This window comes from Amycolatopsis sp. NBC_01307, from assembly GCF_035975215.1.
Lineage (GTDB): Bacteria > Actinomycetota > Actinomycetes > Mycobacteriales > Pseudonocardiaceae > Amycolatopsis.
In genome coordinates this window covers 7639197-8093416 of record NZ_CP108403.1, presented here as the reverse complement: position 1 = coordinate 8093416, position 454220 = coordinate 7639197, and the positions used below count along the sequence as shown (strand labels likewise).

Annotated in this window: 435 protein-coding genes, 2 tRNA genes, 2 pseudogenes and 2 riboswitches (2 of these 441 cut by a window edge); of the genes and pseudogenes, 257 read left to right on the top strand and 182 right to left on the bottom strand. The window is 71.2% G+C overall.

The genetic code is table 11. The annotated features are described in order from the left end of the window. On the top strand, window positions 1-434 hold the 3' portion of the coding sequence (locus tag OG439_RS35525) for an MFS transporter (RefSeq protein WP_326944989.1). It extends 1012 nt beyond the left edge of the window; the window shows 434 of its 1446 coding nt (coding positions 1013-1446); the start codon falls outside the window, past its left edge; it ends in the stop codon at window positions 432-434. Window positions 435-443: 9 nt separating this feature from the next. Here the strand turns inward: OG439_RS35525 and OG439_RS35520 are convergent, their stop codons facing one another. The 3 genes from OG439_RS35520 to OG439_RS35510 form a co-directional block, all read right to left on the bottom strand. Next, window positions 444-1709 (bottom strand): MFS transporter, encoded by a 1266-nt coding sequence (locus OG439_RS35520; RefSeq protein WP_326944988.1) that lies wholly within the window; start codon window positions 1707-1709, stop codon window positions 444-446. A gap of 450 nt (window positions 1710-2159) precedes the next feature. Further along, window positions 2160-2834 (bottom strand): Crp/Fnr family transcriptional regulator, encoded by a 675-nt coding sequence (locus OG439_RS35515; protein ID WP_003081747.1) that lies wholly within the window; start codon window positions 2832-2834, stop codon window positions 2160-2162. A gap of 147 nt (window positions 2835-2981) precedes the next feature. Beyond that, window positions 2982-3233, bottom strand: a complete 252-nt coding sequence (locus OG439_RS35510; RefSeq protein ID WP_247058866.1) for a hypothetical protein — start codon at window positions 3231-3233, stop codon at window positions 2982-2984. A 238-nt stretch (window positions 3234-3471) separates the two neighbouring features. On the opposite strand from OG439_RS35510, the gene nth reads away from it, so the two are divergent. The 4 genes from nth to OG439_RS35490 are packed head-to-tail and all read left to right on the top strand — an operon-like array spanning window position 3472 to window position 6695. After that, window positions 3472-4155 carry an endonuclease III gene (gene nth, locus OG439_RS35505; RefSeq protein ID WP_326951698.1) on the top strand — a complete coding sequence of 228 codons (684 nt, stop codon included), beginning with the start codon at window positions 3472-3474 and terminating at the stop codon, window positions 4153-4155. After that, a complete protein-coding gene (locus OG439_RS35500) occupies window positions 4152-4751 on the top strand; it encodes a TlpA family protein disulfide reductase (protein WP_326944987.1) in 600 nt (199 codons plus the stop codon). The genes nth and OG439_RS35500 overlap by 4 nt, the downstream gene beginning before the upstream one ends. Next, window positions 4748-5506, top strand: a complete 759-nt coding sequence (locus tag OG439_RS35495; RefSeq protein ID WP_326944986.1) for an NUDIX hydrolase — start codon at window positions 4748-4750, stop codon at window positions 5504-5506. Before OG439_RS35500 ends, OG439_RS35495 begins: the two co-directional genes overlap by 4 nt. Before the next feature lie 4 nt (window positions 5507-5510). Continuing rightward, window positions 5511-6695 carry a MarP family serine protease gene (locus OG439_RS35490; RefSeq protein WP_326944985.1) on the top strand — a complete coding sequence of 395 codons (1185 nt, stop codon included), beginning with the start codon at window positions 5511-5513 and terminating at the stop codon, window positions 6693-6695. 49 nt (window positions 6696-6744) lie between these two features. Here the strand turns inward: OG439_RS35490 and OG439_RS35485 are convergent, their stop codons facing one another. Beyond that, the gene (locus tag OG439_RS35485; protein ID WP_326944984.1) at window positions 6745-7635 is read right to left on the bottom strand and encodes a GntR family transcriptional regulator; all 891 of its coding nucleotides are present in this window, start codon (window positions 7633-7635) and stop codon (window positions 6745-6747) included. 109 nt (window positions 7636-7744) lie between these two features. Here OG439_RS35485 and OG439_RS35480 point away from each other — a divergent pair, with 109 nt between their 5' ends. After that, a complete protein-coding gene (locus OG439_RS35480) occupies window positions 7745-8839 on the top strand; it encodes an FAD-dependent monooxygenase (protein ID WP_326944983.1) in 1095 nt (364 codons plus the stop codon). Here the strand turns inward: OG439_RS35480 and OG439_RS35475 are convergent. From OG439_RS35475 to nhaA, 3 genes are read right to left on the bottom strand one after another with little or no spacing between them, the layout of a single operon-like run. Further along, window positions 8826-9755, bottom strand: a complete 930-nt coding sequence (locus OG439_RS35475) for an alpha/beta fold hydrolase (protein ID WP_326944982.1) — start codon at window positions 9753-9755, stop codon at window positions 8826-8828. The genes OG439_RS35480 and OG439_RS35475 overlap by 14 nt on opposite strands. Before the next feature lie 5 nt (window positions 9756-9760). Continuing rightward, entirely contained in the window at window positions 9761-10255 is a 495-nt protein-coding gene (locus tag OG439_RS35470; RefSeq protein WP_326944981.1) for a phage holin family protein, read from the bottom strand. Between the two features lie 59 nt (window positions 10256-10314). Then, entirely contained in the window at window positions 10315-11493 is a 1179-nt protein-coding gene (nhaA, locus tag OG439_RS35465; RefSeq protein ID WP_326944980.1) for a Na+/H+ antiporter NhaA, read from the bottom strand. A gap of 185 nt (window positions 11494-11678) precedes the next feature. On the opposite strand from nhaA, the gene OG439_RS35460 reads away from it, so the two are divergent. Further along, the gene (locus OG439_RS35460) at window positions 11679-13136 is read left to right on the top strand and encodes a peptide MFS transporter (protein WP_326944979.1); all 1458 of its coding nucleotides are present in this window, start codon (window positions 11679-11681) and stop codon (window positions 13134-13136) included. On the opposite strand, the gene OG439_RS35455 is transcribed toward OG439_RS35460, so the two are convergent. Further along, window positions 13133-13840 carry a VIT1/CCC1 transporter family protein gene (locus tag OG439_RS35455; protein ID WP_326944978.1) on the bottom strand — a complete coding sequence of 236 codons (708 nt, stop codon included), beginning with the start codon at window positions 13838-13840 and terminating at the stop codon, window positions 13133-13135. The two genes, OG439_RS35460 and OG439_RS35455, sit on opposite strands and share 4 nt — an antisense overlap. 84 nt (window positions 13841-13924) lie before the next feature. Between OG439_RS35455 and OG439_RS35450 the strand changes: the two genes are divergently transcribed. Continuing rightward, window positions 13925-14266, top strand: a complete 342-nt coding sequence (locus OG439_RS35450) for a cupin domain-containing protein (RefSeq protein WP_326944977.1) — start codon at window positions 13925-13927, stop codon at window positions 14264-14266. A gap of 505 nt (window positions 14267-14771) precedes the next feature. Here the strand turns inward: OG439_RS35450 and OG439_RS35445 are convergent. The 3 genes from OG439_RS35445 to OG439_RS35435 all read right to left on the bottom strand — a co-directional run bounded on the left by OG439_RS35445 (window position 14772) and on the right by OG439_RS35435 (window position 18114). Then, on the bottom strand, window positions 14772-15287 hold the full coding sequence (locus tag OG439_RS35445; RefSeq protein WP_326944976.1) for a DUF6319 family protein: 516 nt from the start codon (window positions 15285-15287) through the stop codon (window positions 14772-14774). A 143-nt stretch (window positions 15288-15430) separates the two neighbouring features. Further along, window positions 15431-17413 carry an acetate--CoA ligase gene (acs, locus tag OG439_RS35440; RefSeq protein WP_326944975.1) on the bottom strand — a complete coding sequence of 661 codons (1983 nt, stop codon included), beginning with the start codon at window positions 17411-17413 and terminating at the stop codon, window positions 15431-15433. 98 nt (window positions 17414-17511) lie between these two features. Further along, the gene (locus tag OG439_RS35435; RefSeq protein WP_326944974.1) at window positions 17512-18114 is read right to left on the bottom strand and encodes a GNAT family N-acetyltransferase; all 603 of its coding nucleotides are present in this window, start codon (window positions 18112-18114) and stop codon (window positions 17512-17514) included. A 113-nt stretch (window positions 18115-18227) separates the two neighbouring features. Here OG439_RS35435 and OG439_RS35430 point away from each other — a divergent pair, with 113 nt between their 5' ends. After that, the gene (locus OG439_RS35430; protein WP_326944973.1) at window positions 18228-18725 is read left to right on the top strand and encodes a phosphoribosyltransferase; all 498 of its coding nucleotides are present in this window, start codon (window positions 18228-18230) and stop codon (window positions 18723-18725) included. Then, window positions 18722-19444, top strand: coding sequence for an oxidoreductase (locus OG439_RS35425; RefSeq protein WP_326944972.1), 723 nt, complete (start codon window positions 18722-18724; stop codon window positions 19442-19444). The genes OG439_RS35430 and OG439_RS35425 overlap by 4 nt, the downstream gene beginning before the upstream one ends. On the opposite strand, the gene OG439_RS35420 is transcribed toward OG439_RS35425, so the two are convergent. After that, window positions 19441-19746 carry an ArsR/SmtB family transcription factor gene (locus tag OG439_RS35420; protein WP_326944971.1) on the bottom strand — a complete coding sequence of 102 codons (306 nt, stop codon included), beginning with the start codon at window positions 19744-19746 and terminating at the stop codon, window positions 19441-19443. The two genes, OG439_RS35425 and OG439_RS35420, sit on opposite strands and share 4 nt — an antisense overlap. Window positions 19747-19861: 115 nt before the next feature. Here OG439_RS35420 and OG439_RS35415 point away from each other — a divergent pair, with 115 nt between their 5' ends. Next, window positions 19862-21010, top strand: coding sequence for an MFS transporter (locus OG439_RS35415; protein ID WP_326944970.1), 1149 nt, complete (start codon window positions 19862-19864; stop codon window positions 21008-21010). Here OG439_RS35415 and OG439_RS35410 read toward each other — a convergent pair. From OG439_RS35410 to OG439_RS35380, 7 genes are all read right to left on the bottom strand, one after another. After that, window positions 20937-22022, bottom strand: coding sequence for a HoxN/HupN/NixA family nickel/cobalt transporter (locus tag OG439_RS35410; protein ID WP_326951697.1), 1086 nt, complete (start codon window positions 22020-22022; stop codon window positions 20937-20939). The two genes, OG439_RS35415 and OG439_RS35410, sit on opposite strands and share 74 nt — an antisense overlap. 127 nt (window positions 22023-22149) lie before the next feature. Beyond that, window positions 22150-23079 (bottom strand): N-acetylmuramic acid 6-phosphate etherase, encoded by a 930-nt coding sequence (locus OG439_RS35405; RefSeq protein WP_326944969.1) that lies wholly within the window; start codon window positions 23077-23079, stop codon window positions 22150-22152. Between the two features lie 23 nt (window positions 23080-23102). Then, a complete protein-coding gene (locus OG439_RS35400; RefSeq protein WP_371827597.1) occupies window positions 23103-24104 on the bottom strand; it encodes a MurR/RpiR family transcriptional regulator in 1002 nt (333 codons plus the stop codon). A gap of 211 nt (window positions 24105-24315) precedes the next feature. After that, entirely contained in the window at window positions 24316-26049 is a 1734-nt protein-coding gene (locus tag OG439_RS35395) for a serine hydrolase (RefSeq protein ID WP_326951696.1), read from the bottom strand. Window positions 26050-26096: 47 nt separating this feature from the next. Next, on the bottom strand, window positions 26097-27371 hold the full coding sequence (locus tag OG439_RS35390) for an exo-beta-N-acetylmuramidase NamZ family protein (RefSeq protein ID WP_326944968.1): 1275 nt from the start codon (window positions 27369-27371) through the stop codon (window positions 26097-26099). Next, window positions 27368-29125, bottom strand: a complete 1758-nt coding sequence (locus tag OG439_RS35385) for a glycoside hydrolase family 3 protein (protein WP_326951695.1) — start codon at window positions 29123-29125, stop codon at window positions 27368-27370. The genes OG439_RS35390 and OG439_RS35385 overlap by 4 nt, the downstream gene beginning before the upstream one ends. 783 nt (window positions 29126-29908) lie before the next feature. Beyond that, the gene (locus OG439_RS35380) at window positions 29909-30739 is read right to left on the bottom strand and encodes an HAD family hydrolase (protein WP_247058844.1); all 831 of its coding nucleotides are present in this window, start codon (window positions 30737-30739) and stop codon (window positions 29909-29911) included. A gap of 555 nt (window positions 30740-31294) precedes the next feature. On the opposite strand from OG439_RS35380, the gene ssd reads away from it, so the two are divergent. From ssd to OG439_RS35335, 9 genes are all read left to right on the top strand, one after another. Beyond that, entirely contained in the window at window positions 31295-32368 is a 1074-nt protein-coding gene (ssd, locus tag OG439_RS35375) for a septum site-determining protein Ssd (RefSeq protein ID WP_326944967.1), read from the top strand. 29 nt (window positions 32369-32397) lie between these two features. Then, window positions 32398-32535: a hypothetical protein gene (locus OG439_RS35370; protein WP_326944966.1), complete on the top strand. Its 138-nt coding sequence runs from the start codon at window positions 32398-32400 to the stop codon at window positions 32533-32535. Beyond that, window positions 32532-33683, top strand: coding sequence for a TadA family conjugal transfer-associated ATPase (locus OG439_RS35365; protein WP_326944965.1), 1152 nt, complete (start codon window positions 32532-32534; stop codon window positions 33681-33683). Before OG439_RS35370 ends, OG439_RS35365 begins: the two co-directional genes overlap by 4 nt. 46 nt (window positions 33684-33729) lie before the next feature. Continuing rightward, on the top strand, window positions 33730-34497 hold the full coding sequence (locus OG439_RS35360; RefSeq protein ID WP_326944964.1) for a type II secretion system F family protein: 768 nt from the start codon (window positions 33730-33732) through the stop codon (window positions 34495-34497). Further along, the gene (locus OG439_RS35355) at window positions 34494-35219 is read left to right on the top strand and encodes a type II secretion system F family protein (RefSeq protein ID WP_326944963.1); all 726 of its coding nucleotides are present in this window, start codon (window positions 34494-34496) and stop codon (window positions 35217-35219) included. Before OG439_RS35360 ends, OG439_RS35355 begins: the two co-directional genes overlap by 4 nt. 23 nt (window positions 35220-35242) lie before the next feature. Next, window positions 35243-35419 carry a DUF4244 domain-containing protein gene (locus OG439_RS35350; protein ID WP_326944962.1) on the top strand — a complete coding sequence of 59 codons (177 nt, stop codon included), beginning with the start codon at window positions 35243-35245 and terminating at the stop codon, window positions 35417-35419. Further along, window positions 35416-35775, top strand: a complete 360-nt coding sequence (locus OG439_RS35345; RefSeq protein WP_326944961.1) for a TadE family type IV pilus minor pilin — start codon at window positions 35416-35418, stop codon at window positions 35773-35775. Before OG439_RS35350 ends, OG439_RS35345 begins: the two co-directional genes overlap by 4 nt. Further along, window positions 35762-36241, top strand: a complete 480-nt coding sequence (locus OG439_RS35340) for an Rv3654c family TadE-like protein (protein WP_326944960.1) — start codon at window positions 35762-35764, stop codon at window positions 36239-36241. The genes OG439_RS35345 and OG439_RS35340 overlap by 14 nt, the downstream gene beginning before the upstream one ends. A 918-nt stretch (window positions 36242-37159) precedes the next feature. Further along, window positions 37160-37777, top strand: coding sequence for a bifunctional DNA primase/polymerase (locus OG439_RS35335; protein ID WP_247058836.1), 618 nt, complete (start codon window positions 37160-37162; stop codon window positions 37775-37777). Window positions 37778-37862: 85 nt separating this feature from the next. Here OG439_RS35335 and OG439_RS35330 read toward each other — a convergent pair whose 3' ends face one another. Beyond that, window positions 37863-40841, bottom strand: coding sequence for a DEAD/DEAH box helicase (locus OG439_RS35330; RefSeq protein ID WP_326951694.1), 2979 nt, complete (start codon window positions 40839-40841; stop codon window positions 37863-37865). A gap of 349 nt (window positions 40842-41190) precedes the next feature. Between OG439_RS35330 and OG439_RS35325 the strand changes: the two genes are divergently transcribed. The 3 genes from OG439_RS35325 to OG439_RS35315 all read left to right on the top strand — a co-directional run bounded on the left by OG439_RS35325 (window position 41191) and on the right by OG439_RS35315 (window position 44935). Next, window positions 41191-43485 carry a sodium-translocating pyrophosphatase gene (locus OG439_RS35325; RefSeq protein WP_326944959.1) on the top strand — a complete coding sequence of 765 codons (2295 nt, stop codon included), beginning with the start codon at window positions 41191-41193 and terminating at the stop codon, window positions 43483-43485. 154 nt (window positions 43486-43639) lie between these two features. Continuing rightward, a complete protein-coding gene (locus tag OG439_RS35320) occupies window positions 43640-44230 on the top strand; it encodes a hypothetical protein (RefSeq protein WP_326944958.1) in 591 nt (196 codons plus the stop codon). Window positions 44231-44281: 51 nt separating this feature from the next. Continuing rightward, window positions 44282-44935, top strand: coding sequence for a hypothetical protein (locus OG439_RS35315; RefSeq protein ID WP_326944957.1), 654 nt, complete (start codon window positions 44282-44284; stop codon window positions 44933-44935). A gap of 18 nt (window positions 44936-44953) precedes the next feature. Here OG439_RS35315 and OG439_RS35310 read toward each other — a convergent pair whose 3' ends face one another. After that, window positions 44954-45760, bottom strand: a complete 807-nt coding sequence (locus OG439_RS35310; RefSeq protein ID WP_326944956.1) for a S1 family peptidase — start codon at window positions 45758-45760, stop codon at window positions 44954-44956. A 310-nt stretch (window positions 45761-46070) separates the two neighbouring features. Between OG439_RS35310 and topA the strand changes: the two genes are divergently transcribed. From topA to OG439_RS35275, 7 genes are all read left to right on the top strand, one after another. Then, on the top strand, window positions 46071-48962 hold the full coding sequence (gene topA, locus OG439_RS35305; protein WP_326944955.1) for a type I DNA topoisomerase: 2892 nt from the start codon (window positions 46071-46073) through the stop codon (window positions 48960-48962). Between the two features lie 159 nt (window positions 48963-49121). After that, the gene (locus OG439_RS35300; RefSeq protein ID WP_326944954.1) at window positions 49122-49913 is read left to right on the top strand and encodes an ESX secretion-associated protein EspG; all 792 of its coding nucleotides are present in this window, start codon (window positions 49122-49124) and stop codon (window positions 49911-49913) included. Continuing rightward, window positions 49906-50112, top strand: coding sequence for a hypothetical protein (locus OG439_RS35295; protein WP_326944953.1), 207 nt, complete (start codon window positions 49906-49908; stop codon window positions 50110-50112). The genes OG439_RS35300 and OG439_RS35295 overlap by 8 nt, the downstream gene beginning before the upstream one ends. After that, the gene (locus OG439_RS35290; RefSeq protein ID WP_326944952.1) at window positions 50105-50896 is read left to right on the top strand and encodes a hypothetical protein; all 792 of its coding nucleotides are present in this window, start codon (window positions 50105-50107) and stop codon (window positions 50894-50896) included. Before OG439_RS35295 ends, OG439_RS35290 begins: the two co-directional genes overlap by 8 nt. A gap of 318 nt (window positions 50897-51214) precedes the next feature. Beyond that, complete coding sequence (locus OG439_RS35285; RefSeq protein WP_326944951.1) at window positions 51215-51844, top strand: hypothetical protein; 630 nt, start codon at window positions 51215-51217, stop codon at window positions 51842-51844. Window positions 51845-51992: 148 nt separating this feature from the next. Beyond that, on the top strand, window positions 51993-54140 hold the full coding sequence (locus OG439_RS35280; RefSeq protein WP_326944950.1) for a bifunctional MFS transporter/dTMP kinase: 2148 nt from the start codon (window positions 51993-51995) through the stop codon (window positions 54138-54140). Further along, window positions 54137-55342, top strand: coding sequence for a DNA polymerase III subunit delta' (locus OG439_RS35275; RefSeq protein ID WP_326944949.1), 1206 nt, complete (start codon window positions 54137-54139; stop codon window positions 55340-55342). Before OG439_RS35280 ends, OG439_RS35275 begins: the two co-directional genes overlap by 4 nt. Window positions 55343-55411: 69 nt before the next feature. Here the strand turns inward: OG439_RS35275 and OG439_RS35270 are convergent, their stop codons facing one another. Continuing rightward, window positions 55412-57073 carry a hypothetical protein gene (locus OG439_RS35270; protein WP_326944948.1) on the bottom strand — a complete coding sequence of 554 codons (1662 nt, stop codon included), beginning with the start codon at window positions 57071-57073 and terminating at the stop codon, window positions 55412-55414. 133 nt (window positions 57074-57206) lie between these two features. Here OG439_RS35270 and OG439_RS35265 point away from each other — a divergent pair. After that, a tRNA-Thr gene (locus OG439_RS35265) sits at window positions 57207-57280 on the top strand. 551 nt (window positions 57281-57831) lie between these two features. Here the strand turns inward: OG439_RS35265 and OG439_RS35260 are convergent. Next, entirely contained in the window at window positions 57832-58287 is a 456-nt protein-coding gene (locus OG439_RS35260) for a GreA/GreB family elongation factor (RefSeq protein WP_326944946.1), read from the bottom strand. A 123-nt stretch (window positions 58288-58410) separates the two neighbouring features. Here OG439_RS35260 and OG439_RS35255 point away from each other — a divergent pair, with 123 nt between their 5' ends. After that, on the top strand, window positions 58411-58998 hold the full coding sequence (locus tag OG439_RS35255) for a TetR/AcrR family transcriptional regulator (protein WP_247058822.1): 588 nt from the start codon (window positions 58411-58413) through the stop codon (window positions 58996-58998). Here the strand turns inward: OG439_RS35255 and OG439_RS35250 are convergent. After that, on the bottom strand, window positions 58989-59564 hold the full coding sequence (locus tag OG439_RS35250; RefSeq protein ID WP_326944945.1) for a TetR/AcrR family transcriptional regulator: 576 nt from the start codon (window positions 59562-59564) through the stop codon (window positions 58989-58991). The two genes, OG439_RS35255 and OG439_RS35250, sit on opposite strands and share 10 nt — an antisense overlap. 65 nt (window positions 59565-59629) lie before the next feature. Between OG439_RS35250 and OG439_RS35245 the strand changes: the two genes are divergently transcribed. The 5 genes from OG439_RS35245 to glyA all read left to right on the top strand — a co-directional run bounded on the left by OG439_RS35245 (window position 59630) and on the right by glyA (window position 63818). Then, window positions 59630-60595 carry an ATP-binding cassette domain-containing protein gene (locus OG439_RS35245; RefSeq protein WP_326944944.1) on the top strand — a complete coding sequence of 322 codons (966 nt, stop codon included), beginning with the start codon at window positions 59630-59632 and terminating at the stop codon, window positions 60593-60595. Beyond that, window positions 60592-61395, top strand: a complete 804-nt coding sequence (locus OG439_RS35240; RefSeq protein WP_326944943.1) for an ABC transporter permease — start codon at window positions 60592-60594, stop codon at window positions 61393-61395. The genes OG439_RS35245 and OG439_RS35240 overlap by 4 nt, the downstream gene beginning before the upstream one ends. Before the next feature lie 26 nt (window positions 61396-61421). Continuing rightward, on the top strand, window positions 61422-61943 hold the full coding sequence (locus tag OG439_RS35235) for a gamma carbonic anhydrase family protein (protein ID WP_326944942.1): 522 nt from the start codon (window positions 61422-61424) through the stop codon (window positions 61941-61943). A 39-nt stretch (window positions 61944-61982) separates the two neighbouring features. After that, complete coding sequence (locus tag OG439_RS35230; protein WP_326944941.1) at window positions 61983-62405, top strand: uL11 family ribosomal protein; 423 nt, start codon at window positions 61983-61985, stop codon at window positions 62403-62405. Between the two features lie 144 nt (window positions 62406-62549). Then, window positions 62550-63818 carry a serine hydroxymethyltransferase gene (gene glyA, locus OG439_RS35225; RefSeq protein WP_326944940.1) on the top strand — a complete coding sequence of 423 codons (1269 nt, stop codon included), beginning with the start codon at window positions 62550-62552 and terminating at the stop codon, window positions 63816-63818. A gap of 54 nt (window positions 63819-63872) precedes the next feature. Here the strand turns inward: glyA and OG439_RS35220 are convergent, their stop codons facing one another. Next, on the bottom strand, window positions 63873-64421 hold the full coding sequence (locus OG439_RS35220; RefSeq protein WP_326944939.1) for an inositol monophosphatase family protein: 549 nt from the start codon (window positions 64419-64421) through the stop codon (window positions 63873-63875). Window positions 64422-65002: 581 nt separating this feature from the next. On the opposite strand from OG439_RS35220, the gene OG439_RS35215 reads away from it, so the two are divergent. Both OG439_RS35215 and OG439_RS35210 read left to right on the top strand, forming a co-directional pair. After that, the gene (locus OG439_RS35215) at window positions 65003-65587 is read left to right on the top strand and encodes an Lrp/AsnC family transcriptional regulator (protein WP_326944938.1); all 585 of its coding nucleotides are present in this window, start codon (window positions 65003-65005) and stop codon (window positions 65585-65587) included. Window positions 65588-65682: 95 nt separating this feature from the next. Next, window positions 65683-67338, top strand: coding sequence for an MDR family MFS transporter (locus OG439_RS35210; protein ID WP_326944937.1), 1656 nt, complete (start codon window positions 65683-65685; stop codon window positions 67336-67338). Window positions 67339-67395: 57 nt separating this feature from the next. Here OG439_RS35210 and OG439_RS35205 read toward each other — a convergent pair whose 3' ends face one another. Next, complete coding sequence (locus OG439_RS35205; RefSeq protein ID WP_247058812.1) at window positions 67396-67914, bottom strand: inorganic diphosphatase; 519 nt, start codon at window positions 67912-67914, stop codon at window positions 67396-67398. Window positions 67915-68089: 175 nt separating this feature from the next. Between OG439_RS35205 and dacB the strand changes: the two genes are divergently transcribed. The 14 genes and pseudogenes from dacB (at window position 68090) to folK (ending at window position 83044) form a co-directional block, all read left to right on the top strand. After that, on the top strand, window positions 68090-70531 hold the full coding sequence (dacB, locus tag OG439_RS35200) for a D-alanyl-D-alanine carboxypeptidase/D-alanyl-D-alanine endopeptidase (protein ID WP_326944936.1): 2442 nt from the start codon (window positions 68090-68092) through the stop codon (window positions 70529-70531). Window positions 70532-70633: 102 nt separating this feature from the next. Then, complete coding sequence (locus OG439_RS35195) at window positions 70634-71644, top strand: zinc-dependent metalloprotease (protein WP_326951693.1); 1011 nt, start codon at window positions 70634-70636, stop codon at window positions 71642-71644. After that, a complete protein-coding gene (tilS, locus tag OG439_RS35190) occupies window positions 71641-72600 on the top strand; it encodes a tRNA lysidine(34) synthetase TilS (RefSeq protein WP_326944935.1) in 960 nt (319 codons plus the stop codon). Before OG439_RS35195 ends, tilS begins: the two co-directional genes overlap by 4 nt. 3 nt (window positions 72601-72603) lie before the next feature. Further along, on the top strand, window positions 72604-73155 hold the full coding sequence (gene hpt / locus OG439_RS35185) for a hypoxanthine phosphoribosyltransferase (RefSeq protein WP_326944934.1): 552 nt from the start codon (window positions 72604-72606) through the stop codon (window positions 73153-73155). Between the two features lie 154 nt (window positions 73156-73309). Next, window positions 73310-73675, top strand: a complete 366-nt coding sequence (locus tag OG439_RS35180) for a hypothetical protein (protein ID WP_247058808.1) — start codon at window positions 73310-73312, stop codon at window positions 73673-73675. Window positions 73676-73697: 22 nt separating this feature from the next. Then, the gene (locus OG439_RS35175; protein ID WP_326944933.1) at window positions 73698-75119 is read left to right on the top strand and encodes a hypothetical protein; all 1422 of its coding nucleotides are present in this window, start codon (window positions 73698-73700) and stop codon (window positions 75117-75119) included. A gap of 66 nt (window positions 75120-75185) precedes the next feature. Further along, complete coding sequence (locus tag OG439_RS35170; protein ID WP_247058806.1) at window positions 75186-75971, top strand: ESX secretion-associated protein EspG; 786 nt, start codon at window positions 75186-75188, stop codon at window positions 75969-75971. A 556-nt stretch (window positions 75972-76527) separates the two neighbouring features. After that, a complete protein-coding gene (locus OG439_RS35165) occupies window positions 76528-77343 on the top strand; it encodes an ESX secretion-associated protein EspG (protein WP_326944932.1) in 816 nt (271 codons plus the stop codon). Window positions 77344-77545: 202 nt separating this feature from the next. Then, window positions 77546-79957: an ATP-dependent zinc metalloprotease FtsH gene (gene ftsH, locus OG439_RS35160; RefSeq protein WP_326944931.1), complete on the top strand. Its 2412-nt coding sequence runs from the start codon at window positions 77546-77548 to the stop codon at window positions 79955-79957. Further along, window positions 79926-80198: pseudogene (locus tag OG439_RS35155) on the top strand (GTP cyclohydrolase I); the annotation flags it as partial. The gene ftsH and the pseudogene OG439_RS35155, both read left to right, overlap by 32 nt. 816 nt (window positions 80199-81014) lie before the next feature. Next, window positions 81015-81359: pseudogene (folE, locus tag OG439_RS35150) on the top strand (GTP cyclohydrolase I); the annotation flags it as partial. 35 nt (window positions 81360-81394) lie between these two features. Then, window positions 81395-82201, top strand: a complete 807-nt coding sequence (folP, locus tag OG439_RS35145; protein WP_326951692.1) for a dihydropteroate synthase — start codon at window positions 81395-81397, stop codon at window positions 82199-82201. Further along, complete coding sequence (gene folB / locus OG439_RS35140; RefSeq protein WP_326944930.1) at window positions 82194-82553, top strand: dihydroneopterin aldolase; 360 nt, start codon at window positions 82194-82196, stop codon at window positions 82551-82553. Before folP ends, folB begins: the two co-directional genes overlap by 8 nt. After that, window positions 82550-83044: a 2-amino-4-hydroxy-6-hydroxymethyldihydropteridine diphosphokinase gene (folK, locus tag OG439_RS35135; protein ID WP_326944929.1), complete on the top strand. Its 495-nt coding sequence runs from the start codon at window positions 82550-82552 to the stop codon at window positions 83042-83044. The genes folB and folK overlap by 4 nt, the downstream gene beginning before the upstream one ends. A gap of 70 nt (window positions 83045-83114) precedes the next feature. Here the strand turns inward: folK and OG439_RS35130 are convergent, their stop codons facing one another. Next, the gene (locus OG439_RS35130) at window positions 83115-84050 is read right to left on the bottom strand and encodes a helix-turn-helix domain-containing protein (protein ID WP_326951691.1); all 936 of its coding nucleotides are present in this window, start codon (window positions 84048-84050) and stop codon (window positions 83115-83117) included. A gap of 89 nt (window positions 84051-84139) precedes the next feature. Here OG439_RS35130 and OG439_RS35125 point away from each other — a divergent pair, with 89 nt between their 5' ends. From OG439_RS35125 to OG439_RS35095, 7 genes are all read left to right on the top strand, one after another. Further along, window positions 84140-84601, top strand: a complete 462-nt coding sequence (locus tag OG439_RS35125; protein ID WP_247058800.1) for a DUF3180 domain-containing protein — start codon at window positions 84140-84142, stop codon at window positions 84599-84601. 165 nt (window positions 84602-84766) lie between these two features. Next, on the top strand, window positions 84767-87034 hold the full coding sequence (locus OG439_RS35120) for a DUF6779 domain-containing protein (RefSeq protein WP_326944928.1): 2268 nt from the start codon (window positions 84767-84769) through the stop codon (window positions 87032-87034). A gap of 154 nt (window positions 87035-87188) precedes the next feature. Next, on the top strand, window positions 87189-88292 hold the full coding sequence (locus OG439_RS35115) for a PrsW family intramembrane metalloprotease (protein ID WP_326951690.1): 1104 nt from the start codon (window positions 87189-87191) through the stop codon (window positions 88290-88292). Between the two features lie 89 nt (window positions 88293-88381). Next, window positions 88382-89341 (top strand): Rossmann-like and DUF2520 domain-containing protein, encoded by a 960-nt coding sequence (locus OG439_RS35110; protein WP_442792355.1) that lies wholly within the window; start codon window positions 88382-88384, stop codon window positions 89339-89341. Next, a complete protein-coding gene (gene panC / locus OG439_RS35105) occupies window positions 89338-90249 on the top strand; it encodes a pantoate--beta-alanine ligase (RefSeq protein ID WP_326944926.1) in 912 nt (303 codons plus the stop codon). Before OG439_RS35110 ends, panC begins: the two co-directional genes overlap by 4 nt. Window positions 90250-90258: 9 nt before the next feature. After that, a complete protein-coding gene (gene panD, locus OG439_RS35100) occupies window positions 90259-90753 on the top strand; it encodes an aspartate 1-decarboxylase (RefSeq protein ID WP_326944925.1) in 495 nt (164 codons plus the stop codon). A 5-nt stretch (window positions 90754-90758) separates the two neighbouring features. Further along, entirely contained in the window at window positions 90759-91538 is a 780-nt protein-coding gene (locus OG439_RS35095) for a type III pantothenate kinase (RefSeq protein ID WP_326944924.1), read from the top strand. Here the strand turns inward: OG439_RS35095 and OG439_RS35090 are convergent. Continuing rightward, entirely contained in the window at window positions 91535-91939 is a 405-nt protein-coding gene (locus OG439_RS35090) for a DUF6640 family protein (protein WP_326944923.1), read from the bottom strand. The two genes, OG439_RS35095 and OG439_RS35090, sit on opposite strands and share 4 nt — an antisense overlap. 47 nt (window positions 91940-91986) lie before the next feature. Then, a complete protein-coding gene (locus tag OG439_RS35085) occupies window positions 91987-92748 on the bottom strand; it encodes a class I SAM-dependent methyltransferase (protein ID WP_326944922.1) in 762 nt (253 codons plus the stop codon). 76 nt (window positions 92749-92824) lie between these two features. On the opposite strand from OG439_RS35085, the gene lysS reads away from it, so the two are divergent. Together lysS and OG439_RS35075 are read left to right on the top strand one after the other, a co-directional pair. Continuing rightward, window positions 92825-94336, top strand: a complete 1512-nt coding sequence (gene lysS / locus OG439_RS35080) for a lysine--tRNA ligase (RefSeq protein ID WP_326944921.1) — start codon at window positions 92825-92827, stop codon at window positions 94334-94336. A 144-nt stretch (window positions 94337-94480) separates the two neighbouring features. Then, complete coding sequence (locus OG439_RS35075) at window positions 94481-94834, top strand: histone-like nucleoid-structuring protein Lsr2 (protein WP_247058791.1); 354 nt, start codon at window positions 94481-94483, stop codon at window positions 94832-94834. Between the two features lie 52 nt (window positions 94835-94886). On the opposite strand, the gene OG439_RS35070 is transcribed toward OG439_RS35075, so the two are convergent. Further along, window positions 94887-95720 carry an AraC family transcriptional regulator gene (locus OG439_RS35070; protein WP_442792239.1) on the bottom strand — a complete coding sequence of 278 codons (834 nt, stop codon included), beginning with the start codon at window positions 95718-95720 and terminating at the stop codon, window positions 94887-94889. 64 nt (window positions 95721-95784) lie between these two features. On the opposite strand from OG439_RS35070, the gene OG439_RS35065 reads away from it, so the two are divergent. Next, the gene (locus OG439_RS35065; protein WP_326944919.1) at window positions 95785-96354 is read left to right on the top strand and encodes a TIGR03086 family metal-binding protein; all 570 of its coding nucleotides are present in this window, start codon (window positions 95785-95787) and stop codon (window positions 96352-96354) included. Window positions 96355-96783: 429 nt separating this feature from the next. Here OG439_RS35065 and OG439_RS35060 read toward each other — a convergent pair whose 3' ends face one another. Continuing rightward, window positions 96784-97608 carry a (2Fe-2S)-binding protein gene (locus OG439_RS35060; protein ID WP_326944918.1) on the bottom strand — a complete coding sequence of 275 codons (825 nt, stop codon included), beginning with the start codon at window positions 97606-97608 and terminating at the stop codon, window positions 96784-96786. A gap of 370 nt (window positions 97609-97978) precedes the next feature. Between OG439_RS35060 and OG439_RS35055 the strand changes: the two genes are divergently transcribed. Both OG439_RS35055 and OG439_RS35050 read left to right on the top strand, forming a co-directional pair. Continuing rightward, the gene (locus OG439_RS35055; protein WP_247058787.1) at window positions 97979-100537 is read left to right on the top strand and encodes an ATP-dependent Clp protease ATP-binding subunit; all 2559 of its coding nucleotides are present in this window, start codon (window positions 97979-97981) and stop codon (window positions 100535-100537) included. A gap of 379 nt (window positions 100538-100916) precedes the next feature. After that, a complete protein-coding gene (locus tag OG439_RS35050; protein WP_326944917.1) occupies window positions 100917-102644 on the top strand; it encodes an Hsp70 family protein in 1728 nt (575 codons plus the stop codon). 1 nt (window position 102645) lies between these two features. On the opposite strand, the gene OG439_RS35045 is transcribed toward OG439_RS35050, so the two are convergent. The 3 genes from OG439_RS35045 to OG439_RS35035 all read right to left on the bottom strand — a co-directional run bounded on the left by OG439_RS35045 (window position 102646) and on the right by OG439_RS35035 (window position 105241). Next, entirely contained in the window at window positions 102646-103065 is a 420-nt protein-coding gene (locus tag OG439_RS35045) for a hypothetical protein (protein WP_326944916.1), read from the bottom strand. A gap of 23 nt (window positions 103066-103088) precedes the next feature. Then, window positions 103089-103730: a pyroglutamyl-peptidase I gene (pcp, locus tag OG439_RS35040; protein WP_326944915.1), complete on the bottom strand. Its 642-nt coding sequence runs from the start codon at window positions 103728-103730 to the stop codon at window positions 103089-103091. A gap of 77 nt (window positions 103731-103807) precedes the next feature. Continuing rightward, window positions 103808-105241, bottom strand: a complete 1434-nt coding sequence (locus OG439_RS35035) for a M1 family metallopeptidase (protein WP_326944914.1) — start codon at window positions 105239-105241, stop codon at window positions 103808-103810. A 162-nt stretch (window positions 105242-105403) separates the two neighbouring features. Between OG439_RS35035 and OG439_RS35030 the strand changes: the two genes are divergently transcribed. Next, window positions 105404-108580, top strand: coding sequence for a BTAD domain-containing putative transcriptional regulator (locus tag OG439_RS35030; RefSeq protein WP_326944913.1), 3177 nt, complete (start codon window positions 105404-105406; stop codon window positions 108578-108580). Between the two features lie 69 nt (window positions 108581-108649). On the opposite strand, the gene OG439_RS35025 is transcribed toward OG439_RS35030, so the two are convergent. Continuing rightward, complete coding sequence (locus OG439_RS35025; protein ID WP_326944912.1) at window positions 108650-109456, bottom strand: ABC transporter permease; 807 nt, start codon at window positions 109454-109456, stop codon at window positions 108650-108652. Further along, complete coding sequence (locus OG439_RS35020; RefSeq protein WP_247058780.1) at window positions 109453-110433, bottom strand: ATP-binding cassette domain-containing protein; 981 nt, start codon at window positions 110431-110433, stop codon at window positions 109453-109455. The genes OG439_RS35025 and OG439_RS35020 overlap by 4 nt, the downstream gene beginning before the upstream one ends. 171 nt (window positions 110434-110604) lie before the next feature. Between OG439_RS35020 and OG439_RS35015 the strand changes: the two genes are divergently transcribed. Then, window positions 110605-111564 carry an endonuclease/exonuclease/phosphatase family protein gene (locus OG439_RS35015; RefSeq protein WP_326944911.1) on the top strand — a complete coding sequence of 320 codons (960 nt, stop codon included), beginning with the start codon at window positions 110605-110607 and terminating at the stop codon, window positions 111562-111564. Between the two features lie 39 nt (window positions 111565-111603). Here the strand turns inward: OG439_RS35015 and OG439_RS35010 are convergent, their stop codons facing one another. The 3 genes from OG439_RS35010 to OG439_RS35000 all read right to left on the bottom strand — a co-directional run bounded on the left by OG439_RS35010 (window position 111604) and on the right by OG439_RS35000 (window position 114329). After that, entirely contained in the window at window positions 111604-112401 is a 798-nt protein-coding gene (locus tag OG439_RS35010; RefSeq protein WP_326944910.1) for an SIR2 family NAD-dependent protein deacylase, read from the bottom strand. Further along, window positions 112394-112705, bottom strand: coding sequence for an antibiotic biosynthesis monooxygenase family protein (locus OG439_RS35005; RefSeq protein ID WP_326944909.1), 312 nt, complete (start codon window positions 112703-112705; stop codon window positions 112394-112396). Before OG439_RS35005 ends, OG439_RS35010 begins: the two co-directional genes overlap by 8 nt. Before the next feature lie 193 nt (window positions 112706-112898). Then, window positions 112899-114329, bottom strand: a complete 1431-nt coding sequence (locus tag OG439_RS35000; protein ID WP_326944908.1) for a M1 family metallopeptidase — start codon at window positions 114327-114329, stop codon at window positions 112899-112901. Window positions 114330-114404: 75 nt separating this feature from the next. Here OG439_RS35000 and OG439_RS34995 point away from each other — a divergent pair, with 75 nt between their 5' ends. After that, complete coding sequence (locus OG439_RS34995; protein ID WP_326944907.1) at window positions 114405-115151, top strand: alpha/beta fold hydrolase; 747 nt, start codon at window positions 114405-114407, stop codon at window positions 115149-115151. 28 nt (window positions 115152-115179) lie between these two features. On the opposite strand, the gene OG439_RS34990 is transcribed toward OG439_RS34995, so the two are convergent. The 5 genes from OG439_RS34990 to OG439_RS34970 form a co-directional block, all read right to left on the bottom strand. Further along, entirely contained in the window at window positions 115180-116145 is a 966-nt protein-coding gene (locus OG439_RS34990; RefSeq protein WP_326944906.1) for a peptidoglycan recognition protein family protein, read from the bottom strand. 89 nt (window positions 116146-116234) lie between these two features. Then, window positions 116235-117110, bottom strand: coding sequence for an A/G-specific adenine glycosylase (locus OG439_RS34985; protein ID WP_326944905.1), 876 nt, complete (start codon window positions 117108-117110; stop codon window positions 116235-116237). 9 nt (window positions 117111-117119) lie between these two features. Beyond that, a complete protein-coding gene (locus OG439_RS34980) occupies window positions 117120-117857 on the bottom strand; it encodes a glycosyltransferase (protein ID WP_326944904.1) in 738 nt (245 codons plus the stop codon). A gap of 57 nt (window positions 117858-117914) precedes the next feature. Further along, on the bottom strand, window positions 117915-118406 hold the full coding sequence (locus OG439_RS34975; protein ID WP_247058771.1) for a beta-class carbonic anhydrase: 492 nt from the start codon (window positions 118404-118406) through the stop codon (window positions 117915-117917). 111 nt (window positions 118407-118517) lie between these two features. Further along, window positions 118518-119618 carry a LacI family DNA-binding transcriptional regulator gene (locus OG439_RS34970; protein WP_247058770.1) on the bottom strand — a complete coding sequence of 367 codons (1101 nt, stop codon included), beginning with the start codon at window positions 119616-119618 and terminating at the stop codon, window positions 118518-118520. Window positions 119619-119804: 186 nt separating this feature from the next. On the opposite strand from OG439_RS34970, the gene OG439_RS34965 reads away from it, so the two are divergent. The 3 genes from OG439_RS34965 to OG439_RS34955 are packed head-to-tail and all read left to right on the top strand — an operon-like array spanning window position 119805 to window position 122452. Further along, window positions 119805-120719, top strand: a complete 915-nt coding sequence (locus OG439_RS34965; RefSeq protein ID WP_326944903.1) for a metal ABC transporter solute-binding protein, Zn/Mn family — start codon at window positions 119805-119807, stop codon at window positions 120717-120719. Between the two features lie 2 nt (window positions 120720-120721). Then, window positions 120722-121567, top strand: a complete 846-nt coding sequence (locus OG439_RS34960; RefSeq protein ID WP_326944902.1) for a metal ABC transporter ATP-binding protein — start codon at window positions 120722-120724, stop codon at window positions 121565-121567. Between the two features lie 3 nt (window positions 121568-121570). Continuing rightward, a complete protein-coding gene (locus tag OG439_RS34955; RefSeq protein WP_247058767.1) occupies window positions 121571-122452 on the top strand; it encodes a metal ABC transporter permease in 882 nt (293 codons plus the stop codon). Here the strand turns inward: OG439_RS34955 and OG439_RS34950 are convergent. From OG439_RS34950 to OG439_RS34940, 3 genes are read right to left on the bottom strand one after another with little or no spacing between them, the layout of a single operon-like run. After that, a complete protein-coding gene (locus tag OG439_RS34950; RefSeq protein ID WP_326944901.1) occupies window positions 122449-123666 on the bottom strand; it encodes a DUF445 domain-containing protein in 1218 nt (405 codons plus the stop codon). The genes OG439_RS34955 and OG439_RS34950 overlap by 4 nt on opposite strands. Window positions 123667-123705: 39 nt before the next feature. Continuing rightward, entirely contained in the window at window positions 123706-124881 is a 1176-nt protein-coding gene (locus tag OG439_RS34945; RefSeq protein ID WP_326951689.1) for a DUF445 domain-containing protein, read from the bottom strand. 59 nt (window positions 124882-124940) lie between these two features. Beyond that, window positions 124941-126170, bottom strand: coding sequence for a DUF445 family protein (locus OG439_RS34940; RefSeq protein WP_326944900.1), 1230 nt, complete (start codon window positions 126168-126170; stop codon window positions 124941-124943). Window positions 126171-126299: 129 nt separating this feature from the next. On the opposite strand from OG439_RS34940, the gene OG439_RS34935 reads away from it, so the two are divergent. Further along, the gene (locus OG439_RS34935) at window positions 126300-127310 is read left to right on the top strand and encodes a hypothetical protein (RefSeq protein ID WP_326944899.1); all 1011 of its coding nucleotides are present in this window, start codon (window positions 126300-126302) and stop codon (window positions 127308-127310) included. A 155-nt stretch (window positions 127311-127465) separates the two neighbouring features. Next, window positions 127466-128116: a class II aldolase/adducin family protein gene (locus OG439_RS34930; protein ID WP_326944898.1), complete on the top strand. Its 651-nt coding sequence runs from the start codon at window positions 127466-127468 to the stop codon at window positions 128114-128116. On the opposite strand, the gene OG439_RS34925 is transcribed toward OG439_RS34930, so the two are convergent. The 15 genes from OG439_RS34925 to OG439_RS34855 form a co-directional block, all read right to left on the bottom strand. Then, a complete protein-coding gene (locus OG439_RS34925; protein WP_326944897.1) occupies window positions 128113-128784 on the bottom strand; it encodes an HD family phosphohydrolase in 672 nt (223 codons plus the stop codon). The two genes, OG439_RS34930 and OG439_RS34925, sit on opposite strands and share 4 nt — an antisense overlap. 73 nt (window positions 128785-128857) lie before the next feature. Beyond that, a complete protein-coding gene (locus tag OG439_RS34920) occupies window positions 128858-129496 on the bottom strand; it encodes a hypothetical protein (RefSeq protein WP_326944896.1) in 639 nt (212 codons plus the stop codon). Window positions 129497-129498: 2 nt separating this feature from the next. Continuing rightward, on the bottom strand, window positions 129499-130512 hold the full coding sequence (locus OG439_RS34915; protein ID WP_326944895.1) for a hypothetical protein: 1014 nt from the start codon (window positions 130510-130512) through the stop codon (window positions 129499-129501). Between the two features lie 172 nt (window positions 130513-130684). After that, complete coding sequence (locus OG439_RS34910; RefSeq protein WP_326944894.1) at window positions 130685-131278, bottom strand: transglutaminase domain-containing protein; 594 nt, start codon at window positions 131276-131278, stop codon at window positions 130685-130687. A 73-nt stretch (window positions 131279-131351) separates the two neighbouring features. Further along, window positions 131352-131960 carry a histidine phosphatase family protein gene (locus OG439_RS34905; RefSeq protein ID WP_326944893.1) on the bottom strand — a complete coding sequence of 203 codons (609 nt, stop codon included), beginning with the start codon at window positions 131958-131960 and terminating at the stop codon, window positions 131352-131354. Between the two features lie 5 nt (window positions 131961-131965). After that, window positions 131966-132319, bottom strand: coding sequence for a hypothetical protein (locus OG439_RS34900; protein ID WP_326944892.1), 354 nt, complete (start codon window positions 132317-132319; stop codon window positions 131966-131968). A gap of 155 nt (window positions 132320-132474) precedes the next feature. Further along, on the bottom strand, window positions 132475-133908 hold the full coding sequence (locus tag OG439_RS34895) for an MBOAT family O-acyltransferase (protein WP_326944891.1): 1434 nt from the start codon (window positions 133906-133908) through the stop codon (window positions 132475-132477). Between the two features lie 89 nt (window positions 133909-133997). Continuing rightward, entirely contained in the window at window positions 133998-134954 is a 957-nt protein-coding gene (rlmB, locus tag OG439_RS34890; RefSeq protein WP_247058755.1) for a 23S rRNA (guanosine(2251)-2'-O)-methyltransferase RlmB, read from the bottom strand. 32 nt (window positions 134955-134986) lie between these two features. Beyond that, window positions 134987-136375 (bottom strand): cysteine--tRNA ligase, encoded by a 1389-nt coding sequence (gene cysS, locus OG439_RS34885; RefSeq protein ID WP_326944890.1) that lies wholly within the window; start codon window positions 136373-136375, stop codon window positions 134987-134989. Between the two features lie 42 nt (window positions 136376-136417). Next, the gene (locus tag OG439_RS34880) at window positions 136418-137116 is read right to left on the bottom strand and encodes an HAD family hydrolase (protein WP_326944889.1); all 699 of its coding nucleotides are present in this window, start codon (window positions 137114-137116) and stop codon (window positions 136418-136420) included. A gap of 21 nt (window positions 137117-137137) precedes the next feature. Continuing rightward, on the bottom strand, window positions 137138-137533 hold the full coding sequence (locus tag OG439_RS34875; protein WP_326944888.1) for a PPOX class F420-dependent oxidoreductase: 396 nt from the start codon (window positions 137531-137533) through the stop codon (window positions 137138-137140). Window positions 137534-137543: 10 nt separating this feature from the next. Next, entirely contained in the window at window positions 137544-137939 is a 396-nt protein-coding gene (locus OG439_RS34870; protein WP_247058751.1) for a PPOX class F420-dependent oxidoreductase, read from the bottom strand. A gap of 243 nt (window positions 137940-138182) precedes the next feature. Further along, a complete protein-coding gene (gene ispF / locus OG439_RS34865; protein ID WP_326944887.1) occupies window positions 138183-138650 on the bottom strand; it encodes a 2-C-methyl-D-erythritol 2,4-cyclodiphosphate synthase in 468 nt (155 codons plus the stop codon). Further along, complete coding sequence (locus OG439_RS34860; protein WP_326944886.1) at window positions 138647-139273, bottom strand: IspD/TarI family cytidylyltransferase; 627 nt, start codon at window positions 139271-139273, stop codon at window positions 138647-138649. The genes ispF and OG439_RS34860 overlap by 4 nt, the downstream gene beginning before the upstream one ends. 145 nt (window positions 139274-139418) lie before the next feature. Then, a complete protein-coding gene (locus OG439_RS34855) occupies window positions 139419-139910 on the bottom strand; it encodes a CarD family transcriptional regulator (protein ID WP_005165253.1) in 492 nt (163 codons plus the stop codon). A 276-nt stretch (window positions 139911-140186) separates the two neighbouring features. On the opposite strand from OG439_RS34855, the gene OG439_RS34850 reads away from it, so the two are divergent. Together OG439_RS34850 and radA are read left to right on the top strand one after the other, a co-directional pair. Then, the gene (locus OG439_RS34850; RefSeq protein ID WP_326944885.1) at window positions 140187-140864 is read left to right on the top strand and encodes a hypothetical protein; all 678 of its coding nucleotides are present in this window, start codon (window positions 140187-140189) and stop codon (window positions 140862-140864) included. A 39-nt stretch (window positions 140865-140903) separates the two neighbouring features. Next, a complete protein-coding gene (radA, locus tag OG439_RS34845) occupies window positions 140904-142262 on the top strand; it encodes a DNA repair protein RadA (RefSeq protein ID WP_326944884.1) in 1359 nt (452 codons plus the stop codon). Between the two features lie 337 nt (window positions 142263-142599). On the opposite strand, the gene OG439_RS34840 is transcribed toward radA, so the two are convergent. Together OG439_RS34840 and OG439_RS34835 are read right to left on the bottom strand one after the other, a co-directional pair. Further along, complete coding sequence (locus OG439_RS34840) at window positions 142600-143742, bottom strand: CU044_5270 family protein (RefSeq protein ID WP_326944883.1); 1143 nt, start codon at window positions 143740-143742, stop codon at window positions 142600-142602. A 4-nt stretch (window positions 143743-143746) separates the two neighbouring features. Then, on the bottom strand, window positions 143747-144358 hold the full coding sequence (locus OG439_RS34835; RefSeq protein ID WP_326944882.1) for an RNA polymerase sigma factor: 612 nt from the start codon (window positions 144356-144358) through the stop codon (window positions 143747-143749). A gap of 155 nt (window positions 144359-144513) precedes the next feature. Here OG439_RS34835 and OG439_RS34830 point away from each other — a divergent pair, with 155 nt between their 5' ends. Further along, entirely contained in the window at window positions 144514-145179 is a 666-nt protein-coding gene (locus OG439_RS34830; protein WP_247058744.1) for a C39 family peptidase, read from the top strand. Window positions 145180-145204: 25 nt separating this feature from the next. Here OG439_RS34830 and OG439_RS34825 read toward each other — a convergent pair whose 3' ends face one another. The 4 genes from OG439_RS34825 to OG439_RS34810 all read right to left on the bottom strand — a co-directional run bounded on the left by OG439_RS34825 (window position 145205) and on the right by OG439_RS34810 (window position 151414). Beyond that, window positions 145205-145732 (bottom strand): hypothetical protein, encoded by a 528-nt coding sequence (locus OG439_RS34825; protein ID WP_326944881.1) that lies wholly within the window; start codon window positions 145730-145732, stop codon window positions 145205-145207. Window positions 145733-145818: 86 nt separating this feature from the next. Further along, a complete protein-coding gene (gene otsB / locus OG439_RS34820; RefSeq protein ID WP_442792238.1) occupies window positions 145819-148350 on the bottom strand; it encodes a trehalose-phosphatase in 2532 nt (843 codons plus the stop codon). Between the two features lie 37 nt (window positions 148351-148387). Next, complete coding sequence (locus OG439_RS34815) at window positions 148388-149833, bottom strand: alpha,alpha-trehalose-phosphate synthase (UDP-forming) (RefSeq protein ID WP_326944879.1); 1446 nt, start codon at window positions 149831-149833, stop codon at window positions 148388-148390. An 81-nt stretch (window positions 149834-149914) separates the two neighbouring features. After that, window positions 149915-151414 (bottom strand): threonine/serine ThrE exporter family protein, encoded by a 1500-nt coding sequence (locus OG439_RS34810; RefSeq protein WP_326944878.1) that lies wholly within the window; start codon window positions 151412-151414, stop codon window positions 149915-149917. A 250-nt stretch (window positions 151415-151664) separates the two neighbouring features. Here OG439_RS34810 and OG439_RS34805 point away from each other — a divergent pair. Then, window positions 151665-151737 (top strand) — tRNA-Thr (locus tag OG439_RS34805). Window positions 151738-151750: 13 nt separating this feature from the next. On the opposite strand, the gene OG439_RS34800 is transcribed toward OG439_RS34805, so the two are convergent. Together OG439_RS34800 and OG439_RS34795 are read right to left on the bottom strand one after the other, a co-directional pair. After that, on the bottom strand, window positions 151751-152413 hold the full coding sequence (locus tag OG439_RS34800) for a hypothetical protein (RefSeq protein ID WP_326944877.1): 663 nt from the start codon (window positions 152411-152413) through the stop codon (window positions 151751-151753). A gap of 76 nt (window positions 152414-152489) precedes the next feature. Further along, entirely contained in the window at window positions 152490-152960 is a 471-nt protein-coding gene (locus OG439_RS34795) for a hypothetical protein (protein ID WP_326944876.1), read from the bottom strand. Between the two features lie 118 nt (window positions 152961-153078). Between OG439_RS34795 and OG439_RS34790 the strand changes: the two genes are divergently transcribed. The 8 genes from OG439_RS34790 to OG439_RS34755 all read left to right on the top strand — a co-directional run bounded on the left by OG439_RS34790 (window position 153079) and on the right by OG439_RS34755 (window position 164765). Further along, window positions 153079-153942 carry an alpha/beta fold hydrolase gene (locus OG439_RS34790; protein WP_326944875.1) on the top strand — a complete coding sequence of 288 codons (864 nt, stop codon included), beginning with the start codon at window positions 153079-153081 and terminating at the stop codon, window positions 153940-153942. A 553-nt stretch (window positions 153943-154495) separates the two neighbouring features. Then, window positions 154496-156370, top strand: coding sequence for an AfsR/SARP family transcriptional regulator (locus tag OG439_RS34785; protein WP_326944874.1), 1875 nt, complete (start codon window positions 154496-154498; stop codon window positions 156368-156370). A gap of 97 nt (window positions 156371-156467) precedes the next feature. Continuing rightward, window positions 156468-158336, top strand: coding sequence for an asparagine synthase (glutamine-hydrolyzing) (gene asnB, locus OG439_RS34780; protein WP_326944873.1), 1869 nt, complete (start codon window positions 156468-156470; stop codon window positions 158334-158336). 41 nt (window positions 158337-158377) lie between these two features. Continuing rightward, window positions 158378-159589: a cytochrome P450 gene (locus OG439_RS34775; protein ID WP_326944872.1), complete on the top strand. Its 1212-nt coding sequence runs from the start codon at window positions 158378-158380 to the stop codon at window positions 159587-159589. Between the two features lie 366 nt (window positions 159590-159955). Further along, window positions 159956-161392 (top strand): MFS transporter, encoded by a 1437-nt coding sequence (locus tag OG439_RS34770; protein WP_326944871.1) that lies wholly within the window; start codon window positions 159956-159958, stop codon window positions 161390-161392. Beyond that, on the top strand, window positions 161389-163032 hold the full coding sequence (locus OG439_RS34765; RefSeq protein ID WP_326944870.1) for an FAD-dependent oxidoreductase: 1644 nt from the start codon (window positions 161389-161391) through the stop codon (window positions 163030-163032). The genes OG439_RS34770 and OG439_RS34765 overlap by 4 nt, the downstream gene beginning before the upstream one ends. Before the next feature lie 163 nt (window positions 163033-163195). Then, window positions 163196-163951, top strand: a complete 756-nt coding sequence (locus OG439_RS34760; RefSeq protein WP_326944869.1) for a PEP/pyruvate-binding domain-containing protein — start codon at window positions 163196-163198, stop codon at window positions 163949-163951. 97 nt (window positions 163952-164048) lie between these two features. Continuing rightward, window positions 164049-164765 carry a FadR/GntR family transcriptional regulator gene (locus tag OG439_RS34755; RefSeq protein WP_326944868.1) on the top strand — a complete coding sequence of 239 codons (717 nt, stop codon included), beginning with the start codon at window positions 164049-164051 and terminating at the stop codon, window positions 164763-164765. Between the two features lie 93 nt (window positions 164766-164858). On the opposite strand, the gene OG439_RS34750 is transcribed toward OG439_RS34755, so the two are convergent. Beyond that, entirely contained in the window at window positions 164859-165902 is a 1044-nt protein-coding gene (locus OG439_RS34750) for an aminotransferase class I/II-fold pyridoxal phosphate-dependent enzyme (protein WP_326944867.1), read from the bottom strand. Between the two features lie 194 nt (window positions 165903-166096). Here OG439_RS34750 and OG439_RS34745 point away from each other — a divergent pair, with 194 nt between their 5' ends. Continuing rightward, window positions 166097-167680: a hypothetical protein gene (locus tag OG439_RS34745; protein WP_326944866.1), complete on the top strand. Its 1584-nt coding sequence runs from the start codon at window positions 166097-166099 to the stop codon at window positions 167678-167680. After that, on the top strand, window positions 167677-168807 hold the full coding sequence (locus tag OG439_RS34740) for an FAD-dependent oxidoreductase (protein WP_326944865.1): 1131 nt from the start codon (window positions 167677-167679) through the stop codon (window positions 168805-168807). Before OG439_RS34745 ends, OG439_RS34740 begins: the two co-directional genes overlap by 4 nt. Before the next feature lie 176 nt (window positions 168808-168983). Here the strand turns inward: OG439_RS34740 and OG439_RS34735 are convergent, their stop codons facing one another. Continuing rightward, entirely contained in the window at window positions 168984-170921 is a 1938-nt protein-coding gene (locus OG439_RS34735) for an AfsR/SARP family transcriptional regulator (protein WP_326944864.1), read from the bottom strand. Window positions 170922-171682: 761 nt separating this feature from the next. Between OG439_RS34735 and OG439_RS34730 the strand changes: the two genes are divergently transcribed. Next, a complete protein-coding gene (locus OG439_RS34730; RefSeq protein WP_247058719.1) occupies window positions 171683-172318 on the top strand; it encodes a TetR/AcrR family transcriptional regulator in 636 nt (211 codons plus the stop codon). 116 nt (window positions 172319-172434) lie between these two features. Here OG439_RS34730 and OG439_RS34725 read toward each other — a convergent pair whose 3' ends face one another. From OG439_RS34725 to OG439_RS34710, 4 genes are all read right to left on the bottom strand, one after another. Beyond that, complete coding sequence (locus OG439_RS34725) at window positions 172435-173703, bottom strand: beta-ketoacyl-[acyl-carrier-protein] synthase family protein (protein ID WP_326944863.1); 1269 nt, start codon at window positions 173701-173703, stop codon at window positions 172435-172437. Then, window positions 173700-174128 (bottom strand): cupin domain-containing protein, encoded by a 429-nt coding sequence (locus tag OG439_RS34720; protein ID WP_326944862.1) that lies wholly within the window; start codon window positions 174126-174128, stop codon window positions 173700-173702. Before OG439_RS34720 ends, OG439_RS34725 begins: the two co-directional genes overlap by 4 nt. Continuing rightward, window positions 174125-174460 carry a TcmI family type II polyketide cyclase gene (locus tag OG439_RS34715; RefSeq protein WP_326944861.1) on the bottom strand — a complete coding sequence of 112 codons (336 nt, stop codon included), beginning with the start codon at window positions 174458-174460 and terminating at the stop codon, window positions 174125-174127. Before OG439_RS34715 ends, OG439_RS34720 begins: the two co-directional genes overlap by 4 nt. A gap of 73 nt (window positions 174461-174533) precedes the next feature. Then, a complete protein-coding gene (locus OG439_RS34710) occupies window positions 174534-175211 on the bottom strand; it encodes an SDR family NAD(P)-dependent oxidoreductase (RefSeq protein ID WP_326944860.1) in 678 nt (225 codons plus the stop codon). A 154-nt stretch (window positions 175212-175365) separates the two neighbouring features. On the opposite strand from OG439_RS34710, the gene OG439_RS34705 reads away from it, so the two are divergent. From OG439_RS34705 to OG439_RS34690, 4 genes are read left to right on the top strand one after another with little or no spacing between them, the layout of a single operon-like run. After that, window positions 175366-176529 carry a nucleotide disphospho-sugar-binding domain-containing protein gene (locus OG439_RS34705; RefSeq protein WP_326944859.1) on the top strand — a complete coding sequence of 388 codons (1164 nt, stop codon included), beginning with the start codon at window positions 175366-175368 and terminating at the stop codon, window positions 176527-176529. Between the two features lie 23 nt (window positions 176530-176552). After that, entirely contained in the window at window positions 176553-177755 is a 1203-nt protein-coding gene (locus OG439_RS34700) for a cytochrome P450 (protein ID WP_326944858.1), read from the top strand. Window positions 177756-177791: 36 nt separating this feature from the next. After that, a complete protein-coding gene (locus OG439_RS34695) occupies window positions 177792-178832 on the top strand; it encodes a methyltransferase (protein WP_326944857.1) in 1041 nt (346 codons plus the stop codon). Further along, entirely contained in the window at window positions 178832-179197 is a 366-nt protein-coding gene (locus OG439_RS34690) for a SchA/CurD-like domain-containing protein (protein WP_326944856.1), read from the top strand. The genes OG439_RS34695 and OG439_RS34690 overlap by 1 nt, the downstream gene beginning before the upstream one ends. A gap of 410 nt (window positions 179198-179607) precedes the next feature. Here OG439_RS34690 and OG439_RS34685 read toward each other — a convergent pair whose 3' ends face one another. After that, entirely contained in the window at window positions 179608-180618 is a 1011-nt protein-coding gene (locus OG439_RS34685; protein WP_326944855.1) for a methyltransferase, read from the bottom strand. Here OG439_RS34685 and OG439_RS34680 point away from each other — a divergent pair. The 20 genes from OG439_RS34680 (at window position 180575) to OG439_RS34585 (ending at window position 197867) form a co-directional block, all read left to right on the top strand. Further along, window positions 180575-181543: an SDR family NAD(P)-dependent oxidoreductase gene (locus OG439_RS34680; protein ID WP_326944854.1), complete on the top strand. Its 969-nt coding sequence runs from the start codon at window positions 180575-180577 to the stop codon at window positions 181541-181543. The genes OG439_RS34685 and OG439_RS34680 overlap by 44 nt on opposite strands. Beyond that, window positions 181543-182787, top strand: coding sequence for an FAD-dependent oxidoreductase (locus tag OG439_RS34675; RefSeq protein WP_326944853.1), 1245 nt, complete (start codon window positions 181543-181545; stop codon window positions 182785-182787). The genes OG439_RS34680 and OG439_RS34675 overlap by 1 nt, the downstream gene beginning before the upstream one ends. A gap of 29 nt (window positions 182788-182816) precedes the next feature. Next, window positions 182817-183674, top strand: a complete 858-nt coding sequence (locus OG439_RS34670; RefSeq protein WP_326944852.1) for an LLM class flavin-dependent oxidoreductase — start codon at window positions 182817-182819, stop codon at window positions 183672-183674. 25 nt (window positions 183675-183699) lie between these two features. Then, entirely contained in the window at window positions 183700-185322 is a 1623-nt protein-coding gene (locus OG439_RS34665; protein WP_326944851.1) for an FAD-dependent oxidoreductase, read from the top strand. Next, a complete protein-coding gene (locus OG439_RS34660) occupies window positions 185319-186830 on the top strand; it encodes a peptide MFS transporter (protein WP_326944850.1) in 1512 nt (503 codons plus the stop codon). Before OG439_RS34665 ends, OG439_RS34660 begins: the two co-directional genes overlap by 4 nt. Continuing rightward, window positions 186830-187210, top strand: a complete 381-nt coding sequence (locus OG439_RS34655; RefSeq protein WP_326944849.1) for a SchA/CurD-like domain-containing protein — start codon at window positions 186830-186832, stop codon at window positions 187208-187210. Before OG439_RS34660 ends, OG439_RS34655 begins: the two co-directional genes overlap by 1 nt. A gap of 3 nt (window positions 187211-187213) precedes the next feature. Further along, window positions 187214-188092 carry an NAD(P)-dependent oxidoreductase gene (locus OG439_RS34650; RefSeq protein ID WP_326944848.1) on the top strand — a complete coding sequence of 293 codons (879 nt, stop codon included), beginning with the start codon at window positions 187214-187216 and terminating at the stop codon, window positions 188090-188092. After that, window positions 188089-188538, top strand: a complete 450-nt coding sequence (locus tag OG439_RS34645; protein ID WP_326944847.1) for a DUF1772 domain-containing protein — start codon at window positions 188089-188091, stop codon at window positions 188536-188538. Before OG439_RS34650 ends, OG439_RS34645 begins: the two co-directional genes overlap by 4 nt. Window positions 188539-188653: 115 nt before the next feature. Continuing rightward, window positions 188654-189859 (top strand): ketosynthase chain-length factor, encoded by a 1206-nt coding sequence (locus OG439_RS34640; RefSeq protein ID WP_326944846.1) that lies wholly within the window; start codon window positions 188654-188656, stop codon window positions 189857-189859. 21 nt (window positions 189860-189880) lie between these two features. Beyond that, window positions 189881-190141, top strand: coding sequence for an acyl carrier protein (locus tag OG439_RS34635; protein ID WP_247058700.1), 261 nt, complete (start codon window positions 189881-189883; stop codon window positions 190139-190141). 1 nt (window position 190142) lies between these two features. Next, complete coding sequence (locus OG439_RS34630; protein ID WP_326944845.1) at window positions 190143-190601, top strand: SRPBCC family protein; 459 nt, start codon at window positions 190143-190145, stop codon at window positions 190599-190601. Between the two features lie 24 nt (window positions 190602-190625). Next, window positions 190626-191087 (top strand): DUF1772 domain-containing protein, encoded by a 462-nt coding sequence (locus tag OG439_RS34625; protein ID WP_247058698.1) that lies wholly within the window; start codon window positions 190626-190628, stop codon window positions 191085-191087. Between the two features lie 37 nt (window positions 191088-191124). Next, window positions 191125-191877, top strand: coding sequence for an SDR family NAD(P)-dependent oxidoreductase (locus OG439_RS34620; protein ID WP_326944844.1), 753 nt, complete (start codon window positions 191125-191127; stop codon window positions 191875-191877). Then, window positions 191877-192224, top strand: a complete 348-nt coding sequence (locus OG439_RS34615) for an antibiotic biosynthesis monooxygenase family protein (RefSeq protein WP_326944843.1) — start codon at window positions 191877-191879, stop codon at window positions 192222-192224. Before OG439_RS34620 ends, OG439_RS34615 begins: the two co-directional genes overlap by 1 nt. Then, window positions 192221-192544, top strand: a complete 324-nt coding sequence (locus tag OG439_RS34610) for an antibiotic biosynthesis monooxygenase family protein (RefSeq protein WP_247058695.1) — start codon at window positions 192221-192223, stop codon at window positions 192542-192544. The genes OG439_RS34615 and OG439_RS34610 overlap by 4 nt, the downstream gene beginning before the upstream one ends. A 172-nt stretch (window positions 192545-192716) precedes the next feature. Then, window positions 192717-194417 (top strand): acetyl-CoA carboxylase carboxyl transferase subunit alpha, encoded by a 1701-nt coding sequence (accA, locus tag OG439_RS34605; protein ID WP_326944842.1) that lies wholly within the window; start codon window positions 192717-192719, stop codon window positions 194415-194417. Between the two features lie 2 nt (window positions 194418-194419). After that, window positions 194420-194932, top strand: a complete 513-nt coding sequence (locus OG439_RS34600; protein ID WP_326944841.1) for an acetyl-CoA carboxylase biotin carboxyl carrier protein — start codon at window positions 194420-194422, stop codon at window positions 194930-194932. 4 nt (window positions 194933-194936) lie between these two features. After that, the gene (locus tag OG439_RS34595; RefSeq protein WP_326944840.1) at window positions 194937-196310 is read left to right on the top strand and encodes an acetyl-CoA carboxylase biotin carboxylase subunit; all 1374 of its coding nucleotides are present in this window, start codon (window positions 194937-194939) and stop codon (window positions 196308-196310) included. Window positions 196311-196317: 7 nt separating this feature from the next. Continuing rightward, entirely contained in the window at window positions 196318-196764 is a 447-nt protein-coding gene (locus tag OG439_RS34590; protein ID WP_326944839.1) for a MarR family winged helix-turn-helix transcriptional regulator, read from the top strand. A 98-nt stretch (window positions 196765-196862) separates the two neighbouring features. Next, window positions 196863-197867: an SEFIR domain-containing protein gene (locus OG439_RS34585; protein WP_326944838.1), complete on the top strand. Its 1005-nt coding sequence runs from the start codon at window positions 196863-196865 to the stop codon at window positions 197865-197867. A gap of 9 nt (window positions 197868-197876) precedes the next feature. On the opposite strand, the gene OG439_RS34580 is transcribed toward OG439_RS34585, so the two are convergent. Beyond that, window positions 197877-198053, bottom strand: a complete 177-nt coding sequence (locus OG439_RS34580; protein WP_326944837.1) for a hypothetical protein — start codon at window positions 198051-198053, stop codon at window positions 197877-197879. A 558-nt stretch (window positions 198054-198611) separates the two neighbouring features. Between OG439_RS34580 and OG439_RS34575 the strand changes: the two genes are divergently transcribed. After that, the gene (locus tag OG439_RS34575; RefSeq protein WP_326944836.1) at window positions 198612-198878 is read left to right on the top strand and encodes a hypothetical protein; all 267 of its coding nucleotides are present in this window, start codon (window positions 198612-198614) and stop codon (window positions 198876-198878) included. On the opposite strand, the gene OG439_RS34570 is transcribed toward OG439_RS34575, so the two are convergent. Further along, complete coding sequence (locus tag OG439_RS34570) at window positions 198879-201083, bottom strand: helix-turn-helix domain-containing protein (protein ID WP_326944835.1); 2205 nt, start codon at window positions 201081-201083, stop codon at window positions 198879-198881. Window positions 201084-201203: 120 nt separating this feature from the next. On the opposite strand from OG439_RS34570, the gene OG439_RS34565 reads away from it, so the two are divergent. The 14 genes from OG439_RS34565 (at window position 201204) to OG439_RS34500 (ending at window position 216204) form a co-directional block, all read left to right on the top strand. Then, a complete protein-coding gene (locus OG439_RS34565) occupies window positions 201204-201446 on the top strand; it encodes a hypothetical protein (RefSeq protein ID WP_326944834.1) in 243 nt (80 codons plus the stop codon). A 32-nt stretch (window positions 201447-201478) separates the two neighbouring features. Continuing rightward, entirely contained in the window at window positions 201479-202462 is a 984-nt protein-coding gene (locus OG439_RS34560; protein ID WP_326944833.1) for a hypothetical protein, read from the top strand. Window positions 202463-202785: 323 nt separating this feature from the next. Then, window positions 202786-203364: a TerD family protein gene (locus OG439_RS34555; protein ID WP_326944832.1), complete on the top strand. Its 579-nt coding sequence runs from the start codon at window positions 202786-202788 to the stop codon at window positions 203362-203364. Between the two features lie 46 nt (window positions 203365-203410). Further along, window positions 203411-204514, top strand: coding sequence for a DUF475 domain-containing protein (locus tag OG439_RS34550; protein WP_326944831.1), 1104 nt, complete (start codon window positions 203411-203413; stop codon window positions 204512-204514). A 34-nt stretch (window positions 204515-204548) separates the two neighbouring features. After that, window positions 204549-205124 (top strand): TerD family protein, encoded by a 576-nt coding sequence (locus OG439_RS34545; RefSeq protein ID WP_326944830.1) that lies wholly within the window; start codon window positions 204549-204551, stop codon window positions 205122-205124. A 34-nt stretch (window positions 205125-205158) separates the two neighbouring features. Further along, window positions 205159-206379: a toxic anion resistance protein gene (locus OG439_RS34540; RefSeq protein ID WP_326944829.1), complete on the top strand. Its 1221-nt coding sequence runs from the start codon at window positions 205159-205161 to the stop codon at window positions 206377-206379. A 4-nt stretch (window positions 206380-206383) separates the two neighbouring features. Further along, entirely contained in the window at window positions 206384-206818 is a 435-nt protein-coding gene (locus tag OG439_RS34535; RefSeq protein WP_326944828.1) for a hypothetical protein, read from the top strand. After that, on the top strand, window positions 206818-207381 hold the full coding sequence (locus OG439_RS34530; RefSeq protein ID WP_326944827.1) for a TerD family protein: 564 nt from the start codon (window positions 206818-206820) through the stop codon (window positions 207379-207381). Before OG439_RS34535 ends, OG439_RS34530 begins: the two co-directional genes overlap by 1 nt. Beyond that, a complete protein-coding gene (locus tag OG439_RS34525; protein WP_326944826.1) occupies window positions 207378-208232 on the top strand; it encodes a hypothetical protein in 855 nt (284 codons plus the stop codon). Before OG439_RS34530 ends, OG439_RS34525 begins: the two co-directional genes overlap by 4 nt. Beyond that, window positions 208223-210928 (top strand): tetratricopeptide repeat protein, encoded by a 2706-nt coding sequence (locus OG439_RS34520; protein ID WP_326944825.1) that lies wholly within the window; start codon window positions 208223-208225, stop codon window positions 210926-210928. Before OG439_RS34525 ends, OG439_RS34520 begins: the two co-directional genes overlap by 10 nt. A 136-nt stretch (window positions 210929-211064) precedes the next feature. Further along, the gene (locus OG439_RS34515) at window positions 211065-212867 is read left to right on the top strand and encodes a protein kinase domain-containing protein (RefSeq protein ID WP_326944824.1); all 1803 of its coding nucleotides are present in this window, start codon (window positions 211065-211067) and stop codon (window positions 212865-212867) included. A 5-nt stretch (window positions 212868-212872) separates the two neighbouring features. Then, window positions 212873-214762, top strand: coding sequence for an ATP-binding cassette domain-containing protein (locus tag OG439_RS34510; protein WP_326944823.1), 1890 nt, complete (start codon window positions 212873-212875; stop codon window positions 214760-214762). Between the two features lie 132 nt (window positions 214763-214894). Continuing rightward, window positions 214895-215320 (top strand): hypothetical protein, encoded by a 426-nt coding sequence (locus tag OG439_RS34505; RefSeq protein WP_326944822.1) that lies wholly within the window; start codon window positions 214895-214897, stop codon window positions 215318-215320. A gap of 35 nt (window positions 215321-215355) precedes the next feature. After that, a complete protein-coding gene (locus OG439_RS34500) occupies window positions 215356-216204 on the top strand; it encodes an ion transporter (protein ID WP_326944821.1) in 849 nt (282 codons plus the stop codon). A gap of 61 nt (window positions 216205-216265) precedes the next feature. Here OG439_RS34500 and OG439_RS34495 read toward each other — a convergent pair whose 3' ends face one another. Then, window positions 216266-218605, bottom strand: a complete 2340-nt coding sequence (locus OG439_RS34495) for a chitobiase/beta-hexosaminidase C-terminal domain-containing protein (protein WP_326944820.1) — start codon at window positions 218603-218605, stop codon at window positions 216266-216268. Between the two features lie 268 nt (window positions 218606-218873). Here OG439_RS34495 and OG439_RS34490 point away from each other — a divergent pair, with 268 nt between their 5' ends. From OG439_RS34490 to OG439_RS34480, 3 genes are all read left to right on the top strand, one after another. Next, the gene (locus OG439_RS34490) at window positions 218874-220121 is read left to right on the top strand and encodes a S53 family peptidase (protein ID WP_326944819.1); all 1248 of its coding nucleotides are present in this window, start codon (window positions 218874-218876) and stop codon (window positions 220119-220121) included. Between the two features lie 141 nt (window positions 220122-220262). Beyond that, entirely contained in the window at window positions 220263-220901 is a 639-nt protein-coding gene (locus tag OG439_RS34485; RefSeq protein WP_326944818.1) for a hypothetical protein, read from the top strand. 65 nt (window positions 220902-220966) lie between these two features. After that, on the top strand, window positions 220967-221839 hold the full coding sequence (locus tag OG439_RS34480) for a sigma-70 family RNA polymerase sigma factor (RefSeq protein WP_326944817.1): 873 nt from the start codon (window positions 220967-220969) through the stop codon (window positions 221837-221839). Between the two features lie 181 nt (window positions 221840-222020). Here the strand turns inward: OG439_RS34480 and OG439_RS34475 are convergent, their stop codons facing one another. After that, a complete protein-coding gene (locus tag OG439_RS34475; protein WP_326944816.1) occupies window positions 222021-225221 on the bottom strand; it encodes a SpvB/TcaC N-terminal domain-containing protein in 3201 nt (1066 codons plus the stop codon). A 213-nt stretch (window positions 225222-225434) separates the two neighbouring features. Between OG439_RS34475 and OG439_RS34470 the strand changes: the two genes are divergently transcribed. The 9 genes from OG439_RS34470 (at window position 225435) to OG439_RS34430 (ending at window position 233525) form a co-directional block, all read left to right on the top strand. Further along, window positions 225435-227072, top strand: coding sequence for a S8 family peptidase (locus OG439_RS34470; protein WP_326944815.1), 1638 nt, complete (start codon window positions 225435-225437; stop codon window positions 227070-227072). Next, a complete protein-coding gene (locus tag OG439_RS34465) occupies window positions 227069-227644 on the top strand; it encodes an RNA polymerase sigma factor (RefSeq protein WP_326944814.1) in 576 nt (191 codons plus the stop codon). Before OG439_RS34470 ends, OG439_RS34465 begins: the two co-directional genes overlap by 4 nt. Then, complete coding sequence (locus OG439_RS34460) at window positions 227641-228126, top strand: hypothetical protein (RefSeq protein WP_247058680.1); 486 nt, start codon at window positions 227641-227643, stop codon at window positions 228124-228126. The genes OG439_RS34465 and OG439_RS34460 overlap by 4 nt, the downstream gene beginning before the upstream one ends. A 71-nt stretch (window positions 228127-228197) precedes the next feature. Further along, on the top strand, window positions 228198-228851 hold the full coding sequence (locus tag OG439_RS34455; protein WP_326944813.1) for a DddA-like double-stranded DNA deaminase toxin: 654 nt from the start codon (window positions 228198-228200) through the stop codon (window positions 228849-228851). Continuing rightward, window positions 228839-229261: an Imm1 family immunity protein gene (locus tag OG439_RS34450; RefSeq protein ID WP_326944812.1), complete on the top strand. Its 423-nt coding sequence runs from the start codon at window positions 228839-228841 to the stop codon at window positions 229259-229261. The genes OG439_RS34455 and OG439_RS34450 overlap by 13 nt, the downstream gene beginning before the upstream one ends. A 174-nt stretch (window positions 229262-229435) precedes the next feature. Then, complete coding sequence (locus tag OG439_RS34445) at window positions 229436-231991, top strand: CHAT domain-containing protein (protein WP_326944811.1); 2556 nt, start codon at window positions 229436-229438, stop codon at window positions 231989-231991. 45 nt (window positions 231992-232036) lie between these two features. Continuing rightward, window positions 232037-232267, top strand: coding sequence for a DUF4232 domain-containing protein (locus OG439_RS34440; protein ID WP_326944810.1), 231 nt, complete (start codon window positions 232037-232039; stop codon window positions 232265-232267). 137 nt (window positions 232268-232404) lie between these two features. Beyond that, window positions 232405-232899, top strand: a complete 495-nt coding sequence (locus OG439_RS34435; protein ID WP_326944809.1) for a DUF4232 domain-containing protein — start codon at window positions 232405-232407, stop codon at window positions 232897-232899. Between the two features lie 35 nt (window positions 232900-232934). After that, a complete protein-coding gene (locus OG439_RS34430; RefSeq protein ID WP_326944808.1) occupies window positions 232935-233525 on the top strand; it encodes a DUF4232 domain-containing protein in 591 nt (196 codons plus the stop codon). Window positions 233526-233754: 229 nt separating this feature from the next. On the opposite strand, the gene OG439_RS34425 is transcribed toward OG439_RS34430, so the two are convergent. Further along, a complete protein-coding gene (locus tag OG439_RS34425; RefSeq protein ID WP_326944807.1) occupies window positions 233755-234738 on the bottom strand; it encodes a small ribosomal subunit Rsm22 family protein in 984 nt (327 codons plus the stop codon). A gap of 144 nt (window positions 234739-234882) precedes the next feature. On the opposite strand from OG439_RS34425, the gene OG439_RS34420 reads away from it, so the two are divergent. The 3 genes from OG439_RS34420 to OG439_RS34410 are packed head-to-tail and all read left to right on the top strand — an operon-like array spanning window position 234883 to window position 236960. Continuing rightward, window positions 234883-235308 (top strand): YciI family protein, encoded by a 426-nt coding sequence (locus tag OG439_RS34420; protein ID WP_326944806.1) that lies wholly within the window; start codon window positions 234883-234885, stop codon window positions 235306-235308. Then, window positions 235308-235655, top strand: coding sequence for a YciI family protein (locus tag OG439_RS34415; RefSeq protein ID WP_326944805.1), 348 nt, complete (start codon window positions 235308-235310; stop codon window positions 235653-235655). The genes OG439_RS34420 and OG439_RS34415 overlap by 1 nt, the downstream gene beginning before the upstream one ends. A 39-nt stretch (window positions 235656-235694) precedes the next feature. After that, the gene (locus OG439_RS34410; RefSeq protein WP_247058671.1) at window positions 235695-236960 is read left to right on the top strand and encodes an RNA polymerase sigma factor; all 1266 of its coding nucleotides are present in this window, start codon (window positions 235695-235697) and stop codon (window positions 236958-236960) included. On the opposite strand, the gene OG439_RS34405 is transcribed toward OG439_RS34410, so the two are convergent. The 4 genes from OG439_RS34405 to OG439_RS34390 form a co-directional block, all read right to left on the bottom strand. Then, window positions 236961-237824 carry a thermonuclease family protein gene (locus OG439_RS34405; protein ID WP_326944804.1) on the bottom strand — a complete coding sequence of 288 codons (864 nt, stop codon included), beginning with the start codon at window positions 237822-237824 and terminating at the stop codon, window positions 236961-236963. A 104-nt stretch (window positions 237825-237928) separates the two neighbouring features. Further along, the gene (locus tag OG439_RS34400) at window positions 237929-238486 is read right to left on the bottom strand and encodes an HD domain-containing protein (protein ID WP_326944803.1); all 558 of its coding nucleotides are present in this window, start codon (window positions 238484-238486) and stop codon (window positions 237929-237931) included. Window positions 238487-238495: 9 nt separating this feature from the next. After that, entirely contained in the window at window positions 238496-240187 is a 1692-nt protein-coding gene (locus tag OG439_RS34395) for an L-lactate permease (protein WP_326944802.1), read from the bottom strand. Between the two features lies 1 nt (window position 240188). Next, window positions 240189-240971, bottom strand: a complete 783-nt coding sequence (locus tag OG439_RS34390) for an IclR family transcriptional regulator (RefSeq protein ID WP_326944801.1) — start codon at window positions 240969-240971, stop codon at window positions 240189-240191. Window positions 240972-241310: 339 nt separating this feature from the next. On the opposite strand from OG439_RS34390, the gene OG439_RS34385 reads away from it, so the two are divergent. From OG439_RS34385 to OG439_RS34360, 6 genes are all read left to right on the top strand, one after another. After that, window positions 241311-242531 carry a Mur ligase family protein gene (locus OG439_RS34385; protein ID WP_247058666.1) on the top strand — a complete coding sequence of 407 codons (1221 nt, stop codon included), beginning with the start codon at window positions 241311-241313 and terminating at the stop codon, window positions 242529-242531. After that, window positions 242524-243246, top strand: a complete 723-nt coding sequence (locus OG439_RS34380; protein WP_326944800.1) for a type 1 glutamine amidotransferase — start codon at window positions 242524-242526, stop codon at window positions 243244-243246. The genes OG439_RS34385 and OG439_RS34380 overlap by 8 nt, the downstream gene beginning before the upstream one ends. A gap of 29 nt (window positions 243247-243275) precedes the next feature. Beyond that, entirely contained in the window at window positions 243276-244679 is a 1404-nt protein-coding gene (locus OG439_RS34375; protein ID WP_326944799.1) for a sensor histidine kinase, read from the top strand. Window position 244680: 1 nt separating this feature from the next. Next, window positions 244681-245355 (top strand): response regulator transcription factor, encoded by a 675-nt coding sequence (locus OG439_RS34370; RefSeq protein WP_326944798.1) that lies wholly within the window; start codon window positions 244681-244683, stop codon window positions 245353-245355. Window positions 245356-245549: 194 nt separating this feature from the next. Next, a complete protein-coding gene (locus tag OG439_RS34365; protein WP_326944797.1) occupies window positions 245550-246059 on the top strand; it encodes a GvpL/GvpF family gas vesicle protein in 510 nt (169 codons plus the stop codon). Between the two features lie 80 nt (window positions 246060-246139). Next, window positions 246140-246955 (top strand): NHL repeat-containing protein, encoded by an 816-nt coding sequence (locus tag OG439_RS34360; RefSeq protein WP_326951688.1) that lies wholly within the window; start codon window positions 246140-246142, stop codon window positions 246953-246955. Here OG439_RS34360 and OG439_RS34355 read toward each other — a convergent pair. The 3 genes from OG439_RS34355 to OG439_RS34345 are packed head-to-tail and all read right to left on the bottom strand — an operon-like array spanning window position 246952 to window position 248506. After that, window positions 246952-247353 (bottom strand): CoA-binding protein, encoded by a 402-nt coding sequence (locus tag OG439_RS34355; RefSeq protein ID WP_247058661.1) that lies wholly within the window; start codon window positions 247351-247353, stop codon window positions 246952-246954. The genes OG439_RS34360 and OG439_RS34355 overlap by 4 nt on opposite strands. Before the next feature lie 23 nt (window positions 247354-247376). After that, window positions 247377-247946: a hypothetical protein gene (locus OG439_RS34350; protein ID WP_326944796.1), complete on the bottom strand. Its 570-nt coding sequence runs from the start codon at window positions 247944-247946 to the stop codon at window positions 247377-247379. Window positions 247947-248002: 56 nt separating this feature from the next. Next, window positions 248003-248506, bottom strand: coding sequence for a VOC family protein (locus tag OG439_RS34345; protein WP_247058659.1), 504 nt, complete (start codon window positions 248504-248506; stop codon window positions 248003-248005). Between the two features lie 140 nt (window positions 248507-248646). Between OG439_RS34345 and OG439_RS34340 the strand changes: the two genes are divergently transcribed. Both OG439_RS34340 and OG439_RS34335 read left to right on the top strand, forming a co-directional pair. After that, entirely contained in the window at window positions 248647-249444 is a 798-nt protein-coding gene (locus OG439_RS34340; RefSeq protein ID WP_326944795.1) for a 2-keto-4-pentenoate hydratase, read from the top strand. Further along, window positions 249441-250202 carry a 2-keto-4-pentenoate hydratase gene (locus OG439_RS34335; protein WP_326944794.1) on the top strand — a complete coding sequence of 254 codons (762 nt, stop codon included), beginning with the start codon at window positions 249441-249443 and terminating at the stop codon, window positions 250200-250202. Before OG439_RS34340 ends, OG439_RS34335 begins: the two co-directional genes overlap by 4 nt. 264 nt (window positions 250203-250466) lie before the next feature. Here the strand turns inward: OG439_RS34335 and OG439_RS34330 are convergent, their stop codons facing one another. The 4 genes from OG439_RS34330 to OG439_RS34315 all read right to left on the bottom strand — a co-directional run bounded on the left by OG439_RS34330 (window position 250467) and on the right by OG439_RS34315 (window position 255805). Next, window positions 250467-251342, bottom strand: coding sequence for an alpha/beta fold hydrolase (locus tag OG439_RS34330; protein ID WP_326944793.1), 876 nt, complete (start codon window positions 251340-251342; stop codon window positions 250467-250469). Further along, a complete protein-coding gene (locus OG439_RS34325) occupies window positions 251342-252817 on the bottom strand; it encodes a WS/DGAT/MGAT family O-acyltransferase (protein ID WP_326944792.1) in 1476 nt (491 codons plus the stop codon). Before OG439_RS34325 ends, OG439_RS34330 begins: the two co-directional genes overlap by 1 nt. 264 nt (window positions 252818-253081) lie before the next feature. After that, window positions 253082-254971: an ABC transporter ATP-binding protein gene (locus OG439_RS34320; RefSeq protein ID WP_326951687.1), complete on the bottom strand. Its 1890-nt coding sequence runs from the start codon at window positions 254969-254971 to the stop codon at window positions 253082-253084. 366 nt (window positions 254972-255337) lie between these two features. Continuing rightward, window positions 255338-255805 (bottom strand): DUF1579 family protein, encoded by a 468-nt coding sequence (locus OG439_RS34315; protein WP_326944791.1) that lies wholly within the window; start codon window positions 255803-255805, stop codon window positions 255338-255340. A 49-nt stretch (window positions 255806-255854) separates the two neighbouring features. Between OG439_RS34315 and OG439_RS34310 the strand changes: the two genes are divergently transcribed. Further along, window positions 255855-256298, top strand: a complete 444-nt coding sequence (locus OG439_RS34310; protein WP_326944790.1) for a MarR family winged helix-turn-helix transcriptional regulator — start codon at window positions 255855-255857, stop codon at window positions 256296-256298. Window positions 256299-256674: 376 nt separating this feature from the next. On the opposite strand, the gene OG439_RS34305 is transcribed toward OG439_RS34310, so the two are convergent. Continuing rightward, window positions 256675-257244, bottom strand: a complete 570-nt coding sequence (locus OG439_RS34305) for a TetR/AcrR family transcriptional regulator (RefSeq protein WP_326944789.1) — start codon at window positions 257242-257244, stop codon at window positions 256675-256677. 93 nt (window positions 257245-257337) lie between these two features. Here OG439_RS34305 and OG439_RS34300 point away from each other — a divergent pair, with 93 nt between their 5' ends. The 7 genes from OG439_RS34300 (at window position 257338) to OG439_RS34270 (ending at window position 266852) form a co-directional block, all read left to right on the top strand. Further along, window positions 257338-259764 carry a beta-glucosidase family protein gene (locus OG439_RS34300; RefSeq protein ID WP_326944788.1) on the top strand — a complete coding sequence of 809 codons (2427 nt, stop codon included), beginning with the start codon at window positions 257338-257340 and terminating at the stop codon, window positions 259762-259764. Between the two features lie 157 nt (window positions 259765-259921). Next, window positions 259922-260824, top strand: a complete 903-nt coding sequence (locus OG439_RS34295; RefSeq protein WP_326944787.1) for a GNAT family N-acetyltransferase — start codon at window positions 259922-259924, stop codon at window positions 260822-260824. A 106-nt stretch (window positions 260825-260930) separates the two neighbouring features. After that, window positions 260931-261368 (top strand): hypothetical protein, encoded by a 438-nt coding sequence (locus OG439_RS34290; RefSeq protein ID WP_326944786.1) that lies wholly within the window; start codon window positions 260931-260933, stop codon window positions 261366-261368. 32 nt (window positions 261369-261400) lie between these two features. Then, window positions 261401-263020 carry a 2,3-epoxybenzoyl-CoA dihydrolase gene (boxC, locus tag OG439_RS34285; protein ID WP_326944785.1) on the top strand — a complete coding sequence of 540 codons (1620 nt, stop codon included), beginning with the start codon at window positions 261401-261403 and terminating at the stop codon, window positions 263018-263020. Between the two features lie 5 nt (window positions 263021-263025). Continuing rightward, window positions 263026-264447, top strand: a complete 1422-nt coding sequence (boxB, locus tag OG439_RS34280; protein WP_326944784.1) for a benzoyl-CoA 2,3-epoxidase subunit BoxB — start codon at window positions 263026-263028, stop codon at window positions 264445-264447. 9 nt (window positions 264448-264456) lie between these two features. Further along, window positions 264457-266001: a benzoate-CoA ligase family protein gene (locus OG439_RS34275; protein ID WP_326944783.1), complete on the top strand. Its 1545-nt coding sequence runs from the start codon at window positions 264457-264459 to the stop codon at window positions 265999-266001. Continuing rightward, window positions 265998-266852: an amidohydrolase family protein gene (locus tag OG439_RS34270; RefSeq protein ID WP_326944782.1), complete on the top strand. Its 855-nt coding sequence runs from the start codon at window positions 265998-266000 to the stop codon at window positions 266850-266852. Before OG439_RS34275 ends, OG439_RS34270 begins: the two co-directional genes overlap by 4 nt. A 141-nt stretch (window positions 266853-266993) precedes the next feature. Here the strand turns inward: OG439_RS34270 and OG439_RS34265 are convergent, their stop codons facing one another. Beyond that, window positions 266994-267587 (bottom strand): dienelactone hydrolase family protein, encoded by a 594-nt coding sequence (locus OG439_RS34265; protein ID WP_326944781.1) that lies wholly within the window; start codon window positions 267585-267587, stop codon window positions 266994-266996. A gap of 133 nt (window positions 267588-267720) precedes the next feature. On the opposite strand from OG439_RS34265, the gene OG439_RS34260 reads away from it, so the two are divergent. Next, on the top strand, window positions 267721-268542 hold the full coding sequence (locus OG439_RS34260; protein WP_326944780.1) for a helix-turn-helix transcriptional regulator: 822 nt from the start codon (window positions 267721-267723) through the stop codon (window positions 268540-268542). Between the two features lie 6 nt (window positions 268543-268548). Here OG439_RS34260 and OG439_RS34255 read toward each other — a convergent pair whose 3' ends face one another. Then, the gene (locus tag OG439_RS34255) at window positions 268549-269004 is read right to left on the bottom strand and encodes a MarR family winged helix-turn-helix transcriptional regulator (RefSeq protein ID WP_326944779.1); all 456 of its coding nucleotides are present in this window, start codon (window positions 269002-269004) and stop codon (window positions 268549-268551) included. A gap of 84 nt (window positions 269005-269088) precedes the next feature. On the opposite strand from OG439_RS34255, the gene OG439_RS34250 reads away from it, so the two are divergent. From OG439_RS34250 to OG439_RS34235, 4 genes are read left to right on the top strand one after another with little or no spacing between them, the layout of a single operon-like run. Then, window positions 269089-270054 (top strand): ring-cleaving dioxygenase, encoded by a 966-nt coding sequence (locus OG439_RS34250; RefSeq protein WP_326944778.1) that lies wholly within the window; start codon window positions 269089-269091, stop codon window positions 270052-270054. Further along, window positions 270051-270653 (top strand): alpha/beta hydrolase, encoded by a 603-nt coding sequence (locus OG439_RS34245; protein WP_326944777.1) that lies wholly within the window; start codon window positions 270051-270053, stop codon window positions 270651-270653. The genes OG439_RS34250 and OG439_RS34245 overlap by 4 nt, the downstream gene beginning before the upstream one ends. 42 nt (window positions 270654-270695) lie before the next feature. After that, on the top strand, window positions 270696-271835 hold the full coding sequence (locus tag OG439_RS34240) for a dipeptidase (protein WP_326944776.1): 1140 nt from the start codon (window positions 270696-270698) through the stop codon (window positions 271833-271835). A gap of 46 nt (window positions 271836-271881) precedes the next feature. Then, the gene (locus OG439_RS34235) at window positions 271882-272346 is read left to right on the top strand and encodes a LapA family protein (RefSeq protein WP_326944775.1); all 465 of its coding nucleotides are present in this window, start codon (window positions 271882-271884) and stop codon (window positions 272344-272346) included. On the opposite strand, the gene OG439_RS34230 is transcribed toward OG439_RS34235, so the two are convergent. Then, the gene (locus tag OG439_RS34230) at window positions 272343-273164 is read right to left on the bottom strand and encodes a maleylpyruvate isomerase family mycothiol-dependent enzyme (protein WP_326944774.1); all 822 of its coding nucleotides are present in this window, start codon (window positions 273162-273164) and stop codon (window positions 272343-272345) included. The two genes, OG439_RS34235 and OG439_RS34230, sit on opposite strands and share 4 nt — an antisense overlap. A gap of 142 nt (window positions 273165-273306) precedes the next feature. On the opposite strand from OG439_RS34230, the gene OG439_RS34225 reads away from it, so the two are divergent. Both OG439_RS34225 and OG439_RS34220 read left to right on the top strand, forming a co-directional pair. Continuing rightward, window positions 273307-274104, top strand: a complete 798-nt coding sequence (locus OG439_RS34225; RefSeq protein WP_326944773.1) for an Abi-alpha family protein — start codon at window positions 273307-273309, stop codon at window positions 274102-274104. A 4-nt stretch (window positions 274105-274108) separates the two neighbouring features. Beyond that, window positions 274109-275344, top strand: coding sequence for a DUF445 domain-containing protein (locus OG439_RS34220; protein WP_326944772.1), 1236 nt, complete (start codon window positions 274109-274111; stop codon window positions 275342-275344). A gap of 21 nt (window positions 275345-275365) precedes the next feature. Here OG439_RS34220 and OG439_RS34215 read toward each other — a convergent pair whose 3' ends face one another. Then, the gene (locus OG439_RS34215) at window positions 275366-275734 is read right to left on the bottom strand and encodes a winged helix-turn-helix transcriptional regulator (protein ID WP_326944771.1); all 369 of its coding nucleotides are present in this window, start codon (window positions 275732-275734) and stop codon (window positions 275366-275368) included. Between the two features lie 113 nt (window positions 275735-275847). Here OG439_RS34215 and OG439_RS34210 point away from each other — a divergent pair, with 113 nt between their 5' ends. The 7 genes from OG439_RS34210 (at window position 275848) to OG439_RS34180 (ending at window position 286598) form a co-directional block, all read left to right on the top strand. Next, window positions 275848-276831, top strand: coding sequence for a zinc-dependent alcohol dehydrogenase family protein (locus OG439_RS34210; RefSeq protein WP_326944770.1), 984 nt, complete (start codon window positions 275848-275850; stop codon window positions 276829-276831). A 108-nt stretch (window positions 276832-276939) separates the two neighbouring features. Continuing rightward, a complete protein-coding gene (locus OG439_RS34205; protein WP_326944769.1) occupies window positions 276940-279975 on the top strand; it encodes a patatin-like protein in 3036 nt (1011 codons plus the stop codon). Window positions 279976-280195: 220 nt separating this feature from the next. Further along, on the top strand, window positions 280196-280750 hold the full coding sequence (ectA, locus tag OG439_RS34200) for a diaminobutyrate acetyltransferase (RefSeq protein ID WP_326951686.1): 555 nt from the start codon (window positions 280196-280198) through the stop codon (window positions 280748-280750). Window positions 280751-280765: 15 nt separating this feature from the next. Continuing rightward, window positions 280766-282019, top strand: a complete 1254-nt coding sequence (ectB, locus tag OG439_RS34195) for a diaminobutyrate--2-oxoglutarate transaminase (protein ID WP_326944768.1) — start codon at window positions 280766-280768, stop codon at window positions 282017-282019. 11 nt (window positions 282020-282030) lie between these two features. Next, on the top strand, window positions 282031-282423 hold the full coding sequence (locus tag OG439_RS34190) for an ectoine synthase (protein ID WP_247058629.1): 393 nt from the start codon (window positions 282031-282033) through the stop codon (window positions 282421-282423). A 34-nt stretch (window positions 282424-282457) separates the two neighbouring features. Then, window positions 282458-283360 carry an ectoine hydroxylase gene (gene thpD, locus OG439_RS34185; protein WP_326944767.1) on the top strand — a complete coding sequence of 301 codons (903 nt, stop codon included), beginning with the start codon at window positions 282458-282460 and terminating at the stop codon, window positions 283358-283360. 511 nt (window positions 283361-283871) lie between these two features. Beyond that, the gene (locus tag OG439_RS34180) at window positions 283872-286598 is read left to right on the top strand and encodes an AfsR/SARP family transcriptional regulator (protein ID WP_326944766.1); all 2727 of its coding nucleotides are present in this window, start codon (window positions 283872-283874) and stop codon (window positions 286596-286598) included. 267 nt (window positions 286599-286865) lie between these two features. On the opposite strand, the gene OG439_RS34175 is transcribed toward OG439_RS34180, so the two are convergent. The 6 genes from OG439_RS34175 to OG439_RS34150 form a co-directional block, all read right to left on the bottom strand. Next, window positions 286866-287534, bottom strand: coding sequence for a DUF4190 domain-containing protein (locus OG439_RS34175; RefSeq protein ID WP_326944765.1), 669 nt, complete (start codon window positions 287532-287534; stop codon window positions 286866-286868). A 304-nt stretch (window positions 287535-287838) separates the two neighbouring features. Then, window positions 287839-288723 carry a hypothetical protein gene (locus tag OG439_RS34170; RefSeq protein ID WP_247058625.1) on the bottom strand — a complete coding sequence of 295 codons (885 nt, stop codon included), beginning with the start codon at window positions 288721-288723 and terminating at the stop codon, window positions 287839-287841. Further along, complete coding sequence (locus tag OG439_RS34165) at window positions 288720-289196, bottom strand: DUF6932 family protein (RefSeq protein WP_326944764.1); 477 nt, start codon at window positions 289194-289196, stop codon at window positions 288720-288722. The genes OG439_RS34170 and OG439_RS34165 overlap by 4 nt, the downstream gene beginning before the upstream one ends. A gap of 56 nt (window positions 289197-289252) precedes the next feature. Then, window positions 289253-289648 carry a hypothetical protein gene (locus OG439_RS34160; protein ID WP_326951685.1) on the bottom strand — a complete coding sequence of 132 codons (396 nt, stop codon included), beginning with the start codon at window positions 289646-289648 and terminating at the stop codon, window positions 289253-289255. A gap of 14 nt (window positions 289649-289662) precedes the next feature. After that, window positions 289663-290457: an OmpA family protein gene (locus tag OG439_RS34155; RefSeq protein WP_326944763.1), complete on the bottom strand. Its 795-nt coding sequence runs from the start codon at window positions 290455-290457 to the stop codon at window positions 289663-289665. 859 nt (window positions 290458-291316) lie between these two features. Further along, window positions 291317-292135 carry an SGNH/GDSL hydrolase family protein gene (locus OG439_RS34150; protein ID WP_247058621.1) on the bottom strand — a complete coding sequence of 273 codons (819 nt, stop codon included), beginning with the start codon at window positions 292133-292135 and terminating at the stop codon, window positions 291317-291319. 278 nt (window positions 292136-292413) lie between these two features. Here OG439_RS34150 and OG439_RS34145 point away from each other — a divergent pair, with 278 nt between their 5' ends. Beyond that, window positions 292414-293076 carry a DUF3159 domain-containing protein gene (locus OG439_RS34145; protein WP_326944762.1) on the top strand — a complete coding sequence of 221 codons (663 nt, stop codon included), beginning with the start codon at window positions 292414-292416 and terminating at the stop codon, window positions 293074-293076. A gap of 101 nt (window positions 293077-293177) precedes the next feature. Here OG439_RS34145 and OG439_RS34140 read toward each other — a convergent pair whose 3' ends face one another. Then, complete coding sequence (locus OG439_RS34140; RefSeq protein ID WP_326944761.1) at window positions 293178-294143, bottom strand: N-acetylglucosamine kinase; 966 nt, start codon at window positions 294141-294143, stop codon at window positions 293178-293180. After that, window positions 294140-295186, bottom strand: coding sequence for an SIS domain-containing protein (locus OG439_RS34135; protein WP_247063754.1), 1047 nt, complete (start codon window positions 295184-295186; stop codon window positions 294140-294142). Before OG439_RS34135 ends, OG439_RS34140 begins: the two co-directional genes overlap by 4 nt. Window positions 295187-295334: 148 nt before the next feature. On the opposite strand from OG439_RS34135, the gene OG439_RS34130 reads away from it, so the two are divergent. Then, entirely contained in the window at window positions 295335-296090 is a 756-nt protein-coding gene (locus OG439_RS34130; protein ID WP_247058618.1) for a GntR family transcriptional regulator, read from the top strand. Window positions 296091-296132: 42 nt separating this feature from the next. Further along, window positions 296133-297671 carry an MFS transporter gene (locus tag OG439_RS34125; RefSeq protein WP_326944759.1) on the top strand — a complete coding sequence of 513 codons (1539 nt, stop codon included), beginning with the start codon at window positions 296133-296135 and terminating at the stop codon, window positions 297669-297671. Between the two features lies 1 nt (window position 297672). On the opposite strand, the gene OG439_RS34120 is transcribed toward OG439_RS34125, so the two are convergent. Further along, window positions 297673-298620, bottom strand: a complete 948-nt coding sequence (locus OG439_RS34120; protein WP_326944758.1) for a threonine ammonia-lyase — start codon at window positions 298618-298620, stop codon at window positions 297673-297675. A gap of 146 nt (window positions 298621-298766) precedes the next feature. Here OG439_RS34120 and OG439_RS34115 point away from each other — a divergent pair, with 146 nt between their 5' ends. After that, a complete protein-coding gene (locus OG439_RS34115) occupies window positions 298767-299507 on the top strand; it encodes a hypothetical protein (protein ID WP_326944757.1) in 741 nt (246 codons plus the stop codon). A 62-nt stretch (window positions 299508-299569) separates the two neighbouring features. Here the strand turns inward: OG439_RS34115 and thiE are convergent, their stop codons facing one another. Beyond that, on the bottom strand, window positions 299570-300229 hold the full coding sequence (gene thiE, locus OG439_RS34110) for a thiamine phosphate synthase (RefSeq protein WP_326944756.1): 660 nt from the start codon (window positions 300227-300229) through the stop codon (window positions 299570-299572). A gap of 31 nt (window positions 300230-300260) precedes the next feature. Next, a riboswitch (TPP riboswitch) is annotated at window positions 300261-300366 on the top strand. Here thiE and thiO point away from each other — a divergent pair. The 4 genes from thiO to OG439_RS34090 all read left to right on the top strand — a co-directional run bounded on the left by thiO (window position 300360) and on the right by OG439_RS34090 (window position 302926). After that, window positions 300360-301436, top strand: a complete 1077-nt coding sequence (gene thiO, locus OG439_RS34105) for a glycine oxidase ThiO (protein WP_326944755.1) — start codon at window positions 300360-300362, stop codon at window positions 301434-301436. (Overlaps the previous riboswitch by 7 nt.) Further along, a complete protein-coding gene (gene thiS, locus OG439_RS34100) occupies window positions 301436-301636 on the top strand; it encodes a sulfur carrier protein ThiS (RefSeq protein ID WP_247058612.1) in 201 nt (66 codons plus the stop codon). Before thiO ends, thiS begins: the two co-directional genes overlap by 1 nt. A gap of 1 nt (window position 301637) precedes the next feature. Next, entirely contained in the window at window positions 301638-302396 is a 759-nt protein-coding gene (locus OG439_RS34095; RefSeq protein WP_326944754.1) for a thiazole synthase, read from the top strand. 98 nt (window positions 302397-302494) lie between these two features. Beyond that, on the top strand, window positions 302495-302926 hold the full coding sequence (locus OG439_RS34090; RefSeq protein WP_247058610.1) for a MarR family winged helix-turn-helix transcriptional regulator: 432 nt from the start codon (window positions 302495-302497) through the stop codon (window positions 302924-302926). Here OG439_RS34090 and OG439_RS34085 read toward each other — a convergent pair. Together OG439_RS34085 and thiD (OG439_RS34080) are read right to left on the bottom strand one after the other, a co-directional pair. Continuing rightward, window positions 302923-303726 carry an ion transporter gene (locus OG439_RS34085; protein ID WP_247058609.1) on the bottom strand — a complete coding sequence of 268 codons (804 nt, stop codon included), beginning with the start codon at window positions 303724-303726 and terminating at the stop codon, window positions 302923-302925. The genes OG439_RS34090 and OG439_RS34085 overlap by 4 nt on opposite strands. A 320-nt stretch (window positions 303727-304046) precedes the next feature. After that, complete coding sequence (gene thiD, locus OG439_RS34080; protein ID WP_326944753.1) at window positions 304047-304874, bottom strand: bifunctional hydroxymethylpyrimidine kinase/phosphomethylpyrimidine kinase; 828 nt, start codon at window positions 304872-304874, stop codon at window positions 304047-304049. Between the two features lie 111 nt (window positions 304875-304985). On the opposite strand from thiD (OG439_RS34080), the gene OG439_RS34075 reads away from it, so the two are divergent. Next, window positions 304986-305996 carry a phosphatidylinositol-specific phospholipase C domain-containing protein gene (locus OG439_RS34075; protein ID WP_326944752.1) on the top strand — a complete coding sequence of 337 codons (1011 nt, stop codon included), beginning with the start codon at window positions 304986-304988 and terminating at the stop codon, window positions 305994-305996. Here the strand turns inward: OG439_RS34075 and OG439_RS34070 are convergent. Next, entirely contained in the window at window positions 305993-306916 is a 924-nt protein-coding gene (locus tag OG439_RS34070) for an NADP-dependent oxidoreductase (RefSeq protein WP_326944751.1), read from the bottom strand. The genes OG439_RS34075 and OG439_RS34070 overlap by 4 nt on opposite strands. A gap of 91 nt (window positions 306917-307007) precedes the next feature. On the opposite strand from OG439_RS34070, the gene OG439_RS34065 reads away from it, so the two are divergent. Then, the gene (locus tag OG439_RS34065) at window positions 307008-307403 is read left to right on the top strand and encodes a winged helix-turn-helix transcriptional regulator (RefSeq protein ID WP_247058605.1); all 396 of its coding nucleotides are present in this window, start codon (window positions 307008-307010) and stop codon (window positions 307401-307403) included. Between the two features lie 92 nt (window positions 307404-307495). Beyond that, on the top strand, window positions 307496-309007 hold the full coding sequence (locus OG439_RS34060; RefSeq protein ID WP_326944750.1) for an alkaline phosphatase family protein: 1512 nt from the start codon (window positions 307496-307498) through the stop codon (window positions 309005-309007). Between the two features lie 44 nt (window positions 309008-309051). Here OG439_RS34060 and thiD (OG439_RS34055) read toward each other — a convergent pair whose 3' ends face one another. The 3 genes from thiD (OG439_RS34055) to OG439_RS34045 all read right to left on the bottom strand — a co-directional run bounded on the left by thiD (OG439_RS34055) (window position 309052) and on the right by OG439_RS34045 (window position 312563). Beyond that, on the bottom strand, window positions 309052-309852 hold the full coding sequence (gene thiD / locus OG439_RS34055; RefSeq protein ID WP_326944749.1) for a bifunctional hydroxymethylpyrimidine kinase/phosphomethylpyrimidine kinase: 801 nt from the start codon (window positions 309850-309852) through the stop codon (window positions 309052-309054). Beyond that, on the bottom strand, window positions 309849-311483 hold the full coding sequence (thiC, locus tag OG439_RS34050; RefSeq protein ID WP_326944748.1) for a phosphomethylpyrimidine synthase ThiC: 1635 nt from the start codon (window positions 311481-311483) through the stop codon (window positions 309849-309851). Before thiC ends, thiD (OG439_RS34055) begins: the two co-directional genes overlap by 4 nt. Next, a riboswitch (TPP riboswitch) is annotated at window positions 311477-311601 on the bottom strand. (Overlaps the previous gene by 7 nt.) A 50-nt stretch (window positions 311602-311651) precedes the next feature. Continuing rightward, window positions 311652-312563: a S1C family serine protease gene (locus OG439_RS34045; protein ID WP_247058602.1), complete on the bottom strand. Its 912-nt coding sequence runs from the start codon at window positions 312561-312563 to the stop codon at window positions 311652-311654. Between the two features lie 205 nt (window positions 312564-312768). Here OG439_RS34045 and OG439_RS34040 point away from each other — a divergent pair, with 205 nt between their 5' ends. After that, window positions 312769-314934 carry a glycoside hydrolase family 15 protein gene (locus OG439_RS34040; protein ID WP_326944747.1) on the top strand — a complete coding sequence of 722 codons (2166 nt, stop codon included), beginning with the start codon at window positions 312769-312771 and terminating at the stop codon, window positions 314932-314934. An 83-nt stretch (window positions 314935-315017) separates the two neighbouring features. Here the strand turns inward: OG439_RS34040 and OG439_RS34035 are convergent, their stop codons facing one another. Beyond that, a complete protein-coding gene (locus OG439_RS34035) occupies window positions 315018-315596 on the bottom strand; it encodes a peptide deformylase (protein ID WP_247058600.1) in 579 nt (192 codons plus the stop codon). Window positions 315597-315751: 155 nt separating this feature from the next. Here OG439_RS34035 and OG439_RS34030 point away from each other — a divergent pair, with 155 nt between their 5' ends. Both OG439_RS34030 and OG439_RS34025 read left to right on the top strand, forming a co-directional pair. Then, on the top strand, window positions 315752-316060 hold the full coding sequence (locus OG439_RS34030; RefSeq protein ID WP_247058599.1) for a DUF3263 domain-containing protein: 309 nt from the start codon (window positions 315752-315754) through the stop codon (window positions 316058-316060). Continuing rightward, window positions 316057-316683, top strand: a complete 627-nt coding sequence (locus OG439_RS34025; RefSeq protein WP_326944746.1) for a LytR C-terminal domain-containing protein — start codon at window positions 316057-316059, stop codon at window positions 316681-316683. The genes OG439_RS34030 and OG439_RS34025 overlap by 4 nt, the downstream gene beginning before the upstream one ends. A 51-nt stretch (window positions 316684-316734) precedes the next feature. Here the strand turns inward: OG439_RS34025 and OG439_RS34020 are convergent, their stop codons facing one another. Further along, the gene (locus tag OG439_RS34020) at window positions 316735-319002 is read right to left on the bottom strand and encodes an AAA family ATPase (protein ID WP_326944745.1); all 2268 of its coding nucleotides are present in this window, start codon (window positions 319000-319002) and stop codon (window positions 316735-316737) included. A gap of 5 nt (window positions 319003-319007) precedes the next feature. Continuing rightward, complete coding sequence (locus tag OG439_RS34015; RefSeq protein WP_326944744.1) at window positions 319008-319313, bottom strand: nitroreductase family protein; 306 nt, start codon at window positions 319311-319313, stop codon at window positions 319008-319010. Window positions 319314-319319: 6 nt separating this feature from the next. Between OG439_RS34015 and OG439_RS34010 the strand changes: the two genes are divergently transcribed. Then, complete coding sequence (locus tag OG439_RS34010; RefSeq protein ID WP_326944743.1) at window positions 319320-319466, top strand: hypothetical protein; 147 nt, start codon at window positions 319320-319322, stop codon at window positions 319464-319466. A gap of 181 nt (window positions 319467-319647) precedes the next feature. Here OG439_RS34010 and pssA read toward each other — a convergent pair whose 3' ends face one another. After that, window positions 319648-320622, bottom strand: a complete 975-nt coding sequence (gene pssA, locus OG439_RS34005) for a CDP-diacylglycerol--serine O-phosphatidyltransferase (protein ID WP_326944742.1) — start codon at window positions 320620-320622, stop codon at window positions 319648-319650. Window positions 320623-320625: 3 nt separating this feature from the next. Beyond that, window positions 320626-321357, bottom strand: coding sequence for a phosphatidylserine decarboxylase (locus OG439_RS34000; RefSeq protein WP_326944741.1), 732 nt, complete (start codon window positions 321355-321357; stop codon window positions 320626-320628). A gap of 257 nt (window positions 321358-321614) precedes the next feature. Here OG439_RS34000 and OG439_RS33995 point away from each other — a divergent pair, with 257 nt between their 5' ends. Beyond that, complete coding sequence (locus tag OG439_RS33995; protein ID WP_247058594.1) at window positions 321615-321839, top strand: hypothetical protein; 225 nt, start codon at window positions 321615-321617, stop codon at window positions 321837-321839. A 39-nt stretch (window positions 321840-321878) separates the two neighbouring features. Here the strand turns inward: OG439_RS33995 and OG439_RS33990 are convergent, their stop codons facing one another. Next, window positions 321879-322163, bottom strand: a complete 285-nt coding sequence (locus OG439_RS33990) for a GlsB/YeaQ/YmgE family stress response membrane protein (protein ID WP_326944740.1) — start codon at window positions 322161-322163, stop codon at window positions 321879-321881. Between the two features lie 72 nt (window positions 322164-322235). Between OG439_RS33990 and OG439_RS33985 the strand changes: the two genes are divergently transcribed. Together OG439_RS33985 and OG439_RS33980 are read left to right on the top strand one after the other, a co-directional pair. Then, window positions 322236-322796 carry an ArsR/SmtB family transcription factor gene (locus tag OG439_RS33985; RefSeq protein WP_326944739.1) on the top strand — a complete coding sequence of 187 codons (561 nt, stop codon included), beginning with the start codon at window positions 322236-322238 and terminating at the stop codon, window positions 322794-322796. Then, on the top strand, window positions 322793-324046 hold the full coding sequence (locus OG439_RS33980; protein ID WP_326944738.1) for an MFS transporter: 1254 nt from the start codon (window positions 322793-322795) through the stop codon (window positions 324044-324046). Before OG439_RS33985 ends, OG439_RS33980 begins: the two co-directional genes overlap by 4 nt. Here the strand turns inward: OG439_RS33980 and moeA are convergent. Further along, entirely contained in the window at window positions 324000-325193 is a 1194-nt protein-coding gene (moeA, locus tag OG439_RS33975; RefSeq protein ID WP_326944737.1) for a molybdopterin molybdotransferase MoeA, read from the bottom strand. The genes OG439_RS33980 and moeA overlap by 47 nt on opposite strands. A 73-nt stretch (window positions 325194-325266) precedes the next feature. Here moeA and OG439_RS33970 point away from each other — a divergent pair, with 73 nt between their 5' ends. From OG439_RS33970 to groL, 5 genes are all read left to right on the top strand, one after another. Next, a complete protein-coding gene (locus tag OG439_RS33970) occupies window positions 325267-325944 on the top strand; it encodes a TIGR00266 family protein (protein ID WP_247058586.1) in 678 nt (225 codons plus the stop codon). Continuing rightward, window positions 325944-326567 (top strand): AIM24 family protein, encoded by a 624-nt coding sequence (locus OG439_RS33965; RefSeq protein WP_326944736.1) that lies wholly within the window; start codon window positions 325944-325946, stop codon window positions 326565-326567. Before OG439_RS33970 ends, OG439_RS33965 begins: the two co-directional genes overlap by 1 nt. A 111-nt stretch (window positions 326568-326678) precedes the next feature. Continuing rightward, window positions 326679-326885 (top strand): cold-shock protein, encoded by a 207-nt coding sequence (locus OG439_RS33960; RefSeq protein WP_247058582.1) that lies wholly within the window; start codon window positions 326679-326681, stop codon window positions 326883-326885. Between the two features lie 67 nt (window positions 326886-326952). Next, entirely contained in the window at window positions 326953-328449 is a 1497-nt protein-coding gene (locus tag OG439_RS33955) for a serine/threonine-protein kinase (protein ID WP_326944735.1), read from the top strand. A 257-nt stretch (window positions 328450-328706) separates the two neighbouring features. Further along, complete coding sequence (groL, locus tag OG439_RS33950) at window positions 328707-330335, top strand: chaperonin GroEL (protein WP_326944734.1); 1629 nt, start codon at window positions 328707-328709, stop codon at window positions 330333-330335. A gap of 55 nt (window positions 330336-330390) precedes the next feature. Here groL and OG439_RS33945 read toward each other — a convergent pair whose 3' ends face one another. The 3 genes from OG439_RS33945 to OG439_RS33935 all read right to left on the bottom strand — a co-directional run bounded on the left by OG439_RS33945 (window position 330391) and on the right by OG439_RS33935 (window position 332165). Beyond that, window positions 330391-330723 (bottom strand): hypothetical protein, encoded by a 333-nt coding sequence (locus OG439_RS33945; RefSeq protein WP_326944733.1) that lies wholly within the window; start codon window positions 330721-330723, stop codon window positions 330391-330393. 173 nt (window positions 330724-330896) lie between these two features. Then, on the bottom strand, window positions 330897-331112 hold the full coding sequence (locus tag OG439_RS33940) for a PspC domain-containing protein (protein ID WP_247058574.1): 216 nt from the start codon (window positions 331110-331112) through the stop codon (window positions 330897-330899). Window positions 331113-331235: 123 nt separating this feature from the next. Continuing rightward, on the bottom strand, window positions 331236-332165 hold the full coding sequence (locus OG439_RS33935; protein WP_326944732.1) for an o-succinylbenzoate synthase: 930 nt from the start codon (window positions 332163-332165) through the stop codon (window positions 331236-331238). A 74-nt stretch (window positions 332166-332239) separates the two neighbouring features. On the opposite strand from OG439_RS33935, the gene OG439_RS33930 reads away from it, so the two are divergent. Continuing rightward, the gene (locus OG439_RS33930; RefSeq protein WP_326944731.1) at window positions 332240-335029 is read left to right on the top strand and encodes an AfsR/SARP family transcriptional regulator; all 2790 of its coding nucleotides are present in this window, start codon (window positions 332240-332242) and stop codon (window positions 335027-335029) included. Between the two features lie 882 nt (window positions 335030-335911). Here OG439_RS33930 and OG439_RS33925 read toward each other — a convergent pair. Together OG439_RS33925 and OG439_RS33920 are read right to left on the bottom strand one after the other, a co-directional pair. Then, entirely contained in the window at window positions 335912-336769 is an 858-nt protein-coding gene (locus OG439_RS33925) for a DUF72 domain-containing protein (RefSeq protein ID WP_326944730.1), read from the bottom strand. Window positions 336770-337055: 286 nt separating this feature from the next. Beyond that, window positions 337056-337817, bottom strand: coding sequence for a DUF4253 domain-containing protein (locus OG439_RS33920; RefSeq protein ID WP_326944729.1), 762 nt, complete (start codon window positions 337815-337817; stop codon window positions 337056-337058). Window positions 337818-338050: 233 nt separating this feature from the next. On the opposite strand from OG439_RS33920, the gene OG439_RS33915 reads away from it, so the two are divergent. Continuing rightward, a complete protein-coding gene (locus OG439_RS33915; protein ID WP_326944728.1) occupies window positions 338051-338623 on the top strand; it encodes a DinB family protein in 573 nt (190 codons plus the stop codon). Between the two features lie 3 nt (window positions 338624-338626). On the opposite strand, the gene OG439_RS33910 is transcribed toward OG439_RS33915, so the two are convergent. Continuing rightward, window positions 338627-340273: a DNA repair helicase XPB gene (locus tag OG439_RS33910; RefSeq protein WP_247058562.1), complete on the bottom strand. Its 1647-nt coding sequence runs from the start codon at window positions 340271-340273 to the stop codon at window positions 338627-338629. Between the two features lie 89 nt (window positions 340274-340362). Here OG439_RS33910 and OG439_RS33905 point away from each other — a divergent pair, with 89 nt between their 5' ends. Continuing rightward, entirely contained in the window at window positions 340363-341061 is a 699-nt protein-coding gene (locus tag OG439_RS33905) for an LppU/SCO3897 family protein (protein ID WP_326944727.1), read from the top strand. On the opposite strand, the gene OG439_RS33900 is transcribed toward OG439_RS33905, so the two are convergent. Continuing rightward, window positions 341058-342440 (bottom strand): FAD-dependent oxidoreductase, encoded by a 1383-nt coding sequence (locus OG439_RS33900; protein ID WP_326944726.1) that lies wholly within the window; start codon window positions 342438-342440, stop codon window positions 341058-341060. The two genes, OG439_RS33905 and OG439_RS33900, sit on opposite strands and share 4 nt — an antisense overlap. Before the next feature lie 58 nt (window positions 342441-342498). Beyond that, window positions 342499-343464 carry an ABC transporter substrate-binding protein gene (locus OG439_RS33895; protein ID WP_326944725.1) on the bottom strand — a complete coding sequence of 322 codons (966 nt, stop codon included), beginning with the start codon at window positions 343462-343464 and terminating at the stop codon, window positions 342499-342501. 186 nt (window positions 343465-343650) lie between these two features. Between OG439_RS33895 and OG439_RS33890 the strand changes: the two genes are divergently transcribed. The 6 genes from OG439_RS33890 (at window position 343651) to mdlC (ending at window position 352248) form a co-directional block, all read left to right on the top strand. After that, complete coding sequence (locus OG439_RS33890) at window positions 343651-346416, top strand: sensor histidine kinase (RefSeq protein WP_326944724.1); 2766 nt, start codon at window positions 343651-343653, stop codon at window positions 346414-346416. A 12-nt stretch (window positions 346417-346428) separates the two neighbouring features. Further along, window positions 346429-347106 (top strand): copper homeostasis protein CutC, encoded by a 678-nt coding sequence (locus tag OG439_RS33885; protein ID WP_326944723.1) that lies wholly within the window; start codon window positions 346429-346431, stop codon window positions 347104-347106. A 421-nt stretch (window positions 347107-347527) separates the two neighbouring features. Continuing rightward, a complete protein-coding gene (locus OG439_RS33880) occupies window positions 347528-347740 on the top strand; it encodes a hypothetical protein (RefSeq protein ID WP_247058548.1) in 213 nt (70 codons plus the stop codon). 48 nt (window positions 347741-347788) lie between these two features. Beyond that, on the top strand, window positions 347789-348742 hold the full coding sequence (locus OG439_RS33875) for a hypothetical protein (protein ID WP_326944722.1): 954 nt from the start codon (window positions 347789-347791) through the stop codon (window positions 348740-348742). A 158-nt stretch (window positions 348743-348900) separates the two neighbouring features. After that, window positions 348901-350553: a S53 family peptidase gene (locus OG439_RS33870; protein ID WP_326944721.1), complete on the top strand. Its 1653-nt coding sequence runs from the start codon at window positions 348901-348903 to the stop codon at window positions 350551-350553. A gap of 108 nt (window positions 350554-350661) precedes the next feature. Next, window positions 350662-352248 (top strand): benzoylformate decarboxylase, encoded by a 1587-nt coding sequence (gene mdlC, locus OG439_RS33865; protein WP_326944720.1) that lies wholly within the window; start codon window positions 350662-350664, stop codon window positions 352246-352248. Between the two features lie 67 nt (window positions 352249-352315). On the opposite strand, the gene OG439_RS33860 is transcribed toward mdlC, so the two are convergent. Genes OG439_RS33860 through OG439_RS33845 form a run of 4 tightly spaced genes read right to left on the bottom strand, consistent with a single transcriptional unit; the run spans window position 352316 to window position 355821 of the window. Beyond that, on the bottom strand, window positions 352316-353173 hold the full coding sequence (locus OG439_RS33860; RefSeq protein ID WP_326944719.1) for an ABC transporter ATP-binding protein: 858 nt from the start codon (window positions 353171-353173) through the stop codon (window positions 352316-352318). 17 nt (window positions 353174-353190) lie between these two features. Then, window positions 353191-354024: an ABC transporter permease gene (locus OG439_RS33855; protein WP_247058538.1), complete on the bottom strand. Its 834-nt coding sequence runs from the start codon at window positions 354022-354024 to the stop codon at window positions 353191-353193. Beyond that, window positions 354021-354791: an ABC transporter permease gene (locus OG439_RS33850; RefSeq protein WP_247058536.1), complete on the bottom strand. Its 771-nt coding sequence runs from the start codon at window positions 354789-354791 to the stop codon at window positions 354021-354023. Before OG439_RS33850 ends, OG439_RS33855 begins: the two co-directional genes overlap by 4 nt. 4 nt (window positions 354792-354795) lie before the next feature. Then, window positions 354796-355821, bottom strand: a complete 1026-nt coding sequence (locus tag OG439_RS33845) for an ABC transporter substrate-binding protein (RefSeq protein WP_442792354.1) — start codon at window positions 355819-355821, stop codon at window positions 354796-354798. A 702-nt stretch (window positions 355822-356523) separates the two neighbouring features. Here OG439_RS33845 and OG439_RS33840 point away from each other — a divergent pair. From OG439_RS33840 to OG439_RS33815, 6 genes are all read left to right on the top strand, one after another. Further along, a complete protein-coding gene (locus tag OG439_RS33840; RefSeq protein ID WP_326951684.1) occupies window positions 356524-359772 on the top strand; it encodes a sensor histidine kinase in 3249 nt (1082 codons plus the stop codon). 20 nt (window positions 359773-359792) lie between these two features. Next, entirely contained in the window at window positions 359793-360254 is a 462-nt protein-coding gene (locus OG439_RS33835) for a roadblock/LC7 domain-containing protein (RefSeq protein ID WP_247063745.1), read from the top strand. Between the two features lie 25 nt (window positions 360255-360279). Next, window positions 360280-361077 carry a DUF742 domain-containing protein gene (locus tag OG439_RS33830; RefSeq protein ID WP_326944717.1) on the top strand — a complete coding sequence of 266 codons (798 nt, stop codon included), beginning with the start codon at window positions 360280-360282 and terminating at the stop codon, window positions 361075-361077. Further along, the gene (locus tag OG439_RS33825; protein ID WP_247017872.1) at window positions 361058-361666 is read left to right on the top strand and encodes a GTP-binding protein; all 609 of its coding nucleotides are present in this window, start codon (window positions 361058-361060) and stop codon (window positions 361664-361666) included. Before OG439_RS33830 ends, OG439_RS33825 begins: the two co-directional genes overlap by 20 nt. 394 nt (window positions 361667-362060) lie before the next feature. Continuing rightward, window positions 362061-362477 (top strand): roadblock/LC7 domain-containing protein, encoded by a 417-nt coding sequence (locus OG439_RS33820; RefSeq protein WP_247063729.1) that lies wholly within the window; start codon window positions 362061-362063, stop codon window positions 362475-362477. A 6-nt stretch (window positions 362478-362483) separates the two neighbouring features. After that, window positions 362484-363470, top strand: a complete 987-nt coding sequence (locus OG439_RS33815; RefSeq protein ID WP_326944716.1) for a DUF742 domain-containing protein — start codon at window positions 362484-362486, stop codon at window positions 363468-363470. Window positions 363471-363549: 79 nt separating this feature from the next. On the opposite strand, the gene OG439_RS33810 is transcribed toward OG439_RS33815, so the two are convergent. Both OG439_RS33810 and OG439_RS33805 read right to left on the bottom strand, forming a co-directional pair. Next, window positions 363550-364119 (bottom strand): hypothetical protein, encoded by a 570-nt coding sequence (locus OG439_RS33810; RefSeq protein ID WP_326944715.1) that lies wholly within the window; start codon window positions 364117-364119, stop codon window positions 363550-363552. A gap of 81 nt (window positions 364120-364200) precedes the next feature. Continuing rightward, entirely contained in the window at window positions 364201-366438 is a 2238-nt protein-coding gene (locus tag OG439_RS33805; protein ID WP_326944714.1) for a helicase-associated domain-containing protein, read from the bottom strand. 91 nt (window positions 366439-366529) lie between these two features. Between OG439_RS33805 and OG439_RS33800 the strand changes: the two genes are divergently transcribed. From OG439_RS33800 to OG439_RS33785, 4 genes are all read left to right on the top strand, one after another. Beyond that, complete coding sequence (locus OG439_RS33800) at window positions 366530-366709, top strand: hypothetical protein (protein WP_247058525.1); 180 nt, start codon at window positions 366530-366532, stop codon at window positions 366707-366709. Window positions 366710-366812: 103 nt separating this feature from the next. Then, on the top strand, window positions 366813-368201 hold the full coding sequence (locus OG439_RS33795) for an NAD-dependent malic enzyme (RefSeq protein WP_247058523.1): 1389 nt from the start codon (window positions 366813-366815) through the stop codon (window positions 368199-368201). A gap of 190 nt (window positions 368202-368391) precedes the next feature. Then, entirely contained in the window at window positions 368392-368862 is a 471-nt protein-coding gene (gene moaC, locus OG439_RS33790) for a cyclic pyranopterin monophosphate synthase MoaC (RefSeq protein WP_247058521.1), read from the top strand. Beyond that, complete coding sequence (locus tag OG439_RS33785) at window positions 368859-369779, top strand: molybdenum cofactor biosynthesis protein MoaE (RefSeq protein WP_326944713.1); 921 nt, start codon at window positions 368859-368861, stop codon at window positions 369777-369779. The genes moaC and OG439_RS33785 overlap by 4 nt, the downstream gene beginning before the upstream one ends. Window positions 369780-369786: 7 nt before the next feature. On the opposite strand, the gene OG439_RS33780 is transcribed toward OG439_RS33785, so the two are convergent. Beyond that, complete coding sequence (locus tag OG439_RS33780; RefSeq protein WP_326944712.1) at window positions 369787-370230, bottom strand: nitroreductase family deazaflavin-dependent oxidoreductase; 444 nt, start codon at window positions 370228-370230, stop codon at window positions 369787-369789. Between the two features lie 55 nt (window positions 370231-370285). Between OG439_RS33780 and OG439_RS33775 the strand changes: the two genes are divergently transcribed. Next, window positions 370286-370756 (top strand): MarR family winged helix-turn-helix transcriptional regulator, encoded by a 471-nt coding sequence (locus OG439_RS33775; RefSeq protein WP_326944711.1) that lies wholly within the window; start codon window positions 370286-370288, stop codon window positions 370754-370756. Window positions 370757-370844: 88 nt separating this feature from the next. Here the strand turns inward: OG439_RS33775 and OG439_RS33770 are convergent, their stop codons facing one another. The 3 genes from OG439_RS33770 to moaA all read right to left on the bottom strand — a co-directional run bounded on the left by OG439_RS33770 (window position 370845) and on the right by moaA (window position 373653). Next, window positions 370845-371495, bottom strand: coding sequence for a LysM peptidoglycan-binding domain-containing protein (locus OG439_RS33770; protein WP_305879360.1), 651 nt, complete (start codon window positions 371493-371495; stop codon window positions 370845-370847). Window positions 371496-372383: 888 nt separating this feature from the next. Further along, entirely contained in the window at window positions 372384-372644 is a 261-nt protein-coding gene (locus OG439_RS33765; RefSeq protein WP_247058511.1) for a MoaD/ThiS family protein, read from the bottom strand. Window position 372645: 1 nt separating this feature from the next. After that, window positions 372646-373653 (bottom strand): GTP 3',8-cyclase MoaA, encoded by a 1008-nt coding sequence (gene moaA / locus OG439_RS33760; RefSeq protein WP_247058509.1) that lies wholly within the window; start codon window positions 373651-373653, stop codon window positions 372646-372648. Between the two features lie 172 nt (window positions 373654-373825). Here moaA and OG439_RS33755 point away from each other — a divergent pair, with 172 nt between their 5' ends. The 5 genes from OG439_RS33755 to OG439_RS33735 are packed head-to-tail and all read left to right on the top strand — an operon-like array spanning window position 373826 to window position 377445. Beyond that, window positions 373826-374314, top strand: coding sequence for a MarR family winged helix-turn-helix transcriptional regulator (locus OG439_RS33755; protein ID WP_247058507.1), 489 nt, complete (start codon window positions 373826-373828; stop codon window positions 374312-374314). 33 nt (window positions 374315-374347) lie between these two features. Continuing rightward, window positions 374348-374752 carry a TOBE domain-containing protein gene (locus OG439_RS33750; RefSeq protein ID WP_247058505.1) on the top strand — a complete coding sequence of 135 codons (405 nt, stop codon included), beginning with the start codon at window positions 374348-374350 and terminating at the stop codon, window positions 374750-374752. Further along, the gene (gene modA / locus OG439_RS33745; RefSeq protein ID WP_326944710.1) at window positions 374749-375555 is read left to right on the top strand and encodes a molybdate ABC transporter substrate-binding protein; all 807 of its coding nucleotides are present in this window, start codon (window positions 374749-374751) and stop codon (window positions 375553-375555) included. Before OG439_RS33750 ends, modA begins: the two co-directional genes overlap by 4 nt. A gap of 58 nt (window positions 375556-375613) precedes the next feature. Then, window positions 375614-376381 (top strand): ABC transporter permease, encoded by a 768-nt coding sequence (locus OG439_RS33740; protein ID WP_247058501.1) that lies wholly within the window; start codon window positions 375614-375616, stop codon window positions 376379-376381. Beyond that, complete coding sequence (locus OG439_RS33735; RefSeq protein ID WP_326944709.1) at window positions 376378-377445, top strand: sulfate/molybdate ABC transporter ATP-binding protein; 1068 nt, start codon at window positions 376378-376380, stop codon at window positions 377443-377445. Before OG439_RS33740 ends, OG439_RS33735 begins: the two co-directional genes overlap by 4 nt. 78 nt (window positions 377446-377523) lie before the next feature. Here OG439_RS33735 and OG439_RS33730 read toward each other — a convergent pair whose 3' ends face one another. After that, window positions 377524-379305: a multicopper oxidase family protein gene (locus OG439_RS33730; RefSeq protein ID WP_326944708.1), complete on the bottom strand. Its 1782-nt coding sequence runs from the start codon at window positions 379303-379305 to the stop codon at window positions 377524-377526. A gap of 193 nt (window positions 379306-379498) precedes the next feature. Between OG439_RS33730 and OG439_RS33725 the strand changes: the two genes are divergently transcribed. Both OG439_RS33725 and OG439_RS33720 read left to right on the top strand, forming a co-directional pair. Further along, the gene (locus OG439_RS33725) at window positions 379499-380293 is read left to right on the top strand and encodes an HAD-IIA family hydrolase (RefSeq protein ID WP_247058495.1); all 795 of its coding nucleotides are present in this window, start codon (window positions 379499-379501) and stop codon (window positions 380291-380293) included. A 37-nt stretch (window positions 380294-380330) separates the two neighbouring features. Next, complete coding sequence (locus OG439_RS33720; protein WP_247058493.1) at window positions 380331-381131, top strand: metallophosphoesterase; 801 nt, start codon at window positions 380331-380333, stop codon at window positions 381129-381131. Here OG439_RS33720 and OG439_RS33715 read toward each other — a convergent pair whose 3' ends face one another. The 12 genes from OG439_RS33715 to OG439_RS33660 all read right to left on the bottom strand — a co-directional run bounded on the left by OG439_RS33715 (window position 381132) and on the right by OG439_RS33660 (window position 390524). Beyond that, window positions 381132-381506, bottom strand: a complete 375-nt coding sequence (locus OG439_RS33715; protein ID WP_247058491.1) for a YccF domain-containing protein — start codon at window positions 381504-381506, stop codon at window positions 381132-381134. It abuts the gene before it with no gap. Next, a complete protein-coding gene (locus OG439_RS33710) occupies window positions 381506-382270 on the bottom strand; it encodes a PhzF family phenazine biosynthesis protein (RefSeq protein WP_326944707.1) in 765 nt (254 codons plus the stop codon). The genes OG439_RS33715 and OG439_RS33710 overlap by 1 nt, the downstream gene beginning before the upstream one ends. A 140-nt stretch (window positions 382271-382410) precedes the next feature. After that, on the bottom strand, window positions 382411-383904 hold the full coding sequence (locus OG439_RS33705) for a hypothetical protein (RefSeq protein WP_326944706.1): 1494 nt from the start codon (window positions 383902-383904) through the stop codon (window positions 382411-382413). A gap of 2 nt (window positions 383905-383906) precedes the next feature. Then, window positions 383907-384389 carry a hypothetical protein gene (locus tag OG439_RS33700; protein WP_326944705.1) on the bottom strand — a complete coding sequence of 161 codons (483 nt, stop codon included), beginning with the start codon at window positions 384387-384389 and terminating at the stop codon, window positions 383907-383909. 126 nt (window positions 384390-384515) lie between these two features. Continuing rightward, window positions 384516-385082, bottom strand: a complete 567-nt coding sequence (locus tag OG439_RS33695; protein ID WP_326944704.1) for a hypothetical protein — start codon at window positions 385080-385082, stop codon at window positions 384516-384518. 46 nt (window positions 385083-385128) lie between these two features. Further along, window positions 385129-385851: an ESX secretion-associated protein EspG gene (locus OG439_RS33690; RefSeq protein ID WP_326944703.1), complete on the bottom strand. Its 723-nt coding sequence runs from the start codon at window positions 385849-385851 to the stop codon at window positions 385129-385131. Between the two features lie 33 nt (window positions 385852-385884). Further along, on the bottom strand, window positions 385885-387138 hold the full coding sequence (locus tag OG439_RS33685; RefSeq protein ID WP_326944702.1) for a ComEA family DNA-binding protein: 1254 nt from the start codon (window positions 387136-387138) through the stop codon (window positions 385885-385887). Beyond that, the gene (locus OG439_RS33680) at window positions 387135-387578 is read right to left on the bottom strand and encodes a hypothetical protein (RefSeq protein ID WP_326944701.1); all 444 of its coding nucleotides are present in this window, start codon (window positions 387576-387578) and stop codon (window positions 387135-387137) included. Before OG439_RS33680 ends, OG439_RS33685 begins: the two co-directional genes overlap by 4 nt. Next, complete coding sequence (locus OG439_RS33675) at window positions 387575-388150, bottom strand: 4Fe-4S single cluster domain-containing protein (protein WP_326944700.1); 576 nt, start codon at window positions 388148-388150, stop codon at window positions 387575-387577. The genes OG439_RS33680 and OG439_RS33675 overlap by 4 nt, the downstream gene beginning before the upstream one ends. Then, window positions 388138-388341: a DUF2997 domain-containing protein gene (locus OG439_RS33670; protein ID WP_247058476.1), complete on the bottom strand. Its 204-nt coding sequence runs from the start codon at window positions 388339-388341 to the stop codon at window positions 388138-388140. Before OG439_RS33670 ends, OG439_RS33675 begins: the two co-directional genes overlap by 13 nt. A gap of 8 nt (window positions 388342-388349) precedes the next feature. Then, the gene (locus OG439_RS33665; RefSeq protein ID WP_326944699.1) at window positions 388350-389978 is read right to left on the bottom strand and encodes an AAA family ATPase; all 1629 of its coding nucleotides are present in this window, start codon (window positions 389976-389978) and stop codon (window positions 388350-388352) included. Between the two features lie 84 nt (window positions 389979-390062). Further along, the gene (locus OG439_RS33660; protein WP_326944698.1) at window positions 390063-390524 is read right to left on the bottom strand and encodes a VOC family protein; all 462 of its coding nucleotides are present in this window, start codon (window positions 390522-390524) and stop codon (window positions 390063-390065) included. Between the two features lie 90 nt (window positions 390525-390614). Here OG439_RS33660 and OG439_RS33655 point away from each other — a divergent pair, with 90 nt between their 5' ends. Continuing rightward, window positions 390615-392273 (top strand): AMP-binding protein, encoded by a 1659-nt coding sequence (locus OG439_RS33655; protein WP_326944697.1) that lies wholly within the window; start codon window positions 390615-390617, stop codon window positions 392271-392273. A 154-nt stretch (window positions 392274-392427) separates the two neighbouring features. On the opposite strand, the gene OG439_RS33650 is transcribed toward OG439_RS33655, so the two are convergent. After that, complete coding sequence (locus OG439_RS33650; RefSeq protein ID WP_247058467.1) at window positions 392428-393396, bottom strand: R2-like ligand-binding oxidase; 969 nt, start codon at window positions 393394-393396, stop codon at window positions 392428-392430. Between the two features lie 22 nt (window positions 393397-393418). Then, window positions 393419-394003, bottom strand: a complete 585-nt coding sequence (locus OG439_RS33645; RefSeq protein WP_247058465.1) for a TetR/AcrR family transcriptional regulator — start codon at window positions 394001-394003, stop codon at window positions 393419-393421. A 94-nt stretch (window positions 394004-394097) separates the two neighbouring features. Here OG439_RS33645 and OG439_RS33640 point away from each other — a divergent pair, with 94 nt between their 5' ends. Next, window positions 394098-394721, top strand: a complete 624-nt coding sequence (locus OG439_RS33640) for an HAD family hydrolase (RefSeq protein ID WP_326944696.1) — start codon at window positions 394098-394100, stop codon at window positions 394719-394721. A gap of 56 nt (window positions 394722-394777) precedes the next feature. Here the strand turns inward: OG439_RS33640 and OG439_RS33635 are convergent, their stop codons facing one another. Next, window positions 394778-395014 (bottom strand): hypothetical protein, encoded by a 237-nt coding sequence (locus tag OG439_RS33635; protein WP_247058461.1) that lies wholly within the window; start codon window positions 395012-395014, stop codon window positions 394778-394780. A 133-nt stretch (window positions 395015-395147) separates the two neighbouring features. Here OG439_RS33635 and OG439_RS33630 point away from each other — a divergent pair, with 133 nt between their 5' ends. Then, window positions 395148-395537 (top strand): cold-shock protein, encoded by a 390-nt coding sequence (locus OG439_RS33630; protein ID WP_326951683.1) that lies wholly within the window; start codon window positions 395148-395150, stop codon window positions 395535-395537. 7 nt (window positions 395538-395544) lie between these two features. Here OG439_RS33630 and OG439_RS33625 read toward each other — a convergent pair whose 3' ends face one another. The 3 genes from OG439_RS33625 to OG439_RS33615 are packed head-to-tail and all read right to left on the bottom strand — an operon-like array spanning window position 395545 to window position 398907. Continuing rightward, a complete protein-coding gene (locus tag OG439_RS33625) occupies window positions 395545-396030 on the bottom strand; it encodes a DUF2771 family protein (protein WP_326944695.1) in 486 nt (161 codons plus the stop codon). A 10-nt stretch (window positions 396031-396040) separates the two neighbouring features. Next, window positions 396041-398098 (bottom strand): MFS transporter, encoded by a 2058-nt coding sequence (locus OG439_RS33620; RefSeq protein ID WP_326944694.1) that lies wholly within the window; start codon window positions 398096-398098, stop codon window positions 396041-396043. A 38-nt stretch (window positions 398099-398136) separates the two neighbouring features. Continuing rightward, window positions 398137-398907, bottom strand: a complete 771-nt coding sequence (locus OG439_RS33615) for a glutaminyl-peptide cyclotransferase (RefSeq protein ID WP_326944693.1) — start codon at window positions 398905-398907, stop codon at window positions 398137-398139. Window positions 398908-398958: 51 nt separating this feature from the next. Between OG439_RS33615 and OG439_RS33610 the strand changes: the two genes are divergently transcribed. Both OG439_RS33610 and OG439_RS33600 read left to right on the top strand, forming a co-directional pair. After that, window positions 398959-401418 (top strand): DUF3027 domain-containing protein, encoded by a 2460-nt coding sequence (locus tag OG439_RS33610; protein ID WP_326944692.1) that lies wholly within the window; start codon window positions 398959-398961, stop codon window positions 401416-401418. Next, window positions 401415-404237, top strand: a complete 2823-nt coding sequence (locus tag OG439_RS33600) for a sacsin N-terminal ATP-binding-like domain-containing protein (protein WP_442792237.1) — start codon at window positions 401415-401417, stop codon at window positions 404235-404237. Before OG439_RS33610 ends, OG439_RS33600 begins: the two co-directional genes overlap by 4 nt. Before the next feature lie 4 nt (window positions 404238-404241). Here the strand turns inward: OG439_RS33600 and OG439_RS33595 are convergent, their stop codons facing one another. Next, window positions 404242-404469 (bottom strand): DUF2530 domain-containing protein, encoded by a 228-nt coding sequence (locus OG439_RS33595; protein WP_247063724.1) that lies wholly within the window; start codon window positions 404467-404469, stop codon window positions 404242-404244. Window positions 404470-404551: 82 nt separating this feature from the next. Between OG439_RS33595 and OG439_RS33590 the strand changes: the two genes are divergently transcribed. Next, complete coding sequence (locus OG439_RS33590) at window positions 404552-406045, top strand: NCS2 family permease (RefSeq protein ID WP_326951682.1); 1494 nt, start codon at window positions 404552-404554, stop codon at window positions 406043-406045. Here OG439_RS33590 and OG439_RS33585 read toward each other — a convergent pair whose 3' ends face one another. Continuing rightward, on the bottom strand, window positions 406046-406612 hold the full coding sequence (locus OG439_RS33585; protein ID WP_326944689.1) for a hypothetical protein: 567 nt from the start codon (window positions 406610-406612) through the stop codon (window positions 406046-406048). Between the two features lie 106 nt (window positions 406613-406718). Between OG439_RS33585 and OG439_RS33580 the strand changes: the two genes are divergently transcribed. Then, the gene (locus OG439_RS33580) at window positions 406719-407150 is read left to right on the top strand and encodes a MarR family winged helix-turn-helix transcriptional regulator (protein WP_247058446.1); all 432 of its coding nucleotides are present in this window, start codon (window positions 406719-406721) and stop codon (window positions 407148-407150) included. Window positions 407151-407272: 122 nt separating this feature from the next. Beyond that, window positions 407273-408529 carry an MFS transporter gene (locus OG439_RS33575; RefSeq protein WP_326944688.1) on the top strand — a complete coding sequence of 419 codons (1257 nt, stop codon included), beginning with the start codon at window positions 407273-407275 and terminating at the stop codon, window positions 408527-408529. A gap of 108 nt (window positions 408530-408637) precedes the next feature. Here the strand turns inward: OG439_RS33575 and OG439_RS33570 are convergent, their stop codons facing one another. From OG439_RS33570 to OG439_RS33545, 6 genes are all read right to left on the bottom strand, one after another. Further along, window positions 408638-409684, bottom strand: coding sequence for a hypothetical protein (locus OG439_RS33570; RefSeq protein WP_326944687.1), 1047 nt, complete (start codon window positions 409682-409684; stop codon window positions 408638-408640). A gap of 224 nt (window positions 409685-409908) precedes the next feature. Further along, complete coding sequence (locus tag OG439_RS33565; protein WP_326944686.1) at window positions 409909-410712, bottom strand: arylamine N-acetyltransferase family protein; 804 nt, start codon at window positions 410710-410712, stop codon at window positions 409909-409911. Between the two features lie 103 nt (window positions 410713-410815). Then, on the bottom strand, window positions 410816-411439 hold the full coding sequence (locus tag OG439_RS33560) for a superoxide dismutase (RefSeq protein WP_247058440.1): 624 nt from the start codon (window positions 411437-411439) through the stop codon (window positions 410816-410818). A 194-nt stretch (window positions 411440-411633) separates the two neighbouring features. Next, window positions 411634-412302, bottom strand: coding sequence for a biliverdin-producing heme oxygenase (locus OG439_RS33555; RefSeq protein WP_326944685.1), 669 nt, complete (start codon window positions 412300-412302; stop codon window positions 411634-411636). A gap of 72 nt (window positions 412303-412374) precedes the next feature. Continuing rightward, complete coding sequence (locus OG439_RS33550; RefSeq protein WP_326944684.1) at window positions 412375-412974, bottom strand: TetR/AcrR family transcriptional regulator; 600 nt, start codon at window positions 412972-412974, stop codon at window positions 412375-412377. Between the two features lie 9 nt (window positions 412975-412983). Beyond that, complete coding sequence (locus OG439_RS33545) at window positions 412984-414483, bottom strand: glutamate-cysteine ligase family protein (RefSeq protein ID WP_247058435.1); 1500 nt, start codon at window positions 414481-414483, stop codon at window positions 412984-412986. Between the two features lie 212 nt (window positions 414484-414695). On the opposite strand from OG439_RS33545, the gene OG439_RS33540 reads away from it, so the two are divergent. Genes OG439_RS33540 through OG439_RS33530 form a run of 3 tightly spaced genes read left to right on the top strand, consistent with a single transcriptional unit; the run spans window position 414696 to window position 416548 of the window. Continuing rightward, window positions 414696-415502 (top strand): TrmH family RNA methyltransferase, encoded by an 807-nt coding sequence (locus OG439_RS33540; RefSeq protein WP_326944683.1) that lies wholly within the window; start codon window positions 414696-414698, stop codon window positions 415500-415502. Between the two features lie 52 nt (window positions 415503-415554). Continuing rightward, on the top strand, window positions 415555-416175 hold the full coding sequence (locus tag OG439_RS33535; protein ID WP_247058431.1) for a DUF2537 domain-containing protein: 621 nt from the start codon (window positions 415555-415557) through the stop codon (window positions 416173-416175). A 19-nt stretch (window positions 416176-416194) separates the two neighbouring features. Next, window positions 416195-416548: an MmcQ/YjbR family DNA-binding protein gene (locus OG439_RS33530; RefSeq protein WP_326944682.1), complete on the top strand. Its 354-nt coding sequence runs from the start codon at window positions 416195-416197 to the stop codon at window positions 416546-416548. A 3-nt stretch (window positions 416549-416551) separates the two neighbouring features. Here the strand turns inward: OG439_RS33530 and sepH are convergent, their stop codons facing one another. The 3 genes from sepH to OG439_RS33515 form a co-directional block, all read right to left on the bottom strand. Next, window positions 416552-417403, bottom strand: coding sequence for a septation protein SepH (gene sepH, locus OG439_RS33525; RefSeq protein ID WP_326944681.1), 852 nt, complete (start codon window positions 417401-417403; stop codon window positions 416552-416554). Between the two features lie 301 nt (window positions 417404-417704). After that, window positions 417705-418856, bottom strand: coding sequence for a sensor histidine kinase (locus tag OG439_RS33520; RefSeq protein WP_326944680.1), 1152 nt, complete (start codon window positions 418854-418856; stop codon window positions 417705-417707). Beyond that, a complete protein-coding gene (locus OG439_RS33515; protein ID WP_326944679.1) occupies window positions 418853-419515 on the bottom strand; it encodes a response regulator transcription factor in 663 nt (220 codons plus the stop codon). The genes OG439_RS33520 and OG439_RS33515 overlap by 4 nt, the downstream gene beginning before the upstream one ends. 121 nt (window positions 419516-419636) lie before the next feature. Between OG439_RS33515 and OG439_RS33510 the strand changes: the two genes are divergently transcribed. From OG439_RS33510 to OG439_RS33485, 6 genes are all read left to right on the top strand, one after another. After that, window positions 419637-420179 carry a hypothetical protein gene (locus OG439_RS33510; protein WP_326944678.1) on the top strand — a complete coding sequence of 181 codons (543 nt, stop codon included), beginning with the start codon at window positions 419637-419639 and terminating at the stop codon, window positions 420177-420179. Between the two features lie 5 nt (window positions 420180-420184). Further along, a complete protein-coding gene (locus OG439_RS33505; protein ID WP_326944677.1) occupies window positions 420185-421270 on the top strand; it encodes a peptidoglycan-binding protein in 1086 nt (361 codons plus the stop codon). After that, window positions 421267-421953, top strand: a complete 687-nt coding sequence (locus OG439_RS33500; protein ID WP_326944676.1) for an ABC transporter ATP-binding protein — start codon at window positions 421267-421269, stop codon at window positions 421951-421953. The genes OG439_RS33505 and OG439_RS33500 overlap by 4 nt, the downstream gene beginning before the upstream one ends. A gap of 77 nt (window positions 421954-422030) precedes the next feature. Next, window positions 422031-423164, top strand: coding sequence for an ABC transporter permease (locus tag OG439_RS33495; RefSeq protein ID WP_326951681.1), 1134 nt, complete (start codon window positions 422031-422033; stop codon window positions 423162-423164). Window positions 423165-423336: 172 nt separating this feature from the next. Beyond that, the gene (locus tag OG439_RS33490) at window positions 423337-424863 is read left to right on the top strand and encodes an amidohydrolase family protein (RefSeq protein WP_326944675.1); all 1527 of its coding nucleotides are present in this window, start codon (window positions 423337-423339) and stop codon (window positions 424861-424863) included. Window positions 424864-424909: 46 nt separating this feature from the next. After that, complete coding sequence (locus OG439_RS33485; RefSeq protein WP_326944674.1) at window positions 424910-426154, top strand: glycosyltransferase 87 family protein; 1245 nt, start codon at window positions 424910-424912, stop codon at window positions 426152-426154. 1 nt (window position 426155) lies between these two features. Here the strand turns inward: OG439_RS33485 and serC are convergent, their stop codons facing one another. Next, window positions 426156-427283, bottom strand: coding sequence for a phosphoserine transaminase (gene serC, locus OG439_RS33480; protein WP_247058410.1), 1128 nt, complete (start codon window positions 427281-427283; stop codon window positions 426156-426158). 153 nt (window positions 427284-427436) lie between these two features. On the opposite strand from serC, the gene OG439_RS33475 reads away from it, so the two are divergent. Continuing rightward, window positions 427437-427754 carry a hypothetical protein gene (locus tag OG439_RS33475; RefSeq protein WP_247058408.1) on the top strand — a complete coding sequence of 106 codons (318 nt, stop codon included), beginning with the start codon at window positions 427437-427439 and terminating at the stop codon, window positions 427752-427754. Between the two features lie 42 nt (window positions 427755-427796). Here the strand turns inward: OG439_RS33475 and OG439_RS33470 are convergent, their stop codons facing one another. From OG439_RS33470 to OG439_RS33450, 5 genes are read right to left on the bottom strand one after another with little or no spacing between them, the layout of a single operon-like run. Then, complete coding sequence (locus tag OG439_RS33470) at window positions 427797-429134, bottom strand: serine hydrolase domain-containing protein (protein WP_326944673.1); 1338 nt, start codon at window positions 429132-429134, stop codon at window positions 427797-427799. Window positions 429135-429157: 23 nt separating this feature from the next. Beyond that, the gene (locus OG439_RS33465; RefSeq protein ID WP_326944672.1) at window positions 429158-429778 is read right to left on the bottom strand and encodes a response regulator transcription factor; all 621 of its coding nucleotides are present in this window, start codon (window positions 429776-429778) and stop codon (window positions 429158-429160) included. Further along, entirely contained in the window at window positions 429775-430932 is a 1158-nt protein-coding gene (locus OG439_RS33460; protein WP_326951680.1) for a sensor histidine kinase, read from the bottom strand. The genes OG439_RS33465 and OG439_RS33460 overlap by 4 nt, the downstream gene beginning before the upstream one ends. Continuing rightward, window positions 430929-431750: an ABC transporter permease gene (locus OG439_RS33455; RefSeq protein ID WP_326944671.1), complete on the bottom strand. Its 822-nt coding sequence runs from the start codon at window positions 431748-431750 to the stop codon at window positions 430929-430931. The genes OG439_RS33460 and OG439_RS33455 overlap by 4 nt, the downstream gene beginning before the upstream one ends. Next, window positions 431747-432586 carry an ABC transporter ATP-binding protein gene (locus OG439_RS33450; RefSeq protein ID WP_247058397.1) on the bottom strand — a complete coding sequence of 280 codons (840 nt, stop codon included), beginning with the start codon at window positions 432584-432586 and terminating at the stop codon, window positions 431747-431749. The genes OG439_RS33455 and OG439_RS33450 overlap by 4 nt, the downstream gene beginning before the upstream one ends. Before the next feature lie 1014 nt (window positions 432587-433600). On the opposite strand from OG439_RS33450, the gene OG439_RS33445 reads away from it, so the two are divergent. Further along, window positions 433601-435307, top strand: coding sequence for an SDR family oxidoreductase (locus tag OG439_RS33445; protein WP_326951679.1), 1707 nt, complete (start codon window positions 433601-433603; stop codon window positions 435305-435307). 20 nt (window positions 435308-435327) lie between these two features. Next, a complete protein-coding gene (locus OG439_RS33440; RefSeq protein ID WP_326951678.1) occupies window positions 435328-435912 on the top strand; it encodes a TetR/AcrR family transcriptional regulator in 585 nt (194 codons plus the stop codon). Window positions 435913-435967: 55 nt separating this feature from the next. Here OG439_RS33440 and OG439_RS33435 read toward each other — a convergent pair whose 3' ends face one another. Next, window positions 435968-437116 carry a citrate synthase 2 gene (locus tag OG439_RS33435; protein WP_326944670.1) on the bottom strand — a complete coding sequence of 383 codons (1149 nt, stop codon included), beginning with the start codon at window positions 437114-437116 and terminating at the stop codon, window positions 435968-435970. 279 nt (window positions 437117-437395) lie between these two features. Here OG439_RS33435 and OG439_RS33430 point away from each other — a divergent pair, with 279 nt between their 5' ends. From OG439_RS33430 to OG439_RS33405, 6 genes are all read left to right on the top strand, one after another. After that, window positions 437396-437698 (top strand): urease subunit gamma, encoded by a 303-nt coding sequence (locus tag OG439_RS33430; RefSeq protein WP_247058393.1) that lies wholly within the window; start codon window positions 437396-437398, stop codon window positions 437696-437698. 76 nt (window positions 437699-437774) lie between these two features. Beyond that, window positions 437775-438080, top strand: a complete 306-nt coding sequence (locus tag OG439_RS33425) for an urease subunit beta (RefSeq protein ID WP_247058391.1) — start codon at window positions 437775-437777, stop codon at window positions 438078-438080. 1 nt (window position 438081) lies between these two features. Then, a complete protein-coding gene (locus OG439_RS33420; protein ID WP_326944669.1) occupies window positions 438082-439797 on the top strand; it encodes an urease subunit alpha in 1716 nt (571 codons plus the stop codon). Next, window positions 439797-440477 carry an urease accessory protein UreF gene (locus OG439_RS33415; RefSeq protein WP_326944668.1) on the top strand — a complete coding sequence of 227 codons (681 nt, stop codon included), beginning with the start codon at window positions 439797-439799 and terminating at the stop codon, window positions 440475-440477. The genes OG439_RS33420 and OG439_RS33415 overlap by 1 nt, the downstream gene beginning before the upstream one ends. After that, complete coding sequence (gene ureG / locus OG439_RS33410) at window positions 440467-441171, top strand: urease accessory protein UreG (RefSeq protein WP_247058385.1); 705 nt, start codon at window positions 440467-440469, stop codon at window positions 441169-441171. Before OG439_RS33415 ends, ureG begins: the two co-directional genes overlap by 11 nt. Then, a complete protein-coding gene (locus tag OG439_RS33405; RefSeq protein WP_247058383.1) occupies window positions 441168-441863 on the top strand; it encodes an urease accessory protein UreD in 696 nt (231 codons plus the stop codon). The genes ureG and OG439_RS33405 overlap by 4 nt, the downstream gene beginning before the upstream one ends. Before the next feature lie 63 nt (window positions 441864-441926). Here the strand turns inward: OG439_RS33405 and OG439_RS33400 are convergent, their stop codons facing one another. Continuing rightward, window positions 441927-442163, bottom strand: coding sequence for a hypothetical protein (locus OG439_RS33400; RefSeq protein WP_326944667.1), 237 nt, complete (start codon window positions 442161-442163; stop codon window positions 441927-441929). Window positions 442164-442574: 411 nt separating this feature from the next. On the opposite strand from OG439_RS33400, the gene OG439_RS33395 reads away from it, so the two are divergent. Beyond that, on the top strand, window positions 442575-443285 hold the full coding sequence (locus OG439_RS33395; protein WP_326944666.1) for a TetR/AcrR family transcriptional regulator: 711 nt from the start codon (window positions 442575-442577) through the stop codon (window positions 443283-443285). A 46-nt stretch (window positions 443286-443331) separates the two neighbouring features. Here the strand turns inward: OG439_RS33395 and OG439_RS33390 are convergent, their stop codons facing one another. After that, complete coding sequence (locus tag OG439_RS33390; RefSeq protein WP_247058379.1) at window positions 443332-445005, bottom strand: purine-cytosine permease family protein; 1674 nt, start codon at window positions 445003-445005, stop codon at window positions 443332-443334. 229 nt (window positions 445006-445234) lie between these two features. On the opposite strand from OG439_RS33390, the gene pdxH reads away from it, so the two are divergent. The 3 genes from pdxH to OG439_RS33375 all read left to right on the top strand — a co-directional run bounded on the left by pdxH (window position 445235) and on the right by OG439_RS33375 (window position 448031). After that, entirely contained in the window at window positions 445235-445912 is a 678-nt protein-coding gene (gene pdxH / locus OG439_RS33385) for a pyridoxamine 5'-phosphate oxidase (RefSeq protein ID WP_247058377.1), read from the top strand. 285 nt (window positions 445913-446197) lie between these two features. Beyond that, a complete protein-coding gene (locus OG439_RS33380) occupies window positions 446198-447463 on the top strand; it encodes an MFS transporter (protein ID WP_442788318.1) in 1266 nt (421 codons plus the stop codon). 25 nt (window positions 447464-447488) lie between these two features. Continuing rightward, window positions 447489-448031 carry a DUF3558 family protein gene (locus OG439_RS33375; protein WP_326944664.1) on the top strand — a complete coding sequence of 181 codons (543 nt, stop codon included), beginning with the start codon at window positions 447489-447491 and terminating at the stop codon, window positions 448029-448031. A gap of 62 nt (window positions 448032-448093) precedes the next feature. Here the strand turns inward: OG439_RS33375 and OG439_RS33370 are convergent, their stop codons facing one another. From OG439_RS33370 to OG439_RS33355, 4 genes are all read right to left on the bottom strand, one after another. Continuing rightward, complete coding sequence (locus tag OG439_RS33370) at window positions 448094-449047, bottom strand: hypothetical protein (RefSeq protein ID WP_326944663.1); 954 nt, start codon at window positions 449045-449047, stop codon at window positions 448094-448096. An 88-nt stretch (window positions 449048-449135) separates the two neighbouring features. Continuing rightward, window positions 449136-449966, bottom strand: a complete 831-nt coding sequence (locus tag OG439_RS33365) for an MBL fold metallo-hydrolase (RefSeq protein ID WP_326944662.1) — start codon at window positions 449964-449966, stop codon at window positions 449136-449138. Then, window positions 449963-450799, bottom strand: a complete 837-nt coding sequence (locus tag OG439_RS33360; RefSeq protein WP_326944661.1) for an MBL fold metallo-hydrolase — start codon at window positions 450797-450799, stop codon at window positions 449963-449965. The genes OG439_RS33365 and OG439_RS33360 overlap by 4 nt, the downstream gene beginning before the upstream one ends. Then, the gene (locus OG439_RS33355; protein ID WP_326944660.1) at window positions 450799-451377 is read right to left on the bottom strand and encodes a TetR/AcrR family transcriptional regulator; all 579 of its coding nucleotides are present in this window, start codon (window positions 451375-451377) and stop codon (window positions 450799-450801) included. Before OG439_RS33355 ends, OG439_RS33360 begins: the two co-directional genes overlap by 1 nt. 121 nt (window positions 451378-451498) lie before the next feature. On the opposite strand from OG439_RS33355, the gene OG439_RS33350 reads away from it, so the two are divergent. The 5 genes in view from OG439_RS33350 to OG439_RS33330 are tightly spaced (at most 45 nt apart) and all read left to right on the top strand, a layout consistent with a single transcriptional unit that may run on beyond the window. Continuing rightward, window positions 451499-452053, top strand: a complete 555-nt coding sequence (locus OG439_RS33350; RefSeq protein WP_326944659.1) for a hypothetical protein — start codon at window positions 451499-451501, stop codon at window positions 452051-452053. 10 nt (window positions 452054-452063) lie between these two features. After that, a complete protein-coding gene (locus OG439_RS33345) occupies window positions 452064-452969 on the top strand; it encodes an aldose 1-epimerase family protein (RefSeq protein ID WP_326944658.1) in 906 nt (301 codons plus the stop codon). Beyond that, the gene (locus OG439_RS33340) at window positions 452936-453424 is read left to right on the top strand and encodes a GNAT family N-acetyltransferase (RefSeq protein ID WP_326944657.1); all 489 of its coding nucleotides are present in this window, start codon (window positions 452936-452938) and stop codon (window positions 453422-453424) included. Before OG439_RS33345 ends, OG439_RS33340 begins: the two co-directional genes overlap by 34 nt. A gap of 9 nt (window positions 453425-453433) precedes the next feature. Then, window positions 453434-454162 carry a hypothetical protein gene (locus OG439_RS33335; RefSeq protein WP_326944656.1) on the top strand — a complete coding sequence of 243 codons (729 nt, stop codon included), beginning with the start codon at window positions 453434-453436 and terminating at the stop codon, window positions 454160-454162. 45 nt (window positions 454163-454207) lie between these two features. Then, window positions 454208-454220 carry the 5' portion of an amidohydrolase gene (locus OG439_RS33330; RefSeq protein WP_326944655.1) on the top strand. Its footprint extends 1205 nt past the window's final position, so the window shows 13 of its 1218 coding nt (coding positions 1-13); the start codon lies at window positions 454208-454210; its stop codon lies off the right edge, out of view.

Here is a 454220-nt window from a genome sequence, read left to right as displayed (position 1 = left end):
TCGAGCGGGCCGCGTGGCTCAGCGCCGCGGCGGTCGTGCTCGGGCTCGCGTTCTACGCGCTGCTCGGCCGGCTCGGCTACGTCTGGGTCGCGCTGGCGCTGGCACTCGTGGCCGCCGGGCTGCGCGTGGTCGGCGTCGTCGCGGGGGTCAACGTCCTCCGCGGCCTGCCCGAGAACCGCACGACGATCGGCGCGGCCCTCATCGACACCGCGTCGGAAGTCACCACGGGCGCGGGCATCGCCGCGGCGGGCACCATCTTGGCGGCGCTGTTCACCGGCAGCATCGCCACGTCGAACTGGAGCGCCCAGCAGACGTCACAGTTCGAGACGGCGGTCATGATCGCGGCCTTGGTGCTCACGGCGGCCGCCGCAGCGCTGGTCGGCTGGGGTTTCGTCAGGTCACGGCGCGGCTTAGCGGCCGACGCCACGACCTGACGAACTGCCTCAGTGGTCCACGCTCACCAGTTCGGTCGGCTCGACTGCCGCCGGTCGGACGGAGCGGACCGTGCCGCGCAGCAGCCAGACGACCCCGGCCAGCACCACGCCGGCGACGCTCGCCACCAGGAATGCCGTGCTCGGGCCCGCGTGCTCGACTACGTAACCGCTCACCGACTGGCCCATGGCCAGCCCCAGCGTCACCGCCGTCAGGACCCAGCCGAACGCCTCCGCGGCCGTGCCCTCGGGTGCTACCACCTCGATCGCCGCCGAGTGGGCCGTCGACTGCGGGGTGATCAGCGCCCCGGCGACCAGCATCGCCAGCGCCAGGCCCCACAGCGACGACGGCCACGCGAGCAGCGCCACCAGTGCGCCGAACCCGCCCAGCAGCACCGGCAGCCGCACGCCCAGCCGGCGCGGCCACGGTGACAGGCTGTACACGACGCCGAACGCCACCGAGCTCAGCGACCACGCCGACAGCAGCAGGCCGCCGACCGACGCGTGCCCGGCTTCGGTGGCCGACGCCGGGACAGCGACCTCGACGAAGCCGATCACGATGCCGAAGCCGAGCGCGGCCACGGCGAGCGTCCGCATGCCGGGGCTCGACAGCGCGCCCAGCAGCGAGCCGCGCGAAGCGGCGGCCGGGCCCCACGCGCGGACGGCCGGGCTCAGCGCGAACAGCACCGCGCCGGTGAACTGCAGGGCGACGCCCAGCACCAGGCCGGTGCCCGCCCACGGCGCCATGACCAGCAGCCCGGCCACGCCCGGGCCCAGGATGAAGAAGACCTCCATGCTGATCGCCTCGTACGAGAACGCCGCGTTGCGCGCGCCGCCCGGCGGCAGGAGACGCGTCCACAGAGCACGTGACGCCGACCCGACCATCGGCTCCGACAGCCCGGTGGCCGCGCCCAGCGCGACCAGCACGGCGGTCGGCGCGTGCGACTCGATCGCCGTGACGAGCGCGCTCATCAACAGCATCAGGAGGACCGCGACGGTGAGCAGCGGCCGCGTCGGCCCGAACCGGTCGATCAGCCGGCCCTGGATCACCGCGCCCACGGAGACACCGGCGAGTGAACCGGCCGAGACGAGCCCGGCGGCGGCGAAGGAACCGGTTTCACGCTGGACGTAGAGCAGGGCCGAGATGCCGATCATCGCGATCGGCAGGCGGGCGAGCACGGACGCGACGGCGGGCCGCCGGGCCGCGCGGGTCGTCAGCGCGGTGCGGTAGTCGGCGAGGGACGTCCGGCTTTCGTGGTTCGAGGCAGACTGGGACACGCGTACCAGTATGCCGCAGAGTGGTACGTCGGTACCAGTTATTTGACGGTCAGGTGGGTCACCGGCAGACTGGTGGTGGATCTTGGTGCCGAAGCGCGAAGTCTCGATCAGGTAACACTCACGACATTCTGTGTGGTCTCCTGCAACGAAACGGCGCCGACCGCGTCCTTGAGAGTGAATGGCCTTGAATTAGTGGGTATGGGCCGTGATGGTTGAACAACAGCAACAGATAACCCAGCTCCCTCCGGCATATGGGTCGGGGCCTGGCCCGGAGGGCGGGGAGCGCGGATCGTCGGGGGATGGTCCGCGCGACAAACGAAGAGCCGGTGCGCCACGTCGGGGGTGGCGCCCGGCTCTTTGTTTTGGGCAAGCACTGTGGTTTTGCGCTGAGCTATGAAGAAGGCCTCCTGACCCGCAGGTCAGGAGGCCTTCTTCGTGCGTGGAACAGGATCAACGGGCGCGGCGGGCCAGGCGCTCCGGGTCCAGGATCAGGACGCTCTTGCCTTCCAGCCGCAGCCAGCCGCGGTGCGCGAAGTCGGCCAGGGCCTTGTTCACGGTCTCACGGGACGCGCCGACGTACTGGGCGATCTCTTCCTGCGTCAGGTCGTGCGTGACCCGCAGCAGGCCGGCCTCCTGGCTGCCGAACCGCTGCGCGAGCTGCAGCAGCGCGCGCGCCACGCGGCCCGGGACGTCGGTGAAGATCAGTTCCGCGACCATGTTGTTCGTCCGGCGCAGGCGGCGCGCGACGACGCGCAGCAGCTGTTCCGCTATCTCCGGACGGGTCGAGATCCACTGCCGCAGCGCCGGGCGGTCCATCGTGACCGCGCGGACCTCGGTGACCGTGGTCGCGCTCGACGTCCGGGGGCCGGGGTCGAAGATCGACAGCTCGCCGAACATGTCGGACGGGCCGAAGATGCCCAGCAGGTTCTCGCGGCCGTCCGGGGACTTGCGGCCGATCTTCACCTTGCCGGACTGGATGATGTACAGCTTGTCGCCGGGTTCACCCTCGTTGAAGATGACATGGCCGCGGGGGAACTCCACGGATTCCAAGGTCTGGGCCAGCGCCTCCGCCGCTGCCGGCTCCACACCCTGGAAAATGCCCGCACGGGCCAGGGTTTCATCCACCTCGGGTGCCTCCTCGTCGAGAAACGATCACGCTCGGCGTCGGTCGCAGAGCGTGACGCCAGTCACTTGCGCGTCAGTCTAGGGCGTACAGCCGAGATCGCCCGCCGGGCGCGCGGCCCGGCAAACGATCTCGTCCGAACGTGGAGCCTAACTCCGCACGCGCCGCGCGCGTTGCCTGGCTGCCCGTCCGCCCAGCCTACGCAGCCGGAACAGCTCCAGCGCGCGGCCGATGCCGTGCCCGTAGAGCGCCCGGACCTCGTTGGGCTGCGCCTGCTCGAGGAACTCTTCGACCTCGTTCTCCTGCACCGCGACGTGCTTCAACCGGCTCTCCACCCGCTCCATGAACAGGGCGAAGAACATGATCACCAGGGGGACCAGGATGACGAACCAGACGGTCATGGCCGGACTCCTGAACACAGCCGGAAACACTCAGTGAAAAGCATCTACTCCAGATCCTCGCTCATGGCGGCCGGAAACTGCGCCGAGGTGGTGCTCTGGCGTGTCGGTCGTCCACCGGTGCTGTGCCCGGCCCGTCCGACGGCGCCCGTAGGCTATCGGGGTGCCACCTGCCACCACGAACGCCCCCCGTGAGGGCGCTGGTGAAAGCCGGTTAGCTCTGGTGAGACGCGCCAGGCGGATGAAGCGTTGCCTCGACGACGTGTATCCGGACGCCCACTGCGAGCTCGACTTCACCACACCACTGGAACTGCTGGTCGCGGTCGTGTTGTCCGCCCAGACCACCGACGTCCGGGTGAACCTCGTCACGCCCGCGCTGTTCAAGCGCTACCGGACCGCCGCCGACTACGCCGGCGCCGACCGTCCTGAACTGGAGGAATACCTGCGTTCGACCGGTTTCTACCGGGCCAAGGCGAACTCCGTGATGGGGCTCGGCGCGGCGCTGGTCGAACGCTTCGGCGGCGAGGTGCCCGCCAAGCTCGCCGACCTCGTCACCCTGCCCGGCGTCGGCCGCAAGACCGCCAACGTCGTGCTCGGGAACGCCTTCGACGTGCCGGGGATCACCGTCGACACCCACTTCGGCCGGCTGGTCCGGCGCTGGGGCTGGACGGCGGAGGAGGACCCGGTCAAGGTCGAGCACGTGATCGGCGAGCTGATCCCCCGCAAGGAGTGGACGATGCTGTCCCACCGGGTGATCTTCCACGGCCGCCGCGTCTGCCACGCCAAGAAACCGGCCTGCGGCGCCTGCCCGCTGGCCCGGGACTGCCCGTCCTACGGCACCGGCCCGACCGGGTTCGAGGAAGCCGCGAAGCTGGTCAAGGGCGTCGAACGGGACCACATCCTGGCCCTGGCGGCGCCCCGGTGACGACCGTCACCAAATGGGCGCTGGCCGTCGCCGTGCTGGTGGTGGCGCTGATCGTCGCGCTGCTGCCGCGCGGGGGCGCGGACACCGCGGCGACGCCGTCGGCCGGCCTCGCGCCCGCGCGGTCGGCGGCGGCGCTGCAGCCGTGCCCGCCGGCGAGCCCGGCCGCGCCCGTGAAGCAGCTCGACGGCGTCCGCGCCGACTGCCTCGGTGACGGCGCGAGCGTCGACGTCGGACGCGCGCTGGCCGGCGCTCCGGTGCTGGTCAACGTGTGGGCGTCGTGGTGCCAGCCGTGCAAGACGGAGCTGCCCGTGCTCCAGGACTACGCGAAGCAGCCGGGCGCGGTGCGCGTCCTCGGCGTCCAGGTCCAGAGCCCGGCGGAGGACGGCTTGAACCTGCTGGCCCGGCTGGGCGTGCACCTACCGTCGGTGTTCGACGGCGACGGGCAGAGCGGGCCGGTCCGGACCGCGCTCAAGGTGCCCGCGTCGTTGCCGGCGTCGTACCTGGTCACCGCCGCGGGCGCGGTGCGGTTCATCGCGAATCCCCGGACCTTCGGGAACACTGACGAGGTGCGTGTGGCTGTCGAGGGGGCATCGTGATCGGACCGCTGGTCGAGCCGGAGTCGGTTCCGGAGTGGCTCCGGCCGCTGGTCAAGGTCAGCGGTGAGGTCGACTCGAAGACGTTCACCCGGTTCAGCCCGCCCGACGGCGCCTACACCCGGTCCGCCGCGGTGCTCATCCTCTTCGGCGAGAGCGAAGCCGACGGCGAACCGGACGTCCTGCTGCAGCGGCGCGCCGACACGCTCGGCTCGCACGCCGGCCAGGTCGCCTTCCCGGGCGGCGGCGCCGAGGACGGCGACGGCGGCCCGGTCGGCACGGCGCTGCGCGAGGCCGAGGAGGAGACCGGGGTCGTCCCGGCGGGCATCCAGCCTGTCGCGATCCTGCCGGAGCTGTTCGTCCCGGTGTCGGCGTTCGCCGTGACGCCGGTGCTGGCGTACTGGGCCGAGCCGTCGCCGGTGCACGCCGTCGACCCCGGCGAGACGGCGTCGGTGGCCCGCGTCCCGGTGGCCGAGCTGGTCGACCCGGCCAACCGGTTCACGGTCAAGAAGGCCGGCGCGCCGTGGAAGGGCCCGGCCTTCGAGGTCTCGGGCCTGTTCGTGTGGGGGTTCACCGCCGGGTTGCTGTCCGTGTTGCTCGGCCTGGGAGGCTGGGAGCGCGAATGGGACCCGGGCGACGTCCGGGACCTCGACGAGGCGCTGGCCGTGTACCAGGCGCGGATAGCGGCGTCTCACCAGGGCTCCGCCCCGGGCCGGGGGCTCCGCCACCCGGAGCCCCCGAAAGCAGTGGAGGAGTGACACCGTGAACTGGGTCGATGTGCTGGTCCTCCTGCTCGCCGTGCTGGCGGCGGTGTCCGGTGCATACCAGGGCGTGATCATCGCGCTGCCGTCCTTGGTCGGGGTCGTGCTCGGCGCGATCACCGGCATCAAGCTGGCGCCGGTGGTCGTCGCGTTCTTCGACGACCCGGTGTGGAAGGTCGCGTTCGCGGTGGCGACCGTGGTGTTCCTGGTCGCCTTCGGCGAGGCGCTCGGCGTGTACGTCGGCCGCCGGCTGCGGCAGAAGATCAACCCGGACAAGCTCTCCGGCATCGACAAAACCCTCGGCGCGGTCGTGCAGGCCGCGGTCGTGTTCGTGGTCGCGTGGCTGATCGCGACGCCGCTGACGACCGTGTCCGGCCTGCCCGGGCTGGCCAAGGCGATCAACAACTCGGTCGTGCTCGGCAAGGTCAACGACACCATGCCGGCGGCCGCCCAGGGCTTCCCGAGCCAGCTGCGGAAGCTGCTCGACGCGTCCGGCTTCCCGTCCATAGTGGACCCGTTCGAGAAGGCGCCGACGGCGGACACGTCCCCGCCGGACCCGGCCCTGCAGAGCAGCGGGATCGTCCAGCAGCTGCACGGCAGCGTCGTCAAGATCCGCGGTACGGCCAGCTCCTGCTCGCGGTCCCTCGAAGGCAGCGGGTTCGTGATCTCACCGCAGCGGGTGATGACCAACGCGCACGTCGTGGCCGGCACCGACACCGTCGGCATCGAGACGACGCAGGGCGACTACCCGGCGCGGGTCGTCTACTTCGACCCGGAGGTCGACATCGCCGTGCTCGCCGTGCCCCGGCTGAGCGCCCCGCCGCTGCAGTTCGCGCCGGAGACGGCCCGCGCGAGTGACAGCGCGGTCGTGCTCGGCTACCCGCTCGACGGCCCGTACCGCGCGACGCCGGCCCGCGTGCGCGGCCGGATCAACCTGCGCGGCCCGGACATCTACGAGGCCAACACCGTGCAGCGCGACGTCTTCACGGTCCGCGCGGAGATCCGCAGCGGCAACTCCGGCGGCCCGATGGTGACGCCGGACGGCCGGGTCATCGGCGTCGTGTTCGGCGCGGCCGTGGAGGACCCGGAAACCGGCTTCACGCTGACGGCCGAGCAGGTCCGCGGCGAGGTCGACGCGGCGTCGACGCAGACGACGGAAGTCTCGACCGGTTCCTGCGCCGCCTGACACCTGCTGCCGCGGCCGGTCGTGAGTGGTCAGGGCGGTTAGAACCGCCCTAACCACTCACGACCCCGTAGCGCAGGGCGAGGCCGTCGAGCAGGGCGCGCAGGCCCGACTCGAAGAGGTCGTCCAGGACGAGGTCGTAGCCGTTCGTGCTCAGCTCGGTCATCATCCGGGTGAAGATCGGGTGGCCGCTGACCATCGCCGCCATCGCGGGCGCCTGGTGGTCGATCCACTGCTCTTCGGACAGCCCGGACGCCGCGAGCGCGTGCTGCTCGCGTTCGAGGTGGATCGCGATGCCCTGGACGTAGCTGAAGAACAGCACGTGCAGGTCGCACAGGGTGGCGGCGTCGTCGTCCAGCTCGGCCAGCGCCGAAAGCGCCCATTCCGCGTGCGTCGCGAGGTTGCGCAGCGGCAGCGGGCGGGTGATCGGCGTGAGCTGGGCCAGCCACGGGTGCCGCCGGTGGAGCGACCAGAGCGTCCGGCCGGCCAGCGTCAGCCGCTCGCGCCAGCCCGCCGGCGGGATTTCCGGGTAGCCGCGCTCGCCGTACGCGGAGTCGGCCATCAGCAGCACCAGCTCGTCCTTGCCGCGCACGTACCGGTAGGGCGCCATGGCCGCGACGCCGAGCCGGGCCGCCACCCCGCGCATGGACAGCGCGCCGAGCCCTTCGGCGTCGGCGATGTCGATCGCCGTGCGCACGATCCGGTCGCGCGTCAGGCCCTGGTGCCCACCGCGGTGCTCACGTCCGGCGACGACCGTGCCGGACCGCGGCTCCGCGCGCACCAGCCCCTCCTGGTTCAGCAGGGCGAGTGCCTTCGCCGCGGTCGCCATCGCGACGCCGTGATCGGCCGCGAGCCGCCGGGTCGAGGGCACCCGCGCGCCCGGCGGGAGGTCGCCGCGCGCGATCCGGTCGCGTAGCTCCTCGGCGATGACCACGTACTTCACGGTTGCCCCCTGACCTAGCACAGATGGCTATCTGTACTAGTACAGAATTAGTCTCTGAACTGCGATGACTCCAGTGTGATGCGGGCAAGCGTACAACTCTGGAGGAAGCATGCGGAACGTACTGATCTCGGGAGCGGGCGTCGCCGGCGGCACCCTGGCCTGGTTCCTGGCGCGCGACGGCTGGACGGTGACCGTCGTGGAACGCTCGGCCGGGCCGCGCACCGGCGGCCAGGCGGTCGACGTGCGCGGGGTCGCGCTCGACGTCGTCGACCGGATGGGCCTGGGCGAGCGGCTGCGGGCGAAGCGGACGCGGATGCGCGGGATGTCCGTGGTGGACGGTTTCGGGCAGGAGCTGTACCGGTCCGAGGAGTTCACCCACAGCAGCGGCCGGCTCGACAGCGCCGACTTCGAGCTGCTGCGCGACGACGCCGTCGCGATCCTGCACGAGGCGACCGCGGACCGCGTCGAGTACGTCTTCGGCGACTCGATCACGGCGTTGACCGAGGGCGCGCACGGCGTGCGCGTGGAGTTCGAGCACGGCGGCTTCCGGACGTTCGACCTCGTCGTCGGCGCCGACGGCCCGCACTCGGCGGTCCGGCGGCTGGCCTTCGGCCCGGAGGAGCGCTTCAGCACGCACCTCGGCCAGTACCTGGCGATCTTCCCGGCGCCGAACTTCCTGGGCCTCGAGGACTGGCAGCTGTGGGTCCGGCACGAGGAGACCGGCGGCGCGGTCTACCCGGTGCGGGACAACACCGAGCTGCGCGTGACGCTCGGGTTCGGCTCGGCGCCGCTGCCCCCGATGAGCGTCCCGGAGCAGAAGCGGCTGGTCGCCGAGCAGCTGGCCGGCGTCGGCTGGGAGATGCCGAAGCTGCTGGCCGCGATGTCCGAAGCCGAGGTGTTCTACTTCGACGCGATGGCGCAGATCCACCTGGACCGCTGGTCGGCGGGCCGGGTCGCGCTGGTCGGCGACGCCGGGTACTGCGCGTCGGCGCTGTCCGGCCAGGGCACGAGTCTCGCGCTCGCCGGCGCGTACGTCCTGGCGCAGGAGCTCGGCCGCGCCGAGCACACCGACGCGTTCGCCGCGTACGAGCGCCGGATGCGGCCGTTCGTCGCGCTCAACCAGGCGCTGGCCACGGAGAACCCGACCGGCGGACCTTCGGAGGAGTCGCTGGCGCGGGCCAAGAACGCGCTCACGCTCGGCTGAGGAAGTCCACCAGGGCCGCCGACGTGCGGTCCGGCACCTCGAGGTGGGGGAAGTGCCCGACGCCCGGCCAGAACTCCGGCTCGGCGTGCGGGCCCGCCCAGCGCGCGGACGACCTCGCCGTCTCGGGGAGGATGCAGGTGTCGTCGGCGCCGTGCAGCTGCAACGTCGGGGCGGCGATCCGGCGGCCGACGGCGTCGGTGAACCGGCGGCCCTCACCGCGGAACTGCGCGCGGAACGCCCAGCGGTAGTACTCCAGCGCGCTGTGCGCGACGCCCGGCACGAGCATCGCCTGCCGGAACGCCGCCGTGCTCTCGGCGAAGTCCGAAGTGGACCGCCAGGAATCGCCGGCCCACGCGTCGAAGAGGTCCTCGACGGCTTGGGCGTCTTCGCGGGTCAGCCACTTCTCGGGCGCCATCGGCATCTGGAAGCGGAAGAGGTGCCCGGCCGCGCGGCCCTGGCCACGCCAGAGCGTGCGGGCGATCGACGACCGCAGCGCGAGCGGGTGGGCGCCGCCGATGGCCGTCACCGACGACACGAGCCGGGGGTGCAGCGCGGCGACCGTCCAGGCGAGCATGCCGCCCCACGCGTGTCCGACGAGGTGCGCGCGCCGGGCGCCGAGCGACTTGACGAGCCCGCCGATGTCCCCGGCGAGCGTCCACGCGTCGTAACCCCGTGGCGGCTTGTCCGAGTCGCCGTACCCGCGCAGGTCGACGGCGACCGCGCGGTACCCGGCGTCGGCGAGGGCCTGCAGCTGGTGGTGCCAGGTCCACCAGAACTCGGCGAACCCGTGCAGCAGCACCACGACGGGACCCTCGCCGAGCTCGGCGATGTGCAGCCGGATGCCGTTGGCGGAGACGTCGCGGTGCGCCCACGATCCGTCGATGCGGACGATCGACGGATCGGGGGACGGGTGCAACGAACTCAGTCGCGCGTGGTGGTCAAGTCGGCTTCGGGCGCCTTCTGCGGCTTGAGCGCGGCGGCGGTCTCCTTGACGCTGGCGATGGTCCGCTCCGGTGCCTTGAACTTCTTCACCTTGCGGTAGCCGAGGAACCCGGCCACACCCGCGACCAGCAGCATCAGGAAGAACACGATGCCGAACGCGATCCAGCGGTAGCGCACCCACTCCGCCAGGCCTTCGGCCGCGAAGAAGAACAGGAAGAACGTGCTGTACAGGAAGACCGTCAGCGCGATCAGGAAGTAGACGGCGCCCTTGAGGCCCTTCTTCACCTCGCCGACCAGCTCGGACTTCGCCAGTTCCATCTCGGCCCTGACCAGGGTGGAGATGTGCTGGGTCGCGTCGCCGACCAGGCGGCCGAGGGACTGGTCGCCGGGGACGTCGGTGTCGGAGGACAGCGGGAGGTAAGGCACGGCCCCCACGCCGTCGGGGCCGGTGCGTTCGTGTTTGGGGCTGCTCACCGGGTCATCGTGCCATGACGTCGTGGAGCGGGCGCGGCGGACTGTCCGAGTGTCGAGGATCAATCCATCTCGGCGTGGACCTTGCTCCGCCGCAGAAGCATCACCGCGGCCAGCAGGGACGCGATCCCGGACGCGATCAGCACCGCCGCCTTGGCCAGTTCGCTCGCCTCCGCGGGCAGCGCGAGGTCGGCGATCAGCAGGCTGACCGTGAAGCCCACGCCGCCGAGCAGCGACAACGCGCCGATGTCGCGCCAGCCCATGCCGCGCGGCTTCTCGGCGAGCTTCAGCTTCACCGCCAGGAAGCTCGCGCCGAAGATCCCGACGACCTTGCCGCCGAGCAGCCCGGCGAGCACCGCGAGCGGCAACGCCGTCGTGAACACCTTGCCGAGCGAGTCGCCGCTGACCGAGATCCCGGCCGCGAACAGCGCGAAGAGCGGCACGGCGACGGCCGCCGACCACGGCTGCAGCCGGTGCTCCAGCCGCAACGCCGGCGCCTCGGCCTCGCCGTCGTCGGCCCGGACGCGGGTGAGCAGGCCCAGCGCGACGCCGGCGATCGTCGCGTGGATGCCCGCGGAGTGCACCGCGACCCAGGTGACGAGCGCGAGCGGGACGTAGATCCACGCCGTCCGGACGCGCTTGTGCTGCAGGAAGGCGTAGAGCGCCAGGGCCACGACGGCGACGGCCACCGCGACCAGGTCGAAGCCGGTCGTGAAGAGCACGGCGATGACGATGATCGCGCCGAGGTCGTCCACCACGGCCAGCGACAGCAGGAACACCCGCGCGCTCGAGGGCAGGTTCGACGCCGTCAGCGCGAGGACGCCGAGCGCGAACGCGATGTCCGTCGCGACCGGGATCGCCCACGCCCGGTCAATCCCCGGCGTCCCCCAGCCGACGCTCAGCGCGACCAGCGCGGGCACGATCATCCCGCCGATCGCGGCGACGATCGGCAGCACGGCCTGCTTGAACCGCGACAGCTCGCCGATGACGAGCTCGCGCTTGAGCTCCAGCCCGGCGACGAAGAAGAAGATCGCGAGCAGGCCGTCCTTCGCCCAGTCGCCGATGGTGAGGTTCAGGTGGAGCAGCTCCGGGCCGAGCCGGAACTCGCGCAGCACGTGGTAGCTCTCGCGCAGCGGGGAGTTGGCCCAGACCAGGGCGAGCGCCGTCGCGCCGAGCAGGATCATCCCGCCGGTGGTCTCGGTGCGCAGGTAACGCGCGAATTCGCTCAACGGGCGGGACACGGGCGGCTCCTGGGGTCGCTGATCACTGTTGCCGACCAGACTTCCCGGCGCACCTTGACGGTATTTTAATGCCGTTCGTCACCGACCGTTATGGCGGGGACCACACCTTGTGCCGGTGGTGGGTCACACGGTGGCCTCATAACATGCGAACGGACAACGAAGTCCAGACAAAGGATGACTCAGTTGTGAGCACCTCCACCGAGGTCCAGCAGGACAAGAGGTTCTTCGGGCACCCACGAGGGCTGGCGAACCTCTTCGGCGTCGAGATGTGGGAGCGCTTCTCCTACTACGGGATGCTCGGCATCCTGCCGTTCTACCTGTACTACGCGATCGACCAGGGCGGGCTCGCGCTGCCCAAGGCGCCGGCGCTCGGCATCGTCGGCGCGTACGGCGGCCTGGTCTACCTCGCGACCGTGCTCGGGTCGTGGGTCGCGGACCGGCTGCTCGGCTCCGAACGGACGTTGTTCTTCAGCGCCGTGCTGATCATGGTCGGCCACATCAGCCTGGCCGTGATCCCGGGCGTCGCGGGCCTCGGCGTCGGCCTCGCCTGCGTCGCGATCGGCAGCGGCGGGCTCAAGGCGAACGCCACCGGCATCGTCGGCACGCTCTACGCGCCGGACGACGAACGCCGTGACGCCGGCTTCACGATCTTCTACATGGGCATCAACCTCGGCGCGTTCGTCGGGCAGATCCTCACCGGCCTGGTCTGGGACCAGGCGGGCTTCCACTTCGGCTTCGGCCTGGCCGCGATCGGCATGGCGCTGGGCCTGGTCCAGTACACGCTGGGCCGGCGCAACCTGCCGGACAAGGCGAACGAGGTGCCGAACCCGCTGCCGTCGTCGAACCGCCTGCTGGTCGTCGCCGGCGTGGTCGTCGTCCTCGCGCTGATCGTCGTGCTGCTGCTCACCGGTGTCGTCCGGGCGGACAACCTCGCCGACGTCGTGCTCTGGGCGGTCGGCGGGATCTCGATCGTCTACTTCGCGGTGATCCTCTCGAGCCGCAAGATCGACGCCGACGAGCGCAGCCGGGTGTACTCGTTCATCCCGATGTTCATCGCCAGCGCCGCGTTCTTCTCGTTGTACCAGCAGATCTTCACGGTGCTCGCGACCTACGCCGACACCCGCCTCGACCGGCGGATCTTCGGCTGGGAGATGCCGATCCCGTGGGTCGGCTCGGTCGGCCCGGTGTTCGTCATCCTGTTCTCGCCGCTGTTCGCGCTGCTGTGGACGAAACTGGGGACGCGGCAGCCGTCGTCGCCGATCAAGTTCGTCATCAGCACGATCATCATGGGCGTCGCGTTCCTGCTGTTCCTGCCGTTCACCGGCACCGGCCAGAACGGCACGCCGCTGATCGCGATGGTCGGCGTGCTGGCCGTGTTCACCCTGGGCGAGCTGGGCCTGTCCCCGGTCGGGCTGGCGCTGGCCACGAAGCTGGCGCCGAACGCCTTCCGCACCCAGATGGTGGCGCTGAACTTCCTGTCGATCTCGTTCGGCACGGCGATGTCTGGCAAGCTCGCCGAGTTCTACTCACCCGAGCACGAAGGCGCGTACTTCGGCACGGTCGGCGGCGTCGCCATCGTCATCGGCGTCCTGCTGTTCGCGGCGTCGCCGTTCATCCGCCGGATGATGAAGGGCGTGCACTAACCGATCGTGACGCCGAACAGCACCCCGACGAAGTAGGTCACCACCATGGTGAGGGCGCCGACGCCGACGTTGCGGAGGATCGCGCGCCCCACGTGCGCGTCGCCGAGCCTCGCGCTGACCCACCCGGTCAGCGTGAGGCCGACGACGACCGCGGCCGCGCACGCCCACACCCGCAGCGAGACGCCGGTCCAGGCGATGGCCAGCAGCGGCAGCAGCGCGCCGACGGAGAACGCGATCAGCGACGCCCACGCCGCCTGCCACGGGCTGGTCAGGTTGCCCGGGTCGATGCCGAGCTCGGCTTCCGCGTGCGCCTGCAGCGCGTCCTTTTCGGTCAGTTCCCGGGCGACCTGCCGCGCCAGCTCGGGCGAGAGGCCCTTCTGCCGGTAGATGTCGGCGAGCTCGTGCTCCTCGGCCTCCGGCATGGTCGTGAGTTCTTGTTTTTCCAGCCGGATCAGGGCCTGCTCGGTGTCGCGCTGGGTGCTCACCGAGACGTACTCGCCGCCGGCCATGGAGAAGGCCCCGGCGACCAGCCCGGCGATCCCGGCGGTGAGGATCGTGGTGCGTTCGGCGGTCGCCCCGGCCACCCCGACGACGATGCCCGCGACGGACACGATCCCGTCGTTCGCCCCGAGAACCCCGGCCCGCAGCCAGTTCAGCTTCCCACCGACACCTTCGTGCGGCTCGTGGGGATGCGTTTCGATCACCCGGCAAGTGAAACACGAAAGACGTTCCTGAGAGAGTCCTCAGTGGACTTCTCGCTCAGCGGGACCTTCGGTCATGATGGGGGCATGGACGAGCAAGTGTGGCAGCCCCTGCTCACGGTCGAGGGCCTGCCGCTCCAGGGCGGCGAGGGCCGGTTCCGGCTGCTGGAGAGCGCGGACTCGGGGCTGGCGTACTTGATCCACTACCCGGCCGGGGTGTCCTCACCTGCTCATTCGCACGACCACGACTCGATCGTGTACGTCCTGTCGGGTCGCCTGCGGGGCGTGGTGGACGGGGTGGAGTCGATCCTGGAGCCGGGAGATTCGGCGGTGCACCCTCGCGGGGTTTCGCACCAGGTGGAGGCCCTGACGGACGCGATGTGGGTGGAGTTCAAGTCCCCACTGCCGGCCCGCCCCCCGATCGCCTGACCCCCCGCTGCCCCAGCTCCCGTGTCGACCCCCGTGTCGACCCCCTGATCACGCGAGTCGACCCTCTAATCACGCGTGTCGACTGTCCAGTCACGCGAGCCGACTGTCTCGGTGCGCGAGCCGACCCTCCAGGTACGCGAGCCGACCCCTCGGGTGCGTGAGCCGACCGTCCAGGTGCACGAGCCCGACCGCGCAGTTACGTCAGCAGACCGTCTCGGTGCGCGAGCTGACTCGTCGGCCACCGTTTCAAGTGTCTGCCGATACCGGAATTCCAGCGGCCACGCAAACGTCCATCCACAGTCGCGCAAGTTGTCCACAGATCGCTGAGCGGCCGTTTTCGCAGGTGGGGGCCGGTAGACTGGAACAGGGGACGCCCCCCAAGGGAAGGGTGGGGGGCGCCCTTCGGGCGTCGCGGCCGCCGCAAAGCCGCGGAAGGGCCCGGAAGGCGGAAAGGCCCGGCCCCGCCAATGCGGAACCGGGCGCTTCCTGGAGAGAAAGCTGAAACTCAGGCGTCCAGCTCGGCGAGGGCCTGCTTGGCCTTCTCGAGCTCGGCCTCCAGCGCGGCGACCTTCGCGGCCTGCGCCTCGCGGGCCTGGTTGATCACCTCGTCGATCGGGCCGGACAGGTCGGCGTGCAGTTCCTTCGCCGCGCGCGACACCGCGGCGGCGGGGATCTCCAGACCCTTCGCGACCCACTTCGAGCCGTTCTTCAGCTCGGCCTGCCACTCGCCATCGGCGGTGCCGGTGACGGTCAGGATCAGCTCGACCGTGCGGGTCTTCTTCGCCGTCGACGCGGTCGCCGCACCCTTCGGGCGGCCTCGCTTCGGCTTCGGTGCCTCTTCGGCGGCGGGCTCAGCGGAAGCAGAGTCCTCCGAAGGAGCGGCAGCCTCCGAAGAAGCAGCGCCCTCCGAAGAGGTGGACGCGGACTCGGTGACGGTCGTCGCCTCGTCAGTGGCAACGGCGGGCGCCTCAGGGGTCGCCGAAGCCGTTTCCTCGTCGTGCGTCAGGACATCCACGGTCATCGTCGTGTCGTCTCCTTGCCCGGGAAGGGGGTGTGGTTCGCGGCACAGTGTAGAACATGCGTTCGAAGTGTGCCGCTCGGGGGGTTCATGAAAGAGCCCTCCCGGCGCGAAGCCGGAAGGGCTCTGACACGCAAGACGCTAGCTCACTCCTCGGACTTGCCCGTCTGCAGGCCCGACGAGATCAGATCCATCACCGTCGAGTCGGCCAGCGTGGTGACGTCGCCGACCTGCCGGTTCTCCGCGACGTCGCGCAGGAGGCGGCGCATGATCTTGCCCGAGCGCGTCTTCGGCAGCTCCGGCACGACCATGATCTGCCGCGGCTTCGCGATCGGCCCGATCTCCTTCGCGACGTGGTTGCGCAGCGCCTGGATGGCCTCCTCGCCACCGTCGACGGCGTTGCCGCGCAGGATGACGAACGCGACGATGCCCTGCCCGGTCGTCGGGTCGGTCGCGCCGACGACCGCCGCCTCGGCGACCGTCGGGTGCGAGACGAGCGCCGACTCGACCTCGGTCGTCGAGATGCGGTGGCCGGACACGTTCATGACGTCGTCGACGCGGCCGAGCAGCCAGATGTCGCCGTCGTTGTCGTACTTCGCGCCGTCACCGGCGAAGTAGAAGCCCTGCTCCTTGAACCGGGACCAGTACGTCTCCTCGTAGCGCTCGTTGTCGCCCCAGATGCCGCGCAGCATCGACGGCCACGGCTCGTCGAGCACCAGGTAGCCACCGCCGCCGTGGGGAACCTCGGACGCCTGGTCGTCGACGACCTTCGCCGAGATGCCCGGCAGCGCCTTCTGCGCCGAGCCCGGCTTGGTCGAGGTGACGCCCGGCAGCGGCGAGATCATGATCGCGCCGGTTTCGGTCTGCCACCACGTGTCGACGATCGGCGCCTTGCCCGCGCCGATGTTCTCGCGGTACCAGATCCACGCCTCGGGGTTGATCGGCTCGCCGACCGAGCCCAGCACCCGCAGCGACGACAGGTCGTACTTCTCCGGGATTTCCGCACCCCACTTCATGAACGTGCGGATCAGCGTCGGCGCGGTGTAGTAGATGGAGACCTTGTGCTTCTGGATGATCTCCCAGTGCCGGCCCTCGTGCGGGGTGTTCGGCGTGCCTTCGTAGACGACCTGCGTGACGCGGTTCGCGAGCGGGCCGTAGACGATGTAGCTGTGGCCGGTGATCCAGCCGATGTCCGCGGTGCACCAGTAGACGTCTTCGCCGGCCTTGTGGTCGAAGACGTTGTGGTGCGTGTACGCCGTCTGCGTCAGGTAGCCGCCGGAGGTGTGCAGGATGCCCTTCGGCTTCCCGGTGGTGCCGGAGGTGTAGAGGATGAACAGCGGGTGCTCGCTGTCGAACGCCTCGGGAGTGTGCTCTTCGGACTGTCCGCCGACGAGCTCGTGCCACCAGAGGTCGCGGCCGTCGGTCCACGGGACGTCGCCCTCGAGCTGCTCGCCGGTGCGCTGCACGACGATGACCTTCTCGACGCTGTCGGCGCCTTCGAGCGCTTCGTCGACGTTGGCCTTCATCGGCGCGGCCTTGCCGCGGCGGAACTGGCCGTCGGAGGTGATCACGATCTTCGCGGCGGCGTCGTCGACGCGGGCGCGCAGCGCGGTCGGGGAGAAGCCGCCGAAGACGACGCTGTGCAGCGCGCCGATCCGGGCGCACGCGAGCATCGCGAAGATGGCCTCGGGGATCATCTGCAGCTGGATCGCCACGACGTCGCCGGCGGTGACGCCGAGGGACAGGAGGGCGTTGGCGGCCCGGGAGACCTCGGTCTTCAGCTCGGCGTAGGTGATGTCCCGGGTGTCACCCGGCTCGCCGACCCAGTGGATCGCGACCTGCTCGCCGTGGCCGGACTCGACGTGCCGGTCGACGCAGTTGTACGCGACGTTCAGCTTGCCGCCGACGAACCACTTCGCGAAGGGCGCATTGGTCCAGTCCAGTACCGTGGTCCACTTCGTGTCCCACGTCAGCCGCTCCGCCTGCTTCGCCCAGAAGGCCTCGCGATCGGCGTCCGCCTCGGCGTAGAGCTCGGCCTGCGCGTTGGCCTGAGCAGCGAAATCGTCACTGGGCGGGAAAGTACGGCTCTCGGTGAGCAGGTTGTCCAGGGCTGGGGACTGCTCGGTCATGTTGCAAGGCCTCCTGTAGTGCGCCGATCACCGGCTAGCGGCACGCTAGCGACGTTAGTCCGCCTTGTAAAAGGTTGCACCCACGTTGCCCCGGGGTTTCACCGAGGCAGGCGAGCGCCGGTGACTAAGCGTTCAGTCAGCCGGGCTTTCACGGCCGGCCACTCCGGCGCGAGCATCGAGTAGGTGACGGTGTCGCGCGACGACCCGTCCGGCCGGATCCGGTGCGCGCGCAGGACGCCTTCGCGAAGCGCGCCAAGTCGTTCGATGGCGCGTTGTGAGCGCAGGTTGCGGATGTCGGTCTCCCACGCGACCCGTTGCGCGTCAAGGGTTTCGAACGCGTGCGTGAGCAACAGCAGTTTCGACTCGGTGTTCAGCCCGGTGCGCTGCCAGTCCGCGCCGATCCAGGTGTGCCCGATCGAGAGGATCCGGTGCTGCGCCACGACCTGGTAGTACGACGTCGTCCCGGCGACCCGGCCGGAGGCGGCGTCGAGCTGTGCGAAGGGCCGCCGGGCGGGGTCGGCCAGCGCGTCCGAGATCATCCGTTCGGCGGCCGGGACGTCCAGCGGCTGCCGGATGCTGAGCCAGGCCCAGATGCCCGGGTCGGCGCCGGCCTCGAACAGGCCCTTGGCGTGGTCGGGCGTCAACGGCTCCAGGCGGACGTGCTCACCGGACAGGGTCGGCAGGGTGCTCCAGTCACTCACAGGACCACCGTAAGGTGGCCAGTGGCTGTTCGTGATAGCCAATTTCGGAGCAATTCCAGAGTCCACTTCGGCGTTGCCTATGCTCGGCCGACCACGACCGAAGGGCGAGAACGATGGCCGAAGAGCGGGAAGAGCTGAGCTGGGAGCTGTTCGGCACGGCGGCGCGTGAACTGGCTCACACCATCGCGGACGACGGTTTCGCGCCCGACCTCATCCTGTCCATCGCCCGCGGCGGCCTGTTCGTGGCCGGCTCGCTCGGCTACGCGCTCGACGTGAAGAACCTGCACGTGATGAACGTCGAGTTCTACACCGGCGTCGACCAGCGCCTCGACCTGCCGGTGATGCTGCCGCCGGTGCCGAACGCCGTCGACCTCACGAGCAAGAAGGTGCTGATCGCCGACGACGTCGCCGACACCGGCGCCACCCTCAAGCTCGTCCGCGACTACTGCCTCGACCACGTCGCCGAGGTGCGCTCGGCCGTCGTCTACGAGAAGCCGCACTCCACCGTGAAGTGCGAGTACGTCTGGCGCCACACCGACAAGTGGATCAACTTCCCGTGGTCGGTGCTGCCGCCCGTGGTCAAGCGCGAAGGACAGGTTCTCGACGCATGAGCGACCCGCTGAAGCCCCTGCTCGACCTCGAAGGCGTGGCCGCGGCGGCGAAGTCCGCGCAGGACGCCGTGTTCGCGGTGCACCGCCTCCCGGCGAACCTGCGCGGGGGTGCGGCGACCGCGAGCGAAGCCTCGGTCCGCGCGGCGCGCGCGTCCGCCGGGATCGAAGGCGCCAACCCGGAACTGCCGGCCGACGGCGCGGTGGCCGACCCGGTACTGGCGGGCGCGCTGCGCGTCGCCGAGACGTTGGAGACGCTGCTGCCGACGTGGCGCCGCGCGCCCATGCAGGCGTTGGCCCGCATGCACGTTCTCGCCGCGGCGGACCTCGTCAGCGACCCGGATGCGTTGGGACGCCCGCATTCCGGTGGTGGGCGGCTGGAGCTGCTGGCGCAGCTGGTGACCGGCGCGACGTCGGTGCCGGGTCCGGTCCTGACGGCCGTCGTGCACGGGGAACTGCTGGCCCTCAAGCCTTTCGGCAGTGCGGACGGCGTCGTGGCGCGCGCCGCGGCGCGGCTGACGATGATCGCGACGGGCCTGGACCCGAAGGCGCTGAGCATCCCGGAGGTCGCGTTCTTCCGCCGCGTGCCGCGTTATCTTGAAGCGGCACAAGGATTCGCGAGCGGGACGTCGGACGGCGTCCGCGCGTGGCTGCTCTTCAACTGCGAAGCGTTCGAAGCCGGTGCGCGCGAGGCGAAAAGCATCTCGGACGCGGCTTCTTAAGCAAGTACAGCGTCCAGCAGGCCGGGAAACCGCGCCTGCAGGTCGTCACGCCGTAGTTCGACCCAGCGCCGGCGTCCGTCGACGAACGTCGTCGTCAACCCCGCTTCGCGCAGCACGCGCCAGTGGTGCGACAGCGTCGCTGCCGTGATGTCAACGTCGTACGCCTCGAGCGAGCAGCTGCGCGGCTCCGTCACCGTCGACAGCTCACGGATGACCTCCAGGCGCACCGGATCGGCGAGCGCCTGCAGCACCGTCACGATCTCGATCGCTTCACGCGCCGGTTGAGGCAGCGTCCTGGTCACCGCGATCTCCCAACAGTTGGATCGTTTGACAACGATCGAAGTATAGCTCCATCATGACCGTATGACGATTCGACGATCATCTAATGATCGGCTGGGGATCCTGCTCGTCCTCGCGGTGGGCACGTTCACCGTCGGCACCGACGGGTTCGTGCTCAACGGCCTGCTGCCGGTCATCGCCGCCGACCTGCACGTGACGGAGTCCATCGCGGGCCAGCTCACCACCGTCTTCGCCCTGACGTACGCGGTCGCGTCGCCGCTCATCGCCGCGTTCACCGGCTCCTGGGACCGCCGGTGGGTGCTGGCCGGCGGCATGGCGCTGTTCACCGTCGGCATGGCCGGGCAGGCGCTCGGGACGTCGTTCGCGGTGGTCGCCGCGGCCCGGCTGCTCGCGGCCGTCGGCGCGGCCGCGTTCCAGTCGAACGCCTACGTCCTCGCCGGGGCGCTCTCGTCCGAACAACGCCGCGGGCGGGCCCTGTCGACGGTCGCCGCCGGGATGAGCGTGTCGATGGTGCTCGGCGTCCCGATCGGCGTGCTTGCCGGGCACTGGCTCGGCTGGCGCGCGGTGATGTGGGGGATCGGGGTGGTCGCGGTCGTCGTCGCGGCGCTGATCCCGATCATCCCCGAGGTCCGCGTGCCCGCGGCCGGGCTGCGCGAGCGCCTCGCCGTCGTCGCCCGGCCGGCGGTCGCCCGCGTCCTGGTGGTGACGGTCTTCGGCACGCTCGCCGCGTTCACCGTGTTCGTCTACCTGCCGGTGCTGGTCGCGCCGGTCGCGAGCGGCGCCGTGCTGTCCTGGGTGCTGGTCGGGTTCGGGCTCGGCCAGCTCGCCGGGACCACGTTCACCGGCCGCGCCACCGACCGGCTCGGGCCGGCCCGGGTCCTCGCGTTTTCGCTGACGGGCACGGCGGTCGTGCTCGCGGTCGTGGACGTCGCCGTGCTGTCCCTGCCCGGAGCGCTGCTGTTCGCGCTGTTCGCGGGCGCGTTCGGCGGGATGCTGATGGTCCCGCAGCAGCACCGGCTCTTCACGATCGCACCGGACGTCCCGACCGTCGCGCTGGGCGTGAACGGCTCGGCGATCTACGTCGGTGGCGCGCTCGGCTCGGTGCTCGGCGGCGTCGTGCTGGCCGACGCAGGCCCGGGGTGGGTCGGGCCGGCCGGCGCGCTCGCCGCCTTGGCCGCCCTCGCCCTGGGCGTCAACCCAGCTTCGCGGACCACTTCTCCTCGATCCGCCCGAAGCGCCACACCGCCAGTGCGATCACCCAGGTGAGCACGAACAACCCGACGATCGCGAACCCGACGTAGTCCAGGTCGACCGACGCGATCGCGGCCAGCGGCCCGGACGTGATGTCGAGCTTCTCGGCGAGGATCGACACCAGCTCGATCGTGCCGATCAGCAGCGCGACGGCGACCGACAACGCCGTCACCGTGAGGTTGTAGAAGATCTTGCGCACCGGCTTCGCGAACGCCCAGCCGTAGGCGAAGTTCATGAAGCAGCCGTCCACGGTGTCGAACAGGCTCATCCCGGCGGCGAACAGGATCGGCAGCACGAGGATCGCGTACCAGGGCAGGGCGAACGTCGCGGCGCCCGCGGCCAGCACCAGCAGGCCGATCTCCGTCGCGGTGTCGAAGCCCAGCCCGAAGAGCAGGCCGACCGGGTAGATGTGCCACGGCTTGCGCACGGCCTTCGTCGCCCCGCGCAGCAGCCGGTTCATCAGGCCCCGGTTGTCCAGCTGGTGCTCCAGCGCGGCTTCGTCGAACTCGCCGCGGCGCATCCGTTTGAAGACCCGCAGGATCCCGACGAGCACCACGAGGTTGAGGATCGCGATCACGTACAGGAACACGCCGGACACCGACGTCCCGATGAGGCCGGTGGTCCGGTGCAGCGTCGAGGAGTCGTCCTCGACCTGCCCGGCCAGGGCGCGGACGCCGAGGGAGAGCAGGAGGCACAGCACGAAGACGATCGTCGAGTGCCCGAGGGAGAACCAGAAGCCGACCGACAGCGGCCGCTGACCGTCGGCCATCAGCTTGCGGGTGGTGTTGTCGATCGCCGCGATGTGATCGGCGTCGAAGGCGTGCCGCATGCCGAGCGTGAACGCCGTGACGCCCAGCCCGATCCCGAACACGCCGGAGGTGCCCAACGCGTAGTGCTGGGGTGCGACGAAAGCCGCCAGCACCACCCAGCCCACGACGTTCAGCAGCAGGATGAACCCGGCCATCCCGCCCACGGAGACCCATTCACGGCGTGAAAGCCGCGAACCGGTCGCTTCGAGCACGCCCATCGTCGCCACCCGCCTTCCCTCATCTGAGAGGTTAGACAGGTGAACAGATGAACGGCAATCAGTCTGTGACAGCCGAGGCTTCGCCTCGGGCCGGGGGCTCCGCCACCCGGAACCCCCTAACCGCGTCCTAGCTGGCGCGTGCCCGCACCAAGTCCAACGCCTTGCGAACGTGTCCGCCGGACGTGTGGAGCGCCTTCGCCGCGCTCGTGACGTCCGCCCCGGACAGCAGGTGCACCAGCGCCACCTTGAGGTCGCCCCCGGCCTCGGTGAGCGCGTCGGAGCAGTCCGCCATCGTCATGCCGGTGGCTTCCTGCAGGATGCGGATGGTCCGGCCGCGCAGCTTCGCGTTGGTGGCCCGCATGCTGACCATCAGGTTGGAGTAGGTCCGGCCGAGCTTGATCATCGTCGCCGTCGAGAACGACGTGAGGATCATCTTCTGCGCCGTGCCCGCCTTCATCCGGGTCGAGCCGGCGATCGCCTCCGGCCCGGTGTCGACGGCGATGAGCACGTCGACGCCCGGCGGCTTGGCGGCCTTCGCGTTGCCCGACACCAGCCCGGTGCGGGCCCCCTGACGCGACGCCGCGAGCAGCGCGCCCAAGACGTACGGCGTCCTGCCCGACGCCGTCAGCCCCAGCACGAAGTCGCCCGGCTGGACCATGGCGGCCATCTCGGCCGCGCCCGCCCCGTCGTCGTCCTCCGCGTTTTCGACGGCCTGGCGCAGGGCGCGCTCGCCGCCGGCGTGGTGCGCGATGAACCAGTCACCCGGCACGTTGAACGTCGGCACCAGCTCGGCCGCGTCCAGCGTGGCGAGACGACCCGAGGTCCCCGCGCCGACGTAGTGCACCCGGCCGCCGGCCCGCAGTGCCTCCACCGCGTAGTCCACCGCCCGTGCCACCTGCGGCAGCACCGCGGCGACCGCGCCGGCGACCGTGCGGTCCTCGGCGTTGATCGCGCCCAGGATCCCCGCGGTGGACATCAGGTCGATGTCCGTGGTGCGGGGGTTGCGGGTCTCGGTCGGCGAATCGACGTGCACCGCCTGCGTGGGGACGGTCATCATGCGCCTCACATTTTCTCCGGTCATTACTTGCCGGTTTCCCGAGGACGGCGACGACCGTCCGGCCTGACACCCAGGCGGTGCGAGCCGACCGCGTCCCTGGTGGCGTCCAGGGCGTTGACCGACGCGTCCATGTGCCGCTGCGCGACGCCGATGAACAGGCAGTCGATGACGGTGAGCTGGGCGATGCGGCTCGCCGTGGCCCCCGAACGGAAGGTGGTTTCCCGGGCGGCCGTCGTCAAAACGTAGTCGGCGACCTCGGTGATCGGGGAGCGCGGGAAGTTCGTCACGGCGATGGTGATCGCGCCGTGCTCCCGGGCCACCCGCAGCGCCTCGACGGTGTCGGTGGTCGCGCCGGTGTGCGAGACGCCGATCGCGACGTCACCGGGGCTCAGCACCGCGGCCGAGGTGAGCATGATGTGCGTGTCCGACCACGCGAAGCACACGCGGCCGATGCGGTGCAGCTTCTGCTGCAGGTCCGCGGCGACGAACGCGCTGGCGCCCACGCCGTAGACGTCGGAGCGGCCGGCGTTGGCGACGACCTCGATGACGCGCTGCATCGTGGCGACGTCGAGCTGCTCGGCCGTCTCTTCGACGGCGCGCGCGTCGGCGAAGCTGACCTTGCTGATCACGGCGGCCAGGTCGTCGTCCGGGCCGATCTCGCCGCCGAGGTTGCGCGAGCTGCGCGCCTCGGTGCGGGCGGTGTCCGCGGCCAGCGCGATGCGCAGCTGCGGGTACCCGCCGACGCCGACGGCCTTGCAGAACCGCGTCACCGTCGTCTCGCTCGTGTTGGCGGCCAGGGCCACCTCGGTGATGCTGCGTCTCGCGACGTGCGCGGGATCCTCCAGCACCACCTTGGCCACGCGCTGCTCGGCGCGGGCCAGTCCGGGGAGCAGCGACCGGATCCGCACCAGCGGGCTGGCGTCGGCGTCCCGCACGGCCGTCTGGACCGGTACGGCTTCGGACGGTGCCGTTCCGACTACGGATTCGGTATCAGTCACCGTCGGAAAGTTACTAACCGTTGGCATTTGCGACAAGGTTACCCACACCCTTCGGTACGATCGCAACCCGTCCGTGTCTGCGGATCTCGATTTGCGATTAATCGTTGACCAGAAAGTCGCCAACAGGGTCGACCTTGTTAACGAGGTCAAGCTAACGACTTGGCAACTTAGTGTCGCGACGCAAACGGCTTGGTACCGCTCAGCGGTACACGGATGTCGGCGTTGGGCGACCGAACGGTCACCGTGCGCTCAACTGGAAACCTTCAGCGGTGAAAGCAGACGATTCTCGCTCACCGTCGAGGAGTGCTCGGCCGCGTTCGGTGACTTTCACACCGTCGACCGAAACTCCGCGGCCCGTGTAGTTCGGATCGGTGCCGTAACGCCACCTGAGGCTGATCCCGGCGGCCTGGGGCAGCTTGGCCGTCACCTTCCACCAGGCACGGTGCCCGTGTCCGGAGAGCGACGTCACGTCTCCGAACGGTGCACCCGGCCCGGATACCGATAGCGCGATCGGTTGCCAGTTCACCCCGTCGGTGCTGGTCTGCAGCTGAAGTGGATCGGTGCTTCCCTCGGTGTCCACGAAGGCGTAGAAGGACACGCGAGCTTGATCACTTTGCGTAGTAATGGGGCGGGTACTCAGCGTGGCGACGGCGTTGTTACCCAGCGTGCTCGTCCAGGCGTCCTTTCCGGCGGCCGGCTTGACGGCCATCGCGCGCGCGAGCGACGTCGCCCACACCTGGCGAGCGGTGTTGATCGAGCCCCAGTTGCGGCTCGGGTGCACCCGGTTCGTCAGCAAGATCGCGAACGAGCGCGACTCCGGGTCGATGACCAGCGTCGTTCCGGTGAAACCGGTGTGCCCGGCGGTGACCGGCGAAGCCAGCGCACCCATGTACCAGGGCTGGTCGAGCTCGAAGCCGAGGCCGTGCGAGTCGTCCGGGAACTGCTGGTTGTAGTTGGTGAGCATCAGACGCACGGTGTCCGGGCGCAGGACCCGGTGCCCGCGGTAGCTGCCGCCGTTGAGGATCGTCTGGGCGAGCACGGCCATGTCGCCCGCCGTGCTGAACACCCCGGCGTGCCCGGCGACGCCGCCGAGCGACCACGCGTTCTCGTCGTGCACGCTGCCGCGCACCATCCCGCGTGGCGGGTTCGCCTCGAACTCCGTCGCGGCGATCCTGCTCAGCTTCGACGCGGGCGGGTTGTACCCCGTGTCGGCCATGCCCAGCGGCCCGGTGATCCGGTCGTGCACCACCTTGTCCAGCGGCTGCCCGGTCAGCTTCTCGACGATGAAGCCGAGGGTGAGCAGGTTGATGTCGGAGTAGAGGTACGTCGTGCCCGGCTTGTTCTTCAGCGGGCTGTCGAGCACGGCCTGCCGGCGCGACGGGATGTCCGGGTAGCCGGCCCACAGCGAGGGGATCGGATCGGCGTCGAACCCGGAGACGTGCGTGAGCAGCATCTTGATCGTGATGGCGGCCTTGTCGCCGGTCGCGAACTCCGGGAAGAAGCGGGACACCGGGGTGTCGACGGTCAGCTGCCCGCGTTCGATGAGCTGCAGCACGGCGATCGAGGTGAACAGCTTCGAGATCGACGCCATGTCGAAGATGGTGTCGTTCCGCATCGGGACCTGCTGGTCGGCGGGCAGTTCGGTGCCCGCGGCGTCGGCGTACCGCACTGCGCCGCCGACCGCGTACCGGTCGACGACCACGCCGTCGTGCCCCAGCAGCCCGACCGCGCCGGAGAAGTGCGGGTGCCCGGTGGCGTCCGGCTTCGTCCAGCTCGCCAGGAAGTCCTCGGCGGACTTGATCGGCGCCGGGTCGAGGTTGACGTCCTTCGGGGGCCCGTCGCGCAGGGTCGTCCACGAAGGCGCGAAGCCCTGTTGTGGCCGGTCGAAGCGGCCGGCATCGGGGTCATGGCGCCCGGCGGGGGTGGTGATGGCACTGGCTCCCGAGGTCAACGTGGTCAGCGCGACCAGCACTCCGGTGGCCGCGGCGAGGACCTTCCTAGCACGCACGACTCTTCCTCTCAGCGGTAGAGCAGGTGGCGACGGCGGGTGTGGTCGAACGCGGCGAGCTCGGCCCGCCAGGCCCCGGTGACCTCGTCGACGCCCGCACCGGCGTCGATCATGGTCCGGAGCCGGTCGGACCCGGAGAGCTTGTCGATGTAGTTGTCGGGGCGCCAGGCGAACTTGTCCGGGTGCAGCGCCTTCGCCGTGACGAGCATGGCGACCGCGGTCCGGATCGCGTCGAAGGCCCGCGGATCGCTGACGCTCACCTGGACACCACCGCAGGTCTCGTTGACGAACTTGTTGAACGTCGGCACGAAGTAGATCTCCCGGAACTTCGCGCCGGGCAGGTGGAGCTCCTCGAGCTTCTCCCGCCAGCGCCAGTCGAGCCCGGGCGCGCCGATGATCTCGAACGGCCGCGTCGTCCCGCGGCCTTCGGAGAACACCGTGCCTTCGAACATGCCGGTGCCGGGGTAGACGAGCGCCGTGTCCGGCGTCGGCACGTTCGGGCTCGGCAGCACCCAGTTCAGCCCGGTCTGCGCGAACTGGACGTCACGCTGCCAACCGCGTACCTGGACGACGTCCAGCTTCGCGAGCTTCACGCCTTCGCCCGGCAGGAACTCTTCGGCGAAGAAGTGCGCGAGCTCGCCGACAGTCATGCCGTGCTGCTGGGCGATCGGCTTCTTCCCGATCCCGGAGGCGAACTTCGGGTCGAGCACCGGCCCGGCGAGCCGTCCGCCGATGGGGTTCGGGCGGTCGAGCACGACGACGGCGACGTCGGTCCGGGCCGCGGCCACCATCGCCGTGTAGAGCGACCAGATGTAGGTGTAGAAGCGCGCGCCGACGTCCGCGATGTCGAACACGAGCGTGTCGATGCCCGCCTTGGTGAACAGCGAAGCGAGCTTCGTCGCGTCGGCGCCGTACGCGTCGTACACGGGCACGCCGGTGCGCGGGTCCGTGTAGTCACCTTCGGAGCCGCCGGCCTGCGCGCTGCCGCGGAAGCCGTGCTCGGGCCCGAAGGCCGCGACCGGCTTGACGCCGGCCGCGACCATCGAGTCGACGATGTGGTCCCCGTTCAGCAGGACCCCGGTCGGGTTCGACAGCACGCCGAGCTTGCGGCCCTTGAAGGCCTGCCAGCCCTGGCCGGCCAGCTGCTCCGCGCCGGTCAGCACCCTTCCGTGGGTCTGCGTCTGCCCGGGTTGTTCCGACTGCGCCCGGGCCGAACCACCGGCCAGGACCGGGACCGCGAGGGCGCCCGCGCTCGCGCCGAGGAAGTGGCGCCGGTTCAGGTTCACCAGGTGAGCCCGTGGCCGAACGGGTACTTCACGGTCTGCAGGTCGGCGCCCGCCGGGATGTCGACCGGCAGCTTCCCGACCGGCTTCGTCTCGCCGAGGATGACCTTGGTCAGCGCCTCCAGCGTCGGGTTGATGTAGCCGTAGGTCGCCAGCCAGGTCGGCACGGCGTTCGCGTAGCCCGCGTCGTACGGGATCTGCGCGGCGACCGCGACGACCGGCTTGCCGGTGGCCTGCAGGGCCTGGAGCAGCTTGGTCTGCAGCGGGAAGCCGCCGATGTTGTTGGTCAGCACGACCACGAGGTCGACGTTCTTGGCGTTCGCCGAGGCCTGCGCGATCTGGGCGTCGGTCGGGGCCTGCCCGGTCTGGTACGCCGTCGCCGCCGTGCCGTGCGCGGTGAGCTTCTGAGCGAGCGTCGCCGTCGTGGAGACGCCCCAGCCGGTCACGAGCGCCGTCGCGGGCTTCTGCTTGAGCGGCAGGACGCCGGCGTCGTTGGCGATGGCCGTGATGCCGCGGTCGGCGATGTCCTGCGCGGTCTTGAGGTTGGCCGGCGTGCCGACAGTCTTCATCACCCGGTTCGCGTCGACGAACGGCGAGAACAGGATGCCGCGCTTGAACTTCAGCTTCAGCACGCGCAGCACGCTCTGGTCGATCCGCTGCATCGACAGGTCGCCGGTCTTCACGGCGTTGAGCACCGCGTTGATCGCGACGTCCAGGTGCACCGGCATGAGCAGCTGGTCGATGCCCGCCTTCAGTGCGAGCACCGGGATCTCGGCGTCGCTGTGCATTTCCCGCACACCCTGCATTTCCAGTGAGTCGGTGATGACCACGCCGTTGTAACCGAGTTCCTTGCGCAGTTTGCCGGTGATGATCGGCTGCGACAGCGTCGCCGGCTCGAGCGACGGGTCGAGGCTCGGGAACTGGATGTGCGCGCTCATGATCGAGTCGATGCCCGCCGCGATCGCGGCCTTGAACGGCGGCACGTCGATGGCGCGCCACTGCTGCTCGGTGCGGTCGATCCGGGGCAGGCCGGTGTGGCTGTCGGTGGCAGCGTCACCGTGGCCGGGGAAGTGCTTGGCCGTCGCGGAGACGGTCTTCGTCGGGAAGTCCGAGTTCTGGTAGCCCTTCACCTCGGCCGTGACGAACTGGCTCGCGAGGCCGGGCTGCCCGGCGAAGGAGCGGACGCCGATGACCGGGTTCGCCGGGTTCGAGTTGACGTCCGAATCGGGCGCGAAGTCCTGGTTGATGCCGACCGCGCGCAGCTCGTGCCCGAGGACCGTCGCGGCCTTCGTCGCCCGGCCGGTGTCACGCCCGGCCGAGACGGCCATCGAGTTCGGGAACTCCGTGGCGGGCGCGCCCATCCGGGTGACCGTGCCACCCTCCTGGTCGGCGCCGACCTGCAGCGGGATGTGCGCCCCGCTCGAGACGGCGGCCTTCTGGAGGCCGTTGGACAGCTTCGCGACCTGGACGGGGTCGTCGAAGTTGTCGCGGCTGTCGTTGTTGAAGTAGATGACGCCGCCCAGGTGGTACTTCTGGACCACCTGCGCTGGAGTGTCGACGCCGAAGTCGGTCTGGTTCTTCGGGTTGACCTCGTCCGCGGACTTGCCGTTCACCCAGGTGACGAACAGCTGCCCGACCTTCTGCTCGAGCGTCAGCCCCCGAAGCGCCTGCGTCGCCGCGGCGTCGGCCTGCGCGTCCGCGCTCACCGCCGGTGCGCTAGCCGCGGTCGCGACACCCACACCGGTGAGGGCGAGCAGCCCCGCGACGGGCAGCGCGAACGCATGGAACCTCCGATTTCGGGTCGTCACGACCAGCCTCCCAGAAAGTTGCGGGCGCCCGGTGTGACGTGAGAAGTCCACTCAGAGGCGCCAATATCGGGAAGCTACTCACCGAATCCTTCGATGTCCATCGACCGACCGCAGCAACGGTCGAGTTCGTACCCGGATCGGTAGGAAATTCGCCGTTCGCAAGATGCGGCTCACCCGAACGGACTGGTGGGAGGGGTGACCCGAACGGCCCAGCCTCGCCTCGCACGGCCTCGTTCCACCGCCGGCGGCTCGGCTCCTGTGCGCCAAGGGGCGCGCCTCGACGGCTCCTCCGAGTGGCCGACACCGCGCTCGGGCTACCCATATGACGAGGCGGCGCCCGTGGCCAAAGGCCAACGGGCGCCGCCTGCAAAGCGCGAACATCTCGGGCGACCAAGCGTGCAACTCTGGTCGTACCTACATGGACTCGGCGTGTGGCGTCCCACTACGCAGTCCCTAGACGACGAGCCTCCCGCGGCGCGCTGCGCGTGGGTTCCCGGAGTCCGCGCACGGAGATTCGCCGGGGTGGAACAGGCTTCTCTTCTACCTGTTCCCTGGCCGACCGAACGTCCGCACCTTCTTTCTACGCCGTGAGCCCGGTCACTTCAAGTGCGCGGATGGGTGCACCGGTACAGAGGCTGGATCGGGTGACACGGGCACCCTCAGCGACGGACAATTCGGGGCTGGGCCAAGCAAAGCGGACGCTGTACGGCCGTATGGGTGGCCCGGCCGCCGCTACCGGGTCCGCCGGCGCCGGCTGAGGCCGTACCAGGTCGCCCCGGCGGCCATCGCCCCGACGCCGAGGGCCACCATGCCGGCCGACCGGGTCGGGATCCGGCTGCGCAGCGACATGGGCCGGTCGAACGCCAGGATCGGCCAGCCGCGGTCGAGCGCCTCCCGCCGCAGCAGCTTGTCCGGGTTGACCGCGTGCGGGTGCCCGACGACCTCGAGCAGCGGGATGTCGGTGCTCGAATCGGTGTAGGCGAAACACTCGGCGAGGTCGTAGCCGTGGGTCGCGGCGAGCTGCTTCGCGGCGACGGCTTTGTTGGCGCCGTAGCAGTAGAAGTCGACCTCGCCGGAGTAGCGGCCGTCGACGATCTGCATCCGCGTCGCCACGCTCCGGGTCGCCCCGAGCATCTCCGCGACGGGCGCGACGACCTCCTCGCCGGTCGCCGAGAGCACGATGACGTCGTGGCCGTCTTCGCGGTGCTGCGCGATCAGCTCCGTCGCCTCCGCGTACACGAGCGGGTCGACGACGTCGTGCAGGGTTTCCCGCACGATCGCCGAAACCTGCGCGACGTCCCAGCCGGTGCACAGCGCGGAGACCTCCGCGCGCATCCGCTCGGTCTTGTTCTCGTCCGCGCCGGCGAGCGAGAACACCAGCTGCGCGTAGGCGCTGCGCAACGCGGCGCGACGGTTGATCAGTCCCTCCTTCAGCAATGGTTTGCTGAACGCCAGTGCGCTCGAGGAAGCGATGATCGTCTTGTCCAGGTCGAAGAACGCGGCCACCGCGTGCTCCGGGCCCGGCTTCCGGATGCGCGTCGGCGCGCTGATCGGTTCGGCCACGTGTCCAGGATAAGAGCTTGATCGCGACGCGTCCCGTTGATCCACCACAAGCGCGTCGTGTCGCCGGAAAATCCATGACAGGAAGGGACTTTCGACGCGCGATGCCGTTACCGAACTGTGTGCCTCGTCCGCTGGGCTCCCGGGCGTCCGGCGGAGTTACAGTGAGGGAGCCCGGTGTCCAACCGGGCCGGTTCAGTCCGACCCCCCGGGGCTGAACCCTTGGCGGCCCCCGTCCCTCCCCCCTGGCGGGGGCCGCCTTCTTAACCTCCCGCTCGCCTTTCGCGAGCCCGGGTTCCGAATTGCCGGACGGTTCTGGCGCGCCATTCGCCTTTCCGGAAATCTTTTCCCATCGGGCCTATTGCGACGCGGGTGCCGCCGCGATCCTGCCACGCCCCACCGACAGAACCGGTGCGCGAGCCGTTCCCCGGCGGCAGTTGTCCACATCCCCCCGGTTGTCCACAGCCCGGCCCCCGACCCGTTGTGCCCCCAGGCCCCCCGCCGCGACGGTGGAACCCGGGCCATCCGAGGCCCGCACCGACGACGGGGGAGGAACACATGGCGGGGGAACGACCGCTCGTGGTCGCCACGGACGAAACCGTGCTCGACGAGATTCTGCGCGTGGCCGCGGTGGCGGGCTGTGAGCTCGACCGCGCCCCGGACCTGACCGCGGCCGGCGGGCAGTGGGCCCGGGCGCCGCTGGTGGTCCTCGACGAGGAAACGGCGTTGCGGCCACCCTCGCTGCCCCGGCGTGGCGGGATCCTCCTGGTCTGCAAGGGCACCCCGGAGCCGAGGACGTGGGAGCACGCGTTCCGCGTCGGCGTCGAGCGCGTGATCTCGTTGCCGGAGGAGGAGACCGAGCTCGCGGGAGCGTTCGCGGACGTCGTCGAGACGCCGGCCGAGCAGGCCGGGCTGGTGCTCGGCGTGGTCGGCGGCCGCGGCGGCGCGGGCGCGTCCGTCTTCGCCGCGACTCTCGCGCTGGCGGCCGACCGCGACCCAGGCGGCGCGCTGCTCGTGGACTGCGATCCGCTGGGCGGCGGTCTGGATCTGTTGCTCGGCTTGGAGAAGACGCCCGGACCGCGCTGGTCCGAGGTCCGGCTGAGCGGCCGGGTGTCGGTACCGGCGCTGGCCGCCGCGCTGCCCCAGCGCCGTCATCGAGGTGGCAGCCTGCCGGTGCTGGCGTGCGGCCGGGAAGGTGAAGGCCCGGGGGTGGAGTCGCTGTCGGCGGTCCTCGCCGCGGGCCGCCGCGCGGGCCGCACGGTGGTCTGCGACCTCCCGCGCACCTTGGGTGACGCGGCCTTGGAAGCGGTCACGGTGGCCGACCTGGTGGTGCTCGTGGTCCCGGTCGAGTTCCGCGCGTGCATGGCGGCGAAGCAGGTGCTGCGCGGGCTGTCGGAGCTGACGGCCCGCCTGGGGGTGGTCGCGTGTGGACGGTCCCGCTCCGGAGTCTCACCCGCCCAGACGGCCGGCCTCCTCGGGCCGCCTCTGCTGGCTTCGATGCCCCTGGAGCGAGGCCTGCCCGCGGCCGTGGAGCGTGGCGAATTCCCGGCCAAGCAGACCGGGCCCCTGTCCACAGCGGCGGCGGACGTCCTGTCCGTAGCCCGCCGCGAAGCCCGGGCGGCGACCCGATGACGTCAGGTCTGCCGACATCCCCGACCCGAGTGGGTGACCTCCTGCTCCCGACGATCCTGACCCTGGCCGGCCGCAACACGGCGAGCGTGAAGCAGTTCCTGGAGCTGTTCCCGCCCCGCAGCTCCCCGTCCCGGCCACCCTCCCAGCCCAAGGCGGTGAACCCGTGACGACCGACTTCGTGGACCGCGTCCGCAACCGCCTCGCCGGCGACCGCCGCCAGGCCGACCCGGTCGCCGTCGCGACCGCGGTCCGTGCCGAGGCGGGCGGCGCCCTCGGCCACGACGCCGTGCTCGACGCCGTCCGCCAGGCCCGCGACGAGTTCGTCGGCGCCGGCCCGCTGGCCCCGCTCCTCGACGACCCGGCGACCACCGACGTCCTCGTCACCGGCCCGGACGAGGTCTGGACGGACGGCCCGCACGGCCTCACCTGCACCGGAATCCGCTTCGAAGGCGAGGAATCCGTCCGCCGCCTGGCCCAGCGCCTCGCGCTGGCGGCCGGCCGTCGCCTCGACGACGCACAGCCCTATGTGGACGGCTGGCTCCCCGGATCCGGCCCGCACGGGCGCATCCGCGTGCACGCCGTCCTCCCGCCGGTCGCGGCCAACGGCACCTGCCTGTCCCTGCGCGTCCTCCGCCCGGCCACGCACGACCTCGCCGCCCTGGAAGAGCTCGGCGCGTTCGACGCGAGCGGCGCGAAACTGCTGCAGCACGTCGTGACGCGGCGAATGGCGTTCCTCGTCACCGGCGGCACCGGCGCGGGCAAGACCACCCTGCTGGCCGCGTTGCTTGGCGCGGTCGACCCGCGCGAGCGGATCGTCTGCGTCGAGGACGCCGGCGAGCTGCAGCCCGCGCACCCGCAGTTCGTCGGCCTCGTCGCCCGGCCGGCCAATGTGGAGGGTGCGGGCGCGGTCGGCCTGCCCGAGCTGGTGCGCCAGGCCTTGCGCATGCGCCCCGACCGGCTGGTAGTCGGCGAGGTCCGCGGCGCCGAGGTCGGCGCCCTGCTCACCGCCCTGAACACCGGCCACGACGGCGGCGCTTGCACGCTCCACGCCAACTCCCCGGCCGAGGTGCCCGCCCGCATCGAGGCGCTGGCCGCACTCGGCGGGCTGGGCCGTGACGCCGTGCACAGTCAGCTCGTCGCGGCGGTCCGCGTCGTCCTCCACATGCGACGCGAGCCGGGCGGCCGACGCCGTCTCGCCGAGGTCGGCGTGCTCCGCGGCGAGCACGGCCGCGCGCGGGTGGTACCGGTGTGGCGCGCGGGCCGCTGGACGGTCGACCGCCACCTCTTCGTGACGACGGGATCCCTCACGTGCTGACTTTGCTTACCGGACAACGTTTCCCGCACCATCGAAGGAGAGAACGATGATCACCGCGTGGCTCCCGTTGTGCGTCGGCGCGGCCCTGGCGTGCTGGCCCGCGGCGCCGGACCGGCTGCAGGTCGTGGTGGAACAGCCGGCGACGAAGTCCCGCAGCCGGCTGCCCGAGCTGTGGCCGGTCGTCCGCTGGCTGCTCCCCGCCGCGCTGGCCGGGCTGGTCGCCGGAGTCGGCGGCGCCGTCGCCGTCGGAGTGCTGACGCTGGCGTGGCGCCAGGAATGGCAAGCCCACCGCCGCGCGAACCGGGACCTCGCGATGGCCGCGCACACGGCGACCGCGTTGCGGACGATGGTCGCCGAGCTGCGCGCCGGAGCCCACCCGGTGACCGCGGCGGAGGCCGCCGCCGAAGTCGTCCCCGCGGTCTCGGCGGACTTGCGTGCCTTGGCGGCCGCGGCCCGCCTGGACGGTGAGCTACGGGCACCGGCCATCCCGGAGCTGGCCACGGCGTGGACGTTGGGCAGGCGCTACGGCCTGCCGATGGCCGACGTCCTGGACGCCGCCCGCCGCGACGCCGAAGCCGCGCTGGCGTACGCCCGCAGGATGCGCGCGAAACTGGCCGGCCCACGCTCGAGCGCGGCGGTGCTCACCGGCCTCCCGGTGCTGTGCGTGCTCCTCGGGCAGGCGATGGGCGCGTCACCGCTGTCGGTGTTGATCGAAAGCACGCCCGGGCAGCTCCTCCTGGTCCTGGGCAGCGTCCTCCTGTGGGCGGGAACGGCCTGGTGCCGCGCCCTGACCGGCCGAGTAAGGCTCCGATGAACGCGGCAGCACTCCTACTGTTGGCCGGCGCGGTCGTCACCTGGCCGACCGACGCCACCGCGGCCCGGCGATTCGCTTGGCTGAGGGCCGCCCGAAGACCCGAGCCCGTTCGCAAGTGGCCGGGCGCAGTCCCGCACATCGCGACGACCTTGGGCGGCGTCTCGCTGGCCGTACTCGTCGGCGGCCTGGCCGGGATCGTCGTGGGCGCGCTGGTGACCGCCGCCGGCTGGTGGGCGATCGGCCGTTCCCGGCGACCACGCGCACCCACGGCCGACATCGCCACCAGACTGCGGCTCGCGGGCACGCTCGACCTCCTGGCGGCCTGCCTGCGAGCGGGCCTCCCGGTCCCGACGGCGCTCGACGCGGTCTCCGGCGCCGCACCCACCGAGGCAGCCACGGCGTTGCGATCAGCCGCGGCCCTGCTCGCCCTCGGCTCGGAGCCCGGCGAGGCCTGGGCGCCGGTGCAGGCGCTCCCAGGCCTCGACGAACTGGCGGTCGCGGCGATCCGCACCTCCCGCTCGGGCGCGGCGTTCGCCACGGCCGCCGCTGACCTCGCCGAGCGGTTCCGCGAGGAGCTGGCCACCGAGGCCGAGGAACGCGCCGAACGGGCCGGAGTGGCGCTGGCCCTGCCGGTGGGTCTGCTCTTCCTGCCCGCCTTCTTCTGCCTGGGTGTCCTGCCGGTCGTCCTGGGCCTGGCCGCCCGTCTCGGCCCCCTCTTCTGACCTCTTTATCGAAGGGAATCCCCATGAACACGCCCCACCGACGTCCCACCAACGACGACGGCTCCACAACGGTCGAGTACGCCATCGTCACGGTCGCGGTAGCGGCTTTCGCGGCCGTCCTCTACACCCTGCTCACGGGGGACTCGGTCGTCTCGTGGCTGACAAGCTTGGTCATGAAGGCCTTGTCGGTCCCGTCATGACCCGCCGCGACGACGGCTCGGTCACGGTCGAAGCAGCCCTCGGGCTGGCCGGCCTCACAGTGCTGGGGCTGTTGCTGTTGGCGGCAACGACGATGGTGACAGCCCAGCTGCACTGCACAGACGCGGCCCGCGAGGCAGCGCGCCTCCTGGCCAGAGGCCAACCCACCCAGGCCGAGGCGGCGGTCCACCAGATCGCACCGCCGGGAGCAACCCTCGACGTCCAGCACATGGGCGAAGAAATCACGGTCAGAGTGGCAGCCCACCCAGCCGACAGCCTCCTGCCGATGATCACCTTGAAGGCGACGGCGTACGCCCTGGCCGAGCCAGGCGCAGAGGCCCCCAATGCCTCACGCTGACAACCAGAGGGCCCGAACACAGCACAGTCCGCGCACCGCCAGCCGACCTGACGCCAAGACGCGATGCCGCACAGCGGCAACCACGCGGATGCATAGCCGCCAAGCCGGCTCCACCACGAAGGCGGACAGCGGAGCGGCGACAATCTGGACAGCAGTGGCAGTCGCGGCGCTAACGGGAATAGCAGTGCTCGGCCTCTGGCTGAGCACGGTGACCATCGCCCGGCACCAGGTCGAATCGGCAGCCGACCTGGGAGCCGTAGCAGCGGCATCACACGCATCAGAGGGCCCGGACAAAGCCTGCGGCCGCGCCCGCTGGGTGACCGAACGCATGGGAGTCACACTGCTGACCTGCCGCTGGCAAAGACTGGACGCCCTAATCGAGGTAGAAGCCCCAAGCTCAAAGTTCGCCGGACTACCCGCCCCATCAGCACACGCCCGAGCAGGCCCCGTCAACGAACCACCCTGACCCAACCCCACACCGGCCACCCACGCTGGCAACCAACTGCCGAGGCCGACCAGCCTCGCTGGCCGACCACAGTGCCCCGCCCCGCCGACCACCCCCGGCCAAACCAACCCACGAGGACCTAGCTGCACCGAACCGGCCCACTGTCCAACCGCCGTGACCACCTGCGCCGCAGACCAGCGTCCGTGAGCGGCATCGAGCACGGATCACCAGCGAAGCCGGTTAAGCCGTGCGTGGGCGTGAGCCGACCCCGCAAGCGGTGAACCGAGCACTTGCTCGGCGGCGAGCCTGGCCAAGCCCAACTGCTGTCCGTGCAGACCGCTGGCCACCGCCCGCGCTCGCCGAGCAAGAGACTCGACCCCTGTCACATGCGGTGAACAGCTGCGGCGACCAAAGGGCGCCAAGTGACTGGCCGTTCACCAACGCGTCAACCAGCGGGGACCCATCGCACCGGCAATGTGCCGCCCGGAATCGCCGCTCGCCTCCATCAGGCTGACTCGCCGGTGTGGTCGACCGGCGGACGCCGACCGGTCGGTATGCGGGGGTGACCGGCGCGGCGGGTGGGCCGCGCGATGAGCGGTGGTTGGTCACGCGCAGCGGTCATCAGTACACGGTGAGCGGTCAAAACCCTCTCTCACCTGGGCTGATGGGTGGCCTGTGTGGGCTCTGTGAGGCCTCCTGCGGGTGCCGATCCTGGGGTTCACCGCGACGAACGGTCTTTGTTTGCCTGCCGTTCACCGTCGGAGGCCCGCCAGTCCGTTCGGTCCGGCGTAGGGACTACTGGGCGCTCATCGCCCCGTAACCACCGGTTGTCGCGTGGGGGTTCCGGGCAATGTGCAACTTGCCGTTAAGTGAGACGTGCGACACCACGGCAGGGTCTCGGGGGGTCGCGACGAACCAGACCTCACAGGCAGGAAAGACATGTTGGACGCGAATTGGCCGGACAGCTGGCGCGGCGCCTTCCGCATCGAAATGCGGGCGGAGGCGATCGGTCTCGCCTGGCGTGGCTGGCCGGTGCTGCCGGGCGTCAACCCCGCGCCGCTCACCGAGGGCGACGACCTCACCTGGCGCCGTCCCGTTCCGGCCAGTGACAACTGGCGCGAGCAGATCGGCACCCACGCTCACGAGGTCGCCACCTGGTTCTCCGACCGCACTCACAGCCTGCTCGTCGCGACCGGCACCGTGCTCGACGCCATCGAGGTCGACGACGAACTCGGCAAGCGCGCCTGCCGCCTGCTCCGCGCCCTCGGCCACCCCGCGCCCATCATCGCGCTGCCGAACGGCCGCTGGCTCTTCCTCACCACCGCCGCCGACAGCATCCCGGCGGAGCTCGCCTCCCGCGCCACGATCCAGTGGCACGGCAAGGACAGCTGGATCCCGCTGCCTCCCTCGCCGTTCCAGCACGGTGTCGTGCACTGGCGCGTCAAGCCCGAGGTCTGCGGCTGGCAGCTGCCGGACGCCACCGAGGTGCACGACGTGCTCGTCCGTGCACTGGCCGGCGCCGACGCCGCCCTGCTGGTTCAGACCACTGCGGCCTGAGCCACTCCGAACCACCGCCCCAGGCCGGTCCCAGCCCGGCCGAGGCGGAGCAGGACACAACTCCATGGACCACTGAGTGGCCGTTCTAGGCGCCGTGTTGACGCAATGCCCCGAGCACGGTTCCGAGAACTGCCACCGCCCCCGCCTTGTCCAGCGGTTCGTTGCCGTTCCCGCACTTCGGCGACTGAACGCAGGACGGGCATCCCGTCGGGCACTCGCAGGAGACGATCGCCTCCCGCGTTGCGACCAGCCACGGGACAATCGCGGCATAACCGCGCTCGGCAAATCCCGCACCCCCGGGATGGCCGTCGTGCACGAACACCGTTGCCTCCCCGGTGTCTTCGTGCCACGCGGTACTCACCCCGCCGATGTCCCATCGGTCGCACGTAGCAAAAAGCGGTAGCAGGCCGATCGCCGCGTGCTCGGCGGCATGCAGGGCACCGGGGACCCGTGCCGGAACCAATCCGGCACCCCCCGGTGTCCTGCCACCCTCGTGAACGGGCCCCCGACCGTTCGCCAGGGTTTCCTCCCCGGTCCCCACCGTCCCCGCAGATTCGGTCCCCACCCGATGGCCCCCGGTCCCCGCCTCGCCATCGGCCCCAGATCCGCGGATGACCTCAACCGGGCCGGTCACCACCGGCACGCTGCCGACGACGGTCTCGCGGTCGGCCGAATCCCGTCCGCCGGAGCCCTCGCCGCCCGCGCCTCGCCCGACCGGGCCACGGCCGCCCGAATCCCGATCGGCCGCCGCACGGTCGCCCGGATCCTGGGCGGCCGCACCATCGCCAGCCGAATCTCGCTCGGTCGGCCCGCGGTCGCCCGAGCTTCGCCCGGCGGGGCCGCAGTCGCTCGGATCCCGATTGGTCGCGCCACAAGCGCCCGACTCCTGAACGGCCGGATTCCGGTGGTCGGAATCCACGCCACTCGAGTCTTGCCCGGTCGGCTCGCGGTCGCCCGAATCCCGATCGGCCTCGCCGCGTTCGCCTGGCTCCCGTCCGGCCGGATTCCGGTCGTCTGAGTCCGCATCACCCAGGTCTCGCCCAGCCGCATCACGGTCGCCCGACTGCCGTCCGGCCGGATTCCGGTCGTCCGAATCAGCGCCGCTCGAGTCTTGCCCGGCAGGCCCGCGGCCGACTGAGTCCCGGACCACTGCGCGTGGCGGCTCGCTAGGGCCGAGCAGGTGTGACGAGATCGTGTACCAGACCGCCCGCGTGTGGAGGCTTTGCTCCGGCAGGTCCAACGGTGTCGAGTCCAGCACCTCGCCCGACGGACGTCTTCGCAGGTAGCCCACCACTTGGGACGTCACCGCTACCTCGCCCAGGCAGATGCTCACTCCGCCGAAGTCCTGCTTCTCCTGGGTGCTCAGCACCGAGATGTCCACGATCTCGCGCGGCGTTGTCGTCCAGTCCGGGTTCTCCGCGTGCACCAGTGCCAGGCCCTGCTCCAAGTCCAGCTCATCCACTACGTACGACGAACCCTGGTGCAGGTAGACCGCGCCGGGGTGGACGGCGAAGCAGGCCGAGCCCGGGTCGACCGTGCCCAGCATTCGGCCGGAGTCCGACTCGACCACCGCTATCTGCTCGCCGCCCGTTCCGCGGATGCCGACGTCGGCGTGGGGGCGGTCGCGGGATGTCCAGTACCAGCCGCTCGATCGGCGGCGCAGCAGTTTCTGCTCCGCCAGTTCCGTGAGCACCGCCTGGGCGGCCGCGCCGCCGAACATCTCCAGCTCCGGGACCGTCAGCGGCAGCTCGGCGACGGCGCACGCGAGCTGCGGTGCCAGCACGTACGGGTTCGACGGGTCTAGCACCGCCGACTCCACCGGCCTCTCGAGCAACGCCGCCGGGTGGTGCACCAGGTACGTGTCCAGCGGGTCGTCGCGCGCGACGAACACCACCAGCGCCGAGTCGCCCGAACGACCCGCCCGGCCGGCCTGCTGCCAGAACGACGCGAGCGTGCCCGGGTAGCCTGCCAGCACCACCGCGTCCAGCCCCGCGATGTCGACGCCCAGTTCCAGCGCGTTGGTCGTCGCGACGCCCAGCAACCGGCCCGACAGCAACGCCGCTTCGAGGGCCCGGCGCTCCTCCGGTAGATAGCCAGATCTGTACGCCGCAACGGTTCCCGCCAAGCGGGGGTCCACTTCGGACAGTTTGCGACGCGCACCCAGCGCGGCCAGCTCCGCGCCCCGGCGCGAGCGGATGAAGGCCAGCGACCGCGCGCCCTCGACGACCAGGTCGGCGAGGATCCGCGACGCCTCCGCGCCGGCCGACCGCCGGACCGGTGCGCCGTTCTCACCCGTCAGCTCCTCCAGCAACGGCGGCTCCCACAACGCCACCGTGCGAGCGCCGCGCGGCGACGCGTCATCGGTGACGGCGACACACGGAACACCAGTCAGCCGCGAAGCGAAAGAAGCCGGCGAAGCCGTTGTCGCGGAAGCCAGTACGAACACCGGTGAAGCGCCGTAGTGCTCCGCCACCCGTCGCAGCCGGCGCAGCAACAGGGCTACGTGCGATCCGAAGACTCCGCGATAGCTGTGGCACTCGTCGACGACGACGCAGCCGAGCCGCCGGAAGAACGGCGCCCACCGCCCGTGCGCCGAGAGGATTCCGCGGTGCAGCATGTCCGGGTTGGTGAAGACCCAGTTCGCGTGCGCGCGCACCCAGTCGCGTTCGACCATCGGGGTGTCCCCGTCGAACGCCGCCGCGCGGACGCCGGGCACGTCCAAAGAGGACACCGACCGCAGCTGGTCCGCGCCCAGCGCCTTGGTCGGCGACAGGTACAGCGCCGTCGTCTTCTCACCCGCGGCCAGCCGGGAGAGCACCGGCAGCTGGTAGGCGAGCGACTTGCCGGACGCCGTGCCGGTCGAAATCACGACATGACGACCCTCGTACGCGTGCGACGCCGCCTCCGCCTGGTGCGCCCACGGCGACGGGACGCCGCAGTCACGCAGCGCGTTCACGACCGCCGGATCCGCCCACGACGGCCACGGCGAGAAGCGCGCCGCGCGGCCCGGCAGGTCCGCGACGTGCGTGATCGGGTCTTCGCGCGCCGGGATGCCCGCGGTCACCCGCCCCAGCAGCCGCCGCCCACGTGAATCGTCCACTCGCCGAGCTTGGCACAGGGGTCCGACAGTTCCGGCGCATCCCAGCAGGGCCAACGGATCGGCGGCAGAGTGATCGATCAAGTGAGGAGGCTCACAAGGTAACGGATTGTACCGACCCTGGGACGGCTTGTCGGGCCTGGTTGCAGTACCAATACACTCCCGCAATCCACACTCTCTGTGGTGAGCGTCATGTGAGACGTGCGTTGCTGCCCGGCTAGCGTGTCGCTCGGTACAGGGTCCAAGCCAGCGTCGGCCGTGTCGAACCTCGGCCTGCCGTCGACGCTGGCGCATGTCGACGTCTCCTGGAGGACGAATGGCACGGCAGTTCCTCGCGGAGGGCGGCAACATCACGCTCTCCGGAGGTGGCTACACGATCGTCGGTGTAGTCGCCGTGGTCGCGCTTGCCGCACTCGTCATCGGCTACGTCTTGCTCAAGGAGGTGCTGGCCGCGGGCCAGGGCACCGCCAAGATGCAGGACATCGCCAAGGCGGTGCAGGAAGGCGCGGCCGCTTACCTCAAGCGGCAGCGGAACACTCTCGCCATTTTCGGCGCGATCGTGTTCCTCCTGCTCTTCGCACTTCCCGCCGACGACTGGAACGAGAAGATCGGCCGCTCGCTCTTCTTCCTGGTCGGCGCCGGCTTCTCGTTCGCGATCGGTTACCTCGGCATGTGGCTGGCGACGCAGGCGAACCTGCGCGTGGCCGCCGCGTCGCGTGAGGAAGGCGGCCGCGAGACCGCTATGCGCGTGGCCTTCCGCACCGGTGGTGTGGTCGGCATGATCACCGTCGGCCTCGGCCTGTTCGGTGCCGCGGTCGTCGTGCTGGTGTACACCGGCCAGGCGCCCAAGGTCCTCGAAGGCTTCGGTTTCGGCGCCGCGCTGATCGCCATGTTCATGCGTGTCGGCGGCGGTATCTTCACCAAGGCCGCCGACGTCGGCGCGGACCTGGTCGGCAAGGTCGAGCAGGGCATCCCGGAGGACGACCCCCGCAACGCCGCGACCATCGCGGACAACGTCGGTGACAACGTGGGTGACTGCGCCGGCATGGCGGCGGACCTCTTCGAGTCCTACGCCGTCATGCTCGTCGCCGCCCTGATCCTGGGCAGCACCGCCTTCGGTGTGCACGGCCTGATCTTCCCGCTGATCGTGCCGGCCATCGGCGTGATCACCGCGGTGATCGGTGTCTACATCACGAAGGCGCGCGTCGGCGAGCCCGGTCTCGTCACGATCAACCGCTCCTTCTACATCTCCGCGGTCATTTCCGCGGTGCTGTCGGCGATCGCGGCGTTCGTGTACCTGCCGAGCAGCTTCTCGGACTTCGGTGCGGGCTTCGAAAACTCGGGCAACCCGGCGGTCATCGCGACCATCGCGGTGATCATCGGCATCGTGCTCGCCGCGGTCATCCTGAAGCTGACCGGTTACTACACCGGCACCGAGTACAAGCCGGTGAAGGACGTCGCGCAGACGTCGGAGACCGGTGGCGCGACCGTCATCCTCTCCGGCATCTCGGTCGGTTTCGAGTCCGCTGTGTACACCGCGCTGGTGATCGCCGCGGCCGTGTTCGGCGCGTACCTCCTCGGCGGCGGCGTCGCGCTGTTCGCCGTGGCGCTCGCCGGTACCGGCCTGCTGACCACCGTCGGCGTCATCGTCGCGATGGACACCTTCGGCCCGGTTTCGGACAACGCGCAGGGCATCGCCGAGATGTCGGGCGACGTCGACGAGAAGGCCGCGCAGATCCTCACCGAGCTGGACGCGGTCGGCAACACCACCAAGGCGATCACCAAGGGCATCGCGATCGCCACGGCGGTCCTCGCGGCGACGGCGCTGTTCGGTTCCTACTCGGACGCGATCGCGAAGACGCTGACCGGCATGGGCACCGGCGTCGCCGACGGCATCGCCGGGGCGAACTCGTTCGTCAACACGATCGTCAGCCCGAACACCCTCGTCGGCGTCATCGTCGGCGCGGCCGTGGTGTTCATGTTCTCCGGTCTCGCCGTCAACGCGGTCTCCCGCGCCGCCGGCGCGGTGGTCTACGAGGTCCGTCGCCAGTTCCGCGACATCCCCGGGATCATGGAGGGCACCACCCGTCCCGAGTACGGCCGGGTCGTCGACATCGTCACGCGCGACTCGCTGCGTGAGCTGACGACGCCGGGTCTGCTGGCGGTCTTCGCCCCGATCGCGGTCGGTTTCGGCCTGGGCACCGGCGCGCTCGCCGGTTACCTGGCCGGCGCGATCGCGTGCGGCACCCTGATGGCGATCTTCCTCGCCAACTCCGGTGGCGCGTGGGACAACGCGAAGAAGCTCGTGGAGGACGGCAACCACGGTGGCAAGGGCTCGTCCGCGCACGAGGCCACCATCATCGGTGACACCGTGGGTGACCCGTTCAAGGACACCGCCGGCCCGGCGATCAACCCGCTGATCAAGGTGATGAACCTGGTCTCCGTGCTGATCGCGCCCGCCATCGTGCAGTTCTCGATCGGCCCGGACCAGAACACCGCGGTGCGCATCATCATCTCGCTGGTCGCGGTCGCCGTGATCGTGGCGGCGATCGTGGTCTCGAAGCGGCGGGGAACGGTCCTCACGGACACCCCGACGGAGATCAAGGCCTGATCCTCGCGGTACCCGTTCACGGGCCCGGCACGCAGCGTCGCGTGCCGGGCCCGTGGCGTGCCGGGGCATCCCACGCCGGGACGGCGAGTTGCGAAGCGGCATCGAGTCGGTACCGTCGGGCTCTCCGGGACGTCGTCGAGCAGGAGGTGTGCAGGTGCGGCCGCGGTCAACCGTCTTAGCCGCTCTGACCACGACGATCACGATCGGCCTCGCCGGCTGCGGGCAGCAAGCCGCCACGCAGCCGCCGGCGCGGGACCAGGGTCTGTCGGTGACGACCGTGGTGCCGCAGGCCGATCCCGCGGCGAGATGGGCGGACGCCTACTGCGGCGCGGTGGGCGGCCTGGTCCGCACTCTGGCTTCGCTCCCGACGGTCGATCCGAGCACGCCGCAGCAGGCGTCCCGGACGTCGAGCGAGCTGCTCTCGTCGGTGGTCGGCGGGCTCGACCGGAGCCTGGCCGGGCTGACCGCGCTCGGCGCACCACCCGTGCCCGCCGCGGACGGCGGCCGCGAGGACGTCATCGGGCAGTTCACCGAGATCCGCACGCAGGCCGAGAACGCGCGTCAGCGCATCGACGCGGTCCGCGGCGACGCGGCGGCGACCAAGGAGGCCCTCGGCGAGGCCAGGGCCACGCTGGACCGCATCGACGCGCTCGACTACCTCAAGGGCCTGAAGGACGTCCCGGCCCTGGAGGCGGCGCAGCAGCGGGCCCCCGGCTGCCGTCAGCTCGACGCGCCGCCACGCTGAAAGATCCCGTGACCCTCGCCACGAATCGAACTTGTGTTCTAGTATGGCGCGGTGGATCGGACGATCTCGCTCTTCTCCGCGGAGGCCAGCGGGCCCGGCCTGGGCGACCTGGCCGGGCTCTTGTGCTGCCACGGTCAGATCACCGGGTTCGGGCGCACCGCCGCGCGGCTTTCGGTGGTCGTCGAGGAGCCGTGGCGGGCGCACATCCTCGCGCGTGAGCTGCGGCAGCGCGGCGCGGACGCCCAGGTCTCCAAGGCCGACTGCGGCAACCCGCAGGTCCGGACGTCGTTCCGGGTGGACCTGCTCCCGATGGCGGTGAAATGGCTGCGCACGGGCTGCGCCGGCCCGGTCGAGGACGACTCGGGCAAGGCGGTGCCGGACGGCTTCCGGCTGAGCGGGGCGATGCTGCGGATGTGGGCGCTGGCCGGCGGCCGGCCCGGCACGCAGGGCTACCTGCTGGCCGTCGACCCGCTGGCGCCCGGCATGCACGAGCGGCTGGTGGACGCGCTGACGCCGCTGGGCGTCCTGGCCAAGCTGACCGGCCCGAAAGCCGAGGTCCCGGCCGTGAAGGTCACCGGGAAACGCCGGTTGGAGGCGCTGCTGGAGCTGATCGGCGAGCCGCCGCCGGGTGCCGAAGCGGCGTGGCCCGGGGCGGTGCCGGTGGAGGTGGAACCGCACCCGGAGGCCGTGACGAGCACGGCCTGACCGGGTGCGGTCGCCGCGTCAGGGCCGGGGCAGCGTGCAGCCGGCCTGGGTGAGCGCGATCTCGTTGGCCGCGGTGAGGCAGGCCGGGATGCCGTAGGTCTCTTCGCCGTAGTTCGTCAGGTGGTGCACGGTGACGTTGCCGGCCTGGTCGACCTCGCACGGGTTGTTCTCCGTGCAGCGCTGGCCGTCTTCGTTGCCGGTGTTGTTGACGCCGACGACCTTGCCGCCGGAGATGATCGGCGAGCCCGAGGTCCCGCCGATGGTCTGGCACGCGGAGGTGTAGCGGATCGAGTCCTTCCAGGTCCAGCTGCCCTCCTTGAGCCGGTAGACGAACCCGTCGATGTTGCAGGAGTAGACGCGCTTCCAGTAGCCGGAGACGACGTCGATCGCGGAGCCGGCGGTCGGGTGCGCGTTCGACAGCTCGAGCGGCGAGATCCCGTAGTTCGACTTGATCTGCGCGTAGGTGGTGGTGAGCTGGTAGAGCGACACGTCGGTGTCGGTCATCGTGCCGTAGATGATCTTCTTCGCCCGGAGCGTGGCCTTGTTGCTCCCGCTGGCCGTGAGCAGCGTGAACGTCCGGGTCGAGGTCTGGTTCGTGATCACCTGGCCGGGGCCGGGGAAGCCGCTTTCGAGGCAGTGGCCGTTGGACATGACGAGGGCGGGCGCGGTGTCCGGCGTCGCGGCCGGCTTGACCACGGAGCCCGAGCAGTTGGACAGCGCCACGGTGCCGGCGAAGTTCGCCGCCGCCGCGTTCGCCGGAGTGACTCCCAGTAATACGGTGGCGGTCACGGCGGTGAGCAGGGCGCCGAGCAGGCGTCGGGTCATGGCGGTTCCTTTCGGCTGGACGGGGAATCCAGTGAAGCGGTCACCTCCACGCGCCCACCACCGTCGAACGGAGGGTATCCGGACGGTCACGCGCTAGGCTGCGCGGCACGTGGCCGAAATCACGTGCCCGGTGTAGAGAGGAAACATCGCCGAGGTCAGCGGCGATGCGGTGGACACGGGCCCAGCGGCGTGTTGGGCCACCTCCACGCCGTCCGGGCTGGGAGAGCGTGCACACTGACAGGCCGAGACGCGGGCTCGGGCCCTCCGTCAGGGGTCCGGACGTGGTGCAGTCCCGCGGCGGCGGGACGAGATGAGCGGAGAGCAGGACAGCGTGGCAGGAGCAGGGACCAAGAAGAACGGAGCCGGGGCGGACAACGGCGCCGGGCACCGGCGGCTCGTGATCGTCGAGTCACCGACCAAGGCCCGCAAGATCGCCCCCTACCTCGGCGGCGGTTACGTCGTCGAGTCCTCCGTCGGGCACATCCGCGACCTGCCGCGCGGCGCCGCCGACGTCCCCGCCCAGTACAAGGGCGAGTCGTGGGCCCGGCTCGGTGTCGACGTCGACAACGACTTCAAGGCCCTCTACGTGGTCACCCCGGACAAGAAGTCCAAGGTCACCGAGCTCAAGGGGCTGCTGAAGGACGTCGACGAGCTCTACCTCGCGACGGACCCCGACCGCGAGGGCGAAGCCATCGCGTGGCACCTGCTCGAGACGCTGAAGCCGAAGGTCCCGGTCCGCCGGATGGTCTTCCACGAGGTCACCGAGCAGGCGATCCTCGCGGCCGCCGACTCGACCCGTGAGCTGGACGTCGACCTCGTCGACGCCCAGGAGACCCGCCGCATCCTCGACCGCCTCTACGGCTACGAGGTCTCGCCGGTGCTGTGGAAGAAGGTCATGCCGAAGCTTTCGGCGGGCCGCGTGCAGTCGGTGGCGACCCGGATCGTGGTCGAGCGCGAACGCGAGCGGATGCGCTTCACCTCGGCGTCCTACTGGGACATCTCGGCGACGATGGACGCGGGTGAAGAGGCGTCGCCGCGGAACTTCCCGGCTCGCTTGGTCGCCGTGGACGGCGCGCGCCTGGCCACCGGCCGCGACTTCGGCTCGGACGGGCAGCTCAAGGCCTCGAACAACGAGATCCGCGTGCTGGCCGAGGCTGACGCGCGGCGCCTGGCCGACGCGCTGAAGCAGCGTGACTTCAAGGTCTCGAGCGTCGAAGAGAAGCCGTACACGCGTAAGCCGTACGCGCCGTTCATGACCTCGACGCTGCAGCAGGAGGCGGGCCGCAAGATGCGGTTCACCTCCGAGCGCACCATGCGGATCGCGCAGAAGCTGTACGAGAACGGTTACATCACTTACATGCGTACCGACTCGACGACCCTGTCGGAGTCGGCGATCTCGGCGGCGCGCAGCCAGGCCACGCAGCTGTACGGCAAGGAGTACGTCTCGCCGTCGCCGCGCCAGTACACCCGCAAGGTGAAGAACGCGCAGGAAGCGCACGAGGCGATCCGGCCGTCGGGCGAGGTCTTCCGCACGCCGGGCCAGGTCGCGAGCGAGCTGGACACCGACGAGTACCGCCTCTACGAGATGATCTGGCAGCGCACGATCGCCTCGCAGATGACCGACGCCAAGGGCACCACGATGTCGGTGCGCATCGTCGGCAACGCGACGTCGGGCGAGGAGTGCACCTTCGCGGCTTCGGGCCGCACGATCACCTTCGCGGGCTTCCTGAAGGCGTACGTCGAAGCGGTCGACACCGAGACCGGTGGCGACGCCGACGACAAGCAGAGCCGCCTGCCGGTGCTCGAGAAGGACCAGGACCTCACCGCGACCGAGCTGAGCCCGGACGGGCACACGACGTCGCCGCCGGCCCGGTACTCCGAGCCGAGCCTGGTCAGCAAGCTGGAAGAGCTGGGCATCGGCCGCCCGTCGACGTACGCGTCGATCATCAAGACCATCCAGGACCGCGGCTACGTCTGGAAAAAGGGCTCCGCGCTCGTTCCGTCGTGGGTCGCGTTCGCCGTGATCGGCCTGATGGAACGGCACTTCGAGCGGCTGGTCGACTACGACTTCACCGCCGGCATGGAGGACGAGCTCGACCGCATCGCCAACGGCGACGAGCAGCGCGGGCAGTGGCTGTCGAAGTTCTACTTCGGCGGCGACATGGGCGTCGACGGCTCGATCGGCCGCCTCGGCGGGCTGAAGAAGCTGGTCGAGGGCAGTGTCGAGGACATCGACGCGCGGGAGATCAACTCGATCCCGCTGTTCAACGACTCCGAAGGCCACAAGGTCGTCGTCCGCGTCGGCCGCTACGGGCCGTACCTGGAGCGCGAGGTCGACGGGAACTCGCAGCGCGCGAACCTGCCCGAAGACCTGCCGCCGGACGAGCTGTCCCTGGAGCTGGCGGAGAAGCTGTTCGCGACCCCGCAGGAGGGCCGCACGCTGGGCGCCGACCCGGTGAGCGGGCACGACATCGTCGCGAAGGAAGGCCGCTTCGGGCCGTACGTGACCGAGGTCCTGCCGGAGGCCGAGCCGCTGCCCGAGACCGCGACGGCCGCGCAGAAGAAGGCCGCGAAGGCGAAGCAGCCGAAGCCGCGCACCGGTTCGCTGTTCAAGTCGATGGACATCGAGTCGGTGACGCTCGAAGACGCGCTGAAGCTGCTTTCGCTGCCGCGCGTGGTCGGCAAGGACCCGGAGTCCGGCGACGAGATCACGGCGCAGAACGGGCGCTACGGGCCGTACCTGAAGAAGGGCACGGACTCGCGTTCGCTCGCGACCGAGGACCAGCTGTTCTCGATCACCGTCGAAGAGGCGCTGAAGATCTACGCGGAGCCGAAGCAGCGCGGCCGGTCGGCCACGGCGAAGCCGCCGCTCAAGGAGCTCGGCGAGGACCCGGTGTCGAAGAAGCCGATGGTGGTCAAGGACGGCCGGTTCGGCCCGTACGTGACCGACGGCGAGTACAACGCGACGCTGCGCAAGGGTGACGAGATCGAGGAGCTCACCACCGAACGCGCGTCCGAGCTGCTGGCGGAGAAGCGGGCCAAGGGCCCGGCGCCGAAGCGGAAGGCGCCGGCGCGCAAACCCGCTTCGACGACGGCGAAGACGGTCAAGGCGGGCACGAGCAAGACCGCCAAGGCTGCGGCCACGAAGTCCACCGCGACGAAGACCGCCCCGAAGCGCACCACGGCCACCAAGGCCAAGTAGCGCTCCCGGGAAGTCCGTGAAGGCCTCCTTACCGGCTCTTATGGCCGGTAAGGAGGCCTTCACGGCGTTTCGGACCATGCGCCGACCGTTCGGCGACTCATCTCGCCTGTTCGAACGTATGTGCGAGAAATTGTCGGTGCCAGGGTGTTCAATTCAGGGGTGAACAACTCAGTCGCGGTCTTCGACGTCATCGACGAGGTCATCGCCCCGCTCTCGGCCGAGGTCCCCGAGCGGCCCTCCGTGATGGAGTTCTACGACCCCGAGTTCGAGATCCCGCCGGTGCTCGCGGACACCGAGCCCCGGTTCTCGCGCCGGGCGAGCCGGCCGCGGACCCTGGCCGACGAGGTCGAGCAGTACACCCGGTTCGTCGCCGGGATGGCCGCGATCGGCCTGGCGCCGGGCGGCGAGGTCACGGCGGAGGCCGTCGGGCTGTACCGGGCGTTGCGCGGCGGCTTCATCCGCGGCGTCGTCACCGGCGTCTTCCCGGCCCGGCGCGAGCCGTGGGAGGTCCGGTTCTTCGGCGACGAGGACTACACCACGGTGCTGCACAAGCTGGGCAACCGCGCGCGGCTGCGGTCCGGGTTCCTCAGCGAGCTGCCGGGCTGGGTGTTCGACGGCCTGCCGGACCGGCCGCCGGGCCCGGGCCGGCAGGTGCGCATCGAGACCGACGAGGGCGGCCTGATCCCGCGGCGGTGCGAGGAGGCCGTCGAGCTGATCCGGGAGTGCGCGGCGCGGCCGCGGCTGGGCACGGTGCTGGTCGACCTCGCGGTGCGCGACTCGATACTGGCCGAGTACCCGCACGGCGCGTTCGGCCTGGTCGACAACGACCTCGGCCGCTACCAGTTCAGCGCGGCCGTGGGCCGGACCGGGCGCTGGACGGTCACGTGGGGTCCGGCCTCGCGGAGCACGGCCGAGCAGTGGATCGTCGAGGCGGTGCAGAGCCATGCCTGAGCCGGCTGCCCGGAGAGACCTCACGGTGCGCGACGCGATCCTCGCCGCGGTCGAGGAGAACAGCGGTGTGCCGGAGTGGCGGGGCGCGGCCGCCGCCGGTGAGCCGCCGGTCGACCCCGGCTCCGGTTCGGGCGAGGGCTCTGGCGGGCCGCCGGTCGAGCGGAGCGACGTGGAGGGCGAGGTGCGACGCCATGCCTGAGCGGACGGCGGCGCGCGAGCTGCTGGAGCTGGCGGCCGGGCCGGTGCTGGCGGCGATGCCGGACCGCGAGCCCGTGGACCGGCTCTACAACCCGGACGTCAGCGACCACGACATCCTCGTGCACGGCCCGGTCTCCGACGACCCGGCGGACCTGGCCGAGGAGGTCGAGCGGCACGTGGCGTGGGCCGCCTGGATCGACGGCACGCCGTTCGGCGAAGACGGCGAGCTCAACGACGTCGGCTTCGAGGTCGTGTCGCTGATGCTGCGCGGTTCCGTCCGCGCGGCGCTGTGCGGCGTGTTCGACGAGGGACCGGAGACCGCGGACATCCGGTGCTACGCCGACGGCGAGCGGGCCTTCATGATGGGCTCGCTGCCCGGCCGCACGGCGATCCACCTGGCCGACTTCGAGGAGCTCCCCGAGATGCTGGTGGCGGAGCTGCCGGAGGCGCCGTTCGGCAGCCCGCGCCGCGCGATCTGGGTCACGGTGGACGACGACGGCCTGGTCCACGACGGCCAGGACGACGACGTCGGCGCGATGCGCGACGTCCTGGCCCGGCCTCGCTCGGGCACGGCGGTCCTGGACATGCTCGCGTTCGGCGGGCTGTGCGCGGAGTTCCCCGACCACGGCTTCGTCCTGGTCGACACGGACCTCGGCCGCTTCGCGCTGGCGGCCCTGGACCGCGGTGACGGCCGGCGCCAGCTGGTGCTGAGCCCGTTCAGCCGCGAAATGCTCCGCGACTGGTGCCGGAAGATGATCGACCTCGGGCAGGAGGAGGTCTCCTGACCTGTTGACGACGACGCCGACGGCGCCAGGGCTGCTCCATCCGGGCTCGATCGCCACGCGCGAAACTGGTCATCCTGACACCCTGGGTATGACCGGTTACGGGCGGTCGCTGTCGGCGACTGTGATGGGCTTCACTACGATCTGTCACCATTGGCGGTCGACCGGAGCCTCGGCGGATTGGACACTGCTGGGGGTTCGGGCGTGGGCTTGCGCTGCGTGACGAACCCTCCCGTGGAGACAGAGCCATTGGGCGGATGCGTTATCCGCCTTGGTCGCTACCCTGGAAAGGCGAGGACATTCAGTAGTGAGGTGGTCACCATGAGCGCGAACGGTGAGGCTCCCTTCTTCAGTGCCCCCGAGCTCACTCAGCGCGACGGCACACTGTCCGAAACACCAGGCGAGACGTTCGCGGACCCGGTCTCCGGACTGGTCACCACGGACCCCGAGCCCCGCACCGCGATGCCGAACGGCCACGAGCCCGCCGCCATCTCGGTCGCCGGGCCCGTGCAGCACGACGAGGAGGTCGTACGCCGGATGGTGGAGGAAACGCTCCGCGAAGACGGCGTGCCCGGGGCCCGTGCCCCGGAAGCGATCCCACCCGCCGGCACCACGGGCACGCTCGGCGAGGACGTGACGCCGCCGCTCGGGGTGTTGCCACGGCAACGCAACCGGCAACGGACCTGGCCGAAGCGGGCACCGCAGATGCTCCGGCCCGTCCGGCAGCTGCCACCGCCCGCCGAGGACGACTTCGACGACGACCTCGAGGTCGTGCCCGTCAAGCGGCGCAAGCTGCCGAAACTGCCCGCGGTGTCGATGCCGGCGATCGGCAGGCCGTCGTCGAGCGCCTCGGGCGTGATACTCGCGGTGGTGCTGCTGATCGTATTCGGGGTCGTCGCCATCGAGATGGTCTCGAGCCTGGTCAGCAGCGTGACGGGGTTGTTCGACTGACGTTCACCAGCTGATCCCCACCCCACTGGGACCTCGGGGTCGTCCGCGTGCCAGAGGCCGATCGGGCTACCCTGGCTACACGGTCGGGCTAACTCACGAGGGTGTCCGGCACCGCGGTGACTAGTGGGGTGGGCGTATCAGCGAGGGCGTGCGATCGGTACCCGGGTCCGGCCCGGGCGGGTCGTCGGGCGCCGAGGCGTCCACGATCAGCCGGGTCCGGCGGGTGCTGGCGATCAAACCGTTCCGGCGTCTCTGGGGCGTCACGTATCTGTGCAGCGTGGCCGACTGGCTGAACATCCTGGCCCTCACCGGCCTGGCCACGAAGCTGACGAACAACTACTTCGCGCAGAACTTCGCCTTCGTCGGCGTCGTGCTGACCGGACTGGCGCCGGGGCTGCTGTTCGCCCCGGTCGGCGGCCTGCTCGCGGACCGGTTCGACCGCCGCAAGGTGATGGTGGTCGCCGACCTCCTGCGCTGCGGGTTCCTGCTGTCCATCGCCTTCGTCAGCGCGCCGTGGTGGCTGCTGGTCGGCAACTTCCTGGTCGGCAGCGCGGCGAGCATGTGGATCCCCTCGAAAGAGGCGGCGGTCCCGAACCTGCTTCGCCGCCCCGACCAGGTCGAGACGGCCAACCAGCTCGGCATGGTGATGACCTACGGCCTCGCCGTCATCACCGCCGCCGGCGCGAACGCGATCCTCACCGGCATCAACACGAACTTCCTGCACGTTCCCGGCGAAGACACCAGCCTCCGCATCGCGAAGCTGGTCGTCATCATCACCGCTCTGCTCTACCTGGCCAGCGCGATCCTCATCGCCACCCGGATCCCCGAGCTTTCGCTGCGCAACGTCCACGAGTCGCCCGAGAAGAAGGCCGACCTGGCCGACGAGGAGAAGCTCGGCATCGGCCGGATGATCGCCGACGGCTTCCGGTTCGTCCGCAGCACGCCGCTCGTGCGCGGGCTGCTGGTCGGCGCGTTCGGCGCGTTCGCCGCCGGTGGCGCCGTGATCGGCTCGGCCAAGCCGTACTCCTCGAGCCTGCTGGCCGGTGACTCGGCGTTCAGCCTCCTGGTGCTGGCCATCTTCCTCGGCCTCGCCTCCGGCATGGCCTTCGCGCCCAAGCTCTCCCGGCGGCTCCCGCACGACCGGCTGTTCGGCGTCTCGATCATCGCGGCCGGGCTCTCGCTCGCGCTGGTCGCGTTGTCGCCGCACCTGTCGGTTTCGCTGGTCACCGTGGTCCTGGTGGGGTTCTGGGCCGGGACGGCGTTCCTCACCGGCGTCACGATCATCGGCTCCCGCGTCGAAGACGCCATCCGCGGCCGGATCAACGCGATCTACCAGCTGATGATGAAGCTCGTGCTGTTCGGCACCACGGTCACCGTCCCGGTCCTGGTCGGTGTCGTGGCGACGCGCACCATCAACGTCTGGGGCAGCCCGGTCACGATCGACGGCACCCGGCCGATCATGCTCGTCGGCGCCGCGCTCGCCCTGATCGCCGGCTTCTTCGCCTACCGGCAGATGGACGACAAGCGCACCGAGCCGATCCTGTCCGACCTGCGCAACGCGCTGCGCCGCACACCGCGGCGCGTCAACGGCTTCCTCATCGCCGTCGAGGGCACCACCGCGATCAACACCGCGATCCAGGCCGTCAATCTCGCCGACTGGATGCGCGGCGGGACCCGGCCGGTCGTGGTCGCCGCCGACCCGGCGCTCGACGACAAACGGTTGACAGCACTGGTTTCCGGCGCGTCACTGACCGGCGCGCGGGCCCAGGCGCTGGCCGCTGCCGCGGTGCGGGCCGACATCGTCGAGCGGCACGTCCAGCCGGCGCTCGACGCCGGTTCGGTCGTGGTGATGGAGCGGTTCGTCGACTCGCCGCTGGCGCACCTGTCCGCCGTCGCGGGCCTCGACAGCGACGAGCTCGAAGGCCTCGCCGACTGGGCGACCGGACGGCTGCGGCCGGACTTGACCGTCCTGCTCGACGCCGCTCCGCCCGGGGCGCCGCGCGACCGGGCGGCCACGATGAACGACCAGTGGCGCGTCCAGCACCTGCTCGTCGAGATGGCCGCCGCGGACCCGGACCGCTACGTCGTGATCGACGCCGACGGCACCGACACCGAGGTCGCCGCGCGGATCCGGACCGCTCTGCGCGCCGTGTTCGTCGGCCGCCTTTCGGCGTTGGCCCCGGCTGCGTCCACACCGGACAAGCCGGTGACCCTGCCACTCGACGTCGACGAGCCGTCGGCCGAGGAGACCCGGCCCGTCGAGACCGCGGACGCGTCTCGCGTGGAGGCGAAGTGACGACGACCGAACGCATCGGCGTCTGGAACCAGCTGGTCGGCCAGGAACCCGCGGTCGAAACCCTGACGGCGGCCGCGTCCGCCGCGGCGAAGATCGTCGCCGGGGAGCCCGCGCCGCCCGGCGCGATGACGCACGCCTGGCTGATCACCGGCCCGGCCGGGTCCGGCCGCTCGGTGGCCGCCCGGACGTTCGCCGCGGGCCTGCAGTGCAGCACCGGCACCGGTTGTGACGCCTGCCCCGGCTGCCACACGACGATGGCGGGCACCCACGCCGACGTCCGGCTCGTAGTGCCGGAAGGCCTGTCGATCTCGGTCGCCGAGATGCGCGCGCTGGTCCAGGCCGCGGCGCGGCGCCCGACCACCGGCAGCTGGCAGGTCGTGATCATCGAAGACGCCGACAGGCTCACCGAAGGCGCGTCGAACGCGCTGCTGAAGGCCGTCGAAGAACCGCCGGACCGCACGGTGTTCCTGCTCTGCGCGCCCTCGGACCACCCCGAGGACGTCTCCGTGACGATCCGTTCGCGCTGCCGCCTGGTCAACCTGCGGACGCCGCCGCCGGAGGCGATCGCCGACGTGCTCGTGCGCCGGGACCACGTCGACCCGGAGCAGGCGCAGTGGGCCGCCGCGGTCTGCGGCGGGCACGTCGGCCGCGCGCGCCGGCTCGCCACCGACGAGGCCGCGCGCCAGCGTCGCGCCACGGTCCTGCGGATCCCGCTCGGTCTGCGCCGTCCCAGCGACGTCTTCACCTGCGCCGACCAGCTGATCAGCGCGGCGGAGGCCGACGCGGGCGAGGCGAGCAAGGGCCGCGACGAGGACGAGCGCAACGAGCTGCGCACGGCGATGGGCGGCGACGGCGTCGGCAAGGGCGTCGCCGGGGCCAAGCGGGCCGCGGAAGCCGCGGTGAAGCAGCTGGAGAAGAAGCAGAAGTCCCGCGCCACCCGCACCCAGCGCGACACGCTGGACCTGGCGCTGATCGACCTCGCGGGCTTCTACCGCGACGTCCTGGTGACGACGACCCGCTCCGGCGCGACGCTCAACCACCCCGACCACTTCGACCAGATCGCCGAAGCCGCGACCGCGTGGACCCCGGAGTCGGCGCTGCGTCGTCTCGAAGCGGTGCTGGAATGCCGCGAGGCGATCGACCTGAACGTGAAGCCGCGCATCGCCGTCGAGGCGATGGTCACCACGCTTCGCCAGGGCTGAGCACAAAGAAACCCCGTCAGGAGCCGGGCTCCTGACGGGGTTCTTCACTGTCCCCGGGGCGGACTCAGGTCACTCGCGCGGCCGCGGTGACGGCTTGAACGGCTTCTCCTCGGCCAAGATCGGCAGCGGACGACGTCGCGAGCCCGGCATCGCGGCCACCATGACCACACCGAGCAGGAGCATTGCGGTGCCCGACCAGAACAGCGGCACCGTGTCGTACGCGCCGCCGGTGTAGGCGAGGTTCTTCACCGGGCCCTTGGGCGCTTCGCCGCCCGCGGGCGGCGGTGTCGTCGTGCTCCCGCAGACCACGCCGTCGGTCGGCGCGTAGGCCCGCGCGATCTGCTCGCCGATCGACAGCTGCGCCAGCGAGGACGGCAGGTTGCTCGCCGCGTCGCCGGGCAGCAGGCTCTTCAGCTTCGTCGTGGGCAGCAGCTGCAGGTCGAACATCCGCGCCGAAGCGCCGAGCTGGAAGCCCTTGAACGGCGTCGTCATCGCCGCGCTCTTCTGGTCGAGCCCGGCGATGCTCAGCCGCAGCACGCCCAGGTCGAGCACGGTGCCCGCGGTGTTGCCGACCTGCTGGATGCCCTTGGTGAGCGTCGAAACCAGGCCACCGACCACCGGGATGTCGTTGAGCTGCCCGAACTGGTCGCTCAGCCCGGCCAGCGGCAGCCCGATCGGGATGTCCTTGGTCGGGTGCGCGGCGTCCAGCGTGTAGAGCACCTTGCCGCCTGCCTCGATGGTCAGCACCGGCGCGGTGTACTCCACTTTGGACGTCTTCGCGTCGCCGGTGGAGGTCACCTTCAGCGTCGGCTGGCTGGCCACCTTGATGCTCAGCGCCAGCGGCGTGCCCTTGAGGATCTCGATGTCCGCGCCCTGCAGCGTCGACGTCGACTGCACGGCCTTGTTCTTCGAGCCGGGGATGTCGACGAGCTTCACCTGCGAGCGCGACGACAGCGCGTTCGGCAGGCTCAGCAGCGAACCGGTGCCGCTGGCCGCGGTCTGCCCGCCGCCCTGCAGCAGGCCGCCGAGGCTCTGCAGGCCCTTGGTCAGGTCGAAGCCCTTCGCGAGCGTCGACGGGTCGAGCGCCAGTTTGTCGAGGCCGAGGTTCGGCAGCGACGGGATGACGTTCAGCAGCGACAGGCTCGCGACGGACGTGCTGGCGTCGGCGATGGTGTCGACGCACGGGCCGAGCGTCGGGCTCCAGCGCGCGTGCGCGGAGCCGTTCAGCACCCCGACGTTCAGCAGCGGGTTGGACGGCGCATTGAGCCCGCCGGTGATCGGCTGCGGGTTGTCCGGCAACGCGGTCTGCACCACGCTGCCCGGCGTCTGCGGCGCGTTCCCGCCCACCGACAGCCCGAGCGGCGACGCCTGCGCGACGGCCTTCTCGTAGCTCAGGTAGGCGTCGGAGTTCGCGGACGCGCTGGACAGGCCCATCCCGGCCTCGAGCGCCGACTGCTTGGGCAGCGTCGCCCCGAAGCCGGGCAGAATCGTGCTGGTCGGCACGGCGTTGGGCAGCAACCGCACGATGCCGAGCGCGGTCCCGGCATCCCCGACGGCCTGCCCCAGCGGCTGCGGCCCGATCGGCGCCGAGATGGGCGCCTGCCCGGAACTCGCCGGCTGCGGGATCGGCGTGGTCGGATAAGTCGGGTCGGCCATCGCCGGCGCCGCGCTGAGCAGGAGCAACGCCGCGGCCGCCGGCAGGGCCGCCGAACGGGGCAGTCTTCGCCGCATGTGCCAGTGCCTCCAGGTAGGTCGATCCTGGTGTGAGATCGACGTCATAGGGCCCTAACGACGGTGCCCCGGGAAAGTGACGCTCACAGCCTCCGCTACACTGGTTCCCGTCGCCAGCGCGAGCCGGAGACATGCCGCCTTAGCTCAGTCGGCCAGAGCGATTCACTCGTAATGAATAGGTCAGGGGTTCGATTCCCCTAGGCGGCTCCGCAGGTCAGGCCCCATCCGAGAGTCTTCGGATGGGGCCTGACTCGTCTGGTGAGTGTCTAAGTGAGTGACAACGAAGGCTCGTCGGTGGGCGAAGAAAGTTCCGCAGGTTCACCCGTCGCGGGGAAACCGGGTAGCCGCGAGATCTGCGGGAAGTGGCTTAGCTGCGCCGCTTCTTTGCTCAGCCGCGAAGACCTCCAGAACGTGCCGGAGTGATCCGTCACGGAAAGGCGGCCGCTCGGCGAGGGTTCTAGGAGCGGTTTCGGCGGCGCGGCGCTCGCGCCTCGCGATACGGCGGCTCGACAAGACCTGGAAGGCCCGTGCTCGCACAGAGCGCGGGCCTTTTGGCTTGTCTCGCGTGTTTTGTGGGGCTCCGCCCCACACCCCGTCCGGAGGGCTTCGCCCCCGGCCCCCCTTGCCGTGGGCGCCTTCGTGGGTGGGCGCGGCTTGGCGAGATTCTTCCGGGGAACCACCCCTATGGGTCAAGTTTGGGTTTGAAGCAAGCGAAGGCCCCCGCCTTGTGGGTGGGGGCCTTCGAGGTGAGCAGGGGGTTACTTCGGTGGGGCTACCTTGACCACGCTGGCCTTGGCGTCGCCTCGGGGGGTGCGGTAGGTGATCTCGTCGCCCGCTTTGCGGCCGACCAGGGCCAGGCCCAGGGGGCTGTCCGAGGTGATCGCGTCGGAGTCTTCGCCCGGGACCGTCACCACTTGGAACGTCTCTTCGTCGCCGTCCGAGAAGCGGAGGGTGACCGTTGTGCCGTCCGGGAGCTGGGCGTTGCCGTAGCCGCCGTGTTCCATCTTCGCGGCCAGGTCCGCGATCTGGCGGTCGAGCCGCGCCGCGGCTTCCGCTCGGTCGATCACGTCCGCCTGGTCCGCCGCGTCGCCCGTTCGCTCCTGCTCGCCGGGTTGCGGTGCGAGAGCTTCGCGTTGCGTGCGCAGGTTCGCGATTTCCTTCTCCAGCTGGCTGCGCGCAGCCGGGCTGAGCCCCTTGTCCCCTGAGATCACCATGCCGCGCATTGTCCGCCGCGCGGACCGGGGTGGCCAATCCGGTTTTTCACCCGGCGGCCACCCGCAGGACGTCTGCCCTAGGATTTGGGGCCGTCGTCCAGGAAGAAGGTAACGAGAATCACCGTGAGCGCCGTCCCCGGTCGCAGTGACCGGCTCTCTCCCAACCAGCTGGCCAAGCAGGAACAGATCGTCGAGGCCGCCCGCGTCGTGCTGGCCCGCGACGGCCTCGCGGGCTGCACCGTCCGCGCCATCGCGGACGCCGGACCGCTCACCAAGAGCGCGATCCACTACTACTTCGCCGACATCGACGTCCTCATCGACCGGGCCATGGCCGCGCACATCACCGCGTTCGCCGCGGGCCTGCGCGACGTCGGCGCGAAGCACGCCGACCCGCGCAAGCGGCTGTTCGCGGTGGTCGAGGAGTACCTGAGCGTGTTCGCCGCGAACCCGAACGCCGCGTTCCTCTGGTTCGAGTACTGGATCGCCGCTGGCCGGGCGCAGCACCCGCAGGCCATCGACGTGATGCTCACGTCGCTCACCGAGCTCCTCGCCGAGCTGCTGGCGCCCCTGGACGTCGACGACCCGCGCGCCCGGGCCCGCGCGCTGCTCTCGTACCTGCTGGGCACGGTCGTCCAGCAGCGGGTGCGGCCGCGGTCGTTCGCGACCCTGCGCGCCGACATCGAAGCGCTCTGCTTCGCCAACTACGGCTGACGGCAGAGCCGTAGCGCGCTCTCCAGGCACAACCTCTCGGCCTCGTCGGCGGTGACGCGCCCGGCCGTGACTTTCGCGGCGGCCGTGTGCAGGAGCCCGAGGATCGCCGCGGCGAGCCACGCCGCGGGCAGTGCCGCGTCGAACTCGCCCGTGTCCTGGCCTCGCACGATGAGCCGCTCGAGCCGCGGCGGCACGACGTCGTGCGGGTCGTTGCCGGGCCGGGGGAGTCCGGCGGCGGGGCTCAGCAACAGCGGGAAGCGGTCCAGGAACCGCCAGCCCGCCCCGAGGAACGCGGCCAGCGCGTCGGCGGGCGGGGCCGTGTCGAGGCCGGCGTCGTCGAGCAGCGCGACGTATTCGGCGGCCGCCACCTCGACCAAGGCGGCGAGCAGGGCGTCGCGTGACGGGAAGTGCGCGTAGACGGTCTGGCGGGTGACGCCGGCCGCGGCCGCGATGTCCTCCATGCCCGCGTCCGGCTGTTCGCCGAGCACGCCCCTGGCCGCCGTGAGGATGGCGTCGATGCTGCGCTGGGCGTCGGCGCGGCGACGGCGTGGCTGCGTGGTGACCATTCCGAGCATCGTAGGAGCCCGGTCATAACCTTGACAACTTGTCAGAGATAGCTAACTCTTACGGCATGTCAAAGAACAGTGATCCGCCGGCGGTCGAAGCACGCGGCCTGGTCAAGGCCTACGGCGGGCACCGGGCGCTGGACGGGATCGACCTCACGATCCGGCGCGGCGAGGTGTTCGGCTTCCTCGGCCCGAACGGCGCGGGCAAGACGACCACCATCCGCGTCCTGGCCACGCTGACCAGGCCGGACGGCGGCGCCACCCGCGTCCTCGGCCACGACGTCGTGACCGGAACGGCCGCGATCCGCGCCCGGGTGGCGGTGACCGGCCAGTTCGCCTCCCTCGACGAAGACCTGACCGGCTCCGAGAACCTGCTGCTCCTCGGCCGGCTGCACGGCCTGTCCCGCGCGGCCAGCAGGAAACGCGCCGACGACCTGCTCGCCGCGTTCGACCTGACCCGCTCGGCCGGGCGTCCGGTGGGCGGCTACTCGGGCGGCATGCGGCGCCGGCTCGACATCGGCGCCAGCCTGATCACGACGCCCGACCTGCTGTTCCTCGACGAGCCGACCACCGGCCTCGACCCGCGCAGCCGCAACCAGGTGTGGGAGCTCGTCCGCCGGATCGCCGCGGCCGGCACCACGGTGCTGCTCACCACCCAGTACCTCGAAGAGGCCGACCAGCTCGCCGAGCGGATCGCGGTCATCGACCACGGCCGGATCGTGGCCGAGGGCACCAGCGCCCAGCTCAAGTCCCGGGTCGGCGCGGGCACCCTGCACGTCCGGCTGCTCGACGGCGAGCAGCGGCCGCGGGCCCGGCAGATCCTGGCGGCGGCCGGTGCGGTCCAGCTCGCCGACGACCCGCTCGCGCTGTCGATACCGCTCGACGCCGGGGTGGACGCGGGCCGGCTGGCCGGGCGCGCCATGACGCAGCTGGCCGACGCCGGGGTGGGCGTCGCGGAGTTCTCCCTCGGCCGGCCCAGTCTCGACGAGGCCTTCCTCGCCCTGACCGAGCACCGGGAGCTGACGGCATGAGCACCCCGATCGACGTCCTGCTCGCCGAGGGCCGCACCCGCCACCACGCCGGCGCTCTCACGGCCTCAGCCACCTTCGGCCGGCGCGGCCTGCTCAAGATCAAGCACGACCCCAAGCAGCTCGTGGACTCGGCCGCCGTGCCGATCCTGTTCACGGTGCTGTTCACCTACCTGTTCGGCGGCGCGCTCAGCGGCTCGACCGGCGACTACCTCGAGGTTCTCCTGCCCGGCGTGCTGAGCATGAGCATCGCCATCGTCACGATGTACGGCGGCGCCCGGCTCGCCCGGGACGTCCGGAGCGGCGCCTTCGACCGCTTCCGCGGCCTGCCGATCTGGCGTGGCGCCTTCGTGCTCGGTGGCCTGCTCAGCGACGCGGCCCGGTACGTGTTCGCCGCCGCCATCGTGGTCGTCCTCGGCCTGGTCATGGGCTACCGCCCGGACGGCGGCGCGCTGGGCGTGCTCGCCGCGGTCGCGCTGGTCGTCGCGTTCGGGCTCGCGCTGTCGCTGGTGTGGGCGGCGGTCGCCCTGGTCGTGCGCGATCCGGCCGTCGTGATCAGCATCGCCAACGCCGTGCTGATCCCGCTTTCGTTCGCCAGCAACATCTTCGTCGAGCCCACGACGTTGCCTGGCTGGCTCCGGGCCTTCGTCGACGTCAACCCGCTGAGCCACGTCGCGAGCGCGGCGCGGGACCTGATGAACGACGCCGGCGGCACCGGTGTCGGGTGGTCCCTCGTCGCGACGGCCGTCCTCGTCGTCGTGGCCGGCCCGGTGACGCTCCGGCTCTACAGCAGGCAGGGCTGAGGAAACCGCTCGTCTAGGGTGCGGACATGCCTCTGTTCTCGTTCGAAGGGCTCAGCCCGCAGGTCCACCCGGACGCCTGGATCGCGCCCACCGCCACCCTCATCGGCGACGTCGTCGTCGAGAAGGACGCCTCGATCTGGTACGGCGTGGTGGTCCGGGCCGACTTCGGCCGGATCGTCATCCGCGAGGGTGCCAACATCCAGGACAACTCGGTGATCCACGTCAACGACGGCGTCTGCGAGGTCGGCAAGAACGTCACCGTCGGCCACCAGTGCCTGGTGCACGACTGCACCATCGGGGAGCAGGCGCTGATCGGCAACGGCTCGACGGTGCTCGACAAGGCGAAGATCGGCGCGCGGGCGCTGGTCGCGGCGGGCGCGACGGTCACCCCGGCGACCGAGGTGCCCGAGGAGGTCATCGCGATGGGCAGCCCGGCGAAGAAGTTCGTCCCGCTGACCGATTCGGCGCGGATGTGGGTCGACCACAACGCCGCGATCTACCAGGAGCTGGCCCGCCGCCACCGCGCCGGCACCAAGCCGATCGATTGAGGTTGACTCTCCAGTAACTGGAGACTCTAGCTTCGGGCCATGGCTCCGAAGAAACTCACCCACCAGGTCACCCTCGAACTCGCCGCGGGCAACGCCCCGGTCGTCGACCTCGGCAAGATGCTGGGGCAGACCGGGGTCAACCTGGTCGAGATCAAGAAGACCTACGACGCGGTGACGGCGAACCAGCGCGGCGACGTCGTGCCGGTGGTCGTCTCGGTCTTCGAGGACCGCTCGTTCGCGCTCCGCCTCAAGTCCCCGCCGACGGCGTTCCTGATCAAGAAAGCGTTGGGGGACAAGGGGTCCGCGCGGGCGGGGCACGAGGTGGCGGGCAAGATCACGACGGCGCAGCTGCGCGAGATCGCCGAGCGCAAGCTGCCGGACCTGAACACGTCCGACGTCGAGATGGCGATGCGCACGATCGCCGGTACGGCCCGGTCCATGGGTGTCGCGGTCGTCGGCTGAAGTGAACCGCGGCTCGAGCGGGGTGCACTAAGCTCTGCCCCGCAGCAGCGACTGGCGCCATCGAGGTGGAGCACCACCGGGAAGCGACGACGAGGCCGGCACCGCGCGCCTGGGTGAAGGCCACTCCAGAGCCGGAGTACGCCCATGACCCACCAGCCGAAACTGAACGCGCTCGCCAGCGCCGACCCCGCCATCGCCGGGCTCGTCGAGGACGAAGCCAAGCGCCAGCACGACAAGATCCGCTTGATCGCGTCGGAGAACTACGTCTCCCAGGCCGTGCTCGAAGCCACCGGGACCGTGCTCACCAACAAGTACTCCGAGGGGTACGCGGGCAAGCGGTACTACGAGGGCCAGCAGTTCATCGACCAGGTCGAGCTGCTCGCCATCGAGCGCGCGAAGGCCGTCTTCGGCGCGGACCACGCGAACGTCCAGCCCTACTCCGGGTCTCCGGCGAACCTGGCCGTGTACCTCGCCTTCGCGAAGCCCGGCGACACCGTGCTCGGCATGGCGCTGCCGGACGGCGGCCACCTGACCCACGGCTGGAGCGTCTCCGCGACCGGCAAGTGGTTCACGCCGGTGCGCTACGGCGTCACCAAGGAGACCGGCCGCGTCGACCTCGACCAGGTGCGCGACCTGGCCCGCGAGCACCGGCCGAAGCTGATCTTCGCCGGTGGCACGGCGATCCCGCGCACCATCGACTTCCCGGCGTTCGCCGAGATCGCCGCCGAGGTGGACGCGGTGCTCGTCGCCGACATCGCGCACATCGCCGGGCTCGTCGCGGGCGGCGCGCACCCGTCGCCGGTCGGGCACGCGCAGGTCATCACCACGACGACGCACAAGACGTTGCGCGGCCCGCGTGGCGCGATGATCCTGTCCGACGCCGAGCACGCGAAGGCCGTCGACAAGGCCGTGTTCCCCGGCCTGCAGGGCGGCCCGCACAACCACACGACGGCGGCCATCGCGGTCGCCCTCGGGGAGGCGCAGCAGCCGTCGTTCAGCGAGTACGCGCACAGCATCGTCGCCAACGCCCGTGCGCTGGCCGACGCGCTGCTGGCCCGCGGTTACGACCTCGTCTCCGGCGGCACGGACAACCACCTGCTGCTGATCGACCTGACGAACAAGGCCGTCGCGGGCAAGCCGGCCGCGCAGGCCCTCGACCGCGCGGGCATCGAGCTGAACTACAACACGGTGCCGTTCGACCCGCGCAAGCCGTTCGACCCGTCCGGCATCCGGCTCGGCACGTCCGCGATCACCACCCGCGGCCTGCGGCCGGAGCACCAGGTGCAGGTGGCGGACTGGATCGACCGCACGGTCACCGCGGCCGCCGCGCAGAACGAGTCCTCTTTGGACACGATCGCCGCGGAGATCCGCGAGTTCCTGGCGCCGTTCCCCATCCCGGGCTACTCGGCCTGAGTTGTAAAGCCGCGAAGGCCTCCTTACCGGCTCTTATGGCCGGGAAGGAGGCCTTCACGGCTTTTGCGCCAAGGCGGCGAGGGCGAGCGGGTGCAGGGTGGGGGTGGCGGCGAGGAAGCTCGGTGACGCGGGGGTCCAGGGGGCGCCGTCGGCGGTGGTGACCACCGCGCCGGCCTCGCGGGCGATCAGGGCCGCGCCGACGAGGTTCGTCGCGTCGCGGCCGTACTGCCAGAAGACGTCCAGGCGGCCGGCGGCGACGTCGGCGACCTGCCACGACGTCGGACCGAGGTTGCGGACCGCGGCGACCTCGTCGAGCACCGCCGTGAGCGATCGGCCCGCCGCGGCCGAGACGCCGGGCTGGCGCGTGACGAACGGCGGCTGGCTGGTCGCCGCGACCGCCGCGTCCAGGGAAGTCTTGTGCGACGGCGAAATCGGCGTCCCGTTGCGCCACGCGCCGGCGCCGCGCGCAGCCGCGTAGGTCTCGCCGAGCCACGGCGAGTGCAGCACCGCCAGCTCCGCCTCGCCGTCGCGCAGCAGCGTCACGGTGACGCAGTACTGCGGCAGGCCCTGGACGAGCTGGACGGCGCCGTCGAGGGCGTCCACCACCCAGACCTCGCCGCCGGGGACGTCCTCGAACTCGTCGACCCAGCCCGCGTCCGGCCGGATTTCGGCCAGCGCCGCGCGCAGGCTCGCGGCCAGCGGGTCGTCGATCGCCGAGAACGTCGTGGCGAGCTCGCCGAGCGACGCGGGTGGCCGCCGCGGGTGGCCGCTGCGGGACGCGGATGCCGGTGGCCAGGGTTTCCACGACGTCGATCACTGATTTCAGCATGCGCCCAGGGTTACGCTCGGGTGGCTGAGAGCGCTCGTGCCCGACGGATCGGATGTTGGCGCCATGGCTTGCGCTGCGGTTGTCCACAGGGGCGGAGCGTTGTGGACAGGTCGGCCGAGAACCCGCGCTACGGCCGGGTTTGCCGCCCGCCGCCGATAGACTGGACTGGGGACGTCCCCCCGAGGAGGGTGGGGGTGTTTCGGTTGCCGGCCCCGAGCCTGAGCCCGAGCGCGGCGCGCTGCTTCTGCGGGTGAAGCTGTTCCGCGGCTGGACGCCGGTGATCGGCGAGGCTGGCCGGGCGCACCCAGTGTCGACCTCCTGGCCGGTAGCGCGGAGATCAGCTTACGGCCGGCTGGTGCACGACGCGCTGCCGTCGACCTCCGCGATCACCGAGCTGCGCGCGCACTCGATCCTCCACGTCTTCTCCGACGCGACGCGCTGGTGCACCGGCCTGCTCACCGACGCCGAGGTCGCCGCGCTGACCCCGCCGCCGCCCGGCGGCGACGTCACCCTCGACGAACTCGACCGGCGGCTGCTGGCCCGGCTCGCGATCGACGCCCGGCTCGGCCCCGGCGAGCTGGCCGCGGAAGCCCCGGAGTCCACCGTGCGCAGGCGGCTCGACCGGCTCACGGCGTCGGGGCGCATCCGCACCTACGCGAACATCGACGTCACGACGCTGGGCCTGACGGTCGACGCCAACGTCTGGATGACCGTCCCGCCCGGCCGGCTCGACGACGTCGGGCGCGTGCTCGCGCGGCACCCGATGGTCCACGGGACCCTCGCCACGACCGGCGTGACCAATCTGATGGCCGCCGTCTGGTGCCGTGACCTGGCCGGCCTCTACGCCTTCGTCACCGGCCTCGACGTGCCGTCCGCCGAGGTCACGGTGGTCGCGCGGGCCGTCAAGCGGGGCGGGAGACCAGGGTCACAGGATATTTGATTGCACGATACAAGCTTCCGCGGAATAGTTGGCCGAAGCAAGTAGTTGACAGCTACAAGCAACTACGACGAAGGCTTCATCCGAGGGAGACCACCATGAGCGACACCACCACGGCGGAAGGAGCAGCCGCTACGAAAGGCCGGCTATCGCACCGTCAGATCCTGACCATCCTGTCCGGGCTGATGCTCGGCATGTTCCTCGCCGCGCTCGACCAGACCATCGTGTCGTCGTCGATGCGCACCATCGCCGACGAGCTCCACGGCCTGTCCCTGCAGGCCTGGGCCACCACGGCGTACCTCATCACCGCCACGCTTTCGACGCCGCTCTACGGCAAGCTGTCCGACCTCTACGGCCGCAAGCCCATGTACCTGACGGCGATCTCGCTGTTCCTGGTCGGCTCGCTGGCCAGCGGCATGGCGACCTCGATGTACGAGCTGGCCGCGTTCCGCGCGTTCCAGGGCCTCGGCGCCGGTGGCCTGATGTCCCTGGCGCTGGCGATCATCACCGACATCACCGCGCCGCGTGAGCGCAGCAAGTACCAGGGCTACTTCATGGCGGTGTTCGGCATCTCGAGCGTCGCGGGCCCGGTCGTCGGCGGCTTCTTCGCCGGCATCGACTCCTTCGCCGGCATCACCGGCTGGCGCTGGGTGTTCCTGGTCAACGTCCCGATCGCGCTCGCCGCGCTGGCCGTCGTCAGCAAGGTCCTCAACCTCCCGCACACCCGCGTCGAGCAGAAGGTCGATTACTGGGGCGCGGTGACGCTGGCCGTCGGGCTGGTGCCGCTGCTGATCGTCGCCGAGCAGGGCCGCGAGTGGGGCTGGGGTTCGGCCGCGTCGATCGCGATGTACGTCATCGGCGGGCTGGGTGTCGTGGCCTTCATCTGGCAGGAACGCCGGATGGGCGACGCCGCGCTGCTGCCGCTGCGCCTGTTCAACCGCCCCGTGTTCCGGATGGCCACGCTGGTCACCGTCGTGCAGGGCGCCGGGATGTTCGGCGCGATGATGTCGCTGCCGCTGTACCTGCAGATCGTCAAGGGCGCGACGCCGACCCAGGCCGGCCTGCAGATGCTCCCGCTGACGCTCGGCATCATGGTCGCCAGCCTGACCAGCGGCCGGCTGATCTCGAAGACCGGGCGCTACAAGATGTTCGCGGTGGCCGGGATCGGCCTGATGGCGGCGGCGCTGTTCGCGCTGTCGACGATCACCGTCGACACCTCGCTCAACCTGGTCATGGTGATCGCCTTCGTGATCGGCCTCGGCCTCGGCGCCTCGATGCAGACGCTGGTGCTGGCCGCGACCAACGACGTCCGTCCGCAGGACATCGGCGTCGCCACCTCGGCGGCGACGTTCTTCCGGCAGATCGGCGGCACGGCGGGCACCGCGGTGTTCCTGTCGATCCTGTTCGGCACGGTCGGCGACAAGATCGCCGGCGCCGTCCGCTCGGCGATCAGCACCCCGGCCTACGCCGCGGCGCTGGCCCAGCACCCGGAGTTCGCGCAGCAGCTGAAGAGCGGCCTGGACGTCAACGACACGTCGTTCCTGTCCTCGCTCGACCCGACGCTGGCCCGGCCGATCCTGCAGGGCTTCGCCGACTCGATGAGCACGGTGTTCCTGGTCGGCGGGATCGTGCTGACCGTCGGCTTCGCCCTGGTGTGGTTCCTCAAGGAGAAGCCGCTCTCGGACAAGTCGGCGATGGAGCAGCGCGCGGAGGCCGAGGAAGAGGGCACTCCCACCCTGGCCCTGGCGCACTGACCTGCTGAAACACGAAGAGGCCCCTCGGTTTCCGAGGGGCCTCTTTCGCGTGGGGCGTCAGTGGGCGGTGCCGCCGTCGGCCTTCTCCTTGGCCAAGCGGTCGGTCTCGCGCTCGTACGAGCGGCCGATCTCGGCCTCGGCCTCCGTGCGGCCGACCCAGGACGAGCCCTCGACGCTCTTGCCGGGCTCGAGGTCCTTGTACACCTCGAAGAAGTGCTGGATCTCCAGGCGGTGGAACTCGTTCATGTGGTGGATGTCGCGCAGGTGCTCGAGGCGCGGGTCGTTCGACGGGACGGCGATGACCTTGTCGTCCGGGCCCTTCTCGTCGGTCATCCGGAACATGCCGATCGCGCGGCAGCGGATCAGGCAACCCGGGAAGGTGGGCTCCTGGACGAGCACCATCACGTCCAGGGGGTCGCCGTCCTGGCCGAGGGTGTCGTCGATGAAGCCGTAGTCGGCCGGGTACTGCGTGGCCGTGAACAGCGTCCGGTCCAGCTTGATGCGGCCGGTCTTGTGGTCGACCTCGTACTTGTTGCGCTCCCCTTTGGGGATTTCGATCGTGACGTCGAACTCCACGGCGTCCTCACTGCTTCTTTTAGATCCGGGCGTGCCCGCACGTCGCGGGCGGCAACCTCAGCGACTGTCTTGACGTCTCCTAGTGTGGACTACGGCCTGCCCGGCGGTCGCATCGATGTCGGCCGGGAGGCATGTGAGCTTGGCCCCTTCCGGGGCAGGTGAGAAGGAGTGGTGGGTGCCGGAAAACGACCAGCCGATGTGGCCTTCGTCGGACGAAGACCGCTCGTCGTCGGGTGCGGGCAAGACCACTCCGATGTCGCTGCCGGACACCCCATCGGCGTCAGCCGGACGGGTGAGCGTGCCGAAGGTCACAGGCAGTGAAGCGCCGAAGGGCTCGTGGTTCGCGCCGAACGTCGAGCCGGAGCCGGTGCCGGGCTTGAACGCGCCGGTCGAGCCGCCGGAGCCGCCCGAGCCGCCGCCCGCGGCCAAGCAGGACCTCGCCGACCGCCTCGGCGGCGCCCCGAAGCCGAAGCTGCCGCAGCAGGCGCCGGAGCCGAAGCCCGCCGAGCCCAAGCCCGCCGAGCCGGAGCCGGCCGAAGCCGTCGAACCGGCCGAGGCCGAGCCGGAGCCCGCGGAGCCGAAGGCCGCGGAGCCGAAGTGGGACCCCGAGAGCACCCGGCAGATCAAGGTCGAGAAGCAGGAGAAGCCGGAGAAGGCGCCGTGGGTGCCGGTCGAGCGGAACGTCTGGCCCGGCGGGAAGCCGGAGCAGGGCGAGCCGAAGAAGCCGGACGAGCCGCAGCAGCCGTGGCGCGAGGAGCTGCAGCACTGGCGCGAGACGCAGCAGCGCGGCGAGACGCACCAGCAGCAACAGCGGCCGCCGGACCAGCAGCGGCCCCAGGACCAGCAGCAACGCCGTGACGAGACGTCGTCGCGGCCGAACCCGGACACCCCCTGGGCGCAGCGGATCGACCTGCGGGAACACCGCGGCGACCGGCCCGCCGAGCCCGGCGAACGCCGTCCCGGCCTGCCGCCCGAGCCGCCGCGCGGGGTCGTCCCGTCGGCGTCGGCCGGCTCGCTGGCCCGGCCGATGCGGATCGAGCCGGACGGGCGGCAGTTCGACGCCGAGGCGACCGTCGGGATCGAACGGCCCGCCCAGTTCCCCGGCGCCTTCCAGCAGCAGCCCCAGCCCCGCAACGAGCAGCCCCGCAGCGAGCAACAGCCACAAGCCGAGCCCCCGGCACCGGAGCCGCCCGCCGAGGCCGCGACCGCCGCGGAGCCGCCGAAGAAGAAGCGCAAGGGCAAGCTGATCGCGATCGGCGCCATCGTGCTGGTGGTGCTCGTCGGCCTCGGGGTCGCCGCGGCCATGCCGAAGGTGTCCAACCGGCTGGGCCTGCCGTGGGCGCCGAACGCGCCGAAGGGCGACAGCCCCGACCCCGCCGCGGCCAGCCGCGTCTTGCAGGGGCCGAACACGTCCGGGCAGCCGCCGACCGCCAACGGCGTCAAGTCGGCCCTGGCCGGTGCGGCCGGCAGCAGCGCGCTCGGCCAGCTCACCGGCAGCGTCGTCGACCCGGTCAGCGGCACCGAGCTGTGGAACCGCAACGCGACGTCGCCCGTCACGCCCGCGTCGACGACGAAGGTGCTCACCTCCGCGGCCGCGTTGCTCTCGATGGACCCGAACACGCGGCTGTCGACGAAGATCGTGCAGGGCACCGACCCGGGCACGGTGATCCTGGTCGGCGGCGGCGACCCGACCCTCACCTCGCTGCCGCAGGGCACCGAGTCGCCGCTGTACCCGAGCGCGGCCCACGTCGACGACCTCGTCGCACAGGTCAAGAAGGCCAACCCGGGCGTCAAGAAGGTGCAGGTCGACCTGAGCCTGTTCAAGGGCGCGACGACCGCGCCGGGCTGGGCCGCGGGCGACGCGCCGTCGACGTTCGCCACCCAGATCTCGTCGGTGATGGCCGACGCCGGCCGCACGGACCCGAAGAACAACAACTCCCAGCGCGTGCCCAACGCGGGCAGCGCGCTCGCGGGGACGATCGCGTCGAAGCTCAGCGCCTCGGCCGGCGGCCAGGCGACCGCGCCCAAGGACGCCAAGGTCCTCGCCGAGGTCAAGTCGGCCCCGCTGACCGAGCTGGTCTCCGACACCATGGAGCTGTCCGACGACGTCCTCGCCGAAGCCCTCGCCCGCCAGGTGGCCATGGCCACCGGCCAGGAAGCCAGCTTCGCCGGCGGTGCCGCCGCGACGCTCAAGGTGCTGAAGGACCACGGCTTCGACACGACCGGCGTCCAGCTGTCCGACGGCAGCGGCATCTCGGACCAGAACAAGATCCCGGCGAAGCTGCTGTCCCAGGTCCTCGCGGCCGCGGCGGGCCCGGAGGGCAAGCATCCGGACACCGCCAAGCTGCGCGCGCTGCTGGCCGGCCTGCCCGTGGCCGGTGCGTCGGGCACCCTCGCCGACAAGCGGTTCGACACGGCGGGCTCGCAGGCCGGCCGCGGCTGGGTGCGGGCCAAGACCGGCACGCTCACCGGCGTCAACACCCTCGCCGGGGTGGTGCTCGACCAGGACGGCCGGGTGCTGGTGTTCGCGTTCATGTCCAACGGCTCGGACACCGACGCCGGCCGGGACGCCCTGGACGTCCTCGCGACAGGCCTCCGGAAGTGCGGCTGCGGCTGATCGCGTACCGGTCCGTGTGCGAAGCGTGCGGAAGTCGTGGCCGGAAACCCGCTCCGGGCAGGTAGCGTCGAAAGGGTGAGTCAGGAAACCGACACCCGGCCCATGGTCGACTGGTCGCTCGCCGCGCAGACGGGGGCGCTGCTCGTGCGCGGCGGTCCCCAGGTCCCGCGCGACGAGGCCGAGGCCGCCGTCACCGACCTGCGCGAGCTGACGATGGCGGCCGAGGGGCACGTCCGGCAGCTGACGAACCTCGGGCTCGACCTGCCGCTGCTGCCCGGCGAGGTCGTCGACCGCCCGGGCTGGGTCCGGTCCGCCGCCGCGGGCCTCGACGCGCTCACCGGGCGCGCGCTGCCGCAGCAGGGCGGGCCGTTCGGGCCGATCCTCGCCGGCGGTGCCGGCGTCCAGACCGGCCTGGTGCTCGCGTTCCTCGCCAGCCGCGTGCTCGGCCAGTACGACCCCTTCGGCGGCCCCGAGCGCCAAGGCCAGCTGCTGCTGGTCGCGCCGAACGTCGTCGCCGCGGAACGCGCGATGAAGGTGCCCGGGCGCGACTTCCGGCTCTGGGTCTGCCTGCACGAGTGCACCCACCGGCTCCAGTTCACCGCCGTCACCTGGCTGCGCGACTACTTCGCCGACGAGGTCGAGCGGCTCGTCTCCGGCCTGGCCGGTGGCAGCAACGACAGCCTCGCCGACCTGGTCGGCCGGCTGCCCGAGGCGATCAAGCAGGGCCCGAAGCTGAACCTCGCCGAGCTGCTCCAGTCGCCGAAGGAACGCGCGGTGTTCGACCGGCTGCTCGCGCTTTCGACGTTGCTTGAAGGCCACGCCGACTACGTGATGGACGCCGTCGGCCCGCAGGTCGTGCCGAGCGTCGACACCATCCGCGCGCGGTTCTCCGCCCGGCGCAAGGGCGGCGGCGTCTTCGACCGGCTGCTGCGCGCGCTGCTCGGCGTCGACGCGAAGATCCGTCAGTACGAAGAAGGCGCGAAGTTCACGAAGTACGTCGTGGACGCCGTCGGCATGGAGGGCTTCAACGCCGTCTGGCGCTCGCCGAACACCCTGCCGTCGCGTGCCGAGATCGCCGATCCGGCCGCCTGGGTCCGGCGCCTGCACGGATGACCGGGCCTGCGGTCGCGGCCGTCCGGCGGGCCGTCCGCGGGTTCCTGGAGAGCGTCGAGGCACCCTCCGAACTGTGCGTCGCGGTCTCCGGCGGCGCCGACTCCCTCGCGCTGGCCGAGGCCACGGCGTACGTCGGGCGTCACCGCGGCCACCGCGTCCGCGCGCTGGTCGTCGACCACGGCCTCCAGGAGGGCTCGGCGAAGATCGCGCGCGACGCCGCCGCGGCGGCGAAGTTCCTGGGCGCCGACGAGGCCGAGGTGCGCCGGGTCGACGTCACCGGACCGGGCGGGCCCGAGGCGGCCGCGCGCAAGGCCCGCTACCGCGCGCTCGCCGGCCATGACCTCGTCCTGCTCGGCCACACCCTCGACGACCAGGCCGAAACCGTCCTGCTCGGGCTCGGCCGCGGCTCCGGCCCGCGCAGCGTCTCGGGGATGCGGCCGCACGACCCGCCGTGGGGCCGGCCGCTGCTGGCGGTGCCGCGCGCGACCACCCGGGCGGCGTGCGCCGAGCTCGGCGTCGAGCCGTGGGAGGACCCGCACAACACCGAAGCGCGCTTCACCCGGGTCCGGCTGCGCACCGAGGTCCTGCCGCTCCTGGAGGACGTCCTCAACGGCGGGGTGGCGGCCGCGCTCGCCCGCACGGCCGCGCAGCTGCGGGAGGACAGCGAGGCGTTGGACACATCGGCGGACAGGATCTTCACCCGTGCGGGCGGCGTCGAAGGGCTGGATGTCGCAGTCCTCGAAGGCGAGCCGGCGGCCCTGCGGCGGCGGGTTCTCCGCAGGTGGCTGCTGGAGTCGGGGGTGCGCGAGCTCACCGACGGGCACCTCCGGGCGGTCGACGCGCTCGTCGCCCGGTGGCGTGGTCAGGGTGGCGTCTGGTTACCCGGCAACTTGGAAGCACGACGGTGCCGTGGCAGGCTCTGCGTCATCTCCCAACCCACCACCCGAGGGGACTGACCCGTGTACGAGGGCGAAATCGCCTCCGTGCTCGTCACCGAGCAGCAGATCCAGGACAAGATCACGGAGCTGTCGGCGCAGATCGCCGCCGACTATCCGGCCAACGGGCAGGGTGAACTCCTGCTGGTGGGTGTCCTGAAGGGCGCGGTCATGTTCATGACCGACTTCGCCCGTGCGCTGCCGCTGCCGACGCAGCTGGAATTCATGGCCGTCTCTTCCTACGGCTCGGCGACGTCGTCGTCCGGTGTCGTCCGCATCCTCAAGGACCTCGACCGCGACATCGCGGGCCGCGACGTGCTGATCGTCGAGGACATCGTCGACTCCGGCCTCACGCTCTCGTGGCTGCTGAAGAACCTGGCCAGCCGCAACCCGGCCTCGCTCGAGGTGGTTTCGCTGCTGCGCAAGCCGGACGCGGTCAAGGTCGACGTCCCGGTGAAGTACATCGGCTTCGACATCCCGAACGAGTTCGTCGTCGGCTACGGCCTGGACTACGCCGAGCGCTACCGGGACCTGCCCTACATCGGGACGCTGGACCCGAAGGTCTACACGTCCTGACGGACGGGGTTCACCGACCGTTCACCGCAATTACCGGTTTCGCGGAACCCCGGCGCCGCCGATCGCGTCATACGCTCTGATCACGTGCGTTAACCTATGCGAAGACATTGTCGTGCCCGCGGTGACCGGGTCGGGGGAACGGGAGAGAGTTCTGATGGCGAACAGCAGCGCTGCCGACGCGAACGCCTTCAAGGCGGCCGCCGCGGCTGGTCAGGTCGGGATCGACCCCGACGCCGCGCAGACCGTGCTGAACAAGATCCGCACCGGCAAGGACGCCGTCGAGGCCCTGCTCAGCGGTGCGGGCACGCTCGCCCAGCCGCCGAAGCTCGGGGACAACCCGGTCGGCAACGCGATGGCGGCGAAGTTCGTGCAGCGCGCGGACGGCGGGGGCGACTCGTACGCCGCCGCCCTGCAGAACCTGCTCGACCAGTACTCCGCCGCCGAGGAGGGCATCGTCACGGCGATGTCCCGGTACCACGAGATCGACCAGGCCGCGGCCGACCCGTTCCGCAACGCCTGAGCCCAGAGGGGGACTCGAAGTCATGGCTCCGAACCACAGCGACCAGCCGTCGACCGCCACCACTGACCCGGGCTCGCTGGTCCCGCTCGGCGACAACGCGTCGGCCCAGAACATCGTCGCGGACGCCCGCGGCCGTTCCGACGGCTTCGACATGGGCAGCGACCGCGCGATCGCGAACCCGCCGAACTGGAACGCGCAGGCCAGCCAGCAGCTCTACGACGGCGCGGTCAACAACAACGACCCCGGCACGGCCGAGGCGACCGGGCAGGCCTGGTCGCACCACGGCAGCGAGCTGAAGCAGGCCTCCGACCACCTGTACAACGCGATCTCCGAGCTGGGCAACGCCTGGGTCGGCCGCGGTGCCGCGGGTGCCCAGGGCGCGCTGGTGGCCATCGCCAACTCGGGCTCGCAGGCCTCCGAGGCCGCGCACACGATGTCGGACCGGCTCGCCCGGCAGGCCGCCGCGGCCGCCGAGGTCAAGAAGATGCCGGCCCCCAAGGACTACGACCCGAAGCAGTCGATGGCGGCGGCACTGGCCGGCGGCCCGGCGGCGCTGGTCGCCGACCAGAAGGCCCAGGCGGACGCGGCCAACGACGTCAAGACGCAGCAGGTCGCGTTCTTCAACGCCTACACCAAGTCGATGAGCGACGTCGACAGCTCGACCCCGAGCTTCGGCCCGGAGTCGCTCGGCATGAAGCCGACGGGGTCGCACAACTCGATCTCGTTCGACGGCATCAGCAGCGTCGGCGCCACCGGCCCGGTCCACGGCCTCGGCGGCGCGGGCAACGCGGTCTTCGCCTCGAGCGGCGGGGGCTTCGGCGGCCACGGCGGCGCGTTCGACGCGCAGCACTCGGCGTTCGCACCGAACGCGGCCCACGGTGGCGTTGGCGGGACCGGCGGTTTCGGCGGCCACGAAGCGGCGGCGGCGCTCGGCAGCGACGTGCCCGGTGGCACCGCGGCCGGGACGACCGGCGGTACCACCACGGGTGCCGGCCAGGTGCCCGGTGGCGCGCAGACCGGCGGTGGCAGCAGCAACCCGCTCGGCAAGATCGGCATGGGCCTGGGCATCGGCGGCGCCGCCGGCGGTCTCGGCGCCCTGGCGTCCCGCGCGCTGGGCAAGGGCAACCGCTCCGGTGCGAAGTCGGAGAACGAGACGTCCCTGGCGTCGGCGGACGGCCAGGCGCAGAGCGCCGCCTCGGCCCAGGCGCCGCAGCAGGGTCTCGTGTCGTCGGCCGGCACCATCGGCGGCCAGACCCCGCCGCCGCCCGGCATGGGCGGCATGGGCGGCGGAATGGCCCCGCGCGGTGCGCAGGGCGAGCAGGACGAGGAGCACACGCACGCGTCGTTCCTCATCGAAGCCGACCCGGACGAGGCCTTCGGCGCCAACCAGGCGACCCCGCCGCCGGTCATCGGCGCGTGGTCCGAGGACGACGAAGATCGCTGATCCTGATCGGGCCGGACGCGCTTCCCGCGCGTCCGGCCCGCTTTCACATCTCTGGGGGGTGGCTCGATGCCGAACGCTGAGCTGCTGACCCCGGCCGAGGTGGACTTCCTGTGGGAGTCGGCCGGGCTGGGTGAGCTGCCGTACCCGCTGCGCGTCCGGTCGCACGGCGAGACGCTCGACGAGCGGTCGCTGCTGCGCCGGCGGACGCTGGAGGGGCTGGCGGCACGCGGGCTAGCGGACGGCCGCGGCCGCCCTGAACCGCACGTCGAGGACTACTTCGGCGTGCTGGCCACCCCCGAACTGAGCTTGGACGCCGTCCAGCTGATCGCCCCGGACGCCGAGCCGCTGCTCGCGATCGCCGGTGTTTTGGGCGGCCAAGGGCTGCTGGCGGTCCAGGACACCCGCGGCCTGCACCTGCAGCCGTGCCCGGTGGACGGCCTGGCGAGCGCGATCGTCTCGCTGCTGCCCGCCGCCCCGCGTGGCAGCGAGAAGTCGATCACGGTGCCGCTGGAGCAGCTGGTCGGCGCACACGGCGTCGACTTCCTGCAGCGCCGCGGCAACCCCGAGGACCGCACCAGCGCCGACGACGACCGCAAGGCCCTCGCCCGCCTGCACGCCCAGCCCCGCCTGCGCGGCGGCCAGATCGCGGCGAACGCCCGCACCCGGATGGGCGCCCGCAGCCGCACCCCGGTGCTGAGCTGGTTCGACACCGAGACGGGCCGCTACTTCACCCAGGCGTCCAAGGGCCACGACGGCCGCGACTGGATCACGATCGCCCCCGCCGACGCGGCGACGCTGCGCCACCGGCTCGGCGAGCTGCTAGCGGGAGCGTCGGCGACCAGCTCGGTCTGACCCGGCTGCCTGCTTTAGCGGGCGGATTCCGGATCCCGTCGCCCGGCTTGCCTCGCGCCCGCACCCGGCGCGGCCCCGCGAGTGGCTGATTCCGGACATCGTGAGCACCGGTCCCGCACGATCACTGCCAGGAAGCTACCCCGCGGCCGAGGTGGGTTCGAGAGCTGCTCACCGGCTCAACTCGTGCCCCCACCCCGGCGCTGCCTCGCGAACGGCTGATTCCGGACACCGCCGCCCACGCCCGGCTCGACTCGCGCTCGGCGCGGCCCCGCGAGTGGCTGATTCCGGACACCGTGAGCACGGGTCCCGCACTATCACTGCCAAGAAGCTGCCTCGCGGCTGATGTGGGCTCGAGAGCTGCTCACCGGCTCGACTCGCACCCGCACCCGGCGCTGCCTCGCGAACGGCTGATTCCGGCCACCGTGAACGCGGGTCCCACACCATCTCTGCCAAGATCGGCCCCGGGTTCTCCGAGCGTGCCCAACCGGCAGCGGGAACGGTCCCGTTCTGTCGGTGGTGCGGGCTACGCTGAGCGAGAATCCGATCCGGGAGAGTAGTGATGCAAGAGTTCTTCTCGCCGCTGGCGTTCGACTTCCTGTGGGAGTCGGCGCGGGTCGGTGAGCTGCCCTACCCGCTGCACGTCCGGTCGCACGGCGCGACCGAGGATGAGCGGGTTGCGCTGCGCCACCGCACCGACGTCGAGCTGAAGGCGCGCGGCATCCGCGAGCCGCGGGGCCGGCTGGCGCCACCGATCGAAGACGCGCTGGAGCTGCTGGCCTTCGCACCCCTGACCATCGACGCGCTGCACATCCCGCGGTTCGAAACCCCGACGGTCGGGGTGCTGGCGGCGGCCGACGACACCAAGGGCGTGCTCGCGGTCCAGGACGCCGACGGCATCTGGCTGCGGGACGTCCCGCCGGACGCGCTGGTCTCCGCCGTCATCGGCGTGCTGCCCGCCGGGCCGCGCGGGACCGAGGCCTCCGTCACACTCCCGCTGGACGACGCCCTGCACACGGCCCCGATCCGGGTGCCCGTGTCGCTGCCGGCGTCCGGTGAGGAAGAGAACAAGGGCAAACGCCGGACACCGCTGAGCGAGCGGGTCGTCGCCGACCCGCGCGAGGCCTACGCTCGGCTCGCCGGGCAACCCCGGCTGTGCGGCGGTCAGCTGGCAGCGAACAGCCGGTCCCCGGTCGGGGCCAAGCAGCGGTCCCGGGTGCTGGCCTGGTTCGACACGGCCACCGGGCGCTACCTGAGCCTCTCCCGTGCAGGTACAGACGGTCGGGAGTGGGTCACGGTGGCCCCGGCGGACCCGCCGACACTGCGGACCCGGCTGGGCGAGATGGTGAGTGGTGTGTCCGACGGCACGCGATAGCGTGACAGAGGTGTAGGCCGAACGGGAACCAGGACGCGGTATCGCCCGTTGACCTGCGAGAGGCTCACAGGGGATGAACGCGGCAGCGGACGGTACCCTGTTGGGACGGGTGTCCAGGCACCATGGGTTGTCAAGATCGTGATGGCGGGTATCACAGGAGCCGCCCAACCAGGGAGGGTCGAGGCCACCAGGGCCGAGTCGTATGAACCGGAAGAGCGTGCTCAGGAACCCACTGCTGTGGATCGTCGCGGGGTTGCTGGCGTTGTTCGCGTACAACACGATCTTCGACAGCGATCGTGGGTACACCCAAGCACCCATCTCGGTGGCGAACTCCCAGATCACCACGAACAACGTCAAGGAAGCCAGCCTCGAGGACAAGGAACAGCAGGTCAAACTCCTGCTGAACAAACCTGTCGACGTCGATGGCCAGCAGACCACCCAGCTCATCGCGCAGTACCCGGCCAACGCGTCGCTTGAGATCTACGACAAGCTGCTGGCCGCGAAGAACGGCGATGGCGGGGTCAAGTTCACCACCAAGGTCACCCAGCAGGGTGTACTGACCCAGATCCTCATCTTCGCCATCCCGCTGGCCCTCGTGCTGGGCCTGCTGATGTGGATGATGAACAACGCCCAGGGCGGCGGCAACCGCGTCCTCAACTTCGGCAAGTCCAAGGCCAAGCAGCTGAACAAGGACATGCCCAAGACGACCTTCGGGGACGTCGCGGGCGCCGACGAGGCCGTCGAAGAGCTGTACGAGATCAAGGACTTCCTCCAGAACCCGGCGCGATATCAGGCGCTCGGCGCGAAGATCCCGAAGGGCGTCCTGCTCTACGGGCCGCCCGGTACCGGCAAGACGCTGCTCGCGCGAGCTGTCGCGGGTGAAGCGGGCGTGCCGTTCTACACCATCTCGGGCTCGGACTTCGTCGAGATGTTCGTCGGTGTCGGTGCCTCCCGTGTGCGTGACCTGTTCGAACAGGCCAAGCAGAACGCGCCGTGCATCATCTTCGTGGACGAGATCGACGCGGTCGGCCGCCAGCGCGGCGCCGGCCTCGGCGGCGGCCACGACGAGCGCGAGCAGACGCTGAACCAGCTGCTCGTCGAGATGGACGGCTTCGACGCCCGCGGCGGCATCATCCTGATCGCGGCCACCAACCGGCCCGACATCCTCGACCCCGCGCTGCTGCGCCCGGGCCGCTTCGACCGGCAGATCCCGGTCTCCGCGCCCGACATGCGTGGCCGTCGCGCGATCCTCGAGGTGCACTCCAAGGGCAAGCCGATCGCGCAGGGCACCGACATGGGCAGCCTGGCCAAGCGGACCGTCGGCATGTCCGGCGCCGACCTGGCCAACGTGCTCAACGAGGCCGCACTGCTCACCGCCCGCAAGAACGGGCACGTGATCAGCGACGTCGAGCTGGAGGAGTCCGTCGACCGCGTCGTCGGCGGGCCCGCCCGCAAGAGCCGGATCATCTCCGAGAAGGAGAAGAAGATCACGGCCTACCACGAGGGCGGGCACGCGCTCGCCGCGTGGGCGATGCCGGACATCGAACCGGTCTACAAGCTGACCATCCTGCCGCGCGGCCGCACGGGCGGGCACGCGCTGCTCGTCCCGGAGGACGACAAGGACCTGATGACCCGCTCCGAGATGATCGGGCGGCTGGTCTTCGCGATGGGTGGCCGCACGGCGGAGGAGCTCGTCTTCCACGAGCCCACCACCGGCGCGTCCTCGGACATCGAGCAGGCGACGAAGATCGCCCGCGCGATGGTCACCGAGTACGGCATGAGCGCCCGCCTGGGCGCGGTCAAGTACGGCCAGGAGCAGGGCGACCCGTTCCTGGGCCGCTCGGCCGGCCGTCAGGCGGACTACTCGCTCGAGGTGGCGCACGAGATCGACGAGGAGGTGCGCAAGCTCATCGAGACCGCGCACACCGAGGCGTGGCACGTGCTCAACACCTACCGCGACGTGCTCGACGAGCTGGTCATCGAACTCCTCGAGAAGGAGACGCTGACCCGCAAGGACCTCGAGCGGATCTTCGCGACGGTCGAGAAGCGCCCGCACATCACTGTGTTCAACGAGTTCGGCGAGCGCACGCCGTCCGACAAGCCGCCCATCAAGACCCCGGGCGAGCTGGCGATCGAGCGCGGCGAGCCGTGGCCCCCGCCGGAAAAGGAGAAGCCGGTCCTGAAGCCGGAGCCGACCCCGGTCGGCACCGCCCAGGGCGCGGGCGACCTGCCCGGTGGTCCGCCGTACCCAGCGTCGGCACCGGACCCGAACGCCAACCCGTACGCCCCGCCGCCGCCGGGCGCCTACCCGAACGGCGGCCGCTCCTACGGCGGTCCCAACGGTGGCCCGAACGGCTCGTCCCACTGGCCGCAGAGCTACACCGGCCAGACGGGCGGCGGTGGCCCGGCGGGCCAGAGTGGCCCGCCGAACTACGGTGCCCCTCCGGGCTGGACCCCCGCGACCTCCCCCGGCGGCCAGCCGGGCCAGTCGTGGCGGCCCGGTGGCGAAGATCGTTCTCGCGAGCACGGCTGGTTCGCCGATCAAGCGGGCGGCAACCAGCAGCAGAGCGAGGGGGAACGACGTGACGTGGACGGACCAGAAAAGCCCCAGTGACGCCGACCGCCCGGTCTTCGACCAAGACCGGGCGGAGAAGGCGATCCACGAGCTTCTGCTGGCCTGCGGCGAAAACCCGGACCGGGACGGCCTGAAGGACACCCCGGCCCGGGTCGCCCGCGCGTACAAGGAGATGTTCGCCGGCCTGTACACCGAGCCCGACTCGGTACTGGACAAGACGTTCGACGAGTCGCACGAAGAACTGGTGCTCGTCACGGACATCCCGATGTACAGCCAATGCGTGCCCAGCAAGCAGACCGTGAACGCCGTCGGCGGTCGCAAGCAGGCGGCCGACGTGCGGGTGGGCGACAAGCTGTGGACCCTCGTCGGCGGCAACGTCGAGGAGACCGAGGTCACCGAGATCAGCTCGCACCAGACGCGTGAGCTGGTCGAGGTGAAGACCTCGGTCGGCAAGTTCCTCGTCACTCCCGACCACCCTTTGGCGACGCCCGAGGGTTGGAAGGAAGCGAAGGACGTCGAGGGTTCGTTCATCGAGTGGACGCACGCGAAGAAGCTCTGCCGCGATCGCTGGCGGCCGAGCCTCGGGTACAGCCAACGCGACTACGCGAACGATCGTGCCGAGTCAGCGGGCCGCGCTTTCGACTTCGACGCGAAGGTCGAGTCAGCATCGTGGCCGTCTCTCGCCACTTTGACGCGCCAGCACGTCAGTGGAGAAATTGACCAGAGGCGGCGGCGAGTTCCGGTGGCTACTGCCAACGGTTACGTCGACGGAGACGGACACCGGAGCAAGCATTCGGCGGGGCGGATCATCGCGAGCGCGAATACGCCGTTCCTGGAGGATCTGGCCACCGTGATCGGTGCCCGGTTCACCGCGAACACCGGCGGTGCCGCATCGCGGTTGTACGTCGCCGACAGCTGGTTCCGGAAGCACGGCTTCCCTCAGGACGACTATGCGACCGATCTGATCGAGTCGGAGTACGTGCAGGTCGAGTCGGTGACACCGGTGACCGCGTCGGGCACGAAGCCCTACACTGTTTACAGTTTCAAATGCGATCCGCATCCGACATTCTTGATTGCGGGACATTTAACGCATAACTGTGAACACCACCTCGTGCCCTTCCACGGTGTCGCGCACGTCGGGTACATCCCCAACGCGGGCGGCAAGGTCACCGGGCTCTCCAAGCTCGCGCGGCTCGTCGACCTCTACGCCAAGCGGCCCCAGGTTCAGGAACGCCTCACCTCGCAGGTCGCCGACGCGCTCGTGCGCAAGCTCGAGCCGCGGGGGGTCATCGTCGTGATCGAGGCCGAGCACCTGTGCATGGCCATGCGCGGCATCCGGAAGCCCGGCGCGCGCACGACCACCTCGGCCGTGCGGGGGCAGCTCAAGACCTCCGCTTCGTCACGGGCGGAGGCGCTCGACCTCATCAAGGCGCGTCGGTGAGCACGAACCTTCCCGCGCCGGGGCGGTGCGTCGTGATGGGCGTGCTCAACGTGACCCCGGATTCCTTTTCGGACGGTGGCCGCTACCTCGACGTCGACCAGGCGTTGGAGCACGCCCGGGCGATGTGGACGCGCGGGGCCGACCTGATCGACGTCGGCGGGGAGTCGACGCGGCCCGGGGCGTTGCGGGTGGACGCCGGGACCGAGCTGGCCCGGGTTCTCCCGGTGATCCGGACGCTCGCCGGTGAAGGCGTGGCCGTGTCGGTCGACACCACGCGTGCGGCCGTCGCCGCCGCCGCGCTCGAGGCCGGGGCCCACGTCGTCAACGACGTCTCGGGTGGGCTGGCCGATCCGGACATGGCGCGGGTCGCGGCCGAGTCCGGGGCGCCGTGGGTGCTGATGCACTGGCGGGGCCACAGCGAGGACATGCAGGCCCTCGCGCAATACGAAGACGTCGTCGCCGAAGTCCGGTCCGAGCTGCTGTCCCGGGTGGACGACGCGCTCGCGGCCGGCGTGGCCGAGAGTGCGATCGTGCTCGATCCCGGGCTCGGCTTCGCGAAGAACGCCGAGCACGACTGGGCGTTGCTGCGGGGGCTGGACTCGGTGCTCTCCCTTGGTTTCCCGGTGCTCGTGGGAGCTTCGCGCAAACGGTTCCTCGGCCGGCTGCTGTCCGAAAAGGACGGTACGCCGCGGTCGCCTGACGGCCGGGAGGACGCGACCGCGGCCATCTCGGCCCTGGCCGCGGCCGCCGGGGCCTGGGGCGTGCGGGTGCACGAGGTCGGGGCGTCGCTGGACGCGGTCGCGGTGGCCGCGGCGTGGTGGAAGGGTTCTCCGGATGTCTGACCGGATCACGTTGACCGGGTTGCGCGTGTTCGGCCACCACGGCGTGTTCGAGCACGAGAAGCGGGACGGCCAGGAGTTCGTCATCGACGTCACGGTGTGGCTCGATCTCGGGCCGGCCGCGGCGTCGGACGACCTGACCAAGACGCTGCACTACGGCGAGCTGGCCGAGCTGGCCGCCGGGATCGTCGCCGGTGAGCCGTACGACCTCATCGAGAAGGTCGCCGGCACGATCGCCGACGCGGTCATGCGGGACGAGCGGCTCGACGCGGTCGAGGTGACGGTGCACAAGCCCTCGGCGCCGATTCCGCTGACCTTCGACGACGTCGCCGTCACGGTCCGGCGCGACCGGTGAGCCGCGCCGTCCTTTCGCTCGGTTCCAACCTCGGCGACCGGCTCGGCTTCCTGAAGCTCGCGCTGGACGCCGTCCGGCCCGTGCTGGTCGCGGTGTCGAGCGTGTACGAGACGAAGGCGTGGGGCGTCGAGGACCAGCCGGACTTCCTCAACGCCGTCTGCGTCGTCGACGACCCGGGCCGCGACCACTGGGCGTGGCTGCGCACCGGCCAGGCCGCCGAGCAGGCGGCCGGGCGCGTGCGCGAGCTGCGGTGGGGGCCGCGGACGCTGGACGTCGACGTCGTCACGGTGGACGGCGTCACCTCCGCCGACCCGGAGCTGCTGCTGCCGCACCCGGGCACGCCGGAGCGCGCGAGCGTGCTGGTCCCGTGGCTGGAGATCGAGCCGGACGCGATCCTGCCCGGCCACGGCCCGCTCGCCACGCTGCTGGCCGCGCGCCCGGCGTCGGACGTCGGCTCGGTCCGGCGGACCGATCTCGACCTGAAGGCATAAGGATCGGTGAACCGGGGGTGTCCGTTACCGCCCACCCCCGGTTCGTCGCCGAACTGCGGTCCTCGTGCGGTCAGCCGCGCAGGGCCGCGATCATGAACTGCACCGCCGGCTGGGCCGTCGGGACCGGGGGCCAGCCGTTGATGGTGGCCAGCAGCTGCCAGTAGCGCTCGGCCCGGGGGTCGCCGCTCGCGGCGAAGCGGTCCGCCATCTCCGCGCGGAACTCCGGCGACTTCGCGTCCTGGCCGGGGCGGGCGGTGGCCGTCGCGATGTCGGCCGCAAGCGTTTGCCCCGCCTCCGACGTCGGCGACTCTCCGGCCGTCACGGCCGCTTCGGCGCGGGAGACCCAGCCCGGCCAGTTCTGCTGCCAGGCGTCCGCGGGCGGGTGGAACTCGCCGTCCGCGATCTGCCGGGCCTGGGTTTCGCTCAGCTCGCGGATCAAGGTGCGGAACGACGGGTCCTGGACGAGCTCGGCGAACTCGATCCACGCCTCCAGCTGCTCGGGTGACGGGTCGTCCGGCAGCTCGGGCTTCCCGGCACGCATCCGCGCGTAGAACTGCGGGTCGATCTCCAGCCCCGAGACCATCTCGTCCCAGAACTCGTCGACCAGCCGCTTGCGCTCCTCGTCGGACATCGACGCGAGACGGTTCATCAGGTTCACTTCCTCCAGCTCGGAATCACGCTTGGCCACCGCGCGCAGCACCGCCCGGCGCAGCCGCAGCCGCCGGATCTGCTCGTCGAGCGCCTCGACGTGCCGGTTCGCCAGCTCGCCGACCGTCGCGGAGCGCGACAGGGCGGCTTCGACGTCGGCGAGGCCGAGACCGAGTTCGCGCAGAGTGCGGACCAGCTCCAGCCGGGCCATGGCCGCGGCGTCGTAGAGCCGGTAGCCGGCGTCCGTCCGGTCGGTCGGGGGCAGCAGGCCCTCGTCCGAGTAGAACCGGATGGTCTTGACCGGCAGGCCCGTGCGCCTGGCCAGCTCGCCGATGGTGAAGATCGCGGTGGTACCCACAAGACGCATGGTGAACTCTCCAGTCGGTGGAGAGTCAAGGCTAGGCGCGGGTCCGGGTGCGCGGGGGCGAGCCCCGGTACGGTTGGTACATGCACTTCACCCGGCCTCGCGACCTGGTGGTGGCCGGGGTACTCGGCCTGGTCCTCGGCTACCTGCTCTTCCAGATGGCCTACGGCTCGCTGCCCCAGCTGCCGCTGCTCGCCGGCGTCACGTTCGCGGTGCTCGCCGTGATCGAGGCCGTGCTCGCGTTCCGGGTCCGCTCCCGGATCAGGAACGGCCGCGTCGTTGCCGCTATCGGGATCGCCCGATCGGTGGCGCTGGCGAAGGCTTCGTCACTCGCCGGCGCGTTCATGGCGGGTGCTTGGCTGGCGGCGCTCGCCTACCTTTTTCCCCGACGTGACGAACTCGTCGCCGCGGTCCTCGACACCCGGGCCGCGGTGGTCGGCGTGGTCTCCGCGGCACTGCTGGTAGCAGCGGGTTTGTGGCTCGAACACTGCTGCCGGACCCCGCGCGACCAGCCCCGTGAACGGACCCGCGGGACGACCGGTTAGCGCTCGAATCCCACCGCTCGCTGGACCGAGTAGGTCTCGTTCGGATTACGAGCAGGTACGGTGTCAGTCATGACCGGCGTGGGTGACGACTCGCGCGGCCGCCTTCTGGGTAGGCCGTGGCTTGTTGTCGGATTCGTCCTCGCCATCGGAGCCACCCTCGCACTGGTGCTCAGCAACGATCTCAAGTACCTCAGGCTCGGGATCGTCGCCGCCCTCTGGGCTGCCCTGATCGGCGCGTTCCTCGCCGTGAAGTACCGCAAGCACGCGGCACAGAGCGAGGACGCGGTCTCCGAGGCGCAGGCTGTGTACGAGTTGGAGCTGGAACGCGAGATCGCGGCCCGGCGCGAGTACGAACTGGAGGTGGAGGCGGAGAATCGCACGACGGCCGACTCCCGCGGCCGCGAGGAGCTCGAGGCGCTGCGCGTCGAAGTCTCCGCGCTGCGCGACAGCCTCCAGTCGCTGTTCGGCGGTGAGGTGCTGCTCGAACGCGTCGCGCTGACCGCGCAGGCGACCCGCATGCGCAAGGTGTCCGACGACAACCGGATGATCCCCGACGGCGCTCCGAAGAAGAAGCCGGCGCAGCTGATGGCCGCGAAGAAGCCCGTGCCCGAGGGCGGCGAACGGCCGACCGAGCTGATCGACCGCGTGCTCGACGAGCGCCGCCGCAAGGCGTCGAACGGCAAGCCCGCGAACGGCAAGGGGTTCGGCGGCAAGGGCAAGGGGTTCGGCGGCAAGCCGGGCACCGGCCCGAAGGCTCCGGCCAACGTCAACGCCCAGAGCACCCAGCAGATCGCCCGGCCGAAGCCGCTGAGCGACCGCCGTCCGCCCGTGCCGGAGGTCGACCCGGCGCTGAACGCCGCGCAGCGCGAGCTGAAGGCCGCCGAGCTGCGCGCCGAGGCGGCCCGCCGCCAGGCCGAGTCGCAGCCGATGCGGCTGCCGGACCCGGCCGAGGTCGCCAAGCAGCCCGAACGCCGTCCCGAAGCCCCCGCCGAGCCGACGCGCCGGGAGATGCCGCGGACCCCCGACCCCAGTGCCGAGGTCCGCCGCCCGGAGCCGAAGACCGAGATCCGCCGTCCCGAGCCGCCGCCCGCGCGCCGCGCGGAGATCTCGCGCTCGGAGATGCGGCCCGTCGAGATGTCCCGCCCCGACATCCCCCGCGTGGAGATGTCGCGTCCGGACATCCCGCGTGTCGAGATGTCGCGGTCCGACCTGCCCCGCGTCGAGCGGCAGCGGCCCGCCGAGCGGTCGCGCCAGGAGATGCGGCCCGCCGAGATGTCCCGGCCGGACCTGCCGCGCGTCCCCAACCCGAACGGCGCGCGCCCCGATCCGCGGAAGGCGCCCGAGCCGCCCGCGCGCCCGCTCCAGGGCCGTCCGGCGGCCAGCGTGCCGCCGCCGAAGCCGTCCGAGATGTCCCGGTCGGACATCCGGCCGGTCGAGCGCCCGGTGGCCGACCTGAGCGCGGCGTTCCAGAACCGCGACGACTTCGCCGAGCGGCAGCGGCCCAACCGGCCGAAGCCGCCGGAGCCGAAGCCCGCCGACCGCAAGCCGCCGATGCCGCGGGACGCCACGGCATCGCGCACCGACCTGCCCGCGGTACCCAGGCGGGATCCGGCCGGCTCGCGGACCGATCTGCCTGCCGTGCCGCGGCGCGATCCGGCCGGGTCGCGCACCGACCTGCCCGCCGTGGCGCGCCGGGACCCGGCCGGGTCCCGGACCGACCTCCCGGTCGTCCCGATGACGATGCCGGTGCCCAGCGCCGGTCCGCCGTCGCGGACCAACCTGCCGCCCGTCGTGCCGCCGACCACGCCGGTGCCGGCCGCCGACGGCCGACGTCCGTCGCGTCTCGAGCAGTTCTCGCGGCCCGACATGTCGCCGATCCTCGACGAGCCGCCGTCCCGGCACGGGTCGCACGGTTCGCACCGCGCTCCCACGGAAGCGGCGGCCCAGGCCGAGGCGCCGGTGAACCCGACGCTGCCGGAGTCGATGCGCAGCTTCCAGGGCCGCTCCACCGGCGGTGGTCGCCGCCGGAAGCCGGACGACTCGCAGGTGATGCCCGCCGTGCCCCCGCCGCCGCCCGAGCCATCGGGTGGCCGCCGGCGCCGTCCGGACGGCGAACCGCCGGCCTGGGAAGGCATGGTCGCCGAACGCGCGTCCATGTCGCGGCGCAACATGACGCCGGTCGACCCGGCCGACCTCGAGAGCAACGGCACCGGGCAGCACGGCAACGGCCAGAACGGCAACGGGCAGAACGGGAACGGCCAGAACGGCCACAGCAACGGGAACGGCAACGGCCAGGCCCCGCGCAACGGCCACCGTTCCACCGAGGTGCCGGGCAGCGGGTCGCACAACACCGGCCGGTCGGTCAGCGAGCTGCTGGCGGCCAACGGCGGCACCGGTTCGACCCCGCGCCGCAGGCGGCGTGCCGAGGACTGAGGCGAGCCGGGTGGTGGCCGCGACGGCCCCGCCGGGCCACACCCGGGGTTCGCATTCCGGTCCGTGTCCGGTCTGCGTAGGGTGACCCGCTGTGAGCGGAACCCTCTCGCCCGCGACGGGACTCGATCGCGGACGGCGGCCTCGCCGGATCACCGTGCTGCTGCCGGTGCTCGGGCTTATCGTGGTCGCCCTGTGCGGCCTGTTCCTGTTCGGCCTGGCGACGGCGCGGGTCGGCCCGCTGGCCGTCACCATCGGTGTGCTGGCCGCCCTGGTGCCGGTCGCCGGGGTGGTGGCGGGCTTCCTGTGGGTCGACCGCTGGGAGCCCGAGCCGGCGAAGTTCCTGCTGCTGGCCTTCGCCTGGGGCGCCTGCATCGCGACGATCACCGCGCTGCTCATCAACACCACCGCCGAGGCGGTCGGTGACGAGCTGCTCGGCAAGGGCAGCGGCAACACCGTCGCCGCGCTGGTGTCCGCGCCGGTCGTCGAGGAAGCCGCGAAGGCGCTCTTCGTGGTCCTCATCCTGTGGCGCCGCCGCAGCGAGTTCGACGGCGTCGTGGACGGCGTCGTCTACGCCGGGTTCAGCGCGGCCGGGTTCGCCTTCACCGAGAACATCTACTACTTCGGCCGGGCCTTCTACGACTACGGCTTCGGCGACGGGCACAGCCAGGGCGTCATCACGGCGTTCTTCCTGCGCGGAGTGCTCGCGCCGTTCACGCACCCGCTGTTCGCGGTGCTCACCGGCATCGGGATCGGCATCGCCGCCCGGACGACGACCAAGGCGCTGCGGATCATCGCGCCGGTCGCCGGGTACCTGGCCGCGGTCTGCCTGCACGCGCTGTGGAACAGCGCCGCGCTGCTGGGCGGGTCGAAGTTCCTGACCGTGTACTTCCTGATCATGCTGCCGCTGTTCCTCGGCGTGGTCTACCTGGTCATCCTGCAGCGACGGCGGGAGCAGCGGATCATCGAAGCCGCTCTGCCGCACATGGCCGCGGCGCGGTGGATCGCGCCGTCGGAGGTCGAGCTGCTGGCCAGCCTGCCCGGCCGCCGCGCTTGGCGCCGTCAGGCGAAACGCCAGTCCGGCAAGCAGGCCGCGAAGGCCGTCGCCGTGTACCAGGCCAGCGTCACGGAGCTCGCGTTCCTGGACCGCCAGGAGCTGCACACCGCGCTCGACCGGCAACGCCAGCAGGAGCTGCTGCGCACGCTCAAAGCCGCTCGTGCCGAAGCCACCCGGCTCGCCCAGGAAGCGCCACAAGGGTGAACCGGTCCGGGTGAAGCTTGTCACCCGGGCTCAACGGTCCACGCTCAGCCGAGTTAGTCTCGCGCCGTCGTCCGGTACCCGGAGCGGGACTGGAACGAGAGCAGAGGGAGTCTGCCAACCATGAGCGTCCACAGGCGCACGCCATGATGAGACCTGCTCGCCTCGCGGTCGGGGTCGTTTCCGCCGGCCGGGTGGGCAGTGTGCTCGGTGCTGCCCTGGCCCGGGCGGGACACACGGTGGTCGCCGCGTCCGGCCTGTCCGCCGCGTCGCTGGCCCGCGCCGAACGCCTCCTCCCCGACGTGCCCATCCTGCCGCCCGACGAAACCGTCCGCCGGGCGGACCTGGTCGTGCTCGCCCTCCCCGACGACGCGCTGGCCGGCATGGTCCGCGGCCTGGTCGCCACCAAGTCGCTGCGGCCGGGCCAGATCGTCGTCCACACCTCCGGCGCGCAGGGCATCGACGTCCTGGCGCCCGCGGCCGAAGCCGGGGCGCTCCCGCTGGCCCTGCACCCGGTGATGACGTTCACCGGCCGCGAGGAGGACCTCGAGCGGCTGGCGGCGTGCAGCATCGGCGTCACGGCGATGGCCGACGACGAAGCGGCGTGGAACGTCGGCGAAGCGCTGGCCGTCGAGATGGGTGCCGAGCCGGTGCGCATCCCCGACTCCGCGCGAGCGCTCTACCACGCTGCGTTGACCCACGGCGCGAACCACCTGATGACGCTGGTCGCGGACTGCGCGGAAGTCTTGCGCGAAGCGGGAATCGGGCATTCCGAACGCCTGGTCGCACCACTGCTTTCGGCCGCGTTGGATAATGTGCTCCGACACGGCGACCGCGCGCTCACCGGCCCGGTCGCCCGTGGCGACATCGGCACCGTCCGCAAGCACCTCGAGGTGCTGGGGGACCGGGCGCCGGACGTCGCACCGGCCTACCGCGCGCTGGCCAAGCGCACGGCGGAGCGTTCCGTGGTCGCCGGGCTGCTCGACACCGCGGCCGCCAAGGAACTCACCGACCTCCTCGACGATCCCGCCGAAGGGCATCCAGACCAGTGACCACACCGAAATTCAGCCGCGGCACCCTGAACACCTTCGCCTCGCCCGAGCAGATGAGCCAGGTCAGCCGGGCCCTGCACGGCGTCGGGCGCAAGCTGGCGCTCGTGCCGACCATGGGCGCGCTGCACGCCGGGCACCGCGAGCTGATCCGCCGCGCCAAGCGGCTGCCGAACAACGTCGTGGCCACCTCGATCTTCGTCAACCCGCTGCAGTTCGGCGAGGGCGAGGACTTTGAGGCCTACCCGCGTCCGCTGGAGGCCGACCTGGCCGTGCTGGACGAGGACGGCGTCGAAATCGCCTTCACCCCGGCCGCCGACGCGCTGTACGCCGAGGGCGCCGCCGTCACCGTGCACCCCGGTCCGCTCGGCGACGAGCTCGAAGGCGTCGTCCGGCCCGGCCACTTCGCCGGCGTGCTGACCGTCGTGGCGAAGCTGTTCAACCTGCTCCGTCCGGACTACGCGCTCTTCGGCGAAAAGGACTACCAGCAACTGGTCCTGATCAAGCGGATGGTGCGCGACCTGAACATCGGCACGCACGTGATCGGCGTGCCGACCGTGCGTGAACGCGACGGGCTCGCGCTGTCGTCGCGCAACGTCTACCTCACGCCTGAGCAGCGTGAGGACGCCATCGTCCTGTCGGCCGCCCTCACCGCGGGGGCGTTCGTCGGCCGGGACGGGGCGGAAGCGGTTCTCGAGACCGCGTGGAAGACCCTCGCCGCGCGGCCCGCGGTCGAGGTGGATTACCTGGAGTTGAGGGGAACCGACCTCGGGCCCGCGCCCGTCGATGGTGAAGCACGACTGTTGATCGCGGCCCGGGTGGGGAGTACCCGGCTGATCGACAACGTCCCGGTGTTGCTCGGTGCGGCGGTTGACCACCCAGCGCAGCCGGAGCGGGACGCAGGGGAATAGGAGTCCACGATGTACCGCACCATGCTCAAGTCGAAGATCCACCGGGTCACCGTCACCCAGGCCGACCTGCACTACGTCGGCTCGGTCACCGTCGACGAGGACCTGATGGAGGCCGCGGACCTGCTGCCGGGGGAACAGGTGTCCATTGTGGACGTCACCAACGGCTCGCGGCTGGAGACCTACGTCATCAAGGGGGAACGCGGCAGCGGCGTGCTCGGCATCAACGGCGCCGCGGCCCACCTGGTGCACCCCGGTGACCTGGTCATCCTGATCTCGTACGGTCAGATGGAGGACGCCGAGGCCGCGACGTACGAACCGCGCGTGGTGTTCGTCGACGCGGACAACCGGATCGTCCACCGGCACACCGATCCCGGCCACGCGCCGGAGGGTTCCGGGCTGCTCAGCGGCACGGTGACCCTGCCGGAGGAGGAGACGGCGATCTTCCCGGTGGCCGAGACGGCGGACGCCCGCCGGCTCGACGCGTTGCTGCACGCGGAAAGCTGACCCGCTTGCTGCTCACCGTCGACGTCGGCAACACGAACATCGTGCTGGGGCTCTATTCCGGCACCGAGCTCGTGGGCGACTGGCGCATGCGCACCGACGCGCGGATGACCGCCGACGAGCTCGCGCTGACCGTGCGCGGGCTCCTCGGCCCGCACGCGGATGACGTCACGGGGATCAGCGCGTTGTCGACGGTGCCGGCGGTGCTGCGCGAACTGCGGGTGATGCTTTCGCGCTACTACGCGAAAGTGCCGAAGATCGTCGTCGAGCCGGGGGTGCGCACGGGCGTGCCCCTGCTCGTCGACAACCCGAAGGAAGTGGGCGCGGACCGGCTGGCGAACACGCTGGCCGCGCACCACCTGCACAGCGACACGGCGTGCGTCGTCGTCGACTTCGGCACGTCGACCAACGTGGACGCGATCTCGGCCCGCGGCGAGTTCCTGGGCGGCGCGTTCGCCCCCGGGATCGAGATCTCGGTCGACGCGCTGGCCGCGCGCGCGGCGGCGCTGCGGAAGGTCGAGCTGGTGCCGCCGCGGTCGGTGATCGGCAAGAACACGGTGGAGTGCCTGCAGTCGGGCATCCTGTACGGCTTCGCGGGCCAGGTCGACGGCCTGGTCCGCCGGATCGTCCGCGAGCTGTCCCCGGGCGGCCGGGAACCGGTGGCGGTGCTCGCCACCGGTGGCCTGGCGCCGCTGGTGATCAGCGAGTCGGAGACGATCACGGACCACGTTCCGGACCTGACCCTGCTCGGGCTGCGCCTGGTCTACGAGCGCAACATCCGCCCTTAGGTCCGCGCCAGGCGCCGGCGTTCGAGAACGTAGCCCAGCGCCGTCACGGCCAGTGCCGGGAACGCGATCACCGCCTGCGGGAACTTCGCCGTCCCCGGCGGGTCGACGGCCTTCGAGCCCGGGTAGGCCAGCGCCGAGATCTGCGTCAGCCAGTACAGCGAAGCCAGCGCGGCGCCCGCGTCGAGCCCCTCCCGGGACGAGGGTGCCCGCCAGAGCTGCCACAGGCTCGTGACGCCGAGCGCGAGCCCGAGGCTCATCGTCTGGCCGTTGTGGAACTTCGCGTGCGGTGGCCAGGCCGGGTTCTTCACGTGGGTCTCGTTCCAGTCGGCCCGGTACGGGCCGGCCGCGGTCACGAGCGACGTCAAGGAGATCAGTGCCCGGCCCCAGGATTTGGTACGCATGGGGTCCAGTCTGGAACCTCCAGTTTGCTGGAGGTCAAGGTAAAGCTTCAGCGGCGCCGGCTGCGGAACGTCCAGGTGATCAGCGGCAGGTCGAACTCGCCGGACGCCGTCGCGGGGTTCGTCTCCAGGAAGTGGCGGACGCGGGCGACCAGCGGCGCGGACTCCGCCGGGTCCGAGATGATCACGCGTGAATAGGTCTGCAGCGTTTCGAGCAGGCTCTCCGCCGTCCGCCGGTGGGCGTGGTGGAAGCGGTGGCTCTCGAACGTCGTGAACGCCGGGTGGGTGGCCGGTTGCCGATCGCCGTCGGCGGCCGGGCGGCGCCGGCCCATGCTCGCGCTTTCGGTGAACTCCGCCACCCACGGCACCGATTCGTCCTCGTAGTTCCACATCGGCACGAACACCCCGCCCGGACGCAGCACCCGCGCCATTTCGGTCATCGCGGGCCCGACGTCGAACCAGTGGAACGCCTGGCCGACGAAAATCGCGTCGACGGCCGCGTCGGGCAGCGGGATCCGTTCCGCGCTGCCGGGCAGCGCCGTCACCGCCGGCAGCAGGCGGGACAGTTCGGCCAGCATTTCCGGGTCGGGTTCGACGGCGGTGACGTCGAGGCCGAGGTCGACCAGGGTCGCCGTGACCTTGCCGGTTCCGGCGCCGAGGTCGAGCACCCGCCGGGGGGTGCCGTCCGCTCCGGCGAGGCCCCACTCGACGGCTTCCCGCGAGTAGCCGGGCCGGTGCTCGGCGTACGCGCCGGCGCGCGAACCGAAGGAAGCGGCTTGCCGGGCGCGGATGTCCGCTGTGGGATCACTCACCGGCCCAGGTTAATGGACGGAAAGGAAAGGTAATCCGGTTGGCGTAGCGCCAGGTGAGGTTCGTACCCTATGGGCCATGACCGAAAACCCCGCGTCCACCAGCGACCCCGCCGAAGACGAACTGCCCGAGCAGATGCGGGTGCGCCGGGAGAAGCGCGACCGGATCATCGCCGAAGGGATCGATCCGTACCCGGTGGAGGTGCCCCGCACGCACTCGCTCGCCGAGGTGCGCGCGTCCCATTCCGGCCTGCCGGCCGACACCGCCACCGGCGATCTGGTCGGCGTCACCGGCCGGGTGATGTTCCTGCGCAATACGGGCAAACTGTGCTTCGCGAGCCTTCGCGAGGGCGACGGCACCGAACTGCAGGCGATGATCAGCCTGGCGAAGGTCGGCGAAGACGCGCTCGCGGCGTGGAAGTCCGACGTCGACCTGGGCGACCACGTCTTCGTGCACGGTGAGGTCATCACCTCCAAGCGCGGCGAGCTTTCGGTGATGGCCGACAGCTGGCGGCTCACGTCGAAGTCGCTGCGCCCGCTCCCGGTGGCCCACAAGGAGCTCGCCGAGGAGACGCGGATCCGGCAGCGCTACGTCGACCTCATCCTGCGCCCGCGCGCGCGGGACGTCGTGCGCACGCGCGCCGGCGTCGTCCGGTCGCTGCGGGAGTCGTTCCACCGGCGCGGGTACACCGAGGTCGAGACGCCGATGCTGCAGACGCTGCACGGCGGCGCCGCGGCCCGCCCGTTCGTCACGCATTCGAACGCTTTCGACCTGGAGCTCTTCCTGCGGATCGCGCCGGAGCTCTACCTCAAGCGCTGCGTCGTCGGCGGCATCGAGAAGGTTTTCGAGATCAATCGCAACTTCCGGAACGAGGGCAGCGACTCGTCGCACTCGCCGGAGTTCGCGATGCTGGAGTACTACGAGGCGTACGCCACGTACGACACCAATGCCGTGATGACCCGCGAGCTGATCCAGGAAGCCGCGCAGGCGGTCTTGGACACCCAGGTCGTCACCCTGCCCGACGGTTCGGAGTACGACCTCTCCGGCGAATGGACCACACTCGGAATGTACGAGTCGTTGTCCGATTCCCTCGGCGAAGAGGTGACGCCGGAGACCCCCGCCGCCAAACTGCACGGATTCGCGCAGGCCAGGGGCTTGGAAGTGGATCCGAAGCTCACGCACGGCAAGCTGGTCGAGGAACTGTGGGAACACCTCGTCGGAGATCACCTGCACGCCCCGACGTTTGTGCGTGATTTTCCGCTGGAGACGTCGCCATTGACCAGGCAGCACCGCTCGCGGGCCGGTGTGGCCGAGAAGTGGGACCTCTACGTGCGCGGATTCGAACTCGCCACCGGATACTCCGAGCTGGTCGATCCGGTCGTCGAACGGGAACGGCTCACCGAACAGTCCAGGCTGGCGGCGCAGGGCGATAGCGAAGCCATGCGGCTGGATGAAGATTTCCTCCGGGCACTTGAGTACGGAATGCCACCGAGCGGCGGGGTCGGAATGGGGATCGACCGGCTGCTGATGGCGCTGACCGGTCTCGGTATCCGGGAGACGATCCTCTTCCCGCTCACCCGGCCCGAATAACCCGGCCGTGTGAGTTGTCTACTGGTTATCTCAATGAGATTTGCGCTGTCACCCGGAAGCGGGTACTAATGTACAGACAAAGTCTTCTGTGCGGGGCACGCCCCGTAACCAGATCATTGAGTAAGCCCCCGCAGGAGGAAACAGATGGCACAGAAGGTGCTCGTCTCGCTGGTCGACGACCTCGACGGCAGTGAGGCGGAAGAGACCGTCGAGTTCGGTTTGGACGGCATCAGCTACCAGATCGACCTCTCCTCGGAAAACGCCGAGGAGCTCCGGGACGCGCTCGCGCAGTATGTCGAGCACGCCCGCCGCGCCGGTGGTCGCAAGCGCGCTTCCGTGCGTCCGGTCGCGGGTGGCAAGGGCTCCGCTCGCCCGGCCGCCGTCGACCGTGAGCAGAACCAGGCCATTCGGTCCTGGGCGCGCAAGAACGGGTACGCGGTTTCGGACCGGGGCCGGATCCCCTCCGAGGTCGTCGAGGCCTACCACAAGAAGAACTGACGCGGGGTTTGCGGGACTGGGGCCGCCGGGCGAATTCGCCCGGCGGCTTTCTTCATGTCCGGTGACTGTCCGGCACCGGTCCGGGGCCGGTCCGGGCCGTTCGGGCGTACTCACCGGGCGACTGACCGGTCACCGCCGCGAAATCACGGATGAAGTGCGACTGGTCGCTATAGCCCAGCCGAGCCGCCAGTCCGGCGTAATCCACTGGTCCTTCGGTGGCGATCCGGTGCGCGGCGTCGTTGAGCCGGTATATCCGGATCGCCCACTTGGGTGCGCATCCGACGTGTTCGGCGAACAGCCGTTGCAGTGAGCGGGTGGTTAGTCCAGTATCGGTGCAGAGCTGTGCCACCCGGGTAATTCCCGGATCCCGCGCGATTGATTCGACCGCGGCTGCGGCTTCTCGTGCCGCCGGTCGGAGTACCGCCGCATTTGCGATCAGCAAGTTGTCGATCGCACCGACCATTTGCGCGTCGTCCGGCGCGGTCCGCACCGATTCCGCGGCTTCGCGGGCCTTCGCGCCGAAAACGTCCGTGAGCGGGACGGCGCGGTCGGCGATGTCACTCACCGGGCCGTCGAGGAACGCGCGGAAGCACCCGGGCCGGAATCGCACGCCGAGGCCCTGCACCCGGCCTTCCAGTCGATGTGAAAAGACTTCACGACCTGGTCCGTACACCCCGGAAGCGGTGGGGAAGAACGTCGCGTGCACCGCGAGGTTCGGCAGCACGCGCTGCTCGTGCGGCGGTTTGCCGCGCCGGTCCCAGTGCAGCACCCAGTGGTAGTCGACGCATTCCGCCAGTTCGGGCGCTGGCGGGTACCGGGTCAAGGTGAACATCGTGCGGGCGGTGGCCGCGGCCACGATGCCCTGCGGGATCCGGTGTTCCACCACGGCTCAACGGTAACTGTCGCGTTCTTTCAAGACGCCGCCGCGGCGGGGCCGTTTTGATCTCGGCATGACTGCCGAGTTGATGCGCCCCGCCGCGGCCGAGTTCCTGAGCGTCGCGCTGGCCGTGGACGACCTGAGCGCCCCGACGCCGTGTGCCGGCTACGACGTCTCCGGACTGCTGAACCACCTTCTTTACTGGGGCCCGTGGCTCATCGCCGCGGGACGGCACGAGGAGCCGCCGTCACCCGGAGCGGGCGAGGCCGGCGCGGGGCTGGTGACGGCCGGCTGGGCGGCCGCGCTGGAGAAGCAGACGGAGACACTGGTGGAGATCTTCGAGGCGGCCCCGGCGTGGACCGGCACGACGAAGCTGGGCACGGCTGAGCTGCCCGGGGCGGTGCTCGGCGACATGGTCCTGGGCGAGTTCGTCCTGCACGGCTGGGACCTGGCCCGGGCGAGCGGCCGACCACTGCACTGCGCGCCCCCTGCGGCGACGGCGGTCCTGGAGTCGGCGCGGGCGATGGGCGAGCAGGCGCGCGCGATGGGCGTCTACGGCCCGGAGGTACCGGTTCCGGCGGAGGCGGCTGTGTTGGACCGTGCGCTGGGGGCGGCGGGCCGTGATCCGTCGTGGAGCCGCTGAGCGGTGGTCCTGGGCGCTGTGTGCTGTCTGTGGCCCTGGCTGCGCTGAGCGTCGGCCCTGTCCGCTATCCGGCTGGCCGCTGGCCGCTGGCCGCTGCCCGGCCGTCCGGCTGTCCGCGGCCTTGGCCGCGCTGAGCGTCGGCCTTGCCCGCTGTCCGCTGTCCGGCTGTCCGCTGCCCTGGCCTGCTGAGTGTCGGCCCTGCTCGGCTGTCCGCAACCCTGGCTGCCCAGAGCGTTGTCCACGGCCCTGGCCCCGCTGAGCGTTTGTCCACAGCCCGGCCCGGATGTGGACAACTCCGGCGCTCAGGCGGCGATTCGGGCTTTTCGTCCTACCCCGCCGATAGACTGGGTCGGGGCCGTCCCCCCGGGGATGGGTGGGGGGCGCCGTCAGGCGCCGGAGGGCTGGAACAGCATCGGACGTTGCCGGGGGCTAGCGGGCGCAGGTGCGGGGGCAGCCGTCGCACTCGGACTCGGCCGGCAGCAGGTACGAGAAGCAGCAGCTCTCGCGGCGGCGGGTCCACTCGCGGTGGCCGTCCGCCCCCTCCGCCAGCCGCAGGGTCGATGCCGACGTCAGTGGTGGGTAGACCGTGTCCAGCACCAGGGCCGCGTCGGCGACGCCCGCGCCTTCGGCCTCCGCGGTGCCTCCTTGGCGGCCCGCCCACCAGAGCGAGTTCTCCAGCGCGTCGGTCGCCGCGGCCCAGAGCATGCGGCGGCCCAGCCTGCTGACCGGGGCGTACGCCTGGACGAACTTGGCCGCGTGGGCCAGGTAGTGGGCCCGCAGCACCGCCGCGAGGGTTCGCTCGTCGCGGACGACCGTCGCCTCCGGGCGGGCCGAGCCCGGGTCCGTCGGGAGGCAGTAGAAGTCGTCGCCGAGCACGGCCATGCCGTCCGGGTGCGGGCGGTCGTCGGCCAGCCGGAACGCCAGCTCGCCGGGCTTCAGCGAGGGCACCCGGCGCTCGTGGTGCAGCAGCAGCGCGCCGACGTACGCCGGGACGTGCAGGTACCAGGTCATCACGTAGCTGGCCGTGGTCCGCGCCGGCGCGGCGTCGTGCTCGCGCAGCAGCCAGTCGCCCAGCAGGCCGCGCCACTCGTCGAAGTACGCCGGCGTCTCCAGCAGCTCCGAACAGCGGATCCAGCCCACCGGGACGTCACGCCGCAGTTCGTTGCGTTCCTGCAGGCCGGAGACCCGCAGGAGCGACGACGCGAGGCCGTCGCCGACCTCGCGTGCGTCACGGAAGGACCGCTGCTGGTTCAACCGCGGCCCTCCTAGCGCCGTGGGGATTAGGCCTGCCTAACCTTACAGGCTTTCCGTTACTGCGCCAATCGGGTGGCCGGTCTCACGGGTCTCCCATGTTGCGGACCTGTTCGCGTTGAGCGGACACCGCGCGGATGGCGGAATCCGGGTGGCCGTCCGCACGTTGGGGTTGACGTAAAGGTGCAGGGCAACCTGATGATGGGATGCGCCCGGAGTGCTCCACGTCCGGGTGCGAAAAAGACCGCGAACAGCCGTAGTGGTACGCCAGCGCTACCAGTTGGCTACTAGAGTGGTCTCACGGTGCTGAATCCATCGCGGTGAAAGCACGGATGGATAACGGGCCGCCGGCGCAGCAGTCGAGGGAGTGCACATGTTTGAGAGGTTCACCGACCGCGCGAGGCGGGTGGTCGTTCTGGCTCAAGAAGAAGCCAGGATGCTCAACCACAACTACATCGGCACCGAGCACATCCTCCTGGGTCTGATCCACGAGGGTGAGGGTGTCGCCGCCAAGGCGCTGGAGTCGCTGGGCATCGCCCTGGAGGGCGTGCGCCAGCAGGTCGAAGAGATCATCGGCCAGGGCCAGCAGGCGCCGAGCGGGCACATCCCGTTCACGCCGCGGGCGAAGAAGGTGCTGGAGCTGTCGCTGCGCGAAGCGCTGCAGCTCGGCCACAACTACATCGGTACCGAGCACATCCTGCTGGGCCTGATCCGCGAGGGCGAAGGCGTCGCCGCGCAGGTGCTGGTCAAGCTGGGTGCGGACCTGAACCGCGTCCGCCAGCAGGTCCTGCAGCTGCTCTCGGGCTACCAGGGCAAGGAGTCCACCGAAACCGGTTCCGGCGGTCGCGGTGAAGGCACCCCGTCGTCGTCGCTGGTGCTGGACCAGTTCGGCCGCAACATGACCGTGCTCGCCCGCGAGGGCAAGCTCGACCCGGTCATCGGGCGCGGCAAGGAGATCGAGCGGGTCATGCAGGTCCTGTCCCGCCGGACCAAGAACAACCCGGTGCTCATCGGCGAGCCCGGCGTCGGCAAGACCGCCGTCGTCGAGGGCCTCGCGCAGAGCATCGTCAAGGGCGAGGTGCCCGAGACGCTCAAGGACAAGCAGCTCTACACGCTTGACCTTGGCTCCCTGGTCGCCGGCTCCCGCTACCGCGGTGACTTCGAAGAGCGCCTGAAGAAGGTGCTCAAGGAGATCAAGACCCGCGGCGACATCATCCTGTTCATCGACGAGCTGCACACGCTGGTCGGGGCGGGTGCCGCCGAGGGTGCGATCGACGCGGCTTCGATCCTGAAGCCGATGCTCGCCCGCGGTGAGCTGCAGACGATCGGCGCGACCACCCTCGAGGAGTACCGCAAGTACATCGAGAAGGACGCCGCCCTCGAGCGCCGGTTCCAGCCGATCCAGGTCGGCGAGCCCTCGCTGGAGCACACCATCGAGATCCTCAAGGGCCTGCGTGACCGGTACGAGGCGCACCACCGCGTCTCGATCACCGACTCGGCGCTGGTCGCCGCCGCGACCCTGGCGGACCGGTACATCAACGACCGGTTCCTCCCGGACAAGGCGATCGACCTGATCGACGAGGCCGGCGCCCGGATGCGCATCCGCCGGATGACCGCGCCGCCGGACCTGCGCGAGTTCGACGAGAAGATCGCGAACGTCCGTCGCGACAAGGAGTCCGCGATCGACGCGCAGGACTTCGAGCGGGCCGCCCGCCTGCGTGACGAGGAGAAGACCCTCCTCGGCCAGAAGGGCGAGCGGGAGAAGCAGTGGAAGGACGGCGACCTCGACGTCGTCGCCGAGGTCGACGACGAGCAGATCGCGGAGGTGCTGGCCAACTGGACCGGCATCCCGGTGTTCAAGCTGACCGAGGAGGAGACCACCCGGCTGCTGCGCATGGAGGAAGAGCTCCACAAGCGCATCATCGGCCAGGAGGACGCGGTCAAGGCCGTCTCGCAGGCGATCCGCCGTACGCGTGCCGGTCTTAAGGACCCGAAGCGCCCGTCGGGCTCGTTCATCTTCGCCGGCCCGTCCGGTGTCGGTAAGACCGAGCTGTCGAAGGCGCTGGCGGCGTTCCTGTTCGGCGAGGACGACGCGCTCATCCAGATCGACATGGGTGAGTTCCACGACCGCTACACCGCGTCGCGGCTCTTCGGTGCCCCTCCGGGCTACGTCGGCTACGAAGAGGGTGGCCAGCTGACCGAGAAGGTGCGGCGCAAGCCGTTCTCGGTGGTCCTCTTCGACGAGATCGAGAAGGCGCACCAGGAGATCTACAACACGCTCCTGCAGGTGCTGGAAGACGGCCGCCTGACCGACGGTCAGGGTCGCACGGTCGACTTCAAGAACACGGTCCTCATCTTCACGTCCAACCTGGGCACTTCGGACATCTCGAAGTCCGTCTCGCTCGGGTTCGCCGGCGGCAACGACGTCAGCACGAAGTACGAGAAGATGAAGCAAAAGGTCAACGAGGAAATGAAGAAGCATTTCCGCCCGGAGTTCCTGAACCGGATCGATGACATCATCGTGTTCCACCAGCTGACCAAGGAACAGATCATCATGATGGTCGATCTGATGATCGGCCGCGTGGAGAAGCAGCTCAAGGCCAAGGACATGGAGCTGGAGCTGACCGAGAAGGCGAAGTCCTTGCTCGCGAAGCGCGGCTTCGACCCGGTGCTGGGTGCCCGGCCGCTGCGCCGCACCATCCAGCGCGAGATCGAGGACCAGCTGTCGGAGAAGATCCTCTTCGGCGAGGTCGAGGCCGGCCAGATCATCCTGGTCGACGTCGAAGGCTGGAGCGGCAACCCCGAGGACAAGGACGACCAGGCGAAGTTCACCTTCCGCGGTGAGCGCCGGCCGTCCTCGATCCCGGACGCCCCGCCGGTCAGCATCGGCGCCGGCCACGAAGAGAACGGCGGCGAAGCCGAAGGCGAGTGATCGCCTGAACGCTTGAAGGTCGAGTAGTACGCCGGAAGGGCGGTTCCCGTTGGGGAGCCGCCCTTCTTGCATGTGTGGACTCTGGTCCCGGACGCGTTTGTGCTGGCGGAAACTTGCGAAGCGGAGAGGAGCACTGAGCGATGAGCCGATCTTGGCGGGAAGTCAAGGCGGACAAGCTCGCGATCGACCGCGAAGCTGGCCGTGACGTAGATGTCGCCCACGCGGCGGGGCGCGAGGCTACCCAGGTGTACGTAGACGACCATGACGTCACCGTTTCCGCGAGTCAGCGGGACCAGCGCGACCAGCGCGACGCCTGCGCCTGATCGAGGCACCGCGGGCGCATGAGACGATGCCCGCGGGCCTTGGGAGGGGACGCCGCGTGGATGTTTTGTCGATCGACTTCGGGACTTCCAGTACGGTCGGCGTGCTCTCCGCGTTCGGGCGGGGGCCGCGGGCCATCGAGGTCGACGGGTCCGTCACCATGTCCTCCGCGGTCTTCCTCAACGATGACGGTCTGCTCATCGTCGGGCAGGATGCCGAACGTGGTGGGCGGCTCGATCCCAGCCGGTTCGAGGCGAATCCCAAGCGGCGGATCGACGAAGGCATCTTGCAGCTCGGCGGTACCGCCGTCCGGATCACCGACGCCTTCGCCGCCGTTCTGCGGCGGATGGGTGAGGAAGCCGGGCGGCAGCTGGGACGGCTGCCCGGGCAGACGCGGATCTCGCACCCCGCCGGGTGGGGTGCGGCGCGGCAGGAAGTCCTGCGGATCGCCGCCGCCGATGCCGGGCTCGTCGACGTGCGGCTGGTTCCCGAACCGGTGGCCGCCGCGGCGCACTACGGGAGTCTCGGCAACCGCGACGCCGGGCCGATCGGGGTTTACGACCTCGGGGCCGGCACCTTCGACTGCGCCGTCGTCGGCATGTCCGCGCACGGCTTCGCCGTGCTCGCCGAGGACGGCCTGCCCGACCTGGGCAGCCTCGACATCGATCAGGCGCTGCTCGTCCACATCGGCCGCTCGGTGTCGCACGCCGATCCGGCGCAGTGGCAACGCCTGCTGCGCCCGCAGACGACGGCCGACCGCCGCCTGCGGCGCGCGTTGCTCCAGGATGTCCGTGACGCCAAGGAAAGCCTCTCCCGCCACCCGCAGACCGACGTGCCGATGCCCGAGCCGTTCGGCGACGTCCTCGTCAGCCGTGCGGAGCTCGAGGCGCTCGTGCGGCCGAGCCTGCTGCGCAGCGCCGAACTGCTCGCCGCGACCATCCACCGCGCCGGGCTGAACCCCGCGCAGCTCGCCGGCGTCTACCTGGTCGGCGGGCCGAGCCGGATGCCGTTGCTGGCCGGGCTGCTCGGCCGCCAGCTCGGCGTCGTGCCGACCACGCAGGACCAGCCCGAGACGGCCGTCGCGTTCGGGCTGCACCACGTGCCGCTCGGCACGAGCGACCCGAACCTCACCGTGCCCGCCTTCGCGCCGGTCCGCCCGCCCGCGGCCCCGCCGCGCCCGCAACCCCGGCCCCAGCAGATGTTCCGGCCGCCGCCACCGAAACCCCAGGCCGGCAAGAAGAAACCACTGCTCATCGCGGCAGCCGTGCTCGTCGTCGTCGCGATCGTGGTGACCGTCGTCCTGCTCGCGACCCGCACCGACGCCGCCGAGTCCACAGTGGACTGCACGAGCACGGCGCAGCGCGACCAGGCCGGGTTCACCGGCTGCCTGCGGTCGCTCGCCGGAACGGTGCCGGACCGCGCCGCGTGCCGGCCGTCCGACAGCGTGGCCCGGATCGTGCACGCGCAGACCGCCGTCACGTGCGGTTTCCCGGGCGGGTCCGGCAAGAGCAGCGCCGTCACCTACTACCAGGGCCTGACCGTCGACGCCTTCGAGGCGGGCGCGAAGCTGCAGATGGGCGAGGGCACCGTCGTCCGCGGGACCTGGGACGGCGGCGGGCTGCACGGCCGGTACGTCGCCGGCGTCGGCACCCTCGCCGGGATCGTGCTCTTCGGCGCGGACGGCCGCGAGGCGGCCGCGCTCTACGTCTCGATCGACTTCACGGGCCGCGACCGCCGCACCGAAGACCTCGTCGCGTACTTCACCGGCGACCTCAAGCCGGCCTGACTCACCGGCCGGGTGGGCCCGACGTCACGGAGCGGCGGCCGGGCAGGAACCGGATCCCCGCCAGCCACGGCCAGAGAGCCTGCAGCAGGCCGGAAACCACGGCCAGCAGGAGGATCCGGTAGTCGCCGAGGGTGCCCGTCACGTTGTAGACGACCAGCAGCGGCACCTGGGTGATGAGCGCGGACACCACGGCCTGCAACTGCGGCCAGATCCGGGCCGCCATCAGCGCGGCCAGGGTGAGCAGGGCCGAGCCGCCGGACGCGGCCCACAGGACGAACACACCGAGCGCGCTCTGGTTGACCATCGCGCAGAAGCCTTCGACGGCGTCGGCGCACATGGTGTCGTAACGGTGGCCGGCCCACACCCAGAGCGCGCCGGTGCCCGCGCCGCCGCCCAGGGCCGCGAGGACCACCACGAGCACCGCCCGTGGGTCCGCCCGGGGTCTCAGTGCTCCACGCCCGCACTGACCGCGATGTCCTCGGTGAGCTTCGACGCCGTGTCCGCCAAGGCTTCCAGCGCGTCGGCGATCCGGTCGACGCCCAGCGACGGCGCGGTCTTGCCCGACGCCGCGACCTGCTCGGGGCTGAACGGCACGTGCACAAAACCGCCGCGCACGCCCGGGAAGTCCGTGGCCAGCAGGTGCATCAGGCCGTAGAAGACCTGGTTGCAGACGTACGTCCCGGCCGTGTGGGACACCGCCGCCGGGACGCCCGCCGCGCGGATCGCCGCGACGCAGGCCTTCACCGGGAGCGTCGTGAAGTACGCCGCCGGGCCGCCTTCGACGACCGGGACGTCGACCGGCTGGGCACCGGCGTTGTCCGGGATGCGGGCGTCGACGAGGTTGATCGCGACACGCTCCGGCGTCACCTCGGCCCGGCCGCCCGCCTGCCCAACACAAACCACCAGCTCCGGCTGGTGCTCGGCCAGAGCCCGCCGCAACGCGGGCAGCGACGCCGCGAACTCGACCGGCAGCTCGACGGCGGCGACGTCGTCCCGCCGCGCCCCGACGAGCGACACCGCCTGCCACGACGGGTTCACCGGCTCGCCGCCGAACGGCGCGAACCCCGTCATCAGCACCCTGGCCATGGTTCCCTCCCCGAAGTCCGTGAATGCCACATCGAGAGACACTACGTCCCTCGATGTGGCATTCACGGACTTGAGGCTCAGGCGGCGGGCTTGAGGCCGCCCGGGTAGAGGTACTGGTCGGCCGGCTTGCCGGTGCCGTAGATCCACGCGTCGAAGAAGCCCTTGAGGTTCTTGTGCGCGACGCTTTCGGTGTAGCGCTGGAAGTCCTGCATGCTCGCGTTGCCGCCCCGGTGCAGCGACGGCCAGGTCTTGAGCACCCGGTCGAACGCGCTCTGCCCGATGTAGTTGCGCAGCGCGTGCAGCATGACCGGGCCCTTCGAGTACACGTACGTGAACTCGTTGCCGGCGCCCATGTCGTAGAGCTTGCCGTTCCAGAACGCCGTCGACGCCTTCTTGACGTCGTCCGAGTACTGCTTGTTCAGGTCGACGCCGTTCTTGGCCTCGTCCCAGAGCCATTCGGCGTAGGAGGCGAAGCACTCGTTCATGCAGACGTCACGCCAGTGGTCGACGGCCACCGAGTCGCCGTACCACTGGTGGGCGTTCTCGTGGACGATCGTCGGGACCGTGCCGGCCCAGCCCGCGGAGTAGATCGGCCGGCTCATCGTCTCCAGCGAGAAGCCGATCTGCTCGTTGAGGAAGATGCCGCCCGCGGCGTCGATCGGGTACTTGCCGAACTTCGACTCGAGGAAGTCGAGGATCTCCGGCAGCTTCGCCTCGGCCTGCTTCGTCGAGTCGGGCGTACCCGGGGCGAACGCGCTGATGATCGGCGTGCCGTCCTTGCGCTTCTGCTTGTCGAACGTCCACTTGTCGATCGCGACCGTGGTCATGTACGGCACGATCGGCGTTTCCTCGGCCCAGACGTGCGTCGTGCCGCCGGGGGCCGGGAAGGTGGCGCGCTCGCGGCCGTTGGAGATCACGCCCCACTCGTCGGGCACGGTGATCGCGAGGTGGAACGTGGCCTTGTCGAGCGGGGTGTCGTTGACCGGGTACCAGGTGGTCGCCGACTTCGGCTCGCCGGCGACGAACGCGCCGCCCGCCTGGGCGTACTGCCAGCCGTTGTCGCCCAGCGACGGGTCGCTGATCGCCGCGGGCACGCCGTGGTAGCCGATCTTGACGTCGAAGTCCTGGCCGCGCCGCAGGGGCCGCGACGGCGTGATCGTCAGCTCGTGGTCGCCACTGCGGCCGAACTTCGCGTCCCGCCCGTCGACCCGGACGTTGTCGACGGTCAGCCCGCGCAGGTCCAGGTTGAACGAGCTGAGTGCCTGCGTCGCCCGCGCGGTGATGTCCTGCAGCCCGATGAGCTGGTGCGACGCCGTGTCGTAGGTGACCTTCAGGTTGTAGTCGGCGACGTCGTAGCCGCCGTTGCCGTCCTGGGGGTAGTAGCTGTCCCCGGCGCCGTCGCTGCCCGGCTTCGCGGCGCCCCAGTCGTTCCCGGCGGCGGCGACGCCCGAGCTCAGGCAGATGCCGGTGAGCAGGGCCGCCGCGAGCACGACCGGTTTCTTGCCCCTCATGAACGCTCCTGTCCGTCTGGGGTGCGTGAACCCGCAACGTAGCGCCACGACTGTGTGCCGGGCCGGGTCGAAGTCGTATTTGTCCGGAAAATCAACCCTTCCGTCGGTGCCGCTCCGGGCATCCGCCCCCGGCCCTCAGCGAGGGTCTGGAAAGCTGGGTGCATGCGCGTTGCGCTGCTGGGCCCGCTGCGGGCAGCGGAGGACGACGGCACCCCGATCGACATCGGCGGCGCCCGCCTCCGCATGCTCTTGGCCAGGCTGGCGCTGGACGCCGGCCGGGCCGTCCCGGCCGACGCGCTGATCGACGGCCTCTGGGGTGCCGAGCCGCCCGCCGACGCGCCGAACGCCCTCCAGTCGCTGGTCTCGCGGCTGCGGAAGGCCCTGCCGGTGGCGATCGAGTCCGGCCCCGGCGGCTACCGGCTCGCCGTCGCGCGGGAGGACGTCGACGCCGAGCGCTTCGAACGGCTGGCCGCCGACGGCCGGCGTGAGCTCGCCGCCGGCCGGGCCGCCCGCGCGGCCGAGCTGCTGGCCGAGGCGCTCGTGCTGTGGCAGGGCGGTGCGCTCGCCGACGTCCTCGACGCGCCGTTCGCCCAAGCTCCGGCCCGGCGGCTCACCGACCTGCGCGCGGAGGCGGCCGAAGACCGCTTCGACGCGCTCATCCGCCTGGGCGAGCACACCGCCGTCCTGCCCGACCTGGCCGCCGCGGCCGAGGCCGACCCGCTGCGTGAACGGCTCGCCGGCCTGCTGATCCGCGCGCTCTGCGCCGCCGGGCGGCAGTCCGAGGCGCTGACCGTCTACTCCGGTCTGCGCCGCACGCTGGCCGACCAGCTCGGCGTCGACCCGTCCGCCGAGCTGCAGGAGATCCAGCTGGCCGCGCTGCGGGGCGAGTTCGCGCCGCCGTCCCCGGTGGCCGACCGGCTGCCGACGCGGCTGACGACGTTCATCGGCCGCGACGACGAGCTCAAGCTGCTGGCCGAGCTGCTCGGCGGGAACCGGCTGGTCACCCTGACCGGGCCGGGCGGCGCCGGCAAGACCCGGCTGGCCACCGAAACGGCGTCCCGGCACCCGGTGCACCAGCAGGGGCGGGTCTGGTTCGCCGCGCTGGCCGGCGTCCGCGACCCCGACGACGTCGAGGCCGCGCTGCTGGGCGCGCTGGGCGTCCGTGACATGCGCAGCACCGAGACCGACGTCCGCCGGCGCCCGGCGGACCCGCTCGAGCAGGCCGTCGAGGTGCTCGGGGGCGCGGACGCGCTGCTGGTGCTGGACAACTGCGAGCACGTCGTCGACGCCGCCGCGCGGCTGGCGGACGACCTGCTGCACCGCGCGCCGCGGCTGCGGATCCTGGCCACCAGCCGCGAACCGCTGGCGATCACCGGGGAGGCGCTCTGCCCGCTGGGGCCGTTGCCGGTGCCGGCGGAACGCGCCGCGCCCGCCGAAGCCGCCGAGCTGGACTCGACGCGGCTGTTCCTCGACCGCGCGGCCGCGGTCCGCCCCGACTTCGTCCTCGACCGGTCCACTGTGGACCACGTCGGCGAGATCTGCCGCCGGCTCGACGGCATGCCGCTGGCCCTGGAGCTGGCCGCGGCGCGGCTGCGGTCGATGACGGTCGCGCAGATCGCCGGCCGGCTCGGCGACCGGTTCCGGCTGCTCACGTCGGGCAGCCGCACGGCGTTGCCGCGTCAGCGCACGCTGCGCGCGGTCGTCGAGTGGAGCTGGGACCTGCTGACCGACGCCGAGCGGGTGCTGGCCCGGCGGCTCTCGGTGTTCACCGGCGGCGCCGAGCTGGAGACGGTCGAAGCCGTCTGCGCGGACGAGCCGCTGCTCGCGGCCGACGTCCCGTACGTGCTCGGCAGCCTGGTCGAGAAGTCCATTGTGGACACCGTGCCGGGGAGTTTCGGCGAGCCGCGTTACCGGATGCTGGAGACGCTGCGGGCCTACGCGACCGAGCGCCTGGCGGAGTCGGGCGAGCTGGACGCGACGCGACGCGCGATGGCGAAGTACTACACCGAACTGGCGGCCCGGCTGGAGCCGGTGCTGCGCACCCGTGAACAGCTGCCGGCGATCGCCCGGTACGAGGCCGAGAACGCCAACATGATCACGGCGCTGCGTGGCGCGCTCGAAATGTCCGATGTGGACAACGCGATCGGCCTGCTGGACGGGATGTTCTGGTACCTCACCATTCTCGGGCAGAGCGGCCGGTTCGGCGGGCTGGTCCGCGAGACGCTCGCCTTCGGCGACCGGTTGCCCGCCGTCGTCGCCGCGGCCTACAAGGCGATCCTGTACCTGATGGACATGGTCCCGATGCGCACCGACGACTCGGACACCCTGCCGGTGGTCGACGAATGCGTCCGCACCGGCGCGATGGACCGCTACGCCGGGCTCTCGGTGGCCCTGCCGATGCTGGCCTTCCTCGGCGGCGACCGTGACGTCGCGCTCCGCGAGGTGCGCCGGTCGGAGCGGAGCGCGGACGCGTGGACCCGCGCCGGCGGCCACTGGGTGGAGAGCTTCGTGCTCGACGACGAGGGGGACGTCGAGGGCGCGGACCGGGCGCGCGACCTGGCTTACGCCGGCTTCGTCGAGGTCGGCGACCGCTGGGGCATCGCGATGACGCTGAGCTTCAAGGCGTACGCGCTTTCGCAGGCGGGCGAGAGCGCGAAGGCCATCGAGACCTACCAGCAGGGCCTGGCGATGTCGATGGAGCTGCGTTCGCACGAGGACGCCGTCCAGCACTGGTGGCGGCTGGCCGTGGAGCGGGCCCGGGCCGGCGACATCGAAGGTGCCTGGCGCGACCAGGAGGCGGCCGAGCGCTACGGCGCGGGCGTCACGAACCCGCAGCAGAAGATCGTCCTGATGTTCGGCCGGCTGGAGCTGCTGGTGCGCACGGACCGGCTGACCGAGGCCCGGGTGCAGCTCGACCGCATCGCGGAGCTGGCGCGGGACGAGGCGTTCCCCGGCGGGATGGGCGAAGAGTGGGTCTGCGCGGCCGAAGCGCGGCTGAGCCTCGCCACCGGCCGCGCCGACGAGGCGGAGGCCCCCGCCGCCTCGGCGATCCGGTCCACCTACCGCCGCGGCGACATGCCGGACCTGGCCGGGGCGGTCGAGCTGCTGGCGCTGATCCGCGCCCGGCAGGGCCGCCTCGACGTGGCGGTCCGGGCGCTCGCCGCGTCCGCCGTCATCCGCGGCCGGCTCGACCTCGGCAGTCCCGAGCTGCGGGAGCTTCGCGTCGAGCTGAACGACGAGCTGCCGGACTACGAAGAGCGGTACGAGCAGGCCCGGGCGATGTCCAAAGAGGACACGATCGCCTGGGTGCTGGCGGAGCTGGACGCCGTCAAAAGCTGAAGGGGACGCTCGCCCCCGCGAACGTCCCCTTCAGCTACTGGCGTGGGTCACCCCCGTGCACCCGCGCCCTCAGACCCGCCGGCGGTAGGCCCAGGTGGCCAGCGGGAAGAACACGATGACCGCGCCTGCCATCCAGGCCAGGGCCCCGGCCAGCGGACCGGCGACGGCGCCGCCGTTCATCAGGCCGCGCAACGCGTTGGCCATCAGGCTCACCGGGCTGATGTCCGCCCACGCCTTCAGCCAGCCCGGCATGGTGGCCGTGCTGACGAACACGTTGCTGCCGAACGTCAGCGGCATGATGAAGACGAACATCAGCGCCTGCGCCGCGCCCGGCGACTTCATGATCATGCCGACGAACACCGAGCCCCAGCAGAAGCAGAGCCCGAACGCCAGCGCCAGCAGGATCGCCACGGCGAACTCGCCGGGGCTGGTCGCGATCCGGTAGCCCATGATCGTCGCGACGACCATCAGCACGACCAGGCAGACCACGTACCGCACGATGTCCGCCAGCACCGCCCCGATCAGGGGTGCCGACCGGGCGATCGGCATGCTGCGGAACCGGTCGAACACGCCCTTGGTGATGTCGGTGTTGAGGTTCGTGCCGACGGTGAGACACGCCTGCAGGATGTTCATCACCATGATGCCCGGCACGACCATCTGCAGGTACGCGTCGGTCGATCCGGACAGCGCGCCGCCGAACAGGTAGACGAACATGACCAGGAAGATGATCGGCATCAGCGTGACGTCGGCCAGCTGCTCCGGGTTCTTGCGGATCTTCAGCACGCCGCGCCACGCGAGCGAAAGCGCGTGCTGGAAGCCCTTTCCCGGGCTGATGTGCCGTGGTGGGGCCGGGCGGTCGAGTGCCAAGGTCGTCATGCCAGGCTCCCTTCGAGGTCGCGGGTGTCCTTCTTGGGTTCGTCGGCGGCGTGCCCGGTCAGGGCGAGGAACACCTCGTCGAGGCTGGGCAGCCGCAGCGCCAGCTCGTCCGCGGTGATCCCGGCCTCGTCGAGCTTGCGGACCAACGTGGACAGCAGTACCGGGTCGCTGACCGGCGCGGTGAGCAGCCCGGAGGCGTCGTCCCGGGTGGGCCGGACGCCGCTGAGGTCACCGAGGATCCGGTTGACGGCGTCCATGTCGGACAGCTGGGTCGGGCGCACCTGCAGCGTCTGCCCGCCGACGCGGCGCTTCAGCTCGTCGGCCCGGCCGTCGGCGACGACGCGGCCGTGGTCGAACACGGTGATCTTGTCGGCCAGCTGGTCGGCCTCCTCCAGGTACTGCGTGGTCAGCAGCACCGTCGCGCCGTCGGCGACGAGGTTGCGCACGACGTCCCAGACCTCGTTGCGGGCGTGCGGGTCGAGCCCGGTGGTCGGTTCGTCGAGGTAGAGCACCTCGGGGCCGCCGACGAGGCTGGCGGCCAGGTCGATCCGGCGTCGCATGCCGCCCGAGAACGTCCGGATCGCCCGCTTGGCCGCGCCGGTCAGCTCGAACCGCTCGATCAGCTCGGTGGCGCGCTTGCGGGCCTGGGCCCGGGGCAGGCCGTACAGCCGGCCGATGAGCATCAGGTTCTCGATGCCGTTGAGGTCCTCGTCGACCGACGCGTACTGCCCGGTCAGCCCGATCAGGCTGCGGACCCGGACCGGGTCGGAAACCACGTCGTAGCCCCCGACCGTTGCTCTCCCGGAGTCGGGTTTCATCAACGTCGCCAGAATGCGGATCGCGGTCGTCTTGCCCGCGCCGTTCGGCCCGAGCACCCCCACCACCTGGCCGTAGGGGACCTCGAGGTCCACCCCGTCCAGCGCCTTGGTTTCCCCGAAATGCTTGACCAGGCCTTCGGCCTGGATCGCGTGCGACATGGGCGTCCTCCTTCGCTGGTCGCTGTGAGGACCACAGTGGACGTCCGGGCTGGCAGGCCGCGCACAGCGCGCTGACAGCGGCTGTCCGGCGCTGGCAGCGCCGGTGGAGATGTTGTGGAGGTGTGGTCGCCGCCCGGGCCGTCCGGCGGCGACCTCGGCATACTCGGCTGCATGGTGACAACGGAAGAGACGCGGGTGCGGCGGAAGAACCCGCTGGTCACGGCCCTGCTGGTGGTACCGGTGGTGCCGCTGGCGGTGCTGGTCGTGCTGCGCCTGGTCGGCTTCGACGGCGACTGGTACGTCCTGGTCGCGCTGTCGTTGACGCCGTACGCGGTGCTGTACGGCGTGCTGGCCGGCGGCCTGGCGCTGGCGTGCCGCCGCTGGTGGGTCGGCGGGGTCGCGCTGGTGCTGGCGATCGTGCTGGCCGTCCTGGTCGTGCCGCGGATTTCGGCGAGCGACCAACGCGACGTGCACGGCAGGACACTGCGCGTGCTCTCCTCGAACCTGCTCTACGGCCAGGCGGACCCGAAAGCCGTCGTCGACCTGGTGCGCGCGCAGCGGATCGACGTGCTGAACCTGGTCGAGATGACGCCCCGTGTGGTCGACGGCCTGACCGCGGCCGGGCTGTTCCAGACGCTGCCGTACCGCGTCCTGCACCCCGCGCCCGGCGCGTTCGGCTCGGGGATCGTGTCGCGGTTCCCCCTGACGGAGGTCAACCTGACGGGTGATTCCGCGGCCAAGCAGCCGGGCGCCCAGGCCGATCTCGGCGACGGCGTGGTGGTGGAGATCGTCGCCGTCCACCCGATCTCCCCGGACGTCGACACCCCGCAGTGGGAGCGCGAGACGAAGGACCTCTCCCGCGCGGCGGGCGAGCACGGCCTCCGGATCCTCGCAGGCGACTTCAACGCGACCCTGGACCACGCGGCGTTCCGCACGGTGCTGTCCCGCGGCTACAACGACGCGGCCGAGCAGCACGGCTCGGGGCTGACGCCGACGTGGCCGTCGTCGCTGCCACTGGTGACGATCGACCACGTCGTGGTGGACAACCGCGCGGCGGTCCGGGACTACGGCGTGTTCGACGTCCCGGGCAGCGACCACCGCGCGGTCTTCGCCGAGGTGCAACTGCCGTGAGCACGCCCGTCGTGAGTGTTTAGGGCGGTTAGAACCGCCCTAAACACTCACGAGCTGTTCGAGCGTCTCCAGCGCACCGGCCGCGATGGACACGCCGCGGCCGTGGCGGATCTGGGGTTCGCGCGGGTTGATGCGGATCAACGCGCCCGTCGCGGCGCTGGCGAGTTCGCTGTAGCGGCGGACCGTCGGGACCGCCTGGCCCGCGCCCAGCTCCACCACCACGAGGTCGCGCGCCGTGCGGCGCCACGTCGTCAGCTCGTCGAGCTGGGCCTGGCTGCGGTCCGGCACCCATTGGTAGTCGCCGAACATCAGGATGTTGGGGCGGGCCAAGCCGCCGCAGCGCGGGCACGACGGCAGCGGCGGCACCGCGCGCATCGTCTCGGTGTCGACGGGGACGTCGACGTCGGCCGGCCAGATCTCCGTGGTGCAGCCGGACAGGCACTGCAGGTGGTGGATCGAGCCGTGAGCTTCGGCGACGTGTTCGAAACCCGCCTTCTGGAACTGGCCGTCCACATTGGACGTGAAGACGCGGACGCCGCCCGCCGGCCGGAGTTCGCGCAGCAGGCCGAAACCGCGGTGGGGCAGCGTCTTGCGGTACAGGTCCAGGCGGTGGCCGTAGAACCCCCAGGCCAGCTCGGGGTCCTCGGCGAAGTGGCGCGGATCGGCGATCTCCTCGAACCGCAGGCCGAGCCGCGCGTACGGCGGGTACGCGCGCCAGAACCCTTCGCCGCCCCGGAAGTCCGGCAGCCCGGAGTCGACGCCCATCCCGGCGCCGGCGCAGATCAGGAGCGCGCCGGCGCCGTCGAGCAGCTCCGCGGCGCGGGCGAGGTCACTCACCCGGCTGCGAGCCGAGGACGACCTCGAACTCCAGCAGGCTGGCACCGCTCGACACGGGCTTGGCCCGCTCCCCGGAGTGCGCGGCCGCGGCGGCGCCACCGGTCGCCCAGGCCTGGTAGGCCTCCTCCGTCTCCCACTTCGTGTAGACGAAGTACCGAGTCTCGCCGGAAACCGGCCGCAGCAGCTCGAAGCCGAGGAAGCCGGGCTGCTGGTCGACGGCGTGCAGCCGCGCGCCGAACCGCTTCTCCAGCTCGGCGCCGGAACCTTCGGGAACCTCGATCGCGTTGATCTTCACAACACTCATGGCTCCAGCCTACTGACGCCGTGTCGACCCTCCAATCATGTGTGATGACCGTTCAATCACACGAGATGTCTCCCCAATCACGGGTGTGACCCGTCCGAGTACGGGCTCCGGGGCATCTCGCGTGATTAGAGAGACATCACGCGTGATTGGGGGGTCGACTCACGTGATTGGAGGGTCGACACGCGGGGCCCGGTCAGCTGCGTAGGGAGCCGGGGAAGAGGTCGGCGTCCGCGGGTAGTGCTGTGCCGTGGAACCAGTCGGCGAAGAAGGCCTTCAGGTCTTGGCCCGCGATGCTGCCGGCCATGTTCTCGAAGTCGGTCCACGTTGCGTTTGCGTGGCGGTACTTCGCCGGCCACTCGTGCAGGAGGCGGTCGAACGCCGGGTCGCCGATCTTGCGGCGCAGCGCGTGCAGGGCGAGGATGCCCTTGTCGTAGACGCCTTCGAACTCGTGGCCGGCGCCCATGCCGACCAGCTTGCGGCTCCAGAAGTCGGTGCTGCCGCGGGTCAGCTCGATCGCCGCGCGGTAGCGGTCGTCGAGGTTCTGGCCCTCGCGCTCGCCCCACAGCCACTGCGCGTACGACGCGAAGCACTCGTTCAGGCAGGCGTCGGACCAGTCGGCCACCGACACCGAGTCGCCGAACCACTGGTGGGCGTTCTCGTGCACCAGCGTCAGCAGCTCGGCCCACTTCGCGTACGTCGGCCGGGTCTGCGTCTCCAGCGAGAAGTGGATGTCCTCGTTCAGGTAGATCCCGCCGGCCGCCGACTGCGGGTACGGCCCGAACTTGCCGGTCAGGAAGGTGAGGATCTCGGGCAGCCGGTCGCCGGTCGCGCGGTGGGCCTCGGCACCGGGCGCGTACGCGGAGACGACCGGGGTGCCGTCCGGCAGCGTCGAGCGGTCGACGCTGAACTTGCCGATCGCGACGGTCGTGAGGTAGCTCGCCACCGGGTTCGTCTCGGTCCACGTCGTCGTGGTCTTGCCGCCGGCGTGGACCGGCGGCAGCTCACGGCCGTTGGAGATCACCGTCCAGCCGTCCGGGACGTGCGCGGTGAGCGTGAAAGTGGCCTTGTCGCGCGGGGTCTCGTTGACCGGGTACCAGAACGCCGCCGAGTGCGGCTCGCCGACCATGAACGCGCCGCCGTCGGCCGAGTGCTGCCAGCCGTTCTCGCTGCCGCCGCCGTGCGGGGTCTTCGCCGGGTCACCGCCGTATCGGACGCGCGTGCGGAACGTCGTCCCGGCGCGGATCGGCGCCGCCGGCGTGACGACCAGTTCGTACGCCTTCTCCCGGCTGAACTTCACCGGCTGCCCGTCGACCTCGACGCCGGCGACGTCGAGCCCGCGCAGGTCGAGGTCGAACCGGCTGAGGTCCTGGGTCGCCTTGGCCGTGACGGTCGTGTCGCCGTCGAGCCGGCCGCTCGGCGGGTCGTAGCTCGCGTCGACGTCGTAGTGCAGGGCGTCGTAACCGCCGTTGCCGTCGTCCGGGTAATACGGATCACCGGCGCCGGACGCGCCGGGTGCCGGGTGCATGGGCGGCGGTGGTGGCGGCGCCGGGACGGCGTCACCGCTGCAGGCCACGGCGGAGATCACCACACTGCAGAGGGCGAGGGCGGTGAGTCGGCGGCGCATGCGACCCAGCCTAGGTCATCGTGCGCGACCACTCGGTCACGTTCCGCACCTGCGGATCTGTGGTTAGGTGGCCGCGTGCTCTGTTTCGGCGGCAGCGGCGTGCCGATCGTTCTGCTCCACGGCCTGATGGGCCGGGCGCGGACGTGGCGGCGGGTCGCGGAGTGGCTCCGGCCCTACGGCGCGGTCTACGGCCTCGACGCGCGCGGCCACGGCAGCGCGCCGCGGGTCGGGCCGTGGACGACCGAGCGGTTCGCCGCCGACGTCGCCGACGCGCTGCGCACCCTCGACGCCGGCCCGGCGGTGCTCATCGGCCACTCGATGGGCGGCCTGCACGCGTGGGCGACGGCCGTGCGGTACCCGGAGCTGGTGCGCGCGGTGGTGTCCGAGGACTTCGCGCCGGACCAGCGCGGCCGGACGGTCGAGACCTGGCGTGGTTACTTCGAGAGCTGGCCGGTGCCGTTCGAGTCGCTCGACCACGTCCGGGAGTTCTTCGGCGACGCGGGCGAGTACTTCACCGACTGCGTCGAGGAGCGTCCCGACGGCTACCACCTGGTCGCCGACCTCGAAGACCTTTACGTCATCGCCGCCGAATGGGGCCGCGTCGACTACTGGTCCACTGTGGACGGAATCCGCTGCCCGCTGCTGGTGGTCGAGGGCGAGCACACGGCCATGCCGCCGGGCCAGCAGGCGCTGGTCGCCGCCCGGGTGCCGGGCGCGAAACACCTGGTCGTCCCGGGTTCGGCCCACCTGCCCCACGACGAGGCCCCGGAGACCTACCGGGGCGCCGTCGAGGCCTTCTTGTCCCAGGTCCTGAACCGTTAAAGCGGCACTTTCACGTGAAAGTGCCGCTTCAGGTCCGGGACAGGTCCGCTCGCCAAGCCGTCGTGGAGCGGTCCGCCGGGACGATCAGCGGCCAGACGTCCGAGCCGAGGAAGCCCGTCTCGTCGGCTGCCTTCGCCGCCGTGCACGTGTCGCGCGGCAGGTCGGCCCGGGCCGCCAGCGCGGCCACGGCGTCCTTTGTGGACGCTCCGAAGACGCCGTCGGTCGGCACGTCGGCGCCGGCCGCGCGCAGGAACTGCTGCGCGAGCTGGACCCGCCGGCCCGTGTCACCCGGCTTCAGCAGCGGCCACTCCGCGACGTCCGATCGCGCGACCGAGACGCCGAGCACGCGCCCCACCGCCGTCCGCAGCTCCGGCAGCCGGTCGTAGAGGACCTGGCCGCAGCACTCCGTCGAGTTGAAGTCGCGGTGGCCCTTGATGAACTCGGGCGTGATGCCGTACTGGTGCGCGATGTAGGCGACCAGGCCGACCAGCGAGTTCCACAGCGCCACCGGGACGTCGACCGTGCTGTAGAGGCCTTCGTTCTCGATGCCGATGCACTCGCTGTTGTGGTTGCCGACGTTCGCGCCCTGCACGTGCTGGGTGCCACCGCGCAGGATCTCGAGGCTGCGGTGCCTGCCCTCGGTGATGAAGCCGCCGCGGCTGTTCGTGAACTGCTGGCCGGTGTCGATCCAGCCGCGCGTGTCCATGTGGAAGTTCTGGATGTCCCGCGAGATCTGCAGTGCGTGGGCCAGCGAGTAGTCGGTGACGTTCCCCGGATCCACGGTGTGGTGCACGACGATGTACGTCGGTTTGTGGTTCTCGACCACGATCGCGCCGGTCGCGGCCCGAGCTTTCCACTCCGCTGTGCCGTGGATGGTCGGCGTCGGTACCGCGGCCGCCGCTGCCGCTGTTCGAACCCCGGTCAGCCCCAGTGTTCCGACCGCGGTCGCCGTGAATCCCGCCTTCAGCAGGGCACGGCGGTCAAAGTCCGCCATTGCGAGAACCTTCCGCCGGAATGCAATCAGCAGAAGGTAGCCCCGGAGCGCGCCGTTGACAACTATTGACCAACTTTTGTTGTAGCGCGTTAGTGTTCGCCCGGAAGTGCGAACAGGCCGTCGCGGGTCTGCTCAAGCAGGCCGTCGACCAGCAGGGAGTCCAGGCATCGATCACGCTGGCCGTCGTCGTGCCAGACCAGGTCCAGCTTCGCTTTTTCGACCGGCCCGTCGGTGCCGCGCAGGACGTCGAGCAGTCGCCCGCGGACCTGCCGGTCGGTGCCGGCGAACTTCTGCACCGGCTTGGCCGGGCCCGCGTACTCGGGCCGGCCGGCGTGCTGCCACGCGCACTCGTCGTACACCGGGCAGTCCGCGCAGCGCGGGGCGCGCGCGGTGCAGATCAGCGCGCCGAGTTCCATGATCGCCGCCGAAAACCGGGCCGCCGGCGCGTCGTCGGCCGGCAGCAGTGCCTCGACGTCGGCCATGTCGCGGGTGTTCGACGCGGGCCCGGCGTCGCCGGCGCCGTGCACCGCCCGCGCGACGACCCGCCGCACGTTGGTGTCCACGACCGGCGCGCGCTGCCCGTAGGCGAACGCGGCGACGGCCCGCGCGGTGTAGGCGCCGATCCCCGGCAGCGCGAGCAGGGTGTCCACATCGGACGGGACGACGTCGCCGTGCTCGGCCGCGATCACGCCCGCCGCCTGGTGCAGCCGCAGCGCGCGGCGCGGGTAACCGAGCTTGCCCCAGGCCCGCACGACCTCGCCCTGGGACGACGCGGCCAGCGCCGATGGCACCGGCCAGCGCGCCAGCCACTCGTGCCAGATCGGCTCGACGCGCGCGACCGGCGTCTGCTGCAGCATGATTTCGCTGACCAGGACGCCCCAGGCCGAACACTCGGGCTCGCGCCAGGGCAGGTCCCGGCCGTGCGCGGAGAACCAGTCGAGCAGTACGTCAGCGTCCACAGCCACGCCGGGAGGCTACTTCGCGTGCTTCGGCAGCTCGCGAGCGACCTCGTCCGGCGACGGCATGGCGGCGATCTCCGCGGCGATCGCGCGCGCCGCGTCACGGCGGGACGGCAGCTTCCGCGCCTGTTCGGTGACGGCGTCCGCGCTCAGTTCGGCCGGGAGGAGGCGCAGCGCCGCACCCACGGTGACGAGCGCTTCCGCGTTGGCGAACTGGTCGGCGCCGTGGGGCAGGACCAGCTGCGGGACGCCCTCGGCGAGCGCGCCGAGCGTGCTGCCGCTGCCGCCGTGGTGCACCACCAGGTCGGCGTGTGCCACCACGTCGGCCTGTGGCACCCAGGCCCGGACCGTGACGTCGGCCGGCAGTTCGCCGAGGTCGTCCGGACGCACCCGGCCGGAGGCGACGACCACGTGCGCGTCCAGGCGGGCCAGGCCCCGGATCGCCGTGGTGAGCACCTCGGCGGTGCCGAACGCGGTGCCGAGCGTGAGGTAGATCAGCGGTCGCGGCGGCCGCTCGAAGGGGCCGGGTTCGAACCCGATCCCGTCCGGGAGCATGCGGCCGAACCCGTGCCAGAGGGCGGGGATCCCGGCGCGTCGCGCGGCGACCGCCGCCTCTGGCACGCCCCACCCGTGCACCACGAGATCCGGTCGCAGCCGCGTCAGCTCCGGTTCGAGGTCTTCGGCGTAGATCTCGTAGAACGAATCCGCCGGCCGGAAGGGCCGGAGCCCGTTCCGGACCAGCGGCGCGTCCACGTTCTCACCGGCCGCGAAGTGCACCTCGTGCCCGGCCTCCCGCGCCGCGACGGCGAGCTACTCGACCTCGGAAAGCCGCCCGGTCTTGACGTCGTAGACGAAGCCGCGGACGTTGTCGGTGTGCGGCAGGAAGTCGCTGCGGCGCACGCGCTCCACTGACGTCCGCACGCTGTTCTCGACGTTGCGGAACGCCTCGACCGCCCAGGTCGGGCGCAGTCCGGTGTCGCTCTCGAGCTCGTCCTTGAAGTCGTCTTCGGTGACCATCGAGAGGCCGCACTCGGTGTGCTGGACGATCAGGACCTCGCGGGTGCCGAGCTTGCGCTGCGACAGGGCCAGCGAACGGATCATGTCGTCGGTCACCACGCCACCGGCGTTGCGCAGGACGTGCGATTCGCCCTGGAGCAGGCCGAAGAGCTCGAACACCCGGATGCGGGCGTCCATGCAGGTCAGGACGGCCACCTGGAGCGACGGCTTCGGCGACGAACGGTCGCCGGGCGTGACTTCGCCGAGTTCTTGGTTCCGCTTGAGCAGTACGTCGATCGAGGTCATCGGTCACCTTCCGGCCAGTGGCCCCGCGGCGCGGGCGTACCCCACCTATTGGACCGGCCGGTGCTCGATCGGGCAACGGGATACGAGCAAAGTCACGGCGAAAGCCGGTGCTCAGCCCCCGAACCAGGGCTCCTCGACGGTCCGCGGCGGCGCCGACGTCCGGCCGATGCGCAGCTCGGTCGGCAGCGTGATCACCTTCGGCGCGCTCCGCTCGCCCGAGCTGAGCAGCAGCCGTCCGGCCGCCTTGCCCTTCTCGAGCACCGGCTGGTGCACGGTGGTGAGCCCGATCCGCTCGGCTTCGGCGATGCCGTCGAAACCGGTGACGGTCAGGTCCTGCGGCACGCGCAGCCCGCGGCGTTCGGCCTCGGCCATGGCGCCGAGCGCGAGGATGTCGGAGGTGCAGATCACGGCCGTGATCTGCGGGTACGCGTCGAGCAGCTGCCGGGCGGCCGACGCGCCGTCGTCCACCGTGTGGTCGAACCGCTCGACCACCGGGACGCCCGCCCAGTCGACGCCGGCGCCGGAGAAGGCCACGGCGAGCGCTTCGAGCCGGGTGCGCTGGACGTGGAAGTGCGCGCCGCTCTGGCGCGCCGGGGAGACGAAGTCGTCGTTGCGCTCGCGGGCCAGCCGCATGCAGATGACGCCGACCTGCCGGTGGCCGAGGCCGACGAGGTGCTCGGCGATCTTGCCGACCGCCGCCGCGTCGTCCGGGCCGACGCGGTCGATCCCCTCGATGCTCGGCTGGTCGATGATCACCGTCGGCACCGGCCGCTCCAGCACGGCGGCCAGGTGCGGGTCGTCGTCCGGCACGGAGTAGACGACGAAGCCGTCGACGCCCGCGCGGTGCACCGCGGCGACGTCCTCCCGGCCCGGGCTGGCCGGCACCAGGTGGAGGCCGACGCTGGCGTCTTCGCAGGCCAGGGCCAGTCCTTCGAGCACGCCGACGGCGGCGGGGTCGCGGAAGGCGTAGGAGAGGTTCTCGGTGAGCAGCAGCCCGACGGCGCCGGCCCTGCGGGTGCGCAGCGAGCGGGCGACGGGGTCGGGACCGGGGTAACCGAGGCGCCGCGCGGTCTCGAGGACCCGGCGGCGCAGTTCCGGGGACAACTGGTCCGGCCGGTTGTAGGCGTTGGACACCGTGGTCCTGGACACACCGAGCTCCGCCGCGAGCGACGCCAGTGTCGCCTGCCTCCGGGTGCGAATAGGACGTCCCATCAGCAAACCGTAACGGTTCAGATCGTTTTCCTGAAGAGACACCCCGCGTGGTCGATGTCTCGATCCGTATGCACGTCGGCGCATACACCAGCCACGATCGGATTGCCAGGGTGTCATCCGGATGGGGTAAAGTGAATCTGACAACGGTTTCCATTAGCAGTCGTGCATCTCTCGCAGGAGTCCCCGATGAGTTCCCGCCGCACCAGGAGCGCGCTCGCCGCCGCTTCGGCCCTGTCCCTCTTCGCGCTCGCCGCGTGCTCCGGCGGCGGGTCGTCCGGCGCCGACGGCGGCGGCCAGTCCGGCGGTGACGGCAAGATCGAGGTCGTCGCCTCGACAGACGTCTGGGGCAGCGTGGCCAGTGCTGTCGGCGGCGACAAGGTCGAGGTCAAGTCGGTCATCCACGACCCGTCGGCCGACCCGCACTCCTACGAGACGACGGCCGAAGACGCGCTGGCGGCCAAGGACGCGCAGCTGCTGCTGTCCAACGGCGGCGGCTACGACGAGTTCTTCGGCAAGCTCACCGACCAGGCGGGCGACGCGAAGAAGCTCGTCGCCTACGACATCGCCGCGACCGGCGACGAGAACGAGCACGTCTGGTACGACCTGCCGGGCGTCGACAAGGTGGCCGGCCAGGTCGCCGCGCAGCTCGGCGAGCTGCAGCCGGCGTCGAAGCAGCTCTTCACCGACAACGCGACGGCGTTCAAGGCGAAGGTCGACGCGCTGGAGAAGCGCCTCGGCGAGCTGGGCGCGGCGCACCCGGGTGTGAAGGTCGTCGTCACCGAGCCGGTCGCGCACTACCTGCTCCGGAGCGCGAAGCTGACGGACGCGACGCCCAAGGCGTTTTCGGACGCGGTGGAGAACGACACGGACGTCCCGGCGGGCGCGGTCAGCGAGTACAAGCAGCTCATCGCCACCAAGCAGGTCAAGGCGCTGATCAACAACGCCCAGACGGTGACGCCGCTGACCCAGGACGTCGTCGGCCAGGCGAAGGCCGCCGGGATCGGCGTCGTGGACGTGACCGAAACGCTGCCCCAGGGTGTGACGGACTACATTGGCTGGATGACCGGGGAAGTCGATGCACTCGCGAAAGCGTTGAGCTGAGCATGTCCCCCGTCTCCGACGACGTACGCCCCGCGGTCCGGGTCCGCGGCGCGGGTCTCGCGTTCGGTCCCCGGACGCTCTGGTCGGGCCTCGACCTCGTCGTCGAGCCCGGGGAGTTCCTCGCCGTGCTCGGCCCGAACGGCTCCGGCAAGAGCAGCCTGCTCAAGGCGTTGCTCGGCATGCAGGGCCTGTCCGCGGGCACGGTCGAGATCGCCGGCGGCCGTCCGGGCGGCGCGAACCGCAAGGTCGGCTACATCCCGCAGCAGCGCGCGATCGACGAGTCGCTCACGCTGCGCGGCGTCGACCTGGTCGGGCTGGGCCTCGACGGGCACCGCTGGGGCCCGGGCCTGTTCGGCATGGCCGCCCGCCGCCGTCGGGTCGCCGAAGCCATCGAAGCGGTGGGCGCGACGCGGTACGCGAAGCAGCCCGTCGGCCGGCTGTCCGGCGGCGAGCAGCAGCGGCTGCGGGTCGCGCAGGCCCTGGTCGGCGACCCCGAGGTGCTGCTCTGCGACGAGCCGCTGCTGTCACTGGACCTGGCGCACCAGCGCGCGATCAGCGAGCTGATCGACGAGCGGCGCAGCACGTCCGGCACCGCGGTGCTGTTCGTGACGCACGAGATCAACCCGGTGCTGCCCTTCGTCGACCGGGTGTTGTACCTGGTCAACGGCTCCTTCCGGATCGGCAAGCCGGACGAGGTGATGAACACCGAGACGCTGTCGCAGCTGTACGGCGCGCGGGTCGAGGTGCTCGAGGTCGGCGGCCAGATCCACATCGCGGGCTCGCAGAGCTCGCTGTGCGAGGAAGAGCCGCACCACCACGAACACGACGTCGAAGAACAAGTGGGCTGAGTCTTGGATCTGTTCGACTTCGGCAAGACCTGGGAGCTGATCACCGAGCTCGAAGGCGTCCAGACGGCGTTGCTGGCGGCCGCGATCCTCGGGCTGGTGGCCGGGGTGCTGGGCCCGCTGATCGTGATGCGCCGCATGTCGTTCGCCGTGCACGGCACGTCCGAGCTGGCCTTCACCGGCGGCGCGGCGGCGCTGCTGCTGGGCATCGGCGTCGAGTACGGCGCGCTGATCGGCGCGGTCGTCGCGGCCCTGCTGCTGGGCATCCTGGGCGCGCGGGACGCCGACCGCGACTCGGTGATCGGCGTGATCCTCTCGTTCGGTCTCGGCATGGGCGTGCTGTTCCTGTCGTTCTACAAAGGACGGTCGGGCAACAAGTTCGGCATCCTGACCGGCCAGATCATCACCATCGACTCGACGAACCTGACGTTGTTCGTGGTGTCGTCGGTGGTGGTGCTGGCCGTGCTGGCACTGGTCTACCGGCCGCTGCTGTTCGCGTCGGTCGACCGCAACGTGGCGATCGCGCGCGGCGTCCCGGTGAAGACGCTGACGGTGGTGTTCGCGCTGCTGGTGGGCATCTCGACGGCGCTGAGCGTGAAGGTCGTCGGCTCGCTGCTGGTGGTGGCCCTGATGGTGACACCGGCCGCCGCGGCGGCGCGCGTGACGGCGTCTCCGTGGAAGGCGACGGTCCTGGCGATCGTGTTCGCCGAAGTGTCGGCGCTGGGCGGCATCGTGCTGTCGCTGGCCCCGGGCCTGCCGGTGAGCGCGTTCGTCACGGCGATCTCGTTCTTGATCTACGTGGTCTGCCGCCTGATCGCCTGGCGGCGCGACCGTCGGACGCGGGTGCGCGCGGTGACCTCGGCCGCCGAGCTGACCCCGGTCGCCTAACCCAGCATCAGCAGGACCTGCAGCTCTCCGACCAGGAACCCGATCACCCCGCCGACCGCGATCAGCTTCCACTCGTCCTGGCGGAACGCCGGGCGCAGCAGGCCCTCGAACTCCAGCGGTGTCAACGCCAGCATCCGCTGCTCGATCATTTTCGCGACGTCCATCGCCTCGGTCAGGTAGCCCTCGGCGTAGCGCGCCGTGTCCGGCAGCTGCTCCAGCGCCTTCGTCGCGGCCGCGTGCTTCATCTCGCGCAGCCGGGGGCCGCCCACCGTCAGCGTCAGCACCGAGGCCGACATCTGTGTGTCGACCGCCGACGAGACCATCTGCTCCACCATCGCGGCCAAGCGATCCGCGCGCGGGCCGCGCAGGACGGCGTCCAGCAGGTTCTGGACGGTGAGGACCTCGGTCGCGATCAGCTCGCCGTACTGCCGGGCGACCTCGGCGCGGCGGCGCTGGAACTTGCCCTGGAAGATCACCCGGCCGACGCGGACCGGCTCGCGGGGGACGAAGATCAGCTTGATCGCCAGCCAGTCCGTGCACAGCCCGATCACGCCGCCGAAGACCGGCAGCACCCACGGCTCGCGCGTGAACGCCCAGACGATCGTCTGCACCAGGCCCAGCCCGAAGCCGAAGTAGATGCCCATCCGGGCGATGAACGCCATCTCCGGCCGGGACGTCTCGCGGATCAGCCGCACCAGCAGCGCCTTGTCGCGGGTGAGCCGCTGGACCGTCATGTGCTGGACGTCGAGCACCTCGTCGAGGTTCTCGCGGACGTCGTCGAGGAACTCCCGCACCAGCCGCGGCGCCGACGCCTGGACCTGCTTGATCAGCATCTCCTGGGCCAGCGTCGGCATGACCTCCCACAGCCGCGGGTGGTGCTCGGCGAGCACCTCGCGCGCGATGTGGTCGACCGCGCGCAGCAGCGGTTGCTCCAGCTCGCTCGTGATGATCACGGGGTCGATCCGGCCGAAGACCTCTTTCAGGTCGAGCAGGTTCGCCGTCAGCAGCTCGGTCGCGACGGCCGCCATCCGGCCGCCGTGCTTCGGGACGACGCCCTGCCAGCCGAGCAGCGGCGGGACGCCGAGGAACTCCAGCGGCCGGAACATCATCTCGATCGCGACGCGCTTGGTGACGTACCCGATCAGCGCGGCGATGAACGGCATCGCCGCGTACAGCGGCCAATGCAGCGCGAGGTCGGCCAGGACAGCGTCCATCCGACCTCCCTCGCCGTGCCGAGAACGAAACCGTACCGGCTAGCCGAGCAGCGCGAGCACCTGCAGTTCGCCGACGAGACCGCCGATCACCGCGCCCACCGCGATCAGCTTCCACTCGTCCTGGCGGAACGCCGGCCGTAGCAGCTGCTCGAACTCCAGCGCGCTCAGCTTCCGCATCCGGTCCACGATCGTGTTGCGGACGTCGAGCGCGTTGACCGCGTAGTTCTCGGCGTACCGGATCGTCTCCGGGACGCGCTCCGCGGCCTTCGTCGCCGCTGTCTGCTTCATCTCCTGGAACCGCTTGGTGCCGACGGCGATGGCGACGAACGGCTTGACGACGCTCGCCTGCGCGTCGATCGTCTTCTGCACCTCACGCGTGATCATCGCGAAGAGCCTGTCCGACTTCGGCCCGCGCAGCACGGCTTCGAGCAGGTTCGGGATGGTGATGATCTCGCGCGCGATCATGTCGCCGTAGTCGGCGGCCACGACGTCGCGGCGCTTCTGGAACACGCCCTGCCAGGTGTAGAGCCCGAAGAACCGGCGCGGTTCGCGCGGCAGGAAGATCATCTTGAGGGCCAGCCAGTCGGTGAGCCAGCCGATGCCGATGCCGAACAGCGGCAGCACGATCGGCGACTTCGTCAGCGCCCAGACGACGAGCTGCACGCAGCCGAGGATGAACCCGAAGCCGATCCCGGAGCGGGCGATGAACCGCATCTCCGGGCGCGAGATGTCGCGGATCAGCCGGTTCAGCAACGCCTTGTCGCGCACCAGGTTCGTCACGACCATGTGCTTGAGGTCGAGGACGTCCTCGATGTTGTCGGCGATCTCCCGCATGATCTTGGTGATCGCCTTCGGCGCTTCGGCCTGCACGCGCTTGAGCAGCACCTGCTGCGCGGTGTTCGGCAGCACCTCCCACAGCCGCGGCTGGTAGGTCTCCATGACGTCGCGGGTGACGTCCTCGACGACCCGCAGCAGCGGCTGCTCGATCTCCTTCGCCACCTGCTCCGGGTCGAGCCGGGAGAAGATCTCCTTCGGGTCGACGAGGTTCGTCGTCAGCATCTCGGTGGCGGTCGTGGCCATGCGCTCCGCGTTCGCCGGCAGCACGCCCTGCCAGCCGAGGAACGGTCTGACGCCGGTGAACTCGAGGGGCCGGAACATCATCTCGATGGCGACGCGCTTGGTGACGTACCCGATCAGCGCCGCGATGAACGGCATGGTGACGTACACCTGCCAGTGCGTGCCGAAGTCCACGTCCGCACGCTAGCGGCCCGGTGTCAGTGGAGCAGGAGCAGGACCTGCAGCTCGCCGACGAGCCCGCCGATGACCGCGCCGACCGCGATGAGCTTCCATTCGTCCTGCTTGAAGGCCGGACGCAGGATCCCTTCGAACTCGATCGGCGTCAGCTGCCGCATCTTTTCGACGATCGTGTTGCGGACGTCGAGGGCGCCGGTGGCGTAGCTCTCGACGTGTTTCACCGTTTCGGGGAGGTAGGCGATGGCCTTCTCGGCGGCCGCGCGTTTCATCTCCTGGTACTGCTTGCCGCCCATGGTCAGCGCGACCAGTGGTTTGGCGATGCTCGCCTGGGCGTCGATCGTGCGCTGCACCTCGCGGGTGATCAGTGCGAACAGCCTGTCCGCGCGCGGGCCGGTGAGCACGGCCTCCATCACGTTCCGCACGGTCAGCACCTCGTCGGCGATCAGCGCGCCGTAGTCGGCGGCCACCTCCTGACGGCGTTTCTGGAACATGCCCTGCCAGCGGAAGAAGCCGAAGCCGCGGGGCTCGCGCGGGTAGAAGATCATCTTGAGGGCCAGCCAGTCCGTGACGAAGCCCGTGACGAAACCGAAGATCGGCATGATCAGCGGCTCCTTCGTCAGCGCCCAGGCGACGAACTGGACGAGCCCGATCACGAACCCGAAGTAGATCCCCGACCGCGCGATGAACTTGAACTCGGGCGCGGCGACCTCGCGGATCAGCCGGCAGGTGAGCGACTTGTCGCGGACCATGGCGCCGATGAGCATGTCGTTGACGTCGAGGACGTCGTCGATGTTGGTCGAGACCTCGCGCAGGAGCCGCTTGACGACGTCCGGCGCCTGCGCGCGCACCTGGTCGACGAGCAGCCGCTGCGCCCGCGACGGCAGCATCTCCCACAGCCGCGGCTGGTAGGTCTCCATGACTTCCCGCGTGACGTCTTCGACGGCCTTGAGCAGCGGCGTTTCGAGCTCTTTGAGCATTTCCTCCGGATCGAGCCTGGCGAAGATCTCCTGCGGGTCGACGAGGTTGCGGGTCAGCAGATCGACGGCGGTCGTGGCCATCCGCCGCGAGTTGGCCGGGATGACCCCCTGCCAGCCGAGGAACGGCTTGATCCCGGTGAACTCGAGGGGCCGGAACATCATCTCGATGGCGACGCGCTTGGTGACGTAACCGATCAACGCCGCGATGAACGGCATCGTGAGGTACACGTGCCAGTGAGCGCCGATGTCCGCGAGGATCGCCGATGTGTCCAAAGTGGCCTCCCCGCGGCAACCGCTGGTCAACGGAGGTCAGAATGCCATGGGTGACCGGGGGTTCCCAAATTCGTGATGCATCCGTTTGGCGGTACGTCCGGAAGGCCCCTTGCTTACTAAGGTGGCGCGATGGTCGCGCCTGAGAAGCCCCAATCCGCCCCGAAGACCGCCCAGTTCGCCGTGGGCCTCCGCGGCTACAACCAGCGTCAGGTCGACGAACGCATCGCCGAGCTGACCAAGGAGTTCCGCGAGACCGCCCGCAACCGCGACGACGCCGTCGCGACGTCGTCCGATCTCACGAAGGCTCTCGCGTACGCGCAGAAGGAGCTGGCCGAGACGAAGGCCGCCCTCGCGCGGATGAGCTCCAGCCCGTCCGGCGCCGGCGCGATGGCCGAGCGCGTCCGCACGATGATGCAGCTTGCCGAGGAGGAGATCGCCGACCTGCGCTCCGCCGCGGACGCCGACGCGGCCTCGACGCGCGACCAGGCGGACAAGTACGCGCACGAGACCCACCGCACGGCCGACAAGCTGGCGAAGGACGCGGAAGAAGAGCGCGCGCGCCTGCTGAAGGACGCGAAGATCGAGATCGACAAGCTGACCGCGGCGGCGGGCGCCAAGCGGGTGGAGCAGGCGGCGGCGGCCGAGCGGACCCGCAAGGAGGCCGACGCGAAGGCCGAGGCCGCGGCGGCCGCGAAGCGTGCCGACGCGGACCGGGTGGCGTCCGAGGAGCTGGCGAAGAAGAAGCAGGCCTTCGAGCAGGAGGTCGCGCGCAAGAAGCAGGAGACGGAAGCGGCGCTGGCGCAGGCCCGCGACCGCCAGGCGGAGGCGGACCGGAACCGGAAGCTGGCACTGGACCTGCGGACGAAGGTCGCGGAGCGGATCGCGGCGACGGACGTGGCGGTACGCGAGGCGATGAAGCTGCTGGCCCCGGCGGAGGACGCTCCGGCTTCGGCGTCGACTCCGGCGTCGGCGTCGGCGTCGGCGTCGGCTCAGACCCCGGCTTCGGCTCCGGCGAACGGGGACCGCAAGCCGGCTCCGGCGCCTGCCCCCGCCTCGACGCCCGCTGCCAAGCCCCAGGCCCAGGCTGCTCCGGCGCCCGCAGCCAAGGCTCCGGCTCCCGCGCCGGCCGCGAAGGCGTAGTTATCCACATCGGCTCCGGTTGTCCACAGATTTCCGGAGACCCCGTTTTTGCAGGTCAGACCCGATAGACTGGACAGGGGACGCCCCCCAGGGAGTGGTGGGGGCTGCGTGTGGGCCAGAGTGGTGGGCGTGAGCTCACGAGACGGGACCCGCGCATGATCCTCGAGACCGAGCGGGCCGCCGTGTGCGCTTATGCCCGGCGGATGGTCGGTGACGGCCTCGTCGTCGGGACCTCGGGGAACGTCTCCGTGCGCGCCGGGAACCTCGTCGCCGTCACGCCCACCGGCGTCGGCTACTCCGCGATGACCCCCGCCGACATCCCCGTGGTCGATCTCGGCGGGGAGGTCATCGACGGCGAGCTGCAGCCGACCAGTGAGCTGCCGATGCACCTGTCCGTCTACTGGGACGCGCGCGATCCCGACGGCGAGCCGGTGACCGCCGTCGTGCACACGCACTCGCCGCACGCCACCGCCGTGTCGACGCTCGTGCGGGAGGTGCCGCCGATCCACTACATCGTCGCCACCATCGGCCCTTCCGTGCGCGTCGCGCGCTACGCCACCTACGGCACGCCCGAGCTCGCCTCCGCCGTTCTGGAAGCACTCGAAGGGCGCCGTGGCTGCCTGATGGCCAACCACGGCACCCTCACCTTCGGCGACGGCCTCGAAGCCGCTTACCACCGCGCCCAGCAGCTCGAGTGGGCGTGCCGCGTGTGGCTGCTCGCGCAGAGCGCCGGCCGGCCGAGCCTGCTGCCGCCGCCGGAGGTGGCGAACGTCGTCGACCGGTTGCGGGGCTACGGCCAGCGTTAGGACGCCAGCGCGTCGACCGCGTGCACCGCGTCCAGCAGCTCCACGACCGTCGGGTCGTCGACCGCTTCCTTGATGCACTGCCACAGCTGGAGGTTCGCCATCGCCCAGCGCGAGTACGTCGCCGCCGCTTCGGGGTTGTAGAAGTAGTACCCCTCGTCGTGGACGTCGCACTGCTCGCCGACGATCTTGTCCGCCAGCTCCCGCAGGCTCAGGCCGTTCTCGCGCAGGTAGCGGTGCGCGAGCACCACCGGCGTCACCGGCAGCGCCTTGAACAGCGTGTCCGCGTCGCTCAAGGCTTGCGCCTCCAGCGAAATGTCGCGGCCGCGGGTGGCCATCTCGGCTTCGTCGACGATTTCGTCGATCCAGCTCGCCACACCGTCGGCGACGCCGCACTCCGCGAGGATCTCCCCGCGGAGGCCGCTGCCGGCGGCGGCCGGCGAATTGCGGAGCACCAGGTAGTTGACGTCGTGCACCAGCGCGGCCACCTCCACTACGGTGCGGTCGGCGCCGTTGTGCTGGGCGAAGCCGGCCGCCTTCGCGCGGACGAAGCTGACGTGGTGCCAGCCGTGGAACGGCAGCCGCTCGGCGTACTGCCGGCACAGCCGGCGAACCCGGTTTTCGACGGCGTCGAGAGTCACGTTGTCGATCGTGCTTTCCTGCGTACGCATACACCTCTCCGATCCCGGCCGTGGTATTCAGACGGGTGGAGTAATGGTAAGCGTCGCTGACGCCGGTGTGTAGCTAGATGCGGTCCGCCAATTCCCCCAATCGGACCTCGACCGGAACGTGACGATGGCCGATTCCGCTGGTCGGATCGTAGGAAAGGCTGAACGTGCTCACCGGACGTGATTTCACGAGGAAGGTCATCGTGCCGGGGGCCGCTTCGGGAATCCGGTGGTATTCGTCGGCCAGCATGGTGGCGCAGGCCCCGGCCTGGCACAACGTCCGGCGGCGCAGGTGCGCGGAGTCGATCAAGCCGGTGCCGGGATCGTGGGTCGTCTCGTACCTTTCGTGGAGGTAGCTGCCCCGGAGAATGGTGGTGCAGAAGTGGTACCTGTGGTTGTGCACGGAATCCGCGTACCCCTCCCGCCAGTCCTGCTGCGGCTTGTATTCGTGCAGCCAGAAGGAAAACGGGTCGGTCGGCGAATCGAGCAGGCACCACGCGAAATGGGTCGTGGTTTCCCGGGACGAGCGCAGCAGTTTCGCGGCCTGCGCGGCGGACAGTGAGCGGAGCTGCGAGCGCAGCTCCTCCCGCAGCTCGGGGTGGTCGGCCCACGACCGGAACCAGGTCTCGACCGTGCGCCAGTCGACGGCGAGCGGGAACCCGGCCGTGCGCAGGCGCGTGGCCAGTTCGGTGAGCGGGGACAGGCGGGTGAGCAAGGTCAGCTCCCTAGCTCGGCGACTTCGGAGAACTCCGTGCGGAAGGCGTGGAACTTGCTTTCCAGCTCACGGAACTGCTCCTCGGACAACGGGGATCCGGTGATCTTTTCGAACAGCGCCAGGAAATCCGCCCGCGTCGTCGCGGACGTGATGCGGAAGTGGCGGCCGGTCCGGGACTGCGAGACGCGCACGAACTCGGCGCGCTCCATGTTGTAGAGGAAGGAACCCTCGGTGAACCGCAGGGACCGCGGGTACAGCTTGGTGGCGCCGCGCACGTCGCTGTAGAGCGACATCCACACGCTGTCGTCGAACATCTCGAGCCGGTCCAGCGGCGGGTCGGCGATCACGGTGATGTCGACCTGCGCGCAGCGGCTGCGCGCCAGGAAGAGGCCCACCAGCCCGATCCGGATCTCTTCGTCGAGCCGGGTCTGGATCTGTTCGTAGTCGACGTCGCCCGCCTCGCGGCGGAGCAGGTAGCGGGCGCGCCCGCTGATCGAGCTCGCGTCACGCGGATCGGCGATCACGGCCCGCAGTTCGCGTTCCGTGCGGGAAAGCAACAGGCGGGCGGCGGCGTGCCGCCCGGAGAAGCCGCGGAAGAAGTACTGCCGGGTCGCGTCGAGGTCGGCCATCAGCGCGCGGTTGAACGCGGGGTCGGGATCGGTCGTCGCCTCGAACACGTCGGTGGGGAAGAACTCCTTGTTCAGCGCGCGGTATTCGGCGCTGAGGTCCTCCAGCGCGCGCCTGCTCTCTTCGATCACCGGGGTCACCAGCGCCCGCTGCGAGGCGCTGGCGGTGATCAAGCTGGTGCCGAACCCCACGATCGCGGAGATCAGGGTGCCGGTGCCCAGCGACGTCACCAGGTTCTTCCCGGTGCCGGGTTCCATCAAGCCGGCCAGCCACAGGCTGAGACCGGCGACCACCACGAGTACCGTGAGCAGCAGGCTCGTCCTGGTCCAGAAGATCTCCTGCAGTGGGGTACGGCGGAGGCGTCCGCCTTCCGCGGCCACGTGCTTCACCTCCCTCGAATCACCCGAACAGACGAATGCGTAAAGTGTCGGTTCGAGTGCGGGGAGTCACTTTACGCGCGTCTCGGGGACCGCGAAATAAGAGATTCGGGGGACAGGCGGAGGCCCCGGACGTCACTCTCGGCAATAATTCACCGAATTGCCGGGTTTTCGGAAAATACCGCTAAACCTGGGGTTCCAGGGTGGCCGGCAGGCCGGTTTCGTACCAGCCGGCCCCCGGTGCGACCGTCATCAGGAAGTCCACGACCGCCGGCGCGGGCGCGGGGTGGATCTCCGGGTGGTCGCGTTCACCGCGCGCGGGATCGACGGGCCAGGCGAGCCGTTCGACGTCGAGGGAGAACTCCCCGCCGGCCCCCGTGCGGTTGCCGCGGGCGTCGAGGCGCGACCACTTGCCGTGCAGGTACACCGCGTTCAGCCCGTGCAGCGCGGACAGCTCCTGGTAGCAGAAACCGGCCGGGATCCCTTGCGCCCGAAGCAAAGCGGCCAGCAGGTGCGCCTTGGCGTAGCAGATCCCGACGCGTTCGCGCAGCACGTCCGACGCCCGCCAGGTGACCCGCGGGTCGGCGGCGTCGACGACGTGGTCGACCTCGTCCCGCACGAACCGGAACGCGGCTTCGGCGTACCCGGCCGGGCTGTCCGTCAGGGGTCTGAGCGCGTCGGCTCGTTCGCGGATCGACGGGTGGCCGTGATCGATGACGGCGTCGGCCGCGAGGTAGTCGCTCAGCCGAACGGACGTGGGCGACGGCACGAAACTCATCCGGCCATCGTGCCAGGCTCGGCCATTCGGGCGAGACCTGTTTTCGGTGCCGGACACGCTCCGCGTTCCCCGGTTACGGAAGGTAAAACTCGGGCGGGAAGCCCGTCCAGCGCAGTGCGGGCGGGAGATGACCTTGGTCGTTGTACGCCAGCAGTGCGGCGGGCCGCCCCGGCACGTAGCGGATGACGGTCAGCGCCGCGTTGCCGTGGTTGAGGGCGAGCCACCGCCACGGCGGTGCGTCCTGCGACGCGCGCACGAGCCAGGAGATGAGGTAGTTGTGCGTGACGACGAGGTCGAACCGCGCCTCGTTCCCGGGAACGGGCCCGGTGAACCGCCGTTCGGCCTCGGCGGCGAGCTCCTCGTCGGCGGGCGGCAGCTGCCGGGTGAAGGCGAGCAGCCGGTCGGCGGACGTCTCGGGCAGTTCCTCGCGCTTCGGCAGGTAGGGCACGAAGTCGCCGGCCGCTTCTTCGACGTGGAGCGGAACGCCGGGCAGCTGGTCCCCGATGATCGCCGCGGTGAGCGCGGCCCGCCCGAGCGGCCCGTGGTGGATGGCGGCGACGGGCAGCTCGCGCAACCGCCGTCCGAGCAGAACCGCCTGCTGCTGCCCGGCTTCGGTGAGCCCGGCCTCGTCGGGGGTCGCTTCGCCGTGCCGGGTGAGGAGGAGGTAGCGCGCAGCCAGCACGTGGTTCACCCGAGGGGCACGAGCGAGCCCTGGGGGCCCTGGCGCGGCACGAACTGGGCGAGCAGCCGCAGCGGCGCGGAGTGGGCGGACAGGACGATCGAGGCGAACGGCGTGATCGTGTGCTCGTGGCCGCTGTTGGTGTGCAGGTGGACGCTGACGTGCACGTTGCGGTCGGCGGGGATCTCGAAGGTCACCGAGCCCCAGGAGACCACGTACTGCCTTCCGTCGACGCTGGCGATCGGGGCGTAGGCGCGGACGGTGTGGGCCACGTGGGGGATTTCCAGGGTGAGCAGCCGTCTCGGGCCGGTGTGGTGGTCCACGTAGGGGATCACGCCTGGGATGTTGTCCAAGTCGGTCATCCCCGCCACCTCCTTACGGCTTTCGATCATGCTGCCATGGCTGTTGGTTCTCTGCCGTGGCTCCACCGACCCGAACGCCGGATCGTCCAACGGCCGCCTGGGCGGCTGTTTATCGGTTCGATGGGGGCGGGCTGGTCTTGGTTCCTTCTTGCGCCTTAGAACTGGTAGTACAAGAACGGGCTGAATGTGCCCGTTGCTATCAAGATGGCCGCGTAGATCAAGCCCACCGTCATCACGCCGATGCGTAGCGCTGTTGCCGGGCGGCTTCTGGACGACTCCAGTAGGGGGCCTGTCACCGGGTGGGCCGGTAGTGCGAATACCGCCAGGGCCGCCAATAGCAGGACCAGGCGTTGGTTGGTGAACGCCTGTTCCACTCCTGCGCCCAGGCCGTCGAAGTCGGGGATCAGCATGTGGCCGATCATCGCCAGTGCGTGGCCGATGTCCTGGGAGCGGAAGAAGACCCAGCCGAACACCACCAACAGCATCGTCAGGGCCCTGCGTAGGTAGCGCTGGCGGGGGTTTGCGGGGTTCAGGTCCAGGCCGAAGCGGCGCTCTATCACCAGTAGCGCTCCGTGGTAGCAGCCCCACACCAGGAACGTCCACTGCGCGCCGTGCCAGAAGCCTGTCAGGACGAACACCACGCAGAGGTTGCGGTACGTCTTGCCCGCTCCGTGACGGTTGCCGCCCAGGGGGATGTAGACGTAGTCGCGGAACCAGCGGGACAGGCTCATGTGCCAGCGGCGCCAGAACTCCGTGATCGTCACCGACGAGTACGGCCTGGCGAAGTTCTCCGGGAGGCGGAAGCCCAGCATGCGGCCCAGGCCGATCGCCATGTCCGAATAGCCCGAGAAGTCGAAGAACAGCTGCAACGTGTAGCCGATCGCGCCGAGCCACGCCGTCGCGAACGTCATCTGGTCCGGTGGCACCTTGAAACACGCCTCGACCAGCGGGCTCAGGGAGTCCGCGATGATCGTCTTCTTGCACAGGCCCAGCGCGAACCGGGGGAAGCCCGCCGCGATGTCGTCCAGGCGGTGCGAACGCAGCTGGGGCAGCTGGTCGGCGATCTCGCGGTAGCGGACGATCGGGCCGGCCACCAGCTGCGGGAACATCGCGATGTACGCGGCGAACGACACCGGGTTGCGCAGCGCCGGCCGCTCGCCGCGGTAGATGTCGACCACGTACGAGATGTGGTGGAACGTGTAGAACGAGATGCCGATCGGCACCACCAGGCTCGCGACCGGCAGGCTGCCGCCGAACCAGTGCGAGACGGCGGCGATCTGCTGCGTCGCGAACCCGGCGTACTTCCAGATCAGCAGGACGCCGACGTCGAGCGAGACGACGGCGATGAGGATCCGCCGCCGCCGGACGCCCTGGACGTCCCACGGGCTCGCCTCCAGCAGCGGCCCGGCCATGAAGTTGACGACCATGCAGCCGAGCAGCAGGAACACGAACGGCCCGGCGCCGATCGTGTAGAACAGCAGGCTGCCGACCGCGATGATGCCGTTGCGCCAGGTCCGCGGGCACACCAGGACGGCGATGAGCACCGCCGGCATGAAGTACCACAGGAACAGTGGCGAAACGAATGACATCGGTGGTCAGGTCCCCTCGGTTTATCCGATGGTGACCTTAACCCGAGTGGGTGGTTCCTCGTCGTGAAGGTGGGTCGTGGAGGCGGGGCTCAGATCCGTCCGGCGAGACGACGGCGCCGCGCCACCTCGGCCAGCAGCACACCGGCCGCCACCGACGCGTTCAACGACTCCACGCCCGCCGCCATCGGGATCGACACGGTCGCGTCGCACGTCTCGCGCACCAAGCGCGACAGGCCGCGGCCCTCCGAGCCCAGCACGATGACCAGCGGGTCCGCCGCCAGCTCCAGCCCGTCGATCTCGACCGAGCCGTCCGCGTCCAGGCCGACCAGCATCAGGCCCTCGTTGGCCCACGACTTCAGCTGGCGCGTGAGGTTGGTCGCGACCGCGATCGGCAGCTTCGCCGCCGTGCCCGCGCTCGTGCGCCACGCCACCGCCGTCATGCCCGCGCTGCGCCGCTCCGGCAGCAGCACGCCGTGGGCGCCGAACGCGGCCGCCGAGCGGATCACCGCGCCGAGGTTGCGCGGGTCGGTGACGCCGTCGAGCGCGACGAACAGGGGCACCTCGCCCGAGTTGCGCGCCGCCGCCATCAGGTCGTCCGGGTGGGCGTACTCGAACGGCGGGACCTGCAGGCCCAGGCCCTGGTGCACGGCCCGGTTCGTCTTGCGGTCCAGCTCCTCGCGCGGGATCTCCAGGATCGAGATGCCCTTGTCGCCGGCCAGCCGGACGGCGTCGTTCACGCGGTCGTCGATCTCGATGTTGATCGCGACGTACAGCGCGGTCGCCGGGACGTCCGCGCGCAGCGCCTCGACCACCGGGTTGCGCCCGGCGATCAGTTCCGGCTTGTCGGCCTTCTTCTGCCGCGCCTGGTCGCGCTTGGTCTGGGCGTTGTTCTGGCGGTAGGCCTTGTGCCCGGGACGGTCCTCCGCCTTCGGGGTCGGGCCCTTGCCTTCGAGGGCCTTGCGGCGCTGTCCGCCGGAACCGACGACGGCACCCTTCTTGGTGCCCGTCTTGCGGATGGCGCCCTGGCGCCGGGAGTTGCCTGCCATGCTGAAAAGTCCTTGCGGTTATGGAGAACGGCTCAGTCGGACTTGACTGTCCACTGTGGACCGTTAGGGGTGTCCTCCACCACGATGCCCGCCTGCTGGAGGCGGTCACGGGCGGCGTCCGCGCGGGCGAAGTCCTTCTCGGCCCGGGCCTGCTGGCGCTCGGCCAGCAGATCCTTGACGAGGAAGTCCAGCGCCTCTTTGGTGGGCGTTTCGGAACCGCCCGCCTCGGACCAGCGCGCGGACAGCGGGTCGAGGCCGAGCACGTCGGTCATCGCGCGCACGGCGGCGGCGAGTTCGAGTGCCTTGGAGGTGTCGCCCGCGTCGAGGGCGGCGTTACCGTCCCGCACCGTGGTGTGGACCACGGCGAACGCCTGCGGGGTGGCGAGGTCGTCGTCCATCGCGGCGGCGAACCCGGCCGGGATCGTGCCGATCCCCACCTCGCCGGAAGAAGTGGCGCGACGCAGGAACGTCTCGATCCGCCGGTAGCCCTGCGCGGCTTCCGAGACCGCGCCGTCGGAGTACTCGATCTTGGACCGGTAGTGCGGCTGCATCAGGTAGTAGCGCAGCTCGGCCGCCCGGTATCGCTCCAGCATCGCGGGGATCGTCACGGTGTTGCCCAGCGACTTCGACATCTTCTCGCCGGACATGGTCACCCAGTCGTTGTGCAGCCAGTAGCGGGCGAACGGGTCGCCGGCGGCGTTCGACTGCGCGCGCTCGTTTTCGTGGTGCGGGAAGACCAGGTCGCGCCCGCCGCCGTGGATGTCGAACTCCGCGCCGAGGTAGGCCGTGGCCATCGCCGAGCACTCGAGGTGCCAGCCCGGCCGGCCGTCGCCCCACGGCGTCGGCCACGACGGCTCGCCCGGCTTCGCGGACTTCCACAGCGTGAAGTCGTGCGGGTCCCGCTTGCCGCGGGCCGGCGTCTCGCCCTGCTGGACGTCCTCGAGGACCTGGCCGGACAGCTTGCCGTAGTCGTCGAACGACTTCACCGAGAAGTAGACGTCGCCGTCCACGGCGTAGGCGTGCCCCTGGTCGATCAGCCGCTGCATCAGCTCGACCATCTGGGTGACGTGCCCGGTCGCGCGCGGGTTGATCGACGGCGGGAGGCAGCCGAGCTGCTCGTAGGCCTGCTCGAAGGCGCGCTCGTGCGTCGCCGCCCATTCCCACCAGGGGCGATCCGCGGCCGCGGCCTTGGTCAGGATCTTGTCGTCGATGTCCGTGACGTTGCGGACCAGCAGCACGTCCAGTCCACTGTGGACGAGCCAGCGGCGCAGGACGTCGTAGTTCAGGGCGCCGCGGATGTGCCCGATGTGCGGCACGCCCTGCACGGTGGCACCACACACGTAGATCGACGCCGTTCCGCTACGGGCGGGCTGGAACTCCCGCACGCTCCGGGTCGCTGTGTCGAAAAGGTGTAGGGCCACCCTGAAAGGGTACGGGGTGGGCGTGAGCGAGGTCGCAGGCGCCTAGCTGGGCTCTTGCCCGACACCGAACGCGCTCAGCGCCGTGAGCAGGGCGTCCGGCCGCTGCGCCGTCGGCAGCGGGTCGACCAGCGCGAACTCGCAGCCGAGCGCGCGGGCCCCGCCGTCGGCCTCTTCGCTGTCGCCGACCATCAGGGTCTCGGTGGCCGGGACGCCGAGCGCCTGCACGGCCCGGCGGAAGATCTCCAGCTCCGGCTTGATCGCCCCGACCTCGAAGGACAGGACGAACTCGTCGACGTAGGCGTCCCAGCCGCGGGCGGTGAACGCGGGCCGGATGTCGAAGGCGATGTTGCTCAGGACGCCGACCTTGAGCCCCTGCTCGGACGCCGCCTTGAGCGCGGCCTCGGTGTCCGGGTAAGGCGTCCACTGGCTGGGATCGATCAGCCGGTCGTACAGCGCGACGGCCTGCTCGGGCCGCGGCACGCCGGACTTCTTGAGGACCTCCAGGTACACCTTCCGGTGCAGCACCGGGTCGCGGTCGCGGTGGTGCCAGGCGTGCTGGTGGTCGGCGTCCAGCTCGACGACCTGGCCGACCGGCGCCGTCATCCGGCGCATCAGCTCGGCCTGGGCCTCGATGTCGAGCGGCGTGCCCACGTGGTCGGTCAGTTCGGTGAGCCAGGTCTCGTCCTGCTCGAGCCGGAAAAGTGTGCCGGAATAGTCGAACAACACCGCCCTGATCGTCATGGGTTCAGCCTAACGGGATCGTCAGGCCGAATGCCCTGTGATGTGTTCGGGAACAACGCGGACGAGCACGCGCACGACGTCGGCCGGCTCGGGCGGGAAGGCCTCGCCGATGTACTTGTGGGCCAGCTCGTCGTTCAGCTCGGGGCCGCCTTCGACGGTGACCTCGGCCCGCCCGCGGATTTCGACGTAGTTCTCCGGATCGGCCAGGTCGAAGACGGAGAGCGACACGCGGGGGTCGCGGCGGATGTTGCGTTCCTTCCGCCGGCCCTGGACGGTCACGAAGACCACGGTGTCGCCGTCGCGGCGCGCCCAGACGACCGAGCTCTGCGGCGAGCCGTCGGCGTTGGTGGTGGCGACGACGGGGTAGTTCTTCCCGTCGAGGAGCGCCTTGGTCGCGTCGTTGAATGTCACACCCATGGTCCGGACCCTATTTGACGTTGCCCGCGATCTTCTCGACGTGCAGGCGGACGATCACCCGTTCGACGTCGCCGCCCTCCGCGGGCGGGTCCTCGCCGAGGTACTTGTGGCTCAGCGTCTTCGGCAGCGTCTTGCCCGGGTCGGGGGTGAGCGTCACCGTGCCGCGCAGCTGCGTGTGCCGGTAGGGGTTGCCGGCGTCGGTGATCGACACGCCGACGCGGGGGTCGCGCCGCAGGTTGCGGACCTTCCGGCGGTCTTCGGTGGCGCTGAACACGAGGTCGCCGCCGTCGAGGCCGATCCAGACGACGGAGGTCTGCGGGCTGCCGTCGGGGTCGAGCGTGGCGACGGTGGCGAAGTTCCTGCCGTCGACGAGCGCGCGGACGGCGTCGGGGAGAGTGAGGGCCATGTCACGCCGAACATGCTCGGGCGGCGAGGCTATTCCGCTGCGCGGGCGGCTGCGCGGCCGCGGTCATTTCGGAACGACCTCCGCCGAGCAAGGCAGCCCCGCCGGAAAGCACCCCCCACCCTCTCCGGGGGACCGGCCCCGCTTCCAGCGTATCGGGACCCTCCGACGAAAAGCGGGAAACGTCACAGGTAGGGCCTCGTTGTCCACATCTCGGCCCGGCTGTGGACAACCCGGGCGGCGGGGCTATTCCGCCGTCAGCAGCAGTGCTGTGGCGAAGGCCGCGATGCCTTCGCCGCGGCCGGTGAGGCCCAAGCCGTCGGATGTGGTGCCGGAGACACTCACCGGGCCGCCGACGGCCTCCGAGAGCACCTTCTGCGCCTCTTCGCGCCGCTTGCCCACGCGGGGGGCGTTGCCGACGATCTGGACCGTCGCGTTCGCGACGCGCCAGCCCTCGGCCTCGATCAGGCCGCGGACCTCGGCGAGCATGTCGGCGCCGTGCGCGCCGTCCATCCGGGGGTCGCCGGTGCCGAACACCGCGCCGAGGTCGCCCAGGCCGGCCGCGGACAGGAGCGCGTCGCACAGGGCGTGCGCCGCGACGTCGCCGTCCGAGTGGCCCGCGCAGCCGTCGACGCCCGGCCAGCTCAGCCCGGCGATCCAGCACTCGCGGCCCGCCTCGATCGGGTGGACGTCCACCCCGTTGCCGATCCTCACAGCGTCTCCTCCGTGCTCGGTGCCGCCGCGATCGCCTCGGCCAGGGAAAGTTCGAAGTCGGTGGTGACGCGCATCGCGTCCGGGTGCCCCGGCACGGTCGCCGCGCCCTCGGGGAACGCCGCCTCGAGGTCCGCCGCGCGGAAGGCGTCGAGGGTGTAGCCGACCGGGGTCTGGGCGGTGCGCAGCCGCGTGCGGTCCTCGGTGCCGACGATCAGCTCGGCCGCGTCGGTCACCTTCACCGTGTCGGCCATCGGGAGCACCGGGACGACGACGGGATTCGCGCTACTGACCGCGGTGATCACGTCACGCACCGTTTGCGCAGGAATGAAGGCCCGCAAGGCGTCATGGAGGAGTAGAACGGAGTCACGGGAAAGTTCGGGCTCGACGACGGCGAAGGCCTGCCGGAGCGAACCGGGGACGACCCGGCACGAGAGATCCTCGAGGACCTGTGAATAGACTTGCGCACACCGCTGGGGGGCCGCCACGAGAACCAGATCGATCTCCGGTACTGCCAGCAGCCCCCGCACGGTGTGCGTGAGTAGCGCTTCACCACGGACCGGCGTGAGAGCGAGCTCTCCGTCGGAGGCGTGGTGTGCGACGGTCACGATCACGGCGACGTTCATCGGTTCGCGATCGTAGAGGCATCTGCTCGCCCGTCGAGCAGGACGCCCTGGGGTTGGAGAACCTTATTCAGCCGTTGGCCGACGCGAAGTCACCGTAGGCAGGCCACCTGCGGTCCGTAGCGTCGTCCTGACCAGAATAAGATTCTCAGACCGCCGCGGTTTCCAGAACTTCGTCGAGGAGGACTTCAGCCTTGTCCTCGTCGGTGCCCTCCGCGAGCGCGAGCTCGCTGACCAGAATTTGCCGCGCCTTCGCCAGCATGCGCTTCTCGCCGGCTGAAAGTCCGCGGTCCTTCTCTCGTCGCCAGAGGTCGCGCACCACTTCGGCCACCTTGTTCACATCGCCGGAGGCGAGCTTCTCGAGGTTGGCCTTGTACCGACGAGACCAGTTCGTGGGCTCTTCGGTGTGCGGAGCACGCAGTACGTCGAAAACCTTGTCCAGTCCTTCTTGCCCGACGACATCACGCACACCGACGATCTCGGCGTTGTCAGCGGGCACGCGAACCGTAAGATCCCCTTGCGCGACTTTGAGGACGAGGTACTTCTTCTCCTCGCCCTTGATCACGCGGGTCTCGATGGCTTCGATGAGTGCGGCACCGTGGTGCGGGTAGACGACGGTCTCTCCGACCTTGAAAACCATGTGTCCTCTGCCCCTTTCGCTGACCCCATCCTATCACGGTCCGCCAGTGCCCACCTAGCGGGCCGGACTCGTCCTCGCAGGTCAGCGGCCTGAGCGGGGGTTGACAAACGTCGGACCCCCGTGCTCACGCAGGTTAAGGCGAAGGGTCCGTGCGACCATTGGGAATTCCTTTGTGGACGGTTGATCTTGAGGACAACGCGGACCGGTTCCGCGCTGGAGATCGCTCCGGGCTAGTCTTCGCGGGAACGAGGCCGTGAAAAGGGAAGGGACTGCGACGTGAGGCTGCAGAATCGTCGCGTGCTCGGTACGGGCGTGCTGGCGCTCGGTGCCGCGCTCGCGCTCGCCGGGTGCGGGGCCGGCCAGATCACCCAGACCGACACGCAGCAGCCCGCCGTCAACGGCACGCACGCCCAGGTCAAGACCATCGTGATGCGCGACGTCGCGGTCCAGTACCCGACGTCCGGTCCGGGCTACGCGGCCGGCGCGACCCCGGCGCTGACCCTGACGATCGTCAACCAGGGCGCCCAGGACGACTCGCTCGTTTCGGTGACGACCGAGGATGGCACGCAGGCGACCGTCGGCGGCTCGAAGGACATCGTCGCCGGGCACTCCCTGGTGATCGGCCCGGACGACGCGGTCGAGTCCACCAACCAGGTCGAGCCCACCTCCTCGGGCGCGCCGAGCTCTTCTTCGGAAGCGCCGACGGCGACCGGGACCAGCACCACGGGCACCGCTACCTCCTCCTCCTCCTCTTCCTCTTCCGCGGAGGCTCCCGCCACCAGTGCGACGCCGACCGCGGCCCCCGCGACCGTCGGCAAGGGCACTGTGACGCTCGCCGCGCTGAAGCAGCCGCTCTGGCCCGGTCAGACCGTGAAGGTCACGTTCGTCTTCAAGAACGCCGGACCGGTCACCGTCGAGCTGCCCGTGGCGGCGCCGGCGCACGACAAGGGGTAGGTCCCCGTTTTTGTCGGTGGGCGCCGATAGCCTCGCGGGGTGAAGAAAGGCGTCAACTACCGCTGCGCGGGCTGCGGCTACGAAGCGGCCAAGTGGCTGGGCCGGTGTCCGGAGTGCCAGGAATGGGGCTCGTTCGCGGAACGCGGGGCCGCCGGGAAACCGGCGATCCAGCGCGTCGCGGCCGGTGCGCCGAGTGCGCCCGCGCGGCCGATCGGCGAAGTCGACGTCGAAACCGCCCGCGCCCGCCGCACCGGGGTGTCCGAGCTGGACCGCGTCCTCGGTGGCGGCCTGGTGCCGGGCGCGGTGGTGCTGCTCGCGGGTGAGCCTGGTGTCGGCAAGTCGACCCTGCTGCTCGAAGTCGCCTACCAATGGGCGAAAACGGTCGACCGCTCCCTGTACGTCACGGGCGAGGAGTCCGCGGGCCAGGTCCGGCTGCGTGCGGAGCGGACCGGCAACGTCCACGACCGGATGTACCTCGCAGCCGAAAGCGACCTCTCGGCCATCCTCGGGCACGTCGACGACGTGAAGCCGGGCGTGCTGATCGTCGACTCGGTGCAGACGATGGCGTCCCCGCTGGTGGACGGTTCACCCGGTGGGGTGACCCAGGTCAAGGCGGTGACGTCCGGGCTGGTCGCGCTGGCCAAGGAGCGCGGGCTGCCGGTGGTGCTGGTGGGGCACGTCACGAAGGACGGCACGGTGGCCGGTCCGCGCGTGCTGGAGCACTTGGTGGACGTCGTGCTGCAGTTCGAGGGCGACAAGCACTCGACGCTGCGCATGGTCCGCGGCATCAAGAACCGGTTCGGCGCGGCCGACGAGATCGGCTGCTTCGAGCTGGTGGAAGAAGGCATCGTCGGGGTGCCGGATCCGTCGGGGCTGTTCATCAGCCAGACGGCGGAGCCGGTCCCGGGCACGGCGATCACGGTCGCGATGGAGGGCAAGCGCCCGCTGCTGGGCGAGGTCCAGGCGCTGGTGTCGTCGACATCGGCACCCCAGCCGAGGCGCGCGGTCAGCGGCCTCGACTCGGCGCGGGTGGCGATGGTCTTGGCGGTGCTGGAGAAGCGCGGCGGTTTGAAGCTCGCCGACAAGGACGTCTACGTCGCCACGGTCGGCGGCATGAAGATCACCGAACCGGGCATCGACCTGGCGCTGGTGCTGGCCCTGACGTCGTCGTTCGGCGACGTGGCACTGTCGCCCCGGCTGGTGTCGGTGGGCGAGGTCGGTCTGGCGGGCGAGATCCGCCGCGTCCCGAGCGTCGGCCGCCGCTTGGCGGAGGCGGCGCGGTTGGGGTTCACGCACGCGCTGGTACCGCCGGACTCGGGCAAGCCCCCGGCCGGTATCCGGGTGCTGGAGGTGGCGAACGTAGCGGACGCCCTGAACGCGGCAAGCCACGCCCGCTGACGCCTTTGGCTCGGCGGTGGCCGGCTGGTGGACGAAGTCGGCTTGGTGATGGCCGGCACGCTGATGCCGTCAGCCTGACGGGTGGCCGGGCTGCTGCCGTGGTCCGGCGGATGGCTGGCTTGGTGATGCCGTCGGCCCGAGAGTGAGCCGGCGGATGGCCCGGTTCGCTGATGCCGCCGACTCGACGGGTTGCCGGGCCGCTGGTGCCGTGGCGCCGGAGGATGGCAGGCATCGCTGATGCCGCCGGCCCGAGGGTGAGCCGCTGGCTGGGGTGAGCCGGGTCGTTCCCCTCTTGGCGTGGTGGCCGGGCGCCCCCAGGGCGCCCGGCCACCACGGGTCAGTGGTCGGTCTTGGTTATCGAGTACGTGTAGCTCTCCGCCATCGAGTTCTGCTCCTCCGCCGGCTGGTGGGGCGAGCGTGGCGGGAGAATCGTGGTCATGATCGGGACTCTGGGCTCGTTGGACGTCGACGAGTCCGGTGGGACCACCTCCGAACTCTGGATGCCCGTCCCGCCGATCGACTCCTTCAGCGGCAGCGTGTAGCCGATGAGCTGGGCCGTTGCCTGGTCGGCGATCAGGGTGCCGCCGTCCTTCGCCGTGAAGCCGATGCCTGTCCGGCCGTCCGGGGAGGGCATGCCCGGGGTCGTCACGATGCCTTCGACGCCGGCCAGTGCGCGCCAGAGCGCCACCCGGACGTCGCCGCGGGCCAGGCCCAGCTCCAGCGTTTTGCGCACCATCTGGACGACCGCTCCGGGGCTGCTCTCCTCGCCCCGGCGCACCGGGGTCCCCACGCCGGCCTGGGCGTTGGTCAGCTGCGCTCGCAGCGCCTGGACGTCCGCGGGCAGGCTCGTGACGAACAGCGCCGTCGGCGCGTCCCAGGAACCCTGGAAGTCGGGTCCGCCGTACATCCCGGGGAAGATCCCGCCGGCGCCGGTCGTGTCGGTGTTGTGCACCGGTACCGGTTCGAGGCGCGGTACGGGGACCTGCAGGCCGGTCGGGGTGTTCGTGAGCGTGGAGCGCAGGTGCCAGTCCCCGGCCGGGTCGGCGGGGATCCAGAGCCTGGCCTGCATCCCCACGTAGGTCTTCGGGTTCGCGCCCTTGTCGGCCGCCATCCACGACGACGACGTCGTGAGCCGGAACTCGCCGGGGCCGATCGGGAGGTCCACGCCACGCAGGTCGTCGAGTCCGGGCAACGTGGCGGCCGGTGCGATCGGGGTGGGGGCGGGATCGCGGTTGGTCAGCTGCGTGGCGACGACCAGGCCGCCGGTGAGCGTGGCGACGGCGGCCGCCACCGCGATCCACCGCCACGCGCCGCGGGACTCCGCCGGCGCGGGGGGTGCTTCGGGCTCAGCACCGGCCGCCGCCAGCAGCGAGGTGCGGGCAAACGTCAGATCACCGTCGCCGACGTCGTCGTGGAGGTCGGCCAGCGCCGCGTCCAGCTCGGCGTCGGACCAGATCTGCCGGATGTTGTCGTCGGTCATGGCACTACGCCTCCTTCACGGCGGTAGCGGCGGGAGCGGGGATGGCGGGAGTGGGGGCGGCGGTTCTCAGCCAGCGGCGGATCCGGTGCAGCCGGGAGCGCACCGTGCCCTGCGGGATGCCCAGGGCTTCGGCCACTTCGGCCGCGTCGAGCCCGGCCCACGAGACGAGCAGCAACGTGTCGCGGTCGGCCGGGTTGAGCTTCGCCAGCGCGCCGGCCAGCTGGGCCGCGCGGGCCTGGGCGTCGACCCGCTCGGCGACGCGGCCGTCGTGCCCGGCGTGGCTGAGCTCGCCGGTGTGCGCCAGCCGCGCGGTCGCCTGCAGGCCGCGCAGCTCGGACCGCACGTGGTGGCGCAGCAGGTTGGTCGCGATGCCGTAGAGCCACGAGCGCGCCGTGCCCAGCTCCGGCCGGTAGCTCTCCCGGCGCCGGAGCGCGACGAGGAACGTCTCGGCGACGAGGTCGTTGGCCGTTTCGGCGCCGGCCCGGCGGGCGAGGTAGCGCCGCAGCGGCCCGGCGTGGGCGTCGAAGAGCTTGGCGAACACCGGTGCCGGATCGGCCCCGCCCAGGTCGGGACGGTCCTGCCCCCAGACGTCGGCACCTTCTTGGATCACCTGCATGCCCCCTGTTGCCCGCAGGCGCCGCCGGCGTTCACGGCGAACCTACCTTCGTCGTGATCCGTTCAGGGACGGTACGAGACAACGGGCGTCTCTTGTCGCGATCATCCCTTTGTTCGGCGCTGGCCAACCGGCGTCAAAACTGGGGAAGGATCGTCATGCGCAGATTCCGTCTGGGGCTCGTCACGCTCATGGCCGTTTCCGGGCTCCTCACCGCGCCCGCGGTGGCCGGGGCCCAGAAGTACGTCGTGCCGGCGCCCGGGTTCGTCAACGCCATGGCCGCGCCCGCGCACGTCGACGGCGTCGAACGGGCCGAGGCCGTGCTGAACGTCCAGTACCAGGTCCAGAACACCGGCTACTGGTGCGGACCGGCCGCGACCCGGATCGCCATCTCGGCCCGGACGTCGAACGTGCCGAGCCAGGCCACGCTCGCCTCGCAGCTCGGCACGACCACCAACGGCACCGACTGGATCGGGCAGGTCACCGGCGTCCTCAACCAGGACCTCGGCACCAGCTGGTACGAGACGAAGGAGATGCCGAACGACCCGCCGACGCAGGCCCAGCGCGACCTGCTGTGGCGCGACATCGTCCTGGACGTCAACAACGGCTACGCGATCGTCGCGAACATCGTCGCCCCGGCGAACAACCACCCGCCGGGCTACCCGAACTACACGATCTACCACTACTTCACGGTGATCGGCTACGACAGCTCCGACATGACGGTCAAGATCGCCGACCCCGCCAGCTTCGGCGGCAACCAGATCTACTGGCTAACCTTCAACCAGCTCGCGACGCTCATCCCGCCGAAGGGCTACGCGGCCTGAGCCGTCCACTGTGGACTGAACCCGCTCACCAGATCGGGTGGTCGCTGAACCGCCGCAACGTCTGCATCGAGGGGCGTACGTAGAACATGCCCGCCAGGAAACCCATGGTGGCGAAGGCGAGGGTCGCGACCGTCGTGAGCAGGTCCGGGGCTCGCGCCGCGTGGGTTTCGTGCCAGACGTGGAACACGATCGGGACCGCGCACGCGCCGATGATGAGGATCAGCGTCAGCACGTAGGTGACCACGAACGCGTTGCGCGCCGACTGGGCGCTCGCGATCACGAGGTAGTCGCCGCGCAGGCACCGGCGGCACGTCAGCACCAGAACCGCCATCGCCAGCACCGCCAGCGGGGGCAGCACGGCCGCCGCTTTGCCCAGCAACGAGTCCGGGAACGCGTGGCCGTGGACGATGCCCTGCAGGAACGTGGTGAGGCCGAACAGCAGGACCGTGCCGACGATCATCGAGCAGCCGATGACGACCGATCCCCAGCGCACGCGCTCGGCGAACCGGGGCGGCAGCGGCACGTACTCGACCTGCCCGAACGTTCCTTGCACCGCATCACCTCCGAACGCCGTCAAGGCCACCTTACGGGCGCGAGACGCCTGCAAGGTGGCCTTGACGGCACTTCGGACCGAAAGGGCTAACTGGTCGCCAGCAAGTTGGCGCACCGGATGAGCCCGATGTGCGAATACGCCTGCGGGTGGTTGCCCAGGGACCGTTCGGCGATCGGGTCGTACTGCTCCGGCAGCAGGCCCGTCGGGCCGGCCGCCGCCACGATCTGGTCGAACAGCTCCTGGGCCTCGTTGCGCCGCCCGGTGAGCAGGTACGCCTCGATCAGCCACGCCGCGCAGATGTGGAAGCCGCCCTCCCCGCCGGGGAGGCCGTCGTCGCGGCGGTAACGGTACACAGTGGACCCACTGCGCAGCTCCGCCTCGATCGCGGTCACCGTCTGCTGGAAGCGCTCGTCGGCCGGGTCGATCAGGCCGGTGAGCCCGACGAACAGCGACGCCGCGTCCAGGTCCGTGCCGTCGTAGGCCGTGGTGAACGCCTGGACCTCGTCGTTCCAGCCGTGCTCCAGCACGTCGGCGGCGATCGCGTCGCGCAGCGGCGGCCACGCGCCCGGCACGTCCCGGCCGTACTGCGCACCGAGCTTGACCGCGCGGTCGATGGTCACCCAGCACATGACGCGCGAGTAGACCCGGTGGCGCGGCACGTGCCGCTCCTCCCAGATCCCGTGGTCCGGCTCGTTCCAGCGCCGCGTGACGGCTTCCGCCATCGCGCGCACCATCTGCCAGTCCTCGTCACGCAGATCGCCGCGCGCCGCGGCGAGCGTGCCGACCAGCTCGACGACCGGGCCGAAGACGTCCAGCTGCACCTGGTGGTTGGCCAGGTTGCCGACGCGCACCGGCCGCGAACCCGCGTACCCGGGCAGCGACTCGATGACGGCTTCGGCGCCGATGACGCTGCCCGCGAGCGTGTACAGCGGGTGGAGCCGCTCCGGGCCGGCCAGCGTCGCGAGCACGCCGTGGAGCCACTTGAGGTAGCCCTCGGCCTCCTCGATCGAGCCCAGGTGCACGAGCTCCCGCACGGTCATCGCGGCGTCGCGGATCCAGCAGTAGCGGTAGTCCCAGTTGCGGACGCCGCCGATCTCCTCCGGCAGCGACGACGTCGCCGCGGCCAGCACGCCACCGGTGTCGGTGTTGACCAGGCCGCGCAGGGTCAGCGCCGAGCGCAGCACCAGGTCGGTCTGCACCTTCGGCAGCTGCAGCTTCGACGTCCACTCGCTCCAGTACCGGCCCGCGCGGTCGCGTCGCTCCACTTCGGACAGTTCGTGCGGGCCGAGGTCCGGCGTGCCGCAGCGCAGCTCCAGCACGACCGGCTGGGTCGGCGTCGGCTGCACCAGCGCGGTGGCCGTGTCGTGCAGGCCGTCCGAGGTGATCGTCCACTCGACGCCCGGCGCGTAGAGCACGAACGGCTCCGACGTGCCGAGCACCTTGACGCCACCCTCGGTGATCTCCAGGCTCACCGGCACGCCGCCGAACTCGGGGCGCGGCGCGAACGTCACGGCCGCGGCCGCCTCACCGGAGATGACGCGGACCAGGTCCGTCCGGTGCGGCGCGCTCTCCGGCTCGAGGTAGTCGGTGACGAGCAGGCGCGACCAGCGCGTCTCGACCGTCATCGTGTTCGGCAGGTAGCGCTGGCCGAGCGGGAGGCCGTTGCGGTGCGGCTTGATGGAGAAGTGGCCCGCGCCCTCGCCGCCGAGCAGGTCGGCGAACACCGCGGGCGCGTCCGGGCCCGGGTGGCACAGCCAGGTCAGCTTGGCGTCCGGCGTCAGGAGGGCGACCGAGCGCTCGTTGGCCAGCATCGACAGCCGCTCGATCGGCGGCGCCGACTCGCCGTAGAGCCAGTTGCGCCGCTCCTCCAGCAGGAAGCCGAGGACCAGCGCGACGTCGACGGTGTCCGGCACGTGGTAGCCCGCCAGCGTCTCGCCGTCGCCGACCTTGATGCCCAGGTCGGGGCCGGAGAGCCGGGCGAAGGCCTTCTCGTCGGTGACGTCGTCGCCGAGGAAGATCGCCGCGGTCGCGCCCACCTGGTGGCGCAGGATGTCGAGCGCGTGGCCCTTGTCCGTCTGGACGACCGCGAGCTCCACCACCTCCTTGCCGTCGGTGGTCGAGACGCCGTCCCACTTCGACGGTCCGTTGTGGACGTCCGCGAGCACGCGGCGGCCGGCCTCGTGCTCGGCGCGGCGCACGTGCACCGCGATGCTGGCCGGCTTGACCTCCAGCGACACGCCCGGGACGTCGAGCACGAGTTGTTCGAGCTCGGTCTCGAGCCGTCGGTGCAGCTCACGCGCCTTTTCGTCCAGCGCGTGGATGAAACCGATGTCGAACTCCGACCCGTGGCTGCCGACGAGGTTCACCTCGGACGGCAGCCGCGACAGCGTGGCCAGGTCGCGCAGGGCCCGGCCCGAGATGACCGCGGTGGTCGTCTCGTGCAGACCGGCGAGCGATCTGAGGGCGCCAACGGACTCCGGCAGCGGCCGGGCCTCGTCCGGGTTGAGCGTGATGGGAGCCAGCGTGCCGTCGTAGTCGCAGGCGACCAGCAGTCGCGGAGTACGGGCGATCTGGACGATCGCGCGCCGCAGCTCGGCGGGCAGGGCCTCGGCAGTCAACACTCCTCCTCAGGAGCTCGTGCGTGGTCGGGACCAATCAGTCGACCGCTTCGGCACCCAACGCCTGCAAGAACGAGCGCGCCCAACGGTCGACGTCATGTGTGAGGACCTGGCGACGCATGGCGCGCATCCGGCGACGGCCCTCAGCCGGGTCGAGCGTAATGGCAGCCACCAGAGCATCCTTCACCCCGTCCAGGTCGTGGGGGTTCACGAGGAATGCGCTAGAGAGTTCCGAGGCCGCGCCGGCGAACTCGCTGAGCACCAAGGCGCCGCCCAGATCGTGCCTCGTGGCGACGTACTCCTTGCAGACGAGGTTCATGCCGTCACGCAGCGGCGTCACGACCATGACGTCCGCGGCGGAGAAGAAGGCGGCCAGCTCGGTGCGGTCGACCGATTGGTGCAGGTAGTGCACGACCGGGTGACCGACGCGGGAGAACTCGCCGTTGATCCGGCCGACCATCTGCTCGATCTCGCCGCGCATCCGCTGGTAGTGCTCGACGCGCTCGCGGCTAGGCGTGGCCAGCTGCACGAACGTGACGTCGTCCGGCTGGAGCCTGCCCTCGTGCAGCAGCTCGTGCAGCGCCTGCAGCCGCAGGTCGATGCCCTTGGTGTAGTCGAGGCGGTCGACGCCGAGCAGCACGGTCTTCGGGTTGCCGAGGTCGCGCCGCAGCTGCGCGGCCCGCTCCTGGACGCCCTTCGTGCGGGACAGCTGGTCGAGGCCGGCGGCGTCGATGGAGATGGGGAACGCGCCGACCCGCACGGTCCGGTCGCCGACCTGCATGGTGCCCGGCCGCGACCGGACGCCGACCGCGCCGCGCGTCGACTCGAGGCCGATCAGCTGGCGGCACAGCCACAGGAAGTTCTGCGCCCCGCCGGGGCGGTGGAAGCCGACGAGGTCCGCGCCGGTGAGGCCGCGGATGATCGCGGCGCGCCACGGCATCTGCATGAACAGCTCGACCGGCGGGAACGGGATGTGCAGGAAGAAGCCGATGCGCAGGTCCGGTCTCAGCTCGCGCAGCATCGCCGGCACCAGCTGCAGCTGGTAGTCCTGGATCCAGACCGTCGCGCCCGGCGCGGCGACCTCGGCGCTGGCCTGCGCGAACCGCTGGTTCACCTTCACGTAGCTGTTCCACCAGGCCCGGTCGAACACCGGGCGCTCGACGACGTCGTGGTAGAGCGGCCAGAGCGTCGCGTTGGAGAAGCCCTCGTAGTAGTCGCGGACCTCGTCGGCGCTCAGCGAGACGGGGTGCAGCACGAGGCCGTCGTCGTCGAACTCCTCGACGTCGACGTCGGGCACGCCCGGCCAGCCGACCCACGCGCCCTTGCGCGACCGGAGGAACGGCTCGAGCGCCGACACCAGCCCGCCCGGGCTGGCCGTCCAGCGGCGTTCTCCGTCGGTCGTGCGTTCGAGGTCCACCGGTAGCCGGTTCGCCACCACGACGAAATCCGCCTGGTTCGAGTTCTCCTTCGTCGCTTCAGTCACGTGCTCGCTCCTCGCGTCCCGGGTCGCGGCCCCAGAGTGAAACCCTATCGCGTGAGCGATGAACAGCCGGTGACCGTCGGGTTACTCCAAGCGCCGATCGGCCGGTTCGAGCGGACCGGCCATGCGTGGTCCGGCGAACCGGCGTTCGAGCCTGCCCAAGCCGGTGCGGACCGGCTGAGCGAGCCATTCGCCGAGTACCACGCCCGCTGCCAGCGCAAGCCCGATTGCGACCGCCGTCATGAGCGTCGAGATATTGCCGTTCGGCTCGACCCCGATTTGGTATAGACCACGATAGGTGGACAGGCCCGGGAGCAGGGGAGTGATCCCGGACACGGCGACGACGAGGGGCGTGACGCCCAGTCGTCGCGCGAGCACGCCGCCGCAGAACCCGACCAGCGTCGCGGCGATCGCGGACGAGCTGACGCCGTCGAGCCGGATCACCGTGAGCCCGCCGTAGACGGTCGCGCCGATCGCGCCGGCGGCCATCGCGACCAGCATCGCGCGCATCTTGGAGTAGGACGCGAGCGCGAAGCAGGCCGAGGCGCCGGCCCCGCCGAGGATGACCAGCGGCAGGTGCTGCGGTGTGGAGGTGGGGACGTCGGGCAGCGGGGTGGGCGGCAGCCCGAGCATCACGGCGATCCGCAGGGCCAGCACGACCCCGGAGATCAGGCCGGCCGACATCAGCACCACTTCCATGGTGCGGCCGGCGGCGGTGACGTTGTAGCCGGTGATGGCGTCCTGCACCGCCGAGACCGTCGACAGCCCGGACAGCAGCACGGTCAGCGCGGCCGCGACGACGAGCGTCGGTTTGTCGGTGGTCAGGACGTGGGTCCGCATGATCGTCATCGCGGACAGCGTCGCGACCAGGCCGCCGATCACCTGCTGGAAGAAGAACGGGAGGGAGTAGCGGTTGACGAACCGCCCGATCCGGTCGATCACGCCGCTGATGACGAACGCGACGGCGGCGATGTCGGGCCCGCCGCCGAGCAGGATGGTGATGAACGCGGCGACCCCGCCCCAGGCGAGCGTCGCGACCCAGCGCGGGTACGGGTGCGGCGCCTGCGAGATCCGCTCCAGCTCGGTCTGCGCCTGCTCGGCGCCGAGGTGCCCGCGGACGATCCGGCGGATGAGCTTCTCGGTCTCGGTCAGCCGCGTGTAGTCGAGGCTGCGGCTGCGCACGACGCGCAGCGCGGTCACCGGCGCGAGGTCGGTGCCGCGGTGGCAGGTCACGGTGATCGACGTGAAGATGACGTCGACCTCGCAGTGCGGCAGCCCGAGCGCGGCGGTGACGGCGATGATCGTCGCGCTGACGTCCGAGGCGCCGGCCCCGCTGGCCATCTGCACCTCGCCGAGGCGCAGGGAGAGGTCGAGCACGAAGTTGACGGTGGCGTCATCGGGCAGCTGCGGCCCCATCGCCTCCTCGGCGTCGACCGCGGGGAACTCCCCGGTGGGCGCTTCGAGAACGTGCCAGGGACGGCGTCGCAACAGGTTCGGCCGGTGGGTGCGCGGCCTCTGCGCGGGCGGTTCCAGCAGGGGCCATCTGGTCGCCTTGCCCCCGTTGGTGCGCTCGTTGATCTTCATGATCCATCCACCTCCTCGCTCGTTCCCGAGGACCATCGACGCCCGTCCCCCGACCGTTGCACGGATCATGGAGTGGCGTCCACCACGTTCTGATCATCTTGTCCTGACCAGGGGATCTGCGCTCGTCGGACGGCTTTCGCCGGGGGCCGGCCGACGCCGTCGTCCCGATCTTCGAGACGGGCAGGCGGGGGTGGCTCCCCGGGGCGCGCGGCAGGGGCCCGGTAGACTGCGAGCGGCGCTGCGGCGCCAGGCCGCTATAGCTCAGCTGGTAGAGCATCTGTCTTGTAAACAGAAGGTCAGGGGTTCGAGCCCCCTTGGCGGCTCCTCTTGTTCCGCTCAGGTCCGGGCGACGGCGATCGCGAACGGGCTGATGACCTTCACGAGCGCGTTCAGCTCGGCCGAGATGTCCTTGCCGCCTCCGGGGATGGCGAGCTGCGTCAGCCGGTCGTGGCTCGCCAGCAGGGCGAAACAGTGTTCGGGTGGGGCTTTCGGGGTTCTGTCGGTGCAGAACACTTCGTGGGCCTCGGTCGCGTCGGCGGCGCTGGTTCCCACGGTGCTCGTCCGGTGGTACCGGGCGCCTTCGTAGGTGAAGCTGCCGCAGGAGTCCAGGGCGGCCCGGATCGCGTCGAGCACCTCCCGGGCGGAGACTCGGCCGTAGGCGATGATGACCTGCCGGATCTCCTGGCCGTCGGCTTGCCAGGTGAGCGCCGCGCCGTAGCGCACCAGCGCGTCCCACGGCTGGGGGAGGTCGCAGACCCGCAGCAGCGCCGCCGGCGGCTCGGACACCAGCGGGCCGGCGCGGGTCAGGCCGACCCCGAACGCGCTGCCGTCGGCTTCGGTCGGGAGGTAGTGCGTCAGGTCCCGGATCGACGGCCAGACGGTCGGCGCGGGCCGCGGCGTCCACGACGACGGCGAGGCCGCCACGTCGATCGGATCGCATCCGGTGGTCGCCACGGCCAGTGCGGCCAGCAGGACCGGCAAGCCGAGCCGCCGTCTCATCCGGAGGATTCTGCCGGGGCCGCGCGGTCGCGCCAAGGACCGTCCGGCCCAGTGACCGCGCGGCCCGGCCGCCGGTTCAGCGCTGGATCATCGTCGTCTCGGCGGCGAGGACGTCGCCGGTGTGGCTGCTCTTCAAGTACCCGACCGCGGCGAAGTTCCAGCGGCCGGCCCGGCCGTCGTACTTCGGGGTCCAGCAGCGGGTCTGACCCGGCATCACCTTTTGATTGCCGCCTGGGCTGTCGCAGTCGACGTCGCTGAAGTAGGCGACCTGGTCGTACCGGACGATGGCCGCCTGCCCGTACTGGCTCGCCGTCGCCGGCCTGTTGAAGAGCACGAAGCCCCAGTACTGGTAGCCGCTGTCGCGGCAGAGGTCGATCCGCCCGATGACGGTCGTGCCGATCGTCAGGTTCACCTTCTCCACGACGATCCCGTAGGAGCTGCCGTGCTGGCAGTCCGGTGCCGCCGCGACCTCCGCTGACGCCGCGGGGGTCAAACCCGTCACGGCGATCGCCGCCGCGCCTGCCGCCGCCAGGATCTTCTTGATCATCGTGCTCCGTCCGCCGGGTTGGCCATCACGCTCACCACGTCCGGTGCGGCCGGGTGGTTTAGCCGGCACCGCCGGTTGACGTAGGGTCCGGGCAGTTTCTCGACCCGGGAGGATCCCCATGGCTACGACGTACACGCTGGAGACGGCCGAAGCCGGTCTTGTCTATGACGTGCATGGGCCCGCTTCCGCCGACAGTTCCGCGCCGCCGTTGGTGATGGTTGGGCAGCCGATGGCCGCTGATGGGTTCACCACCCTTGCTTCCTTCTTTCCCGAGCGGACCGTTGTCACCTATGACCCTCGGGGGATCGGGCGCAGTGTGCGGAAGGACGGCCGGGTCGAGCATGAGCCCGAGGTTCAAGCTCGGGATGTGCACGCCGTCATCGGGGCGGTCGGGGGTGGGCCTGTCGATCTCTTCGGCAGCAGTGGCGGCGCCGTGACCGCGCTTGCGCTCGTGGCTGCCTTTCCGGGTGATGTGCGGACGCTTGTGGCGCACGAGCCGCCGTTGCTCTCCGTTGTTCCTGATGCCGCAGCTGCCGAGCGGGCTCGGAACGCCGTGACCGATGCCTATCTCGCCAAGGGGTTCGGGGCCGGGATGGCCGCCTTCATCGGGATGACGTCGTGGGCCGGCGAGTACAACGATGACTACTTCGCGCAGCCCGCCGCCGATCCGGCGCAGTTCGGGATGCCTGCCGATGACGACGGGAGGCGGGACGATCCGTTGTTGTCCGACCGGTCCTGGGCCGTCAGCGGGTACCGGCCCGACGTCGACGCGCTCGCCGCGGCGTCCACGCGGGTGGTGATCGCCGTCGGTGAGGAATCGCTGAGTGTCTTCACCGGGCGGACGGCGGTGGCTACCGCGGAGTTGCTGGGGCAGCGGGCCACCGTGTTCCCGAGTCACCACGGTGGGTTCCTCGCCGGCGATTTCGGCTATGCCGGTCAGCCGGCGGCCTTCGCCGCGCGGTTGCGTGAGGTTCTCGGCTGAGTGGGCGCCGAGCGGAATCCGAGAAAAGCGGTTCGGCTGATCGGAAGATGCTTTTGGTGCGCTCGGGTGCTCGCGTGGTGATCATGAATTGCCGCGGGCTTGATCATCCGGCCGGCAGTGCTCCGAACGGCGCAAAGCCGCGCCTCGAACTTGTCGGAATGTGAGCACTCGCGCCAGGTGAACCAGGCATATCCGGCTTATTGCCGGCGCGTGAATCCGCCCTTGAAGACGGCCGTTCGAGGGTTTCGACGGTGTGTCTGTTCGCGTACGCTGCGCAGCGTACGCGGGTTGACCTCGGGCAACGACGGCGGGTAACCTGCTTTCGGCACAAGTCGATCTACGAATGTGTCGCCTGGGGTGGTGGTCTATGCGGAATTCGAGTGTCCGGACGCAGTTCCGGATGCGGAAAAACTACCTGCGATAAACAACGATGTGCGGTGCGGCGGCTTGGGGGAGGTGCCGGTTCCGTACTCGCTTTCGTGGGTGATCGCAACACATTTCCGGACGTCGGGGAAACCGGGCTGACGGAATCGTCATCTGGGGGATGTTCGGCGTGTTGCTGCAATTCAAACTATTGGGTCCGTTGTGCGTGCTGTCCGACGACCGGGACATCACGCCGAGTGCGCCCAAGCTCCGGGAAATCCTCGCGCTGCTGATCGTGCGGGCCAACCAGTTCGTGTCGACGACCGATCTCGTCGACGAAGTGTGGGGTGCCGACCCGCCCCGCAGCGCCCACGTGACCGTGCAGACCTACATCCACCGGCTGCGGAAGTCGTTGTTCCCCAAGGAATCCGGGCACGAACCCGCCGGGCTGCACACGGGGTGGCACGGGTACCGGCTCGAGATCGCCGCCGAGGCCGTCGACAAGATCCAGTTCGAGCACCTGGCGCACCAGGGCAGCGCGGCGCTGGAGAGCGGCGAACCCGGGGAGGCCACCGAACTGCTGCGGCACGCGCTGCGGCTGTGGCGCGGCCCCGCGATGAGCGACGTCGAGACCGGCGAGCTGCTCAGCGCGTACGCCGTCCGGCTCGAGGAGAGCCGGCTGCGCGCGCTGGAGGGCCGGATCGAGGCGGACCTGCAACTGGGCCGGCACCGCGGCCTGGTCAGCGAGCTCAAGGAGCTGACCATGACCCAGCCCCTCCACGAGGGGTTCCACAGCCAGCTGATGCTCGCCCTGCAACGCTGCCAGCGCCGTGACGAGGCCCTCGACGTCTACCGGCGCTTCCGCGGCCGGCTCGTCGAAGAGCTCGCCCTCGAACCGTCGCCCGACCTGCAGCGGCTGCACCGCTCGCTGCTGACCGAGACCGCCGACGCCCGCCCGGCGCCCGAGGTCGCGGCGGAGCGGGTGCAGCTCGTCGCGCCCGCGCAGCTGCCCAACGACATCGCCGACTTCACCGGACGCGCCGAGCTGATCAGCTCGGCCGTGCAGTGGCTTTCGCCGGCCGAACGCTCGGACGACGGGCTGCGGATCGTGTCGGTGATGGGCATGCCCGGCGTCGGCAAGTCGACGTTCGCGGTCCGCGTCGCGCACCGGCTGCGGTCCGCGTTCGGCGACGGGCAGTTCTACGCGAACCTCGGCGGCCCGGCCGGCGCCGGCCCGAAGGAGGTGCTCGGCCAGTTCCTGCGGTCGATCGGGTTCCCCGGCGAGCGGCTGCCCGACAGCGTCGACGAGCGCGCGACGATGTTCCGGACCTGGAGCGTCGATCGCAACGTGCTGGTCGTGCTGGACGACGTCACCTCGGACGCCGACGTCCAGCCGCTGCTGCCCGCCGGGCCGCGGTGCGCCGCCGTGGCCACCGCGTGCTCCGGCCTGCAGGGCCTGGCCGGCACGCACACCATCGACCTCGAACCGCTGACCGGCGAGGAGAGCCTCGAGATGCTCGCCGTGATCGTCGGGCGGGACCGGGTCGCGGCCGAGCGCGACGAGGCGCGCAGCCTGGTCGCGCTGTGCGGGTACCTGCCGCTGGCGGTGCGGTGCATCGGCGCGCGGCTGCGGTCGGTGCCCGGGTGGCCGGTGCGGAACATGCGGCAGCACCTGGAGACCAGCAACCGGCCGCTGGACCTGTTGCAGTTCAACCAGCTCGACGTCCGGGCGCGGCTGGCCGGCAGCTACCGGTCGGTGCCGTCGCACGCGCAGACGGCGTTCCGGCTGCTGCCGACGCTCGGCGCGAGCTCGTTCACCGCGGCCGAGGTCGCGGTGCGGCTCGACTGCCCGCCGAAACGGGCCGAGGCGCTGCTGGCCCGGCTCGTCGGGCACGGGCTGCTGCGGATCCAGAAGGACGTGGTCGACGAGGGTCCGGTGCGGTTCGAGTTCCACCCGATCGCGCGGTGCTACGCCGAGGAGCTGCTCGGCGGGGAGGCCGACGCGACGCCGTACCTCTGGCCGATCTACATGCGCACGGTGCTCGGGTTCCGCAACCACGCCTGAGCGAAGGGCATCTGGTCCACCCCGGAAGCCGGTCCGAGGTGCTGTCGAGGCGGGTTCGAGCCGTGGTCGACAGGCTCGGCGGCAGCCGAACGACCAGATGGAGGCCAGCATGTGTGGTATCGCCGGTTGGGTGGACTTCGGGCGTGACCTGTCCGGGGAACGCGCCACGATCGAAGCGATGAACGAGGCCCAGAAGCACCGCGGGACCAACGCCCGCGGGGTCTGGTGCTCCCGGAACGTCGCGATCGGGCACACCAGGACGTCGGTGATCGACCTGGCCGGCGGCGTTCAGCCGATGTTCGCGGAGGAGGACGGGCGCACGATCGCCGTGCTGACGTACTCCGGGGAGGTCTTCAACTTCAAGGAGCTGCGCAGCGAGCTCGAACGGCGGGGGCACCACTTCCGCACCCGCAGCGACACCGAGGTCGTGCTGCGGTCCTACCTCGAGTGGGGCGCCGACTGTGGCAAGCACCTCGAAGGCATGTACGCCTTCGGGGTCTGGGACCTGCGCACCGAGACGATGCTGCTCGTCCGGGACCGGTTCGGCATCAAGCCGCTGTTCTACAGCCTGCAGCCCGAAGGCGTCATCTTCTCGTCCGAGCCGAAGGCGCTGCTGACGCACCCGCTGACCAAGGCGGTCGTCGGGATCGAGGGCCTGCGCGAGGTCTTCTCGACGGCGAAGCTGCCGGGCGAGGCCGTGTTCCGCGACCAGGACCAGCTGCGGCCCGGGCACACGCTCGCGATCGGCCGCAACGGCGTCGTCGACCGGACGTACTGGGAGCTCGAAGCCAAGCCGCACACCGACGACCTGGACAACACCATCTCGCACACCCGGCAGCTGCTGGAGGACATCGTCCTCGGCCAGCTGACCGCCGACGTCCCGCTGTGCACACTGCTCTCCGGCGGCCTCGACTCCAGCGCCGTCACCGGGATCGCGGCCGGCTGGCTGAAGAAGAACGGCGAACGCGTCCGCAGCGTCACGACCACCTACGTCGGCTACAGCGAGAACTTCCGGCCGGACGACACCCGCGACACCGCGGACGGCCCGTTCGCCGACGAGGTCGCCCAGCACCACGGGGCCGAGCACATCCACCTCGTGCTCGACACCCGCGACCTGATGGACCCCGAGGTGCGGCTGGCCGCGCTCGTCGCGCAGGACATGCCGACCACGGCCGGCGACATGGACGCGTCGCACCTGCTGATGATGCGCGCGACCCGGGAGCACTCGGTCGTCGCGCTGACCGGCGAGGTCGGCGACGAGGTGTTCGGCGGCTTCCGCTGGATGCACGACGACGAGCTCGTGCGCTCGGGCACGTTCCCCTGGATCGCCAACGAGAAGCGGGTGCCGGGCTGCGTCAAGGGCCAGGGCCGTGGCTTGTTCGACGACGGCTTCCTCAAGAAGCTCGACATGGACGGTTACTACCGCGACAACTACGCCCAGGCACTGCGCGAAACCCCGCACCAGGAGGGCGAAAGCGAGTTCGAGGGCATCATGCGGAACGTCCGCTACGTCAAGCTGATGCGCTGGCTACCGATGCTGCTGGAACGCGGTGACCGGCTGGCCGCGGCGTGCGGGCTCGAGGCGCGGCTGCCGTTCCTCGACCACCGGCTCGTCGAGTACATGTACAACGCGCCGTGGGCGTTCCAGTCGTTCGACGGCCGCGAGAAGAGCATCCTGCGCGCCGCCGTGAAGGACCTGCTGCCGGAGTCGGTGTTCGAGCGGCGCAAGGCGCCCTACCCCGTCACGCAGGACCCGGCCTACACCGAAGCGCTGCACGGGCTGCTCGCCGAGACGCTCGCCGACCCGAACGCGCCGATCCGGCCGCTGCTGGACCAGGCGTCCGTCGACGAGGTCTTCCGGCACCCCAAGGGCGTTTCGCAGGACTGGCCGAGCCGGATGAACGTCGAGATGGCGCTGCAGTTCAACACCTGGCTCACGCACTACGGCATCACCCTCGACATCTGAACCACGCCGTCCGACCCGCGATCCGCGGAAGGAGCAAGCCGATGACCCAGACCCGGCCCAAGCCCGTGCCGATGACCCGGCGGTGCCCGCTGGCCCCGCCCGACGAGTACGCGCAGCTGCGCGAGGAGACCCCGGTCAGCGAGGTGGCCCTGCCGGACGGGAACACCGGCTGGCTGGTCACCCGCTTCGAAGACGTCACGACCGTGCTGGTGCACCCCGACGTGAGCGCCCAGCGGAAGTTCCAGACCTCGGTCACGTCGGTCACCCTCAGCCCCGAGGAGTACCTGGCGTCCGGGTTCGGCGTGTCGTTCATCGGGATGGACCCGCCGGACCACACGCACTACCGCAAGCTGATGACCGGGATGTTCACCGTGAAGCGGCTGAAGTCGCTGGTGCCGCGGATCGAGAAGATCGTCGACGACCAGCTGGACGTCCTGGTCGCCGGCGGCTCGCCCGCCGACCTGATCACGGACTTCGCGACGCCGGTGCCGTCGCTGGTCATCTGCGAGCTGCTCGGGATGCCGTACGAGGACAGCAAGCTGTTCCAGGAACGCACGCACGTCATCATGAGCCTCGAGCGGACCAAGGAAGGCCTGCTCGACGCCATGACCGGGATGTCCGACGACATGCGCGCGCTGGTCCACGAGAAGCGCGCGCACCCGGACGGCCGGCTGATGAGCAACCTCATCGAAGCCGTCCCGGACGACGGCGTCCCGCTCACCGACGACGAGCTGGTCGCCATCGGGAACCTGATGATGATCGCGGGCTACGAGACCACCGCGAACATGATCGGGCTCGGCGCGCTGACGCTGCTGCACTACCGCGAGCAGTGGGAAACCCTGTGCCGGCAACCGGAACTGGCCGAGCGCGCGGTCGAGGAGATCCTGCGGTACCTCACGGTCGGCCCGTTCTGCCTGCCGCGCACGGCGAAGACGGACCTCGAGCTCGGCGGCAAGCACATCCGCGCCGGCGACCCGATCCTGCTCTCGACCGAGTCGGCGAACTGGGACCCGGCGCAGTTCGAGCACCCCGAGGCGTTCGACGTCACCCGCAAGCCCAAGCGGCACGTCGGGTTCGCCTTCGGCGCGCACCAGTGCCTCGGCCAGGAGCTGGCCCGGATGGAGATGCGGATCGCGTTCGCCAAGCTGGCGCAGCGGCTGCCGGGGCTGCGGCTGGCCGTGCCGCTGGAGGAGATCCCGATGCGCACCGACATGCAGATCTACGGCGCGCACGAGGTCCCCGTCGTCTGGTAGGTCTGTCCGGTAGGTCCCGCTGGCAGTTCCCGCGACGAAGCAGTCGCCTCCGGCCCTTGTCGCTCGCACCGGCCGCCGGCCGGTGCGAGCGGCTTTTTTGTGTCCGGGCGGGGATTCGTGCGGCTTGGTCCCGGCGCCGGCTCGTGAGTGTTTAGGGCGGTTCTAACCGCCCTAAACACTCACGACAGCCGCGGCAGACCCTGGACTCGCGCCCGTCGCGCTCTGCCGCGCCGACGTCACTGATTGTAGTTTCGGATGAGTCGGACAACCTCTTGATCGACTTAATCAAACAAGTAGTTGACAGTGTGAGTCGCCTCGTTGATTATGAGTGCAGACGAGAGTTCACTGTGGGAAAAGGAGTACGTCGTGGAGAAGCACCCGCTCAGGTGGTGGGCACTGGCGGTCGCGGTTCTGGCCGTCCTGGTGGACATGATCGACAACCAGATCGTGGCGGTGGCGCTGCCCACCATCCAGCGGGAGCTGGGCACGGGGGATTCCGCGCTGCAGTGGATTTCGGCCGGGTACGCGCTGGGGTTCGCGCTCACCCTGATCACCGGTGGCCGCCTGGGTGACCGGTACGGCACCAAGAAGCTGTTCCTCGCCGGCATGGTCGTGTTCACGGCCGCGTCGCTGGCCGCCGGGCTGGCCGGGCACGTCGAGGTGCTGATCGCCGCGCGCGTGATCCAGGGTGTCGGGTCCGGGCTGATGGTGCCGCAGGTCCTGTCGTTCATCCACGCGGAGTTCGACGAGAAGGAACGCCCCAAGGCGATGACGTACTACGCCGGCGCGTTCCCGATCGGCGGACTCGCCGGGCCGCTGCTGGGCGGCGTGCTGACGCAGGCCGACCTGTTCGGCATCGGCTGGCGCGCGATCTTCCTGATCAACCTGCCCATCGGCGTGCTCGCGCTGGTCGGTGCGCTGATCACCATGCCGAGCCGGCCCGGGTTCTTCCGGCACCGCATGGACTTCAGCGGCCTGCTGCTGCTGACCGCGGGGCTCTTCGCGATCTTCTACCCGCTGGTGCAGGGTCGTGAGCTGGGCTGGCCGAAGTGGTCGATCTACCTGATGCTGGCCGCGATCCCGCTGCTCGCGATCTTCGCGCTGCACCAGCGGATCAAGGCCAAGCGCGGCGGCGAACCGCTGGTCCCGCCGGCGCTGCTGAAGTACCGCAGCCTCTCGGGCGGCCAGGCCGTCATGCTCTGCATCAACACCGCGGTCGGCGTCTTCTTCATCCTGACGCTGCACCTGCAGCTCGGGCTCGGGTTCTCGCCACTGCAGGCCGCGCTGACGTTCGCGCCGTCGACGATCGGCATCGTCGTCGGCAACGTCCTGGGCATGCAGCTGGCCCCGAAGCTCGGGCGGGCGTTCACCGCCGGGGCGATCGTGGTGCTGCTGGCCAGCCTGGTCGCGATCGCGGTACTGGTGCAGCAAATGGGTCACGACCTGAACGTGTGGGCGCTGCTGGCCCCGGTCATCGGCTTCGGGCTCGGCATGGGCGCGGTGCTGAACTCGCTGTTCGGCGTCTCGATGTCGGAGATCCAGATGCAGCAGGCGGGCGCCGCGTCCGGGCTGGTGAACACGACCGTCCAGCTCGGCACCGCGACCGGGATCGCGTTGTTCGGCACGGTGTTCTTCTCGCGGCTGGGCAGCGGGTTCGAGTCCGCCACGGTCAGCGCGATCGCGGTCAGCGTCGGCGTGCTGGTGCTGGCGTTGCTGTTCACGACCGCCCTGCCGGGCAAGAAGGCCGCGGGCCGGTCGGCCGCGGCCGCCGACGAGCACAAGGCCGGGGCCTCGGCGCGATGACCGAGCCGGGCAACCACGAGACAGCGGTGCTCATCGTGGGCGGGGGCATCACCGGCCTGTCCACGGCGCTCTTCCTCGCAAGGCTCGGGGTTCGCCCGATCCTGGTCGAACGGCACCCGTCCACGGCCCTGCTGCCCCAGGCGCGCGCGTTCAACCCGCGCTCCATGGAGATCTACCGCGCCCTGGGGCTCGCGGAGGCCATCCGGGACCGGACGTCGATCCTCACCGACATGCCCGACATGATCGGCGCGGACACCCTGGCCGGGCGGGAGCACTTCCGGTTCGACGTGCTCGCCCAGGCCCGGCCGCCGGCGTCCCTCAGCCCGGCGGACTGGGAGATGATCGACCAGGACGAACTGGAACGGATCGTGCGCGCCCGCGCCGAAAGCAGCGGCGCGGACGTGCGGTTCGGCACCGAACTGGTCGCGCTGACCGACGCCGGCGACGGCGTCACGGCGGTCGTGCGCGACCTGGAGACCGGCGTCCACCAACGGCTTCACGCCGATTACGTCGTCGCCGCCGACGGGCACCGCGCGGGGCTGCGCGAGCGGCTCGGCGTCGGCGCCGACGGGCCGGGCGTGCTCCTGGAGGTGGCGAACTTCGTGTTCGACGCCGACCTCGGGGCCGCGCTGCAGGGCCGCCGGTTCCTGCTCGCCTACCTGGACCGGCCGACGAAGGGCTCGACCCTGATCCCGCTGCGGGAGTTCGGGCGGTGGGCGCTCGCCGTGCCCTACCGGCCCGAGCTGGGCGAGAGCGTCGCCGACTTCACGCGGGAGCACTGCGTGGAGCTGGCGCGGCAGGCGATCGGCCTGCCGGACGTCGACATCCGGCTGGTGCCGTCGATGCCGGGGTCGGACCGGATCGTCACGACCACCACCATCGGCGGCTGGGTCGCCCGGCGCTACCGGACCGGGCGGGTGTTCTTCGCCGGCGACGCGGCGCACGTCGTGCCGCCGTCGGGCTCCTACGGCGCGAACACCGGCATCGCCGACGCGCACAACCTGGCGTGGAAGCTCGCCGCCGTGCTCGAAGACGGCGCCGGTGACGAGCTGCTCGACACCTACGAGGACGAACGGCGGCCGGTCGCCCGGCTGACGCTCGAAAGCGCGATGCAGCTGCTCCACGACCGCCACGAAGGCGCGGGCGACAAGACGAAGACCGATGACCTGGCCATGATCTTCGGGTACCGGTACCGCTCGTCGGCGGTCCTCGCCGGGACGGCCGGCGCGGGCCGGCCCGTCGAGGACCCGCGCACGCCCAGTGGCGAACCCGGGTTGCGGGCGCCGCACGTGCGGCTGGAGCAGGGCGGCGCCGGACTGTCCACACTGGACCTGTTCACCGGGTCGTTCACGGTGCTGGCCGGGCCGGCCGGGGTCGGCTGGGTCGCGGCGGCGAAGGCGGCCGCGGCGGCGCTCGGGCTCGCGGTGGACGTCCACCGCGTGGGTTTCGAGTTCGACGACCCGGACGACCGGTGGGCCGCGGCCTACGGCGTCACCGCCGGTGGCGCGGTCCTCGTGCGGCCGGACGGGTTCGTCGCCTGGCGGGCCGGGGAGCTGCCCCGCCACCCCGAGCAGGAGCTGCGGGCCGCGCTGGCCCGGGTGCTCGCGTTGCGCGAGGAGGATCGCCGCTGCGCAGGCTGATCAGTTCGCCGGCACGCCGTCCGGGCCGTGGGGGACCATCCCCGCGGCCCGGACGGTTCGTCGGCTCAGGTCCGGTTCGGCAAGCACGTCTTGGGAGCACGAGTTGTGTGCAACGCGCGAAGGGGGACCCGCCCGGCCGTCGAATCCGCCCGGCCGGGACGAGGTGCGGTGGCTGCCGGTCACGGACGAGCGCTGCGGCGACGACGGGTTCGCGGGCCCCGCGATCGGGGCCCTGCACCGGGTCGGTGACCTGGTCCCGGTGCCGGAGACGATCGTGCTGACCGCGCCCGTCCGGCACTGGCGGGACCGGGTGCGGCAGCGGCCCGCCGACCCGTTCGCGGAGTACGCGGGGCTGGTCGAAGAGCCGGTTTCGGTGCGGGCGTGGCAGATCCGGCCGCGGCGCTCGGACCTGCCGATCGGGCCGGTGTTCAACAACCTCGGCCCCGGCACGGTGGCCGAGGCGATGCTGGAGCTGCTGGCGCTCGCCGAAGACGGCGCCCGCGAGTTCCCGCGGCTGGCGTTCGCGCTGCAGCGCTTCACCGCGGCGGAGGCGAGCGCGCACGTCCACGCGGCGCCCGACGGCGAGCGCGTCCGGGTGCAGGCGTTCCTGGGGCTCGCCGAGCAGCTGTCCGAGCCCCTGCACCCGGACCTGATCGTGCTGGCGGGCCCGGAGCTCGCCGTTCGCGAGTACCGGGTGGCCGACAAGCCGACGGCGACGGTCGCCGCGGCCGGTGGCAGCCGGACGTCGACGGTCGCCGAGCTGCGCCGGCGCGCGCCGGCGCTGCGCGTGAAGACGGTGCAGCACCTCGGTTCGCTCGCCGTCGCGGCCGCCCGGCGGCTGGCCGTCCCGGTGGCCGCGGAGTTCGCCGTCACCGATGGCGAGGTGGCGTTGCTGCGGTGCCGCCCGGTGCCGTCGTGACCGGGGAGCTGGGTGCGGTGTTGCGGGTGGGTTCGGTCGCGGCCGCGCGCCGGCTGGATGTGCCGGTGGCTGCGGAGTTCGCGGTATCCAGGGCGAGGTGGCGTTGCCGCCCGGTGTCGCCGTGACCGGGGAGCTCGACGCCGTGTTCCGGCCGGTGCGGGCGGGCCGGGCGGTCGAGGAGACGATCGAGCGGCTGCGGCAGCTGGTGCGGCTCGGTGTCGTCGCCACGGGCTCGCGGCTGCCGGCCGAACGGGAGCTGGCCGAACGGCTCGCCGTCAGCCGCGTGACGCTGCGGGAAGCGTTGCGGGCGCTCGCTTCCGAGGGGTACGTCGAGTCCCGGCGGGGCCGCTACGGCGGCACGTTCGTCGTCGAGCGGCTGCCCGCGCCGGCCCGGACCGGCCGGCTCGACGCGGCCGGGCTGGACGACGTCCTGCGCCTGCGGCACGTGGTGGAGACGGGCGCGGCGGAGCTGGCGGCCGGACGGCGGCTGAGCTCGGCGGACCGGCGGCACCTGGTCACGACCTGCGCCGAGGCGGCCGCGGCGAGCCCGGCCGACCACCGGCGCCGGGACGCGCGGCTGCACCTGGCGATCGCGGAGGTCACCGCGTCCGGCTCGCTGACGACCGTGGTCGCCGACGTCCGGATGCGGCTCGCCGAGTGGCTCGACGGGATCCCGCCGGACCCGGAGCGTTCGCAGGCCCAGCACGCGGCGATCCTCGACGCGATCCTGGCGGGCGACCCACCCGCGGCCCGCGCGGCGATGGCGGCCCACGTCGAAGCGACGGCGGCCCGGCTGCGCGCGTCCCGGTCGTGAGTGGTTAGGGCGGTTCTAACCGCCCTAACCACTCACGACGGGTGGTGAGACGGGTGCCGGGGCGGTGGTGGACACGCCCCGGCACCCGGGGTCCTAACCGGCGAGCGCCGCGGCCAGCAGCGGGAACTCGTCGTCCGTCGGGGCCGTGATGCGCAGGCCCGGGACGCGGCCCGCCTGGTCGTCGCCGAAGACGCGGACCACCACGCCCGCCCGGACCAGCTCGTCGTAGTCGCGCTGCGGGTCGTCGGAGGCGACGAACCGGTAGTGCACCGGCGCGCCCTTGACGACGCCCGGGTAGCGGCGGACCAGCAAGGCCTCCATCGCCGCCGCGTTGACGAGCAGCCGCTCGCGGGTGCGTTCGGCCCAGGCCGTCTCCCGCAGGGCCGCGATCGCCACCACGGAGTCCACATAGGACAGTGGCCAGTTGAGGCGCTGGGCGGCGACGGCCGTCCGCAGGTCCTCGTTGACCGTCCACATGGCACCGGTGCGGGCGCCGGCGATGCCGAACAGCTTGTTCGGCGACGACAACACGACCACGTTGGACAGACCGGACCACGCCATCGACCGCCGGGTGCCGCCGCCGAGGAAGTCGACGTAGGCCTCGTCGACGATCAGCGTCGACGCCGGGTTCTCGCGGCACACCTCGGCCAGGTCGCCGGGCGGGATGTGCAGGCCCAGCGGGTTGTTCGGGTTCGACAGCACGACGTAGCCGTAGCGGGCCATGCCTTCGGCGACCCGCGCGAGCCGCGTCGCGACGGTGTCGATCTCGCCGGTCGCGGGCGGCAGGTGGTTGGTGAACCAGCGGATGCTGTCGGTGTAGTCCGGCGTCACCACGGCGATCCGGTCCGCCGGCAGCAGCCGCGCCAGCACCCGGATGAACTCGGTTATCCCGCGCCCCGAGACCAGCAGCTCGGGGTCCACCGTCAGGTAGTTCGCGTAGGTGGCCCGGAACAGCGAGTCGGCTTCGTAGGGGTGGGCGCGCAGCCGCTGGACGTCCAGCTCCCGCAGCGCGACGCGGACCGCGGACGGCGGCCCGTACCGGTTCACGCAGGTGCCCAGGTCCAGGTAGGTGTCGCCGGCGAGGCCCCGGAGATCTCCGCCCTGCCTGTGGATGGCGTCGTCGGAAAGACTCTTCATCACTTCCTGCCTTCTGGTGGCGGACGTCCGGTGCCGCCTCGTCAGGGTCCGCTGACCGTGCCAGGGGGCGGTCCAGCTTGGCTCGAACCGGGCTGACGCGGCGGGAATCCAGGTCGTCGCGAGTTGCGCACGAGTGCGCGTGGTGACCATCCGGGGGTTCGCAGAACCCCCGCCGAAACCAGGAAGGACCCACGATGACCGCTGCGTGGATTCGCAGACTCGCCCTCGTCTCCGGGGTGCTGACCGTCGTCGGGCTCAGCACCCCGGCCGCACTCGCCGACACTTCGCACGCGCGGGGGACCCAGTACTACGTCGACTGCGCCGGCGGCCACGACTCGGCGTCCGGGCTCGGGGCCGGACAGGCGTGGAAGACGCTGGCCAAGGTGAACTCCGTCGTGCTCCAGCCGGGCAGCCGGATCACGTTCAAGCGCGGGACGACGTGCGACGGCACGTTCGCGCCGAAGGGCTCCGGCACCGCCGGCCGGCCGATCACCACCGGCACCTACGGCTGGGGCGCCAAGCCGAAGATCGACGCGCACGGCGCGCTCGCCGCGGTGCTGCTGCACAACGTCGAGGGCTGGGAGGTGCGCGACCTCGACGTCAGCAACCAGGGCCCGACGCCGGGCGACAACGACGTGCGCATCGGCGTCTTCCTCCAGCTCGAGGACTTCGGCGTCGCGCACCACCTCGTCGTCTCGGGTGTCGACGTCCACGACGTCAACGGCTGCGACTGCCGCAACCCGCACACCCCGGACGTCAGCGGCGCCATCGTCGTCAAGGCGGGCGGCACGGCCAAGCCGAGCGGCTTCGACGACGTCGTCATCGAGAACAACACGCTGCGGCACGTCGACCGCCAGGGCATCGCGACGTCGTCCGACTGGGAGAAGCGCGCGCAGTACCCCGACGGCCGCGGCACGACGTACGTCCCGATCACCCGGCTGCGCATCGCGCACAACTACGGCGAGGACATCGGCGGCGACGCGGTCGGCGTCTACAACGCGACGAACGCCGTGGTCGAGTACAACACCTTCCGCGGCTGGGCCGAGCGCGCGCCGTCCTACACCGCCGCGCTCAGCGCGTTCAACGCCGACGGCACGGTGTTCCGCTACAACGAGGTCTCCTACGGCCACGGCTCCGGCCCGCTGCCCTCGGCGGCGTACATGACCGAGCACGCGAACCTCGACACGGTGTTCGAGCACAACCTCAGCCGCGAGAACCAGGGCGGCATGCTGGTGGTCTGCGCCGACGCTGGCCGCCCGACGGACCGCACCACGGTCCGCTACAACATCAGCCAGAACGACTTCTCCAACGGCTACTACCCGGACTTCAACGGCGGTACCGACCCGGTCGGCGTCATCACGGTGATCTGCCTGGAGACCGGGCGCGTGCAGGTGTACGGCAACACGATCTACGCCCCGAACGCCGAGCGGCTGCTGATGAACTACACCACCGACCCGCTGGAGTTCACCGACAACATCTTCGTCGGGCGCGCGGGCGGGTCGGCGTTCAGCGACGCGTACGGGACCTACGACCACAACCTGTACCGGAACGTCACGACCGTGCCGGCCGGTGACGCGCACGCCGTCGTCGCGGACCCGAAGTTCACCGCGCCGGGCCTGGCGGCCGACCGCCAGGACGCCACCGGCTACCGGCTGCGCGGTGGTTCGCCGGCGCTGTCGGCGGGTGCGGCCAACCCGGGTGTGCGGGACTACTTCGGTTACCCGGTCCCGCCGGTGCGCCCGAACATCGGCGCGTACGCCGGTCCCGCGGTCCGATGAGCCGGCGGGTCCTCGTCGTCGGGGCCGGGATCGGCGGGCTCTGCCTGGCGCACGGGTTGCGGCAGGCCGGCGTCGACGTCGTGGTGCACGAACGCGACGAGACGCCGGCCCCGCGGCACCGGCTGCGGATCACGCCGGACGGCGAGCGGGCGTTCCGCGCCTGCCTGCCGCCGGCGGTGCGGGACCGGTTCGTCGCGACGTCCATGCGCTACACGAAGGGCATGGCCGCCTACGACGAACACCTTGTACAGCAATGGGAACACCACGACGAGGACGACGGGGACCTCGACCGCGTCGACGCCGTCGACCACCGGACGCTGCGCGAGGTGCTGCTGGCCGGGCTCGGCGACGTCGTCCGGCCCGGTTCGTCGTTCAGCCACCACGCGTTGACGGCGTCGGGCGGGGTGCGCGCGTACTTCCGCGACGGCACCTCCGACGCGGGTGACGTCCTGGTCGCCGCGGACGGGACGGACTCCGCGGTGCGCGCGGCGTGGCGACCCGGCGACGAGCCCCGCGACCTCGGCGTCCGCGCGATCGTCTCGCGGATCCCGATGGCGAAGGCGATCAAGGGCGGGCTGCCGGAGTTCATGCACGACCGGTTCACGTCGGTCGTCAGCTCCGGCGGCGTCAGCTTCGGGTTGCTGCCCATGGTGTTCCGGCCGGGCGCCGACGCCGAGGACTACTACACGGCGGTGTTCAACACGCACCGCGCGCACCTCGGGATCGCCGACGACGTCCTGTTCGGGCTGCCCGGCGCCGCTCTGCGGGAGGTGCTGCTGAACCGGACCGCGGACTGGCACCCGGACCTGCACGGGCTGTTCGCGCACGCGGAGCCGGCGGAGACGCACGTGCTGGCCCTGCGGGCCACCGCGCCGGGTCCGGCGTGGGGCCAGGGGCCGGTGGTCCCGCTGGGCGACGCGGCGCACACGATGCCGCTGTCGGGCGGGGCCGGGGCGAACGTCGCGGCCCAGGACGCGGCGGCGTTGTGCCGGGTCCTGACGATGCCGGGCTCACTGGCCGAAGGCCTGGCGGGCTACCAGGCGGACGTCACCCGCCGCGGCACGTCGGCGATCGCCGAGTCGGTCCGCATGGCCCAAGCCTCGATGCGCCTGGACTGGGAGTACTGAGTTCGAACGCCGTGAGGGGCACCTTCAGGGACACCACGTCCCTGAAGGTGCCCCTCACGGCGTTGCGGCGCGCGGGGATGGCGGGCGCGCCACCTCGTTGTGGGGTAACGGGTCGCGCACCGCACCGGGGGGTAGCGGTGCGGTGCGCGATCCTCTTTCACCGGGGAGGCTGGGGGTCAACCCCGGTTCGGCGCGACGGCCACCCGCCCGGCCTCGTGGCACAGGGGCTGGTAGGCGTCGCCGGTCGTGACGGCCAGTGCCGGCTGCGGCTCGGTGCGGGCCGCTCCCAGGAGCTCCGCCTCCAGGTGCAGCCGGCGGCCGATGTCGCGGAAGGTCGGCAGCATGCGGTAGTGGTGTTCCTCCGTGTGGTCGGCCGCGTGCTCGAACTCCAGCAGGTGCAGGTTCACCAGGTCGTCCAGCAGGGTCTCCGCCAGGCAGCCGTCGAGGTTCAGCACCGCCGACGCGGCCGCCAGCGACAGGCTCCCGGCGTCGGAGGTGCTCAGCGTGCGGAACGCCCAGCGCACCTCCGGCGTCGCGACGCGGTAGCTGAGCGACACGCTCGAGCGCAGGTCGAACGGGTCGTCCGCGCCCGTCGCGGCCCAGTCCGCCGCCCGCCGCACCGGCCAGTGCGGGCGGTGCCGCAGCCGGGTCGCCGCCGCGTGCAGCGCCAGCGGCAGGCCGTCGCAGCGGGCGACCAGCGCGCGGGTGCCGTCCGGGTCCTGAGCGAGCCGCTCCGGGCCGACCAGCCCGCTCAGCACCCGGACGCCGTCCGCGCCGCTCAGCGGGCTCAGGCTGACCACCGTCGTCACCGACGGGTCCGACAGCTGCATCCGGCTCGCGACGACGACCGCGCACCCGCGGCCCGCGGGCAGCAGCGGCGCGAGCTGGTGGTCGTCCAGCACGTCGTCGAGCACCACCAGCACACGGCGGTCGGCCGTCCAGGTGCGGAACTGGGTGCTGCGTTCCGCGACCGAGCCGGCGATCCGGTCGCCCGGGACGCCGATCGCGCGCAGGAACCCGGCCAGCACCGTGCCCGGGTCGACCGGCTGCCCGGCGGCGTCGGCCAGGCTCGCGTGGAACTGCCCGTCCGGGAACTTCTCCCGCACGTCGTGGCCCGCGTGCACGCACAGCGCCGTCTTGCCCGATCCCGGCGGGCCGTCGACGGTGACGACCGCCGGGCCCCGCCGGTCCGGCGCGGTGACGGCGGTGACGACCGTGTGCAGCTCGCTGTCCCGGCCGACCAGCCCAGGCCCGGCTGGTGGCAGCTGACGCGGCGGTTCCGGCCGCGCCACCTGCCGCCGGACCTGGGCCGGGACGGCGTCGAGGCTGCCGTTGGCGGCCAGCACCGCGCGGTGGACGCGCTGCAGTTCCGCGCCCGGGTCGAGGCCCAGCTCGTCGGCCAGCGCCGAGCGGGTCCGTTGATAGACGCCCAGCGCTTCGGAGCGCCGGCCGGAGCGGTAGAGCGCCAGCATCAGCTTGGCCTGGAAGCCCTCGTGCGTCGGCTGCTGCGCCGCCAGCCGGGTGAGCTCGCCCAGCACCTCCTGGTGCCGGCCGAGCTGCAGCGCGGCGTCGATCCGGTGCTCCAGGGCGTTCTTGCGCATCTCGTCGAGCCGCAGCACCTCGGCCTGCAGCACCGGCCCGGGGTTGAGGTCGACGAGCGCGGAGCCGCGCCAGAGCCGCAGCGCGCCGTCCAGGGTGTGGAAGGCCGCCTCCGCGTCCCCGGCGTCGAGCTCGGTCCAGCCCTGCGTCGCCTGGCGCTCGAAGTGGCTCGAGTCCAGGGCGTCGCGGTCCACCGCGAGCATGTAGCCACCGGAGAGGGTGAGCAGCACGGGCTGCCCGTCGTCACGGCGGACGCGTGCCGACGGCCGCTGCGCCGGGTCCAGCTCCAGCAGCTTCCGCAGCTGGTAGACGTAGGTCTGCAGGGTCGTCTTGACGCTGGTCGGCGGGTTCTCCTCCCAGAGTTCCTCGATGAGCTGTTCGGTCCGGACGATGTGGTTAGCGGACACGGCGAGCAGGCTGAACACGCGCTGGAGCTTCGGCGCGGACGGCGTGATGGGCACCCCGTCGCGTACGACCTCCAACGGGCCGAGAACCTTGACGCACAACATCTGCATCCTCCAAGTATCGATGCGGCGTGGTCCGCTCCCCGTCGGATGACACCGCTCCCCAGTCCCCAGGTTTGCCCGCATCCCGAACCGGGTATGAACCAGTCGGGTGCGGGCTTCTGCCCACCATGGCCGGGTCCGCTGGACGAGCATTAGCAGAGCGCTGACGCCGCCTTGGGAATGTCAGCCTATCGTGCAAGGTTTTCGTAGCTCCAGGTGCATTCTAGTGACCGGCGGTCACTTTCTGGTCGAAGAGCGCACGATAGAAGGGGTGATCGGGATGCAATACTCCCGGCGAAATTCACCTGATCGGCCCGCATCGTTCTGACCTGGGGCGACGTAGATCGTGAGCAAGGCGTACGACTTCGGCCCGCACCCGGCCGCGGATTTCCCGTCGGCCGCCGAGCGGATTTTCCCGCGACGGGAACGGCACGCGCGCGCGTATTGCCGAGGGGTCATGAATGAATTCGAGGACGCGATTGCCGCTCGACGCGAAATGGTCGCGGAGCGGTCGCTCGACTCGTTTCCAGGACTGCTGCCACGCAATTCCGGAGGCGGCTCGCGGGCGTCCCGGTGCAGTTCACGGGGGCGCGAGAAAGCGCTGTCTTCGGTTGTCCACGGCGGCCGTGAGTGGTTGCTCCCGTGCCGGGTGGGCGGTGTTGCCGGTGTGTCTCTCACCATAGTCAGGGACTTGCCTCACTGTGTCAACCGTCTGTTTCATTAAGTCGATCAGCCAGTTGAGGTGGTTGGGCGCATGTATAGTCGCCGGTGTGACCGCGTCGTCGAAGCCCCGCCGTTCGCCGAAGCCGCAGGAGCGGCAGCGGGATCCGGACCGCACGCGCCGGCTGATCCTGGAAGCGGCCGTCGCGGAGTTCGCCGCGCACGGGTACGCGGGCGCGCGCATCGCGGCGATCGCGTCGCGCGCGGGCGTGAACCAGCAGCTCATCTCGTACTACTTCGACGGCAAGGAAGGCCTGTACCAGGCCATGTCGGAGGGCTGGGGCCAGCGTGAGAGCGAGCTGGTGGCGCCCGGCACCCCGCTGTCGGAGCAGCTGCGCCGCTACGTCCTGGAGGTGCTGACGTCCCGGGACGGCATGCGCCTGCTGGCGTGGTCGGGCCTGGAGTACGGCGGCCCGGACACCGACCCGGACCACGCGCCGCGGTCGGCCCGGCTGGGCGGCACGGTGGACCAGGTGGCCGAGCTGCAGAAGTCCGGTCAGCTCCCCGAGTGGGTGGATCCCGCCTGCCTGACGGTGATGCTGATGGCCGCGGCGATGGCGCCGGTGACCCTGCCGCACGTCATCGAGGGCGTGGCGCAGCAGGACCCGGAGTCCCCGGAGTTCGTCAAGCAGTACGCCGACCAGCTCGCGCGCTTGATCGAATACCTGAACCCCGACAAATCGTGACAACCGGTCGTGAGTGGTAATGAGGGTTAGAACCCTCATTACCACTCACGACTTGTTCGTGGGCACGGGAAAGAGCGGTGGCGCCGCGAACCCGCACCACCGCTCCTTCTCCTCCCTCAGGCGCCGGCCGCTCCCGGCCGGGCCAAGACCATCGCGCTCTGGAAGCCGCCGAAACCGCTGCCGACCGTGAGAACCACGTCCATCTCGTGCTCGCGCGCGGTCAGCGGGACGTAGTCCAGGTCGCACTCCGGGTCGGCCTCGTGCAGGTTCGCCGTCGGCGGGACCACCTGGCGGTCGAGCGCCAGGGCGCACGCCGCCACCTCCAGCGAGCCGATCGCGCCGAGCGAGTGCCCGATCATCGACTTGATGGAGCTGACCGGGACCTCGTACGCCCGCTCCCCGAGACTGCGCTTGAACGCCGCCGTCTCGTGGCGGTCGTTCTGCTTGGTCCCCGAACCGTGGGCGTTGATGTAGTCGACGTCCGCCGGCGCCAGCCGCGCGTGGTCCAGCGCGACCCGGATCGCCTCCGCCATCTCCCGGCCGTCCGGCTTGAGGCCGGTCATGTGGAAGGCGTTGCTGCGCCCGGCGAACCCGACGATCCGCGCGTACTCGCGAGCCCCGCGCCGCAGCGCGGCCGACGTCTCCTCGAGCACCAACACCGCGGACCCCTCGCCGAGCACGAACCCGTCGCGCCGCGCGTCGAACGGCCTCGACGCGTGCTCGGCGTCGTCGTTGTTCGCCGACGTCGCGCGGATCGCGTCGAAGCACGCCGAGGTGATCGGCGACAGCGGCGCGTCCGTGGCGCCGGCGAGCACGACGTCCGCCGAGCCCTCCTCGATCAGCGCCACACCGTGGCCGACCGCGTCGAGCCCCGACGTGCAGCCCGTCGACACCAGCGCCGTCGGGCCCTCGGCCGCCACCTCCCACGCGACCTCGACGGCCAGCGTGCTCGGCACCATGTAGCCGTAGAGGTGCGGGACGCCGTAGGTGTGGTCGACCAGCCAGTGCTTGCCCTCGTCGGCGAGCACGGCGTACTCCTCCTCCAGGCCCATCGTGCAGCCGACGGCGCTGCCGATGCTGACCGCGATCCGCCCGGGGTCCAGGCCCGTGAGGTCGAGGCCGCTGTCGGCCACCGCCTCCCGGGTGCACACCGTGGCGAACTGCGCGGCCCGGTCCATCCGCCGCACCTGCTGCGCCGACAAGCCCGCGGCCCGCGGGTCGAAGTCCACCTCCGCCGCGATCTTCGAGCGGAAACCGGTGGCGTCGAACAGGCTGATCCGGCGGGTCGCGGTGCGCCCGGCGCTCAGCAGTGCCCAGAACGGTTCCCGGCCGACCCCGCCGGGCGCCACCACACCGATCCCGGTGATGGAGACGCTCCGGGTCACGAAGCACCCCCGACCGCCGGGTTCGGGGCGTCCGGGCGCTGCGGGTCCTCCGTGTCGACGTGGCCGAGCTCCGGCCGCGGCGCCAGCGGCGACAGGTGGAACACGCCGCGCGCCTCGACGTCGCCGACGTTGACCAGCCGGTGCCGCACGCCGATCGGGACCATCAGTGAGTCACCCGGGCCGAGCCGCACCGCGACGCCGTCGAGCGTCATCTCCAGCTCACCTTCGACGACGTGCAGGAACTCCTCGGAGTACGGGTGGTAGTGCTCGGTGACGTGCTCGCCCGCGCCGAGGATGAGGAAGCCGCCGAAGCCGGACGTCGAGCCGACCGTCTTCGGGCTGAGCGTCACGCGGATGTCGCCGCCGCGGCGCTGGTTCGGGGCCGCCTCGGCGACGTTGACCTTCACCCTGTCCACTGTGGTCATCGAACCCGGCCTTCCTCGGGAGTCCAGACGTAGAACGGGGACGCCATCGCGTCCTTCGGTTCCTTCCAGCCGGGGTCGTACGGCGAGACGAGCTCGGCGAGCTTGGTGTTGATGTCGCTGTACAGCTCCGTGCCGCGCGCCTTGTACAGGCTGGGGTTGATGTCCTGGTCCGCCTCGACGAGGTGGAAGTACAGGTCGTGGAAGTTGAAGAGGGTCCGCCGCGAGACGCCGACCATGCGCGGCAGGTCGGTGGCGTCGGACTCGGCGAAGACGTCCGCGATCCGTTCGGGTGAGTCGGTCTTGAGCTTCGCGACGATCAGGGTGCGGTGCACGTTCTCGCCTCCTGGCAACGTGGTGGTACGGGACGCTTCATGTTCCGGGCCGCCGGTGTAGCCCGGCTCGAATTCACCACGGAATCCGCTTGCCCGACCGCAGAAACGCGCCCGTCGGGCCGTCGTCGGGCAGGGTCGCGACGTCGGCGATGTCGACGGCGGCGTCTTCGGGACCGCGTTGCGCGCTGGGCACCATGCGCGTGCGGACCTGCCCGGGGTTGACGGCGTTGACCAGCACGCCGGTGCCCTCGATCTCCCGCGCCAGCATGGTGGTCAGGCCGTTCACCGCGGTCTTCGACAGCGAGTACGCCGGCGCGCCCAGCCACAGCCCCAGGTCGAACGACCCGGTGGCGCTGGAGAGGAACACGACACGCCCCCAGCCGCGGCGCACCATCGCGGGCAGGAACGCCTGCGCGGTGCGCCAGCCGCCGAGCAGGTTCACCGAAAGCGTTTGCTCGACGAGCTCGAGCGGCACGGTCAGCGGGTTCTGGCCGCCGTCGAGCAGGACGCCGGCGTTGCACACCAGCACGTCCACCTCGGTCAGCTCGGCGGCGGCCCGCGCCACGCTCGCGGGATCGGTGACGTCGAGGGCGTACGGCCGCGCGCCGATCTCGGCGGCGGCTTTGGCGGCGGCGTCGAAGTCCCGCGCGGTCATGATGACGTCGAGCCCCCGGCCGGCCAGCTCGGCGGCGACGGCCTGGCCGAGCCCCCGGTTGGCCCCGGTGATCAGGGCGGTGCGTTGTGCGGCCACGGTGTTCCTCCGCTGTCGGTGGTCGTTCCGCCGCGATGGTCGCGGCCGCTGCTCGATCCGCGCTGGGGTGCCGGTCGTTCGAGTCAGGCTTCAGAACGCGGTGCCACCGTCGTCGCCGAGACGGCCGTCGGCGAGAAGCACAGGAGGAACGGACATGCGGGTGGTGTTCACGACGTGGGCCTGGCCGACGCACCTGTACGCGCTGGCGCCGCTGGCCTGGGCGTGCCGGGCGGCCGGCCACGAGGTGCTGTTCGCGAGCCAGCCCGGGCTGGCCGGGGAGATCCGGCGGGCCGGGCTGACCGCGGCGCGGGTCGGCGCCGACGTCGACACCGCGGGGATCGTGCGGGAGTACCTGCTGCCGACCGTGCCCGGGGCCGCGTCGCCGGCGAAGAGCGGCAAACCCCGTGCGGTGCGGCTGTTGCTGGAGCACGCCGAGTCCATGGTGGACGATCTGGCCGAGCTGGTCCGCGACTGGCGCGCCGACCTCGTCGTCTACGACCCGACGGCGCTGGCCGGCCCGCTCGCCGCCGCGGCCGCCGGCGTTCCCGCCGTGCGCCACCTCTACGGCGCCGACCTGCTTTCGCGGGTGAGCGGCGTGCTCGCCGAGGCGTTCGCGCCGCTGGCCGCCCGGTTCGGCGGCCTGCCCTTCGACGCCGCCGGCGCCGCGACGATCGACCCGGTGCCGGCGAGCATGCAGGTGCCGGGCGAGCACCGGCGGCTGCCCGTGCGGTACGTCCCGGTCAACGGCCCGGCCACGCCGCCGCGCGGGTTCCGCATCGGCCGTGACCGGCCGCGGGTCTGCGTCAGCTGGGGCCACACGATCGCGAAGGTCGACCCGCGGCGGTTCCTCGTCGACCGGGTCGTCGCCGCGACGGCGGACCTCGACGTCGACGTCGTGCTGGCGGTTTCTTCGGCGCAACGTCCGCTGCTCGGGCCGCTGCCGGGCCACGTCCACGTGCTCGTCGACGAGCCCCTGCAGCCGATCCTGGCCGGCTGCGACCTGCTGGTCGGCCACGGCGGCGCGAGCAGCCTGCTGACGTCGTTGCACGAAGGCGTCCCGGTGCTGCTGGTGCCGCAGCTGCCCGACCACGCCGGGCACTCGGCGCGGGCCGGGGCGCGCGGGGCCGGCGTGGTCGTGGGGATCGCCGACGCGACGGCCGACGTGCTGCACGACCACATCGTGCGGCTGATCGCCCCCGGCACACCGCAGCGGACGGCGGCCCGGGAGGTCGCGGCGGAGATGCGCGAGCAGCCGTCGCCGTCGAAGGTCGCCGCCGCGCTGGAAACCCTGACCGGCCCGGTCCTCAATCGTCCGTAGTGGACTGTCCATAGGAGACGCAGATGACCCAAGAAGCCGTCGACACGCTGCGGTTTCCCTTCACCAGCAAGCATCCGCTGCTGCCGCCCGAGGAGTACGCGCGGCTGCGCGCCGAGGAGCCGGTCGCGAAGGCGACGCTGCCCAACGGCCACGCCGTCTGGCTGGTCACCAAGCACGCCGACGTCCGCAAGGTGCTGGCCGACGCGCGGTTCAGCCGCGAGGCCATCACCCGCCCGGACGCGCCCCGGCTGCTGCCGGTCGCGGCCGGGTCGAAGTCGATCTTCGTGATGGACCCGCCCGAGCACACCCGGCTGCGCAAGCTCGTCGGGCGCGTGTTCACGACGCGGCAGGTGGAGAACCTGCGCCCGCGCGTCGAGGAGCTGGCCGAGGAGATGGTGGCCGGGATGGTCAAGGCCGGCCCGGGCGCCGACCTGATCGAGCACCTCGCGCAGCCGCTGCCGATCACCGTGATCTGCGAGATGCTCGGCGTCCCGCAGGACGACCACGACCTGTTCCGCGGCTGGACCGACGTGATGCTGAGCGTCGGGCACCGGTCGTCCGGTCAGGTCGGCGAGGCCGCCGGGAAGCTGAGGCAGTACCTCAACGACCTCATCGAGACCAAGCAGAAGAACCCGGCCGACGACCTGCTCGCCGTGCTGATCACCGCGCGGGACGAGGACGACTCGCTCAGCACCGAGGAGCTGCTCGCGTTCGCCGAGACGATGCTGATGGCCGGCTACCACGCGACGACGTCCGAGATCGCGCACGGCGTGCTGACCCTGACCGAACAGCCGGGCGCGGTGCGGCGGCTCGTCGAGCACCGCGACGAACTGCCGGCCGCCGTCGACGAGCTGCTGCGGTACTCGCAGGCCGGCGGCGGGGTCGGGCCGATCCGGATCGCCTTGGAGGACATGGAGATCGGCGGCATCACGGTCAAGGCGGGCGACGCGGTGCTGCCGTGCATCAACTCCGCGAACCGCGACGAAAGCGTTTTCACCGGCGCCGAAGAGGTGGACCTGACCCGCGCGCACAACCCGCACCTCGCCTTCGGGCACGGCATCCACCACTGCCTCGGCGCGCACCTGGGCCGGGTCGAGCTGACGGTCGCGCTGGACCGGATGCTCGAGCACTTCGGCGAGTTCCGCATCGCCGTCCCGCCCGCCGAACTCGAGTGGAGCGCGAACCGCGCGTTCACCCGACCGGACACCCTGCCGCTGCAGTGGTGACCCCTGTTGATCACACCACGCAAGGAAGGACCGTTCATGACCACCACTGCTGACCAGGGCACGGTTTCCGCGATCAACGCCCGGCCGCTGATCGAGCTGGGGACGTCGTTCTGGGCCGCCAAGACGCTGCTGACCGCCGTCGAGATCGGCCTGTTCACCGAACTGGGCGCCGGGTCGGCGAGCGAGGAGCAACTGCGGGCGAAGCTGGACCTGCACCCGCGCTCGTCGCGGGACTTCCTCGACGCGCTCGTCTCGCTCGACCTGCTGGAGCGCGAGGACGGGCTCTACCGCAACACCGCGACCACGGGGTACTTCCTCGACGAGCACAAGGAAACCTTCCTCGGCGGCTGGATGCGGCAGGCGAGCAAGCACCTGTTCCGCGCCTGGGGCGGGCTGACCGAAAGCCTTCGTTCGGGCAAGCCGTTCATCGGCTGGGACACCGCGGACTACTTCGAGCGGCTGTACGAGGACATGGAGGAGCGGCGCTCGTTCATCGCCGCGATGGACGCGTGGACGACGCACATCGCGACCGAGCTGGCCGACGGCGTCAACTGGGCCGAGCACAAGACGTTCGTCGACGTCGGCGGCGCGCGCGGCAACCTGTCGGCGTCGCTGGTGAAGGCCCAGCCGCACCTGGACGGCGTCGTGTTCGACCGGCCGGAGATCGCCGAGCTGTTCCACGAGCACATGGCGGCCAAGGGCACCACGGGGCGCGTCGGGTTCGTCGTCGGCGACTTCTTCACCGAGCCGATCCCGCCGGCGGACGTGCTGATCTTCGGGCACATCCTGCACGACTGGAACGACGAGGAGCGCGCGACGCTGGTGCGGCGCGCGTACGAGTCCGTCAACCCCGGCGGCATCGTGGTGATCTACGACCGGATGATCGACGACGACCGCCGCGTCAACAAGGTCGGCCTGCTGGGCTGCCTGAACCTGCTGGTGGTGACCCCGGGCGGCTCGGAGTACACGATCGCCGACTGCCGCGAGTACGCGTCGGCCGCGGGTTTCGAGTCGACGACGACGGTGGCGCTGTTCGACGGCCTCGAGACGGCCGTCGTCTGCCGGAAGGCCCGCTGATGCCGTACGTGGCGATCACCTACGACATCAAGAGCGGCTGCGAGGACGACGTCGCCGAGGTGTTCGCGGACTTCCAGCGTCCGAGGTCGAGCGTCCTGCCGGACGGTGCCCGGATCCTGGCGACCGCGGTGTTCATCCGGGACGCGACGCTGGTGAGGTTCATCGAGTACGACGGCGACCTGGACGCCGTAGCCCGCTTCATGGCGAACCAGCCGGGGGTGCGGGAGGTGGAGCGCAAGCTGGCGCCGTACCTGAACAACCCGCGTGACACGGGGACGGTGGAGGGTTTCGTCCGGACGTTCCGGGAAAGCATGCTGCGGTGCGTCACGCAGTTCGCGGTGCCCCGGAGCCCGGTACCCGCCTGACCCGCCGTACCTGCCGCCACGAGAACGGGCCGGGATCCTGTCGGATCCCGGCCCGTTCTTCGTGTCGACCCTCTGATCACGCGTGTCGGCTTCCTGATCACGCGAGTCGACCCTTCGATCACGGACCCTGCCCGGCCCCGGAGGGTCGGCTCGCGCGCTTGGAGGGTCGGTTCGGGTGTCTGGAGGGTCGGCTCGCGTGATCCCAGGGTCGACACGCGTGATTGAAGGGTCGACACGCGTGATTCCGAGGACGACACGCGTCGCGTCTCAGGTCCGCGCCGACACCCGGACCCCGGAGGGTCGGCTCACTCTGCGGCCGGCCTCCCCGGGGGTAGCGAAAAGCCGTGAAGGCCTCCTTACCGGCCGTAAGAGCCGGTAAGGAGGCCTTCACGGCCCTTGGGGTGCGGGACTCAGGCGGGGCGGCGAAGGACGACCAGGGTGTCGTAGTCGCCCAGGGGCTTCGACGTGAAGTCCGTGAAGCCGACCTCCGCGGCGTGCTCGCGGACCTCCGAGGCCGGGTACTCCGAGCCGCCGTCGCTGACCAGGAGCATGTCGATGCTGATCACCAGGTTCTCGACGTGGCGGGGGTCCTCGTCCAGCATGCGGTCGTACACCAGCAGCGTGCCGCCGGGGTTGACCGACGCCGAGGCCTTCTGCAGGATGCGCTTGCGGTGGTCGCGGTCGAAGTCGTGCAGGATGTGGCCCAGCACCACCAGGTCGGCCGATGGCAGGTCGTCGTGGAAGACGTTGCCGCCGTGGAACTCCAGGCGGTCGGTCAGGCCGAGCGTCGCCATGTGCTCGGTGAAGAACGGCTTCATCGGCGGCAGGTCGAAGACGTGCCCGTAGAGGTCCGGGTTCGCCTTGACGATCTGGCTCGCCATGTTGCCGCGGCAGCCGCCGATGTCGAGCATGGTCTTGAACTCCGACCACTCGAACGCCTCGATCAGCTGCGGCCCGAGCACCTGCGTGAGCGCGTCCATCATCCGGATGAACTGGCCCAGCACCTTCGGGTTCGCGATGACCTGCTCGAAGTCGCCCTCGGCCTGCGGCTTCCCGGTCTTGAGCGCCTCGGTGAGCAGGCCCCACGCCGGGTACAGGTTGTTGTTGGCGCGGTGCATGAAGCCGCCGACGTACGTCGGGAGGTTCGTCACCAGGTAGCGGTCGGCGCCGGCGGCGTTGCGGTAGCGGTCGCCCTCCTTCTCCAGCAGGCCCAGCGCCACCAGCAGGTTCAGGAAGTCGCCGAGGCCGCGCCCGTGCAGCGCCAGGCTCTTCCGGAGCTGCTCCTCGGTCGCCGAGCCCGAGTGCAGCTTGGTGAACAGGTCGAGTTCCACCGCGGTGAGCAACGCCTTGGCGTCACAGAAAGCGTTGCAGAGCCTGATGATTCCCGCCGGGGTGCTGACATCCGGTGCGGTACTCGTCATGTGCCGACTTCCCTTCTCGACAGTTCGCGCGGCCACTGACCGGGCCGGATCTGTCGTCACCGTTCCACCGCGGGGTGGAGCGCAACTCGAACCGGCGTGGAACCGGCGGCCTCCACCCGGGTTCGAGTTCCGGTTCAGCGGTCCTTGTCAGGCTCACGGCCAAGTCGAACGGGAAAGGTGGCGTCCGGTGGAGCAAGGACTGCGGGGCAAACGAGTACTGGTGACCGGTGGCACCAAGGGGATCGGCCGGGCCACGGCGCTCGCCTTCGCCCGGGCCGGAGCCTGGGTGCTCGCCGGCCACCGAACCGGTGACGAGGCGGCGGAAAGCCTGGCGCGGGAACTTAAGGCGCTCGGCGAGCACCACCGACTGGTGCAGGCGGACGTGACGCGCCGCGCGGACGTCGCGGCGCTGGCGGAGACGGTGCGAGCCGACTGGGGTGGGCTCGACGTCGTCGTCAACAACGTCGGGGTCGACGGCGGGGTCCCCTTCGGGGAGATCGACGACGCCGAGTGGGACCGGCTCATCGACCACAACGTGACGTCGGCCTACCTGGTCACGCAGGCCGTGCTGGACCTGCTGACCGACGGCGCGTCGGTGGTGAACGTCGGGTCGTCGGTCGCGCTGCGCGGCCGGGTCAACGGCGTGCACTACACCGCGTCGAAGGCCGCGCTGATCGGCTTCACCCGCGGCCTGTGCAAGGAGCTCGGCCCGCGCGGCATCCGGGTCAACACCGTCGCCCCCGGTCTCACCGAGACCGAGCCGGGCGCGGGCCTGCCGCCGCACGCCGTCGAGCGGATCGTCGGGATGACGGCGCTGGGCCGGATCTGCCAGCCGGAAGACGTCGCCGGCGCCGTGCTGTTCCTCGCCGGTGACACGGCGAAGTACATCAGCGGTGTCACCCTCAACGTCGACGGCGGGGTCTGATGGCCACCGCGCGACGCGGCCTGCGGGTCGTCGTCATCGGCGGTGGTGTCGGCGGGTTGTGCCTGGCCCAGGGGCTGCGCAAGGCCGGTGTCGACGTCTCCGTGCACGAACGCGACGACTCGATCCGCGGCCGCAACCAGGGCTACCGGCTGCACATCAGCCAGGACGGCGAACGCGCGCTGCGGGAGTGCCTGCCCGAGCGCGTCCAGACATTACTGACCGCGACGGCGAACAGCCGCTACGGCTTCGGCATGGCGAACTACGACGAGCACCTCACTCCACAGTGGACTCCGGAGATGAGCGACCCGCGGGCCGGGCAGGCGGACAAGGTCGACGCCGTCGACCGCGTCACGCTGCGGAAGGTGCTGCTGGCCGGGCTCACCGACGCCGTCCACTTCGGCAAGCGCTACACCCACCACGAGGTCCAGCCGGACGGCACGGTCGCCGTGCAGTTCGCGGACGGCAGCGTCGACACCGGGGACGTGCTCGTCGCCGCGGACGGCGCGAACTCCGGCATCCGGCGGGCGCGTGGCGGAGCCGAGCCGCGCGACCTCGGCGTCCGGACGATCTTCGGCCGGATCCCGATGACCGCGCGGCTGCGCGCGGAACTGCCGGAGATCCTGCAGGACCGGTTCACCTGGGTGATCGGCTCGGACGAGCACAAGCTCGGCCTGATGCCGATGGTCTTCCGGACCGAGCCGGCGACGGCGTCCGCGCGGCTGTGGCCGGAGCTGGCCTTCGAGCCGTGCGACGACTACTTCATGTCGGTGTTCTCCATGCACCGCACCGCGACCGGGATGCCGGACGAGCAGTTCCTCGCGATGAGCGGCGCCGCGCTGTGGGAGTTCGCGAAGGCCCGCACCACCGGCTGGCACCCGCACCTGCGGGCGATCATGGAGTTCGCCGACGTCGAGGAGACGTTCCCGGTGGCCGTCCGGGCGACCGCGCCGATCGAGCCGTGGGAACCGGGCCCGGTCATCCCGCTCGGCGACGCCGTCCACGCGATGCCGCCGTCCGGTGGTGTCGGCGCGAACACCGCGCTGCGCGACGCCGCGACGCTCACCCGCGAACTGCTCGCCGCCGACCGCGGCGAGCAGCCGGTCGCGCTGGCTTCCGAGCGGTACCAGACGGAAATGCTCGGGTACGCGACGGACGCCGTCGCGATGTCGCTGCAGGTCGCGAAGTGGTCGCTCAAACGGATCGACTTCGACGAGTCGGTGCTCCCGGCGCGCGTGGCCGGCTGACTCGGCCGGCTGAAAAGACAGGAGGAGTTATGGACATCGGAGTGGGCCTGCCCAACACCGTCCCCGGCACGGACGGCCGGCAGCTGATCGAGTTCGCCGCTCGCGCGGACGAGCTCGGGTTCAGCACGCTGGCCGTGCTCGACCGGCTGGTGTACGACAGCTACGACGCCACGGTGGCGCTGGCCGCGGCGGCCGCCGCCACCAGCCGGATCACCCTGGCCCCGACCATCCTGCTGGCCGGCTACTGGCCGAGCGCGGCGCTGCTGGCCAAGCAACTGGCGAGCATCGACCGGCTCTCCGGCGGGCGGCTGGTGGTCGGCGTCGCCGCCGGCGGGCGCGAAGACGACTTCCTCGCCACCGGCGTCGACTTCCACACCCGCGGCAAGTGGCTCGACCAGCTGCTCGGCGAGCTCAAGGAGGTCTGGGCGGGCCGCGGCCCGGTGCCGGGCATCGGCCCGAAGCCGTCGAACGGCGCGGCCGTGCCGATCTGGGCCGGTGGCAACGGGCCCGCGTTCATCCGCCGCGCCGCCGAGCACGGCATCGGCTGGGTGTCCGGTGGCGGCCCGGTTTCGCGCTACCCGCAACAGGCCGACCAGGTCCGCACGGCGTTCGTCGCGGCGGGCCGCACGGACACGCCGAAGATGGGCGCGCTCACCTACGTCGCCCTCGGCGAGGAGCGCAAGGCGGCCGGCGGCCGCTACCTGCTCGACTACTACTCCTACATGGGCGAGAAGGCGCAGTTCCTGGCGAACGGCGTCATCTCCGACGAGACCCGGCTGCGCGAGACGATCGACGCCTACGCCGCCGCCGGGTGCGACGAACTGCTGCTCTTCCCCTGCACGTCCGACGTCGACCAGCTCGACGAGCTGGCCAAGGTCTGCCTGTAACCCGGCCGCGAGCAAAGGAAAACGCATGACTGACATCCGAGTGCCGGTGCTCGTCGTGGGCGCCGGCCCGGTCGGCATCTCGACCGCGCTGTTCCTGGCCCGCCACGGCGTCGGGCCCCTGCTCGTGGAGCAGCGGGACGGCACGTCCACGCTGCCGCGGGCGCCCGGGCTGCAGGCCCGGACCATGGAGCTGTTCCGCGCCGCCGGGGTGAACCAGGAGATCCGCGCCCTCGAGGTCGGCGACTCCCACCCGTACTTCGAAGGCGGCATCATCCAGGTCCGCACCTTCGCCGAGATCGACGACGCCGAGGTGCTGGAGTCGCCGTCGCTCGACGGCCCGACCGTCAGCCCCGAGCGCGTGATGGGCTGCGGCCAGGACCGCTACGAGCGCGTGCTGGCCGACTTGGCCCGCGGCGCGGGCGCCGACATCCGGTTCGGGACGCGGCTGACGTCGTTCACCCAGGACTCCGACGGCGTCACCGCGCAGATCAAGGACCTCACCACCGGCGAGGAGACCACGGTCCGGGCCGACTACCTGGTCGCCGGGGACGGCGCGAACAGCCGGATCCGCAAGGCGCTCGGCGTCGAGCGCAGTGGCATCGGCACCGTGTTCAACGCGCTGAGCGTGTACTTCCGCGCGCCGCAGCTGACGTCGGTGCTCAAGGACCGCAAGTTCATCCTGTGTTACGCCACCGCGGCGCCCGGCACGCTGATGGGCCTGTCGCGGCTGCACGGCGCCGACCCGTGGCTGGCCGCGCCGCTGTACTACCCGGAGAAGGGCGAGACGCCCGCCGACTACCCGGACGAGCGGTGCGTCGAGATCGTGCGCACGGCCGCCGGGGTGCCGGACATGGACGTCGAGATCGTCGCGAAGGTGCCGTGGCAGGGCGCGCAGCTGGTGGCCGACACGTTCCGCAGCGGGCGCGTCTTCCTCGCCGGCGACGCGGCGCACGTGCACCCGCCGGCCGGCGGGTTCGGCGCCAACACCGGCATCCACGACGCGCACAACCTCGCGTGGAAGATCGCCGCCGTGCTGGCCGGCACGGGCGGTGACGCGCTGCTCGACAGCTACGACGCCGAGCGCCGCGGCGTCGGCGGGGCGATGGCCCGCCAGGCCATGGTGCGCAACCGGATCCGGCACGGTTACGCCGACGAAGAGACCCGGGCGTCCCTGGTGGACGACGTCATCATCACCCTCGGGTACCGCTACCACTCCGAGGCGATCACCGGCGGTCAGGCGGACGCCCCGACGCTCAGCCCGGGCCTGGAGCTGGCCGGCGAGCCCGGCACGCGCGCGCCGCACGTCTGGCTGGAGCGCAACGGGCAGCGACTGTCCACAATAGACCTGTTCTGGGACAAGTTCGTGCTGCTCACCGGCTCGCGCGCCAACGGCTGGGTCGAGGCCGCCGAGCGCGTCGCCAAGCAGACCGGCCTGCCGCTGGAGGTCCAGGTGATCGACGGCGGCGAGATCACCGCCGTCGACCGCGACTGGGCCAAGGCGTACGGCGTCTCGGCGGACGGCGCGGTGCTCGTGCGGCCGGACGCGTTCGTCGCGTGGCGCTCGGCCGGCAAGGTCGCCGACCAGGACACCGTGCTCGCCGACGTGCTGACCCGCGCCAGCGGCCTGCCGCCCGAGGGCGTGGCGTGAGCGCGCCGGAGATCGACCGGGTCGCGCTCGACGGCACTGTCTCGTTGCGACGGATGCCGCGCTGGTACACGACGCTGTTCGTCACGGACACGTTGGAGCGCTTCGGGTTCTACGGCATGCAGGCGATCCTCGTGCTGTACGCCGCCGCGCCGGTGGAGCGCGGCGGCCTAGGGCTGCGCACGGCCGACGCGGCCGCGTTGTTCGGCGCCTGGATCAGCGTGATGTTCCTGCTCTCGCTGCCCGGCGGCTGGATCGGCGACCGGCTGCTCGGGCAGTGGCGCGGGTTGCTGTGCGGCTGCGTGCTCAGCGGCGCGGGCTACCTGGCGCTGGCCGCGCCGACCGGCTGGGCCACCACGGCCGGCCTGATCCTGCTCGCCGCGGGTGGCGGGTTGTTCAAGCCGAACCACCAGGCGCTGATCAACCTGATGTTCGACGGCCGCCGCGGCCGCGAGTCGGGCATCTCGCTGATGTACGTCGGCGTCCAGATCTCGGCGCTCGCCGCGCCGCTGATCACCGGCTACCTCGGCGAGAAGGTCAGCTGGCACCTCGGGTTCTCGGTCGCTTCGGCGGCCGTCCTGGTGACGGCGGTGCTGCTGGCCTTCTCGGCCGGGCAGTTCGGCGGCACCGGGATGCGCGCGCGCCGGCCGGCCACGCCGGTCGAGCGGCGCCGGGCCCTGCGCGGGGCGGGCCTGGTGCTCGGGCTCGTCGTGGTGCTCGTCGCGCTGCTGGCCGTGACCGGCCGGCTGTCCGCGACCACCGCGATCATGATCGCGAGCGTGCTCAGCATCCTGCTGCCGGTCGTGGGGTACGTGACGCTGTACCGGAACCCGGCGCTCACCGCGGGGCGGCGGCGCCGGCTGCGCGGTTACCTCGCGGTGTGCCTCGGGGCCACGTTGTTCTGGATCATCATCGCGCACTCGGCGTCGCTGCTGACGCTGTTCGCGCGGGACCACACCGACCTGACGGTGTTCGGCCTGGGCATCCCGGCCAGCTGGCTGCAGGCGGCGACGCCAGCGTTCATCCTGGTGCTCGCCCCGGTGGTGGCCAAGGTGCTGCCCGCGGTCGACGGCGTCGGCGTGAAGCTCGGCGTCGGCCTGGTGATGGTGGGCACCGGGTTCCTCGTGATGTGCGTCGGGTCCTCGCTCGCCGAAGACGGTCAGCAGGTGTCACTGCTCTGGCTCGCGCTGGTCTACCTGCTGCACGCGGCCGGTGAGGTGATCATCGCGGCGGTCGCGATCTCGTCGGCCGCCGACGTGCTCGGGCCGGAGTTCATCGGCCGCGTCATCGGGATGCTGTGGCTGTTCGCCGCCCTGGGTGGCGGGCTCGGCAGCATGCTGGTGCGGCTGAGCACGGCCATGAGTGAGCCCGTCTACTACGCCTCCCTCGGCGGGGTGGCCGCCCTCATCGGCGTCGTCTTCCTGCTGTCCCGCCGCACGCTCGGCAACGCGCTCGTCGCCGAAGTCGCCGACGTCGTCGATGTCGCTGATGTCCAGAAAGGACACGTGTAATGCCCTACGCGGCCATCACCTACCGGGTCAAGCCCGGGTTCGAGGACGAGATCGCCGACGTCTTCGCGCGGTTCAAGCGGGTCGACACCCCGGACTTCCGCGGCGACGACGGCGACGCGGCCGGCCGGCTGCTCGGCACGGCCGTGTTCGTCAAGGACGACATCGTCGTGCGGTTCATCCACTTCGAAGGCGACTTCGCGGCCGTCGGCAAGCACATGGCGGCCCAGAGCGGGGTGCACACGGTCGAGCACGAGCTCGCGCCGTACCTCGCCGAGCAGCGCGACACCGACAGCGCTTCCGGGTTCGCCGAGTACTTCCGGAACGCGACCATGCGGTGCGTCTCCCAGCTGTCCGTGGCGACCCACCCGGCGGGGAGCTGAGCCATGACTCTGGCACGCATCGGCGTGATCGGCCTCGGGATGATGGGCGGGGGCATGGCCCGGGCCCTGCTCGCCGCCGGGTTCGAGGTCACCGCCTACAACCGGACCGCGGCGAAGGCCGCCCCGCTCGCGGAAGCGGGGGCGCGGATCGCCGCGTCCCCGGCGGAAGCCGCGGCGGACGTGGACGTGGTGCTGCTCAGCCTGGCCGACGAAGCCGCTGTCACGCAGGTCGTGTTCGACGGCCTCGCGACCCGGCTGCGGCCCGGACTGACCATTGTGGACACTTCGACGGTGTCGCCCGCTTTCGCCGAGGAGATCACCGAGCGGCTCGACGCGCTCGGCGTGCGGCGGGTCGAGGCGTGCGTCATCGGGAACCCGAAGATGGCCGCGACCGGTGAGCTGCGGGTGTTCGTGGCCGGCGAGCGCGCGTGGGCGGACGACGTGTCCGGCGTGCTGTCCGCGCTCGGCCGGGACGTCCGCTACCTCGGCGGGCCCGGCAGTGCGGGTGTGCTGAAGCTGGCGTTCAACCTGCTGCTCGGCGTGCAGACGGCCGGGCTGGCCGAGGCGGTCGCGCTCGCCGAGTCGATGGGCATGGAACGCGACCTGCTGCTGGACGCGTTCGACAACAGCGGCTGGCGCTCGCCGGTGCTGGCGTTCCGCGCGGACTTCATGCGGCGTCGCTCCTACCGCCCGGCCGCGTTCCGGACGACGTTGATGCACAAGGACCTCCGGCTCGCGACGGCCGAGGCGGAGCGGCACGGAGCATCGCTGCCACTGACGTCGAAAGCGGCCGAGCGGTTCGAAGAACTGCTCGACGCGGGCCGCGGTGACGACGACGCGGCCGCGGTCGTCGAGCTGTCCCGGGCGGCTGTCCGGCCATGATCACGTGGCTGCTGTCCGTCGCGGTGCTGGCCGGCAGCGGTGTCGTGGCCGGGGTGCTGTTCGCGGTGGCGCTGAGCGTGCTGCCCGCCCTGATCACGATGCCCGCCGACCGGTACGTCTACGCGCACCAGCTGATCGGCAAGCGGTGGGACCCGACGATGCCGATCATCGTGCTTTCCTCGACGGTGATCGACATCGTGCTGGTGTTCACGGCCGATTCCGGGAACGGGTTGTTCGCGGTCGCCGCGGTGCTTTTGCTGGCGGTTTCGATCGTCTCGCACTTCTGCAACGTGCCGATCAACCGCGTCGTCAAATCCCTCGACCCGGAAAGCGTTCCGCCGGACTGGCGCGACCCGCGTCCATTGTGGCGCCGCTTCCACCTGCTGCGGACGGCGTTGGCGCTGGTCGCAGTGGTCGTCAACGCGGTCGCCTTGGTCCCGGCCTGAGCGGTTTCGAGTCCCGTCCTAGGTGGGTTGTAGGGGTGGTCCGCATTCTGGATCGCGTGAGCAGGAAAGCGTTTGCCGTTATCCGTCTCGGATTCTTTTCGCGTGGAGGGCATCGATGAGCACGGTCGTCACCGGGATCGGCGTGGTCGCGCCGACCGGGATCGGCGCCACGGCGCACTGGGAGGCGGTCCTGGCGGGCAAGTCGGGCATCGCCCGCATCGACCGCTTCGACGCCTCCGGCTACCCGGTCCGGCACGCCGGCCAGGTGCCCGGGTTCTCCGCGAAGGAGCGGATTCCCGGTCGGCTGATCCCGCAGACCGACCACTGGACGCACCTCGGCCTCGCCGCCGCGGCCGACGCGCTGGCCGACGCCGCGCTCGACCCGGCGGGCGTGCCCGAGTTCGAGATGGCCGTCGTCACCTCGAGCTCGTCCGGCGGCACCGAGTTCGGGCAGCACGAGATGGAGCGGCTGTACCAGAACGGGCCGTCGTGGGTGGGCGCGTACCAGTCCATTGCCTGGTTCTACGCCGCGACCACCGGCCAGATCTCGATCCGGCACGGCATGCGCGGCCCGTGCGGCGTGCTGGCCTGCGAACAGGCGGGCGGGCTCGACGTCCTCGGCCAGGCGCGGCGGCTGATCCGCGGCGGCTCGCGGGTCGTCGTCAGCGGTGGCACCGACGCGTCGCTGTGCCCGTACGGTCTCGTGGCCCAGCTGTCCGCCGGCGGCTTGTCCACAGTGGACGACCCGGCCCGCGCGTACCTCCCCTTCGACGTCGAGGCGTCCGGGCACCTGCCCGGCGAGGGCGGCGCGATCCTGATCGCGGAGAGCGCCGAAAGCGCCCGCGAGCGGGGCGTCGAGGCGTACGGCGTCATCGCCGGGTACGCGGCCGGGTTCGACCCGCCGCCCGGCTCCGACCGGCCGCCGGTCCTCCGGCGCACCATCGCGCGGGCCCTGGCCGACGCCGGCGTCACACCGTCCGAAGTGGACGTCGTGTTCGCCGACGCGTCCGGCGTGCCGGCCGCCGACCTGATCGAGGCTCGAGCCCTCGTCGAGACGTTCGGACCAGGGTCGGTACCGGTCACCGCGCCGAAGACGCTGACCGGCCGGCTCTACGGCGGCGGCGCCGCGCTCGACGTCGCGACCGCGCTGCTCGCGATGCGGGCCGGGATCGTCCCGCACACCGTCGGCCCGGAGCGGCTCGCCCCGGGCTGCGACCTCGACCTGGTGACCCGGCCGCGTGACGCCGACCTGCGCACCGCGCTCGTACTGGCCCGCGGTCACGGCGGCTTCACCGCCGCACTCGTCTTGTGCCGCCCGTAGCACCGAAGAACGGAGAAACCCATGAGCGAGTTCACCCTGCTGGAGCTCAAGGAGATCATGACGACCAGCGCCGGCGTCGACGAAGGCGTCGAGCTGGACGGCGACATCGCCGGCGTCGAGTTCGCGGACCTCGGTTACGACTCCCTGGCCATGCTGGAGCTGCGCAGCCAGGTCGAGCGCCGCTACGGCGTGAGCCTGCCGGACGACGCCGTCTCGGAGACGACCACGCCCGGCGACGCCGTCGCGTTCGTCAACGACCTGCTCTCGAAGGCGGCCGTCTGAGATGGCCGGGCACACCGACAACGAGATCGTCATCGACGCGCCGCTCGAGCTCGTTTGGGCGATGACCAACGACATCCCGACGTGGACGACGTTGTTCAGCGAGTACTCCGAGGCGACCGTGCTGTCCGAAAAGGACGGAACGATCCGCTTCCGCCTCGCGCTGCACCCGGACGAGACCGGCAAGGTCTGGGGCTGGGTGTCCGCGCGGACGCCGGACGAGGCCACGCACACCGTGCGTTCGCAGCGCGTCGAAACCGGCCCGTTCAAGTACATGTGGATCTACTGGGAGTACTTCGCGGTCCCCGAAGGCACCCGGATGCGCTGGGTGCAGGACTTCGAGATGAAGCCGCAGGCGCCGGTCGGCGACCAGGCGATGCAGGACCGGCTCAACACCAACACGCCGATCCAGATGCGGCTGATCAAGGACAAGGTCGAGGCGGCGGCGCGGGCCGTCGTCTGAAGCGAGCAGTGAAGGAGGTGTGCGGTGCTGCAGGTGCTCGTCCCGCTCGTGATCCTGGCCAACGGCCTCGCCGCGGGGGTCCTGATGGGAACCCAGCTCGGGGGCTGGCCGTTGCTGCAGAGCCTGCCGGCGGACCGGTACGTGCACGCGCACGCCTTCTTCGCCACGCGCTACGACCCGTTCATGCCGGTCTGCCTGATCGTGACCGTGCTCGGCGACGTCACGCTCGCGCTGGTCGCGGACGCGGCCGGCACCCGGCCGCTGTTCCTGGCCGCGACCGTGCTCGCGCTGGCCACGATCACCATCTCCCTGCTCAAGAACGTCCCGGTCAACAAGTGGGTGCGGGCCCTCGACCCGGACGACCTGCCCGCCGACTTCGCCGGCCGCGACCCGCGGCCGGCGTGGGGCCGGTGGAACCGGACGCGCACCGCGCTGTCGGTGCTCGCCCTGCTCGCCAACTGCCTCGCGCTCGGCCTGTCGCTGTGAGCCGCGACGCCCACGTCACCAGAACACGGAGGACCTGATGAATCTCGGTTTGGCAGGCAAGAAGGCACTCGTGACCGGCGGGACGCGCGGGGTCGGCCGCGGCGTCGTGCTCGCGCTGGCACGCCAGGGCGTCGACGTCGTCACGTGCTACCGGCAGGAGGGCGAAGCCGCCCTTTCGCTGGAGCGCGAGCTTAAGGAGATCGGCGGCAACCACCACGTCGTGCGCGCCGACCTGGCCGACCCGGCGCAGATCACCGAGCTGCTCGGCGAGTGCCGGACGCGCTTCGGGCAGCTCGACGTCATCGTCAACAACGCCGCGATCATCAACCACGTGCCGTACGAAAAGCTGTCGCTCGAGGACTGGCAGCGGACGCTCGACACCAACGTCACGGCCGTGCACCTGGTCATCCAGGGCGCGCTTCCCTTGCTGCACGAGGGAAGTTCGGTGATGAGCATGAGTTCGAAGTCGATCGAGGTCGGCATCCCGCTGCGGGCGCACTACACCACCACCAAAGCGGCGTTGCACGGACTCCACAGGTCGGTTGCTCGTGAACTGGGTTCACGAGGTATCCGCTTCAACATCCTGTCCCTCGGCATGATCCACACCGAGGCCATCGACGCGATGCCGGAAGAGCAGCGCGCGCTGATGATCCAGCGCTACAGCGACAAGACGGCGCTCGGCCGCCTCGGCACGCCCGACGAGGTCGCCGGCGCGGTGTCCTGGCTCAGCAGTGACTACGCGCGGTACGTCACCGGCTCGGTCGTCTCGGTCGACGGCGGGATCGCCTGATGGCCGCCGCGTTCCGCGTCATGCTGCGGATGGAGATCAAGCCCGGCCTCGGCGGCGAGTTCGAGCGCGTCTGGGCGGAGATCGGCGACTCGGTGACGTCGCACCCGGCGAACCTCGGGCAGTGGCTGTCGCGGTCGGACGAGGACGGCGTCTACTACATCGTCAGCGACTGGGTCGACGAGCCGCGCTTCCGGGAGTTCGAGACCAGCGACCGGCACCTGGAGCACCGGCAGAAGCTGCACCCGTTCCGCTCGGGCGGCTCGATGACGACCATGCACGTCGTCGCCCACCTGGCCGGCAGTGCCGAAGCCGGTCGAGCGCACGCGGACTGGGCGGTGGCCCGGTGACCGACGGCGGCGTGCGCGTCCTGCTCTACCACGTGACCGACGACGCCGCCGGCATCGAAGCGGCCTACCACGAGGCCGGCGACCGGCTGGCGGGCACGCCCGGCCTGCTGGGCAACGAGCTGCTGCGCTCGGTCCACGCCGAGAACGGCTTCGTGGTGGTCAGCTCCTGGGCCGACCTGGCCGCGTTCGACGCCTGGGAGCAGGGCGCCGGGCACAAGGACCAGACGGCGCCGCTGCGGCCCTACCGCGATCTGTCGCTGGCGCGGCCGTTCGCCGTCTACCGGGTCGCCGCGACCCGCTCGGGACCGGACGCGCCGTGAACCCCGAGTTCACGGCGGAACCGCGGTGGCGGACGGCGGGCCGGGCCGTGCTCGGCGTGCTGATCGAGTGCGGCGGCGCGCTGGCCGGGCAGCCGCCGTTCAGCCCGGCCCCTGACTCCGGCTTTCAAACCGAGGAACACCATTCCGAGACGCAAGAGGGAGACGGTGCGTCATGACGACTTCGGTGACGAACCGCCCGCCGGACACGGCCGGGCCGGTGGAGGAGGAGTGGCTGTCCTGTCCGGACTGCCGCTCGCTGCTCTACCGCAAGCGCCTCGAGCGCGGCGCCAAGGTCTGCTACGAGTGCGGCCGGTACTTCCGGCTGACCGCGGCCGAACGGCTCGACCTGCTGCTCGACCCCGGGTCGGCCGAGCTGGTCGAGCCCGCCGCGACCGTGCACGACCCGCTGGAGTTCACCGACCTGCAGCCCTACGAGCGCCGGCTGGCCAAGGCGCGGGAGAGCAGCGGGACGTCGGACGCGGTGCTCGTCGCCCGCGGGGCCATCCGCGGCGCGCCCGTGGTCGTCGCGGTGATGGACTTCGGGTTCCTGGGCGGCAGCCTCGGCACGGCCGCGGGCGAGGCGATCACGACGGCCGCCGAGACGGCGCTCGCCGACCGCGTCCCGCTGCTGGTCGTCACCGCGTCGGGCGGCGCCCGGATGCAGGAAGGCGTGCTCTCGCTGGTGCAGATGGCCAAGACCAGCAACGCGATGGCCGCGCTGGACGAGGCCGGGCTGCTGACCGTCACGCTCGTCACCGACCCGACGTTCGGCGGGGTCGCCGCGTCGTTCGCGACGCTCGCCGACGTGATCGTCGCGGAACCGGGCGCCCGCATGGGTTTCGCCGGCCCGCGCGTCATCGAGCAGACGATCCGGCAGCGGCTGCCGGAAGGCTTCCAGTCCTCGGAGTTCCTGCTGGAGCACGGACTCGTGGACGACGTCCGCGCCCGCGCCGAGCTGCCGTTCGTGCTGGCGGCGCTGTTCACCGCGACCCGGCCGGTCGACCCCGACTGGGGTGAGAGCGACACCGACCCGGTGATCCGGGACGTCGTCGCGCTGGAGCGCCGCGACATCCGCCAGACCGTCGAGCTCGCCCGGCACCCCGACCGGCCGACCACGCTCGACCACGCCGTCTCCTGGCTCGACGGGTTCGTCGAGCTGCACGGCGACCGCGCGGGCGAGGACTGCCCGGCCATCATCGGCGGCCTCGCCGCCATCGACGGGCTGCCGGTGATGCTGATCGGCCACCAGAAGGGCCACGCGACCGACGAACTGGTGCGCCGCAACTTCGGCATGCCCTCGCCCGCGGGCTACCGCAAGGCCGCCCGGCTGATGCGGCTGGCGGGCAAGCTCGGCGTGCCGGTGGTGACCCTGATCGACACCCCGGGCGCGCACCCCGGCCTCGACGCCGAACGCGCCGGGCAGGCCGGCGCGATCGCGGAGTGCCTGCGGGTGCTCGGCGGGCTGCGGGTGCCGGTGGTCAGCGTCGTCACCGGTGAAGGCGGCAGCGGCGGTGCGCTCGCGCTGGCCGTCGGCGATCAGGTGCTGCTGTGCGAAAACGCGACCTACTCGGTGATCAGCCCCGAAGGCTGCGCCGCGATCCTGTGGCGCGACCCGGCGGCGGCCGGTGTCGCCGCGGAGGCGTTGCGGGTGGACGCGAGGTCGTTGCTGGAACTGGGCGTCATCGACGGGGTGGTGCCCGAGCCACCCGGTGGGGCGCACCGCGACCCGGCGCGCGCGGGACTGCTCGTGCGCGACGCCGTCGTGTGCGCGTTGCGCGAGCTGCGCGGCCGGGACGGCGCCGGCCTGGCCGCGGCCCGGCGGGCCAAGTTCCGCCGGTTCGGGACCCTTGAAGCGGCGCGGGAACGGAGCTGAGCATGACCAGGACCTATCCCGAGATCACGACCGACGAGGACTCGGTGCTGCCGTCCTCGACGTTCGGCGGGCTGGACGCGGAGGACGCCATGGCGATCCTCGGCCGCAGCCTCGCCGACGCCGTCCGCGCGGCGCCGGAGCCGCCGAGCCGGGCCGTGGTGCGGTTCGGCTGCGCCAGCATCGAGGTCGAGTGGCCGGTGGGGGTGCGCGTCACCGACGGCGTCGCCGTCGTGGCCCGGCCCGAGGTGAGCGACCCGGCCGAGGACCTGGTGGCGGTGGCGGCCCCGGTGGTCGGCACCTTCTACCGGTGCCCCGAGCCGGGTGCGCGGCCGTTCGTCGAGGTCGGTGACGAGATCGAGGTCGGCACGCAGGTGGGCATCGTCGAGGCGATGAAGCTGATGAACCCGATCCTCGCCGAGGAGGCCGGCGTCGTCGCCGAGATCGTCGCGGGTGACGCCGAGTCCGTCGAGTACGGCCAGCCGCTGCTGCTGCTCCGGCCGCGAACCGAAGGGTGACGCCGTGACAGCGCAGACGTCACAGACGTCGCAGACCGAGCCGCCGTTCCGCAAGATCCTCGTCGCCAACCGCGGCGAGATCGCGCTGCGCGTCGTGCGGACCTGCCGCGAGATGGGGATCCGCACGGTCGTCGTGCACTCGACGGCCGACCGCGACTCGGCGGCCGTCCGGCTGGCCGACGAGGCGGTGCAGATCGGGCCCGGGGCGCCGCGCAAGAGCTACCTGTACCCGGCGATGATCATCGAGGCCGCGCTGCGCACCGGCGCGGAGGCGATCCACCCCGGGTACGGGTTCCTGTCGGAGGACCCGGACTTCGCCGAGATCTGCGACAAGAACGGCATCGTGTTCATCGGCCCGCACCCGGACGTCATGGCGCGCCTCGGCGACAAGGCGACCGCGCGCGAGCTGATGGCCGCGGCCGGCCTGCCGGTGGTCCCCGGGTCGGCCGAGGCCATCGGCTCGCCGGCCGAGCTGGTCGAGACGACCAAGCGCGTCGGCCTGCCGGTGATCATCAAGGCGTCCGCGGGCGGCGGTGGCCGCGGCATGGCGGTGGTCCGCGAGTGGGACGAGCTGCTCCCGACGTTCCGCACGACGCGGGCGACCGCGCGCGGCGTGTTCGGCGACGACCGCGTCTACCTGGAACGGTACTGGGAGAACGCGCGGCACATCGAGGTCCAGGTGCTGGCCGACAACCACGGCACGGTGCTGCACCTGGGCGAACGCGACTGCTCGGTGCAGCGGCGGCACCAGAAGCTGATCGAGGAGAGCCCGGCGCCGCTGCTCCCGCCGGCCTTGCGCGAGCGGCTCACGCAGGCGGCCGTCCGCGGCGCGGCGGCGGTCGGCTACACCGGCGCGGGGACGTTCGAGTTCCTGGTGGACGGCGACGAAGCGGCGTTCATCGAGGTGAACTGCCGGATCCAGGTGGAGCACCCGGTGACGGAGGCGGTCACCGGGATCGACCTGGTCCGCGAGCAGATCCGCGTCGCGGCGGGCCTGCCGCTGTCGGTGACGCAGGACGAGGTGCGCCCCAACGGCGTCGCGATCGAGTGCCGGGTGAACGCCGAGGACCCGCGGCGCGACTTCGCGCCGTGCCCGGGCCTGCTGACGGAGTTCGTCCCGCCGGGCGGCCAGTTCGTCCGGGTGGACACGCACGCGTACGCGGGCTGGCACGTCCCGCCGTACTACGACTCGTTGCTGGCCAAGGTGATCGTCTGGGCCCCGGACCGCGACCAGGCGATCGCCCGCATGCGGCGCGCGCTCGCCGAGTTCCGCATCGCGGGCCCGGGCATCAGCACGACGAGCGACCTGCTGCAGGAGGTACTGGCCGACCCGGTGTTCCGGGCCGGCCAGCACAGCACAGCGTTGCTCCGGAAGTGAGGCGGCGATGCGCACGACGGCACCGGACCCGGGCCGCATCGCGGACCTGGGCGGCCGCCTGGGAACGGCGCTGCGCGAGCGTTTCGACGCGGTGACCCGCGGCCTGGGCTTGACGTTCCGGGAGTACCAGTGCCTGGAAACGCTCCGCGGCGCCGACGGCCCGGTGACCGCGGGGCGCATCGCCCTGGAGACGCACCTTTCGACGGGCGCGGTGACGGGAATGCTGGACCGCCTCGAACGAGCGGGCCACCTCCACCGCCGGAAGGATCGCCTGGACCGCCGCCGCATCCTGGTGGAGTGCACGCCCGCGAGTGCGGCCAGGGTGGCGACGGCGCGGGCGGCGCTGTCCCGCCTGCCGGAGGCGGTGGTATCGAACTGCACGGTGACGGAACTGCTGGCGGTGGAGCGCTGCTTGACCCTCTGGCTGGCGGCCCTGCCGGACGAGCCGGCGTGAAACGCGACAATATCCGGACATCGCGGCCGGTCGACTTTTCCCGCGTGGGTAACGGAGTTCAATCGACGTGACCACCCGCGGCGGCCGAGGGACACGTCATGACGCTGGAGCAGCAAGAGTCCGCGGATCCGGACGCGGCGGCGTCGCCGCGGGTGTTCATCACCTACTCCCACGACGACGAGGCGCACAAGAACCTGGTCCGGGAGTTCGCCACGTTCTTGCGCGACGAGGCGGGCGTCGACGTCCACCTCGACCAGTGGGCCGACGACGGCCGCCGGGACTGGTCGCTCTGGGCGATCGAGCAGCTCACCGAGGCCGACTTCGTGCTCGTGATCGCGTCACCCGACTACAAACGGCGCGCGGAAGGCGCGGAAGTGCCGGAGCAGGGTCGGGGCGCGCAGTTCGAAGCCGCGATGATCCGGGACAACATCACCAAGGATCTGCCGAGCGCCACCCGGCGCTTCCTGCCCGTCGTGTTGCCCGGCCGGTCCGTCGACGAGATCCCGGTGTTCCTCAACGCGCACTCCACCACCCGGTACGAGATCCCCGAGTTCACCGTGGCGGGTGTCGCGGACCTGCTGATCGCGTTCACCGGGGTGCCCCGCTTCGAGCTGCCCCGGCTCGGCACCTTCATTGGCGCGCAACGGGGCGGCATGCTGCTCACCTCCGCACTGAACCCCGTCCGGCGTGGTCTTGACGTGCGAGTGGGCGACGTCGAGATCGACGGAATGCGCCACACCGGCAGCATCGCCTACCGGCCGTCGGTGTTCGCGCTCCAGCTCGAGGGCGTCGTCGAATACAACCTGGGCAAGCGGTTCACCCGGTTCGAAGCGGTCGCCGGGGTGCTCGACGACGCCGACGACGCCGACCAGACCGGCTGCTTCCAGGTGATCCTCGACGGGGTGCCGCAGGATCAGGTCTCGGTCCGGATGGGACACCCGGTGTGGCTCCGGAACGACCTCACCGGGGTGCTCCGGCTCAAGCTCGTGGCGTACCGGCCCAAGACCACCGTCGGCCCGCTGATCACCGCTGCGCTGGTGGTGACGGGTCGGCGGACCAAGCTTCCCGCTCTCGCCTGGGGCAGCCCGACGCTCTTCGCGTGACACCGGCGATCAGTGATCGACCGGTTCGGGCGTGGCCACCGTTCTCGTCGAGGTGGGCACCGGGCCGGAGTCCGGCGCGGTGGCCGGCGACGCGGTGCCCGCGAGCGCCAGCCCGGCGACCATGGCGAGGGCGACGAGCCACAGGGCGACCCGCACCAGCGACGAAAACGAACAGAGAACCATCATGGCGGACTCCTCGAATTGCCCGGACCAGCCGGATTTTCGATGATTTCGACGTGGACGCGAAATCGGGACTGCCTTGATGGTGCGCGCTCGAATCCGGTGCCGACAAGGCGTTTCCTGTTGCCGGTAAAGGGTTTCCGGATGGTCGGTCGAGAGGTGTGCGGAGGGCCGGCCGCCGGACCGACGTCGGCGGCCGCCTCGGTGCGCGGTACTCAGTGCGTGGTCATGACGGCTTCCTCGCTACGGATTGCGGCTACCTGCACCCGTTAATCGGCGGTCACGCCGGCTTCGCTACCCGTGGCGCGGCGAGGCTGGGAAGTGTCGTGTTTTTGACCCCTTTTCCGGCGGTGAGAACCACACTATCGAGTGCCGAGGTGGTTACTGAACGCGACATAATCGGGACAATGCTCGCGGTGTGGCAACGCATTCGGCCGAGCCGGCGACAGGGCACCAGGAATGCGGCATTCGTTTCCCGGTCAGCACCGGACGCATTCGGAGGACAAAGTGCCGGATCCCCACCTCGCCTCGGCGTGAGAGGGCGATCCCCGGAAAGGAGAAAACATGAGTGCGGAACCGCAGACCCCTGCCGGCCCGGTGCCGGGCCCGACCACCGCAGTCCGTCCCTACAGCGAGGCGAAGCGGGCGGGCTACGGCCTGCTGTGGACGGCCTGGACCCTCGTGCTGACGATCGGTGGCTTCGTCCTGCTGTCGAACGCGTCGGTCTTCCCCGGCCTCATCGGGCTCGCCCTGGGTGCGCTGAGCGCCTCCTACGCGTGGCGGATCTGGACCTGGCAGGCGAAACGGCTCATCTTCTTCATCATCTTCTGATCAGCGGGTGTCGACGGCGGCCAGCCGCCGGTGGCTCTCGGCCTCACCGAGCACCGAAGGATCGAGGGTCACCCGGTACGCGGCGGCCTCCGCCCACCAGCGAGCCGCCGCTCGCCGGTTCCCGCGGGCGGCCGCCGCGTTGCCCAGCCCGGTGAGCGCCCGCGCCCGCTCGTATTCGCTGCCCGCGTCGTCGGCCAGCTCGGCCGCGTCGGTGTAGCAGCGCTCGGCGTCCTCCCAGTGGCTGTCGCGGAACCGGACCCACGCCTCGCAGTTGGCCGACATCGCGCGGTCGATCGGCAGCTGGGCGAGCTCACGCGCTTCCCGCGCCGCGGTGAGCGCCTCCGGGATCCGGTCCAACGCGGCCGCCGCCAAGGCGATCCCGCGAAGCGCGATGACGACGTTGCGGGTGCGCCCGGTGCGGCGGTAGACGGCCAGCACCGTCGTCAGGTCGGTCAGCGTCGTCTCGGCTTCACCGTGGTAGAGCCGGGCCCACGCCAGGCTGGAGAGCGCGTCGATCGCTCCCCGGTCGTCGCCGGCCAGCGCGAACTGCTCCTGCGCCTGCCGGTGGCATCGGATGGCTTCGTCGACGCGGCCCGATTCGACGTGGGCCATGCCCAGGTTGTTGAGGATCATCCCGGTCGCGCTCGGGTCGCCGGCTGTCCGCGCGGCTTCGAGCGCGCGGCGGTGGGTCCGGATCCACGGCTCGAACAGCTTCTCGCGGAAGAAGTACGCGCGGAGCACGAACGCCAGCTGCCAACAGCGGTCGTACAACCGGTGCCGGGCAGCGGAATCGACGATCTCGACCAGCGTCGGCCACTGCGCGCCCAGCCACGCGAACGCGGAGTCCGCGTCGGTGAACGGCACCGAGGACGGCGGCGTCAACCCGGTGGGCGGCCGGAACCGGTGGGGCTCCACCAGTTCGTCGGCGGCGATCGTGGTCGCCACGGCGTGTTCGGTCAACCGGGCGGCCGCGACCTCTTGGTCCGCGGCCCCGACCTCGGGCAGCGCGTGCTCCAACGCGAACATCCGCATCAGGTCGTGGACTTCGACGCACCCCCGTTCGTCGCGGACGACCAGGTGGGCGTCGTGCAGCCGGTCGACCAGCCGGTCCGTTTCGGCGGGGCCGAGGCCGGCCAAGGCTTCCACCGACGCCGCTTCCGCCGCGGTCGGCGGGTGGAGGGTGAGCAGGCCGAGCAGCCGCCGCTGGTCGGGCGGCAAGGACGCGTAGGACACGGCGAAGACCGTGGCGACGCTCCGCTCGCCGTCGTCCAGCGCCCCGAGCCGGGTGTTCTCGTCGGCGAGCCGGTCCCGCAGCCGCGCCGCCGTCCAGCCGCCGGCGACGAACCGGGCGGCCGCGATCCGGATCGCCAGCGGGAGCCGGCCGCAGTGCCGGACGATCTCGGTGGCCAGGTCCTCATCGGCCGGCGCGCGGCCGCCGGCGATGGACCGGAACAGGCGGACCGCGTCGTCGAGCGGCAGGACGTCCACCGGGAAGTGCCAGGCGTCGTCGAGCGCGGGGAGCCGGCCCCGGCTGGTGACGAGGATGCGGGACGCCGTGTCGCCCGAGACGATCGGCCGGATCTGCTCCGCCGAGCGCACGTTGTCGAGCACGAGGATCATCCGGCGCCCGCGCAGCTGGTCGCGGACCAGATTGGCCAAGCCGTCGTCGTCGGCGGGCGCCTGCTCGGCCGAGACGTCCAGCAGCCGCAGCAGCCGGCGCAGGGCCTCGGCGGGGGAAAGCTCGGTCGCACCGGGGGTGAACCCCCGGAGGTCGAAGAAGAGGCAGCCGTCCGGGAACGCGGGCGCGGCCCGCCGCGCGGCGGTGACGGCCAGCGCCGTCTTCCCGGCCCCGGCCATTCCGTGCACGACGCCGACCCGGGCGCCGTCCGCGGTCCCGAGCAGCGCGGAAAGCGCGTCGAGCTCGCTTTCCCGGCCGACGAAGTAACGGCCGCCGTCCGGCAGGCCGACAATCCCGCCGGCGTTCCGGCGGGCGGGCAGCGCCGGTTCGGTGACCAGCGCGAGCAGTTCCCCGTCGGCGCCGAGCGCGCGATCGCAGGCCTTGGCCAGCTCCCGGTTCACCCGGGACTTGCCGTTCTCCACCTTGCTGAGGTAGCCCTTGGTGAAATGTACCGCGGCCGCCAGGCCGGTCAGTGACATACCGACCGATATCCGCCGTCGTCGCAATTCCTCTCCAAAGTCCTTCATTCCGCAATCATCCTGTGCTCGGCCGTATCTGGGAAGGTCGGCCGGCGGCCCGGGCCCGCCGGCTTCCGACCTGGTCAGCCCAGCAGTGAAACGAGCTGGCTGAGCACGATGATGAGGTGCGTGTGCATCGCATTCACCCTTTCCGGAGTCCGCTCGCCGCCGTTGCCGGGCCGCGAGTTCCCTGTGTCGTCGAAGGATTTCGACGACACAAGCCTCACTCGCGGATTTCGCTTTCGGCAGGCGTTTCGCGTTGCCTCCGGGCCGGGAAACGTCACGCGCCGGGCCGGCCTGCATCGTTTCCCGAGATTGGGAAACACCGAGGAAACGGGTGACGACGTCGTGGTCGTCAAGGAAGATGAGTAGACTCCCCGCAACGACCAAGACGGAGGTGCGGCTTGGCTCAGGAGGCGGCCGACGCGAAGATCAACGCGCTCTCAGCGGAGCTGCGAGCCCTTCGCAAAGGGCTGGGCGTCCAGGCGAAGACCCTGCCCGACGCAGTCGGCGAACGGCTGCGCGAGGTGTGCGGCGTCCGCGAGGACGACAACCCGGGGACGGTCCGCGGCAAGGTTGTCACCACGCTTCGCACGCTGATCGAGAAGCTGTCCGAGTCGCAGCGGGAAACCGCCCGGATCGTGCTGGGCTTCGGCACCGGCGCGAACGAGCGCTACACCGCGCGGCTCGAACTGCTGGGCAGCGGGGCCGACCGCAACGTGCGCACGATGCAACGCCGCGCCGACGACGTCATCTACCTCATCGCCGAAGCCGCGTACGAGTCGCCGCCCGCCTACGGGCGATCGCCGGTCCTCGGCCAGAAGGGGCCGTGGCACACCTCCACGCTGGCGGTGCAGCTGACCCTTTCGCCGTCCGGCGCCGAAGTCTTCGAGACCCGCCGGATCATCAGCCACGTCGCCGGCCTCGCCGAAATCGACCACGGTGTTTCCCTCGCCCGGCCCACCAGCACAACCGCTCGTCCCGACCTCTCCAAGCTCGGCATCGACGTCGTCGCGGGGGGTGAGGTGCATTCCGTGCGGATGGTCTCCGCCACCCGGGTGGCGTTCCGGCTGCGGCCCCCGCGGGTGCTCGACGCCGGCGACCAGCACGAGTTCTTCTTCCGCATCCGGCTGGAGGAACTGCCGGCGCCCTTCTACTGCTGCACCCCGGAATTCCCGTGCGAGCAGTTCGACCTCAATGTCCGGTTCGACCGGGAAGCCTTGCCGTCCCGGCTTTGGCGCATCGACGGTGACTTCTCGAAGGACGCGGAGGACCCGCTGCCGGCACGGAAGCCGCTCTTCCTCGACAGCGCGGGCGAGGTGCGCACGGGGTTCCACGGTCTCGAGCCCGCGAGGTCCTACGGCGTCGGCTGGCAGCCGGCGTCCTGACCCGGTGGTCCGGCGCCGGGCCGCTCTCGCGTCCGGGCAGGCCGGAGTGAGCCGGTTCCGCGGTGCACGCGTCATGCTCCTCCTCGCCCTGAACGCCTCCTCGTAACAATGCCGCACCGGCGTCCGGAACGGATCGCCGAAGACACGACAAAACCACGACAGTTCCGCATGACGTGTCCAAGGGCGTCCGATATCCCGTTGTGACAATGCGATGGCCGGTAACACGGCGGCCGTTTCCGGCGACTGGGTGGTATCTGTCGCCGATGACATTTTCGGCGGTGCACACGCATTGTCGATTGTTCGTCGTGTTCCGAGGAGGAAAAATGGGCGTGAGCCTGAGCAAGGGTGGCAATGTTTCACTGACCAAGGAGGCGCCGGGCCTCAGTGCCGTCACGGTCGGCCTCGGCTGGGACGAGCGGACGACCAGCGGCGAGAAGTTCGACCTGGACGCCAGCGCGATCGCACTCGGGACGGACGGCAACGCGTTGTCCGACAAGCACTTCGTCTTCTTCAACAACCTGACCACACCGGACGGTGCCGTGCGGCACACCGGCGACAACCTGACCGGCGGCGGCGACGGCGACGACGAGCAGATCACCGTCGACCTCGCGGGCCTGCCGGCCGAGATCGACAAGATCGTGTTCCCGGTTTCCATCTACGAGGCCGAGACCCGCGGACAGGCCTTCGGCCAGGTCCGGAACGCGTTCATCCGGGTCGTGAACCAGGCGGACGGCGCCGAGCTCGCGCGTTACGACCTTTCGGAAGACGCGTCCACCGAGACCGCGATGGTCTTCGGTGAGCTCTACCGCAACGGCGGTGACTGGAAGTTCCGCGCCGTCGGCCAGGGCTACACCTCTGGCCTGTCCGGAATCGCCAAGGACTACGGGATCAACGCCGTCTGAGGCGTCGGGGACCGCCGGGAGAAACGCACACGGATGTGGGTGTGAAATGGTACTGAAGACATTCGGCGGCTCGTTCGCGATCACGGTGGGCGGCCTGGCACTGGCGTTCCTCTACGGCGGAACGCTAGGTCTCGCCGTCGCCGCCGTGCTCGCCGTTCTCGAGATCTCGCTTTCGTTCGACAACGCGGTCGTGAACGCGAGCGTGCTCGGGCGGATGAACCAGAAGTGGCAGCGGCTGTTCCTGACGGTCGGCATCCTCGTGGCCGTCGTCGGGATGCGGCTGCTGTTCCCGGTCGTCGTGGTCTGCCTGACCGCGAAGCTGTCGCCGGCCGGTGCGTACCACCTCGCCATGGCCGGCGGCGACGTCCACACCCCCGGCACCTACGCCTTCGTCCTGCACGAGGCGCACCCGGCCATCGCCGCGTTCGGCGGTGTGTTCCTCCTGATGCTGTTCCTGAACTACATCTTCGAGGAGCGGGAGCTCACCTGGCTGTCGTGGCTGGAACGCCCGCTCGCCCGGATCGGCCGGCTGAAGCAGCTCTCGGTGGTCGTCGCGGCCGGCGCGCTCCTGCTGACCGCGGACTTCCTGGCGCCGTCGGGAAAGCCGGTGAGCGTGCTCGTCTCCGGCGCTCTCGGGCTGATCACCTACCTGCTGGTGAGCGGGCTGGGTGAGCTGTTCGAGCCGACCGAGGCCGAGGCCGAGGCACGGCCGCGCGGTGGCCCGGTGGCGCTGGCCGGCAAGGCCGCGTTCGCTCTGTTCCTCTACCTCGAGGTGATGGACGCGAGCTTCAGCTTCGACGGCGTCATCGGGGCGTTCGCCATCACGTCGGACCCGGTCGTCATCGCGATCGGCCTGGGTATCGGCGCCGCCTACATCCGCGCGCTGACGGTCTTCCTCGTCCGCAACGGCACGCTCAGCGAATACGCCTACCTCGAGCACGGCGCGCAGTGGGCGATCGGGGCGCTGGCCGTGCTGCTGCTGTGCACCATCCGGTACGAGGTGCCCGAGATCGTCACCGGTCTGATCGGCATCGGGTTCATCGGCACGGCGCTGTTGTCGTCGGTCGTCCGGAACCGCCGGCTGTCCCGCGGCACGCCGCCGGTGACCGACGTCGGAGCCGGCCCGGCCCGCCTGACCTCCGCCCACTGAGCGGACGCAATCCACCCACGAAAGGAACCGGAAGATGACTGTGACACTGAGCAAGGGCGAGCGTGTCTCGCTGACCAAAGCGGACGGCGGCACGCTGACGCAGGTCCGGATGGGCCTCGGCTGGGACGCCATGAAGAAGCGCGGCCTGTTCGGCAGCCGGTCGCAGACGATCGACCTCGACGCCTCCGCGCTGCTCTTCGACGTCGGTGGCCGGCTCGTCGACCAGGTCTGGTTCAAGCAGCTGACCAGCACCGACGGTGCGGTCCGGCACACCGGCGACAACGTCACCGGGGACGGTGACGGCGACGACGAGTCGATCCGCGTCGACCTCACCAAGGTCCCCGGTCAGGTCACCGCGATCGTCTTCACCGTCAACTCCTTCACCGGCCAGGACTTCTCGCAGATCGAGAACGCCTACTGCCGGCTCGTGGACGAGTCGGACGAAGGCGAGATCGCCCGGTACGACCTTTCCGGGTCCGGCCGGCACACCGCGCAGATCATGGCGAAGCTCACGCGCGACCGCAGCGGCTGGTCGATGACCGCCATCGGCGCGGCGGCCCTGGGCAAGACGTTCCGGGACCTGCTGCCCGCGGTGTCCCGGTACCTCTGACCCGATCGGCGACCCAGACCCAGGAGGTGTTCCGATGTCCGATCTCGAACTCGGCGGCCCGCCGCCGTCGTCGTCCCCGGCCGGGCCGTCCGGGAACGAGCTCTTCCTCGTGCCACCGGCCCCGGTCCAGGTCGTCGCCCAGCAGGAGGCCGCCGGTGCGGTGCCGCTGGCTCCCGGCAAGCAGGAAGAGCTGCAGCGGAAGGCCCGGCAGTTCGTCGCGGAGCTGGCGGAACTGGACGTCCATTCCCCGGCGTACACCCAGAAGATCACCGGCATCACCAGCATGGGCGACCGGGACATGCGGGCGGCGGCGGGCATGTCCAACCGGATGCTCGAACGCCCCGCCGCCGCCCTTCCCGGCCGGGGCCGGCACCACGACGACGCCCAGACCCGCGTGTCCACGACGCTCATCGACCTCCGCGCGACGATCACGGACCTCGACCCGAACCGCGCGGACCTCAAGGGTGTGCGCAAGCTGCTGAAGTTCCTGCCGGGCGGTGACCGGATCGAGCGTTACTTCGCCAAGTACCAGACCGCGCAGTCGCACCTGAACGCCATCATCCGGTCGCTGGACTCCGGGCAGGACGAGCTGCGCAAGGACAACGCGAGCATCGAGACCGAGAAAGCCAACCTCTGGGCCACGATGGGCAAGCTCACCGAGTACAACGAGCTCGCCGGCGCGCTCGACGCCGAGGTCGCGCGGAAGATCGGCGATCTCGAGGCGGTCGGACGGGTGCAGGAGGCGGACACGCTGAAGACCGACGCGTTGTTCGGGATCCGGCAGCGGCGGCAGGACATCCTGACCCAGATGGCGGTCTCGGTGCAGGGGTACATGGCCCTCGACCTGGTCCGCCGCAACAACATCGAACTGATCAAGGGCGTCGACCGCGCGCAGACGACGACCATCTCCGCGTTGCGGACCGCGGTCGTCGTCTCGCAGGCGCTGGCCCGGCAGAAGCTCGTGCTCCAGCAGGTCACGGCGCTCAACACGACGACGTCGGACCTGATCGAAGCGACGTCGCGGCAGCTCCAGCAGCAAGGCGCGGAGATCAACCAGCAGGCGGCTTCGTCGACGATCGACATCTCGAAGCTGCAGTCCGCGTTCGACAACATCTTCGCGACCATGGACGCCCTGGACACCTTCCGGGCCCAGGCCGCGGATTCGATGCTGGAGACGGTCGCGGCCCTCGAGGGGCAGATCGACCGCGCGAAGCCCTACCTCGAACGCACCCGCCGGCACGAAGGCGCGGGCTGAGCCGATGGCCTGGCGACGCAGAGAGCTGCTGCCCCTGACCGAGGGCCGGCCAGAACTCGGCCCGGAGGCGTTGCGGGCCGAGCTGGCGGCGCTGGTCCGGTACGTGAACGCCCGGTCGGGGCAGCTGCCGCCGGCGGCCGTGGTGACCGCGCGGGAGATCACCGACGTGCTGGCCGAGCTGGCCGGGCCGCTCGACAGCTACACCTCCGTCGCGGTCACCGGCTTGCTGACCGACCACGTGCCGACGACCCTGAAGACGTTCCTCACCGTGGGGGACACCGGACCCGGCCCCGCCGCGTCGCTGCTCGACCAGCTCGAGTCGCTGCTCGACGAGGTGGTTTCGCTCCGGGAAGCCGAACGCGCCAAAGCGGCGGACGCCATGCGCACGCAGGAGAAGTTCCTCCGCACCAAGTTCTCGAACTCCGATCTGGACCTGTGATGGCCTCTCTCAGACGCGGCTCGAACGTCGAGCTCACCCGGGAAATCCCGGACCTGCCGGGCGTCGTCCTCGGTGTCCGGTGCGACGCGGGCCCGGAACGGGCGCTCGCCGACAGCGTTGTGCTGGCGGCGATCCTGTGCGATCGCGGGAGCCGGGCGCTGTCCGGCGAGCACTTCGTCTTCTTCAACCAGCTCACCGAGCCCAGCGGCTCGGTCGGCATGGCGGCGGAGGTCACCGGGGACGACCTCGAGCAGGTCGAAGTCGTGTTCGCCGAGGTGCCCGCGGAGGTCTCGCGGATCGTCGTCGTGCTGTACGTCAACGAGGGCAACGGCTTGCGCCGTGCACTCGGCCGGCTCCGGGAGCTGACCGTGCGGGCCCTGGACCCGCGCGGCGAGCGGGAGCTGGTCCGCTCGGAGAACCTCGCGACCACGCTCGACGGCGAGACGGCGCTGGCCCTCGGCGAGGTCTACCGGCACAACGGCGGCTGGAAGTTCAAGGTGCTGGGCGAGGGCTACCGGGCCGGCATCGCCGGCTTGGCCCAGGACTACGGGGTCACGCGATGACCCCCGACTTCGGGACGCCTGCCCGCTCGGTGCCCCGCGTCGACGTCGGGTTCCTCCGGCGCCGGCGCCGGACCACACCCGCGGTTGAGCCGCCCCCGGTTCCCTCCGGCAGGTTGCTGGACCTGTCCGGCGAGCCCGCTCCGGCGTCGTCCGGGCTGTCGCCGGACTTGCCGGCCGGGCCGGCGGTTTCTCCCGGTGCCTCGCTGGATCTGTCCGAGCCGTCGGCTTCTTCCGGCGCGTCGCCGGAGCTTTCCGGCCGGCCCGCGACGGCCCCGTCCGCCCGGCGCCCAGCGCCCTCGCGACGGACCGGTCCGCTGGTCGTCCGGGCCCGCCCCGGCACCCGGATGCTGCTCGGGCCGAAGGTGCCGGCCGTGACCCTGGACCGCCTGCAGAGCGGGATCGGCCTGCTGACCGTCGAAGCGGTTCCCGCGGGCGGTGTCGAACTCGCCTGCGCCTACGACCTGGCCGACGGCCGGTCCGCGCTCATCGGGCCCGGGACCGCGGCTCCACCGGCGTCCCGGACGCCGTTCCTGGCGGTCCGGCGCCGGTCGGTGGCCGTGGACCTGCGGCAAGTGCGGCTGCTCACCCGGCTGGTCGTGCTCGCGGTCTTCCCCGCGGCCACCCCGGCCGAGCCGGGCGCGCTCGTGGTGACGACCTGGGACGGCTGCCGGTTCGAACTGCCACTCGAACGACCGGGACGCGTGAGCGTGCCCCTGTCGATCTGCAACGTCGGCGGGGAGCTGGTCCTGCGCGCGGAGGCCGCCGAGGCGTTCTCGTTGCCGCGGGCCGCCTGCGAGGCGTTCGGCTTCCCGCGGATCAGCAGGCTGGACGACCTCGGCGGGTGCCCGTGACACAGCCCTACGACGTCTTCCTCAGCTTCACCTGGTCGGACATCACCGAGGTGCTCCGGCTCGAGCGCGCGCTGAAGGCCGCCGGACTGCGGGTCTTCCGGGACAGCGAAGAGATCCGGCCGTTCGACGGCATCACCGAGGGGCTCGACGCGGCCTTGGCGACGTCGAAAGTGCTGCTCGCCTTCTACTCACGCCGGTTCCCGACCAGGTACGCGTGCCAGTGGGAGCTGACGTCGGCGTTCATCGCGGCCCAGGCACTGGGGGATCCCCGGCTGCGCGTGCTCGTGGTCAACCCGGAGCACGACGGCGACCACATCGCTCCGGTGGAGCTGCAGGACGCCGCGTACGTCAGTGCACCCCACGACGACCGGGAGCGGACTCGGATCGCCGAGCGGGTCGCCGAGGTGGTCCATGCGGCCGGGACCCCGCTGGGTGCGGCACGCAGCACGGCGCCGCTGTTGCCGCGGCTGCTCCGGCCACGCCGGTTCGTCGGCCGGTACCGGCAGCTCTGGGCGATCCACACCGCCCTGCACACGCGCGAGCTGCCGCCGGCCATGCCCCGTACGTCGACGGCGCTCGCCGTCGTCCGCGGGTTCGCCGGGCTCGGGAAGACCAGCTTGGCCGAGCAGTACGCGTTCCTCTTCCGCGACGCCTTCCCCGGTGGCGTGCGGTGGCTCAGCCTGTTCGGCCACGACGACCCGGCGGGCGCGCTCGGGCAGTTCGACGCGCAGGTCCGCGGGATCGCCACCGAATTGGGTGCCGACGTCACCGACTTGCCGCCGGACCAGGTCCGCGCCCTGGTCGCCCGGCGCGTCGTAGCCGAGCAGCTGTGGATCCTCGACGACGTCCCGTCCGGGCTCTCGCGCGAGGAGCTCGACGACCTCGTCATGCCGACGTCGCTCATCCGGACCGTCGTCACCACGAGAACCGGCAATCCCGCGTGGCCGGCGCCCACCGTCGACCTCGGTGGCCTGTCCGAGGACGAAGGTTCGGTGCTGTACACGGAGATCGTCGGCTCGGCGGACCCCGGTGAGCTCGCGGCCGTGCGCCGGCTCGTCGAGCGGTGTGGCGGCCATCCGACGGTGCTGGTGAGCGTCCTCAACTCCTTTCGCGCCCGCCGCGGTGCGGCCGACGTGACCGAGATCGATCTGCTCGCCCGAGCCAAGCACGACGTCGTCGACGTGCTGCGGGACGAGGTCGGCCGGTGCACCGAGACCGCGCAACGGGTCCTGCGGGTCGCGGCGGCCCTGTCGGCGGCGCCGGTTTCGTCCGCACTGGTGCAGCGGGTGCTGGACGGCGAGAACGTCGCCGCCGCGGTCGAGCAGCTGACCGACCGGGGGTTGCTGACCCACCTCGGGACCGACTGGGACGTGCACGCGCTGGTCCGCGAAACCGTCCGGCTCGACGACGACCTCACCCGCCGCGCCGCGTCCGCCGTGCTCGGGCTGTCCCCGGAGACCCGTTACGTCCACCAGCACGCGGCGGCCCTCGCGGAGCACAGGTGCGTGCCACCCGGCGACCGGTCTCGGCTGCTGAGGGCCGGGCTGGACTGGTTCCGGCAGCAGGGTGACGTCGTCGCGGCGCGGGCCGCGGCGGACCGGATCCTGACTCGGGCGGGGACGTTGGCGGCCGACCGGATCGCCGCGGCCGCCGTACTCGTCGAGGCGGGGGACTTCGCCAGGGCCGCCGAAGTCTGTGAGTCGTTGGTCAACGCCGCGGGCCACGACGGTTTCCGCGCGCGGCTGACGGCAGCTCGCGCCTTGGACCAGCTGGGCCAGTACGCGAAGGCCGGTCCGCTGTGGCCGGCCGAAATCCCGGATGACCTGCCGGCGAAGGAAAGCGGCGAAGCCCGGGTGTTCCTCGCCGTCGCCATGCGCCTGCGCGGACGGTTCCGCGAGGCCCTCGAACTGCTCGAGCCGGCTGATTCCGATGCGCGGGCGCGGCTCGAACTGGCCAGGCTGCGGATCATCACCGGCGACATCAAGCAGGCGCGGGTGATCGCCGAGGCGATCATCCGCGAGCACGACACGCCGGACCACGAACGGCACCCACTGCGGCTGGAGGCGATCGGCGTCCACGCCGAAGCCGAAATGACACTGGAGCTCACCGAGCTCAAGGTGCACGACGAAGATTGGGACGCCCTCGAATCGCACCTGCGAGCCGCGCGCGAAAGCCTCGCCGGACTGCTGGGCGCCGACAGCCCGCTGACTCTGGCCGCCGGTGTCCGGTGCGCCCGGACGTCCGTCACCCGCGGTCGCCCGAAACGGGCGCTGCGGGAGTTCGCGGCCCTCGAGCCGGCCGTCCGGAAAGTGTTCCGCGAGCACCACCCGCTGTACCACTGGTTGCGGTACTCGACCGGGCAGGCGCACGCGCAGCTCAAGCAGTACGCCGAAGTCGTCGAAATCCTGCGACCGCTGCTGGAAAAGCAGCGGGAATCGATCGGGCCGCACCACCCCGACACCATGATGACCCAGCTCGACCTCGGGATCGCGCTCGTGCTGACCGGGCACAAGGCCGAGGCGGTCCCGCTCGTCGTCGAGGCCGAGCAAGGGATCAGCGAATCCCTCGGCCTGCGTTCCGACCTTCGGACGCGTGCCTGGGTCACCCGCGCGCTGATGAACCTGCCGCAGTTCCTCTGGCAGGCCTTTCCCTACCTCGACGACCTCTTCGGGAAGAAGAAACCCGAGCAGGACTGATCCTGTCGTGCTTTTGTCGTCTTTCTTCGGGGAATATCACGCTTCACACCGGCGGTGCCGTAATGCGTAACAAAAGGTGGCGCCGGATTGATTTCCCTGGGCGTCGGTAATCGAAATGCAGCGCGGAGGTCTTCGCATGGAAAAGCCGTTGGGGAGCCGGTACCGGCTGGGGGACCAGCTGGGCACGGGTGCGATGGGGCGGGTCTTCGCCGGTTCCGACGAGCAGGGAAAGACCTACGCCTTCAAGGTGCTGCGGGACGAACTCGTCGAGGACCCCGAGCTGGTCGCGCGGTTCCTGCAGGAACGGTCCATCCTGACCGGCCTGCGGCACCCGAACCTGGTCGGGGTGCACGACCTCGTCGTCGAAGGCGAGACGGTGGCGATCGTGATGGACCTGATCGGCGGCGGGGACCTGCGGGCCCGCCTGTCCGCCGAGAAGACGTTGCTGCCGGCCGAAGTCGCCCGCATCGGCGCCGGCGTGGCGGCCGCGCTCGCGGCCGTGCACCAGGCCGGGGTGGTGCACCGCGACGTCAAGCCGGAGAACGTCCTGATGGACGGGACCGTGCCGCGCCTGACGGACTTCGGTATCTCCCGGCTGGCGACCGCCACCGACCTCGGCCGCCGCTCGCTGCTGGTCGGGACGCCGCAGTACCTCGCCCCGGAACTGGGCAAGGGCCTCGAAGCCACCCCGGCGTCGGACCTGTACTCACTCGGCATCCTGCTGTACGAACTGTGCTGCGGCGTCACGCCGTTCGCCGGGCAGTCGACGTTCGCCGTGATCCGGTTGCACGAGAGCGCGATGCCCGGCCGCCCGGCGGGCGTCCCCGACCAGCTGTGGGACGTGCTGTGCTGGCTGATGGCCAAGCGGCCGGCGGACCGGCCCGAATCGGCTCAGCAGGTCGCCACCATCCTCGACGCGCTGGTCCTGGAACTGATGAGCCAGCCGCTCGTGCTCCCGCTGACCACGCCGCCGAAACCCGTGCCGCTGAACGAAACGAGCCTCGGCACGGAGACCGTGTTCGGCACCCCCGCGCCGCCGCCTCCACCGCCGCGCCGGCCCGTCACGAGCCCGCCGCCGGGCCGGTCCACCGGAGTCGACGTGACCCCGCGCAGGCGGCGCCGCAAGGGCCGGGTCGTGCTGACCTTGTTCGTCGTCCTGGCGATGCTGCTCGGTGGCTGGTTCGTCTTCCGGCCCACGCAGAGCACCGGTGCGGCGCAGGCGCCGGCCGCGCCGACGACCTCCGCGGCGCCCACGCCGGTGCCCGCTGTCGACGCGCCATCAGCGACCACGACGGCGAAACCCAGCGTGATGCCCGAAGTAGTGGGCAAGAAGCTGGCGGACGCACAGGACACGTTGCCCGGCATCCAGGTGACCACGGTGGACAAGATCGACGCCACAGCTGCCGACGGCACAGTGATCGAGCAGGACCCGGTGGCCGGCGCGGCTATCGGCGGCGCGGTGACGCTCACGGTGGCCCATCAGGCGGAGGTGGTCTACCTCGACTCGGTGCGTCCGGCGAGCGGGGAGTGGCGGGACATCAAGAGCACCGACATCGCCGGCAAGAACTACTTGCACGCGGTCGGGGCCGGCGTGGACGCGAGCTCACGGACCGATCTCGTGGAGTACAACGTCTCCAAGGGATTCCGGAAATTCACCGCGACCGCGGGTATCGACGACAACGCGATCGACTCGTCCTTGAAGGTGCAGCTGGAGATCTTCGCCGACGGTCGCGAGATCTTCAACAAGCCGGTGTCCTTCGGCGCGCCGGTGCCGGTGGACCTCGATGTCAGCGGTGTGCTCCGGCTGCGGTTCCAGTGGGAGAGCGTCGGCGGAAACCAGCGCTTGTGCTGCGGTGGCAACTACATCGTGCTCGGCACCGCGGAGCTGCTCGGGCTGCCCGGTGAGGTGCCGACCTCCACGCCGACCACGACCGGCTGACCGGCGTGTGGATCGGCAACCGGGTCCGGATCACCATCGGCCGGGCGTCCGACAACGACATCGTGCTGGGTGATCTGCAGGTCTCCCGCCGGCACGCCCGGCTGGAACGCGTGGGCGGGGCGTGGCGGCTGACCGACCTCGGCAGCCGCAACCCGACGCTGGTCAACGGCCTCCCGGTCGCAGGCCGCGCGCCGCTGGCCGACGGTGACCGGATCACCGTCGGGGCAACGGATCTGCGCGTCGACGGGGACAACCTGGTCACGACGAACGGGGAGCGGACCCGGCTGGTCGCCGACGACGCCGGGTTCGCGGTCGGCGGCCGGTCCCTGCTGTCGGGGATCTCCCTCGACCTGCGGCCCGGGCAGCTGGTCGCCGTGGTCGGGCCGTCGGGCGCGGGAAAGTCGACGTTGCTGAAGGTCCTGTCCGGGGAGGTCGCGCCGACCAGTGGCTGGATCACCTACGACGGCTACGACATGCACCGCCAGCGCTCGGCGGTCGCCCGGCGCGTCGGGGTCGTGCCGCAGGACGACGTCGTCCACACGCGGCTGACCGCACGCAGTGCGTTGACCTACGCGGCGCGGCTGCGCCTGCCCGAGGACACCGGCGCGGCCGCGCGGCGGCAGCGGGTGGCGGAGACCCTGGCGGAGGTCGGGCTCACCGAGCACGCGCGAACGCCCATCCACCGGCTGTCGGGCGGGCAGCGCAAGCGCGTCTCGATCGCGCTCGAACTGCTGACCGCGCCGTCGCTGCTGATGCTCGACGAGCCGACCTCCGGCCTGGATCCCGCGCTGGACAAGCAGATCATGGGCCGGCTGCGCGAACTCGCCGACGCGGGCCGGACGGTCATCGTCGTCACGCACAACGTCACCAACCTGGAGGACTGCGACCTCGTGCTGCTGCTGGCGCCCGGTGGTGTCCCGGTGTTCAGCGGGCGGCCCGCGGAGCTGCGGGCGCGGTTCGGCACGGCCGACTGGGCGGAGATCTTCGACCGGGTGGTCTCGGGTGCGGCCCCACCGCACCAGCCGTCCCCGGTCGCTCCCGCGGCCGCGCCGGACACGGCCGCGGAACCGCCGCCGGTCAACGCCGGGCTGTGGCCCCAGGTCAGGACGCTGGTGTCCCGGCACCTGCGCCTCATCCTCGCGGATCGTGGCTACGCCCTGTTCCTGCTGCTCGTCCCGGTCGTCCTCGCGGTGCTCGCGCTGGCCGTGCCCGGGCACGAGGGGCTGCGGCGGTCCGTACCGGACCACCCGACGGAAGCCGCGCAGATGCTCGTGCTGGTGTTCGTCGGCGCGGCGTTCATGGGCGCGGCCGCGTCGGCGCGGGAAGCCGTCGCCGAACGCGCGATCTTCCTGCGGGAACGCGCGGTCGGGCTGCGGCCGGGGTCCTACGCGCTCGCGAAGGCGGGCGTCTTCGCACTCGTGTCCGCCGTCCAGTCGGTACTGCTCGTCGGGGTCGTGACGACGGTCAAGCCGGGTCCGGTGTCCGCGGTGCTGCTGCCCCGGCCGGTGGTCGAGCTCGTGGTCGCCGTCTGGCTGACCACGCTGGCGTCGTGCTTGTTCAGCCTGCTGGGGTCGGCGCTGGTGCGCTCGATCGAGCAGACGACGCCGGTGCTCGTCGTGACGGTGATGGCGCAACTGGTGCTGTGCGGCGGGATGATCCCGGTCACCGGCCGGCCGGTGCTGGCCGAGCTGTCGTGGCTGGCGCCGGCGCGGTGGGGGTACGCGGCCGGGGCGTCCACCGTGGACCTCAAGCTGACCGGACCGGCCGTGTCCCAGGACGACCTGTGGACCCACGACTGGCCGTGGTGGCTGGCCTCGGCGGGCGCGCTCCTGCTGACGGCGGCGGCGTGCACGGTGCTGGTCGCGGTCCGGACGGGCCGGCAGCGCCGGACCTGAGCCGTTCCCTCGCGGGTCCCGGCCGGTTCAACCCTGGGAGGGAGTGCTCGCGCCGGTCGCGCGTCGAAGATCGGGCTCATGACAACAACGCCTCCTCGCTGGGCCGTGGTCGCTGCGCATCTGGTGCCTTTGGTGACCTTGCCGTCCGGGTTGTGGCGGATCGCGTTGGTTGCCGGGGTGCCGCTCGGGCTTCGGGCCGGGGACGCCGATGTCGGCGGGGACGCGGTCTACATCGTCGGGCTCAGTGTCGTTTCCGAGGCGCTCGCGCTGCTGACCCTCGGGCTCGTGCGGCCGTGGGGTGAGCGAGTGCCGCGGTGGGTGCCGCTGCTGGGTGGGCGGCGCGTGGCGCCGTGGGCCGCGATCGGGCCGGCGGCGGCCGGGGCCGTCGCGCTCGCGGTGATCTGGGGCTTCGCCTTCCGGGACTTCCCGGACTTCGGGCTCGTCGCGTTCTCCCACCCGGCCGGGCACGTCCTGCTCGTGGCGTGTTACCTGCCGGTACTGCTGTGGGCGCCGCTGCTGGCCGCGGTGACGTGGAGCTACCACCGGCGGCGCTGCTGACCGGCTCGGGAGCGCCGTCCGTGCCATCATCGGGCATGGCCACCCTTCGCGAAGCCCGCGAGCCGGAGCTCAACAGCGGGATTCTGCCCGGGAACGTGCGCGCCGACGACTGGATCATGCTCATCCTGGCCGCCGGTTCGGTCGGGTTGCTGGGGTTCACGCTCCTCAGCCCGCCCGCCCGCGACGTCGGCCTGGTGCTCTTCTACATCGACTGCGGGATCTGCGCGATCTTCCTCGGCGAGTTCCTGTGGCGGTGGCGCAAACGCAAGTGGGCCAAGAAGTTCCTGGTGCGCAACTGGTACGAGCTGTTCGCCATGATCCCCGTCGCGCACCCGTTCATCGCCGGGCACAGGTTCATCGGCGTCGTGCTGCTGCTGATCCGGATCGGGCGGGCCGCGGACCGGGCCGTCGGGGAGCAGTTCACTTATCGGCTTGTCGACAAACTGTCCGAGCCGATCGTGAAGGCCATCAAGAAGCCGGTGACCATCGCCGTGCTCGACGAGGTCGTCAAGGTCCTCGAGACGGGCAACTACCCCGAGAACCTCGCGAAGTCGCTCGGCGCCAACAAGGACGAGCTGCGCACGATCATCGCCGAGAAGATCGCCGCCGACCCGCAGCTGGGCAAGCTCAAGCGGCTGCCGTTCCACGACGAGATCGTCCGCACGGTCGTCGACACGTCCTTCCGCGTGCTGCTGGAGGTCCTGCTCGACCCGCGGATCGACGACTTCTTCTCCACGGTCGTCCGCGACAACCGAGAGCAGATCCGCCAGGCCGTCCAGCTGGGCCTCAACGACCTGGACGCCGAAGACGACGAGCACTCACTCCCGACACGCACCCAGCGCGAAGCGGCCCACGAGTACGACACGCTCCACCCCAAGCGCTGACGACGAAGGCCGCCCCACCGGGGTCGGGTCCGGTGAGGCGGCCTTCATTGCGTTACCCGGTTTACGGGTAGCTCACCACGTTGACCGGCACCGTGCCCGTAGGCGTGACACCGCCCGTGTCGTTGATGACGTGCGTGATCGTGCCGCGGTAGTTGAGCGACACCGTCAGCAGGCTGTGGAACTTCACGCCGCTGTTGTTCGGCACCTCGAACGCGTGGTAGCTGGACACCGCCGGGTTCGTGTCGAAGAAGCAGTAACTCCCGAGACCCCAGGCCTCATGGGACGTCACCCCCGCCGCGACCTTGTACGCGGCGTACCCCGCCACACCCGATGGCGCGTTCCACGACGCCTGGTTCGGCACGTCGTAGGGCATCTCGTTCTGGAAGAAGATCGTCTTCCCGCCCTGGCCGTTCCAGATCACCTGGTACTTCTGGTAGTGCTCGACGAACAGGCCGGTCGCCAGCACGTTCGCGCCGTTGACCACCAAGCCCGTCTCGGCCGTGTTCGTGTTCCAGCCGACCGTGCCCGCGTTGCCGTGGTCGGCGCGCCAGGCCCAGATGTGGTCGATGATCGTGTTGGCGCTGTTGACGATCAGGCTGTTGGTCGCCTTGCCGGCGATCGCGCCGCCGATCCGGAAGAACACGTCCTGGACCGTCGTCGGGTTCGCCGCGTGGGACGCCGTCGAGCCGGACTGGCCGACCGTGAGCAGCGCCTGCGAGTTCGTCGTGCCGGCGTCGAACAGCAGGCCCTTGAGCCGCACGCCGTCCACATCGGACACCTGCATCGCGTTGACGCCGTTGTCCGGCACCAGCGTCGGGTAGCCGATGCCGAGGATCGTCGTGCCGGCCTTGGTCACGTTGAGCGTCTGGTTGAGGTGGTAGACGCCCGGCGTGAAGAACAGGTTGCAGCCCGCCGCGAGCGCGTTGTTGATCGACGAGGCCGTGTCGCCGGCCTTGACGACGTAGAACTGGCTCATCGGCGCCGACGTGCCCGGGGTGCTGCCGTTCGCCCAGCTCGGGCCGGACGCGTTGGTGCGCAGCGAAGGCAGGAACACGCGGTACTTGCCGGTGCCGTCGACGTAGAGGTACGGCACGTCGCGGGAGACCGGGGTGGTCGCCAGCGTCGTCTCCGGCGGGTTCGGGAACGTCGTCGCCGGCGCACCGCTCGTGCCGGAGAAGACCATGTTCCAGACGCCGCCGTTCCAGCTGCCGAGCTGCGAGTCGCGGGTGTACCACTGCTGCTGCGAGATCGACGCGGCCTGGCCGGCCACCTTCGTGTCGGCGATGTAGCCGCCGCTCGCGTAGCCGTAGCTCGCCGGGTACAGCTGCAGCCCACCGCGGACGTCCATCCGGCGGAACGGCGCGGCCTGCGCGACGGCCCAGCGTTCCTGGCCACCGGAGGGGTTGACCGCCATGTTCTCGGCCGAGCGCCAGAAGTTCTGCAGCGCCACGCCGTTGTCGGAGGCGTTGAACGCGTCCACGGTGACGTCGCCGTTGATCAGGACGTCGCCGGGGTTCTGGCCGAGGCCGGCCACCGAGGTGTAGAAGCCCACGTTGTCGTGCACGTTGTTGTACGTGCCGGGCTTGAACAGGTGGGCGACGCGCCGGTCCGCGAACTGCGCGGTGAGCGTGTCCTTCTGGTTGTTGAAGTCGGTGTCCAGCTGCGCCTGGATCGTCGCCGCGGACATGCTCGGGTCGAAGATCCGCACGTTGGACCCGAAGTTCGGGGTGTCCGACTGCGTCGGGCAGCCCGCCTGGGTGCCGATCGTGTAGGTCGCGCTCGACACCGCCGACGTCGTCGAACCGGACTTGAGCGCGATCGCGTTGACCGTCCGCGAGCCCGGGACGCTGATCGGCGCCGTGTACTGCGGCGACGACGCGGTGGGCGTCGAACCGTCCACTGTGTACCGGATGGTCGCGCCGGAGGTGGCGCTGCTGATCGTCACCGTCTGGCCCGCCGAGTACGTCCCGCCGGGCGGGCTGAACGTCGGCGCCGCGACGGTCGTCGTGCCGCCGCCACCCACGGTGAAGGTGAAGTGCGGGGTGTCGTACTGCGGCCCGCTCTTCTCGTAGGTGAACCAGTAGTCGAGCGTGTTTCCGCTGCTCAGACCGTTGACGGTGGAGTGCCACGTGCCGGAGGCGTTCGTCATCCGGACGTTCTGCTGCCCGGCGCCCGGCACGCCGGTGTAGTGGACGTCCACGTACACCGCGGGGGTCGTCGGGGTGAAGTTGAGCTGCAGCTGCGTCGAGCTGAGCTGCGTGACGCTCTGCGTGTAGTCGTCCGCGGCCAGTGCGGCCGGGGCGTTCAACCCGGCGCCGAGCAACAGGGTCGACGCCGTGAGGGCGAGCGTCGCGACGGCGCCACGCCGGCGTCGTCGAATCTTTTCCAAAGTCCGGGCCACGCCGTGACACCTCCGCCGTTGGGGATCCACGAGCATTTGTTGCGAGTCACAACAAAGTAGCTCCCGCTCAGCGGTGCTTCGATCACGAATCGATAACAGTTGTCTGGACCAATCATCCAGGTGGGTGAGGCGTTCTGTGATCGATGACCCGATTTGCGCGGTAGTGGGCGAATGACTGAACCGAGAAACCTCCGTCGGTCGGGTGACCTCGATCGTGTGACATGCGACGATCCGGTGCCACACCGTGGTCCCCTACCGAGGAGTAGGTATGGCTGAATCATCGCGTGGCAGAACCCTCGTCCGAGCCCTCGTGGCCTTCGCCCTCGTCGCGGCGCCCGTGGTCGCCGCCGTCCCCGCGGTCGCTGCTGAGGCCGCGCCGTTGCCGAGCGGCGGCGTGATCAGCTTCGGCTGCGCCACATCCGGAAAGATGCACTGCCTGGGCAAGGCCATCCGGTCGCCGAAGGGTGCCGGCCCGCTGCTGACGTCGACGCCGGTCGGCTACGGCCCGGCCGAGATCCAGGCCGCGTACAACCTCGGCGGGCTGCACGCGAACGGCCGCACAGTGGCCATTGTGGACGCCATGGACGCGCCGACCGCGGAGGCCGATCTCGCGAAGTTCCGTGCGGCGCGCGGACTTCCGCCGTGCACGTCCGCCAGCGGCTGCTTCAGGAAGGTCAACCAGAACGGCGCCACGAGCCCGCTGCCGGCGGGCGACTACGGCTGGGCCGAGGAGATCAGCCTCGACCTCGACGCCGTGTCCGCGACCTGCCCGGACTGTCACATCCTGTTGGTGGAAGCCAATTCCGCGGACACCGACCCGCTGATGACGGCGGTCGACACGGCCGCGGCGACACCCGGCGTGGTGGCCATCTCCAACAGCTACGGCGGCACCGAGGACTCGACGATCCTCGCCGCCGACGCGCACCTGAACCACCCGGGCATCGCGGTGACGGCGTCGTCGGGCGACTCCGGGTACGGCGTGAGCTGGCCGGCGTCCTCGCCGTACGTCACGGCGGTCGGCGGCACGACGCTGAAGAAGGCCGCGGGCACCACGCGCGGCTGGTCGGAGACGACGTGGTCCGGCAGCGGCAGCGGGTGTTCGGCGCTGGAGGCCAAGCCGTCGTGGCAGCACGACACGGGCTGCGCCAAGCGGACCGTCGCCGACGTCTCGGCGGTCGCGGACCCGGCCACCGGGCTCGGCGTCTACGACACGTACAACAGCTGCGGCAGCTCGTCGTTCTGCGACCTGCTGCTGGCACTGGGCCTAGCCCAGGGCGCGGACGGCTGGGTCCAGGTCGGCGGCACGAGCCTGTCGTCGCCGGTGATCGCGAGCGTGTACGCGCTGGCGGGCACCGCGGTGACGTCGGGGTCGTACCCGTACGCCCACGCAGGCAGCCTGAACGACGTCACGTCGGGGTCGAACGGCAGCTGCGGCGGCACGTACCTCTGCACGGCGGGCACGGGTTACGACGGCCCGACCGGCCTGGGCACCCCGAACGGCACCGGCGGCTTCTGACGCATCTTCCCACCGACGAGTCCGCTGTGGACGATTTGGCCGGTTCGTCCACAGCGGACTCTTCGCGGCCGATCTTCCACGGACGGGTGACGTTCGTGCCGCGCGTTTTCGCGGATCCCGGGGTGGGGTGAGGATGACTGCATGCTGGACACCGACGTGCTGTCGACGACACGGCCGCGGGCGCTGGGCATCGACACGCCGCTCGGCGCCGTGCGGTTCGCCGTGCGCGTCGACGGGTGGGACGTGCCGGCGCGGCCGGAGCTGACCTGGGGCCTGGACTCCGGCGCGTGGCTGTGCCGGTGGCGGCACCGGTCCGTGCGGCTCGACGTGCTGTCCGGGCCGAGCGCGCCGCACCTGCCCGACGGCTACCCCGCCGTCACCCGGCAGACCACCATCTTCCGCGTGCTGGCGCGGGAACCGCTGAGCGAGTTCGCTGTCCAGGCCGAGCTGATCGGCGCCGAAGACGTGAGTCCCGCCGATGCCGGTTTCACGGCCGAGAGCGCCGACGCCGTGGTCACCGTCGGCGGCCCCGGCGTCGAGGTGCTGCGCGGGTGCGCGCGGGCCGGGCAGCACGTGCCGCCGTACTGGGCCGGGTCGCTCACCGAGGACACCGTCGAGCGGGAGGGCGCGCGGCTCACCTGGCAGCTCCCGGCCGTCGACCGCGGTGACTACGCCGACCTGTGGGTGTCGGCCGCGTGGAGCGCGCCGAGCGAGCACCCCGGCACGTGCCGCGCGGTGGACGTCGATCCGGCGCGGGTGCTGCGGGACCTCACGCACTGAGCTGTCACATCTCGCGCACGGGATCCGTCAAGGTGGTGAGGGCACCTGAGCGAAGGACGAGAACCGTGAACGACGCCGACTGGCTGGCGCACCGCTTCGAGACGCACCGCGAGCACCTGCGGGCCGTCGCCTACCGGATGCTGGGCTCGTTGAGCGAGGCCGACGACGCCGTGCAGGAGTCGTGGCTGCGGCTCAGCCGCAGTGACACCTCCGACGTCGAGAACCTGGCCGGCTGGCTCACCACCGTCGTCGGGCGCGTCTGCCTCGACATGCTGCGCTCGCGCAAGGCCCGGCGCGAGGAGTTCGTGCCGGACCCGATCATCACCCGCGAGGACGACGGACCCGAGGAGTCGGTGCTGCTGGCCGATTCCGTCGGCCTCGCGCTGCTGGTCGTGCTCGACACGCTCACCCCGGGCGAGCGGCTGGCGTTCGTGCTTCGCGACATGTTCGCGATGCCGTTCGAGGAGATCGCGCCGATCGTCGGCCGCTCCGAGGCGGCGACCCGCCAGCTCGCGAGCCGCGCGCGCCGGCGGGTGCAGGGCGCGCCGGTCGCGCCGGACCCGGACGTCGCCCGGCAGCGCGCGGTCGTCGACGCGTTCCTCGCCGCCGCCCGCGGTGGCGACTTCGAAGCGCTCGTCTCGGTGCTCGCCCCGGACGTCGTCCTGCGCGCGGACCGCGGCGCGGAGCGGGGTGGCTCGATCGAGGTCACCGGCGCGGCGGCGGTCGCCGACCAGGCCCTGACGTTCTCCCGCCTCGGCGCGGGCGGCGGTACGGTCCGGCGCGCCCTGGTCAACGGCGCGGCCGGCGTGGTGGCGACCCGCGAGGGCCGCCCGTTCTCGGTGCTCGGCTTCACGGTCGCGGGTGGCCGTATCGTGGCGATCGACATCCTCGCCGACCCGGCCCGGCTCGACCGGCTGGACCTGGCGGTGCTCGACTGAGCGCGCACTCTGTGGAGTTGATCCACTACGTGGTGCTACCATAGGGTGTATCGGCGCAAGGGGAGGGGTCGACATGGGGAAGCACGAGAAAAAGGACAGCGGTGACGCGAACACCACCACGGGCACCGAGAACTCCGGCGGTGAGCGGCAAGGGGGCAAGCACCGCAAGTGACCGCGGCGGTCACCACGCGAGGTCGGCCACCGCGCCCTTCTCGTCCGTGACCAGCGCGACCCGGTCCCGGTCGTCGAAGTGCAGGTACCGCCGGGCCCCGTCGGCGTGCCGCCGCACCGCCCCGGCGACCACGACCACCAGCTCGCCGTCCTCGATCGCGTAGAGCTCGTCCGGGGTCAGCGTCTCGTGGATGTCGGTGCCGTGGGTCACCAGCGTGCGGACCTGCCGGCCGGCGTGGTCGTAGCCGTACAGCTCGTTGACGCCGTCGTCGCCGTGCACCCCGCGCAGCCGGCCGAACGCGTCGCGGATCTCGATGCCGGCGGGCTGGTCCAGGCCTTCGACCGGCGCCGGCGGCGGGATCTCGCGCAGCAGGCCGCCCGGGCCGCGGACCACGTGCAGGCCGTTGCCGAAGTGCTCGCTGACGCCGTTCGCGTAGTGGACCGCGGTGCGCCGGCCGCGCACGTCGTACTGCACGGTGTCGACAAATCCCGGCACGCTCACCAGCCTGCTCACGTCGTCGTACTGGTACCGCACGGTCAGCCGGCCGTCCCCGGCGTCGGGGTAGGTCACCTGCGACAGCCGCCCGTCGGCGCGGCGGACGATGTCGAGCCGGTACTCGATCGCCACGTGCGCCGGGCGCCACCGCTTCGTGACGGCGTGCCCGAGCGCGTCGTAACCGAGCAGCGTGACGCCCGATTCGTCGGTCACGCGCACCAGCCGCCCGCAGCTGTGCGGGCCCGCTTCGAGCGGCACCGGGAGCCCGCCGTCGTGGTAGGTGAACGTGGTGACCGGCGGCCCGGCCGGGTCGTCGACCCGCACCGCGGCCACCCGGCCCGCCACGTCGTGGACGCGGTACACCGTGCGCCCGCCGGTGGTCCGCGCCTGGACCGAGTTCCCGGCCGCGTCCCGCACGTGGACAACACCGTCCGCGTCGCGCAGCACCCGCCCGAGCAGGTCGCGGACCGGCTCGACGGCTTCGGGAGCCGACGACGCGGGCTCGAACGTCCGGACCGAGCCGTCCGGGGCCGTCACCCGCACCGGGCGGGCCAGCGCGTCGTAGCGGTACTCGGTCGCCGGCGCGCGCCGGCCGCCGATCCGGAACGCCCGCGACGTCCGGCACACCAGGCCCCGCGCGCAGTACTCGTGGTGCTCGTCGACGACGTCGCCGAGGAGCTCGGCGTGCCGCCGCTGCAGCAGCCGCCCGGCGCCGTCGCGCACCTCCGCCGTCACGAGCACCTCCGCCTCGCCGGACACCGCGCGCTGCTCGGTGGTGACCCGCACCGGCCCGTGGTGGTGGTCGTAGCGGTGGCGCAACGTCGGCAGGTCCGCCGAATCGCCCGGCCGCACGACGGTTTCCGGGCGCCCCAAGGGATCGTGCGTCACGGTGGTCACCGCACCCGCCGGGTCGATCACCTCGCAGACCCGCGCCGTCCGGACGTCGTAGCGCGTCGCCGTGATGTTCCCGACCGGGTCCGTGGCCACCTCGGGGAAGCAGCGGTCCGCTGAAAACCGCACCTCGTGGCTGTCGCCGCGTGGTCCGGTGGTCGTGGTGCGCAGCCCGGTGACGTTGCCGACCCGCCGGTGGAACGTCGTGGTCCACCAGCCGGCCTCGCCGTCGCGGCGGTGGTAGCCGTGCCGGCCGAGGTCCGGCGGGATCGGGCCGTAGACGTCGGCGACGAGCGCGTCGGGGAGCACCAGCTCCTCCCGCGCGGTGAGCAGCCCCTGCGAGCCGGCGCTCCCGTCGGGACACTCGTCGTAGCGGAACAGCTTGTCCGACAACACCTTCCCGGCGCCGTCCAGCTCGCGGACCCGGGCGGGCAGCGCGGCGAAGCGGTGGTCGGGATCGGTCGCGTACGTCGTGCGCGTCTCGCGCACCGCGGGCTCCTGGCCGGGCCGCTCGGTCGTCTCCACCACCCGGACCGGGTTCCCGGCGGCGTCCAGGTCCGACTCCGTCGTGGTGACCGAGACCGGCTTCTCCTGGCGCTCGAACACCGTCGTCACCGACCTCGTCCACTGTGGACGTCCACTGTGCTCGATCCGGCGGTACGGCCGGACGGCGTCGGGCGAGTCGTCGAGGCCGTAGGTCTCCTCCTGCCGCAGCAGCCCGTCGTCGCCGAACCAGCGCACGGTCCGCAGGGTCGGCGCGTGCTCGTCGCCGAGGTCGTCCTGGACGACCCGGCCGAAGCCCGTGAAGGCGTCGCCGGACCGCCGCTCGTGGTACTCGAACTCGGTCGCGCCCGCGTGCCCGGTCGCCGACTCGCGGTGCGTGACGCGCCAGATCACCGGAACCGCTTCGACCGTCGTGTACTCGATCGCGGTGCGCAGGCCGATGCCGTTGTCGATCTCGCTCAGCCGCCCGGCACCCGCGAGGTCGCCGGGTTCGAGGGCGTACCACGGCAGCGGTTCGTCCTCGGCGTCGAGGAGCAGCACGCCGGAGCCGCTGCTCGCGCGGGCCCGGGCCGGGACCGGGACCCGTGGCGCGGCCGGTGGATCCGCACGGGCGTAGGCGAGCCGCAGCAGCGGCGCGGCCGCTTCGGCGCCGCGCGCGTCGAAGCCGGTCAGCGCGACGGACGTCAGCACGGAAGCGCCGTCGTCGACGTCGTAACCGAGGGTCCAGCGGCGGACGAGCGGGCGCGCGGCGGCCGGCACCCGCAGCTCGATCCGGGAGCAGCGCAACGCCGTCGTCACGCGGTCGGCGTGCAGGACGTCCGGCCGCGGCTCGTACGCGAAGTCCACTTCGTACGGTCCGTAGGAGATGCGCGCGAGGTACGCCTGCCCGCTGTGGTGCGCCCAGCCGAAGGCCGTGGTGTTGCCCAAGGCGTCTTCGGTCCGCTCGAGGTGCCAGGCGTGGGTGCCGGACCGGCCGCCGTCGGAGGTGCCGAGGAAGTGCCGGGCGCCCGACCGCGCGGTGAGCACGAAACCCTCGCCGCGGCGGGCCAGCCGGCCGCTCGTCCGGCTCCGCGCGCGGCCGTCGTCCAGCCGGACGTTCGGCAGCGGCACGGCGAACCCCGCGCCGAACGGGCCGTTCGGCGCGCCGGTGACGTACCGCAGGGCCAGCGCCGGCGCGATGCCGCCCGGGCCGGCCGGCAGGTCGAGCGGGACGGCGAAACTCCCGCCCCCGGTCGCGGGTTCCGGTGTGAAGGCGCCGCCCAGCCCGCGGACCCGTGCGGGCTGGGCCGCGTCCTGGACGCTCGACCGGAGCAGAGCCATGGCGATCTCCCCGAATGCCGGGCGGCGCGGGTGCGCCACCGGTGACTTCCGAGGTCCAAGTGGGTGAGTCGGCGACGCCAGATACGTCGTCACCCGTTTGCCGTCGTAGTTACGCATTCGTGACGTCCGTGCCGTATCCCGGGTGCGGCTGCCCGGTCTTTCCCGAGTAACCACACGTGATCAATGGCGGGGGCGAACGAGAGGGTGGACCCGATGGTGGTCAGGTTCGTGAGGGACGAGGGCTCCAGAGCACCGAAGGAGGATCCCGGCACGCTCAACGAGCTCCCGGCACCGCCGAGGCAGCTGCTCGACCGGCACGGCGCGCGGGTGCTCGACCCGGCGACGTCGACGGCGGTGCCGGGCCGGCCGGTGCCGCGCACGACCGTGTACCGGCCGGGGGTGTTCCTCATGCCGAACCGGTACCTGCACGACCAGGGGACCCTCGACGCGGTCAACGGCGTGCTCGCCCGCATCGGCATCTACGCCGAGCCGGCCGACCGCGGCGGCGACACCAAGGCGAGCGCCCGGGCCCGGCAGCTCGAAGACCTGCCCGTGCGGGCACTGCTCCACGTGCGCGAGGACTCCGACCCCGTCGTCGTCGACTGCTGGAAGGCCGTGCAGCTGCTGCGGGGCGCGTCGGCGGGCGAGAACCCGGAGATCGACCCCGAGATCGTTGCGAAGATTTCCGTTGAGCACCTGGTGTTCTCGACGCCGGTGTTCGGCGGCGTGCCGTGGGAGACCAGCGGCCTCGGCGGAACCCCGTGGGAGACCAGCGGGTTCGGTGCCGGCAGCTCGTACGGCCGGACGCGCGGCGCCAACCGGATCCCGGTGACGCTGTCGGCGGCCCCGCCCCACCGCAGCGCCGAGCCCGCGCACCGGCGTCCGGTCGTCGCGGTGCTCGACACCGGCATCGGCCCGCACCCGTGGTTCGGGCTGGCCGACCGCAGCGGCCCCCCGCCCGCCGACAGCGGGCTGCGCGTCGCGCCGGACATCCAGGCCGCGATCCTGCAGGCGGAGAGCGACTCCGGCGTCACCGTGCCGACCCAGCTGCTCAGCGACTACTGGGACGCGCCGACGACCGGCCAGCCGCTGATCGGCGACGTCGACACCGACACCGGCCACGGCCTGTTCATCGCCGGCATCATCCGGCAGGCCTGCCCCGAAGCCGACACCCTCGCGATCCGCGTCGTGCACAGCGACGGCGTCGCGTACGAAGGTGATGTGCTGCTCGCGCTGCACCTGCTGGCCGACCGCGTGCGGAGCGCGCAGGCGGACAACCGGCCCGAGGACATGGTCGACATCGTCTCGCTGTCGCTGGGCTACTACGAGGAGAACCCGGTCGACGTCGCCTACACCGGCCAGTTCGCCGCGGCGATCACCGAGCTGACCGACCTCGGCGTGCTCGTCGTCGCCGCGGCGGGCAACGACGCCACCACCCGCCGCTTCTACCCGGCGGCCTTCGCCGACCAGCCGCCCGGCCCGAACGGCGGCCCGCCGGTGATCAGCGTCGGCGCGCTCAACCCCGACCGCACCGCCAGCAAGGCGCTGTTCTCCAACGAGGGCCCGTGGGTCCGCTGCTGGGCGACCGGCGCGGGCGTCGTCAGCACCTACCCGGACGACGTCCGCGGTACGGCGTCGGCCGACCACGAAGTGCCGGACCAGGGCCGCAACTCGTTCGACCCGGACGACTACAGCGCCGGCTTCGCGGTGTGGGACGGCACGTCGTTCGCCGCGCCGCTCGCCGCCGCCGAGATCGGCAAGGCGCTGCTCAAGACCGCGGGCGCCGACCTCGCGACGGTCGAGCGCGACACCGTCGTCAAGCGGGCTTGGACCGCGCTGGGCGCACTGTGACCGTGGCCAAGACGGACCACGAACGGGTCGCCACGCTGTTCGACGCCGCGCGGGACGGGGACCGCGCGGCGCTGGACGAACTCGTCGTCCTGCTCACGCCGCTGCTCTGGCAGGTGGCGCGTGATCAGGGCCTGGACGTCGATCAGGCGTCGGACGTCGTGCAGACGGCGTGGCTGCGCCTGCTCGGCTCGTTCGCGGAGATCCGCTCGCCGGTGGCGCTCACCGGCTGGCTGATCACCGTCACGAAGCGGGAAGCCTGGCGTACGGGGGAAAAACGCCGGCTTGAACGGCCGTTGCCGGAACTGCCGGAGCGGCTCGCCGAAGCATCACCGGCACCCGAGGAGGGGGTGCTGCGCGACGACCAGCGCGCGCGGTTGTGGCGCGCGGTCGACCAGCTGCCCGAACGCTGCCGCAGCCTGCTGCGGATCGTGGCGTTCGTGCACCGGCCGGACTACGCCGAAGTCGGCGTCCGGCTGGGCATGCCGAGGGGGAGTATCGGCCCGACCAGGGGACGCTGTCTCGCGCGCCTGCGTGAGCAGCTACTCGCCAACGGCGAAGGAGATTGGCTGTGACCACCGTCGAACCAGCAGGCGCGAACGAGCCCTTGGACGAGCTCGACCTCCGGCTGCTGGCCGGGGTGCGCGAGCTGTGGGAAGACGCCGACCCGATGCCCGCCACGCTGGTGGACCAGATCCGGTTCGCGATCCAGCTCGAGGACATCGACCTGGAAGTGATGCGGATCCGGGAACAGGAGGGACTCGTCGCCGCCCGCAGCGCCGCCGAGCAGGGCAGGCTGATCACGTTCGACAGCGAAAGCCTGACCATCATGGTGAACGTCAGCCCGGAACAGGCGGGCACGATCCGCCTGGACGGCTGGCTCACCCCACCGGCCGAGCACCCGATCGAGGTCCGCACCAGCGGCGGCCCGCTGACCACGACGTCCGACCCCGAAGGCCGGTTCGCGGTCTGCGGTGTCCCGCACGGAATGGTGCAGGTCCTGGTCCGCACACTCGGCCGGTCGAGGACGGTGAGCACCCCGGCCATCGAGTTGTGACCCGCTCCTGTCGGCCATAAGTTCGTCGGTGGGCTGCTCGTTGAGCAGCCATGACGTGCGCGGGAGCAACCATGGCCGGAGTCGGCGACTTGTCGTCGGCCGTCCGGAAGGTTTTGCGCGAGCTGCCTCCCGGCGGCCTGGAACGAGCTGCTGATCTTGCCGACGAAGCCCGGCAGGCACTCACGCGGCTGGGTTCCGAGCAGCCCGAGGTCCGGCAAGCGGTGGCGGGCTTCGAGCGGGTGGCAGCGGGCGCGAGCGCTCTTCGGCAGGTTGTCGACTGCGCGGCTGGGTTGTTGACCGGCTATTTGGACAGGCTGGGTGTCAGTGAACCGCCACCGGCGGGCGCGGGCACCGCGGTCGGTCCCGTGCCTTCGACGGCCGCCGGCAAACCCGCGGTGAGTCCCTCGAAGCCGGACGGTCAGCGCCTCACCCGCGAGCAGGCGGAAGCCCTGCAGGCCGGTATGCCGCCGCTCGTCACCGGCAACACGGGGGCCAAGACGCACGGCCGTTGGGTGGACGAGCACGGTCGGACGCACGAGATCGTCAGCGGCTTGGACGACGACTCCGCCGAGGCCGTCCGCCTGCTCCGCGAACACGGCATACCTCCGCGTGGTCACCTCGCCGCGACGGCCGATGTCGAACAGAAACTGGCCGCGCGAATGGTGCGGGAAGGCCGGAACTACCGCAAGACGTTCACCGGAGGAGCGAAACCGTGGTCACGCTAGAGGTCTGGTACAACCAGGAGCCGGACAACGACCATGCCGACGGTGACCCGGCAATCCTCGTGAGTTCGGCGGCCGAATTGGATGCCCTCATCGCGCAGGTCCAGGCGGACACCAAAGACGTTCCGGTGCCGTCGATGGTGGAATGCAGTGTTGCCGGAGATCCGAAGCAGGGCGTATTCGACATGGGCATCGGGCAGGACAGAGGCTTTGTCGTGTTCATGACGCCGGAGGCGGTGCAGACGCAAGGCGACGGAGATCCAGCCGAATACGTCACGTACGACTACATGGCGCATGTGCGGGAAATCCCGGCCGGGTGCGAAGTGGCGATGGACGAGGTGCGGCGGGTCGCGCGGCACTTCTTGGAGACCGGGAGCGTCCCTGCGGGGCTGGCTTCCGCCCCGTCCGTTTGAGACCTCGGCGTGGCGCGCGGCCGGGGCTGGATCCGCCCGGGCCGGGGCGCGGCGCGAGGACGGTGAGCACCCCGGCCATCGAGTTGTGACCCGCTCTTCGCGAGCGCTCAAAAACGCGAGCACCGCGAGGTAGGATCCGGCCGGGGGAACGGTTCCCGGCCGGAAGGGCTGCCTGTGCGCACCGAGGTCGCCTCGCCGAAGGTCGAAGACCGGGTGCGCGACCTGCACAAGCGCGCGGTCGCGGCGACCAACGACGGCCAGCCGGTGGTCGGCGGGCGGCTGATCCGCGCCGCCGCGCGGTTGCTCGGCCTGCCCGCGACGTCCGCGCCGGAAGACTGGCCGGGGTGGACGGACCTCGCCACGCGCGTCCTCGGCACCTACGCGGCCGTCGAAACGGCGCTCGGCAACAGCACCCGCGGCCTCGCGCTGCTCGACGAGGCCGACGTCCTCGTGTCAGACGCCGGGCGCGGGATCCTGCGCCAGCAACGGGGTCTGGTGCTCATCCTGATCGGCCGGATGGACGAGGCCCTCGACTGTTTCGACGAGGCGATCCCGTTGCTGCGGCAGGCGGGCGAGTTCGTCGTGCTGGCCCGGACCCTGCTCAATCGCGCGATGCTGCACCAGTACGCCGGGCGCGTCCGGCTCGCCCTCGCCGACCTCGACCAGTGCGAGCAGATCGGCGCCGGCCAGTCCGAAGAAGAGGGCCTGGCCAGGATCTTCGCGAAGGCGGCGCACGGCCGCGGCCAGGCGCGTGTGCTGACCGGCGACATCCCGGGCGCCTTGCGCGACTTCGACGCGGCGAGCGGCTTCTACGCCGAGCAGAGCGTCGGGATGCTGCCGGTGCTGGCCGTCGACAAGGCCCGCGCGCTGCTCGCGGCCGGGCTGCCCAACGAGGCCGCGGCCGAGCTCGGTGCGGCGCTGGAACAGTTCCCGCGGCTGCGGATGAACCAGGAACACGCCGAGGCCGAGCTGACCCGCGCGCTGGCCGCGCTGGCGAGCGGGGAGACGTCGACCGCGCGCAGCTGGGCCGGGCGCGCCGAGCGTCGATTTCGTCGAAGGGGCAACGAAACCTGGGCGGCGGTCGCCCAGCTGACCGTGCTGCGCGCGGACTTCGCGGCCGGCCGCCGGATCGCCCGCGTCGCCGCCGACGCGACGTCGCTGGCCGCCAGGCTCACCGCGCTGGGCCTGCGCAACGACGCGGAGATCGCCGCGCTGCTCGGCGCCCGGGCCCGGATCGTGCTGGGCGACCTCGACGGCGCCCGCGCCGGCATCGCCGCGCGCGACCGCCGCACCGCGCCGCTGGAGAACCGCCTCTTCCGGCGGCTGGCGCTGGCCGAGCTCGGGGCGGCGACCGGCAACCGGCGCGTGACGTTCGCGAACGCGCGGGCCGGGCTGACGCAGCTGCAGCGCCACCGCAGCCGGTTCGGCAGCGTCGACCTGAAGACCGGGACGACGTCGCTGGGCAAGGAACTCGCCGACGCCGGCCTCGCCGCGGCGCTCGCCCAGCGGTCGCCGGGGGTGGTGTTCCGGTGGCTCGACCGGTCGCGCGCCCAGGCGTTCCGGTTCCGGCCGGTGCGCCCGCCCGCGCACCCGCAGACCGTCGACGCCGTCGCCGAGCTGCGGTACCTCTCGATGCAGATCCGCGCCGGCGAGCTGTCCGGGAAGCCGGACGCGCAGGCCGTGAAGCGTTGTGCCGCACTGGAACACGAGATCCGCGCCAAGGGCTGGCAGGCCGAGGGCACCGACGAGGACCACCCGGAAGCGAAGCTGCGCGAGGTCGGCGACGAGCTCGCGGCGAGCGGCAGCGCGATGGTGTGCTTCCTCGCCGACCACGGCGCGTTGTGCGCGCAGGTGATCGCCGACCACCGGGTCGCGCTGATCGAGCTGGGCCCGGCGGCGGCGGTCGCGGAGCCGGTCGCGCGGCTGCACAGCGACCTCGACGCCCTATGCGGCCGCCAGCTGCCGCCGCAGCTGGACCACGTCATCCGCCGGTCGGTGCGCACCCAGGTCACGGCGCTCGACGCGATCCTCCTGAAGCCGCTGGCCGCGCGGCTGGGCGACCTCGACGTCGTCGTCGTGCCGACCGGCGCGCTGTCCGCGATCCCGTGGGGGCTGCTGCCGACGCTGCGCGGCCGCCCGGTGACCGTGACGCCGTCGTCGTCGGCCTGGCTCGACGCCGGCCGCCGGCCGCGGCGCGCGACCGGGGCGCCGCTGCTGGTCGCGGGCTCGGACCTGACCCACGCCGACGCCGAGGTGTCCCGGCTGGCCGCGCTCTACCCGGAGGCCGCGGTGCTGACCGGCCCGGACGCGACGGTCGCGGCAACGCTCAAGGCGTTCGACGGCTGCCGCCTGGCGCACTTCGCCGCGCACGGCCACCACGAGCAGGAGAACGTGCTGTTCTCCCGGCTCAACCTGGCCGACGGGCCGCTGATGGCCTACGACGTCCAGCAGCTTTCGACGGCCCCGGAGCAGGTGGTGCTGTCCTCGTGCGACGTCGGCCAGACGGTCGTCCGCGCGGGTGACGAGGTCCTGGGTTTCACGGCGGCGCTGCTCTACGGCGGCAGCCGGACGGTGGTCTCGAGCGTGGCCCGCGTCGACGACCGGACCGCGGGTGGCGTGATGCTGGCCTACCACCGGGCCCTGTCGTCGGGAACACCCCCGGCCCGCGCACTGGCCGACGCCGCCCAGGCCGAGCCGCTGATGCCGTTCGTGTGCTTCGGCCGCAGCTGAGCTTGCTTCCGCTGTTGTGGCGGCGGGGATGCTCGCACTGACGGCGTGCGGTTCGGCCGCGCCTGCCGCGCCGCAGACGTCTTCGGCAGCCGCGACGAAGGTGGCGCGCCGAAGGAGAGCCAGGACGCGAAGGGCCAGTTCGACGTGCCGCTGACGTTCAAGAACACCTCGGCCCGCACCTGCGGCCTGCACGGCGTCCCGGGCGTCGACCTGATCGGCCCGGACGACTCAGCGACGCATCCGGGCAGCTACGTCAACGGCATCCTCGCCGGGTGAGCGTTCTTTCTTTTCGACGTCTCACCCGGGCCGGGGTTGCTTTCGGGTGATCGACCCCATCGGGACGCATCCTCGGTGATCACTTGGGCATCTTCCTCATGAGTCCGAAAGTTGTTGACGGAACGAGGGAGAGCACCATGAAGCGCACTGTTACCGCGATCGCCGTCGGTGGCCTGGTGGCCGGGGGCCTGTTCCTGGCGGCCGGCGCCGCGAACGCCATGCCGAGCGACACCCCGTGCGGCGCGTCCGACGTGCACGTGACGGTCGCGAAGGACCCGTCGAACGCGGCGGGCCACGAGGCGTACGTCCTGACCTACACCGCGACCTCGCCGACCACGAACTGCAAGCTCCAGGGCGCGCCGACGGCGTTGACCTTCGTCGCCGACGGGCAGCGGCTGCCGATCGCCACCACGGTCGACGGGGCCGAGGCGCTGCCGGTGAACCTGCGTGCCGGCCACCCGGCCGTGTCGCGGATCGTGCAGCGCTCGGCCGCGACGCCGTCACCGGTCGTGCCGACGACCGTCACGTTCGACCTGCCGACCGGCCCGTACGGCCAGCCGGTGAGCGTCGACTGGCCGGCCGGTGCGCCGGTCAAGGGTGACTCCGTGCAGGTCACGCCCGTCAGCAGCTGAATCTCGCCGGCTTTCCGGACACAGGGAGGAATGTCATGAAGCGCATCTTGACGGGGATCGGGGCCGCGGCGGGGATGGCCGCGTTGACCGCTTGTGGCGCGGCGGGGGCCGCGACGCAGCCGTCGTCCGGCGCGGCGGGGGCCGCGGGGACGGCCGGGGGCGCCGTGGCTCCGGCCGCGTCCACCGCGACGCCGCGCTGCACCACCGCCGACCTGGCGGTCTCGCTGGGCAAACCGGCCGGGAAGACCGACGCGCCGGGCCAGTTCGACGTGCCGCTGACCTACCGCAACACCTCGGACCACACGTGCGGCCTGTACGGCGTCCCGGGCGTCGACTTGGTGGGCCCGGACGACGCGACGTTCGGCCCGGTCTACCACCTGCCGCGCGAGGACAACGGCGTGAAGTACAACGAGGTCCCGGCCGGCACCACGGCGTCGGCGACGATCACGGTCCTGACGCCGTCGGAGGGCGGCGCGTCCTGGACGCCGACGTCGCTCAAGACGATCCCGCCGGGCCAGACCCAGCCGCTGACCGCGGACTGGCCGGCCGACCTCCCGGTCCTGCGCCAGGACGCGGCGACCCACCCGGGCACCTACGTGAACGGCATCCTCGCCGACCCGGCCTGACCCGTCCCCGAGCGCCCCGAGGCCACCTCGGGGCGCTTGGGCCGAATGCCACGCCCTCACTCGATCGGGTGAAGCGCGAGAGCGCGCGTCATACCTGAGGCGAGGTGCCCTCTTCCTCCATGCGGCGGTAACCGGCCGGCACGCCCCCCGACTGGCCGGTTACCGCTGCGGTCTTTCCTACTCACGGTGGACCGGCTCGACGCGCAGGCACCCGTGCTCTCCGGCTCGGTCAGGTCGTCGACCAGCCGTCGCCCCACTCGACGTCGCGGGCGGCGCGGTACCGGGGGCCCTGCTTCTTCGAGACGGCGACGCCGCTCTCGAGGCCGTCGCCGGCGGTGCAGAGGTCGAGCGCGACCCAGCCCTTGTGCTTCTTCGGGTGCCGGATGATCCGCGCGTCCGGCCGCGACGGCGTGAACCGCCCGGCGACGACGTAGGCGAACTTCTCGTCCTCGAACCCGAGCGTGGCGGTCTTCATCCGGCGGTGCAGGTTGGACCGCGGCAGCCGCGCGGCGAAGTGGCACCAGTCCTTGCCGGGCGTGATCGGGCACTCGCCGTCGTGCGGACACGGCGCGACGACCTGCAGGCCGAGCCCGATGAGCTGGGCGCGCGCGGCCCGGATCCGCTCGTAACCGGCCGGCGTGCCGGGCTCGACCACCGCGACGGCCCCGGCTTTCGCGGCGAGCCACCGGACGACGTCTTCGCGGTCCGCTTCCGGCAGCTCGCCGAGGACGTAGGACAGCGTCACGAGGTCCGCTTCCGGCGCGGGCGCGGCCGGGTCGACGAGCCCGCGCCGCCACTCGGCGCCCCGGACGGCGGGCTTCCGCGCCCCGGCGGCCAGCCGTTTCCCGAGCCCGATGGCCCCGGCGACCTGCTCCACGACGGCGCACTTCTCGAGCGAAGGCCAGACCTCCGCGGCGGCCCAGACAGCGGCGCCGGTTCCCCCGCCGACGTCGACCTGCGTACGCGGCTCGAAGCCGGGAGCACGCGAAGCGGCTTCGGCGAGCACAGCGTGCACGGCGGCGTAGGTCGCGGGCATGCGGTAACCGGCGTAGGCGGCGACGTCGACCTCGGAGGCGAGGATCGGCGACGTGGCCGCGTCACCTTGCCGGTAGCGCGCACTGAGCCGGTCGAAGGCCTGCGTGAGCCGGTGGAGATGGTGCTTGGCCAGCTCGTCGTCGAGCGCGGCGGAGAGATCGTCGGGGAGTACGGCCACGGCCGTTGATTCTCCCCTGTCCGGATCGTCCCGGCTCCACGCACCCTGAGCTGCTACTTTCCGGGCGCGAAAAAGTTTTCCGGCGCACCCGTCGATCCGGCGTCCCGCTGTTCGACGCGTAAGCAGAAGCGAGAGGAGACCGCGATGCGGTTCATGGTCATCGTCAAGGCGTCGGAGGAGTTCGAGGGCGGGCAGGGTCCCAGCGCCGAGCTGCTGGAAGAGATGGCGAAGTTCAACGAAGAGATGCTGAAGGCCGGCATCCTGCTCGCCGGCGAGGGGCTCACGCCGAGCTCGCAGGGCGCGCGCATCGTGTTCTCCGGCAAGGAAGAGCCCAAGGTCGTCGACGGGCCGTTCGCCGAGACCAAGGAGCTCGTCGGCGGCTTCTGGATCCTGCAGGTCCGCAACCGCGAAGAGGCGGTCGAATGGATCAAGCGGATGCCGAACACCGACGGCTCGACCCACGAGGTCGAGATCCGGCGCGTCGCCGAGGCGTCCGACTTCGACAACCTGAGCCCGGAGGTCGCCGAGATCGAGGCGCAGCTGCGCGCGAAGACGTCCGGGGAGGCGTGATGCGCTTCCTGGTGATGGTCAAGTCGAGCCCGGAGTCGGAAACGGGCGCGCCGCCGAACGCCGTCCTGCTCGAAGAGATGGCGAAGTTCAACGAGGAGCTGCTCGCCGACGACCGGATCGTGCTGGCCGAGGGGCTCACCGCCAGCGCGGAAGGCGTGCGCGTCCTGTTCGAAGGCGACGCGGAACCGAAGCTCATCGACGGGCCGTTCGCGGAGTCGAAGGAGCTCGTCGCCGGGGTGTGGGTGCTCAACGGCGAATCGCTCGACGACGTCGTCGCGCTGATGAAGCGGGCGCCGAACCCGGAGGAGCAGGGCGGCGTGATCGAGATCCGCCCCATCGCCGAGTAGTGGGTTGCACCGGGCGGGCGCAGCCTGTCTGATGGCCGGGTGACGGTAGCGGACACCCGGAGCACGGTCGAAGCGGTTTGGCGGATCGAGTCGCCGCGGCTCATCGCGGGCTTGGCCCGGATGGCCCGCGGCGACGTGGGGCTCGCCGAGGAGCTGGCGCAGGACGCGCTCGTCGCGGCGCTGGAGCAGTGGCCGGAGTCCGGCGTGCCGCGCAACCCCGGCGCGTGGCTGATGACCACCGCGAAACGCCGCGCCGTCGACCAGTTCCGCCGCAACGAGCGGTACGCCGAGAAACTCGTGGAGGTCGGCCGCGACCAGCAGGTCGGCGAGGGCGTGCTGCCGGACTTCGACGCGGCGCTCGACGACCACATCGAGGACGACCTGCTGCGGCTGCTGTTCGTCGCGTGCCACCCGGTGCTCAACACCCAGGCGCGCGTCGCGCTGACGCTGCGGATGCTCGGCGGCCTGACGACCGACGAGATCGCGCGCGCCTTCCTCGTCCGCGAGTCGACGATCGCGCAGCGGATCGTCCGCGCGAAGAAGGCCCTCGCGGCGGCGAAGGTCCCGTTCGAGGTGCCCGAGGGCGACGAGCGGGTCGCCCGGGTGTCGTCCGTGCTCGAGGTCCTCTACCTGGTGTTCAACGAGGGTTATTCGGCCACCCGCGGCGACGACTGGATGCGCCCGGCGCTGTGCGAGGAGGCCATGCGGCTCGGCCGCGTGCTGGCCGGGCTGATGCCGGGCGAGTCCGAGGTGCACGGCCTCGTCGCGCTGATGGAACTGCAGTCGTCCCGGTCGAAGGCCCGCACCGGCCCGGCCGGCGAGCCGGTGCTGCTGCTGGACCAGGACCGCGCCCGCTGGGACCGGCTGCTGATCCAGCACGGCCTCGCCGCGCTGACGCTGTCGGAGCAGATCGCCGAAGGCGCGTACGGCCCGTACTCGGCCCAGGCGGCGATCGCGGCCTGCCACGCGCGCGCCCGCAAGGCCGACGAGACGGACTGGGCGCGCATCGCGGCGCTCTACGAAGGACTCGGCAAGCTCCAGCCGTCCCCGGTGGTCGAGCTGAACCGCGGAGTCGCGGTGGCGATGGCGTACGGCCCCGAGGCGGGCCTGGCGGTCGTCGACGCGGTGGCCGACGAGCCGGCGCTGAAGGACTACCACCTCCTGCCGAGCGTCCGCGGCGACCTGCTGCGCAAACTGGGCCGGCTGGAGGAGGCCGAGCAGGAGTTCCGCCGCGCGGCGGAGATGACGGAGAACGCCCGAGAGCGAGCCCTGCTCCTGTCCCGCGCGACGGCGGTCGGTCGCTAGTCAGGCCTCGATGAACACGATCTGTTCCGGCGCCACCGTCAGCTTCACGCTCTGCCGTTTCACCTCCACCAGCGTCGAGAGCTCCGTCGCGTGGCCGCCGGGGACCGTGAACAGGCGGTCGTTCCTCGTGTCCAGGAAATGCGCGAAGCCCGACAAGGACGCGCCGCCCGTTTCGTCGAGGACCAGGTAGTCGGCCAGTCTGCGGAACAGTTTCGGCAGCAGGACCAGGTCGTCGCTGAGCTGGGCGCGGTTGCTCAGCTTGAAGCCCGACGTCGTGACGTCCGACGCCCACACGCCGCTGCCGGACTTCCGGGCCGCGACCGCCGCGTCCGACAGGGCCTGGCGGAGATCCGGGTACAGCAGCGAATAGAACGTCGGGTACGCCAAGCCCTCGGTGATCATCCGGAAGTTGACGGAGTTCTTGAGCTGCTTGACGTCCAGGTGCACGAGGCTGCCGTCGACCGAACGGCCCGGGCGTTGGCCGGGGAACGCGAACGCGACCGCGCGGCCGTACTTGTCGGCGAAACGGGTGAGAATGTGCCCGGTCACCTTGTCCGGTGTCGCCGACTTCACCTTGCCGTCGTCGGCCCGGAGAACGTCGGTGAAGCCCAGCACCGCGACCAGCCGGTCGGCCGCCGCCGTGCCCAGGGCGACCGGCTGGTGCAGCATCGGGCCGCCGTGCGGGCGGTAGTGCGTCTCCAGCGCGTCGATCGCGTCGAGCCGCAGCTGCATGCCGCCGCGGGAATTGAGCCGGACCTTCAGCCCGGCCTTCTTCGTCGCCTCGGGATCATCCGGGTAGAACCGCACGGAATCGCCGTCCGGCGAAGCTCCGACGAGCTGGAACGTACCTTTGATCAGCGTCATGGGCATACGACAACGGTAGGACGCCCGGCCATTGATCCGTTCGCTTTTCCACCCGGACAGACCAGTGACCACAGTGGAAACAACCGCGATACCGCCGAACGCCGTTAACGGGTTTCCCGCCACGAAAGCGGGGAAAGCGCCACCGCCGCCGCGGCGATCCTGCGGGCGGTCTCCGTGGTGAGACCCGTTCGGCCGGATTCGATCCACTCGCCGACCGGCCGGATGCCGGCGTGCTGGTACTCGAGCGCCTGCAGCAGCATCTCCAGCTTGTCCGCGTCCTTGGCGCAAAGCGCTTCGGGCGTTTCCCGTGACTCGTATTCGTCGACGGCCGCGCGGACGACGTCGCGCGAAGACACCGGCAGCGCCGCCGTCTGGTCCGCGGTGATCTCCCGCGGTTCCGGCTTCCGCAGGTACGCCACGGCCGTGTGCGGCAGGTCGCCGGTGCGGGTTTCCTGCGTGTCGTGCCACAGCGCCAGGAACGCCGCCCGTTCCGGCGACGCGCCTTCCTCCGCCGCGAGCAACGCGGCCAGCTGCGCCGCCCGCAGGCTGTGCTCGCCGACCGACTCCGGGTCGCGGACGCCCGCCTGCCACCACCCCGACCGCCGGATGCGTTTCAGCACCCCGAGTTCGTAACCGAAAGCGGCCAAGGCGTCAGCACTCATGCCGTCAGCCTAGGGCGACGGGATCATCGCCGTGAGGATCGTCGCCTGCAAGAGGGAGATCACGCCCACCACCGCGGTCAGCGCGAACGACCACAGGAACGTCTGCCGCAGCAGCGAGCCCTCCTTGCCGGTCTGCCCGATCGCCGTCGCGCCGATCGACAGGTTCTGCGGCGAGATCATCTTGCCCATCACGCCGCCCGACGTGTTCGTCGCGCCGGCCAGGATCGGGTCGATGTGCAGCTGCTGGGCCGAAATCACCTGCATCGGGCCGAACAGGCTGTTCGTCGACGCGTCCGACCCGGTCAGGAACACGCCCAGCCAGCCGATGTACGCCGAGAACAGCGGGAACACCGCACCGGTCGTCGCCAGGGCGAGGCCGAGGGTCTGCGTCGCGCCCGAGTAGTTCATCACGAACGCGATCGCCAGGATCATGAAGATCGTCGCGAGCGCCCAGCGCATCTGGTGCAGCGTCTTGCGGTACGTCGAAAGCAGCAGCCCCGGCTTCGCGCCCATCGCGAACCCGGCGATCACCGCCGCGATCAGCGCGACCGTGCCCGGCGAGAACAGGAAGTCCACCGTGAACGTCGCCGCGTACGGCGCGTTCTTCGCGGTGATCGGCGGGTGCTGGATCACGTGGTTGTGCAGCCCCGGCCAGGCGAAGATCCAGTCGGCCTTGTGCAGCAGCTTCGTCAGGTCCAGCCACACTGGCAGGTTCTTGAAGATCGTGCCGATCCGGGTCAGGAAGATCGCCGCGATCAGGATGATGTACGGCATCCACGCGTAGAGCGCGCCCCGCGAAGCCTTGGCCGCGCCCAAGTTCGACGAGGCGGGAACGGGCGTCTCGCCCTCGAAGCGCCACACCGACGCGGGCTGCCAGAAGCGGGTCAGGATCCACAGCGCGGCCATCGCGGTGAGCGCGGCGAGGACGTCGACGAGGCTGGCGCTGATGTAGTTCGACGCCACGAACTGCATGGCCGCGAACGCGAGACCCGCCGTCAGCACCGCCGGCCAGACCTCGACCATGCGCTTGAAGCCCGCCAGCACGACGACCAGGAACGCCGGGATGATCAGCGCCAGCACCGGGACCTGACGCCCGACCATCGCCGAGAACGCGTCCGTCGCTTGGTCCGGTTTCAAGTGCATGATCGGCGCGGTCAGCCGGCCCAGCACGATCAGCGGGTTGCCGAGGCCGCCGAACGCCACCGGCGCGGTGTTCGCCAGCAGGGCCAGCACGACGGCCTTCACCGGCGGGAAGCCGAGTGCGGCCATCATCGCCGCGGTGATCGCGATCGGCGACCCACCGCCGGCGACGCCTTCCAGGAGCGCGCCGAAGCCGAACGCGATCAGCAGCGCCTGCAGCCGCCGGTCCTCGCTGAACCCGGCCAGTACCCGCTTGATCGAGTCGAACCGGCCGGTCGCGACCGTGACGTTGTGGAAGTACACCGCGTGAAACGCGATCCAGGCCACCGACCAGACGCCGAACACCACGCCCATCGCCGCCGAGTCGAACGCGAGCCCGGCCGGCATCCCGTACAGCAGCAGGGCGACGCCCAGCGCGGTGACCAGGGCGAGCGCCGCCGACAGGTGCGCCGACAAGCGGACCACCCCGAGCGCCACCAGCAGCACGATGATCGGGAGCGCGGCCAGCAGGGCCGACACCCACAGCCCGCCCGCCGGCTGGTAGTCCTGGATCCAGGTCACGTCAGCTCCTTTGCCCTCGCACGTACCCGAGCCTCAGCGACAGGGCGGCGGCGGTCCCGGCCACGGAGGCACCCAGTTCGTCCAGCCGGCGCAGCACCCGCGGTGCCGGCCCGGCGACGCTGATGGCGGCGATCGGCCGGCCCGAGTGGTCGCGGACGGCGGCGGCGACGCAGCCGACGTCCGGCTCGTTCTCGACCTCGTCGACGGCCCAGCCACGGCGGCACGTCCGCGCGAGCTCGTCGAGCAGCCGGTGCGGGTCGATGATCGTCTTGAGCGTGAGGGAGTCCAGCTTCATCCGCCGGACGCGCTCGGCGCGGTCGGGCTCCGGCAGCGCGGCGAGCCAGGCCTTGCCCAGCGACGTCGCGTGCTGCGGGCGCCGCGTGCCGAGGCGGCAGGCCAGGGTGACGGCGCTGGCGCTGCGTTCGGTGGCGACGTAGACCATGGTGTCGTTGTCCGGCACGGCCAGGTAGGTCGTCTCGCCGGAGCGTTCCGCGAGCGACGCGAGGTACCGCGGCGCGCACCGGTGCAGATCAGTCGCGGCCATCGCCCGGGCACCCAGTTCGACGAGCCGCGTCCCCAGCCGCACCCGGCCGGTGACCTGGTCGGCTTCGAGGTATTCGAGGTTCTTCAGGGTGCCGACGATGCGATAGGCGGCACTGCGGGAAAGCCCCAGTTGCCGCGCGATCGCGTTGGTGGAAATCTCCTGGTGACGACCCACGTGCTCCAGCACCGCGAGCCCGCGCTCGAGAGTTCCGCTCTGTTCCAGCCCGCGCTCCGGTCCCACGTTGCCCTCCGTTGGACGTTCCGTTCCCGCTCAGCGGTACGTATTTCCGCTGGGCGGGTTTGGACGGTAACACCTCCGATGTATGCGGGGAAGATCTTGGAATAACTCGCAATAGCGCGGAATGTTAGCTCGGCTAATTGGTACAACCTCCGATGGTTAGGTTTCCTACCTAAGGCGGTTGTGGCGGCGGTCACGTCACGCTAGGCGGTGGTCCACGTTCATATCCGTGAACATTCGGCCGAACGAGTGGGCAATTCGGAGTGACCATTGGTCACCCGTGCGGAGACCGCCGTCACGCGCTCAGGAAACTCACAGCGCCTTCCGGGCACCGTCTGCGGCATGACCGTCCTGCGTACCCGCGCGTCCGTGGCCGCCGGCCGGCTGACCGCGTGGCTGTCCCGCAGCGCCGGGCTCGGCTCGGGCGGGATGATCGGCGGGCGCGTCACCCTCGCGCTCGACCCGCGGGCGCTGCGCCGCCTCGGCCGGGAACGCACCGTCGTGCTCGTCACCGGCACCAACGGCAAGACGACGACGTCGCTGATGCTCACCCGCGCGCTCGAAGCGCTGGCCGAGGTCGCCTCCAACGGCGACGGCGCGAACATGCCCGACGGCGTCCTCGCCGCGCTCACCGCCCGCCCGGACGCGCCGTACGCGGTCCTCGAAGTCGACGAGACCTACGTCCCGCAGGTCGCGGACCAGGTCCAGCCCGCGGTCCTGGTGCTGCTCAACCTGAGCCGCGACCAGCTCGACCGGGTCGGCGAGGTCCGCGCGACCGAACGCGACCTCCGCGCCGCGATCGCCGCGCTGCCCGGCACGCTGGTCGTCGCCAACTGCGACGACGTCCTCGTGACGTCCGCCGCGAGCGCGGCCGCGAAGCCGGTGTGGGTGAGCACGGGCCGCCGCTGGACCGGCGACGCGACCGCGTGCCCGCGTTGCGAAGGCCTGATCGCCGAGACCGACCGGCACTGGAGCTGCGGCTGCGGCCTGAGCCGCCCGGAACCCAGCTGGACGCTCGAAGGCGACCTCGTCCGCACGCCCGGCGGCCGCCAGGTCGACCTCGACCTGCGGCTGCCCGGCGACGCGAACCGCGGGAACGCCGCGCTCGCGCTGGCCGCGGCGCACCGGCTCGGCGTGCCGCCGCACACCGCCGCGGCCCGGCTGCGGACCATCACCGACATCGGCGGGCGCTACCGCACGGTCCGCCGCACCCGGCATTCCGTGCGGCTGATGCTGGCGAAAAACCCGGCCGGCTGGGTGGAAACGCTGCGCGTGCTGGACGAAGACACGCCGGTGGTGGTCGCGGTCAACGCCCAGGAGGCCGACGGGCGCGACCTGTCCTGGCTCTGGGACGTCCACTTCGAACGGCTGCGCGGACGCCAGGTCGTCGTCACCGGCGAGCGCTGCGCCGATCTCGCCGTCCGGCTCTGCTACGCCGAGGTGGCGCACTGGGCCGAGCCGGACCCGGTCGCCGCGATCGACACGCTGCCGCCCGGCGCGGTCGAGCTGGTCGCCAACTACACCGCGTTCCGCGACCTGGTCGGCAGGCTGCCCGGTGGCTGAGTCGATCGTCCACATCGGACTGCTGCTGCCCGAGGTGCTCGGCACCTACGGCGATTCCGGCAACGCGCAGGTGCTGTGCAAACGGCTGCAGTGGCGCGGGTTCGACGCCGAGGTCGTGCCGGTCGGACTCGGCGTGCCGGTGCCGTCCACTTTGGACCTCTACCTGCTCGGCGGCGGCGAGGACGGCGCGCAGGTGCTGGCCGCCGCGCACCTGCGGAAGCACCCCGGGCTGCGGCGTGCGGTGGCCCAGGGCGCCGTGGTGTTCGGTGTCTGCGCGGGGCTGCAGGTGCTCGGCACCCGCTTCCGCGGCCTCGACGGCGTCGACCACGACGGCCTCGGCCTGCTCGACGTCACCACCGAACCCGGCGAGCGCCGGTCGGTCGCCGAGCTGGTCGCGACGTCGTCCGCGCTCCTGGGGAACTCGCCGCTGACCGGCTTCGAGAACCACCTCGGCGTCAGCAAGCTCGGCGCCGACAGCGCGCCGCTCGGCCAGGTCGTGCGCGGCACCGGCAACGGCGACGGCACCGAGGGCGCGGTGACCGGCCGGGTCATCGGCACCTACCTGCACGGCCCGGCGCTCGCCCGCAACCCGGCGCTCGCGGACCTGCTGCTCGCCTGGACGGCCGGGCACCCGCTGCCGGCGTTGCCCGTGCCCGAGGTCGACCGGCTGCGCGGGGAGCGGCTCACCACTTCGCGCCGCCGCCGGACGTCGTGACGGCGTCGCGTCGTGGTTACGCTGAGTTGGTGAAACTGGGCAGGGTGATCGCCGCGACCGGCGTCCGGATGCGCACCACCGCGGTGGCGGTGTTCGCGCTCGCGCTGGCCATCGCGGCGGCGCTCGCGATCGTCGTGGTGCTGCTGGAGGAGTCGCTCGACCGCAGCGTCACCGAGAGTGCCCGCAGCACCGGCCGTCAGGTCGCGATCCAGCTCGTCCGCGAGGGCGCGCGGGACCTGAGCGCGAGCGACGTCGCGAGCACCGGCGACACCGAGGCCGTCACGCAGGTGCTGAACGCGCAGGGCCGGCCGATCGCGAGCGACCCGGCCATCGTCGGGCACCCGCCGCTGACGTCCGCGCGGCCGACGATCGGCCACGAAACCGTCGAGACGCTCCCGCTCGGCCTCAACGGCGACGGCGACGACTACCGCGTCGTCTCCCAGGAGGTGAACGGGCCGGGCGGGCCGTTCACGGTGATCTCGGCGCGCTCGCTGGAACCGGTGACCGAAGCCTCGACGCGGCTGACGTTGCTGCTCGGCCTGATCGCCGTGCCGCTGCTGGCCATCTCCGGCCTCGCCGTCTACCGCGCGGTCGGCTCCGCGCTGCGGCCGGTCGAGCGGATGCGCCGGACCGTCGCCGAGATCTCGACGCGCGACCTCGAAGCCCGCGTCCCGCTGCCGCCGGGCGGCGACGAGGTGCACCGGCTTGCCGTGACGCTCAACGAAATGCTCGGCCGGCTCGCGTCCGCGCAGGCGGCGCAACGCCGGTTCGTCGCGGACGCCAGCCACGAGCTGCGGTCGCCGCTCTCGACGATCAGCACCGCGCTCGACGTCTCCGGCCGGCACCCGGAGAGCACCGAGGAGCTGGTGCCGGTGATCGCCCGCGAGACCGCGCGGCTGCGGGAACTGGTCGACGACCTGCTGATGCTCGCCCGCACCGACGACGCCACCGACCGGCCGTCGCGCACCGAGGTCGACCTCGACGACATCGTCCGCGCCGAAGCCGAACGCGTGCGCGGCGAATGCGCGCTGGAGGTCGAGGTCCGGGCCGGCCCGGCGAAGGTCTACGGCAGCGAGGCCCAGCTGCGCCGCGCCGTGCGCAACCTCGTCGACAACGCGCGCGGCCACGCGCGGGACCGGATCCGCGTCGCCAGCTCGGTGCACGGCGACCTCGCCGTCGTCGAGGTGAGCGACGACGGCCCCGGCGTCGGTGAGGCCGACCGCGACCGGATCTTCGAGCGGTTCGTCCGGCTCGACGCGTCCCGCCAGCGCGGCCACGGCGGCACCGGGCTGGGCCTGCCGATCGTCGCCGGCATCGCGGCGCGCCACGGCGGCCGGGCGCGCTACGCCGCGGCCGAGGAACCGGGGGCGCCGGGTGCGCGGTTCGTGATCGAGCTGCCCGTCATCGTCGTGCCGGAAGAGGAGGAGGACTGACGTGCGCCTGCTGATCGTGGAGGACGGGCGCGAGTTCGCGGAGACGCTCCGGCGCGGCCTGGTCGCCGAGGGCTTCACCGTGGACGTCGCGCACACCGGCAAGGACGGCCTGTGGTCGGCGACCGAGCAGGAGTACGACGTCGTCGTGCTCGACATCATGCTGCCCGAGCTGTCCGGCTACGAGGTGCTCAAACGCCTGCGGGCGGCCGAGAACTGGACGCCGGTGCTGATGCTGACCGCGAAGGACGGCGAGTACGACGAGGCCGACGCGTTCGACCTCGGCGCCGACGACTACCTGTCGAAACCGTTCTCGTTCGTCGTGCTCATCGCCCGGCTGCGGGCCCTGCTCCGGCGCGGCGCCCCGGCCCGCCCGGCCGTGCTGGAGGCCGGTGACCTGCGGCTCGACCCGTCGGCCCGGACCGTCCACAGAGGACAAAGGCGGATCGAGCTGACCGCGCGCGAGTTCGGGCTGCTGGAGTTCCTGCTGCGCCGGGCGGGCACCGCGCTGACGAAGAACGAGATCCTCGGCCACGTCTGGGACGCGCACTACGACGGCGACGAGAACGTCGTCGAGGTCTACATCGGCTACCTCCGCCGCAAGATCGACGTGCCGTTCGGCACCCACACCATCGAAACGGTCCGCGGGGTCGGTTATCGGCTGGCCGGTGGAAATTAACCGGAATCACCTTTTCGGCGCAGTCACCGCCAACCGGGTGGCCGAACTCGGCGAACCGGTGAAAACCACGGTGTGAACGGCATTAGTGCCGAAGCTCCGACGTTGCTACGGTGACGGTCCGGCCGGCGAAGGAGCCGATTTCCCGCAATTTCGCCGCGGTGTCGAGAGCAATTGTCGAACGAGAACGGAGAACCGTGGCGCTGCAGTTGTTCGGGGTGGTCCGGGCCGGTCATCCGAGGGTGCCGCGCGCGGTGCGGTGGGAGGACATCGCGATGGTCGTCGGCGAGACGCCCGCCGACCCCGACCCGGCCGCGCACCTGGCCGTGGTGTCGTCGCTCGTCGAAGGCGGCCCGGTGCTGCCCGCCCGGTTCGGCGCGGTCGCGGAAGACGAAGAGGCCGTCCGCCGCGAGGTGCTCGCCCCGGCCGCCGACGAGTACCGCGCCGACCTCGCCCGCCTCGACGGCCTGGCCGAGGTGCACGTCTGCCTGCGGTTCGGCGACTCCGTGTCGGGGGTGGGCCTGCTCGCGGAGGTGGCGGAACGGGCCCGCGACTCGGTGTCGCTGCCGGCGGGGGAGCACGCCGACGAGCGCTGGGCGTTCCTGGTGGGCCTGGGCGACCTGCTCGTCGTCCGGGAGGCGGTCGCCGGGCACGGCGCCGACTGGCTCGGGCCGCTGCCCGCGTACAGCTTCGTCGACCGGCGGTGAGCGACGGCGGAACAGTTGCTGAACAGTCCTGACGTCGCTGGTCACCGCGGCCCCGCGTCGGTGATCCTGACGCCGTGGCCATGATCGCGACCCGCACCGACCAGCAGGCTCCGCCGCCGGAGTACCGCGGCGCGTTCGGCCGCGTCGGCCCCGGGCCGGGGCAGTTCGCCGGCCCGGCCGGAATCACGGTCGACGCGCGCGGGCAGCTCTGGGTGGCCGACACCGGCAACGACCGCGTCCAGGCGTTCACCCGCGACGGCAAGCTCGTGCGCGTGCTGGCCGGGCGGCTCAAGGCACCGGAAGCCGTCGCGGTCGACGCGGCGGGCAACGTCTACGTCGCCGACACCGGCAACCACCGCGTCGCGCAGTACGCGTGGTGGGGCGGGTTCGTCCGGGAGTTCGGCACCGGGGAGCTCGCCGGCCCGTGCGGCATCGCGCTCGATTCGGCCGGCCGCCTGCTCGTCGCCGACCCCGGGCACCAGCGCGTCGCGCGCTTCGACACCCGCACCGGCGCGGCGCTGAGCGACATCACCGAGAAGGTCGGCTCACCGCGGGGCATCGCCGGCGATGGCGCGGGCGGCGCCTGGATCGTCCACAACGGACACCCGGCGGACGGCGACGTCGCGGTCGTGCGGTACAACGCCGACGGCCGGGTCATCGGGTCCATCGGGTGCGGCCGGTCCAGCGCGGCGGACGTCGCCGTGACCGCGTCGGGCGACGCGTACGTGACGTCGCCGGACCACGGCCGGATCACGCGGTTCGACACCACCGGCTCGTGCCGCGTGGAGTTCGGCTCGGACGCGCTCGGTGCCCCGCTCGGCGTGGCCGTCGACGCGGCCGGCGGGATCTGGGTCACCGACGCCGGGCGCCATCGCGTAGTCAGCTTCGGCGGCTAGCTCTTCGAGATCGACGCCGTCGCGCGGACCACCGCGGTGCAGCGGTTCTGCACGAACTCCAGCCCGCCCTCCTCGGCGATGCGGCGCGCCTCGGCGGAGGTGATGCCCTGCTGCAGCCACAGCGCCTTGGCGCCGATCTCGACGGCGTCGCGCGCGATCCCCGGCGCCTCGGCGGACGGGCGGAAGACGTCGACCAGGTCGACCGGCTCCGGGATGTCCTTGAGGGACCGGTAGACCTTCTCGCCGAGCAGCTCGGTCGCGGTCGGGTGGACCGGGATGATGCGGAAGCCGTGGGCCTGCAACACCGCCGGCACGCCGTGCGCGGCCTTGGCCGGGTCGCGGCTCAGGCCGACGACCGCGATCGTCTTCGCGTTCGCCAAGATCTCTTCAGCGTTCATGCGGGTGGAACGTCCGGCGCGCGTCAAAGCTTCCAGAGCCGCAGGCCGCGGACGCGGTAGACGGGCCAGAGCACGTGCCACGGCTTCCGGTGGGCGAACGTCGCGCAGCAGGTCAGGATGTTGCGCGCGGACGTCGTCGACACCTCGTGCCGGTCCGGCCACGCCTCGCCCTTGGCGCCGACGGCGATGCGGAACACCGTCAGCAGGCCGCGGCCCTGCAGGTCGTACTTGGCGCCGGTGTCACCGGAGTCGGGGCCGAGTTCGAGGATCTCGGCCCCGAAGGCGCGCGCGATCCCGGACGCCCCGCTGGGGACCGCGCCGACACTGCGGGTGATCGCCTTGCCGTGCAGCCGCCGGGCGTAGCGGGCGAGCAGCAGCCGTTCCCACAGCGGGAGGACGCGGCGGTGCGCGAGCAACGCGGCGCACTCGCCGTGACCGATCGCGAAGATGCTCTCCACGTCGTCGTAGCTGCCGTACTCCGCGGGCTCGTTCAGGTGCAGCCGCACCTCGAACCGGGTGCGGGCGGTGAGCTCGTCGAGGTGCTCACGGCGGTCGAGCCGGGCCTTCGCGCGGGAAAGCGACCAATCGGCCATCGGACCTCCAGACGTCGCGGACAGGGTAGATCGCCCGCGACGTCCAGACCACGCTTTCAGCCGATCTTCTCGCCGTACATCTCACCCAGCGGGTCGGAGATCAGCTCGACGCGGGCGCCGTCGGGGTCGGCCAGGTAGATCGACGTCTCGCTCTCGAGCAGGTACTGCACGCCGGCCTCGTCGAGCTTGTCCTTGATGACGCTCCACCGCTCCGGCGTGACGGACAGCGCGAGGTGGTGCAGTCCGCCGAGGACCTCCGCGTACGGGCCGAGGTCCAGGCCGGGCAGGTCGAAGAAGGCGACCGCGTTGCCGTTGCCGACGTCGAAGAAGAAGTGGCTGGAGCCGGGGTAGTCGCGGTTCTCGATCAGCTCGGTGAGCGGGAAGCCGAGGATGTCCTGGTAGAACCCGATGGTCCGCTCGACGTCGCTGGAGATCAGCGCGGTGTGGTGGATGCCGCGGCCGTTGGTTTCGGGCCGGTCGGCGGCCGGGCGCAGGTGGCGCTCGCGCAGCTCGTCACGGACCTCGGCGAGCTTGGTGACCTCGGCCTGTGTCGGTGCCATGTCCCTCACGTCCCTTCCTGGTGGTGTTGTTCAACGTACGCCCGATTTATCTCGCGCGCAAGAGGTTGTCTGGCGAGAGTTCCGCTGGGTGGAACACCCGGGCTTGTGTGCGGCTGCCGCCGCGGGCAGAGTTCCCGAGCGTGGACGCCAGCAGAGTGCAGGAGGCCGCCGCCGTTCTGGCCGGGGCCTACGCGACGCGCGAGCCGATCGAGCCGCTGATCAAGACCTTCCCGGAGGCGACCGTCGAGGACGCCTACCGGATCCAGCAGGAGCAGGTGCGGCACTGGACGGCCGCGGGTGACGCCGTCCGCGGGCACAAGGTCGGCCTCGCGTCGGCGGCGATGCAGCGGCAGATGGGCGTCGACCAGCCCGACTACGGGCACCTGACCGGCAGCATGTTCCACCTGGAGCACCAGCCGATCCCGACGTCGGCGTTCCTGCAGCCGCGGATCGAGCCGGAGATCGCGTTCGTGCTCGGGTCGGCGTTGCGCGGCCCCGGCGTCACCGTCGCCGACGCGGTGGGGGCTGTGTCATTTGTGCTGCCGTCGCTGGAGATCGTCGACTCGCGGATCCAGGACTGGAAGATCACGCTCTTCGACACGATCGCGGACAACGCGTCGTCCGGCGGCGTGGTGCTGGGCAGCAGCCCGACGGCGCTGGGTGCGGTAGACCTGCGGCTGGCCGGTTGTGTGCTCTACCAGAACGGTTCGGTAGCGGCGACGGGCGCGGGCGGTGCGGTGCTCGGGTCGCCGTTGAACTCGCTGGTGTGGCTGGCGAACACGGTCGGCCCGCTGGGCGTCACACTGGAACCCGGGCACGTCGTGCTGCCGGGCTCGATGACCCGCGCGATCCCGGTGTCGCCGGGCGACACGGTCGTCGCGACCATCGCCGGCATCGGCAGCGTCACCGCGGTGTTCGCCCCTTCGGAGGAATCATGAACGTGCGCGAAGCGGCGGCTTCCTTGCTGGCCACGGAGTCGGAGCGCCCGCCGCTGTCGGCGGACTGGCCGGACCTCGACGTCGACACGGCGTACGCGATCCAGGACGAGGCCCTGCGCCAGCGCCGGGCCCGCGGCGAGACGCTGATCGGCGTCAAGCTGGGCCTGACGTCCCGGGCGAAGCAGCAGCGGATGGGCATCGACTCGCCGTTGCTGGCCTGGCTGACCGACGCGATGGTGCTGCCCGCGGGGGTGCCGGTGCCGTCGTCTTCGCTGCTCCACCCGCGCGCGGAGCCGGAGCTGGTCTTCGTACTGGGCCGACGGCTGTCCGGCCCCGGCGTCACGGCGGCGACGGCGCTGGCCGCCGTCGACCGGGTCTACGGCGGGATGGAGATCATCGACAGCCGCTACACGGACTACCGCTTCACCCTCCCGGACGCGGTCGCGGACAACGGCTCGTCGTCTCACTTCACCCTGGGCCCGGTCGGCCTCCCCGCGTCTTCCTTGGACCTCACCTTGGAAGCGGCCCTGCTGGAGGTCAACGGCCAGATCGTCGACACGGCCACGGGCGCAGCGGTCCAAGGCCACCCAGCGGAGGCCCTGGCCCTGGCCGCGAACACCCTGGCGACCCGCGGCCTGGCCTTGGAACCAGGCTGGCTGGTCCTGACAGGCGGCATGACAGACGCAGTGCCGCTCAACCCGGGTTCCCGAGTAGCGGCTCACTTCTCCCACCTAGGCTCAGTAACCCTTTCCACCTAACCGAGTCACGCCCTCAATCACGCGAGTCACGCGCCGGATCACGCGAGACCCGCGCCGGATCACGCGAGTTACGCGAACCGGCCCGGCGAACTCGCGTACCTGAAGGGTCGGCCCGCGTACCTGGGCGGTCGGCTCACGTACCTAGAGGGTCGGCTCGCGTACTTGGAGGGTCGGTTCACGTGCCTGGAGGGTCGGCTCACGAACCGACCGTCCAGGTACGTGACCCGACCGGCTGGGTACGTGGGCCGACCCGCCGGGTGCGGGTCAGGTCGTAACTTTGGCTCGGTCGGCGATGCGGGTGATGCCCGCGACCACCCGGGGCCAGACCGCGCGGGGCAGGTCGTGGCCCATGCCGGGGACGATGTCCAGGTCGGCGCCCGGGATCGCGCGGGCCGTCGCGCGGCCGCCGGAGACGTGGACCAGCGGGTCCCGCGATCCGTGCACCACCAGGGCCGGTACGCGCACCTTGCGCAGCTTCGGCGTCCGGTCGCGGTCGGCCATGATCGCCGCGAGCTGGCGGACCGTGCCGCCCGGGTGGACGCCGCGGTCGAACGTCCGCTCGGCCCGCTCGCGCATCCGGGCCTCGTCGAAGGGGTAGCCCGGCGAGCCGATCACGCGGAACGTGCGGACCGCCAGCTCGACGTACTCGGCGCGGTCGCGCGGCCGGGCGCCGAGCAGCATCGACATCGCCTTCGGGCTCGGGCGGCCGACCAGCCGGCTCCCGGTGGTCGACATGATCGACGTCAGCGAAAGCACCCGCGACGGGTACCGGATCGCCAGCGTCTGCGCGATCATCCCGCCCATCGACGCCCCGACGACGTGCGCCGCCGGGATGCCGAGGTAGTCCAGCAGCCCGGCGGCGTCGGCGGCCATGTCGGCGAGCGAGTACGGCGCGCCGCGCAGCAGGTACGCCTGCGCGAGGTTGGCCTGGCCGCGCATCCGGCTCGACCGCCCGGAGTCGCGGTTGTCGAACCGGATCACGTGGAAGCCTTGCGCGGCAAGGGATTCGCAGAACTCCTCGTCCCACCAGATCATCGGCGCGCCGAGCCCCATCACGAGCAGCAGCGGCCGCCCGCCCGTGTCGCCGAACGTCTCGTGGCACAGCTCGACGCCGTTGACCGCCGCGACGCGCTCCGCCATCAGGCCTCCCGGGTGTGCTCGGCGGCCAGCTTGGTGAGCTCGGCCAGCGCGTCGTGCAGGTGGTCGATCAGGTCCCAGACGTCCGGGATCAGCTCGCGGCACGCGACCAGCCCGAAGTCCAGCTTGCCGTCGTAGGACATCACGGTGATGTTCAGCCCGCCACTCGCGTCGGTGATCGCGGACACCGGGTAGTTGGCGAGCAGCCGGGCGCCGGCCAGGTAGAGCGGCACCTGCGCGCCCGGGACGTTCGACACGACGAGGTTGACGACCGGCGTGGTCGCGCCGAGGTACTTCATGGTGGCGCGGGCGGCGAGCCCGCCGAGCGCGGCCGGGAGCATCCCGCTGAAGTCGACCAGCCACGACGCCGGCAGCGGCTGGTACCGCTGCTTCGCGGCGACCATCGCGCTGGTGACCTCGGCCAGCCGCGCGGCGGGGTCCGCGAGGTGCGTCGGCAGCGGCGCCAGCATCACCGACACCTGGTTCCCGGCGTCCTTGGCCTGCTCGGGTGTGCGCACCGACAGCGGAACCAGCGTCACGAGCGGCTGGTCGGGCAGCGCGTCGTGGTCGACGAGCCACCGGCGCATGACGGTCGCGCACAGGGCCATCACGACGTCGTTCACCGTGACGCCGAAGGTGTTCTTGACCCGCTTGACCTCGTCGAGCGGCAGCGAGCCGTACGCGAACCGGCGGTGCGGGCCGATCGGGCCGTTGAACGGCGTGTCCGGCGCGACCAGCCGCGGCCGGTCGGCTTCGTGGCGTCCGGCGCCCTGGCGCGTGACGCGGTTGAGCACGCTGCCGGCCTTCGCGAGCAGCCCGACGCCGGGGTAGCGGGCGAGGCCGGGCACCTCGTCGATGTGCTGAAGCAGCTTCGGCACTTGGAGCGCAGCCTTGACGGGGTGCAGCGCGAGCCGTTTCACGCCGTTGAGCGCGAGTTCGACGGGGGACGGGATGTCGTCTGTTCGTGGCTCCCCGGGTGGGTTCACCTGGCGCGGCTCAGGGGTGACGTCCATGAGCACGCCGATCAGCTCGGCCCCGGAGACGCCGTCGATCGCGCTGTGGTGCACCTTCGTGTAGACGGCGACGTTGCCGTCGCGCAGGCCCTGCACCAGGTAGGCCTCCCAGAGCGGCCGCCGCCGGTCGAGCGGCCGCGCGGTGAGCCGCGCGATCTGCTCGGCGAGCTGCCGTTCGTCGCCCGGCGCGGGCAGCGCGATCTCGCGGACGTGGTACTCGAGGTCGAACTCGGGATCGTCGATCCAGTACGGGTGGTCGAGCCCGAGCGGCACCTGGAGCAGCCGCCACCGCAGGGGCTTGGCGAGGTGCAGCCGCGAGCCGATGAGCGCCCGCAGGTCGTCGACGGTCACGGTGCCGCCCGGCGCGGTGGCCGGATCGAGGATCGACAGCCCGCCGACGTGCCCGGTGGTGGTGGTCGACTCGGCGTTGAGGAACTGCACGTCCAGGGCGGTGAGCTGGCGCATCGGGCCTCCTCGGGGACTCGGCAGGCCAGTCTGCCCGGCGGGGTGACGGCCGTAAATCCGCTAGGAGGGTGCGGAGGTGCAGCTCAGGATGGCTCTGCTGTGACGTGCGTTGTCGCGGCGCATTGGCGTGGCGAGTTGTCCACATCGGGTCCGGGCGTCCACTGATTGCCGCGTCACCCGATCGAGGAGGGGGGTGGCCGACAAACTGGAACTGGGCACGCCCTCTAGGTGAGTTGGGGCACGGTGTGGTGGGGGCACGGCTGGTCAGGCTGAGGGCTTGGCCGGTCGGGCCGAGCCGGTGCGGTAGGCGCTGGCCTGGATCTCGTACAGCTCGTGGTACACCCCGCCGACGCGGATCAGGTCCTCGTGCGTTCCCTCCTCGATCAACCTGCCCTTCTCCAGGACCAGGATGCGGTCCGCGGACTTGATGTTGGCCAGCCGGTGGGTCACCAGGACCGTGGTGCGGCGGCCGCGGCTCGACGTGCTCGCGTGTTGCAGGCCCGCGAACACCTTCGCTTCGGCGCGGGCGTCGAGGGCCGCCGTCGGTTCGTCGGCCACCAGGACCGACGCGTCGCGGTAGATGCCGCGGGCGATGCCCATGCGTTGCCACTGGCCGCCGGACAGGTCGTGGCCTTCGTCGAACTTCTTCGACAGCACCGTGTTTTCCTGACGTGGCAACGATTCGATCACCTCGCCGGCGCCGGAGTGGTCCACCGCTTCGCGCCACGCCCGGCGGTCCGGGTCGGGGCGGCCCAAGCGGCCGACCGTGATGTTGTTCGCCGCGGTCATCGGCCACTCCGCCGGTTCCTGCGCGATCACCGCGATGTTCGTGTGCACCGATTCCGGGTCGGCCCGCGCGAGGTCGACGTCGTCCCAGTGCACGGTGCCTTCGTCCGGTGGGTAGAGGCCGGTCAGCAGCTTGCCGAGGGTGGTCTTGCCCGAGCCGTTCTCGCCGACCAGCGCGATCACCTCGCCGCGCCGGATCGTCAGGGAGATGTCCCGCAGTGCCGGCTTCTTCTGGCCGGGGTAGGTGAACGTGACGCCCTCGAGCCGGATCTCGGCCGGGTCGGCGGGCGCGGTCAGCGCCGTCGGCGGCGGCCGCAGCTTCGCCGACTCCAGCAGCAGCTGGTTGTAGAACCCGATGTAGAACGAGTCCTCGTACAGCGAGTTGACCGCGCGCATGGTGTTGGACAGCGCCGTCGACGCCGTGCGCATCGCCAGCACCGCGGTGCCGGCCAGGGCCAGCTCCATCCCGCCGGTGTAGAGCAGCCAGCCGAGCACCAGGTAGGCGACGGCGGTGCCGAGGCCGGCCGCGGCGCGCCCGCTCGTGCGGACCAGGTTGCTGCGGTGCGCGAGCCGGATCTCCTCGCGCGTCAGGCTGCGCGAGATGCGCCGGTACTCGCCGAGCAGCGGCTCCTGGAGTGTGAGCGCGTGGCGTTCGAGGGCCATCGACCGCCAGGTGGCGACCTCCTCGACGATCGACTTGCGGATGTTGCGCCCGACCGTGTCGAGGAAGTGCCGGTAGTTCAGCTTGGCCACGCGCGCCGCGGACCAGCCGTCGGCCGCCGCCGCGAGCAGCAGGACCGGCGCCAGCCACGGGTTGAGCAGCCCGGCCGTGAGCATCGCCGCCGCGAGCGAGATCGCCGACGACGTCAGGTCCGCCACCCGGCGCAGGCTGGTCTCGATCGCGCGGACGCCGTAGCGCGCGCCTTGGCGGGCCAGCTCGCGGAAGTCCGCGTCTTCGAAGGCGATCAGCCCGACGCGCACGACCGCCGCCGTCACCGCGTCGTCCGCCGCCGCGGTGACCTGCGGCCGCAGTGCGCCTTCGACGGCGGCGACGGCGGCGTCGAGCACCGCGCGCGCCGCGTACGAGCCGGTGACGACGGCGATCGCGGGCAGCGACTGCATGACCCGCTCCGGGGTCGGGCCCTGCTGGAGGAGCGCGGTGAAGACGTTCGCGGTGGCGAGCAGCCCGAACGCGGTGACGCAGCCGGAGACGACGTGCACCACCCCCGCCAGCAGGGTCAGCCGCGGCGAGGTCCGCCACGCCAGCCGCAGCACGACGGCGATCGCGGCGGGCAACGCGCGCACGGCCCGCCCGAACCCGGCGCCGGCCACGCGTTCGTCGACCCGCGCCCATTCGGGCATCTTCATGTTCTCGACCCCGATCAGCGGGGGCGAGTCCGGGGTGTCCTGGGGTGGTCCGGCGGATCTGCGCACGCGTTCAGGTGTACTCCGGGGGTACGACAATTTCGGGCGCCCGGCGTCCGCCCTCGGGGACACGGTTCGGAGTCGGAGTTCCGCCATCCGGGTGAAAGTAATCGTTTTCTCTGGGCTGATCGCGGCTTCGAGGACACACTCGCTGCATAGCCTGAAAGCGCACGACTGAATAACTAACAATCGTTGTGGAATTGCCCCGCCGCCGGACCTCTCGTATCGAGCGAGTCCGCGGATGTGGTGGTGGAGACCGGAAACAGGTGACGTCCTCGTGTACGGGGGGAGGGACGTCGCCTGTTTCCACTACCTGTTTTCGCGGGTGTACCGGGCGCGCAGGAATGGGCTGAATTCGCGGTCTTCGCCCATCTTCACGTCGATTTCGTGCGTGAGGGTGTCACCGCCCGGGGTGAGCCGGTGCCGGGCCACGCCGCGGGCGGTCTGCTTGTCCAGGACGAGCGTCGCGCCGTCCCAGCCGCCGCGGGCGGGGGTCTCGGGCGGGAAGCCGTAGCTGTCGAAGCCGTACCAGAGCGTCTCGCCGGTCCGCGGGTCCGCGGTGAAGACGTTGTGGCCCAGGAACTCCGTACCGTCTTCGCGGCGCTGACGGTACTGCTGGACCAGCACGAAACCGTTGAGCTGCAAGCGGTATTCGCAGTCGGCGCGCGCCGTCGAGGCCGGCGCCCACGGGGACGCGGCGAGGTCTTCGGTGCCGGTCCAGTCGCCGACAAAGGCCTTCAGGGCGTCGTGCGCGGGGCCGAGGGTGGGCAGGTCCATGGTTCGCCTCCGTTCGACAGGTGCCTGTCGATGTGCGAGGCTAGCACGCATGCGTTCCCCGCGAGCCGAGACGTTCACCCGGGTGATCGACGCGGTCTTCGCGTGCAACGGCGGCTTCCTGGCCGCGGGCGACGCGCTGACGTCGCCGGTCGGCCTGACGGCGGCGCAGTGGCAGGTGCTGGGCTTCCTGGAGGACGGCGCGGCGACCGCCGCGGACGTCGCGCGGCGGCGAGGGTTGCGGCGGCAGAGTGTGCAGGAGACGGTGAACCGCTTGCTGCGCAACGGAATGCTGGAACGCTCGCCGAATCCCGGGGACGCGCGGGCGCCGCTGCTGGTGCTGACGCGACGCGCGAAGGCGGCGATGGCCGAGCTGGGCGCGGCGCAGGTCGAGTGGGCGGAGGAGCTGGCGGCGGAGGTGCCGGAGGAGGACCTGGAGGTGACGCTGCGGACATTGCGGCGGCTGCGGGAGCTGGCGGTGGGGCCGCGGTTGTGAAGCTGCGGATGTTGTGGCGGCTGCGGGAGTTGGCGGTGCGGCCGCGGTTGTGAGGTGTCGGCTGGGCGAGCTGCGCTGGGGGTGTGGCTCGCTTGGCCGGGTGGGCTGTGCGGCCGCGGTTGTGAGGGGTCGGCGGGGTGGGGGTGTGGCTCGTCTGGCCGGGTGGATGCTTCGCGGCGGGCGGGAGTGGTTGTGGTGGGCGGAATGTCGCACGGGGGCGAGGGCGGCAGCGGGTGGCGGCTGCTCCGGTGGAGTGCCGCTGATCGAGTGGTGGCCGCGGCGACCGGCCCGGGGCCGGCGGGTGGGGGAGCCTGCGCTGTTGGCCGGGGAGGCGCCCAATGCGGCGTCGGGCGCACCGAACGCCGCCGTTGCGGGGTCAGTCCGGTTTGATGCCCAGCAGGGTCAAGAACGTGCGGAAGCCGGCCGACATGTCGACCTCCTCCGGGGCCAGCAGCCACTGCAGTTGCAGGCCGTCCAGGACTGCTATTGCCAGTGGGGCCAGCTGTTCCGGTGTCGATCCCGGGGGTAGCTCGTCGCGGTGGCGCTCGAGCATCTCCGTCATTCCGGCGCGGACCCGGGTGTAGCGGTCCTGGAAGTACGACCTCGCCGGGTGGCCGTCCGTGACGCTGTCCGCGGCCAGGACCGTGTACGTCTGGACTATCCCCTTGCGGGTCGCGTTGTAGTCGACCAAGTCGGCCAACTGGTTCACTGTCATCGCCGACGAGTCGCGGCCGAAATGGAGCAGGTCCCACTCGTCGCGGGTCTCCAGTACCGCCGTGAGCAGGTCTTCCTTCGTCGGGAAGTAGTGCATCAAGCCCTGCTGGGTCAGGCCCACCCGGTCGGCCACCGCGGCCAGGGACGTGGCCCGGTAACCGCGCTCGGCTATCACGTCGAACGCGGCACGGACGATGCTCGTGCGGCGGTCGGCGCCCCTGGCCCGGGTCATGATCCCGAGCCTACGGGACAACCTGTCACGGAAGCGTAACTTTCACTACTCGGCGCCAGGTAGGGTGACAGCGGGACCTCCGGAAGGGGCGGCATGAGCTTCGACGTCGACGCGCTGCTGGACGAACTCGACCTGGACGCCAAGGCGAGCCTGCTCGCCGGCCAGGACGTCTGGAGCCTGCCCGCCCGGCCGGAGATCGGGCTCAGGTCGCTCGTCCTCTCCGACGGCCCGGTCGGCGTCCGCGGGGTGCGGTGGAGCCCGGACGACCCGTCCGTCACCCTGCCCAGCCCGACGGCGCTCGCCGCCGCCTGGGATCCGCGCCTGGCCGTGCGCGCCGGGCGGCTGCTCGCGCAGGAGGCCCGCCGCAAGGGCGTGCACGTGCTCCTCGCGCCCACGGTCAACCTCCAGCGCTCACCGCTGGGCGGCCGGCACTTCGAGTGCTACTCCGAAGATCCCCTCCTCACCGGGATGGTCGGCGCCGGTTACGTCACCGGCGTGCAGGACGGCGGGGTGGCCGTCACGGTCAAGCACTTCGTCGCCAACGACTTCGAGACCGAACGCTTCACCGCCGACGTCCGCGTCGGCGAACGCGCGCTGCGCGAGCTCTACCTCGCGCCGTTCGAACTCATCGTCCGGCGGGCGAAGCCGTGGGGGATCATGGCCGCCTACAACAGCGTCAACGGCATCACGATGACCCAGCACGCCGGACTGCTCAACGGCGTGCTGCGCGACGAGTGGGGCTTCGACGGCTTCGTCGTCTCCGACTGGCTGGCCGCGCGCGACACCGTGGCGTCCGCCAATGGCGGGCTCGACGTCGCGATGCCGGGCCCGCGCACCGTGTTCGGCGACCGGCTCGCCGAAGCCGTGCGCGGCGGCGAGGTCGACCCGGACGTCGTCGACGACATGGTCCGCCGCGTGCTCCTGCTGGCCCACCGGACCGGCGCGCTCGGCGAAAACCCGGCAAGACAGGACTCCACTATGGACGGTGAAGCGGTCGCGCGCGAGATCGCGCACCGGTCGTTCGTGTTGCTCAGCAACGAAACCGGCGCGCTTCCGCTGCGTGAACCAAAGCGCATCGCCCTGATCGGCGCGCTGGCCGTGGACCCGAAGATCCTCGGCGGCGGCAGTGCCACCGTGTTTCCCGACCACGTGGTCTCCCCTCTCGACGGCCTCCGGAAGGCCGTTCCCGTTGGCACCGAACTGACTTACGCCATCGGTGCCGATCCGCGAACGACGCTACCGCCGGCCACCGACAATTTCCGGCTCCGCGCGACCGCCAAAGCCGCCGATGGCACCCGATTGGCTGAATTTCCGTTGCGAGAGGCGAGAATCGACTGGATCGGCGAGCTGCCGGCCGGCCTCGACCTGGCCACGCTCGCGAGCGTCGAGATCGACGGCACGTTCTTCCCGGAGACCACCGGCACGCACACCTTCGGCCTCACCGGCCCCGGCGACCTCCGCCTGGTCGTCGGCGGGCAGACCCTCTTCGACGGCGTCAACCTGCCCGAAGGCGGTGACGTCTTCACGTCGATCATGCAGGTCATCGAGCAGCGGCGGGACGTCGAACTGACCGCGGGCGAGCCGGTCGACGTCAGCCTGACCTACTGGATCCCGTCGGAGATGGCGGAGTTCGCGCGCGGCACCTTCGCCTGGGTCACCTTCGCGCTCGGGCACCGCGGCCCGGTGCTCGACCCGGACGCCGCGCTCGAGGAAGCCGTTGCGCTGGCCGGGAAGTCCGACGTCGCGATCGTCGTGGTCGGCACCACCGCCGAGGTCGAGAGCGAGGGGTTCGACCGGACGTCCCTGGCCCTGCCGGGCAGGCAGGACGAGCTCGTCACGCGCGTCGCGCGGGCCAACCCCAACACCGTGGTCGTCGTCAACGCCGGTTCGCCGGTCGAGCTGCCGTGGCGCGACGACGTCGCCGCGGTGCTGCTCACCTGGTTCCCCGGCCAGGCCGGCGGCGACGCGCTCGCCGACGTCCTCTTCGGCCGCGAAGAGCCCGGCGGACGGCTGCCGACGACCTGGCCGGCCAAGCTCGAGGACGCCCCCGTCACCCGCGTGACGCCCGAGGAAAGCGTGCTGCCGTACGAAGAAGGCGTCTACATCGGCTACAGCGCGTGGGCCCGTTCCGAGAAGCAGCCCGCCTACTGGTTCGGCCACGGCCGCGGTTACACGACCTGGTCCTACGACGAGCTCGACGTCTTCCCGGACGACGAAGGCGGCGCGAAGGTGCGCGTCCGCCTCCGCAACACCGGGACGCGCAAGGGCCGCGAAGTCGTCCAGCTCTACCTGGTCCCGACCGAACGCGGCGACCGCCCGCACCGCTGGCTCGCCGGCTTCGCGAGCGTCGAAGCGGGCCCGGGCGAGGCGGTGGACGCCGAGATCGCGATCGCGCCGCGCTCGGTCTCGACCTGGCGCGACGGCTGGCAGCACATCGCCGGCGAGTACGTCCTCGAGGCGTCGCACTCCTACGCCGAGCCCCGGTTGAGCACGCGGACCGTGCTGCAGAAAATCCGTTGACGCCCGGCGCGGGCGGCCCGTAGGTTCTGCCTCGCACCCTTGACCAGCGAAAGGAGGTGGGTCCGATGATCACGCAACCGATCACGCGCTCCCACCTCGCAACGAGGGTGCCCAGTCCGTAGACCGGGAGCGCGCGCGTACTCCCGGAAGGATTTCCATGACCGATCTGGTCGTGCGCCCGCTCGAAGCGGGCGAAGAAACACTGTTCACCTCCCTGCCCGACCGCGGTCTCGTCGGCCGCAAGCTGCTCGGCAAGGACTACGCCGAGATGGCGCTCCGAGGCGAGTACCGGCCCGGCTGGTCGTGGGTCGCGCTGCGCGACGGCGTCGTCGTGGCGCGGGCCGCCTGGTGGGCCGGGCCGGACGACGAAGAGCCGATCGCGCTCGACTGGTTCGACTTCACCGACCTCGACGCCGCCGTGCAGTTGCTGACGACGGCGCCGTTCCGGGCGGAGTACTCCCTGACCACGCCGCCCGCGTGGCAGGACGACCCGGATGTCGCCCACGAGGTGACCATCCGCGTCGAAGCGGCGGAGAAGGCGGGTTACCGCAAGCTCGTCGAGCGCTACCGGTACTGCTGGACGCCGGAAAGCGGCCTGCCGGAGCGGCCCGGACGGCTCGAGTTCCGGCCCGAACCGGACGACGACGTCATCCTCGACGTCTTCCGCAAGGTCAACGCGGACAGCCTCGACGCGCACGTCCGCCGCGTCGTGGCCGAGCAGGGCGTCGAGGCCGCCGCGCAGGAGGACCTCGACATCATGCGGTGGATGCCGGCGCCGCGGGACTGGTGGCGGCTCGCGTACACGCGCGAAGGCGACCTGGTCGGCTTCGCGTTGCCGAGCCGCAACCACTACGACCCGGTGGTCGGCTACATCGCCGTGGTGCCCGGGCAGCGGGGGCACGGTTACGCGTACGACCTGCTGGTCGAGGCCACGCACGACCTGGTCGCGCAGGGCGCCGACCGGATCGTCGCGGCCACCGACGTCCCGAACATCCCGATGGCGAAGGCCTTCGCGAAGGCGGGCTACCCGGTGACGCAGCACCGCATCGACCTGGTCTGAGCAGGGGTCGTGAGTGGTGATGCGGGTTAGAACCCTCATTGCCACTCACGACCGGTCGCGGTACCTTCGCTAGAGCGATCTATCTAGTCGACTCTGGGGGCCCGTGATGGACGTTCTTCAGGAGAAGGGGCTGACGCCGCTTCGCGTGATCCTCGGCTTCTCCCTGCTCAGCACCACGCTGCACTACACGCACAACACGATCCGCGTCGCGGACTACCCGCAGCTGCCCGGCATCCCGGCGGTGGTGGCGGGCGTCGTCGTGGCGTTCGGCTGGGTGCTCTTCACGACGTTCGGCTACCTCGGCTACCGCGCCTACACGCGGGGGCGCTACCCGCGGGCGCTGGCGTTCTTGCTCGTCTACTCGCTGGCCGGGATGATCACCCTGGGCCACTTCCTGACGGGCGTGCCGCAGATCCCGGCGTTCTGGTTCGCCACGATCTTCACGGACTCCGCGGCCGGCCTGGCGCTCTGGGTCTTCCTCATCTGGGCCTGGGCGACGCTCAACCGGGTGACCTTGCGAGATCAAGTTTCTACACAACATTGACGTTCGCAGAATTCGTGTAGACAATCGGAGGGGTGACCACCACCACACCGGTTGACTTCGGCCGCCGTCCGGACGAGTACCGCCACTGGCGGCTCAGCCTCGACGGGGAGGTGGCCTGGCTCGAGCTGGACGTCGACGAGCAGGGCGGGCTGGTCCCGGGCTACGAGCTCAAGCTCAACTCCTACGACCTGGGCGTCGACATCGAGCTGTACGACGCGACCCAGCGGCTGCGGTTCGAGCACCCCGAGGTCCGCGTGGTCATCGTGACCAGCGCGAAGGACAAGGTGTTCTGCGCCGGCGCGAACATCCGGATGCTCGCCGCGTCCGAGCACCACTGGAAGGTGAACTTCTGCAAGTTCACCAACGAGACCCGCAACGGCATGGAGGACGCGACCGCGCACTCCGGCCAGACCTACGTCGCCGCGGTCAACGGGACGTGCGCCGGCGGTGGGTACGAGATCGCGCTGGCCTGCGAAAAGATCCTGCTGATCGACGACAACTCCTCGACCGTCGCGTTGCCGGAGGTGCCGCTGCTGGGCGTGCTGCCCGGCACCGGCGGGCTGACGCGCGTGGTCGACAAGCGGCGCGTCCGGCGCGACCTCGCCGACGTCTTCGCGACGCGCTCGGACGGCGTCAAGGGCAAGACGGCCGTCGACTGGCGGCTGGTCGACGAGCTGGTGCCGCGTCAGGGGTTCCGCGAGACCGTGCTGCAGCGGGCCCGGGAGATCGCGCGCGAGTCCGGCCGGACCGGCGAGGGCGGCATCGAGCTGACGCCGCTCGAACACCGCTACGTCGACGTCGAAGTCGAAAAGGACCAGGCCACCATCACCGTCAAGGGCCCCGAGAACGACCCCGGTGACCTGCACGAAGAGGGTGCGAACGGCTGGTTCCTCGCCATGACGCGCGAGCTGGACGACGCCATCCTGCAGCTGCGCACCAACGAGGTCGAAGCCGGCACCTGGATCCTGCGGAGCCAGGGCGACCCGGCGAAGGTGGTCGCGCACGAGCAGGCCGTCCTCGGCGGGAAGGACTGGCTGGCCAACGAGATCACGCACTACTTCAAGCGCACGCTCAAACGCCTCGACGTCACCAGCCGCAGCCTGATCGCGCTCATCGAGCCCGGCAGCTGCTTCGCCGGCGCGCTGCTGGAGGTCGCGCTGGCCGCGGACCGGCAGTACATCCTCGACGGGCCGCCGATCGACGACGAAGACAGCGACGCCCGCGCGTCGATCCGGCTGACCGAGGCCAACTTCGGCGCGTTCCCCATGGGCAACGGCCTGACCCGGCTGCAGACGCGCTTCTACGGCGACGACGACCACCTCGCCTGGCTCGCGCGGGAGAAGGACCACGACCTCAGCGCCGCGGAAGCCGTCGAACTCGGCCTGGTCACCGACGCGCCGGACGACCTCGACTGGGAGGACGAGATCCGGATCGCGCTGGAGGGCCGGGCGTCGCTCAGCCCGGACGCGCTGACCGGCATGGAGGCCAACCACCGGTTCGTCGGCCCGGAGACCATCGAGACCAAGATCTTCGGCCGCTTGGCGGCTTGGCAGAACTGGATTTTCACCCGGCCGAACGCATCCGGACCGGAAGGCGCGCTGCGCCGATACGGTACTGGTCAGAAGGCCGTCTTCGACAGGAAGCGGGTCTAGCGCTCATGCCCGAGAAAATCGACTACGACGCCAAGATCCCCAACAACGTCAGCCTCGCCGACGACCGCCGGCTGCAGCGCGCGCTGGAGGGCTGGCAGCCGAAGTTCATGCACTGGTGGGGCGAGATGGGCCCGACGCTCGAAACCCAGGGCGTCTACCTGCGGACCGCGATCAGCGTGGGCCGCGAGGGCTGGGCGCACTTCGACCACGTCAACGTGCCGGAGTACCGCTGGGGCATCTTCCTCGCCGAGCGCGACCCCGACCGGCGGATCTCCTTCGGCGAGCACAAGGGCGAGCCCGTGTGGCAGCAGGTGCCCGGCGAGTACCGCGCCGACCTGCAGCGGCTGATCGTGATCCAGGGCGACACCGAACCGGCGTCCGTCGAGCAGCAGAAGCTCCTCGGCCTCACCGCGCCGAGCCTCTACGACCTGCGGAACCTGTTCCAGGTCAACGTCGAAGAGGGCCGTCACCTGTGGGCGATGGTTTACCTGTTGCACGCCTACTTCGGCCGCGAAGGCCGGGACGAGGCCGAAGGGCTGCTGCTGCGCAACTCCGGCAGCCCGGACGCGCCCCGCATCCTCGGCGCGTTCAACGAGGAAACCGCCGACTGGCTGGCGTTCTACATGTTCACCTACTTCACCGACCGCGACGGGAAGTACCAGCTCGGCACGCTCAAGGAGTCCTCCTTCGACCCGCTCTCGCGCACCTGCGAGTTCATGCTGAAGGAGGAAGCGCACCACATGTTCGTCGGCACCACCGGCGTCGACCGCGTGGTCATGCGCAGCGCCGAGCTGATCCGCGAGCACGACACGCGCGACATCGGCCCGCACGGCGGCATCCCGCTGGAGCTGATCCAGCGCTACATCAACTTCCACTACACCGTCTCGCTCGACCTGTTCGGCAGCGAGACGTCGACGAACGCGGCGAACTACTACACCGCCGGGCTCAAGGGCCGCTGGCAGGAGACCCGCCGCAAGGACGACCACAAGCTCACCGAGGACGCCCGCACGCTGGACAAACCGGCCGGCGACGGCACCTGGACGTCCGAGGAGCTGCAGGCGATCCTGCTGCTGAACCTCGACCTGCGCGGCGAGTACACCGCCGACTGCCAGACCGGCGTGAAGCGCTGGAACAAGATCCTCAGCGAGGCCGGGATCGACTTCACGTTCCGGTTGCCACACCCTGGTTTCAACCGGGATGTGGGCATAAACTCCGGCCACCACGTCACTCCCGACGGGACGATCGTCGACGAGACGACGTGGCTGGCCGGCAAGGACAAGTGGCTGCCCACGACCGAGGACCTCGCGTTCGTCCGCTCGCTCATGCACCCGGTGTACGAGCGGGGGAAGATCGCGAGCTGGGTGGCACCGCCGCGGCAGGGCATCAACGGCAAGCCGTTCGACTACGAGTACGTGTACCTCACGTAGGAGGCCTGGGTGGCGACAGGGTTCAACGCGGCCGAGTACCTGCTCTCGGCCGGGCAGCCGGACGCGATCGCGGTCGTCTCGCCCCGCCGTTCGCTGACCTACGCCGAGCTGGCGGCGGAGTCCCGCCGGGTCGCCGCCGGGCTCACCGGGCTGGGCGTGCGGCCCGAAGAGCGGGTCATGTTCTGCATGGTCGACGACGTCGAACTGCTCACCGGCATCCTCGGCGCGATGCTCGCGGGCGCCGTCGCGGTGCCGGTGTCGACCATGGTCACCGGCCTGGAGCTGGGCAAGGTGCTCGCCGACTCGCGGGCGCGGCTGTTGTGCGTCTCGGGTGAGTTCGCCGAGCAGGCCGTGACCGCGCTCGGCCTCGCCCCCGAGGTCACCGACGTCCTGCTCGACCGCGCCGAGGCGACCGGGTTCGGCGTCCGGACGCACAAGTGGTCTTCGTTGGGCGGCGAGTTCCGAAGTGGACGGACGTGGGCGGACTCGCCCGCGTTGTGGCTGTACACGTCGGGGACGACGGGGCAGCCGAAGGGCGCGATGCACCGGCACGCGAGCATCCGGGCGGTCTGCGAGACCTACGGTCGCGAAGTGCTGGGAACCGTCGCGACCGACCGGGTCCTGTCCGTGCCGAAGCTCTTTTTCGCCTACGGGCTGGGAAACTCGTGCTTCTTCCCGCTCGCCGCGGGCGGGACGACGCTGCTGGAGCCGTCGCGTCCGACACCGGCGTTGTTCGCGCGACGCGCTCGTGAAGAGCAGCCGACGTTGTTCTTCGCCGTTCCGACGTTCTACGCGGCGTTGCTCGCCAGCGACGTCCCGGACGACTCGTTCGCCTCGGTGCGGTACGCCGTTTCGGCGGGCGAGCCGCTGCCCGCGTCGCTGTTCGAACGCTTCCGCGCGCGCTTCGGCCTGGAGATCCTCGACGGCATCGGGTCGACCGAGGCGCTGCACATCTTCCTGTCGAACCTGCCGGGCTCGGTGCGGCCGGGCAGCACCGGCGTCCCGGTTCCCGGGTACGCCGTCCAGATCCGAGACGAGGCCGGCGCGGTGATCGACGCCGTCGGCCGGCCCGGCGAGCTGTTCGTGTCGGGGCCGTCGACGGCGACCGGGTACTGGGCGCGTTACGACGCGACGAAGCTCGTGTTCCAGGGCGACTGGCTGCGCACCGGCGACAGCTACGTGCGCAACGAAGACGGCACGTACAGCTGCCTCGGCCGGTTCGGGGACATGCTGAAGGCGGGCGGGATCTGGGTGTCACCGTCCGAAGTGGAGGAACGGCTGCGGCAGCACCCGGCGGTGGCCGAGGTCGCGGTCGTCGCCGCGCCGGACGCCGACGGCCTCGACAAGCCCGTGGCGTGCGTGGTGGCCGCTCCCGGGGTTACGGTGGACGCGGAAGAGCTGATCGAGTTCTGCCGCGAAGGGCTCGCGGCGTTCAAGCGTCCCCGAGGGGTGGTCGAACTGGCCGAGCTGCCGAAGACGGCGACCGGGAAGATCCGCCGCAACGTGATCCGCGAGCAGGTCCGCGACGCGCTGCTGGTGGTGCCCAGCCCGTGATCGACGGGCACTTCGTGGTCGACGCGCACGTGCACACCCCGCGCCTGCCGACGCTCAAGCCCGCGTGGCTGCAGTGGGCGCACGACTTCGCCGGGGCGTACCCGTGGCGTTCGGTGTACGCCGACGACGGCTCGGTGATCCCGGCGGCGATGGACGACCTGATGGAGTCGGAAGGTGTCGACCGGGTCCTGCTGTTCTGCGAGTACAGCCCGCGGGCCACCGGGATCCAGGCCATCGAGGACAACCTGCCGCTGGTGGAGCACAACCCGGAGCGGTTCCGGCTGGTCGCGAACGTCAACCCGCACCTGCACCACCCGGCCGCGGCCGAGGTCGCGCGGCAGCTGGACCTGGGTGCGGTGGCGCTGAAGCTCCACCCGGTGCACGGCGCGTTCTCGCCGGCGGACAAGGAGCTGTACCCGGTCTACCAGCTGTGCCTCGAGCGCGGTGTGCCGGTGATCCTCCACTCGGGAACGTCGAGCTTTCCCGGTTCCCGCACCAGTTTCGGCAATCCCGAGCTGCTGTCCGATGTGGTCGAGGACTTTCCGGCCCTGCAGTTCGTGTTCGCCCACGGCGGCCGCGGCTGGTGGTACGACGTCGCGGCGTTCCTCGCGCTGGCCCGCGACAACGTCTGGCTCGACCTGGCGGGCCTGCCGCCGAAGAAGCTGCCGGAGTACTACCAGCGCTTCGACCTGGCGCGGCTGGCGGGGAAGTTCGTGTTCGGGACAGACTGGCCGGGGGTGCCGTCGGTGGCGAAGAACGTCCGGTCGCTGGCCGGGCTGGGGTGGCCCGAGGACGTGCTGACCGGGGTCTTGTCGGGCAACGCGATCAAGCTGATGCCCTCGCTTGCTTGACCACGGGGAGCGCGCTTGACCACGGGAGCGCCGGTGCGGCCACTTCGGCCCTGGCGTGGGCCGCACCGGCGTCCCCATGGCCCCCAGACGTCGCTCATCCCATCGTGCGCCTGCTCAGCGGCCCTGGCCAGCACCGGTTTTTCAACGGTGCTTCCCGATGAACGCGAGTGTCCGGCTCCAGGCGTCGTCGCACGCGTCTTGCCACTCCTCGTAGGTCGCGTCGAAGAACGAGTGCGGGGCGCCCTCGTACACCTGCCTCTCGTACGGCAGGCCGTAGAAGCCGATCACGCCGCTGACGCCGAGGTCGCTCGCGGCCAGGCGCCAGGACTGGCCGCCGCCGAAGCAGAAGCCGACCGTGAACAGCGGTCCTTCGCCCAGGTGCGCGGCCGCCGCCTCGACGTCGGCGACGACGTCGTCCGGCCGGACCGACGGCAGGTGCCGCCGCCACTCGAACCGGTCGTCGCGTACGCCGACACCCGCGGTACGGCCGTAGTAGTCGATGGCCGCGGTCGCGAAACCCGCCTGCGCGAAGCGGTCAGCGAGCGCTTGGTAGTACGGGTGCGTGCCGCGGATGTCCGGCAGGAGCACGATCCGGACGCCGGTGGGCTCGGCCGGGATCGCCTCCAGGGCCGAGAACACCGTGCCGTCCGCGGAGGTGAGTTCGAGCGCGCCGCTCCGGGCGATCACGCCGGGGTTCGGCAACGCGGGCGGGCGGCTGTCCGTGCTGTGACACATGTTCGTCCTTTCGCAGAGCACCAGTTTCGGGGCGCGCCACCCGGGCAGCCAGCTCCCGGCGTGACCCCCGGACGGCCGTTACTGGTACTGGCAGGACCACGCTCGAACCACGCGGGTGTCGCACACTGGCCTGATGAGCGAGCACAACGAGCTGGGCCGGTTCCTCAAGTCGCGCCGGGCCCGGATCGCTCCCGGCCGGGCCGACGCCCGCCGTCGCGTCGCCGGGCTGCGGCGGGAGGAGGTCGCCGCGCTCGCCGGGATCAGCGTCGAGTACTACGTCCGGCTCGAGCAGGGGCGCGCGTCCCGGCCGTCGGAAGCCGTGCTCGGCGCGATCGGCCGCGCGTTGCGCCTCGACGTCGACGAGCGCCGTTACCTCGACGGCCTGGCCCGCCCGCGGCCTTCGGGCCGGCCGCGACCCGAGCGCGTCCGCGCCGAGCTGACGCAGCTGCTCGCCATGATGGACCGCGTGCCGGCGCTGGTGATCAACCACCGGATGGACGTCCTGGCCTGGAACTCGCTGGCCGCTCAGCTGTTCTTCGACTTCGCCGCGGTGACGCCGCGCGAGCGCAACCTCGCCCGCTTCGCTTTCCTCGACGCGGCTAGCGAAGAGCGGTTCGCCGACTGGCCGGAGGTCGCGCGGGCGACCGTCGGGGCGCTGCGCCTGGCGACCAGCCGGCACTACGACGACGAAGCGCTCGCGACGTTGCTCGGCGAGCTGATGATGAAGAGCGAGCCGTTCCGGACGTGGTGGGCCGGGCGGGACGTCCAGCAGCGCACGCACGGGAGCAAGCGCTTCCGGCACCCCGTCGTCGGCGAGCTGACCCTGCGGTTCGAGCACTTCGACCTGCCCGGGGAGACCGGGCAGCGGCTGGTGGCGTTCAGCCCGGAACCGGCGAGCCCGGCGGCGTCGGCGCTGGAGCTGCTGGCGATGTGGACGGCACCGGCCGCCTCCTGAACCGGCTCACTCGCCGTTGAACGTCCGCAGGGTCCGCATCGCCTCGGCGAGGCCGGCCGCGTCGTCGCCCAGCGGGGTCAGGACGATGCGGCGCAGGATGTTCGCGGCGGCCGCCCGGGCCTTGTTCGCCACCTCCAGGCCGTGGTCGGTCAGCGACGCGAACGTGACGCGGCGGTCGTCCGGGCTCGGGACGCGGCAGATCAGGTCGGCCGCCACCAGGCGGTCCGCGACCTTCGTGAAGCCGCCGCTGGACAGCGCGGCCTCGGTCGCCAGCCGGGTCATCGGCATCCGGTGCTCGGGCGAGCGGACCAGCCGCATCAGGATGTCGAACGACGCGGGCGCGAGGCCGAAGCGCTCCGCGATCTCGCCCATCAGCTTGTCCTGGGTGGCCAGGTAACCCTCGATGACCAGGCCCCACCAGGTGACGATCTCGTCGTCGTCGGTCTTCGGATCGGGTGTCACGCGAACAGCCTAGCGGAGAGTCTGCCCGGAATATATCTTGCGCGCGAGAGGTTCTCCGGTTACCTTGGCCAGAGGAGGCACTCCATGTCGATCAAGACGTCCGGCCTGCACCACGTCACCGCCATCGGCGGCGACCCGCAGCGCAACGCCGACTTCTACCTCCGGACCCTCGGACTGCGGCTGGTGAAGACCACCGTGAACTTCGACGATCCGGGCACCTACCACCTCTACTACGGCGACAGCTCCGGCAAGCCGGGCTCGCTGATGACGTTCTTCCCGTGGCCCGACGCGCCGAGCGGCCGCCACGGCACCGGCCAGGCGACGACCACGTCGTTCTCCGTGCCCGAGGCGTCCATCGGCTGGTGGAAGCAGCACCTGAACGCGCAGCAGATCGAGACGGGCGAGGTCACGGGCGCCGACGACGAGGACACGCTGACCTTCCGCGACCCGGACGGCCTGCAGCTCGCGCTCGTCGCGCACCCGCAGGGCGATCCGCGCGACCCGTGGGACACCGAACTGGTGCCCGCCGAGCACGCCGTCCGCGGCCTGCACTCCGTGACGCTGTCGGTCAACAAGGAGGACGCCACCGCGGGCATGCTCACCGACGGCCTCGGCCTCGGCTTCACCGGCCAGGACGGCAACCGCCTGCGGTTCGCCGCCGGCGACGGCGGGCCGGGCGCGCTGGTCGACGTCCTCGTGACGCCGGACGCGCCGCGCGGGCTGGTCGCCGCGGGCACCGTGCACCACGTGGCCTGGCGCGCGCCCGACGAGGCGACGCAGAAGACGTGGCGTGAGGAGCTCGTGGACAAGGGCGTCACCGTGACGTCCATTTTGGACCGGCAGTACTTCCGCTCGATCTACTTCCGCGAGCCGGGCGGCACGCTCCTCGAAGTCGCGACCGACGAGCCCGGGTTCGCCATCGACGAGCCGCTGCTGGAGCTGGGCCGCGCGCTCAAGCTGCCGCCGTGGCTGGAGCCGCGCCGCGACGAGATCCGGCACATGCTCCCGAAGCTGAACCTCCCCGCCGAGAACAACCCGGAGCTGTCATGACGCTGGTGCACAAGTACGTCGAGGGTGCGCCGGACGCGCCGGTGCTGCTCCTGCTGCACGGCACCGGCGGCGGCCCGGACGACCTGCTCGGCCTGGCGCGTGAGCTGGCCCCGGGTGCCACGACCCTGGCGCCCGCCGGGCCGGTGTCGGAGCACGGCGCCGCGCGCTGGTTCCGACGGCTCGAAGAAGGCGTCTTCGACCACGAAGACGTCGTCAAGCGGGCTCATGAGCTGGCGGACTTCGTCGTCGAGGCGCGGGAGAAGTACGGCTTCGGCGACCGCCGGCTGGTCGCGGTGGGTTTCTCGAACGGCGCCAACATCGCGGCCGCCGTCGCGCTGCTGCGGCCCGAGGTCGTGCGTGAAGCCGCGTTGTTCGCGCCGATGTCGCCGGTGCCGGACCCGCCGGCCCACGACCTGAGCGCGTCGCGGATCTTCCTGGCCAACGGCGAACACGACCCGATGGCGCCGCTGGCGTCCACGGAAGAGCTGATCCGGCTGCTGCGCGAGCGCGGTGCCGACGTCGTCACGGATCGTCACCCCGGCGGCCATCAGGTCACTGTGGACGGTGTCCGCGCGGCGGCGAAGTGGCTTGCGCCGTAGCGATTGTACGGAGCGTATACGGCGTCACCCTAGGATCGGGTGATGACTAACGAGGCACTACAGCGTGCTACCGAACTGCTGGACGGGGTCATCCTCGCCGACGGGCACAACGACCTGCCGTGGGAGCTGCGGCAGCACGGTGGTGCGAACCCGGTCGAGGCGGCCGCCTCGCTCGACCTGAACGTCCGGCAGCCCGCCCTCCACACCGACTTCCCGAAGCTCGCCGACGGGAAGCTGGGCATGCAGTTCTGGTCGGTGTACGTGCCGTGTGAGTTCGAAGGCCACAGCGCGGTGACCGCCGTGCTGGAGCAGATCGAGGTCGTCCACCAGCTCGCCGAGCGCTACCCCGACCGGCTCCGGCTGGTCGACACCGCCGACGAGGCCGAGGCCGCGTTCGCCGACGGCCGGATCGCGTCGCTGCTCGGCGCCGAAGGCGGGCACAGCATCGCCGAGTCGCTCGGGGTGCTGCGGAGCCTGCGCCGCCTCGGCGTCCGGTACATGACGCTGACGCACAACTTCAACACCACCTGGGCCGACTCGGGCACCGACGAGCCGGCCCACGGCGGGCTCACCGAGTTCGGCCGCGACGTCGTGCGCGAGATGAACAAGATCGGCATGATGGTCGACCTCTCGCACGTCGCGCCGTCGACGATGCGGGCCGCGATCGAGATCAGCTCGGTGCCGGTGATCTTCAGCCACTCCTCGTGCCTCGCGGTCAACGACCACCCGCGCAACATCCCCGACGACGTCCTCGCGAAGCTGTCCGGCAACGGCGGCGTCGCGATGGTCACCTTCGTGCCCGCGTTCATCTCGCCGAAGGTCGCCGCCTGGGACGAGCAGCTCAAGGCGGCCATGGCCGAGGCCGGGCAGGACTACCGCAACCTCACCCAGCGCGGGAAGTTCGTCGCGGAGTGGGACGCGCCGGTCAAGCCGAAGGCGACGGTCGACGACGTCGTCGCGCACGTCGAGCACGCCCGCGAGGTGGCCGGGGTCGACCACATCGGCCTCGGCGGCGACTACGACGGCGTCGGCACGCTGCCGGAGGGGCTGGAGGACACGTCCAAGTACCCGGTGTTGTTCGCCGCGCTGCTCGACCGGGGGTGGAGTGACGACGACTGCGCCAAACTGGCCGGGAAGAACACGCTCCGCGTGCTCCGGGACGTCGACGCGTACACCCGTTAGGGGGTTTGACGCAGCGGTCCCCGCGTGCTGGACGGACACTGGAGACATGACGCACGCGCGCGGGGACGCGGCCGGCCACCCCACCGGCTCCGCAGACCACGACCTGCCCGGGAACCTGTCCGGAACCGAGGTGCCGGAAGGCGCCTTGGAGCCCGCCGAGCTGCGTGCCGGCGACGTCCGGCCGGGCCCGGAGGAGGTGACGCCGGTGCGGCCGGCGCCCACCCGGGTCGGCACGTCGACGTCGTCGGCGGGCCGGGGCAAGGCCCGGCCGACGCGGATCAGCGGCACCTGGGTCGCGGTGATCGCCGGCCTGCTCGTGCTGACCGTGCTGCTGGTGTTCATCCTGCAGAACCTCGACCCGGCGACGGTCCACTTCTTCGGCGCCGAAGGCAGCCTGCCGCTGGCCATCGCGATGTTGTTCTCGGCCCTGGGCGGCGCGGCGCTGGTCGCGCTGATCGGCGGCGCCCGCATCCTGCAGCTGCGGAAGCAGGCTCGCCGCCCACGCCGTTAAAGGATGATCGACGTCATCCCGAGTACCACCGCGCAAACGTTTTCGTCGCCTGAGGTCTTCACGCGGCTGACGTCCGGGCCGTTGCGGGTGCAGAGCCGCCAGAACGTGTCCGCGTCCGTCGTCACCGTGGCCAGCGGCGTGCGCGACGGCGGGGCGCCGCGGTCGAGGACCCAGCCGTCACGCTCCAGGCGGGCGTGCCACTTGCCGCCGCCCGCGCCAGTCACCGTGTAGCCGACCTGCTTGCCGACGCGGGCCTCGACGTCGCGCAGGGTGTGCGGCAACGCCCGGACGAACGTGTCGGCGATCGGCTCGGCGTGCTCGGCCTCCAGCGGCGTGTGCTCGAGGGCCTCGCGCAGCTGCACGTGGTGCACCCAGAACTCCGAATAGTCGCGCGCCGCGTCGAGCCAGCGCGGTGCCGGCGCGTCACCCGCCCAGCTGACCGGCTCACCCAGGACGTCGAGGTCGAGCTTCGCCCAGTAGTCGGTCGTCTGGCCCATGAACTCGTACAGCATCGTGAGCAGGACGTCCGTCGAGAGCCGCCGGCAGGCGACGACCCACTCGTCGTTGAGCCGGTCGATGAACCGCGGGAACGCCTCGCCGGGACGCGGGCCGTCGGCGGAGTGGCCGTCGCGGCCGCGGGACAGGCGGCCGACCTTGTCGCCCAGCAGGTGGGCCGCGATGTCCTTGACCGACCAGCCGTCGCACATCGTCGGCCGCTCCCAGTCCTCGGGAGTCAGCGCGCCGAGCAGCGTCATCAGCGACTGCTCCTCCTTCGAAAAATACGGGAGGACGTCGATCGGCGGACCCCAAGGATTCATGGCCACATCATGCGCTGCTGTCCGGGGCTTCGCCCCGAGCCGGGGGCTCCGCCACCCGGGCCCCCGAAGGATGCTGGTAGTCACACCGCCATCCGGCCTACTCGCAGGTAGCATCACCGCGTAAGCAGAGGGGAGTCCGCCCGTGAACGCAGAGCGACCGAACGGCCGGGGCACCGGCGACGAGGTGGCCGACCTGGCCCGCCGCGCCGGCCAGCTGGCCGGCTGGGCCGCGCGCACCGGCTTCGCGTTCACCCGCCGGCTGCCCGGCGTGGAGACCGCCGAACGCGGGGTGCGGCAGGTGGAACGCCAGCTGCTGGGCGAGCTGCGGCGGCGGCTCGACGAGGTCGACGACCCGTACCACGCGGCGCTCACCGCGGCGTCCGCGATGAACCGCCCGCAGGTGTCGGGCAACAGGCCGATCGAGGCCACCGTCACCCTCGTGCCCGCGCGCGACAACCACACCGAGCCGCTGCGTGCCGCGATGGCCGAGCTGCTCAACCACTCCATCGGCTTCGGCCGCGCCCGGGCCCGCGAGTACTTCTACGCGATCATCCTGCGCCAGCTGACGCCGGACGAGGCCCGGATCCTGTCGGCGCTGTCGGACGGCTCGCCGTTCCCCGCGATCGACGTCGCCGAGCGCACCAGCCTCGGCGGCGCGGGCCGGCTGGTGCTGCGCAACGCGTCGACCGTCGGCAAGGTCGCCGGCGTCTCGCTGCCCGACCAGGTGCCCGGCTACGTCACGCGGCTGATCGGGCTCGGCCTGGTCGACCTCGACGAAGAGGTGCCGTCGCTGGAGACGCAGTACGAGATCCTGATGACGGACGAGACGGTCCGCGACGCCGAGAAGCACGTCAAGCGCGCGAAGTTCGTCAAGCGGACGATCCACGTCTCGCGCCTCGGCGCGGAGTTCTGGCAGGCCTGCGACCCGAGTCTCGGCTGACCCCGTGGGGTCGTTCCTCGCCGGCATCGTCGCCGACTTCGCCCAGCACTGGCCCCTGTACGTCTCGATCCCGATCGTCGCCGCCCTGATCGGCTACGGCACCAAGCTCGTCGCCATCCGGATGATGTTCCAGCCGGTCGAGTTCATCGGCATCAAGCCGTTCTTCGGCTGGCAGGGCATCGTGCCCAAGCGCGCCGCGCGGATGGCGAGCATCGCCTGCGACACCATGACCGAGCAGCTGATCAAGCCGGCCGAGGTCGTCGCGCGCCTCGACGCCGGCCGCATCGCCCGGGAGATCGAGAAACCGCTGCTCGCGGGCGTCGAGGACATCGTGCGCGAGGTCGCCGGGCACTACCAGCCGGGCCTGTGGGAGTCGCTCCCGGTGCGGGTGCAGCAGCTGGTGATCGAGCGCGTCCAGCACGAGTCGCCGCGGATGGTGGCCGCCGTGCTCGACCTGATCAAGTCCGATGTGGACAGTGTGTTCGACCTCAAGGGCATGGTGGTCACCAGCCTGGTCAAGGACAAGCGGCTGCTGAACCGGATCTTCCAGGAGGCCGGCGCGCAGGAGTTCAAGTTCATCGCGCGGTCGGGCCTGGTGTTCGGCGGCGCGATCGGCGTGATCCAGATGATCGCCTGGATCCTGTTCAAGTTCCCGCTGATCATGCCGGTGTTCGGCCTGTTCACGGGCTGGTTCACCGACTGGCTCGCGCTGCGGATGATCTTCTTCCCGATCGAGCCCAAGAAGTACTTCGGCGTCGAGTGGCAGGGGCTGTTCCTCAAGCGGCGCAAGGAGGTCGCGGAGGCGTACGGCGAGCTGATCGCGAAGGAGATCATCACGCCGCACAACGTCATCGAGGCGATCCTGCACGGCCCGCTGTCCGACCGCGTCCTCGCGCTGATCCAGCGCCAGCTGGACGCCGAGCTCGGCCGGGTCGCGCGGCCGCTGGTGGTGTTCGCGGTGGGCAGCCGCAAGTACCAGGACATGAAGCTGTCGATCGCGTCGCAGATCATGAACCGCCTGCCGGAGACGATGCGCTACATCGAGGACTACGCCACGGACGCGATGGACATCCGCAACGTCCTGGTGACGAAGATGAAGGAGCTGTCCCCGCACGAGTTCGAGCGCCTCCTGCGCCCGGCCTTCGAGCAGGACGAATGGATCCTCATCGCCACGGGCGCGGTACTGGGCTTCGCGGTCGGTGAGGCCCAGGTCCTGCTGCTGGAGCACCTGGCCTCGTGAGTGGTAATTCGGGTTAGAACCCTAATTACCACTCACGAGTTCGTAGGCCTTCCGCGCCTCGGCCACCTTCGAGCGGTGCTTGGCCGCCCACGCCGAGAGTGCGTGCAGTGGCTCGTCCAGCTCCGCCGCGTGGGCCGTCATCGTGTACTCCACCCGCGGCGGGACCTCGGGGTAGACCTTGCGCGTCACCAGGCCGTTGCGCTCCAAGCCGCGCAACGTCAGGGACAGCATCCGCCGGGAGACGCCGTCGAGCGCGCGTTCCAGTTCGCTGAACCGCCGCGGGCCGTCGCCGAGCCGGACGAGGACGCGGACCGCCCACTTGTCGCCCACCAGATCCAGCACCTCGCGCAGGGAGCACGCGTCGGCCGGAGGAGTTTCGCCGTTGTCCATCGCTGTGACCTCGTTCGTAACAGGCGTGTGCCGTCGTACCAGGAAAGTGCCGTCTTCCAGCGCAAACGCATCCGGACCACGATCGATTCCGAGGCAACCGAAAGGAATCGAGAATGACGAAGACGGTGCGGTTCGCCGCCGAGGGCGGACCGGAAGTGCTGGAACTGACCGACGTCGACCCCGGCGCGCCGGGCCCCGGCGAACTGCGGCTGCGGGTCGAGGCGATCGGGCTCAACCGGGCCGAGGCGATGTTCCGCGCCGGCACGTACTTCGAGCGCCCGGACGAGTTCCCGGCGAAGCTCGGCTACTCGGCGTCCGGGATCGTCGAGGCGCTCGGCGACGGCGTCACGGAGTTCGCCGTCGGAGAGGCGGTCAGCACGGTCGCGGGCTTCTCGATGCGGAACTACGGCGTCTACGGCGAAGCGGCGGTCGTGCCCGCGTCGGCGGTGCTGCGCCGTCCGGAGGGGCTCGACGCGATCGAGACGGTCGCGCTGTGGGGGCCGTTCCTCACCGCGTACGGCGCGATCGTCGACGAAGGACACGTGCGGCCGGGCGAGTTCGTGCTGATCACGGCGGCGTCGAGCAGCGTCGGCCTGGCGACGATCGACGTCGTCAACCACATCGGCGCGATCCCGCTCGCCGCCACGCGCACCGCGGCGAAGAAGCAGCGGCTGCTGGACGCGGGCGCGGCGCACGTGATCGTCACCGACGACGAAGACGTCGCCGGCCGCACCCGAGAGATCACCGCCGGGCATGGCGCGGACTTCGTCTTCGACGCGGTCGCCGGCCCGGGCGTGCGCGCGCTGTCCGACGCGACGGCGAAGGGCGGCTCGCTCGTAGTCTACGGCGCGCTCGACGTCCCCGAGACGCCGTTCCCGCTGTGGACCCCGCCGACCATGCGGATGTTCAACGCGTTCGACCTGACCATGAACCCGGAGCGGCTGGTCCGGGCGGGCCACTTCATCCGGGCCGGCGTCCGCGCGGGCACCTTCCGGCCCCGCGTGGACCGGACGTTCGACCTCTTCGACGTCGCCGAGTCGCACCGGTACCTCGAAGCGAACGGCCAGTTCGGCAAGGTGGTGGTCACGGTCGGCTGAGAAGCCGATCAACTCCACCCGAACGGCCGTACACCCACGCGTATCCCGCGCCTAACCTTCCGCCTCTAGTCTGCGTCGGGCAGGGACGACAACCGGCTTGGGGAGCTCATGGCGGAGCAAGCGGAACCGTGGCAGCAGGAGATCCGCCTGGCCATGACGATGGTCGGTGGCGCCAGCCTCGCCATCTGGATGGGCGGCGTCGCCACCGAGACCTCCCAGCTGCTGCGGGAGTCCCGGGGCGACGCCGAGGCGGGGCTCTACCGCGGGCTGCTCGACCTGCTGCGCGCCACGGTGTCGATCGACGTACTGACCGGCACCAGCGCCGGCGGGATCAACGCGGCCTGCCTCGGGCTGGCGGAGGCGTTCGGCTCGACGCCGCAGGTGCTGCGCGACACCTGGATCCGGATCGGCTCGCTGGAGAACCTCATCCGCGACCCGGCGGAGACGCAGCCGCGGTCGGTGCTGGACGGCGACCGCGTGCTGCTCGGTGACCTGGCGCAGGCCCTGCACGAGATCACCGGCCCGGGCACGCCGCCCGCCGAACCGCCGGACATCACCGTGCTGCTCACCGGCACGATGATCGACGGCGAGACGACCCGGTTCGACGACGCGCTGGGGAACCTGGTGCGCGACACCGAACACCGGATGCTCTTCCGCTTCGAAGGTCCACTGTGGACGGAAGGGGTGCAGGGGCCGCTGGCGCTCGCCGCGCGCGCCACCGCGTCGTTCCCCGGTGCGTTCGAGCTGGCCCGGCTGCCGATCGGCACTGAGGGCACCGACGCGCTGCACCCGGACATGACGGCCTACACCGACCTGACCCGGTCGCACTGGCTGACCGACGGCGGGGTGCTGCTCAACAAGCCGCTGCGACCGGCGCTGCGGGAGATCTTCGAGCGCCCGTCCCACGCGGACGTCCGGCGGCTGCTGCTCTACGTCGTGCCCACCGGTGAGAAGGACACGACGGCGATCGCCTGCGACCCGGCGGCCCCGCCGTTGCTGGCGAACGCGATGAGCAAGGTCGTCTCCACGGTGATGAGCCAGTCGGTCAGCGCCGAGCTGGAGGAGCTGACCCGGCACAACGACGCCGTCGTCCGCACCCGCGACACCCGCGTTTCGCTGGCCGCGCTCGGGCTGCGCGGCGGGCCGGAGGCGCTGATCGACAAGCGGCTGGCCACGGCGTACCTGGACCGGCGGACGGCCGAGGACGCCGCCGAGCTGGTGCAGGTGGCCAGCCGCCGGTACGCACTGTCCGATGTGGACACCGAGGACCGCGAGTGGGCGTCCGGGATGTCGCAGCAGCTGCGCGCGGTCGCCGTCGGCGGGCTCAGCGCCGGCATCCCGCTCGCGCCGCCGTCGACGAGCATGTCCGTGCCCGAGCTGGTCGGCTACCGCACGAGCGCGCTCGACGACGCCGTGGCGACCGGATTGCAGCTGATCAACGCCGGGTTCCGGCTCGGGCCGGACCCCAAGGAGGCCAAGGAGCTCAACGACGCGCGGGCGGGGCTGCACGCGGCGCGCAAGACGTCGGCCCGCGGGGTGCGGCTGGCGCAGTGGATCGCCGCGCACGACGGGCCGGGCGCGAGCAGCACCCTCGAGGTGTGGATCGGCGAGCTCGCCCAGGAGTGGGCCGGGCTCGGCCGCTCGGACGCCGTCGTCGAGGCCTGGCCGCTGGTCGTGGCGGCGCTGCGGGCGGCGACGCCGACGTTGCGCACGCTCGCCAACGCGGCCTTGCGGAACGCGACGGCGCCGACGTCGCGGGCGCTCGCCAACGGCGCCCTCGAGTCCGCCAACGCGGCCATCGAGACGGCCGACACCGTCTCGGTCCTGCTGGACTGGCTGGCCCTCGAGAACGGCGCCGACAACGTCGTCCAAGCGCGGCTGCTCGGCCTGCACGTCGCGACGCGCGGGCTGCTCGCGCAGGCGCCGTCGGTCGACCAGCGCGTCGAGCTCGTGCAGGTCAGCGCCGACTCCCGGACGCTGCTGGACCTGAAGCGGCGCCGGTCGGGGGACAAGCTGACCGGGATGCAGGCCGACGACTTCGGCGCGTTCTACAAGGCGTCCTGGCGGGCCAGCGACTGGATGTGGGGGCGCGTCGACGGCGCCGGCTGGCTGGTCCAGTGCCTGCTCGACCCGGCCCGGCTGGCGACGCTGCGCGACCTGATCGGGCCGGAGGCGTTCCGCGCCGAGTTCGTCGCGGCGCTGGGCCCGCTCTGGCGCGAGCCGGACCCCGCCGACAACGCCGAGCCGGCCGAGCTGGCGCAGCTCAAGGACCAGCTGAGCGCCGAACTGGCGTTCCTCGGGCTGGACTGCGCGCTGAAGCCGGTCGCGAAGTTCTCGGACGACCCGCCGATCAGCATGCCGGTGACGGCCATGGTGCTCGCGCGGACGCGGCAGGCGCAGATCGCCGCGGAGGAGCTGCCGGTGGTCGCCGAGCAGGCCCAGGCCGACGTCGAGATCGGCGGCAGCAGCGGCGCGGCGTCGGCGGCGTTCCGGGCGCGCAGCGCGCGGCCGATCGGCGACGCGGACACCGCCCAGCGCGCCTTCCAGGCCTGCCAGGTCTCGGCGGAGAAGCTCGCCGGCGAGCAGGGCACCCCGCAGCTGACGCGGACCCTGGTCAAGCTCGGCGCGGCCGTGGTCAACGCCGGCACCGTCGCGTTCCGGCTGCCCGGCGGCTGGCCCAAGACGGTGGCGGGCATCCTGCGGACGGTGGCCCGCAGCTCGGCGAAGGTCTCGCAAAGCGCGTCCAAGCTGGGCACGCTCGGCTCGCTCGCGGCGGGCGTGCTGGCGCTGCTGGCCGGCCTGGTCATCGGCGACAGCAGCGGCGCGATCCTGCAGTGGATCGGCCTCCCGGTGCTGGCCGGCGCGGTCGTTTACCTGGCGACGGCCCTGCTCACGATGGGCCGCACGCCACGGCGGCTGGCGGGGGTGCTCGGCGCCCTGGTTGTGGCGGCGCTGCTGCTGGCCGCGTTCCTGCCCCCGATCGCGAGGCCGTTCTTCGGCTGGCTCGGCAACGTGGTGGCCGGCTGGCGCCGCGGCGACGGCGCGGTGTGGTGGCTCGTGGTCTCCGGCCTGCTGATCCTCCCGGCGGTCGTGATGCCGGTCAGCGGGGCCTGGCGACGTCTCCGCCACCGCCGTCGCCCCTGACCCGCGGCACTTTCACGTGAAAGTGCCGTGTGGTCACCCGCGGGGATTCGGCCCGGCGCCTTGCGATCTTCGGCCCGGGGGTTCATGGTGCGGGTAGGTCACGGACAACGAGGACGCGACCTGGGCGCCCGTGTGCCCCGGAACTTCTTCCGTCAAACACGTTTGTGGGACTCCTCACCGGGTACTCCACGTCGCCCCAGGTCATCGCGGGGTGCGTGAGCTGCGTCGCTGGCGGCCGGAAAATTCTCTGTTACGTTTCCTGAGTATGTCCGTAACGCACTTGATCGAATCGCCGACCAAGGCGGACGGCGCGGAGCTGTGGCGAATCGCGCGTGATTCCGCCAAGCTCGATCTCAACTCGCCGTACGCATACATGCTGTGGTGCCGCGATTTCGCCGAGACATCGGTGGTCGCGCGCGAGGACGGCAAGGCGGTCGGATTCGTGATCGCCTACCGCCGGCCCGACGAGCCCGAGGCCGCGCTCGTCTGGCAGGTCGCGGTCGACGCGTCGCAACGAGGGAAGGGCCTGGCCGGGGCCCTGCTCGACGCGTTGTACACGCGCCTGGTCGGCGCGGGGGTGCGCTACCTCGAGACCACCATCACCCCGGACAACGAAGCGTCCATCGGGTTGTTCACGTCGTTCGCGAAGCGCTGGAACACCGCGATGGAAACCAGCGTGCTGTTCGGCGGGAACGAATTCCCCGAAGCCGGGCACCTGGCCGAAGAGCTTTACCGCATCGGTCCGCTATCGGTACGCACAGATCCGGGCGAGTAGGAGAAAAGAAACGTCATGAGCATCTTCGAAGAGCTCGAATCCGAAGTACGCAGCTACAGCCGCGGCTGGCCCGTCGTGTTCGACCGCGCGCAGGGGAGCTGGCTCCACGACGAGAGCGGCAAGCCGTACCTGGACTTCTTCGCCGGGGCCGGCGCGCTCAACTACGGGCACAACAACCCGGTGCTGAAGCAGGCCCTGATCGACTACATCCAGCGTGACGGCGTCACGCACGCGCTGGACATGTACACCGTGGCCAAGCGCGACTTCCTGCAGACCTTCCGCGACCGGATCCTCGACCCGCGCAACCTGAACTACAAGGTCGTGTTCCCGGGTCCGGGCGGCGCGAACGCCGTCGAAGCCGCGCTGAAGCTCGCGCGGAAGGTGACCGGCAAGGAGTCGGTCATCAACTTCACCAACGCCTTCCACGGCATGACGCTCGGCGCGCTGTCGGTCACCGGCAACTCGATGAAGCGCGGCGCCGCGGGCATCCCGCTGGTGCACGCCACGCCGATGCCGTACGACCGGTACTTCGACGGCGCGATGCCGGACTTCCTGTACTTCGAGAAGCTGCTCGAAGACTCCGGCAGCGGGCTCAACGAGCCGGCCGCGGTGATCGTCGAGGGCGTCCAGGGCGAGGGCGGCATCAACGCCGCGCGCCTGGAGTGGCTGAAGGGTCTCGACGACCTCTGCAAGCGCCACAACATCCTGCTGATCCTCGACGACGTCCAGATGGGCTGCGGCCGCACCGGCCCGTTCTTCAGCTTCGAGGACGCCGGGATCTCGCCGGACATCGTCTGCCTGTCGAAGTCCATCAGCGGCTACGGCCTGCCGATGGCGCTGACGCTGATCAAGCCGGAGCTCGACGTCTGGGAGCCCGGCGAGCACAACGGCACCTTCCGCGGCATCAGCCCGGCGTTCATCACCGCCACCGCGGCGATCGACACCTACTGGCGCGACGACGAGCTGGAGAAGTCGACCAAGGCCAGCGGGGAGCGCATCGCCAGTGCGTTCTCCGGGCTCGTCGAGGCCTACCCGGAGGCGAAGCTGTCCGCCAAGGGCCGGGGCCTCGCGCGCGGGCTCGAGTTCGAGAACGGCGACCTGGCCGGGCGCGTCTGCGCCGAAGCCTTCGCCCGCGGCATGCTCATGGAGACGTCCGGTCCGGACGGCGAGGTCATGAAGCTGCTGCCGCCCCTGACCCTGACCGACGACGAGCTGACGCAGGGTCTGTCCATCATCGACGAGTCCGTCAAGGCCGTCCTGACCAAGTAGAGGAGTACGACGTGCTCGTTCGCACGCTCGACGAGGTGACCGACACCGACGCCGACATCAAGACCCCCAACTGGCGCAGCAAGCGCATCATCCTGGCGAAGGAGGGCGTCGGCTTCTCGGTGCACGAGACCACGCTCTACGCCGGGACCGTCAACGACTTCTGGTACGCGAACCACATCGAGGCCGTGTTCATCACCTCGGGCGAGGGTGAGGTCGAGGACCTCGCCACCGGCAAGGTGCACGAGCTCAAGCCCGGCACGCTGTACCTGCTCAACGACCACGACAAGCACCAGGTCCGGCCGCGGACCGAGATCAAGTGCGTGTGCGTGTTCAACCCCCCGGTGACCGGCCGCGAGGTGCACGACGAAAACGGCGTGTACCCGCTGATCACCGAGGACGCGTAAGAGAACCGGAGCGGCAACACAGGAGGCGAAGCCCGTGACGCTGATGGACACCCGGGTCGACGACGGTTACCCGACCCGGATCACCGGTGCGCCGGAGCACCTTCCGCGCGTGCACCCCACCGTGTGGGGCACCGAAGCCGATGGTCCGATCGACGCCGCGACCCTGGCGAACCACGAGGCCCGCGGCTACACGGTGGACGACGACCTGCTCTCGGTCGGCGAGGTCCAGACGTACTGGCAGGAGCTGGTGCGGCTGTCCTCGAACCGGGAGCCGGCGCAGGACGAGCGCGTGATCACGGAGGCGCGGACCGGCGAGGTCCGGTCGATCTTCGCCGTCCACGACATCTCGGACCTGATCTCGGAGCTGGTGCGCGACCCGCGCGTGCTGGACCGGGCGCGGCAGCTGCTCGGCTCCGACGTCTACCTCCACCAGAGCCGGGTGAACTACATGCCCGGGTTCAAGGGCACCGGGTTCTACTGGCACTCGGACTTCGAAACCTGGCACGCGGAGGACGGCATGCCGGCCCCGCGGGCGGTCAGCTGCTCCATCGCGCTGACCGACAACTACCCGTTCAACGGCGGCCTGATGATCATGCCGGGCTCGCACCGGACGTTCGTCCAGTGCGCCGGCGAGACGCCGGCCGAGAACTACAAGGCCTCGCTCAAGGACCAGCGGGTGGGCGTGCCGACCGAGGACGACATCACCAGGATGGCGGCCGAGCACGGCATCGAGCAGTTCACCGGGCAGGCCGGGTCGGCCCTGTGGTTCGACGCGAACATCATGCACGGCTCGGGGAACAACATCACGCCGTACCCGCGCTCGAACATCTTCCTGGTGTTCAACAGCGTGGAGAACGCCTTGACCGAGCCGTACGCCGCGAGCCGGCCGCGTCCGGCGTTCATCGCCGGCCGCGACACGACGCCGATCTCGCGCTGACGCGCACCCGAAAGCGGCCGACACGCACGCGTGCCGGCCGCTTTCGGCGTTTCTGTCGGCTTTTCGGGGCCGGCGCGGAGAATTCGCGTCAACCCGGCGGTGACTGATCCGGTGCGCTTTGTTACCGTGTCGCCACCGCGAGGGCGTGTGGCCCGCGCGAGAACCGTCTTCGCGGACGACCGGCGGGTGCTTCGCTCGGGGTGAGCAGACCCCACCCGGTCGCTCACGGCGACGACGGGCGGACCGCGCCCCCTGGCGGCCCGGCCGGAGTTCCATTCACGACCCCGCACCAGCGGATCGGGACCGATGGTGCGGGGTCGTGTCATGTCCGGCGGAAGCCGCAGGCCCGGCGCGCCCCGGCAGCGGAATCCGCAGAGTGACGAAGTTCCTGGTGACCGGCCTGTGGCCGTCCCGACTGGGTGGTACAGGTCCGCCTGCCGTCACGGTAAGTTGAATTTTCCGACGAGGGAGACGTCGGACAACCGTGATCCCCGGGGAGGTGGGCGCGAGCGTGGCCGAAACCCGCTTCCAGCTGCTCGGGCCCGTCCAGCTCTTCGCCGGCGACGTCCCGGTGCCCATCGGCGGCCCCGGCGTCCGCGGGCTGCTCGCGCTGCTGGCCCTCCAGCCCGGCAAGGTCGTCGCGCTCGACGACATCATCGACGCGCTCTGGGGCCACGACCCGCCCGCGACGGCCCGGACCATCATCCACGGCAACGTCTCCCACCTGCGGCGCGTCCTGCGGGACATCGAGAGCGACGCCGCCATCCTCACCACCCCGCCCGGCTACCGGCTGGTGGCCGAGCCCGGGCGGATCGACGCCCACCGGGCGCGCACGCTGCTGGACCGCGCGTCCGTGGCGAACCCCGAAACGGCGGCCGCGCTGCTGGCCGAGGCGCTCGCGTTGTGGCAGGGCCCGGTGCTCGGCGGGGTGCCCGAGTCCGTGCGGGCGCCCGAGCTGGCGGAGCTGCGCCGGGCCGTGCACGGCGCCCGCGTCGACGCGGACCTGAACCTGGGCCGGCACGCCGAGCTGATCGTCGAACTGAGCCCGCTCGCCGATCCCCTGGAGGAGCGGACCGCGGGCCAGCTGATGCGGGCGCTCTACCACGCCGGGCGCCGCGGGGACGCGCTCGAGCTGTACCGGACCGTCTCCCGCGCCACCGTCGCCGCCCTGGGCGTCGAACCCGGCGCCGAGCTGCGCTGGCTCCACGAGCGCGTGCTCAACGACGACCTCCCGGCGCCGGCGGAAGGGCCCGCGAAGGCGATTTCGCAGCTGCCCGCCGCGGTGCCGAGCCTGGCCGGGCGCGCCGGCGAACTCGACTGGCTCGACGCGCTGGTCACCCGCGTCGAGGCCGGGGAGACCACGATCGCCGTAGTCACCGGGACCGCCGGCGTCGGCAAAAGCACGCTGGTCGTCTGGTGGGCCCACCGCGTCGCGGCGCGGTTCCCGGACGGCGTCCTGTTCGCCTCGCTGCGCGGCTTCGACCCGCACCACCCGCCGCTGGAGCCCGCCGAGCTGCTGACGCAGTTCCTGCTCGGCCTCGGCGTCGAAACCGCGCAGGTCCCGGAGCTGCTGCACGAGCGCGTCGCGCTGTACCGGTCACTGATCGCCGGGCGCCGGATGCTCGTGCTGCTCGACGACGCCCGCACGGCCGAGCAGGTGCGCCCGCTGCTGCCGCCGAGCGCGCGCACGATGACCGTGGTGACGAGCCGGTCGCGCCTCGACGGGCTCGCCGTGTCGAACGCGGCCAGGCAGCGCGTGCTCGGCACGCTCGCCCCCGGCGACGCCGTCCGGCTGATCGAGGAGCTGGCCGGCCCGGCCGAGCACAACCACACGCTGGCGCGGCTCTGCGGTTACCTCCCGCTCGCGCTGCGGATCGCCGGCGCCCGGCTGTCGGCAAGCCCGCAGCGCACCGCGGCGGAGCTCGTCGACGAGCTCGGCAACGAGCGCACACGGCTGGCCGGGCTGCAGGTCGACGGCGCCGAAGACGGGGTGCGCGCGGCCTTCGACGTCTCCTTCCGCGGCCTGCCCGGCGAGATCGCCGAGACGTTCCTGCAGCTGGGCGGGGTGCCCGGGGTGATGGTCGGGCCGCACCTGATGGCCGCCGTCGCGCAGATCCCGGTGGCCGAGGCCCGCCGCCGGCTGCGGGCACTGGCCGCGCACAACCTCATCGAAGAGACCGCCCGCGACGTCTTCGCCCCGCACGACCTCGTCTGGCTCTACCTGCGCGAGCTGGCGGAGCAGGAGCTAGGCGAGAAGGAGCGCGACGAGACGCTCGTCTGGACGGTCCGCTACTACCAGGCGGTGGCCGACCGGGCCCGGCGCCGGCTCGCCCGCGTCGTCGACCCGCTCGACTTCGCCGGCGTGCTCGCCGAAGACGTGATGCCGCCGCTGCCGGGCTTCGCCGAGGCGCAGGACTGGTTCGGTGCCGAGTGGCCGAACCTGCTGGCGGTGCTCGACGCCGCGTACGCCGCGGGCCGCTACGACGACGTCTGGCGGCTGGCCCTGCTCGGGCACACCTACCGCGTCGCGTGCCCGCTGCTCGACGAGTGGACGCGGATGGCCGAGCTCGGCGTCGCCGCCGCCGTGGCCGCGGGGGACGTCGCCGGGCAGTGCTGGCTGCGGCTCACCCGGTGCGAGATCGCGCTGACCTTCGAGCTGCCGGGCGCCGGGCTCGCCGACGCCGAGCGGGCGCGGGAGCTGGCCGCCGGGCTCGCCGACGACCGGCTTGCCACCGCGGCCGACCTGCAGCTCGGCCGCGCGCTGAGCCGGCTCGGCGAACACGACCGGGCCGTCGAGCGGCTGCGCACGGTCATCGCGGCGGCCGACGGCGACGCCGTGCTGCTCGGGCAGGCGCTCAGCAGCTGCGCGGCGGCGGAACAGCGGGCGGGCCGCTTCCCCGACGCGATCGCCCACCAGCTCGCCGCGCTGCGGATCGACCGCGAGCTGGGCGACGACGACCGGGTCGTCCGCTCGCTGGACGACCTGGCCGCGCTGAGCCTGCGGGCCGGGGACCAGCCGGCGGCCGAGCGCTACGTCCGCGAGGCGATCGACCTCGCGATCAGCCGGGAGTTTGTCGCGCGCGAAGGCGCGTTACGGCTGACATTGGGCCGGGTCCTGCGGGCGAAAGGCGATCCGGCCGGCGCCCGTGAGCAGCTCGCGATGTCCGTGCGCATTTACGAACGCGTCCACCCGAAGCTCGTCGGCGAAGTCCGCGCCGAACTCGCTGAACTGCAGTGACGATTCGGCCGGCTGTTGCAAACGGGTCACGGCCGCCCGGTGACCGGGGAATCCTTAGTGGATTCTTAGTGCCCGCCTCCGCCGTCCGCGTAGGTTCGGCGGTGCCGGTGGAGCCCTGGGGAGGGGCAGGCTGTGAAGCCGGTGCCAGGCCCCATCAGGAGCACGGGGGAAACCCCGGCGGGGCCCGGAGCCGCCAGGAGCGGCTCGTGGCGGCCCGGCCGGCCGAGATGGGGGTAGGCCGGCCGGTCGCCAGGCGGGTGCCGCCGATCAGCCCACGTTGGCCGTGCAGAGCGCGATGCTCGTCCCGCTGTTCTCCGCGACCTTCTTGCCGTCGACGAGAATGGCGCACCCGATATCGTTGTATGAATTCGAATTGCGCGTGTCCGCGGTGAGCGTCAAAAGATAAGAACCATTGTTGTACGAAGCCTGGCCCTGCCACGCGTCGGTGCTCGCGGGCGCGGTTTCGGTGCGCTGGTCGCTGAGGCTGCCGTAGCGCACGGTCGCGCCGCCGGCGGAGGTCACCTGGAAGACCACGGCGTGCTTGTCGCCGGCCGCCGCGGGCATGTGCAGCCCGGAGCTGCCGCCGCCGAGGAAGGTCGAGTAGACCAGCATCCCGCCGGTCGAGAGCAGCGCCACGACGGAGACGACGACGGCGGTGATCGCCAGCCCGCGGCCGCCCACGGTGCCCTTCTTGACCTGGACCACCCCGAGGACGCCCAGGACCAGCCCGATCGCGCCCAGGGGCCACGCGACGAACCCGATGTCCGGGACGAAAGCGACGGCCAGGGCCGCGATCCCGAGGAGCAGGCCGACGATCGCCAGGATGTTCCGGGCGGGTTTCGCATTCGCTTGACGACGCTCAGTGGCCGTCACCGGCGGCGCCGGCCTGCTGCCGTGGCGCGCGGTGGTCGGCGGGTACTGCGGGTCGGTCATCATGCCTGCCCCTTCGGATGGGAGTGCGACGACGTTAACCCATAAGTGTGGCCCAGAACGAAATTGTTACATTCTGGAAAAAGTCATTGTCCCACCATTTTGCGCCGGGTATCGGTATTTCCTGACCTCGCGCGCAGGGTGTGGCCCGGTGATCAATGGGAAGAATATCGGAGTTCCCACTGTTCGATGCGGTCTTCCGCGACCTCACGGCCGGTATCGTAAATTCGGTACGAACATCCCGGCACCGCCGTGAGGCCTACGACGAGTGGCGGGTCGGTCGCGGAGTGCAGGCCGGATATCGGACTTCTCAGTCGAAAAGACTCACTTCGGGAGTGATCTCGAGGAGCTCGAACACCGGCCGGCCGCGGCGGCCGTCGATCGTGGTCGTGCGCACGACCCGCAGCCGGGCGGTCACCGGGTGGTCGAGGTTCTCCTTGATCTCGTCGAGCAGGTCCTCGGCCACGGCGCCCTGGATGGTCCCGCCCGACTCGCGGTCGAGGTAGAAGATCCGCCGCCGGGTGCGGACGCCGTCGAGCCGCCCGCGCACCGTCTCGTAGCCGACGGCCTCGCGGGACTCCCGGAGGCTGCCCTGCAAGATCCGCGCCTGCTCGGTCGTCATGCTGCGGGTGACCTGCTCGCCGGCGGTCGGCGTCAGCGCCATCCCGATGCCGGCGTTCTTCGCGACGGCGTTGACGATGTCGCTCACGGCGTTGCGGACGGTGTCGCGCTGCAGCAGCACGGCGTCGAGCGCGCCGTCGTCCGAGCCGTTGGCCGGCAGGAAGTCGCACAGCTCCTTCACGGCCCGCTCGGACAGCGTCTCGATGCCGTCCACGATCAGCGCGTCGTCGGCGACGTCGAGCTCGGGGAAACCGAAGAAGATCGCGTTGCCGGCCTGGCCGCGCTGGATCAGCGGCGCCTTGTCCCGGTCGGCCTGCTGGACGATGGTGACCTCGCCCGAGGGGTTCCGGATGATGTGCCCGATCTTGGCCGTCGCGTCCTGCAGCGCCCGGCTGATGTCGGAGAAGGTGTAGGCGTCGATGTGCTGCTCGCCGATCACGGACACGTGCAGCAGCGGCGACCGGGACGTCCGCTCGAACTTGGCGTTCGCGGCCATCGCCGACGCGCGCGCCAGGTCGTCCAGCCAGGTGCCGCCCGGGATCTCGTCGGCGATGCGCCGGAACTCGTTCCTCACCAGATCATCTCCGGGTAGCCCTTGCCGCCTGCGGCCCAGACCTCGGCCCAGGTGTCCTCGTCGCCGGGGCGGCACAGGAAGCCGTCCAGCATGCCCCCGACCGGCTGCACCTGGTCCAGGTACATCGCGGGCTGCCCGACGATCACGCCGCGCAGGGTCAGCAGGCCGTACAGCGCCGACCGGCCTTCGTCGTCGAGCCGCTTCAGCGCGCCCCACTCGTCCGGGATGAGGACGACGTCGAGGCCGCGCGGCGGGTGCGCGGTGCGCATGACCAGCTCGCCGCCGATCCAGGCGCGCCCCGACGGCATGATCCGGCGGGCCACGCCGAGGTAGCTGTTGAGCGCGCTGAAGAGGATCTCGCGCTCGTTCTGGTGCGGGGCGTCGAAGACCAGGCGCTCGTAGACGTCGGCGAGGTCGCCGGCGTGCCGGCCCGGCGGCAGAACCTGCTGGGGCGTCCAATGGGGGAGCGCCACGCCACCCCCTTCTCAGCCTCGCTCACAGTGCGTAGCCGAATTTACCAGGATGGGTGTCAGGCACCGCGCCCAGGCTGGTGCGGGGCCTGCGGCCACTGGTGGGTGGCGTCGGGCAGGTCGTCCGCTTCGGGCCAGACCGGTTCCTCTTCGGCGGGCCAGTACTCGTCCTGCGCCCCGCGTTGCGGTGGTAGCGGGAGGCGCCCTTCCCGGTGCCCGGCGGGCTCGGGGGTGTCCTCGTCGTAGCGGGACTCCTCGGTCGGCTGGAAGTTCGCGGCGGGGATGAACTGCGTCTGCTCAGCTTCATTGCGGGGCGTGGGCTCGTAGTAGGGCTCGGGTTCCCGGGTGGGCTCCGGCGCGGTGTGCTGGGTGCGCAGGACGAGCCACGCGGAGACCGCACCGAGGGCGAAGGCGACGATCAGCCACAGCCAGATCTGCCCGAACAGCCACACCATCCTGCTCACACCCTTCAGACGACGGTGATCTCGACGCGCCGGTCCTCTTCGCCACCGGCGGCGGGCCGGGTGTCACCCAGCCCCCGCGACGTCACACGCCCGGCGGTCAGCCCGTTCGACGTGAGGATCCGCGCGACGGCCCGGGCGCGGTCCCGGGAGAGTTTCAGAGCGGCGCTCTCGCCACCGGGCCCACGGGCGACGTGCCCGGTGACGCGGTACCGAAAGGTCGCAGGCGACTTGGCGAGCGCGACGGCGACGCCCTTGGCGGCCAGCTCGCCTTCGGGAGTGAGCCGAGCGGTGTTCGGCACGAAGGCGATGGGCGCTTCGGCAAGCATCCGATCGATCTCGGCCTGCACGCCGGCCTTGTCGGTGGGCGGCGGTGCTGAGCTTGTGGTCGTTGTCGGGCTTGGCTGTGTTGTCTTTGTCGGGCTGGGGCTGGGGCTCGTTGTCGGTGTCGGGGCCACGGGGATGACGTCGCCGGAGATCTGCGCGGCCCGGACACCATCGACGTTCTGGACGACATCGAGGGCGCGCAAGGCCTTGTCGGGCGGAAAGCCGCTGAGGGTGGCATCCCGGCCGTCGAAGCTGACGGAGCCCGCGGGAAGCCCCGCGGCGGCGAGCGCGTCTTGGGACTTCGTGGTGAGGTCGCGCTGGATGCTCCCGGCCTGCGCCCAGGTCACGACCCCCGCCAGCAGCGCCGTGACCAGCACCGCGATCGGGATCAACCGGATCCAGCCACGCCCACCGGACATGAAGCGACTGTAAGCCGGACGAGGCAGCTTGGCGACCTGGGAGAGCGGTCCGTCCACAGTTTGTCCCCAGCCGGGTCGACATGTGGACAACTCGGGTTGCGGTGATCGTGCGGACACGTTCTGTCGGATCCCCCCGTTACGCTGGAGACGGGCGGCCCCCCTTGGGAGTGGTGGGGTATGTCTGTTGGGTCACCAGGGGGCGGTTTTCGCAGGTTGGTGGGGGTGGTGGTCTCGGAGCGCGAGCGGAGCCGGGCGGAGCGAGCGGGCGGAGCCGGGCGGAGCCGGGCGCAGCGAAGCAGCGGAGCGAGCGGGCGGAGCGCGAGCCGGCGGAGCCTGGCTCAGCGAAGCGAGCCTGGTGCAGCGGGTGGGCGGAGCGCAGCGGAGTGGGGGAGCTGAGCGGGCGGAGCTGAGCGGAGTCTGGCGCAGCGGAGCGGAGCGAAACCGGGGAGCTGAGCGGAACCTGGCGCAGCGGAGCTGAGCGAAGCAGAACCCGGCACAGCGGGCTGGCAGAGTCTGGCGCAGCAGAGCGCAGCGCAACGGGCGAAACTGAGCGGGGCGAGTGAGCGAAGCGAGCCTGGCGGAGCAGTCGGGTTCGGCAGGGCTTGGAGCCAGGCGATCCTTCGGCCGTCAGACAGTTCGGCGGACTTGAGGTGGGCGGGCAGCCGGAGCCCCGATGATCCTGGGCCGTGTCGGGTGCCCACAGACATGCGCCGCTAGGACCGGCGCGAGATCGGTAGAGAGATCAGCCGCGAGGCGGGCAGCGAGATCAGCCGCAGGGCGGCAGCGGAACAACCGCAGACCGTCAAGCAGAACTAATCACAGAGCCGCAGGCAGCCGGACAAACCGCAGGGCAGACCCCTCAGCCCGACAGCAACCAGCCGAGAGGCGCGAAGACCCCCGACGTGAAACCCCAACCTCAGCTGGCCTGCTGCTGTTGCTGAGCGTTCTCCGCCGCTTCGAGAACCTCGATCGGCACCAGCGGTGCCAACTGCGGCCGCTTCGGGGACAGGCCGTCGCCCATCGACTCGCCTCGTAGCTGGCGGCGGATCCACGGCAGCAGGTGCACCTTCGTCCACGCCAGGTCCGACCTGCGCGAGTCGATCCAGCGGCTCGGGGTGTCCTCTGATGGCCACGGCTCGCGCCAGTCGCTGGCCACCGGGATGCCCAGGACCTCCGCCGACTTCAGGGCGATGCGGCGGTGGGCCTCCGGGGAGAAGTGGAGGCGGTCGTCGCTCCAGGCTCGGCGGTCGTGTAGCGGGCCCATTGTCCACAAGTCCACCATGCGGGCTCCGTGGCGCTCCGCGATCGCCCACAGGTGCGTGTTGTAGATCGCCACCTTGCCGCGCAGCACCGACATCACCGACAGCACCTTGGTGTCCGGGCCGTTGAAGATGAGTACCGGGATGCCGGCCTCGCGCAGCTTCGCGACGCCCTCCTCGAACCGCTCGACGACCGCTTCGACGTCGGCGCCCGGGACGATGATGTCGTTGCCGCCGGCGCAGAGCGTGACCAGGTCGGGCTTCAGCTCCAGCGCGATCGGCAGCTGCTCGTCCATGATCTCGTCGAGCATCTTGCCCCGCAGGGACAGGTTCGCGTACCGGAAGTCGGACCGCCCGGCCGCCAGGATCTCGGCCAGCCGATCGGCCCAGCCCCGGAACGAACCGTCCGGCAACGCGTCGTTGAGCCCCTCGGTGAAGCTGTCACCGAGCGCCACATAGCTGTCGAATCCGTACACGTTGGGTCCCCTTCCCGTCCTGCGACCGACCACCCCGACATATAGTTGTACACCCCAACTAACGAATCGGGCCGCACCCCCACGATGCGCCCACCGCCACCGCGGGTTCAGCCAGCGGTAACAGTGTCTTATCTTGTCGGCCTTCCGCGCTTCTGTATTACGCAGTCTTCACCTTCGGTATGCCGTGAAACAGCACACTCGGAGTTAAAACCGGCACCCGATGTGGCGAAGATCTCCCCGGCCGGGGCGTTCCGGGGCTGATCCGGCAGGCTGGACACGTGTCCGAACAACCCCGCGAGTCGCTCGCGCAGATCCTCGGCGGCCGCCGGGGTGCGCTCGACGCCAGCATCCCGCCGGTCGGTTTCGTCGTGGGCTGGCTCGCGGCCGGCCAGTCCATCGCCTGGGGGGCGGGCGCCGCCATCGCGGTCGCCGTCGCGCTCGGGATCTTCCGGTACGCCCGCGGCGGCAAGATCCGCGCGATCGTGGTCAGCCTCGCCGCCGTCGTCGCGGCCGCGCTGATCGCCCTGCACACCGGCCGCGCCCAGGACTTCTTCCTGCTGCAGCTGATGTCCAATGTGGCCAGCGCGCTGCTCTGGGCGGCCAGCATCGTGGTCCGCTGGCCGCTGCTCGGCGTCGTCGTGGGCCTGGTGCTGGGCCAGAAGACGCGCTGGCGCCGCGACCCCGTCCTGCTCAAGGCCTACTCGAGGGCGAGCTGGGTGTGGGTGTTCGGCCAGTACGTGCTGCGCGTCGTCGTCTACGGCCTGCTGTGGTGGTCCGGCCAGGTGATCGCGCTCGGCGTGGCCCGCACGGTGCTGTCGTGGCCGCTGGTCGCGCTGACCGTCGCGGTCAGTGGCTGGGTGCTCTACCGCGCGTTGCCGCCGGAGCATCCCGGCCTGCGCTTGACCCCCGAAACCCGGCCGGACGACGTACCCGGGGCATAAGGCGGCCCCCGGCGAGGGGGGAGGGTCCGGGGGCCACTGCCTACGGTACCCGGACTACCCGGGTTCAGTCGACGTTTTCACGTCTTCGCGCCGCGTTTTGCTCATTTTCCCAGGAGCGCCGGTCTCGGTGCCCCCTCGCCGAAGGCGTCGACGGCGGCCAGCCAGGCCGCCCCGAGCACCCCATCGGAGCTGGTCAGCACCTCGAGACCGGTCAATCCACGCCGCACGAGCGCCCCGACCGGGCTGGTCCCGGTGAGCACCGAGCCGACGAGGACGACCGGGGTCGACTCGCCGGGCTCGCGCGCGGCGAGGGCGTTCGCGACCAGCAGCCCGGCCCCGCGGGCCACGATTTCGCCCGCCGCGGGCTCGCCGGCGTCGTGCGCCGCGCTCACCAAGGGGGCGAACCGGGCCAGCCGCACCGGCGCCTCCGCGTTGGCGTTCGTGATCAACGCCCGGGACGCGGCGAGCCGCTCGGCGTCGGTCCGGACGTCCACACCGGACGGTCCGAGCGCTTCGGCGAGCACCGCCGAGGGGAGGCCGTCGAGTGACGACCCGCGCCCGAGTGCCTCCAAAGTGGACCGGACGGCTTCGCGGCCGAGCCAGAACGCCGACCCCTCGTCACCGAGCAGCCAGCCGTAGCCGCCCGCGGTGCCGGCCAGCCGCCGCTTCCGGATCCGGCCCGCGATCGAGCCGGTGCCGGCGACGAGCACGGTCCCGTCCGGCGCGGCGGTCGCGGACGCGTACGCCACTTCCGCGTCGGCGACCGTGCGCACGACGCCGGTGAGGCCGATCCGGGCCCACGCCGCGTCGAAAACCGCGGCGATCGCCGGGTCGCTCAGCTTGCTGACCCCGGCCATGCCGACGACGCACGCGCGCACGCCGCCGGGGTCGCGCCCGCCGAGGGCCGCGGTGATCGCGTCGGCGATCCGGCCCGCGGCCACCTCGGGCGCGTGCGCGTTGGGGTTGGCGCCGTCGCCGCGCCCGGTACCCAGCACGACGCCGGCGGCGTCGACCAGTGCGGCCCTGGTCGACGTGCCGCCGGCGTCCACGCCGACAGCGAAGGTCACCGGGTCTTGGTCACCTTCAGCAGGCCGCGCGGGCTGTCCGGGTCGCCGCCGCGGGCCAGCGACAGGCCGAGCGCGAGCCGCTGGAGCGGCAGGATCTCCAGGATCGGCGCCAGCTCCTCGACGGTCGGCGCGACGTCGATGCGCAGCGCCGCGGGCACCTCGGAGGCGGCCGAGCCGACGGCGAGGACGTCCGCGCCGCGCTTGCCGACGGCCTCGAGGACCTCGTGCATCGCCTGGCCGCCGTGCCCGGCGCTGGTCACCGCGAGCACGGCGGTCTCGCCGTTGACCGCCGCGACCGGGCCGTGCAGCAGGTCCGCGCCGCTGTACGCGCGGGCGGCGAGGTAGCTGGTCTCGGCCAGCTTGAGCGCGCCTTCGAGCGCGGACGCGTAGGAGTAACCGCGGCCGGTCGTGAGGACGCGGTCCACGAAGCGGTAGCGGTCGACCGCGCGCTGGACGCCCTCGACGGAGCCGTCGAGGGTCTGCTGGGCCAGCTCGCCGATCTTCTCGGCGTCGGCCGCCTTGCCGCCGCGCACCGCGTCGATCAGCAGGTACAGCGCCATCAGGGTGGCGGAGTACGTCTTGGTCGCGGCGACGGCCGTCTCGACACCGGCGCCGATGTCGATGCCGAGCTCCGACGCCGCGCGCAGCGGCGACTCGGGCGTGTTGGTGACGGACACGGTCAGCGCGCCCTGGCGGCGGGCCGTCTCGGTCACCTCGATCAGGTCAGGTGAGCCGCCGCTCTGGCTGACCGTGACGAACAGCACGTCCCGCAAATCGGGCCGCGCGCCGTACAGCGTCGCCGTAGACGGGGAGACAAGACCAGCCGGAAGGCCGAGCATTACCTCGATCAGGTACTTCGCATACAACGCTGCGTGGTCACTCGATCCACGCGCGGCGAGCAAAGCGAAGCGCGGGGGGCGTTGTGAGATCTTTTCCGCCACCCCGGCGATTTCCGCCTGACGCTCGACCAGTCCGGCCAAGACGTCCGGCTGCTGGGCGATCTCCGCGGCCATGTGCTCGCCGGGCCGTTGTTCGGTCATCATTTTCCTCTCCACCTCCGGCATTATGTACCGGACTCAGGCGGCGTCGGTCAGGTCTAGACCAATCTTAGTGGGGCGGCGCGTTTGGGGAAAAGGGTACGTTTCTTACGGGGACGTGGCGTGTTATGAGGGAAGACATAGGGAGTCGGGCATGTTGGACACCACCACCGCGGGCGAGGCGGGTGCCGTCGCCGGGATGCGCGGTCAGCGAGAGCCCAAGTACTGGGCACTGAAACAGCACCTGCTGGACCTGCTCGACGTGCTGCCGCCCGGGTCGCCGATCCCGACGGAACGCGCGCTCGCCGGGGAGTTCACGGTCTCCCGCACCACCGTGCGCCAGGCGCTGGCCGACCTCACCGCCGAGGGCCGGCTGCACCGTGTGCAGGGAAAAGGCACCTTCGCGGCCGAGCCGAAGCTCGCCCAGCGGCTGCAGTTGTCCTCCTACACCGAGGACATGCGCAAGCAGGGCCTGAAGCCGTCGTCCAAGCTCCTGGAAGTCGAGGAGCTCCCGGTCGAGGGCGATCTGGCGAAACTGCTCGGAATCCGGACGGGCGCGAAAATTCTTCGCCTTCGACGGCTTCGACTGGCGGATTCCCAGCCGATGGCACTGGAGACGACGCACCTGCCGCTCGGCCGCTTCCGCGGCTTGCGCAAGCACGTCTCGGCGGGCGCGTCGTTGTACGCCGTTCTGCGCGAGCACTACGGCGTCGAACTGGAACGCGCGGAGGAGACGATCGAGACGTCGCTCGCCGGGCCGCAGGAAGCGGAGATGCTCGGGGCGGACGTCGGCATGCCGGTGCTGATGCTGACACGGCACTCGTTCGCCACCGACGGCAAGCCGGTGGAGTTCGCCCGCGCGATCTACCGGGGGGACCGCTACAAGTTCGTCACGACGCTGATGCCGTAGGGCCAGGTTGACGGGGGTCTTCGGGCACGGTGGAGTGTGCTGGTGACAGCCACCGAAGACACCGGGATCCGGTGGGGGACGCACGCCGCGCGCGGCGTGCTCGCCACGACCATCCTCGGCTCCGGCATGGCGATGCTCGACGGCACGATCGTCAACGTCGCCCTGCCCCGCATCGGCACCGAGCTGGGGGCGTCCGTCGCCGGGCTCCAGTGGATCCTCGACGGCTACATGCTGGCGCTCGCCGCGCTCATCCTGGTCGCCGGCTCGCTCGGCGACCGGTACGGCCGGCGCCGCATGTACCTCATCGGCGTCGTCTGGTTCGGCGTCGCGTCCGGGCTCTGCGCCGCCGCGACGTCGACCGAGATGCTCGTCGCGACGCGCATCCTGCAGGGCATCGGCGGCGCGCTCCTGACGCCCGGGTCGCTGGCGATCCTCCAGTCGTCCTTCGCGCACGACGCGCGCGCCCGCGCGATCGGCGCGTGGTCCGGCCTCGGCGGCATCGCGGCCGCCGCCGGGCCGCTGCTCGGCGGGCTGCTGGTCCAGCTGTGGTCGTGGCGGCTGGCGTTCCTGATCAACGTGCCGATCGCGGTCGCCGTCGTCTTCATGGCGCGCAAGTTCGTGCCCGAGTCGCGGGACGAGGAAGCGACCGGGCACCCGGACTTCGGCGCCGCCGCGCTCGGCGCGATCGGCCTCGCCGGGATCACCGGCGCGCTGGTCGAGGCGCCGGGACGCGGCATCGGCGACCCGATCGTGCTGGTCGCGGGTGTGCTGGGGATCGCGGGGCTGGCCGCGTTCGTGTTCGTCCAGCACCGCTCGCGGGAGCCGCTGGTGCCGCCGTCGCTGTTCCGCGACCGGACGTTCACCCTGTCCAACGCGCTGACCTTCGCCATGTACGCGGCGCTCGGCGGCGTGCTGATGCTGCTGGTCATGCAGCTGCAGGTCTCGCTCGGCTACTCGCCGACCGCGGCCGGCCTGTCCGGCCTGCCGCTCACGGTGATCATGCTGCTGCTCTCGGGCCGCTCGGGCGCGCTCGCGCAGCGCATCGGCCCGCGGACGCAGCTGGTGGTCGGGCCGATCGTCGTCGGCATCGGGATGCTGCTGATGCTGCGCATCGCGCCCGGCGCGTCCTACCTCGGGGCCGTGCTGCCCGCGGTCGTCGTGTTCGGGCTGGGCCTGGCGACCGTGGTGGCCCCGGTGACCGCGACGGTGCTCGCCGCGGCCCCGGACCGCTACGCCGGCGTCGCGTCGGGCGTCAACAACGCGATCGCCCGCTCCGGCGGCCTGCTGGCGGTGGCGGTGCTGCCCGCCGCGGCCGGGCTGACCGGCGAGGCGTACAACGACCCGGTCGCGCTGACCGCGGGCTGGCGGACGGCGTTGATCATCTGCGCGGTCCTGGCCATCGCCGGCGGGCTGATCGCGCTCGGCATCCACAACGGCGTCCTCGCGCCGCCGACTCCCGCGCCCGCGCCGCCGGCCGCGGACGAGTCGTCCCACCCGGACGAGGCGCCGCACCTGGGCGAGTGCTTCAGCTGCGGGGTCGAGGGCCCGCCGACGCACGTGCGCCGGGGGACCCCCGCCTGACTCAGGCCAGGATCTCCGCGAACAGCGCCGGGTCGACGTTGCCGCCGGAGACGATCGCCACCGTGCGGCCGGTGGGCAGCTCGGCCGCGTGGTGCAGGTAGGCCGCCGTCGTCACCGCGCCGCTGGGCTCGGCGACCAGGCGGGCCTTTTGCGCCAGCGTCCGGACGGCGTCGCGGATCTCGTCCTCGGTGACCGTGACCATGGCGTCGACGACCTTCGTGAGGTGCGCGAACGTCAGCTCGGACGGCTGGGCGCGCAGGCCGTCGGCGATCGTGCGGGCGCGGTCGGCCATCGGCCAGTCGACCTGGCGGCCCAGCCGCAGGCCTTCGGTCGCGTCGCCGGCCAGCGCGGGCTCGACGCCGATGACCCGCGCCCGCGGGCAGCGCGCCTTGATCGCGGTGCCGACGCCGGCGGCGAGCCCGCCGCCGCTCACCGGCACCAGCACGACGTCGACGTCCGGCAGGTCCTCGGCGATCTCCAGGCCCGCGGTGCCCTGCCCGGCGATGATCGCCGCGTGGTCGTAGGGCGGGACGAGGGTCAGCCCGCGTTCGGCGGCCAGTTCGTGCGCTTTGGCCTCGTGTTCGCCGATCGGCACCTCGATCACCTCGGCGCCGTAGGAGCGGGTGGCCTCGACCTTGATCCGCGGCGCGACGTCCGGCACGACGATCACCGCGGGCACGCCGTACCGCTGCGCCGCGTACGCGACGGCCTGCGCGTGGTTGCCGCTCGAGTAGGCGATGACGCCGCGGGCGCGCGTCGCGGCGTCGAGGGTGCCGATCGCGTTGAACGCGCCGCGCACCTTGAACGCGCCGATCGGTTGCAGGCTCTCGGGTTTGAGCCACAAGGACTTGCGCGGGTCCCACGTTTGGAGCAACAGCGGCGTGCGCACGGCGACACCTTCGACGCGCTTCGCGGCCGCCTCGATGTCGGAGATCGTGACCAGTTCCATGTGCCGAGTATGTCAAGAAACCGTTCGGTTTACACTGTCCATAGTGGACGGTCAACGTGGCGCTCCTCACGCTGCGGCAACGAGGGGAGTTTCCCGCGCGCCTTACACGTTGGACAGGGGAGAAGACTTACTACCGGATCGGGATCATGAGCAAGGAGAACGCAGCGACTTCCGAAACGAAGGAAGCAAAGTCAGGACTGCGCATCGCGCAGGTGATGGCGGCGGCGCTCGCGGCGGTGACGGCGGCGCTGCTGGGGTCGACACTCGGCGTGGCGGGCACGGTGGCCGGCGCGGGCGTGGCGAGCGTGATCACCACGGTCGGCGGCGAGGTGTACCTGCGCTCACTGCAGCGCACGCGAGCGGCCGCGTCGAAGGCCCGCCAGCTGGCGACGTCGGGCATCCGCCGCCGAGGCGGCGCCGAGGTGCCCTTGGCCGAGCAACCCACGGTCCGGCTGAAGCGCCCGGACGACCTGCCCACGGACGGTCCGGACGACGAGCCGGGCAGGCTGCGAAAACTGCGCTGGCCACTGATCATCGGCACGAGTGTGGTGGCGTTCGCGGTGGCAATCCTGGCGATGGTCAGCGTGGACGCGGCCACGGGCGGCAAGGTAGCGGGCGGCACGGGAGCGGGCATCGGCAAGATCTTCGGCAGCGGCTCGGGCCCCTCGACCCCGACCCCGTCGACGACGCCCTCGACCTCGACGAACGACACCCAGGACTCACCGACGGACACGTCGTCGACGACGACGCAGTCGAACACCCCACCGACGACCTCGTCGGACACACCGACCACCACCCCGACAACGCCGAGCACGACCTCCCAGAAGCCGACAACCTCGGCGGCACCCCCGACCAGCCAGGGCGCGGCGTCCACCCCGACCCCGTAAAGCCGTGAAGGACTCCTTACCGGCCATAAGAGCCGGTAAGGAGTCCTTCACGGACTTCAGCGTCAGAGCAGGTGGGAGCGCAGTTCGCGGGCTGCCGCAGCCGGGTCCTCCGCCTCCGTGATCGCCCGGACCACCACGATCCGCGACCCTCCCGCCGTCAGGACCTCCGGCAAGCGCGGGACGTCGATGCCGCCGATGGCGAACCACGGCCGGGACACCGCGGCGGCGGCCGTGGAACGGACCAGGTCCAGGCCCGGCGCCGAGCGACCCGGCTTCGTCGGCGTCGGCCAGCAGGGGCCCGTGCAGAAGTAGTCCACACCCGGCTCGGAAGCAGCGGCCGCAGCCTGCGAGACCGAGTGCGTCGAGCGGCCGATCACGACGTCGTCGCCCACGATGCGGCGGGCCAAGGGGACCGGGATGTCGTCCTGGCCCAGGTGGAGGACGTCCGCGCCGACCGCCAGGGCCACGTCCGCCCGGTCGTTCACCGAGAGCAGTGCTCCGTGACGCTCGCACGCCTCCGCCAGCACCTCCAGCGCCGCGATCTCGCCGGCGGCTTCCAACGCGCCGGTCTTGTCGCGCAGCTGGATGATGTCGACGCCGCCGGACAGGGCCGCGTCGGCGAACGCGGCGAGGTCGCCGCGGGTCGTCCGGGCGTCCGTGCACAGGTACAGGCGTGCGGTGTCGAGGCGGGCGCGGATCTTGTCACCGGAGAGGGCGGGCATAGCGGCGACCGTACCCGGCGAGCTAGGGTGGCCGAGTCCGCACGGGAGCCCGAGGCACGGGCTGAGAGGGAGCTGCCGCTCCGACCGTGGAACCTGATCCGGGTCATGCCGGCGCAGGGAGCGTGATCCCATGACGAACACCTTGGCCGTGGTCGGTGCCGGCGTGATCGGCCTGTCCGCGGCGTGGCGCGCGGCCGCGAAAGGTCACGCGGTCACCGTCCACGACCCCGAACCCGTGCGCGGCGGCGCGTCCTGGCTGGCCGGTGGCATGCTCGCCCCGGTCACCGAGGCCTGGCCGGGTGAGGAAGACGTCCTCGCCCTCGGCGAAGAGTCCCTCCGCCGCTGGCCCGGATTCGCGGCCGACCTCGTCCAAGAAGGCGTCGACCCCGGGCTCGCCGGACACGGGACGCTGGTCGTCGCCTTCGACAGCGCCGACGCCGGGCACCTCGACATCCTCGCCGACCACCTGCAGTCCCTCGGCCGCGCGGCCGAACGCCTCACCGGGCGCGAGGCCAAGCGGCTCGAACCCGGCGTCGGGTCCGTCCGAAGTGGACTCCACGTGCCCGGCGACCTGGCCGTGGACAACCGGAAACTGCTCAACGCGCTGTACGCGGTCTGCGTCAACCGCCAGGTCCGGTTCGTCCGCGAACGCGTCGAAACGATCCCGGACGCCGACGCCGTCGTGCTCGCCGCCGGCGCCTGGACCGGCCGGCTGCACCCGCGGCTGGCCGACGCCGTCCGCCCGCTCAAGGGCGAGATCCTCCGGCTGAAACCGCGCCGCGGCTGCCTGCCGCCGCCGACGCGGACCGTCCGCGCCGTCGTCGAAGGCCGGCCGATCTACCTCGTCCCGCGCGGCGACCAGGAGCTCGTCCTCGGCGCGACGCAGTACGAAGCGGGCTTCGACCAGGCCGTCACCGCGCGCGGTGTCCGCGAGCTGATCGAGGGCGCCGAGCGCGTCTTCCCGGCGATCACCGAGTACGAGCTGGTCGAGACGGCCGCGGGCCTGCGCGCCGGCAGCCGCGACGCGCTGCCGTACCTCGGCGTCCTGGCCGACGGCGTCTACGCCGCGACCGGGCACCACCGCAACGGCCTGCTGCTGGCCCCCGTGACCGCGGCCGCCGTGGTCGCCTGGCTCGAAGGTGAGAAGCCGCCCGAAGGCGTCGAAGCGGCTTCACCCGCCCGCCTGCACCAGAAGGAGCACGTGTGATGGAGATCAAGCTCAACGGCAAGTGGACGGAGTTCCCGGACGACGCGACCGTCGCCGATGTCCTCGACGCCGCCGGCGGGCAACGGCCCGGCATCGCCGTCGCGGTCGACGGCGTGGTCGTCCGCCGCGGCGACTGGGCCGCCACCGCCGTCCCCAAGGGCGCGGCGCTCGACGTGCTCACCGCCGTCCAGGGAGGCTGAAGTGGACGAAGCACCGCTCGTCATCGGCACGCACAAGCTGTCGTCACGGCTGATCATCGGCACCGGCGGCGCGGCGAACCTCGCCGTGCTCGAACGGGCGCTGGTCGCGTCCGGCACCGAGCTGACCACCGTCGCCATGCGCCGCGCCGACGCCGAGGGCGGCTCCGGCGTCCTGGAACTGCTCCGGCGCCTCGGGATCGAGCTGCTGCCGAACACCGCGGGCTGCCGCACGGCCGCCGAGGCCGTGCTCACCGCGCGGCTGGCGCGCGAGGCGCTCGGTACCGATCTGATCAAGCTCGAAGTCCACGCGGATGATCGGACGCTGCTCCCGGACCCCGTCGAAACCCTCGACGCGGCCGAGCAGCTGGCCGCCGACGGGTTCACCGTGTTCGTCTACACGAACGACGACCCGGTGCTCGCGCTGCGCCTGGAGGAGGCCGGCTGCGCCGCCGTGATGCCGCTGGGCGCGCCGATCGGCACCGGCCTCGGGATCCGGAATCCGCACAACATCGAGCTGATCGTTTCGCGAGCGGGCGTCCCGGTGATCCTCGACGCCGGAATCGGCACCGCGTCGGACGCCACCCTGGCGATGGAGCTCGGCTGCGACGCCGTCCTGCTGTCCACCGCGGTCACCCGGGCCAGCGACCCCGAGCGGATGGCCGCGGCGATGCGGTCGGCCGTCGTCGCCGGGCGGCTGGCCCGCGGCGCGGGGCGGGTGCCGCAGCGCTTCTGGGCGCAGGCGTCGAGCCCGCCGCGGTGAACCGGAGCGCCTTAACACCGAACCTGCACCGCCAACCCGTAAGGTAGACGGAACTTTCCGGCGCACCCGCGCACGGGTGAGGGCAGAAGGAGCCAGCCGTGACCACATCGGTTCAGGACACCTCGGGCAGGTTGTACCTCGCCGTGGGAAGGCTGTCCCGGTCACTGCGCCAGGCCGGTGTGCCGGGCCCCGGCCACGGCGCGATCTCCGCGCTCGCGACGCTGGTCCACGCCGGCCAGCTGCGCCTCGGCGACCTCGCGGCCAAGGAGGGTGTCGCGGCGGCGACCATGTCGCGGATCATCGCTTCCCTGGTCGAGGCCGGGTACGTCAGCCGCGAGTCCGACCCGGTCGACCGGCGGGCGTGGCTGGCGAAGGCCACCGAAGAGGGCGAGCGGCTCGTGTCCGGCGTCCGGTCGACGCGCGTCCAGGAGCTGAACCGGCGGCTCGACAAGCTGTCGCCGGAGCACCGCGAGGCGCTGACCACGGCACTCCCGGCGCTCGAAGCGCTGATCGCCGACGAAGACCGCTAAGCGGCGTTCTGCCGCAGCTCGGCCAGCTCCGCGCGCAGGGCGCGGAGCTCTTCGAGGATCTCGCGGTTCGCTTCGGCCTGCGTCGCGGCCTGCTTCGCCTCTTCTTCGCGGATGTCCTGGCGCAGCTCGTCCTCCATGCCGCTGACCACGACGGCGATGAAGAGGTTCAGCACCGCGAAGCTGGACACGAGGATGTAGACGACGAAGAAGATCCAGGCCATCGGCGCCTGCTGCATGATCTCCTTCGCGATGTCCGGCCACGCCTCGCCGGTCATCACCTGGAACAACGTGAACAACGACGTCCCGAGGTCGCCGAAGTTCTCCGGCGAGATCACGCCGAACAGCTTGGTCGCCATCACGCCGGCGACGAAGATGATCAGCCCGAGCAGCGCGGCGATCGACGCCATCCCGGGGATCGCCGCGAGCAGCCCGGAGACGACCTTGCGCATCGACGGGACGACGGAGATCAGCCGCAGCACCCGGAGCACGCGCAGCGACCGCAGCACCGCGAACGGCCCGGTCGCCGGGATCACCGCGATGCCGACGACCAGCAGGTCGAAGACGTTCCAGTTGTCACGGAAGAACGCGCCGCGGTAGGCGTAGAACTTCGCCAGCAGCTCGGCGACGAAGATGCCGAGCGCGATGTGGTCGAGGGTGTGCAGGAGGCCGCCGTAGCCGTCGATCAGCGACGTCGACGTCTCCATGCCGAGGGTGACCGCGTTGAACACGATCACCGCGATGATGAAGTTCTGGAAGCGGCGGTCCTCGAGGAACCTCGCGACCCGTTCGCGCCCGGTCAAGGCCGTCCCCCGTTGTGGTCAAGGATCAGTAAACGAGGAAAGGGTAACCGGACGGGTACTCAGCGCTCTTCGGGTGCCAGCCGCCAGAAGGCCGGGGCCGGTGTGGTCCGGGCGCCGCGCGGTGCCGTGTCGCGCAGGCGTCCGGCGACCGGTTTGCCCGGGTGCCGGGCACGGGCCGCAGGAAGGGTGCGGCCGCGGCGGGGTGACCCGCGATCTTCGGGGGCCGGCTGCCGGACAGCCTGATTCGGTCGCCCCAACGGAGGGTCCGTGCGCGAATGGCGGCGACCGGCGGGTCTTCGGGCGCAAGTCGTGACGGGTACTCAGCGCTCTTCGGGTGCCAGCCGCCAGAAGGCCGAGACCGGGCCGACCTTGGCGCCCATCGGGTAGGCGTGCTCGACCGCCTGGGAGACGAACCACTTGCCGTAGCGGGCCGCTTCCACCACCGACATGCCCTTCGCCAGGCCCGCCGTCAGCGCCGACGCCATCGTGTCGCCCGCGCCGTGCGTGTGCTGGGTCGGGTAGCGCTCGCCCGGCAGCTCCACGAACGTCGAGCCGTCGAAGAGGAGGTCGACGCACTCCGGGTCCGCCTGCAGGTGGCCGCTCTTGACCAGGACGTAGCGCGGGCCCATCCGGTGCAGCACCACCGCCGCGGTGTGCATGCCCTCGCGGTCCTTCACCGTCATCCCGGTCAGCAGCCGGACCTCGTCGAGGTTCGGCGTCAGCACCGTCGCGCGCGGCAGGAGCTCGTCGCGCAGGGCGCGCAGTCCGGCGTCGTCGAACAGCGGGTGGCCGTGCATCGAAGCCGCGACCGGGTCGACGACGAACGGGATCTTCTCGTCGCGGCCGATCTCCGCCTTGTCGCACGCCGCCGCGACGGCGTCGATGATCTCCGCGGACGCGAGCATGCCCGTCTTGGCCGCGCCGACGCCCATGTCCGCCGCGACGGCTTCGATCTGCCCGGCCACGATGTGCGGCGGCAGGTCGGCGCGGTCGTGCACGCCCAGGGTGTTCTGCACCGTGACGGCGGTGACCGCGACCAGGCCGTGGACGCCGCAGGTCAGGAACGTGCGCAGATCCGCTTGCAGACCGGCGGCGCCGCCGGAGTCCGAACCGGCGATGGTCAACGCGGTGGGCGGGCTCGTGGTCATTCTCTTCCCGACTTCTGGTCTAGGCCAATCGGCCGCTTTTGCTTCATCAACAGGCCACCACGGTGGCACATTGTGTGGGCTACTCACCAGTTCACGGGCGAAGGAGCCTGGATGAAGCTCTTCTCGGTGGTACTCCTCACGGCCGCTCTCACGTTCTCCGGGGCGACCGCCGCCAACGCGGACGGCCCGAAGCTCTCCCACGTCACGACGGTCGGCGTGCACAACACGTACGACCCGGCGGCCTACGACTACCTGGCCAGGGCGCTCGACGCCGGCTCGTCGCTGATCGAGCTCGACGTCTGGCCGGACTTCTTCACCCACGAGTGGAAGGTCAGCCACTCGAACCCGTTGGGGAACAGCAACAACTGCGTCGCGGCGACGTCGGCGGCGCAGCTGTACACCGGCGGGAAGAACAAGAACCTGGAGTACTGCCTCGACGACATCCGGATCTGGCTCGCGGCCCACCCGGGGCACACCCCGCTCACGCTCAAGCTCGAGATGAAGACCGGCTTCTCGGACAACACCGGCATGGGCCCGGACGAGCTGGACGCCACGTTCCGCGCGCACCTCGGCAGCGTCGCCTTCCGCCCGGGTGAGCTGCTCGGCAGCTACGGCACGCTGGACGACGCGGCCAAGGCGGACAACTGGCCGTCCGTGGACGCGCTGCGGGGCCGGGTGATCACCGAGATCATCCCGGGCACGGTCGAGGAGCAGAACCCGACCGACACGCTGAAGACCGACGTCGAGTACGGCCGCTACCTGCTCGGGCTCAAGAACGCCGGCCGGATCGGCGACGCCTACATCTTCCCGACCGTGCACGGCGCGGCCGGCGGTGACCCGCGGGACAAGTACACCGCCGACCTCAAGCCGTGGTTCGTGGTCTTCGACGGCGACGCGAACGCGTGGGTCACCCAGACCGGGCCGGGGTGGTACGACACCAACCACTACTACGTCGTGATGACCGACGGCCAGAACGTCGCGCCGGCCATCGACGCCCACAACCCGACGGTCGAGCAGGCCAACCAGCGCGTCGCCGACCTGGCGAAGCAGCACGCGTCGGTGATCACGTCCGACTGGACCGGGCTCACGACGGTGCTGCCCCAGGTGCTCGCCAGGGGTTAGACGGTCAGCACGAGCTTCCCGGACACTCGCCCGGACTCACCCAGCTCGTGCGCCTTCGCCGCGTCTTCCAGCGGGAAGGTCTGCTCGACGCGGACCTTCAGCTGACCGGCCTCGATCAGCTCGACGAGGCCGGTCAGCCCGCCGCGGTCGGGTTCGACGAGGATCCGCTCCGTCCGCACTTTCCGTTCGGCAGCAGCCTTTTCGACGCGGTCGCCGACGCCGCTGGGCACGCCGATCAACAGTCCGCCTTCCTTGATCGCGGGCAGCCAGCGCAGGTCGCTCTCCTCGCCGACGAGTCCGAAGTAGACGTCCACATCGGACGCCGTCGCGGCTTCGTCGTGGTAGTCGATCGGCTCGTCGACGCCGAGTTCGCGCAGCAGGTCGTGCTTGCCCGCGCTGGCCGTGCCGAGCACGTACGCGCCGCGCGCCTTGGCGATCTGGACGGCGAGGTGCCCGACCCCGCCCGCGGCGGCGTCGACGAACACCCGCTGTCCGCTGTGGACGTTCGCGACGTCGACCAGGCCCTGCCAGGCGGTCAGCCCGGCCAGCGGCAGCGCGGCGGCCTCGGCGAACGAGAGTCCGGCGGGCTTGCGCACGAAGTGGCGCGAGGGCGCGGTGACGTACTCCGCGTAGGCGCCGGCCGGGCGCGGGAACCAGGGCATGCCGAGGACTTCGTCGCCCTGCCGGACGCCGGTGGCGCCGAAGCCGGTCTCCTCGACGACGCCGGCGACGTCCCAGCCGACGGTGAACGGCGGCCCGCCGAGGAAGCCGCCCCCGGCGCGCACCTTCCAGTCGACCGGGTTGATCCCGGCGGCGTGCACGCGCACCAGGACCTCCGTGGGCCCGGGGACCGGCCGCGGTGCTTCGGTGACGGTCAGCACCTCCGGGCCGCCGAGTGCCTGCTGGGTCACGATGCGCATCTGTTCGCTCCTTCGTTCCGGGGTCGGCTCCTATACTCGGATGGGTAGGCACTTTTCGCCAGAAGGCACTTCTTCGTAAAGTAGGTACCCGATGGAAACCACCTGCGACCAGGACGGACCCTGGGACGTCTACCTCCGCAGCTGCCCGTGCCGTGACGTGCTGGACCTGCTGGCCAACAAGTGGACGGCCCTGGTCCTGGGCGCGCTGGCCCGCGGCCCGCACCGCTTCGGCGAGCTGCGCCGCGCGGTCGACGGCGTCAGCCAGAAGATGCTGACCCAGAACCTCCGCCAGCTGGAGCGCGACGGCTTCCTGACGCGCACGGTCTACCCGACGACACCACCGTCGGTGGAGTACGCGCTCACGGACATGGGCGCCGAGGTCGGCGCGCACCTGATCGCGTTGAGCGCGTGGTCCCAGGCCAACTTCGGGCGGATCCGCTCGGCCCGCGAGTCCTACGACGGCCGGGAGCTGCAGCCGGTCCGCTGATGGCTCACCGGGTTTCGCCCCGCGTTCACCTCTTCGTCTTCGTGACTCCCTAACCTCCGGGTAACTCATCCGAACCAATTCCTGGAGGGTTCATGCGGAGACTGTTCTGCCTGGTCACGGCGCTGGTGGCGGCCGCGGGGCTGACCGCCGGCGTGGCCGGGGGCGCGGCGAAGACGCCCAAGGTGCTGGTGATCGGGCTCGACGGCACGCGGTTCGACAAGCTCCTCGCCGCCGACACGCCGAACGTGCACGCGCTGGTCCGGCGCGGGTACTCGGCGCGGAGCTCGCTGTACGGCAGCGGGATGGCGCCGACGCTCAGCGGGCCCGGCTGGTCGTCGATCCTCACCGGCGTCTGGCCCGACAAGCACCTGGTGAAGGACAACGCGTTCACCGGCAGCAACCTGGCCGCCTACCCGAGCTGGCTGGCGCGCGCCGAGACGGCGAACCCGGCGCTCGACACGTACGCCGCCGTCGACTGGAAGCCGATCGGCGACAAGATCCTGCGCACCGGTCAGGACCGCAAGTACGTCCTGGACGGCGACAGCGCCGGCTACGAGAACACGGATCCGCAGCTCGCCGCGGACGCCGAGAAGCACCTGAAGCAGGACAAGGCCGACGCGTCGTTCGTCTACTTCGGACAGACGGACGAGGCGGGCCACGCGCACGGCGCCGACTCGCCGGAGTACGCGGCGACCCTGCGCGCGGACGACGCGTACCTCGGCCGGCTGCTGACGGCGATCAGCGCACGACCCTCGTATTCGTCGGAAGACTGGCTGGTCATGCTGACGACCGACCACGGCCACACCGGCCCGGGCGGCCACGGTGGCGACAGCCCCGAGGAGCGCATGACGTTCGTGATCGCGGCGGGCGGCGCGGTGCCGGCCGGAACGCCCGCGGTGGCGCCGAAGATCGTCGACATCGCGCCGACGGCGTTGCGCCACCTGGGAATCCCGCTTTCCCTGGACGGTTACGCGCTGGGCTCGCTTCCCGCGGACCCGTTCGACTCGGCGGTCTTGAAGCCGCGGGCGGACGAAACGGGCGTCCCGGCGTCGGTGCTCGGCTGGACGCACGACGCGCCGTCGGGCTGGACGGTCCGCAACGCGTCGGCCATGCCCGCGGGTGTCACGGAGTGGCAGGGCTGGGCGTTCACGACGGACGACTTCTGGACGCGCACCGCGCCCGGGCAGGAGCGGGAGGCGAACGTGCGCGCCCGGGGCGTCTTCGCGGTGGCGGACCCCGACGAGTGGGACGACAAGGGGTCGCCGTCTTCGTCGGGGACCTTCGACTCTTCCCTGGTGTCACCGGCTCTTGCGGTGACCGGTAAGTCCACAGTGGACGTCGGGTTCGTCTCGCACTACCGCCAGGACGGCACCCAGCGCGGCGCGCTGACGGTCTCCTTCGACGGCGGCGCGGAGCAGCCGGTCCTGGCGTACGGCCCGGAATCCTCGTCCGCGAACCGGGGCGGCGACGTCCTGTCCCAGCCGACGACGACGTCGGTAGCGGTCCCGGCGGGCGCTCGTTCGGCCCGCTTCACGTGGCGCCTATACGCGGCGGGCAACAACTGGTACTGGGCGGTCGACGCCCCGCACCTGACGACCCGCTGACCAACGTCGTGAGTGGTAATTAGGGTTAGAACCCTAATTACCACTCACGAGGACCCGAGCACCCAGAACGGTGACACCGGGCCCACGCCCGCGCCGAGCGGGTAGGACTCCGCTACGCAGCGCTCGATGAACCGCTTCCCCGCCGCCACCGCGTCCGGCACCGAGGCGCCCTTCGCCAGCGATGACGTGATCGCCGAGGCCATGGTGTCGCCGCCGCCGTGGGTGTTCTCTGTGTCGTAGCGGGGGCCGCTCAACGACAGGAACGAGGCGCCGTCGGTCAGGAGGTCTACGCACGTGCTGCCCGTCATGTGGCCGCCCTTGACCAGGACCCAGCGCGAACCGAAGGCCAGCAGTGCCTCCGCCGCCTCCCGTTGGGATGCGGGAGAAACCACCGAGATGCCCGTCAGCAGGCGGACCTCGTCCAGGTTCGGGGTGATCAGCGTCGCTCGGGGGAACAGCTCCGTGCGGATCGCCTCCAGGGCGTCCTCGCGCAGCAGCGCGTGGCCCGTCATCGACGCCGCCACCGGGTCGACCACCAACGGGATGTCGCCGCCGACTTCGTCCAGGGTTTTGGCCACGGCTCGGATGATCTCCGCCGTCGCCAGCATGCCCGTCTTGGCCGCGTTGACGCCCATGTCCGTCGCCACGGCCTTGATCTGCGCGGCCACGACGTCGGCGGGGATCTCGGTGAAACCCTGCACGCCCAAGGAGTTCTGCACGGTGACGGCCGTCAGCGCGACGAGCCCGTGGACGCCGTGCGCGAAGAACGTGCGCAGGTCCGCCTGGATGCCCGCACCACCGCCGGAGTCGGATCCGGCGATGGTGAGGGCGGTGGGCGGAGTCACAGCTGCACCACGGGCAGGTAGACCTGGCCGCCGGACTCGGTGAACTCCGCCGACTTCGAAGCCATGCCCGCCTCGATGGCCTCCACAGTGGACAGACCGTGCTCCTCGGCGTACTTGCGGACGTCCTGCGTGATCCGCATCGAGCAGAACTTCGGCCCGCACATCGAGCAGAAGTGCGCGGTCTTGGCCGGCTCGGCGGGCAGGGTCTCGTCGTGGAACGCGCGCGCCGTGTCCGGGTCGAGCGACAGGTTGAACTGGTCGTTCCAGCGGAACTCGAAGCGCGCCTTGGAGAGCTCGTCGTCCCACTCCTGCGCGTACTGGTGCCCCTTGGCCAGGTCGGCGGCGTGCGCGGCGATCTTGTACGTGATCACGCCGGTCTTGACGTCGTCGCGGTTCGGCAGGCCGAGGTGCTCCTTCGGCGTGACGTAACACAACATCGCCGTGCCGTACCAGCCGATCTGCGCCGCGCCGATGGCGGAGGTGATGTGGTCGTACGCCGGCGCGATGTCCGTCGTGAGCGGGCCGAGGGTGTAGAACGGCGCCTCGCCGCAGAGCCGTTCCTCCAGCTCGACGTTCTCCTTGATCTTGTGCATCGGCACGTGGCCGGGGCCCTCGATCATCACCTGGACGTCGTGCGAGCGCGCGAGGTGCGTCAGCTCGCCGAGGGTCTCCAGTTCGGCGAACTGCGCGCGGTCGTTGGCGTCCGCGATCGAACCGGGCCGCAGGCCGTCGCCGAGGGAGAACGTGACGTCGTACTGGCGCAGCAGCTCGCAGAGTTCCTCGAAGTGCGTGTACAGGAAGGACTCCTGGTGGTGCGCGAGGCACCACGCCGCCATGATCGAGCCGCCGCGGCTGACGATGCCGGTGACGCGCCGCGCGGTCAGCGGGATGTAGCGCAGCAGCACGCCGGCGTGCACCGTGACGTAGTCGACGCCCTGCTCGCACTGCTCGACGATGGTGTCGCGGTAGACCTCCCACGACAGCTTTTCCGGCTCCCCGTCGACCTTTTCCAGCGCCTGGTAGATCGGCACGGTGCCGACCGGCACCGGGGAGTTGCGGATGATCCACTCGCGCGTCTCGTGGATCCGCTTGCCGGTGGAGAGGTCCATGATGGTGTCGGCACCCCATCGGGTGGCCCACACCATCTTGTCGACCTCCTCCTCGACCGACGACCAGACGGCCGAGTTGCCCATGTTCGCGTTGATCTTCACCAGGAAGTTCTTCCCGATGATCATCGGCTCGGACTCGGGGTGGCGCCGGTTGACCGGGATCACCGCGCGGCCGCTCGCGACCTCGTCGCGGACGAACTCCGGCGAAACCCGTTCGCGGGCGGCGATGTACTCCATTTCCCTGGTGACGACGCCTTGTTTGGCCCACCCGAGCTGGGTGTTGTGCTCCCGGCCGTCGGCCCAGCCGGCCCGCAACCGGTGCAGTCCACTGTGGACGTCGATGTTCGCTTCAGGGTCGGTGTACGGCCCGGAAGTGTCGTAGACGTCGAAGTGTTCGCCGTTCGAGAGGTCGATCCGGCGGGCCGGAACACGCAGTCCGGATTCGGTCTGGTGGTAGATCTTGTGCGAGCCCGTGATGGGCCCGGTCGTGACGGAGACGTCCTTGTTCTCCAGCGTTGTCAACGACTTTCACTCCCTACGCCGGCATTACCCGGTCAGGTTCATGCGGTCGGTGACACCCGGGACAAATCCCCAGTCACCCTCTCAGCCCGCCATGGCGCGAGCTCCCGCGTTGTGGTGTTGTGCCACCGACCATGCCACGCCGGGGCGCCAGACTCAAGTCCGCTCACCTCACCCGACCAGTTCGGCCGGTGTGGCGTAGACGTCGACCATGGCTCCGTTGCGCAGCACGGTGATCGGCAGTGCGGTGCCGATCACTTCGGCGAACAGCTGCCGCTGGATGCCCTGCGCGTCCGACACCCGGGCGCGGCCGACGGTCAGCACGAGATCGCCCGTTCGCAGCCCGGCGCGCTCGGCGGGCCCGCCGGAGACGACTTCGCGCACGCGCAGCCCGGCCTCCTGCCCGGTGCGCTCGGCGACGTCGTCGGGCAGCGGCGCGGGCACGCCGACGACGCCGAGGTACGCCCGCCGCACCCGGCCTTCGACGACGAGCGTGTCGATGATCCGGCGCGTCGTCGAGTTGATCGGCACGGCGAGCCCGAGCCCGACGCCCGCGACGGCGGTGTTGATCCCGACGACGCGGCAGGCGGAGTCGGCGAGCGCGCCGCCGGAGTTGCCCGGGTTGAGCGCGGCGTCGGTCTGGATGACGTCCTCGATCACCCGGCCGGCGCGCCCGTGCCGCACCGGGAGCGCCCGGCCGAGCGCGCTGACGACGCCGGCGGTCACCGAGCCGGAGAAGCCGAGCGGACTGCCGATCGCCACCACGAGCTGCCCGACGACGAGGTGGTCGGCGTCCCCGAGCACGGCGGCGGACGGCGTCTCGTCCCGCGCCCGCAGCACGGCGAGATCGGACAGCGGATCGGCGCCGACGACGTCGAAGCGCGCTTCGCTGCCGTCGGCGAAGGTCGCGACGCCGTGGCGTTCGCCGTCGACGACGTGGGCGTTGGTCAGCAGGTAGCCGTCGTCGGCGAAGACGACCGCGGAGCCGCTGCCGCGCCCGAGCTGAACCCCGGCGACGTGCGGGGTGACGGTCTTGGCGACCGTGCTGACCGCGCGCGAGTAGGCGTCCATCGCCTCGTCCATGGAGTACCTCGATTACACCGTTGCAGTACTTCAAGTGTGCGCCGCGAACGGCCGGAAGTCCGTTCGCTGCTGGTGAACCGGCGGCGTGACCGGACCAGTGACGGTCAGTGGTTCACCAGTTCGGACCATGCGCCCGTGAAGAATCGGCGAGACACTGCCTGTCGCTTCTGTAACGGTGCAGAAGCGACATCACTGTGGGGTTGATATGCGCAAACTCATGGTTCCGGCACTCGCCGGGCTGCTGGTCACCGGGCTGATACCGGCGACCGCGGCGGCCCAGGGGACGGCTCCCGGCGCGCCCGGCGCCCATCCCAGCTGGCTACCCGCGAACAAGACCGGCTTCGGCACGGCCCACGACCGCGGCAGCAACGTCTGGTTCACGCTCCAGGGCGGCCAAATGTCCGAGGTCTACTACCCGGACCTGTCCACGCCCAGCGTCCGCTCGATGGACTTCGTCGTCACCGACGGGCGCAGCTTCGCCGTCGCCGACAACACGGCCAAGTCGCAGCAGGTCCGGCGGACCGACGACGACAGTTTGACCTACGAGCAGACCATCACCGACGACCAGCACCGGTGGCGGCTGCGCAAGACCTACGTCACCGACCCGGCCGCGACGACCGTGCTGGTGGACGTCGACTTCCAGTCGCTCACCGGCCGGCCGTACCAGCTCTACGCGGTCGCCGACCCGGACCTGACCAACGACGGCTCCGACGACTCGGCCGCGCGCAAGGGGGACGCGCTCACCGCGTCGGACGCCACCAACGCCGCCGCCCTCACCGCGAAGCCCGGCTTCACGCGCACGAGTGTCGGTTACGCGGGCGCGTCCGACGGCGGCACCCAGCTCGCGAAGACGTTCAAGCTCGCGACGTACGACACCGCCGGCAACGGCAACGTCGTGCTCACCGGGCAGACCGCGGCCGACGGCGTGCGCACCCGGCACGTCACCCTCGCGCTCGGCATGGGCGCGAAGGCGGCCGACGCGCTCGGCAACGCGCAGGCGTCGCAGCGACGCGGTTTCGGCGCCATCACCCGCGCCTACGACCGCGGCTGGGAGCAGTACCTGCGCGGGGTGAGCAAACCGCCGTCGTCGCTGAAGACCGACAGTGAGCGCGACCTCTACAAGGCGTCGATGCTGACGCTGGCCGCGAGTGAGGACAAGCACCACCCGGGCGCGTTCATCGCGTCGCCGAGCATGCCGTGGCGGTTCGGGAACAACGACCCGGAGTGGTCGCCGTCCGGCACCTACCACCTGGTCTGGCCGCGCGACCTCTACCAGATCGCGACCGGCCTGGCCGCCGGCGGCGACACGGCGGCCGCGAGCCGCGCGGTGACCTACATGTTCGGCACGCAGCAGCAGGCCGACGGGCACATGCCGCAGAACAGCCGGGTCGACGGCGTGCCGTACTGGACGTCGGTCCAGCTCGACGAAACCGCTTTCCCGATCGTGCTCGCCCAGCAGCTCGGGCGCAACGACGTCTGGCCCGGCGTGCGCAAGGCCGCCGATTTCCTGTTGTCCTACAAGGGTCCTGACGGCCAGGCGGCGCCGTGGACGCAGCAGGAACGCTGGGAGGAGCAGGACGGCTGGTCCCCGTCGACCATCGCCTCGGTGATCGCCGGGCTCGTGTGCGCCGCGGACATCGCGTCGCACAACGGCGCGGCCGCCGACGCCAAGAGGTACCTCGCCGCGGCCGACAAGTTCAAGGCCGACCTGCCGAAGCAGACGATCACCACGAACGGGCCGCTGTCGAAGGACCCGTACTTCGTCCGGCTCACCAAGGACGGCAACGCCAACGCCGGAACGACGTACAACCTCGGCAACTCCAGCGTGACGATGGACCAGCGCGCGGTCACCGACGCCGGGTTCCTCGACCTGGTGCGCCTCGGCATCTACCGCGCCGACGACCCGGTGATCCGCAACAGCGTGCGCGTCACGGACAAGGAGATCTCGTTCACCACGCCGACCGGCCAGTTCTGGCACCGCTACACGAAGGACGGCTACGGCGAGCAGGCCGACGGCTCACCGTGGGACTACACGTTCCCGGCCGAGAGCCGCACGACGTTCGGCCGGCTGTGGCCGCTGCTGGCCGGCGAACGCGGCGAGTACGAACTGACGCTGGGCCAGCCGTCTTCGGCCGCGCGGCGGCTGCGTGACCTCGGCCGGGTGAGCAGCTCGGCGGAGACCATGCCGGAGCAGGTGTGGGACGAGAACCCGCCGTCGGGTCAGACGGGGTTCCCGGCCGGGACCCCGAACAACTCGGCGACGCCGCTGGCCTGGACGCACGCGCAGTACGTCCGCCTGGCCTGGGACGTCAAGGCGGGCTCTGTGCTCGAAACGCCTCGCGTGGTCCGCTGCCACTTCCTCGGCTGCTGAGGTTCGCCAAAAGCCGTGAAGGCCTCCTTACCGGCCATAAGAGCCGGTAAGGAGGCCTTCACGGCTTTACGGAGTACGGGAGGTCAGATGACGGCGCCGTCGTCTTCCGGGGTGCGCGGCGGCAGCCACGAGAGGCCCGGGACGCCCCACTTGTTGGACTTCAGCATCTTCTTCGCGGCGCGGGCGTGGCGTCCGACGAGCCGGTCGAGGTAGATGTAGCCGTCGAGGTGGTCGGTCTCGTGCTGCAGGCAGCGCGCGAAGTAGCCGGTGCCCTCGACCTCGATCGGGTTGCCCTCGATGTCGGAGCCGGTCACCTTCGCCCACGACGCGCGGCCCGTCGGGTACGACTCGCCGGGCGCCGAGAGGCAGCCCTCCCAGTCGTCGTCCGGGTCCGGCATGGTCTCCGGGATCGCCGACGTCTCGAGCTTCGGGTTGACGACGACGCCCTTGTGGCGCACGCCCTCGTCGTCCGGGCAGTCGTAGACGAACACCCGCAGGTCGAGGCCGATCTGGTTGGCCGCTAGGCCGACGCCCTCGGCTTCGTACATCGTCTCGAACATGTCGTCGGTGAGGACGCGCAGCTTCTCGTCGAACTCGGTGATCTCCCGAGTCGGGTGGTGCAGCACGGGGTCGCCGGCGATCCGGATGGCGTGGACGGTCACGAGCGGGCAGTTTAGTCGGACCCTTCTGGTAGACCTGCATCAGACCGTGACGCGCCGATGTCGATGCCCACGTCGGCGTGTTGATCCGTGGTTGAATGACGCCCGCGGAAGAGGTAGGTCTGGATCACCATGTCGCCCGATTGAGAGGGACTCGGATGGACGCCGCGGAGTCGATGGCTGAGCCGCAGCCGTCGCCGCCGAAGCCCGTACCCGGCCTGACCGAACGCGAGGTCGAGATCCTCGCTTTCGAGCGCCAGTGGTGGCGACATGCCGGTGCGAAGGAGAACGCCATCCGTGAGCGCTTCGAAGTCTCCAGCACGCGCTACTACCAGCTGCTGAACAAGCTGCTGGAGAAGCCGGAGGCGATCGAAGCCGACCCGATGCTGGTGAAGCGGCTGCGCAAGACGCGCGCCGCCCGCCAGCGCAAGCGTGGGGCCAGGCGACTGGGGATCGAGCTGAAATGAGCGTGTTTTCGGGAATGTCCCGGCCGATGAAGGCCGCGGGCGTCGTGCTGATCGGCGTGGCGATCGTCGCCGCCGTGATCGGCGGGATCTCCGCGTTGAGTGGTGGCGGTTCGAACGAAGCCGGGCCGAGCGGTACGCCCAGCACCCAGCCCGGCACGCCGCCGGGCGGGACGTCGCCGCCCACCTCGCCGTCGACACCGCCGCCGTCGTCCACGACCCCTCCGACGTCACCCACGCCGTCGTCGCCGACGCCCGGCCAGCCCACACCGGGGCAGCCGACGTCCGGGCAGCCGGGTCAGCCCGGTGACCAGCAGACGGGCAACAAGTGGGTGACCGTCCGGGTCTTCAACAACTCCCTGATCAAGGACCTCGCCGAGCGGGCCGCGAGCGACTTCCGCGGTGACGGCTGGACCGTCAACGAGGTCGGCAACTACTCGCAGGGCACGATCCCGGTGACCACGGCGTTCTACCGCCCGGGCACCGACGAGGAAGCCGCGGCGAAGCAGCTCGCGCAGGAGTTCCAGATCAAGGCCGAGCCCCGCTTCCCGGGGATAGAGAGCGCCAGCCCGGGCGTGATCATCATCGTGACGAAGGAATACGAGTCGGGCCACAAGGGCAGCTGACGAGCTCGTGCCGAAGGGGCGCCACCCGCGGGTGGCGCCCCTTCGCGCGTTTCAGTCGCCGGCCTGGGCGTGGGCGTAGGCCTCCAGGGCCGCGAGCTGGCCCGGGTCCAGGCTCGGCCGGACCGTCTTGCGGGCCGTTTCGAGGTGGGCCGCGGTGACTTCGTGGGCTTCCAGCGACTCGCGCATCGCCGTCAGCGCCGCTTCGCGGATCAGCGCCGCGCAGTCGGCCGCCGAGTAACCGTCCAGAGTGGACGCCACCGCGGCCAGGTCCACATCGGAGGCCAGCGGGGTGTTCTTCGAGGTCGCGGTCAGGATCGCCGTGCGGGCCTCGGCGTCCGGCGGCGGCACGTAGACGCGGCGCTCCAGCCGGCCCGGCCGCAGCAGCGCCGGGTCGACCAGCTCGGGCCGGTTCGTCGCCCCGAGCACGACGACCTCGCGCATCGGCTCGACGCCGTCGAGCTCGGTCAGCAGCGCCGCGACCACGCGGTCGGCGACGCCGGAGTCCGACGACTGGCCGCGGCGCGGGGCCAGCGCGTCGATCTCGTCCAGGAAGATCAGCGACGGCGCGGCCTCGGCGGCGCGGCGGAACAGCTCCCGCACCGCGCGCTCCGACTCGCCGACCCACTTGTCCATCAGCTCGGCGCCCTTGACGGCGAACACGTTGAGCGCGCCGGTGCCGGCCAGCGCCCGGACCAGGAACGTCTTGCCGCCACCGGGCGGCCCGTAGAGCAGCACGCCGCGCGGCGGTTCGACGCCGAGCCGGGCGAACGAGTCCGGGTACCGCAGCGGCCACAGCACGGCCTCGGTGAGGGACTGCTTGACGTCGACCATGTTCCCGACGTCGTCCAGCGTCAGCCCGCCGGTGGCCAGGTTGTCCGAAGTGGACATCGAGACCGGTCGGACGGTCGCCAGCGCGTCCACCAGGTCCTGCTGCGACACGCGCGGCTCGTCCTCTTCCCGCTGGCGCAGCGCGGCCCGCAGCGCCGCGTCCCGCCGCAGCGCGATCAGGTCCGCCGCGACGAACCCAGGCGTCCGCTCGGCGAGCACGCCGCAGTCGATGCCCGGCTCCAGTGGGACGTCGCGGAGCAGGACGTTCAGCAGCTCACGGCGGGTCTTCGCGTCCGGCAGGGCCAGGCCCAGCTCGCGGTCCAGCAGGTCCGCGGCCCGCAGCCGCGGGTCGGCCGACTCGGCGCGGGCCGTCGTCGCGACCACGGCGAGGCGGTCGCGACGCAGGGCCGCGCGCAGCTCCTCCAGCACGACCGTGGCCACCGGCGGCGGCGTGGTCGCGGGCAGCAGCGCGTCGACGTCGGTGATCAGCAGCACGGTCGGGCCGGACGCGGCGCGAATCGCCTCGCGCAGCCGCACCACCGCGACGTTCGGGTCCAGCACCGCGAGGTTGGGCGCGGCCACCGGCACGACCTTGACGTTCTCGGCCTGCGCCACCGACCGCACGAGCGTCGCCTTGCCGACGCCCTCCGGGCCGGACAGCAGCACGCCGAGGTGGGCGGGCGCGCCCAGCTTCGCGAGCAGCTCGGGCCGGTGGAAGGCCAGGTCGAACCACTCGGACAGCTTGCGCGCGGCCGCTTCGCCACCGATCAGGTCGGCCACCGCCACGGCCGGCTCGGTGAGCTCCTCGGCCTCGACCTCGTCTTCGACGATTTCGGCGTCGATCCACTCCTCGGCCGCGGTGACGGCGGTGGTGCGGACGAGCGCGGTCGCCGTCCGCGGCGCGGCGGGTTCGGCGGCGGGCCGGGCGCCGTCGCGCCAGACGACCACAGTGGACGGTCCAACCGCGACAGTGCCGGCGGGCTCGGTCGCCGTGACGGTCAGCAGCTCGTTCGTCCAGGTCGCGCCGATGGCCCGCGACAGCTGGCCGCGCAGGCCGGCCGGGTCGGACCCCGGCTGCGGCGCGAGGTCCTGCGGCAGCAGGGAAACCGCGTCGCCGATGGTCAGGACCTTGCCGATCAGCGCCAGCCGCAGCATGTGCGGGCTGACCGACGAGCTGGCCAGCCGTGACCCCGCGACCGTCACCGTCCGCGCGGCCGACACGTCGGCGGGTGCGACGACGACCTCGGCGCCTTCGGTGACGCCGAGGTTCGACATCGTGACGTCGTCGGTGAGCAGCACCCCCGGCACGCCGGTCTCGTCGGCCGGCGCCGCGAGCGCGGCGCTGACGCGGGCGCCGGTCAGGTGCACCGCGTCCCAGGCCCGCAGGCCCAGCGCGTCGAGCACTTCGGGGTGCAGCCGGACGACGCCGCGGCGGGTGTCCAGCGCGGACGGCGTGTGCCGGACGGTCAGCGTGATCTGGGGGTGGCTCACGCCGTTCACCCTAGCGATGCGGAGCGCTCCCACGCGTCGAAGTAGGTGATGTCCCGGACCGCCGGTCGCGCCGCCGGGCGGAAGTCGCGCTGGGTCGTGTACGCGACGGCGAGCAGGCTGATCTGCGTGACGCCGGCCGGGATGCCGAGCAGGGCGGCGACGGCGGCCTCGTGGTCCTGCAGGTGGTAGCCGCAGATCGAGCTGCCGAGGCCGCGGGCGCGCAGCGCCAGCTGGAAGCTCCAGATCGCCGGGTAGGCCGAGCCGAAGTACGCGGACTGGGTGAACGCGTCGGCCGGCGGGCGGCCGATCATGCAGAGGTGGGCGCGTACTTCCGCCGGATGGCGACGCCGTCGGAGCTGCCGAGCTTGCACCGGGTCCTGCCGGCCCTGGAGTCCGGCGACTGCGTCCAGGACTTCGAATACCAGCTGAACCTGCTGATCGGCGGCCTCGGCTCTGCGAGCTAGACCGCGTGTCGCCCCCTCAGTCACACGTGTCGACCCTCTGATCACGCGTGTTGGCTGCTCAATCACACGCGATCGCGTGCCCGGAGGGTCGGCTCGCGTGCCTGGAGGGTCGGCTCACGTGATTGCGGAGTCGACTCGCGTGATTGGAGGGTCGACTCGCGTGATTGGGGGGTCGACACGGCTACTTGCGGCGTAGGCCGATCTGGCGCCAGGAGCGACGGCGCTGGCCGTCGCCGTTGGTGGCGCCGTTCTCGCGGGGGCCTCGGGGGGTGCGGACGTACTCGCCGTTGCGGGGGAGGCGGACCGCGCGCATCGCCGCGCCCGCTACGCGCCTGCGCAGCGGGGGACGCAGGCCGAGGCGGCGCTGGGAGCGTGCTCGGCGGATCGCCCGGCGCTCGCGCGGCGGGACCGTCCAGGCCTCGGGGTGTGCGGCCAGCCAGCGGCTGCGGTAGACCGAGTACGGGATGTGCGCGAGGTACAGCACCATCGCGACGAGCAGCGCGACCAGCGGGAACTGGATGATCGCCGCCGCCAGCAGGGCGACGCCGATCAGCAGGGGGGCGATCGCCTTCGCCGGGGCCTTGACCGTCTTCAGCGACAGCGTCGGGATGCGGCTGATCAGCAGGGCCGCGATGGCGATCGTCCACGCCCACACGACCCACTGCGACGACCACCAGCCCTCGCCCCACTGCAGCCAGGCGACCAGCGGCAGCATCGCGAGCAGGCCGCCCGCGGGCGCCGGGACGCCGACGAAGAACTCGCTCGAGTACGGCGGCTGCTCGGTGTCGTCCAGCAGCGTGTTGAACCGGGCCAGCCGCAGGATCATGCAGACGGCGAAGATCAGCGACGCCACCCAGCCGATCCGGTCGGCGCCGGCCTGCCACACGTAGATGACCAGCGCCGGCGCGACGCCGAACGAGATGCCGTCGGACAGCGAATCCAGCTCCGCGCCCATCTTCGACGTCGCGTCGAGCAGGCGGGCGATCCGGCCGTCCAGGCTGTCGAGCACCGCGGCGATGCCGATCGACGCGATCGCCATCGAGTAGTTCTTCGTCAGCGCGAACTGCACCGCCGACAGGCCGGCGCAGAGCGCCAGCACGGTGATGGCGTTCGGCAGCAGCCGCACGCCGGGGGTCGTCGTGGTCACGCGGACCATGGGTCAGCCCTTCGAATCGGACACAGCCGCAGGGAGTTCCGCGATCACCGTCTCGCCGCCGACCGTGCGCTGGCCCTTCGCGACCAGCACCCGCGAACCCGGCGGGAGGTAGAGGTCGACCCGGGAGCCGAAGCGGATGATGCCGTACGTCGCGGCGGCGCCGACCTTGTCGCCCTCGCGGATCTCGCAGAGGATGCGGCGCGCGACCAGCCCGGCGATCTGCACGACGACGAGCTCGTGGCCGTCTTCGGTGCGCATCAGCACGGAGTTGCGTTCGTTGTCCTCGCTCGCCTTGTCCAGGTCCGCGGAGAGGAACTTGCCCGGCCGGTAGGCGACGCGCTCGATCACGCCGTTCGCCGGCACGCGCTGGACGTGCACGTCGAACACCGAGAGGAACACCGACACGCGCAGCCGCGGCTCGGCGGGCAGGCCGAGCTCGGCGGGCGGGACGGCTTCCTCGATCAGGGAGACGAGACCGTCGGCCGAGGCCAGCGCGACGCCGCCGCGCGACGGCGGGACCCGCTTCGGCTCGCGGAAGAACGCGGCCATCGCCACGGTCGTCAGCGCGCCGAGGACGCCCAGGCGCTTGGAGAACCGGCGGGCGACCAGCGTCGCGACCGCGCCGCCCGCCACGAACGGGCGACCGGCCGGGTGCATCGGCGGCAGCGTCTCGCGGGCGAGCTGGAGGGCGTGGGCGACGGGATTGCCGGCGGATTCCGGCCGGTTGCCGCTCATGGTCGGGTCCCCTGGTTTCGTGTCGTGAGGGCGGGTGACGCCGGGGTTCCGGCGGCCGCGTACGGGCGCCACCACGCTACCGCTGCCCCTGGTGGGGGTCTGGTCCGGTACCGCCGGGCTCCTCCGTGAGGGTGTCCCCGGCACGGGTGGGAGTGCCGGCTTCGCGGTAACGCAAGGTCGAAGTCTGCGATAACTCTGGGTAGTTGACGCCGTTCGGGGCGCTGCCGCGCGCATCCCCGCCAGACCTGTGAGGACCGATGACCGACCGCCGCGAAGCCGCCGATGCTCAGCTCACGGAGCTGCTCGGCGCGTGGCGCCGGGACATCACCGAGGTGCCGATGCCGTCGCTCGTCGACCCGGACCACGCGGTGGACGTCGTCATCGAAGCGCTGAGACGAAGCCGGGTGCATGCACCCCCCGACGGCGCATGCACCCGGCCGCGGAATCAGGGCCTGAAAGAAGCACCGAAGGACACACTTTAGTGGCGGAGGCCGTGTTGACCACGGTTCGTCCGGCAACTGTTACGAACGATCGCCCGAGCGCCGGCCGATCCCGCTGACGAGCCGCAGGATCGCCAGCAGCACGACGGCGCCCAGGATGGCCACGCCGAAGCTGGGGAAGTCGAAGTCGAACGACTTCGCCTGGCCGGTCGCGAGCCGGTAGATCAGCCCGCCGAGGGCCGCGCCGACCACGCCCACCAGCACGCTGACCAGGCATCCCTGCCGGCGCCGGTCCCGGCCGCCGACGACCAGGTTGGCCGCCCAGCCGACGAGCGCGCCGAAGATGACCCATGCGACGAAACCCATGCCGGGAGCTTACGGGAACAGTTGTACAAGAGATATTGCACAATAACTCTTGTACAACTACTCTTGTGCGTCATGAGCGATGAGGTCCGGAACATCCGGGATTCGAAGGTGCTGGCGGCGGTGTCGCACCCGTTGCGGCGGCGGCTGATGGAACTGCTCCACCTGGACGGCCCGGCCACGGCGTCGATGCTGGCGGGCAAGACCGACCAGGCGGTCGGCAACATCAGCCACCACATGAAGGTGCTGGCCGCGGCCAAGCTGGTCGAGGAGGCGCCTGAACTGGCCCGTGACCAGCGGGAACGCTGGTGGAAGCGCGCGGTGAAGACCATCCGGTGGGCGGCCGAGGACTTCCCGGGCGACCCGATCGCGGAGGCCGCCGAGGTGCTGACCCTCGACCACCAGACGGCGATCGCGCGCGAGTGGATCGCGAACCGCGAGACCTACCCGGAGCCGTGGCGCGGCTCGGCGTTCAGCACCGACACGTGGATGCGGCTGTCGGTCGCGGACCTCGAGGAGCTGAACGAGCGGGTCCTGCTTCTGCTGACCGAGTTCGAGAGCCGCACCGAACCGGGTGACGGCGTCGAGCGCCGCCCCGTCTTCTTCGCCGCGCGGGTTTCGCTGGGCAAGCCGTGAAGGGGCTCTGGGGGAACCGCGACTTCCGGCTGCTGTGGACCGGCGAGACCACCAGCATGCTCGGCAGCATGGTCGCGAGCACGGCGTTGCCGCTGGTCGCGGTGATCACGCTGGGGGCGTCCACGTTCCAGGTCGCGCTGCTGACGGCGGTGGCCTGGCTGCCGTGGCTGGTGATCGGCCTGCCCGCCGGCGCGTGGGTGGACCGGCTGCCGAAGCGGCCGGTGATGCTGGCCTGCAACACGGTGTCCATGGCGGTGTTCGGCAGCGTCCCGCTCGCCGCCGCGTTCGGCGCGCTGACCATGTCGTACCTGCTGGTGGCCGCGCTGCTCGGCGGCGTCGCGAAGGTGTTCTTCACCCTCGCCTACCGGGCTTACCTTCCGGCACTGGTCGGCCGCGAGGACCTGCTGGGAGCCAACGCCAAGCTGCAGGGCAGCGAATCCGCGACGCAGGTCGGCGGCCCCGGCCTGGCCGGGGTGCTGGCGCAGGCGTTCGGCCCGGTCAGCGGGGTGCTGGCCGACGCCGTCAGCTTCGGCGTCTCCGTGCTGTGCGTGCGGGCGATCCGCGTCCGCGAGGCGGTCGTCCCGGTCGAGCGCACGCCGTTGCGCAGCCAGATCGCCGTGGGCCTGCGGTTCGTCGCCGGTGACCGGTACCTGCGCTCGCTGATGGTGTTCGGTGCGGTGTCCAACCTCGCGCTGACCGGCTATAGCTCCATCCAGATCGTCTTCCTGTCCCGCACCCTGGGCGCCGGCCCCGGCCTGGTCGGCCTGGTCCTGGCCCTGGCCGGGCTGGGCGGGGTCCTCGGTGCGGCGCTGGCCGGACGGCTCGGCGCGCGCTTCGGCACCGCCCGCGCGTTCCTGCTGTGCGAGGTGGCCGCGGCGCCGATGATGGTGCTCGGGCCGCTGAGCGGACCGGGCTGGCGGCTGTCGCTGTTCGTCCTCGGCGTGTTCGGCGTCTGCGCGGGCGTCGTCGCGTCGAACGTGCTCACCACGACGTTCCGGCAGGGGTACTGCCCGCCGGAGCTGTTCGGCCGGATCACTTCGAGCGCCTCGCTCGCCGCCTACGGGACGATCCCGCTGGCCGGGGTCCTCGGCGGGGTGCTCGGCGAGGTGATCGGCGTCCGCGAGACGCTGTGGGTGGCGTCCGTCGTGCTGGTCGCCGCGCTCCCGATCCTCGCGCCGTTCCGGAAGCTGCGCGACTTCCCGGTCACAGCAGCAGGACGTCCACCTCGTCGCCAACCGCAGCCGAGCTGACGTCCTCCGGCAGCACGATCAGGCAGTTGGCCTGGGTGAACGCGGCCAGCAGGTGCGACCCCGGGCCGCCGTGCGGGCCGACGACCCCGGTGACCTCCCGCTCCGACAGCGTGAACACGCCGCGGCGGTACTGGCGGCGCCCGGGCGGTGAGCTCATCGCCTCGGTGAGCCGGGCCCGCACCCGCCGCCGGAAGACGTCGGTGTGGCCGAGCGCGGCCAGCAGCGCGGGGCGCAGGAACGCCTCGAACGAAACCAGCACGCTCACCGGGTTGCCGGGCAGCGTCACGACCGGCACGCCGTGCCAGCGCCCGTTGCCCTGCGGCCCGCCCGGCTGCATCGCGACCTTCTGGAACTCGACGCCCTGCCCGGTGAGCGCGTCCTTCACCACTTCGTACGCGCCGGCGCTGACGCCGCCGGAGGTGACCAGCAGGTCGGCGTCGGCCAGCCTCGGCTCGATGACCTTGCGGAACTCCTCGACGTCGTCGACGACGCTGCGGACCACCTCGACCTCGCAGCCGAGCTCGCGGATCGCCGCCGCCAGCATGACGCTGTTGGACTCGTAGATCTGGCCGTGGCGCAGCGGCGCCGGCGCGTCGACCAGCTCGGTGCCGGTGGAGGCGACGAGCACCCGCGGCGGCCGGTGCACCCGCACCTCGGCCAGCCCGACCGCGGCGGCCAGCCCCAGGTGCGAGTGCCCCAGCACGGTCCCGGCGGCCAGCGCGAGGCTCCCGGCGACGACGTCCTCCCCGAGCCGCCGGATGTGCGCGCCTTCGCGGGCCTCGGCGGTGATCGTCACGGTCTCCGTGCCGCCGTCGGTGTCCTCCACCATCACGACGGCGTCCGCGCCCGGCGGCAGCGGCGCGCCGGTCATGATCCGGTGCGCGGTGCCCGGCTCGAGGGTGCCGACGTCGACCCGGCCCGCCGGGATGTCGTCGGCGACCGGCAGGGTCACCGGCACCGACGTGACGTCCGCGGCGCGGACCGCGTAGCCGTCCATCGCGGAGTTGTCGAACGGTGGCAGGGAAACCCTCGCCGGCACGTCCTCGGCCAGCACGAGGCCGGCCGCGTCGGCGAGCGGGAGGACGGTCGCGGGAGCGGTGCCCAGGAGCGCGGTGATCCGCTCCCGGTAGTCGTCGACGGAGATCACCGGACCATCCTCCCCCTTCGTGAACGGCGTGCAAGACTCTGCGTCGTCTGAGAGCACGCTTAGGGGAGAACGCATGCAGGTCCGAGTCCGCAACCAGCCCTCTTTCGCCGTCGCCCGGCTGATGCTGGCGCCGGGGGAACCGTGCCAGGTGGAGTCCGGCGCGATGATGGCCACCAGCTACGGCGTGCAGGTCCAGTCCCAGGCGCAGGGCGGCATCATGAAGGGCCTCGGCCGCGCCTTCCTCTCCGGTGAGTCCTTCTTCATCTCCACCTTCACCGCGCCGCAGAACGGCGGCTGGGTCGACGTCGCGGCCAACCTGCCCGGCGACATCCAGACGATCACGCTCGACGGCCGCACCGGCTGGGCCGTCACCCGCGGCTGCTGGCTCGCGTCGTCGCACGGCGTGCAGACCGAGACCAAGTGGGGCGGGATGAAGAACCTGATGGGCGGCGAAGGCGGCTTCCTGACGCACGCGACCGGCCAGGGCGAGCTGCTCGTCAGCTGTTACGGCGCGGTCGAGACCATGACCCTGCAGCCGGGTGAGATGGTCACCGTCGACACCGGGCACGTCGTCGCCTACGCCGACACCGTGCAGTACCAGATCCGGAAGGTCGCGACCGGCATCATCCAGTCCATGAAGAGCGGTGAAGGCCTCGTCTTCGACTTCGTCGGCCCCGGCCAGATCATGACGCAGACGCGCAACCCGTCCGCGCTGATCAGCTGGATCATCTCGCACGTCCCGTCCCGCTGATGCGCGTCCAGACCCGGCACACGCCGGGCTTCGGCGTCGCCCGCGTGCTGCTCGACCCGGGCGAGGCCGTGCAGGCCGTGCCGGAAACGCTGCTCGCCAGCCGCTTCGGCGTCACCGAGACGGCGGCGGGGCGCGGCGGCGTCCGCGTGGGCAAGGCGACGATGGCCGTGTACACGGCGCCGTCCGACGGTGGCTGGATCGACTTCGCGCCGCTGCGCCCCGGCGACGTCTACCCGCTGGAGCTGCGCGCCGGCACGGGCTGGTCCGTGCACCGCGAAGCCGTGCTGGTGCGGCCCTCGGCCGTCCGCCACGACCCCGGCTGGACGCCGTTGCAGCAGCTCTTCGGCGCCGACGCGGGGTTCCTCGAGCACTACAGCGGAACCGGGCCGCTCGTGCTGGCCGCGCCCGGGCCGGTGGACGCGTTCGAGCTCGCCCAGGGTGAGCTGGTCACCGTCCGGCCGGACTACCTGCTGGCCTACCCCGACACCGTGCAGTGCCGGCTGCGCGCGCTCGACCCCGGCGGCCCGCAGTCGGTGCGCACCGGGGAAGGACTGGCGGTCGACTTCGCGGGTCCCGGGACGGTGCTCGTGCACGCGCGCAACCGGCGCCTTTCCGGTGCGTGATCTTCAGACGAATTGCCCATTGCCGAGGGGAATAATTCCGGTAGCGTGATTGTCACTCGCGCCGCTGGCCTACGCTGGGCCAGCGGATCCTTGTGTGCTGAGGGAGGCGCCGTGACTGTCGGCACCGTCAAATGGTTCAACTCGGAAAAGGGCTACGGTTTCATCGAATCGACCGAAGGACCGGACGTCTTCGTGCACTATTCCGCCATTCAGGCTGACGGATTCCGCACTTTGGACGAAGGCGATCGGGTCGAGTTCGAAGTGCAGTCCGGCCGGGACGGCAGAAGCCAGGCGGCCGACGTGCGGAAGGTGTCGTAACCACCGCTGTTGACCTGTTGGGCCAACCCCCGGCAGCCGCCGAACCAGGGGCGTTAGGCTGCCGGGCGTGACAGGCGATGTGTCGGGGGACCTCACCGGTCGCCGGCTGGGCAACTACCGCATCGACGGAGTGCTCGGCAAGGGCGGCATGAGCGTGACCTACAAGGCCACCGACGTGCGCCTGGGCCGGAAAGTGGCGCTGAAGGTCATCGGCGACCACCTCGGGACCGACGCCGAGTTCCGCGAGCGGTTCGTCGACGAGGCGCGCAACACGTCCGCGATCGACCACGCCAACGTCGTGCCGCTGTACGACTTCGGCGAGCTCGACGGGATGCTCTACATCGCCATGCGCATGGTCGACGGCGGTGACCTGGCCGGCCTGATCGCGGGCGGCCCGATCGCGCCCGCGCGCACGCTGACCATGCTCGACCAGGTCGCGGACGCGCTCGACACCCTGCACAACCGTGGTCTGGTCCACCTGGACGTCAAGCCGGCCAACGTGCTCGTGACGAAGAAGGAGACCTCGCGCGAGCACGTGTACGTCGCCGACTTCGGGCTGACGCGCCGCGGCGCGACCGGCCACCGCACCCGTGGCGGCGACTTCCTCGGCTCGCCCACGTACGCGGCGCCGGAGCACCTGCGCGGCGAGCCGCTGGACGGGCGCACCGACCAGTACGCGCTCACGTGCGTCCTCTACGCCTGCCTCACCGGCAGCCCGCCGTTCAAGGGCGACGTGCCGACGGTGATCAAGGGCCACCTCAACGGCGAGCCGCCCGCCATCTCCCGCGCCGTCGCGCTGCCCCCGGCGATCGACGAGGTCATCCGCAAGGGCATGGCGAAGAGCCCGGCCGACCGCTACGCCAGCTGCGTCGAGATGGTCGCGGCCGCCCGTCGCGCGCTCGGTGCCCAGGCGGCGTCGGACACCCCGCCCGGGCCGCCCGGGTCCCCGGGGACCAATCCGGGTGGAATCCCCGCGCCGCAGCGTCCTGGTCAGGTACAACAGGGACCGCACCAGACCACGGCACCGCAGCAGGGAGAGGGGGCCCCCGTGCACCCGTACGGAGGACAGCAGCAGCCCGGTTACGGGCAGCAGCCCGGACCGCAGGGCCCCGGTGGTCCTGGCGGCCCCGGCGGCCTTGGTGGCCCGCCGCAGGGCCCGCCCCCCGGCTACGGCTACCCCCAGCAGGGCCCGCCGCAGGGGATGCCGCCGCAGGGCCCCTACGGCTACCAGCAGCAGCAGGGCATGCCCCCGCAGGGCCCGCCGCCCGGCTACGGCCCGCCCGGCGACCCGATGCGCCTGCGCCCGCCGATGCCCGCGGGCGGAGCGGGCGCGTTCCACCAGGCCAAGAGCGGCAACGTCAAGTGGATCTGGATCGTGCTCGGCGCGGTCGTGGTGATCGGCGTCATCGTGACGGCGATCATCCTGTTCACCGGCGGCGACAGCGGCGGCGGCAGCCAGACCACCGCGCCGAACATCCCGGTCGGCCCGGGCGACTCCCAGGGCAACCCGACGTCTTCGCTCAACGCGCCCCCGTCGTCGATCTCCATCAAGCCGAGCTCCTGAAATCGTGCGGCGCTGAGCAGGTCTTCTTGCACTCTCCCCCCGAGAGTGCTAAACACGGACTTGGCACTCGACGCCGTTGAGTGCCAGGCGCGTGGTCACCGATCGCGCGCTTGAAGGTCGGGACGGTGAGGCTGAGCCCCCACGTGGGAGCAGTCGTCCGTCGCGGGCACCGAGCCTGGCCGAGGAAGAGTCCTGCTGCCGCCGCTGCAAAGCATTCAGCGCGGCGGTGGCGCCCAATACCGGAGGACCACACCGCAATGGCCAAACTGATCGCGTTCGACGAGGACGCCCGCCGTGGTCTTGAGCGCGGCTTGAACATCCTCGCCGAAGCCGTCAAGGTGACCCTCGGCCCGCGGGGCCGGAACGTCGTGCTCGAGAAGAAGTGGGGCGCGCCGACGATCACGAACGACGGCGTCTCCATCGCCAAGGAGATCGAGCTCGAAGACCCGTGGGAGAAGATCGGGGCCGAGCTCGTCAAGGAAGTTGCCAAGAAGACCGACGACGTCGCGGGTGACGGCACCACCACCGCCACCGTGCTTGCCCAGGCCCTGGTCAAGGAAGGCCTGCGCAACGTTGCCGCCGGCGCCGACCCGATCAGCCTGAAGCGCGGCATCGAAGCGGCCGTCGAGGCCATCATCGAGCAGCTGCACAAGATGGCCGTCCAGATCGAGACCAAGGAGCAGATCGCTGCTACCGCCTCGATCTCGGCCGCTGACCGCACCATCGGCGAGCTGATCGCCGAGGCGCTGGACAAGGTCGGCAAGGAAGGCGTCGTCACCGTCGAGGAGAGCAACACCTTCGGTCTCGAGCTCGAGCTCACCGAGGGCATGCGCTTCGACAAGGGCTACATCTCGGGCTACTTCGTGACGGACCCGGAGCGTCAGGAAGCCGAGCTGGAGGACCCCTACATCCTCCTCTTCGGTTCCAAGATCTCCACCGTCAAGGACGTCCTGCCGCTGCTGGAGAAGGTCATCCAGTCCGGCAAGCCGCTGCTGATCATCGCCGAGGACGTCGAGGGCGAGGCCCTGGCCACCCTCATCGTCAACAAGATGCGCGGCACCTTCAAGTCCGTCGCCGTCAAGGCCCCGGGCTTCGGTGACCGCCGCAAGGCGATCCTGCAGGACATCGCGATCCTGACCGGTGGTCAGGTCATCAGCGAGGACGTCGGCCTCAAGCTGGAGAACGCCGACCTGTCGCTGCTGGGCAAGGCGCGCAAGGCCGTCATCACCAAGGACGAGACGACCATCGTCGAGGGTGCGGGCGACGCCGACCAGATCCAGGGTCGCGTCAACCAGATCCGCGCCGAGATCGAGAACTCGGACTCGGACTACGACCGCGAGAAGCTCCAGGAGCGTCTGGCGAAGCTGGCCGGCGGCGTGGCCGTCATCAAGGCCGGCGCCGCCACCGAGGTCGAGCTGAAGGAGCGCAAGCACCGCATCGAGGATGCAGTGCGCAACGCCAAGGCCGCCGTCGAAGAGGGCATCGTCGCCGGTGGTGGCGTCGCTCTCATCCAGGCTGCCGAGGCTGCCTTCGCCGGTCTGAAGCTCGAGGGCGACGAGGCCACTGGTGCCAACATCGTCAAGGTGGCCGTCGAGGCCCCGCTCAAGCAGATCGCGATCAACGCCGGCCTCGAGGGCGGCGTCGTCGTGGAGAAGGTCAAGGGTCTGCCGCAGGGTCACGGCCTGAACGCCGCCACGGGTGTCTACGAGGACCTGCTCGCCGCCGGCGTGCCGGACCCGACGAAGGTCACCCGCTCCGCGCTGCAGAACGCCGCGTCCATCGCGGCGCTGTTCCTGACCACCGAGGCCGTCGTGGCGGACAAGCCGGAGAAGGCTTCGGCCGCTCCCGCCGACCCGTCCGGTGGCATGGGTGGCATGGACTTCTGAGCCACGCCTGAAAGAGCCCGGTCCGCTTCGGCGGGCCGGGCTTTTTCGTTGTCCGCTAAGGCTTGGTGAAGAACCAGACGGCGAAGGCGCCGACGATCACGACGCCGAGCGCGAGCACGCCGAGGCCCCCGAGCCAGGCGGTGCTCGCTTCTTCCGCTTCCAGTGCGACGACGATCGCGCCGATCCCGGTGAGCAGGATCCAGATCGCCGCCGCCGCGGCGGTGTAGAGCACGGTCCTGGTGACGCTCGCGCTGCCGGTGTCGTTGAAGGCGAGCGCGAAGAAGGCGGCGAAGGCGGTCAGCCCCAGTCCGGCGAGCAGGTAGAGCCCACCCAGGACCCCGACGACGACCTTCGCGGCCGTCCGGCCGGCGGTGTTCCCTTGATCCACGACCGCGAACCCTAACCCCTCGAACGGGGTTCGCGGAGGGCATTTCGGCCGGTCAGCTTAGTGGTCTACGCCGAACGGCCCGGACGTCCCCTTGGCGTCCGGGCCGTTCAGTGGCACACCCCGTGATCGTCCGGCGGGCACCGGTTCCCCCTGCGAACCGGCGCCCGCCCCGGTCAGGAGTCTTCTTCGGGCGTCAGAATCGCGGCGGCGACGTAGATCGGGATGGCGATCCCGACGGAGAGGAAAACGGCGGCGACGAGCCCGATGCGCAGCACGTTCGCGTCAATGCCGAGGTACTGGGACCAGCCACCGCAGACGCCGGTGAGCATCTTGTCGGTGCGGCTGCGGCGGACCTTCTTGGTTTCCGGGGTGTACACGCTGTTCGTCATGCACCAATGTTCGCCCGGCGGCGGCCCGGTCCACATCGGGAAGGGCCCGGATCCGGACCCTGAACTCGGCCTCGGGGTCACCCTGTCGTGAGTGTTCAGGGCGGTTAGAACCGCCCTGAACACTCACGACAAGCTGCGGACCCTCGCCAGCCGGGCTTCCCACGCGGCTTGGACGTCGGGCGAGGCCGCGTACGCCGCTGTGGGCTCCGGGGGCCTGCGCAGGACCGGGAGATAACCGTCCACAGGGGACAGTGGGTTCGCGCAGACGTCGCCTTCCAGCAACGAGATCGTGCCCAGGCCGCACGCGAACTCCAGCTCCGGGAGAGCACCGGCCAGTGCGAGGCCCGCGGCCAGGCCGACGCTCGTCTCCACCGCCGACGACACCACGCACGGCAGGCCGCAAGCCTCGGCGACTTCCAGCGCCCGGCGGACGCCGCCCAGCGGGGAGACCTTCAGCACCGCGATGTCCGCCGCGCCGGCGACCGCGACCTTCAGCGGGTCCTCCGCGCGGCGGATCGACTCGTCCGCGGCGATGCGGACCGACACCCGGCGGCGGACCGCGGCGAGGTCGTCGATCGTCGGGCACGGCTGTTCCGCGTACTCCAAGCCGCCCGCCGCCTTGTCGAGGTCGGCGATCGCGCGGACCGCGGTGTCGACGTCCCACGCCGTGTTGGCGTCGACGCGGATCGCACCGCCCGGGCCGAGCGCGTCGCGGACCGCCTCCACCCGGGCGCAGTCGTCGGCCAGTGACGAGCGGGGGTCCGCGACCTTCACCTTGGCCGTGCGGCAGCCGGACGCGCTGACCAGCTCGTACGCCTTCTCCGGGCTGACCACCGGCACCGTCGTGTTCACCTCGACGCGGTCGCGGACCGGCGCCGGCCAGCCCGTTTCGCCGGCTTCGACGGCCGCGTGCAGCCACGGCAGGCTCTCGGCGTCCGAGTAGTCGGCGAACGGGCAGAACTCGCCCCAGCCCGCCGGGCCGGGCAGCAGCACGCCCTCACGGACCGTGATGCCGCGGAAGCGGTTGCGCAGGGGAATCGCGTACACCTTCATCGACGTCGATCATGCCACCGTCCCGCGTTTCGCGATCGGGTGCCGATCAGCGCGTTTCCGGACAGAATGGGCCGGTGGTCCTCGATTTCCGCCTGCTGGGCCCGGCCGAGGTCACGGCCGACGGCCGCCCGGTGCCACTCGGGGGGAGCCGGCCGCTGATCGTGCTGGCCGGGCTGCTGCTGCGCGCCAACCGCGTCGTGCCGGTCGACGAGCTGGGCCGGTGGCTGTGGAACGACGACCGCCGCCGGTCCAAGGGCGCGCTCCAGACGTACGTGCTGCGCCTGCGCCGCGCCCTCGGCGACCAGGTCTCGATCCGCACCGAGAGCGGCGGCTACCTGATCGAGGTCGACGACGACCTGCTCGACCTGTCGCGGTTCCGCGCGCTCGCCGCGCGGGGCCAGGCGGCGCTGGACAGCGGCGAAAGCCGGCAGGCCGCGGCGCACTTCGCCGACGCGCTGGCGCAGTGGCGCGGCCCGGCGCTGCTGAACGTCGAGTCCGACGCGCTGCACCGCGACGAAGCCGGGCAGCTCGCCGAAGAACGCCTGCGCGTGCGCGAACTGTGGGCCGACGCGCTGCTCGAAGCCGGCGAATACGGCACCATCGTCCCCGAACTGACCCGGCTGACCAGGGAAAACCCGCTGCGCGAGCGGCTGCACGAACAGCTGATGGTCGCGCTCTACCGCTCGGGCCGTCAGGCCGAGGCGCTCGACGTCCACCGCCGGATCAGCGGGGTGCTGGCCGACGAGCTCGGGCTGGACCCCGGCCCGTCGCTGCAGCGCACCCGGCAGGCGATCCTCACCGGCACCGACGCCGCCGAACCCGCGCGCTACCGCCTCGGCGTCGAACCGCTGGTGCCGCACCAGCTGCCCGCCGACCCGCGGACGTTCGCCGGCCGCGAGAGCGACCTCAAGGCGTTGCACGCGCTGCTGCCGGAGGCGCTCGACGCCGACGCGTCGACGCCCATCGCGTCCGTCGAAGGCATGGGCGGCATCGGCAAGACGACGCTCGCGGTGCACTTCGCGCACGAGATCGCCGACCGCTTCCCCGGCGGGCAGATCCACCTCAACCTGCGGGGGTACGGGCCCGGCGAGCCGGTCGAGCCGGCGGCGGCGCTGGAGGCGATGCTCACCGCGCTCGGCGTCCCGTGCGAGCAGATCCCGGCCGACCTCGACGGCCGCGCGGCGAGCTGGCGGACGCACACCGCGGGCCGGCGGCTGCTGATCGTCCTCGACAACGCCAACCGCACCGAGCAGGTGCGGCCGCTGCTGCCGGGGCCGGGCTGCCTGGTCCTGATCACCAGCCGCTGGCAGCTGCGAGCGCTGGTCGCGACGCACGGCGCCCGGCGCGTCGCGCTGGCGGAGCTCGGCGCGGAGGACGCGGTCGAGCTGCTCGCGTCCACGATCGGCCTCGAGCGGGTGGCGCGCGACCCGGCGGCGACCGAACGGTTCGTGCGGTACTGCGGCGGGCTGCCGCTGGCGATCCGGATCCTCGCCGTGCGGGCGGCGCAGTTCCCCGGCCTGCCGCTCGGCGAGTTCGTCGACTCCCTCGAAAGCGAGCACGACCTGCTCGGCTCGTTCGACCTCGCCGACGGCGACGGCACCAACATCCGTTCGGTGTTCTCGTACTCCTACCAGGCACTCGAGCCGTCGGCGGCGCGGTTGCTGCGGCTGCTCGGGCTGTCCACCGGCGTCGACTTCAGCGTGCCCGCGGCGGCCGCCGTCGCCGGTCTGGACCTGACGCGGACCCGGCCGCTGCTCACGACGCTGGCGGCCGCGCACCTGCTCGCCCAGCCGCGGCCGGGCCGCTACCAGTTCCACGACCTGATCCGCGCGTACGCGGGCGAAGCCGCGGAGCAGGTCGACACCGCGGAGGAACGCGACGCCGCGCTCGACCGGCTGCTCGGCTGGTACCTGGCGACGGCGTTCAACGCGTCCCGGCGGATGCGGCCCGAGCGCTACTACCGGCTGCTGGAACTGGACGGTCTCGACGGCTTGACGTTCGCCGAGTACCACGACGCGCTCGACTGGTTCGACGAAGAGGCCGGCAACCTGATCGCCGCGGTGCACCTGGCGCGGCGCCGGCGGCGCGACGACGTCTGCTGGAAGCTCGCCTGGCTGCTGCAGAGTTATTTCGGGACGCGCTCGCGGCTGGACGACTGGCGTTCGGTGTTCGGCGTGGCACTGGAAGCCGCGCGGGACGGCGGCCACCGCCCGGGCGAGGCGGGCATCCTCAGTGGACTCGGCGTGGTCAACGGCGTGGTGCGGCAGTACGACGAGTCGCGGCACTACCTGGAACGGGTGCTGACGATCCAGCGCGAACTGGGCGCGCGGGAGGGCGAAGCGCGAGCGCAGTACAACCTGGCGCTGGCGGCGCACAACCTGGCCGACTACGCCGGCGCGTACGAGCACGGCATGCGGGCGCTGGAGATCGTCCGCGAGCTGGGAATGGGCGCGTTCGAGGCGAGCGTGCTGCGGGCACTGGGCGACATCTGCACATCGATGGGCGACCACGAGCAGGCCCTGGAACTGGCCGACGCGGCCCTGGCGATCCCGGGCCCGGACGGTAGCCCGGTCGACACCCGGTTCACGCAGCACACAAGAGGCCTGGCCCTGCTCGGCTTGGGCCGGCTCGCCGAGGGCATCGCGTGCATCAGCGAATCGGTGGAGATGTTCTTCACCATGGGCGAGCACTACGAGGCCGCGGACGTGCTGTCCCAACTGGGCACGATCCACCTGAGGCAAGGAGACGGGGCGCTGGCCCGGGAGTGCTGGGTCCGATCGGCGCGCTTGCTGACAGAGCTGGGCCACCCGGACGCGGACGACGTACGCGCCAAGCTGGCAGCGCTGGTGGGCACGCCGAGCTGAGGCCCTTTCGGCAGGGTCGCCGGGTGGGCGGGGTTCTGGCGGCGGCTTGGTGGCTGGTGGTGGCGCGGCCGGGTGGGCGAGATTCTGTGGTTGCGAGAGCGGCTCGCTGGCCGGTGGCGATGCGGTCGGTTGGGCGAGGTTCCGCGGCGGCGGCTCGGTGTCTGCTGGCGATGGGGTCGGGTGGGTAAGGCTTGGCGGCGCCTCGATGTCTGGTGGCAGCGCAGCCGGTCGGGCGAGGTTCGGTGGTTGCGAGAGCCGCTCCACGGCCGGTGGCGATGCGGTCGGGCGAGGCTCTGCGGCAGCGGCGACTCGGCGCCTGGTGGTGGCGCGGTCGGTCGGGTGAGGCTTTGTGGTTGCGAGAGCGGCTCGCCGGCCGGTGGCGATGCGGTCAGGTGAGGCTCCGCCGCTGCGGAGCCTCAGAGCCTGGTGGTGGCGCGGCCGGCTGGGTGAGGTTCGTGGTTGCGAGAGCGGCTCGGTGGCCGGTGGCGGCGCGGTCCGTGCGCTATCGATGCGTTGCGAGGAGTCCTTGGCCGGCTTCACCTGCTCGGTGGGGTTCTCCTCGGCCACGGCGGTGCAAGTCTGCGCGCGGGGCCGCTGCGCGGGCGAGTTCTGCGGGTGGACCGGGGTCCTGCCTGGCGTGGGAAGCCCTGCCTGGCGTGGGAGGCGCTGCTTGGCGAGGTTCTGTGGGTGCGGAAGGCCGTGCGAGGGTGAATGGTCCGCCAGCGGCGTGGGTCGTGGCTGTTCGCGGCGGGACCTTCTCGGCGTGGTTCGTGGTGGTGATGGCCGGGTGGCTGTGCGCGTGCGGCGGACCGCTCGCGTGCTGACCCCCAGTCGCGGCACGCGAGGCGGTCCCGCCCGCTTTGTCATCCAAGACCGGGGCGCTCACTGTCCACTCACTGTCTTGTTCGCGGGCTTGACGCCCAGCATGTCGGCCAGGGCCTGCGCGTTGCGTGGGGCCTCCACTTTGGCGTCGTTGTCGAAGTAGACGTGGACGTCTCGCTTGCCGTCGTCGTGCCAGGTGCGGATCTTCTCCGCCCACTCGCGCAGGGCCTCGTCCGAGTAGCCGCTGACGTACAGCTCCTCGGCGCCGTGCAGGCGGACGTAGGCGAAGCCGGCGGTCTGGTCTTCGATGAACGGCCACTTGCCCGCCGTGTCGGCGACCACCAGGGCGATCCCGTGGTCCCGCAGCAGCTTCTTCGCCGCGGGCTCCGCGAAGCTCGGGTGGCGGACCTCCAGCGCGTGCCGCAACGGCCTTCGTTCCCCTGCCTCCAAGTACGGCTTCGCCTTCAGCTTGTCGTCGTGCTTCGTCGCCAGCTCGGCCGCGTCCGTTGTGGTGCGCGGGAGGAGGGCGAAGAAGTTCGCGAGGCGGTCCGGGTCGAACGTGAGCCTCGGTGGTAGCTGCCAGAGGAACGGCCCCAGCTTCGCGCCGAGAGCGAGGACGCCGGACGCGTAGAAGTTGGCCAGCGACGTCTCGACGTCGCGCAGCTGCTTCATGTGCGTGATGAAGCGGCCGCCCTTCACCGCGAAGAGGAAGTCCGACGGTGTCTCGTCGAACCACGCGCGGAAGCGCTCCGGGCGCTGCAGCGAGTAGAACGAGCCGTTGAGCTCGACCGTGTTCAGCTGCCGCGACAGGTATTCGAGCTCGCGGCGCTGCGCCAGGCCCGGCGGGTAGAAGTCGCCGCGCCACGGCGGGTAGCGCCACCCCGATGTCCCGATCCGGATTTCGGCGATCGTTCTCACCGCCTTCCCGCGGTGCGTGATGCCCGTTCGCCGGGCCGTCCAAACGCGCCCGAGCGGCCACCGTCCGGACCGGTGGACCGCCGGCCGGGACAAGTGACCCAACTTCGCGGACGGCCGTCTCGCCGGGCCTTTGACGCGCTTGCTCATCGCGCCGCCCCGCGCCGGGCACCCGCCCCGCGCCGGGCACCCGCGCCGCACCCGCGGGCCGCGGGACGCAGTGGGCGGCGCGCGGCCCGCGGCGAGGATCCGGCGGCGAGACGCCCGGAACGGTTGCCGCTGCTCGGTTTCACGCCCAGGAGAACCTCCAGTGCCGGGCCTGCACCAGGTCCGACGCGTACTCGCGCAGGTTGCCCGGCTGGGCCGCGAACGTCGGCAAGCTGAACGCCCGGTGCTCCGCCGCCACCGACAGCGCCCTCGCCTGGTTGCGGGGTGGGGCCGACACCGACAGCTCGATCGCGTCGAAGCCCAGCACCACCAGCGTCGCCCCGAACCGCTCTTCCCAGCTGCGCAGTACCGCAGACAGCTCGGCGACCTGGTCGGTGCACTTGATCATGCCCGTCCAGCCCAGCAGGGCCGGGATGTCCGCGGGCCGCTCGGTCTGGACCAGGCCGAGCCGGTGCGGGGCGCGGGTGGCCAGGATCGAGCCCGTGTTGCCCGCCTCGGCCAGCGGGTCGGACCGGCGCGGGCTGCGCTTGGCCAGCCCGGGGAACTTCGCGCTGAAGGGGCGCAGGCAGGCGCCGTCACAGCAGGAGCCGTCCCACCAGCGGTCGAGCACGCTCACCGCGTCGGCGGAGGCGACCCGGTGGCCGGCCGGGGCGAGCCGGCCGCGGTCGTCGATCCAGTCCTCGCCGTTGGCCGCGAAGCGCTGGTCGTGCGGGATCAGCACCGGCCACAGCCCGGACCGCTCGAACTCGGCCACGCAGCCCAGATAACGCTCGGGCCGGGTCAGTGGCAGGTCGGACACCCACAGCCGGCCGTGCCACGCCCCCGGTGGCAGGGTCTGGACCGGCGGCGCGGGCGTACCGGGGCGGAGCGGTGCGATCGTCATGACGTCCCCTCGAACTTGTGTTCGGCTGTACTCGTCGAACAGTAGTTCGAGGGTCTGACAATTTCCAGCGTCGCGCCCGCTCATCCGTTCGGGTGAATCCGGAAAAGTGCAGGTCAGAGCGCCGAGTGAGACGTCTGTGGCGAAAGTTGTTCCTGTGACGATCCACTGGGCCGAACGAGGACGCCGCGACCGCCGAAAGCACGAGGTGCGCTCGTTGGTGCAAGCTGTAACCCGTGATCGACGACTTCGCGAAGGACTACCTGCACAGCGACCTGCGAGAGATCCGCGAGGAGATGCTCGGGAAGCTCGACGGGCTGTCCGAGTACGACATCCGGCGCCCGCTGACCGCGACCGGGACCACCCTGCTCGGCCTGATCAAGCACCTGGCGGTGGGCGAGGCCCGATACTTCGGCGAGGTCTTCGGCCGGCCGTCGTCCGACGCCGTCCCGCGGTGGGACGACCTCGAGCGGCGCGGTATCGACATGTGGGCGACCGAGCACGAGACGCGCGAGGAGATCATCGGCCGCTACCGGCGCGTCTGGGCGCACTCCGACGCGACGATCGCGGCACTGCCCGTCGACGCGCCCGGCCACGTGCCCTGGTGGCCGCGACCGGACGTCAAGCTGTTCAACGTCCTGGTCCACGTGCTCACCGAGACCAACCGGCACGCCGGGCACGCCGACGTCCTGCGCGAGCACCTGGACGGCATGCCGCCGGCGGACAGCGGGCGCGACCAGGCGTTCTGGGCGGCGCGGTGCGCGGAGGTCGACCGGGCAGCGCGGGCCGCCGCGCCGGTCGCCCCCTGAGCGTCAGAGCGGCCGGAGCAGGTCGTCCGCGTCGACGATGTGGTAGGCGTACCCCTGCTCCGCCAGGAACCGCTGCCGGTGCGCCGCGTACTCCGTGTCGACCGTGTCGCGCGAGACGATCGAGTAGAAGTGCGCCTGCCGCCCGTCGCCCTTGGGCCGCAGGAGCCGGCCGAGCCGCTGTGCTTCCTCCTGCCGGGAGCCGAACGTGCCCGAGATCTGGATCGCCACCGACGCCTCGGGCAGGTCGATCGAGAAGTTCGCCACCTTCGACACGACGAGCGTGCGGATCTCGCCGCGGCGGAACTTGTCGAACAGCTCCTCGCGCTCCTTGTTCCGGGTGGAGCCCTGGATCACCGGCGCGTCGAGCTCGTCGCCGAGCATCTCCAGCTGGTCGAGGTAAGCGCCGATGACCAGGGTGGGCTCGCCCGCGTGCTTCGCGACGATCGACTTGATCACCGGTGTCTTGGTCATCGCCGTCGCCGCCAGCTTGTAGCGCTCGTCGGCCTCGGCCGTCGCGTAACCGAGGCGCTCGGCGTCGGTCAGCGTCACGCGGACCTCGGTGCACTCCGCCGGCGCGATCCAGCCCTGCGCCTCGATGTCGCGCCACGGCACGTCGTAGCGCTTCGGCCCGATCAGCGAGAAGACGTCGCCCTCGCGGCCGTCCTCGCGCACCAGCGTCGCCGTCAACCCGAGGCGACGCCGCGACTGCAGGTCCGCGGTCATCCGGAACACCGGCGCGGGCAACAGGTGGACCTCGTCGTAGACGACCAGGCCCCAGTCGCGCGAGTCGAACAGCTCCAGGTGGCGGTACTCGCCCTTGGTCTTGCGGGTGACCACCTGGTACGTCGCGATGGTGACCGGCCGGACTTCCTTCTTCTCGCCGGAGTACTCGCCGATCTCCTCTTCGGTCAGCGACGTCCGGGCGATGAGCTCGCGCTTCCACTGCCGGCCGGCGACGGTGTTCGTCACCAGGATCAGCGTCGTGGCCTGCGCCTTCGCCATCGCCGCCGCGCCGACCAGCGTCTTGCCGGCACCGCAGGGGAGCACGACGACGCCGGAGCCGCCCGCCCAGAAGGCCTCGGCGGCCATCCGCTGGTAGTCGCGCAGCTGCCAGTCCGTCTCGTCGAGCGCGATCGGGTGCGCTTCGCCGTCGACGTACCCGGCGAGGTCCTCGGCCGGCCAGCCGACCTTGAGCAGCGCCTGCTTGAGCCGCCCGCGTTCGGACGGGTGCACGAGGACGGTGTCGTCGTCGATCTTCGCGCCCAGCATCGGGCTGATCTTCTTGTTGCGCGAGACCTCGGTGAGCACCGCGCGGTCGGTGGTGGACATCACCAGCCCGTGCGCGGGGTGGTTGGCGATCTGCAGCCGCCCGAAGCGGCCCATCACGTCGACGACGTCGATCAGCAGCGGCTGGGGCACGGGGAAGCGCGAGTACGTCGTCAGCGCGTCGACGACCTGCTCGGCGTCGTGGCCGGCGGCGCGGGCGTTCCACAAGGCCAGCGGGGTGATCCGGTAGGTGTGGACGTGCTCCGGGGCGCGTTCGAGCTCGGCGAACGGCGCGATCGCGACGCGCGCGTCGTCGGCCTGGGGGTTGTCGACCTCCAGGAGCACGGTCTTGTCGGACTGGACGATCAGCGGGCCATCAGTCACAACTACTGTTATACGTGCCTCGCTCCGGCCCGCTCCGTTCGCGGGTCCGCCGGTGGGACGATATGCCGAGGGGATCACTGGAGGGCACGTTGACCACACCACCGTCCGACGACAACCCGTTCCGGACGCCGGACTACGCGACGCCGTCCGTGCCGATGCCGGCGGCCCCGATGCCCGGGGGACCGATGCCGGGGATGCCAATGCCGGGGATGCCGATGCCGGGGATGCCGGGAATGCCGCAGCGGCCGGGGATCCCGCACTGGTTCAGCGTGAAGGTGCGGATCACGCTGATCGCGTGCGTCGTCGCCGCGCTGGGGCTGGGCGCGCTGGGGGCGATGAGCATCGTCTGGATCCACCAGGCCGGGCCGCCGTCGGACGGCGAGTGCCTCTACCTGACGCGCGAGAGCGGCGAGCAGCTCGCCTACCACCGTGTCGGCTGCGGCGAGAACAGCGCGACGTTCAAGGTGGACGACAGCTACCGCGGGACGTTCAGCTGCGGGGCCAGCGACGACTACGTGCGGTTCCAGATCAGCGGCTCCGGCACCGACCGGACCCTCTGCCTCGCGCTGAACGTCAGCACCGGCGACTGCCTGCGCGACGTCGACGACGACGCCGCGGTCGCCAAGGTCAGCTGCACCGACCCGACGGCGCAGATGCGCGCCGAGGTCGTCTCCGGCTACGGCGTCACGGACCCCGAAGAAGCCTGCGGCGACGCCGAGAAGGCCCTGAAGTACACCGGTCCGCCGCGCCGGATCGTCTGCCTCCGCCAGACCGGCGAGAACATCTAGCCGAACCACCGGCCCAGCTCGGAAGGCTCGACGGCGTACCCGTCAGGCCGGACGAGCAGCTGCCGGCCGCGGTACTCGCTGTCGGCGGTGGTCGCGTGCACGACGTCGGCCTGGCCGGTGAAGCCGGCCGGTTCCGGGTGGTCGCCGAGGTCGAGCAGCAGGCCGCGGCCGCCGTGCAGCAGCGCCGAGAGCCGCGTCGGGCCGGCCGCCGTCGTCAGGTCGAGGTCCGGGACGCGGTGCGCGCCCGGGTAGCCCAGGGCCAGCCCGGACATCAGCCCGCTGAAGTAGCGGTTCCCGTCCGGCGTCCGCATCAGGTCGACGACGATCTCGCGCAGCGCCTCGACGTTCTCACCGCGGTCCGGCGTCGTGAAGACGCGCTGCGCGGCCGTGTGCCGCAGCACCCGGGCCGCGGCCGGGTGGCGTTCGTCGTGGTAGCTGTCGAGCAGCCCGGCCGGCGCCGTGCCGCGCACGGTCGCGGCCAGCTTCCAGCCGAGGTTCATCGCGTCCTGGACGCCGAGGTTGAGCCCCTGGCCGCCGAGCGGCGGGTGGATGTGCGCAGCGTCGCCCGCGAAGAGCACACGGCCGTGGCGGTAGCGCTCCAGCTGCCGTGTGGCGTCGTTGAACCGCGACGCGCCGTGGAGCTCGCCCAAGCGCGTCTCGGCGCCGTAGAGGGCTGTCAGGGCCGCGGTGACCTCGACGTCGGTCACCGGCGCTTCGCGGCCCGGCTGGGTCGCCGTGGTGCCGAAGACGAAGCGGTGGGTGCCGTCGCCGAGCGGGGTGAGCATCGCCCAGTGGCCGTTCGCCTGCCGCGTCACCTCGCTGAAGTGCGCCATCCGCGGCGGGACGAGGGCGGACGCCGCCGCGAGCGTGATGTGCGCGAGCGTGGCGACGTAGGTCTCGGTGCGGCCGGGGAAGGGCAGCCCGAGCCGCTTGCGGACGGTGCTGTGCGCGCCGTCGCAGGCCACCAGCCAGCGCGCGCGGAGCCCGTCGACGGTGACGCCGTCGTCGTCGGCCTCGACGGTCGTCACCTCGAACCCGCGCCGGAGCACCGCGCCGTGCTTGACGGCGTGCTCGGCCAGCATCTCCTCGACGTCGTCCTGGCTCCGGTTGCGCACCCGCGGGTGGCGGGTCCGCCAGACGCTGTGGTCGAGCGCGACCGGCAGGCCGGCGAAGTGGCCGCTCGGGCCGTCGAGCGTCCGGTCGGCCGGGTCCAGGCCGCGCAGGTCCAGCAGCTCGGCGGTCCGCGGCTGCAGGCCGACCGGCCGCGGCAGGCCCGGCCCGTCGCGGCGGTCCAGGACCGTGACGGAAACCCCGGCCAGCGCGAGTTCGGCGGCGGTCGTCAGGCCGGTGGGTCCGGCGCCGGCGATCAGGACGTCCATGTGCACTCCTCAAGTAGACTGAGTGCAAAAGTAGACCAAGTGCAGAGTTTGGCGAAACCTAATAAGCGTTCTGGTCCGGCAGGAGCGCCTGGACGTCGAGGCGGTCGGCCAGCTGACCCGAGTTGTGCATCAGGTCCGCGACGCGCTGCAGCCGGATGCCGTTGAGCGACGCCGGGTACGAGCCCAGCGAGATGAGCGCGGCCGTCGTCGTGTCGATGTCGGAGAACTTCGGCAGCGAGTCGCGGACGATCGCCGGATCGGTCGCGCTCTGCTGGGCCGCGCTCAAGGCCTTGCGGAACTCCGCGAGCGTGCGCGGGTTGGCCTGCGCGAACGGCTTCGCGGCGGCGTAGCCGGACAGCGGGAAGCCGAGGGTCGCGCCGCGGGCGCCGTCGGCGAGGATGTGCGCGCCCAGGTCCTTCTCGGCGCGGGTGATGTACGGCTCGCTCATCAGCGCCGCGTCCGCGTCGCCCGCTTGGAGCGTCTGCGGCATCCGGTCGAACGGCACCTGCTTGAACTTGATCTTGGCGACGTCGACGCCGGCGGTGCCCAGCACCGAGCGCGCGGCGAGCGCGCCGACGTCGTCGAGTGCGTTCACCGCGATCTCCGGTGCCTTCTTGGCGGTCGGCACCGTGTAGTCGGAACCCGGCAACGTGACCAACGCCATGGTGTTCGGGCCGGACGTGTACGCCTCGCCCTGGAGCTGCAGCGCCGCACCGCCCGCCGCGGCGCGGAACATCGCGATGTCACTGGCGAACGTGACGTCGAGGTCACCGGCCGCGACCTTGGCCAGCCCGTCGTCGGCGCCCAGCTCCACGAGCTGCACGTTCAGGCCCGCCGAGCCGAACTTCCCGGCGTTCACGGCGATGCGCAGCGGGGCCGTGTCGATGGCGTTGCCCACACCGACACGCAGAGTGGTCCGTTCCAATGGCGGTGGCGCGGCCGTTGAACCGGAATTGAACAGGCTGCAGCCCGCAGTCGCCAGCAGCGCCGCTACCAGCGGAATCGTCCATCCGCGTCTGATCATGAACCGCCACCTACCGCGAGAATCTGATTCTCGTGCTGGATCGTATGGTCCGCGCCCCATACGATCGCGGGCAGGGCCGGATCGCACCAGCGCGGCTTTCGGATCTTCATCGAGCGGGCTACCGTTCAGTAGGTTCGAGGTGTCGGTAGGTCCGCGGGTTCCTCCCGCGGTGGAAAAGGAAACCAGGTGACCCGTCGCGACAAGCGTCCCCGCAAGGGTGGCGACGCGGCGGATCCGCGTCCGGCCGGCGGCCGCTGGCGATTGCGGAACTGGCGCCTCGGCACGAAGCTCTTCGCTGTCCTGCTCATTCCCGCGCTGGCCGTGATCGCGCTCGTCGGCCTGCGGATCAGCACGGACCTGCGTGACGCGCAGCAGCTCGCGGAGTTCGCGACCCGCGGCCGCGTCGACAGCACCGTCGCCGAAGCCATCCACGAGCTCCAGCGCGAGCGTGACCTCACCGTCCGGTTCGTCGCGCAGAACCGCTTGGGGGACACCGCGGACCTCGCCGGCCAGCGCAAACGCGTCGACCAGGCGATCGGGACGTTCGAGCGGACGCTGGCCGACAGCCGGCCCCGCCTCGACGCGAAAGCCGCGGAAAGCCTGCAGCAGAGCGACGACCGGCTGCGCGTGCTCGGCGGTCTCCGGTTCTCCGCGGAGCACTCCGCGTTCCCCGCCGACGCCGTGCTGCGCTCCTACAGCGAGCTGATCTCCGGCCTGCTCGACATCAGCGACTCGGCCGCCGCCGACGTCTCGGACCCCGAGCTCGCGCGGTTGCGCTTGGCGGGCAACGCACTGGCCCGGATCAAGGACCAGCTGTCGGTCAAGCGCGCGGTGATGGCGGAGGCGCTCGCCGAGGGCACGCTGAGCCGCGACCGCACGCGCGCGCTGCTCGGCGCCGAAGCCGAACTCGCCGCCGCGAGCAACGACTACCGCACCTTCGCGACCCCTGACCAGCAACGGATGTTCGACGACACGGTGATCGGCCTGGTCGTCGACATCGGCAACGACATGGTCGAATCCGCGCTCACCCGCACCGAAAACGGCCAGAACCTCTCGGGCCTCGACCCCAACCAGTGGGACGTTTCGGCGACCCACACGGTGAACCTCGCCCACCAGGTGCAGCAAGCGCTGCTGGTCCAGTTGCAGGAACGCACGGACACCCTCGCGACGCAGGCCCGCGCGGCGGCGATCTGGGACGGCGGGGCGGTGCTCGCCGTGCTGCTCGTCGCCGGCGTCCTGTCGGTCGTCATCGCGCGGTCCCTGTTGCGCCCCTTGCGGATCCTGCGCCGCACGGCGCTGGAGGTCGCCGAGCACCGGCTGCCCGCGGCGGTCCAGGGCCTGCTCACCGACCCCGAACCCGCGCCGGAGAACCTCCGCAAGCGGCTCGCCGTCGCGCCCGTCCCGGTGTTCACGCGCGAAGAGGTCGGTCAGGTGGCCCGTGCGTTCGACGCGGTGCACGGCGAAGCCGTCCGGCTGGCCGGCGAACAGGCGATGCTGCGCGAGAACGTCAACGCGATGTTCGTCAACCTCTCGCAGCGGAGCCAGGACCTCGTCGAACGGCAGCTTTCGGTGCTGGACCGGATGGAGGCCGACGAGCAGGACCCGGACACCCTCGCCGGGTTGTTCGAGCTCGACCACCTCGCGACGCGGATGCGGCGCAACAGCGAGAACCTGCTGGTCCTGTCGGGCCACGACTCCGCGCGGGAGGACGCCGGCGCGGTGGCGGCCGACGAGATCATCGGCGCCGCGCTCTCGGAGGTCGAGCACTACCAGCGCATCGAGCTCGGCCCGGCACCGCAGGTCGCGGTCCGCGGCGAGGCCGTCAACGACCTCGTGCACGTCGTTTCGGAGCTGCTGGAGAACGCGACGCGCTACTCCGGCGGCGGCACGGTCACCGTTGCCAGCGCCGAAACCCACGACGGCGACTGGCAGATCGAGATCACCGACCACGGCGCCGGCATGCCCCAGGCCGAGATCGACCGCACCAACACGCGCCTGGCGAACCCGCCGGACGTCGACGTCGAGGTGTCGCGCCGGATGGGCCTGTTCGTGGTCGCGACGCTGGCCAAGCGGCACCGGATCGACGTCCGGCTGAGCGCCGCCGACGGCAGCGGGCTGGTCGCGACGGTGCTGGTGCCGACCGGGCTGATCGTCGAGCTGCCGCCCCTGCCCGCGCCCCCGCCGCCCGCCGAGCCCGAGCACGCCCCGGAACCCGAGCTGCTGGCGCCGCTGGCCCCGCTCACGCAGCCGGAACCGGAGCCCGAGGGGCCGGAAGAGCTGACGCCGCCGTCGATCGAGGCCGGCCCGCCGCGCCGCGCGCCGGTGGTGGCGCGCGAGCACGCCCCGGAGTGGCCCACCGCGGAAGACGACCCGCACCTGGACTTCGACGCCCCGACCGAGCGGATGCCCGCCTACCGCGACGTCCTGTCCCGCTGGTTCGACGCCGCCGCGCCGCCCGAGGTGCCGCGGCGCGCGGCCGAGCCGCGCCCGATCGCGGAAGAGCCCCGCCCCGCCGAGCCCGAGCCGCGGCACGCGCTGGCCTCGGGGCTGCCGCTGCGCGAAGCCGCGCCCGTCCCGCCGCCGCCACCGCCCCCGCCACCCCCGCCGCCGCTCGCACCGGCGCCGGTGGCCGCCGAGCCGAACCCCGACGACGAGGACACCGATCCCCAGTTCCCGCCGGTGCCCCCGCCCGTCGCGCTCCCGCAGCCGTCCGCCGCGATCGAGCCCGAGTACCAGTGGCCGACACCCGCGGAGCTGGAGCAGGAGGACGGCGCCGAGGACACCTGGCCGTTCCTGCAGCCGGCCGACGCCGCGGCCAGCCCGGGAGCGGTGCCGGAGCAGCGGCCGATACTCTCGCTTTCCCCGGAAGCGGTGCGCGAACGGATGACGAGCCTGCAAGGCGGCTTCCGGCGAGGGCGGCACGCGAGGGGAGAAGACACCCGGAACCAGTGAAACGGATGAGGCATGAGCTCGAAGACGCCCCTGCTGGAAGTGATCGCGCTCGACGCGGCGGACGCCGAAGGCGCGCAAGCGGGCGGGGCCGACCGCCTCGAACTGGTCGCGGACATGGCCCAGGACGGGCTGACGCCTTCGTTGGAGACGCTGCGTGATGTTCGGTCGGCGACCGATCTCCCGATCCGGGTCATGCTGCGGGACAACGGTTCCTTCGCCGCCGGGGACATCGAGGGCCTGCGCGCGGACACGGCCCGGCTGATCGACGCGGGCGCGCGCGAGTTCGTGTTCGGCTTCCTGAACGTCGACAGCGAAATCGACCTCGACGCGTGCGAAGCACTCATCAAGGAGATCGACGGCCTGCCCTGGACGTTCCACCGTGCCATCGACCGTACGCGCGACCCGCTGCGCGCGTACGACCAGCTCGCGGCGCTGGGCTGTGACACGGTGCTCGCCGCGGGCCACCCGAACGGCGTCGGCAGCGGGCTGTCCGTGCTGCAGCGCCTCGCGCAGCGCGACAACGGGCCGGAACTGCTCGTCGGCGGCGGCCTGCGCGCCCAGCAGGTCCACCTCCTGCGCGCGGGCGGCGTGCGCGGGTTCCACGTCGGCAGCGCGGTCCGGCCCGGCGGCTGGCAGTTCGCGGTCGACGCTGAATCGGTTCGCACGTGGGTCGAACTCGTCAAGTCCTGATCGAACTGCGAATTCTGCGCGTCACGTGAGTCATGATTACGGGATTCGCAGGGTGCGCTGTCGTGCGCGGTAAGCACGTTCTTTCGCGGTGAAATCCCATTTCGCCGTTGCAAAAGCCGAGTGGCACCTGCGCGTGCGAATGCACGCGCAGGTCACGGCTTTGACCTGGTTGGCGGCTGATTTCGCGCAGATCGACTCGCTACGGTTGTCCCGCATTTCGCGATCCGGCCGATGTTCAAGAATCGTTCTGCAGTGCGGGAGGCGGCGCTGTGTGCGCGCGTATTCAGTTCAAGACGAGCTCGTGGCCAGGCCAGCAGGAACCGAAGAACTCGACCATCCGGTGGGTGTTCGTCGCCTGGGGGCGGCTGATTCCCCGCGAATGTCGAACCAGTGTGTCCGGAACAACCCGGAAGGTCGAATCGTGACCAGCGCGATCCCGCGGCAACGCGGAACCGGAACGTCCGAAGACGAGTTCGCCCACCTGGGACTCGGCAGTTCGCTCGCCCTCGGCGGCCTCCTGGCCGTCGTCAAGATCGCGGAAACCGCCACGGGTGTGGTGCTGACCGCCACCGGGGTACTCCCCGGTGGCCACCCCCCGAAGGAACGACCCGGGGCGTGGTCCGGAGGGGAATGACCGGGAGCTGCCACGGGCGGTGGCTCTCCAGGAAGACGGAGGGCTGCCATGACCGGCAGTGACGGCCGGGAGGACCCGCGCGGCGCCCGCGTGGGCCTCACCGACGTGCGACGGCTGGAGGAAGCCGTCGCGGAGCTCCGGGCCCGGGACTACCGCCACGGCGGCGGGTCCTGCGCCGAGGCGATCGCGGCGCGGTTGCCGGTCGCGGCGGACCTGCTGGCCGGCACGATGCGGGACGCCGTCCTCGTGCGGCTCTGCACCGTCGTCGCCGATCTGTACAACCTCGCCGGCTGGACGAGCTTCGACGAGAACCGGCCCGCGGCCGCGCTGGCCGCCTTCGCGCGGGCGTTGGAGCTGGCCGTCGAGGCCGGGAACGACGACCTCCAGGCCAACATCCGGTACCGCACCGGACGGCTGCACCTGCACTACGGCGCGGTCGACGCGGCACTGGCGGAGTTCGCGCGCGGACGCGAAGCGGCGCTGCGGGCGCGGTCCCAGCGGGCACAGGCGATCCTGTCGGCCAACCAGGCGTGGGCGTACGCGAAGAAGGCCGACGTCGCCGCCGCGCTGACGTACCTGCGCCGCGCGCGGGCCGAGTTCGCGGCCGCCCACGAGACCGAGGTGTCGCCGTGGGCGGCCTTCTTCGACGGCAACGACATGGCGGCGATGACCGGCACGGTGCACGGCGAGCTGGCCCAGGTGGTCGACGTCCGGCACGGCCGCGCCGGGATCCGCGCCCTCACCGACGCGATCGCCGGCTACGGCCCGGACATGACGCGCAGCCGGGGCCTGACGGTGATCTGGCTGGCCACCGTGCACGCGCTGGACGGCGATCTCGACGTCGCCGCGAGCGTCGGGCAGGAGGCCATCGGGCTGGCCGGCGCGCTGCGGTCGCCGCGGACCCGGCAGCGGCTGCGGACGCTGTCGGCGGCGGCCCGCCGGTTCGCCGGCGACGGGCACGCGCAGGAGATCGTCGAGCGGATCGACGAGCTGCCGCGTTGACCATCGAATTCCCATGAAATGGTAAACGGTGCGGAAAACGAAAATGGGAACCGCGAAATGACCAACAAAAGTAGGTTGGTTGCCGACTTATGCTCCTTGGCAACCTGCTGCGAGCATTCCGCGCAGGCCCGGTCCCCACCGCCGAGAGGAATTCTCCCATGCGCTTGCGCAAGCTCGTCGCGGCCGCCGTGCCGCTGCCGGCGTTGCTCGGCCTCGCCGTGGCCGTCCCGGCCGCCGCGGCGACGGAACCACTGGTCACACTGGCCGACTCCGCCGCTCCGCTGGTCAACAGCGCCCGCACCGGCGACGTCGGCGCGGCCCAGCAGATCACCGCGGCGCTCTCCCTGAAACTGCACAACCAGCAGGCGCTGGAAAGGTTCCTCGCCGAAGTGCAGAACCCGGCCTCGCCGCAATACCACCACTTCCTCACGCCGGCGCAGTTCAATGCCGAGTTCGGTCCGACGCAGGCCGACGTCGACAAGGCCGTCTCATTCCTCGGGAAGGCGGGGGCCACCGGGATCGAGGTTTCCGGCAACCGGCAGGCCGTCACGTTCCACGGTTCGGCGGCGCAGCTCGAAGCGGCGTTCCACACCCGGATCGGGAACTACCACGACACCGTCTCCGGCCGGAACTTCTTCGCGAACGACTCCGCGCCGACCGTCTCCGCGAACGTCTCGGGCGTCGTGGCGAACGTCGTCGGCCTGGACGACCACGCCGTGCGGACGCACTCGTCCCAGGCGTCCAAAGCCCAGCCCAACGTCGTCAAGTCCGTCACCCCGCCGATCCTCAAGACCGCGTACGGCACCAGCGGTCTCTCGGCGACCGGCAGCGGCGTCAAGGTCGGCTTCGTCGAGTTCGACGGCTACAAGAAGGCGAACGTCACCAAGTACGACAGCACGTACGGCCTCTCGGCGGGCTCGGTGACGACGGTCCCGGTCAGCGGCGCGAACTACGACTCCTCACCCGGTGACGGCGAGATCGAGGTCGAGCTGGACATCGAGGTCGTGCACGCGCTGGCCGCGGCGGCCAACGACTACGTCTACGAAGCGCCCAACTCGAGCGCCGGCGAACTGGCGATGTACCAGAAGATCGCGTCGGACCACACGGTCAACGTCGTCTCGATCTCTTGGGGCGCCTGTGAATCCGCCGAGGGTTCGAGCGCGGCGAAGAGCGTCAGCAACGCGATCGCGACCGGTACCGCGGAGGGCATCTCCTACTTCGCGGCGGCGGGCGACGACGGCACGACCGACTGCTACCGCCAGACCGGCTCCACCGCCAAGGCCGTGGACTTCCCGGCGTCCAGCCCGAACGTCACGGGCGTCGGCGGCACGCAGCTGACGGTGACCTCGTCGAACGCCTACAGCAGCGAGAAGGCGTGGAACGACGGCGCGTCCAACGGCTCGACCGGCGGCGGCATCTCGACGGTCTTCACGGCGCCGTCCTGGCAGTCCACCCAGAGCACCACGAACCGCAAGGTCCCGGACGTCTCGGCGGACGCGGCCAGCGGCTCGGGCTACTACATCTACACCGCGGGTTCCTGGGAGACGGTCTGGGGCACGTCCGGCGCGGCCCCGCTGTGGGCGGCCTTCGCGACGCTGCAGAACCAGGTCCACGGCGGCGGCCTGGGCAACCTGAACCCGAAGTTCTACTCGATCGGCAACGGGTCCTCGTACGGCACGGGCTTCCACGACGTGACGACGGGCAACAACACCCTGCACGGCACGACCGGCTTCACCGCCGGCACGGGCTACGACCAGGTGACCGGCTGGGGCTCCTTCAAGGGCTCGGGCCTGTCGGGCCTGATCGGCTGAGGTCTAGGTAGGTCCGTGAAGGCCTCCTTACCGGCTCTTGGCGCCGGTAAGGAGGCCTTCACGGCTTTTGGTGGTTTCTTTCGCAGCGCTAACGGTTAGCCTGGGGGCATGCTCAAGCGCACGGTGCTGGACGCCACCCGCGAACTCCTCCGAGAACTCGGCCTCACCACGGTGTTCGGCAACCCCGGCACCACCGAGGTCCCGTTCCTGACGGAGTGGCCGGACGACTTCGACTACGTCCTGGGGCTGCAGGAGTCCGCCGTCGTGGCGATGGCCGACGCCTACTCCCAGGCCACGCGGCAGGCCGCGCTGGTCAACCTGCACTCCGCCGGCGGCGTCGGGCACGGCCTCGGCAGCATCTTCACCGCCTACAAGAACCGGACGCCGCTGATCATCGTCGCCGGGCAGCAGGTGCGGTCGCTGCTGCCGCACGATCCGTTCCTGGGCGCAATGGACGCGCCGGAGTTCCCGAAGCCGTACGTGAAGTGGTCGATCGAGCCCGCGACGGCCGAGGACGTCCCGGCCGCGCTGGCGCGGGCCTACCACGTCGCGACGCAGGCGCCGTCCGGTCCGGTCTTCGTGTCCGTCCCGGCCGACGACTGGACCGTCACGACCGAACGCCCGATCGTCTCCCGGCCGCGGATCCGTGGCTTCGCGCCGGATCCTGAAGCCGTCGCCGAACTCGCCGCCGCGTTCGCCGCCGCCGAACGGCCCGCCATCGTCGTCGGTGGGGCCGTCGACCAGGACGGTGCCGTCGAAGAGGCTGTCGCGCTCGCCGAGCGGGTCAACGCCGGCGTGTGGGTCGCGCCGATGTCGTTCCGGTGCTCGTTCCCCGAAGATCACCCGCTGTTCCAAGGGTTCCTGGACCCCGAGCGCGGCACGATCTCGGACAAGCTGGCCGCGCACGACCTCGTCGTCGTGCTCGGTGCGCCGGCGTTCACCTACCACGTCGAGCGCGGCCGGGGCGAAGCTCCGCTGCCGCCGCTGTTCATCGTCAGCGACGACGAGCAGATCCTCGCGCGGGCCTTCGAAGGCACCGGCATCCGCGCCACCTTGAAGCTCGGCATCCGCGCGCTCGTCGACGCCGTGGGCGAGACGAGCCGGCCCGCACCCGCGCCGCTGGAGCGGCCCGCGAAGCCGGACGGCAGCTCGCTCACCGGGGCCTACTTCTACGCGACGCTCGCGGAGGTCCTGCCGGACAACGCGCTCGTCGTCGAGGAGACCCCCAGCCACCGCGCGGTGATGCACGACCACCTGCCGATCACCGCGACCGACACCGGCTTCCTGACGATGGCCAGCGGCGCACTCGGCTACGGCGTCCCGGGCGTCGTCGGCGCGGCCATCGCCCGGCCGGACCGCAAGGTCGTCGGCGTGATCGGCGACGGCTCCAGCATGTACGGCATCCAGGCGCTCTGGACGGCCGCGCGTCAGGAACTGCCGGTGACGATCGTGATCCTGGACAACACGGAGTACGCGGCGGTCCGCATCCTCGGCGACGCGATCGGCGGCTCCAAGCTGCCGGGCACGCAGCTGGGCGGGATCGAGTTCTCGGCACTGGCGGCGAGCATGGGCTGCCAGGGCATCGCGATCACCGAGCCGGCCGCCTTGGCCCCGGCGTTGACGGCGGCCCTGGCCGACGACCGCCCGACCCTGGTCCACGTCCGGGTCGTGCCGGAGAACTCCACCATCTACTGAAGTCCGTGAATGCCACATCGAGGGACGTAGTGTCCCTCGATGTGGCATTCACGGACTTGAAACCGGGTCAGCGACGGGCCTTGGCCCGCTGCTCCTTGGCCTGCTCGGCCATCGCCCACTCCGCGGCGTCGGAGGCGGCCTTGGCCGCTTCCTCCGGGGTGCCGCCGTTCAGCAGCCGCGCCACTTCACCGCGCAGCGTCACGAACTCCAGCGACTCGCGGGTCGCGATCTGGTCGCGGTCGGCCGGCAGGTCCACCCGCAGGTCCGCCACGATCGACGCCGGCGACTTCGACAGCACCAGCACGCGGTCGGACAGGTAGACGCTCTCGTCGATGTCGTGCGTGACGACGAGGATCGTGGCGCCCTGCTCGCGCTGCACCCGCCGGGTCAGGTCCTCGAGCTCGAACCGCGTCTGCGCGTCGACCGAGGCGAACGGCTCGTCCATGAGCAGCAGCGACGGCCGGCTGGCCAGCGCGCGGGCGATCGACACCCGCTGCTGCATGCCGCCGGACAGCTGCCACGGGTACTTCCCGCCGACGCCGGACAGCCCGACGTGCTCCAGCGCCTCGGCGGCCCGCTTGCGCCGCTCGGACCGGGAGATCGAGCGCCACCGCAGCGGGAACTCGACGTTCTTCTGCACCGAGAGCCACGGGAACAGCGACCGGCTGTAGTCCTGGAAGACGACGGCGAGGTCGTCCGGCACGCCCGAGACGCGGTCGCCGTGCAGGCTGACCGTGCCGTCGGTCGGCGGGGTCAGCCCGGCGATGCAGCGCAGCAGCGTCGACTTGCCGCAGCCGGACGGGCCGACGATGCTGGCCAGCTGCCCGGCCTCGACGGTGAACGACAGGTTGTCGACGGCGGTGTGCGCCTTGGGGCCGGAGCCGTAGCGGTGACTGACACCGGACACTTCGAGCATGGTTGACATTGAGGGCCTTTCCACCGTCAGTCGCGGCCGAGGCGGGCCGGCTGCCACGCCAGTACCCGTCGCTCCGCGGCCAGGAAGATCGTGTTGAAGACGTAGCCGAGGATGCCGAGCAGCACCAACCAGGACCACATCGACGGGAAGTCGAAGTCCTGCTGGGCGTTCAGCAGTGAGCGCCCGATACCGAAGGAGGCTCCCACGAGCTCGGAGACCACCATGAGCAGCAGCGAGATCGACAGGCTCACCCGCAGCCCGGCGAAGATCTTCGGCGCCGCCGCGGGGAGCACGACCATGCTGATCCAGTACGCCTTGGGCGTGCGGAACGAGCGCGCCGTCTCCACCTTGACCTGGTCGACCGAGCGGACGCCGTCGACCGCGTTGAGCAGCACCGGCCAGATCGCGCCGAAGATGATCGACCCGACCTGCATGCCCGAGCTCAGCCCGAACAGCACCGCGAACACCGGGATCAGCGTGGGCGGCGGGATCGAGCGGAAGAAGGCGAACAGCGGCCCGAGGTAGTCCATCGCCTTCGGAGACCGGCCGACCAGCACCCCGAGGACGATACCGACCACGGACGCCAGTGCCCAGCCGCCAAGCATGTGACCGAGGCTGGGGAACACGTTGTCGAACACCGCGTCGGTGAGGAAGAGGTGGTCCGCCGGTCCGGTGAACCACAGGTTCGCGGCGCGGACCGCGATCTCCGACGGCGGCGGGAAGAACTTGCTGCCGCCCGCGCGGGCGGCGAACTCCCAGAGCACCACGAGGACCGCGAAGAGCAGCCAGTTGCGCAGGACCGCGGTGGCGCCGCGGACGGCGCGCCTGCCGACGCGGCCGGACAGGGTCGCGGCGGTCACGCGATCGCCTCCCGGTCCACGGTGCTCCAGCGGAACAGCCGCTTGCCCACTTGCTCGAGCCCTTCGTTGATGAGGTAACCCAGCAAGCCGGCCACGACGGTGCCGGCCAGCACGAGGTCGAACCGGGTCGAGCCGGTGCTGGAGACCAGGATGAAGTTGCCGAGCCCGACCTCGGAGCCGGCCAGGAACTCGGTGCTGACGACGGCGATCAGCGCGATCGTCGCCGACAGCCGGATGCCGGTGAAGACGAACGGCGCGGTGAACGGCAGCGCGACCGACGTGAGGATCCGGAACCGGCTGGTCCCGGACGCCCGCGCGGTCTCCATCAGCACCGGGTCGATCTCGCTGAGCCCGTAGATCGTGTTGAACATGATCGGCCACAGGGCGGCGTACACCGCGAGGGTGATCTTCGCCTCCGGCCCGGAGCCGATCACCAGCAGCACCAGGGGGATGAGCGCGGCGACCGGGATCGGGCGGAGGAACTCGACGATCGCGGCGGTGGCGTTGCGCAGCACCGGCACGCTGCCCAGCAGCAGGCCGGCGGGCACGCCGACGGCCACGGCGATCAGGATCGCGATCAGCCAGGCGAGCATCGTCGCGATGACGTCGCGGATGAAGGAGGCGTCGCCGAGCAGTTCCCCGACGGTGACGAGGACGACGCTGGGCGGCGGGATGAACGTCTTGCTGACCAGGCCGACCTGGACGACGACCTCCCAGAGGAGGAGGAAGCCGACCAGGCCGGTCAGGTTGCGGAGCAGTCTGGTCACGATGTCAGCTGGCAGTCGCCTGGGGGGCGATCATCGACGCGGCGTCGACCGCCGTGTTGATGGCACCCAGCTGCAGCAGCAGGTCGGGGACGCGCTGCATGCGCCGGGCGTCCAGAACCGAGCCGTAACCAGGGATCGTCAGCAGCTTCGCGGTGTCTTCGTCGATCTTCGCGTACTTGACCAGCAGCGGCTCGACCTTCGAGCGGTCGTTGATCGCGTCGCGGGTCGCCTTCTGCATCGCGCGCTGGAAGGCCGCGAGGGTCTTCGGGTTGTCCTGGACCCACTTCTTGGGGGCGCCGTAGCCGGTCAGGGGGAAGTCCTGGCTGGCCCCGGTGTTGATGTCGATCACCGGGGTGGCGCCGACGTTCTTGGCGGCCTGGGTGATGAACGGCTCCGGCAGGTACGCGGCGTCGACCTGGCCCTGCTGCAGCGCGGCCGCGATGTTCGGCAGCGCGAGCGTGACCCACTGGACCTTGTCCGAGGGGACACCGTGGTCCTTCATCACGGACTTGGTCAGCAGGTCGGAAGCCGTGTTCTTGGCCGTGATGGCGATCCGCTTGCCGGCGAGGTCGGCGACGGTCTTCACCGGCGAGTTCGGCACGGTGACGATGGCGTTGCTCTTCGCGTTCACGGAGGAACCGTCGGCGACGAGCTGCATGTCGGCGGCACCGGTGCTCTTCGCGATGAAGAACGGCGTATAGGTGGAGAGAGCGATGTCGGCTTCGCCGGAGATCGACTTGGTCATCGAGGCCTGGCCGCTGGCCGCGACCACGGACTTGACGTTGAGGCCCTCGGCCTTGAAGTAGCCGCCGTCCTGGGCGAGCCAGAACGGGCCAAGGTCGGTGGTCGGCAGGATGGAGACCGTGATGTTCGGCTTCTCCAGGCCACCCCCGTTCGACGAGGCGTTCGAGTCGTCCGAGCCGAGCGCGCTGCAGCCGCTGGCGACTGTCACGGCGGCGGCGGTGAGGGCGAGCCCGAGCGCGGCACGGCGAGTGCGAACCCGGCCACTGCTCCTGGCGTTTCCAAGCAAGGCCTGCTCCTTGACGAAGGTGACGGTTGGTGTACCGAATCCAGTGAAAGTGCGTGACTCATTGTCCGGAGACACGCGGGCCACTGTAGACAGCGTGACAGCCTGCTCACAACGGGTGGAAGCAATACCCGGACGAGTGGTGCGCATCACTCTTTGGGCCTCTGGTCTAGACCCGCTGCTCCACTCGCCGTAGCTGAACACCCAGCGTGGGACCCGGATCCGCAAAAAGGGATCACCAGTTGCGCGTCGACTGAGCGAACGCTGTGCAACATCCTGCGCGTGTTGTCGGGAGGGTTACATCTTCCCCGGCCGTTCGCTACCCTCTGCACCTGCGGGGAGGTTTCAACCTCCGATGTAGTGAGAGAGAGTCCCTGGATGGCCGATCAAGAAGACCCACATTGGTCTACCAGGACACGCTGTGCTTTTCCTGAGAGATTCGCCCCCGCAGTAGAGACCACAGCCAGGCCGGGCAGAGCCGCCGCGCCGGTGGGATAGGCCGACATAGACCGATGCAAGATCAGCGCAGGGACCCGACCGTGATGCTCCAGCTGAACCGATTCCGCCCGCGAGGGCGGCGTTCGGGCACCCCCGTCGAAGACGATCTTTTCACCCGTACGGGTACCGTCTCGCGCTGGGCTCCGACCGACCGGCCGGTGCGCCGGTATGCCAGGAGCGTGCGTACGAGTGGCTGAGGAGAACGTGATGCGCCCCGGCGGGCGCTGGACCGACCAGGGCTTTACGAGCACGAACGATGATGGTGGTGCGGCGGTGCCGAACGAAGACGCCGCGGGGGTGGGAGGGACCCCTGCGCAGTCGCCCGGAGCGAATCCGGGGAAGAAGTCCGGATTTTTCTCCGGCATGCGTGACTGGCGGCTGCGGTCCAAGCTGGCCGCGGTCCTGATCATCCCTACTCTGACCGCGTCGGTGCTGGGTGCACTGCGCGTGGTCGACGACGCCCAGCAGGCGGCGGAGTTCCAGCGCACCGCCGACCAGGTCGCGTTCGCGGTCAAGGTCACCACGGTGGTGCACGAGCTGCAGAACGAGCGCTCGCTGGCCGTCGCGCGGATCTCGTCCGCCAACCAGTTGCTGCAGACGGGGCTGGACGCGCAGATCGCCAAGGTCGACCGCGAGGTCACCGACCTCAAGGGCGCCGCGTCGACGTTGAAGAACGACGACCAGGCCACGACCGACCGCTACGCCCGCGGCATCCAGCGCCTCGACGCGCTGCGCCCGCTGCGTGCGGCCTACGGCGCGCAGAACGGCCTGCCGGACATCACCGTCATGACGGCGTACTCCGGCATCGTCGACGCGCTGATCGAGCTGGGCCGCGAGGTGACCACCGCGGTCACCGACCGGGACGTGCTGCGCCTCGGCACCAGCACGCAGGCGATCAGCGAGGCCAAGGAGTTCACCGTCCGCGCGGACGCCGACCTGCAGATCGCGGCGTACCGCACGAACTTCCCCGGTGACCTCCTGGACCAGACGCGTGCGGCGGCGTCCAGTGCGGACGCCTCGGTCATCTCGTTCCTCGCGAACGCGGACGACGACCAGCGGCAGCTCTACAACGACACCTACTCCGGTCCGGAGGTCGACGACCGCCGGCGGATCCAGACCAGCGCGTTCGCCTCCGCCCAGCTGGGTGAGGCGCCGAGCATCGAGCCTTCGACCCTCAGCAAGGACAGCACGGTCTCGGCGGACAAGCTGCACGCCGTCGAGTCGAACCTGCTGGCCCAGCTGAAGACCCGCGCGGACGACCTGGCCACCGCGGCCGTCAACTCCGCCTGGATCGGCGGTGCCATCGTGCTCGCCGCGCTGGCCGCCGCGATCGCGCTGATGCTCATCGTCGCCCGCCTGATGCTGCGCCCGCTCCGGGTGCTGCGGAAGAGCGCGCTGGACATCGCGTACACCCGGCTGCCCGAAACCGTGCAGAACATCCTCGACGACCCGGACCCGGTCGGCGCCTCGAAACGCGCCGTCCAGCCCGTGCCCGTCGACTCGCGCGACGAGATCGGCGAGGTGGCGCGCTCGTTCGACATCGTCCACGAGCAAGCCGTCAAGATGGCCGCCGAGCAGGCCCTCCTGCGCGAGAACGTCAACGGCATCTTCGTGAACCTCTCGCGCCGGTCGCAGCGGCTGGTGGAACGCCAGCTCGGCGTCATCGACCGGCTCGAGGCCGACGAGCAGGACCCGGACCACTTGGCCAGCCTGTTCGAGCTCGACCACCTGGCCACCCGGCTGCGGCGCAACGGTGAGTCCCTGCTGGTGCTTTCCGGCGCCGGCCTGGCCAAGTCCGTGCCGAAGCCGGTGCCCGCCGCCGACGTCATCGGCGCCGCGGTGTCCGAGATCGAGCAGTACGCCCGGATCGAGGTCGGCATCGTGCCCGACGTCGCGGTCCAGGGCCTCGCGATCCACGACCTCGTGCACGTCCTGGCCGAGCTGCTCGACAACGCGACCTACTTCTCCGAGCCGGAGACGAAGGTCATCGTGCGGGCGGTCGTCACCCGGCGGAAGGCGCTCGCCATCCAGGTCACCGACCACGGTGTCGGGATGGGCGACGACCGGCTGGCCGAGGTCAACGCGCGGCTCGCCGAGCCGCCGGACCTGGACGTGTCGGTGACCCGGCGAATGGGCCTCTACGTGGTGTCGCGGCTCGCCAAGCGCCACGGCATCGAGGTCCGGCTGCGCGAGAACGAGGACATCGAGGGCGGCGTCATCGCCCGCGTCGTCGTCCCGGCCGAGCTGCTCACCCAGCTCCGCCCGGGCATGCCGCGCCAGCAGCTGACCCAGACGCCGCCGCCGCAGAACCGGTCCGAGACGTCGATGTCGATGCCGAGCATCCCGGTGCCGTCGATCCCCGACTACGAGCAGACGCAGACGCACCACCACACCCCGCCGCCGCCATCGGCCCCGCCGGTGCACGAACCGGTCGCCAACCAGGGTGGGCTGGTCCCGCTGGACCAGCCGATCAGCCTGGACGACCTGGTCAGCGGCGGGCGTGCGGCAGGCCCGTTCCTGTCGCCGGAGCTGCCGAAGCCGGAGACGCCCGCGTGGCCGACGGCCGAGGACCTCGCGCCGCTGACGCCGTCGCCGAACGGCGACGGGGCCAGCCACAGCGCGGACACCCGGTTCCAGCCGCTGGTGCTGCCCAAGCGCGAGCCGAAGTACGTCCCGCCGGAGGAGCCGCCCCCGCCGCCACCCGTGGCGGACGTCGGCTCGTCGGCGCTCGAAGACGATGTACCCACCCGGCGGCTGCCCATCTACCAGTCGGTGCTGTCACGCTGGTTCAGTGAGGGCGACGAAGCGGGCGCGGCCGATCCGGTGCCGGCTCAGGCCGACGCCGCGGCCGACCCGATGCTGCCACCGCTCAACGGGCTGGCCGACGAGCCACGGCACGAGGCTCGTCGCGAGCCCGCACCGCGGTACGAAACCGAGCGCGAGCCCGTTCGCGACCGGGAGCCCGTCCGTGACCGTGAGCCGGTCCGCGACCGCGAACCCGTTCGTGATCGCGAACCCGTCCGGGACCGCGAGCCGGAGCCCGAGCGTGTCGACGAGCTGCAGCCGACCGCGGCGACGAGGCACCCGCTTCTCCCGCCCGACGACGGCTGGCACAGTGCCTCCGACGAGGGCTGGAACGCGGCTCAGTCGCTGCTGGAGGCGAAGGACGAGGAGATCACCCCGGCCGGGCTGCCCAAGCGCGTCCCGAACGCCTACCTGGTGCCCGGGTCGATCAACAGCCCCTCGTCCGACGCGCCGGCGCAGAACAACTTCGCGGACAACACCGGTGGGAGGCCCGGAACGGGTGTGATCACCCGCTCGGCGTCCACGGCGCGGAGCCGGATGGCAAGCTTCCAACGTGGCTACACGTCCGGACGGCACGCGTTGAAGGAACGCACGGACGAAGACGGTGTGTTTCCGATGAATGGCAACACCACAGACAGCAGTGAGGAGTGAAAGTGACACGGGCGGGTGCAATGCAGCCGGGTGGCTCCGCGCAGCCGGGTGGCTCCGCGCAGGCCAAGGCGGGTAATACCGGCAGCTTCGCTTGGCTGATCACGGATTTCGTGCACCGGGTGCCCGGCGCGGCCCACGCGGTCGTGGTGTCGGCGGACGGTCTGCTCCTGGCGGCCTCGCGCGGCCTCCCGAAGGACCGGGCGGACCAGCTGGCGGCCGTCGCGTCGGGGCTCACCAGCCTCGCGCGGGGTGCGGCCAAGGTGTTCGAGGGCGGCACGGTCGCACAGACCGTGGTCGAGATGGCCAACGGCTTCCTCTTCCTCATGGCGGTTTCCGACGGTTCCTGTCTCGCGGTGCTCGGGTCACCCGAAAGTGACATCGGCTTGGTCGTCTACGAGATGACCCTGCTGGTGGAGCGGGTCGGCCAGCAGCTGACACCGGAGATGCGGGCGCAACTGCAGGGCGCAGCGGTCCGCCGCTGACGACCGGGGAACCGAGGAGAGAGCCGTGGACGACGGGCGCTTGAGGGGCGATGGCCGGCTCGGTGACGACTTCTCCGGCGGGTGGTCCGAGCAGCCGGGGCCGGACGACGGCCGGGAGGACTGGCAGTCGTTCCGGGAACGCGTCGACCGTGAGTGGCGGCAACGGCGGGTCCAGGGTTCCGACAGCGACCCCGTCCGGGAACCGCCGAACTGGCTGACGGACTCGAACGCGGGGCAGGAGCCGATCCGGCCCATCGAGCCCGGCAGCAACGGGTACCGCGACCGCCTGCTCGGCGGTCCGGGTTCGGAGCTGTTCGGCGGCGCGAGCGGGCCGTTGTACGACGCGGCGGACTTCGCCGCGTACAGCAACGACCGCGAGCGCGACTACACGTCGGGACCGGACTCCGGGGAGCTGGCCGCGGCACTGCCGCGACAGGCCCACCAGGAGTACGTCGACGAGCCACCGCCGCCGACGGAGATGGAGACGTCGGGCCTGGTCCGGCCGTACTTCCGGACCCGCGGGCGGACGAAGGCGACACTCGATCTGGCGATCGAGACGTTGATCTCGACCAGCGAACAGGGCCGGTTGCTCGACCGGGTCCGGGTGCCCGAACACCGGTCGATCTGCGACCTGTGCTTCGACACCCGGTCGGTGGCCGAGGTGGCGGCGCTGCTGCGGCTGCCGCTCGGTGTGGTGCGGGTGTTGATTGGTGACGTGGCGGGGCTCGGGCTGGTGCTGGTGCACTCCAGCAGCCAGACCGTGGGTGACCGGCCGAGTATCGAGTTCATGGAAAGGGTGCTCAGTGGGCTTCGGAGAATTTGACTCCGACGCGAACGCGCCGCAGGTGACGGGTCCGACCTCGTCGGCCAAGATCGTGGTCGCCGGCGGGTTCGGTTCGGGGAAGACAACGATGGTCGGGGCGATCTCGGAGATCGACCCGCTGACCACCGAGGCCATGATGACCGAGGCGAGCGTCGGACACGACGACACCTCGGCGACGCCCAACAAGACCACCACTACCGTGGCGATGGACTTCGGGCGCATCTCGCTGGACTCGGACCTGGTGCTGTACGTGTTCGGTACGCCGGGTCAGCACCGGTTCTGGTTCATGTGGGACGACCTGGCGGTCGGGGCCATCGGCGCGGTCGTGCTCGTGGACACGCGGCGGCTGGCCGACGCGTTCCCGTCGATCGACTTCTTCGAGAACCGGAAGCTGCCCTACGTCGTGGCCATCAACTGCTTCGACCGGTTGCTGCACCACCAGATCGAGGACGTCCGGCACGCGCTGACCATCGCGCCGTCGGTCCCGATCATGGCGTGTGACGCGCGCGAGCGCGACTCCGCCAAGCAGGTGCTGATCTCGGTCGTCCAGCACGCGATCGCGCACGATTCGGCGTTGCGCGCGGGATAGCCCGATGACGCCCCGAACCGGATGCGGCCGTTGGAGTGAACTCCACGTGCTTCACCCACCTCGGGGGAAGCGGCCGCCGTCCGGAGCGGGGCTCGGGGCGGCGCGTTCGGCACCGTCGACGGCCGGGTCGTCCCGCTGGACGGCCCGGACCTCGGCTGACCTGCGCGGACACCGCGTCGCCACGCATCGTCGCCGGCGGCGCGGAGTGTCGCTCGAACGCGTGGACCCATCCGGGTCAATGCGGTGCGCGAGCATGCGCACACGTAGAGTGCGCGGCGGCCATCCGGTCGCGGACTCGACACCGCCGTCGGTGCGAATACGCTTGAGGGAGGCGCCGTCGACCGGCCACTCCGGTGTGCGGCGCGCGGCGCGGCACGAGCAAGGAGGGGTAGTGGTGACGGCATCCGGCCAGGGCACGTTCGGCTGGCTCATGACGGAGTTCGTGCGCCGGGTACCCGGCGCCGCCCACGCCGTGCTGGTGTCCGCCGACGGTCTGCTGCTGGCGCCGTCGGAGGGCCTGCCCCAGGAGCGCGCCGAGCAGCTGTCCGCGGTGGCCTCCGGACTGCTCAGCCTGACGCACGGAGCCGCACGCTGTTTCGAGGCGGGCGGTGTCAACCAGACGGTAGTGGAGATGGAGCGCGGCTACTTGTTCCTGATGTCCGTTTCGGACGGCTCGTCGCTGGCGGTGCTGGCCGCGCCGACGTGTGACATCGGCACGGTCGCGTACGAGATGACCCTGCTCGTCGAGCAGGTCGGCCAGCAGATCACCCCCGAGCTGCGCGCGCAGCTGCAGGGCGGCGTGCGTGGGTAGGACACGATGAGGATTTCGGGATTCGACGATCCGGACTCCACCGGCTGGGACGCACTGCACCGCGGCACCGAGCGCGAGGGTTTCGATTCGCCGAGCAAGTTCGACATGTCGACGTTGTCGACGATCATGCCGCGCCGGAAGCGGCAGACGCCGCCGCCTCCGCAGCCGCGGCCGGACCCGCAGGGCTACACCGACGAGGACACCCGCGAATGGGGCTCCTCGGCGGCCGCGACCCCCGATGACGGCTACGAAGACGACGCTTACCAAGACGACGGTTACGACACCGGCTACCACTCCGGTTACGACGACGGCGGGCACGCCGCCGGCCGGCCGGAATGGCGGGACGAGCCGCGCTACGAGCCGGAGCCGCCGCCGCTGGAGACCTGGACGCCGCCGCGTGGCGCGGGCCGTGCCCCGGCTCCGCGGCCGCCCGCACCCCGGCCGCCGGCCCCGCGCCCGCCCGCGTCCCGCCCCCGGGCCCAGGCGCCCGCGCCGTCGTGGGCCCCGCCGGTCGACCCGCGCGCCGGCTGGACGCCGCCGCCGGACCCGGAGACCCGCTGGATCCCGCAGCCGCCCGAGCCCTACGGCTACGACGAACCGGCCCCCTGGAACGAGCCCGCCGCACGCGTGGCGAGCCCGGTCCCGGTGGCTTCGGCCGGTTCGCGGGTGCGCCCGTACACCCGCACCGGTGGCCGCACCCGGTCCGACCACAACCTGGCGCTCGAGGCCCTGGTCTCGACGTCCGACGACGGCCGCCGCTACCGCGGTGTCCGGTCGGTCGAGCACCGCCGGATCTGCGACCTGTGCCTCGACACGCGGTCGATCGCGGAGATCGCCGCGCACCTGCGGCTGCCGCTGGGCGTGGTGAAGGTGCTGGTCGGGGACATGGCCGACATCGGGCTGGTGCTGGTCCACCACACCGAGCTGATCCTGGGCGACCGCTCGTCCCGCGACTTCATGGAACGCGTCCTGGCGGGCCTGCGGGCCCTGTAACCCGACCTGCGCCACACCCGTCGTGAGTGGTCAGGGCGGTTAGAACCGCCCTGACCACTCACGACAAGCTGCGGCAGGCTCAGGGCGTGAGGGTCAGGGCCAGTGTGTTGCCGGGCCCCGGGACCGCCGCGTTGACCGGGGCCGTCCCCGGACCGCAGTTCGCGAAGGTGCCGATCGTGTAGGTCGACTTCAGGTGGCCGCCGGTCGAGAGCGTGAAGTCGGCCGACGTGATCTCCGTCGTCACCGGCTGGGCGGTGCCGCACGCGGGGCCGACGTCGTACGGGGCGCCGCCGACCGTGACGTCCGAGACGCGCACCGGCCAGGTCGCGGTGCCCGTGAACCCGCCGAACGACGAGCCCTCGATCCGGGCCGGGCCGAGCGTCACCGTGGCGCTGACCGCGCCGCTCGTGACCCGCGCCGACGGCAGCGTGAACGTCCCGTAGTAGGTGTAGGGCCCGATGTCGGTGTACATCTCGACCGTCCCCGGCCCGAGCTTGACGTTCGCGTCGGGCTTCGCGACGTGCGTGGTGCCCACGACCGCGTACTTCGTGTAGACCGGCGGTCCGACGGCGCTCGCCGTCCCGGCGAACCCCAGCCCGCTCACCACCACCGCCGCGGCCACCGCGGTCACGCGTGTTCCTCGCTTCATGGTCCCTCCCCTGACTTCCGAAGGACCCAGGCTTACCACGTCGGCGCGCAGTCCGGTGCCGATTCACCGGATCGCGGGTGATCAGTCCTCGACCAGCGCCGCCGAGGTGATGCGGTGCAGGGAGTAGCGCTCGTTGTTGTCGCCTTCGAGGATCCCGCCGCCGACGCGGATGGGGCGGACGACGCGCTGGCTGGCGGTGCCGCGCGAGTCGACGAAGCCGATCCAGACCTCACGGCGTTCGAGCGTGGCCCGGGACAGCAGCTCGAGCGTCGCCGACGTGTCCGCGCCGCCGCCGCCCGGCGCCTTGACCGTCGAACCCCGGCGCCGCGCCGAGGCCGCGTCGCCCGCGCGCAGGTTGGAGACGATCCGCTCCGCCTGGTCCTCGGTCAGCACCGCCTGCTCGCCCGGGTTGCGCCGGGGCGCGCGGGCCTTCGCCGGCAGCCGCCTGCCGCCGGGGCGGATGTCGACGACCCGGCCGTCCGGGCCCTCCGCGGCCGGGGCGAACCCGGCGCCGCGCAGCCCGGTCAGGACCTCGTGCAGGGGATCCGGGCTGATCACGACGGTCGGCGCGATCAGCCGCAGGTCGTGCTCCGCGGCGATCGGGTGGGCGAGCACCTCGGCCAGCAGCGCCTCGTCGTCGCACCGCAGGAACGACGCCGCGACCCCGCCGCGCAGCCGCCCGTGCCGCCGCGCGACGTCGTCGACCAGGTAGCTCAGGCCCTGCGGCACCGGCGTCGCGGACTTCGCCTTGAACAGCGCGTGCAGCTCGTCGGCCGTCCGGCCGGTGTCGAGCGCGCGCCGGACCGAGCCTTCGGTGATCCGGTAGACCGTCGCGTGGCCGGCCGACTCGATGTCGGCGACCGCTTCCATCTCGGTGGCCAGTTCCGGTTCCAGCGGCCCCGGCGCGACCACCGTCAGGTCGGCCTGGAGCAGCACGTGGTTCACCGGCGCGGGCAGCGCGTCCAGGATCGCTTCGACGGCGGCCGGGCGGTCGTCGGCCAGCAGCGCCCGCGTCGCCGTCGTGACGCCGCCGAGCCCGATCAGGCCGAGCGCGCTCGCCTCGGCCATGGTCCAGCGCACCGTCTCGTCCCGCAGCCGCCCGCCACGGCGGGGGGCCCGCCAGGCGAGCACCGCGACCAGCTCGTCGACGCTCTTCACCCCGGCGCCCTCGGGCAGGGCCGCCAGCGTGGCCAGCACGCGGCGGCGCGCGACCGGCGCCAGCGGCCGCCGGAGCTCTTCGGACAGCGGCGCGACCGGCTTGTCCTTGGCGTCGCGGCCGCCGGCGAGCCCGGGCAGCCGCGGCAGCTCGAGCCACGCCTGCGCGAGCGTCATCCAGCGCTGCGCGGTCGGTGACGCGAGCCAGGAGTCGGTCAGCGTCGTCGGCACCCATTCGGGCACGCTCGCCTCGCTGTCCGCGACGAGCCCGGCCCCGACGGCCAGCTCGGCCAGCAGCGTCGCCTGCGTCTCGTCGATCTCGAGGTCCTTGGCCAGCTTCTTCAGCTCGCGCACGCCGAGGCCGCCCGACTTGAGCACCGGGGGCGGCGCCGCCGACCACCCGCGCAGCAGGGATTCGGTGTGGCGCAGGAACTCCATCGCCTCACCGGCCGCGGCTTCGTCCAGAGTGGACGCCCGGTGCGGGTGCACCGGCAGCTCGGGCTCGGTGAGCGTGCCCGGTCCGAACACCCCGCCGCGCACCGCGACCCCGAGCTCCATCGGCAGCTCGACGGTCTGGTCGTCGCGCCGCAGCAGCAGCCCGCGGGCGAGCAGCTTCTGCACCGGCGTTTCGGCCTTCTTCAGCGTGAGGTCGATCCCCGCGTCGCGGGTGCGGCCGATCGGCGGGCCCGCGGCCAGCGCGTTCAGCACGCCGCGTTCGTCGTCGGACAGCTCGGCCAGCCGCGCCTCGAGGTCTTCGCCGGCCAGCGCCGGCGACGGCGTGCCCAGCCCGGCCGGGAACGGCCCGAGCGCCTCCCGGACCGCGGGCGGCACGCGCAGCGCGTCGTCCGAGCCCCAGACCAGCGCCCGCGCGCGGAGCCGGGTCAACGGCGCCGCGATGTCGGCGCCGACCAGCTTCGCGACGTCTTCGACCGGCACGGGGTCGCGGTCCGCGCCGGTCAGCAGGCACGCTTCGAGCACGGCCAGTGTGACGGTGTCGAGGTCTTCGCAGGCACGCGCGACCGAGCCCGGGGTGCCGGCACGGGTGGCCAGCACCGTGCTGTCGGAGGGCGGCGGCGTCGACAAGTCGCGACGCGTGCGGAGCAGCTCTGCGAGTGCGGCGTCGGGCTCCGCACGCAGCCAGTCCGCCAAGGAGGTCGCGGGCATAGAAGGACCAGGGTACCGGGCGGTTGGCCGAGCTCGCCTCGGCTCGGGCAGACTGTCACCGAGAACAAGGACGGCTGTGTGGGAGGACGTTGTGGCCAAGGGCGAGAAGAAGCACAAGGGTGTCGACCCGACCTGGCCGGGCGAGGCCGGTGAGCACCCCGTGACCGAACTGGCGTCGGACCGCCAGGGCGCGCTGTCGCCGTTCGGGGATCTCACGTTCCCGCTCGACACGGTGCCCTACGTGCACCCCGAGACCGAGATCAACCGCTGATCGCATAGTTACTGGTCAGTACCGGTATCGGGGCCTCGTGAGGGCGGTCACGGGAGTAGGTTCGCTCCCGTCCCAAGCCCTCTTTCCCACGTGGGAGTAAGCCATGCCGGTTCCCGGTCCCGGATATTCGATCACCGTCCGGGTCGAGGCCCCGGCCTCGTCCAGCGCGGCCGGTGACCTCACCACCGCCGTCGGGCGCGTCGGTGGCGTGCTGACCGCGTTCGACGTCGTGGAGTCCCACTCCGACTCGATCGTGGTCGACATCAGCGCCAACGCGCTGTCGGAGAACCACGCGAACGACATCACCCAGACGCTCGACTCGCTGCCCGGCGTCAAGGTCCGCAAGGTCTCCGACCGGACGTTCCTGATCCACCTCGGCGGCAAGATCGAGGTCACCCCCAAGGTCGCGCTCCGCAACCGTGACGACCTCTCCCGCGCCTACACCCCGGGCGTCGCGCGCGTCTGCCAGGCGATCGCGGCGAACCCCGAGGACGCCCGGCGGCTGACCATCAAGCGCAACACCGTCGCGGTGGTCACCGACGGGTCCGCCGTGCTCGGCCTGGGCAACATCGGCCCCGCCGCGGCGCTGCCGGTGATGGAGGGCAAGGCGGCGCTGTTCAAGAAGTTCGCCGACGTCGACGCCTGGCCGGTCTGCCTGGACACCCAGGACACCGAAGAGATCATCATGATCGTCAAGGCGCTCGCGCCGGTCTACGCGGGCATCAACCTCGAGGACATCGCCGCGCCGCGCTGCTTCGAGATCGAGAAGCGGCTGCGCGAGCAGCTGGACATCCCGGTGTTCCACGACGACCAGCACGGCACCGCGATCGTGGTCGTCGCCGCGCTGCGCAACGCCCTGCGCGTGGTCAAGAAGAACATCGAGGACTGCAAGATCGTGGTCAGCGGCGTCGGCGCGGCCGGCTCGGCGATCATCCGGCTGCTGCTGCGCAAGAACCCGGGCGACATCGTCGCCGCGGACATCGACGGCATCGTCCACTCCGCGCGCGGCAACCTCGACGACAACCTGACCTGGATCGCGTCGCACACCAACGCCGAGCAGGTCAGCGGCACCCTGCACGAGGCCCTGGTCGGCGCGGACGTCTTCATCGGCGTCTCGGCGCCCAACCTGTTCGGCGCCGAGCAGGTCGCGACCATGAAGGACGACGCGGTCGTCTTCGCGCTGGCCAACCCGGACCCGGAGATCGACCCGCTCGAGGCGCAGCAGCACGCGGCCGTCGTCGCGACCGGCCGCAGCGACTTCCCGAACCAGATCAACAACGTGCTGGCCTTCCCGGGCGTCTTCCGCGGCCTGCTCGACGCGCACGCCAACAACATCGACGACGACATGCTGCTGGCCGCGTCCGACGCGATCGCCGACGTCGTCGACAACGGCAAGCTCAACGCGTCGTTCATCGTGCCGAGCGTGTTCGACAGCGCGGTGGCGCCCGCGGTCGCCGAGGCGGTGCGCAAGGCCGTCCGCGCCGAGCGCTGAGTCACCATTTCGGCTGATCTTCGAATCCGTCCCCGGACGGACGACGGCGGTGTTCCGCGCGCCCTAGGCTCTTGGCCGTCCCAAGAGACCAACCGGCGAGCACCGGCGCCCGGGACCCCCAGCTCGCGGCGCCGGTGCGAAACCGGTCACCTGCTCTTCGCCCTGCACCGGCGGAAAGTAGCCTCGGCTGGTGAGTGAACTCAGCCACGTCGACGAGACCGGCGCCGCCCGGATGGTCGACGTCTCCGGCAAGACCGCTTCCGCGCGCACCGCGCTCGCGGCCGGCACCGTGCGGACCACCGCCGAGGTGCTCCGGCTGCTCGCCACCGACGGCCTCCCGAAGGGTGACGCGCTGGCCACCGCGCGGATCGCCGGGATCATGGGCGCCAAGCGGGTGCCCGAGCTGATCCCGCTGTGCCACCAGATCGCGTTGTCCGGGGTCAAGGTCGAGTTCGAGCTCGGCGAGGCCGAGGTGCGGATCCGCGCGACCGCCAAGACCACCGACGTCACCGGCGTCGAGATGGAGGCGCTGACCGCGGTGGCCGTGGCCGGGCTGACCGTGCACGACATGATCAAGGCCGTCGATCCGGCGGCGACGCTGGACGAGGTCCGCCTGCTCCGCAAGGACGGCGGCAAGACCGGGACCTGGGAGCGGCCGTGAAGCGCACTGCGCGGGTGATCGTGGCGTCCAACCGCGCCGCGAAGGGGATCTACGAGGACAAGACCGGCCCGGTGATCGCCGCCTGGCTGGCCGATCGCGGGTACGACGTCCCGGCGCCGGTCGTGGTCGAGGACGGCGACCCGGTCGGGGTGGCGCTGCGGGCCGCGCTGGCCGACGGCGTGGCCGTCGTGCTCACCACCGGCGGCACCGGGATCTCGCCGACCGATCGCACCCCGGACGTCACGAAGGCGGTCTTGGACCACGAGCTGCCGGGCGTCGCGGACGCGATCCGCGCGGCGGGCCTGCCCAAGGTGCCCTCAGCGGTCCTCTCGCGCGGTGTGGCCGGGGTTGCGGGGAGGACCCTCGTCGTGAACCTCCCGGGCTCCAGCGGCGGCGTCAAGGACGGTTTGGGTGTCCTCGACGGCATCCTGGACCACGCCGTCGACCAGCTGGCCGGCGGCGACCACCCGCGCGCGGTCCCCACGGGCCCGGCGGTCCGCGTCGCGCGGGCGCTGGTGGCCTCGGAGCCGCTCTCGGTCGAGGAGCACGCCCGCCTGGTCGAGGACGACGCCGCGGGCGCGGTGGTGACGTTCGCCGGCGTGGTCCGTGACCACGACGGCGGCAAGGGCGTGCGCGACCTGACCTACGAGGGCCACCCGAGCGCGAGCCAGGTCATCGCGGACGTCGTGGCCGACCTGTCGGCCCGCTGGACCGGCGTCCGGGCGGTCGCGGTCAGCCACCGCATCGGCGCGCTGACGATCGGCGACGTCGCGCTGGCGATCGCGGTGGCGGCCGAGCACCGCGGCCAGGCGTTCACGGCGTGCGCGGAGCTGGTGGACGAGGTCAAGGCCCGGCTCCCGGTCTGGAAGCACCAGCACTTCACCGACGGCACGGACGAGTGGGTCAACTCGCCCTGACGTGCGGTCAGCCCGCCGCGGGGGCGATCCGGAAGACCGCGACCCGGTCGGCCGCCGCGGCGAACTCGTCCGGGTCCGCTTTCGTGACGATGCCCAGCTTGACGAACATCGGCACCCCGTGCGGGACCTCGCGCGGGAATGCGCGCACGACCTCGCGGCGCAGGCCGGGGTCGGTGACCTCGGTGAGCGTCACCGGCTGCCGGCGGCGGCCGCGCGCGAGCTCGCCGCGGCCCGCGGCGCGGACGTTGCGTGCCCAGTCGGACTCCGGCAGGCCGGCGATGACGTAGCGGTGGCCGTCGACGGTCAGCGGGGAGACCGGCGTGGCCCGCGGCGCACCCGAGCGGCGGCCCGGGACCGTCAGGACGTGGATGGTGCCGAGGGGCAGCCCGGCCCGCGTCAGCAGGCGGATGAGCCGGTTGGCGGGCCGCAGCCAGCCGGGGAGGGTCGTCACGAGAGCAAACCTTTCGACGATCGAAGGAGTTGCCCGTCAAGGTAGACTCTTTCGAGTGTCGAAACAACTGCCGTCCCGGGCCGAGCTGATCGCCGAGGCCACCCACGCCGCGGCCGACTTCGGCGCGGCCGACGACCTGGTCGACGAGGCCGCGGCGGCGGCGTTCGGCGTCAACCGGACGGATCTGCGGATCATCGGCCTGGTCATGACGGCGGGCACGCTGACGGCCGGCGGGCTGGCCACGGCGGCCGGCCTGAGCCCGGCCGCGACGACGACGGCGATCCAGCGGCTGATCCACGCCGGGCACCTGTCGCGAAAAACCGACGCCGAGGATCGGCGCCGGGCGGTGGTGGAGCTGACCCCGCACGCGGTGGACCTGCTGGAGGAGGTCTACGCACCGGTCGAACGGGCCGGGCGTGAGCTGCTCGAGCGGTACTCCGCGGAAGAACTGGTGTTCATCATCGACCTGCTGCGCCGCGGCGAGCGGCTGCAGCTCGCGCAAGCGCGCCGGGTCCGGGGCGAATGACAAGAACCCTCCACCGCCCGGGGGATTGGCGGTGGAGGGTTCCCGATGTCACGGCTCGAGGCCGGACCTGCGCATCACTGCGCGATCGTCACTTGGTGGCGATCTTCTGCCCGACGAGGATCATGTCCGCGTTCGGGATGTACTTCGCGTTCAGGTCCTGCAGCTTCTGGTAGCCGCCGGTGACGCTGAACTGCTTGGCGATCTTGGACAGCGTGTCGCCCGCCACGACGGTGTAGTCACCGGCCGGGTTCGAGCTGCTCACGCCGGTCGCCGACGGGGCAGCGGCCTGCTTGGGGGCCGCGGCCTGCTTCGGGGCCACCGGGGTGCTCTTCTTGGGAGTCACCTTCTTGGGCGTGGTGGTCTTCGCGGTCCGCGGGGCCGTCGACGAACCGCCGCCGCCCTTCTTGCCGCAGACCGGCCAGGCGCCGATGCCCTGGCCCTGTAGAACGCGCTCGGCCACGGCGATCTGCTGGTCACGCGACGCGCCCTGGGCGCTGCCGGTGCCGCCGTAGGCCTTCCAGGTGCTCTGCGTGAACTGCAGGCCGCCGTAGTAGCCGTTGCCGGTGTTGATGCTCCAGTTGCCGCCGCTCTCACACTGCGCGATCGCGTCCCAGTTCGTCGCCGACGCGGGGGTCGCGGCGATCGCGAGGGGGGCGCCGACCGCGATGCCCGCGATGGCGACGCGAGCGACGGTGCGGGTGGCAGCGGACATCTTGCGGTGCTTGCCTCGGTAAGACATCTGAATGCTTCTCAGGCTTCCCTGCGCCTACGAGACTTGTGCTGAGGGTCAGGATCGGGGTCCTGGCGCCGGCCCTCTCAGACCGGCAGACGGCTCCGACGCACGACGCGTCGTCCTCGTCCCCTCGTCCCTGTCCGGAAATGCTTTCGCTCGGGGTATGGGTCCGGGGATCCGTCGGACAGGGCTAGGCGCTACGGATTCCCGGTGTTGCGTGACTGGTCGGGGCCAGCCGATTAGCGACGGTACGTAACGATGACCGTGATCGGAAATTATTCGGGGCGTGACCTACGTCACAGTAACGGCACGCAACCCCCGTCGATGTGGGTGTCTACGCAGGTCAGCGGGCCGTTATCTGTCCGTTTCCTTGCCGAGACAAAGCACGGATCGTGAGGCTTGCATCACGTGTTTTGCGCAGTGAATGGCCCTTTCGGGCCGCCCGGTTCACGAATGGGGGGCGCATCTTATGGAGTCCCCCGGTGGTTCGCCAGACTTGACAGTGGCCTCTGGTGCCCCATGAGTAACTCCGGCCCCACCTGTTCGAGGGGTTTGCGAGCACGGTCGGAGGCGTCCGTCCGGGCGGCGGGTGCCGGCGGGGGCGACGGACCGTGTCCGACCAGGCGAGACGGGTCACCGGACGGAGTGGGATCGACCGCGGATTCAGCGTCCCGCGAACGCCCGGCCGCGGTGGGGTGCCACGCCGGGGCGCCGGACCCGCGTCGGCGAGCGGTCGGCTGCCGTACCCGAGCGGTCGGCGGTTATCGGGGGAGGGGAAGTGGCCCGCTCGGCCGGGCGGTTCGCGTACGCGGAGGGCCGGCGCACCTATCTATAGGAGAGACGCGGGATCAGCGGGGCAGCACGCGGGACGGCGCCCTTATGTAGAGGAGAAGGTCAGCCGCCGGCGAAGGGCGGGAGGACGTCCAGCTCGGCGCCGTCCTTGAGGCGGCGGGTGAGGTCGCGGACCGCGATGCCGTCGAGCAGGTAGCTGACGGCCTCCAGGACCCGCGGCAGCCGCTCCGGGTGGAGGCGGCGCAGCTCGGCCACGGCGTCGGCGACCGAAGCGTTCGAAGGCAGCTGCACCTTCTCCTCTTCTTCACCGGCCGCGGCGCGCGCCGCGGCGAAGTACCGGACCACGATGGTCAGGGTCGTCATCTCAGCCGCCGATCGCGCTCATCGGCCGGATCGGCTGTGCGAACCCGGCGTCGTTGATCTCGTGCCCCGCGAGCTTCCCCCACATTGTCGCCCGCCAGGCGTCCGCCACTTCTTCATCGCGCACACCCGCGCGCACGAGGGCGCGCAGGTCGGTCTCGTCGTTGCTGAACAGGCAGGAGCGCACCGCGCCGTCCGCGGTCAGCCGGGTCCGCTCGCAGGCGGCGCAGAACGGCCGGGTCACCGACGCGATCACGCCGACGTCGCCCGGGCCGCCGTCGACCAGCCAGCGCTCGGCCGGCGCCCCGCCGCGGGACACCGGGAACGGGCTCAGCGAGAACTCCGTGCCCAGCATCCCGAGGATCTCCGACGCGGTGATCATCTCGCCGCGGTTCCAGCCGTGCTGGGCGTCCAGCGGCATCTGCTCGATGAACCGCAGGTGGTAGCCCTCGGCGAGGCAGAACTTCAGCAGCGCCACGGCTTCGGTGTCGTTGACGCCCCGCATCAGCACGGCGTTGACCTTGACCGGTGTCATCCCGGCGTCACGCGCGGCGGCCATGCCGGCCAGCACGTGCGAGAGCCGGTCGCGCCGGGTGATCTCGAGGAAGGTCGCGGGGTCGACGGTGTCGAGCGAGACGTTGATTCGGGCCAGCCCGGCGGCCGCGAGGTCCTTCGCGCGCTTGGCCAGACCGATCCCGTTGGTGGTCATGGACAGCCGGGGCCGCGGCTCGAGCGCCGTGATCCGCGCGACGAGGTCCTCGAGGCCCGGCCGCAGCAGCGGTTCACCGCCGGTGAGCCGGATGTCGGTGACGCCCAGCATCTCGACGGCGATCCGCATCAGCCGGACCAGCTCGTCGTCGGTCAGGACTTCCTCGCCCGGCATCCAGTCGAGGCCTTCGGCGGGCATGCAGTAGGTGCAGCGCAGGTTGCACCGATCCGTCAGGGAAACCCGCAGATCGGTGGCCACCCGGCCGAAGGTGTCGATGAGTCGTGGGTTCTCGGGTCGGGGCACACGAGACGAACCTCGTGTACCGGGGACGCGAGGAAACCCGAGATCCACTGCCGTCATTACGCACAGCCTAACTCTGGAACGCGCGAAGCGAGGTGATCGCTAGGATACTTTGCGGAGTGAGTGGTTCAGCGGCCGAACTACCCCGGTCGGCACGCCGGGAGAAGGACTCGTGATGTCGAGCACGACGGAAAAGCCGTACCCGGTGCCCGAAGCGGAACTCTTCCGCTTCGCGGAATTGGGTCGCGAAAGCAGCACGCTGACCGTACTCCGGCACGCCAGGATCGCCGAGCGGATGGGCCTGTCCGGTACCGACCACAAGACGTTCGACCTGGTCGGACAGGCGGCCGGGCCGCTCACCGCGGGCCGGATCGCCGAGCTCACCGGGCTCTCGACCGGCGCGGTCACGGGGGTCATCGACCGGCTGGAGAAGGTCGGGCTGGTCCGCCGCGTCCGCGACCCGGAGGACCGCCGCAAGGTCCTCGTCGAGGTCGTGCCCGGGGCCGCCGAGCGCTACGCGCCGCTCTTCCAGTCAGCCTTCGACGGGCTTCGCGAGAGCCTCGCGCAGTTCTCACCGGCCGAACGAAAAGTCATCGAGCGTTATCAGAATGTCATGCTGGAACAGCTGCGCGCCGAGATCATGCACAATTCGCGCCCCGCGTAGCTTTTCCTCAACTGCGGCGATAATGTCTGCGCTATGCCGCAATTTCGGTTGTCCGAGGCCGCGCGCCTGCTCGGGGTCAGTGACGACACGGTCCGCCGCTGGGTGCGCGCGGGCCAGCTGACCGCCACCGACGACGCCGCCGGCCGCAAGGTCGTGGACGGTGCCCAGCTGGCCGGGTTCGCCCGTGCCCAGGCGAGCGGCCCCGACGACCCGTCCCCGGTCGGCCGCTCCGCCCGCAACAAGTTCGTCGGGCTGGTCACCGAGGTCGTCGCCGACAAGGTGATGGCCCAGGTGGAACTGCAGTGCGGGGCACACCGTGTGGTGTCCCTGATGAGTACGGAAGCCGTACGCGAGCTGGGCCTGCGCCCGGGGGTGCTCGCGGTCGCGGTGGTCAAGGCGACCACTGTCGTGGTGGAGACACCGGAAGGAAGTCGATGAAGAACCTTGCTCTGGCCGTCGCGGCCGTCGCCCTGTTCGCGGGCGCGTGCAGCAGCTCGGACGAGCCCAGCACGCAGCCCGGCGGGTCGTCGGCCAGCGCGCCGGCGCCCAAGGGCACCGGTGAGGCGGGCGGCACGCTGACCGTGTTCGCCGCCGCGTCCCTCACCGAGTCGTTCACCGCGCTCGGCAAGGAGTTCGAAGCCGCGCACTCCGGCGTCACCGTGAAGTTCAGCTTCGCCGGTTCGTCCGGTCTGGTCCAGCAGCTGACCAACGGCGCGAAGGCCGACGTCTTCGCCTCCGCCGACCAGACCAACATGGACAAGGCCGTGCAGGGCGGGGTGATCGACGGCCAGCCGACCGTGTTCGCCACGAACAAGCTCGCCATCGCCGTCGCCCCGGGCAACCCCAAGGCCATCAAGACGTTCGCCGACCTGAACAAGGCCGGGCTGACCGTGGTGACCTGCGCCGCGCAGGTGCCGTGCGGCTCGGCGACGAAGAAGGTCGAGACGAGCACCGGCGTCACGCTCAAGCCGAAGAGCGAGGAGCAGGACGTCAAGCAGGTGCTGGCCAAGGTCCAGTCCGGCGACGCCGACGCGGGCCTGGTCTACGTGACCGACGCCACCTCGGCCGCGGGCAAGGTCGACAAGGTCGACTTCCCCGAGGCGAGCGGCGCGATCAACAACTACCCGATCGCCGTGGTCAAGGGCGGGCAGAGCGCGCTGGCCAAGGAGTTCGACGAGTTCGTGCTCGGCGCGGAGGGCAAGGCGGAGCTGACGAAGGTCGGGTTCGGCCCTGCGGCGTAAGCACCTCGTGAACGGCCGGCCGGGGAAGTCCCCGGCCGGCCGTTCGCGGGTTCCGTGGGTGCTCGCCGTGCCCGCCACGCTCGCGCTGGCGCTGGTCGTGCTCCCCGTCGTCGGGCTGCTGGTGCGCTCCGACCTCACGCGGTTCCCCGCGCTCATCGTCACGCCGTCGTCGCTGCACGCGCTGCGGCTGTCGCTGATCACGGCCTCGTTGTCCACTGTGGCCTGCGTGCTGCTCGGCGTGCCGCTGGCCGTCGTGCTCGCCCGCGCCCGGTTCGCCGGCGTCCGCCTGCTGCGCTCGATCGTGCTGCTGCCGCTGGTGCTGCCCCCGGTCGTCGGCGGGCTCGCGCTGCTCTACCTGCTCGGCCGCAAGGGCTTCCTCGGCATGCTGATCACCACGCTGACCGGGGAGTCGGTGCCGTTCACCACGACCGCGGTGGTCATCGCGCAGACGTTCGTCGCGATGCCGTTCCTCGTGGTCAGCCTCGAAGGGGCGCTGCGCGGCTCCGGCGACCGCTACGAGCAGGTCGCCGCGACGCTCGGCGCGCGGCCCTGGACCGTCTTCCGCCGGGTCACCCTGCCGCTGCTGCTGCCCTCGCTCGGCTCCGGCGTCGTCCTCAGCTTCGCCCGCGCGCTCGGCGAGTTCGGCGCGACGATCACCTTCGCCGGCAGCCTCGAAGACGTCACCCGCACGCTGCCGCTGGAGGTCTACCAGCAGGCCGAAGTGGACGTCGACAGCGCGGTGGCGCTCGCGCTGCTGCTGATCGTCGTGGCGGTCGTCGTGATCGCCGTCGCGCGCCCGCGCTCGTGGGAAGGCGGGCTGCGATGAGCCTGACCGCCCGGATCGAGGTCGTCCGCGGTTCGTTCGAGCTCGACGTGGACATCGACGTGCCCACCGGGACGGTGCTGGCGCTGCTGGGCCCGAACGGCTCCGGCAAGTCGACGGTGCTCGGCTGCCTCGCCGGGCTGGTCGCGCCGCGGTCCGCGGAGATCACCGTGGCCGGGCGGTCGCTGGCCGAGCTGGCGCCGCACCGGCGTGGCATCGGGCTGCTTTCGCAGGACGCGCTGCTCTTCCCGCACCTGTCCGCGGTGGACAACGTCGCGTTCTCGCCGCGCTCGACCGGCACCGGCCGCCGCGCCGCCCGCGACCTCGCCCACCACTGGCTGGCCGAAGTGGACGCCGTCGAGCTGGCCGGCCGGCGTCCCGGCCAGCTGTCCGGCGGGCAGGCCCAGCGCGTCGCGATCGCCAGGGCGCTCGCCGCCCAGCCGGACCTGCTGCTGCTCGACGAGCCGTTCGCCGCCCTCGACGTCGACGCCGCGCCCGCGATCCGCGGCCTGCTGCGGCGCGTGCTGAAGACCGGGCCGACGACCGTCCTGGTCACGCACGACCCGCTCGACGCGCTCGCGCTCGCCGACCACGTCGCGGTGATGAACGACGGCCGCGTCGTCGAACGCGGCCCGACCCGTGACGTGCTGTCCGCCCCGCGAACGGCGTTCACCGCGCGGATCGCCGGCCTCAACCTGATCGCCGGCACGGCGGTCGAAGACGGCCTGCGGACGGCGTCGGGTGCCGTCGTGTCCGGCATCCCGGCGGCCGATGTGGTCCGGGGCGAGCCGGCGGTCGCGGTGTTCCCGCCGAACGCCGTCGCCGTCTACTCCCGCGACGGCGAGCACCGGGGGAGCCCGCGCAACACCGCCGGCGCCGTCGTCGCCGCGCTGGAGCCGCACGGGCCGGTGATCCGCGTCCGGGCCGAGGGCGACGGCTGGGTGCACGGCCTCACCGCCGACCTCACCCCGGCCGCGGTGGCCGAGCTGGCCCTCGAACCCGGCACAGCGGTGACGCTGTCGGTCAAGGCCGCGACGGTCAGCGTGCACCCGGCCGCCACTTCCTGACTCTGCCGCGGCTTGTCGTGAGTGTTTAGGGCGGTTAGAACCGCCCTAAACACTCACGACCGGGCCGCGGCAGACCGCTCAGCCGTCGTGGTGGTGGCCGCCGCCCGGGTGGACGTGGAACTTCGCCACCTCCGGCGGGTGCACGACGAACGGCCGCATCATGCCTTCGTCCTCGTGGTCGAGGATGTGGCAGTGGTACATGAACTCGCCGGTGCCACCGCCGAACCGCCCGGCCACGCTCACCCACTGGCCGGGGTTCACGATGATCGTGTCCTTCCAGCCCTCTTCGTACTTCTCCAGCGGGACGTCGGTGAACCCGGCGAGCGGCGCGGTCGTCCGGGCCGACGCCTGGTCGAACGTCGTGGTGAAGGCCCGCCGGAAGAGCGCCTGGAACTCCGTCAGGTGGATGTGGATCGGGTGCGCTGGCCCGCCGTTCGCGACGTGCAGGATGTTCCACACCGCCCACCGGTCGTGGTCGATGAAGATGCCGGTGGTGTCGTCGAAGATCTTCCCGATCATCCGGAACGTGCGCAGCGGCCCGGCCGGGTCGGCGAGCTGGATGATCCCCTCGCCGCCGGGATCCGGCGTGTCCAGTTCTTCGAGGTCCCACATCTCGGGGTGGCCCTCAGCGTTGAGCAGCAGCGCGACCCAGACGTGGTCGTGGTCCTCCGGCAGCGTCGAGCCGTGCACCAGCCGCGTGTAGGACGTCGAGATCGTCGCCGGCAGCCGGAACGGGTCGTGCTTCGCGCGGCCGTCGACCCGGAACTCCATCAGGTCCGGCTCGACCGTGCCGAGGCGCGGGTCGGCGTTGCGCAGCTTGAGCTTGCGGCCCTTGAAGCGGCTGAAGTCGATCAGCACGTCGAAGCGCTCGGCCGGGGCGACGGTCAGGCCGGCCGCGGGCAGTTCCGCGGGTACCGGCAGCAGGCCGCCGTCGGTGCCGATCAGGCGGACGGCGTCGTTCACCGGCCGGTTGTCCTCGTCGACCAGGTTCAGCGTGTAGAACCGCGAGTTGGCCGCGTTGAGCAGCCGGAAGCGGTACCACCGTGCGTCGACGTCCAAGTGCGGCCAGATGACGCCGTTGACCAGGTTGAACGGGCCGGTGAACGGGATCATCGGGCCGTTCGGGACGACCGGGACCTTGAACAGCAGCTGCCCGGTGAGCGCGCCGGTCGCCGGGTCGGTGTCGAGGTTGCGGTCGGTGATGACCAGCGGGATCTCGTGGTCGCCGTGCGGCAGGTCGAGCGCGTCCTCCTCGCCGTCGCGGATGAGGTACATCCCGGCGAGGCCGGTGTGCACGTTGAAGCGCGTGATCGCCATCGCGTGGTCGTGGTACCAGAGCGGCATCGCGGGCTGGGCGTTCTGGTACTCCGTCAGCTGCGAAGTGCCCTTCAGGCCGGCGTTGTGCGCCCAGCCGTCGTTGCCCGCGTTGGTCCGGGCGCCGTGCAGGTGCACCACGGTCCACGCCGGCAGGTCGGCGACGCCGTCGATGACGGAGTAGCCGGGCCGGTCCAGCTCGCGGCCGGGCCGGCTCGCCGGCGCGTCCGCCACCGGGCCCTGAACGGCGACGAGCGGAAAGTCACCGTCGATTTCGTTCGACCACGAAATCCGCAGTTGTTCGCCGGTGCGCACGTCGATAGTCGGACCCGGGAAATGTCCCGCGTACGTCCACAATGTACTCGGCGGCAATTGTGAGTGGAGCCGCTGGTGCTTCGTCACCATCGGAATGGTGGTCGCGTCGTGGCGCCAGGAATGCGGCCGGAGCGCCGGTGGAACGCGCAGTGGGTCGAGGAACTTGGTGAGTCCCCAGTTCGGCGCGGTGATCGGCCCGGTCGTCGCCGGGCGCTCGATGATTCCGGTCATGCGTTTCTCCCCCTCGTGGTGCGGGGGCAGGACGAATTGCGCCACGACGTTTCCGTCGACGACGTGTGCGATGAATTCCCCCGAACCCCCTCGGTGGCCGGGTACGCGTCTCCCCTCGCGATACCGGCAATTCCCACTGTAACCCTTTTCGTCGGCGAACGCAGGTGTCTCGCGCGCGTGATAGGTTTCGCCCATGGATGAGCGCCGGTGGACGTATCTCTCCGACATGGACGGCGTCCTGGTGAAGGAGGAGCACCTCGTTCCCGGGGCCGACGAGTTCCTCGCCGAGCTGAAGGCGAACGGCATCGGCTTCCTGGTGCTGACGAACAACTCGATCTACACCCCGCGTGACCTGCGGGCGCGTCTGGAGCGCACCGGGCTCGACATCCCCGAGGAAGCGATCTGGACGTCGGCGCTGGCGACGGCGAAGTTCCTCTCGTCGCAGCGGCCCAACGGCACGGCGTACGTCATCGGCGAAGCGGGCCTGACGACGGCGCTGCACGAGGTCGGCTACGTCCTGACCGAGCGCGACCCCGACTACGTCGTGCTGGGCGAGACCCGCACGTACAGCTTCAGCGCCATCACGCGGGCGATCCGGCTGATCGAGGGCGGCGCGAAGTTCATCGCGACCAACCCGGACGCGACCGGCCCGAGCGTCGAGGGCTCGATGCCCGCCACCGGTTCCGTCGCGGCGCTGATCGAGAAGGCCACCGGGCGTTCGCCGTACTACGTCGGCAAGCCGAACCCGTTGATGATGCGCTCGGCGTTGCGCCGATTGGGTGCCCATTCGGAGTCGACGCTGATGATCGGCGACCGGATGGACACGGACGTGCACTCGGGCATCGAAGCCGGGCTGCAGACGATTCTGGTGCTCACCGGCATCTCCACCAGGGAGTCGGCCGAACGCTATCCGTATCGGCCCACTCTGGTGCTCGACTCCATCGCCGACCTGATCGGGAAGACGACCGACCCATTCGGGGAAGGCTGATCGAGACCCCGTCGCGAGCAGGGCTTATCGTCACCGGATGAGCAACTCCACATTTGTGGTGGGCGACGTGCATGGCCACCGGGACGAACTGGCCGAAGCACTGCGCGCCGAGGGGTTGGTGGACGACGAAGACAACTGGTCAGGGGGCGAGGACCAGCTGTGGTTCCTCGGTGACTTCGTCGACCGCGGGCCGGACGGCGTGGGTGCCATCGACCTGGTCATCCAGCTCGAAGCGCAGGCGGCGGAAGCCGGCGGCCAGGTCCAGACGCTGCTGGGCAACCACGAGATCCTCGCGCTGGGCATGTACCACTTCGGCGACCAGCCGGTGCCGTCCGACTTCGGGCCGCGCAGCTTCGCCCGCAGCTGGGAGATCAACGGCGGCCTGCTGTCGGACCAGGACCGGCTGACCCCGGAGCACATCGAGTGGCTGACCGCCCGGCCGCTGGCCGCGCTCGCCGCCGACCACCTGCTCCTGCACTCGGACACCCTGGAGTACCTCGACTGGGGCGATTCGGTCGAGGCGATCAACGCCTCCGCCCGTGAGATCCTGCTGGGCTCGGACATCGAGTCGTGGTGGGACGTCTGGCGCCGGATGACGACGCGCTACGCGTTCCGCGGCCCGGAGGGCGAGGACAACGCCCAGAAGCTGATGGACGCACTGGGCGGCTCGCGCATCATCCACGGGCACAGCGTCATCGCGGACCAGCTGGGCATCCACCCCACGCAGATCGAGGGCCCGTTCCTCTACGCGGGCGGCAAGGCCCTCGGCGTCGACGGCGGGCTGTTCGTCGGCGGGCCATGCCTGGTGGTGAAGCTGCCGTACGAGCCGGAGTCGTGATCAGGGGAGCTCGACGATCTCCTTGCCGAGCGGCATCAGGGACACCGGGATCATCTTGAAGTTCGCCACGCCCAGCGGGATGCCGATGATCGTGACGCACAGCGCGATGCCCGTGAACACGTGCCCGATCGCCAGCCACAGCCCGGCGAAGAGGAACCAGATCACGTTGCCGACGAAGGACGGCGAGCCCGCGTCGCGGCGGTCGACGACCGTGCGGCCGAAGGGCCAGAGCGCGTAGCGGGCGATCCGGAACGACGCGAGCCCGAACGGGATCGTGACGATCAGGATGCAGCAGACCACACCCGCGGCCAGGTAGCCCAGCGCCATCCAGAAGCCGCACAGCACGAGCCAGATGATGTTCAGCAGCGTGCGCATCAGACGTGCAGCTCCCCGCTCACGACGGTCACGGCCTGGCCGGACAGGTGGACCCGGTCGCCGTCCTGGCGGGTCCGGACGATGCCGCCGCGCGCCGACACCTGTGCGCCGGTCAGCTCGGTTTTGTTCAGCCGCCCGGACCAGTACGGCGACAGGACGCAGTGCGCCGAGCCGGTGACGGGATCTTCGTCGACGCCGACGCCGGGTCCGAAGAACCGGCTGACGTAGTCGATGCCGTCGACGTCACCCGCGGCCGTGACGAGCAGCCGGCCCTTCCAGGTGGCCTTCAGCGCTTTCAGGTCGGGCTCGAGGGTGCGGACGGCCTCGGCGTCCGGGAGGACGGCGAAGAGGTTCTCGACGCCGCGTCCGGTGCGCTCGATCTCGACGCCGGGCAGGATCGCGCTGAGGTCGTCGTCGGACGGCGCGGGCGGATCGGAGGGGAAGTCCAGCTCGACCCAGCCGTCGGCGGCCTTCGCGCGCAGCTCGCCGCTGAGGGTGGCGTAGACCTGCTCGCCGCCGAGGACGTGCGTGGTGGCGACGGTGGCGTGCCCGCACAGGGCGACTTCGGCCGCCGGCGTGAACCACCGCAACGACTTCGGCCCCTCGTCTCCGCCGACGACGACGAAGGCGGTCTCGGAGTGCCGCATCTCCGCGGCGACGGCCTGCATCCAGGCGGGCTCGGCGGGCGCGTCGAGGAGCACGACCCCGGCGGAGTTCCCGGCGAAGGCCCTGCCGGTGAAGGCGTCGACGATGAAGAAGCGCATGCTTCCACTGTATCCAGGGCATTTGGGCCCGTGTGGTGACGCTTTTCTCGCGTCACCAGGGCAACCCCTTAGGGGTCCTCGGGGTCAGGTCGCGCAGATGGGCGATCTTCTCGCGGCTCGGTTTTAGTTCCGGCTTGGGGTCAGGCTTCGCCGATGGTCGGCCGGACGATCTTCTCGCCGTCCGGTCCGCGTTCCGGCTTGAGGTCGAAGATGTCTTCCTCGAGCTGGATCTTGTTCTTGTGTTCCTTGTCGTCTTCCTTCTTCTTGCCCGCGCCGGCCCCGGCCGCACCGGCGCCCCCGGCCTTCCCCTTGGCCGCGGCGGCCGCGGTCGCGCCACGCTCGAGCCGCTCACCGGTGCCCTTGGCGCCCGTCTTGCCGCCTTCGCCCGCGGTTTCCTTCGGCCCGCCGGTGGCGCCGCCGCCGGACACCCGCGACCCGGCGAACCCACTCCCGGCACGCCCTGCCCCGGACTTGCCGCGCGTGATGTCCCCACCGGCCCCGCCTGTCCCGGTCGTCCCACCGGGCATGGCAAGCCCGTCGGGCCCCATCCGCGGGAACGCACTCGCGGCAGGTGCGCCGCGGAAGCCGGAGTTGCCGCCGCCGAAGCCGCCGGCGTTCCCGGTGCCGCTGGTGGCCCCGGGCGGGACGAAAGTGCTGGGCGGCGTCGCCCCGGGAGGCGTGGTGCCGCCGGGGGGCGCGAAGCTGCCGCTGGTCCCGCCGGTGCCACCGACTCCGCTGAAGCCGCCTGTCCCACCGGTCCCACCGGTTCCACCGGTTCCACCGGTGCCGCCTGAGCCGCCGATGGTCGGGGTGCCGCTGAAGCTGGTGCTGCTGGTCCCGTGGAACCCGCTGGCGGTGGTGCTGTCACTCGACCCCAGCTGCGGCGGCGGCGAGTAGGTCGGCTGGGTGCTGGCGGTCTCGTGGTAGGTGCCGTCGAGGCCCTGGAGAACCTGCACGGCCTGCTGGTGCGCGGCGTCGGCCTGCTGCTGCTTCGCGGCGACGCCGTTCATCGTGTTGGCCCCGCCGATGAGATCACCGGCCTGGTACTGCTTGGTCGCTTTGTCGACCTCGGCCTGCTGGTTGAAGCCAGTGGGCTCAGGCATGTTCTTCTGCGCATAATCAGCGGCGGCCGCCTGCTGCGAGTAGCGGTTGGAGCTGAGCTGAGCGGCGTTGGCCGTATCGGCGGTGTAGGTGGCGGTGTTCTGGAAGAACCCATGAGCCTGCGCGGCCCCCGAGCCCTGCCACTGCACCTCACTGGAGTTGACGGCGTCGTTCGCGGCGTTGGAGACGTCGGCCAGCCAGTTGCCGAGCTTGTTGGCCACCCGGCCGCGGTCGTCCAGATCCCCGGGATTCATGTTCTCGTGGACCATGTTGTAGAGGTCTTCATGACTGCTGGCGGGGTAGTTCTGCCCCGGCGCGGGCGCATCCCCACGGGTGGCCCGATCGTGCAACAGCTGCTTGCCCTGCTCGACGGAGTACTGCGCGGCCTGGTTCTGCGTCTGCGGCGTGACACCGTCCCGGGCGTCACCCTGGTCTTCGGCCCCGAAGTGGTGCACGTTCTGCTGCAGCTTCTGCTGCGTCTGGGCGTAGAAGTCGCTTTCGTACTGCCGATGCCCGGCGTGTTCCTGAGCCATGGTCACTCGCCCCCACGAAGCTTGGCGAAGGTCTGGCTGTGGGCGTCCTCGGTCTCGCTGTAGTTCTTCCGGGCGATGGTGAGGGCCTCTTTGACCTGCTTGAAGCCATCGATGAGCAACTCGAGGTTGGGCACGAGCGACTCAGGATCGCTCACGGCCACCTTGACGTTGAAGGTCGCGACTTCCTTGGCGTAGGCGCTGTTACCCATTTTCGCGGCTTGGCCGAGCGCGAGCAGGTCGGCTTTGATGTCACTGTAGCCGTCGATGAAGGTGTCGCACACTGTCCGGTAGCGCTGCAAGCCTTCTTCGTTGATGGCGAACCCGCCGTTCTGGGCGAGTGCCTTGAACTGCTGCGCGCCGTCGTTGACCCGCTTCGCGCCCTCCGCGTCCACCGGGACGTCGAGGAGGCCGGACAGGAAGTTGTTGCCGGCATCGCCGGCCGGAGGCGTGGGAGGTGGCCCTCCGAACTGGGCTCCCGTGGCCATCGGTCCCTCCCTAAGACGCGGCTGCGCAAGATTACCCTCTGTGTCGCACCGCTACTGTAGTAGTGACCGGGCCGCGTGTCACTGGCTGCTGTGCCGCTGTGATGAGATCTGCAGCTCTGAGCAGGGCTACTTCGGCAGCATAGGCTCGAATTTGGTGGCGAAGTCGTTCACGTCGGTGCAGGCCTGGTCCGTTGTGCCGACCCCGAGCGTCACCGCGACGATGGCGCGAGACTTCGGCTTGACCTCCATCTTGACGTCGCACTGGCCCTTCGCGCCGATGGGCTCGCGTTCCTGGACGGCAGCGCGGTCGTTGACCGTGCCGCTCGAAGCCTTGCTCGGATCGGCGATGTTCTCGTTGATCGTCTGACCGGCGTGGAGGGACAGGCTGACCCTGATCGAATCGTCGCCGACCTTCTTGACGGTCGTGCAGGTGCGCGCCGAGTCGGCCGCGGTCGGAATGGCCGCCGGATAACCCTGGCCGCGGAGCAGCTCGTCAAGCGAGGCGCACGGCTTCATGTCCCCGAACGGGTTGTCAGCGGTCGTGCCGCTGGGGCCGGTCGTGGGTGCGCTGCTCGTCGGCGTGTCCGCGGCCTGCGGGGTGCCCCCCACCTTGCTGTCGCAGGCACTCACCACGAGGGCGAGCAGGACCAGGCTGGTGAGGGCGGCTCGACGTCCGAAGCTCGATCGGGTCACGACCTGAACACTACGGGTAGGCCGCTCGGCCGCGCGAGGACGCGGGTCAGCGGCCCGTGGTCTCCGCTATCCGCTCGTGCAGCCACGCCCTCAGGTGACCGCCGTCCGATGGGACGAACCGCAGGCGGGTCTCGTCGCCCGGCAAGGGCTCGGTGAACGTCAAGTACCGGCCGCCGTCCGAATCGAGGAACGTGACCGTTCCCGCGGGGCGCAGGGCGGACTGGCCGTGGCGGGTGGACAGCTCGAACGTGCCGTGGCGGTGTGGGGGCCACGTTGCGAACGGGGCCAGTGCGTCCCTGTCCCGCGTGCTCGGTGCCTGGCCCGTGCGCTGGGTGATCGTCACCGGCGGCAGGGGGACCGGGCCGTATCTGGGGAGGATGCCGATCAGGGCGTCGACCAGGTGGTCCGGGCGGATCTGGACGAAGTTGACGCCGCCGGTGACCAGTTCCGAGTAGACGCCCAGGCCGTGGCCGATCGTCGCTCGGTACAGGACCTGCCTGCCGTCCGCTATCTCCGCCGCTCGGACGATGATCAGGATCTCCGGCTGGGTCCACGAGCGCAGCGTCTGCTCGACCTCGATGTCCAGCTTGTCCGGGCCCGCCAGTCCACGAGCGCGGAGGGCGTCCCACGAAGCCGCCGCCAGACGGGCGTTTTCCTCGAGGGTGTGGCCGGCGCTGCGGATCTCGAACGGGTGCCAGTTCGCCGGGAGACCGGTTCGCCGGACCGCGACGTCGACCTCGTTCAGCCCCAGGGCGAATTCCTCCGGCACGATGCCGAGCGTAGCGGAACCGCCACCGGGCGCTCAGATGTCCAGCTGCCGCACGCCCGTCTCGCGCTGCGCGACGCCCGTCACCTGACCCGCCGTCGCGCGCCCCCGCAGCCGGACTATCTCGTGCGGCTGCAGCCCCACCGCCACGCCGAACGCCTCCACGTCCGCGAAACCGCCCTGACGCCGGCGCAGCTCCAGCGCCTGGCTCACCCGTTCCGGCGTCATCCCCGGCAAGCGAGCCAGGTCTGACGGAGTCGCCGCGTTGACGTCCACGAGCGGCACCGACAGCGGAGCAGAAACCGGAGCAGAGACCACAGCCGGCGGCGGCGCCAGAACCGGCGCGTCGACCGGCACGTACGTCTCGACGATGTCGTTCTGCCGCACCTCGCGCGTTGCCAGCCCCAGGGTGAACACGCCCGTCCCGGCCGCCGTGCGCATCGCGACGCCGCCCCTCGCCACCGACAGGATCCGCAGGTCGGTCGCGATGACCGTGCTGCGCTCGTTGAACGTCGTGCCCACCGGGCGCAGCAGCCGCGCCCGCGTGCCGACCGTCAGCAGGTTGTTCGTCCGCGCCTCCGGCACCTCGACCGCGGCCACGACCGAGCCGGTGCCCAGATCGCTGACGCCGTGGACGTGCGCGGTGCCTTCACGACGTTCCAGGTAGTCGTGAGACGGCTCTTCGTACGCGGTCAGCGCGTCGCCGGCCATCGGCGGGACGTCGCACTGGAAGCCGAGCAACACCGTGCCCACCTGGCCGGCCGGCAGCTCCGGCAGTGGCCCGGCCGGGCCGAACAGGCCCAGCACCCGCATCGGCTGGCCGACGGGACGGCCGCCGCGGAACAGCCCGGTCAACGCGCCGAACCGCAGCACGCCACGGTCCGGGCGCACCTGCACGTGGAAGCCCGTCAGCTGGTCGTACGCCGGCGCGAGCACCGCGGCGACGCCCGCGTGCCGGCTCGTGTCCGGCCCGATCGTGTCGTCGGTGTACAGCTCCAGGGCGTCGCCGGGCCCGAGGTCGGTGCGCCCGACGGCGACGAAGACGTCCTTCAGGAACCCCGCGTCGGTCACCGGCTCGACGTCGCTGGAGAAGAACTTCTTCCGCACCATGATCCCGAGGCGCAGGTTGTCCGCGAGGATCCGGTCGGCCCGCTTCAGCCGCGCGCGGGCGCCGCGGACCGCCCGGCCCGCGCTCACCTGGCCGCCGGGCAGCTCGCCGAGGCCGGGCAGGGCGACGCTGGCGTTGAGCGCCTTGCCGAACTCGATCAGCCCGACCCTGACCTCGGTCACGACGTGGCGGCCAGCGTGACGCTGATCGACTGGTCGGCGTTGGTCCGCTCGGACTCGACGCGCATACCCGACCGCGCCGCGCGCTCCTTCAGCCGCGTGAGCACCGCGCGCTGCACCTCGGCGCCGTACGCCTCGTCGACGGACAGCACGAGCCGCTCGGCCTCGGCGGGCGTCAGACCGGGGCCGTCGACGTGCGCCACCTGGACGCCGTCCGGGCCGTAGCCGAACGCGATCCGCCGCCCCTCCCACGCACCGGCGACGGTGGTGCCGTCGTCGGTGACCTGGGCGCGCAGCCCGGACAGCGCGCGGGCAAGCAGGTCACGGTGCCGCATCCGGGTCCGCACGACGACGACGCCGGGCTGCGCCTGCGCGTGTGCGGCGACGGTGGCGGCGTTGAGCTGGGCCAGCGCTTCGCTGCGCAGCTTGAGCGTGACGCTCATCGGTGATCCCCTTCGAGCAGCGCTTCGAGTACTTCGGTGGTGGCGAACCCGTTCAGTTCCACGGATCCGTCGGTGGCGATCCGCAGTTCGAGCCGGTTCGGCGTGGTGAAGATCGACTCGTCGTAGCGGCCGGTCAGGAAGTGGAACCGCTGGTTCACCGAGCCGACCCATGGCCGTGACGACTCCGGCCGGTCGGCCAGATAAGGCCCGTCCACCAGCAGATCCGTCGCCTCGAGCAGCTTCGACGGTGGCAGGTCTTCCAGCACGCGCCCGGTGAACGTCATCACCGAAAGCCCTGCCGAGCGCACCGCTGAAGCGAACGCGCCCAAGGGTTCCGGCTGGTCGAACGGCTCGCCGCCGAGCAGCGTGACGCCTTCGATGCCCTCGATCGCCAGGACCCGCGAAACCAGCTCCCGCCAAGGCAAGAGCGTGCCGCCGCGGGTCGTCCACGTCTGCGGGTTGAAGCAGCCGGGGCAGCGCACCGAGCAGCCCTGCGTCCACACCGCGCACCGCAGGCCGGGCCCCTCGGCGGCGGTGACGTCGACGATCCGGTGCAGGTTCAGGAGTTCCATTGTGTCTGCTGCTGAGAAGCGGTGTTCTCCGCCTGGGCGGACGTGCGCCGGTAGTCCTCGGTGAACTCCGACGTCTCCGTCTCCGCGCCGAGCAGGTCCTCCAGCAGCGGGATGTAGTCGAGGCACTTCGAGCCGGTCACGCCGTGCGTTTCGGCGCTGATCGAGCCGTCCTTGGCGATGGTCACGGTCACCCGGTGCGTCATACGTCGATCGCCCTTCCCCTCGCCGGCTCCGGTCGTGGCGCCGCCGCTTCCGGCACCGCGGCGGTGTGATCGGCGTCGTTGTCCGTGGCGGCCACCGCGCGGGTCTCCGCCCACTGCCGGATGGCCAGGATCTCGTCGGCCTGCGTGACCGACAGCGGCACGGTGGACTTCACCGCCCGCACCAGGTCGTCCCGGCGCAGCGGGCGCTTCTCGGCGAACGCGTCGACGAGCCCGGACAGCACGGCCTGCTCGATCTCCGCGCCGCTGTAGCCCGCGCTGACGTCGGCGAGCTCGGCGTACAACGCGTCGTCCACCTTCAGCTCACTGCGCACGAAGTCGTCGGTGACGCGCTTGTTCAGGTGGATCCGCCAGATCGCGGTGCGCTCCGGCGTCGAGGGCAGGTCGACGAAGAAGATCTCGTCGAACCGGCCCTTGCGGAGGAACTCCGGGGGCAGCGAGTCGACCTGGTTCGCCGTGGCCATCACGAACACCGGCGCCGTCTTCTCCTGCATCCAGGACAGGAACGTGCCGAACACGCGCCGCGCGGTGCCGCCGTCGCCACCGCCGCCCGCGCCGGCGAGGCCCTTCTCGATCTCGTCGACCCACAGCACGCAGGGCGCGATGCCCTCGGCGGTGCGGATGACCGTGCGCATGTTCTTCTCGCTGGAGCCGACCAGCCCGGCGAAGACCCGGCCCAGGTCCAGGCGCAGCAGCGGCAGCCGCCACATGTTCGCGACGCACACTGCGGACAGGCTCTTGCCGCAGCCGGGCACGCCGGACAGCAGCAGCCCCTTCGGCGCGGCCAGGTTGTACGCGGCCGCGGCGGGCGTCCAGGTGCCGGTGCGCTTGGTCAGCCAGCGCTTGAGCCGGTCGAGGCCGCCGACGGCGTCGAAGCCCGTGTCGGCCGGGACGATGTCGAGCATCCCGGACCGGCGCACGGCCTGGCGTTTCTCGGCGAGGATCAGCTCGAGGTCGCTGGGGTCCAGGCCGCCGCCCTCGACCAGTGCCCTGGCGAACGCGTTCTCGGCTTCCGGCAGCGTCAGCCCGCGCGCGGCGGCGACGATCATGTCGCGGTCGTCCCGGTCGATGCTGATCCGGACGTGCTGGCGGTGCGCGGCGACCATGCCGTCGAGCAGCTCGCCGATCTGCTGCCGGTCGGGCAGCGGGAACTCGACGACCGTGGCGTCGTGCTCCAGCTCGGGCGGCACGGGCAGCGACGGCGACACGAGGATCAGGCTCAGCGGCACCGGCCGGGTCTTGAACGCGGCCGCGAGCTCGCGCAGCCGCCGCACGACCTCGGGGTCGGGCCGGTGCCCGCCCTCGGAAACCAGCGACGGGTGCAGGTCGGCGAAGACGAACACGGCGGGCTCACCCCAGCCGTAAACCCGCTCCAGCGCGGCGGACGCGGTGCGCGTGTCGGCGATCGGCGGCCCGCCCGCCGGGGCCAGCCCGGTGGTCGACGACCAGACGTACACCCGCCGCGGCGTGCGCAGCCGGGCGCTGTCCTCCGCGACCGCGCGGATCTCCCGGACCACCCGCTGCTCTTCGTGCGTTTCGACGACCAGCAGCGGGTAGCGCGCCTGCAGCAGCTGGGTCAGCTCGTCGCGAAACCCCTGGCCGGTCATCGATCGCCCCCTCGATTCGGGTCCGGATGCTACCAGCGGCCCAGGCCCGGAGCGGATCATCCGCGGAATCCGTCTACTGTGGACTCACTTGCCGAGCCACGTGCTGCCGAGGTCGGTGTGCGCCGGGTCCATGTCGATCGACGCGGGGTCGTCCGGCAGCCGCGTGTACAGCCGGATCGCCAGGCCGTCCGGGGTGCGCAGGTCGACGAGGTGACCGGCGAAGCCGGCCAGGACGGGCGAGTGCGCCACGCCGGCGGCGTCGAAGTGCCGGACCCAGTCCTCGAGCGCTGCGCGGTCGGCCACGGCGAACGTGACCGGGTCGTACCCCGCGGTCGCCTCGGCCGCCTCCGGCCACTGCCGGAGTTCGACGGGGACGTCGAGACCCGGCAACCGCACGATCACCCCGAACAGGACGCCGTCGTGGTCGCGGTGGTCGAAGCCCGGCAGGCGTTCCGCGCCCAGCGCGGTGCGGAACCAGGCGAGCGTCGTGGCCAGGTCGGCCGCCGGAAACTTCAGGTGGTGGACGCCGGTGAGGGTCGGGCTCATGTCTTCGAGCGTAGGAGGCGACGGCGTTGGCGCACTGAGCTGGGGTTTCCTAGACTGCGGTCGCAGTCACCGCAGACTTCAGGAGGCACCATGCCTGACGCGCCCGCCCGGCCGAGCTACGCCTCGGGGATCTCCGAGGTCCCGCTGCTCGGGGACACCATCGGCGACAACTTCGATCGGACGGTGGCGGCGCACGGCGACCGGGACGCCCTGGTCGACCGGTTCGCCGGCCGCCGGTGGACCTACCGCGAGCTGGCCGCCGAGGTGAACGCGCTGGCGCTGGGCCTGGTGGCGCAGGGCATCGGCAAGGGCGACCGGGTCGGCATCTGGTCGCCGAACCGGGCCGAGTGGACGTTCCTGCAGTACGCGACGGCCAAGATCGGCGCGATCCTGGTCAACATCAACCCGTCCTACCGGTCGCACGAGCTGGAATACGTGCTCAACCAGGCCGGGATCCGCCTGCTGGTGGCGTCCGACAAGTTCAAGACGTCCGACTACCCCGCGATGGTCGAGGAAGTGCGCGAGAAGTGCGCGCAGCTGGAGCACGTCGTGCTGCTCGGCGGCGAGAGCTGGCAGGCGCTGATGGACGCCGGCCGGCGGGGCGACCCGGCCGCGCTGGCCGAGAAGCAGGCCGCGCTCTCGGCCGACGACCCGATCAACATCCAGTACACGTCGGGCACGACCGGCTTCCCCAAGGGCGCCACCCTCAGCCACCACAACATCCTCAACAACGGCTACTTCGTCGGCGAGCTCTGCAACTACACCGAACAGGACAAAGTCTGCATCCCGGTGCCCTTCTACCACTGCTTCGGCATGGTGATGGGCAACCTGGCCTGCACCAGCCACGGCGCCTGCATGGTCATCCCGGCGCCGGCGTTCGACCCGAAGGCGACGCTCGAAGCCGTCGCCGCCGAGCAGTGCACGTCGCTCTACGGCGTGCCGACGATGTTCATCGCCGAGCTGAACCACCCGGACTTCGCGAGCTTCGACCTGTCGTCGCTGCGCACCGGGATCATGGCGGGCTCGCCGTGTCCGGTCGAGGTGATGAAGCAGGTCATCGACCGGATGGGGATGGCCGAGGTGTCCATTTGTTACGGCATGACCGAGACGTCCCCGGTGTCGACGCAGACGCGCTCGGACGACTCGGTCGAGCGCCGGGTCTCGACGGTCGGGCGGGTCGGGCCGCACCTGGAGAGCAAGGTCGTCGACCCGGAGACCGGGCTGACCGTGCCGCGGGGCGTGCCGGGTGAGCTGTGCACTCGCGGGTATTCGGTGATGCTCGGGTACTGGGAGCAGCCGGACAAGACGGCCGAGGCGATCGACGAGGCCCGCTGGATGCACACCGGCGACCTGGCGGTCATGGACGACGACGGCTACGTCAACATCACCGGCCGCATCAAGGACATGGTCATCCGCGGCGGCGAGAACCTGTACCCGCGCGAGATCGAGGAGTTCCTCTACACGCACCCGGACATCCTCGACGCGCAGGTCATCGGCGTCCCGGACGAGAAGTACGGCGAAGAGCTGATGGCGTGGGTCCAGATGCGCGAAGGCGCTTCGCCGTTGACCTCGGAGAAGGTGCGTGAGTTCTGCGAAGGCAAGCTCGCGCGCTACAAGATCCCGCGGTACGTGCACCTCGTCGAGGAGTTCCCGATGACGGTGACGGGCAAGGTCCGCAAGGTCGAGATGCGCGAGAAGTCGATCACGTTGCTGGGCCTGGAGTCCGCGGCGGCCGCGAAGCACGCCTAAACCGAGCGGGACGCTCGGGCGTTGCCCCTTCGCAAGTGTCGCGAAGGGAGGTCGACATGGTGGAGATCCTGTACTGGGACTGGTGAGCTGAAACGCCGTGAAGGGCACCTTCAGGGACAAACAAGCCCTGAAGGTGCCCTTCACGGCACTCGCGTCAGGAAACTGCGGCCGCCGCCTCGGCGATCGCCTTCTCGTCCTCTTCGCCGAACGTGTCTTCCAGCTGTTCCGGCGAGTAGTCCAGGTCGATCTGCTCCACCGGCATCCCGCGCGCCGACTCGATCGCGCCCAGGCGACGCTGCGCGCGGTCCGCCGCGTACTGGATGATCTCCTCCGGGTCGTTGTCGAACGGCACTTCTTCGAACTGGTCCTGCACCCACTGGATCATGTCGAGCGCGTGGGGGAGCAGCTCGCCCATCCGCTGCTGCACCGCGTCCCACAGCGAGTCGTCCGCGGCCACGTGGCGGCGACAGGTGAACGTGCCCCACGCCATGTGCCGGCGCTCGTCGTCGCCGATGCGGCGGACCAGTTCCTGCATGCCCGGCAGGATGTTCTGCTGGGTGCAGATCAGCTGCCACGAGTAGTACCCCGTCAGCGCGAGGCTGCCCTCGATGACGTGGTTGTACGTCACGCTCGCCCGGATCTGGTTGAGCGGACTGGGATCGTCTTCCAGCGCCCGCAACGACTGTGGCAGCTCTTCGTAGAACAGCTTGCGGTAGTGCGGGTTTTCGGCGACGTACGGGTGCAGGTCCTCGGTCAGCCCGACGGCGTCCATCCACCGCCGGAACACTTCCGTGTGCTTGGCTTCCTCGAAGCAGAACTGCGTCAGGTACATCTCGTCACCGAACCGGCCGGTCGCCGACATCGCCCGCATGAACGGCTGGATGTCCTCGGTGACGGCTTCCTCGCCCGCGATGAACTGTGCGACCAGGTACGTCGTCGACCGCTGCTGTTCGGGGTTGAGCGTGTCCCAGCCTTCGCGTTCGCGGCTGAAGTCGAGGTCCGCCGGGTTCCAGAACTTCTTGTTGCCCTTGACGAACAGCCGCAGCGGGAACGAGTCCCAGTTCAGGCCGCCCTTGCGCAGTGAGGAGAAGCCGGTCCGCAACTCCGGGAGCGTGTCGGTCATCGTGTCACTCCATTGTGGACGATCAGGGGACGAAGTGCCGGATGGCGGGTTCCATGACGGCGGTGACGGCGTCGGCCGCCTCCGTCGCCGTGTGCGTGGGGAGCACGAGGTGCGACAGCGAAAGCCGCACGACGGTCTCCGCGAGCAGGGCGGCGGACTCGGCCGACAGCCCCGGCTCCAGTTCGAGGTAGTGCTCGGCCGCCAGCTCGGCGGCCGCGGTCAGGATCGGCTCGCCCTTGGTGGTCAGCAGCGGCAGCAGGTCTTCGCCGGCTTCGGTGCCGAGCGCCGCCGCGACCAGACGGTTCTCCCGCGCGTGCTCGATCGTGTAGACGACGCCGCGGTGGATGCCGGCCAGCAGGCCGTCCGCCGTCTCGAACCGCTGCCGGATCCCGTCGAGGAACTCCGCCGCGGTGCGCAGCGCCACCGCCTGGGCCAGCGCCGCCTTGTTGCCGAACTCGTTGTAGACGGTCTGCCTGCTCACCCCGGCCCGGGCCGCGACGTCGGCCATCCGCAGCGCCGCGTAACCCCGGTCCGGCAACAGGTCCCCGGCCGCGTCGAGCAGCGCTTCGCGGAGGGACGCCTTGGTCCGGTCAGTGAAGCTGGTCACACCTTCACCTTGACACAGATCGCTCCGCTGTCAAGACGCTGTACATGATCGGTTCGTGTGTAAATCTGTCGGTGGTGGCAGCTACGGTGCTGGTGTGGGCATCACGGTGGGCTTCGACCTCGACATGACACTGATCGACGCGCGGCCGGGCATGGAGGCGGCGATGAACAGGCTCGGCGTCGAGGCCGGTCTGCCGCTGGACGGCGCGGCGTTCGCGGCCAACCTCGGCCCGCCGCTCGACGACGCCCTGCGCGGCTTCGAGGCGCCCGAGGAACGCATCCCGGGGCTGATCGACCGGTTCCGCGCGCTGTACCCGGACATGGTCGTGCCGAGCACGGTCGCGCTGCCGGGCGCGGCCGAGTCGCTGCGCGCGGTCCGGGCCGCGGGCGGGCGCACGCTCGTCGTCACCGGCAAGTACGCGCCCAACGCGCAGCTGCACGTGGACGCGCTCGGCCTGGACGTCGACGAGGTCGTCGGCGAGCTGTGGTCGACGCGGAAGGCCGAGGCGCTCTTGGCGCACGACGCGCGCGTGTATGTCGGAGATCACGCCGGCGACGTCCGGGGCGCGCTCGCCGCCGGGGCGATCCCGGTCGGCGTCACGACGGGTCCGTGCGACCGCGCCCTGCTGCTGCGAGAGGGCGCCGAAGTGGTGTTCGACTCGCTGACGGAGTTCCCCGAGTGGTTCGAACGGACCTTCGCCGGGAGCGTGGTGCCCTGACGCTATTCCATCCATGCCCCCGCCGCCGCCCTCAACGGAGCAGCGGAGCTGCGCTGTTACTTCTTGGCGCGCGCTTCGCGGACCAGCGCGATCAAGCCCAGCAGCAGGCCCAGCGGCGTGATGATCCCGGCGGCGGCCGACAGCCACACCGGCAGGTTCTCCAGGCCGGCGGCGAACATGATGAACACCGCCAGCACGGCGAGCATGCCGAGGCCGAAGAGGCCGATGCCGATCCGCATGAGGAACGGTTTACCGGGGGCGGCCACGGCGGCCTCCTTTGTCGCGGTCGTCATGGGGCAAAGGGTATCCGCCGTTACCGACTTCTCCCCAGGGCATGTGGCGAGATACCCTTTCAGGAGCGCGCCCTGGGTACGCCCACCGGGCGCGTTCGTCGTGAGCGGGACAGCAGAAGGACTGGTGAGGGAAGTGCCGACCGGCAAGGTCAAGTGGTACGACGTGGAGAAGGGCTTCGGCTTCGTCACGCAGGACGACGGTGGCGCCGACGTCTACATCCGCAAGGCCGCGCTGCCGCAGGGCATCGAGGGGCTCAAGGCCGGACAGCGGCTCGAGTTCGGCGTCGCCGACGGCCGTCGCGGGCCGCAGGCGCTCTCCGTCCGGCTGCTCGACCCGCCACCGTCCGTCGCCGAGGCCCGTCGCCGCCCGGCCGAAGAGCTGCATGGCCTCATCGAGGACATGATCAAGCTGATCGAGCTGAAGGTGCAGCCGGACCTGCGGCGCAACCGCTACCCGGACAAGAAGAACACCAAGCAGATCGGCGAGATCATGCGCGCCGTCGCCCGGGACCTGGATCCCTGAGCCGGCGTCACGCCTGCGGCTGGTCGAGCCGCAGGCCCCAGACGTCGCTGGGCAGCAGCCCCGACTCGCCGGTGTCCGCGCGCAGCACGGCCGTGTACCGCTGGACGTCGACCGCCGAGATGCGGTCGGCGGGCGTCGGCGGCGTGACCGTGTACGCGTAGCGGTCCAGCGAGGTGAACGGGATCGGGTCGCTCTGCTTGAACTCGCCCTGCGGGGTCACGTACTCGTAGACGATCTGCCACGGCGCGTCCGCGACCTCGCCGGGCACCGAGACCTGCACCGGCTTGCCCGGCCGGATGCGGAGCGTCTGCGTCAGGCCCTTCGCGCTGCACGGCTGCGCGAGCTGCTGCGAGTAGTCGCACGTCAGCACCGGCGTGGTGTTGATGGTGTGGCCGTCGGCGTAGAAGGTGACCTCGGCCGGGCCGGGCGCCGAGCAGCCGGCCACCGCGAACCCACCGGCCGCAAGCAGGGCCACCACCCGGGAACGTCGCATGTGCCGGAGCCTACCGGCGGGCCCGCGGGTCCCCGGGCAGGCCCTGGGCCGGGAAGCTGCCGGTCGGCTCGGGGCGCAGCGGGCGGTCGCCGCCGAGGCCCGGCACGAGCGAACCGCCGCGGCGCACCAGGTAGGTCTGGGTCAGGCCGACGGCCAGGACGACCGTGATCACCAGGAAGCCGATCCAGTACGTCGGCGGCAGCAGCAGGCCGGCGCCGCCACCGAGGCACCACGCCAGCTGCAGCACGGTCTCCGACCGGCCGAACGCCGACGCGCGCGACTCCTCGGGCAGATCCTCCTGGATCACGGCGTCGAGGCTGATCTTCGCCAGCGCGCTGGCCGTCGCGCCGACCAGGCCGACGATCGCCGCCGTCGCCAAGCCGGGCAGCACGGTCGCCACCAGCGCGGCCAGCACGCAGCTCGCCACGCACGCGACGATCACCTGATCCGGCGAACCGAAGCTCAGCCGCGAGCCCAGGGCGTTGCCGAGGAACCCGCCGGCCCCGGCCGCGACGCCGATCACGCCCAGCAGCAGCAGCTGCATGAACGGGGTGTGCCCGGTGCCCTCGGTCTGGGCCTTCACCGCGAACGCGGCGAACATCATCAGGAAGCCGGTGAGCACGCGCACCGAGCCGTTGCCCCACAGCGCGACGACGATGTGGCGGCCCAGCGGCTGACGCCGTTTCTTCTCGGTCGGGTGCGCCGAAAGCGACGTCGGGACCTCGCCCTCGGTCGCCTCGACCCAGGCCGGGATCCGCATCGACTGCACAGCCGCGGCGACGCAGATCAGCGCCGTGAACCACAGCGCGCCCGCCGAGCCGGTGATGGCGTTGATGCCGCTGGCCAGCGCGCCGAACGTGCCCGCGGCGATCAGGCCGAACGTGGTCAGCCGGGCGTTCGTCTTGGACAGCGTGATCTCGGACGGCAGCACGCGAGGCGTCACCGCGGCCTTGAGCACGGTGAACGACTTCGAAAGCACCATCATCCCGAGCGCGGCCGGGTAGAGCAGCCAGTCGTCGAAGTGCAGCGCCATCACGACGGCCATCAGGCCCTGGCCGACCGACGACGCGCACATCGCCAGCCGACGGCCGCGCTGCACCTTGTCGAGCGCGGGCCCGATCACCGGCGCGACCAGCGCGAACGGCGCGATCGTGATGAGCAGGTAGAGCGCCACCTTGCCCTTGCTCTCGCCGCTGGTCGCGGCGAAGAACAGGGTGTTGGCCAGCGCGATCGCCATCGCCGCGTCGCTGGCGTAGTTCAGCATCACGGCGTAGTTCAGCGAGGTGAGGCCGGACTTCTCGGCGCCGTCGGCCTTCGTCGCGCGCTGGAAGGCGCCGACGGCCTGGCCGGTCAGCTGCCGCCCGCGCATCGCCGCCACGCGCGTGACGGTGATCTTCTTCGGCAGCTTCGGCGTGCCGCCGGGAGTGCGCGGCTCTTCCCGGGGCGCCGGTTCGGGCTCGGGCGGGCGCGGCTCACCGGCGTAACCGCCGGTGTCGTAGTGCTCGTACTCACCGCTGCCGGGGTGGTGTTCGCCCTGGTAGAAGCCGCCCGGCGGGGCCGGCTCGCGGCGGACCTGCTCGGTGCGGTTCGGGTCGGCGCGGCCCGGGTCGTGGGCCGGGTACGGCCGGGCGCCACGCGGCGGCGGTGGCCGGTGTCCGGTCGGTGCGGCGGCGGTCGGGGCCTCGTTCGCGTCCGGGACGCGGGGTGCCTGGTCGTAGTACCCACCCGGCGGCTCGCGCCGGGGCGGCGCCTGGCGGGGTGGCTCTTGCCGGGGCGGCTGGGGTCGTTCCGCGTACGGGGGATCGACGCGGGCCGGGTTCACCGGCGGCGCCGCGGGGCGGTCGACGCGAGTCGGGTTCGCGGGCGGTGCCGCGGCGCGGTCGACCCGGGTGGGGTTGGCGGGCGGGGCGGCCGGGCGGTCGACGCGCGTCGGCGCGGCCTCCCGCCAGGAGCGGGCCTGGGCCGCGCCCGGTTCCGGCGTCCAGCGTCGCTTGCTCTTCCGGCCGCGCTGACCCGACCGGCCGGTGCGTGCGCCGTCGGAGCCGGAACGGGAGCCGAAGAGTGCCACGCCTCAATCCTGCCTTACCCGGGGCCGGTTCCGCCTGCTCATCCGTGCTTCGGCGGGACGAACCTCACCCGGAACGTGACCGGCCACTGCTTGCCGGCCAGCAGGAACTCGTCGGTCCCCGGGACGGCGGCGATCCCGTTGAGCACGGCTTCCTGGTCGGTCACCTTCGCCTGCGCACGCAGCTGACCTGCGTCGATCGTCGCGGTGACGTGCCCGGTGGCGGCGTCGATCCGCAGGACGGTGTCGGTGTGCCAAACGTTTGCGTAGACGTCGTCGCCGACGCACTCGAGTTCGTTGAGCTGGTCGCGGCCGACGTCGACACTGCCGGTCACGGCGAAGGTCTTCGGGTCGCGGAAGGTCAGCCACGACGAGCCGTTGCTCATCACCAGCCGGCCGCTGTCCTGGTGGCACAGCCCCCAGCCCTCACCCTGGAACGGCACCCGCCGCAGCTCGGCGAGGGTCTTCGTGTCGCGTTCGATCGCGAAGCCGTCCTGCCAGGTGAGCTGCCAGAGCGTCGGGCCGAGGATCGTGACGCCCTCGCCGAACAGCGGCGACGGCAGCGTGGCGCGTTGGCCGGGCGGTCCGCCGGCGGGTCCCGCGGTCAGCTGCGACTGACCGGCGAGGCCGGTGCTTTCGTAGAGCGTGCCGCCCGCGAACTCGAGGCCTTCGGTGAACGCGGCGGGGTCGTGCGGCAGCGTCGAGACCACCTGGACCGTGAGTTGTTCCGGGCCGGACGGCGTGGCGGGAGTGCCCGCGCAGCCGCCGAGCGCGGCGGCCAGCAGCAGCGTGGTGAGGATCGGCGTGCGCACGTAGAACAGCCTGGCACGGGCGCCGCGGGTGCGTGCGGCACAATTGGCCGCATGACTCTGCTGCTGACCCTGGACGACGGCTCCGTGCAGCGCAAACTCGCCGATGCGGTGGAGTTCGCGCGTGTCGCGGTGCTGGCGGAAGCGCCCGAGGAGCAGATCGGTGCCCACGTCGGCGCCGGCCGGGAGGACGCGGTCTCGGCGAGTCACCTGTTCGAGGCGCAGGTGCCCGGCTACCGCGGCTGGCGCTGGTGCGTGACGATCGCCTTGGCGGGCGACGACGAGCCGGTGACGGTCAGCGAGGTCGTCCTGGTGCCCGGCCCCGAGGCGCGCATCGCGCCGGCGTGGGTGCCGTGGGAGCGCCGGGTCCGCGCGGGCGACCTGGGCGTCGGCGACATCTTCCCGACGGACGACAACGACCCCCGCCTAGCACCGGCGTACCTCCAGTCGGACGACCCGGCGGTGGAGGAGGTGGCCCGCGAGACGGGCTTGGGCCGCATCCACGTCCTGTCCCGCTTCGGCCGCGAAGACGCGGCAACCCGCTGGCACGGCGGCGAGTTCGGCCCCCGCTCGGACATGGCCCGGTCGGCGCCGGGAGTGTGCGGAACGTGCGGTTTCTTCGTCCCGCTGGCGGGCTCGCTGCGAGGCGGCTTCGGAGCATGCACGAACGACATAGCCCCAGCGGACGGCCACGTGGTCGACGTCGAGTACGGCTGCGGAGCGCACTCCGAGGTAGAGGTCGAGGTGACATCGTCGATCCCGGTGGCAGAACTGGTCTACGACGACTCACTGCTGGAGTACGACACGCCTGAAGCAGCGCCGGTTGCTGAGCCTTCGGAAGCTCCGGCGGCTGAGGTTGTTTCGGTGCCCACGGCCCGAGCCGAGGGAACGGTCGCAGACCCGACGGTGGCCGAGGTCGAAGCGGTAGCGGTGGTCGAGGCCACGGAGGCAGTCGAGTCCCCGGCAGCGGAGCCCGAGACCGCGGTGACGGAGGCCGACCTGTCACCGGCGGAGGTGGAGCCGGAGGTAGCGGAGGCCGAGGCAGCAGCGAAGACGCAGGCCGAGCCGCTGACGGCGGAGGCGACTCAGTCTGAGGTGACGGCGGAAGCCGAGCCGGCCGAGGTCGACCCGGTGGCGGCTGGGACCGAGCCGGTTGTGGTTGACCCGGTGGCGGCGAAGGCCGAGTCGGTTGAGCCGGTGGCTGCCGGGACCGAGCCGGTTTCGGCTGAGCTGGCGGCGGCAGAAGCCGAGTCGGTTGTGGCTGAGCCGGTGGCGGCGGAGACCGAGTCGGCGGAGCCGGTGACCGCTGGGACCGAGCCGGCTGCAGCTGAGCCTGTGGCCGTCGGGACCGAGTCGGCCGAGGTTGACCAGGTGACTGCCGGGACCGAGTCGGCCGCGGTTGCGCCGGTGGCGGCTGAAGCCGCGCCGGGAGCTGAGGTTTCGGAGCCGATCCAGGCCGAAGCGACTGCCGAGCCGCAGTCGATTGTGCCTGAGGCCGAGCCGGATACGGCGGCGGCCGAAGCGGCAGCGGCGGAGCCGCTGACCGTCGAGACGGAGTCCGCTGCGGCCAAGCCGTTGCCGGAAGAAGCCGAGCCAGCTGCTGCGGCGTCGGCGGAGACCGAGTCGGCGGAGGCCCAGCCCGTTGCGGCGGAGACCAAGCCTTCTGAGGCCGAGGTTGCGGAGCCGGCCCAGGTCGCGGTGACTGCCGAGCCGCAGTCGGTCGTGCCGGAGGCTGAGCCGCTGGCGGCTGAGGCGCCGGAGTCGACCCAGGTCGGTGCCGAGTCGCAGGTGGTCGAAGCCGAAGGTGTTGCGGTCGACCAGCAGTCGGCTGAGCCGGTTGCGGCGGCCGAGCAGGCTGAGGTGTCGGAGCCGGTCCAGGCTGCGGAGCCTCAGGAGGTTGAGCAGGCCGCGGGTGCTGGCTCTGAAGCCGAAGCGGCTTCCGAGCAGGAGTCGGCCCGGGTTGATGTTGCCGAGTTGCCGGACGCTACGCCCGAAGCTCAGGAAACTGCGGTGGGCGAGACCGGTGCGGCTGACGTGCCGGAATCGGCCCAGGGCGATGTGGCTGCTGAGCCACAGGTGGTCGAGGCTGATGATGCCGCGGTCGCTGAGCTGTCCGTGGTGGTCGGCGAGCCGGTTGCGGCTGAGGCTGAGGTGACCGACACCGCTGTCGGGCCGCTGGCGGACGGTTCCGAGGTCGAGTTGCCGGAAGCCGTGCTGACCGACTCTGTTGTCACCGAGACCGTCGAGTCGCAGAAAGTCCAGCCTGCTCAGGCCGAAGTGACCTATGCGGTTGTCGCCGAGCCGACTCAGGCCGAAGGCGCCGAAGCAGGGAGCGCGGGCACCGGGGCGGCAGAAGCAGCAGCTGACGCCACGGAAACCGAGGTTGCGCATCACGACGGCACCGGGGTTGCGGAGACCAAGGCTGTGCACCAGGACGGCACCGGGACCGGGGCTGCGGAAACCGAAGCCAAGCACCACGACGGCACCGAGACCGATCACCGCAGCGAACGGTGACCGGGCCTGCGGCTGCTGAGTCGGCCAGTGCTGATCCCTTCGGTACTGCGCGGCTTCGGGATGCGACTCTGCGCGCCTGGCGGGACTCGCCCACTCGGCTTATCGAGGACACCAACGTCGAGCGGGACCTGCGTGTTGGGGCCTATCGGGATCGGCTCTTTGTCGAGCTTGCGCAGAACGCTGCCGATGCCGCCATGGCCGCCGGTGTGCCTGGGCGCGTCAAAGTGTCGCTTGTGGACAGTCAGCTGAGGTTCGCCAACACCGGCGCGCCGCTCGACGCGCGGGGTGTGGCCTCGCTCGCGTCGCTGCGGGCGTCCGGCAAGACCGGGGACACCGTCGGGCGGTTTGGGGTCGGCTTTGCCGCCGTCCGGACCGTTTCCGATGAGCCGCAGGTGCTCAGCACCGCTGGTGGGGTCGTCTTTTCCGCGGAGCGGACTCGCGAAGCCGCCGGGATCGACGGTGACGTTCCCGTTCTGCGTCTTCCGTGGCCGATCGAGGCCAAACCGTCCGCCGGCTTTGACACCGAAATTCGCCTGCCGCTGCGTGGCGATGTTGATGGGCGGGCTCTTCTCGACGAGCTAGGCCGGGACATCGGTGACCTTCTGCTTGCCCTGCCCTGGCTGGCCGAGGTCGATGTGGACGGTCGCGTTTGGACTCGCGATGCCGACCAAGACATCGTCGAGATTCGTGGGCCTGGAAAGAAAACCCGGTGGCTGACTCATCGCGGTGACGTCGTCTGGGCCGTGCCGGTCGACGATCACGGAACTCCGGTTCCGCTCGTGGAAGACGTTCTGCACGCGCCGACGCCGACCGATGACGGGCTTTCGCTGCCCGCTCGGCTGCTCGCGCCCGTGCCGGTCGAGCCGTCGCGACGGCGGGCGCTGCCCGGTGAAGAACTCAAGCGGGCGCTCGAAAAGGCCGCGGAAGAGTACGTCGATCTGGTTCGGCTGCTGCCGCCGGAACACCGGTTCGCGCTCGTGCCCGTGCCCGGGTTTCCGAAGTCCACTGTGGACGCGCAGCTGCGGGACGACGTGCTGGCGCAGCTCGCCACCGAACCGTGGTTGTCCACTCAGGACGGTCGGGAGGTCTCCGGCCGTCAAGCTCGCGTGATCGACGTCGACGTGCCTGGGCTGCCCGCGTTGCTGACCGACGTCGTTCCCGATCTGCTCGCCGAAGCGCCGCCCGCCAGTGCGCTCAAAGCGGTTTCCGTGCAAGTGATCAGCGTCGAAGAGGTGCTGGAAACGCTTACCGGCGCCACGCGGGAGCCGTCCTGGTGGCACGACGTCTACCAAGCACTGAACATCGCCGTCGAATCCCACGCGCTCGCCGCGGCCAGGCTCGACGGGCTGCCCGTGCCGCTCTCCGACGGCCGTACGTTGCCCGGTGCGCGGGGCAGCCTGCTCGTCGACGGCTCGGCCGAACTGCTCGACCTGCTGTCCGATGTGGACATTCCGGGGCTGCGGCTGGTGCACCCCGCGGCGTCGCACCCGCTGCTGGAACGGCTGGGCGCCAAGCACGCCGACGCGCGTGAGCTGCTCAACGCCGACCAGCTGCGCGACGCCGTCGAGCGCAGTGTCGAGGACGTCCGGTCCGGTTTGGACGGGACGACGCTCGCCGGTGCGGTCCTCCGGCTGATCGCCGACTGCGGGGACGACGCTCCACAGTGGACCAGCGCGCTCGCGTTGCCCGCCACCGACACCTGGCGCCGTGCCGACGAACTCGTGCTCCCGGCGTCGCCGCTCATCGACATCTTCGACGAAGAGGTCTTCGAGGAGGACGGCACGCTCGACGTCCTCGACGACGACTTCGCCGAAGACTGGCCGGACGGGACGCTGAAAGCCGTCGGTGTGCTCGACTCGTTCGCGCTGGTCAACGACGACGAGCCGCACGAACCCGACCACGACCTGCCGGACGAGGAAGCCTGGTGGGACGCGCGCTCCGAGCCGCCGTCGACGCTCGTCGCGATCCGGGACCTCGACCTCGTCGCCGACGACTCCTGGCCCGCGGCGCTGCGCCTGCTCGCGGCGCGGCCCGAGACGTGGCACGCGCTGCGCACGCCCGGCGGCCACGCCGCCTGGTGGATCGCGCAGTACGCCGTGCTCGGCGGCCTGGCGCCGAACGAGTGGCGGCTACCGGACGCCGACCTCGCCGGGCTCTACGACGAGGTCCCCGACGTCGGCCTGACCGAAGACCTGCTCCGGATCGCCGGAGTGCGCAAGGATCTCACGCTGTCCACAGTGGACGAGGCGGCGGACGTCCTGCGCCGGCTCGGCGACCCCGACCGCACCGTCTCGGCCGGCCTGGCCACGCGGGCCTACGACGCCGTCGTCGAGTCCGGGTTCGATCCCGGCGCGCCGGACGCCGTCCGGGCCGCGGACGGGTCCGTCGTCGAAGACGCGCTGGTCCTGGACGTGCCGTGGGTCGCCGGGGCGCTCGAACCGGACCAGTACGTCGTCGCGCCCGACGAGCCGGAGCGGCTGGCGGACCTGCTCGACCTGCCGTTGGCGAGCACCACCCCCGCCGAGATCATCAGCGAGGGCGAGTACGCGCCGTGGGCCGAGCTGCCCGCGCTCAAGCTCGTCGCCGAGCAGCTCGGGATCCGGCTGCCGGAAGGTGGCGTGCTGGTGCACGACCCGCTGACCGTGTCGATCCAGCTCACCGAGCACGACGTCCAGTGGTGGTCCGACGGCCGGCTGCACGCGGCCGACACGTCGGAGGGCCTGGCCCGCGCGTTCGCCTGGGCGACCGGGCGCTGGCCGGACCGGCACCTCATCACGGCGCTGCTCGACGACCCGTCGCCGCGGACGCTGCTGGCGTAAAGGACTAGACCCGCTGCGCGGAACGAGAGCCGCGGCGGGCGGCGGCGCGCTGCCACAGGATGATCGCCATCCCGATGAAGCCGAGCACGAACCCGGCCAGCGCCGTCTGCACCCACAGCCCCGAAGTCGTGAAGAAGAGCACCACCAGCGCGACGGTCCAGATCGTGGTGCCTACGATCACCACCGGCGTCAGGTCGGTCAGCCTCTTGGGCAGTTCCGGCGTGTGCCGCAACGAGCCCGTAACCTCCGGTGGATTGCTCGGATCACTCACGAGGTGCAGGGTACTCCGCAGCAGCGAGAGAATGGGCAGGCGAATGGCGGAGCAGGAGACGACCCCCACCGGGACGCCGGAGGCGGCCGGCACCGGGACGTCCACACTGGACCGGTTCTTCAAGATCACCGAGCGCGGGTCGACCGTGCCGCGCGAACTGCGCGGCGGCCTGGTCACGTTCGTCACGATGGCCTACATCGTGGTGCTGAACCCGCTGATCATCGGCAGTTTCGCGCCGGACGACGCGGCCGCGCACAAGGACCTGCTCGGCGGGATCCTGCCGGTGCCGCAGGTCGCCGCCGTCACCGCGCTGGTCGCCGGGGTCATGACGATCCTGATGGGCCTGGTCGCGAACTACCCGTTCGCCATCGCCACCGGCCTGGGCATCAACAGCCTGGTCGCGGTCACCATCGCCCCGCAGATGACCTGGCCCGAAGCGATGGGCCTGGTCGTCATCGAGGGCGTCATCATCGTGGCGCTCGTGCTCACCGGCTTCCGCACGGCGGTGTTCAAGGCGGTGCCGGCGTCGCTGAAGTCCGCGATCGCCGTCGGCATCGGCGTCTTCATCTGCCTGATCGGCCTGGTCGACGCCGGGTTCGTCCGGCGGCTGCCGGACGACGCGCACACCACCGTCCCGGTCGGCCTTGGCATCAACGGCTCGATCGCGTCCTGGCCGACCGCGGTGTTCGTCGTCGGCCTGCTCATCACCGGCATCCTGGTGGTGCGCAAGGTCAAGGGCGCGATCCTGATCGGCGTGCTGTCCTCGACGGTGCTGGCCATCGTGGTCGAGGCGATCGTCAAGGCCGGGCCGTCGAAGGGGACAAACCCGAAGGGCTGGAACCTCGGCTACCCGGCGCTGCCGGACCAGGTGCTCGGCCTGCCGAACCTCTCGCTGGTCGGCGACGTCTCGTTCGGCGCGTGGACGCGGCTGCCGATCATCACCGTCTGCCTGCTGGTGTTCACGCTGGTGCTGGCCGACTTCTTCGACGCCATGGGCACCATGACCGGCCTGGGCAAGGAAGCCGGGCTGATCACGAAGGACGGCCAGCTGCCCAACGTCGGCAAGGCGCTGTTCGTCGAGGGTCTCGCGGGCGCGGCCGGTGGTTTCGGCTCGGCCAGCTCGAACACGGTGTTCGTCGAGTCGGCGGCCGGCATCGCCGAAGGCGCCCGGACGGGCCTGGCGAACGTCGTCACCGGCGTGCTGTTCATCGCCGCGATGTTCCTGACGCCGCTCTACCAGGTGGTGCCGGTCGAAGCGGCCGCGCCGGCGCTGGTCGTGGTCGGCGCGATGCTGATGGCGCAGGTGCGCGACATCGACTTCACCGACTACGCGATCGCGCTGCCGGCGTTCCTGACCATCGTCGTCATGCCGTTCACGTACTCGATCGCGAACGGCATCGGTGCCGGCTTCGTCAGCTACGTCGTGATCCGCGCGGCCACCGGCAAGGCCCGCCAGGTGCACCCGCTGATGTGGGTGATCGCGGTGGCGTTCGTCGCGTACTTCGCGGTCGGCCCGATCCAGGCGGCGTTCAGCTGATCAGCCCGGTGCGCTGACCTTCATCGCGGCGTCCAGGACGCCGCGGTTGCGGTCGAACTCGGCGGGCGGCGCCTCGAAGCGGATCGTGACGAGGCTGTCGCCCGCGCCGAGCCCGACGACGGCGACCCGCTCGGGCGTGCCGTCGCGGAGGTAGGTGTAGTCCCATTCCGCCGCGTCCGGGATGTCACCGGCTTCGGCGGGCGTGACGACCGAGCCGTCGTAGTGGGTCTTCGCGGCGATGGCCTTGAGCCCGCTCAGGGCGTCTTCCTGCGTGATCGGCACCTTGTCGGTCTCCAGCAGGAGGTTGCCGCTGCGGTAGCTCGCGCGGTCCTTGTCGCGGGTCACGGCCCAGCCCGCCGGGACCGGGATCCGGATCGCCCAGCCGCGGCCGTCCGCCACGTCCGGGAACGCGTACTCCGCCACGGACGGCTGCGCGGACGGGCTCGGTGCCGTCGTCGTCGACGGCGGTGGTGCGGCCGCCGGCGCTTCGCCGCTCCAGAACTGCGCCACCACGACGGCCAGGATCGCCGCGCCGACCACGGCCGCGCCCACCAGTTTCTTGTTCATCCGCCCCCCAGGTTCCTCCGTCGGGAAGGACGCGCGGCCGTCTTCCGGGTTGCGGGTTGACGGAGATCACCTGAAGGGAGGAAGTTTCGTAAGGTATGCTAACTATATGTCCGGCGACACGCACGAACGCTCCTTGGCGAGCCGTCTGCGTCTCGCGGTGGTCCGGCTCAACCGCCGGCTGCGGGCACAGCGCGTCGGGGACGATCTGACGTTGACGCAGGTCGCCGCGCTGTCCACCTTGCACAAGTGCGGTGCGCTGACCCCGGGTCAGCTCGCCGCGAAGGAAGGCGTCCAGCCGCCCTCGATGACGAGGGTGATCGCCGCGCTCGAGGAGATGAAGTTCGTCGAGCGGCGGCCGCACCCGACCGACGGCCGGCAGGCCATCGTCGAGTTGTCCGAGAGCGGGCTGGCCTACGTTCAGCGGGCCATCTCCGTCCGGGAGGCGTGGCTGGACCGGCAATTGGCCGATCTCGGTGACGAAGAGCGTGAAGTGCTCTCGAAAGCCGCCGAAATCATCGACAGGATGGCGGGGAACTAACCACGGTGACCACCACGGGTAGCGAAACAGAACGACAGATCGAGACCACTGCTACCCGGGACACGGCACCACCGCCGTCTTCGTCACCGCCGTCCGAATCCGTGCCCCAGCGTCGCGGCAGCATGTTCGCCTCCCTGCGGGTCCGCAACTACCGGCTGTTCTTCACCGGCCAGGTCATCTCGAACATCGGCACCTGGATGCAGCGCATCGCCCAGGACTGGCTGGTGTTCACCCTCAGCGGCAACAACCCGATCGCCCTCGGCGTCGCGGTCGCGCTGCAGTTCACGCCGACGCTGTTCCTCTCGCTGTGGGCCGGGGTCCTCGCCGACCGCGTCGACAAGCGGCGGCTGCTGACCTGGATCCAGGCCGCGGCGTGTTCGCAGGCCGTCGTGCTGGGTGTGCTGGACCTGACCGGGCTCGTGGCGCTGTGGCAGGTCTACGTCCTGTGCTTCACGCTCGGCATCACGGCGGCGCTCGAAGTGCCGACGCGGCAGTCGTTCGTCGCCGAGATGGTCGGGCGGGACCAGATCGCGAACGCCGTCGCGCTGAACTCGTCGATCTTCAACATGGCCCGGATCGTCGGCCCGGCGATCGCCGGCTTCGCGATCACCTGGATCGGCACCGGCTGGCTGTTCATCGCCAACGCGGCCAGCACGATCGCGGTCATCACCGGGCTGATCCTGATGAACCCGGACAAGCTGTTCCGCGTCGCGGCCGTGCCGCGCGAGAAGGGCCAGCTGGCCGAGGGCCTGCGGTACGTCCGCCGCCGGTCGGACCTGATGACGGTGATGGTGCTGGTGCTGTTCGTCAGCACGTTCGGCATCACGTACTTCAGCTCGCTCCCGATCGTCGCGGCCAACGTCTTCCACACCGCGGCCGACGGTTACGGCCTCCTTTCGACCCTGGTCGCGGTCGGCACCTTCACCGGCGCGATCATGTCCGCCCGCCGCGGCACGAAGGGCAGGCCACGGGTGCGGCTGATGCTGATCTCGGCGTTCTTCCTGGGCGTGTTCGAGCTGATCACGGCGTTCATGCCGAACTACCTGACGTTCGGCCTCGGCCTGATCCCGCTCGGCTTCGCCACGATGACGTTCCTCAACACGGCGAACGCGCTGGTGCAGACCTCGGTCAGCCCGGAGATGCGCGGCCGGGTGATGGGCCTGTACGTGCTGGTCCTGATCGGCGGCAACCCGATCGGCGGCCCGATGGTCGGCTGGATGGCGCAGGCGTTCGGCGGGCGGTCTCCCTTCTACATCGGCGGCGCGGTCTCGGCGCTGGCCGCGGTGGTCTGCGCGATCGTGCTGATCCGGCGGGGCGGGGTCTCCTGGCCGGTGCAGCGGGGGTTCGGGCTGCGGGTGCTGAAGCGGACGAAGGTCTAGCCAGGCGGCTCGCGCACCCAGCCGGCCGGTTCGCGTACCCGGAGGGTCGGTTCGCGTGCCGGGGCGGTCGGTTCGCGTACCTGGAGGGTCGGTTCGTGCGTCCTGGGGTCAGCTGCCGAGTAGCTGGGGGACCATCGACTCGGCCCACGCGCGTAGCTCCTCGTCGGACTTGCGTGGGGACGTCCACGCGAGCTGGACTTGTTGTCGTGATTCGTCGCTGAGCCGGATCACCACTCGCGGGTTGTCGACCATGGCGGGCCGGCCACCGATCCGGTCGGGGAAGTCCTCGGTGCAGCAGTCGTCGCTCGACGCCTGGACACCCAGACCGTCTTCGCGGTGTTCGCACTTGCCGCTGTGCTTCGGCACGAAGTCGATGAGTGGCCGCTGGGTGCTCTGGGCCAGCAGGGAACAGAGCTGCCACGCGATCATCGGGGTCGAAGCGTCGACGATGCCGCTGCCGGGGGTCGGCCCGACCGCGCGGGACGGGATCGAGTCGTCGTAGGACGCCTTCGGCAGCGCCGGCCCGGGGGCGGTGATGGCGTTGACGATCCCGTCGCCGATGGTTTGTGCCAGGCCGCGCAGATCGCGGGCCGTCTGGTCCCGGGGGTCCTGGGAGACGGAGATCTCCAGGACCGGTTTCGCCCAGTCCGGCGCGCCTGGCCCGAGCAACCGGGTGACGACGCTCGCATCCTTCAAGAACCGTGATTGGTACGAAGTGGCGGCACGGCCGCCGACGGTGACCTGCTCCGGTGCGTCACCGGACCGGGTCGGCCTCCCGTCGCCGAGCTTGGCCGAAACCCGGAGCGTCGTGGTGACGACCTGGCAGCCGAAGATCACGTTGACCTGGCGGAGGACCGGCCCACCGAGCAACTTCGCCCAGGTCGCTTCGGGCAGCGCCGAGCACAGGACGTGGCTTGCCGTGTAGCCGGGCAGGGCCGCGACCATTTCGCCGGTCGGCATCGGCACCTCGCGGACCGGCTCCGCGCCCTGTTCCGGCCACGGGCTGGGCAAGGTCGTCGGTGGGGCGGGTAGCGAGACCGGCGGGAACACGATGCGAAACGCCAGCCACGCCCCGCCGCCGAGCAGCGCGGTGAAGGCGAGGACGGCGACGACGATCAGCGCCGCGGTACGGGTGGAGCTCCCCCTTGTGTTCACGCTGTGACCGTATCGGCACGCACCGACAGAAACCGTCGGTTTCGCGCGCCGGAGGTCACCCGTACGAGTGAGATCCGAGTCTCCCTGGAAGACCCCTTGCCTCACGAGATGAGGTTAGGCTAACCTCATACATGTCCGCTTCGTGGTGGGAGCGGCAGTCAGTTCGGGAACGGACGGAGCCCCGGCCCTGGGAACCCCAGGCCGGGGCTTCGTTCATATGCGGGTCACGGCAGTGTCGGGCTGAGCGAAGGGCTCGTCAAGGGGTTCTCACCCGGGAGCGTGGGCAGGCGCTGCAACGCCATCCCGAAGTACACCCGGTAGGCCGCGCGGATCGCGTCGTCGCCGGTCAGGGGGACCTCGTGGCGGACGCCGTCCTCCGTCTCGATCAGCTTGGCGCCCGAGAGCGTCACGCGGCCCTGGGACGTCGGGCGGGAGCACGTCAGCGACCGCGTGAAGTGCGACTCCGGGGACGTCGACTGCCACCAGGCCATCGGCACGAAGTCCGCGAGCGGGCGCGGACGGCGTTCCAGGCGGTACTGCGGCTTCCCGTCCATGAGCACGTCCACGTCGCCGTACGGCGCGTCCAGCAGCAGGAAGTCGCCTTCGGGGTCGTTCTGGGCGTCCACTCCGGACAGGCGCAGTGGGTGCCGGGAGAACCGGCCGAAGCCGACGTCGAGCAGCCACGGCTCGTCGAGCTCGACGACGACCGCCGCGTGGTCCAGGGGCGGGCCGAGCGAGCCGTTCGGGCGGAAGACCTGCGCCGCGCGCAGGGAAGCGTCGTAGCCGAGCTCGCGCAGCAGGGCGGCGAACAGGCCGTTGAGCTCGTAGCAGAACCCGCCGCGGCGCCGCTCCACGATCTTGGTGAACAGCGCCTCCTCGGTGAGCTCGATCGGCTCGCCGAGGTGGACGCTCAGGTTTTCGAAGGGGACCGCCGCCAGGTGGCGTTCCTGCAGGGTGCGCAGCGTCGCGAGGTCGGCCGCCGCGGGCCATGCGACGCCCAGCCGGGCCAGATACGCGTCAACGTCCATGCCCTCAAGCCAAGCACCTCGACCGCACTCGAGGTCAAGCGAATTCACCCGGAACGGAAACGGGGCCCTCCACAGTGGAGGGCCCCGCTTGCGCACCGCGTGCTCAGCCGAGCAGCAGGCCGTTGCCGCCGGCGACGGCGTTGTCGAAGCGCTTGCTGATCTCGGCCCAGTTGAAGATGTTCCACAGGGCCTCGACGTACTTCGGCTTCACGTTCTTGTAGTCCAGGTAGAACGCGTGCTCCCAGACGTCGACCAGCAGGATCGGCACCGTCGGCAGGATCAGGTTGTTGTGGTGGTCGCGCAGCTGCTGGGTGATCAGCGTCTTGCCGATCGGGTCCCAGGAGAGCGCGCCCCAGCCGTTGCCCTGGATCGTCGTCGACACGGCGGTGAACTGCGCCTTGAACTTGTCGAAGGAGCCGAAGGCCTCGTCGATCGCGGCGGCCAGCTCGCCGGTCGGCTTGTCGCCGCCTTCCGGCGACAGGATCTTCCACCACACGACGTGGTTGGCGTGGCCGGCCAGGTTGAAGGCCAGCGTCGTCTCGAGACCGACGATGCCACCGAAGTCCCCGGCGTCGCGGGCTTCCGCGATCTTGTCGAGGGTGTCGTTCGCGCCCTTGACGTAGGTCGCGTGGTGCTTGCTGTGGTGCAGCTCGTTGATCTCGCCGGAGATGTGGGGCGCCAGGGCGCTGTAGTCGTAGTCGAGATCGGGGAGCTCGTAGCGGGCCATTGGCCCTCCTTCTGTCTTCGACAAGTTTCCGGTATCGAACCTAGTAGCACACGGCCGCTCGCGGCGAGCGGGGGCGGCTCGTCGTCACTGCGTGGGACGACGGTTCGACAGTGGCGTACCCGGGGGCGCACCACCCGAAACCGAGCCTGCAACCTGGACTTAAGTCGAGGTCAAGGTGCTGTGACGACGATCATTCAGGCCGTGCGGAACTCGTCCAGCCGCTGGGCCAGCTCGTCGAACACCGCGACGTTGCACTCGAACGCCACCAGCGTCTCGTCGATCACCCGGGCGCGCTCGGCGTCGGCCCAGGGCGCGTTGTCCAGCTTCGCGCGGTAGACGTCGCGGAACTTCGGGGCGCTGCCGATGCCCTCGAAGTGGTAGAAGAGCGTGCCCGCGTCGGCGACGTCGTACGTCTTCTCCAGCAGGCGGCGGATGGCCTGGCCGCCCGCGATGTCGCCCAGGTAGCGCGTGTAGTGGTGGGCGACGTAGCCGCCGGCCCACGCGGACGCCTCTTCGACGCGCGCCACGTACGCGCGGGTCGACGCCAGTGGCGTGATCGTCGAGCGCCAGTCCGGGCCGACGAGGTGCGCCAGGTCGCGCTCCAGGCTCGGCAGCCGGCGGAGCGCGTCGAAGACGAACTCGCCGCCGACCGGGTCGCCGGCCATCCGGTCGCTGGCCGCCTCGATCGCGCTGTAGATGAAGTAGTACTGGACCGCCAGCTGGGTGTAGCCGTCCTGGGACAGCTCGCCGCCGAGCAGCGCGCGCATGTACGTCGAGTAGTTCGCCTTCTCGTGCACCTGCAGCGTCGAGGCGCGCAGGGTCGCCGAGAACGGACGGGTGTCGAGGTCCGTGGTCACCGACATGGAAGGCCTCCCGGCGATCGATCTGACACACTGTCAGAAAGAGCCTAAGCCATAACCAGCGGTAAGGCTACCCTAAACTTTCGCCGTCCCGACCGCTCGCAGCACGAACCGGACGGCCGCTTCGACGACGTCGTCGCGCTGCTCCGGCGGCCCCTCGACCAGCGCCCGGTTGCCCAGCGCGGCGGTGATCATGGCGATCAGGACGTCCGGGTCCTCGGCCGGCCAGCGCCCCAGGTCGACGCCGCCGGCGAGGATCGCGCGCAGCCGGTCGGTGATCGGGTCGGCGTGCGCGCTGATCCGCCGGTACGCCGCGGGGGCCAGCGCCGACGCGAGCGCCGTGCCCGGCGGCATGTGGTACTCGGCCAGCACCCGCAGCTGGAGCCGGACGAACGTGGCGAGCTGGTCCACCGGGTCGGCCTGGGCCTCGACGGCGTCGGTCAGCCGGGTGACGTACCGGGCGGCCTCGTCCTCGACGAAGGCGACGAGCAGGCTCTCCTTGTCCGGGAAGTGGTTGTACAGCGCGCTCCGGCCGACGCCGGCGGCCGCGGCGACGCCGGTGAGCGAGATCGCGTCGAAGCCGCGTTCGTACAGCTGGGCGCGCAGGACGTCGAAGACGCGCGCGCGGACTTCACGGCGATGCGCCTCCAGCGACCCACCGAGAATCTTCGGCATCGGCCCAGGCTAATCGGCCACGGGCCACGTGTGCACGGGCTCGCCCGCTTCCGAGAGCTCCAGGTAGCGCCCGAGCATCCGGGTCAGCGCCGCCTCCCGGTCGAGCCCGTGCTCCTGCGCGTGCACGACGAAGTCGCGCTGCCAGGTGGCCCCGGTCCGCCGCGCGAGGCACCGCTGCTCGATGATCCCGAGGTAGCGCTCGCGGGCCTCGTCGGAGACGTCGGAGGCGCGCAGCCCCTCGTGGGCCAGCGGGAGCAGCACGCGCAGCGCGAGCTCGTCCGGCGGGATCCAGCCGATGCCCGGCCAGTACAGCTGCGCCTCGAAGCCGCGGCGCGCGCCCGCGTACAGGTTTTCCTCCGCCGCCTGGAACGACATCTGGCTCCACACCGGGCGTTCCGCCTCGGCGAGCGCGCGCTGGGCGCCGTAGAAGAACGCCGCGTTCGCCACGGTGTCGACGACCGTCGGCCCGGCGGGCAGGATGCGGTTCTCGATGCGCAGGTGCGGCAGGCCGTCGACGACGTCGTACACCGGGCGGTTCCAGCGCCAGATGGTGCCGTTGTGCATCCGCAGCTCGGTGAGCTTCGGCGCCTGACCGGCGTCGAGCGCCTCGATCGGGTCTTCGGCGTCGGTTTCCGGGAGCAGGCCGGGGAAGTAGCGGACGTTCTCCTCGAACAGGTCGAAGATCGACGTGATCCAGCGCTCGCCGAACCACACCCGCGGCCGGACGCCCTGGTTCTTCAGCTCTTCCGGGCGCGTGTCGGTCGCCTGCAGGAACAGCGGGATGCGCGTCTCCTGCCAGAGCGCCTTGCCCAGCAGGAACGGCGAGTTCGTGGCGAGCGCGATCTGCAGCCCGGCCAGGCACTGCGCGGCGTTCCAATGGGCGGCGAACTCCTCCGGCGCCACCTGCAAGTGCAGCTGCACGCTCGTGCACGCGGCTTCCGGAAGAATGGATTCCGCATAGCTGCGCAGACGTTCCGGTTGCTGGCCCGGCAGCGGCGCGCCCTCCATCGCCAGCACGGTCCGTTCGCCGCGCGCCGCGAAGATCTGGTCGTTCAGCGTGACGTACCGGGATTTGTTGGTGAGCCATTTCTGGTCGAAGTGCTCGTGCTTCAACGTCGGCAGGATGCCGATCATGGCCAGCGCCGACCCGTTGTCCCCGGCTTTCGCCGACGCCGTGCTCAAGTACGCGCGGAGGTCGTCTTCCAATTGGAGCGCGGAATCGCCGGCCAGCGGCCGCGGCGGCACGTTCAGCTCCAGGTTGTGCTGGCCCAGCTCGGTGGTGAACGACGGGTCGTCCAGCGCTTCCAGCACGGCCGTGTTCGTCATCGACGGCCGTAGCTCGCGGTCGACCAGGTTCAGCTCCACCTCGAGCCCGATGTTCTTGCGGGGGAAGGAAAAACTGCCGTCGGTGAGCATCCGGGCCAAGGTGTCGAGACAGCGCTGCACCTTGCGGCGGTACCGTCCTCGATCGAGCGTGTTGAACGGTTGTGCCGCCAGGTCCATCCCCATGACCATCCCTGCTTCGCGTCGGCGTGGAACTAGTACGTGTTTCAGGTTCCCGGCGGATAACCGTTTCACAGCGGTTGAATCCGTGCTAGCGGCCAAACTGGTGCTCTCCGTCACCGGGAGTTAACCGACAGCAAATTGAACCCGTTCGTACCAGAGTGGCGTGGACGTTCGGACCAGTGAGCGACCCGGCAAGCGGATGACAGACTGGGCGGATGGCCGTGATCCACACCGATGACCGGGACGACCCGCGACTCGACGACTTCCGCGACCTGTCCACTGCGGACCGGCGTCCGGACCGCCCTGGTGGCAAGGGACTCGTGATCGCCGAGGGCACCGTCGTGGTGTCGCGGCTGCTGGCGTCCCGGTACCCCGTGCGCGCGCTGCTGGGCGTCGAACGGCGGTTCGCCGAGCTGGCGGACGACCTGGCCGGGACGGACGCGCCCCAGTACGTCACTTCGGCGGAGGTGATGGCCGACGTCGTCGGCTTCCACCTCAACCGCGGCATCCTCGCGATCGCCGACCGGCCGGCGCCGCCGACGGTATCCGACGTCGTGGCCGGGGCCGGCACGATCGCCGTGCTGGAAGGCGTGGGGGACCACGAAAACCTCGGCGCGCTCTTCCGCAACGCGGCCGCGCTCGGCGTCGACGGCGTGCTGCTCGGCCCCGGCTGCTCCGACCCGCTGTACCGGCGCAGCGTGCGCGTGTCCATGGGACACGTCCTGCGCGTCCCCTTCGGGTACCTGACGGACTGGCCGGGCGGGCTCCACGACCTGCGGGCGCGCGGGTTCGCCGTCGCCGCGTTCACCCCGCGGCCGGGCTCGGTCCCGCTGCGCGAGCTGCGTGAGCGCGTGCCGGGTCCGGTGGCCCTGCTGTTCGGCGCGGAAGGGCCCGGACTGACCGAGACGGCGCTCGCGGCTGCTGATCACGCGGTCCGGATACCCATGCCCGCCGGAGTCGACTCCCTCAATATCGCGACGGCCGCCGCCGTGGCGTTCTACGAACTGGTCTCGGGTGACTAAGGTGACGGCGATCTCTATTCTCGGCTGACCCCCGCCGGCGCGAAAGGACCCCATGGAGCTGCGGATCCGCGGTGAGCGCGCGGTGCTGGCCGGACCCGGTGGCGACCAGGCGCGCGAGGTGGATCCGTACAAGCTCGCGATCGGCGGGGACCTGGCGCAGGCCCTGCACGAGTGGGCGCGGGTGGCTTCGGCCGTGTCCGCCGACCCGGGTGCGGAGGCGGCCTCCGTCGTCTCGCAGCGCGGCCGTCAGCTGGCCGGCCGGCTGGCCGCGGTGATGGGCACGGCCGTGCGGTTCGTGGATCCGGTGACCGGCGCCGACACCGTCGTCGAGCCGCCGCCGCGCCAGCCCGAAACCGGCCGGAAGCTGGTCCGGACGGTGCTCGGCCCGCCGGGACCGCCCGGCGAGCCCACCCCGTGGGTCACCGGGCTGATCGTCTCCGCGTTCATCGCGGCCGTGGTCGTGGTGGCGATGCTGGCGCTGGCGACGACGCTCGCGCGCGAGACCAGCAGCTGGCTCGCCCTGGTGGCGTCCGTGGTGGTGACGGCCGGGATCGCGCCGTCGCTGTGGCTGATCCGCCGCACCCCGATCCTGCGCTGGGCCGCCTACGGCGCGGCGGGCGGCGTGCTGATCGCGTGGATCGGCGTGCTGGTCATCGTCTTCAGCGGCGCCTGACGCAGGGGATACTGGCGCGATGGAGCAGCTGGACGCGTTGCGGAAGTTGTGTCTCGCGCTGCCGGAGGCGAGCGAGCGGGACAGCCACGGCGAGCCGACGTGGTTCGTGCGCGGCAAGAAGACCTTCGTCAGCTTCGCGAACCACCACCACGACGACGGCCGGCTCGCCTTCTGGTGCCCGGCGGCGGCCGGGGTGCAGGAGGAGCTGGTGCGCACCGAGCCCGAGCGGTTCTTCCGGCCGCCGTACGTCGGGCACCGCGGGTGGCTGGGGGTGCGGCTGGACGTCGACGTCGACTGGGCCGAGATCGACCGGATCGTGCGTGACGCCTACCGCCTGGTCGCGCCGAAGTCGCTCGCCGCGCTGGTCGAGTAGGACCTAACCGCGCTGCGAGCGGACCCCGAGCAGCACGTCCTCCCAGGACGGCACGATCGGGTGATTCTTTTTGGCCTTCGGGCGCGCGGGCTCCTCCGCGGTGGCCGTCTCCTCTTCGGGGTCGGCCGGGACGCGGGGGATCTCGCGGGTGTCGTCGTCCGGGTCCGGCTCGGCGGCCGGCAGCTCGGCGTGGTCCGGCGGCACCGAGTCCAGCGTCGGCTGGAACTCCGCGTCGCGGGCCGGGTTGAGCGCGCGGACCGTCCGGGGCGGGCGGTAGGCGTTGGGGTCGAGCAGGACCTCGGCGTTCTCGTCGAGCGCCGTCACCGTGCCGCCGTGCGCTCCCGGGGCGAACGCCCAGTGCGCGCGGTTGTCCGAGCGGCCGGCCTTCCAGCGCAGCACGACGACCCAGCGGCCGTCGTCGCCCTTCCAGGAGTCCCAGGTGGCCTGCGAGTAGTCGTGCCCGCGCACGCCGAAGCCGTACGCGACGACCTCGCCGAGCGTCTGGACGTCCGGGCCGTCTTCGCGGACCGGGTGCGCGCTCTGCGCGAGCTCGGCCGTGCGCGACCGCTCGAGCAGGACGGGGTAGGCGTAGCGCTCGACGCGCTGCTCCGAGATCCCGGCGCCGCTCGCGACCTGTTCGACTGATTCGCCGGCGCGGATTCGCGCCTGGATCTCGCGTGGCCGCATCTGGCTCTCCAACTCGATTTCGATCTGGCCGAGGCGGGTGATGTCACCCCGCGCCGCCGCGCGCAGTCTCTCATCGGCCGGGAGGAGGAATTGCGTACGGCTCGCCGGGTCTTCGCACACGATGGACTTACCGTCCTCGTGCAACCCGACCACTCGCAGCGTGCGCATTGTTCGCCTTCCCCGATGCTTCACCGTTGTGGGTGCCCACGTTAGAACGGCGCGTCGGCTTGACGTGCGAGGCGCGCCGAGTCATCACCCAAAGGACCACTGTTCATCTTGCGACTCTCGCATCATCCGTGCCCAGGTCAGCGGCGATCGTGTGACACGCCGACCACGCAAAGTCACGATCGAGTGGATCGCTTCGGCGTGTTCCGGCAAAATCTCCTCCGACTGGCCCAGTCCGCTGGGCCCTGTGGTTTCTGGGACTGGTGTGACTACTGGGACGCGTGGGACGTCGTGAGGTTCCCGCTCAGGACGGCAGGCGGACGGTCACGGTGAGCCCGCCGCGCTTGCCCGGCTGGGCCTCGGCGGTGCCGCCGTGGGCGTGGGCGACCGAACGCACGATCGAGAGCCCGAGCCCGGCGTTGCGCGTGTCGCCGGTCCGCTCGGCGCCGTTGATCCGGCGGAACGGCTCGAAGAGCGTCGGCACGGCTTCCGGCGGGACGACCGGGCCCGAGTTGCGGACCTCCAGGGCCGGGTCGCCGCGGACCTCGGCGTACACCCAGCCGCCGCGGGCGTTGTACGTGATCGCGTTGACCACCAGGTTCGTCACCAGCCGCTCCAGCAGCACCGGGTCGCCCGCCACCGTGCGCGGCCGGAAGCGGGTCTCCACCTTGACGCCCGCCGCCTCCGCCTGGGCCGCGGTGGCCCGCACGACCGCCGCGACGACCTGGTCGAGCCGGACCGGCGTGCGCGCGGTCAGGCCGCGGTCGCTGCGGGCCAGGATCAGCAGGCCCTCGATCATCCGCTCGCTGCGCTCGTTGGTGTGCAGCAGGTGCGTGCCGAGCTTCCGCAGGTCGGGCGCGACTTCGGGGTCGGCCATCGCGACCTCGATCAGCGTCCGCTGCACGGCCAGCGGCGTCCGCAGCTCGTGGGAGGCGTTCGCGACGAACCGCTTCTGGCTGTCGAACGACTCCGCGAGCCGGTCGAGCATGCCGTCGAAGGTGTCGGCCAGCTCCTTCAGCTCGTCGGGCGGACCTTCGAGGTTGATCCGCCGGTCGAGCTTGCCCGCCTCGAGCCGCCGCGCGGCCGACGTGATGTCGTGCAGCGGCCGCAGCGCCCGCCCGGCCATCAGCCAGCCGAACAGGACGGCGAGCGCGGCCGTCGCCACGAGCGCGATCGCCGAGTTGACGACCAGGGTGGACAGCGTCGAGGAGCGGTACTCGTCCAGCGACCCGCTGACCAGCCGCACGGCCATGCCGGCGGGCGCCTGGACCGTGTCGTCCGGGAGCCCGTACGCCATGTCGGCCGCCGAGCCGAGCGACGCCGTCGCGAACCGGGCCGGGTCGGGCAGCGTGCCCTGCACCAGCAGGTAGTCGATGACGACCAGGACCAGCCCGGCCAGCAGGAACAGCCCGCCGTACCAGGCGGTCAGCTTGGTCCGGACGGACAGCGCGTTCACGGGGTGCCGAACCGGTAGCCGGCGCCGGGCAGCGTCTCGATCACCGGTGGTTCGCCGAGCTTGCGGCGCAACGTCATCACCGCGACGCGCACCGCGTTGGTGAACGGGTCCGCGTGCTCGTCCCACGCCTTGTCCAGCAGGTCCTCGGCGCTCACCACCGTGCCCTCGGCCCGCATCAGCACTTCCAGCACGGCGAACTCCTTCGGCGAGAGCTGCAGGAACCGGCCGTCGCGCGCGGCCTGGTGGCGCGGCAGGTCCAGCACGACGCCGTCGCGCTGCAGCACCGGCGGCAACGCGGGCCGCGCGCGCCGGGACAGCGCCTGCACCCGGGCGACCAGCTCGGCGAACGCGAACGGCTTGGTCAGGTAGTCGTCGGCGCCCAGGCCCAGCCCGGCGACGCGGTCGGTGACGTCGGCGGCGGCCGTCAGCATCAGCACCCGTGCCTCGCCGCCCGCCGCGACGACGGCGGCGCACACCGCGTCGCCGTGCACCTTCGGCAGGTCGCGGTCGAGGACGACGACGTCGTAGCCGTGCACCCCGACCCGCTCGAGGGCTTGTTCGCCGTCGTAACAGACGTCGACGGCCATCGAGAAGCGGCGAAGCCCCTCCGCGACCGAGTCGGCGAGCAGCCGCTCGTCCTCCACCACCAGCACACGCACCCGCCCAGTCTGCCCAGGCGGGCCATAAGCCCCGCATAAGCGACTTCGCTTAGCGCGCCGGAATCCCCCGATCCGTAGACCTTGCCACCGAACCGGAAGACCGGAAGAAGGGAGCGAGCCGATGCGAACACGCCTGACGCTCATCGCGGCGATCGGCGCCGCGGTGCTGCTCGCGGGGTGCGGGGCCAAGCCGGACGACGCGTCGAAGGTGGCCTCGATCTCGGGGCCGTCCTCGTCGGCCCCGGCCAAGGCCGCCGACAACAAGAGCGACGAAGACAAGATGCGCGACTTCGCCAAGTGCATGCGCGAGCACGGCGTCGACATGCCCGACCCGAAGCCGGCGGGCGACGGCGGGATGGCGGTCACGCTCGGGGGTGACGCCAAGGACGCGGGGAAGCTCGACGCGGCGCAGAGCGCCTGCAAGAGCCTCATGCCCAACGGCGGCGAGATGAAGCCGCCGAGCCCCGAAGAGCTGGACAAGATGCGCAAGGACGCCAAGTGCATGCGGGACCACGGCATCGACATGCCCGACCCCGATCCGAGCGGCAAGGGCGCGACGCGGATGGGTGGCCCGGGCGACGACCCGTCGAAGTTCGAGGCCGCCGCGAAGGCGTGCGGGCTCGGCATGTCGATGCACGCTGAACCGGCGGCACCGGGCCGATGACCGAGATGATCGAATCCAAGCCGCGACGCCGGGGCCGGGCGCGCTGGTTCATCGCCGCGGCCGTGCTCGTCGTGGTGGTGGGCACCGGCTCCGCCGTGATCCTCACCCGCGTCTCCTCCGCCACCTCGGTGCAGGAGGCCGCCCCACCGCCCGTCGAGACGGCGGAGGTGGCCAAGACCGACCTCGCCGAGGAAGAGGAGGCCGACGGCACCCTCGGCTACGGCGAGGAGTCCTCGGTCGCCGGCCGCAAGCCGGGCACCGTCACGTCGTTGCCCGACGCCGGCGCGACCCTCACCCGCTGCAAGGCCGTGTACGGCGTCGACGCCAAGCCGGTGCCGCTGTTCTACGGCACCCTGCCGTTCTACCGCGACCTCGCCGCGGGCGCGGCCGACGGCGCCGACGTCAAGCAGCTCGAGGAGAACCTCAAGGCGTGTGGCTACGGCGGTTTCGGCACGCCGGACAAGAAGTTCACGTCGGCGACGGCGGCCGCGCTGAAGAAGTGGCAGAAGGCGCTGGGGCTGGACCAGACCGGCGCGTTCGGCCCGGGCGACGTCGTCCTCGCGGCGGGGGAGCTGCGCGTGTCGGCGTTGTCGGCCAAGCTCGGCTCGCCGGCCCAGGGCGAGGTGCTCAAGACCAGCGGCACCGTCCGCTCGGTGCAGGTCAAGCTCGACGCGGCCAAGCAGGACCTCGCCCAGCAGGGCGCGAAGGCGTCCGTGACGATCAACGGGAAGACGTCGAAGGGCACGATCACCGACGTCGGCAAGTCCGCGGTCGAGGGCAAGGACGGGGCGGGCCAGGACGACGGCAAGCCCAAGATCACCGTGACCGTCCAGCTCGACGACCCGGCCGTGGCCGGCACGCTCGACTCGGCCCCGGCGACCGTCCGGTTCACCAAGGACGTCCACTCCGGCGTGCTCGCGGTGCCGGTCGGCGCGCTGCTCGCGCTCGCCGAAGGCGGTTACGCCGTCGAGGTCGACGAGAACGGGAAGCGGCGGCTCATCGCCGTCCGAACGGGACTGTTCAGCGGCGGCAAGGTCGAGGTCAGCGGCAACGGCCTGACCGCGGGCATGCGGGTGGTGACGACGTCGTGACGCCCGTCCTGCGCGTGCACGAGGTCACGCGCGCCTACCCCGGCGGCGTCGCCGCGCTCAACGGCGTCTCGCTGAGCCTGGAAGACGGCGAGATGGTGGCGATCGTCGGGCCGTCCGGGTCCGGGAAGTCCACGCTGCTGCACCTGATGGGCACGCTCGACCGGCCGTCCACCGGCCGCGTCGAGCTGCGCGGCCACGACGTCGCCGTGCTGTCCGACCGGAAGGTCTCGGCGCTGCGGTCGCGCTGGATCGGGTTCGTGTTCCAGCAGTTCTTCCTCGACGAAGGGATGAGTGCGGTGGACAACGTGTGCACCGGCCTGCTCTACGCCGGGGTGCCGCGGCGGCAGCGGCGCACGCGGGCCCGGGAGGCACTCGACCGCGTCGGGCTGGGGCACCGGGCGTGGCACCGGCCCGGCGAGCTGTCCGGCGGGGAACGCCAGCGCGTCGCGATCGCCAGGGCCGTCGTCAACGACCCGGCGATCCTGCTGGCCGACGAGCCGACCGGCAACCTCGACACCGGGACCGGCGCGGCCGTGCTCGCGCTGCTGGGCGAGCTGTCCGCCGACGGCACGACGATCGTGGTGATCACCCACGACCGGGAGATCGCCGCGGGCATGCCGCGCCGGATCGAGCTGCTCGACGGGCACCTGCGGCTCGACACCGGTCTGGTGGGTGCGCGGTGATCGCCCCACCCGAGGTCCAGCTGCCCGAGCCGGCCCGGCTCAAGCCCCCGGACGTCGTCGCGCTCGGCGCCCACGGCATGCGGACGCGGCCCGTGCGCGCGGTGCTTTCCGCGCTGGGCATCGCGATCGGCGTCGCGGCGATGGTGGCGGTGCTCGCGATCCCGGCGTCCGGCGCGCAGGCCCTGCACGACCGGCTGGCCGCGCTCGGCACCAACCTGCTCACCGCCGGGCCGGGGCAGACGTTGTTCGGGGCCAACGCGACCCTGCCGGACGACGCCGTCGCGATGGCCAAGCGGATCGCGCCGGTGACCGCCGCGACCGGCACCGGGACGACGTCGGCCAGCGTGCGGCGCAGCGACAAGATCCCGGTCGACGAGACGTCCGGGCTCGGCGTCTTCGCGGCGCGGCCGGACCTGCTCGGGGTGCTGGGCGGGAAGGTCCGGTCGGGGGCGTTCCTGGCCCCGGGCAACCGGAACTACCCGGTCACCGTGCTCGGTGCGCAGGCCGCCGCGCGGCTCGGCATCGACCACGTCGACCCGGCGCAGCCGCCGCAGGTGCTGATCGGCGCGCAGTGGTTCACCGTCGTCGGGATCCTCGGGCCGATGCCGCTGGCGCCGGAGATCGAACGGTCGGCGCTGGTCGGCTGGGACGTCGCGGAGCGGCTCCTCGGCTTCGACGGCCACCCGTCCACTGTGTACGTCCGCGCGAAAGAGTCCGAAGTGGACGGTGTGCGGTCGGTGCTGGGCGCGACGCTGAACCCGCAGGCGCCCAACGAGGTCGAGGTCCGCCGCCCGTCGGACGCGCTCGCCGCGCAGAAGCTCACCGACAACACCTACAGCGCGCTGTTCCTCGGCCTCGGCGGGGTCGCGCTGCTCGTCGGCGGCGTCGGGGTGGCGAACACGATGGTCATCTCGGTGCTGGAACGGCGGCGCGAGATCGGCCTGCGCCGCGCGCTCGGGGCCACGAAACGCCAGGTGCGCGGGCAGTTCCTGGCCGAATCGGTGCTGCTGTCCGGGCTCGGCGGGCTGGCCGGGGTCGTGACCGGGGTGCTGGTGACCGCGGGGTACGCGCTGAGCCAGGGCTGGCCGGCCGTGCTGCCGGTCGGCGCGCTGGCCGGCGGCGTCGGCGTCGCGGCACTGGTCGGGGCGGTCGCCGGGGCGTACCCGGCGGTCCGCGCGGCGCGGCTCGCCCCGACGCGGGCGCTCGCCTGAGCCGTCACTTTCGTACCAAAAGTGTCTTCGGATCACTTTTGGTACGAAAGTGGCGCTTCGGCCGCACCTTCGCGTGTGCCCTACACCGGAATTGAGCAAGGTGGAAGATTCCCCGACCGTGGCTCGCGGCGTTGAATATCGATCAAATCCGTTGATCGAAAGGGCGGCTGCCGTGGTGCGCGTCGAGGCGAACAGACGTGATTTCCTCCGCTGGCTGGCGACGGCCGGCGCGGGCCTCGCCGCCGCGGGTGTCGCGCCCGCGCTCTTCGCCCAGGAAGCCGCCGCGGCCGGCACGGACGTCGTCGTCGTGCTCGGCGCCACCGTCGTCGACGGCACCGACGCCCCGGCCCGGCCGAACTCCGCGGTCGTGCTGGTCGGGGACCGGATCGCCTGGGTCGGCCCGGCGGCCGAGCTGCCGCACCACGCGGGCGCTCGGATCGTCGACGGCCGCGGCCGGTACCTGATCCCCGGCCTCTGGGACATGCACGCCCACGGCATCGACTACGAAAAGCTGTGGCCGCCGCTGTTCCTGGCCAACGGCGTCACCGGCATCCGCGAGATGCAGGGCTACGACGAGAACCGCGCCACCCGCGACAAGATCGTGCGCGGCGAGCTGCTCGGCCCCCGGGTGGTGCTCGCCAGCTCGATCCTCGACGGCCCGGTCAGCCTGCTCGGCCCGCCGATCACGCAGGTGGCGACCCCCGAAGAGGGGCGTGCGGCCGTCCGGACCGCCGTCGAGCAGGGCTCCGACTTCGTCAAGGTCTACTTCTACCTGCCGAAGGACGTGTTCCTGGCGATCGCCGACGAGTGCCGCCGCGTCGGCCTGCCGTTCGCCGGGCACTGGCCGTACCGGCTGCGCCAGGTCGAGGCCGCGAGGGCCGGGCAGCGCACCTTCGAGCACCTCTTCGGCCTGTCCATCGCCACGTCCCGGCGCCGGGACGAGTTCCTGGCCCGCCTCGACGCGACGCCGTTCGACCCGGACGCGAAGCGCGACTTCTTCAACCTCGCCCGCGACCTCGACCGGCAGGCGGCCCAGACCTACGACCCGGCCACCGCGGAGCGCCACTTCGCCCAGCTCAAGGCGCTGGACAACTGGGTGAGCCCGACGTTCACCGTCAACCGCGTGATGTCGAGCCCGACCGAAACCTACGCGCACGACCCGCGGCTCAAGTACGTCTCGCAGGACATCGTCGACTACTGGGCCGACCGGCTCCCGATGTTCACGCCGGCCACGGCCGAGCAGATCGACCAGCAGAACGCGTACTTCGAGGCGCAGCTGCGCCTCGTCGGCGCCGCGCACCGGGCCGGGCTGGGGGTCCTCGGCGGCACCGACTGCCTGAACCCGTACGTCTTCCCGGGCTTCAGCCTGCACGACGAGCTCGGCTACCTCGTCCAGGCCGGGCTGTCGCCGCGGCAGGCGCTGCAGACGGTGACGCGCGACGCCGCGCGGTTCCTCGGCCGGTCGGCCACCGCGGGCACGATCACCCCCGGCAAGGTCGCCGACGTGGTGCTGCTCGACGCGAACCCGCTCACCGACATCCGCGCGGTCCGCCGGATCGACACCGTCGTCACCGCGGGCCGCGTGCTCGACCGGGCGCGCCTGACCCGGATGCTGGCCGACGCCGAGACGGCGGCGAAGCAGCCGCTGGCGAGCGCGAACAGCAGGTCAGTGGGCTTGCCGGTGCGTGGCTGCTGCTGAGCGCCCGGTAATCTCGGCCGGTCGGAGACCGGCTCGAGGGGGATGCGTGTCACAGTGGTCCGGGCGGAAGCTGGCGGGGGCGCTCGCCGTGCTCGAAGTCGCCGCCGTGGTGCTGGTACTCGTGCTGAAGCGGTTCGACGGCCTCGACCTGGAGGTCTACCTGGGTGGCGCGAAGGCGCTGGCCCAGCAGGGCTCGCCGTACGACGCCTGGGTGCCGACGACGCACCAGATCCTGCTGCCGTTCACCTACACGCCGTTCGCGGCGGCGGTGTTCCTGCCGGGCACGCTGCTGCCGTTCGCGGCGACGATGAAGCTCGTCAGCATCGCCTCGATCCTCGCGACCGGCGTCGTCGCCTACCTCTACGTCGCGACGCTCAACGGCTCGCTGACCGACGCCTCGAAGGTCCGCGGCCGCGCGGTGGCGGCGCTCGTCGCGATCGTGGCGCAGCTGGCCGGCGCGCTGCTCGAGCCGGTGCGCTCGACGCTGGGCTTCGGGCAGATCAACGCACTGCTCATGGTCTTGGTGGTGCTCGACGTCCTGCTGCCCGGCAAGCGCGGGCGGACGAAGGGCCTGCTGATCGGCGTGGCCGCGGCGATCAAGCTGACGCCGGCGGTGTTCGTCGTCTACTTCCTGTTCCGCCGCGACTTCAAGTCGGCCGCGCGGGTGGTCGCCGGGTTCGTGGCGGCGGGCGCGCTGCTGTGGCTGGTCCGGCCGTCGGCGTCCTTCACGTACTGGACGAAGCTCGTCTTCGACGCGGGCCGCATCGGCGGCGTCGACTACGTCGGCAACCAGTCGTTGAAGGGCCTGGTGACGCGGCTGGGCCTGCCGGAAACCGCGGGGAACGTCGTGTGGCTGCTGGCCGCGCTCGCCGTGATGGCGGTGGTCGCGGTGGTGATCGTCCGGGCGGCCGAGCCGGTGCTCGGGCTGACCGCGTGCGCGCTCGGCGGGCTGCTGGTGTCGCCGATCTCGTGGACGCACCACTGGACGTGGTGCGTGCCGATCCTGGTGCTGGCCGGGTACTACGGCGTCCGGTCCTGGCGCACCGACCGCGTGGTGACGTGGTGGGCCGGTGCGGTCGTCGTGGCCGGCCTGACGCTGTTCATCTGGGGGCCGATGTGGTTCGCCCCGCGCCCGGCCCCCTCGGTGGGCTGGTGGCTGGCGACGGAGTCGTACGAACTCTTCGGTCTCGCCCTGCTGGTTCTCGCGGCTTTCGCCGCACCTCGCCTGAAAGCCGTGAAGGCCTCCTTACCGGCCGTAAGAGCCGGTAGGGAGGCCTTCACGGACGTCTAGGTCAGCTGCCCAGGCGTTCGACGACGTACTCGATGCTTTGGGTGAGCTTCGTGATGTCGTCCGGGTCGATGGCCGGGAACAGGCCGACGCGCAGCTGGTTGCGGCCCAGCTTGCGGTACGGCTCGGTGTCGACGATCCCGTTGGCGCGCAGCACCTTCGCCACCGCGGCGGCGTCGACCTCGTCGGCGAAGTCCACCGTGCCGACGACCTGCGAGCGCAGGTCCGGGTCCTTCACGAACGGCGTCGTGTAGCTGGTCTTCTCGGCCCACTCGTAGAGCCGCGACGACGAGTCCTTCGTGCGCGCGGTCGTCCACTCGAGGCCGCCCTGGCCGTTCATCCACTCGATCTGCTCGGCGAGCAGGAAGAGCGTGGCCACGGCCGGGGTGTTGTACGTCTGGTCCTTGCGGGAGTTGTCCAGCGCGGTGGTCAGCGACAGGAACTCCGGGATCCAGCGGTCGCCGCCGCCGATCTCGCCGATCCGCTCGACCGCGGCGGGCGAGGCCAGCGCGATCCACAGGCCGCCGTCCGCGGCGAACGACTTCTGCGGCGCGAAGTAGTAGACGTCGAAGTCCTCGGCCTTGACGGGCAGGCCGCCGGCGCCGGAGGTGGCGTCGATCGCGACCAGCGCGCCGTCGGAGCCTTCGGGACGGCGGACCGGGACGGCGACACCGGTCGACGTCTCGTTGTGCGCCCAGCCGACCAGGTCGGCCCCGGCCTCGTAGGCGATCTCGGGCGCGCTGCCCGCTTCGGCCTTGACGACGATCGGGTCGGCCAGGAACGGCGCGCCCTTGGTGACGGAGGCGAACTTCGAGGAGAACTCGCCGTAGGTGAAGTGCTGCGAGCGCTCGCGCACCAGGCCGAACGCGGCCGCGTCCCAGAACGCCGTGGTTCCGCCGTTGCCGAGGATCACCTCGTAGCCCTCGGGGAGCGAGAACAGCTCGGACAGCCCGGCCCGGACGCGCCCGACGAGCGACTTGACCGGCTTCTGCCGGTGTGACGTACCGAGGTAGGTGGAGCCGGACTCCGCCAGGGCGCTCAGCTGCTCGGCGCGGACCTTCGACGGTCCGCAGCCGAAGCGGCCGTCGGCCGGCTTGAGATCTGCGGGGATGGTCAACTCAGCGTCGGTCATGTGGCCAGTCTCTCAGGTCGGGACGGAGCAGGTCGAAGCGGTGCTGAAGTGTCCGGAATGTGGAATCGGCGCTGTTCCGGGCAGTGGGACGCGCTGCCGTGACCGTAAAAACACGGTTACCGGATGCCCTGACCGGGGCTACCTTGCCGCGTCATGACGACTGTGCAGCACAGCTTCCCCGCGCCGCCCGAGGTGCTGTGGAACGCACTCCCCGCCGGCGTCGCCGCCGTCGGCGGCCAGGGCCCGTACTACGAGGGCCAGCGCGGATTCGTGTCCTTCCGCACCGGGATGACCCTCTTCAGCTGGGGCCAGGAGGTCACCGCGACGGTCACGCCGGCCGCGGGCGGGTCGACGCTCACCGTCCTCACCAACCTGAAGTTCGGCCTGTTCGACTGGGGCGAGGGCAAGCGCATCGCCACCCGGTTCGCGACCGCCGTCGCGTTCTCCGCGGGGACGGTCGCGCTGGCCTGAAGGCCCCGCTCACCCGGCTGGGGGTGTGAGCGGGGCCTCTGGTCAGCGCCAGCCGTCGACGCCGCCCGGCACCGGCGCGGCCGGGTCGTACGGCGTGCGCGTGAAGACGAACGTCGCGAGGTCGAGGTGGGTCGCGACGCCTTCGCCGTCCCGGCCCACCTTCAGCGTCTCGCCGGAGTAGTAGCCGTCGAGGCCGACGTACGTGTCGTCGCCGGTCGGGCGGAAGCGCGAGCCGCGGCCGGCCCCCTCGACCGGGGCCAGCAGGAGCGCGTCACCCTGGATCCGCAGGTGGTACGGCGTCGGGCCCCAGTGCCAGAGCCCGGTCAGCGCCAGCAGGGCCGGGTCCACAGTGGACGGCTGCCACTCCGCGGGCAGGTGCGGTTCCAGCTCTTCGGTCGTGGTGATCAGGTCCAGCGCGAGCTGGGTGATGCCGACCCCGGACGTCGAGTTCGTGAGCGCCAGCGCGCCGGTCCGGATGGCCGGGTCGACCAGCGTGACGGCGAGGAAGCCGGGCATCGAGCCGGTGTGCCCGGCCAGCCGGCGGCCGCGGTAGCGCACGAGCATCAGGCCGAGCCCGAAGCCGGTCGTCCAGACGTCGGAGTCGTCGACGGTGACCATCGTGCGCATCTGCTCGAGGGTGTCAGGGCTGAGCACACCGCCGTCGTCACCGCCGAGGAACGCCGTCCAGCGGCCGAGGTCGGTGACCGTCGACCACAGCTGCCCGGCCGGGGCCATCGCGCCGGCGTCCGGGTGCGGCTCGGGCAGCAGGACGTCGGCGAAGGGGTGCACGGCGAAGCCGTCGGCGTGCGCGCCGACCGGGTGCGGGGTCGTGCGGGTCATCCCGAGCGGACCGAGGATCTCCTCGTCGAGCACGGACAGCCAGTCCTTGCCGCGGTGGCGCGAGATGAGCTCGCCGAGCACGCCGTACCCGACGTTCGAGTAGTGGAACTTCGCGCCCGGGCGGTGCTTGGTGGCGCCCTCGGCGAGGCTGCCGACGAGTGCGTCCCAGTCGGCGCCGGGGGTGCGTTCCCACCACAGGCCGGGCGACTCGGACGTCAGGCCGGAGGTGTGGGAGAGCAGCTGGGCCACGGTCGCGGCGCCGAACGGCGTGCCCGGGACGTGGTTTTCGAGGGGGTCGTTGAGGTCCAGCAGGCCCTCGTCGCGCAGCCGCATGACGGCGGTGGCGACGAGGGTCTTGGTGATCGAGCCCAGCCGGTACTGGGTGTCGGTGCCGGGGACCGCGTCCCCGACGCGCCCCCGCCCGCCGGACCAGACGATCTCCCCGTCGCGCACCACGGCGGCGACCAGCGACGGAGCCCGGCAGGCCGCCTGCTCGTGGGCGATCCGGCGGAGCAGTGCGTGTTCGGTCGACTCAAGCATGCTGGCATTCTGCCGCGCGCCGCTCAGGTGAGCAGGTTCCGGGCCATCGCCGTGGTCACCGCGGCCGTCCGGTCCGAGACGCCGAGCTTGCCGAACGTCCGCAGCAGGTGCGTCTTCACCGTCGCCTCGCTGATGTGGAGCGCGCGGCCGATGTCGGCGTTCGTGCCGCCCTTCGCGACCAGGCGCAGCACCTCCACCTCGCGCGCCGAGAGCGACTGGGGCCCGGGGTTGCGGACCCGGTTGACCAGCTTGCCCGCCACCGACGGCGCCAGCACCGTCTCGCCGCGCGACGCCGCGCGGATCGCGTTCGCCAGCTCCGTGCGGGACGCGTCCTTCAGCAGGTAACCGGACGCGCCGGCCTCGACCGCGCGCAGGATGTCCGCGTCCGTCTCGTACGTCGTCAGCACGACGATCCGGCGGCCGGGTTGCTCGCGCAGGATCCGCTTGGTCGCGCCGACGCCGTCCAGCCCGGGCATCCGCAGGTCCATCAGCACGACGTCCGGCTGCGCGACGCGGTCGAGCGCGACCGCCTCGTCACCGGAGCCCGCCTCGCCGACGACCGTCAGGTCCGGCTCGGCTTCGAGCATGCCGCGCAGCCCTTCCCGGACGACGGGGTGGTCGTCGACGAGCATGATGCGGATCACGCGGGGACCTCCAGGGTCAGTTCGGTGCCGTCGGCGCCACTGCGGACGCTCAGCGTGCCACCCACCTGTTCCGCGCGGGACCGCATGCCCCGCAACCCGAACCCGGCGGCGCGGTCCGGGTCGAAGCCGGCGCCGTCGTCCCGGACGTCCAGCCGGACGGCGTCGTCCACAAGGGACAGCCGGACGAGCACCGCGGCCGCCGTCGCGTGCCGCCGGACGTTGTTCAGCGCCTCCTGCGCCCCGCGCAGCAGGACCACCTCCGCGGCCATGGCCAGCGCGGGCAGGTCACTGTCCACTTCGTACCGGACGGCCAGCCCGGTTTCGTCGCCGAGCCGGTCGGTCAGCCGGCGAACGGCGTCGACCAGCGAGCCCGACGTCAGGTCGTCCGGCGCGAGCGCGGCGACCATCGTGCGGGCTTCGGCGAGGTTCTCCCGCGCCGTGCGGGCGGCCAGCTCGGCGTGCCGCCGCGCCGCCGCCGGGTCGGCGTCCACTTCGGACTCGATGGCCTGGGCGAGGGTGACGATGCTGGTGAAGCCCTGCGCGAGGGTGTCGTGGATCTCCCGGGCCAGCCGCTCGCGCTCGGCCGCCGTCGCCGCCGCCCGGGACAGCCGCACGACTTCCGCCTGGCTCTCCTCGAGCTTGGCGATCAGGTCGGCCCGCGCCCGGCTCTCCTCGATGACGTGCAGGATGAACTTGCCGGCCAGCACCCCGAACACGATGAGGATCGCGGTCATCGGCAGCAGGATGTGCAGCTCCGGGCCCTGCAGCCCGTTGTCGGCGATCGCCGACGCGGGGCTCAGCAGGATCGCCGCCGTGGTGAGCACCGCGGCCGGCCGGAACTCGAGCGTCATGAACAGCAACGGGCACGCCATGAACAGGACGAAGCTGGCCGTCGTGTTGGCGAGCACCGCGGTCGCGACCAGGGCCAAGACCACGACCGCGAACACCCACCGCTGCCGCGTGTGCTCGTCGTTCCGGACGATCCCGCGGCCCCAGAGCAGGTACGTCAGCGCGAGCGCGGTGAGCGCCCCGACGGCGACGGTGCCGCGGACCGGGTCGGTCTCGTCCAGCAGCACCAGGACCGTCGTGGCGACGTAGGTGACCGCGAAGAGGATCTCCCAGAGCCAGTTGAACCGGTCCCAGGCGTCGTTCACTTCCCGTCGGTCCACCGGAAGCTCAGCCGTGCCAGCACCAGGCCCGCCACGCACCAGATCCCCAGCACCAGCGCCACCCGAGGCAGTTCCCATGAGCCGGCCATCTCCATTCCCACCGCGCCGTCCGGCAGGAACACCGACCGGAAGCCCTGGCAGATCCATTTGAGCGGGAAGAACGACGCGATGTCCACCATGATCTTCGGCAGGTTCGTGATCGGCGTGACGAACACGCCGGAGATGAACTGCAGCACCAGGTACAGCATCTGCACCACGGCCACCGCGCCGGTGGTCGACTTCGCGAGCGAGCTGAGCGCGATCCCGAGCAGCGTGCAGGACACGATGCCGAGCACGAACACCCACAGCAGCGTCAGCCACTTCGCCGGATCGGCCGGCAGCTTCAGTCCGAACAGCAGCGTGCTGACGGCGACCATCAGCACGGTCTGGGCCAGGCTGGACACCGCGACCAGCACCATCTTGCCGATGAAGTAGGACGCCGAGGGCATCGGCGTGCCGCGCAGCCGCTTGAGCGCGCCGGTCTCGCGGTCGGCGGAGACGCCGGTGGCGATGCTGTTGAACGACGTCGAGACGATGCCGGACCCGATCATCCCGGCGGCGAGCAGCTGCCCCGACGTGACGCCGGCCAGCGCGGTCGGGCCGTCCAGGATGGAGCCGAGCAGGATCATCAGCACCGCGGGCAGGGAGAAGGTGAAGACCACCTGTTCCTTGTGCCGGAAGAACTGCCGCAGCTCGGTGCCGCCGCGGGCCAGGCCCAGCGCGAGCGGGCCGGGGAGGTTTCGGGTGGCTGCCGCGGTGGTCATGCTTTGTCTCCGATCAGGTCCAGGTAGATGTCCTCCAGGCTGGGCCTGGTCACGGTGAGGTTCCCCAGTTCGCGGCCGCCGGCGGAGAGCTGGTTGACGAGCTTGGTCGGGTACGCCGTGCGCTCGGTGTGCTCGCCGCGTTCGTCGGTCCACCGCACGGTGGCCTCGGCGCTCGCCCGGCCGCCGAGGTTCTGCGGCGTGTCCTGGGCGACGATCTCCCCACGCGCGATCACCGCGACACGATCGGCGAGCGCCTCGGCCTCGTCGAGGTAGTGGGTGGTGAGCAGGATCGTCGTGCCTTCGCCGGCGAGATCGCTGATCAGCGCCCAGAACTGCCGCCGAGCCTCGGGGTCGAACCCGGTGGTCGGCTCATCAAGGAAGAGCAGCTCAGGCCGCCCGACGATCCCGAGCGCGACGTCGACGCGCCGCCGTTGCCCGCCGGAGAGCGCCTTGACCCGTGACTTGGCCTTCTCGGTGAGCCCGACCTTCTCGATCACCTCGTCGGGATCGCGCGGGTTCGGGTAGTACTTCGCGAAGTGGCGGACGGTCTCGGCAACACTCAGCTCGGCGGCATCGTTCGCGGTCTGCAGCACGATGCCGATCTTGGAGCGCCATTCCCGCCCGGCTTTGCCGGGGTCTTCACCGAGCACGGTCACCTCGCCACCGGTCCGCTGCCGGTGACCTTCGAGGATCTCGACGGTGGTGGTCTTCCCGGCACCGTTGGGCCCGAGCAGGGAGAAAACCTCACCTTGGGCGATGTCCAGATCCAGCCCGGCCACCGCGAGGTGACCGGGATACTGCTTGCGCAGGCCGCGCACGCTCACTGCTGTGGTCATGGGTCCAGCTTGGTCTTCATGCGTGTGGATTCCGCCCAACGCGCGACTGAATCCGGCTGTCCACCGATCGGTGGACAGAGTCGTCGGCCGGGGCGGGTTCTGGTCGTCTGACCTCGGCCTGGGCTGCACCTGGGCCGGGGTGTGGTGGCGGTGGGCCGTTCGCGCTTCAACCGGCGGGGATGGCCCTTTCGTGCCGCCTCGGTCCCGGCGCGAGTGGCTCGTTCGTGTCGCTCCGGTCGTGGTGCGAGCGGTCCGTTCGCACCTCGCCGTGCACAAGTGGTCCGTTCGCGCCCGACTCGGCACGAGCGGCCCTTTCGCGCCCTCCGGCTCCGGCGCGAATGCTCGTTTGTGCCGCTCCGAGCTTGGGGCGGGTGGTCCTTATGCGGTGCAGTCCCGGCACGAGTAGCTCTTGCGGGCTGCCGCCGGGCTCGGCGCGAGTGGCCCGTTCATGCCGCGCTGCGCGCGAGTGGCCCGTCAGTGTCGTGTTGGGCATGAGCGGCCCTTTCGTGCCCTCCGATCCGGCGCGAGTGGCCCGTTTGTGCTGCGCTGCGCGAGTGGCCCGTTGGTGTCGTGTTGGGCGCGAATGGCCCGTTCGTGCCGCTCCAGTCCTGGTGCGAGCGGTCCGTTCGCGCCTCGCCGAGCACGAGCGGTCCATTCGTGCCCGACTCGGCGCGAGCGGCCCGTTCGTGCTGCGTTGCGCGCGAGTGGCCCGTTGGTGTCGCCCGGGGCGCGAGCGGTCCATTCGCGCCCCTCTCGCAGCGAACGAGACCCCAGCGCGCCGCCTCAGCACCGCCTCCGACCCGACCGGCGCGTCCGCGGCATCACCGATCCGTGGGCCGCGTCGTCGGCGCGGCGGCTTGCGAGATCGTGCAAGGTTTCCCGTGGAACCACAAAAACGCTGTCATACAAGGGAAATGCACGAACGGCGCTCATTCGGTAGCCCCCGCAAGGGTGAATGATCAGTCGCGCGCTTGTTGACAAGTTGTCTAACATGACGGAATGCCTCACAAGTGGGTGACCGCCAGCGACGGTGTCCGCCTCTCGGTCGACATCGACGGCCGTGACGATGGGCCGACGGTCGTGCTCGTGCACGGCTATCCCGACAACAGCTCGATGTGGGACCCCGTCAAGGCCGAGCTGCGCGGCAGACACCGCGTCGTCACCTACGACGTGCGGGGGGCCGGGCAGTCCGACAAGCCGTCGGGACGCTCGTCCTACCGGCTGGACCAGCTGGCCGATGACCTCAAGGCCGTCGTCGACGAGGTCCAGCCGAGCGGCAAGGTGCACCTCCTCGCCCACGACTGGGGCTCCATCCAGACCTGGCACGCCGTCACCGGCGACGGGCTGCGCGGGCGCGTCGCGTCCTTCACCTCGGTCTCCGGGCCGAGCCTCGACCACGCCGGCGCCTGGTTTCGCGCGCAGCTGACCCGTCCGTCGCCGAAAAGGATCAAGAACGCGCTCGCCCAGTTCCTGCACTCCTGGTACATCCTCGCGTTCCAGCTCCCGTTCCTCCCGCCGCTGCTCTGGCGCACCGGCATCATGCCCGCGCAGATCGCCCGGATGGACCCCGGCGCCGCGAAGCCGAGCACCAAAGACGGCGTCAACGGACTCGAGCTGTACCGCGCGAACATGTTCACCCGGCTGAGCCGTCCGGTACCGCGCGAGGCCGACGTCCCGGTGCAGGTGCTGGCCCCGACCGGCGACGCCTTCGTCACGACGCCGCTGCAGACCGAGATCGCCGAATGGGTGCCTGACCTGCGGGTTCGCCGGATCGTCGGGACGCACTGGGTGACCCGCGCCAAGCCGAAGGTCATCGCCGACGCGGCCGCCGAGCTGATCGAGTACACCGAAAACGGCGCCGAGAGCCGCGCGCTCCGCAAGGCGAAAGTCGGGCCGAAACCAGGCAGGTTCGCCCACCAGCTGGTCGTCGTCACCGGCGCGGGCAGCGGTATCGGCCGCGCGACCGCGCTCGCCTTCGCCGACGAGGGTGCCGACGTCGTCATCACCGACATCGATCCGAACGCCGCCGCGGAGACCGTGAAACTCCTGCAGGACAGAGGGGTCGACGCGGCCGAGTACACAGTGGACTCCAGTGACGGCCCCGCGGTGCACCGGTTCGCGGAGCAGGTCAAGGCCGAGCACGGCGTGCCGGACATCGTGGTCAACAACGCCGGGATCGGTATGTCCGGGCCGTTCCTCGACACGTCCGTCGAGGACTGGGAACGCGTCATCGACGTCAATCTCTGGGGTGTCATCCACGGCTGCCGCGCGTTCGCGCCGATGCTCGCCGAACGCGCCGAGGGCGGGCAGATCGTCAACCTGGCGTCCGCCGCGGCCTACCTGCCGTCGAAGATACTTTCCGCTTACGCCACCACGAAATCCGCCGTGCTGACGCTCAGCGTCTGCCTGCGCGCCGAGCTGGCCGAGCACCACATCGGCGTCACGGCCGTCTGCCCGGGCATCGTCAAGACGAACATCACCAGCACCACGCGGTTCGTCGGAGTGTCCGACGAGGAGCGGCAGCGGCGCCAGAAGGAAAGCTCGAAACTGTACGCGCGGCGCGGGTTCGGCCCGGAGGGCGTGGCGAAGGACATCCTGCGGGCGGTGGAAAAGGACACCGCCATCGCACCGTCCACTCCGGAGTCGAAGGTCGCGCTGGTCCTTTCGCGACTGACGCCGGGGCTGCTGCGAGCGGCGGCGAAACTGGACGTCACCCCTTGACCGAACGCCGGCCGCGGCGGATGTCGCCGCAGGCGCGCCGCGACGACCTGATCCGGGCCGCGCTCGACCTGTTCGGGTCGCGGCCGCCGGAACTGGTCACGGTGGACGACATCGTCGCGGCGGCCGAGGTGTCGCGGCCGCTGTTCTACCGGTACTTCCCCAACCTGCGCGAGCTGCAGGTGGAGGCGCTGCGCACGGTCACCGACGGGCTGATCGACGGCCTCGCCGGGCTCGAGGAGGGCCCGCCGGAGGCGCGGCTGCGCGCGGCCGTCCGCGGCCTGATCGACGTCGCGGACAACTACCGCGCGGGCTACATCGCCTTGCTGCGCAGCGGATCCGTGATCGCGACGTCGGAGACGAACGCGGCCGTCGACGCGGTCCGCAACCGCGCGGTCGCCCTGATCCTCGACGCGCTCGGCGTCACGGACCCGTCGCCCCTGGTGCTGCTGACCCTGCGCTGCTGGACGGCGGTCGTCGAAGGCGCCCTGCTGAGCTGGCTCCAAGAACGCACCGTGCCCCGAGAGTCCCTGGACGCCTGGCTCGTAGACCAGCTCACCGCGATGCTCGCCGCCACGGCCGCCCACGAGGTCACCGCAAAGCCGTGAAGGACTCCTTACCGGCCATAAGAGCCGGTAAGGAGTCCTTCACGGACAACAGCGGTCAGCGCTGGGTGACCAGGTCCCAGCCTTCGACGTCCTGCGGGGTGCGCGGCGCCGGGCCGATGTACTTGGCCGACGGCCGCACCAGGCGGCCGGTCCGCTTCTGCTCCAGGATGTGCGCGGCCCAGCCGGCGGTGCGCGCCGGGCTGAACATCGACGGCATCATGTGCGGCGGGACCTGCGCGAAGTCCAGGATCACGGCGGCCCAGAACTCGACGTTCGTCTCGATCGGGTGATCCGGACGGCGCTCGCGCAGCTCCTTCAGCGCGGCCTGCTCCAGCGCCGCGGCCACCTCGTAGCGCTCGGCGCCCAGCTCCTGGCAGGTGCGCCGCAGCACGCGGGCCCGCGGGTCCTCCGCGCGGTAGACGCGGTGGCCGAAGCCCATCAGCCGTTCCTTGCGGTCGAGGATGCCCTTGACCAGGCCGGCGGCGTCACCGGTGCGTTCGACCTCTTCGATCATCGGCAGCACGCGGGCCGGGGCGCCGCCGTGCAGCGGGCCGGACATCGCGCCGATCGCGCCGGACATGGCCGCCGCGACGTCGGCGCCGGTCGAGGCGATGACGCGGGCGGTGAAGGTGGACGCGTTGAGGCCGTGCTCGGCGGCCGACACCCAGTAGGCGTCGAGGGCCTTGACGTGGGCCGGGTCCGGCTCGCCGCGCCAGCGGATCAGGAAGCGTTCGGTGATCGAGTGGGCCTCGTCGACGCGGGTCTGCGGGACGGCCGGCTGGCCGATGCCGCGGGCCGACTGCGCGACGTAGGACAGCGCCATCACCGAGGCGCGGGCCAGCTGCTCACGGGCCTCTTCGTCGGTGATGTCGAGCAGCGGGCGGTAGCCCCAGATCGGGGCGAGCATGGCCAGCGCGGCCTGGACGTCCACCCGGACGTCGCCGGTGTGCACCGGCAGCGGGAACGGCTCGGCGGGCGGGAGGCCGTGGCCGAACCGGCCGTCCACGAGAAGGCCCCACACGTCGCCGAAGGTCACCTTCCCGGCGAGGTCTTCGATGTCGACGCCGCGGTAACGCAGGGCACCGCCGTCCCGGTCGGGTTCGGCGATCTCGGTGTGGAAGGCGACGACGCCTTCCAGACCCGGTCGGAAGCCGTCGTCGGGTTGGCCGGACGGCTGTGGCTTGCTGATCGTGGAGGTAGTCACTGTTTCGCGAAACCTTTCGGTGCGCTTTCTTCCCCGGCTGGTCGCGCTGACGGGATACGCACGGAAAGCGCGCACCATCGCACGGATGGATAGACCTTGCTCCCTCGATCGCCGGGGGGCAATCGAAAGATGTGGTGGTTTCGGTCACGATTACGAGAACGATTCAGTCACCCAGGCCGTCCGGCAGGAGAATTTTCCGCCACGGACTGTGACGAACCCCAGGTAAATCCTGTGTTTCCGAACCGGGCGCGGCTGTGGTCCGGGTGATAGACCTGACTGATGCACCTCAGCCCCCAGGAGCGCGACAAGCTGCTGATCCACGTGGCGGCGGACGTCGCGCGGAAGCGGCTGGACCGCGGGGTCCGGCTCAACTACCCGGAGTCGGTCGCGCTGATCACCGACCACGTCCTCGAAGGCGCCCGCGACGGCCGCACGGTCAGCGAACTGGTCGCCAGCGGCCGGACCGTGCTCGGCCGGGCCCAGGTCCTCGACGGCGTGCCGGAGATGGTCGACTCCGTGCAGGTCGAGGCCACTTTCCCGGATGGCACGAAGCTCGTGACCGTGCACGACCCGATCGTCTGACCGCCCGCCCGTCGTGAGTGGTAATGAGGGTTAGAACCCTCATTACCACTCACGACCCCCACGTGAGAGGAGCCGGATGCGTCCAGGCGAGATCATCCCCGGCGACGAGCCGGTGGAGCTGAACCCGGGCCGCGCGCGCGTCCGGCTGCTCGTGCGCAACCTCGGCGACCGGCCCGTGCAGGTCGGCTCGCACTACCACTTCGCGGCCGTGAACCCGGGCCTCGAGTTCGATCGTGACGCCGCCCGCGGGCACCGGCTCGACGTCCCGGCCGGCACGTCGGTGCGGTTCGAACCGGGCGTCGAACGCGAAGTCGATCTCGTTCCGCTCGCCGGCGCGCGCCGCGTGCCGGGGCTGCGGTCCGAATTCTCGGGGGAGTTCTGAAATGCCGCAGATCGACCGTGAGCGCTACGCGGAACTGTTCGGCCCGACCACCGGTGACCGGATCCGGCTCGCCGACACCGACCTCCTGATCGAGGTCACCGAGGACCGCTCGATGGGCCCCGGCGGTTCCGGCGACGAGGTCCTCTTCGGCGGTGGCAAGGTGATCCGCGAGTCGATGGGCCAGGGGACGGCGACCCGCGCCGAGGGCGCGCCGGACCTGATCATCACCGGCGCCGTCATCCTCGACCACTGGGGCATCGTCAAGGCGGACGTCGGCGTCCGCGACGGCCGGATCGTCGGGATCGGCAAGGCGGGCAACCCGGACACGATGGACGGCGTCGACCCGGCGCTGGTGATCGGCCCGTCGACGGAAGTGTTGTCCGGCAACGGGAAGATCCTCACCGCGGGTGGCATCGACTGCCACGTCCACTTCATCTGCCCGCAGCTCGTCGACACCGCGCTCGCCGCCGGACTGACCACTTTGGTCGGTGGCGGCACCGGGCCGAACGAGGGCACGAAGGCCACCACCGTGACACCCGGCGCGTGGAACCTCGGCCGGATGCTGTCCGCTATGGACGGTTACCCGGTCAACGTCCTGTTGCTGGGCAAGGGGAACACCGTCCGGCACGAGGCGCTGCGCGAGCAGCTCGCGGCCGGCGCGGGCGGGTTCAAGCTGCACGAGGACTGGGGCACGACGCCCGCGGCGATCGACGCCTGCCTCACGGTGGCCGACGAGTCCGGTGTCCAGGTGGCCATCCACACGGACACGTTGAACGAGGCCGGCTTCCTGGAGTCCACTGTGGACGCAATCGGCGGCCGTTCGATCAACGCTTACCACACCGAAGGCGCCGGTGGCGGGCACGCCCCGGACATCATCCAGGTCGTCTCGCTGCCGAACGTGCTGCCGTCGTCGACCAACCCGACCCGGCCGCACACCGCGAACACCCTCGACGAGCACCTCGACATGCTGGTCGTCTGCCACCACCTCAACCCGTCGGTGCCCGAGGACCTCGCGTTCGCCGAGAGCCGGATCCGGCCGACGACCATCGCGGCCGAGGACGTCCTGCACGACCTGGGCGCCATCTCGATGATGAGCTCGGACTCGCAGGCGATGGGCCGGATCGGCGAGGTGATCATCCGGACCTGGCAGACCGCGCACGTGATGAAACGCCGTCGCGGCGCGCTGCCCGGCGACGGCGCGGCCGACAACCTGCGCGCCCGTCGTTACGTCGCCAAGTACACGATCAACCCGGCCATCGCGCACGGCATGGAGACCGAGATCGGCTCGGTCGAGGTCGGCAAGCTCGCCGACCTGGTGCTGTGGGAGCCGAAGTTCTTCGGCGTCCGGCCGCACGTGGTCCTGAAGGGCGGGTTCCCGGCGTGGGCGGCGATGGGCGACGCGAACGCGTCCATCCCGACGCCGCAGCCGGTGATGGCCCGCCCGATGTTCGGCGCCAGCATCGGCGCCGCGCTCAGCCTGCACTTCGTCGCACCGGAGGCCCTCGACAGCAACCTGCGGGAGACGTTCCGGATCACGCGGCCGCTGGTCGCCGTCTCGAACATGCGCGCGCGGACCAAGGCGGACATGGTGCTCAACGACGCCACGCCGGACGTCCGGGTCGAGCCGGACAGCTTCGCGGTGCACGTCGACGGCGAGCTGATCGAGCCGCAGCCGGTGACCGAACTGCCGATGGCGCAAAGGTACTTTCTCTTCTGATGGACCTTTCGGCACTCATCCTCGCGGACTCGCGCTTTCCCGGCGGCGGGCACGTCCACAGTGGCGGGCTCGAAGAAGCCGTCGCGCGCAAGCTGATCAAGTCCGAACGGGACCTTCCGGGATTCCTTTCCGGACGGTTGCGGACGGCCGGTTCCCTGGCGGCGGTGTTCGCGGCGGCGTCGGCCCACGCGGCCGCGCGCTCCGTCGCGAGTGGACACTGGTCCCGGTTGGACGCCGAGCTGGACGCGCGGACGCCGTCGCTCGCGCAGCGCGAGGCGTCGCGGGCGCAGGGGCGGGGGACCGCGCGGGCCGGGCGGATCTCCTGGCCGTCACCGGTGCTCGTCGCGCTGGTGAAGGAAACCCCGCGGCCGCACCACCCGATCGTGCTGGGCGCGCTGGTCGGCGTCGCGGGCGGTGCGCCGTACGACGCCGCGATGGCCGTGGCCTACCTGGCCGTGAGCGGGCCCGCCAGCGCGGCGGTGCGGTTGCTGGGGCTGGACCCGTTCGCCGTCAACGCCGTCGTCGCGCGGCTCGACCTGCGGTCGGTGTGCGAGACCGCGGCCGCGGTCGCCGGTGACGACCCGGCGTCGCTGCCGGCCCCCGGATCACCAGGGTTGGATTTGTTCGCCGAGGCGCACGCCCGGCATCACCAGGAAGAGGTGCGTCTCTTTGCCAGCTGAAGGCCACGGTCACGGGCATTTCCACGAGGTCAACTTCGACCCGACGGCCGCCGAACCCGATCACTACGACCCCGCGCCGACGGCCGGGCGCGCCTACCGGATCGGCATCGGCGGGCCCGTCGGCTCGGGCAAGACGGCGCTGACCGCGGCGCTGTGCCGGGCGCTGGGCGACGAGGTGAACCTCGCCGTCGTCACCAACGACATCTACACGACCGAGGACGCGGACTTCCTGCGGCGGGCTGGGGTGTTGGACCCGGAGCGGATCGAGGCGGTGCAGACCGGCGCGTGCCCGCACACGGCGATCCGCGACGACATCACCGCGAACCTCGACGCCGTCGAGCGCCTGGAGGAGAAGTTCGCCGGGCTGGACCTGGTGATCATCGAGAGCGGCGGCGACAACCTGACCGCGGTGTTCAGCCGCGGGCTGGCCGACAGCCAGGTGTTCGTGGTCGACGTCGCGGGCGGCGACAAGGTGCCGCGCAAGGGCGGCCCCGGCGTCACGACCGCGGACCTGCTGGTGATCAACAAGATCGACCTCGCGCACCTGGTCGGCGCGGACATGGACGTGATGACGTCGGACGCGCACCGGATGCGCGGCGAGCTGCCGGTCATCACGCAGTCCCTTGTGGACACCCCGGACGCGCCGGCGGTGGCGGACTGGGTCCGGTCGCTGCTCCCGGTCCGCGCCGGGTGAAGGCCCACGCCCGGCTGACGGCGTGCTTCGACGGCTCGCGCACGATCCTGCGCGAGCTGCGCTCGATGGCGCCGCTGACGCTGTTCCCGCGCCGCGGCGGCGGCCGGACGGCGGTGGTCCACCTGGTCAACTCGGCGACGTCCCCGTTGGGCGGCGACGACCTCCGGCTGACCATCCACGTCGGCCCGGGCGCGTTCCTGCGGCTCTCCGGCGTCGCGGCCACCTTGGCGCTGCCCGGCCTGCACGGCGAGGGTTCATTGTCCACAGTGGACGTCTCGGTGGCCGAGGGCGGCCGGCTGGAGTACCTGCCGGAGCCGACGGTCATCACGGCCCGGGCCCGGCACACCGCGGTGTTCCGGGCCTCGCTGGCGGACGACGCCTACCTGCACACGCGCGAGGTGCTGGTGCTGGGCCGGGCGAACGAGAAGCCGGGCACGCTCACGACGTCACAGCAGGTCACGCGGGGTGTGACGCCGGTGCTGCGCCAGACGCTGACGATCGGCGACTCCACTTTGGACGCGAGCCTGGCCCACCTGGCGGGCCGCCGGGTCCTGGCCACCGACCTGGAAGTGGGCGGCGAGGAACTCCCGGCGGCCTCCGGTGAGTGGTGGTCGCGCACGCCGCTGGCCGCGGGCGGCACCCTCACGACCTCGCTCGCGCCGGACGCTGTCACGGCGCTGGCGCCGTTCTGAGCAGCCCCCGATTTCCACGCTAGCGGAGGGGGCCGACAGTTTCGGGTGCCGCCGCGCGCCCGGTCACTGGTGGTGGCCACAGGCCCACTTCCAGGTGGCGGCGCCGTACGCGGTCGCCGCTGTGTCGGGGTCCTTCCCGGGAGCCGGCATGGCGATCGCGTCGGCTTGTGCGGGGTCCAGCGCCGTTCGTGCGAGCCCGGCGATCGCGAGCGCCGAGCCGGCGGCGCAGAAGTTCGTGGCCGACTCGAACATCTCGTCGTACGTGTGGGGCGAGTTCGGCGTGAACCCGGCCTTCTTCATCTCGGATGTCCATTCCGCCTCGGGGTCTGGTGGCGCATCATTACCGCAACCGGCAAGAACAGTGGTTCCCCTCGAAAGGTGATCGACATCGTGATGTCGTCGACACGCCGGGGCTCGTTACCGGCCGCGGTGCGGCACTTTCGCGTGAACGTGCCGCCGCTCGCCGGGGAAGACCCCCTGCGCCGTCCCCGGCGAGCGGAAGTTGTCGAATGCCGGATCGGCCGGGGAGTACCGGCGCCGGCCTCGCGAAAGCGTTTGCGCGAGCGGGATGCGCTCGTTCTCGATACCGTGCGCGCGCAGGCTCGGTGTCGTACGCGACGACCGAATCGGCAGATCCTCTGGTAACGAAGATTTTCACAATTTACTCACCCGGGTAGGATCTGGCAATCCCTCGGAAGGAGGAGAGAACCGGTGGCTCGCACGTACGGCGGGGTCGCGCCCGAGCAACGTCGTGCCGATCGCCGTCAACGGCTGCTCGTGGCCGGGCTCGAGCTGTTCACCTCCACCGGTTTCCGGCACACCAAGATCACCGAGGTGTGCGCGCGGGCCGGCGTGTCGACGCGGAACTTCTACGAGGAGTTCACGAGCAAGGAGGACGTGCTCCGCACCCTCCACGACCAGATCAACAGCCTGGCGCTCGCGCACGTCACCGCGGAGCTCGACAAGGTCGCCGACGCCGACGCGCTCACCCGCATCTCGAAGCTGCTGGACGTCTTCATCGCGACGGTCACCGTGGATCCCCGGATGCCGCGCCTCAACTACGTCGAGGCGGTCGGCGTCAGCGCCGAGCTGGAGGCGCAGCACCAGGTGTGGGTCGACCGCTGGGCGAACTTCATCGCCGCCGAGGCGAACCGCGCCGCGGAGCACGGCGTCGTGCCCGTGCGGGACTACCGGCTGACGGCGATCGCGCTGGTCGGGGCGGGCACCGGGCTGCTGCGCGAATGGCAGGCGCACGACCCGCCGCTGCCGGTCGAAGAGATCGGCGCGGAGTTCCGCGCGATGATGCTGTCGGCCATCATGCGGCCGGAAAAGATCTTGGACATCGAGGGCAACCGCGGTGCCGCGGCCGACGTGGAACAGTCGAGCCGGGAGGGGGATCCGGGGGGAACCCGGCCAACGTGAAGGCCCGTTACCGGCGGCGGACGCCGGTAACGGGCCTTCACGGACGTTACGCCTGGCGGGCTGTGGGAATGCCCAGCGAAACCGGACCCGTCGTCTGGCACAGGTCGTGGCAGCTGTTGTCGAGCGTGCAGCACAGCGAGCAGATCGGCCCGCTCTGCTTCGCGCAGTCGGCGACGTCCGGCAGTTCGTACGGATCACCGCAGACCGAGCAGGTGTACGTCGCCCGCAGGTCGACGTCCTGGTCGGGCCCGGCGACCGTGTTCGGCCGGGCCAGGTAGTACTTCCCGCGCGTCACGACCGCCAGCGTCGGCACCAGCACGATCGCGATGACCAGCGCCAGCAGCGGGCTGAACGCGGCCAGGAACGGCCCGAAGGCCCCGAAGTACGCCGCGATCGACACCGTCGAGGCGACGAGCATCGAGCCGAACCCGACCGGGTTGATCTTGTGCAGGTAGGCCCGCTTGAACTCGATGTACTTCGGCGAGAGCCCGAGCGGCTTCGCGATCACGAGGTCCGCGCACACCGCGCCGATCCAGGCGATCGCGACGTTCGAGTAGAAGCCCAGGATCTTGTTCAGGAACCCGAACGCGCCGAACTCCATCAGCGCCAGCGCGATCCCGCAGTTCACCAGCACGTACCAGACGCGGCCCGGGTGCTTGTGCAGCACGCGGGAGAAGAAGTTCGCGAACGACAGCGAGCCCGAGTACGCGTTGGTCGTGTTGATCTTGATCTGCGAGACGACGACGAACAGCGCGGCGAACGTCAGCGCGACCGGCCCGAGAGCCGGCTTCACGGCTTCGACGTACGGCGCGATCGGTTCGAGCGCGGCCGTCTCGCCGACGACGCCGAGCGCGAGGAACGCCAGCAACGCGCCCCCGATCTGCTTCGCGGCCCCGAGGATCACCCAGCCGGGCCCGGCGGCGAGCACCGCGGTCCACCAGGCCCGCTTGTTCTCCGCCGTCTTCTCCGGCATGAACCGCAGGTAGTCGGCCTGCTCGCCGATCTGCCCGATCAGCGACAGGGCGACACCCATGCCGAAGCCGAACCCGATCGCGGAGAACCCGGACCCGGCGCCGTCCGTGCCGCCGAAGGCCGCGAAGTCGGCGAAGCGGCCCGGCTCGCGGACCAGCACGACGATGAACGGAAGCACCAGGCCGGCCAGCCACAGCGGCTGCGTCCAGGTCTGCATCTTCGCCACCGCGCCCATGCCGTAGAGCGCGAACGGCAGGACGATCAGCGTGGCCAGGAGGTAACCGACCGCCAGCGGGATGCCGAGGGCGAGCTCGAAGGCCTGGCCCATGATCGAGCCTTCGAGCGAGAAGAAGATGACCGTGAAGCTCGCGTAGACGAGCGAGGTGAGCGTTGACCCGAAGTAGCCGAAGCCGGCTCCGCGGGTCAGGAGATCCATGTCCACTCCGGACTTCGCGCAGGCGGCCGCGATGGGCACGCCGGTCGTGAAGATGACGACGGCGGCGGCGAGGATCGCCAGCACCCCGGAGGTGAAGCCGTAGGAGAGCACGATGCTGGCGCCGATCGCGAAGTCGGCGAGGTAGGCGATGCCGCCCAGCGCCGTTGTCGCGACCACGAACGGTGACCATTTCCGGAACGAATGAGCGGCGAAGCGCAGTGAGTAGTCCTCGCGGTTCTCATTCGCCGCGAGTGGTGCGTACTGGCGTTTCGGTGGGGCCGTTTCTTCAGCGTTCGACAGGATCTCGGTCATGCCTGCCTCCGGGGGTGGTGGGGAACGGGCCGAAAGATAGACGCGTCCTTTATCGATCCCGGTCCGGGAGGTAACGCGGGCGTAAACGCTTGCTGACGGGCGGTTACGTGACGATGGCGGCGAAGTCGTGTCGGGAGTCACCGTTCAGTGGGTTCCGCTGCAGCTCGCGAGGCCCTAACGTCACCTGGACCCAAGTGTCAGGGCCCCGACCGGGTACGGAGGTTTGGCGATGATGCCGGAGATCGAGGACAAGGTGGAAGACGCCGTGGTACGCCTGCCCGGGATGCGCGTCGCCTACGACGGCGCCGCGTTCGACGAGTCGGCGCTGGCGGCCACGTGGACCGACCAGTTGCAGGGCTGGCTGAACCAGGCCGTCGCCGCCGGGATCGCCGAACCCAACGCGATGGTGCTGGCGACCGCGGACGCCGAAGGCCGCCCGTCGTCCCGCACCGTGCTGTGCAAGGGCCTCGACGAACGGGGTGTCGTGTTCTACACGAACTACACCTCGTCGAAGAGCCACGACCTGACCGCGACGCGCTACGCGTCGGTGACGTTCCCCTGGTACCCGCTGCACCGCCAGGTCCACGTCCGCGGCGAGGTGGAGAAGGTCGGCGTCAAGGAGACGGCGGAGTACTGGGCGCAGCGGCCGCGCGGTTCGCAGCTCGGCGCCTGGGCGTCCCCGCAGTCCCGCGTCGTCGACGGGCGCCGCGCCCTGGAGACCGCGCTGCACGGCATCGAGCGGCGCTTCGCCGACGTCGAGCGGATCCCGGCCCCGCCGCACTGGGGCGGCTGGCGGATCCGGCCGGACCTCGTCGAGTTCTGGCAGGGCCGCGAGGACCGCATGCACGACCGCCTCCGCTACATGCGCCACGAGGACGGCTGGAACATCGAGCGCGTCGCGCCGTAGCTGTCGATCTTCCGAAGGGCCCCCGCCGCGGCGGGGGCCCTTCGGCGTTCCGGCGTCGACGCCGGCCGTCGCGGCCGGGTTGTCCCCACCCCGGCCGTGATGTGGACAACCGGGCCCTGGAGACGGCTTTTCCGGCGTCCCGTCGGCCGGCCCCGATAAACTGGGTGCGGGGCCGAACCCCCGGAGAGGGCGGGGGGCGCTCACCGGCCGCGGCGACGAAAATCACGCGACCGGGGATAGTTAGCCGAGCTAAGCTCATTGGTTGTGAGTGATCAACGGGGGACCTTGCCGCCCCGCACGGGCATCCGCGGGCTTCTCGGTCGCATCATCGTCGACACCCGGCCGCTGAAGATCCCGGCCTTCCGCCGGCTCTGGCTGTCCACTGTGGTCACCGCGGTCGGCACCCAGCTGACCGCCGTCGCCGTGCCCAAGCAGGTCTTCGACCTCACCGGCTCGTCGGCGTACGTCGGTCTCTCCGGGCTCGTCGCGCTCGTCCCGCTGCTGGTCTTCGGGCTCTGGGGCGGCGCCATCGCCGACGCCGTCGACCGGCGGAAACTCCTGTTCGTCACGAACGTCGGGGTCGCGATCACGTCCGCGCTGCTCTGGCTGCAGGCGTTCCTGAACTTCGGCTCGGTGTGGCTGGTGCTCGCCCTGCTGGCCGTCAACCAGGCGTTCTTCGCGATCAACATGCCGACGCGCGGCGCGGTCGTCGCCCGGCTCGTCCCGCCCGAGCTGCTGCCGTCGGCGAACGCGCTGAGCAGCACGATGTCGACGTTCGGCGCCGTGTTCGGCCCGCTGATGGCCGGTGCGCTGATCCCCGTCCTCGGCCTCTCGACGCTCTACCTGATCGACGTCGTCGCCCTGACGATCACGCTCTTCGCGGTCTGGCGGCTGCCGTCGATCCCGCCGCTGAACGGGCCGTCGCGCCGCGCCGGCGTCCGCGACGTCGTCGACGGCTTCCGCTACCTCGCCGGGCAGAAGATCCTGCTGGCCTCGTTCGTCGCCGACATCATCGCGATGGTCTTCGGCATGCCGCGCGCGCTGATCCCGGAGATGGCCGAACGCACCTTCGGCGACCCGCCCGGCGGCGGCCCGGCGCTCGGCTGGCTCTACGCCGCGCTGCCCGCGGGCGCGATGCTGATCGGGCTGTTCTCCGGCTGGCTGACGCGCATCCACCGCCAGGGCGTCGCGGTCGTCATCTCGATCTGCGCCTGGGGCGCGGCGGTCGCCGGGTTCGGGCTCGCGCACTCGCTGTGGCTCGCGGTCCTCTTCATGGCGGCGGCCGGCGCCGCGGACATGGTCAGCGCGGTCTACCGGATGGCGATCCTGCAGACCGCCACCACCGACGAGATGCGCGGCCGGCTCCAGGGCGTGTTCACCGTCGTCGTCGCCGGTGGCCCGCGGATCGCCGACCTCACCCACGGCTGGGGCGCCGCCGCGTTCGGCACCGAAGTCACGGCGACCGTCGGCGGACTGCTGGTGATCGTGCTGGTCCTGGCCGCGATGCTGGTGCTCCCGGCGTTCTGGCGGTACCGGGCGCCGACGGCTTAGGGCGCTTCCGGCTACTGTGCAAAGTATGCGTATCGCAGTCGCTTTGGTCGCTTTTGCCGCTTTGACCGCCTGCTCCGCCGAGGACAAGCCGGCGCCCAGCTCGTCGTCGCCCGCGCCCAAGCCGAGCACGAACGCCGCCGCGGCGGCGCTCGACCCGTGCGCGCTGCTGCCGGCCGCGGCCGTGTCGAAGGCGCTGTTCCTGGACAACCTCACGGCGGTGCCGGGACCGGTGCAGGACAACGCGACCAGCGGCGGCAAGGCCCGCACCTGCGAGTACAAGCTCGACGACAAGGCCGCGGGCGCGCTCGCGGTGACGCGGTACGACGGCCGCCAGGCCAAGCCCGCCGACATGGTCGCGTCGATCAAGAAGGCCAAGCCGGGCGCCCAGGACGTCGCCGGGTTCCCGGACGGCGCGGTCTACTACGTCGACGAGCAGAAGACGGCCACCCTCGCCGCGGCCGAGCTGGTGTCCGGGACGCCGGTGCTGATCAACTACACCGGCCCGGCGAAGATGACGCCGGAACAGCTCGCGCCGCTGGTCAAGGCCGCCCTCGCGGCGAGCAACTGAGCTGTGACGGGGCTTCGCCCCGGCCGGGGGCTCCGCCACCCGGACCCCCGAAAGCTGCGGGTTCAGGCCCAGCCGACGAGCTGGCGCTCACCGGCCGCCGGCAGCTGCTTCAACGCGGGCCGCGTGATCGCGCCCGGCGTGGTGGGCGAGTCGAACCACTCGCCCTGCGTCGTCTGGTAGAGCACGGTGGCCCGGTCCGGCGCGGCGGCCGCCTTGCCGATCCGCGGCTCCGCGCGGTCGACGAGCTTGGTGACCTGCGGAACCCCGTCGTCGACCTTCAGCCGGGCGAGCGCGCCGTGCGCGTCGGTGCCGCCGACGGCGTACAGCAGCACGGTGACGGCGTCGAGCGCGGTGACGAAGTAGTAGCGCGTGCCCGCGTCGTCGTAGGTCGCGTAGCCGATCGCGCCCGACGAGTCGGTCAGGTAGGCCAGGCCGCCGGCGCGCCGGACGTCCTTCCACGTCAGCACCGTGCCCTGCGCGTCGGGCCACCAGGCCTGGACGCGCGGGTCGAGCGGGTCGTCCGGCGGCACGAGGCCGGCTTCCTCGGTGTTCTGGCCGGGCCGCGTGTAGTCGGTGGAGTAGACGGCTCTGCCGTCGTCGAAGTAGAGCTTCGTGCCCATCGGGCCGAACCGCGGGTTCCGGAAGCCCGCCACGGTGCCGGTGCGTTCGTAGCGCCGCCCGCGGCGGTCGAGCTTGAAGACGTCGACGCCGCCGCCGGACTCGAGGGTGGCGTACTGCCCGTCGGGGGAGACGAGGTCGAGCTTGCTGGCCGGCCCGTCGAACCGGGTCGGCGAGGTGTCGCGCCCGGGCAGCGGCAGGGTGGTCTTCACGACGCCGGTGGCGGGATCGGCGAAGACGACGTCGTCGTGGCCGGGGTTGCGCTGGAGCAGCACCACCCCGGAGAGATCGAGCGGCGCCGGCACCGGCGCGACGGCGGGAGCGACCGGCGGGCCGCCCCCGCAGGCCGCCACCAGCAGGGCGAGCAGCGCGACGCCCCACCGAGCCTTCCCCACCATCGAGCCTCCCGAAGTCCACGGCTCAGATGCGGCGGGCGATCGTCCGGTTCCCGGTCGTGAGTGAGAAACAGTGTTCTAACACTGTTTCTCACTCACGACGGCGCAGGGCGGCCAGTTCCACCGGGCTGTGGGCCGAGAACACCGTCACCTCGTCCTGGTGGGCTTTCACCAGCTCCTGCAGCCGGGCCAGGTTGGCCAGGCGGGCGTCGCGCTTCGTCTGGACGATGTTCTGGAACGCCGTCATGCCCGGCGGGCAGTGCGGGGCGACCGGGTCGAGCTGGCCGTGGAAGAAGTACGCGTCGCCCGCGTGCAGGAGCCAGCCGTTGCCCGTGTCGATCGCGACGCCGTTGTGGCCGAGCGTGTGGCCCGTCAGCGGGACCAGCAGGATCTCCTCCGGCAGGCCCTTCAGCGACCGGACCGCGTCGAAGCCGAACCAGGGCTCGCCCGTCTCGTCGTAGGTGCTCCACAGTGGACGGTGGGCGAACTGGGCCGCGCGGTAGCGGTTCTTCTCGGCCGCGTTCGACGGGGCCGTCGCCGCGCGCTGCTCCTCGGTGCGGACGTGCACCACCGCGTTCGGGAAGTCCGCCAGCCCGCCGGCGTGGTCGACGTCGAGGTGGGTCGGCACGATGTGGCGGACGTCGGCCGGGTCGAGGCCGAGCGCCTCGATCTGCGCGACCGCCGTCTCGGCCGCTTCGAGCCGGGCGCCGACCATCGCCATGAACGGCCGGCCCAGCCACTTGCCCGGCTGGGCGACACCCTGGGTGCCGAACCCGGTGTCGACCAGCACCAGGCCGTCGCCGGTCTCGATCAGCAGGCAGTGGGCGACGAGCTCCGCCCGCCGCAGCAGCCCGGGCTCGCCGTCGAGCAGCTTGCCGCCCGCCGGGCGCATCGTGCCGCAGTTGAAGTGGTGCACCTTCATACGCTGCTCCTGGTGCTCAGCCGGAGGAACTGGGTCTCGTCGTGCGCGGCGAAGACGGTCACCTCGTCGCCGTGCTCCTGAACAAGCTGTCGCAGGCGGGCGTGATTGTCCAGCCTGGCGCCCTTCACCGTCTCCATGCGGCCCTCGAACCACTTCAGGCCTGGCGGGCAGTGCGGCGCGGCCGGGTCGACCTGGCCGTGGAAGAAGTACGAGTCGCCCGCGTTGAGCAGCCACCCGCTCCCGGTGTCGACGGCGACGCCGGCGTGCCCGCGCGTGTGGCCGCCGAGCGGGATCAGCAGGACCTCGTCGGTCAGGCCGGCCAGCTGCCGGACGGCGTCGAAGCCGAACCACGGTTCGCCGATGTCCGAATAGGACGTCCACTGTGGACTGTGACTGAACTGGATCTTCCGGTACCGCCCGCGTTCCGCGGCGTCACGCGGCGACTGCAGAGCGCGCAGCTCCTCGGCGTAGACGTGCACGCGTGCCCACGGGAAGTCGATGAGCCCGCCGGCGTGGTCGAGATCGAGGTGGGTCAGCACGATGTCCCGGACGTCCGCCGGGTCGAGGCCGAGCGCCCGGATCTGCGCGATCGCGGGCAACGCCGGATCCGCGACCGGGTTCGACTGCCGGACGAACCCGGCGCCGAGCCAGGCCTCGCGGTCGACGGCGGCCGGCGTGCCGGTGCCGGTCTCGACCAGCACCAGCCCGGTGGCCGTCTCCAGCAGCAGGCAGTGGCAGACCATGGTGGCGCGGCGGAACAGGCCCGGCCGGCCGTCGACCAGCCGGCCGCCGAGCGGGCGCATGGTCCCGCAGTTCAGGTGGTGGACGCGCATCAGGAGAACTCCCGTTCGAGGGTGGCGTGCAGGTGGGCGGCGACGGCTCGCAGCGGGGCGACGTCGCGGCGGGTGCGGGCCAGCAGCAGCCCGCCTTCGACGGCGGCGAGCACGATGGTGCCCAGCTCGTCCGCGCGCTCCTGCCCGAGTCCCTGGGTGGCCAGGTACGCGGTGAGGATGTCGTGCCAGTCCGAGTAGCCGTCCGCGCAGGCTTCCCGGATCGGCTCGCTCTCGGCGGCGGCGTCCAACGCGACTGTCGCGAGTGGACAGCCGCGTTGGAAGTCGGACTCCGTGAGGAAGTTCGCGAGCGCGTCGACGACCCGGTCGATCGCGGTCACGACGTCCGGGGCGTCGGCGACGACGGCGCGGAGCAGCGCGCCGGTGCGTTCGCTCGACAGCCGGACGGCTTCGGCGGCCAATTGTTCTTTGCCGCCGGGGAAGTGGAAGTAGAGGGACCCCTTCGGCGCGCCCCCGGCCGTCGTCAGCTGGGTGAGGCCGGTGGCGTGGTAACCCTGCGAGTGGAACAGGTCGGCGGCGGTGTCGAGCATCCGCTGCCGCGTGTCGGTGCGGCGAACCATGGGACGACCGTAACTCAAACTATGACGACCGGTCTAGTGAGTAACGCTGAAAAGTTCGGCTACGGCCATCCGGGTGAGGTCGCTGGTCTGACCGGGTATCGGCGGAGCAGCATCACTAAGCGTGAGCGAATCCGAGTTCGTCGCACTGCCGGGTGGTGTTCGCCGAGCGCTGCCCCGGGCCGCCGCCAGCTCGCGGCGGCGCGTCACCGTGACGCTGGTGCTGCGTCGGCGTTCGTCAATCCCTGACCAGCTCACCACGGGTCCGGGCACTCTCGGACGAGACCTGTTCGCCGAGCGGTACGGCGCCGATCCGGTCGACGTCGAGATCGTCCGCGCCGCCCTGGCCGACCTCGGGCTGGAGGTCGGGGAGAGCGACCTGGGTACACGGAGTGTAGTCGTTTCGGCTCAGGTCAGGACGCTCGTCCGGGTTCTCGGGCCCCGGCTGTGGATCCCCGCCGAGCTCGACGGCATCGTCCTCGCGGTGCTCGGCCCCGACGACGGGCCCGGCGAGTTCCTGGCCGCACTGGCCGCGGCGGTGCACGCCGAGCCGACTCCGCCGGCGCTCGACGTCGACGTGGCCGAGCGGGACTGGACCGAGCGGGAACGCGCGGTGCTGGCCGAACTGCTGGCGGACGCGGCGGCGCTGGGCATCAAGGTCGTCCCGCAGCCTCGGTAAGGTCGTCCGCATGGGCAACCCGACCGGTCAGCAGTTCGAGATCACCCGCGGCAACGCGCGCGCCGTCGTCACCGAGATCGGTGCGGGCCTGCGCGCGTTCGAAGTCGGCGGAGTGCCGTACGTCGAGGAGTTCGCCGAAGACGCGAAGCCGCCGAAGGGCGCCGGGCAGGTGCTGCTGCCCTGGCCGAACCGGACCAAGGCCGGCCAGTGGACGTTCCAGGGCGAGAAGCAGCAGCTCGAAATCACCGAGGAGGCGCGCGGCAACGCCATCCACGGCCTGACCCGCCACCTCGAGTGGGAGCTGCTGGAGCACGCCGAGTCGTCGATCACCCTGGCCGTCGACGTCGAGGTGCAGCCGGGCTGGCCGGTGCCGCTGCGCGCGACGATCACCTACGACCTCGCGCCGCGCGAGCTGACCATCACGCACGAGATCCGCAACGAGGGCGAGCAGCCGATCGGCGTCGGCGTCGGCACGCACCCGTACTTCCGGATCGGCGACGTCCCGACCGACGAGCTGACCCTCACCCTGCCCGCGAGCCGCGTCCGGCCCTACCTCGGCGACGAGCAGATGCCGTACGCGCCGGAGCAGGACGTCGAGGGCACCGAGTTCGACTTCCGCGGCGGGCGCGTCCTCGCAGACGTCGACCTGGACACGGCGTTCGGCGGTCTCACGACGGCCGACGACGGGCTGCACCACTTCGTCCTCGCGCACGGCGACCAGCAGCTGCTGGTCTGGACCGGCCCGGACTTCCACTGGGCGCAGGTCTTCACGCCGGACGACCTGGTCGGCCGCGGCCGCGCGGTGGCGATCGAGCCGATGACCTGCCCGGCCGACGCGCTCAACACCGGCACCGACCTGGTCGAGCTGGAGCCGGCGACGTCGTGGTCCGGCAGCTGGGGCATCCGCGTCAAGTGAAGCCGCTTCGCCTGGGCGTCGCCGACGCGGGTGAAGTGCTGACGCTGCAACGCGCCGCGTACATCACCGAAGCCCGCGCACACGACGACTTCGACCTGCCGCCGCTGCTGGAGACCCTTGCGGAGGCGCAGGCGGCGTTGGAGTCGTGCCTCTCGTGGGGGTTCCGCGAGAACGGCCGGCTGCTCGCGTCGGTGCGGCTGACGGTGACGGGACACGTGGGTCTGGTGACCCGGCTGGTCGTCGCGCCGGACCGGCAGGGCGCCGGCCTGGGCGGCGGGCTGCTGCTCGCGGCCGAGGCGGCGGCCCCGCCGGAGGTGACGGTGTTCCGGCTGTTCACCGGGTCGAAGAGCGTCGGGCCGCTGGGGATGTACGCGAAGCACGGCTACCGCGAGACGCACCGGACGCCCGAGAACAACCACGAATTGGTGCACCTGGAGAAGGCGCGGGTTCCGTAGGCTGCTGCGGTGCAGACGGTCTCGTTCTGGCAGGCCTGGGGGCTGTGGTTCGACGGCCGGTCCGTGGCGGGTTTCCGGCTGTGGGGCCTGCCGGTGCTGTGGTGGGGCCGGTTCGGCAAGCTCGGCCAGTTCACCGGCGGCCTGGCGGCGATCATCGACATCGTGGGCGTCGCCCGCATCACGGGGTGGGGCGAGCGGCTGCGGGCGAGGCCGGTCGAGGGACAGCGGCAGACGCTCGCCGAAACCTGGCGCCGAAGCCGGGTGATCTTCCGGGCCGCCTACCGCGACCTCTTGGCCGACTACATCCGGCCGAAGCAGATGAAGGAACGGCGCATCGAAGGGCGGACCGGCGAGCCGAAGCGCGAACCGCTCGACGCGGAGACCCGCCGGGTCAAGCGCATCCTGGTGACCGTCGTGCTCGTCTGGGCGGCGCTGATGTTGGCCCTGACGATCTGGGCCCGCTCAGCGTGGGACGGCGGATCCGTCGAGCAGGACCTGCCCTGGTGGGTGGCGATTCTGGTTGTCGTCTTGACCTTCCCGCTCTCGCTCATGGCCGTCTTCACCGGCATCTCGCTCGGCCTGAATCTGCTGGCCCGGGCCTGGCCGCTGGTCGTCTACGGCTTGTTCGTCCGGCCGCCGCTCGTGCTGCTGCGCGGTCCGCAGCCCGACCGGTCGCTGCGCGTCATCGGCGTCCTGCTGGTCGTCGTGGGTTTCGCGTTCGATCTGCTGGCGAGCTGAGCCCGGCTCGCGCCTGCCCGGACCAGTTCGTTAGCGTGGCGAACTATGGCGAAGGCAA

What these genes read in the sequence shown, in the direction of transcription:
- OG439_RS34335 (WP_326944794.1), top strand. Translation starts at nt 249,441, where the DNA reads ATGAACGTGCGCGAAGCGGCGGCTTCCTTGCTGGCCACGGAGTCGGAG.
- serC (WP_247058410.1), bottom strand. Translation starts at nt 427,283, where the DNA reads ATGACCGACGCTGAGTTGACCATCCCCGCAGATCTCAAGCCGGCCGAC.
- OG439_RS33990 (WP_326944740.1), bottom strand. Translation starts at nt 322,163, where the DNA reads ATGGGTTTCGTCGCATGGGTCATCTTCGGCGCGCTCGTCGGCTGGGCG.
- OG439_RS33715 (WP_247058491.1), bottom strand. Translation starts at nt 381,506, where the DNA reads ATGCGCACGCTGCTGAACATCATCTGGCTCGTGCTGTGCGGCTTCTGG.
- OG439_RS35230 (WP_326944941.1), top strand. Translation starts at nt 61,983, where the DNA reads ATGGCTCCGAAGAAACTCACCCACCAGGTCACCCTCGAACTCGCCGCG.
- OG439_RS34070 (WP_326944751.1), bottom strand. Translation starts at nt 306,916, where the DNA reads ATGCGCATCGTGACCCAGCAGGCACTCGGCGGCCCGGAGGTGCTGACC.
- rlmB (WP_247058755.1), bottom strand. Translation starts at nt 134,954, where the DNA reads ATGGCAGGCAACTCCCGGCGCCAGGGCGCCATCCGCAAGACGGGCACC.
- OG439_RS34790 (WP_326944875.1), top strand. Translation starts at nt 153,079, where the DNA reads ATGGCTACGACGTACACGCTGGAGACGGCCGAAGCCGGTCTTGTCTAT.
- OG439_RS34705 (WP_326944859.1), top strand. Translation starts at nt 175,366, where the DNA reads ATGCGGGTGGTGTTCACGACGTGGGCCTGGCCGACGCACCTGTACGCG.
- OG439_RS34570 (WP_326944835.1), bottom strand. Translation starts at nt 201,083, where the DNA reads ATGAAGGACTTTGGAGAGGAATTGCGACGACGGCGGATATCGGTCGGT.
- OG439_RS34810 (WP_326944878.1), bottom strand. Translation starts at nt 151,414, where the DNA reads ATGAAGATCAACGAGCGCACCAACGGGGGCAAGGCGACCAGATGGCCC.
- OG439_RS34045 (WP_247058602.1), bottom strand. Translation starts at nt 312,563, where the DNA reads ATGGACGAGGCGATGGACGCCTACTCGCGCGCGGTCAGCACGGTCGCC.
- OG439_RS35425 (WP_326944972.1), top strand. Translation starts at nt 18,722, where the DNA reads ATGAGCGACCCGCTGAAGCCCCTGCTCGACCTCGAAGGCGTGGCCGCG.
- OG439_RS35260 (WP_326944946.1), bottom strand. Translation starts at nt 58,287, where the DNA reads ATGGTGATCTCAGGGGACAAGGGGCTCAGCCCGGCTGCGCGCAGCCAG.
- OG439_RS33720 (WP_247058493.1), top strand. Translation starts at nt 380,331, where the DNA reads ATGAGCAACTCCACATTTGTGGTGGGCGACGTGCATGGCCACCGGGAC.
- OG439_RS34260 (WP_326944780.1), top strand. Translation starts at nt 267,721, where the DNA reads ATGAGCGAGCACAACGAGCTGGGCCGGTTCCTCAAGTCGCGCCGGGCC.
- OG439_RS34550 (WP_326944831.1), top strand. Translation starts at nt 203,411, where the DNA reads ATGGTACTGAAGACATTCGGCGGCTCGTTCGCGATCACGGTGGGCGGC.
- OG439_RS34345 (WP_247058659.1), bottom strand. Translation starts at nt 248,506, where the DNA reads ATGGCACCGACACAGGCCGAGGTCACCAAGCTCGCCGAGGTCCGTGAC.
- OG439_RS34360 (WP_326951688.1), top strand. Translation starts at nt 246,140, where the DNA reads ATGATCGCGACCCGCACCGACCAGCAGGCTCCGCCGCCGGAGTACCGC.
- OG439_RS35355 (WP_326944963.1), top strand. Translation starts at nt 34,494, where the DNA reads ATGAACGCGGCAGCACTCCTACTGTTGGCCGGCGCGGTCGTCACCTGG.
- OG439_RS34430 (WP_326944808.1), top strand. Translation starts at nt 232,935, where the DNA reads ATGAAGCGCATCTTGACGGGGATCGGGGCCGCGGCGGGGATGGCCGCG.
- OG439_RS35325 (WP_326944959.1), top strand. Translation starts at nt 41,191, where the DNA reads ATGGCACGGCAGTTCCTCGCGGAGGGCGGCAACATCACGCTCTCCGGA.
- OG439_RS35290 (WP_326944952.1), top strand. Translation starts at nt 50,105, where the DNA reads ATGCCTGAGCGGACGGCGGCGCGCGAGCTGCTGGAGCTGGCGGCCGGG.
- acs (WP_326944975.1), bottom strand. Translation starts at nt 17,413, where the DNA reads ATGACCGAGCAGTCCCCAGCCCTGGACAACCTGCTCACCGAGAGCCGT.
- OG439_RS34350 (WP_326944796.1), bottom strand. Translation starts at nt 247,946, where the DNA reads ATGGCCGATTGGTCGCTTTCCCGCGCGAAGGCCCGGCTCGACCGCCGT.
- OG439_RS35030 (WP_326944913.1), top strand. Translation starts at nt 105,404, where the DNA reads ATGCGCGTTGCGCTGCTGGGCCCGCTGCGGGCAGCGGAGGACGACGGC.
- OG439_RS34860 (WP_326944886.1), bottom strand. Translation starts at nt 139,273, where the DNA reads ATGAACGTCGCCGTGATCGTGACCGTCGCACACCACGCCTCCGACGGA.
- OG439_RS34775 (WP_326944872.1), top strand. Translation starts at nt 158,378, where the DNA reads ATGACCCAGACCCGGCCCAAGCCCGTGCCGATGACCCGGCGGTGCCCG.
- OG439_RS33590 (WP_326951682.1), top strand. Translation starts at nt 404,552, where the DNA reads ATGGCGGAGCAGGAGACGACCCCCACCGGGACGCCGGAGGCGGCCGGC.
- OG439_RS35430 (WP_326944973.1), top strand. Translation starts at nt 18,228, where the DNA reads ATGGCCGAAGAGCGGGAAGAGCTGAGCTGGGAGCTGTTCGGCACGGCG.
- OG439_RS34900 (WP_326944892.1), bottom strand. Translation starts at nt 132,319, where the DNA reads ATGACCGACTTGGACAACATCCCAGGCGTGATCCCCTACGTGGACCAC.
- OG439_RS33985 (WP_326944739.1), top strand. Translation starts at nt 322,236, where the DNA reads ATGAGCGATGAGGTCCGGAACATCCGGGATTCGAAGGTGCTGGCGGCG.
- OG439_RS35270 (WP_326944948.1), bottom strand. Translation starts at nt 57,073, where the DNA reads ATGCGGCGAAGACTGCCCCGTTCGGCGGCCCTGCCGGCGGCCGCGGCG.
- OG439_RS35025 (WP_326944912.1), bottom strand. Translation starts at nt 109,456, where the DNA reads ATGACGACCTTGGCACTCGACCGCCCGGCCCCACCACGGCACATCAGC.
- thiS (WP_247058612.1), top strand. Translation starts at nt 301,436, where the DNA reads ATGGAGATCAAGCTCAACGGCAAGTGGACGGAGTTCCCGGACGACGCG.
- OG439_RS33710 (WP_326944707.1), bottom strand. Translation starts at nt 382,270, where the DNA reads ATGCGCTTCTTCATCGTCGACGCCTTCACCGGCAGGGCCTTCGCCGGG.
- OG439_RS33535 (WP_247058431.1), top strand. Translation starts at nt 415,555, where the DNA reads ATGGAGCTGCGGATCCGCGGTGAGCGCGCGGTGCTGGCCGGACCCGGT.
- OG439_RS34300 (WP_326944788.1), top strand. Translation starts at nt 257,338, where the DNA reads ATGAGCTTCGACGTCGACGCGCTGCTGGACGAACTCGACCTGGACGCC.
- OG439_RS34325 (WP_326944792.1), bottom strand. Translation starts at nt 252,817, where the DNA reads ATGCGCCAGCTCACCGCCCTGGACGTGCAGTTCCTCAACGCCGAGTCG.
- OG439_RS34930 (WP_326944898.1), top strand. Translation starts at nt 127,466, where the DNA reads ATGATCCTCGAGACCGAGCGGGCCGCCGTGTGCGCTTATGCCCGGCGG.
- OG439_RS33585 (WP_326944689.1), bottom strand. Translation starts at nt 406,612, where the DNA reads ATGAACAAGAAACTGGTGGGCGCGGCCGTGGTCGGCGCGGCGATCCTG.
- ssd (WP_326944967.1), top strand. Translation starts at nt 31,295, where the DNA reads ATGGCGGGGGAACGACCGCTCGTGGTCGCCACGGACGAAACCGTGCTC.
- OG439_RS34740 (WP_326944865.1), top strand. Translation starts at nt 167,677, where the DNA reads ATGAGCCGGCGGGTCCTCGTCGTCGGGGCCGGGATCGGCGGGCTCTGC.
- accA (WP_326944842.1), top strand. Translation starts at nt 192,717, where the DNA reads ATGACGACTTCGGTGACGAACCGCCCGCCGGACACGGCCGGGCCGGTG.
- OG439_RS33810 (WP_326944715.1), bottom strand. Translation starts at nt 364,119, where the DNA reads ATGAAGCGAGGAACACGCGTGACCGCGGTGGCCGCGGCGGTGGTGGTG.
- OG439_RS35240 (WP_326944943.1), top strand. Translation starts at nt 60,592, where the DNA reads ATGAGCACCCCGATCGACGTCCTGCTCGCCGAGGGCCGCACCCGCCAC.
- OG439_RS33540 (WP_326944683.1), top strand. Translation starts at nt 414,696, where the DNA reads ATGGCCGTGATCCACACCGATGACCGGGACGACCCGCGACTCGACGAC.
- OG439_RS34065 (WP_247058605.1), top strand. Translation starts at nt 307,008, where the DNA reads ATGGAAACCACCTGCGACCAGGACGGACCCTGGGACGTCTACCTCCGC.
- OG439_RS34750 (WP_326944867.1), bottom strand. Translation starts at nt 165,902, where the DNA reads ATGAAGAGTCTTTCCGACGACGCCATCCACAGGCAGGGCGGAGATCTC.
- OG439_RS33815 (WP_326944716.1), top strand. Translation starts at nt 362,484, where the DNA reads ATGAGGATTTCGGGATTCGACGATCCGGACTCCACCGGCTGGGACGCA.
- OG439_RS33550 (WP_326944684.1), bottom strand. Translation starts at nt 412,974, where the DNA reads ATGCCGAAGATTCTCGGTGGGTCGCTGGAGGCGCATCGCCGTGAAGTC.
- OG439_RS33700 (WP_326944705.1), bottom strand. Translation starts at nt 384,389, where the DNA reads ATGGCCACGGGAGCCCAGTTCGGAGGGCCACCTCCCACGCCTCCGGCC.
- OG439_RS33510 (WP_326944678.1), top strand. Translation starts at nt 419,637, where the DNA reads ATGCGAACACGCCTGACGCTCATCGCGGCGATCGGCGCCGCGGTGCTG.
- OG439_RS34160 (WP_326951685.1), bottom strand. Translation starts at nt 289,648, where the DNA reads ATGGTGTGGCTGTTCGGGCAGATCTGGCTGTGGCTGATCGTCGCCTTC.
- OG439_RS35350 (WP_326944962.1), top strand. Translation starts at nt 35,243, where the DNA reads ATGAACACGCCCCACCGACGTCCCACCAACGACGACGGCTCCACAACG.
- OG439_RS33995 (WP_247058594.1), top strand. Translation starts at nt 321,615, where the DNA reads ATGACCGACCGCCGCGAAGCCGCCGATGCTCAGCTCACGGAGCTGCTC.
- OG439_RS33610 (WP_326944692.1), top strand. Translation starts at nt 398,959, where the DNA reads ATGACTCTGCTGCTGACCCTGGACGACGGCTCCGTGCAGCGCAAACTC.
- OG439_RS33505 (WP_326944677.1), top strand. Translation starts at nt 420,185, where the DNA reads ATGATCGAATCCAAGCCGCGACGCCGGGGCCGGGCGCGCTGGTTCATC.
- OG439_RS34295 (WP_326944787.1), top strand. Translation starts at nt 259,922, where the DNA reads ATGACCGATCTGGTCGTGCGCCCGCTCGAAGCGGGCGAAGAAACACTG.
- OG439_RS33900 (WP_326944726.1), bottom strand. Translation starts at nt 342,440, where the DNA reads ATGGACGTCCTGATCGCCGGCGCCGGACCCACCGGCCTGACGACCGCC.
- OG439_RS34945 (WP_326951689.1), bottom strand. Translation starts at nt 124,881, where the DNA reads ATGCCGTTCATCGCGGCGCTGATCGGGTACGTCACCAAGCGCGTCGCC.
- OG439_RS34415 (WP_326944805.1), top strand. Translation starts at nt 235,308, where the DNA reads ATGCGCTTCCTGGTGATGGTCAAGTCGAGCCCGGAGTCGGAAACGGGC.
- OG439_RS34895 (WP_326944891.1), bottom strand. Translation starts at nt 133,908, where the DNA reads ATGTCATTCGTTTCGCCACTGTTCCTGTGGTACTTCATGCCGGCGGTG.
- OG439_RS34265 (WP_326944781.1), bottom strand. Translation starts at nt 267,587, where the DNA reads ATGTGTCACAGCACGGACAGCCGCCCGCCCGCGTTGCCGAACCCCGGC.
- OG439_RS33655 (WP_326944697.1), top strand. Translation starts at nt 390,615, where the DNA reads ATGCCTGACGCGCCCGCCCGGCCGAGCTACGCCTCGGGGATCTCCGAG.
- thiE (WP_326944756.1), bottom strand. Translation starts at nt 300,229, where the DNA reads ATGCCCGCCCTCTCCGGTGACAAGATCCGCGCCCGCCTCGACACCGCA.
- ftsH (WP_326944931.1), top strand. Translation starts at nt 77,546, where the DNA reads ATGAACCGGAAGAGCGTGCTCAGGAACCCACTGCTGTGGATCGTCGCG.
- OG439_RS35480 (WP_326944983.1), top strand. Translation starts at nt 7,745, where the DNA reads ATGCGGAACGTACTGATCTCGGGAGCGGGCGTCGCCGGCGGCACCCTG.
- OG439_RS35075 (WP_247058791.1), top strand. Translation starts at nt 94,481, where the DNA reads ATGGCACAGAAGGTGCTCGTCTCGCTGGTCGACGACCTCGACGGCAGT.
- OG439_RS35000 (WP_326944908.1), bottom strand. Translation starts at nt 114,329, where the DNA reads ATGCGCCGCCGACTCACCGCCCTCGCCCTCTGCAGTGTGGTGATCTCC.
- OG439_RS33675 (WP_326944700.1), bottom strand. Translation starts at nt 388,150, where the DNA reads ATGGAACTCCTGAACCTGCACCGGATCGTCGACGTCACCGCCGCCGAG.
- OG439_RS34690 (WP_326944856.1), top strand. Translation starts at nt 178,832, where the DNA reads ATGCCGTACGTGGCGATCACCTACGACATCAAGAGCGGCTGCGAGGAC.
- OG439_RS34130 (WP_247058618.1), top strand. Translation starts at nt 295,335, where the DNA reads ATGTTGGACACCACCACCGCGGGCGAGGCGGGTGCCGTCGCCGGGATG.
- OG439_RS35245 (WP_326944944.1), top strand. Translation starts at nt 59,630, where the DNA reads ATGTCAAAGAACAGTGATCCGCCGGCGGTCGAAGCACGCGGCCTGGTC.
- OG439_RS33770 (WP_305879360.1), bottom strand. Translation starts at nt 371,495, where the DNA reads ATGTCTTACCGAGGCAAGCACCGCAAGATGTCCGCTGCCACCCGCACC.
- OG439_RS34855 (WP_005165253.1), bottom strand. Translation starts at nt 139,910, where the DNA reads ATGGTTTTCAAGGTCGGAGAGACCGTCGTCTACCCGCACCACGGTGCC.
- boxB (WP_326944784.1), top strand. Translation starts at nt 263,026, where the DNA reads ATGCCCGAGAAAATCGACTACGACGCCAAGATCCCCAACAACGTCAGC.
- OG439_RS33920 (WP_326944729.1), bottom strand. Translation starts at nt 337,817, where the DNA reads ATGACGATCGCACCGCTCCGCCCCGGTACGCCCGCGCCGCCGGTCCAG.
- OG439_RS34620 (WP_326944844.1), top strand. Translation starts at nt 191,125, where the DNA reads ATGAATCTCGGTTTGGCAGGCAAGAAGGCACTCGTGACCGGCGGGACG.
- OG439_RS35180 (WP_247058808.1), top strand. Translation starts at nt 73,310, where the DNA reads ATGGCGAACAGCAGCGCTGCCGACGCGAACGCCTTCAAGGCGGCCGCC.
- OG439_RS34695 (WP_326944857.1), top strand. Translation starts at nt 177,792, where the DNA reads ATGACCACCACTGCTGACCAGGGCACGGTTTCCGCGATCAACGCCCGG.
- OG439_RS33940 (WP_247058574.1), bottom strand. Translation starts at nt 331,112, where the DNA reads ATGACGAACAGCGTGTACACCCCGGAAACCAAGAAGGTCCGCCGCAGC.
- OG439_RS35250 (WP_326944945.1), bottom strand. Translation starts at nt 59,564, where the DNA reads ATGGTCACCACGCAGCCACGCCGTCGCCGCGCCGACGCCCAGCGCAGC.
- OG439_RS34455 (WP_326944813.1), top strand. Translation starts at nt 228,198, where the DNA reads ATGGCCGGAGTCGGCGACTTGTCGTCGGCCGTCCGGAAGGTTTTGCGC.
- OG439_RS34575 (WP_326944836.1), top strand. Translation starts at nt 198,612, where the DNA reads ATGAGTGCGGAACCGCAGACCCCTGCCGGCCCGGTGCCGGGCCCGACC.
- OG439_RS35405 (WP_326944969.1), bottom strand. Translation starts at nt 23,079, where the DNA reads ATGATGACCGTCCCCACGCAGGCGGTGCACGTCGATTCGCCGACCGAG.
- OG439_RS33370 (WP_326944663.1), bottom strand. Translation starts at nt 449,047, where the DNA reads ATGGTGGGGAAGGCTCGGTGGGGCGTCGCGCTGCTCGCCCTGCTGGTG.
- OG439_RS35345 (WP_326944961.1), top strand. Translation starts at nt 35,416, where the DNA reads ATGACCCGCCGCGACGACGGCTCGGTCACGGTCGAAGCAGCCCTCGGG.
- OG439_RS34685 (WP_326944855.1), bottom strand. Translation starts at nt 180,618, where the DNA reads ATGACGAGTACCGCACCGGATGTCAGCACCCCGGCGGGAATCATCAGG.
- OG439_RS35195 (WP_326951693.1), top strand. Translation starts at nt 70,634, where the DNA reads ATGGTCGACTGGTCGCTCGCCGCGCAGACGGGGGCGCTGCTCGTGCGC.
- thiO (WP_326944755.1), top strand. Translation starts at nt 300,360, where the DNA reads ATGACGAACACCTTGGCCGTGGTCGGTGCCGGCGTGATCGGCCTGTCC.
- OG439_RS34405 (WP_326944804.1), bottom strand. Translation starts at nt 237,824, where the DNA reads ATGACGCTGATCAAAGGTACGTTCCAGCTCGTCGGAGCTTCGCCGGAC.
- OG439_RS35020 (WP_247058780.1), bottom strand. Translation starts at nt 110,433, where the DNA reads ATGTCGCACGCGATCCAGGCCGAAGGCCTGGTCAAGCATTTCGGGGAA.
- OG439_RS34700 (WP_326944858.1), top strand. Translation starts at nt 176,553, where the DNA reads ATGACCCAAGAAGCCGTCGACACGCTGCGGTTTCCCTTCACCAGCAAG.
- OG439_RS34245 (WP_326944777.1), top strand. Translation starts at nt 270,051, where the DNA reads ATGACGCTGGTGCACAAGTACGTCGAGGGTGCGCCGGACGCGCCGGTG.
- OG439_RS34840 (WP_326944883.1), bottom strand. Translation starts at nt 143,742, where the DNA reads ATGACCGACGACAACATCCGGCAGATCTGGTCCGACGCCGAGCTGGAC.
- OG439_RS34765 (WP_326944870.1), top strand. Translation starts at nt 161,389, where the DNA reads ATGACCGAGCCGGGCAACCACGAGACAGCGGTGCTCATCGTGGGCGGG.
- modA (WP_326944710.1), top strand. Translation starts at nt 374,749, where the DNA reads ATGAAGAACCTTGCTCTGGCCGTCGCGGCCGTCGCCCTGTTCGCGGGC.
- OG439_RS33575 (WP_326944688.1), top strand. Translation starts at nt 407,273, where the DNA reads ATGTTCGCCTCCCTGCGGGTCCGCAACTACCGGCTGTTCTTCACCGGC.
- OG439_RS34935 (WP_326944899.1), top strand. Translation starts at nt 126,300, where the DNA reads ATGGTCGCGCCTGAGAAGCCCCAATCCGCCCCGAAGACCGCCCAGTTC.
- OG439_RS34060 (WP_326944750.1), top strand. Translation starts at nt 307,496, where the DNA reads ATGCGGAGACTGTTCTGCCTGGTCACGGCGCTGGTGGCGGCCGCGGGG.
- OG439_RS33360 (WP_326944661.1), bottom strand. Translation starts at nt 450,799, where the DNA reads ATGCGCGTCCACCACCTGAACTGCGGGACCATGCGCCCGCTCGGCGGC.
- OG439_RS33560 (WP_247058440.1), bottom strand. Translation starts at nt 411,439, where the DNA reads ATGGCCCGCTACGAGCTCCCCGATCTCGACTACGACTACAGCGCCCTG.
- OG439_RS34670 (WP_326944852.1), top strand. Translation starts at nt 182,817, where the DNA reads ATGGACATCGGAGTGGGCCTGCCCAACACCGTCCCCGGCACGGACGGC.
- OG439_RS33860 (WP_326944719.1), bottom strand. Translation starts at nt 353,173, where the DNA reads ATGTCAACCATGCTCGAAGTGTCCGGTGTCAGTCACCGCTACGGCTCC.
- OG439_RS35235 (WP_326944942.1), top strand. Translation starts at nt 61,422, where the DNA reads ATGCCTCTGTTCTCGTTCGAAGGGCTCAGCCCGCAGGTCCACCCGGAC.
- OG439_RS35335 (WP_247058836.1), top strand. Translation starts at nt 37,160, where the DNA reads ATGTTGGACGCGAATTGGCCGGACAGCTGGCGCGGCGCCTTCCGCATC.
- OG439_RS34925 (WP_326944897.1), bottom strand. Translation starts at nt 128,784, where the DNA reads ATGCGTACGCAGGAAAGCACGATCGACAACGTGACTCTCGACGCCGTC.
- OG439_RS34590 (WP_326944839.1), top strand. Translation starts at nt 196,318, where the DNA reads ATGCGCACGACGGCACCGGACCCGGGCCGCATCGCGGACCTGGGCGGC.
- OG439_RS34800 (WP_326944877.1), bottom strand. Translation starts at nt 152,413, where the DNA reads ATGAGACGGCGGCTCGGCTTGCCGGTCCTGCTGGCCGCACTGGCCGTG.
- OG439_RS34645 (WP_326944847.1), top strand. Translation starts at nt 188,089, where the DNA reads ATGATCACGTGGCTGCTGTCCGTCGCGGTGCTGGCCGGCAGCGGTGTC.
- OG439_RS34515 (WP_326944824.1), top strand. Translation starts at nt 211,065, where the DNA reads ATGGAAAAGCCGTTGGGGAGCCGGTACCGGCTGGGGGACCAGCTGGGC.
- sepH (WP_326944681.1), bottom strand. Translation starts at nt 417,403, where the DNA reads ATGCGCACGCTGCGAGTGGTCGGGTTGCACGAGGACGGTAAGTCCATC.
- OG439_RS35400 (WP_371827597.1), bottom strand. Translation starts at nt 24,104, where the DNA reads ATGCCAACGGTTAGTAACTTTCCGACGGTGACTGATACCGAATCCGTA.
- OG439_RS34665 (WP_326944851.1), top strand. Translation starts at nt 183,700, where the DNA reads ATGACTGACATCCGAGTGCCGGTGCTCGTCGTGGGCGCCGGCCCGGTC.
- OG439_RS34835 (WP_326944882.1), bottom strand. Translation starts at nt 144,358, where the DNA reads ATGCAGGTGATCCAAGAAGGTGCCGACGTCTGGGGGCAGGACCGTCCC.
- OG439_RS34965 (WP_326944903.1), top strand. Translation starts at nt 119,805, where the DNA reads ATGAGTTCCCGCCGCACCAGGAGCGCGCTCGCCGCCGCTTCGGCCCTG.
- pdxH (WP_247058377.1), top strand. Translation starts at nt 445,235, where the DNA reads ATGATGCCGGAGATCGAGGACAAGGTGGAAGACGCCGTGGTACGCCTG.
- OG439_RS34675 (WP_326944853.1), top strand. Translation starts at nt 181,543, where the DNA reads ATGGCCACCGCGCGACGCGGCCTGCGGGTCGTCGTCATCGGCGGTGGT.
- glyA (WP_326944940.1), top strand. Translation starts at nt 62,550, where the DNA reads ATGACCCACCAGCCGAAACTGAACGCGCTCGCCAGCGCCGACCCCGCC.
- OG439_RS34040 (WP_326944747.1), top strand. Translation starts at nt 312,769, where the DNA reads ATGCGCAAACTCATGGTTCCGGCACTCGCCGGGCTGCTGGTCACCGGG.
- OG439_RS33795 (WP_247058523.1), top strand. Translation starts at nt 366,813, where the DNA reads ATGCCGGTTCCCGGTCCCGGATATTCGATCACCGTCCGGGTCGAGGCC.
- topA (WP_326944955.1), top strand. Translation starts at nt 46,071, where the DNA reads ATGAGCGGAGAGCAGGACAGCGTGGCAGGAGCAGGGACCAAGAAGAAC.
- OG439_RS33580 (WP_247058446.1), top strand. Translation starts at nt 406,719, where the DNA reads ATGTCCGGCGACACGCACGAACGCTCCTTGGCGAGCCGTCTGCGTCTC.
- OG439_RS34075 (WP_326944752.1), top strand. Translation starts at nt 304,986, where the DNA reads ATGAAGCTCTTCTCGGTGGTACTCCTCACGGCCGCTCTCACGTTCTCC.
- OG439_RS34015 (WP_326944744.1), bottom strand. Translation starts at nt 319,313, where the DNA reads ATGATCGGCCGCCCGCCGGCCGACGCGTTCACCCAGTCCGCGTACTTC.
- OG439_RS35310 (WP_326944956.1), bottom strand. Translation starts at nt 45,760, where the DNA reads ATGACCCGACGCCTGCTCGGCGCCCTGCTCACCGCCGTGACCGCCACC.
- OG439_RS34600 (WP_326944841.1), top strand. Translation starts at nt 194,420, where the DNA reads ATGACCAGGACCTATCCCGAGATCACGACCGACGAGGACTCGGTGCTG.
- OG439_RS34330 (WP_326944793.1), bottom strand. Translation starts at nt 251,342, where the DNA reads ATGGCGGAGCGCGTCGCGGCGGTCAACGGCGTCGAGCTGTGCCACGAG.
- OG439_RS34910 (WP_326944894.1), bottom strand. Translation starts at nt 131,278, where the DNA reads ATGAGTTTCGTGCCGTCGCCCACGTCCGTTCGGCTGAGCGACTACCTC.
- OG439_RS34735 (WP_326944864.1), bottom strand. Translation starts at nt 170,921, where the DNA reads ATGCAGATGTTGTGCGTCAAGGTTCTCGGCCCGTTGGAGGTCGTACGC.
- OG439_RS33725 (WP_247058495.1), top strand. Translation starts at nt 379,499, where the DNA reads ATGGATGAGCGCCGGTGGACGTATCTCTCCGACATGGACGGCGTCCTG.
- OG439_RS33935 (WP_326944732.1), bottom strand. Translation starts at nt 332,165, where the DNA reads ATGAAGGTGTACGCGATTCCCCTGCGCAACCGCTTCCGCGGCATCACG.
- OG439_RS34205 (WP_326944769.1), top strand. Translation starts at nt 276,940, where the DNA reads ATGGCGGAGCAAGCGGAACCGTGGCAGCAGGAGATCCGCCTGGCCATG.
- OG439_RS33545 (WP_247058435.1), bottom strand. Translation starts at nt 414,483, where the DNA reads ATGGGGATGGACCTGGCGGCACAACCGTTCAACACGCTCGATCGAGGA.
- lysS (WP_326944921.1), top strand. Translation starts at nt 92,825, where the DNA reads ATGACCGAAAACCCCGCGTCCACCAGCGACCCCGCCGAAGACGAACTG.
- OG439_RS34640 (WP_326944846.1), top strand. Translation starts at nt 188,654, where the DNA reads ATGAGCACGGTCGTCACCGGGATCGGCGTGGTCGCGCCGACCGGGATC.
- OG439_RS35410 (WP_326951697.1), bottom strand. Translation starts at nt 22,022, where the DNA reads ATGGGCGTGCTCGAAGCGACCGGTTCGCGGCTTTCACGCCGTGAATGG.
- OG439_RS33650 (WP_247058467.1), bottom strand. Translation starts at nt 393,396, where the DNA reads ATGACCGACACGCTCCCGGAGTTGCGGACCGGCTTCTCCTCACTGCGC.
- OG439_RS33835 (WP_247063745.1), top strand. Translation starts at nt 359,793, where the DNA reads ATGCAGCCGGGTGGCTCCGCGCAGCCGGGTGGCTCCGCGCAGGCCAAG.
- OG439_RS33495 (WP_326951681.1), top strand. Translation starts at nt 422,031, where the DNA reads ATGCGGACGCGGCCCGTGCGCGCGGTGCTTTCCGCGCTGGGCATCGCG.
- OG439_RS34500 (WP_326944821.1), top strand. Translation starts at nt 215,356, where the DNA reads ATGGCCACCCTTCGCGAAGCCCGCGAGCCGGAGCTCAACAGCGGGATT.
- OG439_RS34290 (WP_326944786.1), top strand. Translation starts at nt 260,931, where the DNA reads ATGGACGTTCTTCAGGAGAAGGGGCTGACGCCGCTTCGCGTGATCCTC.
- OG439_RS34320 (WP_326951687.1), bottom strand. Translation starts at nt 254,971, where the DNA reads ATGAAGATGCCCGAATGGGCGCGGGTCGACGAACGCGTGGCCGGCGCC.
- OG439_RS33885 (WP_326944723.1), top strand. Translation starts at nt 346,429, where the DNA reads ATGAGCTCGAAGACGCCCCTGCTGGAAGTGATCGCGCTCGACGCGGCG.
- OG439_RS33390 (WP_247058379.1), bottom strand. Translation starts at nt 445,005, where the DNA reads ATGACCGAGATCCTGTCGAACGCTGAAGAAACGGCCCCACCGAAACGC.
- OG439_RS34210 (WP_326944770.1), top strand. Translation starts at nt 275,848, where the DNA reads ATGACGAAGACGGTGCGGTTCGCCGCCGAGGGCGGACCGGAAGTGCTG.
- folB (WP_326944930.1), top strand. Translation starts at nt 82,194, where the DNA reads ATGTCTGACCGGATCACGTTGACCGGGTTGCGCGTGTTCGGCCACCAC.
- OG439_RS33400 (WP_326944667.1), bottom strand. Translation starts at nt 442,163, where the DNA reads ATGAAGAAGGCCGGGTTCACGCCGAACTCGCCCCACACGTACGACGAG.
- OG439_RS34680 (WP_326944854.1), top strand. Translation starts at nt 180,575, where the DNA reads ATGATTCCCGCCGGGGTGCTGACATCCGGTGCGGTACTCGTCATGTGC.
- groL (WP_326944734.1), top strand. Translation starts at nt 328,707, where the DNA reads ATGGCCAAACTGATCGCGTTCGACGAGGACGCCCGCCGTGGTCTTGAG.
- ectB (WP_326944768.1), top strand. Translation starts at nt 280,766, where the DNA reads ATGAGCATCTTCGAAGAGCTCGAATCCGAAGTACGCAGCTACAGCCGC.
- OG439_RS34745 (WP_326944866.1), top strand. Translation starts at nt 166,097, where the DNA reads ATGACCGCTGCGTGGATTCGCAGACTCGCCCTCGTCTCCGGGGTGCTG.
- OG439_RS33755 (WP_247058507.1), top strand. Translation starts at nt 373,826, where the DNA reads ATGTCGAGCACGACGGAAAAGCCGTACCCGGTGCCCGAAGCGGAACTC.
- OG439_RS33555 (WP_326944685.1), bottom strand. Translation starts at nt 412,302, where the DNA reads ATGTCGGTGACCACGGACCTCGACACCCGTCCGTTCTCGGCGACCCTG.
- folP (WP_326951692.1), top strand. Translation starts at nt 81,395, where the DNA reads ATGGGCGTGCTCAACGTGACCCCGGATTCCTTTTCGGACGGTGGCCGC.
- OG439_RS33705 (WP_326944706.1), bottom strand. Translation starts at nt 383,904, where the DNA reads ATGGCTCAGGAACACGCCGGGCATCGGCAGTACGAAAGCGACTTCTAC.
- OG439_RS34975 (WP_247058771.1), bottom strand. Translation starts at nt 118,406, where the DNA reads ATGACCTCGATCGACGTACTGCTCAAGCGGAACCAAGAACTCGGCGAA.
- OG439_RS33470 (WP_326944673.1), bottom strand. Translation starts at nt 429,134, where the DNA reads ATGCTTGAGTCGACCGAACACGCACTGCTCCGCCGGATCGCCCACGAG.
- OG439_RS33735 (WP_326944709.1), top strand. Translation starts at nt 376,378, where the DNA reads ATGAGCCTGACCGCCCGGATCGAGGTCGTCCGCGGTTCGTTCGAGCTC.
- OG439_RS35295 (WP_326944953.1), top strand. Translation starts at nt 49,906, where the DNA reads ATGCCTGAGCCGGCTGCCCGGAGAGACCTCACGGTGCGCGACGCGATC.
- OG439_RS34960 (WP_326944902.1), top strand. Translation starts at nt 120,722, where the DNA reads ATGTCCCCCGTCTCCGACGACGTACGCCCCGCGGTCCGGGTCCGCGGC.
- OG439_RS34540 (WP_326944829.1), top strand. Translation starts at nt 205,159, where the DNA reads ATGTCCGATCTCGAACTCGGCGGCCCGCCGCCGTCGTCGTCCCCGGCC.
- OG439_RS34000 (WP_326944741.1), bottom strand. Translation starts at nt 321,357, where the DNA reads ATGAGCGGCAACCGGCCGGAATCCGCCGGCAATCCCGTCGCCCACGCC.
- OG439_RS34385 (WP_247058666.1), top strand. Translation starts at nt 241,311, where the DNA reads ATGACCGTCCTGCGTACCCGCGCGTCCGTGGCCGCCGGCCGGCTGACC.
- OG439_RS33440 (WP_326951678.1), top strand. Translation starts at nt 435,328, where the DNA reads ATGTCGCCGCAGGCGCGCCGCGACGACCTGATCCGGGCCGCGCTCGAC.
- mdlC (WP_326944720.1), top strand. Translation starts at nt 350,662, where the DNA reads ATGCTCAAGCGCACGGTGCTGGACGCCACCCGCGAACTCCTCCGAGAA.
- OG439_RS34530 (WP_326944827.1), top strand. Translation starts at nt 206,818, where the DNA reads ATGGCCTCTCTCAGACGCGGCTCGAACGTCGAGCTCACCCGGGAAATC.
- OG439_RS33455 (WP_326944671.1), bottom strand. Translation starts at nt 431,750, where the DNA reads ATGACCACCGCGGCAGCCACCCGAAACCTCCCCGGCCCGCTCGCGCTG.
- OG439_RS34875 (WP_326944888.1), bottom strand. Translation starts at nt 137,533, where the DNA reads ATGGGTGTGACATTCAACGACGCGACCAAGGCGCTCCTCGACGGGAAG.
- OG439_RS34545 (WP_326944830.1), top strand. Translation starts at nt 204,549, where the DNA reads ATGACTGTGACACTGAGCAAGGGCGAGCGTGTCTCGCTGACCAAAGCG.
- thiD (WP_326944753.1), bottom strand. Translation starts at nt 304,874, where the DNA reads ATGACCACGAGCCCGCCCACCGCGTTGACCATCGCCGGTTCGGACTCC.
- OG439_RS35285 (WP_326944951.1), top strand. Translation starts at nt 51,215, where the DNA reads ATGAGCGCGAACGGTGAGGCTCCCTTCTTCAGTGCCCCCGAGCTCACT.
- OG439_RS34615 (WP_326944843.1), top strand. Translation starts at nt 191,877, where the DNA reads ATGGCCGCCGCGTTCCGCGTCATGCTGCGGATGGAGATCAAGCCCGGC.
- OG439_RS33805 (WP_326944714.1), bottom strand. Translation starts at nt 366,438, where the DNA reads ATGCCCGCGACCTCCTTGGCGGACTGGCTGCGTGCGGAGCCCGACGCC.
- OG439_RS33450 (WP_247058397.1), bottom strand. Translation starts at nt 432,586, where the DNA reads ATGACCACAGCAGTGAGCGTGCGCGGCCTGCGCAAGCAGTATCCCGGT.
- OG439_RS33765 (WP_247058511.1), bottom strand. Translation starts at nt 372,644, where the DNA reads ATGACGACCCTGACCATCGTGGTCCGGTACTTCGCCGCGGCGCGCGCC.
- OG439_RS33970 (WP_247058586.1), top strand. Translation starts at nt 325,267, where the DNA reads ATGCAGGTCCGAGTCCGCAACCAGCCCTCTTTCGCCGTCGCCCGGCTG.
- OG439_RS35210 (WP_326944937.1), top strand. Translation starts at nt 65,683, where the DNA reads ATGAGCGACACCACCACGGCGGAAGGAGCAGCCGCTACGAAAGGCCGG.
- OG439_RS34795 (WP_326944876.1), bottom strand. Translation starts at nt 152,960, where the DNA reads ATGATCAAGAAGATCCTGGCGGCGGCAGGCGCGGCGGCGATCGCCGTG.
- OG439_RS33730 (WP_326944708.1), bottom strand. Translation starts at nt 379,305, where the DNA reads ATGACCGGAATCATCGAGCGCCCGGCGACGACCGGGCCGATCACCGCG.
- OG439_RS33425 (WP_247058391.1), top strand. Translation starts at nt 437,775, where the DNA reads ATGCGTCCAGGCGAGATCATCCCCGGCGACGAGCCGGTGGAGCTGAAC.
- OG439_RS34490 (WP_326944819.1), top strand. Translation starts at nt 218,874, where the DNA reads ATGGCTGAATCATCGCGTGGCAGAACCCTCGTCCGAGCCCTCGTGGCC.
- OG439_RS34025 (WP_326944746.1), top strand. Translation starts at nt 316,057, where the DNA reads ATGAGCGTGTTTTCGGGAATGTCCCGGCCGATGAAGGCCGCGGGCGTC.
- pcp (WP_326944915.1), bottom strand. Translation starts at nt 103,730, where the DNA reads ATGGCCAGGGTGCTGATGACGGGGTTCGCGCCGTTCGGCGGCGAGCCG.
- OG439_RS33625 (WP_326944695.1), bottom strand. Translation starts at nt 396,030, where the DNA reads ATGCGACGTTCCCGGGTGGTGGCCCTGCTTGCGGCCGGTGGGTTCGCG.
- OG439_RS34120 (WP_326944758.1), bottom strand. Translation starts at nt 298,620, where the DNA reads ATGGAACTGGTCACGATCTCCGACATCGAGGCGGCCGCGAAGCGCGTC.
- OG439_RS33750 (WP_247058505.1), top strand. Translation starts at nt 374,348, where the DNA reads ATGCCGCAATTTCGGTTGTCCGAGGCCGCGCGCCTGCTCGGGGTCAGT.
- OG439_RS35445 (WP_326944976.1), bottom strand. Translation starts at nt 15,287, where the DNA reads ATGACCGTGGATGTCCTGACGCACGACGAGGAAACGGCTTCGGCGACC.
- OG439_RS35170 (WP_247058806.1), top strand. Translation starts at nt 75,186, where the DNA reads ATGCCGAACGCTGAGCTGCTGACCCCGGCCGAGGTGGACTTCCTGTGG.
- OG439_RS34535 (WP_326944828.1), top strand. Translation starts at nt 206,384, where the DNA reads ATGGCCTGGCGACGCAGAGAGCTGCTGCCCCTGACCGAGGGCCGGCCA.
- OG439_RS34630 (WP_326944845.1), top strand. Translation starts at nt 190,143, where the DNA reads ATGGCCGGGCACACCGACAACGAGATCGTCATCGACGCGCCGCTCGAG.
- OG439_RS33345 (WP_326944658.1), top strand. Translation starts at nt 452,064, where the DNA reads ATGGGCAACCCGACCGGTCAGCAGTTCGAGATCACCCGCGGCAACGCG.
- OG439_RS34215 (WP_326944771.1), bottom strand. Translation starts at nt 275,734, where the DNA reads ATGGACAACGGCGAAACTCCTCCGGCCGACGCGTGCTCCCTGCGCGAG.
- OG439_RS34235 (WP_326944775.1), top strand. Translation starts at nt 271,882, where the DNA reads ATGACGCACGCGCGCGGGGACGCGGCCGGCCACCCCACCGGCTCCGCA.
- OG439_RS33530 (WP_326944682.1), top strand. Translation starts at nt 416,195, where the DNA reads ATGGAGCAGCTGGACGCGTTGCGGAAGTTGTGTCTCGCGCTGCCGGAG.
- OG439_RS34580 (WP_326944837.1), bottom strand. Translation starts at nt 198,053, where the DNA reads ATGATGGTTCTCTGTTCGTTTTCGTCGCTGGTGCGGGTCGCCCTGTGG.
- OG439_RS34420 (WP_326944806.1), top strand. Translation starts at nt 234,883, where the DNA reads ATGCGGTTCATGGTCATCGTCAAGGCGTCGGAGGAGTTCGAGGGCGGG.
- OG439_RS34870 (WP_247058751.1), bottom strand. Translation starts at nt 137,939, where the DNA reads ATGGCCCTCACTCTCCCCGACGCCGTCCGCGCGCTCGTCGACGGCAGG.
- OG439_RS33365 (WP_326944662.1), bottom strand. Translation starts at nt 449,966, where the DNA reads ATGAAGGTGCACCACTTCAACTGCGGCACGATGCGCCCGGCGGGCGGC.
- OG439_RS35015 (WP_326944911.1), top strand. Translation starts at nt 110,605, where the DNA reads ATGGTGACAACGGAAGAGACGCGGGTGCGGCGGAAGAACCCGCTGGTC.
- OG439_RS34315 (WP_326944791.1), bottom strand. Translation starts at nt 255,805, where the DNA reads ATGGACCTGCCCACCCTCGGCCCCGCGCACGACGCCCTGAAGGCCTTT.
- OG439_RS33635 (WP_247058461.1), bottom strand. Translation starts at nt 395,014, where the DNA reads ATGACGACCGCGACAAAGGAGGCCGCCGTGGCCGCCCCCGGTAAACCG.
- tilS (WP_326944935.1), top strand. Translation starts at nt 71,641, where the DNA reads ATGACCGGGCCTGCGGTCGCGGCCGTCCGGCGGGCCGTCCGCGGGTTC.
- OG439_RS34525 (WP_326944826.1), top strand. Translation starts at nt 207,378, where the DNA reads ATGACCCCCGACTTCGGGACGCCTGCCCGCTCGGTGCCCCGCGTCGAC.
- OG439_RS34400 (WP_326944803.1), bottom strand. Translation starts at nt 238,486, where the DNA reads ATGAGTGCTGACGCCTTGGCCGCTTTCGGTTACGAACTCGGGGTGCTG.
- OG439_RS34175 (WP_326944765.1), bottom strand. Translation starts at nt 287,534, where the DNA reads ATGATGACCGACCCGCAGTACCCGCCGACCACCGCGCGCCACGGCAGC.
- OG439_RS33870 (WP_326944721.1), top strand. Translation starts at nt 348,901, where the DNA reads ATGCGCTTGCGCAAGCTCGTCGCGGCCGCCGTGCCGCTGCCGGCGTTG.
- OG439_RS34135 (WP_247063754.1), bottom strand. Translation starts at nt 295,186, where the DNA reads ATGATGACCGAACAACGGCCCGGCGAGCACATGGCCGCGGAGATCGCC.
- OG439_RS34970 (WP_247058770.1), bottom strand. Translation starts at nt 119,618, where the DNA reads ATGGGACGTCCTATTCGCACCCGGAGGCAGGCGACACTGGCGTCGCTC.
- OG439_RS33565 (WP_326944686.1), bottom strand. Translation starts at nt 410,712, where the DNA reads ATGGACGTTGACGCGTATCTGGCCCGGCTGGGCGTCGCATGGCCCGCG.
- OG439_RS35090 (WP_326944923.1), bottom strand. Translation starts at nt 91,939, where the DNA reads ATGCGTACCAAATCCTGGGGCCGGGCACTGATCTCCTTGACGTCGCTC.
- OG439_RS35340 (WP_326944960.1), top strand. Translation starts at nt 35,762, where the DNA reads ATGCCTCACGCTGACAACCAGAGGGCCCGAACACAGCACAGTCCGCGC.
- OG439_RS35055 (WP_247058787.1), top strand. Translation starts at nt 97,979, where the DNA reads ATGTTTGAGAGGTTCACCGACCGCGCGAGGCGGGTGGTCGTTCTGGCT.
- OG439_RS33420 (WP_326944669.1), top strand. Translation starts at nt 438,082, where the DNA reads ATGCCGCAGATCGACCGTGAGCGCTACGCGGAACTGTTCGGCCCGACC.
- OG439_RS33965 (WP_326944736.1), top strand. Translation starts at nt 325,944, where the DNA reads ATGCGCGTCCAGACCCGGCACACGCCGGGCTTCGGCGTCGCCCGCGTG.
- OG439_RS33840 (WP_326951684.1), top strand. Translation starts at nt 356,524, where the DNA reads ATGCGCCCCGGCGGGCGCTGGACCGACCAGGGCTTTACGAGCACGAAC.
- OG439_RS35005 (WP_326944909.1), bottom strand. Translation starts at nt 112,705, where the DNA reads ATGAGTGTTGTGAAGATCAACGCGATCGAGGTTCCCGAAGGTTCCGGC.
- OG439_RS34485 (WP_326944818.1), top strand. Translation starts at nt 220,263, where the DNA reads ATGCTGGACACCGACGTGCTGTCGACGACACGGCCGCGGGCGCTGGGC.
- nth (WP_326951698.1), top strand. Translation starts at nt 3,472, where the DNA reads ATGAAGCGTTGCCTCGACGACGTGTATCCGGACGCCCACTGCGAGCTC.
- OG439_RS34555 (WP_326944832.1), top strand. Translation starts at nt 202,786, where the DNA reads ATGGGCGTGAGCCTGAGCAAGGGTGGCAATGTTTCACTGACCAAGGAG.
- OG439_RS33430 (WP_247058393.1), top strand. Translation starts at nt 437,396, where the DNA reads ATGCACCTCAGCCCCCAGGAGCGCGACAAGCTGCTGATCCACGTGGCG.
- OG439_RS34310 (WP_326944790.1), top strand. Translation starts at nt 255,855, where the DNA reads ATGCGTTCCCCGCGAGCCGAGACGTTCACCCGGGTGATCGACGCGGTC.
- OG439_RS33665 (WP_326944699.1), bottom strand. Translation starts at nt 389,978, where the DNA reads ATGACCGGCCAGGGGTTTCGCGACGAGCTGACCCAGCTGCTGCAGGCG.
- OG439_RS34240 (WP_326944776.1), top strand. Translation starts at nt 270,696, where the DNA reads ATGACTAACGAGGCACTACAGCGTGCTACCGAACTGCTGGACGGGGTC.
- OG439_RS34720 (WP_326944862.1), bottom strand. Translation starts at nt 174,128, where the DNA reads ATGACCACAGTGGACAGGGTGAAGGTCAACGTCGCCGAGGCGGCCCCG.
- OG439_RS33475 (WP_247058408.1), top strand. Translation starts at nt 427,437, where the DNA reads ATGACGACTGTGCAGCACAGCTTCCCCGCGCCGCCCGAGGTGCTGTGG.
- OG439_RS33660 (WP_326944698.1), bottom strand. Translation starts at nt 390,524, where the DNA reads ATGAGCCCGACCCTCACCGGCGTCCACCACCTGAAGTTTCCGGCGGCC.
- OG439_RS34830 (WP_247058744.1), top strand. Translation starts at nt 144,514, where the DNA reads ATGCGCAGATTCCGTCTGGGGCTCGTCACGCTCATGGCCGTTTCCGGG.
- OG439_RS34880 (WP_326944889.1), bottom strand. Translation starts at nt 137,116, where the DNA reads ATGACGATCAGGGCGGTGTTGTTCGACTATTCCGGCACACTTTTCCGG.
- OG439_RS35175 (WP_326944933.1), top strand. Translation starts at nt 73,698, where the DNA reads ATGGCTCCGAACCACAGCGACCAGCCGTCGACCGCCACCACTGACCCG.
- OG439_RS35035 (WP_326944914.1), bottom strand. Translation starts at nt 105,241, where the DNA reads ATGAGGGGCAAGAAACCGGTCGTGCTCGCGGCGGCCCTGCTCACCGGC.
- OG439_RS33415 (WP_326944668.1), top strand. Translation starts at nt 439,797, where the DNA reads ATGGACCTTTCGGCACTCATCCTCGCGGACTCGCGCTTTCCCGGCGGC.
- OG439_RS34635 (WP_247058700.1), top strand. Translation starts at nt 189,881, where the DNA reads ATGAGCGAGTTCACCCTGCTGGAGCTCAAGGAGATCATGACGACCAGC.
- OG439_RS34435 (WP_326944809.1), top strand. Translation starts at nt 232,405, where the DNA reads ATGAAGCGCACTGTTACCGCGATCGCCGTCGGTGGCCTGGTGGCCGGG.
- OG439_RS34305 (WP_326944789.1), bottom strand. Translation starts at nt 257,244, where the DNA reads ATGACCCGGGCCAGGGGCGCCGACCGCCGCACGAGCATCGTCCGTGCC.
- OG439_RS34950 (WP_326944901.1), bottom strand. Translation starts at nt 123,666, where the DNA reads ATGGACGCTGTCCTGGCCGACCTCGCGCTGCATTGGCCGCTGTACGCG.
- OG439_RS34115 (WP_326944757.1), top strand. Translation starts at nt 298,767, where the DNA reads ATGAGCAAGGAGAACGCAGCGACTTCCGAAACGAAGGAAGCAAAGTCA.
- OG439_RS35125 (WP_247058800.1), top strand. Translation starts at nt 84,140, where the DNA reads ATGCACTTCACCCGGCCTCGCGACCTGGTGGTGGCCGGGGTACTCGGC.
- OG439_RS33680 (WP_326944701.1), bottom strand. Translation starts at nt 387,578, where the DNA reads ATGAGCGTCACGCTCAAGCTGCGCAGCGAAGCGCTGGCCCAGCTCAAC.
- OG439_RS35360 (WP_326944964.1), top strand. Translation starts at nt 33,730, where the DNA reads ATGATCACCGCGTGGCTCCCGTTGTGCGTCGGCGCGGCCCTGGCGTGC.
- OG439_RS34355 (WP_247058661.1), bottom strand. Translation starts at nt 247,353, where the DNA reads ATGAACGCTGAAGAGATCTTGGCGAACGCGAAGACGATCGCGGTCGTC.
- OG439_RS34250 (WP_326944778.1), top strand. Translation starts at nt 269,089, where the DNA reads ATGTCGATCAAGACGTCCGGCCTGCACCACGTCACCGCCATCGGCGGC.
- OG439_RS34990 (WP_326944906.1), bottom strand. Translation starts at nt 116,145, where the DNA reads ATGGCGGACTTTGACCGCCGTGCCCTGCTGAAGGCGGGATTCACGGCG.
- OG439_RS34655 (WP_326944849.1), top strand. Translation starts at nt 186,830, where the DNA reads ATGCCCTACGCGGCCATCACCTACCGGGTCAAGCCCGGGTTCGAGGAC.
- OG439_RS34650 (WP_326944848.1), top strand. Translation starts at nt 187,214, where the DNA reads ATGACTCTGGCACGCATCGGCGTGATCGGCCTCGGGATGATGGGCGGG.
- OG439_RS34030 (WP_247058599.1), top strand. Translation starts at nt 315,752, where the DNA reads ATGGACGCCGCGGAGTCGATGGCTGAGCCGCAGCCGTCGCCGCCGAAG.
- OG439_RS34470 (WP_326944815.1), top strand. Translation starts at nt 225,435, where the DNA reads ATGGTGGTCAGGTTCGTGAGGGACGAGGGCTCCAGAGCACCGAAGGAG.
- OG439_RS34230 (WP_326944774.1), bottom strand. Translation starts at nt 273,164, where the DNA reads ATGAATCCTTGGGGTCCGCCGATCGACGTCCTCCCGTATTTTTCGAAG.
- OG439_RS35065 (WP_326944919.1), top strand. Translation starts at nt 95,785, where the DNA reads ATGACTGCCGAGTTGATGCGCCCCGCCGCGGCCGAGTTCCTGAGCGTC.
- OG439_RS33875 (WP_326944722.1), top strand. Translation starts at nt 347,789, where the DNA reads ATGACCGGCAGTGACGGCCGGGAGGACCCGCGCGGCGCCCGCGTGGGC.
- OG439_RS34585 (WP_326944838.1), top strand. Translation starts at nt 196,863, where the DNA reads ATGACGCTGGAGCAGCAAGAGTCCGCGGATCCGGACGCGGCGGCGTCG.
- OG439_RS33355 (WP_326944660.1), bottom strand. Translation starts at nt 451,377, where the DNA reads ATGGTTCGCCGCACCGACACGCGGCAGCGGATGCTCGACACCGCCGCC.
- OG439_RS33895 (WP_326944725.1), bottom strand. Translation starts at nt 343,464, where the DNA reads ATGATCAGACGCGGATGGACGATTCCGCTGGTAGCGGCGCTGCTGGCG.
- panD (WP_326944925.1), top strand. Translation starts at nt 90,259, where the DNA reads ATGTACCGCACCATGCTCAAGTCGAAGATCCACCGGGTCACCGTCACC.
- asnB (WP_326944873.1), top strand. Translation starts at nt 156,468, where the DNA reads ATGGAGGCCAGCATGTGTGGTATCGCCGGTTGGGTGGACTTCGGGCGT.
- pssA (WP_326944742.1), bottom strand. Translation starts at nt 320,622, where the DNA reads ATGGTCCGCGTGACCACGACGACCCCCGGCGTGCGGCTGCTGCCGAAC.
- OG439_RS33375 (WP_326944664.1), top strand. Translation starts at nt 447,489, where the DNA reads ATGCGTATCGCAGTCGCTTTGGTCGCTTTTGCCGCTTTGACCGCCTGC.
- OG439_RS35510 (WP_247058866.1), bottom strand. Translation starts at nt 3,233, where the DNA reads ATGACCGTCTGGTTCGTCATCCTGGTCCCCCTGGTGATCATGTTCTTC.
- OG439_RS35450 (WP_326944977.1), top strand. Translation starts at nt 13,925, where the DNA reads ATGGACGAGCAAGTGTGGCAGCCCCTGCTCACGGTCGAGGGCCTGCCG.
- OG439_RS34475 (WP_326944816.1), bottom strand. Translation starts at nt 225,221, where the DNA reads ATGGCTCTGCTCCGGTCGAGCGTCCAGGACGCGGCCCAGCCCGCACGG.